Here is a 461,373-nt window from a genome sequence, read left to right on the forward strand (position 1 = left end):
AACCAGGGTGTGGGTTTGTTCGTGTCCGGGGGGCCCCGCCCCCCCCCCCCCGCCCCCCCCCGGGGGGGGGGCCGGGGGGGCCCCCGGGGGCCCACTCCCGTGTTCGAAGGCCGGTTCAGTGGCCGTAGCCGTACCCGCCGTCGCTGTCGCCGTCGCCCGTCTCGTCGTCGTCCAGGTTGCCGCAGGTGTCGCCGAACGCCGGGTTCAGCAGACCGACCACGTCGACGGTGTTGCCGCAGAAGTCGACCGGGACGTGGGCCGGGACCTCGGCCAGGTTGCCCGACAGCACACCGGGCGAGCCGACGGCCGCGCCCTCCGCACCCGCGTCGGCCAGGGCCAGACCGGCCCCGCCGAGCACCACGGCACCCGTGCCGAGAGCGACGACGGCCGCCTTCGCCATGCGAGACATCACGTACTCCTTAGTTGTCCGATAAGCGCGGCGGCAGGACAGCGCCGCCGCACTTCACGTTCAACGCGGGGGTCCGGTGCCGGTCACGGCGGTGGTGCCCGGATCACCCGGATTGCGGCCCATGGCAGTTCGCGACCGTGACCGGTGGCGGGGAGCGGTGGCGGGGATCGTGGACCGGGTGCGCTGGACACGGCCATCGGCGGGCCACCGCGCACGGCGCGACGAGACCCGCCGGATCAAGGCCGCCGCCGTCACCGTCACCGGGATCGCGTTCCCGTAGTGCGGTGCGGCGTGCGGCCTCGCGGGCGTACGGGCCTGCGGGCGCCGGGAACTCGCGCGGTTCGGGTCGCGGGACGCGGCCCGGAAGTGCGCGGGCGGACATCCCCGGCGCCCGGCCCTGACGCTACTTCTTGTGGCAGCCCCACTTGCCGTGGACCTTGGTGTAGTGGTAGCCCGCCTTGCACTTCTTGTGCTTCGGGGTCTTGGTGGTCTCCGGGGCGGGCGCGTTGTCGCCGTCCGCCACCTTGACGTTCGAGGTGTTCGCCGGCGCTGCGAAGGCGGTACCCGCAGAGGCCACGGCCGCTCCGCTGACGAGCATGCCCGCGGCGACACTGGCGGCCAGAGTACGTGTGATCCTGTTTCGCATGATCGGCAGCCTTTCTGTTGTCGGCGTCGCTTCCTCTCCGATCGATTCTTGGCACCGCTCCCTGGAGACTGCATCTCGATCACCGGCGCGCTGATTGCGGCACCCGGATTTTCGTCCCACGGCACCGAGAATTCCGCCAATTCCCGCTGGTCCGGCTTCTTCCGTGGTTTCCGCGCGGTACGCGTTTAATACGACGTGAGCGCCGGTGCCGGCGTGGAAAAGACCACGGACGGCGTGGAAAGAACCGTGGAAACAGCACGTCCGGTATCCATGTCGGTTGACCGGGCAACAGTTTCGTTCCGGACGGGTTGTCGTACGGCTGCCCGCCCGCCCAGTTCGCACCCGGCCGGCCCGGCGGCGGACGCCATGACCGGTCGGCCTCAGGCGGGGATCCAGGCCAGCATGAACAGGGCCACCCCGAGAACCGCCGGAAGCAGCAGCCGACTGGTGCGGCCGATCCCGAAGACCGCTCCGAAGGCGGTGAAGACCAGTGTCAGCATCCCGGCCAGCCCCGCCAGCAGCCGCAGTGCGTCCTTCAGCGGCAGGTCCTGGGCGATCTGGGTACTGGTGACGATGAAGGCGATGACCGCGGCGAGCAGGCCCAGGCTGCCCAGGGTCTGCGACCTCAGCCGGGTGATCTCCTCCTGCTCGTGCGCCCGGGTCTCCTGCACGATCTGATCCACCCGGGCCTTCACCGACACCTCCAGGCGGTCGGTGGTCTCCCGCAGTCCGCTGCGGATGGCCTGGCTCTCCCGCCGCAGCACGATGTCGGCCCGGATCCGGTGGTACTCGACGACCCGTACGGCGTACCCGGACCGTGCGGAGTCCTCCAGGTCCATGGCTCGCTGGATGGAGACGAGCGCGGTGTCGAAGTCACCGAGCAGAGCGGCTAGTTGGGATCGCACCGCTCGGTACCGCGGCACCTCCGGGCTGATCTCCACCGCCCGCTCCATCTGGGTCATGCAGGCCCGCAGATCCTCCTCGGCCACTTCGGCGCCACCCCATCCGTACTCCGCCAGTACCCGTGAATGGTGGGCGACGAGGGCCAGGTTGTCGGGGTAGGCCGCCAGCGCGGACGCCGCGTGGCGCAGGGCCGCCGGCAGGTTCGGGCCCATCGGGTCCAGGAGCGCCAGGTCCGATTCGAGCACCGCGCGCATCGGTACGGAGGCGAACCGCGAGGCATGGCGGAGGTACACGCTGCGGAACCGGGTGCCGTCCAGCGCCCGCCGGTGGCGGGCGAGCAGGACGTAGAAGGCGTTGAAGGCGCGCAGCGGATCGGCGTCGTCGCGTATCAGCCCCTCCAACGGGGCCAGGTCGGCGTCGGTGAGCGCGGTGCACACGGTCATGGCGGCGCCGTGGTGCTCGGCCGAGTCCAAGGGCGGCAGTGCGTCCAGTGCGTTGCTGATCTCCCCCGGTGACATGGTGATCACAGTAGTGGCGGTGCGGGGAGCACGGTAGAGGCCCTTGGGGCCGCAGGGGCCGTGGCAGGGCGCGACTTCGGCGCCCGGGGGCAGGGCCGGTTCTTCGCGACTGCCGAGTCGCGGGCGGGGTCCTTCCGTGCCACTACCACCGGCCTCCTCCGTGCCACTACCACCGGCCTCCTCAACCGCCGCGTATCCGCCGGTACCAGGGCCGGCGGCGGAGCTTCGGCAGGGGCGGGGTGTCGGCGGAGACGAGGAGGGTGTGGGTGCGCAGCGACGGCTCGTCCTCGGGGCCGGGGCCGGAGCCGTCGCCCTGCGGGGGGAACGCGGACGGCGGGCCGCCGCCTGGCGGGGCACCGTCCGGTGGGCCGGTGAACGGCGGGTCGATGTCCGTGGAGCCGATGTCCGTGGAGCCGATGTCCGTACGGGAGCCGGTCGTCGTCGTGTCGGCGGTGGGCGTGCCGCTCGGGCGGGCGGTGTGGGGCCGTCCGGTGGCGGGTTCCCGCCCCGTGCGTGCGGCGGGTGGGCCGGTGCGGCCCGTGTCCGGAGCGGTTCCGATCCGGGAGTCCTGCACGGTGACCGTGCGGGGGGACGGCCGGTGCGGGACGTCCCACGCGTAGACGCTGCCGGCGTGTTCCGCCGTCCGGCGTTCGATGACCTCGGGCAGCCACTTGCCGTGGGCCAGCAGCCGGGACGCCTCGTCCGCGTCCGCCGCGGGCACCAGGGCGATCAGTTCGGCGACGGTCGGCCGGTTCGCAGGGTCCTTCTCCAGGCTGCCGCGGACCGCCGCGGCGATCTGCTCGGGCAGTTCGGGCAGCTCCGGTTGTTCGTAGACGACCCGGAAGAGCACGTGCGCCGGGGAGTCCCCGCCGAACGGGTTCGTGCCCGAGGCGGCGAACGCCATCGTGCAGGCCAGGGCGAAGACGTCGCTCGCGGGCCCCACTCGGTCGGCCTGGACCTGCTCGGGCGACATGAAGGCCGGTGTGCCGATCACCACGCCGGTCCGGGTGAGGGACGTCGCGTCGCTGAAGGTCGAGACACCGAAGTCGATGACGCGGGGCCCGTCCTGGGCGAGCAGGACGTTCGAGGGCTTGAGGTCGCGGTGGACGACCCCGGCGGCGTGGATGCTCTGGAGGGCGCCGAGCAGCCCCAGCCACAGCGGTGCCAGCGTCCGCCGGGGCAGCGGGCCGAAGCTGATCACCGCTTCGCTCAGCGAGGGCCCCGGAACGTACTCGGTCGCGATCCACAGTTGCGGCTCGTCCGAGGCGCCGGCTGCCAGCACGCGCGCGCTGAAGGGCCCGCTCACCTTCGACGCCGCCGCCAGCTCCCGTTCGAACCGCCGCCGGAAGTCCTCGTCGTCGGCGAGTTCATGGCGCAGCACCTTCACCGCCGCCAGCTGTCCGGTCGTCGAACGGCCCAGGTACACCATGCCCATGCCGCCGGCGCCGAGTCGGCTGACCAGCCGGAACGGTCCCAGCCTGGCCGGGTCCGACGCCCTCAGGGCGGAGGTCGCAGTGGGCACGACGTCCTTGCCGCGGGATCCGCCGTCCGGTCGCTGCCCGCTCACGACCGGCCTCCGCGGTCCCGGACGCCGTAGAGGAGCTGCCGTCCGAGGCGCCGGTCCGCCTTCCTGCGCCACAGGGAGAGCAGGGCGCGGTTCTCCACGGTCTCGGACGCGTCCGCCCCGAGGACCCGTCCGAGGTCCGGGAGTACGGCGTAGAACTGCTGGACCGCGTCCCGCACATCGCCCTGGACCGCCGTCCAGTGGGCCAGCCGGGCCCGGGTGACCACCGTGATCCGGTCGTCCGGCCCCAGGACCCAGGCGAGGTCGCCGACCAGCCGCCGCAACATCCGCACCGCTTCGGCGGGTTCGCCCGACTCGCCGGTCCAGTGCGCGAGCTGACCGCGGGCCAGCAGCGTCTCCCGGTCGTCGGGGCCCAGCACCCGCCCGAGGTCGGGAACGGCGGCGGCGAACAGGCGCCGCGCCCGGCGGCGCCGGCCCGCGGTGCCCGACCACTGGCCCAGCCGGGAACGGCCGACCAGGGTGTGCGGGTCGTCCGGCCCCAGGATCCAGGACAGGTCCGGCACCAGTCCCGTCAGCAGCCGCACCGCCCGTCCGGGCGCACCCGCCCGCCCGGTCCAGTGCGCGTGGTTGAGCCGCCCGGTGAGGGTCTCGCGGTTCTCGGTGCCGAGGACCCGGGCGAGATCGGGGACGAGTCCGCCGGTCTGGTGGGCGGCGGCCGCCGGGTCACCGGCCTCGCCGGTCCAACGGGCCAGCTGAGCCCGGCCGACGAGCGTCTCGCGGTCGTCGGGGCCGAGGACGCGGCTGAGATCGGCGACCGCGGCCGTGGACAGCTGCCGGGCCTGCGCGAACCGGCCGGACTCGCCGGTCCACTGGGCGAGCTGGCTGCGGCCCACCACGGTGAACCGGTGGTCGGGGCCGAGTACGCGGGTGATCTGGTCGACGGCCGTCGTGGTCAGCCGCAGCGCCTCCTGGGCGTCGCCGTCCCGGCCGGTCCAGTAGGCGAGGTTGACCTGCGTGACCAGCGTGGCGGGGGCCTCCGCGCCCAGGGTGGTGGTGAGGCCGGGCAGCACTTCGGTCAGCATCTGCACGGCCTCGCCGGTACGGCCCTCCTCACCGCGGCGGTGGCCGAGGTCCAGGCGGGCGAGCAGTTCCTCCCGGGCACCCGACGGCCGGCGCCCGTCCCTACCGGCGGACGGCCGGTGCCTCTGCCGTCGGGTACGGGCCAGGACCAGCAGTTCCGCGGTGTCCGTACCGCACTGCTGCGGCTCGGGCATGCCCCGGGTCGGCAGGACGCGCCTGAGGTGGCGGAACAGGGCGCCGAGGGTCACGTCCGCCGACGACGACTGCGGAATGCCGTCCCGCAGGGCCAGCAGCAGTTCGCCCGTGAAGGCCGTGTGCCGCTCGCCCTCCTGGAACCGGGACGGCTCGTTGGCGGCGGACGACGTGAGCGTATAGGTGCCGGCTATCTCCATCTGGTCGATGAGCGGTTCATGGACTCCGGAGAGGTTCCCGGCGATGGCCCGCCCGGAGAAACAGCAGTCCAGGACGAGCACCTTGTTCCGTGCGGGGCTGGACAGGAACGCCTCTCGGATCCCCTGGAACGGGAAGGCCGTGAACGAGGGCGCGTCCACCACCGACTTGGCCAGACCGAGGTACAGCTCGCGCCGCTCCCGGCCGATCAGACCGTGCCCGCAGAAGTAGACGAGGAACACGTCCTCGGCCTGCCGCGCGGCCTCCAGCAGCGGCAGTCCGAGATCCCGCGGGGTCGCGGGATCGAGTACGGTCCTGACCCTCTCGGCGGCGAAGGCCCCGGGCCGTCCTTCGGTGAGCAGCCGGTGCAGGTCGCGGACGTTGTTGCGGACGGCGGGGACGTCGGGCAGCGCCGTGTCCTCGGTGTATGCGGCGGTTCCGACCAGCACGGCGCGTGAGCGGTCCGGGTCGGGCGGGCGGGTCACGGTCAGCTCTCCGGACGGGGCGTCTCGCCGAGGGCCGGAGCGCTTTCACCGGAGAGCGCCTCCCGGTGCGCCGCGCTCTCGGCGTGCAGTGCCGTCTTCAGCAGTTCCTCGACGGCGGTGAGGTCCTTCGTGTGCTGGACCGTCAGTTCGGTGCGTCGTCCGTCAGGGGCCACCACCTTGATCCGCACGGTGCTGCGCCGCGGCTGGCGCAGATACACCGAGAGCGACCTGGCCAGGGCGGTCACGGCGCCCCCCGCACCGACCGCGACCAGCACCACGTCGCTCCAGCCGCCCAGTTCGCCGCGCCCGGGCACGGGCGGCGGGACGCGTACGCGTCCACGCAGCAGCGTCTCGTCGCCGAGCCACGTCGTCAGATCCACAAGAGATTCGGGCCCTTCGGACCCTTCCACCGCCAGCACGGAATGCATGGCAGACCACCTTCCACCGCACGCCTGATGCTCATTCACGAGCCCGCGGACGGGCCCCCGTAGCCGATCCGCTCCCCAGTGTGCCACTTGGGGGAGGAAGCGGCGTAAGGACTTCGTGGAGCCGCTCGCGGTGGTGTCGGTGTCGGTACGGGGGCGGATGCCGGTGCGGATACGGGGGCGGGCGGCGGCGGCCCGGGTGTCCCGGTGGTGCGGGACAGCCGGGCCACCGGGTGTCGCCCGGCGCCCGGTTCAGGACGTGGCGGGTCCGTTCACCTTGAGGCTGACGGGCAGCGGCGCCGACGTGTACGGGGTGTCGTTCTCCTGAAGGAGCGTCGCCGTGTACGTGCCGGGCCGGTCGAGGCCCGTCGCGTCCAGGGTGACGGTCACCGTGGCGCTCTGGCCGGGCCTGAGGGGCACCCGCCGGGGGCTCTCCGAGAGCCAGGCGACGTCGGACTCGATCTGGTCGTAGCCGCGCAGGACCTGGGCGGTGGCGACCAGGTCGGGCAGGTGCGTGGTTCCTCCGGCCCGGTACATGCCGGAGCTGCCGCCGCCCCGGGTCGTGGCCGTCGGGCTGTCGGGCAGCTTGCTCCAGGTGTCCTGCTGCGGGTCGTAGGCGTACCCGTGTGCCGTGGCGGTGAAGTTGCCGCCACTGGTCGCCGTGAGCCCGCCGGAGAGCAGGAGCTTGCCGTCGGCCGCGGTGGACGCGGACTGGGCCAGGACGATCGGCAGGTCCGCGATGCGCGACCAGCTGTTCGAGGACGGGCTGTAGACGAAGGCGTCCCGCACGGGCGTCGAACCGGTCTCGCCGCCGGCGCAGTACAGCCTGCCGCCGATCGCCCCGCAGGAACCCCAGGAGATGGGCTCGGGGTAGGGAGCCGCCTTGGACCAGGCGTCCGTCGTCGGGTCGTAGACCTGGACGTCGGTGCTGCCGCAGGCGCCCGCGCAGCCTCCGACGGAGTAGAGACGTCCGTCCAGCACGGCGCTCGCCGCGCCGCCGTAGGGCGTGGGCTCCGCGGCGCCCTGGGACCAGGTGTCGGTGGCCGGGTCGTAGACCTGTGTGGTGGCGACCGGCCTGCTGCTGCCCCACCCGCCCGCGTAGTAGATCTTGCCGTCGATGGCGCCGTGGACCGGTGCCGAGACGGCCTGCGGTGCAAAGGCGCGCTGTTGCCAGCTGTCGGACTGCGGGTCGTAGGCGTACAGGGAGTTGAGCCGTGCGTTGCCGGAGCCGCTCCCGAGCGCCGAGTAGACGGTGCCGCCGACCGTGTCGACGGTGTTGTCGTACATGCTCGCCGGCAGGTCCGCGATGGGCTGCCAGGCGTCGGCGGGCGTACCGGAGCCGGTCGATCCGGGGGCTGTGCCGGTGCGTTCGCCGGCCGTCCAGGTGGCCGTCGCGCCGCCGGTGTTCTTCACCGTGAGGCGCTGGGTGACCTTGTGGCCCGACTGCACGGTGGAGCTGATCGAGCCGGTGCCGACCACCAGGCGCCCCGCCTTGAGGACGTAGTCCTGCCGTACGGTCCTGTCCGCGGCGATCCGCACGGGCGCGGCCGACCGGGTGTAGGCGGGCATGGCGGCGCTGAAGTGACGGTTGCCGCTGCCCGGTACGAAGGCGGTGTAGAGGCCGTCGCCGAGGGCAGGGTCGTCGGGTGTCGCCGTCGTCACGGCCCGCACCGTGCGGCCGGCGTCGGTGACGGTCGCCCCGACCACGCCCCGGTGAGTGTTGGCGTCTTCCACGGTGCCGGTGATCAGGCCGCCGGGCACGGGAGTGAGGACGCGGTCCGCGACCGAGACGTCGTCGAGCGCCCAGAAGGATCCGGTGCCGGTGTAGTGGAACCGCACCCGGACGTCCGGTTCGCCCGCGTAGGCGGTGAGCGGAAGCTCGATGTGCGCGGGGCCCAGGACCCACTGGAACGTCTGGTGCCAGAGGTTGGTCCAGGTCTTGCCGCCGTCGGTGGAGACGTCGACGTCACCGGTCTGCGTGGAGCTGCCCCGGTAGTCGGTGTCGAAGGACAGCTCGGGCGAGGCGTCCTTCGACAGGTCGTGGACGGAGCTGACGAGCTGGGTGTCCTGGGCGGTCCGGGTGCCGGTGCTGTCGGCGATGGCGAAACCGCCGGTGCCACCGGTCTGGTTGCCGCGCCGGCCGGGGTCGTCGAAGACCCAGCCTCCGGTGGTGCCGGAGCCGTCGGCTGCCACGGTCCAGCCCTGCGGCGCGGAGCCGGTGGCGTCGAACGGCTCGGTGCTTGCCGTCCTGACGTCCAGCGTGTAGCCGGGGATGTCGCCGGCCCAGGTGTCGCCCGGCAGTGCGAAGTCGGCCCGGCGGCTGCCGGAGCCGACCACGACGTCGCGGGTAACCGGCCGGTAGCCGGGTGCGGCGGAGGTGACCCGAAGGGTGTAGGTGTGCTTCTCGGGGAGCCGCAGGGTGTACGCACCGGTGCGCGGGTCGGTCCACACCGGGCCGCCGGGCATGCCCTCGACCATGATCCTGGCGTAGAGCGGCCATCCGTGGCCGGCGCCGTCCTTGACCGTCCCGGAGACCTGCTCCACCGCCAACTGCCTCATGCTGACGTCCAGTTGGACATGGCCGCCGTCGGTGACCGAGGCCGACGCGGTCGCCTCGGCGTAGCCGTACGCGTCGATCGTGAAATCGTACGTCCCGGTCCTCGCCGTCAGGGTGTAGGCGCCCCGGGCGTCGGTCGTGGCGGTGTAGGGCCCGGAGCGGACCACCGCTCCGGGGACGGGCTTGCCGGACCCGTCGGTGACCGTGCCGGACACCTCGCCGTGCGCGCCCAGCCGGAAGGCATCGAGGCCGTTCGGGGTGCCGAGGCCGGTCGGTCCGTCGTAACCGGTGCCCGCCGTGCACAGGTAGGCGGCGACACCGGCGCAGGTGCCGTCGTTGCCGCTGGTGACGTCGTTGAGCGCGGACGCCTCGGCCAGGTACGGGTACGCGTTGGGCTGTGTCCCGGCCACCGGGGTGCCCGCGGCGGCGTACGCGCCGGTGATGATCGGTGCCGCGGCGCTGGTACCGCCGATCACGATCCAGCCGCCCGCGGCGCTGTCGTAGACGGCGGGTCCGGTTACGGGGTCGGCGACCGCGGAGACGTCGGCGACGGTGCGGCCCGCACAGCCGGAGTCCGTCTGGAAGGCGGGCTTGGGCTCGTACAGCGAACAGCCCGAGCCCGGGGCGCCGTTGCCGGGCCCGCCGTTCCACACCGACTCCGACCAGCCGCGCGCCGTGCCCGCGTCGCGGACCAGGGAGGTCCCGCCGACCGACGTCACGTACGGGGACGCCGCGGGGTAGGAGACGCCGTAGCCCCAGTCGCCGGAGGAGGCGACGACGGCGACACCGGGGTGGTCGAAGTGCGCGTCGAGCGTGGTCTCCGCCGGGTCCTCGGGCACGAACTGGTAGTTCGAACCCCACGAGTTGGAGACGTACTTGGCGCCGAGCGCCACCGCCCTGTCGACGCCCGCGGCGAGGTTCAGCGAGCCCGCGTCGTCCGTCTCGACGAGCACGATGTGCGCCTTCGGGGCGGCGGCGGAGACCATGTCGAGGTCGAGCGATATCTCGCCGGCCCAGCCCTCGTCGTAGGCCGGGTAGTCGGTGCCGCCGCGCTGGTCGACCTTGCTGAAGCAGCACGGCCAGGCCGGCGAGTAGGCGCCGGCCGGGGCGTGGCCCGGCTGGTTGTCGTGATCTCAAAACGACTGCTCCGTAAGTCAGGCGACACCCGTCGGTGCGCGGTGTACGAGGTGGTGACCGGCGTGGGTCGGCCCGGCCGGCTCACCTGCCGCCGGGGTGTCGTGGACGAAGTGGGCGGTCGGCCCCGTCATCGCGGCCGGTGGCCCGGGCGGCCCCCGCACCGCCGGTGCCGAGGAGGACGTCCGCGGCCGGGGAAGCCGCCGGGACGTGGGTCGGCGAAGCCGCCGTCACGCGGGACGGGGTGGCCGCCGGCACCCGGAACGGCAATCGCTCCCCCTCCCAGCAGGCGGAACACCGGGTTCCGACGCCTCCGCTGGAGAGAAGATGTCAATCGGCCGAGAACGGCACAAGAGCAGACCGCTGGCCGGTTTCCGCCAGCGGGCGGGAAGGTGCCAACTCGGTGAAGACGGGTACCGCGGCCAGGGCGAAGCCGCTGCCGCGACCGGCGCCGCGAGGACCGTCGTGACCGCCGCCGCAGAACGCGCAGCGCCCGCCCGGACGGCGTCCGGGCGGGCGGTGGTGCGGTGGTGCGGGTGTGACCGGTCGTGGGACCGACGAGGAGTGTCAGGTGCGCGGGAGTTGCCGGAAACGGTCCGTCCAGTACGCGGTGCGGTCCAGGTAGGCGGTCTCGGACGCCTGGCCGGTCAGACCGTAGGCGCCGTCGTACGTCTGGTAGCCCTGGCCCGCGGGCGGGGTGGCGTCGGCCGGTTCGATAGAACTGCCCTCGTGCCACTCGTTGAAGGACGTGACCGACACCCAGGTCGGGGAGCCGCCGATCGCCGGATCGAGGGCGTTGGACCACTGCTTGTCGTAGGCCGCTCCGTTCGCCCGGTCCACGGTGGGTGTCGTGTTGCCCGGCACCGCCCGGTCGTCCAGGTAGCCGGGGGCGACGGACGGCGACCAGATCAGGCCGTGGGCCTTGGCGTAGTCACCGGCCTGCTTCCAGCCGGGGGCGGTGGCACCGGCGATGCCGTCGTAGGTGTACATGCCGGAGAAGTGCGCGATCTTGGTGGTGTCGGTGGTCTGGGCGAGGACGATGTTGCTGCCCGTGACCTGGTCGAGCGCCGTCCAGTCGGTGACCTTCAGGCTCTCGAAGACGTAGAACGCCCCCTTGCCGCCGTGATCGGCCGACCGGTAGTACGCCGGATGGCTGCCGTAGGTGTTGTCGATGTACTGGATGTCGGCGGCGGTCGAGGCGCCGGTGCGGCCGGAGTACGGCTCCAGGTGCCAGGCGACCTTGACGCCCTCCTTCTGCGCGGCGTCCAGGACGCCCCGGGCCAGCCCGTCCTCGTAACTGCCCCGTCCCCACCAGCTGTAGACGAGGACACCCGCGCCGGAGCGTGCGACCCACTTCATGTGCTGGGCCACGGCTCCGGCCAGGTCACCGGAGTCGTAGGCGCCGAGCGCGGGGTAGAGGTTGGCGCCGATGTCGTCGGGCGGGGTGCGGTTGCCCTGCTGCCAGTGGCGCCAGCTGCCGTTGACCGCGGGGCTGCCGTACCAGGGGTAGTAGAAGAGATGGACGTCCTGCGCCAGGGTGCCCGCGGTCGGTGTGCTGCCGAGCGTGAAGGTGTCGACGTCGAAGAGGGATCCGCTGCCGCCGGTGAAGCGGAGGAAAAGCGGTCCGGTTCCGGTCCCGCTCAGCGTGGTGCTCACCGTGGTGAACGTCTCCCAGCCGCCGGTGACCGGGACCTGTACGGAGCCGAGCAGGGTGCCGGTGGCCGACCCGGAGCGGATCTCGATGGTGCCGCCCGCGCCCGCCGAGGACACCTTCGCGGAGAAGGTGCGTGCCCCGGCGGTGGCGACGGAGGCGTAGCCGGCCCAGTCGCCGTTCTCGATGTACCCGAGCGTCTGGCCGCCGCTGGCCGCGGCGTGAGCGGCCGGCTGCACGCCCGAACCCGAACTGTAGGACTCCGCCTCCACCTGGCCGCTGCCCGCCGGGGCGGCACAGTTGCCGGGTGCCTGCCCGGCCGTGTAGCGCACCGCGCCGAGCAGCAGCGAGCGGAACGCGGGGTCGCTGTAGGACTCGGTGGTGTGGCCGAGCCCGGTGTAGAAGGACCGCCCGCCGCCCTGGGCGTGGCACCAGGTGATGGGGTGGTCGCCGCTCATCTCGCCACCGGTGTAGCTGGATTCGTCCAGGCTCTGCAGCACATGGACGTTGGCGCGCGGGTTGGTGCGGTAGTTGTACCACTCGTCGGTCCGCGTCCAGGTGGCGCCGAGGTGCGCGGTCGCCGGATGGGTGCGGTCCTCGGTCTTGACCACCGCCTGCTGGATCGCCGGGTGGCTCTTGAACCAGGCGCCGACGAGCTGCCCGTAGTAGGGCCAGTCGTACTCGGTGTCGGCGGCGGCGTGCACGCCGAGGAAGCCGCCGCCGCCGTCCACGTAGGACTGGAGCGCGCTCTGCTGGCTGTCGCCCAGGACGTCGCCGGTGGTGCTGAGGAACACCACCGCCTCGTACCCGGCCAGGTTCGCCGGGGTGAAGGCGCCCGCGTCCTCGGTGGCCGTGACGGTGAAGTCGTTCTGCTGGCCGAGGGACTGCAGGGTGCTGATGCCCGCCGGGATGGCGTCGTGCCGGAAGCCCGCCGTCTTGGAGAACACCAGGACGTCGAAGGACGCGGCCTGCCGGTCGGGTGCGGCCTGGGCCGCCCCGGCCGGTGCGGCCAGGGCGCAGGTCAGCGCCAGGGCCACGGCCGCCGGGGTACGGCCAAGGCGTCGGAGCAGGGTTCTCATGTCCTCACCCCTTCTGCGCCGTGGCGGCGAGTGTGAAGGTGTCGATGTCGAAGAGGTTGCCGGCGGCCCCGGTGAACCGGAGGAAGACAGGCCCGGTCCCGGTGCCGGTCAGCGAGATGCTGACGCCTGTGAACGTCTCCCAGCCGCCGGTGACCGGGACCTGTACGGAGCCGAGCAGGGTGCCGGTGGCCGAGCCGGAGCGGATCTCGATGGTGCCGCCCACGCCGGCCGAGGACACCTTCGCGGAGAAGGTGCGTGCCCCGGCGGTGGCGACGGAGGCGTAGCCGGCCCAGTCGCCGTTCTCGATGTACCCGAGCGTCTGGCCGCCGCTGGCCGCGGCGTGAGCGGCCGGCTGCACGCCGGAACCCGAGGTGTAGGCCTCGCCTTCCGTGGTCGTGCTGTTGACCGCGGCGGTGGTGAAGGTGAAGGCGTCGATGTCGAAGAGGTTGCCCTGGCCGGTGGGACCGCGGAAGACCAGGAACAGTTCGGTGGTGCCGGACGGTGCGCCGCTGAGGTTGGCCGAGACGTCGGTGTACGTCTCCCAGCTGCCGGTGACCGGGACCTGTGCGGAGCCGAGCAGGGTGCCGGTGGCCGAGCCGGAGCGGATCTCGATGGAGCCACCGGCACCGGCCGAGGCCACCCGCGCGGTGAACTTGGTGGCGTTGCCCAGGGTGTACGGCTTGAAGGAGATCCAGTCGCCGTCGTCGGTGAAGCCGACCGTGCTGCCGCCCTCGGCAGGGGCGTGAGCGGCGGTCTGGATGCCGGACTGGGCGCTGAAGTGCTCGGCCTGCCGGTGGCGGGGCTGGAGGGTGCGCACCGAGTGCGAGGTCAGTCCGCCCGCGTCGGTGTACTCGGCGTCGAACACGCCGTAGAGGTTGGCGGCGCTGTCGTGCTCGCCGTCCACGGGCACGTTGACGGAGCCGCTGCACCCGTTCGCGGACGTGATCGCGTGGGTGTGGCTGTCATGGCCCAGCGCATAGGTGACCTTCACCTTGGAGCAGTCGACGGTGCCGTCCTCGGGGTCGCTGACCTGCACCTTGAAGGGCACGGTGTCACCGAAGGAGAACAGCTGTCCGTCGCCGGGCGGTTGCAGGGTGACCGTCGGTGCGGTGTTCCCGGCGGTGACCACCAGGCTGGCGGTCCCGGTCAGCCCCGCCGGGTCCTTTACGGTGAGCGTGGGCCGGAAGGTGCCCTTCGCGGTGTACGTGTGGCTGGGGTTGGCCTGGGTGGAGGAGGAGCCGTCACCGAAGTCCCAGGAGTACGTGAGCGCACTGCCCTCCGGGTCGGAACTGCCCTGGGAGGAGAACTGCACGGTCAGCGGCACGGCGCCGGAGGTCTTGTCGGCCGCGGCCTTGGCGACCGGGTTGCGGTTGCTGCCCGCGATGTACTCGATGCGGTACAGCGCCTGGTTGTTGCTCCCGGTGCCGTAGTCCAGGACGTACAGCGCGCCGTCGGGACCGAAGTCGCTGTCGATGATCTGGGTGCCGCTCCACGGGAAGCTCTCGATCGTCCCGTACGAGCCGTCGCCCTTGACCTCGACGGACTTGATCCACTTGCGCCCGTACTCGGTGGCGAAGAAGCGCCCGTCGAGGGACTGCGGGAACTTCACGGACGAGTTCAGGTTCGGGTCGTAGCGGTAGACGTCACCGGCCATCGGGGACTCCGAGCCGCCCCCGAACTCCGGCGGCGAGCCGTCCAGACCGTACTTGATCCAGCTCGTCCTGGCCGCGGGGAGCTTCGACTGTCCGGTGTTGCGGAAGGAGTTGTTCGTCGGTCCGCCCGCGCAGTCGTACTTGGCGCCGGACGGGCCGCTCGGGAAGGTGTACTCGTTGTAGGTCTCGGTGGCGGTGTTCGTGCCGGTGCAGTACGGCCAGCCGAAGTTGCCGGGCCCGGTGATGCGGTCGAACTCGACCTGTCCGCCGGGGCCGCGGTTCGGGTCGGTGCCGCCCGCGTCGGGTCCGTAGTCGCCGAGGTAGACGATGCCGGTCGCACGGTCCACGGACATCCGGAACGGGTTGCGGAAGCCCATGGCGTAGATCTCGGGCCGGGTGTTCGCCGTGCCCGGGGCGAAGAGGTTGCCGGCCGGGACGGTGTAGCCGCCGGCCGCGGTGGGCTTGATCCGCAGCACCTTGCCGCGCAGGTCGTTGGTGTTGCCGGAGCTGCGCTGGGCGTCGAACTGCGGGTTGCGGTCGGTGCGTTCGTCGATCGGCGCGTACCCGGCCGAGTCGAACGGGTTGGTGTCGTCGCCGGTGGTCAGGTAGAGGTTCCCGGCCGCGTCGAAGTCGATGTCACCGCCCACGTGGCAGCACTGGCCACGGTCGTTGCCCACTTCGAGGACGACCTTCTCGCTGGTCATGTCCAGGGTGTTGTCGGACTTCAGCGTGAACCGCGACAGATTGAGGTGGCCCTTCCACGCCTCGAAGTCGGCGGCGGTTCCGGTGACCGGGGCGTCGCCGGCCGGGGTGTTCAGCTTGGGGGAGTAGTAGACGTACACGTACCGGTTGCTGGTGAAGCTCGGGTCCGCGGCGATGCCCTGCAGGCCCTCCTCGTCGTGCGTGTAGACGTCGAGCTTGGCGGCCTGCTTGGTGTTGCCGGCCGCGTCCGTGTACCGGACCGTGCCGTCGCGGGCGGTGTGCAGGACCGACCGGTCGGGCAGCACGGTGAGGGACATGGGTTCGCCCAACTCCGATGCACCGGTGGCGAGTTGGACCTGTTGGTAATCGGAGGCGGGGATGTCCGCGGGGGCCGCTGCCGCGGGCACGGGCGAGGGCCCGGCCACGGCGGCTCCGGCCAGTACGAGCACCAGTGCCGTGAGCCATCTGAGCCCTGCACGAGGGCGCTGGGACATGGGGGGTCCTTCCTGACGGTGGGGGTTGTCAGGCAAGGCGCGCGCCGGCCGCGCTTGCCGCATGTATCAGCGGTTCTGCGATGCGGATGGAGCACTTCGGAGCAGCACGGTGAAGCAGCACTCTGGAGCGGTGCTTTGGAGCAGCACATTGGAGTAACACGTTGAAGGGGCCGCGTAGCTGATCAGCTGCCCGACTATGCAGTAATTGCGTAATCTGCATAGGTATTTGCAAGAATTCACGCGTAGCTTGCATGATTACGTAGCGGTTTCGAGTTTGTCAAGCCCCTGTCAAAATTACCAGAGGCCCCCGGGTGCGGGCTTCACCGGTGAACCGTTTTCAGTGCGTTGGGTATGTGCCCCTGCTTGTTGGCGCGGCGCGGCGCGGCGTGGCATGCCGCCCCGCCGGGACCGTCCGCCTGTCGACGCGAGCGCGTGCGGGCCCCGGCCCGGGCGGGCGAGGCCGGGAGTCCGGTGGGTTGCCGATCGGGCGGGACCCGCCGGGAGGCACCGGCAGTGCGCGACGGCAGCCCGGCTCTCCTCCCGGACCGACGGGCCTGCCGTCAGGTCTGTGACGCCCCCGCCGCCGCCTCCGGCAGGAGCCGCTCCAGTTCCGCCAGCCGCATGCGCAGCGCCTTCTCCGCGTTGCGCCGCTCCGAGACCTCGCGCATGACCGCCGAGATTCCGACGATCTCGTCGCTCGCGTCGCGCAGCAGCGCCACCGAGAACTCGATCGACAGCCGGTGGCCGTCCCGGTGGGTGGCCGGTACGGCGAGGAGTGTGTCGCCGTACCGGGTCTCACCGGTGGCCATCGTGTTCCGGTAGCCCTTGTCGTGCCGCTCCCGCAGCTTCTCCGGGATGATCAGCGCAAGGTTCTGTCCGACGGCCTCGGCCGCGGTGTGGCCGAACATGCGCTCCGCCCCGCTGTTCCAGACCCGGATGATGCCCTCCGGGTCGGCGACCACGACCGCCTCGGGCGACTCGCGCACGATCGCCTGGGCCAGCCAGGCGTCCGGTTCGCCGGCGCCGGCCGTGCCGGGGCCCGTCCGGGCCGGCGAGGTCTCGTTCCCGGCTACCGCGTTGATGTTGTCGCCCACGGCGGAATCCCTCCTCCTGGTGCACGGCCCGCAGGGCCGCGGTCGCGACGGTACGAGGGGCGCGACTCCCCCTTCTCGTCGAACTCGTCGATCCGGCGCCGTCGGCTCTCGCCGATCGGCACCGTCAACAGTATGGTGCCCCTATCTTGAATAAGGAATACTGCATACAATGTCGGCGGGGTGCTGACGGTGCCTGCCGATCAGCCGGTCCGGCGACCGTCGGCATGAGACGAACAGGAGCCGCTCCATGTTGTTCCGGCAGCTCGAATACTTCGTGGCGGTGGCCAGGGAGAAGCACTTCGCGCGGGCGGCGGACGCCTGCTACGTCTCCCAGCCCGCACTGTCGATCGCCATCGCCAAGCTGGAACGGGAACTGAACGTCACCCTGATCAACCGCGGGCACACCTTCGAGGGCCTCACCCCGGAGGGCGAGCGGCTCGTCGTCTGGGCCAAGCGGATCCTCGCCGAACACGACGCCTTCAAGTCCGAGGTGGCCGTCATGCGCTCGGGCATCACCGGGGTGCTGCGGCTGGGGACGGGACCCACCGTCTCGACGACGACCGCGCTCCCGGTGGCCGCGTTCTGCGCGATGCACCCGCTGGCCAAGGTGAAGGTCTGCTCCCGGCCGTCCTCCGGCGAACTGGTCCGCCAACTCCGCGACTTCGAACTGGACGCCGCCATCGCCCACTTCGGGCCCGGCGACCGGGAGGGCCTGGAGGTGCTGCCGCTGTACGAGGAGCAGTACGTGCTGCTGGCCTCCGGTGAGCACCTGGTGCCCGCGAGCCCCACCGTCACCTGGGCCGAGGCGGCGCAGCTCCCGCTGGCGCTGCTGACGCCCGACATGCGGTTCCGCCAGGTCATCGACGACGCCTTCGAGAGCTGCGGGGCCCTTGCGACCCCCCAGGTCGAGACGGACTCCGTCGCCTCCCTGTGCGCCCACGTCGCCACCGGCGCCTGGGCGAGCGTCGTCCCGCACACCTGGCTGAACGCCATGCCGCTGGCCGGCGGCACCAGGGCCGTCCGGCTGGTCGAACCGGACGCCAGGGCGCAGATATCGGTGGCGATCCACGCGGCGGCCCCCGGTTCGGTCGCGGCCAAGGCGTTCCTCAACGTGGTCGCGGGGCTGTCGCTGGACGACGTCTTCGTACCGGAGCCGGCTGCCCTCGCGGCCGTGCCCGGCCCGCCGGAGGAGGCGTACGGCAGGCAGTCCATGGGCGGTCGCGGGCCGGAGGAGGCCTACGGCAGACAGTCCGTGGGCGTCCGCGGGGCGGGCTGACGATGGCCGCGCCAGAGCGGGGAGAGGCCCCGTCGCACACCGCGGCAGACGGGTGTCCGCGAGCGCCCCGCACCACCGGCCGGACTCCGGCCGCATCGATAAACACCGTTAATCAGCTGGTTGGCAAAAGATCTTGGACGCGTCGGAGCAACGGCGCCGATGGTGAAGCACGGACAACGAACTGGGCGACCCTCTAGGGAGGATCCGGACCATGACGGACACGGTCACACAGGACACGGGGGCGGAGGGCGCCGACGGACCGGCTGCCTTGACCGACGGGATCCATCTGGTCGTCGACGCACTCAAACTCAACGGCGTCGAGAACATCTACGGGGTCGTCGGCATCCCGATCACCGACCTGGCTCGTCTCGCGCAGGCGTCGGGCATCCGCTACATCGGGTTCCGGCACGAGAGCGACGCCGGACACGCCGCGGCGGCGGCAGGCTTCCTCACGCAGAAGCCGGGTATCTGCCTGACGGTGTCCGCGCCGGGCTTCCTCAACGGCCTCGTGGCCCTCGCCAACGCGACCACCAACTGTTTCCCGATGGTGCAGATCTCCGGATCCAGCGAGCGCCACCTCGTCGACCTCCAGCGGGGCGACTACGAGGAGATGGACCAACTCGCGGCGGCCAAACCATTCGTCAAGGCGGCCTACCGGGTGCACCGGGCCGAGGACATCGGCCGTGGCATCGCCCGTGCGCTGCGCACCGCGATCTCCGGCCGTCCGGGCGGCGTCTACCTGGACATCCCGGCCGCGGTGCTGGGCGAGGTCATCGACGCCGAGAAGGGCGCCGCGTCGCTGTGGCGGCTCGTCGACCCGGCGCCGCGGCAACTGCCGCAGCCCGAGGCCGTCGACCGCGCGATCGACCTCCTCGCGGGTGCCGAGCGTCCGCTGATCGTGCTCGGCAAGGGCGCCGCGTACGCCCAGGCCGACGAACTGGTCCGGGAGTTCGTCGAGTCCACGGGCATCCCCTACATCCCGATGTCGATGGCGAAGGGCCTGCTGCCCGACGACCACCCGCAGTCGGCGGCCACCGCCCGGTCGCTCGCGCTGCGCCGGGCCGACGTCGTCGTGCTGGTCGGCGCCCGCCTGAACTGGCTGCTCGGCCACGGCGACGCGCCCCAGTGGAGCCCGGACGCCAAGTTCGTCCAGGTCGACATCGCCGCGACGGAGATGGACAGCAACCAGCCCATCGCGGCCCCGCTCGTCGGCGACGTGGGCTCCGTCCTGGAGGCGCTGATCGAGCGCGGCAAGCCGGGCCGGATCACCGCCCCGGCGCAGTGGCGCGAGGAACTGGCCTTCCGCTCCGCGCAGAACGTCACGAAGATGGCCGGCCGCCTGGAGACCGCCCGGACGGCGCACCCGATGAAGTTCCTGGGCGCGTTGCAGGCCATCCGCGACGTGCTGCACGAGAACCCGCGCGCGTACGTCGTCAACGAGGGCGCCAACGCGCTGGACCTGACCCGCAACACGATCGGCATGCGGGTGCCGCGGCACCGGCTGGACAGCGGCACCTGGGGCGTCATGGGCATCGGCATGGGCTATGCCATCGCCGCCGCCGTCGAGACCGGCGACCCCGTCGTGGCCATCGAGGGCGACAGCGCGTTCGGCTTCAGCGGCATGGAGATCGAGGCGGTGTGCCGCTACAACCTGCCGATCGTCACCCTCGTACTGAACAACAGCGGCGTCTACCGCGGCGACGATCCCTCCGCCACCGACGACCCGGCGCCGACCGCCCTGAAGGCCCGCCACGACCTCATGATCGAGGCGTTCGGCGGCAAGGGCTACCAGGCGACGACTCCCGAGGAGGTCGCCGCCGCTCTGCGCGAGGCCCTGGCCGCCGGCCGTCCGGCGCTCATCGACTGCGTGATCGACCCGACGGACGGCACGGAGAGCGGCAACATCGCGCACCTCAACCCCAAGGGCATCAGCGCAAAGAGCTGAGCCCCGTCCCGGCCACCCGACACCCGTACATCCCCCACCGAGACGATCCGCGATCCGCAATCCAGGATCCGCAATCCAGGATCCGCGACCCACGACCGCGACCCACGACCGCGATCCGCGATCCACGAGAAAGAAAGCGAACATGACTGAGCTGCCCCTCTCCGGGATAAAGGTCATCGACTTCACCGGCGTACAGGCCGGTCCGGCGTGTACGCAGATGCTCGCCTGGCTCGGCGCCGACGTCCTCAAGGTCGAGCGCACCACCGGCGGCGACGTGACGCGCAATCAGCTGCGCGACATCCCCGACGTCGACGCGCTGTACTTCACCATGCTGAACAGCAACAAGCGCTCACTGGCCATCAACACCAAGTCCGCCGAGGGCCGGGAGGTCATGGAGAAGCTGATCCGTGACGCCGACATCCTGGTCGAGAACTTCGCACCGGGCGCCATGGACCGCATGGGCCTGGGCTGGGAGACGCTCCAGGAGTGGAACCCGCGGCTGATCTTCGGGTCGGTCAAGGGCTTCAACGACGACTCGCCGTGGAACGACCTCAAGGTCTACGAGAACGTGGCCCAGTGCGCCGGCGGTGCCGCCTCGACGACCGGTTTCTGGGACGGCCCGCCGACCGTCAGCGGCGCCGCCCTCGGTGACAGCAACACCGGCATGCACCTGCTCATCGGCCTGCTCACGGCGATCATCGACCGGGACAGGACCGGCAAGGGCCAGCGGGTGGCGGTGTCCATGCAGGACGCCGTGCTCAACCTGTCCCGGGTCAAGCTCCGCGACCAGCAGCGCCTGGACCGGGTGGGCTACCTGGAGGAGTACCCGCAGTACCCGAACGGCGAGTTCGGCGAGGCCGTGCCGCGCGGCGGCAACGCGGGCGGCGGCGGCCAGCCCGGCTGGGTGCTGAAGTGCAAGGGGTGGGAGACCGACCCCAACGCGTACATCTACTTCACCATCCAGGAGCAGAACTGGAAGCGGACGGCCGAGGCCATCGGCCGCCCCGAGTGGGTCGACGACCCGGAGTACAGCACCACCAAGGCCCGGCAGAGCCACATCTTCGAGATCTTCGCGGAGATCGAGAAGTGGCTCGCCGACAAGACCAAGTACGAGGCGGTCGACATCCTGCGCAAGTGGGAGGTCCCCTGCGCGCCCGTGATGAGCATGAAGGAGCTGGCGGGCGACGAGGCGCTGCGCCGCAGCGGCACGGTCGTCGAGGTCGAGCAGAAGGGCCGCGGGACGTACCTGACGGTCGGCAGCCCGATCAAGTTCTCCCGTTTCAAGCCCGACGTCCAGGGCGCCCCGCTGCTCGGTGAGCACACCGACGAGGTCCTGCACGAACTGGGCTACGACGCGGGCGCCATCGCCGCGCTGCGCGACAAGCAGGTCATCATCTGAACCCGCTGACGGGGGTGCACCCCGCGTAAGGGAGCCGGCCGGGACCGTCATGGTCCGGCCGGCTCTCTCGTATGGGCGACTCGCGGGTGACTCTCTCCTGCAGCCGTATTGCATACTGTATGGAATCTGTCATCCTGGTTGCATGGCCAACACCCAGACACCCACCGCAGAGCAGGCCCTCGACACCCTCCTGGCGGGCAACCGGCGCTTCGTGGACGGCGACCCGAGGCACCCGAACCAGGACGCCGCCCGCCGGGCCGCCCTGGCGCCCGGTCAGCATCCCTTCGCCGTGGTGTTCGGGTGCTCCGACTCGCGCCTGGCCGCTGAGATCGTCTTCGACCGCGGCCTCGGAGACCTCTTCGTGGTGCGCACCGCCGGCCATGTGCTCGGCCCCGAGGTGCTCGGCAGCATCGAGTACGGCGTGGGCCAACTGGGCTGCCCGCTGGTGGTCGTGCTCGGACACGACGCCTGCGGAGCGGTCCGCGCCGCGCGCACCGCCCTGGAAGAGGGCCAGGCTCCCGGCGGGTACGTACGCGATGTCGTCGAGCGCGTCACCCCCAGCGTGCTGGCCGCGCGCGCGGCCGGGCTGAGCGACGAGTCCGACATCGTGGACGAGCACATCCGCAACACCGTGGACCTGCTGCTGGACCGCTCACCCAGCCTGGCCGGCGGCCCGAACGCGGTCGTCGGCCTCTCCTACCAGCTCGCCGCCGGACGGGTACGGCTGGTCACCAGCCGCGGCCTGGACGGCGCGGCAGCCGCCTGAGCACGCTCGGCCCCCGGACACACCACCGCCTCATCTCCCTTCCGTGCGAAGGAGGATGAGGCGGTGTCATACGTACCGGGTGTGCGTCCGGTCGCGGGCCGGTCAGCCCGCCGCGGACCCCTGCGGCTCCCGCAGCAGCCGCGCCGCCGCGACCACCACCGGATCCAGGCCCTCCGTGCCCGCGTCCACCAGCGCGAACAGCCGGGCGCGCATCCGCGGGTCCCAGAACCGGCCGACATGGCCCGCGACCGCCTCGGCGGCCGTGTCCTCGGGCATGTGCCGGAAGTTCGCGGCGATCTGATTGGCCATCCGCTGCTCGGACGGCACCGCGCCGGCCATCTCAGTCCACCCCCGCGAGCCGGTCGTCCCCGGCGGACTCGGTGGCGTGCCGGCCGAGCGGGTGGGCGAGGCCGACCTGTACGGCCGTCACCTTGTACTCGGGGCAGTTGGTCGCCCAGTCCGAGTTCTCGGTGGTGACCACGTTGGCGCCGGTCACCGGGTGGTGGAACGTCGTGTAGACGACGCCCGGCGGCATCCGGTCGGACACCCGCGCCCGCAGCGTCGTACTGCCCACCCGGCTGGCCAGCGTCACCAGGTCGCCGTCGGTGACACCGCGGTTCTCGGCGTCCAGCGGGTGCAGCTCCAACACGTCCTCGGGGTGCCAGGCCACATTGCCGGTACGGCGGGTCTGCGCCCCGACGTTGTACTGGCTGAGGATCCGGCCCGTGGTCAGCACCAGCGGGAAGCGCGAGGTGGTGCGCTCGTCCGTCGGCACGTAGGCGGTGACGACGAACTTGCCCTTGCCGCGCACGAACGCGTCGACGTGCATCGTCGGTGTGCCCTCGGGCGCCTGCTCGTTGCACGGCCACTGGACGCTGCCGAGCTTGTCCAGCACGTCGAAGGAGACGCCCGTGAAGGTCGGGGTGACCTGGGCGATCTCGTCCATGATCTGGCTCGGGTGGTCGTACGCCATCGGATAGCCCATGGCGGTGGCGATCTCGCAGACGATCTGCCACTCGTGCTTGCCCGTCTTCGGCTTCATCACCGCCCGCACCCGGTTGATGCGGCGCTCGGCGTTGGTGAAGGTGCCGTCCTTCTCCAGGAACGAGGCGCCCGGCAGGAAGACGTGCGCGAACTTGGCCGTCTCGTTCAGGAACAGGTCCTGGACGACGACCAGCTCCATCGCCCCCAGCGCCGCGGAGACGTGCTTCAGGTTCGGGTCCGACTGCGCGATGTCCTCACCGTGCACGAACAGGCCCCGGAACGAACCGTCGATCGCCGCGTCGAACATGTTCGGGATGCGCAGCCCCGGCTCCGGCAGGATGGAACGGCCCCACAGCTGCTCGAACACGGTGCGGACCGCGTCGTCGGAGACATGCCGGTAACCGGTCAGCTCGTGCGGGAAGGAACCCATGTCGCAGGAGCCCTGCACGTTGTTCTGGCCGCGCAGCGGGTTGACGCCGACACCGTCGCGGCCGATGTTGCCGCACGCCATCGCGAGGTTCGCCATTCCCATGACCATCGTGGAGCCCTGGCTGTGCTCGGTCACGCCGAGGCCGTAGTAGATGGCTCCGTTGGGTGCCGTCGCGTACAGCCGGGCGGCGGCCCGCACCTGCTCGGCCGGCACCCCGGTGACGGACTCGGTGGCCTCCGGGCTGTTCTCCGCGAGGGCGACGAACTCGGCCCACTCGGCGAACCCTTCGCACCGTTCGTCGACGAAGGACTCGTCGACGAGCCCTTCGGTGACCACCACGTGCGCCATCGAGTTGATCACGGCGACGTTCGTGCTCGGCCGGAGCTGGAGGTGGTGCGCGGCCTCGACGTGCGGCGAGCGCACCAGGTCGATGCGGCGCGGGTCGACCACGACGAGCTGTGCGCCCTCCCGCAGCCGCCGCTTCATCCGGGAGCCGAACACCGGGTGGCCGTCGGTGGGGTTGGCGCCGATCACCATGATGACGTCGGCCTTCGCCACCGAGCGGAAGTCCTGGGTGCCGGCCGACTCGCCGAAGGTCTGCTTCAGCCCGTACCCGGTGGGGGAGTGGCAGACCCGCGCGCAGGTGTCGACGTTGTTGTTGCCGAAGGCCGCGCGCACCATCTTCTGGACGACGTAGACCTCCTCGTTGGTGCACCGCGAGGAGCTGATGGCGCCGATCGACGCTGGGCCGTACGTGTCCTGGATGGCGCGCATCCTGTCGGCCACGGTCCGGATGGCCTCGTCCCACTCGACCTCGCGCCACGGGTCGGTGGTCTTCTCCCGGACCATGGGCTTGAGCTTGCGGTCGGGGTGGGTGGCGTAGCCGAACGCGAAGCGGCCCTTGACGCAGGAGTGGCCCTCGTTCGCCCCGCCGTCCTTGTACGGCACCATCCGGACCAGTTCGTCGCCGCGCAGCTCGGCCTTGAAGGAGCAGCCGACGCCGCAGTACGCGCAGGTCGTGATCACCGAACGGGACGGCATGCCCAGCTCGACGACCGACCGCTCCTGGAGCGTCGCCGTCGGGCAGGCCTGCACGCAGGCACCGCAGGAGACGCACTCGGAGTCCAGGAACGACTCACCGGCGCCGGCGGAGACCTTGGAGTCGAAGCCGCGGCCCTCGATGGTCAGCGCGAAGGTGCCCTGCACCTCGCCGCAGGCGCGCACGCAGCGGGAGCAGACGATGCACTTGGACGGGTTGAAGTCGAAGTAGGGATTGCTCAGGTCCGGGGCGGCGTCGAGGTGGTTCTCGCCCTCGTAGCCGTAGCGCACCTGGCGCAGCCCGACCACCCCGGCCATGTCCTGCAGTTCGCAGTCGCCGTTGGCCGAACAGGTCAGGCAGTCCAGCGGGTGGTCGGAGATGTACAGCTCCATGGTGCCCTGGCGCAGCTTCTCCACCTTGGGCGTCTGGGTGCGCACCACCATGCCGTCGGCGACCGGGGTGGTGCAGGACGCTGGGGTGCCGCGGCGGCCGTCGATCTCCACCACGCACAGCCGGCAGGAGCCGAACGCCTCGACGCTGTCGGTGGCGCAGAGCTTGGGGATGTCGATGCCTGCCTGCGCGGCCGCGCGCAGCACCGAGGTGCCCTCGGGCACCGTGACGGGCAGCCCGTCGACCTCGACCGAGACGGTCGCCCCGCCGGGCCGCTCCGGGGTGCCGAAGTCGGGTTCCTTGAGGAGTGTCATGCCGTGCCCTCCCTCCTTGCGAGGAAGTCGTCGGAGAAGTGGGTGACGGCGCTGCGTACCGGCAGCGGTGTCAGGCCGCCCATGGCGCACAGCGATCCGTCGGTCATCAGCTCGCAGAGGTCCGCCAGCAGCGCGAGGTTCTCCTCGCGCTCCTCACCGGCCACGATCCGGTCGATCACCTCGACGCCGCGCACCGAACCGATGCGGCAGGGCGTGCACTTGCCGCACGACTCCGCGGCGCAGAACTCCATCGCGAAACGCGCCTGCGCGGCCATGTCCACGCTGTCGTCGAAGACCACGACACCGCCGTGCCCCAGCATGGCGCCCGCCGCGGCGAACGCCTCGTAGTCCATCGGCAGATCGAACTGCGCCTGGGGCAGGTAGGCGCCGAGCGGCCCGCCCACCTGCACCGTGCGCACCGGACGGCCGGTGAGCGTGCCGCCGCCGAAGTCCTCGATCAGCTCGCGCAGGGTGACGCCGAACGCCGTCTCCACGATGCCGCCGCGCGCGATGTTGCCGCCGAGCTGGAAGACCTGCGTGCCGCGCGAACGCTCCACGCCGAGTTCCTGGTACGCCTGTGCGCCCTTGGCGAGGATCACCGGGACGGTGGCGAGGGTGAGGACGTTGTTGACGACCGTCGGCTTGCCGAACAGCCCGGTGATCGCGGGTATGGGCGGCTTGGCGCGCACCATGCCGCGCTTGCCCTCCAGGCTCTCCAGCATGGAGGTCTCCTCGCCGCAGATGTACGCGCCCGCGCCGACCCGCACGTGCAGGTCGAAGGAGAGGCCGGAGCCGAGGATCCGCTCCCCGAGCCAGCCGCGCCCGCGGGCGATCGAGATCGCCGCCCGCATCGTGGCCACCGCGTCCGGGTACTCCGAGCGGATGTAGACGTAGCCCTCGCGGGCGCCGACCGCGTGCGCGGCGATCGTCATGCCCTCGATGAGCATGAACGGGTCGCCCTCCATGACCATGCGGTCCGCGAAGGTGCCGCTGTCGCCCTCGTCGGCGTTGCAGCAGACGAACTTCAGCTCCCCTGCGCAGTCGTGCACGGTCTTCCACTTGATGCCGGCCGGGAAGCCCGCCCCGCCCCGGCCGCGCAGACCGGACTCGGTGACCGCGGTGACCACGTCGGCGGGCGCGAGTTCGAGGGCCCGGCGCAGTCCGGTGAGGCCGCCGTGGCGCTCGTAGTCCTCGGGGCAGAGCGGGTCGGTGATGCCGACCCGGGCGAAGGTGACCCGGTTCTGCCGGACCAGCCACGGCAGTTCGTCGACGACGCCGAGCCGCAGCGGGTGGTCCGCGCCGTCCAGCAGGCCCGCTTCGACGAGGCCCGTGACGTCCTCGGGCGCCACCGGCCCGTAGCCGATCCGGCCCTCGGGCGTGACCACCTCGACCAGCGGCTCCAGCCAGAGCATGCCGCGCGACCCGTTGCGCACCAGCTCCACCGGCCGGTCCTGGCCGGCCGCCGCCGTCCGGATCGCCTCGGCGACCGCGTCCGCGTCGACGGACCGTGCCGCCGAGTCGCCGGGGACGTACACCGTCACGGGGGAGTCCGACGTCCGCGTCATGAGGAGACCGCCTCGTCCAGGATGGAGCGCAGCCGGTGCGCGCTCATGCGTCCGAGCACCTTGCCGTTCACCTCGACGGACGGCCCCAGCGCGCAGTTGCCGAGGCAGAAGACCTGCTCGACGGTGACCGAGCCGTCGGCCCGGGTCTCGCCGAGCGGGACGCCCGCCCGCTCCCGCGCGCAGGACTCCAGCGCGCCCGCGCCGAGCGCCTGGCAGGCTTCGGCCCGGCAGATGCGCACGGTGGTGCGGCCGGCGGGCTCGCTGCGGAAGTCGTGGTAGAAGGAGACCACTCCGTGTACGTCCGCCCGGGAGAGGTTCAGCTCCTGGGCGAGCAGCGGAACGGCCTCCTGCGGTACATGCCCCAGTTCGGCCTGGATGGCGTGCAGTATCGGCAGCAGCGGCCCGCGTTCGCCTCGGTGGGCGGCCACGATCGCGGTGATGGCGGCCTGCGTCGCCACGTCACTGACACTCGTCGTCATGGTTCCTCCCCCTGACCGTCACGCATATGTGAATCCCTTGGCTCGGTCGGATGGATCCAGGGGGTGGTGATCGACGAGCGTGGCCTCCGGCCGTCCTGCTCGTCCGGCATGAGCGCCCCTGTGGTCGTCCTGCAAACTCATCGAATACTGTATGCAGTTGGTGGTGCGCCGTCCACCGTCCGGACCGTGCGGAATGCTCAGCCGGCCGCGTCGGCCGCGTCGGCGGCGACCGGCGCGGTGGCCGCGGGGCGCACGGCCGCCGGGCCCGGCGAGTCCGTGGCGGGCAGCGCGGCCAGCCAGTCCAGGACGGTGCCCAGCACGTCGTCGCCCGCGCCGCCCGACTGCCCGAGCCGCGCGCTCGCAGGGACCAGTACGGGGTCGGCGTGCACGGTCGAGGCGCCGCTGCCCCGCGGTCCGGTGCCGTTGGGCCGGGCCGGTACGTACAGGCCGGGGGCGTCCGCCGGGATCAGCCAGAGGGCCGGCCCGCCGGTGCCGTCGGCCGGGTGCGAGGACCAGACGTAGCTGTCGGCCTCGCCCGCCCCGACGACATCGCGTTTGCGGGCGCGCAGTGCCACCACGTCACCGATGCCGGTCGTCGTCGAACCCGCCGGTGACGCCGTGCCGCCCGGTTCGTGCCGGTCGTCGCCGTCGGCCAGGGCGAGGGTGCTGAGGTGGTGGCCCGCGGCGATCCTTCGGCGCACCCACGGGGTGCCGTGCGCCTCGATGAGGGCGACGGCGGCGTAGTGCGAGCGCAGGACCGCGCCGGTGGCCGGGCAGGCGCGGGACACCTCGGCCACGACCTCGGCGGCCTCCGTGAGTCCGCGGCCGCCGCCGCCCAGCGGGGTGCTGACGGTGAGTCCGAGCAGTCCGGCCTCGCCGAGAGCGGCCACGGCGGCCCGCGGGAACCTGCCGAGCGCGCTGGCCTGTTCGGCGGAGGGCTCGATGGTGCTGCTCAAGGTGCGAAGGAGAGCGGAGCGGTACGGCATGGAGCGGCTCCCTGAAGTCCGGGCGGACGGGGAGCTGCTCGAAGCCTCCCCTCGTCGATTGCATACTGTATGCCACCCCTAAGCGCTTCCGTCAGTGCCCGTCGCGGATGCCTCGCGGATACGGGGCACGCCCGGTCGGGTTCGGTGTACCGGCCTTCTATGCCATTCCTTTGATCGCTCTTGGGGAAAGCCTCAACTTCCGCCCCGGATCCTTTCGATCACACCAGGGCTATGGTCTACGTCACTGCATACAGTATTCACTTTCTGCTGCCACAGCGTCGCGTTCCGCGGCGCACGAGGTGAGGTGACGCGGTGACCATGGCGACCGGCATACCCCCCACTGGCACCAGGGCACTCGACGGCATCCGCGTCCTGGACATGACGCACGTCCAGTCCGGGCCCTCCGCGACCCAGCTGCTCGCCTGGCTCGGCGCGGACGTCGTCAAGCTGGAGGCCCCGACCGGCGACATCACACGCAAACAGCTGCGTGACCTGCCGGACGTCGACTCCCTGTACTTCACGATGCTCAACTGCAACAAGCGGAGCATCACCCTGAACACCAAGACCGGGCGCGGCAAGGAGATCCTGGCCGAGCTGATCCGCCGCAGCGACGTCATGGTCGAGAACTTCGGTCCCGGCGCCGTCGACCGGATGGGGTTCACCTGGGACCGCATCAGGGAGATCAACCCGCGGATCGTCTACGCCTCCATCAAGGGCTTCGGCGAAGGCCCGTACACCGCGTTCAAGGCGTACGAGGTCGTCGCGCAGGCGATGGGCGGGTCGATGGCGACCACCGGCTTCGAGGACGGCCCGCCGCTTGCGACCGGCGCCCAGATCGGTGACTCCGGAACCGGCGTGCACGCCGTGGCGGCCATCCTCGCCGCCCTCCTGCAGCGCGAACGGACCGGCCGCGGCCAGCGGGTCAACGTCGCGATGCAGCACGCCGTGCTCAACCTCTGCCGGGTCAAACTGCGTGACCAGCAGCGCCTCGCCCACGGCCCGCTCGCCGAATACCCGGGCGAGGACTTCGGCGACGAGGTGCCACGCTCCGGCAACGCCTCCGGCGGCGGCCAGCCCGGCTGGGCCGTCAAGTGCGCACCCGGCGGACCCAACGACTACGTCTACGTGATCGTGCAGCCCGTCGGCTGGCGCCCGCTCAGCGAACTGATCGGCCGTCCGGAGCTGGCCGACGACCCGGGGTGGGCCACCCCCGAGGCGCGGCTGCCCAAGCTGGACGCGATGTTCCGGCTGATCGAGGAATGGACGTCCACCCTGTCGAAACGGCAGGTGCTGGAGGAGCTGAACGCGCACGACATCCCGTGCGGGCCGATCCTTTCGACGAAGGAGATCATCGAGGACGCCTCGCTGGTCGCCAACGAGATGGTGGTCACCGTCCCGCACCCCGAGCGCGGCGAGTTCGTCACCGTGGGCAGCCCGCTCAAACTCTCCGACTCACCCGTCGACATCACCGCCTCCCCGCTGCTCGGCGAGCACAACGAGGAGATCTACGTCGGTGAACTCGGCCTGGATGACGAGGAGTTGCACCTGCTCAAGTCGGACGGAGTGATCTGAGCATGGAGCGAAACCGCGGCCACTCGACCGAAGCGGCCCGGCATCCGCCGCTTCTGGCACGGCGACGCGGACCCCCGCGGCGCCGTCCCCCACCCCCAGACCCGCGGACCGGCCCGGCCGGCCCGCGTGACAGGTCCGGTCCGGGCGCCATCGCCCGCGGCCAGACCTCCCCGCACTGCCATGGAGTACCGACCAGGGGGCGCTGGCGAGTCTCTTGAGCAAGGGGATTGGAAATGACAACGGCATCAACCGTACGACCCGCATACCGAGAGGTCACAGATGCGAACGGACGTGTGTACCGGGTCGGCGAGAGCGCCAGGGACATTCTGGGCGGCCCGCGCCTGCTGATGGTGATACTTCCGTGGGTGGCCATGATGGCCATCAGTGTCGCGGAATACGCCTACGGCTCGGCCGAGGAAGTCCTGTCCGACGTGCATGGCTGGACGTCCACCAACACGTTCTGGGTCCTCGGCGTGTGGACGGTCTTCCAGGCCGCAGTCGCCTTCCCGACGGGCAGGCTGCGGGAACGCGGGATCCTCAGTGCCCGCGGTGCCACCCTCGTAGGAGCCGTCCTGGCCGGGATCGGCTTCTTCGCCCTCAGCTACGCGCCGAACGTGCCGCTGGCGATCCTGGGCTTCGGGTTCTTCGGTGGCACGGGCGCCGGCATGGTCTACTCGACCTGCGTCAACATCGTCGGCAAGTGGTACCCGGAACGGCGAGGCGGCAAGACCGGCTTCGTCAACGGCGGTTTCGCCTACGGATCCGTACCGATGATCTTCGTCTTCACCTACTCCTTCGACGCCGGCAACTACCACACGGTGCTCGACCTGGTCGGTGTCTACGTGCTGATCCTCGTGGCGGTCTGCGGCTGGTTCTTCAAGGACCCGCCGAAGAACTGGTGGCCCGAAGAGGTCGACCCGATCCAGCACAGCCAGAACGCCGCCAGCGACAAGTCGCTGTCCAAGAACCCGCCTGCCGTGCGGCAGTACGAGCCGATGGAGGCCATCCGCACCGGGATGCTCCCGCTGATGTGGTTCTGCCTGGTGCTGTGCTCCGGGGTGTCCATCTTCGGCATCTCCTTCCAGGTCCCGTACGCGAAGGACATCGGGTTCGGTCCGCTGGTGGCCGCCTCGTCGATGGGCATCATGTCCATCATCAACGGCACCGGCCGCGGGGTGACCGGCTGGCTGTCCGACCGGCTCGGCCGCAAGCAGACCCTGATCCTGGTGGTGGCGGTCGAGGGCCTGTCGCAGTTCGGTGTCCTGTGGGCCGGTGACATCCGCAGCGAATGGCTCTTTCTCATCTTCGCCTTCATCTCCGGCTTCGGCGGCGGCGCGTTCTTCCCGATGTTCGCGGCGCTGACCCCGGACTACTTCGGCGAGAACAACAACGCCCAGAACTACGGGCTGGTCTACAGCTCCAAGCTGGTCGGCGGGCTGGCCGGCAGCGGCCTGGGCGCGACGGTCGTCGCGGCCTGGGGCTACTCCGGGGCGTACGCCCTCGCCGGATGCCTCGGCCTCGCCTCGGCGGCGCTCGCGCTGCTGCTGCGGCAGCCGGGCCGTCCCTCGGCGCGTCGGGTCCGGGCCGGGGCCGGTGGTGCGTTGCAGGTGAGCGGCGAAACGGTCTGACCCGCACGCTCGCACAGGGCTGACCCAGCCGCTCGTCGCGGTCCGTTCCTCCGCCATCGGCGGACGGACCGCGGCGGGCGGCTTCTCCGCGCCGCGCCCGGCGCCGCACCGCTCCGGTACGTGCGTACGTCCGTGCCTACTGCTCGGGGTTCTTGCGCTTGTGGTAACTGACACGGGTGTGTTCGGTGTGATCCCGCATCAGCTCTCGCGTCCGCTGTTCGTCGCCCGCCTTGATGGCCTCGATCATCGCCCGGTGCTCCTGCCACGACAGCGCGCCGCGGGTACGGGCGACGGGCGTGTAGAACCACCGGACGCGGCGATCCACCTGCGCCAGCAGCTCCGCCAGGACCGAATTCGCCGCCAGCTCCATCAGATACGCGTGAAAGGCGGCGTTCGCGGCGACTACGGCGTCGACGTCATCGTCCGCCAGGGCCTGTTCGCCCGTCTCGCACAGCTCGCGCAGCCGCGCCGTGGCCTGCGGCGTGGCGTTGGCCGTCGCCAGTCGTGCCGCCTCGGCCTCCAGCAGACCCCGGACGACCAGCAGTTGGTCGGCCTCCTCCTCCGTGGGGTCGTGGACAAACGCCCCCTGGGCCGGGCGCAGGTCCACCCAGCCCTCGGTGTTGAGCCGTTGCAGGGCCTCGCGGACCGGCTGGCGGGAGACGCCCAGGTGGCCGGCGAGTTCGGTCTCGACCAGATGCTGCCCGGGCTTGAGCGACCTGGTGACGATCAGCTCCAGCAGGGCCTCGTAGACCCGCTCGCGCAGCGGGCCGGGGCGCTCCAGCTTGGGTACGGTGCCGGTCGGCAATGCCGCGGACGTCATGGCTCCACCTCTCGGCAGCGGTCAGCCTGATTGAAATTGGTTTTCGTCTACAGTCTACGCGCTCCTTGCATGGGGTCATGACCGCATGCGGGTCGGGGGAGATCAGGCCATTGTTCTGCACCCGTATTGCGCAGTCAGAATACTGTAGACAGAATGTTGTCGACCATCGGGAGTGCTCTGCCGATCTGCGGACGCGGCAGGAGGTGTGGTGCACGTGCGCCACTGGTAAGGACAGGGATTGCTGCAGCGAGTCACTGAACCAGGGCCGGTCGACACGGGCCGGACCGCCGCGTGGTGCCGCAGGAGCAGCGACGTGTCCCGACGGGACGCGGTCTCGTCCCTGGCCGAGGTCCGCCCGGCTGTCGGCACCGGCCCGCGCGGCATTCCATGATCGTGTACACGCGCGAGCAGCGCCCGGTTCAGCGTACGGCGGCCACCGTGAGCTGACGGCGATGCAGCACGTGACACGGGCGCGGGACCGGCCGGCGGGAGCGCCCCCTGGGCCGGCCGGTCCCGGCGTCAGCCCGCACCCTCCACCGGCCCCTCCGCCCGCACCCCCGCGAACCCTCCTGCCTGCACTCCCGCGAGCCGTTCCGCCCGCACCCCCCACCGATTCACTCCGCCCGCGCGCCTGAGGAACCACGCCAGGCGCGCGGGCGGCCAGGCGACGTCACGGCCCGCGGTGCCACGGCCTGCAACGCCGCGGCCCGCGGTGCCGGGGCCGCGAGCGGCATCCGGGGCGCCGCGATGCCGCCGACGGCCTCACCAGTCGACCGGCAGTTCGTGCAGGCCCTTGAGCATCGTCTCCTCCCGCCAGCGCACCTCGCCGTCGGGCGCGGCCAGCTTCAGCGCGGGCAGGCGGGTCAGCAGGGTTTCCAGTGCCACCTGGAGCTCCAGCCGGCCCAGCCGCGCCCCGACGCAGAAGTGCGCGCCGTGTCCGAAGGTCAGGTGCGCGGCCTCCGGCGCCCGGTCGAGGACGAGCGCCTCGGGGTCCCGGAAGACCGCCGGATCCCGGTTGGCCGCCGACGTGTCGACCAGTACCGGTTCCCCCGCGCGCACGAGGCTCCCGCCCACCTCGACGTCCTCGGTCGCGTACCGGCAGAAGACGAGGCCGTTGGGCATCGGCACGTAACGCAGCATTTCCTCGATGGCGACCGGGAGGTCCGCCGGATGCTCACGCAGCCGTGCCAGCCAGTCGGGGCGGCGCAGCAGCAGATAGCAGAAGTTGGGGATCTGTTTGGAGGTGGTGACGAACCCCCCGGTGAGCAACTCGATGGAAAGCTTGATCAGTTCCTCGTAGGAGAGGCGTTCCTCCTCGTAGTGGGCCCGCACGAGGCAGGTGAGCAGGTCGTCGCGCGGATCCTGCCGGCGCTTTTCCACCATCTCGGTCAGGTAGGCGAAATACGCACCCGATTCGGCGGCGAGGTCCTCGTTGGTCACGACCTGGGCCAACAGGACTTCAAGCCACTTCTGGACGCGGTGACGGTCCGCTGCCGGCACGCCGAGCAGATCGCAGATCATGGCGATCGACAGCGGGACCGCGAAATCCTGCACGAGGTCGCCCGGTGGTCCCGACTCCTCAAGCCGGTCCAACAGGTCGTCCGCGGCCTCGCGCACCACGACCCGCATCTGCTCGACACGGCGCGCGCTGAAGTGCCGGGCCACCACACCGCGCAGCCGGGTGTGCACGGGCGGGTCGGTGGAGAGCAGCCCGTCACCGCCCGGTGAGAGCTCCCTCATCCGCGGCTGGTCCCGTTCCACTCCGGCCGCCAGACTGAACCGCGGGTCGGACAGGACGAACCGCGCGTCGGCGTGCCGGGTGACCAGCCAGGTGTCCTCGCCGTAGGGCAGCCGGACCTTGCGCAGCGGCCCGTCGCGCAGTTCGGTGTAGATCGGGGAAAGCTCCAGGGGGTCAGCGGACGTGAACGGATACGGCAGCGGCGCCGGTCGTTCGCTCATCGGGGTCTCCATCCTTCCCATCGGGTCCTACGGGGATGACGGCATGGGTCGGGAGCGGCCCAGACTCGTCGATGTGTGCGGTGAACGCCCTGCCGTCGTCGCGGCAGACGAACTGCATGACGTGCCGGCCGGCGGCCGCGGCACGGATGAGGCCGCCGGTGGTGGCCCAGACGCCGGAGATGTAGAAGTTCGCGAGGCCGGGGAGGGCCGGCCCGTACTTCTTGACGACCTTCTCCATCGTCTCGCCGCTCTCCACGAACGGCTGCCAGCCGAGGACGGTCCCGTCGTAGTTCCCGGTGTAACGGACCTGGGTGAGCGGGGTCGACACGTCCCGTACCGCGACGTTGTCCGTCAGGCCGGGGAACCGCCGGTCCAGGAAGCCCAGCAGCATGTCGCGCACCTGGTGCTTGGCCTCGTAGTACGGGCGCCCGCGGCGCACCGGCAGGGTGTGCAGCTCCGTTCCGCCGCGGCTGCGGGTGCGCTGCTCCGGGCCGTCGCTCAGCGCGCGCCAGGGACCGACGTCGCTGAAGTAGGTGGCGTAGACGACGGTCGACCTCTCGGGCGACAGCTCCGGGTAGTGCTGGCTGCGGAACTGGACGTTGATGCTCGGATGGCGGATGCCGACCAGCCGCGCGGCCTCCTCCTCGGTCAGCAGGTACGTGGTGCAGGGAGCGCCTTCCGGGAAGGGGCGCCGCAGCCCGAGGAAGAGGGTGACGTATCCGGGGAAGACCATCCCCGGCTCGTCGATGACCTCGGTGTACAGCCGCCGGTACTCCTCGGGGAGGTAACGGCCCTTCAGGAGCTTCATCGTGGTGGCGTGCCCGTCGCACGCCGAGACCACGATGTCCGCGCGGAACTCCCGCCCGTCGCTGAGCCGCACCCCCACCGCCCGGTCGTCCTCGACGAGGACCTCGTCCACCTTCGTGTTGTAGCTGACCTCGCCGCCGAGCCGCAGATAGCGCTGCTCGATCGAGGTCGCGAGCCCCAGTGAGCCGCCCTCCGGCACCCCGGCCGAGAGATTGGCGTGCGCGGACAGCTGGAAATAGAACGGCAGCACCGGAAAGGCGGAATGCTTCTCGTAGAGGATGAAATTGAACGCCTCGCGCAGCAGCGGATCCTTGAACTTCGCGGAATAGTCCGTCATCAGGACACTGATCGACTTGCGGATGACATTGAAATAGGGGACGAACGACGCGAGCATGCGCCAGCGTTCGGCCCGGCCCATCAGCCCCACCGGCTTGAGGAAGGGATACACGGCGAGGCACTTGCGGAACTTCCGCAGCCCCGAGCAGAAACCGCGGATCAGCCTGGCGTCGGCCGGGGAGATCTCCAGCAGATGGGCTTCGAGCCGGTCCGGGTCGGAATAGAAGTAGACCGCCCGGCCGTCCCGCCCGCGCACCACGTTGAAGACGTCGAAGTGCCGCATCTGCTTGCCCTGGAGCGCGCCCAGCTCCAGCCAGATCTGGTGCATCTCGTTGCCCGGCCCGTTGCCGAGCAGCCAGCTGACACAGCAGTCGAAGGTGAAGTCGCCGCGGTCCCAGGCCGTACAGCAGCCGCCCGGGATCTCGTGCATCTCGAAGATCCGGGTCCGGTAGCCGTTCATCTGCGCGTAGCAGCCGGTGGACAGTCCGCCGAGACCGGCCCCGATGATGATCATCGTCTGGCGTTCGCGGGCCTTTCGAGGCCTCGTCATGCCCTTCACCTCATGCTCTTGTCGAGCTGGGGCAGGTGGCCCAGCTTCCCTGGATGCCACGTCTCGCCGGCCGTGCTCTCCCACGCCCGGAACTGAAGGCCCAGCTCCTCGCAGAGGTACTGGGCGACGAACCGGCCGCCGGCCGCCACCCGGATCAGCCCGCCGCCGGTGAACCACTGGCCCGCCAGCCAGAGCCCGTCGAGCCCCGGCAGCCGCAGCCGGTCCTTCTCGATCAGGTTCTGGATCAGGCCGTCGGCTTCGGTGTAGGACTTCCAGGCGAGGATGGAGCCGTGCAGATTGCCGGTGTAGCGCTCGGTGGTCGCGGGCGTGGCGACGTCGACCACCTCGATGCGCGCGGCGATCCCCGGATGGTGGCGCTCCAGGAACTCCCTGACGAACCGGCCGGCCTCCTGCTTGCGCGCCCGGTAGGCGCCGCGGTCGGTGCGGCGCAGTTCCTTCCAGGAGGTGTAGTCGCTGAAGTACGAGCAGTGGATCACCGACTTGCCGGGCGGTGCCAGCCCGTCCGAGAACCGGGAGCGCAACTGCACCACCAGACTGCCCTGGAGCACGCCCGGCAGCCGGGCGCTGTCGGCGTCGGAGAGCAGATAGGTCGCGCTGTGCGGGGCGTCCGGTGCCACATCCCCGGCGAACCCGACGAACACCGACACCACCCCCGGGTAGACCAGCTTCGGGGTGCCGAGGACCGACTGGAACAGCCGGTCGGTCCGGGGGCTGGAGTAGCGTCCCTCCAGCAGCCGGTCCAGGGTGGTGGCGCCGTCGCAGGCCGCCACGACGTGGTCCGCGTAGTGCCGCTCGCCGCCGCGCAGTTCCACGCCGACCGCGCGGCCGTCCTCGATCAGGATCCGTTCCACCCGGGCGCGGTAGTCGATCCGGCCGCCGAGCGAGGCGTAGCGCTCCTCGATCGACCGGGCCAGCCCCAGCGAACCGCCCTGCGGGAAGCCCGCGTTGGACTGGTGGGCCCCCGCCAGGTTGAACAGGTACGGCAGCAGCGGGAAGACCTCGTGGTCCTGGAAGAAGACGAACGGCAGCGCCCGCCGCAGCAGCGGATCCTCGAAGCGCGCGGCGAAGGACTCCATGGAGGTCCCCGCGGTACGCCGGAACAGGTTCAGCAGCGGCAGGATCTTCCGCAGCATCCTGGCCTTCTCCCGCAGCGTCAGCAGCGGGGCCGGCTTCAGGAACGGGTAGATGTCGATGTCGGAGAACCGCCGCAGGTCACGGCAGAACGACCGGATCAGCGGCGCGTCCGCAGGCGAGAGCCGCAGCAGGTGCCGCTCCAGCCGGTCGGGGTCGTTGTAGAAGACCACCGACCGGCCGTCGTCGTCGACGACCGTGTTGAACACCTCGAAGTTCCGGATCGTCTTCCCGTCCAGGGCCCCCAGCTCGCGCCAGACCTGATGGGCCTCGTTGCCGGGGGCGGTACCGGTCAGCCATTCGATGCAGTAGTCGAAGACATAGCCGTCCCGGGACCAGGCCGTGCAGCAGCCGCCCGGCAGCACGTGCTTCTCGAAGACACGGGTCTCCATGCCGCTCATCTGCGCGTAGCAGCCGGTGGACAGCCCGCCCACGCCCGCTCCGACGATGATGACGCGCGGCTTTTCCCCCGGAGCGCGTTCGCGTTCGCTCCACCGCACCCTGGAACTACGCCGCATGCGGGGCCGCCCCTTCGATCACGGCGGCGTGCGTCAGGACGCCGCGCACCAGCCGGGCGTTGTGCTCGATGCACCCCGGGTCGAGCATGTCCGCGTGGACGCCTGCGCCGCGCAGCACCTCGGTGCGGACGGTCGAGGTGCCGTGCCAGGTCCCGCGCTCACCCGCGGCGTAGAAGGCCACCTTCTGCTCGTCGGAGACGACGGTGACGGCCGCGCCGACCGTGCCGAGGTTGGGGGTACGGCCGCAGAAGGCGATGTAGTCCCTGGCCTGGTCCAGGGTCTCCTGCGCGAGGGTCTCGGAGCCGGTGTGCTTGTGCAGGTGCTCGCGCAGCTCCCGCTCGAACGCCTCGATGTGCTCGACGTCCGGGGTGAAGGCGGCGTCGATGCGGTACGAGTCGACGATGACGACGTCGGCGACCTCACGGCCGCGCCGTTCGAGCTCCTTGGCCACCTCGAAGGCGAGGTTCCCGCCGAGGGAGTAGCCGAGCAGCGCGCAGGGCCCCTCGGGCTGGTGCGCGGTGATCAGATCGGCGTACCGGGTGACCTTGTCGTCCTCGGCGACGTAGTTGAACGCGACGAGTTCGTACTCCGGCAGCTGCTCGGCGAACCGCCGGTAGACCAGGCCGTGTCCGCCCGCGGGCGGGAAGCAGAACACGGCGGGACCCGCCCCCCGGTTGAAGCGGAGGAACGGCTGCGCGCCCGGCAGCCGGCCGGTGATGATGTGCTCGACCGTCCGGGCCATCCCGTGCAGCGTCGTCACCTTGAACAGCTGGCTGACCGGGATGCTGATCTCGAACTCGTTCTGCAGCCCGTGGATCAGTTCGATCAGCTTGATCGAACTGCCGCCGGCCTCGAAGAAGTCGTGCTGGAGGCCGACCTCCCGCAGGCCGAGCAGCGCCGCCCAGTGGTCGGCCATCCGCGTCTCGTAGAGCGTCACCGGCGGCTCGTGGGCGTCCTCGCCGGCCGCGAACCGGGGCTCGGGCAGCGCACCGACGTCGACCTTGCCGTTCGCGGTGAGCGGCAGCGCGGGCAACTCGGTGAAGGTCGCCGGGATCAGATACGTCGGCAGGTGCTCGCCGAGGTGCCGGCGCAGCTCCCGCCAGTCGAGCTTCGCACCGGGTGCGGCGACGCCGTACGCGCACAGCGTGTTCTCGCCGCTCCCGTCCGGCCGGACGACGACGACCGCCTGGGCCAGGGCGGGCCACTCCGCGAGCTGGAACTCGATCTCGCCGATCTCCACCCGGTGGCCGCCGACCTTGACCTGAGAGTCGGCCCGGCCCAGGAGATGGACCCCGCCGCCGGTGTCCCAGCGGGCCAGGTCGCCGGTCCGGTACAGCCGTACCGGTGCCGCGCCGCCGACGTGGTCCAGGGTGCGGCTGACGAAACGCTCGGCCGTGTGGTCGGGATCGGCGAGGTAGCCGAGGGCGACCCCGGTGCCGCCGATCCACAGCTCGCCCGCCACGCCGGGCGGCACCGGTGCGCCGTGCTCGTCCAGGATGTACACCTCGGCACCGGGGAACGGCCGGCCGATCGGCACCATCTGGCTCGGTTCCAGGCCGTCGGTCGGACCCTCGAAGTAGGTGCTGTCGACGGTGGCCTCGGTGAGGCCGTAGGAGTTGACCACACGGGTGTCCGGGCCGGCCAGGGCGCGCAGCCGGTCGTACTCCTCCACCTTCCAGGTGTCCGAGCCGACGATCAGCAGGCGCATGAAGTCCAGGCGGGCGCCGTCGCGTTCGCAGTGGGCCATCAGGCCGCGGACGACGGAGGGCACGAACTCGGCGCAGTCGACCCGCTCGGCGCGCATCGTCGCGTACAGCCGCGCCGTGTTGAACAGCAGCTCACGGCCGACCAGCACCAGGGTCCCGCCGGAGCACAGGGCGCGGACCAGGTCACCGGTGAAGACGTCGAACGCCGGGCCGGCCATCTGCAGATGGACCCGGGCGTCGGTGTCGAGGCGGTACTCCGCCCGCCAGGCGGCGTAGGCGGACGCGAGGTTGTGGTGGCTGACCTGCACCGCCTTGGGCCGGCCGGTGGAGCCGGAGGTGTAGATGACGTAGGCCGGGGCGTCCATGCCGACGGCCGGATCGGGCGCGTCGGCGGCGGCACCGGCTGCAGCTGGTCCGGCCTGCTCGGTCTGCCCCGCCTGCCCGGCCGGATCTGCCTGCCCCGTCGGTTCCGACGGGACGGTCGCCGTGCCGGACAGCTCCGCCAGGGTGAGGACGCCGGAATGCCCGGCGAAGCGCTCACCGCCCGGGCCGTCCACGACGACGCGCGCGGCCCCGGCGTGCCCGGCCATGTAGGCCAGCCGGTCGGCCGGGTTGCCGGGATCGAGCGGCAGATAGGCGCCGCCCGCCCGCAGGACCGCCAGCAGGGTGACGACCAGCTCGGGCGACTTCTCCATGCAGACGGCGACCACCGCGCCGTCCCGGACGCCCAGTGCGCGCAGTCGCCGCGCCCGGCCGCGGCTGCGGCGGTCGAGTTCGGCGTAGGTCATGCGCTCGGTCGTGCCGTCCTCGGCGGGGGCGCACACGGCGATCGCCTCGGGGTGCTCGGCGGCGGCCCGGCCGATCAGCTCGTGCACCGGCACACCGGGACCGGCCGCCCGGCGTCCGGCGCCGCTCCAGTCGCCGAGGATCTGCCGGCGCTCACGGGCGCCCAGCAGTTCCAGCCGGCCGGCCGGGTGCGCGGCGGGCGCGCGGGTCAGGGCGTCGAGGACGTTGACGTAGTGCGCGGACAGCCGCCGCATCGTCTCGGCCAGGAACAGGTCGGTGTTGTACTTGAAGACGCAGTGGAAACGCCGGTCCGCCTCGTCCTCGTACACCGACAGCGTCAGGTCGAACTGGCCCTCCTCCTCGGGCAGTTCGATGTACTCCAGGCGGTAGCCGTACTTCTCGGTGGCCACCTTGTGGGTGAGCAGGATGAACATGGCCTGGAAGACCGCGGACCGGCTCGGGTCGTGCTGGAGGCCCAGTTCCTCCACCAGCAGTACGAACGGATACTCCTGGTTGTCCAGGCCGCCGAGCACGACCTCCCGGACCCGGGCGAGCAACTGCTCCACCGACGGCCGGTCACCCAGGTCGACGTGCAGCGGCAGCGGATTGACGAAGTAGCCGTAGACCGAGGAGAAGTCCTCCTGGGTACGGCCCGTCACCGGGCTGCCGACGATGATGTCGTCCTGCCCGGAGTAGTGGTGGAGCAGCAGGTAGTAGGCGCTGAGCAGCACCATGAAGACGGTGACGTTGTGCTCGCGGGCCACGTCGTGGACGCGGGCGCTCAGAGCGGCGTCGAGCACGAAGAACTCGGACGCGCCGTTGTGGGTCTGCACCGCGGGGCGGGGCTTGTCGGTGGGCAGGTCGAGCACCGGGACGTCGGCCGGCAACTGGGCCGTCCAGTGGTCGAGCATCCTGCGCGCCTCGGGCCCGGCGAGGAACTGGTTCTGCCAGTTCAGGAAGTCGAGGTAGCGCGCCGAGACCGGCGGCAGCTCGGGGGCGCGGCCCTGGCGCAGCGTCTCGTAGACCGCGAGCAGCTCCTCGATGAAGGTGAACGTCGAGATCGCGTCGGAGATGATGTGGTGGACGGCCTTCATCAGCACCCAGCGGTCGGGACCGCGCCGGAACAGGCGCAGCCGGACCAGCGGGTCGCGTTCGAGGTCGTACGGCTTGCGGTACTCGCGCACGATCATCGCGTGGACGTCGTCCCACGCCACGCCCTCGACGTCGAAGAGGGCGACGTCCCGGCGCAGCGCGGCCTCGGCGGCGGGGGCGACCGTCTGCACCGGCTGGCCCTGCTCGTGCGTGAAGTTGGCGCGCAGGCTGGGATGGCGCTCGATCAGCACCCGGAACGCATCGAACATCAGGTCGGGTTCGAGTTCCACGCGTACCTCGACCGCCCCGCCGATGTTGTAGGCGAAACCGTCGGGGTTGAGCTGCTTGAGGAACCACAGCGCCTTCTGGTTCTGGGTCAGCGGGTGCCGTCCCTCGTCCTGGAACAGCTCGACCGCGGCGCCGCCGGCGTCCTCGTCCGCACCGGTCGCCACCAGCTCGGCCAGGCCCTCGTGCAGCCGGCCGATCAGTTCGCCCACCGGGGCGCTGCTGAGCAGGGTGACGACCGGCAGCGCGAGGCCGAGTTCCGCGTGGACGCGGGAGCGCAGCTCCATCGCGAGCAGCGAGTCCAGGCCCAGCCCGCCCAGCGCGTGGTCGAGTTCGACCTGCTCGGCCGGCACCCGCAGCACGCCCGCGACCACCGCCGTGAAACGCTCCGCCACCAGGCTCCGACGGGCCGTGTCGTCGGCGTCCCGGAACGCGTCGAGGAAGCTGCTCTGTTCACCCTGCGCTGACGCCGACCCGCCCAGGGCCGCGGCCAGCTCGCTCACCAGCGGCGGCGGGGAGGCGTACCAGGCGAGGAAGACCGGCCAGTCGACGACCGTGGCGACGAGCAACTGGGCCCGGTCCTGCCCGATGACACGTTCCAGCACGGCCGTCCCCGCCTCGGGCGACAGGGAACTCATGCCGCGGTTCCTGCGGTAGTGCTCGATGAGCCCCAGCTCCTCGATCATGCCGGTCGCCCAGGGACCCCAGTCGAGGCTGAGACCGGGCAGGCCACGGGCCCGCCGGTGGTGCGCCAGCGCGTCCAGGAACGCGTTGCCCGCCGCGTAGTTGGTCTGCCCGGCGGTCGTCAGCAAGGAGGCGATCGAGGAGAACAGTACGAAGTGGTCGAGCGGTTCCTCGGCGAGATGCCGGTGCAGGAGGTACGCGCCGAGGACCTTGGGGTCGTGGACCGCGTCGAAGGTCTCCCGGTCCATCTCGGGCAGCAGGGTGTCGCGGACCTGGCCCGCGAGGTGGAAGACGCCGCGGATCGGCACGGACGCGAGCCGCCGGTACTCCGCCAGCCAGGCCGTCAGGCTCGCCTCGTCACTGATGTCGAGGGGGGCGAGGACGGGCTGGGCGCCCAGCGACTCCAGCTCCTGCACGAACCGGACGGCGCGGCCGGCCGCGGAGCCCGGGTCGGTCTCGCGCCAGTGCTCCCGCTCGGGCAGCCGGGTCCGGCCCACCAGGATCAGCCGCCGTGCACCCCAGGCGACCAGGGCGCGGCACAGCAGCCGGCCCAGCGCGCCGAACGCGCCGGTCACCAGGTAGGCGCCGTCGGCACGCAGCCGCAGCGGCAGTGGACGGGTCAGGTGGCCGGCGACCGGGGTGAGGCGGCTGATGCAGCGGCGGCCGGCGCGCAGCGCGATCTCGTCGTCGGTCTCACCGGCGGCCGTCACCTCCCGCAGCAGTGCCTCGGCGTCGGCCCCGCACGAGGTGGACGCGGGATCGAGATCGATCAGCTTCCCGCGGTGGGCGGTGAGTTCCTGCTGCCACAGCACGCGCCCGATGCCCCAGGCCGGAGCGGACAGCGGCTCGACCGGATCCGCGGAGACGACGGCCTGGGCGCCGCGGGTGACGATGTGCAGCCTGCCGCCCGGCAGCGCGGACGGCAGCCGCTGGGCGAGCGCGATCAGCGAGTAGCCGCCGGTGCCGGAGAGTCCGCGCAGCTCGTCGGCGGTGGCCGTCGCGTCGAACGTCGGCAGGTCGAGGTTCCACAGGTGTACGACGTGGTCGTACGGCCGGCCGCCCGCGGCGCGCAGGTCGGCGAAGAGACGGTCCAGGTCGTCGGCGGAGTCCGGCCGGACCGTCGACTCCCGCAGGTCGTCGGCGAGGCGGTAAGCGGTTCCGGGGCGCACCAGGTGGCAGTGCCCGCCGCGCCCGGCGATCAGCGCCGCGAGTGCGTCGCCGACGCCCCGGCCGTCGGCGAGGACGAGCCAGTGGGGCGCGGCCGTCCCGCTTGCGGAGTCGTCGTCCGCCGCGTACGGCGTGTCGATCCAGGCGACGTCGGCCAGCCAGGAGTCCACGGTGCTCAGGCTGACGGCGGCGGAGGCCCTCTCGATGTCGGCGGCGCGGAAGCCGCTGATCCGGCCGAGCGGTGCGCCGTCGTCGTCGTGGACGGCGATGTCACCGACGAGTTCACCGTCCGCCCGGCGGGTGACGACGGCGTGCGCCCACAGCGGCCGGTCGCCGACGGCGGCCATGCGCACCTCGTCGATCGACAGCGGCAGCCGGATGCCGCCCGCGGCGTCCTCGGCGTCGTCCCCGGTTTCGACGATCTGCGGGGTCAGCAGGGTCTGGAAGCAGGCGTCGAGGAGGACCGGGTGCATGTGGTGGCGGGCGGCGTCGTCGCCGATCGGCTCCGTCGGACGGATCCGGGCCAGCGCCTCGTCACGGCCGATCCACACCTCCTCGATGCCCTGGAAGGCCGGGCCGTAGTGGTAGCCCAGCGCCCCGAGCGCGGCATAGCAGTCGGCGCCGTCGAGCCGGCGCAGGCTGCGCGCCTGAACCGGGCCGGCGTCGAGCCGGGCCTGTCCGGCGGCGCGTTGCCCGGTACGGACGACACCGCGCGCGTGCACGGTCCGCTCCCGGGAGTCGTCGGCGTGCACCGTGGCGACGGTGAACGCGGCGTTCTCCGCGGAGAAGGAGAGCTGCACCGTGGCGGTGTCGCCGCCGGACTCCTCCGGGGCGCTCCCGCCGTCCGATCCGGCCGACAGGAACAGCGCCTTGCGCAGCTCGATGTCGGCGATCACGGCCTCCCCGCCGCCGGTCATCGCGCGCACGGCCTGCGTCGCCATCTCCACATAGCCCGCCGCCGGGAACAGCGCACTGCCCTGGATGCGGTGGTCGAGCAGATAGGGCAGGGCCTCGACGTCGAGCGCGGCCTCCCAGGTCGGTTCCGCCGTGGCCAGCCGACGGCCCAGCAGCGGGTGGTCGCGCCGGCCGAGCCGGACCTGCTCGACCGGCTTCGGCTCCGTCCAGTGCCGGTCCCGCTTCCAGGGGTAGCGGGGCAGCGTCACCGGCCTGCCCCGCGGGTGCAGCACCTCCCAGGCGATGTCGACGCCCGCGTTGTGGAGGGCCGCGAGCGAGAGGGTGAACCGCGCGCGCTCGTCCTCCTGACGCCGGATCGAGGGCAGGCTGCGCCCCTCGGCGCCCTTCGCGGTCAGGCACTCGGCGATCGAATGACCCAGCACGGGGTGCGGGCCGATCTCCAGGAAGAGACCGTGACCGTCCTCGACGAGCCGGTCGACGGCATCCCGGAAACGCACGCTGTCGCGGACGTTGCGCCACCAGTAGCCGGCGTCCAGCTCGGGCCCCTCGGCCCGGCCGCGGGCCGCCGCCTCCGGCCCTCCCGTCAGATACAGCGGCACCCGCGCGGCGCGCGGCTCCAGCCCGGCGAGCGAGGACAGCAGCTCGTCCTTGATCGGGTCCATGCGGGGGCTGTGGTAGGGCACCCGTACGGTGAGGAACTTGGCGAAGACGTCCTCCGCCCGGAGTTGCAGGGCCAGCTCCGCGAGCGCGTCCTTGTCTCCGGCGAGGGTGATCGCCGTCGGACTGTTGACGGCGGCCACCGACACCCGGTCCGCGTACGGCGCGACCCGCCGCTCGGCCTCGTCCTCGGACAGGCTCACGGCCAGCATCGCGCCGGTGTCCACCAGCTTCTGCTGGAGGCGGCTGCGGTGCACGACGACCGTGGCCGCCTCCCGCAGGGTGTAGACGCCCGCCTCGTAGAACGCCGCGACCTCGCCCGTGCTGTGGCCGACGACGGCGTCCGGACGGACGCCGCGGCTGCGCCACAGGGCCGCGAGCCCGACCTGGACGGCGAAGTTGGCGGGCTGGGCCAGCCAGGTCTCGCTCATCTTCGAGTCCGCCTCGTCGGCGGCCATCTCCTCCACCAGCGACCAGCCGGTGAGGTCCCGGATCTCGCGGTCGCAGCGCTCGACCGCCGCGCGGTAGACCGGCTCGGTCTCGAACAACTGCCGGCCCATGGCCCACCACTGCGGTCCCATCCCGGTGAAGACCCAGACCAGCCGCCGCTGCTCGCCCTCGCGCCGCTGGTCGACCAGCACATGGGGGTGCTGGTCGCCGCGCAGGTAGGCGTCGAGGGCCGCTTCGAGCGACGTACGCGAGTCGTAGACGACCGACAGCCGCGATTCGAGGTGCTGCCGGCGGCGGGCCAGGGTGTAGCCGATGTCGGTCAGCGAGGCGGCCGGAGCGTGGGCGACCCCGGCCAGCTCCTTGCGGATGCCGGCCGCCGCCTCGGGGAGCAGCGCCGGGTCACGTGTGGTCAGCGGGAGGATGGAATACGAAGACGGAACCGCCGGAACCGCCGGAACCGCCGCATCCCATCCCTCGGCCCCCGCGCCCACAACGGCCACCGCGGCACCGTCCGAAACCTCTGCCGCGCTCTCCGTGGCCTCTGCTGTGCCCTCCGCGCCCCCCGTGACTTCTGCTGTTCCTGCTGCGCCCGCCGCCGTGCTCGTCGTGGCCGCGGCCGTGCTCCCGGCGGCCTCCGCACGGGCGGGTGCCGCTTCGAGCAGCACGTGTGCGTTGGTGCCGCCGAAACCGAAGGAGTTGACCCCGGCGCGGGCGGGCCCGTCGTGCTCCGGCCAGTCGACCGTGCGGGTCGGGATCCGGTAGGGCAGCGCGTCGGGGTCGATCGCGGGATTGAGCTGGTCGAGATTGATGTGGGGCGGGATCTTCCGGTGTTTCAGGCTGAGCGCTGTCTTGATCAACCCGGCGATCCCGGCGGCTGATTCGGTGTGCCCGATGTTGGTCTTGACCGAGCCCACGTAGCAGGGGGCGCCGGGTTCTCTCCCGATCGACAGCGCCCGGCCTAACGCGCGCGCCTCGATCGGGTCGCCGACCGGGGTCGACGTGCCGTGGGCCTCGACGTACTGCAGGCTGCCGGGCACGATGCCCGCCTCGGCGCAGACCCGTTCGATCAGGGCGACCTGGGCGTCGGCGTTCGGCACGGTGATGCCGTTGGTACGGCCGTCCTGGTTGACGCCGCTGCCGATGACCACCGCGTGGATCGGGTCGCCGTCGCGCAGGGCGTCGTCCAGGCGCTTGAGGGCGACCACGCCGACGCCTTCGGCACGGACGTAACCGTCGGCCGACGCGTCGAAGGTGCGGGAGCGGCCCTCGGGGGAGAGGAAGCCGCCCTTGGTCTCGGCGATGGTGTACTGCGGCGCCATGTGCAGCAGCGTGCCGCCGGCGAGTGCCAGGCTGCTCTCGCCCCGGCTCAGGCTCTGGCAGGCCAGGTGGACCGCGACCAGCGAGGAACTGCATGCGGTGTCGAGGGAGACGCTGGGACCGCGGAAGTCGAAGCAGTAGGAGATGCGGTTCGACACCATGGTCATCATCGTGCCGGTCGCGGTGTGGGCGGCCAGTGTCTCGAACCCCAGGTCGGCGAACTGCAGGATCTTGTAGTCCAGCGTGAACGCGCCGACGAAGACGCCGACGTCCTGCCCCGCCAGTTCGGCCGGCTTCTGCCCGCCGTCCTCCAGCGCCTCCCAGGCCACCTCCAGTAACTTGCGTTGCTGCGGGTCCATGTGCGCGGCTTCGCGCGGGCTGATGCCGAAGAACGCCGGGTCGAATTCGTCAAAACCGTCGATGTACCCACCGCGCCCGCCGACCAGCCGGCCCGGCTTCGTCTTGTCCCGGCTGGCGAGGGTCGCGATGTCATACCGATTTCCGGGCGTCGCGGTGATGCAATCCTTTCCGTCGATCAGGTTCTGCCAGAACGTCCGGTGGTCCGAGGCGCCGCCGGGCATCCGGCAGCCGATTCCGATGATCGCGATCTTGTCGCGGGTGACGACCTTGCATAGGTCCGACATGGCCGAATCCTTGAGTTGTCGTGGCACGGCGGCACGTGTGAAAAGGGCAGGACGATGGCCCGACCGCGGCCGGCTCCGGCCGCGGTCAGGTGGAGGGTCGTACAGGGAGGTGCGTCGTCAGTTCACGGGCCGTCGCCACGACCGGAGTTGGCTGGCGAAGACGGCCTCGGTTCTCGGGAAGGACGCGGGGTCCTGGAGACCCACGGCGAGCGGCTTCCGGTCGGGATACCAGGTGTAACTGCCGAATATTCGGTCCCAGACAGCCAGGTCCGAGCCGTAGTGACCGGCCTCGGAGAGATCCGTGCTGTGGTGCAGACGATGCTGTTCCGGGCTGGCGAACACGTGGTTGAGCCAGCCGATGCGGACGTCGATGTTCGCGTGGATGAAATAGCCCTGCGTGATGACGAAGAGGCCGGTCGCGAACACGGACTGCTGTGAGAATCCGAACAGGCTCAGGCACAACTGCACACTGCTCTGCGCCAGCAGGATGTCCAGGACATGGTTGACGCCGTTGTTGGCGACGTTGACCTTCTCCGGCACATGGTGGATGCCGTGCAGTCGCCACAGCCAGCGGTTGGTGTGACCCAACCGGTGCACCAGATAGCTGGCCAGCGATCCCACCAGCAGCGCCAGCGGGATCTCGACCGCCAGGGGCAGCTTCGGCCTGGCCGGGGACAGGACGGCGATGAGTGCGGCGACCAGCAGTTGCGCGATGACGCTGCCCAAGTTGGTCAGCACGAAGTAGATGCCGTACCAGCCCCATTCACGGCGGTCCGGGTGCCAGGTGCGGTCGTAGGGGATCACCCGCTCCAGGATCACCAGATAGGCGATGACTCCGTACTGGAAGCCGGTGGTCGCCAGTCCGGGACTCAGGTGGTAGTGCGGTACCACGACAGCCACGGTGATCATCAGCAGCAGCAGCACGGGATACGCCGTGCGACGAATCCACATGGGCGCCCCCTCCCCTCCCTAAGACCCCGTGTCCCTCGCTTCGTACCTGCCCCCCGTGGCAGTGTGTAATCATGCGACAACTAAGAGTGATGATATGATCTTTGCGGGGTCACGGCTTCCGTAGGGGTGAAGGATTGAACGGAAGATCGACCTCCGGGCGGGTGACCGGCTTGGGTGACCGGTCCGTGCGACCGGCCAGGGGAGCGGCCAGGGGGCCTGCCTGGGCGACCGGCCGTCCGGGCGCAGCGGCAGGCGGAGGCGCCGTCCTGCCCGGCCGGCAGGACCGCCGCGGGTGCGCCGAGTGTGCCGACGGATCAGGATGGTGTGAGAGAGAAGCCGTACGGCGACAGCCTCGCCGTGCCTCCGGCAGAGCGCGGAGCCCGGCGGCCCGCCGCCCGCCCGCGGGCGATCGGCCGCGCGCCCGGAAGAACTTCGACGCCGTCGCCGCCGTCGTCCCCTGACCGAAGGACGTTCCATGACCGCATCCGCCGCCTCCAGCCCCGCCGAGGCTTCCGGCACCTTCTCCCTCGGCGGCGACCTGCCCGTCCATCGCCTCGGATACGGAACCATGCAGCTGACCGGTCCCGGCGTATGGGGCCCGCCCGCGGATCCCGGCGAAGCCGTGCGCGTGTTGCGGCGGGCCGTCGAACTGGGCGTGAACTTCATCGACACCGCGGACTCCTACGGCCCCTTCGTCAGCGAGCAGTTGATCCGCAAGGCGCTCCACCCCTACCCGGACGACCTCGTCATCGCCACCAAGGCCGGCCTGTCCCGCGCCGGTCCGGACGACTGGCGCCCGCTCGGCCGCCCCGAATACCTGCGTCAGCAGTGCGAGTTGAGCCTGCGCAATCTCGGTCTGGAGCGCATCCACCTCTTCCAGCTGCACCGCATCGACCGCAAGGTGCCGCTGGCCGAACAACTCGGCGAACTGGTGCTCCTCCAGCAGGAGGGCAAGATCCGGCACATCGGCCTGTCCGAGGTCACCGTCGAGCAGATCGGTCAGGCACGCCGGATCGGGAACATCGTGTCTGTGCAGAACCTGTACAACCTCGCCAACCGGGCCGCCGAGGACGTACTGGACCACTGCGAGCGCGAGAACCTCGCCTTCATCCCGTGGTTCCCCATGGCCACGGGCGAACTCGCCCGCCCGGGCGGTCCGCTGGACAGCGTGGCAAGAAAACGCGGCGCGAGTCCGCCGCAGCTCGCGCTCGCCTGGTTGCTGCGCCGTTCCCCGGTGCTGCTCCCCATCCCCGGCACGTCGAGCGTCGCCCACCTGGAGCAGAACGTCGCGGCCGCCGAAGTCGCCCTCACCGACGAGGAGTTCTCCCTGCTGGCCGACAGCGTCAACGCCTGACCGGTCCGCAACCGCCCCCCTCCGGGCCCATGACTGCGGACTCATGAGTGCGGAGGCATGCCCCCGGACGCATGAGTGCGGACCCATGCCTCTGGGGCCCATGACTGCGGACCCCCCCCGGGCCGATGACCGCGGACCCACGCCCTCGGGCCCGTGCCGGGCACCCCTTGCGAACGGGGCCCCACCCCGTTGTTTCCCGCTGTGTCCCGTTGCGCGCCGGGACGCGACTCCGATCCGCCGCGCGCCCCCGGCCGCGACCACGCCACAAGAAGGGGTGGCCGTCCTGGTGACGCGCGGCGATGGTGGGAGGGCCAGCCGACCCGTGGGTCAGATCAGTTGGCGGGCAGCACCTTCCAGGAGCCGGTGCCCGTCCCGCGGTCCGTGTAGTGGCTGGTGGACACGTCGTACTTGGCGCCCTGCTGGCTGGAGTGGCCATTGGTGTCGAGGAAGCCGCCGTTGGCGGATCCGTAGTCGTTCAGCAGGTGCACGATGTCGTCCGTGCGGATGGTGCCGTCCGTGGGTGAGGACGTCCTGCCGAAGATGTGCCACTTCCCCGTGCCGGGGCCGCGGTCCTTGGTGACGGTCGTGGACACCTCGTACTTGGCGCCCTGACGGGTGGCGTGGCCGTTGGTGTCCAGGTAGGTGCCGCTGCCGTACTGGTTGATGAGGTAGATGACGTCGCCGCTGGTGACGCGGGTGCCGTTGGCCTTGCCGGTGGCGGAGGCGACCTTCCAGACCGAGGTCGCGGGTCCGCGGCTGTTGGGGGTCTGGTTGGTGCTCACCTCGTAGGTGGCGCCCGGCTGGCTGGAGTGGCCGTTGGTGTCCAAGTAGCCGCCGTCACCTCCGTACTGGTTCTGCAGTAGGATGTCGCTGCCGTAGGTCAGTTCGCCGACGGCGGCGGCACCGGCGGCCGTCGACGGAGCGGCGAACGAGGCCGCCGCCGCGGCAAAGGCCGCGGTGGCGGCACACGCCGCCAGACGCTGCTTCATGGTGTGGAACACGCACCCTCCAGGTCGCTCTGTGTGCACGGTTGGCTGCACAGTGGTGAGTGTGTCGCGACGCTGGGGCGGCTATGCCGGGCTTGTGTTTTCTGTTGTGCTAAACCCCTCTATACGGGGAAGTTCCCCGGCCCGCGTACGTCCCCTCGCACCTCTCTCATACGGGCCCTCGTACGACCCCCTCGTACGGCTCCTCGGGCGGACCGGTCTCCATGGCGGACGTCGATCACGGGTGGCAGGCCGGCAGCGGCCGTGCGGCTCAGGACGCCCAGTGCCGGTAGGCATCCACCCAGGCCCATCCCTCGGGCGCGGGTTCGGGCAGCGGCAGGTCGAGGAGGCCGATCGCCTGACGGTACCGGCCGCGTCTGCACAGGGCGACGATGCCGGTGCCGGGCCGGAGCCGGAGGGCGGTGACAGTCACCGTGACACCGAGCACGACTGTGTTGAACGGCAGGGCGAGGCGGTCCTCGACGACCGAGTGGAAAGCGGTGAGCTGTTCGTACTCGTCGTGGGCATCGATGATCGCCTCCGCGGTCATGGCATCGAGTTCGGCGGTGGTCAATCTCATCGCCCGTGTCGTCCTTCGGCGCGCAGGAGTTCCGCGAGCCGGGTGCCGACCGGGGTGATGCTCGGCGAAGGCTCGTGTCCGTAGTGGCGCTTCTTGCGGCGGCACAGCAACTCCTCGCCGTCCCGTTCCCAGGTGAACGCGGGTTTGCGCAGGAGCGCGCGGAACACGGCGTCTGCGTTCCCGGGATGGCGCTGGACCAGGCGGCGGATGACCATGGGGGAGACGGAGTCGTCGTTGAGGTACTCCCTGAGCTGGGCCAGGCAGGTACGGTCACGGACCAGGCGCGGATCGGCGAACAGGGCGTCGAGGCGGCCGAAGTCGGCGTAGTAGCAGATGCCTTCGGCCTCGTCGCAGATCACAGCGACGGTGTCCGCGGCGAGGAGTTCCTCGGGAAGGCTGCTGAGCTCGTCGAGTGAGGGCCCCGTCTTCGCCGCCTGCGCGGCGGTCTCCTCGTCGAGTCCGGCCACTGACTTGTCCCACCGGTGACGGTGGTACTCCCGCAACCGGACGTGCGCCTCTGCGGGATCGAGGACGAGCAGGTCGGTGCCGAACACCTCGATGAAGTCGGCGCGGGCCTCGGCCTGCATCTCCCAGGCCCTGCGCAGCATCTCGGGATTACGGCGCAGCAACTGCGGATTGACGCTGAGGGTCTGGGCGGCGACCCGTGCCAGCTCCGGACCGTCGCCGGGCGGGTAGGTGGTGAGGTTGCCGCTGACCAGCCAGGCGTCGGTGTCGGGGTGGACGGGCACGATACGGGCGGCGACGAACATGCCCTTGCGGAGTTTTCCGAGTGCCCGCTGTCCCAGGTTGGAGTGGACCCGGTAGACGATGTCGTCGAGCAGGTTGTGCAGGATGGCGGCGTCTCGTTCGAGGCCCTGTACCTCGAAGACCCCCTCGACCACGTCGCACCAGCCGAGCAGCATCGCACGCTCGTCCTCCGGCAGCGGCGGTCGGCGCTGGGCCACGAACCGCTCGACGACGGTGGAGCCGTCCGCCAGCCGGTACTGCAGCACGAAGTGATCGATCGTCTCGATGGCGGCCGCCTCGTCCAGGAAGCCGAGCCGGTCCGCGGCCTCGTCGAGCTGGGCATCCAGCCGCCGGGCGAAGCGCGGCCCCTGGGCGAACGCCACCAGCTCGCTCTTGAGATCTCCGCTTCGTGCCACCAGCCTTGCAATTTGCGGGGATGCCGTGGCGGAACTGCTCTGGACCAATTCTTCCTGCCTCTTCTTCAACCTGTTCCCCAGAATGTTCTTCAGACTCTGTGCCGCCGGCGTGTGCCGCCGGCTGCGGTAGCGGTGGCTCCATGCGTGGTCAGGAGCCCGGACGGTCGGGGCCGGCTCGTGGTTTGTCGGGCGAGCCGTTGGCGTTGAGGACGCGCACAGCGGAGTCGACGGCATCGTGGCCGGTGAGATCGACGCCCCGCGCGGCGAGGGCGGCAGGGGTCTGCTTGGGCAGACCCCACGCCTCCTCCGGCGGCTGGCTCCGCTTTCCCCGGCAAACGCTTGCCCACGCCTCGACGGACGGGACGTCCACGTTCTCCGGATGCGGAGTCCGGGCCTCTCGCAGGACACGGTCACAGCCGCAGGGGACGAGGTGGACGACGCACGGGCTTCTTGCCGCCGCCCGGCTTACGGCGCCCCCGACTCTTCGGCATGCCATCGAGTCTGACAGAGCAGGGCAAGGCGATGACCGGGTGGCCGAGGACAGTCCCCGCCGGGGTGACTGCAGCCGGGTCCGCCGACTTCGGCGCCCGGCCTTCGACGCGCCGGGAGCCTAGCGCGGGGAGCCTTTCGAGTGTGCCCCCGTAGGACTCGGACCTGCGATTCGGCGGCGTCCCCTGCCGAACCTCGCCGGTATACGCGCTGACCTGCACATTCCTACCGTGATACGGCTACGGCTTCGGCGTGCGCGCCTATGAGACGTCTGCGACCTGTCGCGTCATCAGGGCTGAATCACGGTTTTGACCTGCCACTTTTCGCAAAACGGGCAGCCGACGGGCTGTCCGGTGGCACAAGCCCATAGCCGTACGGTTCGGTCTGCTGTCAGTCGTCAGTCGTCAGTCGTCAGTCGCCAGCAGACGGCCGTCGGGCGAGAACGCCACCGGCCGAAGGGCATTGCGGTGACCGACGATGCTGGATCCCCCTGAAGACGTTGAACTGCCCACTCTTGCTTATCGGTTGACCGCCTGGAACTCCTGGACCGCCATGTCCTGGGTGGTCTCGAAGGTGCCGTCCGGCAGGTCGCCCTGCGTGCCGCCGGACCCTTCCCAGGAGATCTGCCAGGTGATGGAGGCCTTCAACTTGTACGGCTGGCCGCTGCTCGCGCGGAGATAGGTGATGCCGCATGGCGGTGTCTTGTCGGCATCGCCCTTGGCATACGGGGTGCCGATGGAGCCGTCGTCGTTGATTTTGCAGTCGCCGGAGGCAGGGTAGGTCTCGGCGTCAGCGGTGCCGGGTTCGAGACGCAGGGCGATCGGCTTTGCAGCCGTCTCCGTTCACACGCCCGCGTTCGGCAGCTCCGCGCGGACCTTGACCTCATTGGGGTTCTTGCTGCGTGACCTTGATGCGGGTGGTGGTGGCCGAGGCGGCGAGTGTGGTGCCGGACGCGCTGCCGGAAGGGCGGCCCGAGGACGGCGGCTCGACGTCGTCATCTCCGATGGCGTATGCCGTTGTGGAAGACAGGACCACGGAGCAGACCGAGACGGCGACAAGAGCACTCGCCTTCGCGACCAAGCTCATCGGCTGCATCCCGCCACCGCCACGGTCACAGAAGTGGTCTTCCACACGCCCTGAGGGTTTTTGTCCAGCCGGGTGCGGTATTGCAGCACTGACTCAGGCTTGTCCGGAGTCTTGACGATCTTCCCGGTCTTGCGGTTCTTCGTGGATGCCTGGCGCTCGTCAACGCAGTAGAAGAGGACGCCGGAGCCGCTGTCGCTGATGAGGGCCTTGGCGTTGAAGGCGGTGACCTTGCCGATGATGCTGTCGTCGTCGTCGACGAACTGCTTGATCCACTTGCGGGCGGACGCCTGGGTGGCTTCCGAACTGTAGAAGGCCACTGCTTCGGAGTTCAGATCCGCATTGATTACTGCGGCGTACTTCGCCCTCAGCTGCTCACGACCGTCATTCAGGATCGCCTGAAGCTTCGGATCGCTGTTCGACCAGTTCTCGAAGTCCGCCTGGAACTCCTTGGACAGCGCGATCTCCGGCCGGTTGACGCCGTCCGACGAGGCCGAGGCCGAAGGGCTCGCCGACGTCTTTCCGCCGCCGACATCTGCCCCCTTGATCTTGTCCGAGGTCGAGTCGTCGCTTCCTCCCGAGCCGCAGGCGGTCAGCAGGATGGCTGCGGAAGCGGTGAGCACGGCCGTGAAGAGCCGGGAGGGGCGGTTCACTTGTGGACTCCAGGTGGGGCTAGGGGTCTCTCGATCGACCCAAAGTTATCCACGTGATTTGGACAACACCAGCGCGGCTTCTGTGAAGGCGGGACAATCGGCCAACCGGAGGGACTGCCTGGGCGGCCCGCCGAGACCGTGTCCGTGCCCTCCTCCACTCCCTACGGCCGGTCCCCCCCCCGGGGACAGGTTTCGGTGTGCCTGGCCGGGCGCGCTCGGCATCAGCGGCCGCGGCGTAAAGAGACAGCATCTGCCGTGAGCGCCACCCAGTGATGCGCATCAGGTCGTCTTTGTTGCCGGCATTCGACTTCCACGGGTGCGCGAACGTGTGACGGAACTGACGCGGGTGGATCGGATAGATCCCGGCCTCGAGGCACTGCTTGAGCGGCATCGTCCCATGCTCCAGACGGTGGGCCGATGACCCTTCTGCTCGCGGTCGCCTCACCACAGCCGCATGTGCTCTTCCAGCGTCCGGCCCCTGTGCTTCGCCGTCGTCCGCAGGTGCCGGTCCGGGATGGACGATCAAGGCGCTTGGTCTGGGGACGATGTGCATTGCGCCAGAAACGGAAAATATCCAGCGTTTCCGCTGGTCATCGAGCGTTTGCGCCCCCGGCAGGACTCGAACCTGCGGCCAAGCGCTTAGAAGGCGCCTGCTCTATCCACTGAGCTACGGGGGCCGGTGTGGTGGCCTCGTTCGTGGTGCCCGGGTGTGGGCTGATCCGTGACGTTGCCGGGGACAAGGATAGGGCTCCTGGATCCGTGTCCCTGTTGCTTCGCCTCCGTGGCTCGATGTGGAGGTTCGGTGAAGCGGTCCTGATAATCGCAGGCAGGTGCGAATCGTGCATCGCTTTTGGTGCATCACGGCCCGGGTGTTGTGTACTCGTTATGCCTGGACTGCCCCCGCGTCCCGGTCGTCCCTTCCGTCCGATGTGCGCCGTCGGCGCGCAGACAACTCCATATGCTTCAGAATTACCCTAAAATTGGGCATTCTTCGCATGTGGTGACCTTGGACGTACGGCCTCAGCTGCTCGACACACTTTCCGCCCTGCGCGATCGTGTTGCCGCCGCACGCTTTCCGCTGCCCCTGGCGGGGGCCCCACGCGCGCGTGCCAACCGCGACGAACTGCTGGCCCAGCTGGACGACTATCTGGTGCCCCGGCTCAGAAGCCCCGAAGCGCCGCTGCTGGCCGTCGTGGGCGGTTCCACCGGGGCGGGCAAGTCGACGCTGGTCAACTCACTCGTCGGACGGCGGGTCAGTGAAGCGGGCGTGCTGCGGCCGACCACCAGGACTCCGGTGCTGGTATGCCATCCGGAGGATCATCACTGGTTCAGTGGGATGAGGGTGCTGCCCGATCTCACCCGCGTATGGGTGCCCCAGCAGGACCCGGCGGACGACCTGCTGCTCCCCGGTGAGGACCCCGCACGCGTGCTGCGGATCGAGACCGCCGAGAGCCTCCCGCGCGGGCTCACTCTGCTCGACGCGCCCGACGTCGACTCCCTGGTCGCCGACAACCGCGTCCTCGCCTCCGCGCTGATCTCCGCGGCCGACATCTGGATCATGGTCACCACGGCCGCCCGGTACGCCGATGCCGTGCCCTGGCACCTGCTGCGCACCGCCAAGGAGTACGACGCCACCTTGGTGACCGTCCTCGACCGGGTGCCCCACCAGGTGGTCTCCGAGGTCTCCCGGCAGTACGGGGCCCTGCTCACCAAGGCAGGTCTCGGCCAGGTGCCCCGCTTCACGGTCCCCGAGCTGCCCGAGTCCGCCTGGGGCGGCGGTCTGCTGCCCGCCACCGCGGTGGCCCCGCTGCGCAACTGGCTCGTGCACCAGGCACAGGATCCCGGAGCCCGGCAGCACATCATGGCGCGTACGGCGTACGGCATCCTCGATTCGCTCAGGACGCGGATGCCCGAGCTGGCCAGCGCGGCCGCCGCCCAGCACGCGGCGGCACTGCGGCTGATCGCCGCGGTCGACGGGGCGTACGACAGCGAGCACGCGCGCGTGCGCGGCCAGCTGAACTCCGGGGCCGTACTGGCCGGGGACGCGCTGAAGCGCTGGCGTGCCTACCCCCTCGACTGCACCGCCGGTGAACTGCTCGACGCGCTGGTGGGCAGCCTGGCCGCGCTGCTGCTGTGCGCCGTCACGGCCGCCGACGAGCGCGTCGACGCGGCCTGGCGGCGGGAGCCGGCCGCGGGCGCCCCGGGGCTCGCGGAGCGGGATCCTTCGCTGGAGAGCGCCGAGCACCGGATCGGCCTCGCCGCACGGCGATGGCGGCGTGAGATCGAGGAGTACGCCGAGGAGTCGGTGCGCGAGCTGGACCGGAGCATCGCGCCCGACGCGGAGACCGTCGCCGCCCTGACCGCCACCGTCGTACTCGGCGGCCGGCGGGCCCGGTCCGCGAACGAGGGCCTGGGCGAACGCCTCGGCGCGCACCGTGCGACACGGCTGCGTGAACGCGCCGGACACCTGCTCGTCGACCATCTGGACCGGGTCATGCACGGCGAACGTGAGCGCCGCCTCGCCCCGCTGGACGCCCTCGACGTCCACGCCGAGCCCCAGGCCGAACTCATCGCTGCCCTGTCCGTACTGCAGAAGGAGAGGTGACCGGTGACCGCCGTCACTGACCAGGACCACACGGACCACGCCGACCACACCGGAGACGTGATGTCCCGGGAAGCGGCTTCGCGTACCGAGCAGGCTGAGAGCGTTCCTCCCGCGGAGTCCGGGAACACCCGCCCTGGAGGAGACGGCCGCCCCGGAGCGGACGGCCGCGAAAACGGCCTCCCCGGAGAAGGCCACGGGAGCGAGACGCGGGCAGCGCAGGTGCAGGAGCCCGAGGCGGTACGGGAGCCCGAGCCGGTTCAGGGGCGGGGGCAGGGGCAGCCGGGAGAGGAGTCCCTACCCGGGCGGGGGCCGGAGCACCTTCGGGGGCAGGACGGCCCTGCCGAGGCCGATGCCGGGCACCCGCGCGTGCGGGACGAGAACGGGGAGCGGGCGCGGGTGCAGGACGAGCATGCGGGCCACGCGCGCGTGCACGACGACAAAGCCGGGACGGACTCCGCGGAGACCTGGGACGACGGGCTCATCGCCCGGCGCGTGGCCGAGGGCGCCGAGGCCGAGCAGCCCTCCCTGGTGGAGCCCCGCGCTTCGGCCGCCCAGGTACCGGCTCCGTTGGCGTACGACGGCCCGCTGCGCTCGCGCCTGGACGCTCTGCGTGAACTGGTCGGGCTCTCCCGTACCCGGCTCGACAGCCACACGCTCGCCGAGGCGGGCCGGGTCCTCGACGAGGCGGCGGCGCGGCGCAAGCTCTCCGGCCAGCACACCGTCGTCGCCATCGCGGGTGCCACCGGCAGCGGCAAGTCCCAGCTGTTCAACACCCTCGCCGGGGTGGCCATCTCGGAGACCGGGGTACGGCGGCCGACCACCGCCGCGCCCATCGCCTGCAGCTGGAGCGACGGCGCGGCGAGCCTCATCGACCGGCTGGGCATCCCAGGACGGCTGCGCAGGCGGCCGCTGCAGAGCCCGGAGGCCGAGGCACAGCTGCGCGGGCTCGTCCTGATCGACCTGCCCGACCACGACTCGGCGGCCGTGCAGCACCGCCGGCAGGTGGACCGCATCCTCAAGCTCGTCGACGCCGTGATCTGGGTCGTCGATCCGGAGAAGTACGCCGATGCCGTCCTGCACGAGCGTTACCTGCGGCCCATGGCGGGACACGCGGAGGTGATGTTCGTCGTCCTCAACCAGATCGACCGGCTCCCCGGAGAGGCCGCCGACCAGGTCCTCGACGATCTGCGGCGGCTGCTGGACGAGGACGGGATCGCCCTGGGCGAGCACGGCGAGCCGGGCGCGGCCGTACTGAGCCTGTCCGCGCTCACCGGGGACGGTGTCCCGGAACTGCGCGAGGTGCTCGGCCAGTTCGTCACCGAACGCGGAGCTGCGGGTCGCCGCATCTCGGCCGATGTGGACGCCGCCGCGGACGGACTGCGGTCCGTGTACGCCCCCGGGCGCCGCCCCGGGCTGACCGAGGAGGCGCGGGAGGAGTTCGCCGCCCGGCTCGCGGACGCCGTGGGCGCCACTGCGGCCGGGGAGGCCGCCGAACGGGCCTGGCTGCGCAACGCCAACCGGGCCTGCGGAACCCCGTGGCTGAGGCTGTGGCGCTGGCGTCAGAAGCGGTGTGATCCGGCCACCGGACGGCTCCTCGTCCGTACGCAGGCGGACGAGGAGGCCACGGCCCGCCAGCGGGTCGAGCAGGCGGTGCGTACGGTCTCCGACCGGGCGGCGGCCGGACTGCCCGTGCCCTGGGCGCAGGCGGTGCGCGAGGCGGCCGTACGGGGCTCCCAGGGCCTGTCCGAGGCGCTGGACGACCTGGCGGCCCGGGCCGGGCTGGCGCCGGGCAGACCGCCGCGGCCGGGCTGGTGGCCGCTGGCCGTGCTGGTCCAGGCCGCCATGACGCTGCTTCAGGTCGTGGGCGGGCTGTGGCTGGCGGGCCAGATCGCCGGGGTCATGGCGCCGAACCTGGGCGTACCGGTGCTGTTGATGGTGGCCGGCATCGTGGGCGGCCCGATCATCGAGTGGAGCTGCCGGATGGCGGCGCGCGGGCCCGCACGACGGTACGGGCAGGAGGCGGAACGCCGCCTGCGTGAGGCCGCCGCGGGGTGCGGCCGGGCGCGGGTCCTGGATCCGCTGGCCGCGGAGTTGCTGCGGTATCAGGAGGTGGGGGAGCAGTACGGGAGGGTCACACGGGCCGCGGCGGGGGTGGGGTAGGCCCCTGCGGCGGCCGGAGGGGGAGAGAACCGGGCTGCGCCGGAGCGGGGAGAGAACCGGGCTGCGCCGGAGCGGGGAGGGAAGCGGGCTGCGGCGGAATGGTGGGGGAGCCGGGCCGCGGAGGACGGGGGCTGTGGGGAAGCGGTGGCAGCAGCCTGTGGACCGACGAGTGGATCACCCGTCGGGGTGGGGGAGTTTTCCACAGGCGTCCGGTGGTCCACAGCGCTCAGCAGGCTCGGCCCGGCGGAGGCAGTCTGGTTCCGCGGCGATCGCCACGCAGGTCGAGCGTCGGCCGCCGAGCATCGGCGTCGATGCCGGCGCGGCGGAACGTGCGTGGCGGACGCGGCGACCGCAGCCGTACAGGACAGGCCCGTACGGGTATCCGCCCGGCGTGAGCGACCGGGCCAGGGAGGGGTGTTCGCGATGAACGAGACGATGGTGCACGTGGTGGGCAACGTGGCGACGCAGCCGGTGTACCGGGAGGCGGTCGCCGGCCCGTCGGCGCGCTTCCGGCTGGCGGTGACCGCACGCTACTGGGACCGGGAGAAGAACGCCTGGGCGGACGGGCACACCAACTTCTTCACGGTGTGGGCCAACCGTCAGCTCGCCACCAACACGGCGGCCTCGCTGAACGTGGGGGACCCGGTCCTCGTACAGGGCAGGCTCAAGGTGCGCACGGACGTGCGCGACGGGCAGCAGAGCAGGGTCTCCGCGGACATCGACGCGGTGGCGATCGGCCACGACCTGGCCCGTGGTACCTCTGCCTTCCGGCGCGCGGGCAGCGCGGGCAAACCGGAGGGGGCGGCGCCGCAACGGCCGGAACCCAACTGGGAGACCCCGGAGGGTGACTCCCCGGCCGCGCCCGCACACCAGCCACCGGAACCCGCAGCGGTGACATGACATCAGCCGGCTGCGGCTGCGGCTGCGGCTGCGGCTGCGGCAGAGCGTAGAGGCGGTGGCAGAGGTAGAGGCGGTGGCGGTGGCGGTCGCGGTAGAGGCGGTGGCGGTGGCCGAGCGTGGGCTCGAACGGTCCGGCAGCGCTGCATTGGTGCCTGAATGGTGCGCCAGCAGCGAAGAATCCCCGAACAAGCCGGTGGATTTGTCGATAAGCCCTGCTCGCGCCGGGTCCTGGCGATAACGATTCCGAGTCGGATCTGTCATCCGACCATACGACCGGCGAGCCGGGTCACGGCTGATCCTTAGGATTCCGGGCGTAGCCCTCGGGGCTGCTGATTCTGTCGGTGGGACCACACACCCCCACATCAACGGGTCCTGCTGGAAAGGGAATTCGGTGCTTGTTGCGTTCTCTCGATTCTGTGGTACTTCTGCGCCGTCGGCGCGGCGGAGAGGCGTGTCCCGCCTCGCCGCCGCGACGTGGGTGACCGGACTCGTGGCCGTCGGCCTGCTCTCGGCCACCGGGGTGGCCGCCGCCGACACGGAGGCGCAGGGCCAGAGCGGAGCGACCGCCACGCTGGGCGGTCTGAAGACGTACGGAGACGCCGTCATCCACCGGGACGGCGGCGACCTGAAGGTGCCCGCGGGCCTGTTCGAGATGTCCGTCGACGGCGGCGGCATGCTGCAGACCTACTGCATCGACATGCACAACCCCACCCAGAAGGACGCCAGATACCAGGAGACGTCCTGGAGCGGCACCTCGCTCGGCGGCAACAAGGAAGCCGGCAAGATCCGTTGGATCCTGCAGAACTCCTACCCGCAGGTCAACGACCTCGCCGCGCTCGCCGAGCGGGCGGGTGCCAGCGGCCTCACCGAGCAGGACGCGGCGGCCGGCACCCAGGTGGCCATCTGGCGCTACTCGGACGGCGCGGACGTCGACGCGGTCGGCGCGCGGGCCGAGAAGCTCGCCGACTACCTGGAGAAGAACGCCCGTGACATGGCGGAGCCCCGGGCCTCGCTCACCCTGGATCCGCCCGCGGTCTCCGGGCGCACCGGTGACCGGCTCGGACCGGTCACGGTGCACACCAACGCGAGCGGTGTCACCGTGATCCCGCCGGCGGACGCCGCCACCAGCGGGGTCCGGATCGTCGACGAGAAGGGCAGGACCGTCACGTCGGCGAAGGACGGCAGCCGGCTGTACGTCGAGGTCCCCGAGGACACCGCGGCGGACACCGGAGACGGTGCGGCCACTCCCGCGCCGGGCGGCGCGGCCGGGACGGCCAGGTTCACCGTGCAGGCGTCGACCAGCGTGCCGGTCGGCCGTGCCTTCGTCTCCGAGAGCCGCAGCCAGACCCAGATCCTGGCCGGTTCCAGCGAGTCGACGGTCTCCGCGACCGCGAGCGCGACCTGGGCGGAGAAGGGCCCGATTCCGGCGTTGTCGGCCCACAAGAACTGCGCCGAGGGAAGCCTGGAGATCAGCGCGGCGAACACCGGCGACCAGCCCTTCACGTTCGAACTGATGGGAGATGAGCACACGATCCCCGCGGGTACGTCGCGCACCGTGACCATCCCGCTCCAGGAGGACCAGGCGTACGACTTCACGATCACCGGGCCGCACGGCTTCTCGCAGCGCTTCACCGGCGTACTCGACTGCCGGACCGAGGGCAGTGAGAGCGGTCCGTCGGCCCAGACCGTGGGCGAGCCCCGCCCGGCCACGGCGGGCGGTACCGCGGGCGGTACGACGAACCTGGCCGCGACCGGCAGCTCCGGTGCGACCCCGGTGATCACGAGCGTGGCCATCGGCCTGGTGGTGATCGGCGGCGCGGTCCTGGTCATGCTCCGCAAGAAGGAAACACCGACGTCCGAATGAGCGACGCCGCCGGTCCGCATCGCCGGCGAACGGCTTGGCGAACGGCTCGGCGATCGTCTCGGCGAACCGTTCGGTTCCACCGGTTCGGCGAACGGCCTCATCGCGGATCACGGCTACGGGATACGCAGTACGCGCCACCTGGGTGCGGAGCCTGGCCCAGGTTTTGTACGTGCTGAAGCGACGTGCTTCGGCCGGCGCAGGTCCGGCTCCTTGCCGAAGTTCCCTGCCCGGTCCGGGCCTTTGACGGCTCGGTCGGGCCCGGCAGCCATGACGCCGGGTACGCACCGCCCACGGGGCCGGTCGGGGACCGGCCTTCGGCCCAAGCCGTCAGCCACGTACCACTGCCGCATCATTGCCGCACCGGATGGCAAAACGGTCGAGCCCCCCACTGCCGTTCCTCCGTCAGTGGGGGGCTCGATCGCTCGGACCGCACGCCGACCCGGTGTCCAGCGGGAGCGGGTCGGGACACCGTCAGGCCGGTTCGGGGCAGGTCTGGGTCACGCCCAGGGCGGTTGTCCCCCGTCCTCGTTCGGATCGATCCACCAGCCGTTCTGGCAGATGCGACCTTCGGGGTCCCGGTCCCCCTCCGCGTATTCCCCGGAGCCGGTCGTCTCGCCGTGCGGGCCTCGGCCCCAGCTCGTGTAGTAGTAGCGGCAGCCCGACTGGGCGGCCTGTGCCGCCGGTACGACGGACAGGGCCACAGCGGTCGTGCAGACCGCGAGCAAGGCCGCTCTCACCACAGTGCGCATGACGTCTCTCCTATCTCCTACGCCCGTGCGGCACGCTGGTGCGTGCCGCTGCGATCACCAAGATGCCGGGCCTCTCCGGGGAAACCCCCACGGTCGCCGCCCAAACCGCTGGAAGGTGTCGGCTGCCGTCCCCTCCGCTGACGATTGCCGATCCAGGCCCCCACATTCCCCCACACCTCCTCCCCGAGGCCGACCCCACGGTGGCCGACGGAGGTCGACCATCGTCCGACGGCGACCGGCCGCGACGTCCGACGGTCGACAGCGACGTACGACGGCCGACGGTGACGGACAGGCCACCGCTGTCAGTGGTGAAAGTGCAGGTCAGAAGGGCCGGGCCAAACGGGTTTCCGCCCAGGGGTGGCGGTACGGCAAGATGGGTTGTATCTGCCCACTGCCAGATTTCAAGCTGCCGGACGGTTTCTCTTGGCTGAGTTCATTTACACCATGCGCAAGGCGCGCAAAGCGCACGGCGACAAGGTGATCCTCGACGACGTCACCCAGAGCTTCCTGCCGGGTGCGAAGATCGGCGTCGTCGGCCCGAACGGTGCCGGTAAGTCGACCGTGCTGAAGATCATGGCGGGGCTGGAGCAGCCGTCCAACGGCGACGCGTTCCTCACGCCCGGCTACACCGTGGGCATCCTGCTCCAGGAGCCCCCGCTGGACGAGACGAAGACGGTCCTGGAGAACGTGCAGGACGGCGTCGCCGAGATCAAGGGCAAGCTCGACCGGTTCAACGAGATCGCCGAGCAGATGGCGACCGACTACTCGGACGCGCTGCTGGAGGAGATGGGCAAGCTCCAGGAGGAGCTGGACCACGCCAACGCCTGGGACCTCGACGCCCAGCTGGAGCAGGCCATGGACGCCCTGGGCTGCCCGCCCGGGGACTGGCCGGTCACCACCCTCTCCGGTGGCGAGAAGCGCCGCGTCGCGCTCTGCAAGCTCCTCCTGGAGGCCCCCGACCTGCTCCTCCTCGACGAGCCCACCAACCACCTCGACGCCGAGTCGGTGAACTGGCTGGAGCAGCACCTCGCCAAGTACGCGGGCACCATCGTGGCCGTCACCCACGACCGGTACTTCCTCGACAACGTGGCCGGCTGGATCTGCGAGATCGACCGCGGCCGGCTGCACGGCTACGAGGGCAACTACTCCAAGTACCTGGAGACCAAGGCCGCCCGCCTCAAGGTCGAGGGCCAGAAGGACGCCAAGCGGCAGAAGCGCCTCAAGGAGGAGTTGGAGTGGGTCCGCTCCAACGCCAAGGGTCGTCAGGCCAAGTCGAAGGCGCGTCTGGCCCGCTACGAGGAGATGGCCGCCGAGGCCGACAAGATGCGGAAGCTGGACTTCGAGGAGATCCAGATCCCGCCAGGCCCCCGCCTGGGCAACGTGGTCGTCGAGGTCAGCAACCTCGACAAGGGCTTCGATGAGAAGATCCTCATCGACGACCTCTCCTTCACCCTCCCGCGCAACGGCATCGTCGGCGTCATCGGCCCCAACGGCGCCGGCAAGACGACCCTGTTCAAGATGATCCAGGGACTGGAGACGCCGGACTCCGGCGCCATCAAGGTCGGCGACACCGTCAAGATCTCGTACGTCGACCAGGGCCGCGCCAACATCGACCCGAAGAAGACGCTCTGGGAGGTCGTGTCCGACGGGCTCGACTACATCAACGTCGGACAGGTCGAGATGCCGTCCCGCGCCTACGTCTCCGCGTTCGGCTTCAAGGGCCCGGACCAGCAGAAGCCGGCCGGGGTCCTCTCCGGCGGCGAGCGCAACCGGCTCAACCTGGCGCTGACCCTCAAGCAGGGCGGCAACCTGCTCCTCCTCGACGAGCCGACCAACGACCTCGACGTGGAGACCCTCTCCAGCCTGGAGAACGCCCTGCTGGAGTTCCCCGGCTGCGCCGTGGTCGTCTCCCACGACCGGTGGTTCCTGGACCGGGTCGCCACGCACATCCTCGCCTACGAGGGTGAGTCGAAGTGGTTCTGGTTCGAGGGCAACTTCGAGTCGTACGAGAAGAACAAGATCGAGCGGCTCGGTGCGGACGCCGCGCGCCCGCACCGTGCCACCTACAAGAAGCTGACCCGGGGCTGATCTTGCGCCACATCTACCGCTGCCCGTTGCGCTGGGCGGACATGGACGCGTACGGCCACGTCAACAACGTGGTCTTCCTCCGCTACCTGGAAGAAGCCCGTATCGACCTCCTGTTCCGCCCGGACAAGGATTTCGATTTCGGGCAGGGGTCCGTGGTGGCGCGTCACGAGATCGACTACAAGCGGCAGCTCGTCCACCGGCACGCGCCGGTGGACATCGAGCTGTGGATCACGGAGGTCAGGGCGGCGTCCTTCACCCTCGCCTACGAGGTGAAGGACGGCGACCAGATCTACGCCCGTGCCTCGACGGTGGTCGTGCCGTACGACTTCGAGACACAGCGCCCGCGCCGGATCACCGCCGAGCAGCGGGAGTTCCTGCGCGGATACATGGACGACGAGGGCCCCGGGGACGAGGACGGCACCCGGGACCGGGACGAGGAGGAGGCCGTCGCCGCATGACGGTGCTCCACTTGGCGGACGACGGGGAGGCGGCGGATCTCGCGGCCTTCCTGGCCCGGCTGCTCCACTACGACCGCGGCGCCGCGGTGCGGTTGCAGGCAGTGGGCACGGCCCTCGCGGTGTTCGGCCGGCCGCCGTCCTTCGAGGTGCTGGCGGTCCGTACGGTGCGGCTGGCGAAGCCGTACGAGAACGGCCTTGAGGTCGTCCTCGACGTGACCGTGTCCGCCGGTGAGCTGCTGGAGTCCGTGGACGAGCCGGCGGCCACCGCCGTCGTCCCGGGCGCGGTGACCGGACCGCCGTGGGCGGGGGTGCTGCCACCGCGCGGCGGCTGGCGCCCGGAGCCGGGCCTGCCGGCGCCGGACGCACTGCGCGCGCTGGTCGCGGGGGCCGTCGCCGAATTCCGTTCCCGTACGCGGGAACTGGCGCCGGAGCGCCGTACCCGGACCGAACTCGACCGGATCGGGCGGGACATCTGGTCCCGGCTGGTCGGCGGGACCAGCCTTCCGGTACGGGCCGTGCACGCGGCGCAGTCCCTCGGCTTCCTGCGGCGCCGGGACGCCGTGGAGGCGGGCCTGTTCTCGTCCGGGGCCTGGCTGCGGCTGCGCACACCGTACGGGTCGGTGGCCGTGCGGCGGGCGGGCCTCGGGGCGCTGGACGTCAGCGTGCGCTGAATCGGTTGTCGGGACCCCCGGCCGACCACCTGGCCGGGACCCCAGCTGACCCGACCGCGCCCTCACCCGTCCTGGCTGTCGTCGGGCCACACGCCGATGTGGTCCTGTTCCAGTTCCAGGGCGACCCGGTCCCGCATGCCCAGGGCCTGCGTGTACTCGGCGGGCAACTGGAGGCGGCCGGCCCGGTCGAGCATGGCGTACTCGCGGGCCACCACCGTCTCGTGGCCGGTGGCCGCGTCGATCTCGCTGCGGCGCAGGACCTCCGTGGAGGTGCGGCCGTCCCGGATGGCGACCGTGCGGCGGACCTCGTCGGCCACCGCCTGGTCGTGGGTGACGATGACGATGGTGGTGCCCAGGCGTTCGTTCGCGGTGCGGAACGCCTCGAAGACCTGTGCCGCGGTGTGGGAGTCGAGTTCGCCGGTGGGTTCGTCGGCGAGCAGGACCGCGGGTGAGTTGGCGAGGGCCACCGCGATGGCGACGCGCTGCTGCTGGCCGCCGGACATCTGCTGCGGACGGCGGTCGCGGCAGTCGGCGACCTCCAGCAGCTCCAGCAGTTCCAGGGCGCGTTCGGCGCGGACCCGGCGGCGCGAGCGGGTGCCGGACAGGCTCAGCGGGAGCGCGACGTTCTGGGCGGCGGTCAGATAGGGCAGCAGATTGCGGGAGGTCTGCTGCCAGACGAATCCGACGATCTCCCGGCGGTAGGCGAGCCGGTCTTTGGCGGTCATGGTGAGCAGGTCACGGCCGGCGACCCGGGCCGCACCCGCGGTGGGGGTGTCCAGCCCGGCGAGGATGTTCATCAGCGTGGACTTGCCGCTGCCGGAGGCGCCGACCAGCGCCATCAGCTCGCCCTCACGGACCAGGAGGTCCAGGCCCTGCAGCGCCTGGACCTCGACGCCGTCGGTGGAGAAGATCCGGACGAGGCGATCGCAGGTGATCAGGGCGTCATGGCCGAAGGCCGGGCGGTTGCGGGCCTCGGTGACCCGGTTCGCCAGCTCGCTGAGGGTGGGGTTGGTGGTCATCGGTCCTCCCGCACGGTTGACAGGCCGGTATGGCTCATCGCGCATCCCCTGCCCGGAGTTCTCGCACCGACCCCCGCCTGCCGGTCCACCACGCCTGCACCCCGGCCACCCCGACCGCCGTCAGCAGCACGGCGACCGACGGGGCCGCCAGCGACAGCGGGTCCGTGTGCAGTCCGGCTCCGCCGCCCGGCGCCGCGGCCGAGGGCAGGGCGATGGCGGTCAGGTCGATGCCGGGGGACAGGAGCCGGATCGCCGCCCAGCCGGTCAGCGCGCCGCCGGCCGCGGCCAGCAGGGCCTGGGGCAGCGATTCGAGGACCAGGAGGCGGCGGGCCTGGGACCGGGTGAGCCCCATGGTGCGCAGCCGCGCCAGGAGCGCGGCGCGTTCGGGTGCGGCGCGCAACAGAGCGAGGAGCAGGGCCAGTACGGCGTACCCGGCGCCGGCCGCCACCGCCGCCGTGTAGACGTGCTCGGCACCCGACTGGAGCGGCGAGTCGGCGTACCGGGCGCGTTCCTCGGCGCGGACGCGCACGCCCGCCGACGGGCCCGCCGCCCGGCTCAGCGCCCTCGCGTCGAGGTGGTCGCCCGTCACCAGCAGGGCCGTCGGACGGGCCGCTTCGGCGGTGAGGCCCGCGCGGTCCACCACGAGGAAGGTGTTGCCGGTCAGGGCCGGTGTACGGTCCCGTACGACGGTGATCCGGACGCTGACCGTGCTGCCGTCCGCCAGCCGTACCGGGAAGGGCCGCCGGGTGCCGTACGCCTGCGCGACGGACGGCGACGCCAGCGCGGGCAGCGGACCACCGGACGCGGCCCGCCGCAACTGCCCGGCGTCGAAGGCGCCGAGGCCCGTACGGGCCGCCAGCGCGCCGTATCCGGCGGGGTCCACACCCACCAGCGGCACCGGGGTCTGTTCCTCCCGCGGTTTCGCGTCGTAGCCGATGCTCAGCGCGGCGACCTCACGCACCCCGGGCAGCTTCCGGACCCGGCCGGCGAGGTCCGAGGGCAGCGGGCCCTCGGTGTCCACGCGGGCGTCCGCGCCGATGGACCGCAGGGCGGCCTGGTCGCGGGCCTCGGCCACCCCCGCCAGCACGGAGCCGCCGAACGCCGCCGTGGTGAGCGCGGTCAGCAGCGCCAGCAGGGGCAGCACGGCCGAGACCGAGGTACGGCCCGCGCGGGCCAGGGACAGGAAGCCCACCGCGCCGCGCAGCAGCCCGGCCGGACGCGCCAGCCGGCGCAGCAGGAACGGGAGGAACCGGACCAGCACCAGCGCCGCGATCACACCGACCAGCACCGGTGCGACCGACACCAGTTGATCGCCCGAGGCCCCGCTCGACGTCCCCCGCCTGCGCAGGGACTCCACCGCTGCCACGGCCAGGACGAGCAGGGTCAGTTCGGCGACCGTGCGCCGCCGGGAGGGACGTGCCGTCACCACGTCCGCGCGCGGGCCGGTGACGCGTACGGACCGGTGAGCGAGCGCGGCCCGCACCGGGAGCGCGGCGCAGGCGCAGGCGGTGACCGCGAGAGCGGCGGCGACGGCGTACCGGGTGCGGCCCTCGGGGACCAGGAGAAGCGCCGCGGCGAGGCCGAGCGCGCCCGCCGGTACGGCGACCGTCGCCGTCTCGGCGCACAGCCGCCCGGCGAGACCGGCCAGGGAGGCGCCGCGCGCCCGCAGCAGGGCGGCCTCGGCCCGGCGCCGGTCGGCGGCCAGCGCCCCCGCCATGAGGAGGACGACGGCGACGACCGTCGCCGTGCCGAAGACGGCGACGGCGACCAGCGGCGCGATGCCCGCGCGCAACTGGGAGAAGGAGAGCAGGACATCGTCGAGGCCGGTGCTGGTCTCCGCGCCGGGGTCGGTCAGGGCACGGGCCTGCTGGAGGCCGGGGCCGGACTCCAGGGCGGCGACGGCGGACTTCAGCCGGTCGAGGTCGCTCGCGTGGAGGTGGCTGCGGTCGGGCGGCAGGTTCCAGTAGCGGACCGGGTTCCCGTCGGTGGGCAGGAGGGCGGGGGCGGCTTCGGGGGCCAGCAACAGGGCGCCGAGCCAGTACTTCTCGCGGTCGGGGCCCGGGTCGGGCACCGTGACCAGGTCCGGGGTGCGCAGCAGGGGCCGGGTCGACCAGTAGGCGTTCGCGGGCGCGCGTGGATCGAGGATGCCGGTGACCCGGACCGCGAGCGGAGCCCGGGCCACCGCGGGGACGTGGACGACCGAACCCACCTTGATGTGCAGGCTCTTGGCCGTGTCGGCGGTGACTGCGGCCTCCACCTCGGGGGTTTTCTCGTCCACGGCGGCGGACGTGCGCGGCAGCCGGCCCTCGCGCACCGCCGCGTGCTCGGCGACGCCGCTCTGCGCGACCAGGATCATCTGGGCCGGCAGGCCGCTCGGGCGCGGTATCCAGGGGTCGGGCACTTCGAGGCTCTTGGCGAAGGTCACACCGTACGCCGACTGCGTGCGGTCGACGGCCAGCGGCCCGGGGACGGTGGCGAGCAGCCTCTCCTGCTGACCGCGCAGCGGGTCGGGCAGCAGGGCCGCGGCCTGGTCCTGCGGGGACAGCCCGAAGTCGGACTGCGGTGCGGTGATCTGCACGGTGGTGCGGTCGGGGTGGGCCCGCAGGACGGCGTTCAGCAGGCCCGCGTTCTCGTACCGGTCGACGGCGCGGGGCAGCGCGGCGGACAGGCACGCGGTCACGGCGACCAGCAGCGCGAGCGCGAGCGCGGCGAGGGGCGCGGTCCGCAACCGGGTACGCACCCACGGGGCGGCCACGGGCGGGTTGCCCTTCCTCGTCCCGGAGTTCATCTCACTCACCTCCCTGGTCCCGCAGCGACGTCGCCGGGTCCGTGCGGCGCAGGGCCAGCGCCGCCGTGACGAGCAGCGGCAGCGCGGCGACCGCGGCCAGCAGTGCTGCCACCCGTTCCGGCGGCAGTTCGACCGACAGGGCCGGTACCGGCCGGGTGGCCTCAGCGGTCAGCACGATCAACGGGAGGACGGCCCGGGTCAGTACGGTGCCCAGGGCGACGCCCACCACCAGGGCCAGGGCCACCAGGACGGCCTGCTCGGCGGCGATCGTCCGGGCCAGTTGCCGGCGCGGGGCGCCCAGCGCGCGCAGCACCGCGAACTCGGCGCCCCGCTCCCGCAGGGATCCGGCGGCGCTCACCGCGAAGCCGACCGCGGCGAGCGCGGCGGCCACCACGGCGGCCGCCGCGAACGCGGCCTCCGGTCCCGCGCCGAACGGATCGTCGCGCAGCCCGGCGGCGATCTCGTCGCGCACCACGACCTGTCCCGGATCGACGTCCGGCAGCGAACGCACCGCGGCGGCCACCGCGGCGGCGTCGCCCGGCGCGGTCCGCAGCCACCACTCGGTGGGCGTGACGCTCTCGCCGTACCGCTCCTGCAACGTCCGGTTCACGGACCGCAGATCGATCAGGAGCGCCCCGCCGTCCTGCTCGCCGGAGCTGTCCGGGTCGGCCGTGGTGGGCAGCGCCCGCACGGACCGTACGATCCGCACCGGCAGGCTCTGGCCGCCGAGCGTCACCTCCACGCGCTGTCCCGCCCGGGCCCCCGCCGAGGCGAGGAACCGGTCGGTCGCGAGGGCGGTGACCTCGGGAGCCGTGGGCTGCGCCACCTGGATCCGGATCGTGGAAGTGGCGATCGTCCAGATGTCCTTGTCGGGGGTGAAGCCGGTGCTGTAGTCGACGGTCAGCGGTGCGGTGGAGGTCACCCGCGGGCGGGACGGGACGGCCGCACCGCTGGTGGCGGCGGTCCCTCCGGTGCTCACCGCGGCCTGCCAGCCGGCCGGCAGGGACACCTGCCGGGACCGCCCGTCGGCGCCGGTGGCGGTCAGTCCGGACAGGGCGAGGTGGTGCTGTTCGGCCTGTCCGGCGGGCTGGACCAGGTCGAGCTGGAGCCCGGTGAGGGTGATCCGGCCGGGGGCCGCGGCGAGGTCGACGGCCAGGGTGTGCGGGCGTCCGTCGGCGGGCAGTGGGCCGAACGGCACCCGGTAGGGGACGCCGTACTGGTCCACGAGGGTCCCCGTCACGTCCATCGTGATACCCGGGCCCGCGGAGCTGCGGACGGTGGCGCCCAGGCGCAGCCGGGTGGTGTGCGCGGGTATCCGGGCGCCGGCGGGCGGGGCCTCGGAGGCCATTTTGGACAGCAGCGGGCGGACCGGCTCGGCCGCGAGGTCCTCGCGCATCAGTACCGTGTCCGCCGCGCGCGCCGTGTCCAGGGCCAGCACGGTCGCCGTCCGGTTCCCGGACAGCGGCTGCTCGGTGCGTACGGCGGGGGCGGCCTCCTTGACGTGCGGGAGGCGGGCGTAGGTCTCGGTGCGGCCGAGCGCGCCGTCCCCGGCGCCGAGGACGCGCACCGGCGCCCCGGCCCGGAAGTCGGCCTGGTCGTCCTGCGAGCGGTTCCAGGAGGCGCCCTGCCCGATCGCCAGCATGCCCAGCGCGATGGCGAGGACCAGCAGCAGCACCGGGCCGGCGCCGCGCATCGGACGGCGGCTGAACTGCCAGCCCGCCAGTGCCGTCGGCAGTCCCCGCCCGGCCACCGCGCGGCGCTCCGCGAGCCGCGCCACCGGTGGCAGCAGCCGCAGCGTCAGCACCGTGCCGGCCAGCAGGGCCAGCGCGGGCGCCGCGACCAGCAGCGGATCGATGCCGAGGCCGCCGGAGGCGTCGGTGCCGACCGCGCCGGAGGTGTGCCGGCTCAACTGCCAGTAGGCCACCCCGGCGACCGCCAGCAGCCCGAGGTCCGCACCGGCCCGCACCGGGCCGGGCAGCGCTCCGCGGCGGGTCGTGGCCGCACCCCGGCCCGGGGACTGCGCGCCGGTCCGGGCGCCGTCACCGCCGTCACCGCCGTTCGTCAGCGCGGGCGCGGTCACCGCGAGCGCGCAGCCCAGTGCCACGCCCGCCGCCACCAGCCACACGCCGGTGCTGCCGCCGGCCGGGACGTCCAGGTGCAGCCCGATCCTGGCCAGCGCGCCCTGCCCGGCGAGCAGCCGGGTGAGCGGGCCGGCCAGCAGCGGCGCACCGACCGCCGCGGGCAGCGCGAGCAGCAGGGCCTCCGCGGCGGCGAGGCCCGCGAGCCGGGCGCGGGAGCCGCCGCGGGCCCGCAGCAGCCGGGTCTCGCCCGCGCGTTCGGTGCTCAGCAGCCGCGCCACGAGGAGCAGCGCGTAACCGGCGAGCAGTACCAGTTGCAGGGCGACGATCAGCAGCGTCGACCGGGAGACGAGCAGGGAGCGGTCGATGCGGTCGAGGGCGGCGGGCAGCGCGGTGCTGGCGACCGTCACACCGGTCAGCCCGTGCGGACCGCGCAGCGCCGCGCTGCCGCCGCGGGCCGCTGTGCGCAGCGCGTCGGTCCGGCCCGTCGTCAGCGCGGTGAAGTCGGCCGTGGCCAGCCAGGCGGACGGCCCGGCGCTCACCGTGGGCCCGGCGAGGACGGCGGGGTCGGCGAGCAGCGGTCCGTACGTCGTGAAGCCGGCCTTCTTGACGCCGCGGCCGAGCAGGTCGTCCAGCTGCCAGTAGGGCGCGGTGGCGGTGACCGGCTGGTAGAACCCGGTGACGCGGACGTGGGCGGCCGGGCCGCCGAGCCGGTCGGTGAGGGTGAGCCGGTCGCCCGCGTGCAGATCGAGGAGCCGGGCCGTGGTGCGGGGCAGGGCCACCTCGGTCTCCCCGGCGGACGACCGCGGGAGCCGCCCGGAGACCAGACGGACCTGCGCGCGGTCCAGCGCCGCGACATAGGTGAGGTCCGGGTCGCCGGAGCGGGCGGCCGGGGGCTGCAGGGAGCGGGGCAGCGCGTACGGACCCGAGCGGACCAGGGTCCGTACCGTGACCGGCAGCCCGTCGAAGGTCCGGCGGGCCGCCTGCCGTACGGTCGCGTCGGCGGCCGTCCGCTGCCGCGCCGGGACGTCGGCCTTGACGACCAGCGCGCTGTCGGCCGCGTTGCGGGGGTCGTTCAGGGAGTGGCGCAGGGCGGCGTTGCCGATCGCGCCGGAGTAGGCGGTGAGGGTCGCCAGCACCGCCGTGGTGAGCAGCACCGTGAGCAGTGCGGCGGCGAGCAGCAGGCGGTGTGCCCGCGCGCGCAGAACGACGAACCCCGTCACTGGCCCCCGCCCCCGTATTGTCCGGAACTTGCAGAACTCCGGCGATGCTGTCAGAGGCTTCCGGCCAGGGTAAGCGTTTGTGAACGGGGCTTGACCGGATTGTGATCGAATTCTGGTGCAGGGTGACCGGAATCCGTACGTCCCACCGGGCGGATCAGCCCGGGGCGTTGACCATCGACGCCGCCGCGTACGTCAGGTAGTCCCACAGCGTGCGCTCGTGCTCCGCGGACAGCTCCAGCTCGTCGACGGCCGTCCGCATGTGTTTCAGCCAGGCGTCGTGCGCCGCCCGGTCCACGGTGAAGGGGACGTGCCGCATCCGCAGCCGGGGATGGCCGCGGTGCTGGCTGTAGGTGGTCGGGCCGCCCCAGTACTGGATGAGGAAGAGGGTCAGCCGCTCCTCGGCGGGGCCCAGGTCCTCCTCCGGGTACATCGGCCGCAGGAGCGGGTCCTCCGCGACCCCCTCGTAGAAACGGTGCACCAGCCGGCGGAAGGTCTCCTCCCCGCCGACCTGCTCGTAGAAGGTCTGCTCCTGAAGCGTGCCGCGCCGAATCTCTTTCACGCCCTCCATGCTCTCAGACCCCGCGACCCAGGACCCCGGACCTAGGACCAGCCGTCCGGAACCTGCCGCCGGGCCTCGCCTCCCGCCGCCCGCCGCCGCACAGTGGACATATGGGCGTGCACGCACCGGGGCGGGGTGACCGGGATCTCGCCGAGCAGGCCGGCTCGGCGCTGGCGGCCCTGGTGCGCGCGATCGACGCGTGCGGGGTCTGGGCCGGCGAGCCGGTGTGGCGGGAGGCGTTCACCGCGGTGCCCCGGCACCTGTTCGTGCCGTACTACTTCGTCGCCGTCCGGGGCGGCTACGAGCGCCGGTGGGGCGAGAGCCCGGACCCGCGCGCCCGCGAGCGCTGGCTGTACGGCATCTACGAGGACGCACCCCTGGCCACCCGGGTGCGCGGCGGGCAACTGATCTCCTCCAGCAGCCAGCCCTCGCTGATGGCGGCGATGCTCGTCGCGCTGCGCGTGGCGGACGGCCACCGGGTGCTGGAGATCGGGGCGGGCACCGGCTACAACGCGGGGCTGCTCGCCCACCGGCTCGGCGACGACGACCTGGTCACCACCATCGATCTGGAACCGGAGATCACCGAGTCGGCCCGGCGGCAGCTGGCCGCCGCCGGACACCACCCGGTCGTGGTCACCGGCGACGGAACGCGCGGCGTGCCCGGCCGCGCCCCCTTCGACCGGATCATCGCGACCTGTGCACTGCCCTCGATCCCGCGCGCCTGGCTCGCCCAGTGCCGCCCCGGCGGGCGGATCCTCACGCCCTTCGCGGACGGTCTGATCGCGTTGACGGTGCGCGACGCCCTGCACGCCGAGGGCCACTTCCTGGCCACCCCCGCCTACTTCGTGCCGCTGCGCGGCGCGGACCGGCCCGCGCCGGAACCGGTGCCGCTGAGCGGGATCCCGCACCGGGACCGCGACAACGAACTGTTCCGGTTCCTGCTGACGCTCGGCCGCGGCAGCCTCGATCCGCAGGAGTCCTTCGCGATGTGGCGGCGCGAGGGCATGCCGGGCCGCGAGCGCTACGGGATCACGGTCCGCGGCGACAGCGCCTGGGCGTGGCTGGACGACCCGGAGGGGCCCTATGTGTGGCCCCTGCCGGGCTGACCGTCAGCCGCGCCGGATCGTGATGGTCGTCCACGCCCCCACGTGCACCCGGTCACCGTCCTGGAGCGGCACCGGCACGAAGGGCTGGATCGGGTCCTCGGAGCCGTTGACCGTGGTCCCGTTCGTCGAGTTCTGGTCGACGACCGCCCAGTTGCCGTCCGGCTGCTGGACCAGGACCGCGTGCTGGTGCGAGACGCCCGGGTCCTCCGGCGGCACCGCCAGGTCGATGTCGGGGGTGTCGCCGGTGGAGTGACGGCGGCGGCCGATGGTGATCTGGTTGCCGGTGAGGGCGCGCTGCTGCTCGGGCGAGTACGCGGGCAGGTTCAGGCCCGCGGCCTCGGGGCCCGAGCGCTGCATCATCGCCAGGAAGTAGTCGCGGTCCGGGCCGATGGTCGCCATCCACGTCGTCGGCTGCTGCGGGGCCTGCGGGAAGCCGGGCCGGGGCGGGGCCTGCGGGGAACCGGTCTGCGGATAGCCGTAACCGGCGCCCGGGCCGGGAGCGCCCGCCCCGGGCGGGGCGGTCGACGACGGCGGTGAGATCACCCAGTCGTCGCCGCCTCCGACCGGCGGACGTCCGGTCTCCTGCGGGAAGCCGGGCGGCGCGGGCGGTGCGGGCTGCGCGAAGCCGTGCGGAGGGCCGGCGGCGGGACCGGTGGGAGCGCCGGGCCCGGTGGGCTGACCCGGGCCGGCCGGGAAGGCGGGACCGGCCGGGAAGGCGGGACCGGACGCGGGGGGCACGGGCGGACCGGAGGGGCCGCCGTAGCCACCGGGACCCTGGCCGGGACCACCCGGGCCCTGACCTGGGCCGAAGCCCGCCGGGCCGCCGGGACCGGGGGTGCCGGGACCGGGGCCGAACGGCGTCGGCCCCGACGGCTCGCTGCCGAACGGCGGGCCCGGCGGGATCGGCTCGGCGGGCCGGTTCATCTGCGACGGGCGGGAGCCCTGGTACTCGTAGGAGTCGCCCGCGCCGAAGGACTGGCCGGGCGGCTGGAAGCGGGGCGGCGGCGCGGGCGGGCGCGGGGCGGCCGGCGTGTACGAGGTGGCCGTGTTGGTGAGGAAGTTCCACCGGCACTCCTCGCAGAACGGCGCCCCGCCCTCGCGGGGCGTGCGGCACTGCGGGCACAGCTCCGGCTCCGCGTCCGGTACGGCGGCGAGGTGCGGACGCCCGGGAGCGCCCGGCGCGGCCGGCGGGAACCCGTACCCGCCGACCGTCGGCGGCGGCGGGGGCGGAGGTACGGCACCGGCCATGCGGTGACCGCAGACCTCGCACCAGTCGTCGGAACCCGACTGGTGTCCGTTCGGGCAGGTCGGCATGTCGGTGCGTCCCCCTCTCTGCCAGGGTTCTCGTGAACTCCTGCTACGTCACTTCTTTACACGGACGGTCTTCGTGGACCGGGTTTCGAGGGTCATCTCGTCGGCCTCCTCGACCCTCGCCTTCAGTCGCACAGTACCCGTCGCCGCGTCGACCACGTCCACCACCTTCGCAAGCAGTTTCGCAGTATCCGCGTTCCCGGAGGTGCCGGCGAGCTGAACGGCCCGGCCCAGTTTCGCCGTTGCACCATCGATATCGCCCGCTTTGCGGAGATCGAGACCCTGTTGGATGACTTGTGCAAGTTCTGCTTGACCGGTGTAGTGCGCGACCTGCGGGTTGATCGAGGTCGACGCGGCCATGTCGTCCGTCCACACCGCCCGTACCAGACCCTGGGCGCCCAAGTTCTGTGCGCTGCCCTCGGGTTGCGGGATGACCAGCGAGACGCGGGCGGCCAGCATCTCCTGGCCGATGGCCGCGGACGGGACCTCGATGCAGAGGTGGTAGTCCCGGGACTCGTCGCCCCAGGAGCCGGTGGGGTAGTCCCCGGCGCGCGGGCCCGCCTCGGTGCGGCGGTCGGTCAACTCCCCGACCGTCGGGGCAACTTGCTTGACGAAGCGGATGGCCGTACCCACCGGTGTCCACACCCTCAGGGCGACGTCCGCGACCTCCTTGCCCATCGCCGTCTCCATCATCCGCGTGAAGTCGGCGCCGAGCCCCGCCGGATCGGCGACGATGTCCGCGCTGCCGAGCAGCGCCGAGGCGACCGCTGTGACTTCTTTCACTTCCCAATCCGTGCCGACACCCCGTGCGTCACAGGTGAAACGTCCGGCACAGGAGTCGAGGGCGGCCGTCAGGTCCTGCGGCGTCTCGTGCTCGTTGCGGCCGTCCGTGAGCAGGATGCCGTGCCGGATGGCGACGTCCGCCGTGGACAGCAGCCGGTCGGCGAGCCGCAGCCAGGTGCCGATGGCCGTGCCGCCGCCCGCGCTCAGCCGGCGCAGCGCCTGCTTGGCCAGGTCGCGGGTGGTGGCGTCGGCGACGGCGAGCCGGCCGCCGCCCGGGTAGACCTCCTTGGCGACATGGGTGCCGCCGATCACCGCGAAGTGCACTCCGTCGCGCAGGGCGTCGATCGCGGCAGCCGTGGCGTCGCGGGCGTTGCGCATCTTGGTCGGCGGGTAGTCCATCGAGCCCGAGCAGTCGACCATCAGGGCCACCGCGGCGGACGGCCCCTGCCCGGGCGAGTACAGGTGCGGCGCCGAGACCGCGCTTCCGACGGTGCCGCCGCCGGTCGCCGTCACGGTGACGATCGCGTTCACCTCGCGGCCGTCCTGCGGCAGGTACTCGTTCTGGTACACGTCGACCGAGAACTGCGGCACGTTGGACTTCGAGAAGTTGGCCATGCCTACTCTGCTCCCCCTGTTCCCCCTGGTCCCACGGGCATCGTGGGCGGCTGCTCAAGTGCTGCGGACCGTCCCCGTGGCCCGCCGGGGCCTCCCCGTGCCGTGCGGCCCCTCAGGCCGATCCTGCCCCCTGAGGCGGGGCCGGGAACGGCAGCACGGCCACTGTTACGTTGTCGTGGCCCCCTCCGTCCAGGGCGTGGCCGACCAGGACGCGCGCGGTGTGCAGGGGGCGCACGGCGGCGTCCGGGGGCGTGGCCTCGGACATCTCCTCTGCCGTCTCCGCGTAGTTCCACAGGCCGTCCGTGCACACCAGGACCACGCCCGGGCGGTCGGGTTTGAAGGCGGCGGTGTGCGGCTCCAGTTCGTAGGCGTCCGCGCCGAGCCAGCCGGTGATCGCGTGAGCGCGCTCGTCGGCGTACGCCTCCGCCTCGTTCATCAGGCCCGCCGCGACCATCTGCGCGGCCCACGAGTCGTCCTCGGTGAGCCGGGCGGGCGGCGCGGTGCGGTCCACCGGCACCCAGTAGACGCGGCTGTCGCCGACCCAGCCGACGACCAGCAGCCCCGGGGTGACCACCGCGCCGACGATGGTGCAGGCCGGGGCGTTCTGGTGCGGGCTGTGCTCGCGGGCGCTCACCGGCTCGTCCGCCAGCGCGTTGACGGCGTGCGAGGCGGCGACGATCGCGTCGTGCATGGCCTGCTGCGGATGCGTGCCGCGCGGCAGGGCGGCCAGCAGCGTCTCACCGGCCGCCTGCGAGGCGGCGAGCGAGGCCTCGTCGGGCCGGGTCGCCGAGGACACGCCGTCGCAGACGACCGCGACCATCGTGGGCGTGCCGTCGGGCAGCGCGGTGTGGCCGACGCAGAAGGCGTCCTCGTTGCGGTGATGGCGCAGCCCGCGGTCGCTGACCGCGGCGACCGGCCCCGACTCCCGCTCCATGTGATCGCGTTCGCGCGGCTGGGCGTGCCCGCAGTTCTCGCAGTAGCCGTCGTCGTCGACCCGGCCCGCCCGGCAGGCCACGCACACCTGCGCGCCCTCCGCGGGCGCGACGGATCCGGCGGGCGCGACGGGTCCCGCGTACCCGGCGGACTCCGCGGACTCCGCGGCCACCCGCGGATCGGGTGCCTGGAGCGGATACTCCTCGGGCTCCCGCGGCCGGTCGAACCGCACTCCCGGCGCCGGGCATTCATCGGCCGCTGCCTGCTCCGGTGCCGGCAGCGGGGAACCGCCCGAGTCGGTGCCCGGGAGGTCCGTCGGCAGATGCACCGCCGCGGGCTGGCCGGAGCTGTCCGTTCCGGGGGCGAGGGGCCAGGCCACGCCGTCGCCCGCGGCGGTCTGGCCCGAGCCGCTCATGGTGAGCGTCGGGTGGTCCTGCGGCGGGGCGGGCACCGCCGAAAGGTCATAGCCGCACGCACCGCAGAAACGGTCGGTCGGCTCATACGGCTCCGCGCAGCTCGGGCACTTCGACGGTGCGGCCTGCTGGGGCATCTGCGACATCAACTACACCCACGTCCGGGGGCGGTAACGGTTGGCCCGTTCCACCAGGTCGATCCTCTCCTCGCCGCCGGGCGCGAGCCGGGCCAGCGTGCGGTACGAGCGCTCCAGACCGAAGCGGAGGCCCCGCTCGTCCAGGCCGCTGCCGAGCAGCACCCGCCCGCCGGCGGCGGACCGGGCGGCACCCTGGCCCCCGGAGAGTATCCAGTCCAGCGCACAGCCGAGTACCTCCGCCGACAACTGCTCGCGGCGTGCCGGGTCCAGACCGTAGGCGTCCAGGGCCTCCACCTGGCCCGCCGCGGCGGTGAGGTCCGTCATCAAGGCTACGTCCCCGGCGGTCGCGGTGCGTCGCCGCAGCCGGGCCCGGACGGCCGCCACGCGCGCCGCCGTGTAGTGGATGGACGACTCCGGCACCGACTCCAGCGTGCGCACCGCGTCGCTGCGGTCCCCGGCCGCGAGCTGGACGCGGGCCAGGCCGAACGCGGCGCTCACATAGCTCGGATCGGTCGACCACACCAGGCGGTAGTACTCGGCGGCGTTGTCCAGCTGGCCGAGCACCTCGGCGCACAGGCCGAGTGCCAGCTTGGGCGCGGCCTCGCCCGGGAAGGCGTCGTACACCGCGTCGAAGGCCAGCGCGGCGCCCTCGAAGTCGCCGGTGACCAGCGCGGCCATGCCGCGATACCACACCACCCGCCAGTCGTCGGGCCGTTCGTCCGTCAGCTCGGCCAGCGTCGCCAGCGCCGCCGTACGGTCGCCGTTCTCCAGCAGGGCGCGGATCTGCCGCAGCCGGGTCTCCGTGCTCTGCTGCGGCGCCGCGGCCAGCGCGCTGATCAGCTCGCCCGGCGCGGAGGCCAGCAGACCGGCCAGGAACCCGGCGTTGGGGTCGCCCGGGTCGACGCGCGGCACGGGCAGTGCCAGGGCGGCGGCGGGGGTGGCGACGGGGCGGACGATGCCGGAGGTGCCGTCGAGGGCAGTGCTGCTGGTGTTGCCGATGTTGCCGGTGGGAACGAGGTGACCACCGGTGCCGGTGCCGTTCGCGCCGCCGATGCTGCCGGCGCTGCCGTTCGTGGCGCCCGTGCCGCCCGCGCGTGAGGCGACACCTGTAAGACTCCGGGCTGAAGCGGCGCCCGCGCCCCCAGCTGCGCCTGTGACGCCCGTGACCCCTGTGACCCCTGTGACGCCGGCGCCCGCACCGGTGCCGAGAGTCGCCGGAGCCCCCGCCGCCGGGAGGGCCCCCGCGGTGGCCGGGAGGGGCGTCGGCCTACCGCCCGCGCTCCTGCGGCCCCGCCACCCGGCCGGCACCGCACGTGCGCCCAGCCGCGACACGTCCCCGGTCAGCTTCGGGAACAACTCGGTGTCCGTGACCTTCGGTTCGGGTCCGAACAACGTCGACAACGCGGGCCGCGCCCGGCCCGTCTGCAAGGACACCACCTCGCGCAGCACGCCCGTCAGCTGCTCGGCCATCTCCTGCGCGGAGGCGAACCGGCGGGCCGGGTCCGGGTCGGTGGCGCGCACCAGCAGCCGGTAGAAGGACTCGTACCGCCGGAAGACGTCGATGTGGTCGGGATCGGGCAGGGAGTCCGCGAAGACGTTCGTGTAGCCCTGGAAGTCGAAGGTCAGAACGGCCAGCGTACGGCCGACCGTGTACAGGTCGGAGGCGACCGAGGGGCCGGCCTCGGCGACCTCCGGGGCCTGGTAGCCGACCGTGCCGTAGATGGCCGACTCGTCGTCGTCCATCCGGCGCACCGCGCCCATGTCGATCAGCTTGAGCTGGTCCTCGGTCTGTATGGCGTTGTCGACCTTGAAGTCGCAGTACAGCAGGTTGCGGCTGTGCAGATGGCCGAGCGCCTCCAGGGCCTCGATGCCGTAGGCGCACGCCTGCTCCACCGGCAGCGGATCCCGTCTGCCCTCCGGTGTGCGGCGCGCGTTGGCGATCTCCTTCAGCGACTTGCCGCCGACGTACTCCATGACGATGTAGCCGTCGAGGGAGCCGGTGCGCTGGTCGAGGTGTTCCACGAAGTTGTAGATCCGCACGATGTTGGCGTGCTCGATCTCCGCCAGGAAGCGCCGCTCGGAGATCGCCGCCTCCATCGCGTCCTGGTCGCCCGTGTCGAGCAGGCCCTTGAGGACCACCCAGCGGTCGGAGACCGCACGGTCCACCGCCAGATAGACCCAGCCCAGACCGCCGTGCGCCAGACAGCCCACGACCTGGTACTGGCCGTGCACCACCTCGCCCGTGCGCAGCTTGGGCACGAACGAGTACGGATGACCGCACTTGGTGCAGAATCCCTCCGTGCGGCCCGGCCGCTCGCCGCGCGCCCGGCCCACCGGCGCCCCGCAGTCCGCCCGCGAGCAGAACCGCTTGCGCTCGGGCACCTCGGGGTTCTCCAGCACCATCACGCGCGGATCGGGCCGCGGCACCTGCGGCACCGCGACCAGCCCGGCGCCCAGCCTGCCGTGCCCCGACGCCCCGGCGCCGGAACCGGAGCTGCGCACCGACACCGAGCGGCCGGCCGACCGGCCCGACAGCGCGCGTGAGAGCCGTCCCGAAACCGAGCGCCGCGATTTCGACGACTGCGACGACTGCGACGACGTACGCGAACTGTGTCCGCCGGAACCAGACGAACCAGAAGAACTAGATGAACCAGATGAACCGGCATGGCCCGCGGTGGCCGGGTCACGGTGCTCGCGGGTGATCCCGGTGGGCGGCGAGCCGACCGTCCCGGACGCCGAGACGACCGGCGCCAGACCGCAGGTGTCGCAGTACAGCTCGCCGTCGCCCACGTCCTCGTACGTGCCCTCGCAGGACGGTCGCTGGCATGCCTGCCCCGGCTGACTCATGGCCGGACACTCCCCCCTCGGTCGTGCGGACCGCCCTGCTCCGGCACCCGGGGCACGGCGAGTTGTTCGGCGGCGGCCCGCTGGTAGCGCAGCACCGCGTCCTCGGCGACGCGCAGGTCGCAGGGCGCGCTCCACAGCATGCGCCGCGCCGCGTCGTACCGCTCGACCAGCAGCGGGTCCTCGGCCAGCCCGTGCCGGGCGACCTTCGCCTTGTACGCGTCGAGCCGGCCGCGCAGCTCCGCGCGGACCGCCAGCGGCGCGGTGACCGCGGTGAGCGAGTCGCGGGCGCGCAGCAGTTCGTCCTCCGCCTTCTGCTCCAGCGACTCAAGGAGCGGGGACAGCCGGTGCCACTGGGCCTGCCTGCGGTACTCGGCGGCCGTCACCAGTTGCTCCTGGAGCACGGTCGGCGGGCCGCTGACCACCGGCACCTCCGACGCGGCGATCTTCGCGAGGACCTCGCCGCGCGCGGTGCGGGCCTCGGCGAGCGTGCGGTCCGCGCGGGAGAGCACGTCGCGCAGCTTGATCAGCCGCGCCTCGGCGTCCTGGCGCACCGTCAGCACGGCGTCGATCTCGCGGCGCACGTCCTCCAGGGCGCGCGCCTCCCGGTCGTACACCGTGGTGTCCGGCCGGCCGCCGCCCGGCGCCGAACTGCCCGGCGCCGAGGCCCAGTAGGCCAGCGGGTCGGAGACGACCTCCTCGCGCAGCCGGGTCAGCGTGCGGGTGATGCGCTCCAGATCGTCGCCCGCCGGGTGTTCGCCCGGGCGCACGCCGACCGAGTGCGCCAGTTTGCGGGTGCGCTGGAGTTCCGCGGACAGCAGGTCGATGCGGGCGGGCAGCGCCGACCAGACGGCGTCCGCGGCGACGACCATGTCCAGCGAGGACGCGTACAGCTCGTTCATCCGGTCCACGAGACCGGCCAGGGTGAAGCTCTGGCTGAGCCGGCCGGGCTTCGCCAGGGCCGGCGCGTGCCCGGCCGCCGCGGCGCTGCCCGCCATCGTGACGGCCTCGCCGCGCAGCAGCCCGGTCAGCTCCACCAGGTCCTCGCGGCTGGACCAGCGCCGCCGGGCGCGGATCTCCCGGGCGGTGCGCAGGGTGGCCGTGTACGCGTCGAAGTAGGCCCACAGCAGCGTGATCGACGCCTCCGCGGCCGTCCAGCGGTCCCTGGTCGTGCCGGTCAGTTCGGCGCCTTCGAGGAGTCTGCGGCCCGCGTGGTCCTGGAGGGCGAGCAGCGAGGTCTCGATCGCCTCGTGCTCCGCGCCCAGCCGCGCCAGCGCACGGTCCACCTCGTCCCGGTCCAGTACCGGCCCGGTGGGGTCCGCGACGCCCATCGATCACCTCTCGCTGCTGTGTGGTCCTGATCTCTGTTCGGGAGTGTTCGGTCGAAGATCTGCCCAAAGATCACCCGCCCGATGCTCGGCCCGGTCAGCTTCTGCGCAGGTACTCGGGTGCCGGTGGCTTCGACGGCGCCGAGTCCGATCCCAGTGTCGCCGACAGCCAGGCGTCGTACGCCTTCTGCCAGCCGTCCGCACGGAAGTCCCGCAGGACCTGATTGACCCGGCGTACCAGATCGTCGGCGTCGTGCTTCATCGCCACGCCGTAGTACTCGGTGGTGAACGGGGCGCCCTTCAGCTCGACCGTGGGGTCCTGGGCGGCCTGGCTCGCGGCGAGCGCGCCGTCGGTGATCACGGCGTCCACGTCGCCGAGTTGGAGCCGCACCAGGCAGTCGAGCTGGTTGGGCACGGTGACGGAGGTGTCCACGGACGACGGCAGCCGGCCCCCCTCCGTGTCCGCCTTCAGCTTGGTGTACGCCGTCGAACCGGCCGCCGTGCAGATCCGCCGGCGCGCCAGCGAGTCGTCGTACCCGGTGATCGACGACGACTTCTGCGCCAGCACCTGCTGGCCGGTCTTGAAGTACGGGGCCGAGAAGGCGACTTCGGCGAGCCGGTCGCAGGCGATGGTCATGGTGCGCACGACCATGTCGACGTCCCCGTCCTGGACCGCTTCGATGCGCTTGTTGGTCGGGATGGCCTTGAACTGGACCGCGTCCGGGTCGCCGAGGATGTCCTCCGCGATCCGGTGGGCCAGGTCGATGTCGAAGCCCTCCAGCTCGGCGTTCTCGGCGTTCGGGTTGCGGTAGCCCCAGCGGTAGCTGTTCTGGTCGACGCCGACGATCAGCTTCCGCTTGTCGCCCCGGCGGGCCTTGATGGCGTCGATGGTGGGGCCGTCCGCGCCGGACGGCCCCAGCGTCTGCTTCTCCGGGGCCCTGCAGGCGTCGTCCTGCGCCTGGCGGCCCGCGGCGACCGGACCGGTGCCGCTGCCCGGCACTTCGTCCGGTGTGCCGGCCGACCGGGCGAGCGGCAGCAGGAGCACGGCGGCCAGCGCCAGCGCACAGCCGGTCGCCATCGCGCCGACTCCGCCCCAGCCCCGCAGAGCGGCCGGACGACCGCGGTCATCGCGTGCGTTCATCCTCGTGCCCCCTCTCACCGGTACTCCGAGAGCCGGCGCCCGATGCCGAGCACCGCGCCCGCCGCGCCCAGGACGGCGAGGACCGCGGCGCCCTCGGCCAGCCCGGTCAGCGCGTCCAGGCCGCCGCTCGCCGCCCGCTCGAATTCGATCTGCTCGTGCTCAAGCGCCGTTCTCAGGTTGTCGTCCACGGTGTCGAAGTACTCACCGGTCGAGTTCTCGGCGCCGATCACCTGGTCCAGGGCCTGCTGGTAGTTGCCGTTCTCGTCCTCGGCGCGGGCCGAGGCGTGGCGCCGCTGCCACACCGTCACGTTGTCCTTGGCCGCGGCGACCGGCTCGGTGCCCTTGGCGTCGTCGGCCAGCTTCCGCGCCTCGGCCAGGTCCCGGTCGAGGGCGGCCATGTCCTGGTCGAAGGCGTAGTAGTACTTGTCGACGGTCTGCTTGCCGACCTTCACGGTGTCGGCGCCGCGCGCCACCAGGCTCAGGTTCTCGTTGCCGCGGGCCTTCAGGGAGGCTATGCGGGCGTCGTGCAGGACGGTCAGGGACCGTACGCCGTGGTCGTTGGAGTCGTTGAGTCCGGCGCGGGCCACGGAGTGTGCGACGACCAGCCAGAGCAGGACGATGACGGCGGTGCCGGTGGCGGTCACCAGGCCGTGGTTGAGGACACGGTGGGTGCGCAGGTAGGTACGGCGCTGGGCCCAGCCGAGCGCACCCAGGGCGAGGACGCCGAGGGCGATCGCCGCCCACGGGTAGGCCGTCGCGTCCCCGTAGTCGTCGTTCAGCCGGGTGTTCTCCGTCCGGTACAGCTTCTCGGCCGCGGGCAGCATGTCGTCCTGCATCCTGCTGTTGGCCAGCCGCAGATAGGCGCCGCCCACCGGGTAGCCCAGCCGGTTGTAGACGCGTGCCCGCTCCACCAGGCCCTTGTACTCCGTCAGCAGCTTGCTGAGTTCGTCGATGACCGCCGTGGCGGGGGAGCCCGGCTGCGAGTTCGCGGCGGCCGTGACGAGTTTCCCGGACGCCTTGCGGATGCCCTTCTCGTACCGGTCGCGGGCGGCGCTGGTCTCCTGGCCGCCCGCCAGGAAGGCGCTGGAGGCCGCCGTGTTGGCGTCGGCGAGCGAGCTGTAGATGTCGGCGGCGTCCGAACTGAGCGGCTGGCTGCGGTACCGCACGTCGTGCGCGGCGGCCTCGCGGTCGGCCATCTGCCAGGTGGTGACCGCGCCGAACGCGACCACCAGCAGCGCGAGGACGGCGCCGATGACGCGCAGCCGGCCCGGTTCGGTTCGCGCGCCGGCGCGCAGGTCGGCCACGCCCGAGGCGAGGACGGTGCGCCAGGCCGGTGCGGACGGGTCGACGAGCGGTGCGGGGGGCGCCGGCTGCGGCGGAACGGCGGGCATGGCGGGCAGGCTTCGGCCCGGCACCGGGCCCGGTGGCCCCGCGCTGCTCTGCGGCGGGTGTGTCACTCCGACCTCCCCCAGGGTCTTCCGTCGTCACCCAGTATCGCCGCCGGGACCGACATCCGCACCGGCCTTCACTGGATCTTGATCGGATCCCATCGGTTGCCTCCGGCGAAGGTGCCGGGTCCTTCATCACCCCTTGCCCGTGAACACGCGCCGGGAATCTGTTCGGTTCCCCCACCGCAACCGGCTCCCGGACCCGGGCCGCAACCCGCCCCGGGACGCGGTCCGCAGCCATGCTCCGTACCCGGCCCCACCGCCCTCGCCCGCGCCTCCCGCCTCTCACCTCCCGCCTCTTGAGTCCTGCCTCTCGCCCCCCGCTCCCACCGTTCCTGTGGTCTCGCTGAGGGCGGGTCAGGACTCCCAGTGGGAGCGTGCGCGCAGGTGGGCGAGCGGATCCGCGCCCACCCGGTCCAGCCCCAGCAGCACCGCGCCCAGCACCGGACGGGCCGTCACCACCCGGGTCACCGCCTTCGGCGCGCGGACCGCGAGCAAGGCCCGTACGCCGTCGTCGAGCTGGGCGTGCCCCGCGGTGAGGACGCCGCCGCCGAGCAGCACCGGCACCTCCTCGTCCAGCAGGCCGAGCCGGGACAGGGCCACCGTCGCCATGGTCACCACCTCGTCGGCCAGCCGGTCGACGACCGAGCGGGCGACCGCGTCGCCCTCCGCCGCCGTCGCGAACAGCACCGGTGTCAGCTCGTGCCGCCGGCCGTACTCGACGTGTTCCAGGTGCAGGGCCTCGATCAGGGCGTACATGGAGTCCAGGCCGAAGTACGCGGGCAGGGTCCGGGCCAGCCGGGTCGCCGCGCCGCGCCCGTCCTCCGCGCGGGCCGCGTACCACAGGGCCTCCTCGGCGAGCCCCCAGCCGCCGCCCCAGTCACCGGAGATCCGGCCGATCGCCGGGAAGCGGGCGGTGCGGCCGTCGGGGTGCATGCCGACGCAGTTGATGCCCGCGCCGCAGACCACCGCGACGCCGCGCGGCTCGGCCACACCCGCCCGCAGGATCGCGAAGGTGTCGTTGCGCACCTCCACCGTGCCGCCCCACGCGCGCGCGTGCAGCGCGGCGGCCAACTGCTCCTCCTCCACGGGCAGATCGGCGTTGGCCAGGCATGCGGAGACGTGCGCGACGGCAGTGACGCCCGCGGCGGCGTACGCCCGTACGACCGCGTCGGCCACCTCGTCGACCGCCGTGGTGACGCCCACCGCGGGCGGCCGGAAGCCGCCGCCGCGGGCGGTGGCGAGGACGGTACCGTCCGCGGCCACCACCGCGACGTCGGTCTTGCTGTTGCCCGCGTCGATGGCGAGGACACTTGCGGTCAGGCCCACGCGAGGTGCTCCCGGTTGTGCGCGATCAGTCGGTCGGTGAGCTGTTCGGCGTACTCGTACTGGCCGATCAGGGGGTGTGACAGGAGCGCGCGGAACACCCGGTCCCGGCCGCCGCGCAGCGCCGCCTCCAGAGCCAGGTCCTCGTACACCGTCACGTTCGCCACCAGCCCCGCGTACAGCGGGTCCAGCGGCGGCACCGGCAGCGGTGCCGCGCCCTGCGGGCCGACCGCCGCCTGCACCTCGATCACGGCGTCGTCCGGCAGGAACGGCAGCGTGCCCTGGTTGAAGGTGTTCACCACCTGGTACGGGCTGCCGCCCGCCGGCAGCTCGCCGCCGCCCGCGGACGAGGAGCCCGCGGATCCGCCGGAACGACCGCCGAGGAGGGCCGCCGCCAGGTCCACCGCGGCCTCCGAGTAGTACGCGCCGCCCCGCTTGGCGAGCAGCTCCGGCTTCTCGTCCAGGGCCGGGTCGCCGTACATCTGGAGCAACTGCCGTTCCATCTCGGCGACCTGCGCCGCCCGGGACGGCTTGGTGCGCAGTTCGCGCACCACCTCGTCGTGCGCGTAGAAGTACCGCAGGTAGTACGACGGGACCACACCGAGCCGGTCCAGCAGGGGCCGGGGCAGGTGCAGATCGCCCGCGATGGCGTCGCCGTGCAGGCCGAGCAGCTTCGGCAGCACGTTCTCGCCCTCGGGGCCGCCGAGGCGTACGGCCGTCTCCCAGGTGAGGTGGTTGAGGCCCACGTGGTCGAGGTGGACGTCCTGCGGGGCCACGTCGAGCAGCGCGGCGAACTTCCGCTGGAAGCCGATCGCCACGTTGCACAGCCCGACCGCCCGGTGCCCGGCCTTCAGCAGGGCGCGGGTGACGATGCCGACCGGGTTGGTGAAGTCGATGATCCAGGCGTCCGGGTTGGCACGGCGGACCCGTTCGGCGATGTCGAGGACCACCGGCACCGTGCGCAGCGCCTTGGCGAGGCCGCCCGCGCCGGTGGTCTCCTGGCCGATGCAGCCGCACTCCAGTGGCCAGGTCTCGTCCTGCTGCCGGGCGGCCTGGCCGCCCACGCGCAACTGGAGCAGGACCGCGTCGGCGCCCTCGACGCCCGCGTCCAGATCGGCGGTGGTGACGATCCGGCCGGGGTGCTGCTGCTTGGCGAAGATGCGCCGGGCGAGGCCGCCGACCAGCTCCAGGCGTTCGGTGGCGGGATCCACCAGGACCAGTTCCTCGACGGGCAGGGTGTCCCTGAGCCGCGCGAATCCGTCGATGAGTTCGGGCGTGTAGGTCGAGCCTCCGCCGACCACGGTGAGTTTCATGGGATCAACCCTTTACTCCGGTGAGCGTGACACCCTCGACGAACGCCTTCTGGGCGAAGAAGAACACGAGGATCACGGGGGCCATGACCAGGACGGTCGCGGCCATGGTGAGATTCCAGTCGGTGTGGTGGGCGCCCTTGAAGGACTCCAGGCCGTAGCTCAGGGTCCAGGCGGCCGGGTTCTCGGACGCGTAGATCTGCGGGCCGAAGTAGTCGTTCCAGGCGTAGAAGAACTGGAACAGGGCGACGGCCGCGATGCCCGGCCGTGCCATCGGCAGGACGACCTTCAGCAGCGTCCGCAGATCGCCGCAGCCGTCCACCTTCGCCGCGTCCAGGTACTCGTTCGGGATGGTCATCAGGAACTGGCGCAGCAGGAAGATGGAGAACGCGTCGCCGAACGCCATCGGGATGATCAGCGGCCACAGGGTGCCGGACAGATCGAGCTGCTTCGCCCAGAACAGGTACATCGGGATGATGACGACCTGTGGGGGCAGCATCATCATCGAGATCACCAGCATGAGTGACAGATTGCGGCCGCGGAAGCGGAACTTGGCGAGCGCGTACGCCACCGGGAGCGAGGACACGACGGTCAGCACCGTGCCCAGACCGGCGTAGATCAGGGTGTTCTTCCACCAGGTCAGGAAGCCGGGCGTGTCGAACACCCGGTGGTAGTTGCCCCACTCCCAGGTGTGCGGGATCAGGTCCCGGCTCAGCGCCTGGCTGTCGCTCATCAGGGACGTCAGCAGGACAAAGACGAAGGGCAGGGTGAAGAACAGCGCGGCGGCCACGCCCAGGCAGTGGACGGCGATCCACTCCAGGACCGCCCGGCGCCGTGCCGTCCGCTGCGCGGGGGAGCGGGCGGGCGCGGGCAGCCGCACCGGCTCGTCCAGTACTCGGGCCATCTCAGTCACCTGCCTGGATGAGACCGCCCCGGCGCCGCATCAGGAACGCGGTGAACGCCATCGACAGGGCGAAGAGGACGAGGGCGACGACGCACGCGGAGCCGTAGTCGAAGCGCTGGAAGCCGAGGTTGTAGACCAGTTGGGGCAGGGTGAGCGTGGACTTCTCCGGATACCCGGGCTCGAACTGTGTGCCCGCGCCCTGGATCACCCCCGAGGCGACCTTCCCGGCGATCAGCGGCTGGGTGTAGTACTGCATGGCCTGGATCACTCCGGTGACCACGGCGAACATCACGATCGGGGCGATGTTCGGCAGCGTGACGTAGCGGAAGCGCTGCCACGCCGAGGCGCCGTCCAGTTCCGCCGCCTCGTACTGCTCCGCCGGCACGTCGAGCAGCGCGGCCATGAAGATGACCATCAGGTCGCCGACTCCCCACAGCGCGAGCAGGGTCAGCGCGGGCTTGGACCAGGACGGGTCGTTGAACCAGCCCGGAGCGGGCAGTCCGACCTGCTCCAGCAGCGAGTTCACCGGCCCCGTACCCGGGTTGAGGAGAAAGGCGAAGGCCATCGTCGCGGCCACCGGCGGGGCGAGATAGGGCAGATAGAACAGAGTGCGGAAGACGCCGGCGCCCGTTTTGATCCTGGTGATGAGCATGCCCACGCCGAGTCCGAAGACGACGCGGAGGGTGACCGCCACGACCACCAGCCACAGGGTGTTGCGCAGTGCGGGCCAGAAGAGGGGGTAGTGCTGGAAGACGTAGGTCCAGTTCTTCGTGCCGCTCCACGTCGGCGGCTGGAAGCCGTCGTAGTGCATGAACGAGAAGTAGACCGTCGAGATCAGCGGGTACGCGAAGAAGACCGCGAAGCCGATCAGCCAGGGCGACATGAACGCGACCGTGCGTAGCGCCGCCCGGCGGCGCTTCGACGCGAGGGTGACGGTGCTCATTTCCGTGGTCCCGGGCTACTTCGCCTGCGCGATGTCCGTGTCGATCTGCGCGGCCGTCTTCTCCAGACCGGCCTTCAGATCGGTGACCTTGCCGCTCTCGTAGTCGTAACCGAACTGCTGGATGGTCACCAGGTAGGTGCCGCCGTCGACCGACGCGGGGGTGGTGGTGGAGTGCGGGTTGGCGGCGATGTCCAGGAAGATCTTGAACCGCGGGTCGTACTTCAGCTTCGGCGACTTGAGGGCGGCCAGCGTGGAGGGCAGGTTGTGGATGGCGTTCGCGAAGCCCACCACCGCGTTCGTGTCGGTGGTCATGTACTTCACCAGTTCCCAGGCCGCGTTCTGCTTCTTGCTGGTGGCGGCGATGCCCGCGATGGTGCCGGTGACGTAGCCCTTGCCGTACTGGTCCGCCATCTCGTCGGGCACCGGCAGCGGCGCCACGCCGATCTCGAAGCCCGGCTTCGCCAACTCGGCCATGCCGAGCCGCCACTCGCCGTCCAGCTGCATGGCCACCTGACCGGTGTGGAAGGGGTGGTTGATGCCCCACTCGTCGCCCAGCTTGGCGCGGAACTTCTCCAGCTTCTGATATCCGCCGAGTTCGTCCACGAGCTGCTTCTGGCGTGTGAACCCGGCCTCGAAAGCAGGGTCCTTGGCCACGTCCGACGTGCCGTCCGGGGCGAAATACGTCGGTGAGTACTGCGCGAAGTAGTGCTCGGTGGTGGATTCCCAGCCGTGGTAGTTCGGCATGAATCCGAGCTGTTTGTAGCTGTCGCCCTGGGCGATCGTCAGTTTCTTCGCGTCCGCCACGAACTCGCTCCAGGTCTTCGGCGGTTGGACGATGCCCGCCTTCTCGAACGCCTTCTTGTTGTAGTAGAGCCCGTAGGCGTCGCCCAGCAGTGGCACCGAGCAGCGGTTGCCGTCGAACTGGGTGTACTCGTTCATCGCCTTCGGGAATGTCGCCGCGGGATCGATGCCCGACTTCTTGAAGAACGGGTTCAGATCGACCAGCGCGCCGGAGGAGCAGAACTTGCCCACGCTGTTGGTGGTGAAGGAGGAGATCACGTCGGGCGCGTTGGTGCCGCCGGTGCGCAGCGCCTGGTTCATTTTGTCGTCGGTCATGTTGCCGACGTCGTTGACGTGGATGTTGGGGTGGGCCTTCTCGAAGCCCGCGATCAGCGACTTGACCGCCCTCACCTCGCCCGGCTCGCTCCAGGCGTGCCAGAAGTTGATGGTGGTCTTCTTGGCGGGGTCGTCGTCGGCGCCCGAGTTGTCTGGCTGGCCGGTACAGGCCGTGGTGAGCAGGGCCAGCGAGGCGGTGAGGGCGAAGGCCGTCTTTCGGACCACTCCGGGTGCCGACGTTCGGACCACTCCGGGTATGGCGTGGGGCATGGCGGTGTCTCCCTAGGGCGCGCGGTACGGGAAGGGGCGGTACAGGAAGGCGGTGCGGGAAGCGGGTGGTGGAGAGGGTGCGGGACAGCGGGTGTGGGCCGGCTCAGCGCGAGGTGTCGAAGACCTCGTCGCGGGTGGTGGCGAGCGCGCTCTCCAACGCGCCGCGCAGCACCGGGTGTTCGGGCACCTCGCCGAGGACGAGGCGCGGGCGCGGCGCGGCCAGTTCCTCCAGTTCGGCCTGGACGAGGGCGCGCAGCACCTCGCCGCCCGCGGTGAGTGCGGTGCCGCTGAGGACGACGAGTTCCGGGTCGAGGACCGCGACGAGCGAGGCGAGACCCGTGGCCAGCCGGGTGGCGTACGTCCGCAGCAGCTCCCGGTGCGGGCCGCTGCCGTGGTCGGCGGCGCGGTCCACGAGCGCGGCCGCGGCCTCGGCGTACGGCCCGCCCGGCACGTCCTGGATGCCCAGCTCCCGGGCCAGCCGGGGCAGCGCCTGGGAGCCGGCGAGCTCCTGGTAGCCGCCGCTGTTGGCCTTGGCCACCTGGCGCACCAGCGGCGTGCCCGGCACCGGCAGGAAACCGACCTCGCCGGCGCCGCCGGTCCAGCCGCGGTGCAGTCTGCCGCCCAGGACCAGGGCGGCGCCCAGGCCCTCCTGGTTCCACAGCAGCACGAAGTCGCCGTGGCCGCGGGCCGCGCCGAGGCGCTGCTCGGCGATGGCGACGAGGTTGACGTCGTTCTCGTACTCGACCGGCATCGGCAGCGCCGCGGCGAGTTCGTCGAGCAGCGCCGGGGCGTGCCAGCCGGGCAGGTGGGAGGCGTAGCGCAGGCGGCCGGTGCCCGGGTCGAAGGCGCCCGGGGTGCCGATGACGAGGCGGTGCAGGTCGTCCCGGGCCAGCCCGGCGGCCTTCACCGCGCCGTCCAGGGCGTCGGTCACCTGTCGTACGACGGGGTGGGAAGGGCGCCGGCCGGGGGTGGGCAGTTCGTACTCGCCGACGGTGCGGCCGGTGATGTCGGCGACGGCGGCGCGGATGCGGCCGGGGGTGACGTCGAGCCCGGCGGCATGCGCCGCGGTCGGGTTGACCGCGTAGAGCTGGGCGTTGGGGCCCGGCCGGCCCTCGCTGGTGCCGGTGGCCAGCACCAGCCCGGCCGCCTCCAGACGGGCCAGCAGCTGGGAGGCGGTCGGCTTGGACAGGCCGGTGAGCTTGCCGATCCGGGTGCGGGACAGCGGCCCGTGCGCCAGCAGCAGGTCCAGCGCCGCGCGGTCGTTCATGGCGCGCAGGACGCGGGGAGTGCCCGGCGTGCCGGCGGATCCTGCCATCTGTGATCGACACCTGCCCTTCCAGCTGACCAGCCTCTCAGTGGCCCTGGTGGCACGTCCACCCATGAACACTGTTAGGAAAGTTTCCTGTTGGCTGGAAAACGTAAGCGGCCGCGCGAGGGGCGTCAAGAGCGAGTTCAGGCGGCAATCCAGTCGTTACCGGCGGGATCCGGCTGGAGCGGGGCGATCGGGCGGGGAGGGGCGGCGCGGTGCGGCGGGCCGCTGGTGCGGCTCCTGGGTTCTGGGGGACGGCGCGGGTGCGCCGTTCGAACGAGCGTGCTGAATCGATCCGCCGCCGACCGTCCTACTTCGTGGGCGGCCGCTGGGGTGTGATCGGGGCCGCCGCCTCCGCCTGCGGGGAGGCCGAGTTGCTGAACACCGACGGGGCCGCGACCGACGCCGTCGGGTCGGGCGCCGTGTCCTCCGCCGCCGGAGCCTCCCCGCCGACGATGCGGATGTCCGCCGCGTCGAAGGCCCGCTTGATGCGCCAGCGCAGCTCGCGCTCCACGGTCAGCGACTTGCCCGGCATCGTCCTGGCGGACACGCGGACCACCATCGAGTCGATCAGGACGCTGTCCAGGCCGAGCACCTGGATCGGGCCCCAGAGCAGTTCGTTCCAGGGCTCCTCCTTGCCCATCTGCTCGGCCACCGCGTCGAGGGTGGCGCGCACCCGGTCCAGGTCCTCGCTGGGGCGCACCGTCACGTCCACACCGGCCGTCGCCCAGCCCTGCGAGAGGTTGCCGATGCGCTTGACCTCGCCGTTGCGGACGTACCAGATCTCGCCGTCGTCGCCGCGCAGCTTGGTCACCCGCAGACCGACCTCGATCACCTCGCCGGTGGCGACGCCCGCGTCGATCTGGTCGCCGACGCCGTACTGGTCCTCCAGGATCATGAAGACACCGGAGAGGAAGTCCGTGACCAGGTTCCGGGCGCCGAAACCGATCGCCACGCCCGCGACACCGGCCGACGCGAGGAGCGGGGCCAGGTTGATCTGGAAGGTGGACAGCGCCATCAGCGCGGCCGTGCCGAGGATCAGGAACGAGGCGACCGACCTGAGCACCGAGCCGATCGCCTGCGAGCGCTGGCGGCGGCGCTCGACGTTGACCAGGAACCCGCCGAGCGCCGTGCCGTCGACCGCTTGGACCGTCCGGTTCATCCGCTCTATCAGCTTGGTGATCGCCCGGCGCACCAGCACTCTCAGCACCGCCGCGATCAACAGGATCAGCAGGACCCGGAGCCCGATGGCGAGCCACGTCGACCAGTTCTCCTCGACCCAGCCGGCGGCGCCCACCGCGCTCTCGTGGGCGTCCCGGAGCGTGGGCAGCGTCGGGGCCGTCGACTCCGACGGTGACGGGGACGGGGGCAGCGACGAGGCGGCGGCCGTCAGGGCGGCGGACAAGGACACGGCGGGTACCTCCAGGTGCAGCGGTCTGCCTCCGGCACGGCGGTCATGGGTCGGCAATGCGTCATGGTCGTCGGGGACGCCGAGGTGCGCGTTGGCGTCGGGGTGGTCGAGATCACGGAACTGTCACCGGACGGGCAGAACCAACACACTAACGGGGCATTGTGTGTGCGCCGTGCCCCGAGCACGGGAGAGACCCGGCTCACGCGGGCTTGAACCGGCCGTGATACGGGGGATGAATCCAGGTGTGGTCGAAAACACTCCCAGCCCGTTACCGGGACATGGTGGCGCTTCCACCAGGCATGAGGGGACACTGACTGCAGATCGTCCCGGCGCGAGCCACGCGCCGCCGGCGTACAAGGAGGCATCCGTGCCGCACGTCCTGGTCCTCAATGCGTCGTACGAGCCGCTCGGCGTCGTACCGCTCCGCCGCGCTCTCGTCCTCGTCCTGGAGAACAAGGCAGTCGCCTTGGAGGAATCGGGCGCCTTTATGCACAGCGCAACCGTCACACTCCCCGCACCTAGCGTGGTCCGGCTCAAGCGATTCGTTCGGGTTCCCTACCGGGGGCCCGTTCCTCTGACCCGACGGGCACTCTTCGCCCGGGACGGGGGCCGGTGCATGTACTGCGGTGGCGTCGCAACCAGCGTCGACCACGTCATCCCGCGCAGCCGCGGGGGCAAGCACGTCTGGGACAACGTGGTGGCCTCCTGCCGCCGCTGCAACCACGTGAAGGCCGACCGGCACCTCGTCGAGATCGGCTGGCGGCTGCGCCACACACCGGCCCCGCCCACCGGCCTCGCCTGGCGCATCATCGGCACGGGCCATAGGGATCCGCGCTGGCTGCCCTACTTGCAGCCGTACGGCGCGGACGACGCCATGGCCCGGATCGACGGCATTTCCGCCTGACGATCCGGGCCTTCGCGCACCCCGTGGCCACCCCTGGCCACGGGGCGCAACTCGCTGCCCCGGCACTTCCAAGGGGGGCGAGGGCTTTTCGGCTCCAAGGGGGCGAGGGCTTTTCCGCGGGACGCGGGGGAGCGCGCGCTCAGCCACTTCCGCCCGCCTGCACCGATGCTCCCGAGCAGGAGTGAGCCCGCACGGCGCACCGTGCCGAACCCCCGCCACCCTCGGAGAGGCGAGTGCAGTCGTCCCGACTGGGTAGGGCTGCCGTTATCCGCAGAACGCTATCGTCAGAATCCGGCGTACCCGATAAGACAGACAAAACCGATAAACCCGATAAAGGAGACCGACGTGCCCGCACCGGCTCAGCTCTCGCTTCCGGCCCAGTGCAAACCCGGTCATAAAACCGGCCGCAAACCCGGATACGAACCCGGACCGGTGCAGCTCACCGAACCCGAGAACAGCCAGCACTGCGTGTTCAGCGCGGAGGGCGCCCACGTCGACACCCCGCTGACCAGCGAACCGCCGCTGCCCGACGTCGAGCCCCTGACCAGCGAGCCGCCGCTGACCGACCTGGCCCCGCTGACCAGCGAGTCCGACGCGGCCATGGACCCCATCGGCGCGGACTTGCTCACTCCGGGTCGGTAGATGACCGCGCCCGGGCCGGCCGCCGCCCCCGCCGAGGAGCTGCGCCGGCTCGCCGAACTGCACGGCGTCGCCACCTCCTACCGCCCCGCCCCGGACCGCACGGTCGCCGCCTCCACCGCCGCCGTGGTGGCCGCCCTGGCCGCGCTGGACATCGCCGCCGGCACCCCGCAGGAGGTCCGCGCCGCGCTCGCCGCCCGCGAGCGCGAACTGCACGAACGGCTCCTGCCGCCCACACTGGTGCACTGGACCGGCACCGCGAGCCCGCCCGGCCCCCTGCCCACCGGGCCCTTGTCCTCCGGCCCGCCGCCCTCCGGCGATCGGCCCTCCGCCCCCGTGCCCTCCGGTGACCTGCCCTTCGGCCCCCTGCCGCCCGGCACCCGGCTGCGCATCGACACCGAGCAGGGCGAGAGCCGCACCACCGCCGACCGGCTCCCCACCGGCGTCCACCGGGTGACGGCCACCGCCCCGGACGGCCGTACCGCCGAGAGCCATCTGATCGTCGCCCCCGACCGGCTGCCCACCCCCGCCGGACGCTCGTACGGACTGCTCGTCCAGCTCTATTCGCTGCTGTCCGGGCGGTCCTGGGGCATGGGCGACCTCGGGGACCTCAGCGAGCTGGCCGGCTGGGCGGGCCGTACCGCCGGTGCTGGATTCGTGCAGGTCAACCCGTTGCACGCGGCCGTACCCGGGACGCCGACCGACCCCTCTCCCTACCGGCCGTCCTCCCGTCGTTTCCCCGACCCGGTGCATCTGCGGGTGGCGGACGTGCCCGAGTTCGAGTTCGCCCGCGTCGAGGACCGCGTCCGCGTCGGCGGCCTCCTCGACCGGGCCGCCCGGCTGCGCGCCGACGTGCTCGACGCGGGCGCGCTCATCGACCGGGACGCGGTGTGGGAACTGAAGCGGGAGGCGCTGGAACTGGTCCGGCAGGTGCCCCTCGCCCCGGACCGGCGGGCCGCCTTGGCCCGCTTTCGCGCCCAGGAAGGCCAGGCCCTTGAGGACCACGCCACCTGGTGCGCGCTCGCCGAGCTGCACGGTTCCGACTGGCACACCTGGCCGCCGCAGCTGCGCGACCCCCGCTCGCCCGGCACCGCCCGGGCCCGCGCCGAACTGACCGACCGGGTGGACTTCCACTCCTGGCTGGCCTGGCTCGCCGACACCCAGCTGGGCGCCGCCCAGCGCGCCGCGCGGGCGGCGGGCATGCCGGTCGGGATCGTGCACGACCTCGCGGTCGGCGTGCACCCCCGGGGCGCCGACGCCTGGGCCCAGCAGGAGTTCTTCGCCGCCGGGATGTCGGTGGGCGCCCCGCCGGACGCCTTCAACGCCCTCGGCCAGGACTGGGGCCTGCCGCCCTGGCGCCCCGACCGCCTCGCGGCCTGCGGCCACGCCCCCTTCCGGCAGCTCCTGCGCGCCCTCTTCCGCTACGCGGGCGCGGTCCGCATCGATCACGTCATGGGCCTGTTCCGGCTGTGGTGGGTGCCCCAGGGGCAGCCGCCGACGGAGGGCACGTACGTCCGGCACGACGCCGAGGCCATGCTCGCGCTCCTCGCCCTGGAGGCGTCCAGGGCCGGGGCCGTGGTGATCGGCGAGGACCTCGGCACCGTGGAGCCGGGCGTCCGCGAGACCCTTGAGCGCCACGGGGTGCTCGGCACATCGGTGCTGTGGTTCGAACGGGACTGGACGGGGGACGGCCGTCCCCTTCCGCCCGACCGCTGGCGTGCCGACTGCCTGGCCACCGCCACCACTCACGACCTGCCGCCCACGGCCGCCCGGCTCACCGGCGAGCACGTCGAACTGCGCGACCGCCTCGGCCTGCTGACCCACCCGGCGGCCGAGGAACGCGCGGACGCCGCCGCGGAGACGCAGGAATGGCTGGACCTGCTCGCCCGCCTCGGACTGCTCAGGACGTCCGCGGGTGACGGCTCGCAGGCCGCCGAGGAGGCCCGGATCCAGGCGGTCCACCGCTTCCTGCTGCGCACCCCGGCCCGCCTGGTCGGCGTCTGGCTCCCGGACGGCATCGGCGACCGCCGCCCGCAGAACGTACCGGGCACCTGGGACCAGTACCCGAACTGGCGCCTGCCCATTGCCGACGCCCGGGGCCGCCCGGTGACCCTGGAGGAGCTGACCGCCGCACCCCGGCTGCGCGCGCTGCTGGAAACCCTGCGCACGGCAGGATGAGCCCGGGCCGGGGCCCGCCGGCGCCTGCCGTCGGCGCGTCTACGGCACCCCGGACGCGCGACGGGTTCCGGCGTTCGCTACTTTTGCACCGTGGACAAGAAGAACGCCCTGCGCGCCGGCGCCCTGGCTGCCGGTACGACGCTGATGATGCTGCTCATGTCGTCCCCCGCGCTCGCGCTCACCCGCGACGACGGCGACGACCCCGGCAAGGGCCTGAGCGTCGTCCAGACGCTGGGCCTCTTCGTTCTCATCCCGCTCGCGCTGTTCGTGGTCATCGCGGGTCTGGTGATGGTGCTCGACAAGTCGAAGATCCGTGTGACGAAGGGCAAGGCGAGGGCCTGACCCGCCGTCGGCCCGCGCCGAGTGCGCCGGCCGCCACCCCTGTACGAGAAGACGAAGAGGGGCGCCCCGCCGGGCGCCCCTTCGTCGTGCGTGTGCCCACGCGTGAGGGATGGCTACGCGGTGGCCGCCGCGGCGTCCGCCGCCTGGGCCTTCAGCGCCCGCTCGACGCCCGCGCGGGACTCCGAGACGAGGCGGCGCAGGGCCGCGCCCGGCTCGGCCGCGGCGAGCCAGGTGTCCGTCCTGGCCAGGGTCTCCTCGGACACCTGGATGGACGGGTAGAAACCGACCGCGATCTGCTGGGCGATCTCGTGCGAACGGGAGTCCCAGATGCCCTTGACGACCTCGAAGTACCGCTCGGTGTAGGGCGCCAGCAGCTCCCGCTGGCCGGTCTGGACGAAGCCGCCGATCACGGCCTCCTGGACGGCGTTCGGGAGCTTGTCCGACTCGATGACCGACGCCCACGCCTCCGCCTTGGCCTCCGGCGTCGGACGGGCCGCCCGCGCGGTGGCCGCGTGCCGGTCGCCCGCCGCGGTCCGGTCCCGCTCGTACTCGCCCGCGATCTCCGTCTCGTCGAACCGGCCGGTCGCCGCCAGCCGCTCCACGAACGCCCAGCGCAGGTCCGTGTCCACGGCCAGGCCCCCGACGGTGTGCGTGCCGTCGAGCAGACCCTCCAGCAGGTCCAGCTGCTCCGGCGTGCGGGCGGTCGCGGCGAACGCCCGGGCCCATGCCAGCTGGTGGTCGCCGCCCGGCTCGGCGGACCGCAGGTGCGCCAGCGTGGCGTCCGTCCAGCGGGTGAGCAGCGCCTCGCGGGTGACGGGGGCCGCGTACATCTCGATCGCCAGCTTCACCTGACGCTGCAGGGACTGCACGACGCCGATGTCGGACTCCTTGCCGATGCCGGACAGCACCAGGGACAGGTAGTCACGGGTGGCCAGCTCCGCGTCCCGGGTCATGTCCCAGGCGGAGGCCCAGCACAGCGCGCGGGGCAGCGAGGACTCGAAGTCGCCGAGGTGCTCGGTGACGAAGGCCAGCGACGCCTCGTCCAGGCGGACCTTCGCGTACGACAGGTCGTCGTCGTTGAGCAGGATCACGGCCGGGCGGCGCCGCCCGGACAGCTGCGGTACGGCCGTCAGCTCGCCGTCCACGTCCAGTTCCAGCCGGTCGCCCCGCACCAGCTTGCCGCTCGCCGGGTCCAGGTCGTACAGGCCGACCGCGATGCGGTGCGGGCGCAGCACCGGGTCGCCCTTGGCGCCGGCGGGCAGGGCCGGGGCCTCCTGGCGGATCGCGAAGGACGTGATGACACCGTCGGCGTCCGTCGCGATCTCAGGGCGCAGGATGTTGATCCCGGCCGTCTCCAGCCACTTCTTCGACCACGTCCGCAGATCGCGGCCGGAGGTCTCCTCCAGGGCGCCCAGCAGGTCGGACAGGCGCGTGTTGCCGTACGCGTGGCGCTTGAAATAGGTCTGCACGCCCTTGAAGAACTCGTCCGTGCCGACGTAGGCGACGAGCTGCTTGAGCACGCTGGCGCCCTTGGCGTACGTGATGCCGTCGAAGTTGACCAGCACGTCGTCCAGGTCGCGGATCTCGGCCATGATCGGGTGCGTGGAGGGCAGCTGGTCCTGCCGGTAGGCCCACGTCTTCATGGAGTTGGCGAAGGTGGTCCACGAGTGCGGCCACCGGGATCCGGGCGCGTACGCCTGGCAGGCGATGGAGGTGTACGTGGCGAACGACTCGTTCAGCCACAGGTCGTTCCACCACTCCATGGTGACCAGGTCGCCGAACCACATGTGGGCCAGCTCGTGCAGGATGGTCTCGGCCCGCGTCTCGTAGGCCGCGTCGGTCACCTTCGACCGGAAGACGTACTGGTCCCGGATGGTCACCGCGCCCGCGTTCTCCATCGCGCCCGCGTTGAACTCCGGTACGAACAGCTGGTCGTACTTCTCGAACGGGTACGCGTGGTCGAACTTCTCCTGGAACCACTCGAAGCCCTGCCGGGTGACCTCGAAGATGGCGTCCGAGTCGAGGAACTCGGCGAGCGAGGGACGGCAGTAGATGCCGAGCGGCACGCTCTGCCCGTCCTTCTCGTACACGCTGTGCACCGAGGTGTACGGCCCGGCGATCAGCGCCGTGATGTAGGTCGAGATGCGCGGCGTCGGCGCGAAGACCCAGACGTCGTCCTTGGGCTTCGGCGTCGGCGAGTTGGAGATGACCGTCCAGCCGGCGGGCGCCTTCACGGTGAACTGGAAGGTCGCCTTCAGGTCCGGCTGCTCGAAGGAGGCGAAGACCCGGCGGGCGTCCGGCACCTCGAACTGGGTATAGAGGTACGCCTGCTCGTCGACCGGGTCGATGAAGCGGTGCAGTCCCTCACCGGTGTTCGTGTACGCGCACTCGGCCACGACCCGCAGCTCGTTGCGGCCCGCCTGGAGGCCCGGCAGCGCGATCCGCGAGTCGGCGAAGACGGCGGCCGGATCGAGCGGGTCGCCGTTGAGCGTCACCTCGTGGACCGCGGGGGCCACCAGGTCGATGAAGGACACGGCGCCCGCTTCGGCGACGTCGAAGCGCACCGTGGTCACGGACCGGTAGGTGCCTCCCCCCTGCGCGCCGGAGAGGTCGAGATCGACCTCGTACGAGTCAACGGTGAGCAGCTTCGCCCGCTGCTGCGCCTCTTCCCGAGTCAGGTTTGTGCCAGGCACGCGGTCATCTCCTCGTTTATGTGTGGGTTGTGCCATCCTTCCACGGGTCATCCACGGAACGCGATGTCCGCATCTCGCCGGTGACCGGGGCGGACGCGCGCCAGCCTGGTGGCATGACGACATACACCGCACGCCCGGTCGACCCGGCGGCCCTTGAGGAACTGCGCGCCGTGGACGACGCGGGGCGCGAGACGGTCGCCCTGAGCGACGACGAGGGCGGCGCACCGCTGCGCTGCTGTCTGCGCCGCAGCACGCCCGGCGAGTCGATCGCGCTCGTGTCGTACGCGCCGCTGCGCCGCTGGGCGGCCGGGACGGGCGCCGAGCCCGGTGCCTACGACGAACAGGGGCCGGTCTTCATCCATGCGCGCGCGTGCCCGGGGCCGGTGGCCGGGGGCGGCCACCCGTTCACGAACGCGCACCGGACGGTCCGCCGCTACTCGGCCGGCGGCCGGATCCTCGGCGGGCGGCTGGTGTCGGAGCCCGACGGCTTCGACGCGGCCTTCGCGGAGGCGTTCGCGGATCCGGAGGTGGCACTGGTCCAGGTGCGGGCGGTGGAGTACGGGTGCTTCCTCTACGAGGTGCGCAGGGGTTAGCGCCCGCACGGTAGTACGAGTGGTAGCCAGTCTGGTCGTACCCTGCTAGCGTGGTGGTATGAAGATCAGTGTGAGTCTGCCGCAGGAGGATGTGGCCTTCGTCGACGAGTACGCGGCCCGTACCGATGCGGAGTCCCGTTCGGCGGTGATACACGCCGCCATCGAGTTGCTGCGGCAGGCGCGGCTCGTGGAGGAGTACGCGGCGGCATTCGCCGAATGGGACGGCAGCGAGGACGCCGAGTTCTGGGACCGGTTCTCCGGGGACGGGCTGATCGATGAAGCGCGGTGACATCTACCTCGTCGACTACGAGCCGTCGCGGGGCAGTGAGGCGAACAAGGCCCGTCCCGCGGTGATCGTCTCGAACGACGGCGCCAATGCGGCGGTCGAGCGAACGGGACTCGGCGTGGTCACGCTGGTCCCCCTGACGACCAACACGGCCCGTGTCTACCCGTTCCAGGTGCTGCTTCCCGCAGGTGAATGCGGTCTTCCCAAGGAATCCAAGGTGCAGTGCGAGCAGGTGCGCGCGCTCGCCCCCGACCGGTTGCTGCGGCCGCTCGGCACAGTGCCCCCGCAGCAGATGGCGAAGATCGACGTCGCCCTGCGCAGACACCTCTCCCTCTGAACCACGAAGGGGCGCCCACCGGTCACCGGTGGGCGCCCCTTCGTCTGCGGTCCCGGTGTCACCCCGCCAGTTCGGCCGCGACCAGCTCCGCGATCTGGACGGCGTTCAGGGCCGCGCCCTTGCGCAGGTTGTCGTTGGCGACGAACAGGGCCAGACCGTTGTCGCTCGTCTCGTCCCGGCGGATCCGGCCGACGTACGACGAGTCCTGGCCGGCCGCCTGGAGCGGGGTCGGGATGTCGGTGACCACGACGCCCGGCGCCGCGGCGAGCAGTTCGGTGGCCCGCTCGGGTGACAGCGGACGCGCGAAGCGGGCATTGAGCTGGACGGAGTGGCCGGTGAAGACCGGGACCCGGACACAGGTGCCGGAGACCTTGAGGCCGGGGATCTCCAGGATCTTGCGGGACTCGTGGCGGAGCTTCTGCTCCTCGTCGGTCTCGTTCAGACCGTCGTCGACGAGGCTGCCCGCGAAGGGGAGCACGTTGAAGGCGATGGGCCGCTTGTAGACCTGCGGCTCGGGGAAGTCGACGGCCGCGCCGTCGTGGGTGAGCCGGTCGGCGTCGGCGACCACCTTCTGGGCCTGGCCGTGCAGCTCCGCCACGCCCGCGAGGCCCGAACCGGAGACCGCCTGGTAGGTGGCGACGACCAGGGCTTCGAGGCCCGCTTCCCGGTGCAGCGGCTTGAGCACCGGCATCGCGGCCATCGTCGTGCAGTTCGGGTTGGCGATGATGCCCTTGGGGCGGTGCGCGATGGCGTGCGGGTTCACCTCGGAGACCACCAGGGGCACGTCCGCGTCCCGCCGCCAGGCGGAGGAGTTGTCGATCACGACGGCGCCCTGGGCGGCGACCTTCCCGGCCAGCGCCCGGGAGGTGGCGCCGCCCGCGGAGAACAGGACGATGTCCAGGCCGGTGAAGTCGGCGGTCGCCGCGTCCTCCACCGGTACGCCGTCCAGGACCGTCCCCGCCGAGCGGGCCGACGCGAACAGCCGCAGCTCGTTCGCCGGGAAACTCCGCTCGGCGAGGATTCTGCGCATGACCGTGCCGACCTGACCGGTGGCTCCGACGATTCCGACCTTCACGGGTTCCTCCGTACTACGTGTGTGTGCGGCCTCTGTGCGTGCGGCACGTCGGCCGCTCCAGGATGCGTCTGTCCCTGCCCGTCCTGTCCAGTCCATTGTCCGGGTGATGGGACGGGGCGGGGAAATCCCCGGGGCCGGCGGCGAACGTTTCGGCCCGCTTCCGCGTCGTAGGGGAAACGCGGGGAGGGGAGAGGTGGCCGTGCTGCGCAGAAGGCCCCGCCGCGGTCAGGAGGCGGTCCGCGGAGGGGACGATCCGCTGGACGCGGCCCAGGAGCGGCGGGTGCGGGCGGTGCTCGCGCTCGGCGGCGTGCCGCAGTCGGACCTGCCGGACGGGGTGCAGCAGGTCCGGCTGCGGCTGCTGGAACGGGCCGCGAGCGGCCGTGAGGCGCCGCGGGACGTGTCCGCGTGGGCGCGGTGGGTGGTGGGCGAGGCCCGGGTGGCCGCCGAACGCGCCTGGATCAGTGAGGCCCTGCCCGGTTCCCGTGACGCGGCCTGCCCTTCCGGTGCCGCGTCCTCGGCCGGGCAGTCATCGAACCCGGCCGGGTGAGCCCCGGGCGGCGGTCCGGGGCCGCGACGTACGGAGCGGGGCGGGCGTCCGCCTGGACACCCGCCCCGCCCGTCGGCGGCACCGCGTCACGGTGCGACCGGGTCACGGCCTCACGGCGTGACCTTTTCGATCTGCACGTTGCCGACGCCCGCGACCGTGCCGCGCGCGTTCACCAGCTGCACCCGGCCGAAGAACTCGCGGCCCGCCGGAGCCTCGGCCGCGGCCGTGACCTGCCCGGTCACCGTTGTCGAGGCGCCGGTGCCGAGTTTGACCGGAGTCGAGCCGTCGACCGCGACGGAACCGAGCGTGGAGGAGAAGAACACGTCCCGGTAGTCGAAGTCGGTCGAGCCGGACGGCACCGAGTAGCCCACGACCTCGACGGTGTAGGTGCCCGCGGCCGGCTTCGGGATGGAGACCGCCTCCTCCGAGTCGCCGTCCGCGGACTTGCCGACCTCCTCGCCGGACGAGTCGTACACGAACAGGTCCAGGTCGGCGGCGGTGTCGGAGACGTTGCCGATGGCGACGTCCAGCGTCTCGGCGCCCGCCGGGACGGTGACCTCGGTGCGCCGGGTATCGTCCTGCGCGATGGCGGGCCGGTCGGACTTCGCGGAACCGAGCGGGCCGCCGACCAGCTTGCCGTCCAGGGCGGCGAAGCCGTTGGTCACCTTCCAGGAGACGGCGGCCGGGACACCGACCTTCGCCTCGGGCACGGTCACGGTCGCCGGGTCGAAGGCCGCGCCGAGCACGGCGACGTCCAGCTTGTACGGGTTGTCGAGCAGCGGCGAGGTGCGACGCGACTCGACCTCGATCTCCCAGACCCCGGCCTGCGGGTCGGCGTACGAGCGCACGTCGGGCCGGCAGCCGTTGCCGTCCAGGTAGTTGTTGTAGCAGTACGGCGTCGACGTCTCGTCGACCGGAACGCCGTACGGGTGGATCGAGATGAACCGGGTCTGGCTCTTGGCCTTCAGCCCGCCGATCGCGACCTCAAGGGACGTGGCGCCCTCGGGGACCGTGAGGAAGTACGACTGCGTGCTGTTGCGCTGCACCGAACCCGACGCGGAGTAGGTGTGGTCGACCGGCGCCGCCACCACGACCGTGGTGAGGATCTGCTGGTCGATGCCCTCGGTCCGCGGGTCGTCGACCTCCAGGATCGCGCTCTTGAGGCCGGCCGACCTCGGGGCCGCCTGCACCTTGACGGTCACCGGCTGGTTCAGCGGCAGCTTCACCACGTCGTCGCCGACGATCCGGAAGGTGCCACCGGCGTTGTTCTCGAAGTGCAGCTCGTGCCGGACGGCCGTGGCCGGTCCGGAGGTACGGGTGACCGTGACGGCGTACGTCTTCTTCTGCCCGGCCTTCAGCCCGCCCTCGCGGTCGTACAGGCCGGTGCCGAAGCCCGGCGTCCTGAGCGCGTAGTCGAGCGCGGTGTCGACCGGTGCCTTGACCGTGTAGGCATGGGCGTCCGCACCGTTCTTGACGGCCTTCCAGGCGTCCACGATGTTGATCAGGCCCGCGCCTTCCTCGTACGCCTGCGCGCCCTTGATGTGGTCGGCGGTCGAGGTCAGCGCCGTGCGCAGGCGGGCGGGGGTGAGGTCGATGTGCCGCTGCTTCGCCGCGCTCAGCAGCAGCGCGGTCGCACCGGTCGCCTGCGGGGAGGCCATCGAGGTGCCCTGGAGCATCGAGTAGCCGGCCGGCAGGGAGTAGCCCGACTCGGGCACCGGGCCGCCCGGCAGCCAGGTCTGGGTGGAGTTGATCGCGGCGCCGGGCGCGACCAGGGTCGGCGCGAAGCCGCCGTCCTCGCGCGGGCCGCGCGAGGAGAAGGGCATCATCGCGTACTTCTTCTCCACCTGGGAGCCGTAGTTCGCGGCCCAGGTCTCCTGGGAGATGCCCGCGCCGACCGCGATCACCTTGTCGGCCAGGCCGGGGTCGCCGATCGTGTTGGCGCCGGGGCCGTCGTTGCCCGCGGAGATGACGAGCTGCACGCCGTAGGTGTCGATGAGCCGCGTGTACAGCTCGGCGCGCGCGTTGCTGCCGTCGTTGAGGGCCGGGAGGCCGCCGATGGACATGTTGACGATGTCGACGCCGCGGTTGGCGACGAGGTCGATCATGCCTTCGGTGAGCGCGACGTTGGTGCAGTCGCCGCTCCAGGAGCAGGCGCGGGAGGAGACGATCTGCGCGCCGGGCGCGGCGCCGTTCATCCTCCCGCCGAACAGGCCGTTGGCGGAGGTGATGCCGGCGACGTGCGTGCCGTGCTCCGACTCGATGACGCCGATGTTGACGAAGTCGGCCTTCTTGCCGACCCAGGGCCCGCCGTAGGGGTCCATCGGCACGTCCTTGCGGATCTGCACGACGAACGGCTGGCGCTCGACCACGTCGGTCTTCGGGTCGTCGGTGCCGAAGTAGCCGATCTGGTAGCCGTCCTTGTACGGCTTCATCGGCGTGTCGTCGGAGAAGTCGTTGTTGTTGTTCAGGTCGACCCGGACCGTGCCCGCCGCGGGGTCGTACAGCACGCCCCAGGAGTCGGTGGTGTCGCCGTCACGGTTGGCGTCGCCCGCGGCGTCACCGCCCGCGGTGTAAGACTCCTTGAACACGCTGATCTGGTAGGAGCCCGCCGGGGCCCGCCAGTTCTGGCCGTCGTAGGCGAACGACGGGCCGGAGACGGCGTTCACCATCGGGCGCCAGGTCTGGTCGCCGTCGACGATCGGGTCGGTCGCCGTCACCCAGTCGACGATCTTCCGCTGGCCGGTGGTGGTCTTCTGCAGCGCCGGGTGGCCGAGGTCGACGCCGGAGTCGAGGATGCCGATGGTGACGCCGCGGCCGTCCGCCTTCGGGTTCTGCTGCACGAAGTCGACGGCGCCCGTCTCGAACGACGGGTTGTACGGGTTCTTCGCGGGTGTGTGCCTGTCCGGCGCCGGATAGGTCCTCGCCGTCGCGGCGGACTCGGCGCCCTTGGCGGTGTCCGCGGCCGGCGTCGGGTCGTCGAGGGCTATCTCCTGGCGCAGGTCGATGGCGTGCACCGAGGACAGCTTGGTGGCGGCGGCGATGGCCGCGTCCGCCGCGCCGGTCGGGACGGTGGCCCGGACGTAGCCCAGCTTGTCGTAGGTGCGGCCGACCGAGCCGCCCGTGACCGCGTCCAGCTGCTCGGCGACCTGCTCGGTCCGGCCCGGCGCGGTGGCGATCATCATCGTGACGTTCTTGTCGCCCGCCGCCTTGGCCGCGGCGAGCAGGCCGGCGTCGTCGGAACCCAGCTTGGGGGCCTCGGCCGACTTGACGCTGGGGTCGGCCGTCGTCGCGGGGGCTTTCGCGGCGACGGCCAGGGGTATCGGGCCGGCCGCGGAGAGCGCGGCCACCAGACCGGCGGCCACGGCGATGCGGGCCACGCGTCTCGCGCCCGGCGTCGGGTCGCTCTTGGAGGAGTGGATCATCGGCATCCCTTGGAGGTAAAGGAACGTTGAACACAGCAGTCCGGATGTCGGTGCCGGACGATCGCTCAGCTTTACCCAAAGGTGAGAACTTTGGGGAGAGTTGACCGTGGCGTGAGGGACGTATGGCACACACCCGCCATACGTCACGGGGGATTTGAGCGCACAAAAGATGACCTTTCGCTGATTGTTTCTGGAACATGAACGCCAAGGGTGGCGGGATATCGTCGCTCCATGGCCGGAAACGTCGTCCGTCTCCCGGATCCGGCGCGCTCGGACTACCGTCCCCCCGTGCGCAGGAAACTGAGGGTGGCGGCCTACGCCGTGTGCGTTCGCGACGTGCGGGTCCCTCCGGCCGAAGGCCGGCGGAAGATCCTGCTGGCCCGCTCGCCGGCCCCCGCGGGCCCGCCCGAGTGGGTGCTGCCCGGCGGCGGCGTGGAGCACGGCGAGGATCCCTACGACACCGTGCGCCGGGAGGTTTTCGAGGAGACCGGCTACCACATCGAGGTCACCGGCCTGCTCGGCGTGGACTCGCTGCGCCGGACCACGCCGCGGCGCTTCGGACGCGGCGTCGACCGCCACGCCCTGCGGCTCGTCTACGAGGGCCGGATCACCGGCGGTGAGCTGCGCAACGAGGTGAACGGCTCCACCGACCTGGCCGCCTGGCAGGACCTGGCCGAGGTGGACGCCCTGCACCGGGTCGCGCTCGTCGACACCGCGCTCGGGCTGTGGCGCGAGCGCCCGGCGTCCGGACGGCTGCCGGACGGGCCCGGCGGCCTCCTGCTACCCCCGCAGATGAACACGGAGTGACCGTCCCCCGGCCGCCCGAAATCCACCGTATGGCCGCGTCCGGTACGCCGTGATCCACGTACGGTGATCGGCGCCGCACGTTGCTGCCTCGTTCACACGCAGGTCACTCCTGGTGCCAACGATCGATAGCAGTGGGATGTTCGCGATGGCGATCACCCGCGCATCACTGCTGACGCGTTCGCACCCGGGGAGACCGCGCCATGTCGCGCATACGCTCTGTCGCCACCTCCGCGCTGGGGGTCCACCGTCGTTCCGTCCTCGCAGCCGTCGGAGCGGTGACCGTCTCCGCGGGCATCGGCTACGCCCTGCGCCCCACCGACAGCCAGGCCGCCACCGCCGAGGGGACACCCCGCGCCGCCTCGCGGACGGCGCCCGCACCGCCGCTCACCCCCTACACCAAGGGCACCACCGTCGAATCCGTCGCCGCCGCACCGGGCGGCCCGGGCTACCGGCGCCTCGGCGACGGACCCGGCTGGCCGCGCGTGGTGCGCGAGGAACTGGCCGCGGCCCGGGCCGGCCGCGCCGACCGCCGTACCCCGCTCGCCGCCTTCGTCCAGCTCACCGACCTGCACCTGATGGACGTCCAGCACCCGCTGCGGCTGGAGTTCCTGCGCTCCACCGACCGGCACGCGTGGCGCCCGCACGAGGCCCTGACCGTGCCCGGGGCCGTCTCGCTGGTCGAGCGGATCAACTCGCTGCGCGGCGGCCCGGCCACCGGCTCGCCCCTGCACTTCGTGATGACCACCGGCGACAACACCGACAACAACGCCCACTCCGAACTGGAGTGGTTCATGACGATCATGAGCGGCGGGACCATCACCCCCAACACCGGGGACCCGCGCCGCTACGAAGGCGTGCAGAACAGCGGCCTCGGCCTGTACTGGCAGCCCGACTCGGCCCTGCGCGACCAGGACAAGACGGCCGGGTTCCCGCAACTGGACGGCTACCTGGCGGCGGCCGTCCGGCAGGTCCGCAGCCCCGGCCTGCGCCTGCCCTGGTACTCCACGGTCGGCAACCACGACGCCCTGCCGCTCGGCTGCTACGGCTCGCACGGCGACCCCTACCTCGCCGAGTTCGCGGTCGGCGGCAGGAAGCTGATGAGCCTGTCCGCGGCCGAGGCGAAAAAGCTCCAGGACAGCATCAAGAACGCCGCCGACCCCCGGGGCACCGGCTTCCGGGACCTGCTCAAGACGCACGCGCGCGATCTGCGGCCGGTCACCCCCGACGCCCGGCGTGCTCCGTACACCCCCGCCGACTACCTCAAGGCCCACCTCGACCCGGCCCACACCGGATCCGGTCCGGCCGGCCACGGGTACGCGCCGGACAACGTGGCCGCGGGCACCCAGTACTACGCGTTCCGCATCTCCGACGACGTGCTCGGCATCAGCCTGGACACCACCGACCCGGGCGGCCACTACGACGGCTCCATCGGCACCGCCCAGCTGGCCTGGCTGGAGCGGACCCTGCGGGACAACAAGGACGCCTACGCCGTCGTCTTCAGCCACCACACCAGCGCGTCGATGGACAACACCCGCCCCGATCCGGCCGACCCCGGCGAGCAGCGGCACGGCGGCGACACGGTCCTCGCCCTGCTCGCCCGCCACCCGGGCGTACTGGCCTGGGTGAACGGCCACATCCACCGCAACGCGATCACCCCGCACGCCACCGCCGGCGGCCACTCCTTCTGGGAGATCTCCACCGCCTCCCACGTCGACCACCCCCAACTCGCCCGGGTCATCGAGCTGGTGGACAACAAGGACGGCACGCTGTCGCTGTTCACCACGCTCGTCGAGTCCGCCGCGCCGCACCGCACCGATCCCGCCGACCTGTCCCAGACCGGCCTGGCCGCCCTCTACCGTGAGCTGGCCTTCAACGCCCCCGGCGCCGGCACGACCCTCGGGGGTTCCACGACCGACCGCAACACGGAGCTGGTGCTGAAGAAGGGCTGAGGCCGAAAGGGCCGATACACGCTCAACCGGCGTACGGCCGGGCAACCTCCACCGCCACCCCGGTGTCCCTCCCCGCGACCGAGCTCGACGAGCACAGCGAACAGGGGACACGACATGTCCGTACGTATGGCGGTGGCGGCGGCGACGGCCGCGGCGCTCTCGATGGCGCTGGCGGCACCGGCGCTGGCGGCCGGCCCCGCCGGGGGCACCGACGATCACGCGGCCACCCGCCGGGCCATGGCGGCCGCCGTCGCCGACGGGGTGCCCGGTGTCACCGCGGGCGCCCGGGACGCGCAGGGCGTCTGGTCGGCGACCGCGGGCGTCGGCGACACCCGCACCGGCGCCCCGCGCTCCGCCGCCGACCGCTACCGCGTGGGCAGCATCACCAAGACCTTCGTCTCCACCGTCCTGCTCCAGCTGGCGGCCGAGGGCAGGCTGTCACTGGCCGACCCGGTGGAGAAATGGCTGCCCGGCGTGGTGCGCGGCCACGGCCACGACGGTCGCGCGATCACGCTCCGCATGCTCCTCAACCACACCAGCGGCATCTACAACTACACGGCCGACGACGACTTCGGCCGCTCCTATTTCGTGAAGGACGGCTTCTTCCAGCACCGTTACGACACCCTGGCCCCGGGCGAGCTGGTGGCGATCGCGCTGCGCCACGCACCGGACTTCGCGCCGGGCACGTCCTGGAACTACTCCAACACCAACTACGTTCTCGCGGGCATGATCGTCGAGCGCGTGACGGGCCGTCCGTACGCCGAGGAGATCGAGCGGCGGATCATCCGCCCGCTGAAGCTCACCGGCACCTCGGTGCCGGGCACCCGGGTCACGGTCCCGCAGCCGAGCAGCCGCGCCTACTCGAAGCTGGCCCAGCCGGTGGCGGGCCCGTCCTACGACGTCACCCGGCTGAACCCGTCCATCGCGTCGTCCGCGGGCGAGATGATCTCCGACTCGGCCGACCTGATCCGCTTCTACCGGGCCCTGCTCGGCGGTCGGCTGCTGCCCGCGCGGCAGCTGAAGGAGATGAAGACCACGGTCCCGGCCGAGGGCATGCCGAACGCGGGCTACGGACTCGGGCTCATCGACCGCACCCTGTCCTGCGGCGTCCACGTCTGGGGACACGACGGCGGCATCCACGGCTCCAGCTCCTCGGCGGTGACCACGGCCGACGGCCGGCACGCGCTGGCGGTCAACTTCAACGGCGACTGGTCCGGGGACATGGACGCCGTACTGGAGGGGGAATTCTGTTAGACACCGTTTCTCCGGTGTCTTTCCGCCGTAACGCGCGTGCAATGTCCGTACCGCCATATATCGGCTAACCCGCTGTTCACGGGGATGGCTTGAATCAGGTGCAAGGCGGGTGGTCGCGTGCGCGCGATACGTGATCTGCGTGTGCTCTCGGTCTACGAGGGTTTCTTCTCCGGCGGCGCCCGGATCCTCCACAGCGATGTCCTGCTGGGGCTCGTGGAGGGCGGCGGGCAGCACCACCAGGTGCTGAGCATCCACGGCGAGGTCCACCGGGAGGCCACCTCGCAGCGCATGGAGGACGACGCCTGCTATCGCGCGCTCACGGCCGGCGGGGTGCCGGTCACCTCGCTCGGCCGGAGCGCGGGCCTGGTCGACGGCACCGTCGCGGCGCAGGTCTTCAGCGGGCCCGAGCTGGCGGAAACCGCCAGGGCGATGGCGGGCGCGGACGTCATCCTCTCCCTGAAGGAACAGCCGCTGGCCCTGCTCAACCAGGCGGGGCTGCCGCGCCGCCCGGTGGTGGTGTGCCTGCACCGCTCCGACCCGGAGAACCAGGGAGCGGCGCTGGACGAGCTGAAGGCGGCCATCGCCGACGGCACGGTCGCGGCGTGCGTGTGCTGCGCCGAGTCGACCCGCGACGCGTATCGGGCCGCCGGGATCCCGGCGGCACTGCTGCACGTCATCCCGAACGGGGTCGATCTGCTGCGGTTCTGGCCGGACGCCGAGGCGCGGCAGCGGGTGCGGGGCTCGCTCATGATCCCGGCCGCGGCACCGGTGGTCGTCTTCGCCGCGCGCTACGCCGCGATGAAGAACGTCCCGCTGCTGCTGCGCGCGGCCCGGCTCTGGCTGGGCCGCGAGGGCGGCGGGCACGTGCTGATGTGCGGGGCCGGCCTGACCGCGCAGAACCCGGCCCTGCGGGCGGACATCGAGGCCGCCTTCGGCGCGGAGCGGGCGCTCGCCGAGCGGGTGCACCTGCTCGGTGTACGGCGGGACATGGCGGCCCTCCACGCCGCCGCCGACGTCGTGGCGCTCACCTCGTCGGCCGGGGAGGCCGCGCCGCTCTGTCTGATCGAGGGCATGATGTGCGGGGCGGTGCCGGTGACCACCGACGTCGGCGACAGCGCGGCCATCGTTGCCGGGCACGGCTTCGTCACCCCGCCGGACCCGGGCGCCGTCGCCCTGGCCTGGTCCGGCGCGGTCGCCGGCCGCGCCGCTCTCGCGCCGGCCCTGGCCCACAGCCGGGAGCGGTTCAGCCGTACCCGGATGATCGCGGCGTACGCGGCCCTGCTCGACCGGGTGACCCGCCCCGCCTCCCGCCACGGGGAACCACAGCAGTCGTCCTGACGCGCGCCGCCGGTACCCCTGCGGCCGGGCCCGGCCCGCGGCCCGGGCCCCGGCGGCTCGGCCCCGCTCCTGGGCGCCAATCCGGTCGTCCCCGGGCGGTACGACCGCTCCGCCCCGCTCACGGACTCCGCTCCGGTCGTCCCAGGGCGGCACTACCGCGGCAGGACCACGACGTACGCGGCCGGGTCGCGGTCACCGGAGGCCATCAGGGCGGTGCGGACCACCGTCGCCTGCTGCTCCAGCGACTCCCGGAGCTTTCTGGGGGAGATGTGCACGACGGTGATGCCCAGGCGCTCCAGGTGCTCGCGCTTGCGCGCGTACTCCGACCAGAGGGCGTCATCGTCCTGGCGCGGGGCGCGGGTGTCCAGCTCCACCGCCACCGCCTGGTCCGGCCAGTACGCGTCCAGGCCGCCGAGGTGCGGGCCGCCCGGCAGCCGCAGGTCCACGTTCCACACCGGGTCCGGCAGGCCGTACTCCCGCACCATCCGGTAGAGGCGGTCCTCCGCGCACGCCCGGCCCTCGGCCAGCAGGGAGTCCACCGCGTCCACCACGTGCGGCCGGGACAGCAGCTTGGCCTGGTTCAGTTCCCGTACCACCGCGGCCGGTTCGCAGTGGCCGGCCCTGACCGCCTCGGACAGCAGCCAGCGCACCGTGGCCGCGTCCGAGAGGTCCGCCACCGCGTCCGCCACGGCCCGCGGCACCGGCGCCACCGGCACGCCGGACAACTGCCGCGGAGCGGGCAGGACCGGTGTGCGGACGATGCGGGCCGGGCCCGTCGAGCGCAGCCTGCGCGCCCGCGGGACCAGGACGTCGATGCGGTCCAGGGATGCCAGCGGCGGCGTCGCGGCGAAGCCGTGCAGGGTCAGCGCGGCCAGGCCGGTGACCATCACCTCCGGGTACCGGGCCGCGGGCGACTCGGGGGGCCTGGGCTGCGGCGGCACTGCGGCGTCCGCCGGGACGCGGGCCGCGTACAGCAGCACGGCGTGCAGCCGCTCCTCGCCGGTCGGCGGCCCGGAGTGGAGCAGGACCACGCCCGGCAGGAGCTGCTGCCAGGGGCCGTCGGGGCGGCACCGCTCGTTCACGTCGGCCGTCGAGATGCCGTGCTTGCGCAGCCGGGCCACGGTCAGTACCCGGTGGTGGACGCCGCCGAGGTGGTGGAGGGGGCGCGGGGAGAGCGGGGTGTTGTGGGTCATGCCCTCCAAGTTCCCGCGCCCGGAGGGCCCCTTAACCGCTGTTACACACTCGTCGACAAATACGGACAAGGTGGCACTAAAGGACGAATGTTCGGATGCCGAATAGCGACGGAAAACCCCTGGTCCGTTCGGGTGCGGACCAGGGGTTACGGCTCCTATTGACCGAATTCCGTAACGGTCACGGACGGGCCGAGCCTTGGCCAGAGGCAGCCGCGTCGCAGGCCTGCGCACGCAGCGCCCGCGCCAGGTCGTCCCGCGCCTCCAGCACCAGCCGCCGCAGCGCGGGAGCCGCCTCCCGGTGCGCTTCGAGCCACGCGTCCGCCGCCGCCAGCGTCTCCGGCGAGTCCTGGTGGGCCGGGAACAGCCCCCTGACCACGTCCATGCCGATCTGGATCGACCGCTCCCGCCACACCCGCTCGATCGCCGCGAAGTACTGCTGCGCGTACGGGGCCGTCAGCTCCCGCTGCGAGGGCTGCGCGAACCCGGCGATCGTCGCCCCGACCAGCGCGTTGGACAGCGCGTCGGACTCCACCACCTGCGCCCACGCCTGGGCCTTGACCGCGGCCGAGGGGCGGGCGGCCAGGCAGCGGACCTGGTGCCGCTTGCCGGACGCGGTGTCGTCGCGGGCCAGCTCCGCCGCGAGCGCGGTCTCGTCGGCCGCCCCGTGGACCGCCAGCGGCTCCAGGAACGCCCAGCGCAGCTCCTGGTCCACCACCAGCCCGTCGATCACGGCCGTGCCGTCCAGCAGCTCCCGCAGCAGCGCGAGGTGCGGCTCACCGGACGCCACCGTCGCGAAGAACCGGGCCCAGGCGAGCTGGTGCTCGCTGCCCGGCTCGGCCCGCCGCAGTTCGTCGAGGGCCCGGTCGGCGACCAGCCGCTCGCCGGCCGCCCGCCACTTGGGCGCCGCGTAGTGGACCAGCGCCGAGCCCGTCCACGCGTGCAGCATCTGCACGACGCCGATCTCGCTCTCGCGGCCCGCGAAGCGCAGCACCAGCTCGACGAAGTCCCGCGTCGGCAGCAGCCCGTCCCGGGTCAGGTTCCACAGCGCCGACCAGCACTGGGCGCGGGCCAGGGGGTCGGTCAGCGCGCCCAGGTGGTCCTGGAGGGTGGCCAGGGACGTGGCGTCCAGCCGCATCTTGCAGTACGTCAGGTCGTCGTCGTTGACCAGGACCACTTCCGGGGCCGCGGCACCGGCCAGCTCCGGCACGAGGGTGCGCGGGCCGTCGACGTCCGTCTCCACGCGCGCGTACCGCTCCAGGTTCCCTTCCGGACCGCGCCCGTACAGGCCCACAGCCACCCGGTGCGGACGCAGCTGCGGATGCGCCGCGGGTGCCTCCTGGAGCACGGCCAGTTCGCTCACCCGGCCCTCGGCGTCCAGCAGGACCTGCGGGGTCAGCGAGTTCACCCCGGCCGTCTGCAGCCAGGCCCGGGACCAGGCCGCCATGTCCCGGCCGCTGGTCTCCTCCAGCACCGACAGCAGGTCACCGAGCCGGGTGTTGCCGTACGCGTTCCGCTTGAAGTAGCGCCGGGCCCCTTCCAGGAAGGCGTCCTGCCCGACGTACGCGACGAGCTGCTTGAGCACCGACGCGCCCTTGGCGTAGGTGATGCCGTCGAAGTTGAGCTTGGCGTCCTGGAGGTCGCGGATGTCCGCCGTGACCGGGTGTGTGGACGGCAGTTGGTCCGCGCGGTACGCCCAGGCCTTGCGGCGGTTGGCGAAGGTGATCCAGGCGTTCTCGAACCGGGTCGCGCCGGCGTTCGCGAACGCGCCCATGAAGTCCGCGAAGGACTCCTTGAGCCACAGGTCGTCCCACCACTCCATGGTGACCAGGTCGCCGAACCACATGTGCGCCATCTCGTGCAGGAGGGTGTTGGCCCGGCCCTCGTAGGACGCCTGCGTCACCTTGCCGCGGAAGACGTACTCCTCGCGGAAGGTCACCAGGCCCGGGTTCTCCATCGCGCCGAGGTTGTACTCCGGGACGAACGCCTGGTCGTACTTCCCGAACGGGTACGGGTAGTCGAAGTGGTCGTGGAAGAAGTCCAGCCCCTGCTTGGTGACCAGGAAGACGTCGTCCGCGTCGAAGTGCGGGGCGAGGCCCTTGCGGCACATCGCGCCCAGCGGGATGCGCAGCCGCGTGCCGTCCTCGAAGGTCCGCTCGTAGGCGTCGGTCACATAGTGGTACGGGCCCGCCACCACACAGGTGATGTACGTCGAGATCGGCTTGGTCTCGGCGAACCGCCACACCCCTTCGACGAGTTCGCCGGCGCCGTTGCTCCACACCGTCCAGCCCTCCGGCGCCCGCACCTCGAACCGGTAGGGGGCCTTGAGGTCCGGCTGCTCGAAGTTGGCGAAGACCCGGCGGGCGTCGGCCGGTTCGTACTGGGTGTACAGGTACACCTCGCGGTCCTCGGGGTCGACGAAGCGGTGCATGCCCTCGCCGGTGCGGGAGTAGGCGCAGAGCGCGTCCACCACCAGCTCGTTCTCGGCGGCCAGGTCCTCCAGCGCGATCCTGGAGCCGTCGAAGACCTCGCCGGGGTCGAGGTCCCGGCCGTTGAGCGAGAGCGCGGTCACGGCCGGTGCGATCAGGTCGGCGAAGCTGGACGCGCCGGGCTCGTTGCAGCGGAAGCGGATCGTGGTGACCGAGCGGAAGGTGCGGGGCTCACCGTCCCCGGCGCCGACGGCCGACCGCAGGTCCAGGGACACCTCGTACCCGTCGACGGACAGCAGGGCGGCCCGCTCGCGGGCCTCGTCGCGGGACAGATTCTCACCGGGCACGGACGGCACTCCCTCGTTGTCGTGGTACGGCATGGTTCGGCTGGGGTTCAACAGCACCGATCCTCCCATGTGCCCCTGACAGCGGTCAGCAGGGGAATGACGCAACGACCGGACGCGTTGGCCGGGGAAACGCGTATTCCCGAGGAGTGCCATGGCTGAGAAGACCCCCGTCGACTTCTGGTTCGACCCGCTGTGCCCCTGGGCCTGGATGACCTCCCGATGGGTACTGGAGGTGGCGAAGCAGCGGGACGTCGAGGTCCGCTGGCACGTGATGAGCCTCGCCGTGCTGAACGAGGACAAGCTCGACACCCTGCCCGAGGAGTACGCCGAGAACATGCGCCCCGGCGGCAAGTCCTGGGGCCCGGTCCGGGTGGTCGCCGCCGCTCAGCAGCTGCACGGCGCCGAGGCGGTCGGCAAGCTGTACACCGCGCTCGGCACCCGCTTCCACAACGAGGGCCTCGGGGTGAACCCCGAGGCCATCACCGCCGCGCTCGCGGACGCGGGCCTGCCCGCCGACCTGATCGAGTACGCGGACAAGGACACCTACGACACCGAGCTGCGCGCCTCCCACAAGGAGGGCATCGAGAAGGTCGGCCAGGAGGTCGGCACCCCGGTGATCGCCGTGCCCGGCCCCGACGGCAAGGAGATCGCCTTCTTCGGTCCCGTCGTGACCCCCGCCCCCAAGGGCGACGACGCCCTGCGGCTGTGGGACGGCACCCTCGCCGTGGCCTCCGTGCCCGGCTTCTACGAGATCAAGCGGAGCCGTACCAAGGGCCCCGACTTCAGCAACCTCTGATCTCCCCGGGCGCGGCCTTCACCCCGCGCGCCCGCTGAACGGCACCGGCCCCGCGAGTCACGTCCTCGCGGGGCCGGTTCCTTTTTCCGCCCGCCGCGTGAAGGGTGAGAAGACGATCACGAGGCGGGACGACCCGGGGCGCGCGCCGTCACGGCGCCGGCAGGAACACGTCCGCGCGGGACTTGGCGGCCTCGTGGCGCCGGGCAACGTCCTGCCAGTCGACGACCTGCCACATCGCCTCGATGAAGTCCACCTTCTGGTTGCGGTACTGCAGGTAGAAGGCGTGCTCCCAGGCGTCGAAGACCAGGATCGGGGTCGCGCCCTGGCCCACGTTGCCCTGGTGGTCGTAGACCTGCTCGACGATCAGCCGGCCGCTCAGCGGCTCGTACGCCAGCACGCCCCAGCCGGAGCCCTGCGTGGTGGCCGCGGCCTTGGACAGCTGGGCCTTGAATCCGGCGAACGAGCCGAACGACTCGGTGATCGCGTCCGCCAGTGCGCCCACACCGTCCGCGGCCAGCGGTTCGCCGCCGCCCTCGCCGGTCATGTTGTGCCAGTAGATCGAATGCAGGATGTGTCCGGAGAGGTGGAAGGCCAGGTTCTTCTCCAGACCGTTCAGCGCGCCCCACTGCTCCTTGTCGCGCGCCTCGGCGAGCTGCTCCAGCGTGTCGTTGGCGCCCTTCACATAGGCCGCGTGGTGCTTGTCGTGGTGCAGCTCGATGATCTCGGGGCTGATCACCGGGGCCAGCGCGGAGTAGTCGTAGGGCAGTTCAGGAAGCGTGTAGACGGGCATGGGCGGTCCCCTTCGAACCTCTTATTGCAAAGAGCTTGCAACTACACGCTAGCAACAAAAAGACCTCCGTGGGTGTGTGGTCACAGGTGGCGTCCGATGCGCCGGGCGGTGGAGTGAGCCAGGTATCGCGCCCTCCGTGACCGTTGTCACCTCGCACGGGGTGTAATCAGCACCCTTTGTATGGAGCCGACCAGCCCGCCGTTTCAGCCTTTGTCGAGCACTGACGGTGAACGTCCCGACCAGGCGGTATAGCGTCACGGTGTCCCAGCCTGCCCACACCCGCGGAGTCCTCATGAGCACCGCCACCGCCGGCCCCCGTTCCGGTGCCGTCCTCGCCGACCTGCTGCCCGCCTCCCGTGTGCGCGATGTCGCCCTCGTGCTCGGCGGAGCCGCGCTCACCGGCCTCGCGGCCCAGCTCTCGGTGCCCGTGCCGGGCTCCCCGGTCCCGGTGACCGGGCAGACCTTCGCCGCCCTGCTCGTCGGCACCACGCTCGGGGCCGGCCGCGGCTTCCTCTCCCTCGCGCTGTACGCGATCGCGGGCATGGCGGGCGTGCCGTGGTTCGCGGGCGGCGGCGCGGGCACGGCGGCCCCGTCCCTCGGCTACGTCTTCGGCATGCTGCTGGCCGCCTCCGTGGTGGGCGCGCTGGCCCGCCGCGGCGCCGACCGCTCGGTGCTGCGCACCGCGGGCACGATGATCCTGGGCGAGGCGATCATCTACGCCATCGGCGTCCCCTACCTGGCCCTCGCCACCGGCATGTCCGCCACCGCCGCGATCGCCGCCGGCCTCACGCCGTTCCTGATCGGCGACGCCCTGAAGGCCGCGCTGGCCATGGGCCTCCTGCCCACCGCCTGGAAGCTCGTCGACAAGCGCTGACCGCGTCCCGCACCGAGACCCCTTCGGCGCAGGACCCCTCCCGCACCGGGACGGCGACCGGCTCGGCGCCGAGCGCACACCGGCCGTGGGTCCTCGGCCACCGCACAACGGCAGAGGCTCGCCGGGCGCCACGCGCCCGACGAGCCTCTTTCCGAATCCCTGCGTCTTTGCCGCTCGCTGCCTCTTTTTCCCGGGCTCTCGCCCCTTCGGCTTTCTACCCTTCGGCCTTTCGGCCTCGGGGCTCCCCTTCACCTCGTGGCGCCTTTTCGCCTCCTGGCCTGGTGAGCCAGGCGCGTGCCCGGGTCGGGAAGCAGCGTCGTCGCGGCCCGGCTGGCCGGCGTCAGAGCCGGCTGGCCGGTACCCGGCTCAGCCGACCGGCACCCGGTCCGTCTCGCTCTCCTCGGCCGTGTCGGTGCGGCTGCCCAGGACCCGCTGCCGCACCACCGCGATGGCCACGACGACCGCCGCGACCAGCAGCGACAGCAGAATGGTCGTCCGGCCGCTGCTCTCGCCCTTGGTGTCGGTGAGCATGTAGCCGAGCACGAACACGATCAGCGCGGCGGTGGCCCAGGTCAGGTACGGGTACAGCCACATCTTCACGACCAGCTTCTCCGGCGACTCGCGCTGGATGATCTTCCGCATCCGCAGCTGCGAGAAGCAGATCACCAGCCAGACGAACAGGGCCACCGCGCCACTGGAGTTGACCAGGAAGAGGAAGACCGAGTCCGGGAACCGGTAGTTGAAGAAGACGGCGACGAAGCCGAACACCACGGACGCGACGGTCGCGATCATCGGCACGCCACGGGACGTGGTCCGCGTGAACGCCTTCGGCGCGTCACCGCGCTGGCCCAGCGAGAAGGCCATCCGGGAGGCCGTGTACAGGCCCGAGTTGAGACACGACAGCACCGAGGTCAGCACGACGACGTTCATGATCTGACCGGCGTGCGGGATGCCGAGCGAGCCGAGGGCGGCGACGTACGAGCCGTCCTTCGCTATCGACGGGTCGTTCCACGGCAGCAGGCAGACGATCACGAAGATCGAGCCCAGGTAGAAGACGCCGATACGCCAGATGATGCTGTTGGTCGACTTGGTGACCGCCCGCCGCGGGTCCTCCGACTCGCCCGCGGCCAGCGTCGCGATCTCGCTGCCCATGAAGGAGAACACCACGAGCAGCACGCCGGTGAGGATGGTGCCGGGACCGTTGGGCAGGAAACCGCCGTGGCCGGTGAGGTTGCCGAACGCCGCCTTGTCGGTGTCCACACCGGGCAGCACGCCGAAGAGGGCGAGCAGGCCGATCACGATGAACGCGCCGATCGCCACGACCTTGATCCCGGCGAACCAGAACTCGAACTCACCGTAGGAGCCGACCGAGACCAGGTTGGTCGCGGTGAGCACCACCATCACGATCAGTGCCCAGCCCCACTGCGGGATCGCGGGGACCCACGATTCCAGGATCGTGGCCCCGGCGGTGGCCTCCACCGCCAGCACGACGACCCAGAAGAACCAGTAGAGCCAGCCGATGGAGAAACCGGCCCAGCGCCCGAGCGCCCGGTCGGCGTGCGCGGAGAAGGAACCGGAGGCGGGGTTGGCGACGGACATCTCGCCGAGCATCCGCATCACGAGGACGACGAGTGTGCCGACGAGGGCGTACGACAGGAGGATGCCGGGACCGGCGGTGGCGATACCGGTGCTGGACCCGACGAACAAGCCGGCTCCGATGACGCCGCCGATGGCGATCATCGAAAGATGGCGGTTTTTGAGCCCGGCCTGGAGCCCGGTGCCGGGGTCTCCGGAGGGGGAGTGGGGCGGCTGTGAAGCCATGAAGGGGATTCCTTTGCGCTGGGTGTGCGGATGCTCGTACGGGGAGATGTACGAGCCGGTCCAGTGAATCGGAGGCCAACAGATTCCGAAGCCGTCGAATCCAGATCGTTACTTGAGGTTTCCTTGAGGTTCCATGGGTTTACTTGCCTTTTCCCTATTCAGAGCCCAAAGCTGCCCCGTGGTCGTGCCCGTGTCACACTGCTTGCCATGCGCGTGTATCTCGGCTCGGACCATGCGGGCTACGAACTCAAGAACCATCTCGTCGAATGGCTGAAGACAGCCGGTCACGACCCCGTCGACTGCGGCCCCCACATCTACGACGCCCAGGACGACTACCCGCCCTTCTGTCTCCGCGCCGCGCAGCGGACGGCCGCGGACCCCGACGCCCTCGGCATCGTGATCGGCGGCTCCGGGAACGGCGAGCAGATCGCCGCGAACAAGGTCAAGGGCGTACGCGCGGCCCTCGCCTGGAGCGAGGAGACCGCCTCCCTGGGCCGGCAGCACAACGACGCCAACGTCGTGGCCGTGGGCGCGCGCATGCACTCGGAGGAGGACGCGACGAGGTTCGTCGAGACCTTCCTCAACACCCCGTTCTCCGGTGACGAGCGTCACATCCGCCGCATCGACATGCTGTCGGACTACGAGACCACGGGCGACCTGCCGCCGATCCCGGCCCACCACCCGCAGCAGTAGCCACGGTTCGTCCGGTCCCGTCCGTCCGCAGCTCCCGGACGGGCGGACGGCGGAGAGGAATGACGCCAGGTGCCGGAAGGGCACACGATTCACCGGCTCGCGCTGGACTACGGCACCCGCTTCTTCGGCCGGGCGACACGGGTCACCAGCCCCCAGGGCAAGTTCTCCGCGGCCGCCGCACTCCTCGACGGCGCCGCCCTCACCCGCACCGAGGCGCACGGCAAGCACCTCTTCCTGTGCTTCCGGGACGCCGAGTGGATCCACATCCATCTCGGTCTCTTCGGCAAGGTGACCTTCGGCGACGCCCCGGCCCCGCCGCCCACCGACACGGTCCGCCTCCGCCTCGCAGGCCCCACCGGGTACGTCGACCTGCGCGGCCCCACCACCTGCGCCCTGATCGCCGACGCCGAGAAACAGGCGGTACACGCGCGCCTCGGCCCGGACCCGCTGCGCGAGGACCCCGACCCGGCCACCGCCTACGCCCGCATCCGGCGCAGCCGTACCTCGGTCGCCGCCCTTCTCATGGACCAGAAGGTCATCGCCGGCGTCGGCAACGTCTACCGCGCCGAAGTCCTCTTCCGGCACGGCATCGACCCCTACCGCGCGGGCCGCGACCTCACCCCCGCCGAATGGGACGCGATCTGGGCCGACCTCGCCGCGCTGATGCGGGAGGGCGTCCGGCACAACCGGATCGACACCGTCCGCCCCGAGCACACCCCCGAGGCCATGGGCCGGCCGCCCCGCGTCGACGACCACGGCGGCGAGGTGTACGTCTACCGCCGCGCCGACCAGCCCTGCCACCTCTGCGGCACCCCGATCCGCACGGCCTCTCTCACCGCCCGCAACCTCTTCTGGTGCCCCACCTGCCAGCGGACCTGACCCCGCCGCCCGCCCGGACGGTCCCCTCGCCGCAGCCGCCCGCCCGGCGATCCCCCCGGACCGCCGGACGGCACGGTCCCCGGACCGCAGGGCAGTGCGCTCCCCGGACCTCCGGACGGTGCGCTTCCCGGGCCACCGGAAGGCGCGCTCCCCGGACCGCCTAGAACCCGTGCGGCAGCCACGGCGCGACCGGCGAGCCGAACGCCACCGACGCCTCCGTCAGCGTCCCCCGCCGCAGCTCCCGCACCCGCCCCGCCGCCGCCAGCGACGACAGCGACACACCGCCCAGATACGCGGCCCCCAACTCCCGTACCGACAGCGCCAGGTCGGCCGCGTCCTCGGTACGCGCGCACGACGCGCCCTTCGCGTTCCCGGTCAGCCGCCAACGCCCCGCGTTCCACGGGCAGAAGGCGTCCTCCACCTCGAACACGACGTCCACCGGCGCCTGGTACGTCCGCGCCTCCAGCGCCGCGCCGACCTCCACGAGCCGTACGTACAGCCCGTCCCGCGGCTTGATCCCGCAGCGGCGGATGTCCGACACCAAGTGCTGCCAGCCCTCGTCCAGCGGGCGCCCCCGCGCAGTGAGCGTCGAGGTCAGATCGATGTCGAACAGGAACCGCCACACCGCCGCGTGCGCGGCCGGGTCCAGCGTCTGAAGATCCTCCAGCACCACCGTGCCCGTCGGTCCGGCCTGGTCCCAGTCCGGCTTGACCCGGAAGCGCGCGTACCCGACCGGCTCGCCGTCCCGCTCGGCCACCACGCACTGCAACGGCGAGGCGCCGGACCGCTCGCTCTCCGGATCGAGCAGCGCGACCCGCTCCCACCCCGGCAGTCGCGCGATCATCCCCGGGCGCAGCGGCACCTGCCGGGCGTACAGCGCCTCGCAGACGTCGAGCACATCGGCCGGCGCGGCGTACCGGAGCCGTACGTCGTCGGTGCCGGGCGGCAGCGCGAGCCGCACCCGGTCGGTGTCGATGTCCGCGCCCGCGTGGAACGTCGCCGCGCCGTACCCGAACCGCCCGTAGATGGCTGGTTCCGACGCCGTCAGCACGGCCAGCGGCCAGCCCCAGGACCGTACGTCGTCCAGCTGCCGCCGCATCATCGACGTGAGCACCCCGCGCCGCCGATGGGTGGCGGCCACACTGACCATGGTGACGCCGGCGGCCCGCACCGGGGCCCCGCCGGGCACGGTCAGCCGGAAGGCGAACGCGCCCGCCGTCCCCACGCACGCGTCCCCGTCCCAGGTGCCGATGGCGCGGTCCGGTTCGATCAGCTCCAGGTACAGCTGTCGTTCCTCGGCCGCTTCCGGCACACCACCGAAGGCGCGGATCAGATTGTCGTACCACACGTCCAGCTCATCGGGACGCACCGTCCGCAGCTCGATCCCGTGGCCGTTCCGTGCAAGGTCAGTCGCCATGAACCATGCGTATCAGCGCATTGCGGGACGGGGCGAACGAATTTCCGCCAGGTGGCAGCGCGACAGCGTTCCGTGAAGTTCACTGTCTAGTTGAGCCTCGGACGGGGGACAAGTGGGACCTCCCGTGCCAAGCGACTGCCCGGATGGATAGGGTCCCGAAATAATGGCAGCAGGACGAGAGCGGCGCGGGAAGGCAGAGACCTTCACGGCCCGGTTGCGGATGCAGTGGCACCGGGCCCGCGTAGGCGTGCGCCGAAGCGCCGTGGACTACTTCCGCGGCGACGGATCCGACTGGATCGCGCTGGTCGGACTGCTGCTGACCGTGCCGGTGCTCGCGGCCGTGACACTGGCGAACTCGGTGTGGTTCGCGCCGGGCGCCCTGGTGCTCCCCGTCATCGTGGGCGGGCTGCTGCTGCGCCCGGCGAGCCTGCTCGGCCTGTACGCGGCGGCGGCCACGGCGCTGATCGTGGAATCGGTGCGGCTCGGGCCGTACACCGAGGGCCCGTCCCGGGTCACCCCCGGCGTGGTCCTGGTGGTCGCGGCCTGCGGTTTCTTCGGGCTGCTCACCGCCCAGTTCCGCAGCCGGGTGGGCGTGCCCTGGCGGCGCGGCGGCACCATGCTGTTCGACCTGCGCGAACGGATCCGGGTGCAGAGCAAGCTGCCGAAGCTGCCGCAGGGCTGGCACCGGGAGATGGCGCTGCGGCCCGCGGGCGGCCAGTCCTTCTCCGGCGACTTCGTGGTCGCGGCCCGCACGAACGGCGGGCGCACCCTGGAGGTCGTGCTCACCGACGTGTCCGGCAAGGGCATGGACGCGGCGTCCCGCGCGCTGCTGCTGTCCGGCGCCTTCGGCGGCCTGCTGGGCTCGCTGCCGCCGCACGCCTTCCTCCCGGCCGCCAATGGCTACCTGCTCCGCCAGGACTGGGACGAGGGCTTCGCCACCTCGATCCATCTGGTCCTGGACCTCGACTCCGGGGACTACGAGCTGTACTCCGCCGGTCATCCGCCGGGCCTCCAGCTCAGCGCGGGCACCGGCCGCTGGGAGGAGAAGGCCGCGGAGGGACCGCTGCTCGGGGTGTACGACGGTGCCCAGTTCGACCCCACGAAGGGCTCGCTGCGTCCTGGGGACGTGCTGATGCTGTTCACGGACGGCCTGGTCGAGACCTCCGACCGGGACATCGTCGAGGGCATGGACCGCCTCACCGGCGAGGCCGACCGCTATGTCGCCGGCGGCTTCCACGGGGCCGCCTGGCACCTGATCGAGGCGGTGGCCAAGGACGTCAACGACGACCGCGCCCTGCTGCTGATCTGCCGGGAGGGCCCGTCGGCCCCCCTGCTCCGCTGAGCCGCCGGGGAAACAGGAGCCATGACCGAACCGCACCCCACGCTCACCCCGGCCGAGGTGGAGGCCATCGCCCGCGCCGCCCACGCGGGCCGGACGGACAAGGCGGGACGGCCCTACGCCGAGCACCTCCAGGCTGTCGCGGAGGGCGTACGGGCCCGCGGCGGCGATCCCGACCAGATCGCGGCGGCCTGGCTGCACGACGCCGTCGAGGACGCCGCTCTGAGCCACGAGTGGCTGGCCGGCGCCGCGCTGAGCGGCCGCACCAAGGCCATCGTGCTGGCCGTCACCAAGCACCCCGACGAGGAACCGGAGGCGTACGCCCGCCGCATCCTCGACACCCCGGGCGCCCTGCTGGTGAAGGAGGCCGACCTGTCCCACAACACGGCCCCGGCCCGCCTGGCCGCCCTGGACACCCCCACCAGGACCCGCCTGACCCAGAAGTACACAAAAATGCGCACACTCCTGGGCCTGCGTACCTGACCGGGTACCCGGCCCCACCGGGAGCGGCCCTTCCAAGGCCGGCGGGACAGCCCCTTTTCCAGAGACGTGGGGAACTGCACTTCAGAGGCGTGGGGAACTGCACTTCAGGGGCGCGGGGAACTGCGCGCTCGGCCACGACGCTCCCGCAGCCGGACGACGATGTCCGCCGGGGCCGGGCCGGACGGAGTCCGGCGAGCCGCAGGCGGCCCCGGGCGCCGTGCCGGCCTGCTGGCCCGCGGCCCCCACGGCGGGCCACTGCCTCTCCCCGGGGCGCGGGGAGAGGCAGCTGAACGACCTCTCAGCGGAGCGCCTACGCGGCCCCGCCCCGTCGGAACGCCCACTGCATCCTCGGCTCGATCACACATCGGAACACCCGCCGCACGGGCGGTGTGCACAGCAGCGTGACAACGGTGCCCGCGACCACGGTCACCAGGATCTCGCCCAGCGGGCGGTGCAGCCACGCGGCCTCCAACCAGCCCTGGTAGTCAGCGAGTTTGACCAGGAAGCCGTGCAGCAGATAGCCGTACAGCGTGCCCGCGCCGAGCGCGGTGAACCACATGGTGCGGCGCGGCACCAGGGCGTAGAAGCAGGCGGTCAGCACCAGCGAGCAGCCGAACAGGGCGAGCACCATGAGCGGACCGCACCACCACGGCATGCCCAGTTCCTGCGCCGAGTCCCGGTGGTAGAACCACGCGGCCCGCATGCGCGGCACGACCCACCAGCCGAAGACCAGCGCGGCGGCGAACACCGGCACGGCGGCGATCCGCAGCCAGCGATGCCGCATCAGCTCGAAGTGTTCCGGCTTCAGGCACAGGCCCAGCACGAAGTACGGCAGGAACTGCAGCACCCGCTGGAGATCCAGGTCGTCACCGATGCTCGGGGAGACGGTCGCCAGCATCGCGATGCCGAACGCCACCGGAAGCGGCCAGCGGATCACCTTCCAGATCGGCGTCGTCAGGCGCCAGATGAACAGCGCGCACAGGAACCAGGTGAGGTACCAGGGATCGAGGAGGCTGATCTCCTGGTCGGGGGAGTGGTCCACGTACCGCTTGAACAGCGGGTAGGCGGTCTCGAAGACGACGTACGGCACGGCGACGCCGGTGATGAGGCGCTGGAGCCGGTCCGGGCGCATGTCGAAGCTGCGCGAGAAGAAGCCGGAGATGATGATGAACGCCGGCATGTGGAAGGCGTACACGATCATGTACGCGCCCTGCAGCACGCGGCTGTCGCCCTTCAGCGGCTCCCACGCGTGGCCGATGGCCACGAGGACGATCGCCAGGTACTTGGCGTTGTCGAAGAACGCGTCGCGCTGCTTGCCGGGTCTGCCCGCCGGGGAGGGCGTGCCGGGCGTTCCGTCGCGCGGCGTCTGTGCCGGGAGGAGCAGTTTTCGGTTCTGGCCGGGGGACGGAGCGGCGTCAAACATCTGAGGAACCCTAGCGTTGTCCCTGGGTTTACGTAAAACTCCCCATGAATTCCCCAGGTCAGGGCTTCAGTTACCCGTTGAATTGCCGAACTCGGTCTTTCTGGCGGCGTGATGATGAGCACATCTGCGACCGGCAGCCGTCCTCAATGTACCGATTCATCCAGACTAATTGCCGCATATGGCCCTTCTCTTGGTGAAGAACTCCGGAAATTCGAATTACCTGTGAACATGCTGTGTGATCGGCGAAACGGCGCCCTGTGATTGCCTGTTGGAAGGCCCGGAACAATCCGTCGAAGCCCGCGCGGGTGCGCCCTCGAATTGCTGTACGGGGTGCCCTGTGGGCCCAACTCCCCAGTTGCCGTGCGGTCGATGATGCGTCACGTGCCGCATACAGTGGCCGGGTTGGTGGCACGATGGTTCTGGCGGGGGCGCGAGGCAGCATCCCCGGGCCGGGAGAGCGGACCGACCGAAGGTGTGATCAGTGTGGCCATTTCACTGTCCGTGGTGCTGCTGTTGGCGATCATCCTCGTGGTGTTGATCCGAGGGGGGAACATCAAGGCCGGACCCGCCGTCGTCGCCATACTCTTCGGCTTCTTCCTGGCATCGAGCGGCATGGCCCCGTCCATCCAGCGCTTCCTCGACTCGATAGCCCAGACGATCAACTCGATCAGTTTCTGAGCGGCCGGGGCGTCCCGCCCGGAACGCGGGGACGGTTTCCGGCCGGTGCGCCCGGGTGCCCGAGGCCCCGGCCGTCCCCGCCATCCGCCCGGCCGGCACCCGCGAGCCCAGGACGTGGCCTGCCGGGCGGGCGACCCGCGCTCCCCGGACGCGGCCGTGGGCCGACCGGCGCCACTGAGCGGCGCCGCCCCGGGCCGATTCACGCACTGAGGCCCAGGGCGAGGAAACAACCTCTCACCTGGGCCTCAGTCATACAGAGCGGGCGACGGGAATCGAACCCGCGTAGCTAGTTTGGAAGACTAGGGCTCTACCATTGAGCTACGCCCGCACACCATGTGCCGCTGGTCGGAGGACCGCGGCACAAGCAGCATCGTAGCGGGTCGCACGTCGCGTAGGCCAACGTGTTGGTCTGCGGGTATGCCGCGGCGAGGTCGGCCGGGAAACCGGCCGACGTATCCGGTTCGGGCATGTACCCTACGTGTCGCACCAGCACGGGGTGTGGCGCAGCTTGGTAGCGCGTCCGCTTTGGGAGCGGAAGGCCGTGGGTTCAAATCCCGCCACCCCGACCACCGACCGAGGGCATCCTCGTGATCGCCTTTTGGGGCGCTGACCGGCTGCGGCTACTATGCAAGCTGCGCGCCCGTGTGTCCCGGCCCACTCGGCCTACGAACTCCTCCGGGCGGCGAAATCCGCCGGACCTGCGTGGCTCCGGCAGAACCCGAGAAGTCAGCCACAAGGAGACCGAACCGTGAAGAGCGCCGTGGAGACCCTGAACCCGACCCGGGTTCGGCTCACTGTCGAGGTGCCCTTCGAGGAGCTCAAGGACAGCCTCGACGCGGCGTACAAGAAGATCAACCAGCAGGTCACGGTGAAGGGCTTCCGCAAGGGCAAGATCCCGGCCCGCGTCATCGACCAGCGGTTCGGCCGCGGCGCCGTGCTGGAGGAGGCCGTCAACGACGCGCTCCCGAAGTTCTACACGGAGGCGGTCAACGAGGCCGAGCTGAACCCGTTGGGCCAGCCCGAGGTCGACATCACCGAGCTGAAGGACGGCGAGACGCTGAACTTCACCGCCGAGGTCGACATCCGTCCGGCCCTGGAACTGCCGGACTACAGCGGTATCGAGGTCGAGGTCGACGCCATCGAGGTCACCGACGAGGACGTCGACAAGTCGGTCGAGCAGCTCCGTGAGCGCTTCGCCTCCACCACACCGGTCGAGCGGGCCGCCGAGGACGGGGACGTCGTCACCCTCGACCTGGAGGCCAAGGTCGACGACGAGGTCCTGGAGGACGGCGTCGCCAGCGGCGTCTCCTACACCATCGGCTCCGGTGAGCTGCTGGACGGCATCGACGACGCGGTCAAGGGCCTTGAGGCCGGTGGCGAGGCCACCTTCACCTCCGAGCTGAAGGGCGGCTCCGCGGCGGGCAAGGAGGCCGAGGTCACCGTCAAGGTCAGCGAGGTCGCCGCCCGCGAACTGCCGGAGCTGGACGACGAGTTCGCGCAGCTCGCCTCCGAGTTCGACACCCTGGAGGAGATGCGGGCGGACAGCCGCAAGCGTCTCGCGAACATGAAGCAGTACGACCAGGCCACGCAGGCCCAGGAGCGCGTGCTGGACAAGCTGCTGGAGCTGGTCGAGGTCCCGGTCCCCGAGAAGCTGCTCGAAGACGAGGTCAACACCCGCAAGCACAACCTGGAGCACCACCAGCTCGCCCAGATGGGCCTGACCCTCGACAAGTACCTGGAGCTCCAGGGCAAGACCGCCGAGGAGTTCGAGACCGAGACCCACGAGGCCGCGGTCAAGGGCATCAAGACCCAGTTCGTCCTCGACGAGCTGGTCAAGCTGGAGAAGCTCAACGTCAACCAGGAGGAGCTGACCGAGCACCTCATGCGGCGCGCGGCCTCCTCCGGCATGTCCCCCGACCAGTTCGCCCAGGCCGTCGTCGAGGGCGGTCAGGTCCCGCTCCTGGTCGGCGAGGTCGCCCGCGGCAAGGCCCTGGCCATCGTGGTCGAGGCGGCCACGGTGAAGGACACCAACGGCGAGGTCGTCGACCTGGACGACGAGGACGAGGACGGCGACGAGGCAGCGGACTCCGCGGAGCAGGCCGAGGCGTCGGCCGAGGACAAGCCCGAGGCCTGACCCTCACCGCACAGCACCGGCAGCACCCCGAGCGGGCCCCTGGGAACCTTTTCCCCGGGGCCCCCTCCGTCCCACCCCCGGGGTGCCCACGGGCTGCTCCGCACCCACGCCCGTACGGGCCCCCGTGCACCCTTCCCCGGCCCTCCACGGCCCGCTTGCGCACACCCGGCCCAGGCAGCGCCCCAGGGTCCCTCCCCGCCCGCTGGCCCATGCGGCCCACTCAGGGGGCACGCAGCCCACCCAGAGGCGCGGGGGACCGGGCACCCGGCCCCCACCCGCCCGCACCCCCCACCACTCCCGAACCAACCGCGTCACCCCCACCCCAGCCGCACCGCCCCGGGACCGGCAGCCCCAGCCCACCCCCAACCGGCGGAGCCACCCCGCTACGCCCCCGGCGAACACCCCCGTCCACGGGATTCCCCGACGGGACCCGCGCGTTAGGGTCCATGAATACGAGGGCAGGGGAGTCTCCCGAAGCCCCCGGCAGGATTACGCAGGATTACGCAGGACACGTGAGACGGCCCGGCGCCGTCGTAAGACGAGCAGGTGGATACGTGACGAATCTGATGCCCTCCGCCGCCGGCGAGCCTTCCATCGGTGGCGGCCTCGGCGACCAGGTCTACAACCGGCTGCTCGGCGAGCGGATCATCTTCCTCGGCCAGCAGGTCGACGACGACATCGCGAACAAGATCACCGCGCAGCTGCTGCTCCTGGCCGCCGATCCGGCCAAGGACGTCTTCCTCTACATCAACAGCCCCGGCGGCTCGGTGACGGCCGGCATGGCGATCTACGACACCATGCAGTACATCCCGAACGACGTGGTCACCATCGCCATGGGCATGGCGGCCTCGATGGGCCAGTTCCTGCTGACCGGCGGCGCCGCGGGCAAGCGCTTCGCGCTGCCCCACGCCGACATCATGATGCACCAGGGCTCCGCGGGCCTCGGCGGCACCGTCTCGGACATCAAGATCCAGGCCGAGTACCTGATGCGTACGAAGAAGCGCATGTCCGAGCTGACCGCGCTGCACTCCGGCCAGACCGTGGAAACGATCATCCGGGACGGCGACCGCGACCGCTGGTTCACGCCCGAGGAGGCCAAGGAGTACGGTCTCATCGACGAGATCATCACGCATGCCTCCGGTGTTCCGGGAGGCGGCGGCACCGGTGCCTGACCGGCCCGGCCACGCCACGCACCGCCGAGACTCCAGCCCCCAGAACGCCACCAGGACGGTGAACCTCATGAACAACTTCCCCGGCGCCGCCAGCGGCCAGTACGACGGGCCCCGGCCCGACAGCCGCTACGTCATCCCGCGCTTCGTGGAGCGCACCTCCCAGGGCATTCGCGAGTACGACCCGTACGCGAAGCTCTTCGAGGAGCGCGTGATCTTCCTCGGCGTCCAGATCGACGACGCCTCCGCCAACGACGTCATGGCGCAGCTGCTGTGCCTGGAGTCGATGGACCCCGACCGGGACATCTCGATCTACATCAACAGCCCCGGCGGCGACATGACCGCCCTGACGGCGATCTACGACACGATGCAGTTCGTGAAGCCGGACATCCAGACGGTGTGCATGGGCCAGGCGGCCTCCGCGGCCGCCATCCTGCTCGCCGCCGGTACGCCGGGCAAGCGCATGGCGCTGCCGAACTCGCGCGTGCTGATCCACCAGCCCGCCGGCAGCACTGGCCGCGGCCAGCTCTCCGACCTGGAGATCATCGCCAACGAGTTCACGCGCATGCGCACGCAGCTGGAGGAGATGCTGGCCAAGCACTCCAACCAGCCGCTCGAAAAGGTGCGCGAGGACATCGAGCGCGACAAGATCCTCACGGCGGAGGAAGCCCTTCAGTACGGCCTGGTCGACCAGATCATCTCCACCCGCAAGATGAACAACGAAGTCGTCCGCTGAGGCGGAGCGCGGGTCGCCCCCTGCGTTCGGCACGCGGAGGGGACGTCCTTTGTCGCCCTTGGCGCGGTGCACGTCAAAGTGAACCGTGCCAAGGGGGGCCCGAACGGGGGGCTCGGCAAGGTACCGTCGGACATAAGGCAGCACCAGGAGCCGCTGGACCCATAGTGTCCAGGCGTCTCCCAGGCGAAGGGGAAGCACACCGTGGCACGCATCGGTGACGGCGGCGATCTGCTCAAGTGCTCGTTCTGCGGCAAGAGCCAGAAGCAGGTCAAAAAGCTCATCGCAGGGCCCGGTGTCTACATCTGCGACGAGTGCATCGACCTCTGCAACGAGATCATCGAGGAGGAGCTGGCGGAGACCAGCGAGGTGCGCTGGGAGGAACTGCCGAAGCCGCGCGAGATCTACGAGTTCCTGGAGGGCTACGTGGTCGGCCAGGAGGCCGCCAAGAAGGCCCTGTCCGTCGCGGTGTACAACCACTACAAGCGGGTCCAGGCGGGCGAGAACGGCGGCGCGCAAGGCCGCGACGACGCCATCGAGTTGGCGAAGTCCAACATCCTCCTGCTGGGCCCCACGGGCTCCGGCAAGACCCTCCTCGCGCAGACCCTCGCGCGCATGCTGAACGTCCCCTTCGCCATCGCCGACGCGACGGCGCTGACGGAGGCGGGCTACGTCGGCGAGGACGTGGAGAACATTCTCCTCAAGCTGATCCAGGCGGCTGACTACGACGTCAAGAAGGCCGAGACCGGGATCATCTACATCGACGAGATCGACAAGGTCGCGCGGAAGAGTGAAAACCCCTCGATCACCCGGGACGTCTCGGGCGAGGGCGTCCAGCAGGCCCTGCTGAAGATCCTCGAAGGCACCACGGCCTCGGTGCCGCCGCAGGGCGGTCGCAAGCACCCGCACCAGGAGTTCATCCAGATCGACACGACGAACGTCCTGTTCATCGTGGGCGGCGCCTTCGCGGGTCTGGAGAAGATCATCGAGGGCCGGGCCGGCGCCAAGGGCATCGGTTTCGGCGCGACGATCCGCTCCAAGCGCGAGCTGGAGTCCAAGGACGTCTTCGAGGACGTCATGCCGGAGGACCTGGTCAAGTTCGGCATGATCCCCGAGTTCATCGGCCGGCTCCCGGTCATCACCTCGGTCCACAACCTCGACCGCAAGGCCCTGCTCCAGATCCTCGTCGAGCCGCGCAACGCCCTGGTGAAGCAGTACCAGCGCCTGTTCGAACTCGACGGTGTGGAACTGGACTTCGAGCGCGAGGCACTGGAGGCCATCGCCGACCAGGCGATCCTGCGCCAGACCGGTGCCCGCGGTCTGCGCGCCATCATGGAGGAGGTCCTCCAGGCGGTGATGTACGAGGTGCCGTCCCGCAAGGACGTGGCCCGCGTCGTCATCACCGCGGACGTCGTCCTGTCGAACGTCAATCCGACCCTGATCCCGCGCGACGCCCGCGGCCGGGGCCCGGGCGAGCAGAAGACGGCCTAGCCCGCGCGCGAGCCCGCGCACACCTGCATGTACGAGAGCCCCGGCCGTCGGCCGGGGCTCTCGTACATGCAGGTGTGCGCCGTCCCGAGGGAGCGGCGGCATCAGCCCTTGACGCGTACTTCCTTGCGCAGCTTGGCCGTTGTCTCGGCCGCGGCCGCCGGGTCGGCGGACTTGCCCGAGGCGATGTCCGCCAATTCCATGGGCATCACGAAACCGATGGTGCTGTGGTCACTCCACGCGCAGTACGTCACGCTCATGGTCTTCGACATGCCCGTCGAGGAGCCCGCGGAGTTGTCGATGCCGGCGGCCTGGCACTTGAGGATCCCGCCGTCCAGCGAACCCGGCTTGTACTCCTCGGGGCTTCCCTTGAAGGTGACCTCGTTGTTCCCGGTGTCCTTCTTCATGGACGCGAAGAGACCGTCCAGGGCCTTCTCCGGGTCGTCGATCGACCCGTAGACGCCGCCGAAGGAGATCATCTTGCCGCCCAGCGGATTGCTCTCGTCCTTCACCTCGTAGGAGGCACTGACGTCCTTCGGGTTCTGCACGCCCCACGACTCGGCGTCCTTCAGGTCGTCCTTCGACATGGTGCCGCTGTCGCCGTCGGACTTCTTGTACTCGGTGAGCACCGTGTCCGGCGTGACCAGCTTGTGCGGCCCGTCGTCCGCGACGTCCGAACCGCTGCCGCTGCCCCCGCCGAGCACGAAGAAGGCGCCGACCGCGACGGCCACCACCACGGCCGCCGCACCGATGATCAGGCCCGTCTTCTTGCCGCCGCCGCCCGGAACCGGGGGCTGCGGGGCGCCGAAGGGCTGCCCAAAGGGCTGTCCGTAGGGCTGCTGTCCGTAAGGGCTCTGCTGCGGGGGAAACCCACCTTGCTGCGGATAGCCGTAGCCGGGCTGGGCGGGCGGAGCCTGTGGCGGCTGGCCGTAGCCGGGCTGCTGCGGCGGGACCGGCGGGGTCTGCGGCGGCTGACCGTAGCCGGACTGCGGGGGAGGAGCCTGCGGCGGCTGGCCGTAGCCGGGCTGCGGCGTCGGGGCCTGGGGCGGCTGGCCGTAGCCCGGCTGCGGGGGAGGAGTCTGCTGCGGCGGACCGTAGCCGGGCTGCTGCTGCGGCGGGGCCGGTGGCTGCTGGGGGTAGCCGTAGCCGGGCTGGGGCGCCTGCGGCGGCTGGCCGTAGGGGCCCGGCTGGCCGTACGGTCCAGGCTGCTGGGGCCGGCCGTCACCGTATGGGCCCGGCTGGTCGTGACTCATCTCTGGGGTCCCCCTCGCATACTTATGTGTTCCTGACATCCTGGCTCAGCCCTCGGAAGCCCACGGCATCGGGGACCGTACCGTTACAGAACATCGGCGTTTCGGGACTGGGCCGCGGCACCTCTAAACTGGCCCGCGTGACCGAGAACGCTCAGCAGCAGCCACCAGCGCCCAGCACCGAACTGCCGACCCAGTACGCGCCGGCCGACGTAGAGGGCCCGCTGTACGAGCGCTGGGTGGAGCGGGGTTACTTCGAGGCGGACGCGACGAGCGACAAGCCGCCGTACACCATCGTCATCCCGCCGCCGAACGTCACCGGCTCGCTCCACCTGGGCCACGCCTTCCAGCACACGCTCATGGACGCCCTCACCCGCCGCAGGCGCATGCAGGGGTACGAGTCGCTGTGGCTGCCCGGTATGGACCACGCCGGCATCGCCACCCAGAACAAGGTCGAGCAGCAGCTCGCCGAGGAGGGCAAGTCCCGCCACGACCTGGGCCGCGAGGAGTTCGTCGAGCGGGTCTGGCAGTGGAAGGACGAGTACGGCGGCAAGATCCTCGGCCAGATGCGCCGCCTCGGCGACGGCGTCGCCTGGTCCCGTGAGCGCTTCACGATGGACGAGGGCCTGTCCAAGGCCGTCCTCACCATCTTCAAGCGCCTGTACGAGGACGAGCTGATCTACCGCGCCGAGCGGATCATCAACTGGTGCCCGCGCTGTCTGACCGCCATCTCGGACATCGAGGTGGAATACCAGGAGGACGCCGGCGAACTGGTCTCCATCCGCTACGGCGAGGGCGAGGACAGTCTCGTCGTCGCCACCACGCGCGCGGAGACGATGCTCGGCGACACCGCCGTCGCGGTCCACCCCGACGACGAGCGCTACCGGCACCTGGTCGGCAAGGAGATCAAGCTCCCGCTGACGGACCGTAGGATCCCCGTCGTCGCGGACACCCATGTCGATCCCGAGTTCGGCACCGGCGCCGTCAAGGTGACCCCGGCGCACGACCCGAACGACTTCGCGATCGGCCAGCGCCACGGCCTGCCGTCGCTGACGATCATGGACGAGCGCGGTGTCATCACCGTCCACGGCCCCTTCCTCGGCCTGGACCGCTTCGAGGCCCGCTCGGCCGTCGTCGGCGCGCTGCGCGAACAGGGCCGCATCGTCGCCGAGAAGCGCCCCTACATGCACTCCGTCGGGCACTGCTCGCGTTGCGAGACCACGGTCGAACCCCGGCTGTCGATGCAGTGGTGGGTCAAGGTCGCCCCGCTCGCCAAGGCCGCGGGCGACGCGGTCCGCGACGGCCGGGTGCGGATCCACCCCGAGGACATGTCGAAGCGCTACTTCGACTGGGTCGACAACATGCACGACTGGTGCATCTCGCGCCAGCTGTGGTGGGGCCACCGCATCCCGATCTGGTACGGGCCGGACGGCGAGGTCGTCTGCGTCGGCCCTGACGAGGAGCCGCCCACCGGCGAGGGCTGGCACCAGGACCCCGATGTCCTGGACACCTGGTTCTCCTCCGGCCTGTGGCCGTTCTCCACGCTCGGCTGGCCGGAGAAGACCCCGGACCTCGCGAAGTTCTACTCGACCGACGTCCTGCTCACCGGTCATGACATCATCTTCTTCTGGGTCGCCCGGATGATGATGTTCGGACTGTACGCCATGGACGGCGAGGTCCCCTTCCACACCATCGCCCTCACCGGCCTGGTCCGCGACGAGTTCGGCAAGAAGATGTCGAAGTCCTTCGGCAACGCGGTCGACCCGCTGGACTGGATGGACAAGTACGGCTCCGACGCCGTCCGCTTCACCCTCGCCAAGGGCGCCAACCCGGGCGCCGACGTGCCGATCGGCGAGGACTGGGTGCAGGGTTCGCGCAACTTCGCCAACAAGATCTGGAACGCGACCCGCTTCGCGCTGATGAACGGCGCCACGGTCGAGGGCCCGCTGCCCGACGCGTCGCGGATGTCGGCGACGGACCGCTGGATCCTCTCCCGGCTGAACTCGGTCGTCGCCGAAGTCGACGCGTACTACGACGACTTCCAGTTCGCCAAGCTCTCCGACGCCCTCTTCCACTTCGCCTGGGACGAGGTCTTCGACTGGTACGTCGAGCTGTCCAAGACCACCTTCCAGGCGGGCGGCGAGGCGGCCGAGGTCAGCAGGCGCGTCCTCGGCGAGGTCCTGGACGTCACCCTGAAGCTGCTGCACCCGGTGGTCCCGTTCGTCACCGAGACCCTGTGGACCACGCTCACCGGCGGCGAGTCGGTGGTCATCGCCGACTGGCCGCAGGCCGTGTCCGTTCCCGGGGCCGACGCCCCGGGCGGCTTCCGGGACGTCGCCGCCGAGCGGGAGATCGAGTCCCTGCAGTCCGTCATCACCGAGGTCCGCCGGTTCCGCGCCGACCAGGGCCTGCAGCCGGGCCAGCGGGTCCCGGCCCGGCTCACGCTGGACGGTACGGCGCTGGCCCCGCACGAGGCCGCCATCCGCCAGCTGCTGCGCCTCCAGCCGGAGGGCGACGCCTTCACCGCCACGGCGACCCTGCCGGTCGCGGGCGCGGAGGTCGCGCTCGACCTCTCCGGCACGATCGACGTGGCCGCCGAGCGCAAGCGCCTCGCCAAGGACCTCGCCGCCGCGGAGAAGGAGCGCCAGCAGGCGCAGGCCAAGCTGGGCAACGAGGCGTTCCTCGGCAAGGCGCCCGACCATGTGGTGGAGGGCATCCGGGGACGGCTGGCCAAGGCCGACGAGGACATCGCCCGGATCACCGCGCAGCTGGGGCGCCTGCCGCAGGCGTAGGAGGCGATACCCCCGGTAGGGGATACGCGGACATCACGGACGCGCCCGGAGCCCAAGGGCTCCGGGCGCGTCCGTGATCTGCGGCGCGACCGGCCGGAGGGGTCCCGCACCCGCCCCACGGGACCGGCCACTCCCGTCTCCGGGCTCCCTGGGCACCGCTCTAGACTGGCCCTGTGAGTGAAAGCGATCCGTTCGACGACATCGTCGCCGCCGAGACCGACCGCGACCCCGACCTCGCGGTGATCGAGGCCGGCAGCCGCACCTTGCGCACCCAGGGCGGCCGGGCACAGGACGACATGCCCGCCCGGCCCGCGGACCCCGAGGTCGACAAAGCCCTGCGCGAGGTCGAGGCGGAGCTGGCCGGCCGCTGGGGCGAGACCAAGCTGGAGCCCTCCGTCACCCGGATCGCCGCGCTCGTGGACGTCCTCGGGGAGCCCCAGCGGGCCTACCCCTCGATCCACATCACGGGGACGAACGGCAAGACGTCCACGGCCCGCATGATCGAGGCGCTGTTCGGCGCTTTCGAGCTGCGCACCGGCCGCTACACCTCGCCGCACGTCCAGTCGATCACCGAGCGGATCAGCCTCGACGGCGCTCCGATCTCCGCCGAGCGCTTCATCGAGACGTACCGCGACATCAAGCCGTACATCGAGATGGTCGACGCCCAGCAGGAGTACCGGCTCTCCTTCTTCGAGGTGCTCACCGGCATGGCGTACGCCGCCTTCGCGGACGCGCCGGTCGACGTGGCCGTCGTCGAGGTCGGCATGGGCGGCAGCTGGGACGCGACGAACGTGATCGACGGGGACGTCGCCGTGATCATGCCCATCGACCTGGACCACACCGACCGGCTCGGCGGCACGCACGCGGAGATCGCCACCGAGAAGGCCGGGATCATCAAGCGCGGCGCAACCGTGATCATGGCGCAGCAGCCGGTGGACGCGGCGCAGGTGCTGCTGAAGAAGGCCGTGGAAGCCGACGCCACGGTGGCCCGGGAGGGCCTGGAGTTCGGCGTCACGGCCCGGCAGGTCGCCCTCGGCGGCCAGCTGCTGACCCTGCGCGGTCTCGGCGGTGAGTACCCGGAGGTCTACCTCCCGCTGCACGGCGCCCACCAGGCGCACAACGCGGCCGTCGCACTGGCGGCGGTGGAGGCGTTCTTCGGCGTCGGTGCGCAGCGCGCCGAGACGCTGGACCTCGACACGGTCCGCAAGGCGTTCGCGGCCGTCTCCTCGCCGGGCCGGCTGGAGATCGTACGGCGCTCGCCGACCGTCGTCCTGGACGCGGCGCACAACCCGGCGGGCGCGCGGGCCGCGGCCGAGGCGGTGGCGGAGGCATTCGACTTCAGCCGGCTGATCGGCGTGGTGGGCGCCACCGACGACAAGGACGTCCGCGGGCTGCTGGAAGCCTTCGAGCCGATCTTCGCCGAGGTCGTCGTCACCCAGAACTCCAGCCACCGCGCGATGGACGCGGATGAGCTGGCCGCGCTCGCCGTGGAGGTGTTCGGGGACGAGCGGGTCCAGGTGGAGCCGCGGCTTCCGGACGCGCTGGAGGCCGCGATCACGCTGGCCGAGGAAGAGGGTGAGTTCGCGGGCGGCGGCGTCCTGGTCACCGGCTCGGTCATCACCGTCGGCGAGGCCCGTCTGCTGCTCGGAAGGGGCTGAGAGACCGATGCGTACGCTCTGCTCCTCGACCCTGATCGGCGAGTTCTTCGTCATCGGCTTCGCCGGACTCGTCGCGATGAAGAACCCGGACCTGTCGACGTCGACGGTGTGGACGGTCAGCGGGATCGCGATGTTCCTGTGTCTGCTGCTGTGCGGCGTGGTGACCCGGCCGGGCGGCGTGGTGTTCGGCTGGGTGCTGCAGATCGTGCTGGTCGCCTCCGGCTTCGTCGTCCCGACCATGTTCGTCCTGGGCGTGATGTTCGGGGCGCTGTGGTGGGCGGCCGTGCACTTCGGACGGAAGATCGACGAGGCGAAGGCGAGATTCGCCGCGCAGGCCGCGCAGGCAGCCGCCCCGGGGAACTCCGGGGCTGACGCTGTGTGAGCGCCGCTCGGACACCCCCTGTAACCTCATCCCACCGCACCCGTCCGTACCAAGGAGCCCTCCCGTGACCCAGCGCACCCTCGTCCTCCTCAAGCCCGACGCCGTACGCCGTGGCCTGACCGGCGAGATCATCAGCCGTATCGAGCGCAAGGCGGGCTGGCGGATCACCGCGCTGGAACTGCGCACGCTGGACCAGGAGACGCTGGAGCTGCACTACGGCGAGCACAAGGGCAAGCCCTTCTACGAGCCGCTGGTCGAGTTCATGGCCTCCGGCCCGGTCGTGGCGCTGATCGTCGAGGGCGAGCGGGTGATCGAGGGGCTGCGCGCCCTGGCCGGCCCGACCGACCCGATCGCGGCGGCGCCCGGTTCCATCCGCGGCGACTACGGTGTCATCGTCCGCGAGAACCTGATCCACGCGTCCGACTCCGAGGAGTCCGCCGAGCGCGAGATCAAGATCTTCTTCTCCGACCGCGCCTGACCCCGTTCCGGCTCCCGCGGATCCGTCGGACCCGCCGCCCGCCCCGGGCCCGGCCGGTGCCGGGGCGGCGTACCGCCATCCGGTCCACCACCATGCGGGGCGGCGTACCGCCATCCGGTCCATCTCCACGCGGGGCGGCGTACCGCCATCCGGCCCACCGCTCGGCGCGGCGTGCCGCCGGACGGCGGACCACCGGGTGGCGTACCGGAGACGGCACCACCGGCACCACCGGCCGGCCCCCGGTCGCGCCAGGGCGGGGTGTCCGACGGGGATGTTTCGTGGCATTTTCTGAGGAACCGTCAGCTCGACTGGCGGGCTGAGCTGTGGCGGACGTACATTTTCGGCCTACCGCCCGGCATATGGGTGCCGATCGGGGGAACCAGTGCCCCCGTTGGGCCGTCTCCGCACGCGGGGCGGCAACGCACATGCTGACAATGGCGAAGACCCTCGCGCAGTGTTCGTGCAGGCGCGTCTACGATGGAAGCCTTCACGTCACAGCAACCCGCTTCGCCGACCTGAAATGCCCTCAAAAGCTCCCAGGAAGGCCAGTCGAATCCTGATGGGGAACTCAATGTCGTTCATCGGCCGTGACATGGCTGTCGACCTCGGGACCGCCAACACGCTGGTGTACGTCAGGGGTCGCGGGATCGTACTCAACGAGCCGTCCGTGGTCGCGATCAACACCAACACCGGTGGCATCCTCGCGGTCGGTGCCGAAGCGAAGAAGATGATCGGGCGGACGCCGGGCAACATCGTCGCCGTGCGCCCGCTGAAGGACGGCGTCATCGCCGACTTCGAGATCACCGAGCGGATGCTCCGCTACTTCATCCTGAAGATCCACAAGCGGCGGTATCTCGCCCGGCCGCGCGTCGTCGTCTGCGTGCCCTCGGGCATCACCGGCGTCGAACGCCGCGCCGTCATCGAGGCGTCGTCCCAGGCCGGCGCCCGCCAGGTGCACATCATCGAGGAGCCCATGGCCGCCGCCATCGGCTCCGGCCTGCCGGTCCACGAGGCCACGGGCAACATGGTGGTGGACATCGGCGGCGGCACCACGGAGGTCGCGGTCATCTCGCTCGGCGGCATCGTCACCGCCCAGTCCATCCGCGTCGCGGGCGACGAACTGGACAACGCGATCATCCAGCACATCAAGAAGGAGTACTCACTCCTCCTCGGTGAGCGGACGGCCGAACAGATCAAGATCACGATCGGTTCGGCGTACGACCTCGACGCTGACGAACACACCGAAATCCGCGGCCGGGACCTCGTCTCCGGACTGCCCAAGACGGTCGTCATCTCCGCCGGCGAAGTGCGCAAGGCGATCGAGGAGCCCGTCAACGCGATCGTCGACGCCGTCAAGACGACCCTCGACAAGTGTCCGCCGGAGCTGTCCGGCGACATCATGGACCGCGGAATCGTCCTGACCGGTGGCGGCGCCCTGCTGCGCGGTCTCGACGAGCGGCTGCGCCGGGAGACCGGCATGCCGATCCACATCGCCGAGGACCCCCTGGACAGCGTGGCGCTGGGCTCCGGCAAGTGCGTGGAGGAGTTCGAGGCGCTCCAGCAGGTGCTGGACGCACAACCGCGCAGATGACACAACTCTTCGATTCCGCCGTACGAGACGATCCCCTCTCGTACGGCGGATCGTTGACATAGAGGTACAAGCTCCCGCAATCGGGCCCCCAGGGACTGCGCTCAGGGTTCGCGCTCCGAGGGGGCCACCCGAATTCCTACGAAGAAGGGCACGGCCGCCGCACGTGAGGGACACGAAAGAGAGCCGGCTGCTCCTGGTGCTGCTGATCGCCGTCGCGTTCGCGCTGATCACGGTGGACATCCGCGGCGGCCAGGACTCCCCGGTCGACGGCGCCCGGCAGGCCGCCGCCGCGGTCTTCGGACCGATCGAGGACGGGGTGTCCTCCGCGGTCGATCCCGTCGGCAACGCCGTCTCCGCCGTCCGGGACTCCGGCGAACGGCACGACCGGCTCGCCCGGCTGGAGAAGGACAACGCGGCTCTCAAGGCGAAGCTCGGCAGCGACGACCGCAACCGCAGCCGCCTCGCCCAGCTCGACAAGATGCTGAAGATCGCAGGCGAGGGGCAGTACGGCATCAAGGGTGCCGAGGTCATCGGGATAGGAGCGGCCCAGGGCTTCTCCTGGACCATCACCATCGACATCGGTGCAGGCGACGGCATCAAGCGCGACATGACCGTGCTCAACGGCGACGGACTCGTCGGACGCGTCACCACCGTCGGACCCGACACCTCCACCGTGCTGCTCGCCAGCGACCCCGACTTCACCGTCGGCACCCGGATGGAGGGCAGCGACGAACTCGGCTTCGCCTCCGGGCAGGGCGACCGGCCGCTGCGCGTCGAACTCCTCAACGGCAAGGCGGAGGTGAAGAAGGGCGACCGGCTCGTCACCTTCGGCTCGGAGGCCGACCGGCCGTTCGTGCCGGGCGTGCCCGTCGGCGTCGTCTCCCGCGTCGACCCCTCCGGCGGCGGCCTGACCCGCACCCTGTACGTCACGCCGTTCGTCGGCTTCACCAAGCTCGACATCGTCGGAGTCGTCGTCCAGGCCCCGAAGAAGGACCCGCGCGACGAGGTGCTCCCGGCCAAGCCCAAGCCGACCCCGACCCCGACGGTCACCGTGACGGTCACCCCGTCCGCGAACGCCACCGACGGCTTCGGCCGGCAGCAGTCCGACGCGACGGGCCAGTCCGACAGGACCGGCCGGTCCGACGCGAGTGAACCGCCGAGTCCCGACACGACCGACCAGTCACAGACCGACACAACCGATCAGCAGCAGTAGGAGCTGAATCCCTCATGCGCGTCAACCGGATCCTGCTCTCCACCGCCCTGATCGTCGTCGCCCTGGTGCTCCAGGTGAGCGTCCTCGCCCGGCTGCACCTGCCGGGCGCCGTCCCCGACCTGCTGCTGCTCACCGTCGTCGCCCTGGCCCTGGTGTACGGCCATGTCGGGGGCGCCCTCATCGGCTTCGGCGCCGGTCTGCTCGCCGACCTCGCCCCGCCCGCCGACCACGCCGCCGGCCGCTACGCCCTGGTGCTGTGCGTCGTCGGCTACCTCGTCGGACTCGCCAGGCCCGGCAACGGCCGGCTCAAGTCGGTCACCGGCCCCATGCTCGTGGTGATCGTCGCCGCGGTCGGCTCGACCCTGCTGTACGCCCTCGTCGGCGCCCTCGTCGGCGACACCGCGGCCCGCCATGTCGGCCTCGGCGGCCTGCTGTTCTCCGCCGCACTCTACGACCTGCTGCTCGCGCCGTTCGTCGTGCCCGCGATCATGGCCCTGGCCCGCCGCGCGGAGAACGATCCGCTCGCCGAGTCCAGCACCACGGTCAAGGGCACGGACATCTCCTCCGGCTGGCTCTCCTCCGGCACGGGGCTGCGCCTCGGCGGCCGGCGCGGCGGCGTCACCCGCCTGAAGGCCAAGGCCCGTACCCGCACCACGCGCGTCACCCGCATCAAGGGAGTCAAGCGGCTGTGACCACACGGGAGTTCAGGGCGGCCACACACAGCTTCGTCGGATATGACACAGACACACGCAGAGGGAGCGGCAACCGCAGTGCCCCACGCCCGCCCGTCCCTCATCACCGACCTCAGAAGAATGGGCTTCGCCCATGACTAATGCCCGCCCGTCGCCCACCACCACCCTCAGCGGAATGGGCTTCGCCCATGACTAATATTCCGGAGACCGGACGTACCCCCCGGGTCCAGATCCGGCTCGTCGTCATTCAGATCCTCGTCCTTTCCCTGCTCGGCACGCTCGGCGGCCGGCTGTGGTACCTGCAGATCCGCGAGGGCGCCGCATACGCCAAGGAAGCCTCCGGCAACCACGTCCAGCAGGTCGTCGAACCCGCCGTACGCGGCGCGATCCTGGACGCGCGCGGTGTGCCGATCGCCGACAACGAGACCCGGTTGGTGGTCTCCGCGTCCCGCACCGACCTGCTCAAGCAGAAGGACGACGGCAAGGCGGTCCTCACCAAGCTGGCCGACGTGCTCGGTATGAAGCCCGCGGACGTCATGTCCAAGGTCCGGCTCTGCGACTCCGAGACCCCGCAGCCCTGCTGGAACGGCTCGCCGTACCAGCCGATCCCGATCACCGACGAGGCCACCGCCAAGCAGGCCCTCCAGATCCGTGAGCGGTCCGAGGACTTCCCCGGCATCACCGCCGAGCCGGAGGCCGTGCGCCGCTACCCCGCCCCCGGCAAGGCCAACACCGCCCAGGTGCTCGGCTATCTCTCCCCGGTCACGGACGACGAGATCCAGCAGGCCCGGGACTCCGACTCGCCGTACCTGCGCTCCGACATGGTGGGCCGCAGCGGTCTGGAGCGCCAGTACGACAAGGAACTGCGCGGCAAGGCCGGCGTCACCCGCTACGAGGTCGACAACCTCGGCCGGGTCATCGGCCAGGGCAAGTCCGACCCCGCCGAGCCCGGTTCGAACCTGGTGACCAGCATCGACTCCCGGGTCCAGCGGGTCGCCGAGTTCGAGCTGGACAAGGCGATGAAGACCGCCCGGCAGCAGTTCGACAAGATCACCGGCGAGAACTACAAGGCGGACTCGGGCGCCGTCGTCGTGATGGAGGCCAGGACCGGCCGGCTCGTCGCCATGGCGTCCGCGCCGACGTACGACCCGAACGTGTGGGTCGGCGGCATCTCCGCCAAGGACTACGAGGCGCTCACCGGGAAGAACTCCGACTACCCGCTGCTGAACAGGGCCATACAGGGTCAGTCCGCGCCGGGTTCGACGTTCAAGGTGGTCTCCACGGCCGCCGCGGTCGAGGCCGGCTACACATGGGACGGTGGCTACCCCTGCACCAGCTCGTACACGGTCGGCAACCAGGTCTTCAAGAACTTCGAGGGTGAGAACTTCGGCCCCATCTCGCTCGGCCGGGCCCTCGAAGTCTCCTGCGACACCGTCTTCTACGGCCTCGCCGACAACGAGTGGAAGAAGGACGGCGGCATCAACCCCAAGAAGGGCCAGCCGAAGGACTACTTCTTCAAGGCCGCCCACCAGTTCGGCCTCGGCAAGGAGACCGGCGTCGACCTGCCCAACGAGGTCACCGGCCGCGTCCCCGACCGCCAGTGGAAGCAGAACTACTGGGAGGCCAACAAGGACGCCTGGTGCAAGTCCGGCAAGAAGGACGGCAGCTACGTCGAGAAGATCGCGTACGAGAACTGCCTCGAAGGCAACAAGATGCGCGAGGGTGACGAGATCAACTACTCCATCGGCCAGGGTGACACCCTCGTCACCCCGATCCAGGAGGCCGCGATCTACGGCGCCATCGCCAACGGCGGCACCATGTACCAGCCGACCATCGGCAAGGCCGTCATCAGCCCCGACGGCAAGAGCGTCCAGGAGATCAAGCCCAGGCCGAAGGGCAAGCTGCCGGTCGACCAGGCGACCCTCAAGGGCATGGGCGACGCCCTCGCGGGCGTGGTCACCCGCGGTACCGCCGCCTGGAAGTTCGGCGGCTGGCCGCAGAACAAGATCCCGCTGCACGCCAAGACCGGTACCGCCGAGGTCTACGGCAAGCAGACCACGTCCTGGCTCGCCACGTTCTCCAAGGACTACACGGTCATCATGACCATCTCCCAGGCCGGTACCGGTTCCGGTGCCTCCGGTGAGGCCGTGCGCGGCATCTACAACGCGCTGTACGGCGTCCAGCCGGACGGCTCGGTCAACAACAAGAAGGCGCTGCTGCCCACCCCGCAGACCAGCCTGCCGAAGGTTCGCACGGACGGCACCATCACGGCCCCGAAGATCTCCAAGGACCCGGCCAAGGAGTTCCAGGTCACCCCGTCGCCGTCGGCGTCGGGCGCCGGTGGCACCCTGCCCCCGGCGACCGCCTCGCCCGGCACGGGCAACAGCAACACCCGCAGAAGGCCGCGCCGCCCAAGCAGCGGCAAGCCGCGCGGCCGGGGAAGCCGGAGGATGCTCACATGACCGGTGCTAGGGGATTCTCCGTCTCCGGGTACGGTCCCGAACGGGCCGGCTGGACCCGCGTCTTCGCCCGTGACTCGCTGGCCCGCCGCCTCGACTGGCCGATACTGCTCGCCTCCCTCGCCCTGTCCGTGCTCGGCTCGGTGCTGGTCTACTCCGCGACCCGCAACCGCACCGAGATCAACCAGGGCGACCAGTACTACTTCCTCATCCGCCACCTCATGAACACCGGCATCGGGCTCGCCCTGATGATCGGCACGGTCTGGATCGGCCACCGCACCCTGCGCAACGCCGTGCCGATCCTCTACGGCCTCTCGCTCCTCGGTGTCCTGCTGGTGCTCACCCCGCTCGGCTCCACGGTCAACGGCGCCCACTCGTGGATCGTGCTCGGCGGCGGCTTCTCGCTCCAGCCGTCCGAGTTCGTGAAGATCACGATCATCCTGGGCATGGCGATGCTGCTCGCCACCCGGGTCGACGCGGGCGACCGGACGTACCCGGACCACCGGACGGTCCTGCAGTCCCTGGGGCTGGCCGCCGTGCCGATCCTGATCGTGCTGCTCATGCCCGACCTCGGGTCGGTCATGGTCATGGTCATCATCGTGCTCGGCGTGCTGCTCGCCTCCGGCGCCTCCAACCGCTGGGTCTTCGGCCTGCTCGGCGCGGGAGCTTTCGGCGCGATCTCCGTGTGGCAGCTGCACATCCTGGACGAGTACCAGATCAACCGGTTCGCCGCCTTCGCCAACCCGAGCCTCGACCCGGCCGGCGTCGGCTACAACACCAACCAGGCCCGCATCGCCATCGGCTCCGGCGGACTCGCCGGTTCCGGGCTGTTCCACGGCTCGCAGACCACCGGCCAGTTCGTGCCGGAGCAGCAGACGGACTTCGTCTTCACGGTCGCCGGTGAGGAACTGGGCTTCGTCGGCGCGGGCCTGATAATCCTGCTGCTCGGCGTGGTGCTGTGGCGTGCCTGCCGGATCGCCCGCGAGACGACCGAGCTGTACGGCACGATCGTCGCCGCCGGGATCGTCGCCTGGTTCGCCTTCCAGGCGTTCGAGAACATCGGGATGACCCTCGGCATCATGCCGGTCACCGGTCTGCCCCTGCCGTTCGTGTCGTACGGCGGTACGTCGATGTTCGCGGTGTGGGTGGCGGTGGGACTGCTGCAGTCGATCCGGGTGCAGCGCCCGATGTCCGCCTGACCACTGCGGTCCACCGTCCACTGTCCACTGTCCACTCCAGGACGTTCGCATGAGTGATGGCGGGAGTCTTCCCGCCATTCACCTCACGTCGGCCCTGCCCTCACGTCCCGGCTGCCACTACATTCAATGCATGGCGGATACGAAGCGCGAGATCGAGCGCAAGTACGAATCCGACGAGAGTGGCCTGCCCGACCTGACCGGCATCGCCGGGGTGGCGGACGTCCTGGACCTGGGCGTCGTACACCTGGACGCCACCTACTACGACACCGCCGACGAGCGCCTGGCCGCCCACGCCGTCACCCTGCGCCGCCGCACCGGCGGCACCGACGCCGGCTGGCACCTCAAACTCCCGGTCGGCCCCGACGTCCGCGACGAGATCCACGCCCCGCTCTCGGACCACGTACCGCGCGCCCTCAGCGCGCTGACCCGCTCCCGGATCCGCGACGCCGCCCTGGTCCCCGTCATCCGGCTGCGCTCCGCCCGCGACCTGCGCCACCTCGTCGGCGCCGACGGCAAACTGCTCGCCGAGGTCAGCGTCGACACCGTGACGGCCGAACGGCTCACCGGCGACGGCGGCACCGCCCGGTGGACCGAGATCGAGGCGGAACTCGCCGAAGGAGTGGACCCCCGCTTCCTCGACAAGGTCGACAAACGCCTGCGCAAGGCGGGCGTCCGACCGTCCGCCGTCCCCTCCAAACTGGCCCGCGCTCTCGCCGCCACCGCCCCGCCGGACACGGACGGCCACCGCGCACCGCCGCCCGCACCCGCCGAGCCCGTCACCGCCGGTGACCACGTCCTCGCCTACGTCCGCACCCAGCGCGGCGCGATCATCGAGCTGGACCCGGCCGTACGCCGCGACGAATTCGACTCCGTCCACCGCATGCGCGTCGCCACCCGCCGCATGCGCAGCGCCTTCCGCTCCTACGGCACGGTCCTGGACCGCACCGTCACCGACCCCGTCGGCGACGAGCTGAAGTGGCTCGCCGCCGAACTCGGCGTCGACCGCGACCGCGAAGTACTCACCGAACGCATCACCGCCGCCCTCGGCGAACTGCCCCGCACCCTGGTCTCCGGCCCCGTCCGCACCCGGCTGCGCAGCTGGGCGCAGGCCCGCCGCGGCGGATCGCGCCGCCGGCTCACCGGCGTCCTCGACTCCGAGCGCTATCTGACCCTGCTCGGCACCCTCGACGCCCTCGTCAGCGACCCGCCGCTGCTCCCGGCCGCCGCAGGCAAACCGAAGAAGGTGATCGCCAAGGCCGTACGGAAGGACTTTGCCAAGGTCTCGGCGCTGATCGAGCAGGCGATCGGCCTGCCGCCCGGCCACGACCGCGACGTGGCGCTGCACGAGGCCCGCAAGAAGTCCAAGCGCACCCGGTACGCGGCGGAGGCGGCCACCCCGGCCCTCGGCGACCCGGCCGCCGGCCTCACCAAGGCCATGAAAGCCCTGCAGACCCTGCTCGGCGACCACCAGGACAGCGTCATGGCCCGCGAGGCCCTGCGCGAGCTGTCCGCCGAGGCGCACGCCGCGGGGGAGAACACCTTCACCTACGGAGTGCTGTACGGACGTGAGGAGCAGCAGGCCGCGGCGGTCGAGGCCGAGCTGCCCGGGGCCTGGCAGGAGGTCCGGACGCCCGCGCTCGGCTGAGCGTACGGGGCAGGCCCCCGAGCGGGTTAGGCTGGATGGTCACCCGTCCCCCAGCCGCCGGCCGGGGGTGCCCCCAGTCAGCTCACAAAGGTCCCGCGAGATGCCTGCCGAAGCCGCCGCTCAGGTCGCCGAGTCTGTGTTCCCGCAGCTCGAAGCTCTGCTCCCGCACGTGCAGAAACCGATCCAGTACGTCGGCGGAGAACTCAACTCCACGGTCAAGCCGTGGGAGTCCTGCGACGTCCGCTGGGCGCTCATGTACCCGGACGCGTACGAGGTCGGCCTGCCCAACCAGGGCGTCATGATCCTCTACGAGGTCCTCAACGAGCAGCAGGGCGTCCTCGCCGAGCGCACCTACAGCGTGTGGCCGGACCTGGAGGCGCTGATGCGCGAGCACGGTGTGCCGCAGTTCACCGTGGACAGCCACCGCCCCGTCCGCGCCTTCGACGTGTTCGGCCTCTCCTTCTCCACCGAGCTGGGCTACACGAACATGCTCGCGGCCCTGGACCTCGCGGGTATCCCGCTCCAGGCGCGCGAGCGCACCGTCGACGACCCGATCGTCCTGGCCGGCGGCCACGCGGCCTTCAACCCGGAGCCGATCGCCGACTTCATCGACGCCGCCGTCATCGGCGACGGCGAGCAGGCCGTGCTCGACATGACCCGGATCATCCGCGAGTGGAAGGCGGAGGGCCGCCCCGGCGGCCGCGAGGAGGTCCTCTTCCGCCTCGCGAAGACGGGTGGGGTGTACGTCCCGGCGTTCTACGACGTCGAATACCTCGCCGACGGCCGTATCGCCCGCGTGGTCCCCAACAAGTCGGGCGTCCCCTGGCGGGTGGCCAAGCACACGGTCATGGACCTCGACGAATGGCCCTACCCCAAGCAGCCCCTGGTCCCGCTCGCCGAGACGGTCCACGAGCGCATGTCGGTCGAGATCTTCCGCGGCTGCACCCGCGGCTGCCGCTTCTGCCAGGCCGGCATGATCACCCGCCCGGTCCGCGAGCGTTCCATCACCGGCATCGGCGACATGGTCGACAAGGGCCTGAAGGCGACGGGCTTCGAGGAGGTCGGCCTGCTGTCGCTGTCGTCGGCCGACCACTCGGAGATCGGCGACATCGCCCGGGGCCTCGCCGACCGCTACGAGGACGACAAGATCGGCCTGTCCCTCCCCTCCACCCGCGTGGACGCCTTCAACATCGACCTGGCGAACGAACTGACCCGCAACGGCCGCCGCTCGGGCCTGACCTTCGCCCCGGAAGGCGGCTCGGAACGCATCCGCAAGGTCATCAACAAGATGGTCTCGGAGGACGACCTCATCCGCACGGTCGCCACCGCGTACGGCAACGGCTGGCGCCAGGTGAAGCTGTACTTCATGTGCGGCCTGCCGACGGAGACCGACGAGGACGTCCTGCAGATCGCCGACATGGCGGCCCACGTCATCCAGAAGGGCCGCGAGGTCTCCGGCGCCAACGACATCCGCTGCACGGTCTCCATCGGCGGCTTCGTCCCCAAGCCGCACACCCCCTTCCAGTGGGCACCCCAGCTCTCCGCCGAGCAGACCGACGCCCGCCTGGAGAAACTGCGGGACAAGATCCGCGGCGACAAGAAGTACGGCCGCTCCATCGGCTTCCGGTACCACGACGGCAAGCCCGGCATCGTCGAGGGCCTGCTCTCCCGCGGCGACCGCCGCATCGGCGCGGTGATCCGCGCGGTCTACGAGGACGGCGGCCGCTTCGACGGCTGGCGCGAGCACTTCTCCTACGACCGCTGGATGGCCTGCGCCGACAAGGCCCTCGTCCCCTTCGGCGTCGACGTCGACTGGTACACGACCCGTGAGCGCACCTACGAGGAGGTCCTCCCCTGGGACCACCTGGACTCGGGCCTGGACAAGGACTGGCTCTGGGAGGACTGGCAGGACGCCCTCGACGAAACAGAGGTCGACGACTGCCGGTGGACGCCTTGTTTTGACTGTGGGGTTTGTCCGCAGTTCGACACATGGCCACAACTGAGTGACAGCGGGAAGAAGTTGCTGCCGTTGTCGGTGAAGAAGCCTCCGACCAGCTGAAACGGGCGGCCGGGGTGAGTGAGGCGTTACGGCGTATCGCTGAGGCTGTGGCGGATGTCACAGAGGAAGAGGCGGCTGCGGTACTGGGCGCGCTCGGCGTGACCGTGGAGCGGCAGCGGAAGGTACAGGAAGTGCTGAAAACACCGCTGCCGTCGCCTGGGGACACGCCGGGTATCCAGTCCGAGGTGGAGTGGATCTGAGGGACTTGTGCCTTTGAGGCGGCCGTCTGTGGCCGCTCGGGCTGTCGGGCAGCCGCTTCCGCGGGTCGACGCATGGACAGACTTTCACTGGGCCGATCCGTCACTGTCGAGCCTCAGCCTTCCGGGGGCACGTTTTCGGTCGTACCGCTGGCTGAAGGAATGATCCGCCGGGGCTCTCGCCACGATTACAGACATGGCGACTTCGGGGGCGAGAAGCGGTTGGTTCGGCGGTCTGGGGCAGTGGTGGGGCGTCCTGGCCGGCGCTCTGCTCATCGCCGCATGGATCAACAGAGCAGCGGGCCCGGGGGTGATCGCCGTTCTGTCTGCCGCCGTGCTCCTCTGGTCCTTCTTTCAAGCTCCGGTGACATGTGGGGCTCCGGTCAGGGGACGCGACGACGGTTGCCGCAACAACGCGACCGGTCTTCTCATGGGCTGCCACATCCGCCAGCATCGCTGGCAAAAACTCAAGATGTTGCTTGTTCGGCGTCAACTGCGTGAGTTCTGCTCCGGCCTGTTCTCGGACGGCAAAGCCACACTCGTCACGCTGGCCGCGATCGGTAGCTTCCTGTCCGGGCTCGTGGCCTTCATTCCTGGCGTCGCCCTCGGCTGACCTTCCAGCGCTAGCCATCCGGGTTTGGGTGGGGTGCCCCGCCCGCAGATGGACTCTCATATCCAAATCGGGCCCACGGGCAAGAAGTTGCTGCCGTTGTCGGTCAAGAAGTCGGGTCCGACCAGCTGAGACGCATGCTGGCGTGAGTGCAGCGCTGGAGCGGGTGGCTGCGGTCCTGGCGGGGGGCGAGCGAGGATGAGGTGGCCGCCGTACGGGGCACCGTCGCCGACCGCGGGCACGCGGTGGCTGCGGGGAGCTCCCATCCGTGGGTCGACCTGACCGTGGACGGGCACTCCCCGGCCAACTGGAGTGTCGCGACGACCACTGGAACTCAAGCCACAGGTCAGAGACCGTTCCCACTGCGCAGGGCTGAGGCAGTGGGATTTGGACTCACGGTGGCATCGCTATCACGACGGATCCCGAGAGCAATGTCGGGCACACACCGGACCGCACGACGGCAGCCGGCTACGGGCGCCGGGGGTCAGTTGCGGCAACCGGGGACCGGACTCGGGCTGTTGAGGCAGTTGCTCGGGCTGTTGCGGATGACCACGGTGAGACGCAGGGTCACGGTGCCCTGGTTGTTGTAGATGCCGCCGGGGTTCGCACCGCTGGCTGAGTTGCCGCTGATGACGCTGGCGGTCACGGTGGAGGTTCCGCCTGGCTGGGCGGTCACCCCGTTGGCGAGACCGCCGCCGCCGTTCGGCGCGGTGTTGTTGAGGATGGTGCTGGCGTTGACCGTCAGCGTTCCGGTGTTGGCGATGGCGCCGCCCACGTTGCCTGCCGTGTTCCCGCTGAGGTTGCTGGCGTTGACGGTTGTCTGGCCGTCGCTGGCGATGGCGCCGCCGTTCACCGCGGCCGTGTTGCCCGTGAAGGCACTCCCGTTGACCTGTGCCCGGGAGCCACCGAAGACGCTGATGCCGCCGCCGAAGTTGGCGTGGTTTCTCGCGATCAGGTCACCGAGAAGGGTCAGGGAGCCGTTGCCGGTGACGACGACTGCGCCGCCGGCGCCGTTCTGGACCGAGCTGCCTGTGGCGTCGCCGTTGGTGAGGGTGGCCTCTACCAAGGTGAGGTCGCCACCGTTGACGGTGAAGATGCGGAACGTTCCCGCCGCACGGGTGATCGTGTCGCCGTTGCCGTTGATGCGGATCGGCGAAGTGATGGCGGGCAATTCGGAGGTCAGCCGGTAGGTGCAGCGGGGCGCCAAGTTGAGCGTGTCGCTGCCAGGGGTGCTGTTGGCGGTGTTGATGGCGCTCTGCAAGGCGGCCTCGCTGCACGCCACGGGCAGCACCGCGGCCGAGGCAGGGGCGGCCACCGCGATGGGGGCGAGTGCGGCGGCGGTGCCCATGCAGAGCACCTGGGCGATCCGGGCAAGGGGCTCACGTGTGAGCATGTCACTCCTTTTGAAGTCGCCCGCCGCGGAGGTCCGGCCAACAGGATGGGGTGATGCGGCGCCGCAGACGGGAGGGCGAACGAAAAATGCCCGACGTGACGAACGACATCACACACTTCATCCCTAATTGCATCTTTTGGCCTTGCGTGGTGCGCCTTACGGCCTAACAGGCCCAATCAGCCCAGGTCGAGGCAGTGAAGAGGGAAGTCGCCGGGCTGAGGCGGGCAAACGAGATTCTCAAATAGGCCACGTCCCGCCCGCAGAATACGAAGCCAACTCTCACCTGGCCGACAAGAAATCCCCGGGCACAGTCAAGAACTAGAGCCTCCATCGAAGCCGGTACGGACCGGGCCTTCCCTTCCTCTCACGTCTGTCCGGCCTGCGGATTCCGGGACGGCCCGAAGCCTCTCCGCGTCCGTGAGGGGGTGTGTGGTGAGTGCGGCACGGTACACGACCGCGACCACAGCGCAGCCCGCAATGTCCTCTTCGAAGGACGCCGTATAGTCGCCGCCGGACGGGCGGAGACGCCGAACGCCTGTTGAGCGCCGGTAAGACGGGCACTCGTGCCCGCACAGCGCGGTGAAGCAGGAAGCCCCTGGAAGGCTCGGACGACCCAGGCCAAAATCCCTGGACTTCAGGCCAGGGGCCACGTCGAAACCTTCGAGGCTCGTCCAACCTGAGGCCCTGACCGAACCGGGGCCAGGGCCTCCACTTCCCCCATCAGGCAGCCGACGCCGAGTCCTTCAACAGATCGGCTGGAAGATCAGCGCGCCCTCTTCCCGCTTTGCGCGCTCTGGGGGCCGCCGTGGAGCGGCCTCGCTGCGGCCGGAGAGCTGACGACCCGAGCCGTGCGGTTCTCCTGACCGGGATCCGGGCTCATCGAGGCCCCGTGGGCGCTCCGGGTCTTAAGCTGGTATGAAACCGGCAGGGTGCTTTGAGCATAGGCGGCAACCTCGGCCTTGGCGGCAGCCTCCCTTTCGTTCCACCACTGACCGCCTGTGCTGCTACGCGGTGACGGGCCAGCCTGCTGCTCAGCGAGCTCCTCCATCTTCTGAACCTCTTCTGGGCTCAGGAAGGTCGGCTTCACTTCCTCCGGGCCTGGGGCGGTCTGTGTCACTTCCTCCGAGCTTAGGGAGGCTTGCGTTACTTTCTCGGGGTTCTGGAAGGCCCGCTGCACTTCCTTGGGGTGCAGGAAGGCCGGCGTCGCTTTCTTCGGGTTCAGGAAGGCCTGTATCGCTTCCTCCGGGTTCTGGAAGGCCGGCGTCGCTTCCCTCGGGTTCGGGGCGGTCTGCGTTACTTTCTCCGGGTTCTGGAAGGCCCGCTGCACTTCCTTGGGGTGCAGCCAGGCCGGCGTCGCTTTCTTCGGGTTCGGGACGGTCTGCGTTACTTCCTCCGGGCCTGGGACGGCCGCCATCACGTAATTTTCCTTGCCTCCGCTAAAGATTCTCCTGAGGCGTTCCCGGAAGCCGGTCGACTTCGGCCTCCCGTCCCCCTGGCCGCCATTCAGATATCCCGCCATGGCTTGATTCTCCTGTCCGGTGGCTCCGTTTTCATATGGACCTGCAATGTCCGCAACGGGAGCCGAGGGCGGAACGGTTCAACACTGGATGTGAAGGGGCATGCCAGGGCGAGCTTCGGCCACGCCGCAGCCGGCTGCGGCCTACAGATGGTCCCCCATGCCGACTGGTTCCGGAGGATGAGACCCGCCGCCGTCCTTGATGTCCTGCTCGCAGGTTCGTCTGTCGTGGGACTGGTCATTGGGTATCAGCAGCACTCCGGCAACCTGCTCCGGGTGCGGGACAGCGAGCCAGTCGTCGCCCGTGAGGTCACCGTCCGGCCCGAACGCCTGGGAGGAGGAGACCGTTCGACATCCCAACGCCACGCGCTCCTCATCGACCGCGCAGGCGTCCACCGCAGGGCCGGAGCTCTCGTCGGCGCCGTCGAAGCGGTAGCGGAAGTGGACCTGGTCACCCCTGGAGGGCACCTGTGGATGGGGCTCAAGGCGCCAGTCAACGACTACGGCCGTGACGCCGATAGACCGCCCGGACGTGTCCTCGACCTGCACCCTGACACCGGCCTCACCGCGCTCCGCAGTCGTGTCGGTGCAGCCCCAGAGGGAAGAGCAGCCGGACAGGGCGAAAATCGCCAGAGCCAACGGAGCACCGGCAAGTACCCGTGCGGGGAACACTCAGGTGACCTCCAGTCAGGGTAGAGCCGAGCAGTGTATCCCGGGGCATGGCAGCTGTGGGTGATAGGGATGAGAGCCCGCGGCGGTGGCCCTCGCCTTCATGCCGGAGACACCCGCCTCGGCCGTGCGGGCTGCCTCCGCCGCAAGAACGTCCCCGCCCGGGAACGTCACCGACCGGGCTGTTCGTCACTCCCCGCCTCCGCATCGAAGGGCGGCCCGGTTCCGTGACACTCCTCGTGACAGACGTGACGTACCCGGGACGGGCTCGTGACAGTGATCTCCGAACTTCGCCGCTCGGGGCCACATCACATGGAGTGTCCGACAGAGAGCCGGACGCCGAAGACCGGAACACACCCATTGGGGAACCCCATGTCGAACCGCCGCATGAACCTCCGTCCTCGCAAGAGTGCCGTTGCCCTGACGAGCGCCGCCGCCCTGATGGCTCTCCTCACCGCCTGCAACGGTGCCGCCACCGGTGCCGCGACCGTCACTGGCACCGCCTCCAACGCCTCGGGCGGCGGCTCCTCCTCCAACAGCACCGCGGGGGGCAGCGGCGGGGCCACCAACACCTCGCCGGCGGGCGGCGGTGGTGCTCCCTCCGCGTGCCGTCCGGCGAACTACACCACCAAGGTCGCCGAGGGACCTGCCTCCGCGGGTCACAGCCACTTCCAGGTCACCCTGACCGCGGCGCCCGGGTACGACCCCTGCCAGTTGGCCGGGTCGCCGACCGACGTGAAGTTCTCCAGCCAGGGTTCTGACGACGGGATCACCGCCGGCACGTACGGCCCGCAGGACGAGGTGGTCAATTTCGGCCCTGGGCACCCGGTTCACTTCGACATCCAGGTCCCCAACCAGGCCGACGGCACCCCGGCCGACCAGGTGACCTTCACCCTCAAGACTCCGGACGGAGTGATTCCGGGTGAGTCCACCGTCGAGGGCTCGCTCAGCGTCGCCGCCGGTACCCTCATCGGCCCGGTCCAGTCGGGAGCCTGACCCACCCTCCGCGCGCCTCGCATGCCTGCGGCCCCGAGCGGGGGCTGCGGGCAGCCGCCGTTGCATGCGGCTGCACCATCGACTTGAATCACACCCGCTCCTCCGCCGCCCCCCCGGACGTGTCGCTGCTTGATCCGATGAGGTCCAATGGGGGATGACATCGTTCTGGAGCGGCGAACGGGTTCGCCTGCGCGGTATCGAGCCCGAGGACTGGACCGCGTTCATGCGCTTCGCCGTGGACGAGGAGCGGACGGGAGACCTGTTGCACCCGCCGCGTTCCGCGGAGGGCTTCCGTGCGTGGACGAAGGAGCAGGCCGTTGCCGGGCCGGACGGCGACTGCTTCCGCTTGGCGGTCGAAGCCGTCGACACTCAGGAGATCGTCGGCGCTGTCGGTGTGTACCACGCCGACCCGCGTGCCGGCTGGTTCGAGTACGGCGTCACGCTGGGCGCCGAGCACCGGCGCAAAGGCTATGCGGCGGAGGCCGTCGTGTTGCTGCTGCGCTTCATGTTCGCCGAACGGCGCTATCACAAGTGCGAAGCGCGGATCTTCGCGTACAACGAGGCGTCCCTGGCGCTTCATCGTCGGCTCGGTTTCGTCGAGGAAGGACGGCTCCGCGACCGCGTGTTCCTGGCCGGCCGGCACCACGATCTCGTCGTTCTGGGACTGCTCGCCGCTGAATTCGCCCCACTGCACTCGATGAGCCGCCTTTGATCAGCGTGCCGGCGTGTGTGCTGCACTGGTTGGGGTCCGGCGGCGCTCGCGGCGTGCGTGCCCCAGCAGCATGGTGCGGGCTCGTCATGGCGGGTCATGTCGGCGGGGCGCGGTCGCCGTGCAGTTGTCCGCGTCAGCCGAACGGCGCAGGTCGTCAGGGGAGTTCAAGGCGATTCGCCACGGGAGGCCGAGTGGATGAGGGCCGCGGCTCCGGTCGGGCGGGCCCGGGACGCCGCCGGGCGGCGCACGCCGACGCGGCGTCGGGGTACGCCGCCCTGGAGTGGGACGAGCTGCCGGAGGCAGCCCGGGCACTCATTTCGCGTCGCGGTTGAACTGCGCCGTCGACCAGCGGTAGCCGAGGGCCATCAGGCCGATGCACCAGGCGATGGCGATCCAGCCGTTGTTGCCGATGTGGGTGCCGAGGAGCAGTCCGCGGAGGGTTTCGATGGCGGGGGTGAACGGCTGGTACTCGGCGATCGGCTGGAACCAGCCCGGCATCGTGTCGGCCGGGATGAAGGCGCTTGAGATGAGCGGCAGCAGGATCAGCGGCATGGCCATGTTGCTGGCCGCCTCGGGGTTGGGGCTGGCCATGCCCATCCCGACCGCGATCCAGGTGAGCGCCAGGGCGAACAGCGCGAGCAGCCCGAACGCCGCCAGCCACTCCAGGACCGTGGCGTCCGTGGACCGGAAGCCGATGGCCACGCCGACGGCGCCGACGAGGATCACGCTGATGAGGGACTGGAGCACGCTGCCGACGACATGCCCGATGATCATGGAGCCGCGGTAGACGGCCATCGTACGGAAGCGGGCGATGAGGCCCTCGTTCATGTCCATGGAGATGTACACCGCCGCCCCGATCACGGTGCTGCCGATGGTCATCATCAGGATGCCGGGGACGATGTAGGCGATGTACTCGGAGCGGTCCGCGCCGCCGCCGATGCCCGCGCTCATCACGTCGCCGAAGATGTAGACGAACAGCAGCAGCAGCATGATCGGCGTGAGCAGCAGGTTCAGGGTGCCGGACGGGTAGCGCCATGCGTGGAGCAGGTTGCGGCGCAGCATGGTGTGGGAGTCGCGGGCGGCGAGGGCGAGCGTGTTCATCGGGTGTTCTCCTTGGGCTGGTTGGGGAGGGTGGTGGTGCTGGTGAGGGCGAAGAACACGTCGTCGAGGTCGGGGGTGTGGACGGTCAGTTCGTCGGCTTCGATGCCGGCTGTGTCGAGCCGGTCGAGGATGGTGCGCAGGTCGCGTTGGCTGCCGTCGCTGGGGATCTGGAGGGTCAGGGTTTCGTCGTAGTGGGTGGTTTCGTGGAGTTGTCGGGTGGCGTGTTCGTAGGCGGTGGGGTGGGTGAAGCGGAGTCGTATGTGGCCGCCGGGGATGAGGCGTTTGAGTTCGTCGGCGGTGCCTTCGGCGGCGATCTTGCCGTGGTTCAGTACGGCGATGCGGTCGGCGAGTTCGTCGGCTTCGTCGAGGTACTGGGTGGTGAGGAAGACGGTGGCGCCGTCGGTGACGAGTTCGCGGATGATCTGCCACATGTTGTGGCGGGAGCGTGGGTCGAGGCCGGTGGTGGGTTCGTCGAGGAAGATGATGCGGGGGTTGCCGACGAGGGTCATGGCGAGGTCGAGGCGTCGTTTCATGCCGCCGGAGTAGGTGGAGGCGGGTTTTTTCGCGGCTTCCACCAGGTCGAATCGTTCGAGGAGGTCGGCGGCGATCCGGCGTCCCTCGGCCTTCGGGAGGTGGTGGAGGTCGGCCATGAGGAGCATGTTCTCCTCGCCGGTGATCAGGCCGTCGACGGCGGAGAACTGTCCGGTGACGCCGATCGCTGCTCGTACGGCTTGTGGGGCGGTGGTGAGGTCGTGGCCTGCGATCTGGGCCTGGCCGCTGTCGGCGGTGATGAGGGTGGAGAGGATCTTGACGGCGGTGGTCTTGCCGGCGCCGTTGGGTCCGAGCAGTGCGAATACGGACCCGGCCGGGATGTGCAGATCGATGCCGTCCAGGACGGTCTTGTCGCCGTACGACTTACGCAGAGCGACGGTGGAGACGGCGGCCGGTGACGTGAGACCGTCATCCAGCTTGGATGTGGGCATGACAGATGAAGGCATGGAGCCCTCCCATTCGAAGGCCGAGGTGACTGGGGGAGTGGGGGGAGCAAGCGAGGGGGAGCGGGTGTGTTGCGGACGGTTCCACGGGGTGGTCGGACCCGGGTGCGGGGTGCGCCGACGGTGTCGGACGGGCGGCCGGGCCGCCGGACGCCGGCCTGCCCGTGGTCGGTACGGCGGCTCGGCGCCGGGGTCACGGGGGCAGGGGCGTCCGGCGTCGTGGCGGTGTCACGCGCGGAACGCTGTTCTCGCCGCGGTCAGCGGGCCGTCCCGTCCGTCCCGTCCGTCCCGTCCGTTCCGTCGTCTTCTCCCGCGGCGCGTTCGATCGCCTTGACCAGCCGCTCCCGCGCCCGGTCGGGGACGTATCCGCCCTTCGTGTAGTTCTGGGCGAACGTCTCGACGAACTCCACCGGGTCGTCGCCGACGATCTCGCGGATCGACGTGCCGTCGGCTGCGGCCTGCTCGAACAGATCCGCCAGATCCTCGAACGACGCCGTCGCGCTGTCGCCGTCCGCCGGCACGAAGTGCATCAGGTACCGCTCGATCGCATCGACCGCCGTACGGTAGTTCTCGGGGAGCTCCTTGACGCGCGCCTTGTACGCCCGCCACCGCCGCTTCGGGCCGATCACCTTCGAGATGAAGCCGCCCTCTTCTGCTTCCGACATGGTCACTTTCCTCCTTCGTGGAGCTGTTCCAGACGTTCTGCGAGGAAGCTCCACGTCCTCCAGAACTCGTCGAGGTATTCCCGCCCCTGAGCGTTCAGGGAGTACACCTTGCGCGGCGGTCCCTTCTCCGACGGAACCTTCTCCACGTCGACCAGGCCGCGCTGCTCCACCCTGACCAGCAAGGCGTAGACGGTGCCCTCCGCGATGCTGGTGAAGCCCTGCTCTCGCAGCCACGCAGTGATCTCGTAGCCGTAGGCCGGCCGGTTGGACAGGATCGCCAGGACGATGCCCTCCAGGGTTCCTTTGAGCATCTCCGTTGCCTGCTTGCTCATGGCCTCCCTCATCTACTCATCGTCGTTGACTACTGGTATAGAGTATTACTGAGTACCGGTACTTGGCAACACTGAATACCTGCGACCTGAGATCCGGCTCCGCCGACGGGACGGAGGCGGGGTGCGGGCGGGGTGCGCGCACTGCACCCGCGCGCCTGAGGCTCCGTCCGGACCAGCGCGCCCCAGGCTCCGGCCGCACCCGCCCGTCGCCTCGCGCGCAATCCCCGGCTCCTCGTGCGCAATCCCCCGCTCCTCGCCCGCAACCGTGCGACCCCTCGCCCGGAAACGCACGACGCCGCGCCCGGAATCCCGGGCGCGGCGCCTCGTGCAGGACCGAACCGTCACATCAGTCAGCGCAACCGCCGTACGTCTACTGAACGTTGACCGTGAACGTCGACGTGGTGTTGCGCATGTCCACCGCGTTGTTCTCCAGCCGGAGACCGGTGAAGGTCGCCGTGCCGACCGCCGGGCCCTGGCCGGGTTCGGGCAGTTCGTTGGCCCAGATCCCGAAGCCGGACTTGGCGTCGTAGGCGTCGCCGCTCTTTTGCGCACCCGTGATCGACACATCGGTGAGGACCGTGTCCTGGACCGGGTTCTGCGGCTGGCCGCCCACGTAGTTCGTCTGGAACATGATCCCGCTGTACGTGGGATCGACGATGTCCACGTCGGTCACCCGGATCGCCGTGTACGTCTTCGAGGCCGAGAACATCCAGATGGCACCGAAGGTCTGGTTGCCCCAGAAATGGCCGCCCGATCTGACCAGGGAAGCGTTCTCGATCTTGGTCTGACCCGGGCCGAAGCCGTTCATCGGGTAGCCGAAGTCGAGGGAGCTGATGGTGACGGCGGAGTAGACCAGCGTGTCCGCGATGTACAGGTTGCGGAACACGTTGTTCTCACCGCCGTAGACGGCGATGCCGGCCGCGCGCCAGGTCAGCGTCGACGTCAGGTTCTCGTAGACGTTGCCGGTGTTGTTGCCGCCGCCGTTGTCGGTGGCGGCGAACAGCGCGAAGCTGTCGTCCCCGGTGGACCGCGCCTCGTTGTTCTGGACGAGGTTGTTCTGCGACCCGTTCGTCATGTTGACGCCGTCGGCGAACACGTCACGGATCCGGCTGTTCTTGATCGTGACGTTGTCGGTGTTGGCACCCCAGTACAGGCACATCTGGTGCTCGACCCAGACGTTGTCGATCGTCAGGTTGCTGATTCCGCTCGCGTCGAACACCTTGCCGGGACCGTCGTTGCGGGAGTTGTAGTTGCCGAAGTAGGCGAAGCCCGCGAACGTCGAGCCGTTCGCCGTGTCCGTCACGCGGAAGCCCACGTCCGTGTTGCTCTGCGCGGCGGGGGAGTAGAACCGGGTGTACCAGGGCCCGGCGCCGACCACCTTGACGGGCTTGAGGTAGACGGTGAACTTGCTGCTCGTCTGGTAGTCGCCCGGCGGCAGGTAGACGCCGGCCAGTTTGCCGGTGGTGTCCATCCGCACCGTGTCCAGGGCGGTCTGCACGTCCTGCTGGGTGAAGCCGGCCGGTGTGACGTAGGCGGCCGGATCGGGGTTGGCGATCTGGGCGGCCTGCTCGGTGTTGATGAAGTCGATCGCGTACTGCGAGGTGTTGACCGCGTCCTTCTGCAGCCTGATCTTCGCGCCCGCCGGGACCGTCGAGTCGAGCATCACGTTGGCCTCGTCGTAGATGTGCCGCGCGGGGCCCGAGCCGGGTGAGTTGCCCGGGCTCGCCTCGGCGCCGTACAGCCACGAGTACTTCGAGGTCAGGTTGATCGCCTTGGCGAAGGTGCCGTTGACGTAGATGTTGAGGGTGGCGTCGATGCCGCCGCCGCCCGCGGAGTCGGGGATGGAGAACCGGGTGACCAGCGTGTTGGTGGGCGCTTTGGTGGTCCACTCGACGTAGTTGCCGGTGCTGTTGAGGGTGACCGCCCGGCGGCCGGACGCCTCGCCCGCGAGGTCGCCGATGGTCCGGTTGGGCCCGACGACCTGGGCACCGCCGCCGACCGTGCCGTCCTCCGCCTCGTACGAGGTGAACGGCATGTTGGCGCCGCGCCCCACGAACAGCGGCTTGTTGCTGGTGTTGTTGGTGCGTTTGACCGGCAGCTCGTTGGTGTCGTCGGCGATCACCGTGCGGACCGTGTACTTGCCGTTCACGGCCGTCCAGGAGCCGAGCGCGATCGGGCCGGTGGTGGCCCCGGCGGCGATGGCCCCGTTGTAGGCGCCGGTCAGGGTGCGGACCGTGCCGCCGCTCTCGTTGAGCAGCGTCAGCGTGACGGTGTGTGCGCCGCCCGCCGAGGCGATGGTGCCCTGGTTCTTGATGGCGACGCTGAAGCCCACGTTGTTGCCGGCCGAGGGGTTGTCCGGGGACCAGCCGACCGGTGAGGCGACCAGGTCGGCGCTGTCGACCGGGCGGACCACCAGCGGGGAGGAGGCGGTGAAGGAGTTGTTGGTGTCGTTGATCTCGACGACCGAGTTCGCCTCGTCGACCTTCGCGGTCAGCTGGTATGAACCCGCGTCCCGGGTGCCGATGGAGGCGGTCACGTCGGTGGCCGCGCCCGCGGCGAGTGCGCCGACGTTCGCGGTGCCCACCTTGGTGGTGCCCAGGTAGAAGTTGACGTTGCTCGCCGGGGAGGCGGCGCTGCCGCTGTTGGCGACCCGCGCGGTGAGGCTGACGGCGTCGGTCTCCACCGGGGCGGCGGGGGCGGCGGTGAGGCCGGTGACCGTGAGGTCCGGGTTGGGCGCCGGGTCGCCGATGACCTGCAGTTCGCCGATCTGGCCGCCGGGAGCGCCGGTGTTGCTGTTGATGCGCACCTGGACGTCGGCGGTCCGCGCGGTCACCGGGATGGTGACGGTGTTGCCGGTGCCCGGGTCGAAGGCGTAGTTCGCGGCCGACACCAGGTTGGTGTAGGCGGTCGCGTTCTGCTCCCGCCCGAGGATCTGGATGTTCTGCGTCCGCGCGCCCCAGACCGGGTCCGGGTTGAGCTTGAGGACGACCTGGCTGACGTCGGCGTTGGCGCCGAGCTTGACGGTGAGCGTGCTGGGCCAGACGCCACTGGCGCCCTCCCAGTAGGTGCCCACGTTGTTGTCGACGGCATTGGTGCCGACGAAGGTGTGGACGTGCCCGGACTCCACCACCGGTTTGCCCACCGCGAGGTTGCTCGCCAGGATGCCGTCGCCGGCGCTGACCGACTTGGCGCTCGGCGGCGAGGTGTTGCCCGCCGCGTCCTTGGCGCGCACCTGGTAGGTGACCGTGGCGCCGGCCGGCTGCCGGTCGGTGACGGAGGTGACGTCGCCGGACACACTCCTGCGCAGCTTGTTGTTCGCGTAGACGTCGTAGCCGGTGACCTTCTTGTCGTCGGCCGACTTCTGCCAGCTGAGGTCGACGGCGCCGGACTTCGCGGTGACGGAGGTGAGTCCGGTGGGCTGGGTGGGGGCCTGGGTGTCGCCCTTGGCCGCCTTGCGGGTCACGGTGTTGCTCGCCGCCGACTGGTTCCCGGCCGCGTCCCGGGCCGTGACGCGGTACGCGAGGGTGGTGTCGAGCGGCTGGAGGTCGGTGTACGAGGTCACGTTCCCGGCGACCGTGGTGCGCAGGGTGCCGCCGAGGTAGACGTCGTAGCCGGTGACCTTCTTGTTGTCACGCGCGGGCTTCCAGGCGAGCGCGACCTTGCCGGTCTCGGGCCGGGACAGCTTCAGGGAGCGGGGGGCCGACGGCGGGGCGGTGTCGCCGGTCGCCGGTCCGTACACCTCGAACTCGCCCAGCCGGGCGCCGGTCTTTTTCGACACGCCGGTCACAGTGAGGCGCAGATACCGGGTGGTCGTGGTGTCGAAGCTGATCGTCGCCTCGTTGCCCCGGCCGGGGCTGAACCGGTACTCGGCCGGGTCGACCAGATCGGTGTGGTGCCTGCCGTCGGTGCTGCCCTGCACCTTCAGGGTCTGCTGCTGGGCGTCGAAGCCGGGCGGCAGCTTCAGCACCAGCCGGTTGACGGGTACGGCGGCGCCGAGGTCGGCCTGGATCCACGGCGCCAAGTCCGTTTTGCCGTTCTGCCAGTAGCTGTTGCGGTCGGCGTCGGCGGCACCGGAGGCGGTGTGCCCGGTGGCGGAGCTGCTGGCCGTCAGCCGTTTGCCGCGGGCCAGGTCGCCGCTGCCGGCGGCGGCTCGGTGCGCCGCCGCCTCATCGCCGTCGTCGAGCGCGGCCGCCGGGTGGCCGCGGGTGCTGCTCGCCGCGACCGCGGTGCCGGTCGCGAGCTCGGGGGAGCCCGCCGCCAGGGCGGGCAGGGCCGGTCCGCCGACCGCCAGGAGGCCGCCCGCCAGTGTCATGGCGAGCGGGCGCCATCTGAAGCGCTTGCTGCTCATCGTGCTCCTCGTCTGCAGAAATGAGTGAGGTCCATGGCTATGTCAGGAAGTTGCGCGAGGATGATCGTGAGAAGCGTTTCTCTGCACGTAATTTGCGTGAGCTTGTTGAAGCTTTGCAGAGGGGAGGATGTTCGTCCATGCCCATGACAGAGATCCTGGGGCGGGCGGCCCTTCAGGCGGTCGCGCTGCCGGTCGCGCTGCCGGTCACGCTGCCGTCCGCGGCGGCAGCGTGACCGGCAGGACAACGGCGACGGCCCCGCGGACGCTGCCGCGGGGCCGTCGGGACGGGGATGGGGATGGTCAGGTGCTGGTCACCGCGCACTCACCGCGGTCCGCCTTCGTCGGACCCGCCGCGACCGGACGGATGTCGAAGTCGAACATGGCCGTGGGCAGGTACAGCGAGCAGCAGGCGTTCGGGATGTCCACGATGCCGCTGATGCGTCCCTCGACGGGGGCGGCGCCGATCAGCAGGTATGCCTGCTCGCCGCTGTAGCCGAACCTCTTCAGGTACTCGACGGCGTTCAGGCAGGCCCGGCGGTAGGCCAGCGTCGCGTCCAGGTAGTAGTTCGTGTCCGTGTCGTGGTCGACGGAGATCCCTACGAAGGTGAGGAACTCCGAGTACCGCGGCTCGACGTTGCCCGGCAGGAACACGGGGTTGGTGGAGATGCCGTACTTCTCCATGCCGCCCTTGATCAGGTCGACGTGGAAGTCGATGAAGCCGCCCATCTCGATGGCGCCGCAGAACGTGATCTCTCCGTCGCCCTGGCTGAAGTGCAGGTCACCGCCGGAGAGCTTGGCGTTCTTGACGTGCACGGGGAAGAAGACCCGTGAACCGCGCGTCCAGTTCTTGATGTCGTGGTTGCCGCCGTTCTCGCGGGCCGGCACGGTGCGCGCCCCCTCCTCGGCGATGCGCCGTGCGATATCTCCGGTGGCGGTGCCGGCAAGCGCGTTGCTGGCGTCCGGCGGGACGGCGAGCGGCGGGACCCGGTTCGGATCCGTGTCAATCAGCGCCTTCTCGCGGGCGTTCCAGCTGGCGAGCATCTCGGCGGACGGAGCGGTGCCGAACAGCCCGGGGTGGGTGATGCCGGTGAAGCGGATCCCGGGCAGGTGGCGGGAGACGGCCTGCTGGCCGTGGAAGTCCCAGACGGCCTTGTAGGCGTCGGGGAAGTAGTCGGTCAGGAAGCCTCCGCCGTTGGCCTTGGCGAAGATGCCGGTGTAGCCCCAGCCCTGGCCCGCCGCGTCCCCGGTCTGCTGCGGCACGGGGCCGAGGTCGAGGATGTCGACGATGAGCAGGTCACCGGGTTCGGCACCCTCCACGCCTATCGGGCCGCTGAGCATGTGGGGCACGGTCAGGTCGATGTCGCGTACGTCGTTGGCGGAGTCGTTGTTGCCGACCTGGCAGTCGGTCCAGTCACGGCACTCGACGCGGAACTCCGATCCTGGCTTCACCATGACGGCGACCGGCACGTCCGGGTGCCACCTGTTGTGGCCCGGCACGTCCTGTTCGCGCATGGATTTGCTCTGGTCCACTCTGAAAACAACTTCGGGCATGACAGCTTCCTCATCAGTTGTTGTCCACTTTTGGTCCGGTCACGTTTTGGTCGGTCACGTGGGTGCACTCAGGTCGGCCGCCGGAGCGGCGGGGGCCGGATGGTGCGGTTTCCGGGTGAGCGGCCACAGCGCCACGAACACCACCACCGCGAAGGCTCCCAGTGCGATGGCTGTTTCGTTGGGGTGCTTCCAGTAGCCGGAGAGCAGCAGACCTGCGGGAATCACGCCCGTGACCCAGCCCTCGATCGCCGTGACCCAGCCCGTATAGGTGGTGAGCCTGTCCCTCTTGAGGCCGAGCAGCAAGAAGAACAGGAACCAGAGAAATGCCCAGTAGAGCCAGATGACTCCGAACGGGTAATCCTTGAGGAGGTGGAAATTGGCGAACGAATACCCTAGCGCGGCAATCGCCACGAAGAGGGAGTAATAGCCGACCCCGGTGGTGTCGAGGTTGGCCAGGAGACCGATTCCCACATAGAGGTAGGTGAACCCGAACAGATAGAGGCCGGACGCTGCCAGTATCTTTTTGGGGTCGTTGTCGGCAACGAAGATGAGGTACGTCGGCGTCAGCACCTGGAGTGCACCCACGAAAAGGTTGAAGATCGCTGCTGCCTTGGCCTCGACCTTTCCGAGGAGCATCATCCCGTTGATGAACAGCACCGCACCGACAAAGAGCAGTCCCACGTTCGACACGGGGCCGCACCTCCTAAGTCCGCATGGAAAGCGGAATCGCGTCGCACCGTCGCCGGAACAGGGCCCGTGCACGGATACGGACGCCGTGGACGCGCTGTTTGCCGATCACCGCCCTCAGGGGCGCGGCAATCGGGAGAGTGCGGGATGCGGTCGCTTTCGCACCGGCCTGACACCTGGCGGCAACTCTGAAACCACCGCCGGGGCCTCACGGGACTGTTCCTCACGGGCGTGGAGGGCAGTGACCGCGTGCGAGGTCCCTGAGAGGCCGGAGGAAGAGAACATACGTCTCGCTGCACCTGCGCAAACAGGGCATCCGTAATCCTTGGGCGCCGTTCCGATGGGCAGTTTCACATCGAATGAACCGCACCGGCCGCATAGATACTCGTAGGTTGCCATCAGCAGCCTCCGGACGCTTTTCCCTCTTCCAGGAGACGTCCGGTAAATCCGTGTGTCAAGTCCAGGACGGTCGGCCGCGGGCGGCCCGTGCCGTACGATTCATAAGCGGAGCGGCCGGAAGTCGGGACTTCCGGCGGCACCCCTTCAGTCGCCGGAAAGGTCACCTGTGGCAGAGGCTCGTCAGCGCCGGGACGCCCCCCGCGGACAGGCGCAGGCACTGGCCGTCATCGCGGTGGGCGGCTCGGCGGGTGCCAGCGCCCGGTACGCGGCGTCGCTGCTGTGGCCGACGGGTGCCGCCGATTTCCCCTGGACGACGCTGGGCGTCAACGCGGTCGGATGTTTCGTCATCGGCGTCTTCCTGGCGGCGATCATCGAGGGCTGGTCGGCGCACCCGCTGCTGCGCCCGTTCTTCGGCACCGGGGTCCTCGGCGGTTTCACGACCTTCTCCACGTACTGCGTCGACATCGAACGCCTGGTGCGCGAGGGCCGGGTGGGCCTGGCCCTGGCCTACCTGGTGGCGACCGTGGTCATCGCGCTGGCCGCGGTGCGGATCGGTGCGACCGTCACCCGCCGCGCGGTGCAGGCCAGGAGGTGACCGGGGAAATGAGGTTCCTGCTCGTCGTGCTCGGCGGCGCCGTCGGCGCCCCCATGCGGTATCTGGTCGACCGGGCGGTGCAGGCCCGCCACGGCACCTCGTATCCGTGGGGCACCTTCACCGTCAACATGATCGGCTCGGCGATCCTGGGCGGACTGACCGGGGCGGTCCTGGTTTCCGCGGCCTCGCAGAATGTGCAACTCCTCGTGGGCACCGGCTTCTGCGGAGCCCTCACCACGTATTCCACGTTCTCGTGGGAGACGCTGCAACTGGCCGAGGCCGGATCGCGATTTCACGCGGCGGCCAACGTGCTCGTCTCGATCCTCGCCGGGCTCGGCTCCGTCTATGTGGGCATGGCGGCCGCCCAAGCCGTTTTCGGATAACCGGCGTCACCTCGCAGGCGGGGCCGAAGCAAGCGGTCCGCCGGCCGGAATCGCTGACGGCCAGCACCAGGGGCGGTATTCCGTCGTGGATTGCCGTTCGCGGATGCCATTCGAGTATTACTGTTCGAGGATTGCCGTTCTGTTGCACGTTCGACTAAAATCCAAAGATCACATCGGTGCCGGGCTCGGCTTGTCCCCAGCAGTGACCTCACCGATGGAGGACGGCCATGGCGAAGATCCTTGCGGTGCTCTACCCGGATCCCACGGGCGGTTACCCTCCCACCTCCGCCCGCGACGGCATTCCCGCCATCACCCGCTATCCGAGCGGACAGACCGCGCCCACGCCACGCGCCATCGATTTCACCCCGGGCCGGCTCCTCGGCTGCGTCTCGGGCGAACTCGGGCTGCGCCGGTTCCTGGCGGAACGCGGCGACACCTATGTCGTGACCAGTGACAAGGACGGCCCCGACTCCGTCCTGGACCGTGAACTGCCCGACACCGACGTGGTGATCTCCCAGCCCTGCTGGCCCGCATATCTCACCCCCGAACGGATCGCCTCGGCCCCCCGGCTCAAACTCGCCATCACCGCGGGAATCGGGTCGGACCAAGTCGACCTGCCGAGTGCCCTCACCCACGGCCTGACGGTGACGGAGGTGGCCTACAGCAACAGCATCAGCGTGTCCGAGCACGCCGTGATGCTGGTCCTCGGCCTGGTGCACAACTTCCTGCCCGCCCACGAGTGGGCGGCCACCGCGCGGGGCTGGAACATCGCGGACTGCGTCGCGCGCGCCTACGACGTCGAGGGCATGGACGCCGGCGTCCTCGGCGCCGGCCGGATCGGACAGGCGGTGCTGCGCCGCCTCAAGGCGTTCGACGTCCACCTGCACTACCACGACGTGCAGCGGCTGCCCGCAGGGGTCGAGGAGGAGATGGAGCTGACGTGGCACCCCGACGTCCGGTCGCTGGCCTCCTCGGTCGACGTGCTGTCGATCCACACACCGCTGAATCCGCAGACGTTGAACCTCTTCGACGACGCACTGATCGGTGTCATGAAGCGGGGCGCGTACATCGTCAACACGGCACGCGGGCTGATCGTCAACCGGGACGCCGTGGTGCGGGCGCTGAACAGCGGCCGGCTGGCCGGATACGCCGGTGACGTCTGGTATCCGCAGCCGCCGCCGCCCGACCACCCCTGGCGCTCCATGCCGTACGGGGCGATGACGCCCCATGTCGCCGGCTCGACCCTCGCGGCCCAGGCCCGCTACGCGGCCGGCGCCCGGGAGATCCTGGAGTGCTGGTTCGACGGACGCCCCATCCGGCCGGAGTACCTCATCGTCGACGGCGGCGGGTTCGCCGGGGCGGGCGAGCGTTCCTGCACGGCGGCCGGATAACGGAGAGGCCCCGGCGGCCGGAGAAACGGCGGAAGGCCAAGAAGACCGGACGAAAGATGTGGAGACCAAAGGGAAGATCCGGAGAGCAAACGGAAGATCCACGGGGGAGATCCCTGAGGAAGATCCATGAAGGATGATCCATAAAAGATGATCCGGAACTCCTCTCGCAGGTCAGGCAATGGCACCTGTGAGCCGATTCACCTACAATCCCCTGGACGGCGGCGGGGAATTCCTTTAGCTTCCTTAAGTACGTTGATTTTCGTGTACCGCGGACAGACATCGCGGACAGGCATGCAGCCGACAGGTATACGGCGGAGACCGGCTTACGGCACCGCACGAACTGTCCTATGCCAACTCTCCCCATTCAGGGTGTACATCGGGAAGGTGGATCAGTGAGCAGTATGGACGCCGTATGGGTACGAGGCGTGAACGGCATTCAGTTGCATCACGTGACCGACCTTCAGGACGCCGGACGATTCTTGGGCAACGCGGCGATGGCGCTGCGGGCGGCCCATGTGCGGACCGGCGCCGACCGTTACTCCTCCGTCGCCACCGAGCTGAAGGACCTGGTGGAGCGGGTGCGGATGCTGGAGGACGAGGCGCGGTCGAGCATGAGCGACCTGCACGAGACCGACCCCGAGCGGTTCGCCCGCTGCCGGGACGGCCACGAGCCGTGGCCCGGTGAGATCGAGGCCGGATTCATTCCGCGCCACACCTGCAAGGACCAGTGCCTTTACCACGACCGCGGGGTCGTCGCGGCCCTCATGCAGTGCACCTGCGGCCGTCCGCCGTGCCAGGCGTGCGAAATCGGCGGCAAGCTCTGAATCGACGGCAGGGCCGCACGGACGTGCGGCCCTGACCGCTCGCCGATTTCCCGGGCCCGGGTGAAAACCGGGCTCTCCGGCCGGCCGACTGCTCATTTCCCGCGCATTTCCTGCCGGCCGCCGCGGAAGATTCACGCAGTGCGGGATCTCGCGCTCTCCGGCCGGGACGATTGGACCGGATGCAGCGGGGGAACCCGAGGGTGTCCGATTCCGGAAGCACGTTCCGAAGGAGGTGCGTCCGATGTCGACAGGCATCCTTGCGACGATCGTCGTCCTGGCGGTACTGGTCGTCGTGCTGGCCGCGCTGACGGCCTCGCTCGTGGCGCGGAGCAACCGTCTCCGTGAGCGATTCGGCCCCGAGTACGAGCGGACCGTCGAGGGCGAGGGCGGCCGGATGGCCGGCGAGCGTGAACTCAGGGCGCGGGAGAAGCGCCACGACGCCCTGGAGATCAAACCGCTGCCCGCCGCCGCCCGAGACCGCTACGTGGGCGAATGGCAGGGAGTCCAGGAGGAGTTCGTGGACCGGCCGCGGGACGCGGTGCACGACGCGGACCGCTTGGTGACCTCCCTGATGCAGGAGCGCGGCTATCCGACCGAGGGTTTCGAACAGCAGACGAGGGACCTCTCGGTCGAGCACGGCGGCACACTGGAGCACTATCGCTCCGCCCACGAGATCGAACAGCTCAGCACCACCCGGCAGGCGACGACCGAGCAACTGCGCAACGCCATGGTGCACTACCGGGCGATTTTCGATGAGTTGCTCTCCGACGGCGGCAGGGCACAGCCCGCCCACTAACGAAAAATGACCGCGCGGACGGTCATCAACGGGACTCGGCACACGAACCGCGCAGGCGGCGGCCCGTCCACCGAGGATCTCGCCCACCCCGCCGTGAGCGTCGGCGCGGATCGCCCCTGCTCGCGGCGGGGGCGGACCCCGGTTCATCGGTCGCGGCCGCTTGTCCCGCGGCCGTTCCGGTCATACCTTCGCCCCGGTCATACCGTCGTGCATTAAATGTTGTCATCAGGCGCCCGGATACCCCGGGAGAGCGATTCAATCCCCCGAATGTCGGACACCTGGCCCCCGGTTGTGCTCGTTAAGTGACCGTGATCTGGAAAGAGGGATGCGGAGCCATGAGCCACCCGTCGGGCATCGACGAATGCGGGTCGGTCGGCGGGGGGTCTGGACCCAACTACTGCGCGGACCTGCTCGATGATTTTCTGGACAAGATCAGAAAAATGGAAAGCGACTATCTGCGCGCCCTAGACGGAACGTGCTGAGCGGGAGCGCGGAGGAATTATCGGATGGACGGGAATTACGACGAGGCCGGTCTCTACCATTTGCAGTACGCCCTGAGAACCGACCCGGACACGCTCACGCAGCCTGCCTACGACACCCTGTCCCTGTCGCCGCAGCAGAGCTGGAACCCGACGGCTGCGCCGGAGGCCGCCGCCGAAGGCTGGGACCTGGACGACGAACTGGCCCAGATGCTGTCCACCGCGTCCGCAGCGACGCCCGTGCCGGAGGCGGCGCGCCGGCGCCCGCCCCGCAGGAGCGGACGGCGGCGACTGCGCGCGGAGTCCCATTTCCTGGACGGCGGCCAGCGGGTCACCCACGTGACCGTCCTGATCGCGGCGATCTCGCTGTGCGCCGCGTCCATGCTGGGCTGGTCCGTCTCCTACTCCTACGGGCAACTGCGCACCATCGCCCTGTCCGTCCTGCCCACCAACCTGGCGCAGTGGTGGCCGCTCACGGTGTACGGGCCGTGGTTCGTGGCGGCGCTCTCCATCCTGCGGGCGACCGTGCAGCGCCGCAGCGCACGCCGGTCCTGGGGGGTCATCCTGGCCGCGTCGGCGATGGCGGTGGCGCTGTGCGTCAGCCACTCCTCACGGTCGCTGCTGTCGTACGTGATGGTCGGCATCCCGCCGATCACCGCCCTGGTGTGCTTCTGGGAACTGGTCGGCCAGGTCTCGTCCCGGGTCCGCCCCCGGCACGGCGCACACGCGCAGCGCAACTCCAAGACCTGAAGGGCTGACCGGCCGCGGACGGGACCCGGACTCCCGATCCGCGGCGCAGTCCGCACCCCCTGACCGCGAGGTCGCACGCGCCGGGCCCGCCGGATACGGCAGGCCCGGCGCACCCGTACCCCGGGCCGGCGCGCGTCCACCCCGTCATGGATGTCACCCAGGACCGCCCGGACCCGCTACGCCGTCCTCAGGAGCAGGACGTTCCGCCGCCGCGGGTGCGCGCCGATCCCCGCCGGGCGCTGCTCCGCAGGCCCCGGTGACCGGCGGTGGCCGATCACCGGGAACCTGTGGGCCCTCGGACACGTACTCTTGGTAGCAGTACGACCGCACTCACTAAGGACTGAACGACACTGGGCAAGCGACAGCCCGAAGGCCCGCCGCCCGCACCGGCGGTGCAGCGCATCCGACTGCGCTACACCAAGCGCGGCCGCCTCCGGTTCACCAGCCACCGTGACTTCCAGCGCGCCTTCGAGCGTGCGCTGCGCCGCGCCGAGGTGCCGATGGCGTACTCGGCGGGGTTCACGCCGCATCCGAAGGTGTCGTACGCCAATGCCGCACCCACCGGCACGGGCAGTGAGGCGGAATACCTGGAGATCGCGCTCGCCGCCACCCGCGACCCGGACACCTTGCGTGCCCTGCTCGACGCGTCGCTGCCCACCGGGCTCGACATCGTCGACGCGGTCGAGGCGCGGACGTCCGGACTCGCCGACCGGCTGACCGCTTCCGTGTGGGAGCTGCGGCTGGACGGCGTCGACCCGGCCGACGCGGCACGTGCGGTCAAGGCCTTCACGGAGGCCGAGACCGTCGAGGTGCAGCGCAGGACCAAGAACGGTGTGCGCACGTTCGACGCCCGCGCCGCCGTCGTCGGTCTGGAGAGCCTGGCGGACGTGGAAAGCCACAGTTCGCAGCCTGATAGGCCGAGCGACCAGCCCTGTGCGATACTGCGGCTGGTTGTTCGGCACGTGACGCCTGCCGTACGACCCGACGACGTCCTGTCCGGTCTCCGCGCCGTGGCCGACCTGGCGCCGCCGGTCCCCGCAGCGGTGACCAGGCTGGCGCAGGGGCTGCTCGATGAAGAGACCGGCACGGTGACCGACCCGCTCGCGCCCGACCGCGAGGCAGCAGCGACCGAGCCGCAACCGGCCGCCGCCACTGCCGCCGCGACGGCGCCGGTGCCGGAAGGTCCCGCGTAGGGATGGGCGTCGAAGCGCCGCCCTCGTACTCGGGAGCCACCTGGGTCGGGCAGCGCACTGACCACAAGACTTTCGCCAGGCCGTGCACGACAAGGCGTACGGAACCGGCGAGACAGGACACGGAGAGCTCCCGTGTGGCGCCCGCGCCCCGGACGGCGGCCATCGCGCATCGAGCGGGCCGCGGACGTCAGCGGCGTTCGTTCGAGCGGATCGACGCCGGACCAGGCGCGGCGCCCGGGAGCCTGACGGGAGAAACGCCCGCATGCTCGAACCGACCGAACCCGCAGAGGGTTCTGAACTGAACACCCCCAGCGACACGCTGCCGCCGCGCAGGCGCCGCCGTAGCGCCTCCCGCCCGGCGGGCCCGCCCGTCGGCCAGGACTCCGGCGAACTCCGCACGGAGGCGGCCCTGATCACCGGGACGGACGCCGAGGCCGAGGTCGTCGACGCGACGGCCCGGGCGGCGCAGGACGACGTGACCGTGGTCATGCGGGAGAGCGCCGAAGCGCCCGCGTCCCTCGGCACGGACATCGGAGACACAGAAGAGACCGAAGAGACGGACGAGGCCGCCGAGGCGTCCGCCGTCGTCGAGGAGCCCGCGCCCGCTCCCCGTACCCGCCGTCGCGCGAGCCGCCGGGCGTCCGCGCCCGCCGGTGCCCCGACCTCGGCGCAGGCCACCGAGACGGTCGTACCGGCCGCCGCCGAGCAGCCCGTGGCCGCCGAGGCGTCCGCCACCGTCGAGGAGCCCGCGGCAGCTCCGCGGCGTCGTGCCACGCGTCGTGCGTCGGCGCCCGCCGGTGCCCCGGCCGCCGCCGAGACCGTCGTTCCGGCGCCTGCCGAGACCGCTGAGGCGGACGTGCCCGCGCCCGCCGCCGAGAGCGCCGTGGCGCCGGGCGCCGACGAGGAGCCCGCGGCAGCTCCGCGCCGTCGTGCCACGCGTCGTGCGTCGGCGCCCGCCGGTGCCCCGGCCGCCGCCGAGAGCGCCGTGCCCGCGGCCGACTCCACCGCGGTGTCCGCCGAGGCCGAGGAGTCCGCACCCGCCCCGCGCACGCGCCGTCGTGCCGCGCGCCGGGTGTCCGCGCCCGTCGAGGCCGCCGCGCCCGCCGCGGAAGCCGTCGAGGCCCCGCAGACCGCCGAGGCGGCTGCCGCCGCCGAAGCCCCCGCCGTCACCGAGGTGCCCGCCGACGACGCGGAGAGCGAGGTGCGGCGCGTCCGCCGTCGTGCCACGCGCCGGGTGTCGCCGCCCGCCGCCGCCCCCGACGACGCCGTCACCGGCGCCGGTGACGAGCCCGGTCCCGCCGTCGAGTCCGCCGCCCGGTCCGTGACCGCTCCCGCCGCCGAGAGCGGCGCGGAGGCCGGCCGGTCCGTCGCGGTCGAGACCAGGACCGTCGAGGAGACCGCCACCCGCCGTAGCCGTCGTCGCGTCGTGCGGCAGGCCGCCTCCGGGTTCGCCGAGCCCGCGCGGCAGCCCGCGGCGTCGGCCGCGGAGGAACCCGCCGAGCCTGCCGAGCCGGCCGAAGCCGAGGCGTCGCGCCGCCCCGCGCGGCCCGCCGTGGCCGTCTTCCAGGCGCCCGTGTTCACCGAGCCGAAGTTCCAGACCCCGGAGCGGGCCGCCGCCGAAGCCGCCGCGGAGGCCGCCGAGGCGGAGGACAGCGGCGCCTACGCGGACGAGCAGGCCGAGACCGGCCCGCGCCGCCGTCGCCGCCGCCGCAGCACCGGCCACGACGAGGAGACCCAGGCCGCCGCGCCCCGGGCCGAGGACACCGCCGAGGAGCCGGAGGAGCCGGAGGAGCCGGAGGAGTCTGCCGACGACGCCATCGACGGTGACGACGCCGAGGAGACCGGTTCGCGTCGGCGCCGCCGCCGTGGCGGCCGGCGCCGCCGTCGCGGTGACGCAGCCGACGGCGAGGCGGGCGAGGGCCTGGACGCCGACTCCGACGACCTCGTCGCCGAGCAGGCCGCGCAGGACGCCGAGGACACCGCCGAGCAGGAGGAAGAGGACGCCGACTTCCGTTCCGAGGACGGCGCCGGATCCAGCTCCAGCAGCCGCCGTCGGCGCCGCCGCAGGCGCCGCGCCGGTGACAGCTCGGCCGACACCGAGCCCGACGAGGGCGACCCGGAGCGCACCGTCGTCAAGGTCCGGGAGCCCCGCAAGGCCACCGAACCCTCCGACGAGGTGCAGTCCATCAAGGGCTCGACCCGCCTGGAGGCGAAGAAGCAGCGCCGCCGCGAGGGCCGCGAGCAGGGCCGCCGCCGGGTCCCGATCATCACCGAGGCCGAGTTCCTGGCCCGCCGCGAGGCCGTCGAGCGCGTGATGGTCGTACGGCAGAACGGCGACCGCACGCAGATCGGCGTCCTGGAGGACGGCGTGCTCGTCGAGCACTACGTCAACAAGGAGCAGTCGACCTCGTACGTCGGCAACGTCTACCTCGGCAAGGTGCAGAACGTGCTGCCGTCGATGGAGGCCGCCTTCATCGACATCGGCAAGGGCCGCAACGCCGTGCTCTACGCCGGTGAGGTCAACTTCGAGGCGCTCGGCATGGGCAACGGGCCGCGCCGCATCGAGGCCGCCCTGAAGTCCGGGCAGTCCGTGCTCGTCCAGGTGACGAAGGACCCGATCGGACACAAGGGCGCGCGCCTGACCAGCCAGGTGTCGCTCCCGGGCCGCTACCTCGTGTACGTGCCCGAGGGCTCCATGACCGGCATCAGCCGCAAACTGCCCGACACCGAGCGGGCGCGGCTGAAGACCATCCTCAAGAAGGTCGTCCCCGAGGACGCGGGCGTCATCGTGCGCACCGCCGCCGAGGGCGCGAGCGAGGACGAGCTGCGCCGGGACGTGGAGCGGCTGCAGTCGCAGTGGGAGGACATCCAGAAGAAGTCGAAGAACGGCGGCAGCTCGAACGCACCGTCGCTGCTGTACGGCGAGCCGGACATGACCGTCCGGGTCGTGCGCGACATCTTCAACGAGGACTTCTCCAAGGTCATCGTCAGCGGCGGTGACGCCTGGGAGACCGTCCACGGGTACGTCGCACACGTCGCGCCCGACCTGGCCGACCGCTTGCAGAAGTGGACCAGCGAGGTCGACGTCTTCGCCACGTACCGGATCGACGAGCAGCTCGCCAAGGCACTGGACCGCAAGGTCTGGCTGCCCAGTGGCGGTTCGCTGGTCATCGACCGGACCGAGGCGATGGTCGTCATCGACGTCAACACCGGCAAGTTCACCGGTCAGGGCGGCAACCTTGAGGAGACCGTCACCAGGAACAACCTGGAGGCGGCGGAGGAGATCGTGCGCCAGCTGCGGCTGCGCGACCTCGGCGGCATCATCGTCATCGACTTCATCGACATGGTGCTGGAGTCCAACCGGGACCTGGTGCTGCGGCGCCTCCTGGAGTGCCTGGGCCGGGACCGTACGAAGCATCAGGTGGCCGAGGTCACCTCGCTCGGCCTGGTGCAGATGACCCGCAAGCGGGTCGGCCAGGGACTGCTGGAGTCCTTCTCGGAGACCTGCGTCCACTGCAACGGCCGTGGCGTCATCGTGCACATGGAGCAGCCGACGTCCGTGGGCGGCGGCAAGCGGAAGAAGCGCGGGCGCGGCGGCGACGGTCATGTGCACGAGACGGCCGAGGCCGCGGGGACCGCGGTCGCCGAGGTGATCGCGACCGCCGAGCAGGAGGCGGAGAGCGAGGCCGAGGTCGCCGCGGAGGCCGCCGTGCCCGTCGCGCTGCCCGCGCCCGAGTTCGCCCCCGACGAGGAGCTGTACAGCAGCGTCGCCGAGGCGGAGGCCGCGGCGACCGGCCGTGGGCGCAACCGGCGCCGGGCGAGCCGCCGGGCCTCGGCTCCGGCGGGCACGCCCAGGGGCGAGTCCGGGCAGCCGGAGGCCGTCCAGGCCCCGCAGGCCCACGCCGCCGCTCCGGCGGAGGCCGTGGCCGAGGCCGCCGTGACCGTGACGGCCGAGGCCGTCGAGGAGGCGGCGCCCGCCGGTCGTACGCGGCGTCGCGCGACCCGGAAGGTGTCGGCGCCGGCCGGTTCGCCCGCGGGTGCCGAGGCCGCCGTGGTGACGGTCGCCGAGGCCGCGCCCGTGGTCGCCGAGCCGGCGGTGGAGCCGGTCGCACCGGCCGCCGGGGCCCCGGCCGCGGAGGTGTCCGCCGAGGACGCCGCCCCGGCCCGCCCGCGGCGCCGTGCGGTGCGCAGGGCCACCGCGCCGACCGCGTCCGAGGACGCCGCCGTGGTGGTCGTCGCGTCCGCCGCGCCGGAGGAGACCGGACCCGGGACGGTCGCGGTCGCCGAGGACTCGGCCGAGGAGGCGGCACCGGCCAAGAAGGCGGCCCGCAAGACCGCCAAGAAGGCCACGGCGAAGAAGGCCGCCACCAAGAAGACCGCGGCCAAGAAGACGACGGCCAAGAAGACGACGGCCAAGAAGGTGGCGAAGACCGCCAAGACGGCCGCCGCCAAGACGACGGCGAAGAAGACCGCGGTCGCGGCCACCGCCGACGAGGTCTGACCCGTTCCCAAGCGAGCCGCGGCCGGTCCCTGTGACCGGCCGCGGCTCACTTGTACCGGCGGCGTACCGGGGTCGTATTCGGGTTGTGCCGGGGGCGGCGCAGGCCCGTACGGTCCCGGACCGGGGCCCGGTTTGACCCCCTCGGTCAGCTCCCCGTAACCTTGACCCTCGGCGTGTCCGTCCACAGAGGCACGCCACATCCTCGTAAACCTCTTCCTCCCGGGCACAGGGTTGGCCGGGAGAGGTCGTCCATGGTGTTCCTGGACGGCTGGCCTGCGAGGGTGCCGTCTCCGAGCGAAAGAGAGATCCGCGTGTACGCCATCGTGCGCAGCGGCGGTCGCCAGCACAAGGTTGCTGTCGGCGACGTCGTCGAGGTTGACAAGATTTCCACCGCCAAGGTTGGCGACACGGTCGAGCTCTCGACCCTGCTCGTTGTCGACGGCGACGCTGTGACCAGCGACCCGTGGGTGCTGGCCGGCATCAAGGTCCAGGCCGAGGTCGTGGACCACCACAAGGGCCAGAAGATCGACATTCTGCGCTACAAGAACAAGACCGGCTACCGTCGTCGCCAGGGCCACCGCCAGCAGTACACGGCGATCAAGGTCACCGCGATCCCCGCGGCTGCGAAGTAAGGACTGAGGAGACATGGCACACAAGAAGGGCGCATCGTCCACCCGGAACGGTCGCGACTCCAACGCCCAGCGGCTCGGCGTGAAGCGCTTCGGCGGTCAGGTCGTCAGCGCGGGTGAGATCCTGGTCCGCCAGCGCGGCACCCACTTCCACCCGGGCGCCGGTGTCGGCCGCGGCGGCGACGACACGCTGTTCGCGCTGCAGGCCGGTGCGGTGGAGTTCGGTACCCACCGTGGCCGCAAGGTCGTGAACATCGTCCCGGTCGGCTGACCCAGGCTTCAGAGTCGCCTGACTCAAGGCTTCAGACCGTACGTTTCGCGAGGCGGACCTCACTTCCCGGGCGGGAAGGCGGGTCCGCCTTTCGCGTGTTTCAGGCAACATCCGGCAATTCATCCGTACGTCCCCTGCCCGCGGCCGGGGTATCCCCAGGAGGCACCCACCATGACCACCTTCGTGGACCGCGTCGAGCTGCATGTCGCCGCGGGTAACGGAGGTCACGGCTGTGCCTCCGTCCACCGTGAGAAGTTCAAGCCGCTGGGCGGCCCGGACGGCGGCAACGGCGGGCGTGGCGGAGACGTGATCCTCACCGTCGACCAGTCCGTCACCACGCTGCTCGACTACCACCACTCCCCGCACCGCAAGGCCACCAACGGCAAGCCCGGCGAGGGCGGCAACCGCTCCGGCAAGGACGGCCTGGACCTGGTGCTGCCGGTGCCGGACGGCACCGTCGTGCTGGACGCGGCGGGCAACGTGCTCGCCGACCTGGTCGGACACGGCACGTCGTACATCGCCGCGCAGGGCGGCCGGGGCGGGCTCGGCAACGCGGCGCTGGCCTCGGCGCGGCGCAAGGCGCCCGGTTTCGCGCTGCTCGGCGAGCCGGGTGACCTCCAGAACATCGTGCTGGAGCTGAAGACGGTCGCCGACGTGGCCCTCGTCGGCTATCCGAGTGCGGGCAAGTCGTCACTGATCTCGGTGCTGAGCGCGGCCAAGCCGAAGATCGCCGACTACCCCTTCACCACCCTCGTACCGAACCTGGGCGTGGTGACCGCGGGCTCGACCGTGTTCACCGTCGCGGACGTGCCGGGGCTGATCCCCGGCGCCAGCCAGGGCAAGGGGCTCGGCCTGGAGTTCCTGCGGCACGTGGAGCGGTGCAGCGTGCTGGTGCACGTGCTGGACACCGCGACCCTGGAGTCCGACCGCGACCCGGTCTCCGACCTCGACGTCATCGAGGCGGAGCTGCGGCAGTACGGCGGGCTCGGCGACCGTCCCCGGATCGTCGTCCTCAACAAGGTCGACGTGCCGGACGGCAAGGAGCTGGCCGAGCTGGTGCGGGCCGACCTGGAGGAGCGCGGCTACCGCGTCTTCGAGGTGTCGGCGGTGGCGCACATCGGTCTGAAGGAACTGACGTACGCGCTCGGCGAGATGGTCGGCGCGGCGCGGGCCGCGAAGCCGAAGGAGGAGGCGACGCGGATCGTCATCCGGCCGCAGGCCGTGGACGACGCGGGCTTCGCGGTGACGCGCGAGGACGACGGCCTGTTCCGGGTGCGCGGCGAGAAGCCGGAGCGCTGGGTCCGGCAGACCGACTTCAACAACGACGAGGCCGTCGGCTACCTCGCCGACCGGCTCAACCGGCTCGGTGTGGAGGGCGAGTTGATGAAGGCGGGCGCCCGCGCCGGGGACGGCGTCGCGATCGGCCCCGAGGACAACGCGGTCGTCTTCGACTGGGAGCCGTCGGTGACCGCGGGCGCGGAGATGCTCGGGCGGCGCGGCGAGGACCACCGGTTCGAGGAGCAGCGGCCCGCCGCCCAGCGGCGGCGTGACCGGCAGGCCGAACGTGACGAGGTCACCCGGGAGTTCGACGAGTTCGATCCGTTCGAGTGAGGCGGGGTCCGGGCCCGCCGCAGGACCGGGAGAAGCAGTCGCACACGACGCCTCCACGGCCCGGCTGACCGCGGTCGTGCCAGGCGTACGACGCCCGGCACGGCTGTCGGGCCGCACGCAATGCCCTGTCCCAGGAGTTCGGGTCGGTCCGCAACCCGTTGGGGGTCAGCGGCGGCCGGTAGCCGGCGGCGATCGGTGGTGACGGTACCTGCCGGCGCGCAGCGGTCCGATGAACCCGGCGCACCTTCATGACGCTCGCCGGGCTGCCGGGGAATCTCCTCAAGCCCGTTCCGGACACGGCGAATCGTTCGCCCACCTACGCCGGGACCGAAATGCTGTGGAAGCTTGATGTGGAATTTCGGGGCAATAGTCTGCCCGATGAAATTTATTCGCGACTTGTCCGTAACGGCGTGGTCATGCATATGGAGAACATGTGCAGCCCGGGCCCGGATGACGTGAAGAACGTCGCTGCGCGGCGGGCGGTCGAGGTGGCCGCCGGGGTCGGCGGAGTCGGTGTCGAGAGGGTGAAGTGGACCGCCGCGTCGGCGTGCGCGCCGTCGGCGGTCCGGCGCTGCTGTCCGTGGCGGATGCACCGACGGTGAGTTGCGTTTACCGAACGCAGAAATCTGTGGAGTTACTCACATCAATTTCATGGGATTCTTACTCGCTCTTACTCGGCGGGTCGCCCGCCGCCGGGATCTGAAGGTGAATGACAGGTAGCGCCCACATATGCAGTGAAGGGCGTTCACCTTGCACTTCGGTTACCGGAAGTGGGACCATTTCCGGGTTCCCACGCCACAAGGTAGGTCACCTGTGTCCCAGCACATAGCCAAATCCCGTACGACCGCAGTGATCCTGGCCGGAGGCACCGGTCAGCGGGTGGGTTTGTCGATCCCGAAGCAGTTGCTGAAGATCGCCGGCAAGGCGGTCATCGAGCACACCCTGGCCACCTTCGAGCAGGCGGACTCGGTCGACGACGTCATCGTGCTGATGGCGCCGGGCTATGTGGCGGACGTGGAGAAGATCGTAGCCAAGGCGGGGTTCCGGAAGGTCAGGGAGGTCATCGAGGGCGGCTCGTCCCGCAACGAGACCACCGAGCGGGCCATCGCCGCCCTCGGTGCCGGCCTCGCCGAGGGCGAGGACCTCAACGTCCTCTTCCACGACGCCGTACGCCCCCTGCTGTCGCGGCGCGTCATCGACGACTGCGTGACCGCGCTGGGGCGCTACCAGGCAGTCGACGTGGCCATTCCGTCCGCGGACACCATCATCGTCACGCGCACCCACGGTGAGGACGGCGAGTTCATCACCGAGATCCCGGACCGTTCCCGGCTGCGCCGCGGCCAGACCCCGCAGGCATTCAAGCTGTCCACGATCCGCCGGGCCTACCAGGTCGCCGCCGGGGACCCCAACTTCCAGGCCACCGACGACTGCTCGGTGGTGCTCAAGTACCTGCCCGACGTGCCGATCCACGTCGTGGCGGGTGACGAGTACAACATGAAGGTGACACAGCCGGTCGACGTGTTCATCGCCGACAAGCTGTTCCAGCTCGGCTCCACCGCCGCCCCCGAGCAGAGGGACGAGGACGGCTACCGCGAACTCCTCACCGGCCGGACCGTCGTGATCTTCGGCGGCTCGTACGGCATAGGCAAGGACATCGCCGAACTCGCCCGCTCCTACGGCGCGCACGTCTACGCCCTGGGCCGCTCCACCACCGGTACGCACGTGGAGAACCCGGAGGAGGTCGACGACGCGCTGTCCAAGGCGTACGCGGAGACCGGCCGGATCGACCACATCGTCAACACCGCGGGTGTGCTGCGCATCGGCAAGCTCGCCGAGACGGACAACGCCACCATCGAGGAGGCGTTGCAGGTCAACTACCTGGCCCCGGTGCAGATCGCCCGCTCCGCCTACAAGTACCTGGCCGAGACCAAGGGCCAGCTGCTGCTGTACACCTCCAGCAGCTACACCCGCGGCCGGGCGGAGTACAGTCTCTACTCCTCGACCAAGGCCGCCATGGTCAACCTCACCCAGGCGCTGTCCGACGAGTGGGCCGGTGACGGGATCCGGGTCAACTGCATCAACCCGGAGCGCACCGCCACCCCGATGCGCTCCAAGGCCTTCGGCGAGGAACCCGCGGGTACCCTGCTCTCCTCCGAGGCCGTGGCCCGCACCTCCCTCGACGTGCTGCTGTCCGAAATGACCGGCCACGTCATCGACGTCCGCCAGCAGGATCCGACGGCGGGCGCGAGCCTGGCCTCCGGTTTCGAGCAGGCACTGGCCAGCGTCCTGGACCGCCAGGACGGGGTAGCATAATCACAAGAAAATAGCCAACTGTTATTCAGGTCTCTGTGGCACCCGGGATTTGCGGGCATACGCAGGGACCTGAATGCATAAGACCGAAGATCGCCCATAAAGGTCTCAAGCCGGCCGTTTTGTAAATAAAAGGTACTCTGTGATATCCACCGCCATACGCGTCGCCCGGGTGGGCAGTGCGGCCGAGCTGGCCGCGGCGGTCCTCATGATGCTGGGCTTCCCCTGCCTCATGGTGGCCGCGCTCGTCCCGAACGTGTACGCCTTCGCGGCCGCGGCCGCAGTGACCTACCTCGCGGACCACTACCTGCACCACAAGGGCAGCTATCTGGTCAGCCGTCTCAGCAAGGTCCGCGCCGGAGTGTCGATCCGCTTCCTGATCCGGCAGCTCCTCCTGGTCCTGCTGCTGGCCCGGCTGTCCCTCGCGGACAACCTGATCTACTACGGCGCCATCGCCTGCTTCATCGCCTTCTTCGGCCTCCAGGCCCCGCACGGCGCGCTGGTCACCCTGATCCGCAACCGCCGCCGGCTGCCGGCCGCCACCCGCAACGTCGACTTGAAGTCCCGCATCCGCATCCCGGGCGCCCCGCCGCAGGGCCTGCTCGACCGCTCCGCCGAGAAGATGCTCCACCTCGACCTCTTCGCGGTCGCCGGCATCCTTCTCGCCGCCGCGGTCGGCAAGTCCGGGTACGGCTACGCGGGCATCGGCGTCACGGTCCTTCTCGCCCTGCTGTACGTCCTCGCGCTCATGCCGTACCTGCGCGGCCGTAGGATCCCGCCGAACGCCGACAAGGTGCTGGCCGCCGTCGACGACTGGCTGACCGGCTACAAGCCGCAGACCGTCCTCTACTTCTCCGGTTCCAAGGACTCCGCGTACCAGGTGAACATGTGGCTGGAGACCATGGAGCAACTGGACTCCCGGCCGCTGGTCCTGCTGCGCGAGCGGGTCATCCTGCAGAACCTGGCCCCGACCACGGTCCCCGTCGTCTGCGTGCCCGGCGGCGTCCACCTGATGAACCTCGACCTGTCCACGGTGCGCGTCGCGCTGTACGCCGCGAACGTCGGCAAGAACATCCATCTGCTGCGCGTACCGACCATGAAGCACGTCTTCATCGGCCACGGCGACAGCGACAAGATCGCCAGCGTCAACCCGTTCAGCAAGGTGTACGACGAGGTGTGGACCGCGGGCCGGGCGGGCCGTGACCGGTACGCCATCGCCGACGTCGGGGTCCGCGACGACGACATCGCCGAGGTCGGCCGCCCGCAGCTGGCGCCCATCCGGGCCCGGCAGGACGTGCCCGAGGACCGGATGCCGACCGTGCTGTACGCGCCCACCTGGGAGGGCTGGGACGACAACCCGGGCAACACCTCGATCCTGCTCGCCGGCGAGAACATCGTGCGCGGGCTGGTGCAGGCCGACCCGCCCGTCCGCGTCCTCTACAAGCCGCACCCCTTCACCGGCACCCGCAGCCCGAAGGCCAAGGCCGCCCACGAGCGGATCACCGCCCTCGTCGAGAAGGCCGCCGCGGAGCGCGCCGCGGACTCCGGGTTCCTCACCGACGAAGCCGCGCAGGCGCAGGCCGGGGCCGAACTGGCCCGTATCGAGGCCCGGCTCGCTGAACTGTCCGGCACCGGCGACGACAAGGGCGACGAGGCCGAGCAGTCCCGGGACGGCGTGGTCGACGTGACGGTGCACCAGGAGATCGCCGGGCTGCGCGCCGAGTGGAACACCGCCTACTGGCGTTCGTTCCCCGCGCACGAGCACCGCGTCATCACGGGCGCCGAGCCGCACCTGTACGACTGCTTCAACGTCTCCGACGCGATGGTCTCCGACATTTCCAGCGTCGTCTCCGACTTCATCGCGAGCGGCAAACCGTACGCCGTGACGGACTCCGCCGGTCTCGGTGCCGACGAGTTCAAGCGGCAGAACACGGCCGTGCGCGCCGCGGTGATCCTGTCCAACAGCGCCGAGGAGCTGGGCGGTCTGCTGGGCGCGGTGCGCGATCCCGCGGCCGACCCGCTGACCGCGGACCGCGCCGAGCTGAAGCGGTACCTGCTCGGCCCGGACGAGCCGAAGTCCATCGACCAGTTCAACACCGCGGTGGCCGCACTGGCCCGGAAGGCGGAACGACGCAACCTCGGCCAGGAGACCCGGTCCGCCGTCGGCGGCGCGGAGGCGGGGGAGCTGGCCGATCTGGTGCCCGGCCAGCGGCTGTCGGCGGCCGGCGAGACGGACGGTGCGACGACCGGCTGACCTGCGGTTCACAACAGGGCCTCGGGCGCCTCGGCGCCGCTCCGTGCCGGCAGCCCCGTGCCGGTGCGGGCGGAGCCGGCGGCCGGGGCTTCTTCCGCCGGACGGAGGGACTGGAGGGCTGCTCCGGTCCGGTGAGGGCGGGATCCGGCCGATCCCCCGCACCGCGGCGGTGCGCAAAGGCAAGGCGGGGCAAGGGGGCCTTTTCCGGGAAATCCGAGGGCCAGGCGGTGTCGTCCGTGTCCTCGATGCCGACCCGGCTCCGCCGTCGCGTCCTTCTCGGGCGGCTTTCAGCTTTCTCGCCGCGATTTCTCACCACTCATTCCCGGCATCGCCAAACAATTTCTCCTTGCCGCGCGTACCGTCCGATGTCGCCCGTCATCACCCCTGCCTGTCCGTTCGCTGTGTGACGTCCGCCACGAAATGCCTGGAGCAAGGCAACCGACAAGGCCGGATGCCCGTCTAGCAAGTTGCGATTAAGGAGATACGGGGGGAATTTTCCATTGATGAGGGGGAAACGTGACCGTCGTGCCGCAACCTGATGTGAGCGTGGTCATCGGGGCGTACGAAGCGATGCCGTACCTCGTCGAGTGTCTGGCGTCCGTCGAGGCGCAGACCATCGACCCGGGGCGCATCGAGGTCATCGCGGTCGATGACGGCTCCACCGACGGTACGGGGGAGTGCCTGGAGGAGTTCGCCGCCCGGGCCGCCATGCCGGTCACGGTCATCCGGCAGGAGAACTCCGGCGGCCCCAGCGGCCCGCGCAACGTCGGCCTCGGCAAGGCGGCCGGACGCTACGTGTTCTTCCTCGACGCTGACGACCGGCTCGGCCCCGAGGCACTGGAACGCATGGTCGCCATGGCCGACGAGAACGGCACCGACGTCGTCCTCGGCCGGGTCGAGGGCATCAACCGCACCCCGCCCAAGTCGATGTGGGGCAAGACGCTCGGCCGTACCGACGTCTACTCCTCCAACATCAAGTTCACGCTCAGCGCGCAGAAGCTGTTCCGCCGTGCGCTCCTCGACCGGCACGGGATGCGCTTCGACGAGTCCCTGTGGACCGGTGAGGACGCGCTGTTCACGATGGAGGCGTACCTGCGGGCCGACGGCGTCTCCGTGCTCGCCGACTACACCTGCTACTACCTGGTGGGCCGCGAGGACGGCAAGCACGTCACCAAGACCGGCGGCTACGCGCTCCGCTTCGACTCGGCGCGCGCCCTGATGAACCTGATCGCCGAGATGGTCCCGGCGGGCCCCAAGCGCGACACCCTGATGATCCGGCCCCTCCTGGTGACCCTGCTGCCGCAGTTCGGCCCCCAGTACCTGAAGGACAGTGAGGAGGTCAGGCGGCACAAGTTCGAACTGGCCAAGCCGCTGCTGGACGTCCACTGGAACCCCGAGGTGGCCCGTCGGCTCAAGGTCCACGAGCGGCTGCGGCTGCACCTGGTGGCCATGGGGCGCTCGGACCTCCTGGCCGACGTCGTGGAGTTCGTCCGGGCGAAGCGGCAGGCCGCCGCCATCCTGGAGAGACGGGGCACCCGCGTCTACCTCGTCTACCCGCACTTCCGCTCCCGCGCGGCCCGCCTCCCCGACACCCTCTATCTCGCCGAACCCCGCGAGGCCCGGGCCTTCCTGGGCTATCGCGAGGCCGCCGCGAACTCCACCTTCCGCCGTGCCGTCCGCAAGATTCGCCGCACCTTGCCGGTGAGCGGCTTCGGCACGACGGCCTGAGACGGACCGGCTGACCGGCCGGGCTTGCGGAGCGGGTGGCCGGGCTGGCGGGGCCGGTGGTTGCGCTTGAGGGGGTGATGGTCCGGCTTGCGGGCTGGTGGCTGAACTTGCGGAGCCGCGGGTCGGGCTTCCAGGGCGAGTGGCCGGGCTTGCCGAGCCGGCGGCCGGGACTCCGGGGCCGGTGACCCGGGCGCCGCATGTCGGGCGACGGGGCTCGGCCGGACGTCGGTCGACGGGTTCGGCCGGCCCGGCCGGTGCACCCACCCCCGCCGTGTGCGATGCGTGTTCGCACCATCACTCTGCGTCTGTCCGGGGAGTGGACCGATGCGCCGCCAGGGATCCGCTTCGCGTAGATTGCCGGTCAGGCAGCCGGACCTGAGCGAGGGGACAGAGGGCAAGGTGGCAAGGGCAAGGCAGGCCGTGGGTGAGGCCCGCAGGATCGTCGTCAAGGTGGGCTCCTCCTCGCTGACCACCGCCACGGGCGGCCTGGACGCCGACCGTGTCGACGCGCTCGTCGACGTCCTCGCCCGCAGCCGCAGCGGCGGAGAGCGCGAGATCGTCCTGGTCTCCTCCGGAGCCATCGCCGCGGGCCTCGCACCGCTGGGCCTGCGCCGCCGCCCCAAGGACCTCGCCCGGCAGCAGGCGGCGGCCAGCGTCGGCCAGGGCCTGCTCGTCGCCCGCTACACCGCCTCCTTCGCCCGTTACGGCCTCCGGGTCGGCCAGGTCCTGCTCACCTCCGACGACATGAGCCGCCGCGTCCACCACCGCAACGCCTCCCGCACCCTCGACAAGCTCCTCGCGATGGGCGCCCTCCCCGTCGTGAACGAGAACGACACCGTTGCCACCGCCGAGATCCGGTTCGGCGACAACGACCGCCTCGCCGCCCTCGTCGCCCACCTCGTCCACGCCGACCTCCTGGTCCTGCTCTCCGACGTGGACGGCGTGTACGACGGCGACCCCGCGCGGCCCGGGACCTCCCGGATAGCGGAGGTGTGCGGGCCCGCCGACCTCGAAGGAATCGAGATCGGCAGCGCCGGCCGGGCCGGGGTCGGGACCGGCGGCATGGCCACCAAGGTCGAGGCCGCCCGGATCGCGGCCGCCGCCGGCATTCCCGTGGTGCTCACCAGCGCGATCCACGCCGCCGTCGCGCTCGCCGGCGGCGACACCGGCACCTACTTCCACCCCACCGGCAAGCGCTCCGCCGACCGGCTGCTGTGGCTCCAGCACGCCTCCACCCCGCAGGGCTCCCTGACCCTGGACGACGGCGCGGTGCAGGCCGTCGTGCAGCGCCGCACCTCGCTGCTGCCCGCCGGGATCGCGGCCGTCGAGGGCGAGTTCAGCGCGGGCGATCCCGTGGAGCTGCGCGACGGACGGGGCCACGCGGTGGCTCGCGGACTCGTCAATTTCGACGCCAAGGAGATCCCCCAGCTGCTCGGACGTTCGACCCGGGAGCTCGCGCGCGAGCTGGGCCAGGCGTACGAACGCGAGGTCGTACACAGGGACGATCTGGTGATCCTGCAACCGTAAACGGCGGCGATCCGACCGCCCCCGGTGGGGGACGTTCCGTAAAACCGCCACGCAAAGCCGTGCGGCCTGCTCAACTTTGTCTCAGGGACGTACCGGGAAGGTGCGATCCGCGCGATCCGTACGAGCGCTGGGTGAAGGAGGCCGTCGTGAGACGAGTGCGCCCTGGGGCTGCGGCGTCCCGTGGTGCTCTGACGAGTGTCGCGGCCGGGGAGTCCTACGAGGAGCCGAAGGACCTGCCGCGCCTGTGGCACGTCACCCTCAGCGTCTGTGGCGACGAGGTGCCCCTGAAGGAGCTGCGCCGCGGCCTCGAACAGCTCGCCCACGACCATCCCTTCCTGCTGACCAGCAGATACGCGCCCGATCACGCCGAGATCCGCTACTGGGAGGAAGCCCGCGACCTGCACGACGCGGCGGCCGTGGCGCTGCGCCTGTGGGGCGAGCACCGCCAGACCGCGGGGCTGCCCCCGTGGGAGATCGTCGGCCTGGAGGTCATCGACCGCGAGACCTACCACCAGCGCATCTCGGAGGGCTACGGCCCGGCGCCGGCCACTCCGGTAGGGGTTCATCCCTTTTGATCCCGTCTTTTGATCCCGTCTCGCGGTGTGGAACGAGCGCGGTCCGGGCCCGGACCGCGCACTACCCTTCCTTCATGACCACGCTCTCCCCGTACGACGCCATGTCCCCGGTCGTCCAGGCCGCCTACCGGGCCCAGGCCGCTGCCGCCGACCTCGCGCCGCTGCCGCGCGCCGTGAAGGACGACGCGCTGCTCGCCATCGCGGACGCCCTGGAGGTACGGACCAGCGAGGTCGTCGAGGCCAACGCCAAGGACGTGGCCAAGGCACGCGAGGCCGGCACCAGCGAGGCGATCATCGACCGGCTGACCCTCACCCCCGAGCGGGTGCGTGCGATCGCCGCCGATGTGCGGGACGTCGTCGCACTGCCCGATCCGGTCGGCGAGGTCGTCCGCGGCTCCACCCTCCCCAACGGCATCGATCTGCGCCAGGTCCGCGTCCCGCTCGGCGTGGTCGGCATCATCTACGAGGCCCGCCCGAACGTCACCGTCGACGCCGCCGCCCTCTGCCTGAAGTCCGGCAACGCTGTCCTGCTGCGCGGCTCGGCCTCCGCCTACGCGTCGAACGCCGCCCTCGTCCGGGTGATCCGGGACGCCGTCGGCGGGGCCGGGCTGCCCGCCGACGCCGTGCAGCTGGTGCCCGGCGAGAGCCGCGAGAGCGTCCGCGAGCTGATGCGCGCCCGCGGCCTGGTCGACGTCCTCATCCCGCGCGGCGGCGCCTCCCTCATCCGGACGGTCGTCTCCGAGTCCACGGTTCCGGTCATCGAGACCGGCACCGGCAACTGCCACGTCTACGTCGACGCCGAGGCCGACCTCGACATGGCCGTCGAGATCCTGATCAACTCCAAGGCCCAGCGGGTCAGCGTCTGCAACGCCGCCGAGACCCTGCTCGTCCACCAGGACATCGCCGCCGCGTTCCTGCCGCGCGCCCTGGACGCCCTCGCCGAGGCCGGGGTCACGGTCCACGGCGACGAACGCACTCTGGCATATGCCAAGGAATCCAAGGCGACCGTCGTCGAGGCCACCCCGGAGGACTGGGAGACCGAGTACCTGTCCCACGACATCGCCGTCGGGATCGTGGACTCGCTGGACCAGGCCGTCGGGCACATCCGGCTGTGGAGCTCCCGCCACACGGAGGCGATCGTCACGACCTCGCAGCAGGCCGCCCGCCGCTTCACCCAGCTGGTCGACTCCACCACCGTCACCGTGAACGCCTCCACCCGCTTCACCGACGGCGGCCAGTTCGGCTTCGGCGCGGAGATCGGCATCTCCACGCAGAAGCTGCACGCGCGCGGCCCGATGGGCCTGCCGGAGCTGACCAGCACCAAGTACATCGTGACCGGCGACGGCCACGTACGCCGCTGACCGCGGAACCCGGCCTTGACACGTCCTCGGAGGGGTCGCCGCACCGGCTGACCCTCCGAGCGCCCGGGGCATCGGGGTGCCGGGGCGCAGGTCGCGGGGGTGTACGGAGGTGCGGGGCCGGCGGTATCGGGTCGGAGGCGCGTGCCGACCGAGGCATGTACCAGAGGGCCGTAGCGGGGCCGTGCCAGCGGAGCTGTACCAGCGGGGCCGTGCCAGTGGGGCCGCACTCGCGTGGGGCTCACCGCCGGGGCCGTCTCCCGGGGACGTGTTCCAGCAGGGGCGTACTTGCGGGCACGCACACTCGCGGGGTGTGAGCGGTCAGGTACCGGCGGCGCCGCTCGGGCCGGGGAGGCCGAGGGCGTCTCAGCAGATGGATGAATTTCCATACCGTCTGCCCAAATTGACCCCTCAGGTCTACTCTGGATTCGTGCCGGAGGACGTGGGGGGCACGCCGTTCCCTGACGGCTGGGAGCCCGACGACGACCACGACCACGGGGTGTCGGACGAAGAGTTCGCCTCCGTGGTGTTCGACGAGGGCTTCGTACGGGCGGCCGTGGTACACGAGCCGACCGCCGTCGAGCGCCTCCTCGCTGCCGCGCAGGCCAGAGCCGAGGCATCCGAGGCGGAAGCAGGCCGCGCACCCGCCAGAGGCGAGCGGTACGACGAGGCGTACGGCCCCGACGGGCCCGGTTTCGGCCACGACCGCGACCTCGACGACCTCGATGCCCTGGAGGGCCGCTACGGCGCCCTCGGATTCGGCAAGCACGTCCGCTGGCACCGCCCTGTCGCCTGGGTGCTCGCCGTGCTGATGGGCGTCGGCATGATCGCCCTGGCCTTCGCGGCGGTCTACCGCGGTGCCTCCTCGGGCAACCGCGAGCACCAGGTACCGGCACCCGCCTCCACCGGGCTCGGACAGGGCACGTCGGCTGCTCCTTCCGCGTCCGCCGAGTACTCCCAGCCGGCGGTCTCCGCGGTTCCCCGCACGCCCTGAGCGCCCGCGCACGCCCTGGGTGAGAACCTGTCAGAACTTGTCGTGTACCAGGGCGTTTACCCAAGCCCCCTGAGACCTACTCTGAAAGTATGGGCGGGCCAGGAGACCCACCTGAGGGGACACCCAAGGGCGCTCCCAGCGGTGGGGAAGACGAATACCGATCCGTCGTGTTCGACGAGTCGTTCGTGCGTGCTGCACGCCTTCAGGAGTCCTCCGCGCGGGAGCGCATGACCGACCACGCACCCGCCGTGCGCCGTCGCCCGCCCCTGCACCGCGGGCTGCTGTCCCGGCAGGCCCTGATTCTCGTCATGCTGATCGCCGTCGCCTTCGGCACCGCGATCTACATGGGCGTACGCCACCCCTACGGCACTTCCGACGCCCAGGAATCCGCGACCCCTCTGCGCATGACCGTCATCCCGCTCTCCCCGCAGGGCAAGGTGCCCGGCGCGACCGACGCCGAATATTTGTACGACCACAGCCCTGCGGCGCAGTTCGGCGTCGGTGCCGAGGGGATACCGCTGCCCGCCACCCGGCGCACCGAGCATTTCTCCGACAGCCAGGTGCTGACCGCACTGACCACGGCCAAGGACTACCTGGTCCACTCCTCGCTCTACCCCGAGGTGCTGGACGCCCGCCAGGTCCAGCCCGCCCGCATGCTGGTCGACCCCGACCAACTCGACCAGTTCGACCAGAGCTTCCAGCACCCCGCCGCGGACGGCAGGCACGCGCCCACCGGATGGCTGGTCCGCCTCGACCCCACCCGCGCCGAGCTGGCCGACCAGAAGATCCGGGTCCAGGGGTCCTTGCAGGTCATCGAGGCGGATTCGGCCACCCTGGAGGTCACCGCGGACCACACCTTCGTCTACGCGCTGAGGCCCGCCGGCTCCGGCGACAAGGCGCGGGTCTCCCTGTTCACGGTCCGCCGGGAGCTGACCTTCCGCTTCGACCAGAGCGACCTGCGTACCCGCCAGGTGCAGCTGATCACCTCCTCCGTGCAGGCGGGCCCGCTCTCCTGCGCCGAGGACTCCGCCGACCGGCTCCGCCCGGTCCTCGCCGGCCAGACCGCCGAGGCGGGCGGCCCGGCGAGCACGGACCCCTACGCGACGGGCGGCACGACGGCGCTGTGCGGACGGCTGGCCTCCGGGGCACAGCCGACACCGTGACCCCAGCCGGCGAGGGGCAACCGGCACCGCGACGGTGACGGGAGCTGCCGGCGCGGTGGTCACAGGATCTGTGGTGCTGACGCAAGCCGTCGGTGTGGTGGTGACGGGAGTGGCCGACGCGGTGGTCACAGGAGCCCCGACGGTGACGAAAACCGCTGCTGGGGTGGCGACGGGAGCTGTCGCTCCGGTGGTGACCGGAGCTGTCGCTGCGGTGGTGACGAAATCCGTCGCTGTGGTGGTGAACGGAGCTGTCGCTGTGGTGGCGGCGGGGTCAGTCGTCGGTCTCGCCGTCTCCGGGCGGCGGTGTGTCCTTGGGCCGCTGGTCCTTCGCGGGGCCGGTGAATCCGTCGAAGCCTCGCCGGACCCGGCCGCCCAGGTTCCCGGCGCCGCCCGCGATGTCCGAGACCAGCTTCATCAGCGGATCCTTGGAACTCTTCACATCGCCGGCGTAGCTGGCAGCGGACTCCTTGAACGAGTCGCTGACCGAAGCGTCCTTGTCCTCATTGCGTCGCGGATAGTGACCATCCATGATCCGCTGGTATTCGCGGGTCTCGGCCCACTTCTTCAGCTCGGCCGCGCGGACCGTGGTGAAGGGGTGGGAACGCGGCAGCACGTTCAGGATCTTCAGCACCGAGTCGCGCAGGTCGCCGCCCGCCTCGTACTCCTCGGCCTGCTTCAGGAACGCGTCCACGTTCATCTCGTGCAGATGGTTGCCACCGGCTATCTTCATCAGGCCCCGCATCGAGGACTGCAGGTCCTGCCCCACCAGGAGGCCGGCCCGGTCCGCCGACAGCTCCGACTTGCGGAACCACTCCCGCAGCGCGGTCACGATCGCCATGATCGCGAGATTGCCCAGCGGGATCCAGGCCACCTTGAGCGCGAGGGTGGTCAGGAACAGCAGGATCGTGCGGTACACCGAGTGCCCGGACAGGGCGTGCCCCACCTCGTGGCCGACGACCGCCCGCATCTCCTCCTCGTCGAGCAGCTCGACCAGGCCGGTGGTGACGACGATGATCGGCTCGTCCAGGCCGATGCACATCGCGTTCGGCTGCGGGTCCTGGTTCACATACATCGCCGGGACCTTCTCCAGGTCCAGGATGTAGCAGGCGTCGCGCAGCATGTCGTTCAGGTGCGCGAACTGCTGGTCCGAGACGCGCACCGAGTCGGACAGGAACAGCAGCCGCAGACTGCGCTCCGGAAGCAGCCCGCTGAGCGCCTTGAAGACCGTGTCGAAGCCGCTCAGCCGCCGCAGGGCCACCAGGGCGCTGCGGTCGGCGGGGTGCTCGTACGCACGCGAGGAGATCCCCGGGAAGCGCCTGCGCTGCCTGCTCGGCACGTGCTCGTGCCCATTGTGCTCATGGCCGCTGTCGGTCATGTCATCCCCCAAGTGCGTTGTGTGCCGATGAGCCCCCGAGGCAGGGCCCAGCCTAGGCGGAGATACCGTGGACGGGCAGTACAGCCGAAGGAGTCCACGTCATGGAGCACAACCCCGCAACCGTCCGGCTGGCCGAGGCCGCCGTCGCCGCACAACAGCACGGGACGGGGAATCTGCTCCGGATCGTCCTGGTGGTGATGGTGCTGGGATGTGTGCTGACCGCGTGGTTCCTGTTGCGTGGGTACAAACAGAAGGACGACTGAGCTCCAGGGAAGGTTCCCCCGGCATTCCCGGGTGAGCATCCGGGGCCGCCCTCCGCCATGCCCAATGGCGGAGTCGGCGTGATCGCCACGGCGGCAGCCCTCTACCATGAGCCGACATCTTTATCCCGCCCACACCGGATTGGTCCTGCCGAAGATGAGCATCCACACCACCGCAGTCCAGTTGGTCACCGTCGCCGCCGAGGGCGAGGAGCGCGGCGGAAACCACCCCAGCCTCAACCCGCTCGTGACCGGTGGCGGTGCGTTCCTCATCCTGCTGTTTCTGCTGTGGATCACCACCCGCTTCAACCGCGACCGCTGAGCCCGCCGGACGGCCCCACGGCCGTAGCCGGGGGTCTGCCGGGCGGGGCCCGGGGACCGGGCCGGTAGGGTCTGCACGCATGGGAGAGCAGGACATGCCTACCGGTCCGGCGTACGGCGCGGAGAACGGCAGGGTGAAGACCCCGCAGGACAGGCCGGGCGGTGGTCCCGCGCACACCGGCAAGCGCCGTCTCGGTGTGATGGGCGGAACCTTCGACCCGATCCACCACGGACACCTCGTGGCGGCCAGCGAGGTCGCCGCGCAGTTCCACCTCGACGAGGTGGTGTTCGTGCCCACCGGCCAGCCCTGGCAGAAGTCGTACCGGAAGGTCTCCCCGGCCGAGGACCGCTACCTGATGACGGTCATCGCGACGGCCGAGAACCCGCAGTTCTCGGTGAGCCGCATCGACATCGACCGCGGCGGCCCCACCTACACGGTGGACACCCTGCGTGACCTGCGCGCGCTCAACCCGGACACCGACCTCTTCTTCATCACCGGCGCCGACGCCCTCGCCCAGCTGCTGACCTGGCGCGACACCGAGGAACTGTTCTCCCTCGCACACTTCATCGGGGTGACCCGCCCCGGCCACCACCTGACCGACGCAGGGCTCCCGGAGGGCGGTGTCTCGCTCGTCGAAGTTCCCGCGCTGGCCATCTCCTCCACAGACTGCCGTGGCAGAGTCGCCAAGGGGGATCCCATCTGGTACATGGTGCCGGACGGAGTCGTGCGCTACATCGCCAAGCGCGAGCTGTACCGCGGCGAGTGAGCCGAGAGGGGCACCGGTGAACGACCGAAACGACCCGGGGTACGGGAGCGACCAGTACGAACTCGTCGGCTACGACGAGTACGGACGGCCCGTGTACCGTCAGATCCCGACGCAGCAGCCCCAGCAGCCGGCGTACGACCCGTACGCGCAGCAGGGCTACGGCTACGACCCGTACGCGACCGGACAGCAGCAGCGGCCCACGCCGGCGTACGACCCGTACGACACCGGCACGCAGCCCCAGGCTCCCTCCTACGGCTCCCAGGCGCCCGGCTACGACCCGTACGGCACCGGCACGCACGCCACCGGCGGCACGGCGCCCCACGACCCCTACGGGCAGGCGCCGGCCACCCAGCAGCCCCTGGTCGCCGAGCAGACCGCCCACATCCCGCAGCAGCCCGGCCCGGCCCAGGTGCCGGACGACGGCCCCGCCGCGCGTGAACGGGACTACCACACGGAGCAGTTCGCCTTCGTGGAGGAGCCGGACGGCGACTCCGAGGACGTCATCGACTGGCTGAAGTTCACGGAGAACCGCACCGAACGCCGCGAGGAGGCCCGCCGCCGCGCCCGCAGCCGTGTCGTCGCCCTGGTCGTCGTCCTCGCCCTGGTCGTGGTCGGCGGCGTCGGTTACCTCTGGTACGCCGGAATGCTGCCCGGCCTGCCCTCGTCGGGCGCCAAGGGCGGTACCTCGACGGCCGCCGGTGCCCAGAAGCGCCAGGTGATCGTCGTCCACCTGCACAACACCGCGAAGGGCGGCACCTCCACGGCGCTGCTCGTCGACAACAGCACGACCAAGCAGGGCACCACCGTCCTGCTGCCCAACTCGCTCTCCCTGTCCGACGATTCGGGCGGCGTGACGACCCTCGCCAAGTCGGTCGACGACGACGGCTCCGCCGGCACCCGCGACCAGCTCGACACCGTCCTCGGCACGAGCATCGAGGGCACCTGGCGGCTCGACACCCCCTATCTGCAGAACCTCGTCGAACTCGTCGGCAACATCGACGTCGACACCAACGCCGACGTCCCCGACCCGGACAGCAAGAAGAAGGGCACCGCCCCCCTCGTCCACCAGGGCAAGGACCAGACCCTCAGCGGCAAGGCGGCCGTCGCCTACGCCACTTATCGCGCCGCGGGCGAGTCCGACAACGCCCAGCTGGAGCGGTTCGGCCAGGTGCTCCAGGGCGTGCTGCGCAAGATTTCGTCCGACGCCGACGGCGCGACCGTCACCGTGCAGACGCTGGGGCAGATCATCGAGCCGCCGCTGTCCGACAAGAACCTCGGCGCCTTCCTCGCCAGGCTCGCCGACCTCGCCAAGGGCGGCGACTACAAGTCGGCCCTGCTGCCCGTGCAGTCGGACGGCACGCTGAGCGCCCAGACCAGCTCCGACGTCGTCAAGAACATCCTCGGCGGTACCGCGAAAAGCCCTGACCAGGGCTCCTCCCTCCGGGTCTCCGTGCAGAACGCGACCGGCGTCAAGGGCGACTCGGACAAGGCCCGTGTGGTCCTCCTCAACGGCGGCTTCACCTTCCTGGACGGCGGCACCGAGAGCAACACCCGGGCCACGTCGCAGGTGCTCTACTCGGACGCCTCCCACAAGGACGACGCCACCGAGGTCGCCAAGACCCTGGGGCTGTCCGACAGCGCCGTGGCGAAGGGCGCGGTCGGCTCGAACGCCGACGTCTCGGTGGTCCTCGGCCAGGACTACAAGCCGTCGTCCTCCTGACGGACGGCACCGGAAGGCGGTGCGGGCACCCCGGGTGATCCGATAATCACGTGGGGTGCCCCGGACGGTCCGTGAGACCCTTGATGGCGAGTGACCGCCGACGAGCTGTGCCGTGCGGGGGTCGCCCCGCGCCCCCGATCTCCACCCTCGACCGAAAGCTACGTAGTGACCGCCACCGACCGTTCCCTCGAACTCGTCAACACCGCTGCCCAGGCAGCCGCCGACAAGCTCGCCCACGATGTCATCGCCTACGACGTGAGCGATGTGCTGTCGATCACGGACGCCTTCCTGCTGGCCTCCGCGCCCAACGACCGCCAGGTCAAGTCGATCGTCGACGAGATCGAGGAGCGGCTCCAGAAGGAGCTCGGCGCCAAGCCGGTGCGCCGGGAAGGAGACCGCGAGGCCCGCTGGATCCTGCTGGACTACGTCGACATCGTCGTCCACGTCCAGCACAGCGAGGAGCGCGTCTTCTACGCCCTGGAGCGGCTGTGGAAGGACTGCCCCGAGATCGAGCTGCCGGCCGACGCCAAGGCCACCCGGGGCAAGGCCGAGGAGCATGCCCGGCAGCAGGCCGCCGAGGACACGGCCGAAGCGCAGGGCGAGTGGCGGTGAGCGCCACCGGCGAGGTGACCGACCGTGTCGGCCGGGGGCGGCGCATCATCCTGTGGCGGCACGGCCAGACCGCCTGGAACGTGGAACGCCGCTTCCAGGGCACCACGGACGTCGAGCTGACCGCGGCCGGCATCGGCCAGGCCCGCCGCGCCGCCCGGCTGCTCGCCTCGCTGGGGCCCGACACGATCGTCGCCTCGGACCTCCGACGGGCCACGGACACCGCCGCCGAACTGTCCGCGCTCACCGGCCTCCACGTCACCCGGGACGAGGCGCTGCGGGAGACCTACGCGGGCGTCTGGCAGGGACTGACGCACAAGGAGATCATCGCCCGCCACGGCGAGGAGTACGCCGCCTGGAAGCGCGGTGAGCCGGTCCGCCGCGGCGGCGGCGAACTGGAGACCGAGGTCGCCGACCGGGCGGCCCCGGTCGTGCTGCGGCATGCCGAGAAGCTGTCCGAGGACGGCACCCTCGTGGTGGTCAGCCACGGCGGCACCATCCGCACCACCATCGGGCGCCTCCTCGGCCTGGACGCCCGGCACTGGGAGAGTCTCGGCGGTCTCTCCAACTGCTGCTGGTCCGTTCTCGGCGAAGGCGCCCGTGGCTGGCGCCTTCTGGAACACAACGCGGGCACCCTCCCGGAACCCGTCCTGGGCGACGACACCTGAGCCCGTCCGGAGCCGGGACATGGATTTCACTTTCCGGCAGGTCACAGGCTAAAGTTCTTCTTGTTCGCCCCGCCGAGCGGGACGGACACCATGCGGCTCGACCGCGTGGCGCAAGGGGCTATAGCTCAGTTGGTAGAGCGCCTGCATGGCATGCAGGAGGTCAGGAGTTCAATTCTCCTTAGCTCCACTGATCGGCACTCTGTTGAGTTGTCAAAGATCGGTGATGAGGATCCCGTCCCATTCAAGGGGCGGGATTTTCTTCTTTCCACGTACGGATGATTCCGGCGGCCCCCTCGCCCGTCGGCGGCCACAGCCGCTGTCTGCGCTCCCTCAGCAACGCGATCTTCCCGCACACCTCGTCGCTCTCCGGTATGCAGGCCACGATCCGGCCTCCGGCATCCCGTCGAGCGACAGCGACAGCGACAGCGACTGCGAGAGGGACAGTGGGCGCGACTTCATCCGCAGCTCACCGGCGGGCTTGTGACGGAACGTCTTCACCCGCGGTCCCGGTGGTGTGCCACGACGCCGCTCGCCCGCAACCCGGCGAAGTACGGACTGGCCGCCGCGAGGGCGCGTATGAACTCCTCCCAGGCAGGCTCGCCGACCTGTCTGCCGTAGTCGGACGGGAACGCGGCCACGATGAGCGGTAGTTCGCGTTCCTGGTGCCCCTTTGGCCCGCCCGCGCGTGTGAGCCCTTCCTGCTCCCTGGTGAAGCACACCTCTGCCCGGCGGCACAGGCGACCCCAGCTCGGTTCGGCGGTGTACTCCCGCCCACTCCATGATCACCTCACGCGTCGTCATGCGCCGCGTCATACCTTCCCCCGTCATTCCTTCCCCCGTCCTTTCGAGTCGTACCTCACATCACATCGTCGGCGCCCGACCTGTCCGATGCCTGGTGCCGGCAGTACCGGCAACGGCGGGCTCTCGGCACCCGAACCTGCGTGTCACCAGGCTCGACGGCATGACGACGACATCCGGCCTGCATCGGGTCCGCACCCGTTTCGAGCCCTGCGGAAAGTGAACCACCCGCCACTGACAACGGCCCCCGGCTGACCGGCGCGGTGGTCTTCGGCGCCCTGTTCCTGAACCCGCTTGAGCCGTTGGGAGCCCGGGGGTGTGGACCTCTGCGGAGGCGCTTTCGGCGTGCATGCGGGCGCCGGCCGGGACGGCTGCGGGTGCTGCCGTGTCCGGACTGGTACTGAGGCGTCGCTGACCGTATTGGCCTGGCCGTGGCAGAATCAAACCGCTGGAAGGGGGCGCGGCCCGACGGGAGGGAGTAGCGATGCCTGAGAGCATCCTCGAGGAGGTCGGCCACCTCCTCGACGCGGCGTTGATACGGGACACGGCCGCCCGGCTCAGCTGCCCCTCCTGCGGTTCCGCACATGTGGCCCAAGTCCTGGGCGACAACGGCGGGATCTCGTACGTGTGCACGGCCTGCGGCCGCAGCTGGAGCTGATCGATGGGTGCACACCGGCGAAAGTGCGATTGGTGCGGGCATGGCACGCCGATCGTCCGTGACATGGAGCCGATCAATCCGGACTACCAGTACTGGTGCGAGGAATGCGCGCGGGCGCTGATCATAAAGGGCGATCCCATCGAGACGTACCGCGAACTGGAGGGTGAACCGATCTACGGCCGCCTCCTGGAGGAGCACTGCACCCTCAAGCGGTTCTATTCGTTCGTCACCGCCTGACCGGCCGGCGCCGGGCTCCGCAGCAACGTCCGGCGATCGCGGTGTCCGGCGAGCACGAGGAAAAGCAGTCCGCACGCCCCGTAGAGGGCCGACAGCGTCAATTCGGTGCCTCCCTGATGCAGTTCGGGCCGCCCGCTGCCGTGCGGTACCCACCACAGGGCGTACGAACAGAACACGGTTGCGCAGCCCACGGCCGTCGCACGGTGGCCGTGACTCCACAGCACCACCACCAGGGGCACGCACCACACCCAGTGGTGCGACCACGACACGGGGCTGATCAGCAGCGCCGTCACCGCGCAGGCGACCACCGCCCATGAGCGGCGGCCCTCCAGCTCCGCTGTGACCGCCACCCACAGTCCTGCGACGGCCGCCAGGACAGCCAGCAGGGCCCAGAGGCCACCCGGCTCCGCGTTGTGCAGCAGCCGGGCCAGAACGCCCCGCAGGGCCTGGTTGGCGGTGTCCTCGGCGTGACCCACCCGGCTCGTGCGGAACATCATGTCGGTCCAGAAGCGCCACGAGTCGTACGGCAGGACGGCCGCCGCCAGCAGGGTCGCGCCGGCGAAGGCGACGACCGCCCCGCGCGCGTGCCGCAGCCACGGTCCTCCGTCGCCGCCCCTGCAGCGCGCCACGACCCCGGTGGCGATCAGGAAGACGACGAACAGCGCGGGTGTCAGCTTGACGGCGGCGGCCAGCCCGAGACCGGCGCCCGCGCAGCGCTTCGGGCCACCGGGGGAGCGGTGGGAGAGGTCCCACAGCACCAGGACGGCGAGCAGCAGATTGATCTGTCCGTAGCGCAGCGTCGTCCAGACCGGTTCGCACCACACGGCCGCCGCGGCGAACCACCAGACGCTCTCCACGCGCGCGTGCCCGACGAGTCTCAATGACAGCCGTACCAACACCACCAGGAGGAGCAGATTTCCCACTGTGGCCAGGACGCGCAGCTGGGCGGCCCCCGGCAGGCTCAGCGGCGTGAACACCAGGGCCGCGAACGGCGGGTACGTGGTCGGCAGTCCGGCCGTGGTCGCCCGCAGGGCGTACAGATCGCCTCCCGCGCGTACGGTCGCTCCCTCGGCCCGGTACACCAGCAGGTCGATCATCGACACGTGTGCGGCGCGTTGCGCGATCCAGAACGCGGCGAAGGAGACCAGGCACGCCCCCAGGGCGACCGGCACACGACGACGGGTTCCGAGGGGCGCGATCGCGATCATGAAGGGCGACAATAGCTGCCGTATCGCCGCAGAAGGGAAACGGTTTGGTGCTGCACCCCGTCGACCGTGTAATGTTGGCGTCGCCGCCGGGGAGATCGGGCGGCACGGTCGGCAAGCGGGTTCGCTGCATGACCGCGAGGGGCTATAGCTCAGTTGGTAGAGCGCCTGCATGGCATGCAGGAGGTCAGGAGTTCAATTCTCCTTAGCTCCACAGAATGAGAAAGCGGATCATCCGGATGGATGGTTCGCTTTCCGCTTGTGCGGGGCCGGTGTCCCGCGGTGGCGGGTGTTACGCGAAGTGACTTTTCCATGTGATTCAGTGCTTGTCGTGTCGACCAGGCGTACGGAAACCCGTCGCGGCTTGCTCAAAGGCTGCGGTAGTCTGTCGCCATGCGTGCCGTACGCCTTCTGCTTAGTGGGCCGCGCTGATCAGTCCCGACCGCCGGTGAATCCCGTGGTCGGCATCGGCGCGGCGTCCCCTCCTGTGTGAGGGGATTTTTCGTTTCCGCAGGCAGAGACGACCTATGGAGCTTTGAGGATCATGAGCGAGACGAACCCCGCCGCTTCCGCCACGTCGGCGGAGGTGGCGCCGAACCGCTACACGGCTGCCATGGCCGCCGAGATCGAGGCACGCTGGCAGGACTTCTGGGACGCCGAGGGCACGTATGCCGCGCCGAACCCCAAGGGTGATCTGGCCGGCGACCCCGCAACGGTCGCCGAACCCAAGAAGTTCATCATGGACATGTTCCCGTACCCCTCCGGTGCGGGTCTGCACGTCGGCCACCCCCTGGGCTACATCGCCACCGACGTCTTCGCCCGGTTCCAGCGGATGACCGGCCACAACGTCCTGCACACCCTGGGCTTCGACGCCTTCGGCCTGCCCGCGGAGCAGTACGCCGTGCAGACCGGCACGCACCCGCGCGTGTCCACCGAGGCCAACATCGAGAACATGAAGGCCCAGCTGCGCCGGCTGGGCCTGGGCCACGACAAGCGCCGGTCCTTCGCCACGATCGACCCGGACTACTACAAGTGGACCCAGTGGATCTTCCTGCAGATCTTCAATTCCTGGTACGACGACGAAGCCGGCAAGGCCCGCCCGATCTCCCAGCTGATCGCCCAGTTCGAGTCCGGTGAGCGGGCCGTACCGGGCCGCACGCGCGCGTGGCACGAGCTGACCGCCGCCGAGCGCGCCGACGTCCTGGGCGACTTCCGCCTGGCCTACGCCTCCGACGCGCCCGTCAACTGGTGCCCCGGCCTGGGCACCGTGCTGGCCAACGAGGAGGTCACCGCCGACGGCCGCTCCGAGCGTGGCAACTTCCCGGTCTTCAAGGCCAAGCTGCGGCAGTGGAACATGCGCATCACCGCGTACGCCGACCGGCTGCTGACGGACCTGGACGAGCTGGACTGGCCCGAGGCCATCAAGCTGCAGCAGCGCAACTGGATCGGCCGTTCCGAGGGCGCCCGCGTCGACTTCCCGATCGACGGCGAGCACATCACGGTCTTCACCACCCGCCAGGACACCCTGTTCGGCGCCACCTACATGGTGCTGGCCCCCGAGCACCCGCTGGTCGAGAAGTTCACCCCGGCGGTCTGGCCCGAGGGCACTCACACCGTGTGGACCGGCGGCCACGCCGCGCCCGCCGACGCCGTCGCCGCCTACCGTGCGCAGGCCGCCGCGAAGTCGGACGTGGAGCGCCAGGCCGAGGCCAAGGACAAGACCGGTGTCTTCACCGGCGCCTTCGCCACCAACCCGGTCAATGGCGAGAAGATCCCCGTCTTCATCGCCGACTACGTCCTGATGGGCTACGGCACCGGCGCGATCATGGCGGTCCCGGCGCACGACACTCGTGACTTCGCCTTCGCGCGCGCCTTCGAGCTGCCGATCCGGTGCGTCGTCGAGCCGTCCGACGGCCGCGACACCGACACGTCGACCTGGGACGACGCCTTCGCCTCGTACGACGCGAAGATCGTCAACTCCTCCGGTGAGGACGTGCAGCTGGACGGCCTGGGCGTCGTCGACGCCAAGGCGCGCATCACCGAGTGGCTGGAGCGCAAGGGCATCGGCGAGGGCACCGTCAACTTCCGGCTGCGTGACTGGCTGTTCAGCCGCCAGCGCTACTGGGGCGAGCCCTTCCCGATCGTCTACGACGAGGACGGCACCGCCCACGCGCTGCCGGAGTCGATGCTGCCGCTGGAGCTGCCGGAGGTCGAGGACTACAGCCCGCGCACCTTCGACCCGGACGACGCCGACACCCAGCCCGAGACGCCGCTGTCGCGCAACGAGGAATGGGTCAACGTCACCCTGGACCTGGGCGACGGGCCGAAGAAGTACCGCCGCGAGACCAACACCATGCCCAACTGGGCCGGTTCCTGCTGGTACGAGCTGCGCTACCTGGACCCGCACAACGACCGGCAGCTGGTCGACCCCGAGGTCGAGCGGTACTGGATGGGCCCGCGCGAGGGCATGCCGCACGGCGGCGTCGACCTGTACGTCGGCGGTGCCGAGCACGCCGTACTGCACCTGCTGTACGCCCGCTTCTGGTCCAAGGTCCTGTACGACCTGGGGCACGTCTCCTCCGCGGAGCCGTTCCACAAGCTGTTCAACCAGGGCATGATCCAGGCGTACGTCTACCGCGACAGCCGCGGCATCGCGGTGGCCGCCGCCGAGGTGGAGGAGCGTGACGGCGCCTATTACCACCAGGGCGAGAAGGTCACCCGCCTGCTGGGCAAGATGGGCAAGTCCCTGAAGAACGCGGTGACGCCCGACGAGATCTGCGCCGAGTACGGAGCCGACACGCTGCGTCTGTACGAGATGGCGATGGGCCCCCTGGACGTGTCCCGGCCGTGGGACACACGCGCGGTGGTCGGCCAGTTCCGGCTGCTGCAGCGGCTGTGGCGCAACATCGTCGACGAGACGACCGGCGAGGTCACCGTCTCCGACGCGGAACCCGACGAGGAGACGCTGCGCGCCCTGCACAAGGCGATCGACGGCGTCCGTCAGGACCTGGAGGGCCTGCGCTTCAACACCGCCATCGCCAAGGTCACGGAGCTGAACAACCACCTGACCAAAGCGTACGGGGGAGGGCCAGCAGGGTCCTCGACGGAGGCCGGCGGCGGGCGGCGGGGCGATACGGTGCCGCGGCCGGTCGCCGAGGCGCTGGTGCTGCTGATCGCGCCGCTGGCCCCGCACATCGCCGAGGAGCTGTGGCACCGGCTGGGGCACACCGACACCGTCGTCCACCGGGACTTCCCGGTCGCCGACCCGGCGTATGTCGTCGACGAGACCGTGACCTGTGTCGTACAGGTCAAGGGCAAGGTCAAGGCCCGCCTGGAGGTCCCCCCGGGCATCTCCGAGCAGGAACTGGAGAAGGTGGCGCTGGCCGACGAGAAGGTCGTCGCCGCCCTGGACGGCGCCGCCATCCGCAAGGTGATCGTGCGGGCACCCAAGCTGGTGAACATCGTCCCGGCGTAAGCGCGGGGACGGCTGGATGCATGCGTGGGGACGCCGTCTCCGGGGCGTCCCCTACGGGCAGGTTCGGGGTTTGTCTGGAACCCCGGGCCTGCCTGTTGCGTTTACCGTGGAGGAGCGGGGCGGGTCGCTTCGTGAGGTCGGAGGAGGAGCGTCGTGGAAGCAGTGATCGCAGTGTTCGCCGTGCTCTTTCTGCTCTGCGTCCTTCTGGGCGGCTACATCATGATCAAAGTGATCGGCGCGGCCAAGCGGGGCGTCGACCGTACGGTCACACAGGCCCGCCGCACGGTCGAGGACCACACACTGCGTGCGAAGTCCTTCGCCCAGCCGGGCCCGGTCGGCGAGGTCGCCAAGCTCCGGCTCGACCTGCGCACCTCGATGCGGGCCACGCAGGACACGCTGCACGCGGGCGTGGCGGAGGACACGGCGCTGCGGGAATCGCTCGGTCTCTTCGAGCGGCTGAGCGCGCACGGGCAAGAGCTGGACCGCGAGCTCAAACGCCTGGAGTCGGAGCCGGATCGGGCCACGCTCGCCGCGCGGCTGCCCGAACTGCGCAAGCGCACCGAGCGGATCACCAAGTCCGCGGACGCGCTGCGCTGGGCCGCCGTCGACCGCGCGCAGCGCTTCGGCGAAGACGAGTTGGACGCGCTGAGCGCGCAGATCGACGTCGAGGCGGGCGCCCTGCGGCACTGGCAGCGCGACGAGCCGACACCTCCCGCGGCTTCCCCGGCCCCGCCGGGACAGTCCGAACCCGCGTCATTCGCGTCGCCCCCGTGGCCCGAAGCCCCCACGGGCGACGGCTCGCACGGCCCGCAGGCCTGGCCCCGGACTGAGCGGTCCGAGCCCGCGGGGGAACAGCCCCGCCCCGCCATCAGTCCGCCCGGCCGGCGTCCTGCCTACCCGTGGCAGAAGAAGCCACGGCCCGAGAGCACCAGCTGATTTCACCGGCTCCGGCGCAGGTGTGAGGGGGCGGGCTGCAATGCGGGCTATACGCCAGGTAACCTCCAGCTCATGTCCTGCCATGTCGCGATCGTCACCGATTCAACGGCCTACCTGCCGCCCCGGATGATGGAGCGGCACGGCATCACCGCGGTGCCCCTGACCGTGGTCCTCGGCGACCAGGCTCTCGAAGAGGGCACCGAGATCTCGACCCGCTCCCTGGCCCAGGCGCTGCAGAAACGTCGCCCCGTCACCACCTCCCGCCCCAGCCCGTCGACGTTCGCGGCGACCTATCGCGCGGTCGCCGAGTCCGGTGCCACGGGGATCGTCTCGCTGCACCTCTCCGCCGAGTTGTCGGGTACGTACGATGCCGCGGTCGTCGCGGCCCGCGAGGCTCCGGTACCGGTGCGCGTGGTGGACACCGGGATGGTCGCGATGGCCCTCGGCTTCTGCGCGCTCGCCGCCGCCGAGACAGCGGAGTCGGGCGGCACGATGGACGAGGCCGTCATGGCGGTCGAGAAAAGGGCCGCGGGCACCTCCGCCTACTTCTATGTCGACACACTCGACTATCTGCGCCGTGGCGGCCGCATCGGCACCGCGGCGGCCCTGCTGGGCTCCGCCCTCGCGGTGAAACCGCTGCTGCAACTGGAAGACGGCCGAATCGAACTGCTGGAGAAGGTGCGCACGGCATCGAAGGCGATCGCCCGCCTGGAGGAGATCGTCGTCGAGCGGGTGGGCGGGGCCGAGGCCGACATCGCCGTTCACCATCTCGCCGCACCCGACCGGGCTTCGGCCCTCGCCGAACGGCTGCGGGCACGGGCACCGGGGCTGGCCGACGTGCATGTCAGCGAGGTCGGAGCGGTGATCGGCGCGCACACCGGGCCCGGACTGCTCGGCGCCGTCGTCTCGCCGAGGTGACGTGGGTTCGCGGGGCCGGCCAACCTGCGTCTTTCGTGGTCTGTAGCTGTAGCTGTAGCTGTAGCTGTAGCTGTAGCTGTAGCTGTAGCTGTAGCTGTAGCTGTAGCCGCGCCGTGGCTGGCTGTGCCCTCGTGTGGGTGACGGAGTTTTCCACAACCGGTGGGTAATCCCCGGGAATTGAGCAAGATCATCGCGAACTGGTGGAATGCCCGATGCTCGTCGCATGCCACTTCGATCACACTCACGCATCACGACGGCTCCGACCAGCGGCCCGGGCCGCTACGCGCGCCGACGGCATACACGGGCGGTGGAACTGCGCCGCCGCGCGGAACTCCTCTTCGGCGAACGCGCTGAGGAAGACGGGACACGGACGGAAGGGTGGGAGCCGGGCGTAGACCGGCAGCCGGGCCGGCCCCGGGGACCGGGTGGACGCCGGAAGGCGTTTGCAGGCCCGGAGCCGAGCGAGCGCGGGGAGTCGATTGCACCTGGGGAGTCGGGCCACGGACCGCCAGGTGCACGGCCTCGTGTCCCTGCCTCGACGGTGACAGGCAGGGCGTTCGGAACAGCACCCGGACTGAGCCCGGCGCGGCCGACGGCCACCGTCGCGCGGCCACGGCCGACGGCCGCGCCGCCGAAGCCCGATGCCCCGCAGGGGAAGGACACCTCACGCGCGGATCACGCGGATAGGGCGTATCACGCCGATCACGCGGATCGCTTGGATCACGTGAATCACCCAGATGGCTCCGATGGTGCGGATCGCCCGGACGGGTCAGCCGCGCCGGGCCGGCGGGAGCGCGCCGGGATCGCCCTGCGGGAGCGGATGCCGTTGTGGCTGCAGGCCAGGTGCGGTCTGGAGCAACGGGGTGTGATCGCGCTCGCGGTGCTGCTCGCCGCAGCCGCAGTGTTCGCCGTGCAGCACTTCTGGACCGGTCGCACCCAGCCCGTACGCGCGCCGGAAGTGGTACGGGCGCAGGCGCCGTTCGCTGTGGAGGGCAAGGGCGGGGAGGGCGAGCGGAGCGAGGAGAGTGAGGCGGGCGGGAGGGCCGGTACGGGCGGTGGCTCGGGGCCGGGGGCTTTGGTCGGAGCTGTTCAGGGGAGCGTGGGCGCGGAGATCGTGGTCGACGTCAGCGGAAAGGTCCGCAAGCCCGGGATCCATCGGCTGCCCGCGGGGTCACGGGTCGTCGACGCTTTGGGTGCAGCGGGCGGAGTGCGCCCGGGCACGGAGACTGACGGTCTCAACCGGGCCCGCTTCCTGGTGGACGGCGAGCAGATCGTCGTCGGCGCTCCTGGGGCTGCGGCCGGAAACGGATTCGGCGGGGCGGCCGGATCCGGCTCTGCGGGCACGGCGGCGGGAGCGGGTGGACCGGCGGCCCCGGTCTCGCTGAACACGGCCACCGTGGACCAACTCGACACCCTGCCCGGGGTGGGGCCCGTGCTGGCCCGGCACATCGTCGACTACCGCACCCAGCACGGCGGATTCCGTTCCGTCGACGAACTCCGTGAGGTCAACGGCATCGGTGACCGGCGCTTCTCCGACCTGAGGAATCTGGTACGGCCATGAACCGTGAGCCCAGCGCCCTGGATCCCGCTGTTCCTGAGCCGACCGCTCCCGAGGCCGCGGCTCTTGAGCCCACCACCTCTGAGACGGCCGTCTCTGAGTCCACCGTCTCTGGGCCCAGTGCCTCTCAGCACACCGCCTCCCAGCACACCGCCTCTGAGTCCACGCTGCCCGATGCCACAGTGCCTGAAGGCGTCGACGGCCGACCCGTCACCGTCGTCGCCTCCATGAACGCGCCGTCCGACCGCTCTGCCGTCCACGCGCCGTCCACCCGCCCTGCCGTCCACGCGGCGTCCGGACATCGGCTCGGCGACGCGCACCCCCGCCAGGAGGGGCCGACGGATCTGCGCCTCGTGCCGCCCGCGCTCGCGGCCTGGGCGACGGCCGCGGTCACGCTGGACACCTCACTGACGTGGACTGCCGCAGTCGCGGCGGGGGCACTGATCGTGGCGGTCCTGCTGCTCCTGACCCGTGGGGGCCGGGCCGGCCGAAACCGTGCGAAAGGGCGGGCGACGGGCCCGCCCACGGAATCCCCGCAGCCGGCGAGCCCGCCCGGGTGGTTCACCTGGCCGCGGACCTCGGTCGCCGCCGTACTGCTGTGCGTGGCCGCGGCGGCTGTGTCCGCCGGGCTGCACGGGGCGGACACCCACCGGGGACCGGTGCCGGAGCTGGCCCGCCGCTACGCGACGGTGACCGTGGAGGTTCGGCTCGGCTCCGACCCCTGGCTCAGCAGACCACGGGTGAGAGGCGACCACACCGCTCCGACAGCCGTGCTGGCTCGCGCCGAGGTACGGCGCGTGGAGCGGACCGATGGGACGGCCATGACGACCCGGGCGCCGGTGCTGATGATCGTGGACGCGGACGTCCCGGCACCGGCGCGGACGGACGGTCCGGCGCTCGGACGTGCCTCCGGCAGCGGTCCGCGCAGTGCGCGTTCGGCCTGGCTGGGCCTGCTGCCCTCCACCCGGCTGCAGGTGACTGCACGGCTGGCCCCCGCGCTGGCGGGCGGCGATGACTTGGCCGCCGTGCTACGGGTCACGGAGGCGAAAGCGCCGGAGGTCGTGGGTGAGCCGAACGGACCACAGCGGCTGGCGGGCCGGCTGCGGGCCGGACTGCGTACGGCAACCGAAGGGCTGTCCGCCGACGCGCGGGCGTTGCTGCCCGGACTGGTCGTCGGGGACACCTCTCGTATCACCGCCGAACTGGACGAAGCGTTCAAGGAAACGGATCTGGCGCACACGCTGGCCGTTTCCGGAAGCAACCTCACCATCCTGCTCGTCCTGCTCGTCGGACCGCCAGGCCTGGCGGCGCACGTCGAACGCCGCGGACTCGCGCCCCGCCTCGGGCTCTCGCTGCGGAGCACGGCACTGCTCGCGGGGACGCTCACGCTCGGCTTCGTCGTCGTGTGCCGCCCCGATCCGAGCGTGCTGCGAGCGGCGGCCTGCGGCGCCGTGGCGCTGCTGGCCCTGGCCACCGGACGCCGCCGGTCCCTGATCCCCGCGCTGGCGACGGCCGTACTGCTGCTGGTCCTCTACGACCCGTGGCTGGCCCGCAGCTACGGATTCCTGCTGTCGGTGCTGGCCACCGGTGCGTTGCTGGTGCTCGCGCCCGGGTGGAGCGAGGCGCTGCGCAGGCACGGGGTGCCGCGGCGGGCGGCGGAGGCCTTGGCCGCGGCCGCCGCTGCGCAGGCCGTGTGCGCGCCGGTCATCGCCGTGCTGTCGGCACGGGTGAGTCTGGTGGCGGTGCCGTGCAACCTGCTCGCCGAGATCGCCATCGCCCCGGCCACGGTGCTTGGATTCGCGGCGCTGGCCACCGCGCCGCTGGCGATGCCCGTGGCCAAGGCACTCGCCTGGTGTGCGAGTTGGCCGGCCGACTGGATCGCGCGGGTCGCCCGGACCGGGGCCGCGTTGCCCGGTGGGGGAGTGGACTGGCCGGGCAGTTGGGCGGGGGCGCTGCTGCTCGCCGCGGTCACGACGACCGTTGTGCTGATCGGACGGCGGCTGCTGAGGCGCCCGTGGTGGTGCGGTGTCTGCCTGCTGCTGCTCCTGCTGCTGGTGATACGGCCGGCGCCGCTCACCCGGGTGATCACGGGCTGGCCGCCGTCCGGCTGGCGGTACGCGATGTGTGACGTCGGGCAAGGGGACGCGACGGTGCTCGCGGTGGGCGAGGGCAGTGGGGTGGTCGTGGACGCGGGCCCCGACCCGAACCTGGTCGACCGTTGTCTGCGGGACCTCGGCATCACCCGTGTCCCGCTCCTGCTGATCACCCATTTCCACGCCGACCACGTGGCCGGACTGCCCGGTGTGCTGCGCGGGCGCTCCGTGGCCGCGATCGAGACGACAGGCTTCGAAGAACCTGCGGAACAGGCAGAGTTCGTGAGGAGGGAAGCGGCGCGCAGACATGTCCCGGTGACCCGCGCCGTCGCGGGAGAACGGCGGCGCACCGGTCCGCTGAGCTGGCAGGTGCTGTGGCCGCCGCCGCGCCCGGGACCGGAACCGGACGGGCCGAACGATGCGAGCGTCACGTTGCTCGTCCGGTCGGCCGGGCTGCGACTGCTCCTGCTCGGCGACTTGGAACCACCGGCCCAGCAGGCGCTGTCCAGGTCTCCGGCGGTGGCCGGGCTGGCCCGGGTGGACGTGCTCAAGGTCGCTCACCACGGCTCGGCCTACCAGGACCCGGAGTTGATACGGCTCGTGGCACCACGGGTGGCGCTGGTCTCGTGCGGCGTGGACAACCCGTACGGCCATCCGGCGCCCAGTACCGTGGCGGCGCTGCGGGCGACGGGGGCGGTGGTGCTGCGCACGGACCGGGACGGTTCGCTCGCGGTCGCCGGATCGGGCGAGTCAGGTGGGGAGTTACGGGTGACGCGTGACTGAGGGCTGGACACCCCGCGAGCCGTGCCCGCGTCGGGCCCGTGCCGCGCCTTCACCTGTCGTCCGTGGAGGAGTGCCCGGGTGACACGGTCGGTGATGGTCGGCGCGTGGGCACGCTGCCGAGGCCAGGTCGGCTGGGCACCGGTACGTTGCTGGGGACGGGCAGGCCGGCTGGGCACCGGCACGCCGCCGAGGACGGGCACGCCGTGAAGACGGGCATGCCGTCAAAGACGGGCACGCCGCGGGGCACCGGCAGGCCACCCAAGACTGGTACGCCGCCCAGGGCTGGTACGTCGCCCAAGACTGGTACGCCGCCCAGGGCTGGCCCGCTGTCGAGGGTGGTTGGGGTGGTCGTACGCAAGCGATCGACGGTCATCGCAGGGTGGCGAGGGCAAGGACGAGGGAGGCGGTGATGAGCCCGAGGTAGCCGGTCGGGAAGGCGATGTTGTGGTACACGCGACTGCGGACGTGTGCGGCGATGGCGCCGAGGAAGAACAGCACGAGCCCCACCGCGGCTGCGAGGCCGAGGGGCCGGGCGCCCAGGAGCCCGAGCAGGAGTCCGGCAGCCCCGGCGGCCTTGGCCGTGGCGAGCCAGGGGAGCCAGGACTGCGGAAGCCCCACCTCGGCCGAGTTGGCCAGGACGAACCCGGCCCGCAGCAGGTCCGTGACGACGATCCCGGCGTTGGCCGCGACGGTGATGACGGTGACGATCACATAGGCGGTGACCATGGACCTCCCCTTTCGGCCGGGCGCGTCGAGGGCGGGCGCGGGGCGGCTGCCGTTTCCCCTGTGAAAAGCCTTGCCGATCCTCGGTTTGGCGTCCAATACCTGCATCTATAACCTGAAAGCATGGATGTGGACACCCGGCTGCTGCGTTCCTTCGTCGCGGTGGCGGAGACAGGGAGTCTGACCCGTGCGGCAGAGCGTCTGTTCCTCTCCCAACCGGCGCTGACCAAGCAGATCAAGCAGTTGGAGGCGAGGCTCGGGGTGCGGCTGTTCACCCGGTCCCGGTCCGGGATGGCCCTCACCGATCCGGGCCGGGTCCTGGCGGAGCGGACGCCTGCCCTGCTGGCCGACTGGGACCGATTGCTGCGCGAGACGAAGGGGGCGGCCGACCGGGCGGCCCGTGTGCTGAGGGTCGGCTTCCTGGCCAGTGCAGCCAACGAGGCGACCCAGCGCATCGTCGTGGAGTTCGGCCGGCGCCGGCCGGGCTGGCGGGCCGACATGCGGCAGGCCGCCTGGTCGAACCCGACCGCCGGGCTTGCCGACGGCGACACCGATGCCGCCCTGCTGCGGTTGCCCTTCCCCGGCCAGGAGGTGCTGCGAGTGGCAGTGCTGTTCAGCGAGCCACGCTGGATCGCCCTGCCGGCGGGACACCGTTTCGCCGCACGTGACCTGATTCCGTTCCGAGACCTGTGGGACGAACCGTTCGTGGCGGCGCCACCCGAGTCGGGGGCCTGGCGGGACTACTGGCTGGCCGCAGATGAACGCGAGGGCCACCCGGTCCGCATCGGCGCCGTCACCGACCTGCCCGACGACTGGCTGAGCGCGATCGCCAACGGCTACGGCATCGCCCTCGCCCCCGAATCCGCCGCCCGGTACTACGCCCGCCCCGGCATCGTCTACCGCCCTGTCAGCGGTGTCAGCCCCAGCCGGGTCGGTGTCGCGTGGGCGCCCGCCGGCGACACCGACCCCGTGGTTCAGGACTTCGTGAGGTCCTGTCTGACCGCTGTATCCCCGCAAGCCGGGACCGGAGCCAAGGCGGGGATCGAAGGTCTGATCGAAGCTGGGGCGGAGGCCGGGGCCGAGAACGAGGCTGAGCCCGGGGTCAGGGCCAAGCCTGGGACCAGGCATGAGCCCAGGGCCAAGGCCGACCCCAGGGGCAGGACCAGTTCCGGCACCGAGCCCAGGACCGAGCCCAAGGCCAGGACCGAGCCCAGGACCAAGCGCGAGCCCGAGGCCAAGCCTGACGTGTGACCGTGCATCCGGCCGGACCGCGCGGCGGCAAGGTGATGCGGAGTCGGACGCGGATGCGGATGCGGATGCGGACAAAGAGACGGACGTAGAGGCAGAGGCGTCCAGCAGTGCGGTTTGATGTCCGGGCCCGGGCCCCGATTCCCGCAACAGCGCGGCCCCTGCTCTGTGCTGACCAGGTGAAATGGAATCCGTGCGACCAATTCCATCGACAGACGGCAGGTAGCTGCTACTCGTACGTAGTCCCATCACATGCGCTGGATTCCAGTGATCTGGGCCCGTGTTGCCTGGAATGCCGCATCGGTGATCGAATGTATCTTCGGTAATTGGAGATGTTGTGGAGTACAGGGGGATCTTGGATGTTCGGCCGTTTGCTGGGAAACCGAACGAAGCGGGGGCATAGGGCGAGTCCGCTCGCGGCGATCCAGACTCCGCCCGACGCCGGGGTGCTCAGCTGCCGGGTGCTCGACCCGGTCAACGGGCCGGTCCCACAGGCGGAGTTCGCGGTCACCGATGCCATGGGGCGCACGCTGGTCACCGGCGGCACCGACCCCTACGGGTCGTTCATGACGACGGTGCCGGCCGGCGAGTACCGGCTCGCGGTCTCGGCCGACGGCTACACGCCCTACCGGGCGACCACGCTGGTCAGCGAGAACGCGCTGGCCTCGCTGGGCGATGTGATCCTCCAGGTCGCCCAGCCGCCGGACCTGCCGGTGCCGGGTGACTGGGAGATCGAGCCGACGCATTCCTCGATCGCCTTCACCGCGCGGCACATCGGGCTGGCCCGGGTCCACGGACGGTTCAACACCTTCGCTGGGGCGGTGCGGATCGCCGATCCGGTGGAGCAGTCCGCGATGCACGTGGTGATCGACGCGGCGTCCATCGACACGAACGTACGGATGCGCGACGACCACCTGCGCTCGGCGGACTTCCTGGACGTGCAGCGCTTTCCGACGCTTGAGTTCTACAGCGAGCGGTGTGTGCACCGGGGCGGCAGCCGGTGGGCCGTCACCGGCGCGCTGTCGCTGCACGGGGTGACGCGTACGGTCACGCTCGACACGGAGTACCTCGGGCTCGGCAACGGGATGGAGGGCGAGACGCGCGCCGCCTGCCGGGCCACCACGGAACTGCGCCGGGACGACTTCACCGTGAGCTGGCAGACGATGCTGGCCCGGGGCATCGCCGTGGTCGGGCCGAGCATCCAGATCGACCTCGATGTGCAGCTCGTGCCCAAGAGCTGACGTGCGGGCCGGTCGTCCGGCACCGTCGCGCCACCGGACAATGGCTCCGTGAGCGATGTGAGACATGTGCTGGTGCTGCCCGACCGCGATGCCGCGCAGGAGGTGGCGGAAGCGCTCGGGGAGCGGTTCGGTGTCGTGGAGGAGCCGCAGCTGGTGCGCGACGCGCTGGCCGGTGAGGACGATGCCGAGGACGCGCAGTGGCTCGTCGTCCTGCGGGACGAGGAGGAGCGGCTGGACCCGGCGGAACTGGACGCGCTGGCGGGGGAGTGGGAGGGCTGGCGGGAGGAACCCTAGCCCCAATGCTGGTGACTTAGATGTCCTCGTTCGTTGGTTGTGGTGTGGCATGGGGTGGGCAGGTCAAGTCGCCTGTGGGTGAGCGTTTGTCGGACCAGGATCGCGATCGGGGTGCTGACACGGGCGTTTCCGTCGCGGCTGGTCGACGAGGTGATCGCGGAGACCGGGCGGGGTGAGCGGCGCAGTCGTCTTTTGCCGGCCCGGGGGGTCGTGTACTTCGTGCTGGCGATGTGTCTGTTCTTCGGGCAGCCGTATGAGGAGGTGTCGCGGTTGCTGGGTGCGGGTCTGGGCGATGCGGGGCGCTCGTGGCGGGTGCCGACGACTGCCGCGATCGGGCGGGCGCGTCGGCGTCTGGGCGTTGAGCCGTTGAAGTTGCTGTTCGCGCGGGTGTGCCGTCCGGTGGCGGTGCCGGAGACGGTGGGTGCCTGGTATCGGCGGTGGCGTCTGGTGGCGGTGGACGGCACGACGTTGGACCTGGCGGACACGGCGGAGAACGACAGCTTCTTCCCCCGCCCGGGGTCCGGGCGGGGGACGGGCGCGTTCCCGCAGGCCAGGGTGGTGGCGCTGGCGGAGTGCGGGACGCACGCGGTGTTCGGTGCGGCGGTCGGGTCGTTGTCGGTGAGTGAGCCGGTGCTGTCCCGGCAGTTGTTGACCGGGCTCCGGGCGGGGATGCTGCTGCTGGCCGACCGGGGCTTTTACGGGTTCGAGCTGTGGCAGGCCGCCCGGGCCACCGGCGCGGACCTGCTGTGGCGGATGCGTAAGAGCGCGGCTTGGCCGTGGTTCAGGTCCTGGCCGATGGCTCCTGTCTCAGCGCCGTCCATGCCGAGTGGGACCGCAAGAGCCGCCGCAGCCCGGTGGTGGTCCGGGTGATCGAGTACACCCTCGCCCGCACCGGCGACGCCACCGTCTGCCGCCTGCTGACCACCCTGCTCGACCCGGAGGAAGCACCGGCGGACGAACTGGCCGCGCTCTCCGCCCAGCGGTGGGGGACCGAGACCACACTGGACGAGATCAAGACCCGCCTGCGCGGCCCGAAGCTCGTCCTGCGCTCGAAATACCCGTGGGGCGTGGAGCAGGAGATCTACGGCTTCCTCCTGGTGCACCACGCCATCCGGCAGCTGATGCACCAGGCCGCGACCGGCCAGGGCCTTGATCCCGACCGGTTCTCCTTCACCCGGTCCCTGCGGATCGTGCGCCGCCAGGTCCCGGCCCAGGCGGCGTTTTCCCCCCGGCAGACTCGCCCGGGCACTGACCCGCACCCTGGCTGAGATCGCTGAGCGCCTGCTGCCCGCACGCCGCCATCGCACCTGCCCCCGAGTGATCAGACGCAAGATGTCCAACTGGCCGCTCAAACGGGCCGAGCATCGCAACTGGACACCACCCGCACCGCACAGCATCACCATCACTCGGCGGGACAGAACTTAAGTCACCGACATTGACCCTAGCCCTCCCGTGTCCGCTCGCCGCCCGCGTTGTCAGTGGCCCGTGCGATGCTTGTCGAGATGGCCAGGAAGACCGCTCATGACGACCCTCTCGCCCCGGTGACGCTTGCCGTGGGCCAGGAGGACCTTCTGCTCGACCGTGCCGTGCAGGAGGTGGTGGCCGCCGCCAGGGCCGCCGACGCCGACACGGACGTACGTGACCTGACACCGGACCAGCTCCAGCCCGGCACCCTCGCCGAGTTGACCAGCCCGTCGCTTTTCGCGGAGCGCAAGGTCGTGGTCGTACGCAACGCGCAGGATCTTTCGGCCGACACCGTCAAGGACGTGAAGACCTATCTGGGGGCGCCGGCCGAGGAGATCACGCTCGTGCTGCTGCACGCGGGCGGGGCCAAGGGCAAGGGGCTGCTCGACGCCGCGCGCAAGGTGGGAGCGCGGGAGGTGGCCTGCCCGAAGATGACCAAGCCGGCGGACCGGCTCGCCTTCCTGCGCAGTGAGTTCCGGACGCTCGGCCGGTCGGCGACGCCCGAGGCGTGCCAGGCGTTGGTCGACGCGATAGGGAGCGATCTGCGGGAGCTGGCGTCCGCGGCGTCGCAGCTGGCCGCGGACATCGAGGGGACGATCGACGAAGCGGTCGTCGGGCGGTACTACACGGGTCGGGCCGAGGCGTCGAGCTTCACGGTGGCGGACCGCGCCGTCGAGGGGCGCACCGCGGAGGCGTTGGAGGCACTGCGCTGGTCGCTGGCGACCGGGGTCGCACCGGTGCTGATCACCAGTGCGCTCGCGCAGGGCGTGCGGGCGATCGGGAAGCTGTCGTCGGCGCGCGGTGGGCGCCCCGCCGACCTCGCCCGGGAGCTGGGGATGCCGCCGTGGAAGATCGACCGGGTGCGGCAGCAGATGCGGGGGTGGACGCCCGACGGTGTGGCGACGGCCCTGCGGGCGGTGGCCGAGGCGGACGCCGGAGTGAAGGGGGGCGGGGACGATCCCGAGTACGCATTGGAGAAAGCCGTCGTGACCATCGCGCGGGCGGCGCGGTCGCGGGGCCGGGGATGATCGGCGGCGCTGGCAGGCGGGGCCGGGGCGACCGGTCGGCCTGACGCGCGGGGCGGCGGGTCCGGGACGGGTCGCAAGCCGACCTGTGACGGACCCGAAGAGAATGTTGAAGCGGCCTCGACAGCGAAGCTTGGCCTCAGCGGCCCCGAAAACACCGAAAGCCCCGGCGCCCGCCCTGGGGAAGGGCGGTCACCGGGACCTCCGGTCAAAGCTGTCGAGCCTGTTCCCGCGTGGCGAACGCAGGCCGCGAACAGGCTCTGGGTGCCGGCCGGGAGCGGATGAGAGAGGGCCCGCTCTGGTCCGTCCGACGGTCAAGTCAGGACTGACTCAGCCCTTGAGGGACGCGACCTTGGAGGCCAGGGCCGACTTCTTGTTGGCGGCCTGGTTCTTGTGGATGACGCCCTTGGAGACGGCCTTGTCGAGCTGGCGCGCAGCGGCGCGCTGGCACTCGGTCGCCTTCTCGACGTCACCCGCGGCAGCGGCCTCGCGGGCCTTGCGGATCGCGGTCTTCAGGGAAGACTTGACGGCCTTGTTGCGCAGCCGGGCCTTCTCGTTGGTCTTGATCCGCTTGATCTGGGACTTGATGTTCGCCACGAATGAGCCTTTTCAGGTTCTGGCACGGGGCCCTGGGGTCCCGTTGCCGGTGATCTTCTGAGAGGTACCACGCGCCGAGCAGGCACGAGGCACAGCCCCTCACGGTACCAGTGGCCCCGCGGCCAGCCCAAACCCCTCCCCGGTGCCCGCCCGTGGGACCATGGAGACTACGTATCGATCCGACCCGAGGCAGAAGGCGCCTCAAGAGACAGGACCCTGCGTGCCCGCGACCCCTAAAAATGTGCCCGAGCCGAGCCGTACCGACCCGGCTCTGATCCGGAATTTCTGCATCATCGCGCACATCGACCACGGCAAGTCCACGCTTGCCGACCGGATGCTCCAGCTGACCGGCGTGGTCGAGCAGCGCCAGATGCGTGCTCAGTACCTCGACCGCATGGACATCGAGCGTGAGCGCGGCATCACGATCAAGTCCCAGGCGGTGCGTCTGCCGTGGGCTCCCACCCAGGACCCGGGCAACACGCACATCCTCAACATGATCGACACCCCCGGGCACGTCGACTTCACCTACGAGGTCTCGCGGTCGCTCGCCGCCTGCGAGGGGACCGTCCTCCTCGTGGACGCCGCCCAGGGCATCGAGGCGCAGACCCTCGCCAACCTCTACCTGGCGATGGAGAACGACCTCACCATCATCCCGGTGCTGAACAAGATCGACCTCCCGGCCGCGCAGCCGGAGAAGTTCGCCGAGGAGCTGGCCAACCTGGTCGGCTGCGAGCCCGACGACGTGCTCAAGGTCTCTGCCAAGACGGGCCTCGGTGTCGACGCGCTGCTCGACCGCGTCGTCCAGGAGATCCCGGGCCCGGTCGGCGTCAAGGACGCCCCGGCGCGCGCGATGATCTTCGACTCCGTCTATGACTCCTACCGCGGCGTCGTGACGTACGTCCGGGTCGTCGACGGCCAGCTCAACAAGCGTGAGCGGATCCGGATGATGTCCACCGGCGCCACGCACGAGTTGCTGGAGATCGGCGTCAGCTCGCCCGAGATGCTGCCGGCCGACGGCCTCGGCGTGGGTGAGGTGGGTTACCTGATCACCGGCGTGAAGGACGTCCGCCAGTCCAAGGTCGGTGACACGATCACCAGCCAGGCCAAGGGCGCCACCGAGGCGCTGGGCGGCTACAAGGACCCGAAGCCGATGGTCTTCTCGGGCCTGTATCCGCTGGACGGCTCCGACTACCCCGACCTGCGCGAAGCGCTCGACAAGCTCCAGCTCAACGACGCCGCGCTGGTCTACGAGCCGGAGACCTCCGCCGCGCTGGGCTTCGGCTTCCGCGTCGGCTTCCTCGGGCTGCTGCACCTGGACGTGGTCCGGGAGCGGCTGGAGCGCGAGTTCGGCCTCGACCTGATCGCCACCGCCCCGAACGTGGTCTACCGCGTGATCATGGAGGACGGCGTCGAGCACGTCGTGACCAACCCGAGCGAGTTCCCCGAGGGCAAGATCGACGAGGTGTACGAGCCGGTCGTACGGGCCACGATCCTCGCGCCCACCGAGTTCATCGGCGCGATCATGGAGCTGTGCCAGACCCGGCGCGGCACGCTGCTCGGTATGGACTACCTGTCCGAGGACCGCGTGGAGATCCGCTACACGCTGCCGCTCGCGGAGATCGTCTTCGACTTCTTCGACCAGCTGAAGTCAAAGACCCGCGGCTATGCCTCGCTCGACTACGAACCCACGGGCGAGCAGAACAGCTCCCTGGTCAAGGTCGACATCCTGCTGCACGGCGACAAGGTCGACGCCTTCTCCGCGATCACCCACAAGGACCAGGCGTACGCGTACGGCGTCCGGCTCGTCGCCAAGCTCCGGGAGCTGATCCCGCGGCAGAACTTCGAGGTGCCGGTGCAGGCGGCCATCGGCTCCCGGGTGATCGCCCGCGAGACCATCCGCGCCATCCGCAAGGACGTCCTCGCCAAGTGCTACGGCGGTGACATCTCCCGGAAGCGCAAGCTGCTGGAGAAGCAGAAGGAAGGCAAGAAGCGGATGAAGATGGTGGGTTCCGTGGAGGTTCCACAGGAGGCCTTCATCGCCGTGCTGTCCAGCGATGACAGCGCGGGGTCGAGCAAAGCCAAGAAGTAACGCCGGTCACTCCGGGTTACCTACCGGTATCCCGGCAAACCGGGCGCAACAGGGGCTCGTCGCGAGAAAACGCGGCGGGCCTCTACGCATGCGTAGGGTCGCTGACGGTAGGAAGTGACAGGCCGCCGCCCCTTACGTGTCGGCTGGGCGGGCTCTACTCTGATCCCTGCTCGATAGTTACTCGTGGGTTAAACAACGCCGGGCGGCGGCCCGGCGAGCCGTCCCACGGGTGCACCCAGTCACAGTGAGCCAGCCGCGTCGTAGCGGGCCCGGAGGATGTCGTGAGCGACACACAGACACTGATCGAGAACCGTCCGCCGTCCGTGGCGAACCTGTTCCTGGACCGCGTCGCGGCCACACCGGACGCCGAGGCGTACCGCTACCCGGTGCCCCCCTCCTCCGGTCAGGGGCCGGACGGCTGGAAGACGCTCAGCTGGGCGCAGGCGGCGGAGCGGGTCTACGTGATCGCCGCCGGGCTCATCGACCTGGGCGTGCGGCCCGAGGAGCGCGTCGCGCTCGCCTCCTCGACCCGTGTCGAGTGGATCCTCGCCGACCTCGCCATCCTGTGCGCGGGCGCCGCCACCACGACCGTCTACCCGCAGACCAACGTCGACGAGTCGGCGTTCATCCTCGCCGACTCCGAAAGCCGGGTGCTGATCGCCGAGGACGCGGCGCAGCTCGCGAAGGTGCAGGAGAAGCGCGCCGAGTTGTCCGACCTCACCCACGTGGTGGTGCTCGATGCGGCCGGCGTCGAGACCGGCGACGGCGTGCTCACCCTGGCCGAACTGGAGGAGCGCGGCGCCGCCTACTTGGAGAAGCACCCTGGCCTGATCGAGGAACGGGTGGCGGCGATCACCAAGGACCAGCTGGCCACCCTCATCTACACCTCCGGCACCACCGGCCGCCCCAAGGGGGTGCGGCTGCCGCACGACAACTGGTCGTACATGGCGAAGGCGATGGCCGCGACCGGCCTGCTCGGCCCCGAGGACGTGCAGTACCTGTGGCTGCCGCTGGCGCACGTCTTCGGCAAGGCGCTCACTTCCGGGCAGATCGAGGTCGGCTTTGTCACCGCCGTGGACGGCCGCGTCGACAAGATCATCGAGAATCTTCCGGTCGTCCAGCCGACCTACATGGCCGCCGTGCCGCGCATCTTCGAGAAGGTCTACAACGGCGTCGCGGCCAAGGCCCGCGAGGGCGGCGCGGCCAAGTTCCGGATCTTCCAGTGGGCGGCCGGTGTCGCCCGTGAGTACGCCAAGGCCCGTCAGGACACCTTCCGGCGCACCGGCACCGCCTCCGTGCCGTTCGGCCTGAGCGCCAAGCACAGGGTCGCCGACGCGCTCGTGTACGCCAAGCTCCGCGAGGCGTTCGGCGGCAGGCTGCGCGCCTGCGTCTCCGGCTCGGCCGCGCTCGCGCCGGAGATCGGCTACTTCTTCGCCGGCGCCGGCATTCACATCCTGGAGGGCTACGGCCTCACCGAGTCCTCCGCGGCCTCGTTCGTCAACCCCGGCGAGGCGTACCGCACCGGCACGGTCGGCAAGCCGCTGGCCGGCTGCGAGGTGCGCATCGCGGACGACGGCGAGGTCCTGCTGCGCGGCCCCGGCATCATGCAGGGCTACCACAAGCTGCCGGAGAAGACCGCCGAGGTGCTGGAGTCCGACGGCTGGTTCCACACCGGTGACATCGGCGAACTGTCGGCCGACGGCTATCTGCGCCTCACCGACCGCAAGAAGGACCTCATCAAGACCTCCGGCGGCAAGTACATCGCGCCGGCCGAGGTCGAGGGCCGGTTCAAGGCGATCTGTCCGTACGTCTCCAACATCCTCGTGCACGGTGCTTCCCGGAACTTCTGCACCGCGCTCATCGCCCTCGACGAGGCCGCCATCGTGGAGTGGGCGAAGGAGAACGGCATGGCGGGCAAGGCGTACGCCGACATCGTGGCCGCGCCCGCGACGGTCGCCCTCATCGAGGGGTACGTCAAGGAGCTCAACCAGGGACTGCAACGGTGGGAGACCATCAAGAGGTTCCGGCTGCTCCCGCGTGACCTGGACGTGGAACACGGTGAGGTCACGCCGAGCCTGAAGCTGAAGCGGCCCGTGGTCGAACGGGAGTACAAGCACCTGCTCGACGAGATGTACGCGGGCACCCGCGAGGCGTAGGCCCACACCTCGGCCACAGGAACGACCAGGGAGCGACCAGGGGAAAGCCAGACGAGAGGCCAGGGGAAGGGGAGCGGGACGCCCGGCGTCCCGCTCCCCTTCTCAGTCGTTCCGGCTTCTGTCCGTGTTCGAACACACCCGTAGCACCCCATAGCACTGTTCTCACCCATGGCGGCCCACTTCGGTAACTCCGCGCTTATGGATCCGGCCCGTCTGTCACCCTGTCGGCAACGACCGAGGGCCTAATCGTCCGAAACGCTCGGGGAGCTGGCAATGGGGGCCATACCCACGCAACGGGAGACCGAGTCCTGTGGCTTCGAGCCGTCCGCGCATCCGTCCGCGCATCCGGCCGAGCATCCACCCGCGTACTTGGCTGAGCATCCGGCCGAGCATCCGTCCGCGTATCCGGCCGGGCATCCGGCTGAGAGTCCGTCCGGGTATCCGGCCGCGCGCGGCGGAGCGGACCGGCACAGCCGGACGCACGCGACGCTGCCCGGCAGTCCGCTCGCGGCCGGCTCCGCCCGCGCACTGGTGGGCAGAGCGTTCGCCGAGTGGGACGAACTCGGCCTGGTGAGCCATGAGCGGCTGGCCGACGACGTCATGATCGTGGTGAGCGAACTCGTCACCAACGCCGTCGTGCACGCGGGCACCGACGTCGAACTGGTCTGCCGGCTGGAGGAGGACGGCGCCGTCGTCGTCGAGGTCGGCGACCACCACCCCTCGCGCGCCCCACGCGACAACGGCGCCGAAACGCCGTACGAGATCCCGGAGTACGGGCGCGGCCTGCGCCTCGTCGCCACGCTCGCCGAGTCCTGGGGCGTCACCTACCGCACCGGCGCCAAGACGGTGTGGGCGCGGCTGACGCCCGAGGGCGGGCCGTTCGCCGACGGGCGTGAGACGTATGCCGGGGAGCGCGCGCTCGCCGTCGCCGAGGTCCTGGCACCCGAGCCCCACCGGGCGGAGCGGGACCGGGACTGGCTCGGCCGCGGCGCGCTGTCCTTCCTGGCCGAGGCGTCCGACCTGCTCGCCGGGCAACTCGACGAGAACCTGGTCGCCGCGCTCACCGGCCAGCTGATCGTGCCGCGGCTCGCCGACTGGTGCGCGGTGTGGCTGGAGGACGAGTCGACCGTGCGGGGCGGCTGGGCGGAGACGGGCCTTGCCGGACCGCGGCTCGCCCGGGTCTGGCACGAGAGCGAGAACCGGATCGAGGAACTCCGCCGGACCCTGGAGAAGGACCCGCCGTGCCCCGACGGCCTGCGCTCCGGACCCGAGCCTTTCCCTTGGCCGGGCGCCGCGCTCGGCCCGCGCGCCGCACACGGCGCGGCGCTCGCCTACCGCCTGATCGCGGGCGGCCGGCCGCTGGGCACGCTGGTCATCGGGCGATGCGGGCTCACCCGTTTCCCGGACGAGATCACCGGCCTCGTCGAGGACCTCGCCCGCCGGGTGGCCCTCGCCATCGGCGCGGCCCGCCAGTACGCCCGGCAGGCCACGATCAGCGCCATCCTGCAACGCGGGCTGCTCCCCGGCGCGGTCGCCGAGATCCCGGGGCTGCGCAGCGCGCTCGTCTACGAGCCGTGCGACCAGGGCGGACCGAGCGGCGACTTCTACGACCTGTTCCCGGCCGGTGACGGCCGCTGGTGCTTCGCGATCGGCGACGTCCAGGGCAAGGGCCCCGAGGCGGCCGTGGTGATCGGCCTGGCTCGGCCCTGGCTGCGGCTGCTGGCCCGCGAGGGCTATCGGGTCGCCGACGTCCTCGACCGCCTCAACCAACTCCTCCTCGACGACGCCATGGAAGCCGCGGACGCGGCGGCCCGTGCGCTGGTGGCGGCCGGCGGCCGTCCCGTGGCCCCCGGCGACGGCCCCCAGAACCGGTTCCTCTCCCTCCTCTACGGCGAACTCGTCCCCTTCGACGGCGGTGTCCGCTGCACCCTCGCCTCCGCCGGCCATCCGCTGCCGCTGGTGCTCGGGCCCGACGGCGAGGTCCGCACGGCCGCGCATCCGCAGACCCTGCTCGGCGTCGTCGAGGACGCCACGTACACCAGCGAGACCATCGAGCTGGGGGTGGGAGACAGCCTGCTGTGCGTCACCGACGGGGTCACCGAGCGCCGGTGCGGATCCCGTCAGTTCGACGACGGCGACGGGCTCGCCCGGGCGCTGTCCGGCTGCGCCGGGCTCAGCGCCGAGCTGATCGCGGACCGGATCAGGCAGCTGGTGCACGACTTCGGCGGGCGGCCGCCGGAGGACGACCTGGCCCTGCTGGTGCTCCAGGCGGAGTGAGCGACCGGCCCCGGCCCACGAGCCGATCCGGGGCGCGAGTGGATTCGGGCCGTGAGCCGACTCGGGGCGCGCGCTGACGGGGGCCGTGAGCCGATCCGGCCCCCGAGCCGATCCGGCTCACGACCCGCTCCGGCCCACGACCCGACCAAGGCCACCGCTGTCCTGGTACGGGGACGACCAGGCCCGGGCACCGGTACGGGACAATGGACCACATGCCTTCCGCACTCCCCGACGGCGAGCCCGTCCCCGCCGACGGCGCGCTGCCCGCCTCCGCGCTCGCCGGGGCCGCCGGCCGCCCCCTCGGGTTCTACCTGCACGTCCCGTACTGCGCGACCCGCTGCGGATACTGCGACTTCAACACCTACACCGCCGGCGAACTGCGCGGCACCGGCGGAGTGCTCGCCTCCCGGGACAACTACGCGGACACCCTGACCGACGAGATCCGGCTGGCCCGCAAGGTGCTCGGCGACGACCCGCGCGAGGTCCGCACGGTCTTCGTCGGCGGCGGCACGCCGACCCTGCTGCCCGCGGCCGACCTGGTACGGATGCTGGGCGTGATCCGCGCCGAGTTCGGTCTCGCGCCGGACGCGGAGATCACGACCGAGGCGAATCCGGAGACGGTCGACCCGGCCTACCTCACGGCCCTGCGGGAGGGCGGCTTCACCCGGATCTCCTTCGGCATGCAGAGCGCGCGGCGGCACGTGCTGGACGTCCTGGACCGCACCCACACCCCCGGCCGCCCCGAGGCGTGCGTGGCCGAGGCACGCGCGGCCGGCTTCGAGCACGTCAACCTGGACCTGATCTACGGCACGCCCGGTGAGTCCGACGACGACTGGCGGGCCTCCCTGGAGGCGGCGCTCGGCGCGGGCCCCGACCACATCAGCGCGTACGCCCTCATCGTCGAGGAGGGCACCCAGCTCGCCCGCCGGATCCGCCGGGGCGAGGTCCCGATGACCGACGACGACGTCCACGCGGACCGCTACCTGATCGCGGAGGAGATCCTCACCGCGGCCGGTCTCGACTGGTACGAGGTCTCCAACTGGGCCGCCTCCGCCGCGAGCCGCTGCCTGCACAACGAGCTGTACTGGCGCGGCGCCGACTGGTGGGGCGCGGGACCCGGCGCGCACTCCCACGTGGGCGGCGTGCGCTGGTGGAACGTCAAGCATCCGGGGGCGTACGCGGCGGCCCTGGCGGCGGGCCGCACCCCGGGCGCCGGACGGGAGATCCTGTCCGACGAGGACCGCCGGGTGGAGCGGATCCTGCTGGAGCTGAGGCTGCGCGAGGGTGTCCCGCTGGACCTGCTGCGTCCCGACGGCCTCGCGGCGGCACGGCGGGCACGGACGGACGGGCTGCTGGAGGCCGCGCCTTACGACGAGGGGCGGGCAGTGCTGACACTGCGGGGGCGGCTGCTGGCGGACGCGGTGGTGCGGGACCTGGTGGACTGATCACCGTCGCGGGTGAATCGGTGCGGAACGCGGGTTCGGTCCCTGCCGTCCGGGACGTTGCCCCCTCCGTCAGACGTCACCGCCGACCGTAACGAAATCGATCAGCTCCTCCACCCGCCCCAGCAACTCCGGCTCAAGATCCTTGTACGACCGCACCCGCGACAAGATCCCCTGCCAGGCCGCCCCGGTGTTCTCCGGCCACCCCAGCGCCCGGCACACCCCCGTCTTCCAGTCCTGTCCGTGCGGTACTTTCGGCCACCCGGCGATGCCCAGGGCGGACGGCTTCACCGCCTCCCAGATGTCGATGTAGGGGTGGCCGACCACGAGCGCGTGCTCGCTCGTCACCGCCTGCGCGATCCGCCACTCCTTCGTGCCGGGGACCAGGTGGTCCACCAGGACACCGAGCCGCGCGTCCGGTCCAGGCGCGAACGAGGCCACGATGGACGGCAGGTCGTCCACGCCCTCCAGGTACTCCACGACCACGCCCTCGATGCGCAGGTCGTCACCCCACACCCGCTCGACCAGTTCCGCGTCGTGCCGGCCCTCGACGTAGATCCGCCCGGCGCGGGCCACACGCGCGCGGGCACCGGGGACGGCGACCGAGCCGGACGCCGTACGGACGGGCCGTACCGGAGCCTCCGGCGGACGCACCAGCGTCACCGCCCGGCCCTCCAGCAGGAAACCGCTCGGCTGGAGCGGGAAGACACGGTGCTTGCCGAAGCGGTCCTCCAGGGTCACCGTGCCCGCCTCGCAGCGGATCACCGCGCCGCAGAAGCCGGTACCGGGCTCCTCCACCACGAGCCCGGCCTCGGCCGGGACCTCGGGGACGGGTCTGGGCTTCTTCCAGGAGGGGGTCAGGTCAGTCGGGTATTGGCGCATTCGGATGACGATAGGAGAAGCCGCCGGGGGACGGTCACGACACGCCGGGACGTTCAGGCCACGCCGAACCGCGCGGCCAGCGCGTCCCGCTGCCCGCGCACGAACTCCGCGTCCACCACCGCTCCGTGGCCGGGCACGTACCGTGCGTCCGGGCCGCCCAGGGCGAGCAGCCGGTCCAGGGCCGCCGGCCAGCGCTCCGGCACGGCGTCCGGGCCCGCCTGCGGCTCGCCGGACTCCTCCACCAGATCGCCGCAGAAGACCACCGTCGGATCGCCCGGGACCAGTACCGCCAGGTCATGGGCCGTGTGACCGGGGCCCACGACCGCCAGCACCGCCCGTCGGCCGCCGCCCAGGTCCAGCGGCCACTCGTCCCGGACCAGGTGGCGGGGGCGGGCCAGGGCGGCCGCCGCCACGGCGGCGAGCCCCGCGTCCAGGCCGTTGTCGACCGCGTCCCGGCGTAGTTCGTCCCGCTCGCGGGTGAACACCGCGTCCACACCGGCGGCCGCGTACACCTCCGCGTCCGGGAACGCCGCGGCGCCGAAGACATGATCGAAGTGGGGGTGGGTGAGCGCGAGATGCGTCACACGGTGGCCGGCGAGTTCCCCGGCCCGCGCCCGCAGCCGCGCGCCTTCCGGCAGGCTGGATCCGGCGTCCACCATGAGCGCCGTGCCCGCCCCGAGAACCAGTCCGGCGGTGCAGTCCCACCCCGGCAGCCGGCACCGGCCCACCCCGGCGGCCACCCGCTCCCAGCCCGCCTCTTCCCAAGTCGCCCTCATACGGCGACGCTAGCGTCCGGGAGGTTCCGGGTACGAACGGACGTGACCAGCCTTGCCCGGGGCGTACCCCACGGCCGTACACTGGGCCAGGGACGCTGGCACTCCCCTGTACAGAGTGCCAGGCGAACCACCCGAAAGGCCGCGGGGACGACATTCTGGAGGTGGGCGCGAGATGCTGAGCGAGCGCAGACTCCAGGTGCTGCGCGCCATCGTCCAGGACTACGTCGGGACCGAGGAGCCGGTGGGTTCGAAGGCCCTCACGGAGCGGCACAACCTCGGTGTCTCCCCGGCCACGGTCCGCAACGACATGGCGGTGCTGGAGGACGAGGGGTTCATTGCCCAGCCGCACACCAGCGCCGGGCGGATCCCCACCGACAAGGGCTACCGGCTGTTCGTGGACAAGCTCGCGGGCGTCAAGCCGATGACCGGGCCCGAGCGGCGTGCCATCCAGAACTTCCTGGACGGCGCCGTCGACCTCGACGACGTGGTGGCCCGGACCGTGCGGCTGCTCGCGCAGCTGACCCGGCAGGTCGCGGTCGTGCAGTACCCGTCCCTGACCCGTTCGACCGTGCGGCACGTCGAACTGCTCGCGCTCGCCCCCGCGCGCGTGATGCTCGTGCTGATCACGGACACCGGCCGGGTCGAGCAGCGGATGATCGACTGCCCGGCGCCGTTCGGCGAGACGTCCCTCGCGGATCTGCGCGCGCGGCTCAACAGCCGGGTCGCGGGCCGTCGCTTCACGGACGTGCCGAACCTGGTCGAGGACCTGCCGGACGCCTTCGAGGCCGAGGACCGCGGTACGGTCTCGACGGTGCTCTCCACCCTCCTGGAGACACTCGTCGAGGAGAACGAGGAGCGGCTGATGATCGGCGGCACCGCCAATCTGACCCGCTTCGGACATGACTTCCCCCTCACCATCCGGCCCGTCCTGGAGGCGCTGGAGGAGCAGGTCGTGCTCCTCAAGCTGCTGGGCGAGGCGAAGGATCCGGGCATGACCGTGCGCATCGGCCACGAGATCGCCCACGAGGGACTCAACTCCACGTCCGTGGTGTCGGTCGGCTACGGTTCGGGCGGCGAGGCAGTCGCCAAGCTCGGCGTGGTCGGCCCGACCCGCATGGATTACCCGGGAACGATGGGAGCGGTACGCGCAGTGGCACGGTACGTCGGACAGATCCTGGCGGAGTCGTAGTGGCCACGGACTACTACGCCGTTCTCGGCGTGCGCCGCGACGCGTCGCAGGAAGAGATCAAGAAAGCCTTCCGACGGCTCGCACGCGAGCTGCACCCGGATGTCAACCCCGATCCGAAGACGCAGGAGCGGTTCAAGGAGATCAACGCCGCTTACGAGGTGTTGTCGGACCCGCAGAAGAAGCAGGTCTACGACCTCGGCGGGGACCCGCTCTCGCAGTCCGGCGGGGCCGGCGCGGGCGGTTTCGGGGCCGGTGGCTTCGGCAACTTCTCCGACATCATGGACGCGTTCTTCGGCACGGCCTCGCAGCGCGGGCCGCGTTCGCGCACCCGGCGCGGCCAGGACGCCATGATCCGGATCGAGGTCGAGCTGGACGAGGCGGCCTTCGGCACGACGAAGGACATCCAGGTCGACACGGCCGTCGTCTGCAAGACCTGCAACGGCGAGGGCGCGGCGCCGGGCACCACCGCCCAGACGTGTGACATGTGCCGCGGGCGCGGCGAGGTGTCGCAGGTGACCCGGTCCTTCCTGGGCCAGGTCATGACCTCGCGTCCGTGCCCGCAGTGCCAGGGCTTCGGCACGGTCGTGCCGACCCCGTGCCCGGAGTGCGCGGGCGACGGCCGGGTGCGCTCGCGCCGGACCCTGACCGTGAAGATCCCGGCCGGCGTCGACAACGGCACCCGCATCCAGCTCGCGGGCGAGGGCGAGGTCGGCCCCGGCGGCGGACCCGCGGGCGATCTGTACGTCGAGATCCACGAGCTGCCGCACTCCACCTTCCAGCGGCGCGGTGACGACCTGCACTGCACGGTGACCATCCCCATGACCGCCGGGGCCCTCGGCACCAAGGTGCCGCTGGAGACCCTGGACGGCCTGGAGGACGTCGACATCCGTCCGGGCACCCAGTCCGGTCAGTCGATCCCGCTGCACAACCGGGGTGTGACGCATCTGCGCGGCGGCGGCCGGGGCGATCTCATCGTGCACGTCGAGGTGCTGACCCCGACCAAGCTCGACCCCGAGCAGGAGCGGGTGCTGCGCGAGCTGGCCAAGCTGCGCGGCGAGGAGCGGCCGCAGGGCCAGTTCCAGCCCGGCCAGCAGGGTCTGTTCTCGCGGCTGAAGGACGCGTTCAACGGCCGCTGACGCGGGCTGGGCGGCGGTGCGGGCCGCGCGGGCCGAATGAGCTGAACGACCCGCCCGGGCCGCCCGAACCCCGCAGACGTACGGCCCGGCTCCCCTGCCGGGAGCGTGGGCAGCGGCCCCCGGGCGGGAGTCGTCACCCCGGGATACTCGCCCCGGCGGAGGACGTCTTCGGCCGCCGGCTGACACGAGCTGCCGGTGGCCATGACCGTCCGTTGCCGGTGGCCTATGCCAAGCCAAGGCCCGATTCGGACTTGTTCGGAGGACGTGACAACATGCCGTCATGTCCTCCGCGCTGACCGATCTCTGCCCACTTCCGATCGTGCAGGCCCCCATGGCGGGCGGAATCTCCGTCCCGCAGCTCGTCGCCGCCGTGTCCGAGGCCGGCGGGCTGGGCTTCCTTGCCGCCGGGTACAAGACCGCTGACGGCATGTACCAGGAGATCAAGCAGATGCGGGCGCTCACGGGCCGCCCCTTCGGGGTGAACGTCTTCATGCCCCAGCCCGAATTCCCCGGCGCGAACGCCGGCGGCACCACGACGGCGGGCGCCGGGCATGCGTCCGCCGCGGTGGAGATCTACGCACAGCAACTGGCCGGCGAGGCCGCCTGGTACGAGATCGACCTCGGCGACCCGGACAGCGGCCGGGACGACGGCTACGAGGCCAAGCTCGCCGTGCTGCTCGACGACCCCGTACCGGCCGTGTCGTTCCACTTCGGCGTCCCGAGCCGCGACGTCATCGACTCGCTGCACCGGGTCGGCACCTTCGCCCTGGTCACCGTGACCACCCCGGAGGAGGCCCAGGCCGTGCGGCAGGCGGGCGCCGACGCGGTGATCGCGCAGGGCGTGGAGGCCGGCGGCCACCAGGGCACCCACCGCGACATCCCGGAGAACGACCACTCCGGCCTCGGACTGCTCTCCCTCGTCGCCCAGATCCGCGACGCCGTGGACATCCCGGTCATCGCGGCCGGCGGGATCATGCGCGGCACACAGATCGCCGCGGTCCTCGCCGCGGGCGCGGACGCCGCCCAGCTCGGCACCGCGTTCCTCGCCACCCCCGAGTCCGGCGCGTCCGCCCTGCACAAGCAGGCCCTGACCAGCCCCCTGTTCACCCGTACTGAGCTGACCCGGGCCTTCACCGGGCGGCCCGCCCGCGGCCTGGTCAACCGGTTCCTGCGCGAGCACGGCCCGTACGCGCCCGCCGCCTACCCCGAGGTCCACCACCTGACCTCGCCGTTGCGCAAGGCCGCCGCCAAGGCCGGTGACGCGCAGGGCATGGCGCTGTGGGCCGGACAGGGGCACCGGATGGCCCGCGACCTGCCCGCCGCCGAACTGGTCGAGGTCCTGGCGGCCGAACTCGCCGCCGCCCGGACAGCGTTGTCATCCGGAGGCGACCGGCGATGACGGCCCCGGTCTTCGTCGTCGAGAGCCTCCGCCCGGACGGCCACCGGTACGTCCTGGACGGGCCCGAAGGCCGTCACGCGGTCTCCGTCAAGCGGCTGCGCCCCGGCGAGGAGGTCGTCCTCACCGACGGCGCCGGACGGTACGCCGTGTGCGAGGTGACCGACACCGAGGGCAAGGACCGGCTGATCGTCCGCCTGACCTCGGTCTCGGAGGAACCGGAGGCCGCCCCCCGGATCACCGTCGTCCAGGCGCTGCCCAAGGGCGACCGGGGCGAGGTGGCCGTGGAGACCATGACCGAGGTCGGCGTCGACGCCGTCGTCCCGTGGCAGGCCGCCCGCTGCATCACCCAGTGGAAGGGCGAGCGCGGCCTGAAGGCGCTCGCCAAGTGGCGGGCCACCGCCCGGGAGGCCGGCAAGCAGTCCCGCCGGGTGCGCTTCCCCGAGGTCGCGGAGCCGGCGACGACCAAGCAGGTGGCCGCGCTGCTCGCCGCGGCCGACTTCGCCGCCGTACTGCACGAGAGCGGCCGGCAGCGGCTGGCCACCGCTGAACTCCCCGTCGACGGCGACATCGTGCTGGTCGTCGGACCCGAGGGCGGCGTCTCCCCGGAGGAACTGGCGGTCTTCGCCCAGGCGGGCGCCGAGCCGTACGTCCTCGGGAGCACGGTGCTGCGCACCTCGACCGCCGGGACCGCCGCCGCGGCCCTGCTGCTGGGCCGCACCGGCCGCTGGTCCTGACCCCGGCCCGGGCGGTCCCGGAGCGGTCTCACACGTACAGGTGACTGGCTGTCAACGGCCTACCGCGGCACCGCAGTCGATGGCACTCTGCCCTGCATGGGGGTATTGAGGCGGATTCGATGCGGGTTGCGCGGTACGCGGCTCGTGGCCGTGGCGGGGCTCGCGGTGCTGGCCGTGGGCGGCACGGTGGCCTGTCAGCCCGGCGGCCTGAACAGCGCGACGGCCGCCTACACCACCGACTGGACCGCGACGGCCCGGCTCGAACGGGAACACATCGGCGTGAGCTGGCTGACCTGCACCGGCGGTGACGCCACGCCGGGCCGCGGCACAGCGGCCGGCACACCGGCCGCCGGGGGGACGCCCTCCGCCACCGAGACCACCGTCGTCTCCGTCGACTGCCAGGGCCGGACGAAGGACGGCCGGATGATCACCGTCACCGGCCGGGTCACCCGGGCCGTCGGCGGCGCCTGCGTGCGCGGCGACCTCGTCGCCGCGGTGGACGGCAAGGAGCGGTTCCGCGCCGGCGGCCTGGGCGACTGCGACGCCACCCCCGGCCCGCCGTACACCCCGCCCGTCACCTACCGCCCTCCGTCCGTCACTTACCGTCCTCCGTCCGTCACGTATCGCCCCCCGGGCGGGCCGCCGCCGGCGCCCACCGTCACCGTGACCGTCACCCGTACCGTGTGGTGCGAGACGGACCCGAGGTGCCGGCCCGTCGCGGGCAAGTGATCCGAACCACGTCCATCGGCGGCACTTGCTGCATAGGGTGACCGGGTGACTGAGTCCATATCGACGGACGTGGCGAGCACGGCGGGTTCGGCCGACGTCCCCCGAGGGTCTTCGTATCTGCGTTTTCCCCATCTGCGGGGCGAGCTGGTCGCCTTCACCGCCGAGGACGACGTCTGGCTCGCCCCGCTCGACGGCGGCCGGGCCTGGCGGGTCACCGCCGACAACATGCCGGTGACCCACCCGCGCATCTCGCCCGACGGCACCGCCGTCGCCTGGACCTCCACCCGCGACGGCGCCCCCGAAGTGCATGTCGCCCCCGTCGCCGGCGGGCCGGCACGGCGGCTGACGCACTGGGGGAGCCCACGCACCCAGGTGCGGGGCTGGACGGCCGACGGGCGGGTCCTGGCGCTCAGCGCCCACGGCCAGCCGAGCACGCGCCGCAGCTGGGCCCGCGCCGTACCGCTGGACGGCGGCCCCGCCGACACCCTGCCGTACGGACCCGTCGGCGACGTCGCGTCCGGACCGGCCACCGTCCTGCTGTCCGCGCCGATGGGCCGCGAGGCCGCCTGGTGGAAGCGCTACCGGGGCGGCACGGCGGGCAAGCTGTGGATCGACCGGGACGGCGACGGGGAGTTCGTCCGGCTGCACGAGGAGCTGGACGGGAACATCGAGTACCCGCTGTGGGTGGGGGACCGGATCGCCTTCCTCTCCGACCACGAGGGCACCGGCGCGCTGTACTCCTCCCTCGCCGACGGCTCCGAACTGCGCCGGCACACCCCGCTCGACGGCTTCTACGCCCGCCACGCCGCCACCGACGGCACCCGGGTCGTCTACTCCAGCGCCGGCGAACTGTGGCTCCTCGACGGCCTGGCGGGCGCCGAACCACGGCGGCTCGACATCCGGCCGGGCGGGCCCGGCCTCGACCTCCAGCCGTACCCGGTGAACGCCACCCGCTGGCTCGGGGCCGCGTCCCCCGACCACACCGGGCGCGGCAGCGCGGTCTGCGTGCGCGGCGGCGTCCACTGGGTCACCCACCGCTCCGGCCCCGCCCGCGCCCTCGCCGCGCACTCCGGCGTGCGCGCCCGGCTGCCGCGCAGCTTCCGCGTGGACGGCGAGGAGTGGGCGGTGTGGGTGACCGACGCCGAGGGCGAGGACGCCCTGGAGTTCGCGCCCGCGACCGGCCTCACGCCCGGTGCCGTCCCCCGCAGGCTCGCCGCGGGACAGCTGGGCCGGGTCCTGGAACTGGCCATGGCACCCGACGGCAGCCGGGCCGCCGTCGCCGTGCACGACGGGCGGCTGCTGCTCGTCGAGCGGGAGACCGGCGAGGTCCGCGAGGTCGACCGCAGCGCCGACGGCGACGTCAGCGGGCTGGCCTTCTCACCCGACTCGGCCTGGCTCGCCTGGTCCCACCCCGGCCCGCACCCCCTGTCCCAACTGCGGCTCGCCCACACCACCGACCTGTCGGTCACCGAGGCGACCCCGCTGCGCTTCCGGGACTACGCGCCCGCCTTCACCCTCGACGGCAAACACCTCGCCTTCCTGTCCAACCGGTCCTTCGACCCGGTCTACGACGAGCACGTCTTCGACCTGGCCTTCGTGGTCGGCGACCGCCCGCATCTGATCACCCTGGCCGCGACCACGCCCTCCCCGTTCGGCCCGCAGCGGCACGGCCGGCCGTTCGAGACGCCCGACCGGGACGAGACCCCCGACAGCGAGGGCGCCCCGGCCACCCGTATCGACCTGGAGGGACTGGCCGACCGGATCGTCCCCTTCCCGGTCGAGGCCGCCCGGTACTCCAACCTGCGCGCCGCCAAGGACGGCGTGCTGTGGCTGCGCCACCCGGTGCGCGGTGTCCTCGGCGCCAGCCGGGCCACCCCCGACGACCCGGATCCCAAGACCGAACTGGAGCGCTACGACCTCGTCCAGCAGCGCATCGAGCACCTGGCCGCCGACGCCGGCCACTTCGAGGTCAGCGGCGACGGCAAACGCGTCCTGCTGTGGACCGACGACCGGCTCAGGGCCGTACCCAGCGACCGGCGGACCGGCCACGACGACGACGGCGACACCAGCGTCACCGTCGATCTCGGCCGGGTACGGCAGACGGTGGACCCGGCGGCCGAGTGGCGGCAGATGTACGACGAGGCCGGCCGCATCATGCGCGACCAGTTCTGGCGGTCCGACCTGGGCGGCGTCGACTGGGCCGGCGTCCTCGACCGCTACCGCCCGGTCCTCGCCCGGGTCGCCACCCACGACGACCTGGTCGACCTGCTGTGGGAGGTGCAGGGCGAACTCGGCGCCTCGCACGCCTACGTCATGCCGCGCGGCGGCTACGGCGGCGGCGCCCGCCAGGGCCTGCTCGGCGCGGACGTCTCCCGGCACCCGGACGGCAGTTGGCGCGTCGACCGGATCCTGCCCGCGGAGACCTCGGATCCGCGGGCCCGTTCCCCGCTGGCCGCGCCCGGCGCCGCGGTGCGCGCCGGGGACGCGATCGTCGCGGTCGGCGGCCGGCCGGTCGATCCGGTGACCGGTCCCGGCCCGCTGCTCGTCGGCACGGCCGGGCAGCCGGTCGAGCTGACCGTCTCCCCGGCCGGCGGCGGCGACCTGCGGCACACCGTCGTCGTACCGCTCGACGACGAGGAGCCGCTGCGCTATCACACCTGGGTGGCCGACCGGCGGGCGTTCGTCCACGAGCGCTCCGGCGGCCGGCTCGGCTATCTGCACGTGCCGGACATGCAGGCGCCGGGCTGGGCGCAGATCCACCGCGACCTGCGGATCGAGGTGGCCCGCGAGGGCCTGGTGGTGGACGTCCGGGAGAACCGGGGCGGGCACACCTCGCAGCTCGTCGTGGAGAAGCTGGCGAGGCGGATCGTCGGCTGGGACGTGCCGCGCGGCATGCGGCCCGTCAGCTACCCGGTGGACGCGCCCCGCGGGCCCGTCGTCGCCGTCGCCAACGAGTTCTCCGGCTCCGACGGCGACATCGTCAACGCGGCGATCAAGGCGCTCGGCATAGGCCCGGTGGTCGGCACCCGCACCTGGGGCGGGGTGATCGGCATAGACAGCCGGTACCGGCTGGTCGACGGCACCCTGATCACCCAGCCCAAGTACGCGTTCTGGCTGGAGGGTCAGGAGTGGGGCGTGGAGAACCACGGCGTGGACCCGGACGTGGAGGTGGTGCAGCGCCCGCAGGACTGGGTGGCCGGCCGGGACCCCCAGCTGGACGAGGCGGTGGCGCTGGCGCTGGCCGCGCTGGAGACCACTCCCGCGAAGACACCGCCGCGGCTGCCGTGAGGTCCGGCCCCCGCCGGCCCGGCGGGGCCGGGCACCCGCCGGAGGTGCGGGGAACCGCGCGGCCTGCCCGATGGCGCCGCAGCCGGCCGGCCCGGCTCCGGCGCTGTTCCCGGCAGCCCGGCGTCGGCGTTGATCCCGGCAGCCCGGCGTCGACCGCCCTCGCTACGATGCACCCGTACCAGATCATCCGGCGTGAGGAGGCACACGCATGGCAGGGGAGCAAGCGGACGGAGCGCCGCAGGACGACTGCCTGTTCTGCAAGATCGTCGCGGGGCAGATCCCGGCGACGATCGTCCGTGAGACCGAGACCACGCTCGCCTTCCGGGACATCAACCCCCAGGCGCCCACGCACGTCCTGGTGATTCCCAAGGCGCACTACCGCGACGCGGCCGCACTGGCCGCCGCCGCCCCGTCGCTCGCCGCGGACGTGCTGCGCGAGAGCAAGGCCGTCGCCGACGAGGACAAGTTGGAGAGCTACCGCACCGTCTTCAACACCGGCAGCGGTGCCGGCCAGACGGTCTGGCACGCCCACGCGCACGTCCTCGGCGGCCGCGGCATGCAGTGGCCCCCCGGATAGACCGCCGTGTCCGTCCGTGAACTGGTGGTGCTCGGCACCGCCAGCCAGGTTCCCACCCGGCACCGCAACCACAACGGTTACCTGCTGCGGTGGGACGGGGAGGGGATCCTCTTCGACCCCGGGGAGGGCACCCAGCGCCAGATGCTGCGGGCCGGGGTCGCCGCCCACGACCTGAACCGGATCTGCGTCACCCACTTCCACGGGGACCACGCCCTGGGCCTGGCCGGGGTGATCCAGCGGATCAACCTGGACCGGGTGCCGCACGCGGTCACCGCCCACTACCCGCGCTCCGGGCAGCGCTTCTTCGACCGGCTGCGGTACGCCACCGCCTACCGGGAGACCGTCGAGCTGACCGAAGCACCCGTGGACCGCGACGGCACCCTCGCGGCGACCCCCGCGTACACCCTCCAGGCCCGCAGGCTGTCGCACCCCGTCGAGTCGTACGGTTACCGCCTCGTCGAGCCCGACGGGCGGCGGATGCTGCCCGAACGGCTCGCCGCGCACGGGATCGCGGGACCGGACGTCGGACGGCTCCAGCGCGCGGGCGTCCTGCGCGGTGTCACGCTCGACGACGTCAGCGAGGTGCGCCGCGGGCAGCGGTTCGCGTTCGTCATGGACACCCGGCTGTGCGACGGGGTGCACGCGCTGGCCGAGGGCTGCGACCTGCTGGCCATCGAGTCCACCTTCCTGGACGAGGACGCCGAACTGGCTTCGGAGCACGGGCACCTGACCGCCGGTCAGGCCGCCCGCGCGGCCCGGGACGCCGGAGTTCGGCACATGGTGCTCACCCACTTCAGCCAGCGCTACCCGGACCCGGATCTCTTCGAGCGGCAGGCCCGGGCCGCGGGCTTCGAGGGGGAGCTGACCGTGGCGTACGACTTGCTGCGCGTGCCGCTTCCCAAGCGCCGCTGAGACAGCCGGGGCGCGGCGGTGCGGTGACCGGGTGCCGGCGCTGCGGTGGCCGGGGGCGGCGACGGGCAACCGGCTGCGCAGGCTCGGTGCCCGGGTGCGGCGACCGCATCGGCCGGCTCGGTCACTGCGGTGGTGCCCTGGTGACCATTGACGCCCGCCGTTCGCGTACCTAGCCTCTGTTTTCATATGTGGATGACGGCCGCGTGGGGAGATGGGCACGGGTGACCACCCAGACGGGCACGGCAGGGCACCTGGGCGACCAGGGAACCCGGCCGGCCACCGGACTCGACCTCGTGGGAGCCGCCCTGTGACCCGGGACCTGACCATCGCCGACATCCGGCTGACCCCGATCCTGGTCGCCGACCCGCCGCTGCTGAACACGCAGGGCGTGCACCAGCCGTACACGCCCCGGCTGATCATCGAGGTGATCACCGCGGACGGCGTCACCGGGATCGGTGAGACCTACGGGGACATCAAGTACCTGGAGCTGGCCCGGCCGTTCGCGCGGCGGCTGACCGGACGCCCGGTGTCCGACCTCAACGGCCTGTTCAGCATCGTGGACGAGGTCGCCGTGGACTCCACCCGGGTGAGCGAGGCCGTCGACGTCGGCGGCCTGCGCGGCGTGCAGACCGCCGACAAGCTCCGGCTGTCCGTCGTCTCCGGCTTCGAGGTCGCCTGTCTCGACGCCCTCGGCAAGTCGCTCGGCCTGCCCGTGCACGCGCTGCTCGGCGGCAAGGTGCGCGACGCCGTCGAGTACAGCGCGTACCTCTTCTACAAGTGGGCCGACCACCCCGAGGGCGTCGCCCACGAGCGGGACGACTGGGGCGCGGCCCTCGACCCGGCCGGGATCGTCGAGCAGGCACGGAAGTTCACGGACCGCTACGGCTTCACCTCCTTCAAGCTCAAGGGCGGCGTCTTCCCGCCCGCCGAGGAGATCGCCGCCGTACGCGCCCTGGCCCGCGCCTTCCCCGGCCGCCCGCTGCGGCTCGACCCCAACGGCGCCTGGTCCGTGCCGACCGCGCTGACCGTGGCGGAGGAACTCGCCGACGTCCTCGAATACCTGGAGGACCCGGCGCTCGGCACGCCCGCGATGGCCGAGGTCGCCGCCGGACTGAAGCGACCGGACGGCGGGCTTCCGCTGGCCACCAACATGTGTGTGACGACCTTCGCCGAGATCCAGGAGGCCTTCACCACGGGCGCCGTTCAGGTGGTGCTCTCCGACCACCACTACTGGGGCGGGCTGCGCAACACCCAGCAACTCGCCGCCGTCTGCCGGACCTTCGGCGTCGGCGTCTCCATGCACTCCAACACCCACCTGGGGATCAGCCTGGCCGCGATGACCCACGTGGCCGCCACCCTCCCCGACCTGCACCACGCCTGCGACACCCACTACCCCTGGCAGTCGGAGGACGTCCTGACCGAACGCCTCACCTTCACCGACGGCAGGCTCAGCGTGCCGGACGTGCCCGGCCTCGGCGTCGAACTCGACCGCGACCGGCTGGCGTTCCTGCACCGCCGGTGGGCCGACGACGACGGCGGGCTCAGGGAACGCGACGACGCGGCCGCGATGCGCGTCGTCGATCCCGGGTGGGTCACCCCGGCCGTCCCCCGTTGGTGACGTCCCCGTCGGTGCAGCCGCCGGCGTTGAGGTCGTCCCGAACGCCCAGGACGGCCGTTCCCCCGGCGGCACCCGGCCGTTCCCGCAGGCAGCAAGGGGCGGCGCCCCACCCGACCGTTCCCACGGGCCGCAAGGGGCGCCCTCGGGGGCCGGGGTGACAGCCGTCACGGAAAAAGGGTGCACACTGGCCTGATCCGTACCACGTCAGGGAGCGCACCGTGACCGCGTCCAACGCCTTTGCCGGAGAGGAACCGGAGCACCTCACCCAGCCCCAGCACGGGCAGGTCCACGTCGACCCGCTGGCCGCCCTGCGCGAGCCGGGCGACCCGCCCTGGGACGTCTACCTGACCGGCACCGTCTTCCTGGACATCATCTTCACCGGGCTCGACTCCGCCCCCGTGCGCGGCACGGAATCCTGGGCCCGCGGCATGGGATCCAGCCCCGGCGGCGTCGCCAACATGGCCGCGGCGCTGGCCCGGCTCGGCCTGCGGACCTCCCTCGCCGCGGCCTTCGGCGACGACCACTACGGCGAGTACTGCTGGGACGCGCTCGCCCAGGGCGAGGGCATCGACCTGTCCGCCTCGCGCACGGTCCCCGACTGGCACTCCCCGGTGACCGTCTCCATGGCCTACGAGAACGAACGCACCATGGTCTCCCACGGCCACGAGCCGCCCCCCGAGGAGACGGCCCCCGACTGCCCGCCACGCGCGCGTGCCGCGGTCGCGGCCCTGACCCCCGGCGTCCGCGCCCCCTGGATCGCCCAGGCCGCACGCGAGGGCACCCGCATCTTCGCGGACGTCGGCTGGGACGACACGGGTGCCTGGGACCTGGCCGGGCTCGCCGACCTGCACCACTGCGAGGCGTTCCTGCCCAACGCAGAGGAGGCGATGCGCTACACCGGCACCGCCTGCCCGCGGGCGGCGGCCCACGCGCTGGCCGACCACGTACCGCTCGCCGTGGTCACGCTCGGTGCCGAAGGCGCCTACGCGGTCGACCGGCGCACCGGGGAGACCGCCGAGGTCCCCGCCATCGCCGTGGAAGCCCTCGACCCGACGGGCGCCGGCGACGTCTTCGTGGCGGGCTTCGTCACCGGCACCCTGGCCGGCTGGCCGCTGGCGGACCGGCTGGCCTTCGCCGGACTCACCGCCGCGCTGTCCGTCCAGGAGTTCGGCGGCTCCCTGTCGGCCCCCGGCTGGGCGGAGATCGGGGCCTGGTGGCGGCGGGTGCAGTCGGTCGACGGCCAGGATCCGGCCGCGCTGCGGCGGTACGCGTTCCTGGAGCGGCTGGTGCCGGAGGAACGGATCCGGCGGTGGCCCCGCCGCCGCGCGGTCCCCACGATCGGTTTCGGCCGCTCGGCGTGACGCGGTCCGGCCCCCGCCCGCCCCACCGTGAGCCGTCCTCGTCCGCCCCGTCCCGTATCGCCTGGGGAAAAGTCCTACAGCGTTGTCAGTGCACCGTCGTAGTCTTGGAAGCGCGAGGCCGCCCTCAGCTATGCGGCCGTGACGAGGAGGAACCGCAGGCCTTAAGCGCCGGCCCATGACTCAGACACCCACAGCTCGCACCCCCGCGCAAGAGCAGGCGAGAGCACAGATCACGGTCCCCGCCCAGCACCCGATGGTCACCGTGCTGGGTTCCGGCGACTCCCTTCTGCGCGTGATCGAGACGGCCTTCCCGGCGGCCGACATCCACGTCCGGGGCAATGAGATCAGCGCGGTCGGCGACCCCGGTGAAGTCGCCCTCATCCAGCGCGTGTTCGACGAGATGATGCTGGTGCTCCGCACCGGGCAGCCGATGACGGAGGACGCAGTGGAACGCTCGATCGCCATGCTCAAGGCGAGCGAGAACGGGGAGAGCGACGGCCAGGAGACCCCCGCCGAGGTGCTGACGCAGAACATCCTGTCCTCGCGCGGCCGCACGATCCGTCCCAAGACCCTCAACCAGAAGCGCTACGTCGACGCGATCGACAAGCACACGATCGTCTTCGGCATCGGCCCCGCAGGCACCGGCAAGACGTATCTCGCCATGGCCAAGGCCGTCCAGGCGCTGCAGTCCAAGCAGGTCAACCGCATCATTCTGACCCGCCCCGCGGTCGAGGCGGGCGAACGCCTCGGCTTCCTGCCCGGCACCCTCTACGAGAAGATCGACCCGTACCTGCGCCCGCTGTACGACGCCCTGCACGACATGATCGACCCGGACTCGATCCCGCGGCTGATGGCGGCGGGGACCATCGAGGTGGCGCCGCTGGCGTACATGCGGGGCAGAGCGCAACCGACCTTCACAAACGTCCTCACACCGGATGGCTGGCGCCCTATCGGCGACATCGAGGTCGGTGACCTGGTCATCGGGTCGAACGGCGAGCCGACGCCGGTTCTCGGTGTGTACCCGCAAGGCGAGAAGGACGTCTACCGGGTCACCGCGCAGGATGGCTCATGGACCTTGTGCTGCGCCGAGCATCTCTGGACGGTCAGGACACGCGACGACAAGCGCCGCGACAAGCCGTGGCGCGTCCTGGAGACGCAGGAGATGATCGGCAACCTGCGGGCGGCGCACCATCGTCGGTACGAGCTGCCGTTGCTCACCGCGCCGGTCTGCCTGCCGGAGCGCGAAGTGCCGATGGACCCGTATGCCCTCGGACTCTTGCTGGGCGACGGTTGTCTCACGGGCTCCACCACTCCTTCGTTCGCCACGGACGATCCCGAACTGGTGACAGCGCTGGAGAGCGCGCTGCCAGGTGTTGTCCTACGTCATCGCGGCGGACCTGACTACGTCCTGAACCGGGTGAAGTCGCCAGGTGACGTGGTGACTCTGGAGAATCCGGTCACGCGGACCATGCGTGCCCTGGATCTGCTGGGTTCCAGGTCGTACAGCAAGTTCGTCCCGGACGACTATCTTCACAACTCCGCCGAAGTACGGCTGGCCGTCCTACAGGGCCTGCTGGACTCCGACGGCGGGCCGGTCACCCAGAGGGACCGCACGTGCCGCATCCAGTACACGACGACCTCGATCCTGCTCCGTGATGACGTGATTGCGCTGGTCCAGTCGCTGGGCGGTGTCGCGTACACCCGACGTCGCACGGCCGAGGGACGGAACCAGAGCACCGCAAGGGGCGCTCATCGCCGCGACGCCCACGTTGTCGACATCCGCCTCCCCGAAGGCGTCGAACCCTTCCGCCTCGCCCGCAAGCGCGACAAGTATCATGCGGCCGGGGGCGGCGGACGTCCGATGCGGCTCATCGACAGCATCGAGCCCGCGGGCCGGGAGGAAACGGTCTGTATCCAGGTGGCTGCCGAGGACTCGCTCTACGTCACCACGGACTACCTGCTGACCCACAACACCCTCAACGACGCCTTCATCATCCTGGACGAGGCCCAGAACACCAGCCCCGAGCAGATGAAGATGTTCCTCACCCGGCTCGGGTTCGACTCCAAGATCGTGATCACCGGTGACGTGACCCAGGTGGACCTGCCGAACGGCACCAAGTCAGGTCTGCGGCAGGTCCAGGACATCCTGGAAGGGCTGGACGACGTCCACTTCTCCCGGTTGTCGTCCCACGATGTCGTACGGCACAAGCTGGTGGGCCGTATCGTCGATGCGTACGAGAAGTACGACAGCAAGCACGGCATCGAGAACGGCACGCACACGGGCGGCCGGGGCAAAGCCGGGCGCAAGGGGAAGTAGACAAGCACAGCACCATGTCGATCGACGTCAACAACGAGTCCGGCACCGAGGTCGACGAGCACGCGATCCTCGACATCGCCCGCTACGCGCTCGCGCGGATGCGCATCCACCCGCTCTCCGAGCTCTCGGTGATCGTCGTGGACACCGATGCCATGGAACAGCTGCACATCCAGTGGATGGACCTGCCGGGCCCGACCGATGTCCTGTCCTTCCCCATGGACGAGCTGCGGCCGCCCGGCAAGGACGAGGACGAGCCGCCGCAGGGGCTCCTCGGCGACATCGTGCTGTGCCCGGAAGTCGCCACGAAGCAGGGGGCGGAGGCCCCGACGCAGCACTCCATGGACGAGGAACTCCAACTGCTCACCGTCCACGGAGTGCTGCACCTGCTCGGCTACGACCACGAGGAGGCCGACGAGAAGGCCGAGATGTTCGGCCTCCAGGCGGCCATCGTGGACGGCTGGCGTGCGGAGAAGGGCCTGACCGGCCCGTCTCCCGCGCCCACGGTCTCCTAGGCGGGTCCGTCATGAGTGCGCAGATCGTCCTCGGCGCGGTCGCGCTGGTCGTCGTCGCCTGGCTCGCCGCCTGCGCGGAGGCGGGCCTCGCGCGCGTGTCCAGCTTCCGGGCCGACGAGGCCGTGAAGTCCGGCCGCCGCGGCAGCGCCAAGCTCGCCCAGGTGGCCGCCGACCCCACCCGTTACCTGAACGTCGCGCTGCTGGTCCGGGTGGCCTGCGAGATGGCCGCGGCGACCCTGGTGACCTACGCCTGCCTACAGGCGTTCCCCGGCTCCACCGCCGAGGCCCTGCTGGTCGCGGTGGCCGTCATGGTCCTCGTGTCGTACGTCGCCGTCGGCGTCTCCCCGCGCACCATCGGCCGTCAGCACCCCCTCAACACGGCCACCGCGGCGGCCTATGTGCTGGTGCCGCTGGCCCGGGTGATGGGCCCGATCCCGCCGCTGCTCATCCTCATCGGCAATGCGCTCACCCCCGGCAAGGGCTTCCGGCGCGGCCCGTTCGCCTCCGAGGCGGAGCTGCGCGCGCTGGTCGACCTGGCCGAGCAGGAGTCGCTGATCGAGGACGAGGAGCGCCGGATGGTGCACTCGGTGTTCGAACTCGGTGACACCCTGGTGCGGGAGGTCATGGTCCCGCGGACCGACCTGATCGTCATCGAGCGGTACAAGACCATCCGCCAGGCGCTCACCCTGGCGCTCAGATCCGGTTTCTCGCGCATCCCGGTCACCGGTGAGAGCGAGGACGACATCGTCGGGATGGTGTATCTGAAGGACCTGGTCCGCAAGACGCATATCAGCCGTGAGGCGGAGAGCGACCTGGTGTCCACGGCCATGCGGCCCGCCGTCTTCGTACCCGACACCAAGAACGCCGGCGATCTGCTGCGGGAGATGCAGAAGGAGCGCAATCACGTCGCGGTCGTCATCGACGAGTACGGCGGCACGGCCGGCATCGTCACCATCGAGGACATCCTGGAGGAGATCGTCGGCGAGATCACCGACGAGTACGACCGCGAACTGCCGCCCGTGAAGGAACTGGGCGACGACCGCTACCGGGTCACGGCCCGTCTGGACATCACCGACCTCGGCGAGTTGTACGGGATCGAGGAGTACGACGACGAGGACGTGGAGACGGTCGGCGGGCTGCTCGCGAAGGCACTGGGCCGGGTGCCGATCGCCGGTGCCTCGGCTGCCGTGGAGCTGCCGGACGGCCGGGAGGTGCGGCTGACGGCGGAGGCCGCGGCCGGACGCCGGAACAAGATCGTGACCGTGCTCGTGGAGCCGCTGAGCCCGGCGGAGGAGCCGGCCGAGGAGGACGAGTGACCCCGGTGGAGCTGCGTGCGTTCTGCCTGTCCTTCAACGCGTCGGTGGAGGACTTCCCGTTCGGCCCGGAGCACTCGGTCTTCAAGGTACTGGGCAAGGTCTTCGCGCTGACCCCCCTGGACACCCGCCCCTTGAAGGTCAGCCTCAAGTGCGACCCGGAGGACGCGGTCCGGCTGCGTGCCGACCACCCGGGCCTGATCGTGCCGGGCTGGCATCTGAACAAGCGGCACTGGAACACCGTCACGGTCGACGGCGGACTCCCGGGCCGGCTCGTCCGGGAACTCGTCGAGGATTCGTACGACCTTGTCGTGGCCGGTCTGCCACGAGCCGACCGACTCCGCCTCGACCGCTCCTGAGGGCCTGTCCCCGAGGCGCCTGTCCTGAGCAACCCGTGCCCCGGGAGTCCGTGTCGGGGGTCCGTGCCCGGGGCGGACCCCCTGTCGCGGTCCGGCCGGTGGGGGTCTTCGTATGCTCGGGGCATGACCGACAGCACCGGGCTCGGCCCCGAGGACCGCAAGATCGTCACCCTGGCCCGTTCCACGCGGGCCCGCAACGGCGTGCCCGAGGGCGCGGCGGTACGGGACGAGACCGGCCGTACGTATGTCGCCGGGACCGTCGACCTCGTCTCGCTCCGGCTCAGCGCCCTGCGCACGGCGGTGGCGATGGCGGTGGCGTCCGGGGCGACGTCGCTGGAGGCGGCGGCGGTGGTGACCGAGGCGGAGGGTGTGTCCGCGGAGGACCTGGCGGCCGTCCGGGATCTCGGCGGACCGGGCACACCCGTGCTGGTGGCCGGGGCCGACGGGACCGTGCGGCTGACCTTGCCGGCGGGCTGACCGGAGCGGCTTCGGAGGATCGAACAGCCCGGCCGTCCCGTCCCGCCGATCCCCCTTCGTCCCCGGCCGGCCGCGGTCGTCCGGGCCGTCGGCTGAATAGGCCGGATTTCCACCTTGCCGCCGCCGTTGCCCCGCGCATCAATGGAACCGCAAGTTCCCGACGGACCGTCAGATCCTGGCCCCCGCAGAGTGCCCGCACCCACCTGATCCGGGGCCTGTCCGTCGGCGCGCACCTCCCATCCATCTCCACATGGCATTCCCAGACAACGGGAAGGGAGCCGGATCCCCATGAGAGGCAAGCGAACAGCAACTGGTGCGGCACTGGCAGTCGGGGCCCTCGCGGTCACCGGGCTGGCCTTCGCGCCCACCGCCCTGGCGGTGGCCCCGACGTCGGCGACGATCACCGCGGACTGCGGGACCTTCGGCGGCGGCCCGGCCACGCTCACCGCCACGCAGAGCGGCACCTCGGCCACCATCTCCCTCAGCTCCACCGCGGTCACCGTGCCGCTGGCGCTGGCGAAGGACTCGATCACGTCCAAGCTGACGCTCGTCAAGGCGAGCGGCGGCACGGTGGTGTTCAGCGGCAAGAAGAACCCCGCCATGGCCGCCGGTGACCCCGTCTCCGTCGGCCCGCTCAGCGGCACCGTGGCCTCCGGCGACAGTCTGGAGTCCTTCGGCGGCTCGCTGCAGATGACGGTCTTCGGCATCAACATCACCTGTAAGGCGACCGCCAAGCAGGCGCCGGGACCGTTCGTGTTCGACTGAGCCCGCTGAACGACCCGACGGGCAGTCGCGGCAGGAAAGTTGACACATTGTCAGTTTTCCTGCCGCTTCTCCATTGACTTCTCACGCGGCCTCCACATCAATGGCCCCCTGGCTGCGCAGCCGAGCCGCTGCGCCCGCAACCCTCAGGAGGGGGCCCATGGGTTCGACACTCCGAAGATCCGCACGGTGGCGCTGGGCATCGCTGCTCGGCGCGACCGCGCTCGCGGTCACCGCGGGCGGTGCCCTGGCCTGCCCGGCAGGCGCCGCGGGCAGCAACGTGGACTTCGCCACCCACTGCATTCCGCCCGACATCGCGGGCCTGCCGCCGATCGACGGCACCACCACCGCGAACATCTCGGTGGACAACACGAGTCCCGAGGTCGGCGACACCGTCACCGTGACCTACACCGTGGTCACGGCCGCCGCGAGCAACCCCACCGACCTCGCCCTGCCGGCCGACATCATGACGCCGACCGGGAAGGTCACCCTCGGCGGCGCGCAGAGCGGAAGCATGACGGTCGCGGGGCCGAAGAAGAACCCACCCGTGCCGGGGAAGGGCGTTTTCCCGTCGTTCTCCATGACGGGGACGTTCACCGTCACCTCGCCCGGCGCGATCACCCTCTCGCCCGGCGACTACAACATCCACACCAGCTACATTCTCGAACTGGACACGCCCTGCACGGTCACCGACCCGCCCGCCCCGGTGTCCGAGACCGTCACGGCGACCTCCGGCACCCCCGCCAACACCCGTGCCATCTCGCTGAGTTCGGCCTCGGGTGACCCGGGGAGCGCGGTGACCGTGAGCGGCAGCGACTTCACGCCGGGCGCGAGCGTCACGCTGGCCGGGCGGTCCGGGGCCGCGCAGACCGCGGACACGGCGACCGTGACCGCGAACGCCCAGGGGTCCTTCAGCGGTTCCCTCGTCGTCAACGACCCGGCCACCACCGGGATCGTGGCCTACGAGGGCAGCGCCTGGAACGCCGACGTGGGCGCCGGACCGGCGGCCTACGTAGTCAACGACACCACGCCGGTCCCCGACGGCAGCCAGAAGCTGACCACCACCGTCAAGGCGGGCACGCTGTCCATGTCCCAGGCCGGTGACGCCGTCGCGCTGTCGGCGGTCGACTTCGGCCAGGGCGGCGCCTCGACGGGCGACCTGCGGACGGTGACCGTCAAGGACTTCCGCGGCGGGCCCGCGGGCTGGTCCCTGACCGGCAAGGTCACCGACTTCACCGGTCCCGGCGGCAAGATCGGCGCCGGGAAGCTGAGCTGGTCTCCCGCCTGTGCGACCAAGGCGGGCAGCCCGAGCACCTGCGCGGCCGGTTCGCCGGGCACCGTGGGCGCCTCGGGGGCCACGCTGGCCCAGACCCCCGACGGGACGCTCACCGGCGGTGAGTTCACCGTGGACGCCGGGCTGTCCCTGGACGTACCGGCGTTCACGCCTCCGGGCGCGTACTCCGGCGTCCTCACGCTCACCCTCACCTGACCGCATCCGACACCGGTGGCCGGGCGCCCATCCACCCGGGTCCGCACCCGGAGGGGTCCGCACCCGCCCGACCGCCACGACCTACGCCCGTGGGGGTCCGCACCCATGCGCAAGCCGTACGCCCTTCTGCTGAGCCTGTGCTGTCTGCTCCTCGGCCTCACGGCCACGCCCGCGCGGGCCGCCGACAACGGCAGCTGGTCCGTCTACCCGGTCTCCTCCGAGGTCGCCGCGCGCCCGTACTTCTACCTCTCCGCCGACCCCGGCCGGCGCATCGACGACGAGGTGGCCGTCGCCAACAAGACCGCCGAACCCCTCACCTTCCGGCTGTACGCGGCCGACGCCTACAACACCGCCCGGGACGGCGGCTTCGCCGTGCGGACGGCCGGCGAGCGGATGCGGGGGGTCGGCGCCTGGGCGAAGCCCGCGAGGTCCCGCGTCACCGTCCCCGGGCACCGCACCGTCAAGGTGCCCTTCACGCTGCGCGTCCCCGCCGGTGCCGAACCGGGCGACCACCCGGGCGCGATCGTGGCGATCGACGAGCGGATCGACCCGGGCGCCGGATCGGTGGCGCTCGGTGTCCGGCGGGCGGTCGGTGCCCGCGTCTATCTGCGGGTGAGCGGCCCCGCGGTGCCCGCGCTCGCCGTCGAGGACGTCCACGTCGCCCACCGTCAGCCGCTCGTCCCCGGCCTCGGCGACAGCACCGCGACCGTCTCCTACACCCTGCACAACACCGGCAACGTGACCCTGGACCCGAAGGTGGAGCTGACGGCGCGGGGCCTGTTCGGCCGTACGCTGCTGACGCGCGGCCTGACCGGGATGCCCGCCGAACTGCTGCCCGGGCAGCGGGTCCGCCTCACCGAGCCCTGGCGCGACGCGCCGCAATTCGACTGGGGGAAGGTCACGTTGACGGCACACGCCACCGGCACCCGGCAGTCGGCGAGCGCCGCGTTCCTCGCCCTGCCGTGGCTGGTGGCGGCGGTGGTGGGCGCCGCGGCTGTGGTGGGCGCCGCCCTCCTGGCCCGGGCCCGCAGAGCACGCCGGTCCCACGCCCCCCACCCGTCCGCACCCGGACAGGCACCACGACCGACGGAGACCGCGACAGGCCGCGTACGTCCTTGACGTCTGCCGGTGGTCGTGGATGCCTGCCGGTGTCCGCGACGGGTCGTGTACGACACTGATGCCCGCCCGCCGGCGCTCGCGGCGTGCCGTGTACGACACTGACGCCCCCCGATGCCCGCGACGGGCTGCGTACGATCTTGACGTCCGCGGGTGCTCCGCGGCGGACGCGACGGGACCGCGGCCCCGGCCGCTTCCCGCGGCGCTCCGGGCGGGACCTCCGCGCCGGCCGTCCGCCGTACCGAGCGGGTTCGGGGATCAGGGACAATGGGCGGCATGAGCGTTCGTACCCAGTCATCCGAGCAGCCGGCCGAGGCCGTACACCGCGCCGGCTTCGCCTGCTTCGTGGGCCGGCCCAATGCGGGCAAGTCCACCCTCACGAACGCGCTGGTCGGGCAGAAGGTGGCGATCACCTCGAACCGGCCGCAGACCACCCGGCACACGGTACGGGGCATCGTGCACCGCCCCGAAGCCCAGCTGATCCTGGTCGACACCCCCGGCCTGCACAAGCCGCGCACGCTGCTGGGCGAGCGGCTGAACGACGTGGTCCGCACCACCTGGGCCGAGGTGGACGTGATCGGCTTCTGCCTGCCCGCCGACCAGAAGCTCGGCCCCGGCGACCGCTTCATCGCCAAGGAACTGGCCGGGATCAAGAAGACCCCGAAGGTCGCCGTCGTCACCAAGACCGACCTGGTGGACTCCAAGACCCTCGCCGAACAGCTGATCGCCATCGACGGGCTGGGCAAGGAGCTGGGCTTCGAGTGGGCGGAGATCGTCCCGGTGTCGGCGGTCGGCGACAAACAGGTGGAACTCCTCGCCGACCTGCTGGTCCCGCTGCTGCCCGAGGGCCCCGCGCTGTATCCGGAGGGTGACCTCACGGACGAGCCCGAGCAGGTCATGGTGGCCGAGCTGATCCGCGAGGCCGCGCTGGAGGGCGTCCGGGACGAGCTGCCGCACTCCATCGCCGTGGTCGTCGAGGAGATGCTCCCGCGCGAGGACCGCCCCGCGGACCGGCCGCTGCTGGACATCCACGCCAACGTCTACATCGAGCGCTCCAGCCAGAAGGGCATCATCATCGGCCCCCAGGGCAAGCGCCTGAAGGACGTGGGCATCAAGTCCCGCAAGCAGATCGAGGCACTGCTGGGCACGCCGGTCTTCCTCGACCTGCATGTGAAGGTGGCCAAGGACTGGCAGCGCGACCCCAAGCAGCTGCGCAGGCTCGGGTTCTAGCGCCCCGGCAGGCGACGTTCGCGTGGCCCCGCTGCCCTGGACGGACGTACCGCTAGTCGACTCCCCGGATCCGGCGCACGAGGACCGCCCCGGCCAGTCCGACCGCCGCGGACACCAGGTACAGCACCCGGTAGCCGCCGAGGTAGGTGACGATCGGGGCGGCCAGGGCAGGGGCCGCGACCTGGGGCAGCGCGTTGGCGATGTTGATGACGCCGAGGTCCTTGCCCCGGTCGAGGGCCGCCGGCAGGACGTCGGTCATCAGCGCGAAGTCCACCGAGGTGAAGACTCCGAAACCGACGCCGAGGACCGCCGCCGCCACGATCGCCCCCGGCCAGGTCTGCCACGCCGACAGCGCGGCCGTCGCCACCGCCATCAGCACGCCCGACCAGAGAACGAACGGCTTGCGGCGGCCCACCCGGTCCGACCACAGCCCGCCGGCCACGACCGTGCCCAGCAGCGTCAGACCGTTGACCGCCGTCAGGATCAGCACGCCCTGCTCCGGGTCGTGGTACCCGACCCGGTCCCGCAGGTAGTACAGGAGGTAGAGCAGGACGAGGGAGTTGCTCAGGTTGATCAGGAACCGGGTCAGCCACGCCCAGCCGAGATCGGGGTGGCGGCGCGGGCTCACCAGGAAACCGGCGAGGAAGCCCCGCCGGGACCAGGGCGGCCGCTCCGCGGGGGCCAGCCGCAGATCCGGGTGACCGAGCACGTACGGCGCCACTCCGAGCAGCGTGAACGCGGCGCACGCCGCGTAGCCCGCGCCGGTGCCGCCCGCCGCCGTCGCCAGACCGGTCCCGCCGACCACGCCGAGGATCTGCGCCGCCCCCAGCCAGCCGCCCACCGCGCCCCGCTGGAGCCGGGGCACCCGGTCCGGCACGGCCGCCGTGACCGCCGCGAAGGCCGCGTTCAGGGTCAGCTGGACCAGGCACCAGCCCGCCAGCATCGTCCCCGGCCCGCGTGCGCCCGCGAGCAGCAGCAGCGACACCGCACCACCCGCAGCGCCGGCCACGATCCAGGGCGTACGGCGGCCCCGGGCGGACGTCGTACGGTCCGACAGCGCGCCGAAGAGCGGGTTCGCCGCCAGCGACACCACCGCGCCCGCGGCGGTCACCCAGGCCAGCATCGTCTCCTTGGACATCCCGGAACCAGGCGCGAAGTCCTCGGCCTGGGCGGCGAGCAGGATCTGCAGCGGCCCGAACCAGCCCACCCAGATGGCCCCGTTGGCGAGTGAGAGCGCCGCCGTCCAGCCCCGGCCGACCCGCTCGACGGGCTCGGCCAGGGCGTCGTCGGGCGGGCCGGCCGTGGTCACCTCTGCGCCCGCAGCAGCTCCCGGAACCAGCCGTACGACGCCTTCGGGGTGCGCTCCTGGGTGTCGTAGTCGACGTGCACCAGGCCGAAGCGGCGGGCGTAGCCCTCGGCCCATTCGAAGTTGTCGAGCAGCGACCAGACGAAGTAGCCGCGCACGTCCACGCCCGCTTCGACCGCCCGGTGCAGCGCCCTTACGTGGCCGTCGAGGTAGGCGATCCGGTCCTGGTCGTCGATCCCCTCGTACGAGCAGCCGTTCTCGGTGATCAGCACCGGCGGCAGCCGGTCGCCGTACCGGTCGCGGAAGACGGTCAGCAGCTCGGTCAGGCCCTCCGGGACCACCGGCCAGCCGAAGTCCGTCACCGGGGGGCCCTCGATCTCCCGTACCGAGAAGGGGAGTTCGGCGGGGATGGTCAGCCCGCCGAACTCGCTCTCCGCGTCCTGCGGGGCGCCCACCCGGGTCGGCGCGTAGTAGTTGACGCCGTACCAGTCGAGCGGTTCGGCGATGACCTTGAGGTCCGCGTCGACGTCGCCGGGCAGCAGTTCGCCGATCCCCTCCGGGTAGTGCCCGAGGAGCAGCGGGTCGGCGAACAGGCGGTTCAGCAGGACGTCGTAGAAATCGGCCGCCGCCAGGTCCTCGGGCGCGGTGGACGCGGGCCAGGTCGGGCCGTGGGAGTTGGCGATGCCGATGTCGGCGGCGCCGGCCGCGCGCAGCGCCCGTACCGCGAGGCCGTGGGCGAGGAGTTGGTGGTGGGCGACCGGCAGCGCGTCGAACAGGAGCCGCTTGCCGGGGGCGTGGGCGCCCAGCGCGTGCCCCAGCAGGGTGTGTTCGGCCGGTTCGTTGAGGGTGATCCACTTGGTGACGCGGTCGCCGAGCCGTGCGGCGACCAGCGCCGCGTACTCGGCGAAGCGCGGCGCGGTGTCCCGGTCCAGCCAGTCCAGCCGGGCGGGCAGGTCCCAGTGGAAGAGGGTCGGGACGGGGCGTATACCGGCCGCGCACAGCTCGTCCACCAGACGGTCGTAGAAGTCCAGCCCGCCGGGCGAGTTCACCCTGGGCCAGGAGATCGAGAAGCGGTACGCGTCCACGCCGAGGCCGGCCAGCAGCGCCACGTCCTCGCGGTAACGGTGGTAGTGGTCACAGGCCACCGCCGCCGTGGAGCCGTCCTTCACGCGCCCCGGCTCGGCGGTGAACACATCCCACACGGAGGGCTCACGCGCGTCCACCGCGCCCTCGATCTGGTGGGCCGAGGTGGACACTCCCCACAGGAAGCCGTCCGGGAACCGGGGAATCGGATCACCTGCATCAGTCACCATGAGCGGGATCATCCGTACCGCCGGTAACGGAAGTCAACGCCCCTGCCGAAAGTGGGTTCGGCGTACTGTGGTGCGCGAGTCACGATGGTGCGTGATGCGCGAAATATCGACGGGGGACCATGGAGGCGGAAGAGCACGAGCCCACGTCCACAGCGAGGCGCAGCAGGACGGTGCTCCGTGGAGCGGCCGTGCACCTTGCCGCCATGCATGTGAGCGGAGCGCTGCTGCTGCTCACCTTCCTTGTGCCACCGGCCTGGGCTCTGAACGCTTATGGGGCGGCCCCGGCCAGTGATCCTTCGGCGGACGTGCCGCCGTTCATGATCTTCCTGGCGGTCGTGTTCGGCTGTGTGAGCTTCCACGCGGCGGTGCAGATTCCCGCGGGGCTGCTGGGTACCTGGCTCGGCCGAAACCGTACGGCCGGCGTCAGTTACCTGCTGGTCCTGGCAGTGGCGGCTGTTCTCACGACCGTCCTGCTGCGGGGAGTCCTGGAAGCCGGCAGCACCGACCGAATTCTTCCCTTGTGGGCCGACTTCATGGCGCGCGGCTCGTTGGCCATGGCCGCGTATGTCTGGCTCAGCCGTCGCCTCCGGAGCCGACCCCGGCTCCGAAAGGCCGCCTGACGAGCCGGAGGTGTGCTCTGGGTGCCACCCGGGGGCCCTTCGACATCTCGCCCGGGCGGCACCAGCGGCGGATACGAGTGCGACTTCATGAGGGGTCGTCCCCAACCTGCCGACCAAGCGGAGCGCTCACGCTCCTTCTTTCAGCACCCGCGAGATCAACGCCCGCTGTTCCGCCGTCAGATGGGGATCCGTCGCGTACACCGTCCTTCCGTCCACCGTGATCTCGTAGTTGAAACCGTCCGGCACTCCGGCGGGCGGGGAGCCCCGGCCGGCGGACAGTGCCCGCTCGGCCAGGGACGTCCAGTCGGCGGCGTCGGGCCGCCCCGAGGTGTCCACCTCGGCGTGCCGCTCGATGCCCGCGAACCCGCCCGTGCGCCTCACCTGAATCCGCATGGGTCCCTGTGTAGTACGGAACCTAGGCGGTCCGCACCCCGACCTGTTCCCACGCCTTCAGTACGGCCTGGTGTTCCTCGCCCTCGCCGTAGCGGGCGCGGGCCGCCGCGACCGTCAGCTGGGCGAAGTCGGTGAACTGGGCGTCCGTCCCCAGCTCGCCGCCGGTCAGCACGTCGTACCAGATCTGCCCGGACCGCTCCCAGGCGTTGCCGCCCAGGGCGGTGGCGACGCGGTAGAAGGCGTGGTTGGGGATGCCGGAGTTGATGTGGACGCCGCCGTTGTCCCGGCTGGTTTTTACGTAGTCGTCCATCGTCGCGGGCTGCGGGTCCTTGCCGAGGTCCGGGTCGTCGTAGGCCGTGCCCGGTGCCTTCATCGAGCGCAGTGCCTCGCCGTGGACGTCCGGTCCGAGCAGGCCGGCGCCGATCAGCCAGTCGGCCTCGGTGGCGCTCTGGCCGAGGGCGTACTGCTTGATCAGTGCCCCGAAGACGTCCGAGACGGATTCGTTGAGCGCTCCGGACTGGCCGTAGTACTCCAGGTTCGCCGTGTACTGGGTGACGCCGTGGGTCAGCTCGTGGCCGATCACGTCCACGGGGATGGTGAAGTCGAGGAACAGCTCGCCGTCGCCGTCGCCGAACACCATCTGCTCGCCGTTCCAGAAGGCGTTGTCGTACTTCTCGCCGTAGTGGACGGTCGCGTCCAGCGGCAGTCCGGCGTCGTCGATCGAGTGCCGGCCGTAGACCTTGAGGTACAGGTCGAACGTGGCGCCGAGGCCCGCGTGCGCGCGGTTGACGCTGGCGTCCTTGGCGGCCCCGTCGCTCTCGGCGTGCACCTTCCGGCCCGGCAGGGTCTCGGCGCCCTGGGCGTCGTAGACGGTCCGGTCCGGTTTGTCGGACGGGGTGCCGGTCGGAGCGGCGGCGCTGCGGACCCCGGTGACCCTGCGCCGGGTGCGCTGCAGGGCGTCCTGTTCCAGGGTGCGCCGCGCCGGCCCGGCGCGGCGCGAGTCCGCGTGCTGGGCGAGCTTGTCGAGTACGTGTGGCGGGACGATGGTGCAGAAGACGGGCTCGAAGCCCCCGTTCGTCGTCATGCCCGCACCATTGCACTGTGTTATCGCAATGTCACCGCCAGCAACCATGATTGATGAAATACCGCGCCGAGGGCCCCGGGCCGGTCACGCGCAGTGGTATGGCGCGTATTTTGTCCGCCCTGTGCGTCGGGTCCCGCATGCTGATACGGGCCCGCGCATACCGCGAGGCTCGACTACGCTGCTCGGCATCATGTATTTCGGGCTGCTTCTCCTTAGCTGCCGCGGCGAGGGCCTGTAGTCGAGGCCGACCCCCTCCCCGCGGAGCTCGGTGTTGTGTCGTCGGCCGTCCTTCCGGACACCGGACCCCACCGGATTTCTTCGAGGAGCCCACGCCATCATGGTCAACCGCCAGCAGCCCAGTTCCCTGCCGATCCACAAGTACGGCCGGTACGAGCAGGTGGACATCCCCGACCGCACCTGGCCGGACCAGCGGGTCACCGTCGCCCCCCGCTGGCTCTCCACCGACCTGCGTGACGGCAACCAGGCCCTGATCGACCCCATGTCGCCCGAGCGCAAGCGCCGGATGTTCGACCAGCTGGTCAAGATGGGCTACAAGGAGATCGAGGTCGGTTTCCCGGCCTCGGGCCAGACCGACTTCGACTTCGTGCGCTCGATCATCGAGGAAGAGGGCGCGATCCCGGACGACGTCACGATCTCCGTACTGACCCAGGCCCGCGAGGACCTGATCGAGCGCACGGTGGAGTCCCTGAAGGGCGCCAGGCGGGCCACCGTCCACCTGTACAACGCCACCGCACCGGTCTTCCGCCGGGTCGTCTTCCGCGGCTCCAAGGACGACATCAAGCAGATCGCCGTCGACGGCACCCGGCTGGTGATCGAGTACGCCGAGAAGCTGCTGGGCCCCGAAACGGAGTTCGGCTACCAGTACAGCCCCGAGATCTTCACCGACACCGAGCTGGACTTCGCGCTGGAGGTCTGCGAGGCGGTCATGGACGTCTACCAGCCCGGGCCGGGCCGCGAGATCATCCTCAACCTGCCCGCCACGGTGGAGCGCTCGACCCCGTCCACGCACGCGGACCGCTTCGAGTGGATGCACCGCAACCTGTCGCGCCGCGAACACGTCTGCCTGTCCGTCCACCCGCACAACGACCGCGGCACGGCGGTCGCCGCCGCCGAGCTGGCGCTGATGGCGGGCGCCGACCGCATCGAGGGCTGCCTGTTCGGGCAGGGCGAGCGCACCGGCAACGTCGACCTGGTCACCCTCGGCATGAACCTGTTCTCGCAGGGCGTCGACCCGCAGATCGACTTCTCCGACATCGACGAGATCCGTCGTACGTGGGAGTACTGCAACCAGATGGAGGTCCACCCGCGCCACCCGTACGTGGGCGACCTGGTCTTCACGTCCTTCTCCGGCTCCCACCAGGACGCCATCAAGAAGGGCTTCGACGCCATGGAGGCCGACGCGAAGGCCAGGGGCGTCACCGTCGACGACATCGAGTGGGCGGTGCCGTACCTGCCGATCGACCCCAAGGACGTCGGCCGCTCCTACGAGGCGGTCATCCGCGTCAATTCGCAGTCCGGCAAGGGCGGCATCGCCTACGTCCTGAAGAACGACCACAAGCTGGACCTGCCGCGCCGGATGCAGATCGAGTTCTCGAAGATCATCCAGGCGAAGACGGACGCCGAGGGCGGCGAGATCACCCCGGGCGACATCTGGGCGTCCTTCCGTGACGAGTACCTGCCGAACCCGGACAACTCCTGGGGTCGCATCCAGGTCAGGACCGGCCAGTCGGTCACCGACACCGGCGGCGTGGACACGCTCACCGTCGAGGCCACGGTGGACGGCGAGGACGCCGTGCTGACCGGCTCCGGCAACGGTCCGATCTCGGCCTTCTTCGACGCCCTCCAGACCGTCGGTGTCGATGTGCGACTGCTCGACTACCAGGAGCACACGATGAGCGAGGGCGCCTCCGCGCAGGCCGCCTCCTACATCGAGTGCGCGATCGGCGACAAGATCCTGTGGGGCATCGGCATCGACGCGAACACGACGCGTGCGTCGCTGAAGGCCGTCGTCTCCGCCGTCAACCGCGCAGCCCGCTGAACCCCTCTGACCAGCGGTTTCGTGGGCCCGACCAAGATGTACGACGGTCGGGCCCACGTCGTTTACCAGCCACTTCGACGGTGAGGTAACGGAAAGGTCTCGTACGGGGTACTGACTCCACATCGCCGATGTGGCTAACATCACGCACACGCGGCGACGGTGCCGCGCGGGCGCCGCCCACCGCCATTGCGGCAGTGGGGGAGTTACGGAGGTGCGACGTGCTGCCAGTACGGGGACGAGACGGCCGTGCCACCAGGCTTGCCCGCATTCTGGGCACCCGCACCGCATGGATCCCCGTCGCGGACGGCGAGTTCTTCTGCCCCGGCTGCGGGGGCGACCGCAACTACCAGCGGCTCACCGGCCGCCGCCGCTTCCTCCTGCTCGGCGTGCCCGTGCTGCCGCGCGGCACCGCGGGACCCGTCGTCGAGTGCGCGGCCTGCCGCCACCACTACGGCACCGACGTCCTCGACCATCCGACCACCTCCCGCTTCTCCGCGATGCTCCGCGACGCCGTGCACACCGTCGCCCTCGCGGTGCTGGCCGCGGGCGGCTCCTGTGCCCGTACCGCGCTGGCCGCCGCCGCCGGCGCGGTCCGTGCCGCCGGGTTCGCCGACTGCACCGAGGACCAGCTCGGCGCGCTGGTCGAGGCGCTGGCCGCGGACACCGGCCGGGTCTTCGAGCAGCCGGGCGGCGCCGGCCTCGCGATAGAGCTGCACGAGGCCCTGGACCCGCTCGCCCCGCACCTGGCACCCGGCGGCCGCGAGTCCATCTTGCTGCAGGCCGCCCGGATCGCCCTGGCCGACGGCCCCTACACCCTCGCCGAACGCGATGTCCTCGCCACCGTCGGAGCCGCCCTGACCATCTGCTCCGACGACGTGACCCGGCTGCTGGCGGCGGCCCGCACGCCGTCCTGAGCGCCCCGGTCACCCCCATGGGCGTATCCCGGCCCCCGGCCGCCGCACGCGGTACCACTGCGCCAACCGGGCTCCGTGGGACACGAGTCGGCGGTGTTTGCAAGGGTGAGCAAGTGGCGGACGGCGGCGTGCGTGACCTCATAATGAGATCGATGACCATCCTGAGCCGCGCCCTTCTCGCCGCCGCGGTGATCGCCGTGGCGGCCGCGCCCCCCGTCCTCGCCGGACCCGCCGCCGCCCGGCCCGGCTGCACCTCCTCCGTGCCCTACGTCGCGGGCCAGGGCGGTTACGACACCTACCGCATCCCGGCCGTCGTCAGGACCCGCGCGGGCACCGTGCTCGCCTTCGCCGAGGGACGGCACGACGGCGCGGGCGACAGCGGCGCCATCGACGTCGTCCTGCGCCGCTCCACCGACGACGGGTGCACCTGGGGCCCGCTCGCGGTGGTCGCCGCCGGGCACGGGGACACCCGGGGCAACCCGGCCCCGGTCCTCGACCCGCGCACCGGCGCGATCGTGCTGGTCACCTCGTACAACAGCGGCTCGGTCACCGAGGCGCAGATCGTACGCGGCGAGGTGACCCCCGAGCAGAGCCGGCGCGTGTTCGTGCAGCGCAGCGTCGACGACGGCCGGCGCTTCTCGGCGCCGAAGGAGATCACGGCCGACGTGAAGCGGGCCGGCTGGCGCTGGTACGCCACCGGGCCCGGTCACGCGGTGGCCCTGACCCGCGGCCCGCACACGGGCCGCCTGGTCGTCGCCGCCGACCACTCGGCGGCCCCGCCGGCCGGCTCCGCCGACACCGGCCAGGAGGCCAAGTACTACGGCGGTCACGCCCTCTACAGCGACGACGGCGGGCGCACCTGGCGGCTGGGCTTCGTCGACGACTCCTACGACGGCCTGGTCAACGCCAACGAGTCGACGGCCGCCCAACTCCCCGACGGCCGCCTCTACTTCAGCTCCCGGGACCAGAACGGCAGCAGCCCCGGCAACCGCCTCGACAGCTATTCCAGCGACGGCGGCCGTACCCTCGACCGGCCCTACGCCGTCCAGCCCACCCTGAACGACGTCCCTGTCGTCGAAGGATCGGTCCTCCAGCTGAGCGGCCCGCACGCCCCGCTGCTGTTCTCGGCGCCGTCCGTGCCCACCTCCCGCGAGGCGATGGCCGTGTGGCGCAGTACGGACGGCGGGGCGACGTTCACCAGGACGGTGACGCTGTCGCGGGACAAAGCGGGGTACTCCGATCTCGTCCAGATCGATCAGGGGACGGTGGGCGTGCTCTACGAGACGGGGGTCTCGGGGGCGTACGAGACGATCGGGTTCCGGCTGCTGCCGGTGACGTGACCTGGCGGTCCGCTGGGGCCGTGGGGTGGCCTTCGGCTGTGGGTGCGTTGTTTTCTGCGGGTGGGTGGGGGTCGGTCGCGCCCCCTTGGGGGCGTTGCCGTTCCGTGTCCCGGTCGGGTGTCCTCAGAGCAGGCCCGCTGCCGCCAGGTATTTGCCCACCTGCTCCGTTTCCTCCGGGGACAGGGGGACCTGGGGGTCGGCGGTGGTGGCGGAGGGGATGATTCCGCGGAGGTGCAGGGCCGTCTTGAAGGCGCCGAGCGCCGATGAGCTGCCGCCCATGCGGGCCGGGTCGCCGACGCCCACCATGCCGAACAGGGCGCACAACCGTTCCTGCTCGGCCCGGGCGCCCGCCCAGTCGCCCGCCCGGCACAGCCGGTAGAGGCGGACGTAGCCGTGCGGGTCGACGTTGGCGAGGCCGGGGACCGTGCCGTCGGCGCCCAGCGCCAGGGCCGCGTCGGCGACCAGTTCGGAGCCGGTGAGCGCGGCGAAGCCGGTGCCGGCGTTCAGGCCGCGGGCGCCCGTCACGACCTCGCGGAAGCCGGCCAGGTCGCCGCTGGAGTCCTTCAGCCCGGCCAGCACTCCGTCCGCGGCCAGCTCCAGCACCAGGCCGGCGGGGAGCTTGGTGTGCACGGCGGCCGGGATGTCGTAGGCGATGACCGGGACGGGGCTGCGCTCGGCGACCAGCCGGAAGTGGCGGGCGGTCTCCGCCGGGTGGACGCGGGTGTAGAAGGGCGCGGTGACCACGACGGCGTCGGCGCCCGCGGACGTCACCGCCGCGACGTGGTCCAGCACCCGCGGTGTCGTCATGTCGATCGCCCCGGCCAGCACCGGCAGCCGGCCCGCCACGTGCGCCGTCACCGCCTGCACCACCTGCCGCCGCTGACGGTCGGTGAGGTAGGCGGCCTCCGAGGTCGAGCCGAGCACGAACAGGCCGTGCACCCCGGCCTCCACCAGATGGTCGACGAGCCCGAGGAGAGCGGGGACGTCCACCTCGCGCTCCGGTGTCAGGGGAGTGCACATGGGCGGTACGACACCGGTGAGCGGGGCGGCAAGGGTCATGACGGCTCCCTGGGAAGACTCTGGCGCACGAGGTCGCGGGTCGACTGGTCCTCCTCCACAGGATGATGACAGCGGTAGCGATGTCCGGGGTACGACGCGGCCGAAAAGTCCGGAATATCCGATGAGCAGAGTTCATCGGCCTTCCAGCAGCGGGTGCGGAACGGGCAGCCGCTCGGCGGGCGGGTCGCCGACGGCACCGGGCCGGCCAGCGGAATCGGGTCGATCGGGTCGAGCAGGCCCGGCGTCGCGGAGAACAGGGCGCGCGTGTACGGGTGCCGGGCCCGGTCCGTGACCCGGCTCGCGGGGGTCTCCTCGACGATCCGGCCGAGGTACATGGTGATCACCCGGTCGCTCATCCGCCGTACCGTCTGGATGTCGTGCGACACGAAGACCAGGGCGAGGCCCAGCCGCTCCCGCAGGTCCAGCAGCAGATTGAGGATCTGCGCCCGTACCGAGACGTCCAGCGCGCTGGTCGGCTCGTCGGCGACCACCAGGTCCGGTTCGAGGGCCAGCGCGCGGGCGATGGCGACCCGCTGCCGCTGGCCGCCGGAGAGCTGGCCCGGCAGGGCGTCGGCGAGCGCACGCGGCAGACCCACCAGGGACATCAGCTCGCGCACCCGCTCGACGCGTCCGGTCCGGGAGCCCCGGCCGTGCACGTCCAGCGGGTCCTGGAGGATCCGCCGGACGGGCAGCCGGCGGTTCAGGGCGGTCGACGGGTCCTGGAAGACCAGCCCGGTGCTCGCGCCGACCGTGGCCCGGCGCTCGGCGGCCGGCATGGACCACAGGTCGCGGCCCTTGAACGACACCGTGCCCGCCGTCGGCCGCTCCACGCCCACCAGCAGCTTCGCCAGTGTCGACTTGCCGCACCCGGACTCGCCGACCACACCGACCGTCTCGCCGGGCGCGACGGTGAGGTCGGCCCCGGTCAGGGCGTACACCCGGTCCCGGGTGAACAGTCCGCCGCTGCGTGCCCGGTGGACCACGTGGGCGTCGCGCAGCTCCACCAGCGCGCTCGCCCGGTCGCCGCTCGCTCCGTCTCCGGTCGAGCGGTCGCCGGTCGTCGGATCGCCGGTCACTCGGTCGCCGGTCACGTGACCGCCTCGCTCTCCGTCGTCGTCAGGTCGACCGCCGGGTGGTGGCAGGCCGCCGTGTGCGTGGCGCTGCCCGCAAGCACGGGTGCGGTGGTCCGGCACACCTCGCCCGCCAGCGGGCAGCGGTCCGCGAACCGGCAGCCCGCGGGAAAGTCGGCCGGCGCCGGGACGACCCCGCGGATCTGGGTCAGCCGTTCCGCCGCCGACTCCAGCGAGAGCACGCTGCCGAGCAGCCCGCGGGTGTAGTGGTGGGCCGGCGCGGCCACCAGATCCGCGGTCACCCCGCTCTCCACGATCTGCCCGCCGTACATCACCACCACCCGGTCGGTGACGTCCGCGACCAGCGCCAGGTCGTGCGAGACCAGGATCAGCGCGAAGCCCAGCTCGGCCCGCAGCCGCAGCAGCAGCTCCATGATCTGCGCCTGCACGGTCACGTCCAGGGCGGTCGTCGGCTCGTCGGCGACGATCAGCTTCGGATCACGGGACAGCGCCATCGCGATCAGGACCCGCTGGCGCTGCCCGCCGGACAGCTCGTGCGGATAGCTGCGCAGGGTGCGCTCCGGGTCGAGGCCGACCTGGGAGAGCAGTTCGGCGGCACTGCGCCGCCCGCCGCGCCGTACCAGCTGCTTCAGCTGGGCGCGGACGGTCATCGCCGGGTTCAGCGAGGACAGGGCGTCCTGGTGGACCATCGCCATCTCGTGGCCGAGCAGCCGGCGCCGCACGCGCATCGGCTCCGCGAGCAGGTCCCGCCCGCCGAAGCGGATCTGGCCGCTGACCCGGGCGCCCCTGGGCAGCAGCCCCATGACGGCGAGCGCGGTCAGTGATTTGCCGCAGCCCGACTCGCCGACCAGGCCCAGCACCTCGCCGGGCCGCACCTCGAAGCCGATCCCGTCGACGACGTCCACACCGCCGTGCCGGTCGGTGAACCCGATGGCGAGGTTCTCCACCGCGAGCACCGGCTGCCCGTCCGGGGCGGGCAGCGGGCGGGCCCGGGACCGCAGCCGCCGGGCGGCGTCGGGGAGGCCGGGCAGCGGCAGCACCTCGCCGCTGCCGGGCTCCGGCGCCTGGAGCCGGTCCTGGTGCTCCCGCGCGTCCACCTCGCGGGCCGCCGGTGCTGCCCAGGCGTCCGAGACCCCTTCGGCGAGGACGTTCAGGGACAGGACGGTGACCAGCATCAGCAGCCCGGGGAAGACGGTCGCCCACCAGCCGCCGGTCAGCACCATGTTCTTGCCGTCCGCGATGACGCTGCCCCACGAGGGGTCCGGCGGCCTGACGCCCGCGCCGATGAACGACAGCGACGCCTCGAAGACGATGGCCTCGGCGACCTGGACCGTGCAGAACACCAGCACCGGGGCGGCGCAGTTCACGGCGACGTGCCGCAGCACGATGTGCGGGGTGCGGGCGCCGATGACCCGTTCGGCCGTCACATAGTCCTCGCCGTACTGGTCGAGGACGTTCGCCCGGACCACCCGGGCCACCGGCGGGGTGAACAGGAACGCGATGGCGCAGATCAGCACGCCGATGCCGCCGCCGAACACGGCGACGAGCACCGCGGCCAGCGCGATGCCGGGGAAGGCCATCACCACGTCGAGACAGCGCATCAGCGTCTCGTCGACGGCCTTGCGGGAGGTGGCCGCCACCGCCCCGAGCAGCGCGCCCACCACGAGGGCGAGCACGGTCGCGCCCAGACCGATGGCCAGCGACCAGCGCGCCCCGTACATCAGCCGGCTGAGGATGTCCCGGCCGAGGCTGTCCTGGCCCATCCAGTGCGCGGCCGAGGGGTGCCCGCTGCCGTCGGCCGGGTCCTGCTGGTCCAGCGGGTCGTCGGGGGCGAGCAGCGGCGCCAGCAGGGCGGCGAGGACCACGACGGCCAGGACGCAGACGGCGGTCTTCGACAGCGGCGGCAGCCGGCGCCAGCCGCGCAGCCGCAGGCCGGGCCGGGCCAGCCGTTCGGTGAGGCTCTTGCGCGTGAACATCAGGCCGCATCCCTCAGTCGCGGGTTGACGAGCAGGTAGAGGATGTCGATGACCAGGTTGACCACCACGAACCCGACGGCCGTGGTCAGCACGACGCCCTGCACCACCGCCGGGTCGCCGTTCTGCACCGCGTCGATCATCAGCTTGCCCATGCCGGGCAGCGAGAAGATCGTCTCGATGACCACCGCGCCGCCCAGCAGGTAGCCGATCCGCAGCCCGAGCACGGTCAGCGGGTTGACCAGCGCGTTGCGCAGCACGTTCCGGCCGACCACCACGTGCGGCGGCAGCCCGCTGCCGATCGCCGTCCGCACGTAGTCCTTGTCCAGCTCCTCCACCACGGCCGTCCGTACGATGCGGGTGAGCTGCGCGGCGACCGGCAGCGACAGCGCGAGAGCGGGCAGCGTCATCGTGCGCAGCCAGCCGGTGAGCGAGTCCGCCGGATTGATGTAGCCGCCGGTCGGGAACCAGCCCTGGTCCACCGCCAGGTACTGGATCATCAGCAGCGCCAGCCAGAAGGCGGGCGCGGCCACCCCGGTCAGCGAGACGACCCGGATGACCTGGTCGGGCAGCCGGTCCCGGTAGATCGCCGCGGTGACCCCGCCGATCAGCGCCAGCACCACCGCGATGCCCAGGCCCAGGAAGGTCAGCTGGAGGGTGAGCGGCAGCGCGGTGGTGACCTGGTCGACGACCGGTGCCCGGGTCAGCGCGCTGGTGCCCAGGTCGCCGTGGAGCAGGTCGCCGACGAAGTGGGCGTAGCGCACCGGGAGCGGGTCGAGCAGCCCGTTGCGTTCCCGGAACTCGTGCAGCTGCTCGGGCGTCGGGTTGGCCCCCTGGAAGAACGCGGACGCCGGGTCGACGTCGGAGAACCGCATCACCAGGAACACGAACAGCACGATGCCGAGCAGCAGTGGCACCAGCAGGGCGATGCGGCGCAGCAGGATCCGGACGACGGCCGTCATGCCGTCAGACCCACTTGGCCTGGAGGAGGTTGATGCCGGGGTACGGCTGTGCCCTTATGCCGGTGAGCCGCTTCGGGTTCCAGGCCGTCATCAGCTCGTTGTGGACGACCGGATACAGCACGGCCTGCTCGGCGACGACGTCGATGCAGTCCTGGACCATCGCCTTCTTCCGGTCCGGGTCCGGCTCCCGGGTCGCCCGGTCCATGTCCTTGAACAGCTGCCTGGCCACCGGGTCGGCCGCCCACCGGGTGTACCCCATCCACAGGTTGGTGGGCCCGTAGTTGTAATGCATGATCAGGTCGGCGTCGAGGCCGAACTGGTTGGGGTTCGAGGCGGCGGCGACGACCTGGTAGTCCTGCTTCTGGTCCATCTTGGTGAACACGGCCGTGGTCTCCTGCGGGGACAGCGTCGTCTCCACACCGATCGCGTCCCAGGACGCCTTGATGGTCGGCAGGCAGTCGACGATCCAGCTGACGTTCACCGCGAGGATGTCGATCTTCAGGTTCTGCACCCCGGCGGCGGCCAGCAGCTCCTTCGCCTTGGCCGGGTCGTGGTCGTAGACCGTCCTGGCCCGCCGGTAGGAGGGATTGCCCTCGTTGAGGAACGACGACGACGGCTTGCCGTGCCCCTTCAGCGCGACCGCGACCATCTTCTGCGTGTCGATGGCGTAGTGCAGCGCCTGGCGCACCCGGATGTCGTCGAAGGGTTTGTGCGCGGTGTTGAACATCAGGAACAGGTTGTTCATCCCGGCCCCGCCCGCCACGTTCAGCCCGCCCTGCTCCAGCCGGGGGATGTTGGCGTACGGGATGTTGTCGGCGATCTGCGCCCCGGCGCTCGTCCCGGAGATCTTCGCGACGCGCGGGGCGGCGTCGACGATGGTCAGCCAGTTCATCTTCTTGAACGCGGGCCTGCGCGGTCCGTTGTAGTCGGCGAACGCCTCGAAGGTGGTGTTCGACTTCGGGTGGTGCGCGGTCTGCCGGTACGGGCCCGAGCCGATCGCCTTGCCTCGGATCGCGTCGTCCCACGCCCCGGGCCGCTCGTAGACGTGCTTCGGCATGATCTTGGCGAGCGTCAGCCGGGAGAGCCCGTCGGGGAAGGGGAACTTGAGCACCAGTTCGACGTTCTGCGCGTCGACCTTGCGGACCTCCTGGAGCCAGCTCTCGAAGAACCCCTTGGCCAGGGTCTGCGTGTCCGGGCCGAGGATCCGGTCGAAGACGAAGACGACGTCGTCGGCCGTCACCGGCTTCCCGTCGTGGAACCGGGCGCCGGGGCGCAGCGAGAACCGCCAGGTCGTGGCGTTCGGATCGGCCGGCACCTGGGTGGCCAGCGCCGGGTACGGGTCCCGGGAGATCGGGTCGGTGTCCAGCAGCCCCTCGTAGATGTGGTTGTTGGCGGCCATGCAGAACGCGGACGCCGTCTGCGTCGGGTCCCAGCTCCCGTCGTTGCCGTAACCGATGACCGCGGTCAGCGTGCGGCCGCCGCCCCCGCCGCCGGTGTCGTTCGTCGACTGCGGCCCGGACGAGCAGGCCGCGAGCGACGAGGAGAGCGCGCCGGCGGCGCCCAGCGCGCCGCCGTACTTCAGGAACGACCGGCGGTGCAGCGCCGGCCCGTCGTGGGTCACTTCGTCGCGCACGGTTCCTCCAGAGGGTCCGGAACGGGGTTCTCAAGGGGGACGGAGGGCGAGGGAAAGCCGAGAGAGAGGCGGTAGGCGTCGGGACACGGAAACAGCTGCGGAAGCAAGCGGGAGGCTGACGGTGACACCAAGCAGGATTCTGATCGGAACAGATATCAAGCAGGATTCTGAACGAAAATCGAGTGATATGGGGGGATGAGGCGGGATCCATCCATGGAGATACGACGTCCTACGTCCGGCCGATCAGCGCGACCATAGGAGGGTGCGTGGAACCGGTCAAGGGATCGCACACGAATGGCGTACCCGCCAGAGGTCGCACCAATGGCGCAGGGAAATGGCGGGAGTTGGTATCGTCCGCGACCGGAGATGGGACGTGGGACGTCCGGTGCGCGTACGATGCGGCGCATGCCCGAAGGGGAGCCCAGGAACAGCCGGATACAGCGCGCGGTCGTACAGCTGATCCTCGACCGCAAGCTCCGGCCCGGTGCGCCGCTGCCCACCGAGACGGAGCTGATGGACGCCCTCCGCGTCAGCCGCAACTCCGTCCGCGAGGCCCTCAAGGCGCTCCAGGCCCTCGACATCGTGGAGATCCGGCACGGCCACGGCACCTACGTCGGACAGGCCAGCCTCACCCCACTGGTCGACGGCCTGACCTTCCGTACCCTCACCCGGCACGACGACGACCCCGGCGCCCTGGCCGAACTGCTCCAGGTCCGCGAGGTGCTGGAGGAGGGGCTGCTGCGCCGGGCCGTGCCGGCGGTGACCGACCCGGTGCTGGACCGGCTGGAGTCGGTGGTGACCCGGATGGAGGCGGCGGGCCGGGCCGGCCGCCCCTTCCCCGAACTCGACCGCCAGTTCCACGAGTTGCTCTACGCCCCGCTGGGCAACGCCCTCGTACCGCAGTTCCTCGGCGCGTTCTGGACGGTCTACCGGCGGGTCGCCGGCGCCCGCGGCTGGACCGACGACCCGGCCCCCGAGGTCACCGTCCGCCGCCACCGCGACATCGTCACCGCGCTGCGCGCCCGGGACGTCGCCGGCGCGCAGCACGCGATGGCCGTCCACTTCCGCGGCATCGAGTCCCGCGCGGCACAGGAGTCCCGCGGGGTCGGGTGAGGCCCGGCGCCGCACGGAGACCGCAGCCGGGCGGAGACCGCACAGTGGCCGGGCGGCCGGGCGGCCGGGGGAACGGGGGGATGAGGGCACAATGGGTGCCATGAGCCTGTTCCGCGACGACGGCATCGTGCTGCGCACCCAGAAGCTGGGCGAGGCGGACCGGATCATCACGCTGCTCACGCGCGGGCACGGGCGGGTGCGGGCCGTGGCCCGGGGCGTACGGCGGACGAAGTCGAAGTTCGGGGCCCGGCTGGAGCCGTTCTCCCACGTCGACGTGCAGTTCTTCGCCCGCGGCAGCGAACTCGTCGGCCGTGGGCTGCCGCTGTGCACCCAGAGCGAGACCATCGCCCCCTACGGCGGCGGGATCGTCACCGACTACGCCCGCTACACCGCTGGAACGGCCATGCTGGAGACCGCCGAGCGGTTCACCGACCACGAGGGCGAGCCGGCCGTCCAGCAGTACCTGCTGCTCGTCGGCGCGCTGCGCACGCTGGCCCGCGGCGAGCACGCGCCCCATCTGGTCCTCGACGCCTTCCTGCTGCGCTCCCTCGCCGTCAACGGCTACGCTCCCAGCTTCGGCGACTGCGCGAAATGCGGAATGCCCGGCCCGAACCGCTTCTTCTCGGTCGGCTCCGGCGGCTGCCTCTGCGTGGACTGCCGGGTGCCGGGCAGCGTCGTACCCTCGCCGCAGGCCCTGGTCCTCCTGGCCGCGCTGCTTACGGGAGACTGGGAGGCCGCGGACGCGTGCGAGCCGCGGTACGTCCGGGAGGGGAACGGACTGGTGTCCGCCTACCTGCACTGGCACCTGGAGCGCGGACTGCGCTCACTGAGGTACGTGGAAAAGTCATAGGCACGGCGTCGGCGAGAACGGCGCGGAAGCTGTAGAGGGAGACGAGAGCACATGGCCGTACGCGGGATCCTGGGCCGCCAGCGCCGCGAGTACATGCCACCGGAGCCGCACCCGTCCGGGGCCCGGGCGCCCAAGCTGCCCGGCGAGCTGGTCCCGCGGCACGTGGCGATCGTCATGGACGGGAACGGCCGCTGGGCCAAGGAACGCGGCCTGCCGCGGACCGAGGGACACAAGGTCGGCGCCGAACGCGTCCTCGACGTCCTCCAGGGCTCCGTCGAGATCGGCATCCGCAACATCTCGCTCTACGCCTTCTCCACGGAGAACTGGAAGCGTTCCCCGGACGAGGTCCGCTTCCTGATGAACTTCAACCGCGACTTCATCCGCAAGACCCGTGACGAACTCGACGCCCTCGGCGTCCGGGTGCGCTGGGTGGGCCGGATGCCCCGGCTGTGGAAGTCGGTCGCCAAGGAACTCCAGGTCGCCCAGGAGCAGACCAAGGACAACGACCTGCTCACGCTGTACTTCTGCATGAACTACGGCGGCCGTGCCGAGCTGGCCGACGCCGCGCGGGCGCTGGCCGAGGACGTGAAGGCCGGCCGCCTCGACCCGGCCAAGGTCACCGAGAAGACCGTCCAGAAGTACCTCTACTACCCCGACATGCCGGACGTCGACCTGTTCCTGCGCCCGAGCGGCGAGCAGCGCACTTCCAACTACCTGCTGTGGCAGAGCGCCTACGCCGAGATGGTCTTCCAGGACGTCCTGTGGCCCGACTTCGACCGCCGTGACCTGTGGCGTGCCTGCATCGAGTTCGCCTCCCGCGACCGCCGCTTCGGCGGCGCGATCCCGAACGAACAACTGCTGAACCCGGAGAACACCCACCCCACCCCCTGACCCCACCCCACCCGGGGCCGCACCCACCACCCTCACACCCGGGCGGCGGCCCTAGGCGGGCGCGGGGAACTGCGCGATCAGCCCCCACTCACCCGCACCCGAAAACGCCCGGGGACGCTCGCAAAAACACGGGGCCCGTCACTCCCGAGAGCACACCGTCCCACCCAGGGGCGCGGGGAACTGCGCGATCAGCCCCCACCCACCCGCACCCGAAAACGCCCGGGGACGCTCGCAAAAACACGGGGCCCGGCACTCCCGAGAGCACACCGTCCCACCCAGGGGCGCGGGGAACTGCGCGATCAGCCCCCACCCACCCGCACCCGAAAACGCCCCCACACCAAAACCCACCCCCCCGCCTCAACCTGCGGCGCACTCCGCACAGGTCCCAAAAACCTCCACCGTATGCGCCACATTCACAAACCCGTGCTCCGCCGCGATCCCCTCCGCCCACTTCTCCACCGCGGGCCCCTCCACCTCGACCGCCTTGCCGCAGGCCCGGCAGACCAGATGGTGATGGTGTTCGCCGCTGGAGCAGCGGCGGTAGACCGACTCGCCGTCGGAGGTGCGCAGGACGTCGACCTCACCGGCGTCGGCGAGGGACTGGAGCGTGCGGTAGACCGTGGTCAGACCGACCGAGTCGCCCTTGTGCTTCAGCATGTCGTGGAGTTCCTGGGCGCTGCGGAACTCGTCGACCTCGTTCAGAGCCGTCGCCACGGCGGCCCGCTGGCGGGTCGCGCGGCCCTTCACGGGCGGTCCAGCGGTCGTCACCGGTTGCCTCCTCGGATCAGCATCTGCCGGGCCATTGTGCCAGCTCGGCCTACGCTCAGTCAGACGCTGACTTCTTCGCCCGCCCCCCGGGTGACCGGAACCGTACGCTCCGCGGCGTCGCCGGCCGCCTGCGCGGCGGCGAGTGCCCGCGCGCGGCGCCGGGCCAGCGGCGTGGCCAGCGCGGTCAGCAGGATGAACGCGGCGATGGTCAGCAGAACAATGGTCGCACCGGGCGGCACGTCCTGGTAGTACGACGTGATCGTGCCGCCGATCGTCACCGTGACGCCGATGGCGACGGCGATCGCGAAGGTCGCCGCGAAACTGCGGCTGAGCTGCTGGGCGGCGGCCACCGGGACCACCATCAGCGCGCTCACCAGCAGCAGCCCGACCACGCGCATCGCGACGGTCACGGTGACCGCCGCGGTCACCGCCGTGAGCAGGTTCAGCGCCCGCACCGGCAGCCCGGTGACCCGGGCGAACTCCTCGTCCTGACTGATCGCGAACAGCTGGCGGCGCAGCCCGAGGGTGACCAGGACCACGAACGCGGCCAGCAGACAGATCGCCAGCACGTCGGACTGGGACACGGTCGACAGCGAGCCGAACAGGTACGAGGTCAGGTTGGCGTTGGAGCCGCCCGGCGCGAGGTTGATGAACATGACACCGCCGGCCATGCCGCCGTAGAAAAGCATCGCGAGGGCGATGTCCCCGCGGGTGCGGCCGTACCAGCGGATCAGCTCCATGAGAACCGCGCCGAGCACCGAGACGGCGGTGGCCATCCACACCGGCGACGCGGACAGCAGGAAGCCGAGGCCGACGCCGGTCATCGCGACATGGCCGATGCCGTCGCCCATCAGGGCCTGCCGGCGCTGGACGAGGTAGATGCCGATGGCGGGGGCGGTGACGCCGACCAGGACGGCGGCGAGCAGGGCCCGCTGCATGAAGGCGTAGTTCAGGAAGTCCATCAGCTCACCAGTCCCGTGCGGATCGGTTCGGCGTCGGCGGGGGCGTGCGGGTGCACATGATCGTGGCCGGGCCGGTGGTACCCGCTGCCCGAGGAGTCCGCGGGACCGGGGTGAGTGGCCGCGCGGGGCGGCGGGCCGTCGTTCACCACGCTGCCGTCGCGCAGGACGACCGCACGGTCGATCAGCGGCTCCAGCGGGCCGAGTTCGTGCAGGACCAGCAGGACGGTGGTGCCCTGCGCGACCTGGTCGCGCAGCGTCCGGGCCAGCACCTCCTGGCTCGCCAGGTCGACGCCCGCCATCGGTTCGTCCATGATCAGCAGCTCGGGTTCGGCGACCAGGGCACGTGCGATCAGCACCCGCTGGTGCTGGCCGCCGGAGAGGGCGTCCACGGAGTCCTTCGCCCGGTCGCCCAGGCCGACGAGTTCCAGCGCGTGGTGCACGGCCGCCCGGTCGGCCCGGCGGAAGGCGCCGAACCGGCTGCGGGAGAGCCGGCCGGAGGCGACGATCTCGGTGACCGTCGCGGGGACGCCGCCGGCGGCGGTGGTGCGCTGCGGTACGTAGCCCACGCGCCGCCACTCCTCGAACCGTTCCCGGTCCGTGCCGAACAGTTCGACGGTTCCGGCGCTGAGCGGCACTTGGCCGATGATGCCGCGGATCACGGTCGACTTGCCGGAGCCGTTGGCGCCGAGCAGCGCGACGACCTCACCGCGGTGCACGGTGAGGTCGATGCCGCGCAGGACGGGGCGCGAACCCAGTTCGGCGTGGACGCCGCGCAAGGATATGAGGGGGCCGGGGCCTGGATCGGGGCCGGGGTCGCCGTTGTCGCTGGTCGCGCCCATGTCGTCCTCCGTGCCGGTCGGTGTGGTCACTTGCTGCCCAGGGCACTCTGGAGCGCTTTGAGGTTCGCTTCCTGGACCGAGAAGTAGTCGTTGCCGCGGGACTTGTCCGTGATGCCCTCGATCGGGTCGAGGACGTCCGTCTTCAGGCCCGCGTCGCCCGCGATGGTCTGTGCGGTCTTGTCGCTGACGAGCGTCTCGTAGAACACGGTGGTGACGCCGTCGGCCCGCGCCATCTTCTCAAGGTCCTTGACCCGGGCGGCGCTGGGCTCCGACTCGGGGTCGAGGCCGTTGATGGCCTCCTCGGTGAGGCCGTAGCGCTCGGCGAGGTAGCCGAACGCGGCGTGCGTGGTGACGAAGACCTTGGACTTGGTGTTCGCCAGGCCGTCCGTGAACCGCTTGTCGAGGGCGTCGAGCTTCTTGACCAGGGCCGCGGTGTTCTTCTTGTAGTCGGCCGCGTGGTCGGGGTCGGCCTTCTCGAAGGCGCTGCCGACACCCTGGGCGACCTGGGCGTAGCGCACCGGGTCGAGCCAGATGTGCGGGTCCTTGCCGCTGCTCTCCCCGCCCTGCTCGGTGTCGTGCTCCGCCGCGTGCCCGCCGACCTCGTTGCCGTGCTCCTCCAGGGTGGTCAGCGAGCCGGCGTCGATCTTCGTCCGTACCGGGGACTGGGCCACCGCGTCGTCGACGGAGGGCTGGAGGTTCTTGAGGTAGAGCACCGCGTCGGACTCCTGGAGCTGCGCGGTCTGCTGGGCGCTGATCTCCAGGTCGTGCGGCTCCTGGCCGGGCTGGGTGAGACTGGTGACGTGGACGTGGCCGCCGCCGATCTGCTCGGCGAGGAAGGCCATGGGATAGAACGACGCGACGACGTCGAACTTCCCGGTGTTCCCCGCTGCCGCGCTGTCGCTGGAGCAGGCGGAGAGGGCCGCTATGCCGAGGGCGGTCGTGACGGCCGCCGGTACAGCGGCCGCGGGTATGAGGCGTCGTCGTACGTTCATGAGAGTCATTTTCAACAATTATGGAAACCGTTGTCAACAAGCTCTCGCGGGCTTCTGCGGGCCACCGATTTGGTCGAGGGGGAGCCTGCGCCGGTAACCTGAAGCATTCGCTGGAAGCATCTCGCTTCGTCGCCCGTCGTCGTAATGAAGAGAGCACCGTGGCCGCCGACAAGATCGACACCATCGTCAGCCTGAGCAAGCGCCGTGGCTTCGTATTCCCGAGCAGTGAGATCTACGGCGGCCAGCGCGCCGCCTGGGACTACGGACCGCTGGGTGTCGAGCTCAAGGAGAACCTCAAGCGCCAGTGGTGGCGCTACATGGTGACGTCGCGCGAGGACGTGGTCGGTATCGACTCGTCCGTCATCCTGGCCACCGAGGTCTGGGTGGCCTCCGGTCACGTCGCCACCTTCACGGACCCGCTGACCGAGTGCACCTCCTGCCACAAGCGGTTCCGCGCGGACCACCTGGAGGAGGCGTACGAGGCCAAGCACGGCCGCCAGCCGGAGCACGGTCTCGCGGACGTCAACTGCCCCAACTGCGGCAACAAGGGCCAGTTCACCGAGCCCAAGCAGTTCTCCGGTCTGCTCTCCACCCACCTCGGCCCGACCCAGGACACCGGCTCCGTCGCCTACCTGCGCCCGGAGACCGCCCAGGGCATCTTCACCAACTTCGCCCAGGTGCAGACCACCTCGCGCCGCAAGCCGCCGTTCGGCATCGCGCAGATGGGCAAGTCCTTCCGCAACGAGATCACGCCCGGCAACTTCATCTTCCGCACCCGCGAGTTCGAGCAGATGGAGATGGAGTTCTTCGTCAAGCCGGGCGAGGACGAGAAGTGGCAGGAGTACTGGATGGAGCAGCGCTGGAACTGGTACACGGGCCTCGGCCTGCGTGAGGAGAACATGCGCTGGTACGAGCACCCGAAGGAGAAGCTCTCCCACTACTCCAAGCGCACCGCCGACATCGAGTACCGCTTCAGCTTCGGCGGCAACGAGTGGGGCGAGCTGGAGGGCGTCGCCAACCGCACCGACTACGACCTGAACGCCCACTCCAAGGCGTCCGGCCAGGACCTGTTCTACTTCGACCAGGAGGCCGGCGAGCGCTGGACGCCGTACGTCATCGAGCCGGCGGCCGGTGTCGGCCGGGCGATGCTCGCCTTCCTGCTCGACGCCTACGTCGAGGACGAGGCGCCCAACGCCAAGGGCAAGATGGAGAAGCGCACGGTGCTGCGGCTCGACCACCGCCTCGCCCCGGTGAAGGTCGCGGTGCTCCCGCTGTCCCGCAACCCCGACCTGTCCCCGAAGGCCAAGGGCCTCGCCCAGGCGCTGCGCCAGCACTGGAACATCGAGTTCGACGACGCCGGCGCGATCGGCCGCCGCTACCGTCGCCAGGACGAGATCGGTACGCCGTACTGCGTGACGGTCGACTTCGACACGCTGGAGGACAACGCGGTCACGGTCCGCGAGCGCGACTCCATGAAGCAGGAGCGGGTGTCGCTGGACCAGATCGAGGGGTACCTGGCCGGGCGCCTGCTGGGCTGCTGACGCCCGCGGCCCGCTCTGCGCACACGGACGCCCACCCGCCGGCCGGCCTCGGCCGGCCGGCGGGTGGGCGTTTTCGTGCCGGTCACATCTGAGCCGCTCAGCGGCCCTGAAGCGCCTTGACGTTGTCGCCGAAGGTCCAGCTCCTCGACCCGTCCCAGTTGATCGACCAGGTCATCAGGCCCTTGAGCGAGGAGCCGTAGTGCTGCCAGGCCTGGGAGACGAGAGACGGTGACATGTAGCCGCCGCCCGCGCCGGACTGGGCGGGCAGGCCGGGCACCTGCTTGTCGTAGGGCACCTTGATCGTCGTGCCCTGGACCACCAGACCCTGGTTGAGGCAGTCGGTCTGCGCGGTGAAGCCCGCCACCGTGCCCGCCGAGTAGGAGTCGCCGGAGCAGCCGTACATGCTGCCGTTGTAGTACTGCATGTTGAGCCACCACAGGCGCCCGTTGTCCGCGTACTTCTTGACGATGGGCAGATAGGCGCCCCAGATCGAACCGTAGGTGACGCTGCCGCCGGTGACGTAGGCCGTCTCCGGGGCCATGGTCAGGCCGAAGTTCGAGGGCATCTGGGCCAGGATCCCGTCGATGATCCGGATCAGGTTGCTCTGCGACGCGGAGAGCTGGCCGATGCTGCCGCTGCCGACGAGCCCGGTCTCGATGTCGATGTCGATCCCGTCGAAGTTGTACGTCTTCAGGATCGGGACGATCGTCGCCACGAACCGGTCGGCCACCGCGGCCGAGCTGAGGTCGATGCCGGCCGCCGCGCCGCCGATGGACAGCAGGATCGTCTGGCCGGCCGCCTTGGCCGCGCACATCTCCGCCGGGGTGGCCACCTTCACACCGGCGTCCATGCCGTCCTCCCACAGCGCGGTGCCGTCGGAGCGGATCACCGGGAAGGCCGCGTTGATCACGTTGTAGCCGTGGCTCTGGATGCGGGAGTCGGTGATCGGGGTCCAGCCGAAGGGCGGGTGCACCCCGTTGGCGGAGCCGTCCCAGTTCTCCCAGTAGCCCTGGAGGACCTTGCCTGCCGGGCGGGACTTGACGGCGCAGGTGTCGGCAGCGGACGCGGTGGGGGCGACGGCGACCGAGAGCGGGACGAGAACGGCCGCGGTCAGCGCGGCGGCGAGCAGCCGGAGTCGGCGGCGGACACGGCGGGTCATGCGGGGCCTCCCGGTGGGGGTGCGGTGAGGTGTCGTCAGGTGTCGTGAGATGTCGTAGGCATGACAGTGCTCGTGGTCCAGACCTCTCGTCAATAGGTCTGGACCAAAATCCCGCACTCGATGGCGGGCGGCGGGCGGCGGGCGGCGGATGGCGGGTGGTGGACGTCGGATGACAAATGACAGATGACAGATATTGAATTCTGTCAGCTGTCGTGTCAGGGTGGAGGCATGACGAAGCACACCCGCACCCTCGGATCCACCGGCCCCCAGACCTACGCCCTCGGCCTCGGCTGCATGGGCATGTCCGCGCTGTACGGCGAGGTGGACCGGGCCGAGTCCATCGCCACCGTCCACGCCGCCCTGGAAGCAGGCGTGACACTGCTCGACACCGGCGACTTCTACGCCATGGGCCACAACGAACTGCTGGTCGGCGAGGCGCTGCGTACCGCGCCCGCGGCCCGTCGCGAGCAGGCGCTGGTCAGCGTGAAATTCGGGGCGCTGCGCGACCCGGACGGCAACTGGGGCGGATACGACGGCCGTCCGGCCGCCGTGAAGAACTTCGCCGCCTACTCGCTCAACCGCCTCGGCGTCGACCACATCGACATCTACCGCATCGCCCGGCTCGACCCGGACGTGCCGATCGAGGAGACGGTCGGCGCGATCGCCGAACTGGTCGAGAAGGGGTACGTCCGCCATATCGGCCTGAGCGAGGTCGACGCCGAGACCATCCGCCGGGCCGCCGCCACGGCGCCGATCTCCGACCTCCAGTTCGAGTACTCGCTGATCTCCCGCGGCATCGAGCAGGAGATCCTGCCGACCACCCGTGAACTGGGCATCTCCGTCACCGCGTACGGGGTCCTCTCCCGCGGGCTGATCTCCGGCCACTTCACCCGGGACCGGCAGCTCGCCGCGAACGACTTCCGGTCCTTCGCGCCCCGTTTCCAGGGCGACAACCTCCAGCACAACCTGAACCTGGTCGACGCGCTGCGCAAGGTCGCCGAGCAGAAGGGCGTGACGGTCGCCCAGATCGCCATCGCCTGGGTGCTCTCGCGCGGCGCGGACATCGTGCCGCTGATCGGTGCCCGTACCCGGGAGCGGCTGGCGGAGTCGCTGGGCGCGCTGGACGTTACGCTCACCGGGGCGGACCTGGCCGCGATCGAGGAGGCCGTCCCCGCGGACGCGGCCCGGGGCGACCGCTACCCGTCCGCCCAGATGTCCCACCTCGGCTCGAAGTAGTGGTCGCGGTGCCGGGTACGGTCTAGGTCATGTCACCGACCACCGAGACCCTGACCGCCGAGCGCATCCTTGCGGCGACCGAGGAGGTGCTGCGCCGCCACGGTCCGGCCAAGGCCACCGTGGTGGACGTGGCCCGGGCGCTCGGCGTCAGCCACGGCAGCGTGTACCGGCACTTCCGGACCAAGGCCGCGCTGCGGGAGGCGGTGACGAAACGGTGGCTGGACCGCACCTCGGAGGCGCTGTCCGGCATCGTCGCCGAGGACCGTGACCCGCAGTCCCGGCTGCGCGACTGGCTGGCCGGACTGTTCGCGGCGAAGCGGGCAAAGGCCCTTGCCGACCCGGAGCTGTTCGGCACCTACACGGTGCTGGCCACGGAGAACGTCACGGCGGTGGGCGAGCACCTGGACGAACTCGCCGCCCAGCTGACCCGCATCGTCCAGGACGGCGTCGACGCCGGCGTCTTCACCGTCCCGGACGCCGCCGCGGCGGCCCGTGTCGTCTTCCAGGCCACCAACCGCTTCCACGACCCGGCCCACGCACGGGACTGGGAACAGCCGGGCATCGAGAACGAGTTCACCGCGATGATCGACCTGCTCCTGCGCGGCCTCACCGCACCCACCCCATGACGACACGCCCTGAAGGGGCGCGTAGCTCCGCGGCCCTGGGGTGCCGTTGATTCCCGGCCGGGGTCAGCGGCCCTGAAGGGGCGCGGGGAACTGCGGGACCAGCCACGTCCTACCCGCACCCACCACCACGCCCCGGCCCCTACGCCGCGTCGCCCCCCGACCCCAGGGACTGGCCCGTCACCGCGACGGCGCGGACTCCTCCGGATCCACCCTCGCCCCGTGCACCTCCGCCAGATGCTCCGCCGCCTTCAGCCACGGCAGGAACTGCGCCCGCTGCTGCCACGCGCAGGTGTCACACCTGATCACGCGCTGCGCCCCCGCCCCCCGCACCCTGACCACATGCTCGCCGCCGAGCTGGTCCCGGCGGCTCACCTTGCTCGTGTTGCTCTGTGGCATGACGCCTCCAGCGTCCGTCCAGGGGGAGTGCTGTCCGGATATCACAGCGGATATCACGGCGGACATCGCAGCGGATGGTGCCGCGGATGGTGATGGTGCAGCAAGGAGTGTGCAGGAAGACGGACCTCAACAGGAAACCTTTCACAGCGAGTTGGCCAAGCTGTGTCCTGCGGCAGGGAGGAGCGCGCCGGCCCCCTAGGAGCGCCCGGGTGCGCCCACCGCCTCCAGCACCTCGGCCGACTCCAGCCGCTCGGCCGTCCGCCGGGCGGTCCCGCGGGCCCAGCGGCCACTGGTCAGCGCGCCCAGGACGAGCACCAGCGCCCCGCACACCGTGAGGATCCACCAGCCCGGCCGTGCGGCCGCGTCGAAGGCCGTCCCGAACGCCGACGTGCCGATACCGGCCGCCAGTACGGCCCCGATCACCGCGACCCCCAGTGTCTGCCCGAGCTGCCGGCTGGTGGAGGCGACGGCCGCCGCGACGCCCGCCTGGGCCCGTGGCATGCCGGACACCGCGGTGTTGGTGATCGGCGCGTTCACGAAGCCGAAGCCGATGCCGAACAGGACGAAGCCGACGAACCTGGTGACGTCCGAGGTCTCCGCGTGGAACGCGGCGAACAGCACGCCGGCCGCGGTCATCGAGACGCCCGCGATCAGCAGCGGCAGCCGCGGCCCCCGGCTGCCGACCAGCCGCCCGGAGAGCGGCGCGCACAGGAACGTGGGCGCCGCCATGGGCAGCATCCACAGCCCGGCGTGCAGTGCGTCGAGGCCGCGCACGCTCTGCAGGTACAGGGTCGACAGGAACAGGAAGCCGCCCAGCGCGGCGAAGGCGCTGATCGCGATCACGGTGGCCCCGCTGAACGGTGCCGACTTGAAGAAGCGCAGGTCGATGAGGGGTTCCGGGCGGCGAGGCTCGTACCGCAGGAGCGCCGCCAGGGCGATCACGGCGACCGCGGCGAAGGGCAGCACGGTGGCGGCGCCCGAGTTCGGCGCCTCGATGATGGCGTACGTCAGCGAGCCGAACAGCGCGATCACCAGCAGCTGGCCGACCGGGTCCGGGCGGCGGGGCCTGGGGGCGCGGGACTCGGGCACGTAGCGCAGGGTGAGCAGCAGGGCGGCGACGCCGACCGGGATGTTGACCCAGAAGATCGAGCGCCAGCCGACGGAGTCCACCAGCAGGCCGCCGACCAGGGGGCCGGCGGCCATGGATATGCCGACCACCGCTCCCCAGGCGCCGATGGCCCGGGCGCGCTCGCGCGGGTCGGTGAAGGTGTTGGTGATGATCGACATGGCGACCGGGTTGAGCATCGAGCCACCGACCGCCTGGATCATGCGGAAGGCGATCAGCGACTCCAGGTTCGGTGCGAGGGAGCAGAGCAGCGAGCCCGCGGTGAACAGCACCAGCCCCGTCTTGAAGACCCGTTTGCGGCCGATCCGGTCGGCGGTGGAGCCGGCGAGCATCAGCAGCGAGGCGAGGACCAGCGTGTACGCGTCGATGGTCCACTGCAGCCCCGAGGTGGTGGCGTGCAGTTCGCGCTGCATCGACGGCAGGGCGACGTTCAGGATCGTGTTGTCCAGACTCACGATCAGCAGACTCATGCAGCAGATCGCGAGGATCAGCGAACGTCGGCGCGGGCTCAGCTGGGACATGGGCTCCATCGTACGTCGAAACTAATAGTGCGTCTAACTAATGAGTGATGCATGATCTTGCGGAAACCCCCCGTTCCCGGGTTGTCCACAGGTCGTGGGGAGCATTCGGCGGAGTACGGGACAATGGGGCAATGCCCACGCCGTCGACCCTCTCCGAGTCCCCGCTCCGTATCGGCCCGCACACCGTGCAGCCGCCCGTCGTGCTCGCCCCCATGGCCGGGATCACCAACGCGCCGTTCCGCACCCTGTGCCGGGAGTTCAGCGGCGGCAAGGGCCTGTTCGTGAGTGAGATGATCACGAGCCGGGCGCTGGTCGAGCGCAATGAGAAGACCATGCAGTTGATCCGCTTCGACGCGGCCGAGCAGCCGCGCTCCATCCAGCTGTACGGCGTGGACCCGGCCACCGTCGGCAAGGCCGTCCGCATGATCGCGGAGGAGGACCTGGCCGACCACATCGACCTGAACTTCGGCTGCCCGGTGCCCAAGGTGACCCGCAAGGGCGGCGGCTCGGCCCTCCCGTACAAGCGCAACCTGCTGCGGGCGATCCTGCGTGAGGCCGTCGCCGGCGCGGGCGCGCTGCCGGTCACGATGAAGATGCGCAAGGGCATCGACGACGACCACCTCACCTACCTCGACGCCGGGCGGATCGCGGTCGAGGAGGGCGTGACGTCCATCGCGCTGCACGGCCGCACCGCCGCCCAGCACTACGGCGGCACGGCGGACTGGGCGGCCATCGCCCGGCTCAAGGAGCATGTGCCGGAGATCCCGGTGTTCGGCAACGGCGACGTCTGGTCGGCCGAGGACGCGCTGCGGATGGTGCGCGAGACCGGCTGCGACGGGGTGGTCGTGGGGCGCGGCTGCCTCGGCCGGCCGTGGCTGTTCGCGGACCTGGTGGCCGGCTTCGAGGGGCGCCCGCAGGACAAGGTGCGGCCGTCCCTGCGCGAGGTCGCCGACATCATGGTCCGGCACGCGTACCTGCTCGGCGAGTGGCTGGGCGACGAGGCGCGGGGCGTGATCGACTTCCGCAAGCACGTCGCCTGGTACCTGAAGGGCTTCGCGGTCGGCTCGGAGATGCGGGGGCGCCTGGCGATCACTTCGTCCCTCGCCGAACTCCGCTCCGGCCTGGACGAACTGGACCTTGACCAGCCCTGGCCCGCCGGCGCCGACGGACCCCGCGGCCGTACGTCCGGCAACAACCGGGTGGTGCTCCCGGACGGCTGGCTGAACGACCCGTACGACTGCGCGGGCCTCTCCGAGGACGCGGAACTGGACACCTCGGGCGGCTGACGCCCTCGGGGCGGGCGGTCTCCCGGCCGCCCGCCACCATCCCGTACGGCTCGTTGCCCGCGCCCGTTCACCGGCTCACACGCACGCCCGCCCACCGGTCTCGGCAGACACCGGGCGCCCCCACCGGACCTCCCGCCACGCCCCGACCGAACCTCCCCCTACACCCCACCCACCGCCGTCAGCAGCGCCAACGGCGCCGCTGCCGACCGTGATTCCCGTACGCACGCGTGCGGACAGGGCACCGGTTCCGGGTGGCTGTTGCGGCCGTAGCCCGCGAGTACTTCCGGCAGCCGGTGCCCGGTCGCCGAGGCCGCGTCGAGCAGGCCCTGGGCGACCGCGCGGGCCTCGTCGTGCAGGCCGTAGCGGGCCAGGCCCAGGGCGATCAGGGCGTTGTCGTGCGGCCAGACCGATCCGCGGTGGTAGGAGAGCGGATGGTAGGCGGGCTGGCCGGCGGCCAGGGTGCGGACGCCCCAGCCGGAGAAGAAGTCCGGTTCCAGGAGCCGGCGGCCCACCAGTTCGCCGTACTCCTTGTCCAGCAGCCCGGACCAGAGCAGGTGCCCGGCGTCCGAGGCCAGCGCGTCCAGTTGCCGGCCCTCGCCGTCCAGCGCGAGGGCCGGGAAGGAGCGCTCCGGCATCCAGAAGTCCCGCTGGAAGCGGTCGCGCAGGTCGGCCGCCGCCTCGTGGAGCAGGGCCGCGTACGTCTCGTCCCGCCACACCGTGCGGGCGATCCACGCGGTACGGCACAGCGCGTCGTACGCGTACCCCTGGGCGCCCGCCGCCATCACCGGACCGCTCGGGCGGGTGCCGTCGGCCGAGCAGATGGCGCCGGGGGAGTCCTTCCAGTTCTGGTTGGCGAGTCCGCCCCGGTCGGCGCGGTAGACCAGGTAGCCGCGCGAGGTCAGCCCACCGTGGTCCAGCATCCAGCCGATCGCCGCCCGCGCGTACGGCTCCAGCCGGGCGGCCATGGCCGTGTCGCCGGTCTGCTCGACGTAGGCGCCGAGCAGGACGAGGAACAGCGGCGTCGCGTCCACCGCGCCGTAGTAGCGGGCGAACGGCACCTGCCCGAAGTGGGCCAGCTCGCCGTGCCGCACCTCGTGCACGATCTTGCCGGGCTGGGCCACCGGGCCCGCGCCGTTCCCCGTCGCCTGGGTGGCGGCGAGCGCGGGGAGCGTGGCGGCGGCCAGCCGGGGCCGGTAGGGGAGGGCGAACAGGGCGGTCAGCAGGGCGTCCCGGCCGAGCAGCGTCAGGAACCAGGGGGCGCCCCCCGCCGGTACCCGTAACTCCTCGCCGTCCGGTCCCCGGGCCGGCACCTGGAGCGCGGCGAGGTCGGCGAGCCCCCGGGCACACGCCGCCGCCAGCTGCGGCCGGCCCGTCGGGAAGGCCACGCCTGCCACGAACTCCCCCTCCAATGCGAGGAGTTGCTCGTTCAGGGCCGCCGGGGAGCGCGGGACGCGCAGTGCGCGCTTCTCGCCGTGCGGCCGGGCCATCACCCGCAGCACCAGGTCCGTCGTGCCGTGCGGTTCGAGGTCCAGAGTCCACACCAGGCGGCGGGCGCCGGTGCCGGTCTCCTCGACGCCGTCCGGGGCCGGCTCCGCCGTGATGGTCGTACAGGACCGCCACTCGCCGCGCCGGTAGGCGAACTCCACACCGTCGTCGAGAACCTGCCGGGAGCGCACCGCGCCGCCCTTGTGGTACGTGCGGTGGTCGGCGCGCAGCTCGAACTGGTCGGTGAAGTCGGCGTCGGCGGTGATCGCCAGCCGCACCGTGGTGGGCACCGGGCGGTTGCTGGTGACCTGGAGCGATTCCACGAACGAGCTGTCGCCGACGGCCTGTTCCCGGAAGAGGGTGTGCGCGGGCGGCTCCTGCCGGCCGCCGCGCGGGACGAGTACGCAGCGCGCCCCGTCCCCGTCCGCGACCGGGGCCAGTGCCTCCGGCACCGCCCCGTCGAGGGTGAGCTGCCAGCGGCTGAGGTGCCGCGCGTCCCGGACGAACAACCCGTCCGGCGAGGCGCCGCCCCGTACTCCGCTGATGTCGCCGCCGTCACCGACGGCGGCGAACGTCGTACCGTGCACGAGCAGGTGCTGCCGGTCCGTCATCACCGGTCCCCTCCCTTGTCACTCCTGTCGAACGTGCCGGTGCGCGTGGGGGACACACCCTGCCCGGGACGGGACTCCTCCATGACCGGCCGCGGCCGGGACGTCGGGGGTGTGTGGAGCAGGTCGAGCGTGAGCGCGGCCGTCCAGCTGAAGCCGAGGGCGCCGCAGGCCGCGCCGGTGTACGGGTCGACGTACTCGGCGAACCCGCTCTCGTCGGCCGTGCTCACCAGCGCCTCCCGCAGCGCGTCGGCCCGGACCGGCTCGCCGTGCGCCCGCAGCCCGCGCTCCACCAGCCAGCCGGTGTTGAACCAGGCCGGGCCGCGCCAGTAGCGGTGCGGATCGAATGCCTCGCCGAGCAGGTCGTAGCTCGGTACCAGCCGGGTGACCGTGCCGAGCCCGAAGTGCGGGCCGCCGAGGGTGCGTACGAGGGCCGCCGCGATGTCCGGCGGCAGGCCGGGAAGCAGGAGCGGGACCAGTCCGCTGACGCTGCGCTGCGGGATCAGCCCCGCTCCGTGCAGGTCCCGGCAGAAGAACATGCCCCGCGCCGGGTCCCACAGCCGTTCGACCAGGGCCGTGGTCAGCCGCTGCGCGCGTGCGTGCCGTGCCGTGCCGGCCGCGCCCAGCTCGCAGGCGATCCGGGCCAGCGCGTGTTCCGAGGCGATGAGCAGGGCGTTGAACGCCGGGTCCTCGACCGCGAACCGGCCCTGCCCGTCGGCGTAGGAGCCGTCGCGGTAGTCGGCCGCCAGCCGCACGTAGCGCCCGTAGTCCAGGTCCGTCGGCCGGTCCTCGGCCGCGCCGTGGTCGAGGTCGGCGCGGCGGAAGGAGCGGGCCGGGGCGGGCCTGACCCGGGCGAGCGGGGCGTCCCAGCAGGGGCTGTTGTCCATGCCCTGCTCCCAGGGGTGGACGACGGACGCGAGGCCGCCGCCGCCCAGGTCCCGCCGGTGCAGCAGATAGCGGTGCCAGGCGGCGAGGCGCGGATAGACCCGGGCCAGGAAGCCGCGCGCCCGCGAGAGGCCCGGGTCGGCGCGGTGCACCAGCCAGGCCGCCAGCGCGTGCACCGGTGGCTGCACGATGCCGGAGGTCTGTACGGTGCGCGGGGCGCCCGCGGTGCGCCCCGCGGTCGAGGAGCGCCAGAAGTCGGGGCTCGGGAAGTAGGCGTCGAGCGGTACGGAGGGGTTGAAGACGATGTGCGGAACGCGTCCGTCCGCCCACTGGGCGGTCAGCAGTGTCTCCAGCTCCGTCTGGGCCCGTAACGGCGAGACGTGCCGCAGGCCGATCGCGATGAACGCCGAGTCCCAGGACCACTGGTGCGGATACAGGGCGGGCGAGGGCACCGTGGACGTTCCCGTCCAGTTGTCCTCCAGCACGCGTGCCGCCCTGACCTGCAACGACCCGGCCGGGGGCGGTGTGTCGTGCGTCGTCGGCGGCGGATCGTATACGGCCTGGTACGGGGCCGTGTGCTGCGCCTGGTGTGCCGTGCGGTGGGCAGTGAGCTGGGCAGTGCGATCCACTCGGGGCTCCCCGAAGACGTCCGGCCGACCTGGTTCGGCTGTAGGTACCTTAGGGTTACGTCTACTTAACACGCAAAACCCAATATGTAATGCAAGCTGAAGAAACACAAGGGGGTGCGTATGACGGGACGCGGCCAGGCCAGCGCCGGAGATCTGCTCGAACTCGTGCGCAGTGGGCGGGCGACCACGCGCGGCGCCCTCCAGCAGGCCACCGGCCTGTCCCGGGCCACCGTCGGGCACCGCCTCGACCGGCTGTTCCGCGCGGGCTGGCTGCGCGAGGGGGCCGGCGGCCCGGTCGGCTCGCCGCTCGGCGGGCGGCCCTCGATCACCCTGGAGTTCGACGGCTCGCACGCGGTGGTGCTCGCCGCCGACCTGGACACCCGGCACGGCCGCGCGGCCCTCCTCACCCTCACCGGCGGCCTCCTCGCCGAACGCTCGGGCGCGCTGGTCATCGAGGACGGCCCCGAGGCGGTCCTCGGCGAACTCGGCCGCTGGTTCGCCGAACTGCTGGCGACGACCGGGCACCGGGCGACGGAGGTGTGCGGCATAGGGATCGCCGTGCCGGGGCCGGTGGACCGGGTGACCGGCCGGGTGGTGCAGCCGCCGATCATGCCCGGCTGGGACGGCTACGACATCAGGGGCCGGCTCTCCCGTGCGTTCACCGAGCACACCGGGAGGCCCGCGGTGCCGGTGCTCGTGGACAACGACGCGAACCTCATGGCGTACGGCGAACAGCGCACCGGACACCCGGACTGCTCGGCCTTCGTCCTGGTCAAGGTGTCGACCGGGATCGGCGCCGGGGTCGTGGTGGGCGGTTCGATCTACCGCGGCATCGACGGCGGCGCCGGGGACATCGGGCACATCCGGGTGGGCGCGGACGCGCTGTGCCGCTGCGGCTCGTACGGCTGCCTGGCGGCCGTCGCCAGCGGCGGTGCCGTGGCCCGGCGGCTGACCGAGGCCGGGGTCCGCGCGGCCTCCGGCTCGGATGTGCGCGAACTGCTGGCCGCCGGGCATCCGGAGGCGGCCGCGCTGGCCCGGGAGGCGGGCCGCCGGGTCGGAGACGTGCTGGCGACCGTCGTCACGCTGCTCAATCCCGGGGTCCTGATGATCGCCGGGGACCTGGCGGGCACGCCGTTTCTGACCGGCGTACGGGAACTGCTCTACCAGCGGGCGCTGCCCCGCTCCACCGCCCACCTGGACGTCGTCACCTCGCGGCTGGGCGAGCGGGCCGGTCTGGTCGGCGCCGGTGCGCTGGTCGTGGAGTACCTGTACGCGCCGGAGCGGGTGGAGGAACGCCTGCTGGCGATGGGCGTGTGACGCGGGCGCCCGCGCCCCGGGCCGGGTTCCGGAGAGTCGTCCGCATGGTGAAATCCGGCGGGCTGTGGCAGCGTGATTCTCGCCACCCTTGATAAGGGTTGTGCTCAGATGAGCGGATCATGGATGACTGCACTTCTCCAAGGGGTGGCACTCGGTGCCACCCCTTGATTGTTCACCGAGAAAAATCAAGCGTGCCGGAAGTCGCTCATCTGAGCAGTCGGTGGGGGTCAACGGGCCCTGGTTCGTTCAAGAAGTGAAAACGTCGGCTGGCCAGTGCATACCCATCCTTGACTTTCGATCCAGCGGCGGACGGCTGGTTACGGGCATGCGACCCGCGAGTGGACGTACCCAGACGCCTTCGATCTGGGTATGTTCCTCGCCGTCAGGGCAGCCATCACGGCCTCAAGGAGTCGAGACCCGTGTCGGAAAAAAAAGATCCTCACGTACCCGCGTCGACCAAGAGTGTTGAGGGCGTGAAGTTCGTCTACGACTTCACCGAAGGCAACAAGGACCTCAGGGACCTTCTCGGCGGTAAGGGTGCGAACCTCGCGGAGATGACCAACCTGGGCCTGCCGGTGCCCCCCGGCTTCACCATCACCACCGAGGCGTGCAAGGTCTACCTCGGAAGTGGCGAGGAGCCGGTGGCACTGCGTGACGAGGTCGGTGCGCACCTCGAAGCCCTCGAAGCGACCATGGGCAAGAAGCTCGGACAGGCCGCCGACCCCCTCCTCGTGTCGGTCCGCTCCGGGGCGAAGTTCTCGATGCCCGGCATGATGGACACCGTCCTGAACATCGGCCTCTCCGACAAGTCCGTGCAGGGCCTGGCGAAACAGGCCGGCGACGAACGCTTCGCCTGGGACTCCTACCGCCGGCTCATCCAGATGTTCGGCAAGACCGTCCTCGGCATCGACGGCGACCACTTCGAGGAAGCCCTCGACAAGGCCAAGGAGACCAAGAAGGTCACGGTCGACACCGAACTGGACGCCGCCGACCTGAAGAAACTGGTCACCCGGTTCAAGAAGATCGTCAAGGCCGAGGCGGGCCGGGACTTCCCGCAGGACCCGCGCGAACAGATGGACCTCGCCGTCAAGGCGGTCTTCGAGTCCTGGAACGGCGACCGGGCCAGGCTCTACCGCCGCCAGGAACGCATCCCGCACGACCTCGGCACCGCCGTCAACATCTGCTCGATGGTCTTCGGCAACCTCGGCCCCCACTCCGGCACCGGCGTCGCCTTCACCCGCGACCCGGCCAGCGGCCACCAGGGCGTCTACGGCGACTACCTGCAGAACGCGCAGGGCGAGGACGTGGTCGCGGGCATCCGCAACACGGTCCCGCTCGCGGAGCTGGAGTCGATCGACAAGAAGTCGTACGACCAGCTCATGCAGATCATGGAGACCCTGGAGAACCACTACAAGGACCTCTGCGACATCGAGTTCACCATCGAGCGCGGCCAGCTGTGGATGCTGCAGACCCGGGTCGGCAAGCGCACCGCGGGCGCCGCCTTCCGGATCGCCACCCAGCTGGTGGACCAGGGCCTGATCGACGAGACCGAGGCGCTGCAACGGGTCACCGGGGCCCAGCTCGCGCAGCTGATGTTCCCGCGGTTCGACGAGCACGCCAAGGCCGAGCAGATCGGCCGGGGCATCGCCGCCTCGCCCGGCGCCGCGGTCGGCAAGGCGGTCTTCGACTCGTACACCGCCGTCAAGTGGTCGCGCTCGGGCGAGAAGGTCATCCTGGTGCGCCGCGAGACCAACCCCGACGACCTGGACGGCATGATCGCGGCCGAGGGCATCCTGACCTCCCGCGGCGGCAAGACCTCGCACGCGGCCGTGGTCGCCCGCGGCATGGGCAAGACCTGCGTCTGCGGCGCGGAGGAGCTGGAGGTCGACACCAAGCGGCGCCGGATGACGGTGCCGGGCGGGCACGTCGTCGAGGAGGGCGACCTGCTCTCCATCGACGGCTCGACGGGCAAGGTGTACCTCGGCGAGGTCCCGGTGGTGCCGTCCCCGGTGGTCGAGTACTTCGAGGGCCGGATGCACGCGGGCGCCGACGACGCCGACGAACTGGTCGAGGCGGTGCACCGGATCATGGCGTTCGCCGACCGCAAGCGCCGGCTGCGGGTGCGCGCCAACGCCGACAACACCGAGGACGCGCTGCGGGCCCGGCGCTTCGGCGCCCAGGGCATCGGCCTGTGCCGCACCGAGCACATGTTCCTCGGCGACCGGCGCGAACTGGTGGAGCGGCTGATCCTGGCCGACACGGAGGCCGAGCGCGAGGAGTCGCTGAAGCAGCTCCTGCCGCTCCAGAAGCAGGACTTCGTCGAGCTGTTCGAGGCGATGGACGGGCTGCCGGTGACCGTCCGGCTGCTCGACCCGCCGCTGCACGAGTTCCTGCCCGACATCACCGAACTGTCGGTGCGCGTGGCGCTGGCGGAGTCCCGGCAGGAGCCGCACGAGAACGAACTGCGGCTGCTCCAGGCGGTCCACCGGCTGCACGAGCAGAACCCGATGCTCGGCCTGCGCGGCGTCCGTCTCGGGCTGGTCATCCCCGGCCTGTTCGCCATGCAGGTCAGGGCGATCGCCGAGGCGGCGGCCGAGCGCCGGACGGCCAAGGGCGACCCGCGCGCCGAGATCATGATTCCGCTCGTCGGCACCGTCCAGGAACTGGAGATCGTCCGCGAGGAGGCCGACCAGGTCATCGCCGAGGTCCGGGAGGCGACCGGCACCGACTTGAAGCCGGCGATCGGCACCATGATCGAACTGCCGCGGGCCGCGCTGACCGCGGACCAGATCGCCGAGGCGGCCGAGTTCTTCTCCTTCGGCACCAACGACCTCACCCAGACGGTGTGGGGCTTCAGCCGCGACGACGTCGAGGCGTCCTTCTTCACGGCCTACCTGGAGAAGGGCATCTTCGGCGTCAGCCCGTTCGAGACCATCGACCAGGAGGGCGTCGGCAAGCTGGTGGCCGACGCGGCCCGGGCCGGCCGCGCCACCCGCCCCGGCCTGAAACTCGGCGTCTGCGGCGAGCACGGCGGCGACCCCGACTCGGTGCACTTCTTCCACGAAGTGGGCCTGGACTACGTCTCCTGCTCCCCGTTCCGCATCCCGGTGGCCCGCCTGGAGGCGGGCCGCGCGGCCACCCGGTCGACGGGCAGCGACCACCGCTGACGTCACCTGTCTCCGGAGCCCCCGGGTCACCCCGACCCTCACCGGCCCGGCACCGGCTCCGGTGCGCAAAAGAAGGGGCGGCATCCTGTGCGGGGATGCCGCCCCTTGGCGCGGGACAGACGCGTTCTGCCGAACCGGAGGCGGTGGCCGACGGAGCCGCATACGGGGCGGCGAACGGCTCAGGCGCAGGCGTGGACGACGAGGGTGCCGATGTGCCGCCCGGCCTGCGGGGCGTTCACCGCACAGGTGCCGCCGAGGTGAGGTCGGCCCGGTTCTCGGGTCGGGTGGGTCACCGATTCGCCCTCGCCGCGTTGCGGTGCAGGCGGATCGCCGAGATCAGGAAGAAGATGCCGCCGAGCGCGGCGTACCCACTGAGGCTGACCAGCGACGCCTTCGCGCCTGAAGCCATCGCGATGAAGCTGGAGCCGGCGAGGACGGAGATTCCGCCGCTGAGGATCATCGCCCACTGACCGCCGAGCCGGTACCGCTGGATCGCGACGATCAACTGGACGATGCCTGCGGTGATCGCCCAGCCTCCCCACACCCGCAGGGCGTCCGGGATCCCGGAGCCGACGGCGACGGCCAGCCCGATCGCGGTGAGCAGGCTCAGCGACTCCGTCGGGATCGACCGCATCATCGCCACGGCCGAGGTCACTCGGGCGACGCTGTACCGGCACTTCCCCAGCAAGGACGACCTCGTCGTCGCCTACCTGACACAAGGCGACGAGGCGATTCGCTCACGCGTGGGTGCCGCGCGGACTGAGGGCGCATCCACCTTGGACAACGGCCGCGACGTGGACCGCCTTCCGGGATCCGCTGACCCGCTCGGCGACGTACTCCGACGACCGGTGGCGTCAGCAATGATCAGGGGGCCGGCCGGGACGGTCGCCGCCCGGGCGCAGAAGATGACCGGATCTACCGGTGACGCCGCGCGGCCGCGAGGGTCGGTCACCGGCAACTCGACCACAGCCGGGTCCAGGGCCGGTCCGGCGCCGACCGCCACGGCGGGTGAGCCGATGGCGGCGGCGCCGGGGACGGCGCGGCGGGACTGTCCGGGACGGTCCCGGGCGGAGGCTACGAGCGGAACGGTCCCGTCACCTCGTAGGTGATGCCGCCGGACGACTGGCCGCTGGTGCCCCGCTGGCTGGAGAAGTACATCCGGGTGCCGTCGGGTGAGAACGCCGGACCCGTGATCTCCGAGCCCGACTGGCCGTCGATGCGCAGGAAGGGCGCGACGACGTCGTCCGGGGTGATCACGCAGATCTCCATGTTGCCGCCGTCCTCCGCCACGAACAGATCGCCGGATGCGGCGCCCGTGACGTTGTCGACGCCGGTCAGCGGGGCGTTGCCGCCCGTCACCAGGGAGTCGTCGTAGGCGAGTTCGATGGTCTGGGCCGCGGCGTCGTACTGCCAGACGCGGTTGTCGCCCTTGGTGGTGAACCAGCAGGTGCCGTCCGCGTAGTGGCAGCCCTCGCCGCCGTTGAACCGCTTGGCGCCCGCGACCTGGTTGCGGGTGGCCGTCGCGCCCGTCGGGTCGGGGACCCGCGCCCAGCTGACCGGGCCGCTGGTGGCCGTGCCCCCGACCAGCACCTCCAGGGTGCCGGCTGACAGGTCGCCCCAAGTGGCGGGCCGGAAGCGGTAGAAGCAGCCGTCGGTGACGTCCTCCGTGAGGTAGATCACCCCCCGGACTGGGTCCGCCGCCGCGGCCTCGTGCTTGAAACGGCCCATCGCGTCCCGGCGGACCGCCGCCTTCACGCCCCAGGGGTCGGTCTCGTACACATAGCCGCGGTCCACCTCCTCGCAGGACAGCCAGGTGTTCCACGGCGTCTTGCCGCCCGCGCAGTTGGACCGGGTGCCGGACAGGACACGGTAGGCGCCGGTGACCGTACCGGCCGCCGAGAACTTCAGTGCGCTCGCGCCGCCGGAGGGGCTGATCTCGGAGTTGGAGACGTAGATCCAGCCGCTGCCGTCGGCGTAGCAGGCCCCGCCGTCGGGGGCGTCGTGCCAGGTGTACGAGGTGCCGGGCACCGTCTGCCGGGAACGGGCGAGCACCCGGCTGGTGAAGCCGCTCGGCAGCCGGATGCCGTTCGCGTCAGCGGCGCCGAGCGGTCCGTAGGGGCCCGCGCCGGGCTGTGCGGGCGCGGCGTAGGCGGCACCGCGCCACAGGGTTCCGCCGAACACGGCGGAGGAGCCGCCGAGAGCGGCTGCACGCAGGAAGGTACGACGTTCCACGCCTGCTCCAAGGGGTAGTCGTGACCGCGTCGCCGCCGGGCGGGCGGCGGGGTCGTGCGGAAACGGACCCTAGGCGTCCTGGATGGATACGCCGTGGATATGTCGTGCACATGACTTAACGGAAGCGTTCTGTCCGTCTGGCGGTCCGGGTGCCCTGGTGGCGGGTGATCCCTGCCGGTTCCGGGTCGGTCCACCGGTTTCGGGTCGGTCCCTATCGGGTCCGGGTCCCTATCGGGTCCGGACCTCGTACGTCGCCACCCGGACCGCCGGGTCGTCCAGGCACTGGCCCGACTCCAGGCAGAAACGCTGCTTCAGCAGCGGGGAGGCGACGAACGGGCGGCCCTGGTGAGTGCCGGTCAGACCGCGGGAGAGGACCGCGGCGCCGGTGAACGGATCGCGGTTGTCGACGGCGTGCAGCCGGCCCGCGCGGTCGCGGAAGACGGCCGCCTGCCGGCCGTCGGGCAGCAGCGCCGCCACGCCGCGGCCGGGGACCAGCCGCGCCAGGTCGCAGACGGCCAGCCAGTCCACGCCGCACCGCAACTCGACGGTCGGATTCGTAGTTCCGACGGCCGGGTTCGTCGTCCCGGCGGTCGGATCTGTGGTCCCGGCGGTGACGTCACTCGTCTCCGGTGCCAGGGTCATCGGGTGCTTCCTTCCAGGGGGCGCGGGCCGAGTGTCAGCAGGGGCAGGTCCGGCTTGATCTGGTCGCGTTCGGGGACGAAGCCCACCATCGGGTCGGGGGCTTCGGGTGCGTTCACGAACGACACGAACCGGGCCAGCTTCTCCGGGTCGTCGAGGGTCTCGGCCCACTCGTCGCGGTAGTGGGCGACATGGGCCGACATCAGCTCCTCCAGCTCCGCGCAGATGCCCAGCGAGTCGTGCACCACCACGTCCCGTACGTGGTCCAGGCCGCCCGGGATCCGCTCCAGCCAGGCGCTCGTGCGCTCCAGGCGGTCCGCGGTGCGGATGTAGAACATCAGGAACCGGTCGATCAGCCGGACCAGTTCGGCGTCGTCCAGGTCCTGCGCGAGCAGGTCCGCGTGGCGCGGGGTGGCTCCGCCGTTGCCGCCGACGTACAGGTTCCAGCCGTTCGCCGTCGCGATGATCCCGAAGTCCTTCGACCGGGCCTCCGCGCACTCGCGGGCACAGCCGGAGACCGCCGACTTGAGCTTGTGCGGGGACCTGAGGCCCCGGTAGCGCAGCTCCAGGTCGATCGCCATGCGCACCGAGTCCTGGACGCCGTACCGGCACCAGGTCTGCCCCACACAGGACTTCACCGTGCGCAGCGCCTTGCCGTACGCGTGCCCCGACTCGAAGCCCGCGTCCACCAGCCGGGCCCAGATCAGCGGGAGCTGTTCCACCCGGGCGCCGAACATGTCGATCCGCTGACCGCCGGTGATCTTGGTGTAGAGGCCGAAGTCGCGGGCGATCTCGCCGAGCACGATCAGCTTCTCCGGGGCGATCTCGCCGCCGGGTACGCGCGGTACGACGGAGTACGAACCGTTCTTCTGGAGGTTGGCCAGGAAGTGGTCGTTGGTGTCCTGGAGCGCGGCCTGCTCGCCGTCCAGGACATGGCCGTCCGCCCCGATGGACGGCGCGAGGGAGGCGATCACCGAGGCCACCGCCGGTTTGCAGACCTCGCAGCCGTCGCCGCCCCGGGCCGCCGCACGGCCGTACCGGTCGAGCAGGTCCCGGTACGACGTGACGCGCAGGGCACGGACGATCTCGTACAGCTCCTCGCGGGTCTGGCCGAAGCAGCCGCACAGGCCCTTGTCCACCTCGACGCCGGACGCCTCCAGTTCCGCGGAGACCAGCTGGCCCAGCACCTTGACGCAACTGCCGCAGCCGGTACCCGCCCTGGTGCACTTCTTCACCTCCGGCACGGAGGTGCAGGCGTGCCCGGTCACCGCGTCGCGGATCGCGCCCTTGGTGACGTTGTGGCACGAGCAGATCACCGCCTCGTCGGGCAGCGCGGACGGCCCGAGCGCCGCCGGGCCCCCCGCGTCCGCCGGCAGGACCAGCCGCTCGGGCGGTACCGGCGGGACCGAGCCGGTCAGCGCGCGCAGTGTGCCGTACGCCTCCGCGTCGCCCACCAGGATCCCGCCGAGCAGCGTGCCGTCGCGGCCGACGACCAGCTTCTTGTACAGCCCGGCCCGGGAGTCGGCGTAGACGACGTCCAGGCAGTCCGCGGCCGTGCCGTGCGCGTCGCCGAAGGACGCCACGTCCACCCCGAGCAGCTTCAGCTTGGCCGACAGGTCGGCGCCGGTGAACCCGGACCGCCCCGCCTCGTCCCCGGCGATGGCCGCCGCGGCGGTCTCCGCCTGCTCGTAACCGGGCGCGACCAGGCCGTACACCCGGCCGTCGACCGCCTGCGCGCACTCGCCGATCGCGAACACCCGCGGGTCGGTGACCGTACGGCACCGCTCGTCGACGCTGATGCCGCCGCGCTCGCCGACCGCCAGACCGCAGGCGCGGGCGAGCTGGTCGCGGGGGCGGACACCGGCGCTGAACACCACCAGGTCCGTGGCGAGTTCGCGGCCGTCGGACAGCTTCATGCCGCTGACCGCGCCGTCCGCGCCGACGACCACCTCCTGTGTGCCCACACCGGTGTGCACGGCGAGCCCCATCTCCTCGATGGTGCGCAGGAGCGCGGCGCCGCCGCCGTCGTCGACCTGCACGGGCATCAGCCGCGGCGCGAACTCCACGATGTGGGCGTCAAGGCCCAGGCCCTTCAGCGCGCCCGCGGCCTCCAGGCCGAGCAGCCCGCCGCCGACCACCGCGCCGGTCGTTGCCCGGGACTTCGCGTACTCCTCGATCGCGAGCAGGTCCTCGATCGTGCGGTAGACGAAGCAGCCCTCGGCGTCGTTGCCCGGCACGGGCGGGACGAAGGGGAAGGAGCCGGTGGCCAGGACGAGCACGTCGTAGCCGACGGTCAGCCCGGAACGGGCCGTGACCTCGCGGGCCTCGCGGTCGACGGCCTGAGCCGGGTCGCCCACGTGCAGCTCGATGCCGTGGTCCGCGAGGAACCCCGGGTCGGTCAGGGACAGGTCCTCGGGCGTCCGCCCCGAGAAGTACGAGGTGAGCTGGACCCGGTCGTAGGCCGGACGCGGCTCCTCGCACAGCACGACCACCCGGTGCGTGGCGGTCAGGCCGCGCTCGGCGAGCGCTTCGAGGAAGCGCTGGCCGACCATGCCGTGGCCGACGAGCACGATCGTGCGGCGGGGGCGGACCTCATCGGGGCGGGGGCGGTTCCCCTCGGGCTGGGGCTGGTCGCCGTCGGGTCGGGGGATGGCCCCGACGGGTCCGGGCCGGTCCCCTGCGGGTGCGGTCGTGGACATCAGGAGCCTCCGTCGTTGGTGAGCAGGTGCAGCAGCGGGCCGTCGTCCGGGAGCGGCTCCGCTCCCTCCCAGGCGCGGGCGAGCGCGCCGACGGTGCCGAGTTCGCCGACCAGGACCCCGCCGACCAGGCGGTCGTCGCGGACGACGACCTTGCGGTAGGTGCCGCGGGTGGCGTCGGTGAGGCGGACCACGTCGTCGCCGGGTCGCGGTTCGGCCTCGCCGAAGGCGGCGAGGTCGAAGGGGGCGAGGCCGAAGGGTGAGCCGGGGCCGGCCAGGGTGAGCCGGGTCAGCGAACGGGTGCCGGTGTAGCGGGCGCCGGCCCGCCCCGCCAGCAGTTCGGCCAGCACGTCGGCCTGTTCGAGGGCCGGGGCCGCCAGGCCGTACACCGTGCCGGCGTGCTGGGCGCAGTCGCCGATGGCGTGGATGTACGGGTCGGACGTGCGCAGCTCGTCGTCGACGAGGACGCCCGCGCGGACGGCGAGACCCGCGTCCGCGGCGAGCCCCACCCGCGGGCGGACCCCGCAGGCGACGACCACGAGATCGGTGTCCAGGGTGTATCCGTCGGCCAGCTCGACCGAGCGGACCGCGCCGTCCGCGCAGCGCACGTCCCGCACCCGGCACTCGGTGTGCACCTCGACGCCCAGGTCCGCCAGATGCCGCAGCAGGAGGCGCGAGGCGTCCGGGTCGAGCTGGCGCTCCATGAGCCGTTCGGCCTGCTGGGCGAGGACCACCCGGGCGCCGCGCGCGGCCAGCGCCCGCGCCGCCGACACGCCGAGCAGTCCGCCGCCGACGACGACCGCCCGCACGCCCGGCCGTACCGCCCCGGCCAGGCCCAGGCAGTCGTCCATGGTGCGAAACGCGTGCACGCCCTCGGGAAGTCCCGCTCCGTCCGTCCCGAACAGGCCGCGCAGCGGCGGCAGGACCGGGTTGGAGCCGGTGGCCAGGACGAGGGTGCCGTAGGCGATCTCCGAGCCGTCCGCGCAGCGCACCCGGCGCGCGGCGCGGTCGATGCCGGTGACCCGGGCGCGCACCAGGTGCGCGGGCGCCGGGAGGGCGATCACCTCGGGGGCGTAGCGGCCGGCCAGCACCTCCGCGAGCAGCACCCGGTTGTACGGGTGGTGCTCCTCCTCGCCGACGAGCAGCGCGGACGTGCCCAGCTCGGCGAGCCGCCGGGCGAGCCGTTCGCCCGCGAGGCCGGTGCCGATCACCACCACACGCGTGTCCGAGGTCATGCCTCGCAGCGTGCGGCGCCGACGTTACCCGGCCGCATCACGACTGTTTCCCGGGCGGAACGCTGCCCTCAGCGGGAAGCTGCGGCAGCTGTGAGGGACACGGGTCTACCGGGCCTGGGTCTACGGGGTTACGGGGCCATGCATCTACGGGGCTACGGGGCCATGCGTCTACGGGGCTACGGGATCGGCGGGCCGGATGGGCGAAGCCCAGGGGACCGTGGGACCGGTCCGGTCAAGCTCAGAAGTACCTCAGGAAGGGTGGCCCATGCAGCCGATCGCTCCGTAGGGTCGCGATCATGCCCGACATAGCGCTGCCCGTCGTCGTCCTGCTCTGCCTCGCCGCCCTCGCGGCCGGCTGGATCGACGCCGTGGTGGGCGGCGGCGGGCTGCTGCTCCTGCCGGCGCTGCTGCTCGGCCTGCCCGCGCACACCCCGGCCGCGTACGCGCTCGGCACCAACAAGGCGGTCGCCATCGTCGGCACGACGGGCGCGGCGGTGACGTACGCCCGCCGGGCACCCGTCGACGTGCGCAACGCCGTCCGCATCGGGCTCGCCGCGCTCGCCGGCTCCTCGGCCGGGGCGTTCTTCGCGGCCGGGATGAGCACCGACGTCCTCAAGCCGGTGATCATGGTGGTGCTGCTCGCCGTCGCCGCCTTCGTGATCCTGCGCCCCGCCTTCGGCGCGGCCCCGGCGGCCGGTCCCGCCGGCCGCCGCCGGATCCTGGCGGCCATCGGCCTCGCGGGCCTGGGCATCGGCTTCTACGACGGCCTCGTCGGGCCCGGCACCGGTACCTTCCTCGTCCTCGCCCTCACCGCCGTGCTCCGCCTCGACCTGGTCACCGCCTCCGGCACCGCCAAGATCGTCAACTGCTGCACCAACGCGGGGGCGCTCGCCATGTTCGCCTGGCAGGGCACCGTCCTGTGGCGGCTCGCCGCCCTGATGGCCGTGTTCAACCTCGTGGGCGGCACCCTGGGCGCGCGCACCGCGCTGAAGAAGGGCAGCGGCTTCGTCCGGATCGTGCTGCTCACCGTCGTGTTCGCGCTGGTCGCGAATCTGGCCTACGAGCAGTGGATCGGGTAGCGGCCGGCGCCCGGCCGTCCGCTACCGGCTGCCCGTCAGATGCGCGAAGACGACCACGTTCCCCCGGTATCCGGTGGCCTTGGAGTAACCCCCGCCGCAGGTGATCACCCGTAGCTCGGGGCGGCGCGCGGCGCCGTACACCTTCTCGTCGGGGAAGTCCTGCGCCTGGTAGACCTCGACCGCGTCCACGGTGAACACCGCGACGCTGCCGTCCCGCCGGTCCAGTTCGACGGTGGCGCCCCGCTTCAGCGCGCCGAGGTCGTAGAAGACGGCCGGACCCTCGGAGTTGTCGACGTGCCCGGCGACGATCGCGGTGCCCGTCTCACCGGGTGCGGTGCCGGCCTCGTACCAGCCGGCCAGGTTCTTGTTGCGGGCCGGCGGCACGTCGAGGCTGCCGGCCGGGGTCAGACCGAGGCCGGTCATGGGGGCGTCGACGCGGATCGACGGGATCCGGATCCGGGTGGGCGGGGACGGCGGCAGCGCGGGCGCCGTCAGGCGCTCCTCGCCCGGGTCCGGGACGCCCTCCGCGGCGGCGGGCTGCGGCGGCGCGGACAGATGGGCGGTGCCGAGCAGCCACACGCCGGAGCCCAGGGCGACCACGGTGACCGCGGCTATCGCGGTGTCCCCGATCCTGCGCATACGAACCTCCCGAACCTCCCGGAATCACCCGGACCTCCGGGATCGGAACCCCGTACCCCCTCCGGGCCGCGAGGGGCGTCGGACCCGGAGGGGGCGGGGAATGGCGGTACCGGCAGACGGACAGCGGAGGGTGTCCGTCAGATCCCGTCGCCTCTCGCCCGGCGATGCAGGAGCCAGGTACCGCCCGCGGCGGCGACGGCCAGAGCCGCCACGCCCGCCGCGGTCTGCACGGGGTCGGAGCCGAGCGCGCCGCCGACCCCCGTCTTCACACTGCCGTGCGGCTGAGCCTGCGCGTGCGCCGCGGCCAGCGTCACCATCAGATCGCCCGTGACCCGCCGGTCACCCTCGGCACATCGGGCGACGATCTCGTACGTCCCCGGCTGTGCGCTCGGCGGCACCCGGAACTGGCCGATCGCGTTGCCCTCGTGCGTGCTCGGCGCCAGGGTGAAGGCGCCGGCGCCGACCGCGGAGGCGTCGCCCGCCGCCGTGCCCTTCTCACCGCACGCCGTGGTGTTCACCGTGATCTGTCCGCCCGGGATCGCGGTGGACGGGTACACCTCCAGAGCGGCGGTCGCCGTTCCGGCGCCCGGGGCGCTGCGCGGGTGCGCCGCCACGGCGGCGTCACCGCCGTGGGCGGGCGCGGTGGCGAGACCCGCTGCCGCGACGGCGAGCGCGGTACCGGTCAGCATGCGGGCGGTGCTTCGCATCGTGCTCCCTCGCGTTCCGGAGGCCGCGACCCGCGGCACCCCCTGTGCCGCAGCGGAGGTCGCGCCCCTGCCCTACCGAGGTAAAGCCCGCGCGGCCGACGCCGCTCTCTGACAGTCCGTCAGAACTGCGGTGAACGGGTGTCGCGCGGACGGCGCGAGTCCGCGCCCGGATCGACGTTCCGGCAGGTCATGGACGTGCGAGGGGTCATGTTGGAAGTGCACACGAACGGCCCGCGCACGGCGTGTGAACGGGTGACACACCCTCAGGGGCAGCCGCACGGACCCGGGGGAGGGGCCCGTCGGGACCGGGCCTCAGGCCATGTGGGTGGCGTGGGAGAAGTCCGCCGGGGCCGGCCTTCTGACCCTGTCGGCGGCGTGCGAGGAGCCCACCGGAATCAGACCTCAGGCACGGCCGGCGGCATGGCTGACCTCAGGCCCCGTCGGCGGCGTGGTCCGCCAGGGCCTCGGCCGTCGTGCGGCGGGCCACCGCTGCCAGGACCGGGTTCGTCCGCCGGTAGTAGTGCTCCGCCATCAGGCCGAAGCACAGCGCCCAGCCGCGCCCGCGTGCCCAGGTCGTGGCGTCGGTGCCGGACGCCTCGCGGAACAGGTCGCGGGTGGAGGCGGTGAGGAGCGCCCACGCGGCCAGGGTGTCGGCCGCCGGATCTCCGACGCCGAGCCCGCCGAAGTCGATCACCGCGGTGAGCCGGCCCGCCTCGGTCAGCAGGTTCCCCGGCAGCAGGTCGCCGTGCAGCCACACGGGGTCGCCGTCCCACTGGGGGAGCCGTACGACCTCCTCCCACAGCGCCGTCGCGGCGGCCGGGTCCACCGTGCCCGCCGCGCCCAGGTCGCGGATGGCCGCGCGGACGTGCCGGTCGTTCGCCGCGACCGGACCGCCCCGCCAGGACACCGGACCGCCGGTGGCGTCGGTCTTCCGGAGCGCGGCCACGAAACGGCCCAACTCCACTGCCGTGGAGCCGAGTTCGGCGAACGGGGCGGTGTGGGCGTCGCGGCCCGCCAGCCAGCGCAGCACCGACCACGGATGGTCGTACCCCGGGGCCGGAGCGCCCAGCCCGAGCGGTACCGGGACCGCCAGCGGGAGGTCCGGTGCGAGCCGGGGCAGCCAGCGCTGCTCCTTGGCCACCTGTCCGGCCGACCCGGGCCGGCGCGGCAGCCGTACGGCCATGTCGTCGCCCAGCCGGAACATGACGTGGTCCGTACCGGCGGACGGGACCGCGGTGACGGGCAGCCCCGCCCACTCGGGGAACTGCCCGGCGATCAGCCGGCGTACGAGCGGGCCGTCGACGTCGAGTTCGTCGTCGTGCATCTTCGCGCCGGGCATGGGTCTCCGTGTCGGGGTGGGCGGTGGCGGCAGCCGGGGCCCGGAGCGTAGCCGCGCCGGGCCCCGACGTGCCACGGAATTCCCCTCAGTCATTCCCCTCAGTTCACGTTGACCGCGCTCCAGGCCGCCGCCACCGCGTTGTACTCCGTGCTCCCGGCGCCGTACAGGCCGGCTGCCGCGTTCAGCGTCGCCGCCCGCGCGCCCGCGTAGTTGGTCGTGGACGTCATGTAGACCGTCAGCGCCCGGTACCAGATCTTGCCGAGCTTGTCCCGGCCGATGCCGGTGACCGTGGTGCCGTTGGAGGTGGGGGAGTTGTAGCTGACCCCGTTGACGGTCTTGGGGCCGCTGCCCTCCGCGAGCAGGTACGCGAAGTGGTTGGCGACGCCCGAGGAGTAGTGGACGTCCAGGTTGCCGACCGAACTGCTCCAGTAGTCGGCCGAACTGCCGTCCTTGGAGGGCTGGTCCATGAAACGGAGCGCGGCCTTGCCGAAGCCGGGACGGACGATCTCCTCGCCGATCAGGTAGTCGCCCAGGTCGTCGGCGTTGCCCGCGTACCACTCCACCAGCGAGCCGAGGATGTCGGAGGTCGCCTCGTTGAGGCCGCCCGACTCGCCCGTGTAGTTCAGCGCCGCCGTCGAGCCCGTCACCCCGTGGGTCATCTCGTGGCCCGCGACGTCCAGTGCCACCAGCGGCCCGAAGGTGGTGCCGTCACCGTCGCCGTACGTCATGCAGAAGCAACTGCCGTCCCAGAAGGCGTTGTTGTAGTCGGTGCCGTAGTGGACCCGGTTGTAGGAGCCCCGGCCGTCGCCCGCGATGCCGTTGCGGCCGTGGACGTTCTTGTAGTAGTCCCAGGTCTCGTTGGTGCCGTACTGCGCGTCCACCGCGGCTGTGGCGCGGTCGGCGGTCGTGCCCGTGCCCCAGTGGTTGTCCGCGTCCGTGAAGAGGGTGGCGGGGGCGCGGCTGAAGCAGATGCCGAAGATGCACACGTCGGTCTTGTTCTCGGCGTCGCCCGTGTACGTGTTGCCGCGGGTGGGGTCCTTGAGCTGGTACGTCGAGCCGGAGACGGTCGTCTCCAGCGGCACCGTCCCGCTGTAGAGGGACCGGCCGTCGCCGGTGGCCGTCTCGATGCTGTCCCAGGCGTCGATCTGCGCGCCGGTCCGGGCGTCGGTGAGCACCGTGCGGGCGACCGGGTTGCCGAGCGAGTCCAGAGCCGCGGCGTCGGTGCGCCAGGCGAGGGTGGGGGCGCCGTGCGTTGCGTCGACGACCAGTTCCGGTTTGGCGGTGGCCTTTTTCAGCCGTTCTCCGAGGTTGGCGGCGCGCAGGGCGTTCATCGCGAGGTCGGCGGCCCTGGGCGCGGACAGCTTCGGGGTGACGGTGGGGACGGATATCTCGCGGCGGGTCGCGCGGTCGGCGCCGCGGTAGCCGCCGTCGGGGGCCAGGTGGAGCACGAAGTCGCCGCCCAGCACGGGGAGTTCGCGGTAGGTGCGGTCGTAGCGGACGTGCTGGCTGCCGTCCTTGTCGACGATGACGTCCCGGACCTGGGTGTCCTGGGGCGCGGTGAGGCCCAGGCCCGTGGCGTGCCGGACGAGGGCCGTCGCCGCGTTCTCGACGGCGGTGGCGCGGCTCGGTCTGTCGACGGCGTGCGCGGTGGGGGAGAGCGTGGCGGCCAGCAGGGTGGCGGTGGTGGCGGCCAGAGCTGCCGTGGCGAGGCGGGATCCTCGGAAGTGCCGTGTCCGACTCATCGGTCTCCTTGGGGAGGCGCCCTGTGCGGCGTGGGGATGACACTGACGTCCCCTGAGATTTAAGGGGGCATGACAATCGGTGTCCAGAGTGCGTCCGTGCGCCGGAACCATGTCCCACGCCGCCTGCGGGAGCTGTGGCCGGGGCGGCACAGAGGGAGAATCGGTGCTGTGACCTCTCCGCCGCTGCCGTTCTTCGTCTACGGCACCCTCCGTCCCGGCGAACCCCACCACGCCCGGTATCTGCGCGGCCGCACCCACGCGACGGAACCCGCCCGGCTCACGGGTGCGGTCCTGTACGACGGCCCCGGCTATCCGTACGCCGTCGCGGAGCGGACCGGAGTCGTGCACGGCGACCTGATCACCCCGCTGCCCACGGTCTACGGCCGACTCCTCACCGAACTCGACCGGTTGGAGGAGTACGTGCCGGGCGACCCGCGCAGCCGCTACGAACGCGTCGCCCGGGACGTCCGCCGCGCCGACGGCCCCGCCGTCCGCGCCTGGGTCTACCTGGCCGCACCCCCGGTCGCCGCCCGGCTGCGGACCTCGGGCGCCCGCATCGCCGCCGGCGACTGGCTCAACCGGGGGTGACGTCCGGCGCGGCACGCTCCAGGCGTACCGCGCAGACCTTGAACTCCGGCATGCGCGAGACCGGATCGAGCGCCGGGTTGGTCACCGTGTTCGCGCGGCCCGCGCCGGGCCAGTGGAACGGCATGAACACCGTGTCCGGGCGGATCGCGGTGGTGATCCGCGCGGGGGCCACCGCGCGTCCGCGCCGGGACACCACCGCCACCGGATCGCCCTCGGCCGCCCCGAGCCGTGCCGCGAGCCGCGGGTGCAGTTCGACGAACGGGCCCGGCGCGGCGGCGTTCAATTCGGCCACCCGCCGGGTCTGGGCGCCCGACTGGTACTGGGCCACGACCCGCCCGGTGGTCAGCAGCACGGGGTACTCGGCGTCCGGTTCCTCCGCGGCCGGCCGGTGCGTCACGGGCACGAACCGGGCCCGCCCGTCCTCGGTGGCGAATCGGTCGAGAAAGAGCCGGGGAGTACCCGGATGGGTCGCCTCCGGTGCGCGGGGCGGGGTGGGTGCGGGGGTGGCTTGCGTGTGGGGTGGGGTGGGGGTGGCTGGATCGGTGCCGGGCGGGGCGAGGGCGGCCGGATCGGCGTGGGGTGAGGCGAGGGTGGCCAAATCCGCGGGGGCCGGGCCGAGGGTGGCCGGATCGGCGTGGGCCGGGGCGGCCGGGCACGGCCAGAACACCCCGTTCTCCTCGGACAGCCGGCGGTAGGTGATGCCCGAGTAGTCCGCCGGGCCGCCCGCGCTCGCTCGGCGGAGTTCCTCGAAGACCTCCTCGGGGTCCGCCGGGAAGCCCTTCTCCACGCCGAGCCGGGCGGCGAGCCCGTGCAGCACCGCCAGGTCGCTGCGCACTCCGGCGGGCGGGTCGAGCGCGCGCCGCCGCAGCAGGACACGCCCCTCCAGGCTGGTCGTCGTACCCGTCTCCTCGGCCCACTGGGTCACCGGCAGCACGACGTCCGCGAGCGCCGCCGTCTCCGAGAGGACCACGTCCGCCACCGCCAGGAAGTCCAGCGACCGCAGCCGGTCCTCGACGTGGGCCGCGCGCGGTGCCGACACCACCGGGTTGGACCCCATCAGCAGCAGCGCGCGGACGTCCGTGCCGAGGGTGTCGAGGAGTTCGTACGCGCTGCGGCCCGGTCCCGGCAGTGTGTCCGGGTCCACGCCCCACACCCCGGCCACGTGCCGCCGCGCGGCCGGATCCGTCAGCTTGCGGTAGCCGGGCAACTGGTCGGCCTTCTGGCCGTGTTCGCGCCCGCCCTGCCCGTTGCCCTGCCCGGTCAGGCAGCCGTACCCGGACAGCGGCCGGCCCGCCCGGCCGGTCGCCAGGCACAGGTTGATCCAGGCGCCCACCGTGTCGGTGCCCTTGGACTGCTGTTCCGGGCCGCGGGCCGTGAGCACCATCGCGGCCTCGGGCGCGCAGAACAGCCGTACCGCCTCCCGGAGTCGCGGGACCGGCACCCCGGTGATCCGCTCGACTTGCTCCGGCCAGTGCGCCATCGCCGCCGCCCGCGCCTCGCTCCAGCCGGACGTGCGCTCCCGGATGTACGCGTCGTCCGTCCGGCCCTCCGCCACCACCAGGTGCAGCAGGCCGAGCGCCAGCGCGAGATCGGTGCCCGGCCGGGGCGCCAGGTGCAGGTCGGCCTGTTCGGCGGTCCGGGTGCGGCGCGGGTCGACGACGATCAGCGTGCCGCCGTTCTCGCGCAGTTCCGTGAGGTACCGCAGCGCGGGCGGCATCGTCTCGGCGAGGTTGGAGCCGACCAGGATCAGGCAGCCGGTGCGCGGGACGTCCGCCAGCGGGAAGGGCAGCCCGCGGTCCAGGCCGAAGGCGCGGGCACCGGCCGCCGCCGCGGACGACATGCAGAAACGGCCGTTGTAGTCGATCTGCGAGGTGCCGAGGACCACGCGCGCGAACTTGCCGAGCGCGTACGCCTTCTCGTTGGTCAGCCCGCCCCCGCCGAACACGCCGCACGCGTCGGGGCCGTGGCCGGTCCGGGCCGCGGCCAGGCCCGCCGCGACCCGGTCCAGCGCCTCGTCCCAGCCGGCCGGCACCAGGGCGTTGCCGGAGCGCACCAGCGGGGAGGTCAGCCGGACCGCGGAGGAGAGCAGCGCCGGGGCGGTGCGCCCCTTGCCGCACAGCGCGCCCCGGTTCACCGGGAAGTCCGCGCGCTCGGTCACCTCGACGCCGCCGGGCCCGGGCGTCAGGTGCATGCCGCACTGCAGGGCACAGTACGGGCAGTGGGTGGGCGTCGGGGCGGTCTCCATGCCGTTCAGCGTGGTCCGGGCGTGTTACGCCCCGTGCGGGCACCCGGTTACGCCTCCGGGACGACACCCTCCCCGCCCGCCGAACCCCGCCGTGAGGCCGCCGTCGCCAGGCACCGGCGCCGCGTTCACGGAAGTCCACCGGCTCTCATCGGCAGTCACCGAGGTCGGCGGGCGGCCACGGCGGTCATCGAGGGTCGGTTTCCTCCGGCGGTCACCGCCCGCCCGCCAGCGCCTCCCGCACTCCGGGCTCCCGCGGGCCGAGGAACCGGGGATCCGGCTCGAACACCGCGTCCAGCGCCGCCTTGCCCGTCGCGAAGATCTCGCGGACGCCGCCGTAGTACCAGGTGACGTCCCGTGCCTCCGCCACGCCGACGCCGTACGAGTCGATACCCGCCGCCTCGCACAGCGCCACCGCGCGCCGGATGTGGAAGTCCTGGCTGACCAGCACCGCCCGGTCCACGCCGAAGATCTTCTTCGCACGGACGCAGGAGTCCCAGGTGTCGAAGCCGGCGTAGTCGCTGACGATCCGCCGGCCGGGCACGCCGTGCCGGGTCAGGTAGGCGCGCATCGCGTCCGGCTCGTCGTAGTCCTCGCGGCTGTTGTCGCCGGTCACCAGGACGACGCCGATCCGGCCCGCCCGGTACAGCGCCGCCGCCGCGTCCAGCCGGTGCGCCAGGTACGGCGACGGCTCGCCGTGCCACAGGCCCGCGCCGAAGACGACCGCGACGTCGGTGCGCGGCGCGTGGGTGAGAGGGCGCAGCCGGTCGGCCGTGGACAGGCGCAGCCAGGTGGCCGGGGCCAGCGCGAGCAGACACCCGGCCACCACGCCCTGTATCAGCCGCCGCTGCCCGGCCCGGGTGCGCGGCAGGCGCGGCCGGCGGATCCTCATACGATGCCCCTCCCCTCCCAGGGCGGCGTCACCCTGGGTGTTTCCCGACCAGGAGGACGCGGTACACGGTGATTCGGTTCGCCTCACATCGCGCCGCCCGGGGGTGTGAACCGCCGGAAAACACCCGTGACCACCCTGCAACGGGCGGGCAACCTCCGGCAGCGAAGCTCTCTCCATGACGGCGTCGAAACCCCCTCGCGACGAGTCCCCCATCCGCCCCGCCCGCAACGCGCACCGCACCTCATGAACCCGATCAGCAGCCACCCGGCCGGTCCGCCCGGCCCCCGCCCGTTCGACTGCAGCCGTCGCCCGGGACCGCCCGCCCTCGTCCTGGTGGCCCACGGCAGCCGTGACCCGCGGGCGCTGGAGACCATGCGCGCGATCATGGAGCGGGTACGGCGGCTGCGTTGCGCCGTGCCGGTCCGGCTCGGGCACATCGAGCTGAACGAGCCGCTGCTCCCGGACACCCTCGCCGCCCTCGGGACCGCCCCGGCCGTACTGGTGCCGCTGCTGCTCACCCGCGGCCACCACGTCAAACACGACATCCCGGACGTGATCGCGGCCACCGCGGCGCACGCGCGCATGGCCGCGCCGCTCGGCCCGCACCCGCTGCTCGTGCAAACCTTGTACGAGCGGCTCATGGAGGCCGGCTGGCCGGCCGCGGCGAACGAGGCCACCCGCCGTACCGGCGCGGTCGTCCTCGCCGCCGCCGGCTCCCGGGACCCCGACTCCGCGGCCGACACCCGACGCACCGCCCGCCTGCTCGCCGACCGCCTGGGCGTGCCCGTCGTCCCCGCCTACGCCTCGGCCGCGCGACCGACCGTGCCCACGGCCCTGCGGGCGCTGGCCGCCCGCGGCCGGGACCGGATCGCGGTGGCCGCCTGCTTCACCGCCCCCGGCCGCTTCGCCACCCAGTGCGCGCAGGCGGCCCCCTGGCTGGCGTCCGCCCCGCTGGGCGACCACCCGGCGCTGGCCCGCCTGGTCCTGCACCGCTACGACCAGGCGCTGGCGGACCCGGCGACCGCGGCGGCCCTGGCGAGGGCGTCGGCCGGGGAACCGGCACCGGCATCGGCGTGACACCACCGGCGGGGGCGGGGCCCGGACGCGGCCGTGGGAGTAACCCCTGACACGCGGGACCACACACAACCGCCGGCGGCCGCACGCCATCGCCCGCGCCCGCAAGTGACCGCATGACCGCCCGCAATAGCAATCGACCGCCCGCACCGCCCGCCCCCGCGACCACACCCCCGGCAACGCGCGGGCCCCCGGCAGTCATCCGAATGTCAGGGTCGGCGCCTACTGTCGAATCATGGTTCCCGCACCCTCCGCCGCCTACGACTCCGCTCCTCAGCGCCGCGCCGACTCCGCCGCCCACGCCGCCTACGACCCGGCGTCGGCCGAGCGCTGGGCACCCGAACCCGACAAGCGCCCGGGCCGTACCGCCTTCCAGCGGGACCGCGCACGCGTACTGCACTCCGCGGCGCTGCGCCGCCTGGCCGGCAAGACCCAGGTGGTGACGCCCGGCAGCATGGGACCGGCCTGGGACACCAGCCCGCGCACCCGGCTCACCCACTCCCTGGAGTGCGCCCAGGTCGGCCGGGAACTGGGCGCCACCCTGGGCTGCGACCCCGACCTGGTCGAGGCCGCCTGCCTCTCCCACGACCTGGGCCATCCGCCCTTCGGCCACAACGGCGAACAGGCCCTCAACGAGTTCGCGCGGGACTGCGGGGGCTTCGAGGGCAACGCCCAGTCCCTCAGGCTCCTCACCCGTATCGAACCCAAGCGGTTCACCGCGGAGGGCTCCGTCGGCCTCAACCTCACCCGCGCCGCCCTCGACGCCGCGACCAAGTACCCCTGGCGGCGCGGCGCCCACCCCACCGACCCCGGCTCCCGCAAGTTCGGGGTGTACGAGGACGACCGGCCCGTCTTCGACTGGGTCCGCGAGGCCGCCCCGGGCACCCGTACCTGCTTCGAGGCCCAGGTCATGGACTGGTCCGACGACGTGGCGTACTCGGTGCACGACGTGGAGGACGGCCTGCACGCCGGCCACGTCCACCCCGGCGCGCTGCGCGCGGGGCCCGAGCGCCGCTCGGTGTGCGAGGTCGCCGTCGGCCGGTACGTGCCCGCGGACACCGACCCCGCCGAACTCGCCGAAGCGCTCGACCGGCTCCAGGACCAGGAGTGGTGGCCGCACGGCTACGACGGCACCGCGGTCGCCCAGGCCCGCCTCAAGGACGCCACCAGCCAGCTCATCGGCCGTTTCTGCCTGGCCGCGGAGGGCGCCACCCGGGCGGCCCACGGCAGCGGGCGGCTCACCCGCTACGGTGCCGAACTCGTCGTACCCAGACAGACCCGGATGGAGTGCGCGGTCCTCAAGGCGGTCGCCGACCGGTTCGTGATGCAGCGCGCCGAGCAGGAACGTCTCCGCGCCGACCAGCGCGTCGTCGTCGCCGAACTGGCCGAAGCGCTCACCGCGCGGGCCCCCGAAGGGCTGGACCCGCAGTTCCACGCCCTGTTCGAGGCGGCGCCCGGCGACAGCGCCCGCAAGCGGGTCGTCGTCGACCAGATCGCCTCCCTCACCGACGCCTCCGCGCGTTCGCTGCACGCGCGCCTGACCCGCCGGACGTGACCGACGGGTGAGACTGATGAGGTGCATTTCCACCCGGACGTGACCCTCCGTGGCCTGATCGGGTCACGACCCCTTCCCGGTTCACGCTCCGTGCGGGACGCTCGCATGTGGCGGCACGCTTACGAGGAGGCATCAAGTGGTCGACGCGGACCAGACGTTCGTCATCGTCGGAGGGGGCCTGGCCGGCGCCAAGGCGGCCGAGACGCTCCGGTCGGAGGGCTTCAGCGGGCGGGTGATACTGATCTGCGACGAACGCGACCACCCCTATGAAAGGCCCCCGCTGTCCAAGGGGTACCTGCTCGGCAAGGAGGAGCGCAGCAGCGTCTTCGTGCACGAGCCCGCCTGGTACGCGCAGAACGACGTGGAACTGCACCTCGGCCAGACGGTCGACGCGATCGACCGCGCCGCGAAGACGGTGCGCTTCGGTGACGACGGCACCATCGTCCGCTACGACAAGCTGCTCCTGGCCACCGGCGCGGAGCCGCGCCGCCTCGACATCCCCGGCACCGACCTCGTCGGCGTCCACCACCTGCGCCGCCTGCACCACGCCGAACGGCTCAAAGGCGTCCTCAGCCACCTGGGCCGGGACAACGGCCACCTGGTGATCGCGGGCGCCGGCTGGATCGGCCTGGAGGTCGCCGCCGCCGCACGGGAGTACGGCGCCGAGGTCACCGTCGTCGAGCACGGGCCGACCCCGCTGCACCGGGTCCTCGGACCGGAACTCGGCATGATCTTCGCCGACCTGCACCGCGAACACGGGGTCCGCTTCCACTTCGGGGCCCGGCTGACCGAGATCACCGGCCAGGACGGCATGGTCCTCGCCGCCCGCACCGACGACGGCGAGGAACACCCCGCGCACGACGTCCTCGCCGCGATCGGCGCGGCCCCCCGCACCGCGCTGGCCGAGGCGGCGGGCCTTGAGACCGCCGACCGGGAGCACGGCGGCGGCATCGTGGTGGACGAGCGGCTGCGCACCTCCGACCCGGACATCTTCGCCGTCGGCGACGTGGCGTCCTTCCCGCTCGGTCTCTTCGACACCCGGCTGCGCGTGGAGCACTGGGCGAACGCCCTCAACGGCGGCCCCAGCGCGGCCCGCGCGATGCTCGGCCAGGACGTCGTCTACGACCGTATGCCCTACTTCTTCACCGACCAGTACGACCTGGGCATGGAGTACAGCGGCTGGGCGCCGCCGGGCTCCTACGACCAGGTGGTGATCCGCGGCGACGCGGGCAAGCGCGAGTTCATCGCGTTCTGGGTGAAGGAGGGGAGGGTACTGGCGGGGATGAACGTGAATGTGTGGGACGTCACAGACCCCATCCAGCAGCTGATCCGCACCAAGGCCCGGGTGGACACCGAGGCGTTGGCCGACCCGCACGTCCCGCTGGGCAGCCTCGTCCCCTAGGGCCCGGTCCGCCCCCGTAGAATCACCGCGTGGCAGGACGGATCAACGACGAGGACGTGAAGGCGGTACGGGACGCGGTCCCGATCGACGCCGTGGTGTCCGAGTACCTCCAGCTGCGCAACGCCGGTGGCGGCAACCTGAAGGGCCTGTGCCCCTTCCACGACGAGAAGTCGCCGTCCTTCCAGGTCAGTCCGAGCAAGGGCCTCTTCCACTGCTTCGGCTGCCAGGAGGGCGGCGACACCATCACGTTCGTGATGAAGGTCGACCACCTCTCTTTCTCGGAGGTGGTCGAGCGCCTCGCCGCCCAGGCGGGCATCACCCTGCGCTACGAGGAGGGCGGATACAACCCCGCGCACCAGCGCGGCGAGCGGATCCGCCTGGTCGAGGCCCACAAGGTCGCCGCGCAGTGGTACGCGGAACAGCTCGCCACCAGCCCCGAGGCCGACACCGGCCGGGTCTTCCTCGCCGAGCGCGGCTTCGACCAGGCGGCGGCCCTGCACTTCGGCGTCGGCTACAGCCCGCAGGGCTGGGACCACCTCACCCGCTATCTGCGCGGCCGGGGCTTCACCGACAAGGAACTGCTCCTGTCCGGCCTCTCCCAGGAGGGCCGCCGCGGCCCCGTCGACCGGTTCCGCGGCCGGCTGATGTGGCCGATCCGGGACATCGGCGGCGAGGTCGTCGGCTTCGGCGCACGCAAGCTGTACGAGGCGGACACCGGCCCCAAGTACCTCAACACCCCCGAGACGGCGATCTACAAGAAAAGCCAGGTCCTGTACGGCATCGACCTGGCCAAGAAGGAGATCGCCAAGTCCAGCCGCGCGGTGGTCGTCGAGGGCTACACCGACGTCATGGCCTGCCATCTCGCCGGGGTCACCACGGCCGTCGCCACCTGCGGCACGGCCTTCGGCGGCGACCACATCAAGATCCTGCGGCGCCTGCTGATGGACAACGGCTCGGCGCGGGTCATCTTCACCTTCGACGGTGACGCGGCGGGCCAGAAGGCCGCGCTGCGCGCCTTCGAGGACGACCAGAAGTTCGCCGCCGAGACGTACATCGCCGTCGCGCCGGACGGCATGGATCCGTGCGAACTGCGCCTGGCCAAGGGCGACGAGGCGGTGGCCGACCTGGCCGAACCCCGTACGCCCCTGTTCGAGTTCGCCCTCCGCCAGATCGTCGCCCGCTACGACCTGGACACCCCCGCGGGCCGCGCGGCCGCCCTGGACGAGGCCGCGCCCGTCGTCGCCCGCATCAAGAACAGCGGCGCCCAGCACGAGGTCGCGGTCGAACTCGCGGGCATGCTCGGCATCCTGGACACCCAGTTCGTGGTCAAGCGGGTCGCCCAGCTGGCACGCTGGGCGCGCGAGCGCGGCGGGGGCGGCCGGACCCCGGCACCGGGCCGGGGCCCGCAGCAGCAGTACGAGACGGCCGCCCCGCGCCGCACCGGCGGCCCCGCCCTCACCCTGCGCAACCCGGTCTTCGCCACCGAACGCGAACTGCTGAAACTCGCCCTGCAACGCCCCGAGCTGGTCTCCCCGGCGTTCGACGCGTACGGCGTCGACGAGTTCACCGCCGCCCCGTACGCGGCCGTCCGCGAGGCCGTCATGGAGGCGGGCGGCGCCGAGCACGGCGTACAGGACCCGCAGGAGTACCTGGTCCGGGTGCGCGAGGCGGCCCCGGACGACACCGTGCGCGCGATGGTCACGGAACTGGCGGTCGAGACCATCCTGCGCCGCACGGTCGACGAGATCTACGCGGGCGAACAACTGGTGACCGTCCGCCGCCGGGCCGTGGAGCGGCGGATCCAGGAGATCCAGATCACCGTGCGCCGCCTGGAGGCGGGCGGCGACCCCGCCCGGCTGGCCGCCGCCCGCAACGAGCTGTGGGTGCTCCAGCAGTACGACCAGGCGCTGAAGGTGCGGGGCGCGGCGGCACTGTAAGCGGCACTGCAAGGGGTCGGCCCCGCGGCGCAGGCCGCCGCCGCGGCTCCGCGAACCCGCCCACGCCGTCCGCCCCCTCGGTTCCACGGGCCGCAGCCATACCCGGCCCGCAATCCGACGATCAAGAACTGAGTAACCGCCCGGTCACGCACCGGACGCAAAAAGTCACCGCACGCCCCTCGTGGCGGAGATGTGTCGTACCCCACACTGGGGTGCGGTGCCTGAGTCCTCGGAGCGCGGCCGATCCGTCCCCCACGGGCCCCACATCCCTGCGGTTCCGCTCCTCACGTACGGGACGGACCGCGGCGAGGCCGTCGACTCCGCCCCCGAAGTACCGCTGCCGCACACCCGGGCAGCGATCATCCTGGAGGTCGCCCCCGTGCAGACCCAGACCCTCGCCCAGACCGAGCCGAGCACGACCGCGGTGCCGGACGCGGAGCCGGACGCGGCGCCGGACGCGGAGCCCGGCGTCATCGCGGCCGTGCCCGCACAGAGCCGTGCCGCGGTGCATCCCGAGACGCAGCCGAAGGCCCCGGCCGAACTCGCCGGGACGCCCGCCGGGACACTCGCGGCCGAGGCGCCGGAGCCCGGCGAACCGCCCGCCGCCCGCGCCGAGTCCGGCGGTCCCACCTCGGACCTGTTCCGCCAGTACCTGCGCGAGATCGGCCGCATATCGCTGCTCACCGCGGCCGAGGAGGTCGAACTCGCCCGCCGGGTCGAGGCCGGACTCTTCGCCGAGGAGAAGCTCGGCAACACCCCCGGTGTGGACGAGGAGCTGGCCCTCGACCTGGACCGCCTGGTGGTCATGGGCCGGATGGCCAAGCGCCGGCTCATCGAGGCCAACCTGCGGCTCGTGGTCTCCGTCGCCAAGCGGTACATCGGCCGCGGACTGACCATGCTCGACCTCGTGCAGGAGGGGAACCTCGGCCTGATCCGCGCCGTCGAGAAGTTCGACTACGCCCGCGGCTACAAGTTCTCCACGTACGCCACCTGGTGGATAAGGCAGGCCATGTCCCGCGCACTCGCCGACCAGGCCCGCACCATACGCGTGCCCGTGCACGTCGTCGAACTCATCAACCGGGTCGTGCGGGTGCAGCGCCGGATGCTCCAGGAACGCGGCCACGAGCCCACCCCGGACGAGGTGGCCGACCACCTCGGCCTGCCGCCCGAGCGGGTCGGCGAGGTGCTGCGGCTGGCCCAGGAACCGGTGTCGCTGCACGCGCCCGTCGGCGAGGAGGACGACGTCGCATTCGGCGACCTCATCGAGGACGGCGACGCCGCGAGCCCGGTGGAGTCCGCCGCCTTCCTGCTGCTCAGGGAGCATCTGGAGGCGGTCCTGTCGACGCTCGGGGAACGGGAGCGCAAGGTCGTCCAGCTCCGTTACGGGCTGGCCGACGGCCGGCCGCGCACCCTGGAGGAGATAGGGCGCATCTTCGGCGTCACCCGGGAACGGATCCGGCAGATCGAGTCCAAGACCCTGGGCAAACTCCGCGACCACGCCTTCGCGGACCAACTGCGCGGCTACCTCGACTGAACGGGGCCGCCCACCTGACGGTGAGCAGCCCCGAACGACGTCAGGCCCGGTCAGTCGACCTCTGCGACCGCCTGCGCGAACTGCGCCTTGTACAGCCGCGCGTACGCCCCGTCCGCCGCCAGCAGCTCGGCGTGCGCGCCCTGTTCGACGATCGAACCGTTCTCCATGACGAGGATGGTGTCCGCGTCCCGGATGGTGGAGAGCCGGTGGGCGATGACGAACGAGGTCCGGCCGTGCTGGAGCTTCGCCATCGCCTTCTGGATCAGCACCTCGGTACGGGTGTCGACGGAGCTGGTCGCCTCGTCGAGCACCAGGATCACCGGGTCGGACAGGAACGCCCGCGCGATGGTGATGAGCTGCTTCTCACCGGCGCTGACGCCCGTGCCCTCGTCGTCGATCACGGTGTCGTAGCCGTCCGGCAGGGTGCGGACGAACCGGTCGGCGTGGGCCGCCCGCGCCGCCTCCTCGATCTCGCCCCGGGTGACCTCGCGGGCCGCGCCGTAGGCGATGTTGTCCGCGATCGTGCCGCCGAACAGCCAGGTGTCCTGGAGCACCATGCCGATGCCGGAGCGCAGGTCGTCCCGGGACATCCTCGCGATGTCGACGCCGTCGAGGGTGATGCGCCCGCCGGAGACGTCGTAGAACCGCATGAGCAGATTGACCAGCGTGGTCTTGCCCGCGCCGGTCGGGCCGACGATGGCGACCGTGTGGCCGGGCTCCACCTTCAGCGACAGGTCCTCGATCAGCGGCTTGTCCGGGTCGTAACGGAAGGACACGCCCTCCAGCGCCACCCGGCCGCGCAGTTCGGCGGGCCGCTCGCCGGGCACCGGATCCGCCTCCTGCTCCTCAGCGTCCAGGAGTTCGAAGATCCGCTCGGCGGAGGCGACACCCGACTGCACCAGGTTCGCCATCGAGGCGACCTGGGTCAGCGGCATCGAGAACTGCCGCGAGTACTGGATGAACGCCTGCACGTCACCGATCGACAGCGTGCCGGAGGCGACCCGGAGCCCGCCGACCACGGCGACCAGCACGTAGTTCAGGTTCGACACGAACATCATCAGCGGCTGCATCACCCCGCTGTTGAACTGCGCCTTGAACCCGGCCTGGTACAGCGCCTCGTTCTGCTCGGCGAACTGCTTCGCCGACTCCTCCTGCCGCCCGAACACCTTCACCAGGGTGTGCCCGGTGTACATCTCCTCGACGTGCGCGTTCAACTTGCCGGTGGAGCGCCACTGCTGCACGAAGTGCGGCTGGGAGCGCTTGCCGATCCTGGTGGCGACGACGAACGACAGCGGCACGGTGACCAGCGCGACCAGCGCCAGCAGCCACGACACCCAGAACATCACCACCAGTACGCCGATGATGGTGAGCACCGAGTTGATCAGCTGCCCCATCGACTGCTGGAGCGTCTGCCCGATGTTGTCGATGTCGTTGGTGGCCCGGGAGAGCACCTCGCCGCGCTGGCGCTTGTCGAAGTAGGACAGCGGCAGCCGCGACAGCTTCGTCTGCACGTCCTCGCGCATCCGGTACATCGTCCGGTTGACGGCCCGGTTCACCAGCCGCGTCACCACCGCCATCAGCAGACCGGCCACCAGGAAGGTGCCCAGCGCGAACAGCAGGACCTTGCCGACGGCGTCGAAGTCGATGCCCTTGCCCGGGGTGAAGTCGGTGCTTTTCAGCATGTCCGCGACGGTGCCCTCGCCCCGCTCGCGCATCGACTGGAGCACCTGCTCCTTGGTGGCCCCGGCCGGCATCTGGCGGCCGATGATGCCCGCGAAGACCAGGTCGGTGGCCTTGCCGAGGATCTTCGGGCCGATCACGCTGAGCGTCACGCTCACGACGGTGCACAGCAGCATGACGTAGAGCGTGAAGCGCTCGGGCCGGAACCGGGCGATGAGCCGTCTGCTCGACGCCTTGAAGTCCATCGACCGCTGGTCCGGAGCACCGGCCGTCATGCGTCCCATGGGACCGGCCATCAGGCAGCCTCCGCTTCCGTGAGCTGGGAGAGCACGATCTCCCGGTACGTCTCGTTGTCCGCCATCAGTTCGTGGTGGCGGCCGGTGCCGACGACCCGGCCCTCGTCCAGGACCACGATCCGGTCGGCGTCCCGGATGGTCGCCACCCGCTGGGCGACGATCACCACGGTGGCCCCGGCGGTCTCCCGGCCGAGCGCGCCGCGCAGGGCCGCGTCGGTGGCGTAGTCGAGGGCGGAGAAGGAGTCGTCGAAGAGGTAGATCTCCGGGCGCTGGGTGAGCGTGCGGGCGATGGCCAGCCGCTGGCGCTGACCGCCGGAGACATTGGTGCCGCCCTGCGCGATCGGCGCGTCGAGGCCGCCCTCCAGCTTCTGCACGAAGTCCTTGGCCTGCGCCACCTCCAGCGCGTGCCACAGTTCCTCGTCGGTGGCGTCCGGGTTGCCGTAGCGCAGGTTGGTGGCGACGGTGCCGGCGAACAGGTACGGCTTCTGCGGCACCAGCCCGACCGTCTTCGCGAGCAGCGCCGGTTCGACGCTCGCCACGTCCACGCCGTCCACCAGCACCTCCCCCTCGGTGGCGTCGAACAGCCGCGGGACCAGCCCGAGCAGCGTCGACTTGCCGCTGCCCGTGGAGCCGATCACGGCGGTCGTCTCGCCCGGGAGGGCCACCAGATCGATGGACCTCAGCACCGGCTCCTCGGCACCCGGATAGCGGAACCCGGCCCCGCGGATCTCCAGATGCCCGTGCCGGCGCAGTTCCGTGACCGGCGCCGTCGGCGGCACCACGCTGGACTCGGTCCCCAGGACCTCCTCGATGCGCTCGGCGCAGACCTCCGCGCGCGGGACCATCATGAACATGAAGGTGGCCATCATCACGGACATGACGATCTGCATCAGATAGGCGAGGAACGCGGTCAGGTCGCCGATCTGCATCCCGCCGCTGTCGATGCGGTGCGCGCCGAACCACACCACGGCGATCGAAGACACGTTCACCACGGTCATGACGATCGGGAACATCAGCGCCAGCCACCGCCCGGTGGCCAACTGCATCTCGGTCAGGTCGCCGTTGGCCTTGCCGAACCGGCCCTGCTCGTACTCGTCGCGGGTGAAGGCGCGGATGACCCGGTTGCCGGTGATCTGCTCGCGCAGCACCTGGTTCACCGTGTCCAACCGCGTCTGCATGGACCGGAACAGCGGACGCAGCCGGCGCACGATCAGCGTCACACTGATGCCCAGCACCGGTACGACCGCGACCAGGACGCCCGACAGGGGGACGTCCAGGCCGAGCGCCAGGATGATGCCGCCCACGCACATGATGGGCGCGGACACCATCAGCGTGAACGCCAGCAGCACCAGCATCTGGACCTGCTGCACGTCGTTCGTCGTACGGGTGATGAGGGACGGGGCGCCGAAGTGGCCGACCTCACGTGCGGAGAAGGACTGCACCTTGTCGAAGACGCCGGCCCGCACGTCCCGGCCGAGCGCGGACGCGGTCCGCGCGCCGTAGTACACGGCGCCCATGTTGCACACGACCTGAGCGAGTGAAATGCCGATCATCAGCGCGCCGAAGGACAGGATGTAACCCGTGTCACCCGTCACGACGCCGTTGTCGATGATGTGCGCGTTGAGCGTGGGCAGGTAGAGCGTGGCGCAGGTCTGCAGCAGTTGCAGCAGCACCAGGAGGGATATCGGTTTCTTGTAGGGCCGCAGATGGGTTCTCAGAAGTCGTATGAGCACGCTGGGTCTCTCGGAGTCGGCGGTGGGCGGGTCGGTGCGCCCTTCGCCCCTATCGTCGAACACTCCACCCGCGTTACCTCAACCGATTAATCCAGTTGCGGCATCGCCCAGGGAAGAGAATTGGCAAAGTCCGTCTGTTATGCCGGAAATGCCTCAGGGTGGAGCTGTTCCCGTACCGACACGAACTGCTGACGCACCGCCTGCCCCATGGCCAGGTCGTCACCCGGCTCCAGGGTCTGCGCCTCCGCGTCCTGCCAGACCGGCGGGGTACGCGGGTCCAGCGCCCCCTGGGACACGCCGAGCGCCCAGGCGGCCTGCCGGGCGGCGCCGATCGCGGCGTAGTCGGCCGGCCGCACCACCACGACCTGGGCACCGAGCAGCGAGGGCGCCGCGGCCTGCACCGCGGGCAGGTCCGCCGCCGCCCCGAGCAGGAAGACCCGCCGTACCTCCACACCCCGCCCACGCAGCACGTCCAGCGCGTCCGCGAGACCGCACAGCATGCCCTCGAACGCGGCCCGCGCCAGATGCTCCGGCTTCATCGACTCCCGCCGCAGACCCGCCAGGGTTCCGGCGGTGTGCGGCAGCTGAGGGGTCCGCTCGCCCTCCAGATAGGGCAGCAGCACCAGCCCGTGCGACCCCGGCGTCGACTTCGTCGCCAGCTCCGACAGGGCGTCCAGACTGTCCAGACCGAGCAGTTCGGCCGTCCCGCGCAGCACCCGTACGGCGTTCAGGGTGGTGACGACCGGCAGGTGCAGGCCGGTGGCGTCGGCGAGCGAGGTGATCATCCCGGACTGGTCGGCGAGCGCCTCGGGGTGGACGGCCATCACCGAGCCGGAGGCGCCCAGCGACACCACCGCGTCACCCAGGCCGATGCCCAGCCCGAAGGCGGCGGCCATCGTCTCGCCCGTACCGGCGGAGATCAGCAGCCCCTCGGGCGTCCGGCCGGCCGCGTCCGCCGGACCCAGCACTTCGGGGAGCACCGCCTGATGACCCAGCGCCAGCTCGACCAGGTCGGGCCGGTAGGCACCGGTGGCCGCGGACCAGTAGCCGGTCCCGGAGGCGCCGCCCCGGTCGGTGGTCCGCCGGGCCGGCCGGCCCAGCAACTGCCACACCAGCCAGTCGTGGGCCTGGAGCAGCAGCGCGGTGCGCCGGGCGTTGTCGGACTCGCTCCTGGCGAGCCAGCGCAGCTTGGTCACCGGCTGCGCGGCCTGCGGCACACAGCCCACCGCCTGCGCCCAGGCCTCCCGCCCGCCGAGCGCGTCGACCAGGTCGGCCGCCGCGGCCTGCGCCCGCTTGTCGCCGCCCACCAGCGCGGGACGCACCGTGTTGCCCTGCGCGTCGAGCGGGATCAGCGCGTTCTGCTGCGCGGAGACGCCGATCGCCTCGACGCCCTCCAGCAGCCCGCCGCCGGCCGCCTCCCCGAGGGAGAGCAGCCAGGCCTGCGGGTCGATGTCGGAGGGACGTCCGCCGTCGGCGTTCTCCACGGGGTGCGGCGCATAGCCCTGCCGGAGCACCGCTCCGGTGTCCGCGTCGCAGACGACGATGCGCGTGAAATCGGGCGAGCTGTCCAGGCCGGCGACTATCCCCATGCACCGAATTCTGCCGTATACCTGCGCTTGCTCTGGCCGGGGGCGGCGGGGTGGGGGTGTCGCGCGGGCGGGAGAGTGTTGTGAGGGTGTGGGGGTTGTGTCGGGTGCGGGTGGGTTGTGGCTGGTCGCGCGGTTTTCCGTGCCCCCTGGGAACCGCCGGCGGCGATCGAAACCCGCCCTAGGTGTTGCTGGTGCCCCACTCGTCCTCGCCGGAGGTGGCTGTGGTGCGCTCACGCAGGGTGCGGACCCGGCGGGCCACCGAGTCGGGCATGCGGTCGCCGACCTTGTCACTCACCGTGTGCAGCGCCCGGCCCGCGATCTGCCGTCCCTGCTGGGCCGCGGTCTCCGCGGTGTTGCGGACGGCGGGGTTCTGCGCGAACTGCCGAGCGGACTTCTTCAGCTGCTCGTAGCGCTCGCGGCCGGCCCTGGTGCCCAGTACGTAGCCCAGGGCGAGTCCTGCGACGAATGTGAGCCGGTAGCGCATGGCGGCCACCCTTCCCTTGCATAGGTCTGCTGGTGCGGCATTCGGCGCAGGAGACTACCGATTGGCGGAGCACCCCCCTGCTTGCGCTAATCTATGTGTCGCAGCGAGCGTGCGCCCCCTGGCGAATACCCGGGAGGGTACGTTCGATGCAACGAGGCATTCCTCCGTAGCTCAATTGGCAGAGCAGCCGGCTGTTAACCGGCAGGTTACTGGTTCGAGTCCAGTCGGGGGAGCTCGGTCCTCCGTAGCTCAATTGGCAGAGCAGCCGGCTGTTAACCGGCAGGTTACTGGTTCGAGTCCAGTCGGGGGAGCATGCTGAACGAGGACCCCGTAGGGGTCCTTTTTCATGTCTGTTCCGTGTCCCGGGAACCGTCCGGCCCGAAGGGGAGTCCTCAAGGTCATGTAGAGCCGACCATCCGAGGCAGGAGATCGTATGAGCGGCTATGCTGCGGCAGACGGCGCGCACACTTGTACGCGACACGCCGCTATGGGGCGGTAGCTCAGCCGGTTAGAGCAGCGGACTCATAATCCGTCGGCCGTGGGTTCGAGTCCCACCCGCCCCACCACCACACGTGCAGCAGGACCGTTTCTAGCTGCGGAGACGTAGGGGCGGGCGCTGCCACGCCAGTGCCGCGGCTCCCGTTCATTCGTTCAGTCCAAGATCCGGGGGACCGGCAGGGGCCCGCAGCGGACCTGCGGCCGGACCGGTGGGCGGTGTCCGCTTCAGGGCCGGGTCCGGCGGAGCCGTCCGGTCCCGGACGGTCGGGGTGATCACGCCGAGGGGGCGGGACCGGGCCGCGTCCGCGCCCCGACGGCCCCGAGGTCACCCGACTGCCTGGCGTCCTGAACGGAGACGACGGGCCGCGCCGCGTCGGTGGCGGGATGTTTTCGCCCGCCCGCCGTCCCGCCTCCAGTCTCTCCGCAATGTGGCCTTGTGGCCTTCGAGCTTCGGGTCTTCGGGCTCTCGGGTCCACGGGTCTACGGGCCTTGGGGGCTGGTTTCGCGCCTCCTGCGGCCGAGGATCGCCCCTCCCCCTGCCCCTGCCCGGGGAGGGAGGGGCGCCCCGGGCGGGGTGGGGGCGGGCGGGACCCGGATCGGGTGGGCGGTGACCGGTGATCGGGTGGCGTGGGACGCCTCGGGGCCGGGGGCCCGGCTGATCCCGTGGAACCGGCCTGGGCGGCGGATACCGCCGTGGCCGAGTTCGTTCGGCCGGCCCGACGGCCGTACCCACGTCGGCACGTCCGGGCCTGTTGCTCCGGTCGGCCGACCCTCCTTCGGGTGAACGTGTACGAACGGCGGGCGAAGTCCGTCACCCCTCACGGTGGTTGAACGGGGCGTCGACCAGGACCGGGTCCGTGCAGCGCGGGGGCGAGTGGAGCAGGCGGAGGGGTGCGGGGACGTCGGGCGGCGGTCGGTTCGGCGCGGACGTCGCAACCGGTGGCGAGGGTGACGTGGTCGATGCCGGACCGATCGAGGCCGGGGGAGCCGGGGTGCTCAGGAGGCGTGGAAGGGCGGGGCGATCACCTGCCCCCGGGCGGGGGAGCGGGGTTCGCTCGCGTCGCCCGTCTCCGGGCCGGAGCCGCCCGGGAGCCCAACTTCCCTGGAAACGCGCGCCGGTGCTGCCGGGCCGGGTCCTGGCGGACGGGGTGTCGGGTCAAGTAGGCGGCTGTGGCGGCTTGTCGGGCGGGATCGGGCGGCGTGGGCGTGGCCGTCCGGTCGGAGTGGTTGGTCGTGCTGCGGTGGTCCCAGTGACAGAACTTCCGTTTTCGTGCGGGCTCGTGGGCTTCGGCACGGCCCGAGCCGGGCAGGACGATCAGGACGAGACACTGCGCAGCATGAGGAGGGCGCCATGGACCGCCGGATCCGGGTTCGTGTCAGCCGTCGGCCCGCCGCCCCCCGCGGGCAGGAGATCGACCGCAGGACGCCCTCGGGGCGCATCCTGCCGTACTGACGGGTGTTCTGAGCAAGGCCCCGGGAGGAGGGGCCCGTCGGTCGTGCCGTGCTGCGGGGGCCGGCTCAGGCGGCCAGGGGGTCCAGGATCAATGGCTCGATCTTGCCCTCCAGCATGGCGCCGATGCCCTGGACGGCACACACGTCGGGCCGTTCCGCGATGTTCACCGGCATCCCGGTCGCGTCCCTCAGCATCTTGTCGAGACCGGGGAGCAGCGCCGAACCGCCGACCATCACGATCCCCACGTCGACCAGGTCGGCGACCAGGTCGGGCGGGCAGCCCCGGAGCACCTTGCCGATGCCGTCGAGCACGGCGGTCAGCGGGGTCTGGATGGCGTCGCGCACGGCGGCGGTGTCGACCCGCACGCTGCGCGCGAGGCCGGTGGCCACGTCCCGGCCGTGGATCTCGGTCGACTCCGGGCCGTGCGGGGTGAGGCCGTTGCCGGACAGGGCCAGTTGCAGGGGCCGTACCGACTGGCTGGGCAGCATCAACTCGTGTTGGAGCCGCAGGTGTTGCACGATCGCGTTGTCGACCGCCTCGCCGCCGACCGGGATCCGCTCGGCGGTGACGATCGAGCCGAGCGAGAGGACGGCGACCTGGGTGGCGGCGGCTCCGCACACGACGATCATCGTGCCCTGCGGGCGCTCGACGGGCAGCCCGCAGCCCACGGCCGCCGCGATCAGCGTGTCCACCAGCTCGACCCGCCGGGCGCCGAGGCCGACGAGGGTCTCGACCGTCGCCCGCTGGGCCAGCGGATCGGCGTCGTGCGGGGTGCAGGCCGCGGCGCGCAGCCGGGTCTTGCGGCGCAGGGCCCGCCGGATCTTGTCGCCGAGCAGATGGCGCAGCATCCGCTGGGCCATCTCGATGTCGACGACGGTGCCGCCGGAGACCGGCCGTACGACACGGATGTAGCCGGGGGTGCGTCCCGTCATCTTCTCCGCCAGTTCGCCCACGGCGATGAGCGCGCCGTTGCGGGTGTTCACAGCGGCCGCGGACGGCTGGTCGACCACGAGGCCGGCGCCTTTGACGTAGACGCGGGTACGGGCCGCGCCCAGATCGACGGCGAAGTGGCAGCGGCGCAACTGCTCCAGACTGACGGTCACGGCAGATCCTCCCGAGTGCGCAGGCCGTGGCGGTGCCGCCGGATGGCGGGCCTCTTACGTATCCTCTGCCGGTGATCGGGCCGGTGCCTTCTGGAGGGGGCCGGGCGGGGTGCCGCTGAATGGGGGGTTCGGGGGGCGGGCGGGCGTGTCGCGCCGGGTCGGGCGGATGTTCCGTGGTCAGCAGGTGTTCGGTGAACCGGGCCTCGCGGCTGCCGTCGGGGCGGCTGCTTGCGGCACGTCGTGGCGGGTACCGGCTGCGGGCCTGTCCGCCGGGCGCCCCGGCCACTGGCCGGTCCGGCCGTGCGTCGGCTACGGGGCTGTCCGGCCGTGCGTCGGCTACGGGGCTGTCCGGCCAGGCGCCGGTTCCTGCGCCGGTGTGGTGGGCGGCGTCCGGTCGGCCGACCAGTTCAGGCGGACGACCAACTGCCCCTCCGCGGTTCCCTTGGCGATGACCGCGTGGGCCTCCGTGGTGAGTTTCACCCCGAACTCCAGCTCCACGGAGTCGGGCCGCAGCGCGCCGTCCCGGAAGATCCGCAGCGCGGACTGGGCCGCGGCGCGCACGCCGGTCAGGGCCTGCTCGAAGCTGCGGGCGGTGGTGGCCGCGGGGCCGTCACCGCGGGCCACGAGCCGGGTCCCGGGCGGGCCGGCGTCGTTGGTCTCCACGACGACCACCGCACCGTCCGCGGTCTCGAACTCCACCAGTCTGGCCATGCCGCCCCCGTCCCCCCGGGTCCTCGTCCGGTACCGGTTCCCCCGCACCTGATCCTCCGGGTCGGTTTCCCCGTGTGGGCTTCATTGTCGTGGACGGTGGCAGAGGGCGTCACCGGTTCGCCCAGCCCGGCGCCTCCGTTGGCGGGAACCTGCCAAGGCAGATTTCCGTCGGCACCCGGCAATACCCCTGTGACACAAGCCCCGTGAGACTCTTCGCAGCACTCGTCACGCACGTACGACACCCGTAGCGCACATACGACTCGACGCACGCGAACGAGAAGAGGCGTGGATGACCACAGGACCAGTCAGACGCGGTGCCACCCTGCTGTCCGCCGGGCTCGTGATCGCCCTGTCGGCGACGGTCCCGGCGGGCGCGCGGCAGGCCGCCGACGGGGGCCCGCGTGCCCCGGACGCCGCCACGGCTCCGCACGCCGGCACCGCCGCGAGCACCGTCACCCTCGTCACCGGCGACCGGGTGACCGTCACCGACCTCGGCCGGGGGAAGAAGACGGTGACCGTTCAGCGGCCGGCGGGGGCCACCGGGGCGGTGCGGACCCGGACGGGCGACGGCGACATCAGCGTCGTACCGGACGAGGCCGAGCCCTATCTGCGGGCCGGCGCCCTGGACCGGCGGCTGTTCGACGTCAGCGAGCTGATCCGGCAGGGGTTCACCGACTCCCGTACCGACGCGCTGCCGCTGATCGTCACCTTCGACGAGGGCGCGCGGCTCGCCACGCCCCACGGCGCCGAACGGACCCGGAACCTGCCGAGCCTGCGCGGCGCCGCCGTCCGGGCCGACAGGGGACGGACCTTCTGGCGGGCGTTCACCGCGCAGGGCGGGATCGACAAGGTCTGGCTGGACGGGCGCGTCACCGCCGACCTCGCCGAGAGCAACGCCCAGATCGGCACGTCGGCGGCCTGGGACACCGGGCTGACCGGCAAGGGCGTCACCGTCGCCGTCCTCGACACCGGAGTCGACCCGGACCACCCCGACCTCAAGGACCGGGTCACCACCAGCAAGAGCTTCGTCGAGGGGGAGGAGGTCGCCGACCGCAACGGCCACGGCACCCACGTCACCTCCACCGTCGGCGGCAGCGGGGCCGCCTCGGACGGCCGGGAGAAGGGCGTCGCCCCGGGCGCCGGCCTCGCGGTCGGCAAGGTGCTCGACGACCAGGGCTCGGGCAGCGAGTCCCAGATCATCGCCGGCATGGAGTGGGCCGCCCGGGACGTGCACGCGAGGATCGTCTCGATGAGCCTCGGCTCCACCGACCCCAGCGACGGCACCGACCCGATGGCCCAGGCCGTCGACACCCTGTCGAAGGAGACGGGCGCGCTGTTCGTCGTCGCGGCCGGCAACAGCGGGGCGCCCTCGTCCATCGGCTCGCCCGGCGCCGCCGACGCGGCCCTGACCGTCGGCGCGGTCGACTCCGCCGACCAGGCCGCCTACTTCACCAGCGCCGGACCCCGCTACGGCGACAACGCCCTCAAGCCCGACCTCGCGGCGCCCGGCGTCGACATCCTCGCCGCCCGCTCCGGGCTCGTCACCGGCAGCGGCTACTACACCTCCATGAGCGGTACGTCGATGGCGGTCCCGCACGTCACCGGGGTGGCCGCGCTGCTCGCCCAGGAGCACGCCGACTGGAGCGGCGCGCAGTTGAAGGACGCGCTGATGTCCACGTCCCGGCAGCTCGACGCGTCCGCCTATGTACTGGGCGCGGGCCGGGTGAGCGTGCCCGACGCGGTGGCGGCCGGGGTGACCGCCACCGGCAGTGCCGACCTCGGCTTCTACCGCTGGCCCTACCCGGCGAACGAACCCGTCACCAGGACGGTCACCTACACCAACTCCTCGGACCGCGAAGCAGAGTTGAAGCTTTCCGTGCACGGGGCCCCGGACGGTGTCGTCTCCCTCGCCGACACCACACTCACCGTTCCCGCCCACGGCACCGCGTCCACCACCGTGACCGGCGACGGCGCGGGCGCGGGGGCCGGCACCACCAGCGGGCAGATCGTGGCCGTCGACGCCGCCGGCGACACCGTCGCGCACACCGCGTTCGGGCTGGTCAAGGAGGACGAGCGGTACACGCTCACCGTGCACGTCAAGGACCGGGACGGCCTGCCCGCCGGCGCCGACCTCACCGTGCAGCGGCTCGCCGAGGGCACCGACGCCGTACCGGCCCGGGTCGGCGCCTCGGGCACCCTGGAGCTGCGGCTCCAGCCGGGCACGTACGCCCTGACCTCCTTCCTGGACGTGCGCGGCAGCCACGGCGCCGACTCGCTCGGCCTCGGCTTCCTCGCCGCACCCGAGATCACCCTGGACCGGGACCAGGACGTCACCCTGGACGGGCGGACGCTGCGCCAACTGCGGGCCGAGGTCCCCGACCGCACCGAGACCCGCCAGCTGATCATGGAGTACGACCGGCGGGCGAACGGCGCCGACCTGTTCGGCGCGGTCCAGGTGCCGCTGACGTACGACAGCGTCTTCGCCGCGCCCACCACCCCGGTCACCCGGGGAAGCTTCGAGTACCGGACGGTGTGGCGGCTGGCCCGGCCGTCGCTCGACGTCACGGGGCTCGGGGAGGCCACCGTCCAGCCGGGCGGCACCCTGATCGAGGGCCGCAGCAGGCTGCCGCTGGTGGACGTCGGCGACGGTCCGGTCACCGCGGACAGCGGGGTGGCGGGCAAGGCCGTGCTCGCCCGGTTCGCCGACGGCGCCGACCCGGCCGCGCTCGCCCGGGCCGCGCAGGACGCGGGTGCCAAGGCGCTGTTCGTCGCCGACGACGCGCCCGGACGGCTCATGGCGTGGTGGGGCACGGACGACAACGCCGACCGGCCGCTGCAGATCGCCACGGTGAACGCCGCGGACGCCGCGAAGCTGCGCGCGGCCGGCCGCGTCGACATGACCGGCACCCGCAACTCTCCCTACGTGTACGATCTTTCGGAGGGCCACCGGGGCGCCGTACCGGACCGGGACCTCACCTACGCGCCGTCCGGACGCGGGCTCGCCACGCTGGACGTGAAGTTCCACGCCGTCCAGCCCCGCGACGGCGGCGAGTTCCGGTACTCGATCACCGACGCCTTCCCCGTCGGCCTCGGCTTCCAGGAGCGCGTCGACCTGCCGGCCACGCGGACCGACCACGTCTCCACCGGTCCGGGGCAGCAGTGGCACGAATCGGTGACCGCCGCCGGCGGCGCGCTGGAGGAACGCAGCGGACTGGTCCGCTACCCGGGCGGGTCCCGGACCACGCTCAACTGGTTCCGCCCGGTGTGGCACCCGTGGCTGGGCACCGGGCTCGGCTTCGGACAGCAGCGGTCCGGCAGCCAACTCCAGTTCAACACCCCCGGGTGGGGCGACTCCGGACCCGACCACACCGGCTTCGGCGACGTGTGGAGCGGCGACTCCGGAATGACCCAGGACACCGCGGTGTACCTGGACGGCGCCCAGGTGGACCGGCGGCAGGGCTCCGCCGCCTACGTGTGGGACGCGCCCGCCGACGAGCACACGTACAAGGTCGTCACCGACACCGCCCTGGACGCCGGGCGCTGGGGGCGGGCCACCCGGGGCCACGCCGAGTGGACCTTCAGATCGGCCGCCACCCCCGAGGACCGCTGGACCGGCCTCCCGCTGATCAACCTCTCCTTCGACGTCGGCACGGATCTCGCGGGCCGGGTGGCCGACGGCCGGGTGCCGGTGCGGCTGGGCGCCGCGTACGTGGCGGGCGCGGCCGGCACCGGCAGGCTCGGCGGCGGCACGCTGGACGTGTCGTACGACGACGGCACGACCTGGCGGCCGGTCGCGCTCACCGCCGACCCGGGGGCCGCCTGGCACGGGACCCTGTCCGTGCCCCGCGACACCGCCCACGTCTCCCTGCGTGCCTCGGCCCGCGACGACAAGGGCGGAACGGTGACCCAGGAAATCATCCGGGCGGTGGCCGTGAAGTAGCTCAGGGCCTGGGTGGTCCGCGGCGGTCACGATGCCGAGGTCATCCGGGCATGGGTGTGGGCGTGAGGTAGCTCAGGGCCCGGGGTGGTCCGCGGCGGTCACGATGCCGCGGACCACCCCCAGCTCCACCAGGTCCTGCGGCCGGACGCGCAACTGGTCCGCGGTCGCCTCGGCCTCCTCCGGCGGGCGTTTGAGTATCGCCGCGGCGAGTTCGGGGGCGATCACCGAGAAGAAACTGTCCGGCGTGGCCCAGGTGTTGCCGGGCGCGGCCAGCGCGAGCGCCCCGCCGGAGCCGCCCTCGCCGATGACCAGCGTGGTGACCGGCACCCGGGCGGCGGCCACCGCCTCGAACACCTCGGCTATCGCGGCCCCTGCCCCCTGCCGCTCCGCCTCCGCGTCATTCGCCGCGCCCGGGGTGTCCACCAGCGTCAGCACCGGTATGCCGAGCCGGTCCGCGAGCCGGATCAGCCGGGCCGCGGTGCGGTACCCGGCGGGCCGGGTCGCCACCCCCGTCTGCGCCGCGTACGCCACGCCGCGGCCGCCCCGCTCGCCGAACCCGCACAGCATGCCCTCGGGATCCGTACCGCCCGCGCGGTCGCCGCCGAGAGCGACCCGGTGGGTGAAGTACGCGTCCAGGTAGGCACGGGCGCGGGGGCGGCCGGGGGCGCGGGCGCGGCCGACCGCCGCCCACCCGGTCGCCGGGAGGCCGGAGCCGCCCAGGGCGTGGGGTGCGGGGGCCTGCGGAGCGGGCGTGGTGAGCAGCCGCAGCCAGCGCCCCAGCGTCTGCCGCAGTTCCTCGGGCCGTACCACCGCGTCCGCCGAACCCGCCGCCACCTGCGCCTCGGCCGTGTACGCCGACGGATCCGCGTCCGGCGGCCGGACCCGGGAACCCGCGAAGCCCACCTGGGCGCCCGGCAGCGCGAGGACCACGTCGGCCCCGGCGCCCAGGGTGGCCCAGCCGCCGCCGGTCGTCGGGTCCCGCAGGACCGCTATGTGCGGCAGACCGGCCGCCCGGGTGAGCACGGACTCCCGGGCCACCCGCTGGAGCTGGGCCAGCGCGAGCATGCCCTCCTGCATCCGGCTGCCGCCGGTGGCGACCAGCGGGACGACCGGCAGCTGGTGCGCACGGGCGTGCCGGTACGCCGCCTCCAGGCGGTCACCGGTGCCCTCGCCCAGGGAGCCGCCGAGGAAGCCGAACTCGGACGCGATCAGCACGGCCCGGGTGCCCCCGACGCTCGCCGTGCCGCAGACGACGGACTCCTGCTCGCCGGTGCGTGCGGCGGCCCGGGCGCGCGAGGCGTCGTAGCCGGGCCAGCCGAGCGGTCCGTCGACCGGCGCGTGCCGGGTGCCGCCGGGCAGCTCGCGGAAGGTGCCCTCGTCCGTGACCAGGGCCAGGACCTCCCGCGCCGACGGCCGCTCAGACATCGGCCGGCAGCGCCCGCTTCATGATCTTGCCCATGTCGTTGCGGGGCAGCGCGTCGAGGTAGTGGACCACGCGCGGCCGTTTGTGCGGGGCCAGCCGGGCGGCCACGTGGTCGGCCAACTCCTCGGCGGCGGGCGGCGACTGCGCGTCTGCCGGGACGATCCAGGCCACGATCCGCTCGCCCAGGTCCGCGTCCGGTTCCCCGGTGACCGCCGCCTCCCGCACCCCCGGGTGCTCCAGCAGCGCGTTCTCGATCTCGCCCGCCCCGATCTTGTAACCGCCGCTCTTGATCAGGTCGGTGGCCTTGCGCCCCACGATCCGGACGTAGCCGTCCGCCTCCCGCACCGCCATGTCGCCGGTGCGGAACCAGCCGTCGGCGGTGAAGGCGGCGGCCGTCGCGTCCGGCCGGTTCAGGTACTCGGTGAACAGGTTCGGGCCGCGCACCTGGATCTCGCCGACGGTCTCCCCGTCGTACGCCGCCAGGACGGTGCCGTCCTCCTCCGCCAGCCGCAGTTCCACACCCGGCAGTGGCACCCCGACCGTGCCCGCGCGGGCTTCACCGTCGGCCCGCACGCTGGTGTTCATCAGGGTCTCGGTCATCCCGTACCGCTCGACGACCCGGCGCCCGGTCGCGGCCGCGATCCGCTCGTGGTCGTGCACCGGCAGCGCGGCCGAGCCGGAGACCAGCAGCCGGGCGCGGCCCAGCGCCTTGGCAAGACCGGGATCCTCGGGCAGCGCCTCGGCGATGCGGTGGTACATGGTCGGCACGCCGAACAGCATGGTCGCGCCGTCGTTCAGCTCCCGGGCCACGCCCTCGGTGCTGAACCGCCCCAGGTGCCGCACCGAGCCGCCGCGGCGCAGCGGGCCGAGGACGCCGAGTACGAGCCCGTGCACATGGAACAGGGGCAGCCCGTGCACCAGCACGTCGTCCGCGGTCCACTGCCAGGCGTCGGCCAGTGCGTCCAGGGTCGTGGCGAGCGCGCGGCGGGGCAGTACCGCGCCCTTGGGCGGGCCGGTGGTGCCGGAGGTGTAGACGATCAGCGCGGGGTCGCCCGCCGCGGTGCGGTCCTCGGGGACGTCGCCGCCGCCGTGCGCGTCCACGTCGATCCGGGTCAGGCCGTCCAGGGCCGCCGGGAGCCGGGCGCCGGGCGCGGCCAGCACCAGGGAGGGGGAGCTGTCGGAGAGGATGTGGGCGAGTTCCCGCTCCCCGGACTTCGGGTTCAGCGGTACGGCGGCCACGCCGGCGAGCAGGGCGCCCGGCACCGCGACGGCCGTCTCCAGCTCCGGGGTCGCCCACACGGCCACCCGGCCCGCGCCGCGGACCTTGGCGGCCACGGCGCCCGCGGCGGCCCCCAACTCGGCGTACGTCAGCGCTCGCGCGCCGAACCGCAGGGCGACCCGGGCGCCGGGACCGTCCGCCAGGGCCGGAAAGAGGGAGGACACGAGACGCACTCCTTAGCAGTCGGGGAGCACCGGCTCAGCGCTCCGGACCCACCTGTTCTCCTGACGGTAGAGGATCGGGCCGACGGCAGCGGGGCGACGGCGCGGGATCCGGTCGGATCGGCGGACTCGGAGGGAGGCTGCCCGGCTGCCCGGCTGCCCGGCTGCCCGGCGAGCGGCGGGCAGCGGGCGGCAGGCGGTGTACCTGGTCGCTCGGCGGCCGGACCTGGTCGCTCGGCCGCCGGGTCGGCCCGTTCGGCGGGGAGCCCGCTCGCCCGGGCCGCCGCTCGCCCGGTTCGCCGACGCACCGGCGCAGGATCAGGCCGCCCCCGTCCCCACCACGTCGGCGACGACGCAGCTGACGTTGTCCGGGCCGCCCGTGGCGTTCGCCTCGCCGATCAGGGCGTGGACCGCCGCGTCCGGGGCGGGTGCCGCGGCCAGCAGGTGCGCGATCCGGTCGTCGGGTACGACCGCGGTCAGGCCGTCGGAGCACAGCAGGTACCGGTCCCCGGGCAGCGCGTCGTGCAGCTTCAGGTCCGGGTCCGCACTCGGCTCACCGGCACCGAGCGCCTTCAGGAGCAGGGCGCGCTGCGGGTGGGCGGTGGCCTCCTCGGGGGTCAGCCGGCCCTCGTCGATCATCGACTGGACCACGGTGTGGTCGTGGGTGATCCGGAACAGGCCGCCGTCGCGCAGCAGATAGGCACGCGTGTCCCCGATGTGCACCAGGGCCAGCCGCGAACCCGTCAGCAGCAGCGCGGTCAGCGTGGTACCGGCCTCCGGCGCCTCGGCGGCCACGTCCTGGACCGCCTCGCGCGCCCCCCGGACGGCGTCCTCCAGCAGGTTCAGGACGCTGCCCGCGGGCAACTCCGTGCGCTCCAGGAACTTCAGCGCCTCCACGGCGGCGCTGCTCGCGCGCGCCCCGGCGGGCCCGCACCCGTCGGCCACGGCGAGCAGCCGGGCGCCCGCGTACGCCGTGTCCTGGTTGGCGGGCCGCACCAGCCCGATGTCGGAATGGGCGGAATATCGCAGTTCCAGCATGATGGTGTCCTTCCTCGACTCTGCGGTCAGGTGGTCGACGAGGAACGCGGCGAGGTCCCGCCGTACGGCCGTCTGCGCCTCCACCCGCGCCCAGTGGGCGCGGATCTCCCGGGCGGCGGCGGCCGGTTCCAGCGCGCAGACCTCGCGAATACCGGCGAGCGGCATGCCCAGCCGACGCAGCCACGCCACCAGCCGTGCCTGTTCCAGCTGCCCGACGGCGTAGTACCGGTATCCGGTGTGCGGATCGACCCGCGCGGGGCGCAGCAGCGCCAGTTCGTCGTACAGGCGCAGTGCCTTCGGCGAGAGCCGGCTGGCCTTCGCGAAGGCGCCGATCGTCAGCATCTCCATGCCTCGCCCCTCCCGGGTACGCGCTCCTCGTCGTCCCGCCATCGATGCTGTGCCTTCACCGAGGGGGAAGGTCAAACCCGTTGCCGTGGTTGCACTCGCGGCGGTTAGCCTGCGGTGCGTCAGCAGCCCCTACGCCGAGGGAGTCCGCCGTGCCCCGCATCGCACTTGCCACCTACGACCCGGGGACCGAGCCGCACCGGGACCGCGACCTGCCCCTCCTGGTACGGGCGCTGACGGACGCCGGGGCGGAGGCCGCCGCCGTGCACTGGGACGACCCCGGCGTCGACTGGAGCGGCTTCGACCTCGCCGTCATCCGCTCCACCTGGGACTACAGCTGGCGGACCGCGGAGTTCGTCGCGTGGGCGGAGCGGACCGGGCGGGCGACCCGGCTGGCCAATCCGGCCGCCGTCGTGCGCTGGAACAGCGACAAGCGGTACCTGGGGGACCTCGCGGCGGCCGGGGTGCCCGTCGTGCCGACCCGCTATCTCGCGCCCGGAGATCCCGCCGTGCTCCCCGACGACCACGAGTTCGTCGTGAAGCCGACCGTCGGCGCGGGCGCCCGGTACGCCGCCCGGTACGCGCCCGGCGAGCACGCGGCGGCCCAGCGGCAGCTGGCCCGGATGCACGAGGAGGGGCTGACCGCGATCGTGCAGCCCTACGTGCGCGGCATAGACGTCGGCGGTGAGCGCGCCCTCCAGTTCTTCGGCGGCCGCCTGCTGCACGCCAGCCGCAAGCGGGCGGTCCTGTCGCCCGGCACGGCGTACGACGCGCAGAAGGTGGCCCATCCCGACCTGGCGCCGTGGACACCGACACCGGCCGAACTCGCCGTCGCAGGCCGCGCGCTGGCCGCCGTGCCAAACACGCCGGAACTGCTGTACGCGCGCGTGGACCTCGTCGACGGCGACGACGGGAAACCCCACGTGATGGAAGTGGAACTCGTCGAGCCGAACCTGTTCCTCTTCCTGCACCCGGCATCGCTGCCGACGGTGGCGAGGGCGCTGATCGCGGCGGCGAGCGGCGCCTGACCATTGCCGACGGTTGCGCACATGCCGCCCCACAGGGGCGCGGGGAACTGCGCGCCCGGCCACGACGCACCCGCAGCCGACCTACGCCCCCACGACGGCAGTCCCCGTCACGCCCCCAAGACGGCAGCCCTCTGCAACAACCCCCACGTGAACTCGGCGACGACCTCGCGCCGTACGCCCCCCGCGTCGGGAGCCACGAAGGCGAGCCCCCAGCGGGTGGGCGCCGTGCCCTCCAGCGGGCGGGCCGGGGCAAAGGCGCGGGCCGCCTCGTCCACCGTGCACGACCAGGGGGTGAGGTCGTCGAGGACGGCGAGGCGCGGCGCGGGAGCGCCCGGCGCGCGGACCAGCCACTCGTTCCAGACCGCGCCGGTGGCCGCGACCAGCACCTCGAAGCGCAGGTCGGGCCAGAGCGGGACCGGCCACCGCCACACCGCGCACTCCAGGTCGCCGATGGTCCGCTTGCCCTCCGACTCCGGTGCGCCGAGCACCGAGCGGTACCGGCCGGCCGCCGGGCGCGGCCTGGGCGAGCGGACCATCGCCTGCCAGCGCTTGTTGGCCTCCCGCAGGTCCGCGATCGACACGCCCAGCTCGTGCCGTGCGTCCTCGACCAGACCGGGGTTGTGGTCGGCCATCCGGCGCAACAGCACCAGTTGGAAGTCGAGCGGGGTGAAGGGAGCGGTGGGACGCTTGGCGGAGGACGGCATGGGCACCATCGTCGCCCACCGGCCGGGTACACACCCGTTGCCGGGCTGCTCAGCCATGACTAGCCTGTGTTCGTCATGTCGATCGTCTGTTGAAATCTCGAACGAACGCAGGCGCTGATCAAGGGAGGGGACCGGAGGATGGGACGCCTCGTACCCGCCGTGACCCGGGCTCTCGACATACTTGAGCTCTTTCTCGACGGGGACGGGACACTCTCCGCCCCCGACATCGTGCGCAGGCTCCAACTGCCGCGCACCACCGTGCACGAGCTGGTCACCACGCTCGCCGCCCGCCAGTACATCGTGCCCGTACCCGGACAGTCCGGACAGTACCGGCTCGGCGTGCGCCCCTACCAGCTCGGCAGCCACTACGCCGAGCGGCTCGACCTCGCCGCCGAGGGCCAGCAGGTCGCCCGCGCGGTCGCCGAGACCTGCGACGAGACCGTGCACGTGGCGATCCTCGACGGCACGGACGTCATCTACATCGCCAAGGTGGACTCCACGCACGCGGTGCGCATGGTGTCCGCGGCCGGCCGCAGACTGCCCGCCCACTGCACCTCGGTCGGCAAGATGCTGCTGGCCTCACTGCCCGGACCCGAGCTGGCCGCGCGCATTCCGGACGGCGCCGAACTGGTCGCCATGACCCCCGACAGCATCACGGATCCCGGCGCGCTGCGCGAGGCACTGACGGCGATCAGGGAGCGCGGCATCGCGGTGGAGAACCGCGAGTCCAATCCGGACGTCAGCTGTGTCGCGGCCCCGGTCCGCGACCGCACCGGCCAGGTGGTGGCCGCGCTGTCCATCTCCGTGCCCATGATCCGCTGGAGCGACGAGCGGCTGGCCGAGCTGGCACGGCTGGCCGCCGAGGGCGCGGCCGGACTCTCGGAGCGCCTGGGCCACCGGAGCGCGGCATGACGGGGTACGAGGTGGCGGTGCGGGCCGAGGCGATGCTCGGCGAGGGACCGACGTGGGACGCGGCGACGGGCCGGCTGATCTGGATCGACATCCTCGGCATGCGGATCCACGGCTACGATCCCGCCACCGACCGCCGTACGGTCCGCACGACCGAGCAGCACGTCGGCGCCGTGAAACCGCGCGCGGGCGGCGGGCTGGTGCTGAACCTCCGGGACGGGATCGGGCTGGTGGACCCGGACGGCGGTTTCCGCTGGCTGCACCGCGAGCGGGTGCCCGGCCGCCGCGGGAACGACGCCGCCGTGGCGCCCGACGGCGCGCTGTGGGCGGGCACGATGCGCTACGACGGGGCGGCGGGCGGCGGCACGCTGTCCCGGGTCACCGGCGCCGGTGCGGTCCGTACGGTCCTGCCGTCCGTCGCGGTGAGCAACGGCACGGGCTGGAGCCCCGACGGGCGCCTGATGTACTACGTCGACACCCCCACCCGGCGGATCGACGTCTTCGACTTCGACGGCGAACAGGTCCGGGGCCGGCGTCCGCTGGCGGAGATCGAGGAGGGCGCGGGATTCCCCGACGGGCTGACCGTCGACGCCGACGGCGCCGTGTGGGTGGCCCTGTGGGACGGCGCGGCGGTACGCCGTTACACGCCCGACGGCGCGCTGGACCGCGTCCTCCCCCTGCCCACGGCCCGCCCGACGGCCTGTGCCTTCGGCGGCGCGGACCTGACCGACCTGTACGTCACGTCGGCCCGCACCGGGCTGGACCGGCCGCACCCGCTGTCCGGCTCACTGCTGGTGGTCCCGGGCGTGGGCAGGGGCCTTCCACAGCCGCCGTTCGCGGGTTGAGGCCGCGGAGGCCGCCCGGTGACCCCGGCGGCCTCCGCGGGCTCAGCGGCCCGGTGAGGCCACCGGGGTCACCGGCACTCCTCCGGCCGCGCGGCCCAGCAGCGTCAGCCGTACCTCGCCCGGTCCGAAGTCCGTGGTGCCGTCGGACAGGACGGCCAGGGCCAGAGTATTGGTGCCGCGCGTGTTCAGGATGCCGCCCGGCAGCACGAAGGTGTGCTGCGGGCCGACGTCGTTGATGTACTGGCCCAGGTTCCAGCCGTTCAGGAAGATCTGTACGCGGTAGGCGCGGGCCGGGTCGTCCTCCAGGACCAGCCCGGTTGAGGCGTCCAGGTCGCCGGGGACCGACAGCCGGAACGTGGTCCGGTACCAGGTCACACCCTGCCCCCGGCCGGTGTGCGGCAGACCGGCCGGCCGCCAGCCGCCGTCCGCGAACCCGGGCAGGTGCCAGCCCTCCCGCTCCCCGTACAGCCCACCGTGGTTCATCGGCCCGCGCACCGGATCCGGTGCGAGCGCGCCCTGCACGCGCCACCGTACCGTGGGCGCGGCCCCCTCGAAGACGGCCGCGGTCAGCCCGCGGGCCGCCTTGTGGCTGTCCTCGGCCTTGCCGTCCATGTCGTGCTGCATGCGCCGCACCAGCACGGACAGCACGTGTCCGCCGGGCGCCGCCGGCTTCTTGCGCAGCCGCCCGGCCCGCGGCCTCAACAGTCCGGACAGGTCGAGCACCGCCGTGTCCGTCCAGGTTCCCTTGCGGGCCGTGCCGGCGTCCGGCACCGGCATCCGGTGCACGCCCAGCGGCTCACCGTCCAGCCAGGCCATGAGCATGCCCTGGGTGCCGGTGCTGTAGGAGAGGGACACGGACTCCAGCCCGTTGACGTCGTCGAGGTGTCCCCGGTACCAGACGTCGCCGTAGTGGAAGCCGTAGTCGTCCGCGAACAGCACCGGCTGCCCCTCGGGCACCGGCGTCGTGCTGTGCGAGGCCCGTTTGTCCGCCACCTGCCACGTCGAGTCGTCGAACTCCGGCGCGGCCTCGGGATTCTCCGCCCTGCTCCGCCAACCGCCCAGCGCGGGCAGCGCGATGTCCGGCGCCGCAGGCAGCAGTGCCTCGGCCATCAGGCTGCCGGACCGGGTGGCGCGGGTGCGTACCGGCCGGCCGTTCCACTCCACGGTGGCCGCGCCGCGCGGCCCCCACACCTCCAGGCCGCTCTGCTCGACCGTGTCGCCCGTCAGGCGCACCGTGGAGCCGTCGAGCGCGGCCTCGCGCAGCAGTTCGGGGCCGTAGACCAGCACGGTTCCCGACGGGGTCTCGTACGGCCACATCCGTACGGACGTCGCGTCGTCGGCGAACAGGAGCAGCAGCGGTGTGTCGCTCTCGCCGCCCTCGACCAGCACCCGGGTGAGCCCGCCGACGCCGAGCGGCACGGACACGTGCAGGGCGCCCAGGGTGTAGGCCCAGCCACCGTCCGGGTCGAGCCGGTTGACGACCGGTTCGCTCGGGCACTCCAGCACGAGGTGTGCCATCTCGCCGTTGCGACCGGTGAACAGCGCGATGTCCTGCCGCCCGGTGTTCAGCCGGAACACGGGCTGCGCGGTGCTCGACCGCAGGGTCCGCCTGCCCAGGGAGAGCCCGGTGGTCAGCAGCCGGGCGTCCCGGGCCGGGACGGTGACCTCCAGGCCGCCCGCCGCGGTCGGCACGGTCGAGGTGACCTCCTCGGTCCCGTCGTTGCGCACCACGTACACATGGGCCTCGGTGTCCGGGTTGGTGAGGTGGTAGACCTTCAGGCCCTTCGCCGTGACGTCCGCCGCCCGGTCCAGCTTGGCGAAGTCGGGGACCCGCCCGAGGAGGTGGCCGATCTGGTGCATCGGGGCGATCTTGCCGGTGACGTTGCGGGCCTCGTCGATGGCCGCCCCGTAGTCGTACGAGGTGTAGACCGCCGGTGCGGGCAGCCAGCCCCAGGAGGTGCCGCCGAAGGCCATGTAGACGTTGTGCAGGGTCAGGCCGTTGGCCAGGTTGGTGAGGTAGAAGCGGCGCTCGTAGGCCTCGTCCCGGGTCCGCCGGGACTCGGCGTACCCCTTGCCGTCGAAGGTGACCCCGCCCCACGGGTCGAACCAGCCGCCGCCGAACTCCGGCACGAAACCCGGCGTGTGCGGACTCGCGGAGGCACCCCCGGTGGGCCCGCCGGTGCCGTAGCGCCCCCAGTCCGGCGGGGTCCGGTCCGGCGCCGGGTACCCGTCGAAGCCGTACAGCCAGCGGCCCCGCTCCCCGCCGGTGTCGAACGAACCGGGGACCCAGGCGCCGCCGCGGCCCTTGTCGTTGTGGAAGAGGGGTACGTCGATGCCGTCCGCCCGGACCTTGCGGTACAGGTGGGACATGTAGGCACGCCCGGTCGGCTCGCCCACGTGGGCGTCGTACTCGTTCTCGATCTGGTACAGCAGGATCGTGCCGCCGCCGTCCGTGAGCTGGTGGCGACGGGCGATCCGGTTCACCGCCGTGAACCACGCGTCGACGTGCGACAGGTAGACCGGATCGTCGGTGCGCGCCACGCCCTCGGTGACCGTGAGCCAGCCAGGGAAGCCGCCGCCGTCGACCTCCGCGTTGATGTAGGGGCCGGGGCGCAGGATGACGTACAGGCCGGTCTCCGCGGCCGTGCGCAGGAACAGGTCCAGATCGCGGACGCCGCTGAAGTCGTGGTGGCCGGGGGCGGCGGAGTGGTAGTTCCAGGCGACATAGACGCTGACGGTGTTGAAGCCGTGCGCCCGCATCTTCTGCAGGACGTCGCGCCACAGGGACGGGCTCGGCAGCCGGAAGGGGTGCATCTCGCCGGACCAGACCACCAGCCGCCTGCCGTCCACGAGCAGGGAGTAGCGGTCGTAGCCGATGCTGTGCCGGCGCCGGTCGGCACTCGGCGGGGCCGGTGCGGGACCGGTCGGCACACTGCGCGCCGCGTACGCGGACAGCGCCCCGGGGCCGCCGCTGCCGCCCAGGGCCAGGCCGAGCGCGGCGGAGCCGGCGAGGGCACTGAAGGTACGTCTGCTGAGTGCCAAGGGGTTCCTTCCGGGCGATCCTGCGGGGCGCGGGTCAGGCCATTCTCCATGGCCGTACGCCCCACAATGGATCCATGAGGATCTCGGCACGGGCGGATTACGCGGTACGGGCGGTGCTGGAGTTGGCCGCACGGCAGGGTAACGGCCCGGTGAAGGCAGAGGAAATCGCCTCTGTACAGGGCATCCCCCACAAGTTCCTGGAAGGCATCCTCGGCGACTTGAGCCGCACCGGGATCGTGGCCAGCCGGCGCGGCGGGGGAGGCGGCTACCGGCTGGCCGGGCCTGCGGCGGAGATCACCGTCGCGGACGTCGTGCGGGCCGTGGACGGCCCCATCGTCTCGGTACGGGGCGAACGCCCGTCGAGCCTCACCTACACCGGCACCGCCGAGCCCCTGCTGCCCCTGTGGATCGCCCTGCGCGCGAACGTCCGCAAGATCCTGGAGGGCGTCACCCTGGCCGACCTCGCCGCGGCCGACCTTCCGGCCCCGGTGCGCCGGCTGGCGGCGGACCCGGCGGCGTGGGAGAACCCATGACCCGGCCGGCCGGTGACGCGGCTCGGTGACCGGCCGGTCCGGCCGCGGCGGGACCCGCCGCCGCGGCCCCCGCGCGGACCGTACGACCGCTCAGGCCCGGCTCACGAACCGGACCTGCGCTTGTTCCACACGTCGAAGCCGACCGCCGCGAGCAGGGCGAGGCCCTTGATCACCTGCTGCCAGTCGGTGCCGACGCTCAGCAGGTTCATGCCGTTGTTCAGCACGCCGAGGACCAGACCGCCGATGATCGCGCCGAGCACGGTGCCGACACCGCCGCTCATGGACGCGCCGCCGATGAACGAGGAGGCGATGGCCTCCAGCTCGAAGTTCAGGCCCGCCTTCGGCGAGGCCGCGTTCAGCCGGGCGGCGACCACCAGGCCCGCCAGCGCCGCGAGCACGCCCATGTTCAGGAAGACGCAGAAGGTGACCTTCCTGTCCTTGACCCCGGACAGCTTCGCCGCCGGCAGGTTGCCGCCGATCGCGTAGATGTGGCGGCCGAAGACGGCGTTGCGCATCACGTAGCCGTAGCCGACCACCAGCACGCCGAGGACGATCAGGATGATCGGGGCGCCCTTATAGCTGGCGAGCAGCAGGGTGACCGCGAGGATCGCCGCGGCGATCGCGGCCAGCTTCAGCAGGAACGCGTTGCGCGGCAGCACATCCAGCGAGAACTCCTGCTGGCGCCCCCGGTCCCGGACCTCCTGGACGACCACGAAGGCCAGCAGCGCGAGGCCCAGCAGCAGGGTGAGGTTGTGGTAGTTGGTGTCCGGGCCGACCGGGGGCAGGAAGCCGTTGCCGAGCTTCTGCAGTCCGTTCGGGAACGGGCCGAGGGTCTGGCCCTGCAGGAAGATCTCCGTCAGACCACGGAACAGCAGCATGCCCGCCAGGGTCACGATGAACGACGGTATGCCGAGATACGCGATCAGGAAGCCCTGGACCGAACCGGCCACCGCGCCCACCAGCAGGCACAGCACCAGGGCGAGCGGCCAGGCCACACCGTGCTGCACGGTGAGCACGGCCGCGAACGCGCCCACGAACGCGGTCAGCGAGCCGACGGACAGGTCGATGTGGCCCGCGATGATCACCAGCATCATGCCGCTGGCCAGGATCAGGATGTAGCTGTTCTGCAGCACCAGGTTGGAGACGTTGCGCGGCAGCAGCAGGTCGCCGCCGGTCCACACCTGGAACAGGACCACGATCAGGCCGAGCGCGATCAGCATGCCGTACTGGCGCAGGTTGCGGCGCAGGCCGTTCAGTATCAGCCGGAGCAGGCCCCCGGCGGTGGACTCCCCGCCCTTGCCGGGCGGCGCCGGGGCCGGGAGCTTGTCGGTCACGTCCGTGCTCATCGGGTCACCTCTTCGTCCTGGGTGTCCTTCGTCATCCGGCGCATCAGCGCTTCCTGCGTGGCCTCGGCCCGCGGCACCTCGCCGGTCAGCCGCCCGGCGGCCATGGTGTAGATGCGGTCGCACATGCCGAGCAGTTCGGGCAGCTCGGACGAGATGAGGACGACCGCCTTGCCCTCGGCGGCGAGCCGGTCGACGACCGTGTAGATCTCGTACTTGGCGCCCACGTCGATGCCGCGCGTGGGCTCGTCCAGGATCAGTACCTCCGGGCCCGCGAAGATCCACTTGCTGAGGACGACCTTCTGCTGGTTGCCGCCGGACAGCCTGCCGACCGGTTCGAAGACGGTCGGCGCCTTGATGTTCATGGACCTGCGGAAACCCTCGGCGACCTGCCGCTCCTCGTGTTCGTCGACCATGCCCCGCCGCGCGACCTTGTCCAGTGCGGTCAGCGAGATGTTCCGGTTGATGGTGTCGATGAGGTTGAGGCCGTAGTGCTTGCGGTCCTCGGTGACGTAGGCGATGCCGTGCCGGACCGCCTCGGCGACCGTCCTGGTGCGGATCTCCGCGCCGTCCTTGCGGACCGTGCCGCCCGTGTGCCGGCCGTAGGAGCGCCCGAAGACGCTCATCGCCAGTTCGGTGCGGCCCGCGCCCATCAGGCCGGCGATGCCGACGATCTCCCCGCGCCGCACGTGGATCGACACGTCGTCGACCACCTTGCGCTGCCGGTCGACCGGGTGGTGCACCGTCCAGTTGCGGATCTCCAGCGCCGGCGCGGCGTCCGGTGCGCCCGCGTACGGCGTGCGGTCGGGGAAGCGGTGGTCGAGGTCGCGGCCGACCATGCCGGAGATGATCCGGTCCTCGGTGGTTTCGGGCGCCTTCACGTCGAGGGTCTCGATGGACCGGCCGTCGCGCAGGATCGTCACCGAGTCGGCGACCCGGCGGATCTCGCCCAGCTTGTGGGAGATGATGATCGAGGTGATCCCCTGGTTCTTCAGCTCCAGGATGAGATCGAGGAGCCTGCTGCTGTCCTCGTCGTTCAGCGCCGCCGTCGGCTCGTCCAGGATGAGCAGCTTCACCTGCTTGGAGAGCGCCTTGGCGATCTCCACGAGCTGCTGCTTGCCCACGCCGATGTCGGAGATCCGCGTCTCGGGGTGGTCGCTCAGGCCGACCCGGCGCAGCACCTCGGTGGCGTGCCGCAGGGTCTCCCGCCAGTCGACGAACCCGCGCGAGGCGTGTTCGTTGCCGAGGAAGATGTTCTCGGCGAGGGACAGGAACGGCACCAGCGCCAGTTCCTGATGGATGATCACGATGCCGCGCCGCTCGCTGGCCCGGATGTCCCTGAAGGCGCACACCTCGCCTTCGAAGAGGATCTCGCCCTCGTAGCTGCCGTGCGGATGGACGCCGGAGACCACCTTCATCAGGGTGGACTTCCCGGCGCCGTTCTCACCGCAGATGGCGTGGACCTCGCCCCGGCGGACGGTCAGCGTGACGTCCGACAGCGCCGTGACGCCGGGGAAGGTCTTGACGATCGAGCGCATTTCCAGGACGGGTCCCGCCATGGTCGTGCCCTTTCGGTCCGTGGGTGAAGGCGTGCGGACTACTTGAGCTCGCCCGCCGAGTAGTAGCCGGTGTCGATGAGTTCCTTCGTGTAGTTGGTCTTGTCGACGCTCACCGGCTGAAGCAGGTAGGCGGGTACGACCTTGCTGCCGTTGTCGTACGTCTTGACGTCGTTGACCTGGGGCTTCTTGCCGTTCAGTACGTCGTCGACCATGCTCGCGGCGACCTTGGCGAGCTCTCGGAGGTCCTTGTAGACGGTCTGGGTCTGCTCGCCCGCGACGATCGACTTCACCGACGCCAGCTCGGCGTCCTGACCGGTGATGACCGGCAGCGGCTTGCCGGCGGAGCCGTAACCGTCCGACTTCAGCGCGGAGATGACGCCGATGGAGATGCCGTCGTACGGGGAGAGCACCGCGTCGACCCGGCCGCTCTTGTAGGCGGAGGTGAGGATGTCCTCCATGCGCTTCTGCGCGGTCGTGCCGTCCCAGCGCAGCGTGGTCACCTGGGTGAGCCGGTTCTGACCGGACCTGACGACGAGCTTCTTGCTGTCGATGTAGGGCTGGAGCACGCTCATCGCGCCGTTGAAGAAGTACTTGGTGTTGTTGTCGTCGTTCGACCCGGCGAACAACTCGATGTTGAACGGGCCCTTGCCGCCCTTCAGACCGAGCTTGTCCACGATGAAGGCGGCCTGCAGCTCGCCGACCTTGGTGTTGTCGAAGGACGCGTAGTAGTCGACGTGCGGCGTGCCGAGGATCAGCCGGTCGTAGGAGATGACCGGGATCTTGGCGTCCGCGGCCTGCTGGAGCACGTTGTTCAGCGACTTGTTGTCGATGGCCGCGACGATCAGGCCCTTGACGCCCTGGGTGATCAGGTTCTCGATCTGCGAGACCTGCTGGTCGGGGTCGTCCTCGCCGTAGACCAGCTTGGTCCGGTAGCCCTTGGCCTTGAGGTTCTTGACGACGTTGTCGCCGTCGGCGATCCAGCGTTCGGAGGACTTGGTGGGCATGGCGATGCCGATGGTGCCGCCCTTGGCACTGCCCTTGTCCTCCTTGCTGCCGCCCTCGCCGCTCTGCCCGCAGGCGGACAGGGCGAGGGCGAGAGAGGCCGCCCCGGCGACGGCGGCGAGGGCGCTGCTACGAGTACGCATAGTGATCGTCCCTGTTCTTCTCTTCGGTGAGATGGGTTCGAGCGAGGTCGGTGAAGCGCCCCGAAGGGGCGCGGTGAACCGGGGGTCCCTCCTGTGTGTTCGTGCGCTGCCGGGAACGTGTCTGTTCGTGCGAGGCCGGGAATGTGGGGGCGCGACCCGCCGCGACCCGCCCCGGCCCGCCCCGGCGGGCCCGCGGCCCCCGTGCGTCATTCAGCGGCCCCTTCGACGGGGAACCGGTTCAAGGCCCCCGGCAGCCGGGAACCGAGCGGCGCCATGCCGCCGTCCGCGCCGTGCCGGGCGAGCAGGTCGAGGGCGAGCCGGCCGCGCCGCACCCGCTCCCGGGCCGTGCCCAGGGTCAGGTCCCGCAGATGGGCGCCCGCCGGGTAGATGCCGGGGGCCCTGGACAGGCCGAACTTCAGATAGAGCGGGGCGCCGCGCCGGATCAGCTCGGCGACCTCGTACATCCGCACATAGCCGCCGAGGTCGTCGGGCGCCTCGATGTACATGTCCATCGGGGCGGCGGACACCCGGCGGATCTCGGTGAGGTGATCGAGCGTCAGGTCGCTGGGCACGTTGACCGAGTCGGCACCCAGCCGTTCGAAGACCGCGTACGACGCCGGGTTCACCGGTCCGACGAGCGCGGACACCTTGAGCGTGGTGTCGGCGGGGATGATCCGGGCGGCGCGCGCCCGGTGCAGCGTCCACAGCACGCCCTCGTCGGCGACCAGCAGGCACTTGACGCCCAGTTCGGTGGCCCGGACGGCGTCCTCGACACAGCCGGCGACCGCGTCGTGGCCGCGGGCGCGCAGCCCCGCGCCGCGCGAGTCGGAACGCACCGAGCCGCCGATGTCCCAGGTGCCGCGCGGGCCGGTGAACAGGCACAGCTCGATGCCGCGTTCGGCGCTGGCCCCGGCCATCTCGGTGATCTCGGCGTCGGTCAGCATCCACACGCCGCTGCCCTGGCTGACGCGGTGGATCGGCACGTCCAGCCGTGCGGCCTCCTTGAGGACGACCGCCAGCGCCTCGGGACCCTCGCACGAGGGGATCTCGGTGCGCCAGCGACCGCCGCCCGGGAAGCCGTGGACGGAGGCGTCGGCGGGATCGGGGGCGGGCGCGCTCAGGCCGAGCGCGGCGAGCGCGTGCTCACCGGGCCTGCGGGCCGCCGTGGCGGAAGCGTGGGTCACAAGCTGTCCTTAGTGTTCGAAATATCGGACGTGGTTCGCGGCTCAGGGTGTGGGAGGGCCTGGGGACGGGCCACGGGTACGCCGGTCCCGGCGCCGCCGGGTCGCGCCGGGACCGGCGGCCGGCCGGGTCCCTCTCCCGCCAGGACCCGGCAGCAGGGCTAGGGACGGAGCAGCACCTTGCCGACGTGCGGATCGCCGGCCCCCACCAGCTCGATGGCGCGCGGGAACCCGGTCAGCGGCAGCTCGTGCGTGACCAGCGGCAGCGGGTCGAGCAGCCCGGCCCCGAACATCCGCACCGTGTGCGCCCAGGCGTCCGGCGGCGCCCCGAAGACCGTCCGCACCTCCAACTGCCGCACCACCAGGTCGGTCGGGTCGAGACCGTCGGCCCCCGGCGCCGGGATGCCGGTCAGGACCAGGCGCCCGCCGCGTCTGAGCAGCGCGGCGGCGGTACGCGCGGCCGACGCGGACCCGGCGGTCTCCACGACGACGTCGAAGTCACCGGGGAGTTCCTCGTCCTTCGTACGGAAGCCGGTGGCGCCGAACCGCCGGGCCAGCGGTTCCCGCTCCCGCCCCGTGCCGACCACCAGCAGCTCCGCAGGCGAGACCGCCCGCAGGAACTGCACGGCGAACATCCCGAGCGTGCCCGCGCCGACCACCGCGACCCGCTCACCCGGCCGGGCACCGCCCTTGACCACGGCGGCGGCCACGCAGGCGGCCGGTTCCAGGAGTGCCGCCGCGGTCAGATCGGCCGCGTCCGGCAGGACGTGCAGCAGCCGGGCCGGCAGGGTGAGGGTGGCCGCCATGGCGCCCGGCCGGGTGAAGCCGGTCTCCTCGTAACCCGCGGTGCACAGGGTGGTCTGGCCGGCGTGGCAGCGGTCGCACACCTGGCAGTTGCGGAAGCCCTCACCGACGACCTTGCGGCCGGTCAGCGCCGCGGGCACCCCGGCGCCCACCGCCCGCACGGTCCCGGACCACTCGTGGCCCGGCGTCAGCGGGTAACGGACGTACCCCTCGGGCCGGCTGCCCTGGTACAGCTCCCGGTCGCTGCCGCAGATGCCCACCGCGTGCACGGCGACCAGCGCCTCCCCGGGCCCGGGCGCACGGGGCGTGTGCTCCTCGACCCGATGCTCGCCCGGCGCCACGACGACGACCTGCGCGCTCGCTTCGTGCCGTTCGGCCGGTGCACCCGCTTGACGCCCTTCGGCCCGCGCGCTCACTTCGTGCCCTTCGGTCCGTGCACCCGCTGCGCGCCCTTCGACCCGCGCGTTCACTTCGCGCCCTTCGGCCTGCGCTGCTCCCAGCCCTCGGCCCACAGGTCGAAGCGGGCCTGCTGCTGCGGGAACTCGGCCGCCGCGTCGACGTCGAGTTCCACTCCGAGGCCGGGAGCGTCGGAGAGCCGGAAGCAGCCGTCGACGACCTCGGGCGCTCCCCTGACCACCCTCTTGATCTCCGCGTCGGCGAAATCGTTGAAGTGCTCCAGGACCTTGAAGTTCGGTGTGGTGAAACCGAGTTGGAGGCTCGCCGCGGTCAGCACCGGGCCGCCCACGTTGTGCGGGGCGACGAGGACGTAGTGGGCCTCGGCGCTCGCCGCGAGCTTGCGGGTCTCCCAGATGCCGCCGAGGTGGCCGACGTCCGGCTGGATGATGTCGGCGGCCTGGCTCTCGAACAGCTCACGGAACTCGATCCGGTCGTGGATCCGTTCGCCGGTGGCCACCGGCAGGTCCACCTTCTCGGCCACCTTCCGCAGCGCCTTCAGGTTCTCCGGCGGCACCGGCTCCTCCAGCCAGGCCGGCTCGAACGGCGCCAGTTCCCTGGCGAGGCGGACCGCGGTGGCGGGGGAGAAGCGGCCGTGCATCTCCACCATCAGCTCGGTCTGCGGCCCGATGGCGTCGCGCACGGCCTCGATGAGGGAGACGGAGTAAAGGGTCTGCTCGTGGTCGAGTTCGAAGTGGCCGGTGCCGAACGGGTCGATCTTCAGCGCCCGGTAGCCGCGTGCGACGACCTCCTGCGCGGCCTTGTGGTACGCCTCCGGCGTGCGCTCGGTGGTGTACCAGCCGTTGGCGTACGCCTTGACCCTGTCGGTCACCTTGCCGCCGAGCAACTGCCACACGGGGACGCCGAGCGCCTTGCCCTTGATGTCCCAGCAGGCCATCTCGACCACCGCGATCCCGGACATGACGATCTCGCCGGCCCGGCCGTAGTCGCCGTACTTCATGCGGCGCACCAGGTCCTCGACGGCGAACGGGTCGGAGCCGAGGACGTGGTTGGCCTCCGCCTCGCGCAGATAGCCGATCAGCGCGTCGGTGTGACCGAGCATGCGAGTCTCGCCGACCCCCGTGATCCCTTCGTCGGTGTGCACCTGGACGTAGGTCAGATTGCGCCATGGCGTCCCGACCACGTGCGTGCTGATTCCGGTGATGCGCACGGCAGTTGCCCCTCAGCTGTTCGATATTTCGGCACACGTTCGAAATGTTGGCGTGACAGTAGGGACGGGGCGGCAGGGGTGTCAATGGGGCGAGCAGGTAACGGTTTCGAAACGTCTTCGGGCGGCTTTTCCGGTCTCCCGCCGGTCTTCCGCGGGGCATCCGCAGGGACCGGGGCGGGGGCCTCCGCGTGGGGTGAATCGCGGGAACGGCCGGGCTGTTCAGCCCGCCCGGGCCGCCCGGCTCGGGTGAAGAGGCGAGGACTTGGTGACCATCCGGGTACAGGTCCGTCGGCTATTCTTTCGTTCCCCCACAGAATGTTCACAGATTCGCCTAGGAACGTGACCTGTGCGGAACCTAGTGTCCCGCCTCATGGACTACTGCCACCCGTGCCGGCGGCACCTCAACGGCGCCCTCGCCTGCCCGGGGTGCGGTACACCGGCCGAAGCCCTGAGCGCGTACGCACGCGAGACGGACCCACCCACGCGCGCCGGCCACGCGGACGGCGGCGCCCATGACGGCCGTGGGTACGACGGCCGTGGGTACGACGACCAGAGGTACGACGACGAGTGGGGATACGGCGACCAAGGGCCCGGTGACCAGGGGTACGGCGACCGGGGGTACGACGGTCGACGTGCCCCGGACGGCACCGCCGATGCGGCCGACGAGATCGGCGGTGCCAGTGCCAGTGCCAGTGCCGGTGTCGCCTTCGGTGACAGTGACGGTGATGACAACGGTGTCGGGGCTTCGCGCGGGCGGGCGGCGCGGCGCCGCGGTGAGATGCGCGGCCGGGGCCGTACGCGGGGTGCGGACGCCGGGGAGCCGGCCGGGACGGACACGAGCCGGCGTGACCGCAAGGCGGCGGCACACCGCAGGCGCCGTCGGCGGATCCTGCTGGTCACCGCCGGCTTCGTGCTGGCGGCGGGCGGCCTGAGCCTCGCCGAAGTCGGCACGGACGCCCCGTTCCAGGATTCGCAGCCCGCGTCGGCGGGGGACGAGGCGACGGAGGGCAGCACCTCGTCCGGGACCCCGGGCGAGTCGGGCCGGCCCGGGAGCACCACGCGCCCCGCCGGATCGGACGCCTCGGCCTCGCCGGACGCCTCGGCGTCCCCGTCGGCGTCGAAGTCCGCGAAGTCCGCGAAGGACGAGGCCGAGGCGTCCGAGTCCCCGACCGGCACGGCCTCCCAGGGGTCGGCGAGCGCGGACCCGACCTCCTCGGCGCCCGCCCCGACGACGACGAGCGGCCAGGCGCCCAGCCCGAGCGACGACCCGACCAGCTCCGACCCGCCCCCGAGCCCGTCACCGACCGATTCCTGCACCCGGTTCCTGTGGTGGTGCACCTGACCTTCCGCCGCCCGCGGCGCAGCCTCCCGGCGATCCCTCACCCCGCACCCGCACCATCCACAGCAGTCCCCGCCGCCCCCGCACCACCCCTCCCGGACCGGCCGTCCGGCGCCCGGCAGGGGCCGGACCCGATGCCGGATCCGAGTGCCACACGGTCCGTCCCCGTCAACTCCCGTCCACCACCGGGCCCGGTCGGAGCCCGTCCTGCGCCGCCTGCCGGGCCCGGGCGGGTGCTCTGCCCGAACCGGGCCGCGAGCCCTGGGCGTTGAGCGCGACCGGCTCGTCCCTCCCACCGCTGCCGAGGGTGCCGAAGCCGGTGTGACCGGCCCCGCGGGCCCGGTGCCGGCATGCCCCGTGCGGGCGGTCCCGGATCGGCCATCCGGGGCATCGGAGACACCGACACCCCCTTGTTGCTGTTGAGTCCAACAAGGTACGTCTCGCCGTACCGGTCTCAGGACCCCCTAAGGAGGTACGCGTGCGCCCCACTGCGAGAGCCGTTCCCCCGAGGCCCGTTCTGGTCGCCGCCCTCTTCCAGTCCGCGCCGGACGCCCCGGCCGCGGCGGCTGGACAGCCCTCGGTGGTGAGCGGCCCGCGCGCCGTGCCGTTCCGCACCGAACCTCTCTTCCGGGACCACCCGAAGGGGGCATTCGCCCAGCTGGCAAGGGCATTGTTCGCCGTGGCAGCGGTGCGCGGCAGCTCAGTCGAGGAGTACGGATGACGCAGCAGACCACCGTCCACGGCACGGTCGCCGACGGCTACGAGGCGGTGCGCGAGGAGTTCGCCGCGGTGGCCGCCGCGGAACGCCCCGACTACGAGGGGCAGCTGTGCGCGTACGCGCACGGACGGCGGGTCGTCGACCTGTGGGCGGGCCCGGACGCCGACGGGGACTCCCTGTACGGCGTGTACTCATCCACCAAGGGGGCCGCGCACCTGGTGGTGGCGCTGCTCGTGCAGGACGGCACCCTGGAGCTGGACCGCAAGGTCACCTACTACTGGCCGGAGTTCGCCGCCGAGAGCAAGGGCGCGCTGACCCTGCGCGAGCTGCTGGCGCACCGGGCCGGCCTGGTCGGCACCGACACCGGGTTCACGCTGGCGGAGCTGGCCGACGACCGGGTGATCGCCGAACGGCTCGCCGACCAGCGGCCGTTCTGGCGGCCCGGTACGGCCTTCGGGTACCACGCCCTGGTCATCGGCGCGCTGACCGGTGAGGTGGTCCGGCGGGCCACCGGCCGGACCGTCCAAGGGCTGTACGAGGAACGGGTCCGCGCCCTGCACGGCCTGGACTTCCATCTCGGGCTGCCCGCCGCCCTGGAGCCCCGCTTCCGCCCGGCGCAGCCGATGCTGCCCACCCCGCGGCAGCGGGAACTGCTGGATGCGCTGCTCAGCCCCCCGCACACCTTGCAGGCCGTCGCGTTCAACCGGCACGGCGCTGAGCCGACCGACCTGGCGACCCTCCCGAACCACCGGCTGATCCGGGAGAAGGGCCCGGCGTCGGTCGGCGGGGTCGCCTCGGCCCGGGGTCTCGCGGGGCTGTACGCGGCGCTGATCAGCGAGATCGCCGGGCAGGCACCGCTGCTGAAACCGGACACGGTCGCGGAGTTCGGGCAGTTCCACTCCGTCGGCTACGACCTGGTGGCCCGGGGCCACAAGGCGTACGGCCTCGGCTTCCAGGCGACCGCCGACACCTGGCACCCGTTCCTGGGCGCCGGGGCGATCGGGCACAGCGGTGCGGGCGGCTGCCAGGCGTTCGCGGACCCGCGCAGCTCGCTCGCCTACGGCTACACCCGGCGCCGGTGGGCCTTCCCGGGCGGGGCGGCGCCGGAGAACGACCGGCTGGCCAGGGCGGTGCACACGGCCGCAGTGGCACCGCGCTGACGGGCGGGTCCGGCGGGGTACCGGGGCCCGGCCGTCGTACGCGGCGGAGTGCCGGGGCCCGATGCCGTACGCGGTGGAGAGCCGCTGCCCGACCGCCGTACCCGGCGGGGTGCCGGGGCCCGGCCCTCGTACCCGCCGGGGTGCTTCGGCCCGACGGGCGCCCCGGACGGCCGGCGGCCGCGCCCCACGTCCAAGGGTGCGGCCTCCGGGATACGCAACGACGGCGTCAGGCGAGCGCCACGGTGACCTCGCCGCGCCACCGGGTCACGGAAACCCAACGGAAGATCACCGGGCGGTGCCCTGTCGTGCCGCTCCGCGTCAGAGCTTGACGACCATCTTCCCGGTGTTGACGCCGCGCAGGACGCCGAGGAACGCCTCCAGGGTGTTCCCGATGCCCTCGACGACGGTCTCCCGGTACTTCAGCTGCCCCGAGCCGAGCCAGGGGCCGACCTCCTGGACGAACTGCTGCTGGAGATCGCGGTGGTCGTTGACCAGGAAGCCCTCGATCCGGCCGCGGGTCTGGATGAGGCGGCCCAGGTTGCGCGGGCCGGGGGCGGGATCGGTGTCGTTGTAGATGGAGATCATCCCGCAGATCGCGATCCGGCCGTGCAGCTTGAGCGCGCCGATGGCCGCTTCCAGGTGCTCGCCGCCGACGTTGTCGAAGTAGACGTCGATGCCGTCCGGGGCGGCGGTGCGCAGCTGTTCGGCGACCGGGCCGTTCTTGTAGTTGAAGGCCGCGTCGAAGCCGTACTCGTCGACCAGCAGCTTGACCTTCTCGTCGGAGCCCGCCGAGCCGATGACCCGCGAGGCGCCCTTGAGCCGGGCGATCTGGCCCACCTGGCTGCCCACGGCGCCGGCCGCGCCGGAGACGAACACGACGTCGCCCTGCTTGAGGGCGGCGGTGCGCAGCAGCCCGGCGTAGGCGGTGAGGCCGGTCATGCCGAGGACGCCGAGGTAGGTGGACAGGGGTGCGGCCGAGGGGTCGACCTTGACGGCGGTCGCCGCGTCCACGGCGGCGTACTCGCGCCAGCCGAGGTAGTGCAGCACGTGGTCGCCTTCGGCGAACCCCTCGGCGCGGGAGGCGACGACCTCGCCGACCGCGCCGCCCAGCATGGCCGCGCCCAGACGGTACGGCTCGGCGTACGACTTGGCGGCGCTCATCCGGCCGCGCATGTACGGGTCGACGGAGAGGTACGTGTTCCGTACCAGCACCTGGCCCTCGCCCGGGGTCGGTACCTCCGTCTCGACCAGGGCGAAGTCCTCGGGCTTCGGCCAGCCGACGGGGCGGCTGACCAGATGCCACTCGCGGTTGATCATGGAAGCACTCCATTTACTTCAGTGATGAAATGACGATGCGCCTGAATATTTCATAATGTCAAGTAACCGGGTAACCTGGGGAGCATGTCCACCCCATCGAAGGCCCGCCGTCCGGACGCCCTGACCTTGGAGGTCGTCGAACTCGTCGGGGACGTCGTGGCCCGCTTCTACGCGGACTACGACGAGGCGGCGGGCGAGCACGCCCTGACCGGAGCGCAGGCGCGGCTGCTGAGCCTGCTGTCGGTCGAGCCGCTGCCGATGCGGAAGCTGGCGCAGCGGCTGAAGTGCGAGCCGTCGAACGTGACCGGGATCGTGGACCGGCTGGAGGCCCGCGGGCTCGCCGAGCGCCGGCCCGATCCGGCCGACCGCCGGGTGAAGCTCGCGGCGGCCACCGACGAGGGCCGCCGGGTCGCCCAGGACCTGCGCGAAGGTCTGCGCTTCGCCCGTGAACCGCTGGCGTGCCTGTCCGACGAGGAGCGGCGGACGCTGCGCGATCTGCTGGGACGCATCGTCCGGTCGGACACGCTCTGACCAAGCCCTTCGGGCGGGAGTCTGCCGGGGTCCGCCCGTCGGGTGGGCCGGGTCGTCGCTCGGGTACGGGTGGGCGGTGGCCGAGCGCGCAGTTCCCCGCGCCCCTTTCGGGGCGCCTGCCCTTGGGGCGTCGGGTGGGCGGTGGCTCGGCGTGCGGGTCGGTAGGGTTCGGGCATGCGTGAACTCGGGGTGGGTTTCGGTTATCTCCTCAAGGGCCAGCGGTGGGCGGCCCGGCACGGCAGGCAGTTCGGGTTCGGGCTGCTGCCCGGCCTGATCACCCTCGTCCTCTACGCGGCCACGCTGGTTGCGCTCGCGGTGTGGGGCGGAGACCGCGTCGCCTGGGCGACGCCCTTCGCCGACGACTGGTCGAGCCCGTGGCAGGGCCTGTTCCGCGGCCTGCTCACCGCCGTACTCTTCGCGCTCGCGCTGCTCCTGGCCGTGCTGACCTTCACCGCGGTCACCCTCCTGATCGGCCAGCCCTTCTACGAGAGCCTTTCCGAGGAGGTGGACCGGGACGTGTCGCCCGACGGCACCGCCCCCGAGTCCGGCCTGCCCCTCTGGCGCGACCTGTGGGCCTCGGCCCGCGACAGCCTCCGCATCCTGGTCCGGGCCGCCGTCTGGGGCGTCGTCCTCTTCGCCCTCGGCTTCCTTCCGTTCGTCGGCCAGACCGTCGTCCCGGTGATCGGCTTCTTCGTCACCGGGTTCTTCCTCGCCGAGGAACTGACCGCGATCGCCTTCCAGCGCCGCGGCCTCGTGCTCCGCGAACGCCTCACCCTGCTCCGCTCCCGCAAGTCCCTGGTCTGGGGCTTCGGCACCCCTCTGGGCCTGGCCTTCCTGGTGCCGTTCGTCGCGGTGTTCCTGATGCCGGGCGCGGTCGTCGGCGCGACGCTCCTCGCCCGGGACCTGCGGGGCGAGGAGACCACTCGGGGTGCCCACGAGGACGCCGGCCCGGACCGCGTGCACGAGGTGCACGACGCGGCCGGGTCCGGGCCGGCCGGCGGGACCCGGTCCGGTCAGATCACTTCGTGAGCGCCGCGTCCGCCGCCACCGTCAGGATCGCGCGCACCTGACCGATGATGTCCAGCCGGTTGCGGACGAACTCCGGGTCGGTGACCGTACCGCTCGCCGGGTCGGTGTTCCCGGTGCCGAACTGCAGCACCGGCGTGTGCACATGGCCGCCCGGCAGCGTGTCGTGCAGGCCCAGCCGGTCGCGCAGCAGGGTCACCCGGTAGGCGATCTCGTTGGACAGGTAGTCGCCGCCGCCCCCGGCCCGCGCCGTCGACCCGGGGGTCGGGCCGTCCGGCCGGATGACGGGAGCCGTGCCGCCTGCCGGGATCTCGGTGACCGTCGTGTTGTCGTACACCGGGAAGCGGCCGGTGTCCGCGGCGACGACGGCCGCGTACGGCAGGGTGGTCGTCGTCCACTGCGGCTGGCTCGCCGGGTCGGACACCGGGACGGTGCCGGTCTGCGACGCGTTGTCGTTGTCGGGGAAACCGCCCCGCCAGGCGCCGTTGGTGCGCTCCACGTCGAAGCGCCCGACCCGGCCCTGGCTCACCGTCGTGAACAGGTCCACCGCCGGCAGGTACGGCCGCAGGGCCCGCTCCACCGTTCCTTCCGCGAAGTCCTGCCAGCGCACCGGGAACACGGCCGTCTCCACCCGCGCGGGCCCCGCCGCCGTCTCGATCACCGTGCCGTCGAGGGCGAGCGCGCTCGCGCCGGACGGGTTGGAGATGCGGATGTCCGCGTCCAGGGTGAAGGGGTCGAAACCGGTCACCAGGATCCGCTTGAGCCCCTGGCCCTCCGGATGGCGGAGGTCGGTCTGCCCGCGCGACGTCCGCTCCAACTCGTCCAGCAGAGCGGCCCGTTGGGCGTCGGTCAGGGCGAAGGCGGGCTCGTACGCCCGTACTGCCCGGGTCATCCCGAGCCGGGCCCAGTACAGCGGCCGGTCGTCGTCCCGGCTGAGGTCACCGCCCGCGGGCCCGCGCCCCTGCGCCCGGTCGACGGCCCGCCGCCACAGCGCGGCCCCCTGACGTACGACGAGGTCGCGGGCCTGCGCATAGGAGCGCGCGGCGCCCAGCGTGCGGGCGAACTTGGGCGCCACCGCGTCGAAACCGGAGCGCCGCAGGATCTCCTGGGGCACGGCCCGGTCGAGCCGCTGCTCCTCGGTGGTCGGCGCGAGAGCGGTGCCGGCGGCGGTGTGGGCGGAGGCGGTCTGGGCCGAGGCGGTCGTGGCGAGCCCGGCGAGCAGGGTCAGTCCGAGGGCACCGATGCGAACGCGTAGGGAATTCACGGGGTTCGAGCCTTCCGTCGCTGTGGGGCGCTTGGTACGGGACGGCGGAAGTATGGCGCGCGGGAAGGGCCCGCGCCATGGGACAACACCCCTGAAAGGGACACCCGGACGACCGCGGGACCGGCCACCGAGCACACCGCGGAACCCACGACATCCGCCCGGCGCCCGGACCGGACGACAAGGCGAAGTCGTGGGCGTGTGTGAAGGGTTCGTACGAGGTTGCCGCCGGACGGCCGATCAACGGCCTGCGCGTCACCACGGCGATTAACGTCTGATCCGGGACAAGTACCCCATGACCAGCCCCGGTCCGGGACCTGACACCTGGACCGGGGTACGTCGGGGCGGTCAGCCCTCGTCGCGGACCCCGAAGCCGTACACCGTCTTCGACCGGTAGGTCCGGCCCGGCCGCAGCCGGGTGTCCGGGAAGTCCGGGCGGTTCGGGGAGTCCGGGAAGTGCTGGGTCTCCAGCGCGACGCCGTCGCCCGGCGCGAACGGATCGCCCAGATGGCCGGCGGTGTACAGCTGGACGCCCGGCTCGGTCGTCGCCACCGTCAGCACCCGTCCGCTCGCCGGGTCGTGCAGCTCGCCCACCTCGGCCGCGGTGTCCGTGACGCCCTTGTCGAGGACGAGGTTGTGGTCGTAGCCGGCGCCGATCTTGCGCGCCGTGCGGAAGTCGAACCGGGTGTCCGTCACGTCCGCCAGTTCCCCGGTCGGGATCAGGTCCGCGTCGACCGGGGTGTACCGGGAGGCGGCGAGCCGCAGTTCGTGGCCGCCCGCGTTGCCGCCGCCGCCCAGGTTGAAATAGCTGTGGTTGGTCAGGTTGACCAGGGTCGGCGCGTCGGTCACCGCCTCGTACCCGATGTGCAGCGCACCGGACGCGTCCAGGGCGTACGTCACGGCGACGTCGACGCGCCCCGGGAAGCCCTCCTCGCCGTGCGGGCTGACCCGGGTCAGGCGCACACCGTGCTCGACCGGCTCCGCGTCCCACACGCGCTTGTCGAAGCCGCGCTCCCCGCCGTGCAGCGAGTTGGGGCCGTTGTTCGGCTCCAGCGCGTAGACGGCGCCGTCCAGCGGGAAGCGGGCGCCCGCGATGCGGTTGGCGTACCGGCCGATGACGGCGCCCAGGTACGGCTCCGGATGGGTGACATAGCCGTCGAGGCCGGCGAAGCCCAGCACGACGTTCGCCGTCCGCCCGTCCCGGTCCGGAACCTCGACGGACTGCACGATCCCGCCGTACGTCAGGATCCGCACCCGCACCCCCGCGCGCTCCAGCGTCCAGCGGTGGACCCTGGTGCCGTCGGGAAGTGTGCCGAAAAGTTCGCTCATGTGGGAAACCCTAGTGCCGGGGTGCTAGGTCACGGGCTCCGCGAGGTGACGGTTCGGTAGGCGATCGCCGCGAGCCGCTGCTGCCCGTCCGTGCTCGGGTGGAACCAGTCCCAGTGGCTGAGCTGCTCGGTGGTGAAGTCGTAGTCGAAGACGGCGCCCCCGTCGAAGCGGCACCGCCGGTCCTTGGCGCACACCGCCGCCAGCACCTTGTTGTAGTCCTCCACCCGCTGCTGCACCTTGTCCCGGCGCACCGTGGCGGCCGTGGCCAGGTCGTCCGCGTCGCCCAGCATCGACGGGCAGATGCCGAGCTTCCACACCTGCTTGCCGAGCGGGTTGGTACGGCCCTGCGACCACAGCCGTTTCAGGTTCGGCACGCTCGCCACGTACACCTGCGTCTTCGGCAGGGTCCGGCGCAGCGTCGCCATCGCCTCCTCGAACCCGGCGCGGAACCGGATCACCGAGGTCATCGCGGAGGGCGTGGCCCGGCAGGCGTCATTCGCGCCGATCATCACCGTCACCAGTTCGGGTGCATGGGTCGCCGCCTGCTTCATCTGGTCGGCGAGGTCACGCATCCGGGCACCGGTCACCGCGTAGTTCCAGCTGCTCTCGGCCGCCTCGGTCCGCCCCAGCAGCCGGACCGCCAGGCTGTCCAGCTCGGCACTGGTACCCGTCGCCCAGGACACCTCGGGGCAGTCCGACAGCACCGTGCAGGCGTCGAAGCCGCGGGTGATGGAGTCGCCGACGGCGGCGACCGAGGCGGGGGTGCGGTTCCACACCGGGACCGTACGCGCCTTGGTGCCGCCCGGCGCGGGGGACTTGTCGCCCGACCCGCCGCACCCCGCGGCGCCCAGGACCGCCGTCACCACGACGGCGAGGAGGGCTCGTGAGTGCCGGCGTCGGTATCGCATGCCCTGGTCCATCCCCTTGTCGCGCAGTCGTGGTCCGTCGTGCCGTGGTGATCCGTCGTGCCGTCGTGCCGTCGTGCCGTCGTGCTCTCCAACCCATAACAACGCGGGAGGGTTCCCTCCGGGCGGCATGCAACGTCTCACACCCGCACAAGCGTCCCCCTGGGTGAATGGCGGCGTTTCCTGGCGGCGGGACGGACGGTACGTCACACTCCGCCCCCCGCCGCACGGTAGCCTCGCCATCAACGCGGCCGTAGCGCCACTGCCGCCAAGCCAGACCGCACATGTCCCGCTCAGCCCGGAGGTCCCGGTGACGACACGTGGAGTTCTGTACGTGCACTCCGCGCCGCGCGCGCTGTGCCCGCACGTCGAGTGGGCCGTCGCCGGGGTGCTCGGCACCCGCGTCAGCCTCGACTGGATCCGCCAGCCCGCGGCCCCCGGCACCTGGCGCTCGGAGTTCTCCTGGCAGGGCGAGCCGGGCACGGCGTCCAAGCTGGCGTCCGCGCTGCGCGGCTGGCACCTGCTGCGCTTCGAGGTCACCGCGGAGCCCTGCCCCACGGCCGAGGGCGAGCGCTACAGCTGCACCCCCGACCTCGGCATCTTCCACGCCGTCACCGGCATCCACGGCGACATCCTGATCCCCGAGGACCGGCTGCGTGCGGCGCTGACCCGGTCTCAGCGCGGCGAGACGGACCTCCAGGCGGAGATCGCCAAGCTCCTGGGCAAACCCTGGGACGACGAGCTGGAGCCCTTCCGCTACGCGGGCGAGGGCGCTCCGGTGCGCTGGCTCCACCAGGTGGTCTGACGCCCCTCAGGACCGCGGGAAACCACACCCGGGCCCACACCCCGAGCCCGCACATCGGGGCCCGCCGGAGAACCGTCGCCTTCCCGCCGGACATTCGCCGCTCTCCCGCCGGACAACCGGCCGGACGGCCCCCCGCACCCCCGGACAGCTGACGGCCCCGCACCCCCAGAACGACCGACGGCCCGGTCTCCCCATGGGAGACCGGGCCGTTCAGCCTGTCCTTCTGTCTTGCTGTCCTGTCGGGCTCAGAGCGTCCGGAACGCCAGCACCACGTTGTGGCCGCCGAAGCCGAACGAGTCGTTCAGCACGGCGATGCGGCCTGCGGGCAGCTCCCGGGCCTCGCCGCCGACCACGTCGGCGTTGACCTCGGGGTCGAGGTTGTCGAGGTTCAGGGTCGGCGGGGCGATCCGGTGGACCAGGGCGAGCACCGAGGCGACGGTCTCGATGCCGCCGGCGCCGCCGAGCAGGTGCCCGGTCATCGACTTGGTCGCGGAGATCGCCATGTGGTCGACGTCGTCGCCGAACACCTTCCGCAGCGCCTTGGTCTCGGCGATGTCGCCCTGCGGCGTCGACGTGGCGTGCGCGTTGACGTGCGCGATCTCGGCCGGCTTCAGGTCGGTGTTGTCGAGCAGGTTCTGCAGCGCCTGCGCGATGCCGTTGCCGGACGGCTCGGGCTGCGTGATGTGGTGGCTGTCGGCGGAGATGCCCTGGCCGACCGCCTCGACGTAGATCCGGGCGCCGCGGGCCTTCGCGTGCTCCTCGGACTCCAGGACGACCACACCGGCGCCCTCGCCGAGGACGAAGCCGTCCCGGCCGGCGTCGTAGGGACGCGAGGCGCCCTGCGGGTCGTCGTTGTTCTTGGACATCGCCATCATGTTGCCGAACGCGGCGATGGGCAGCGGATGGATGGCCGCCTCCGTGCCTCCCGCGACGACGACGTCGGCGCGGCCGGTGCGGATCATCTCGATGGCGTAACCGATGGCCTCGGCACCCGAGGCACAGGCCGAGACCGGCGTGTGCACCCCGGCGCGGGCACCCAGCTCGATCCCGACGTTGGCCGCGGGGGAGTTGGGCATCAGCATCGGCACGGTGTGCGGGGAGACCCGGCGTACGCCCTTCTCCCGGAGCACGTCGTACTGGTCGAGGAGGGTCGTCACGCCGCCGATTCCGGAGGCGACGACCGCACCCAGCCGGTCGGGGTTCACGGACGCGTCCTCACCGGCCTTCGCGGTGAAACCGGCGTCCTTCCAGGCTTCCTGGGCGGCGATCAGCGCGAACTGCGCGGACCGGTCCAGCTTGCGGGCCTGCGGGCGCGGGATGATCTCGCCCGGTTCGACGGCGATCTGCGCGGCGATACGGACCGGCAGGTCGGCTGCCCAGTCCTGCTCCAGAAGACTGACACCGGACACTCCGGCGGTCAGGGCCTTCCAGGTCGAGGCTACGTCGCCACCCAGCGGTGTGGTTGCGCCGATACCGGTGACGACCACGGTGCGATTGGTCGAGCTCACGGGAATTCTTTCTCCAACGGATGCGGGATTCAGCGGCGCCACCGCCGGGTGGCGGGGCAGTGCAGCCTCGGGTCTGAGAGTGACTCAGTCCTGGTGCTTGAGGATGTAGTCGGTCGCGTCGCCGACGGTCTTGAGGTTCTTGACGTCCTCGTCGGGGATCTTGACGTCGAAGCGCTCCTCGGCGGCGACGACGACCTCGACCATGGACAGCGAGTCGACGTCCAGGTCGTCGGTGAAGGACTTGTCCAGCTGGACGTCCTCAACCGGGATGCCGGCGATCTCGTTCACGATGTCGGCGAGACCGGCGACGATCTCTTCCTGAGTGGCGGCCATGTCAGGCGCTCCTTCTTCGATAATCCAGACGGTTGGTGCCGCCCGCCGCATCAGCGGCAGGGGGTGCGGCTGCCGTGTCGGATCCATGATCCGGCACGGAGTGCCTAGGGGAGGGTAACGACCGTGGCGGCGTACACGAGACCCGCCCCGAATCCGATGACGAGTGCGGTGTCGCCGCTCTTCGCCTCGCCGGTCGCCAGGAGCCGCTCCATCGCGAGCGGAATCGAGGCGGCCGAGGTGTTGCCGGTGGTGCGGATGTCCCGGGCGACCGTGACATGCTCCGGCAGTTTGAGGGTCTTCACCATCGAGTCGATGATCCGCACATTGGCCTGGTGCGGGATGAAGACGTCCAGGTCGTCCGCGCTGATCCCGGCCGCGTCCAGCGCCTGCTGGGCGACCTTCGCCATCTCGAACACGGCCCAGCGGAACACCGCCTGGCCTTCCTGGGTGATCGCGGGGAACTTGATGTTGCCCGCGTCGTCGAGGGGGAGCTTGGAGACGTCGCCGACCCGGAACTGGTCCCAGGGGACGGTCTGCTTGATCGTCTCGGCCTTGTCGCCCTCCGAGCCCCAGACGGTCGGTCCGATCGCGGGCTCCTTGGAGGGCCCGACCACGACGGCGCCCGCGCCGTCGCCGAACAGGAAGGCCGTCGCCCGGTCCTCCAGGTCGGTCAGGTCGGAGAGCCGCTCGACGCCGATGACCAGCACGTACTCGGCCGAGCCTTCGACGACCATGCCCTTGGCGAGGGTGAGGCCGTAGCCGAAGCCGGCGCAGCCCGCCGAGATGTCGAAGGCGGCGGCCTTGTCGGTGCCGAGCTTGTCGGCGATCTCGGTGGCGACGGCCGGGGTCTGGCTGAAGTGCGAGACGGTCGCCACCACGACCGCGCCGACCTGTTCGCTGGTGATGCCCGCGTCCGCGATCGCCTTGCCGGCGGCCTCGATGGACATCGCCGCGACGGTCTCCTCGGGGCCCGCCCAGTGCCGGGTCTCGATGCCGGAGCGCGAACGGATCCACTCGTCGGAGGAGTCGATCCGCTCCAGGATCACCTCGTTGGGCACGACCCGGGTCGGCCGGTAGCCGCCGACACCGAGGATGCGCGCGTACGGGGCGCCCTTGCTGGGCTTGATCTTCGACATGATCGGTACGGCTCCTTAGGCGCGGGCGTGCTCGGAGATCAGCTCCCGGGCAGCGTCGAGGTCGTCGGGGGTCTTCAGGGCCAGCGTCTTGACACCGGGCAGGGCGCGCTTGGCCAGGCCGGTCAGGGTGCCGCCCGGGCACACCTCCAGCAGCGCGGTGACGCCCAGTTCCTTGAACGTCTCCATGCACAGGTCCCAGCGGACCGGGTTGGCGACCTGGCCGACCAGCCGGTCGAGCACCTCGGTACCGGAGGCGACGGCCCGGCCGTCCTTGTTGGAGACGTAGGCGACCTTCGGGTCAGCGGGCATGAGACCGGCGGCGGCCTTCGCCATCGCCTCCACCGCGGGGGCCATGTGGTGGGTGTGGAAGGCACCGGCCACCTTGAGCGGGACGACCTTGCGAACGCCCTCGGGCTTGTCCTCGGCGAGCGCCGCCAGCTGCGCCAGCGTGCCGGCGGCGACGATCTGGCCGGCGCCGTTGATGTTCGCCGGGGTCAGGCCCAGCTTCTCCAGGTGTGCGACGGACACCTCGGGGTCGCCCCCGAGCAGCGCCGCCATGCCCGTCTCGGTGACCGTCGCGGCCTCCGCCATCGCCACGCCGCGGGTACGCACCAGGTCCAGTGCGGCGTCCTCGCCCAGCACGCCGGCGAAGACGGCGGCCGTGATCTCGCCGACACTGTGCCCGGAGACGGCGCCGGGCGAGCTGTCACCCAGTGCCGCTGCGGACAGGATCCCGGCGGCGACCAGCAGCGGCTGGGCCACCGCGGTGTCGCGGATTTCGTCCGCGTCGGCCTGGGTGCCGTAGCGGAGCAGGTCCAGTCCGATGGCGTCGGACCACGCGGCGACGCGGTCCGCGGCACCGGGGAGGTCGAGCCAGGGAGTCAGGAAGCCGGGCGTTTGGGCGCCCTGGCCGGGAGCGACGAGTACGAGCACTCTCACACTCTCTCTTGGGGACGGCCGGAGCCGCCCGTGAGGACAGGGACGAAGAACACGAGGGGGTTTTGTGGGTCTCTGACAAAAGGCTAGAGCTGGGTGTCTCCGACGGCCAGGCGCCCCAGGATCAGCGCGATCCGCAGTGTGAACGCGGATCGTACATCGGATGGTGACCAACCGGTGACGTCAGTCACACGTCGAAGCCGGTAGCGCACGGTGTTCGGGTGAACGAACAGCATGCGGGCGGCGCCCTCCAGGCTGCTCGCCTGTTCCAGGTACACGCTCAGGGTCTCCAGCAGGGCCGAACCCGCTTCTTCCAGAGGTCTGTAGATCTCCTCCACCAGTTGCTCGCGGGCGCCCGGGTCGCCCGCGATGGCGCGTTCCGGAAGCAGGTCGTCCGCCAGTACCGGCCGCGGCGCGTCCTGCCAGGCGGAACACGCCTTCAGTCCCGCCGCGGCGGCCTGTGCCGACCGGGTCGCGGCCTGCAGGTCGGACACCACCGGGCCGGCCACGACGGGTCCCGCAGCGAACGGCCCGATCAGTGACTTGGCGACGGCCAGCGGGTTGTCGCTGCCGCCGGCCACGACGACCAGCCGGTCCCCGAGCACCCCGGTGAGCACCTGGAGCTTGGCGTGCCGGGCCGCCCGCCGGATGGCCTCGACGGTCAGCTCGCTGTCCCCGTTCGGCGCGGTCCCGAGGACGACACACACATGGTCGGGCGAGTTCCAGCCGAGCGCGGCGGCGCGGCTGACCGCGCCCTCGTCGGCCTCCCCGCTGAGCACCGCGTTGACCACCAGGGATTCGAGCCGCGCGTCCCAGGCGCCGCGTGCCTCGGCGGCCTGGGCGTACACCTGGGCGGTGGCGAAGGCGATCTCGCGGGCGTAGACGAGCAGCGCCTCGCGCAGCACGCCCTCGTCGCCGGGTGCGGCCACCTCTTCGATGGCCGACTCCATGACCTCGATGGTGGTGCGCACCATCTCGACGGTCTGGCGCAGGGTGATGGCCCGGGTCAGCTCGCGCGGCGCGGTGCCGAAGACGTCGGTCGAGATGGCCTGCGGGGCGTCCGGGTACCGGAACCACTCGGTGAACGCGGCGATGCCGGCCTGCGCCACGAGCCCGATCCAGGAACGGTTCTCCGGGGGCATGGCCCGGTACCACGGCAGGGTCTCGTCCATGCGCGCGATGGCCTGGGCGGCGAGGGAGCCGGACGACTTCTCCAGCCGCCGCAGGGTCGCGGAGTGCGAGTGGACGCCGGGCGCGGTGTCGGGCTTGTGGGATTCGGGTTCGGGCACGGGACAAGACTGCCTCATTCGGCGGAGCGGATGGCAGGGGGTGGGGTGTTCGCCCGGAACAAGGGTGTTTGCGCAGTCACTTGTGGAGCCGTTTCAGGTTATACAGGCGTGTAGTCCCGTACATAGGGGTGAGGTGGGTTTTGCGTAGTTCGTCGTGTCTCGGGCCGACTGGTCGGGGGCGGGGCGCGCGCAGTTCCGCACGCCCTGGTCGACAAGCGCCGTCGGCTGCGTATTCGGCAGGGGAGCGCGGGGCTACCGTGGTGGGTGTGATGGATGTCAGGCGCGCGGGTGAGCGCTATCCGGGAGGGGAGCCGGAGGCCGGGATCGTCTCCCGGCACGCCTTCTCCTTCGGGCCGCACTACGACCCCGACAACCTCCGCTTCGGCGCCGTCATCGCCTGCAACGAGGAACGGCTCGCCCCCGGCGCCGGGTTCGACGAGCATCCGCACAGCCACACCGAGATCGTCACCTGGGTCGTCGAGGGCGAGTTGACCCACCGCGACTCGACGGGCCGGGAGACCGTGGTGGCCCCGGGCGACGTGCAGCGCCTCAGCTCGGGCGCCGGTGTCCGTCATGTCGAGCGCAACGACGGACCGGAGCCGCTGACCTTCGTGCAGATGTGGCTGGCCCCGCTGAACCCCGGCGGCACCCCCGGTTACGAGATCGTCCGGGGCATCGCCGACTCCACCCCGTACGCCCTCCCCGAGGCCCGCGCGATGCTCCACGTACGACGGCTGCGGCCCGGGGAGCGGACGGCCGTACCGGACGCCGCCCGCGTGTACGCGCACGTGGTGCGCGGCGAACTGCGGCTGGCCGGGGAGCCGCTGGGCCCGGGGGACTCGGCGCGGATCACCGACGCGCGGGACCTGGAGGCGGTCGCGGAGACGGCGGCGGAGCTGCTGCTGTGGGAGATGGGGCCCTAGTGGCGTCCCCGCCCGGCCGCCGAGCGCCTCAGGCGCGCAGCTGCGCGAGCACCGCGTCCGTGAACACCGGCCACACCTCGGCGGCCCAGGGGCCGAACGCCCGGTCGGTCAGGGCGACGCCCGCCGCGCCCGCGTCCGGGTCGACCCACAGGAACGTACCGGACTGTCCGAAGTGACCGAAGGTGCGCGGGGAGGACGAACCGCCCGTCCAGTGCGGCGACTTGGCGGCCCGGATCTCGAAGCCCAGCCCCCAGTCGTTCGGGTTCTGGTGCCCGAATCCCGGCAGGACGCCCTTGGTGCCCGGGTACTGCACGGTCATCGCCTCCGCGACCGTACGCGGATCGAGCAGCCGGGGCGCCTGCACCTCCGCCGCGAACCGCAGCAGGTCCGCCAGGGTCGACACCCCGTCCTTCGCGGGCGAGCCGGTCAGCGACGTGTCCGCCATGCCCAGCGGCTCCAGCACGGCCTGCCGCAGATAGTCGGCGAACGGGATGTCGGCCGCCGCGGCGATGTGGTCGCCGAGTTGCTCGAAACCGGCGTTGGAGTACAGCCGCCGCTCCCCTGGCGGGGCGGTCACCCGGTGCTCGTCGAAGGCCAGGCCGGAGGTGTGGGCGAGCAGATGGCGGACGGTCGAGCCGGGCGGGCCCGCCGGTTCGTCGAGTTCGATCGCCCCTTCCTCGTACGCGACGAGCGCCGCGTACGCCGCGAGCGGCTTGGTGACCGAGGTCAGCGGGAAGCGCCGGCCCACCGGTCCCCGGGTCCCCAGCACCGCACCGTCGGCCCGTACGACGCCTGCCGCGGCGGTGGGCACGGGCCAGCTGTCGATCAACGCGAGACTCTCCAACGCCATACGGCCGAGCCTAGGCCGTCACAGTCGCAGTTCCAGCAGAGGGTCCGGCTTGGGGCGGAAGCCCAGGGAGTCGTAGAGCGGGCGGGCCTCGGCGGAGGAGGTGAGCTGGACCTGTGCGACGCCGTGTGCGCGGAACCACTCCAGCAGTTCGCCCATGCACGCGCGCGCGTACCCGCGGCGGCGGGTGCCGGGGTCGGTGGCGACGCTGAAGACGAAGCCGACGGTGCCGTGCGGATTGCGCGTCCGGCCGATCCGGTACTCGATCGTGCCGGCCACCAGCGAGGCCAGCGTCCGCGGCTGCTCGGGGTGGTCCACGACGAACGCGGCGAACTCGCCGTCGGCCTCGGCGAGCCGGGTCCGCAGGGTCGGCAGGGACTCCCCGTGCCAGGCCGTGGACCGGTCGGCCCCGAACATCGAGTCGATCATGATCTGGCGCAGGCGCAGCACTTCCTGTGCGTCCTCGGGCGTCGCACGGCGTACAAGACTCATGTACGGAACGCTAGCTACCGGGCGTCCCCCGCGTCCCGTCGAATTCTTACCCGGCCTGCTTGCTTGGAGTGCTCTCCAACGTCATAGCGTGGAGGGCATGACGGTGATGCAGACCACGCCAGCGGCCACCGAGCGAGCCCGTACCCGCACCGACATCTGCTCCGCCCCGCCGCAGCGCCACCCGCGTCCCGACGGCCGCGACGGTTACACGATCAGCGAGGTCGTCGCCCTGTCGGGGCTGACCGCCCACACCCTGCGCTGGTACGAGCGGATCGGCCTGATGTCCCACATCGACCGCTCGCACACCGGGCAGCGCCGCTACACCAACCGTGACCTGGACTGGCTCGACTTCGTCACCAAGCTGCGGCTGACCGGCATGCCGGTGGCGGACATGGTCCGGTACGCGGAACTGGTGCGCGAGGGCGACCACACCTGCCTGGCACGCCACGAACTGCTGGAGTCCACCCGCCGCGACGTGCTCGCCCGTATCGACGAACTCCAGGACACCCTGGCCGTGCTCGACCACAAGATCAGCTACTACGCGGAGGCCGGGCGGGAATTCGAGCGGTCGCGGGCCCGCGGCTGACCCGGCGGCTACAGCTCCGCCAGCAGCTCGGCCTTCTTCAGGGCGAACTCCTCGTCCGTCACGAGGCCGGACAGGTGCAGTTCCCCCAGGTGCCGGATCCGCTCGGCGATGTCGGCGGGGTCGCGGCGGCGCGGCGGGGCCGCCGGCCCGGCCGCGGGCACCGCCGCCACCGGGCCGCGCGCCCGCACCGCGGCCAGCACCGCCGCGGCGAAGGGCAGCGACTCGTGGACCGGCCCGTAGCCGCGGCCGAAGACGACCGTCGCCGGATCCTGGTCGGGCCGGGCGGACCCGTCGGGGGCGGGGGAGCGGTGCAGGAGCCGCAGGTGCCCCTCGAACACCTCGGGGGAGTGCCATTCGACGCCGCCGAGATCGGCGATCCGGAAGCTCTGGTCGCCGGCCTTCCACTTCGCCGAGGAGGCGCCCGTCGGGGACCAGCGGAAGTGCACCGACGTCCCGTCGAAGGTCGCCCTCCCGTCGTACGCCTTGAAGTACCGGGGTGCCTCGGGCGCGTCCACCAGGTGGTGTTCGGCCGGGCCGGTCTCGGTGAGGCGCGCGCGCAGGTCGCCGGCGTACTGCTCGGCAAGCCCGGCCCGCTCGGCGGGCACCACCAGCCGGTACGGGTCGCTGTTCTCCTTGAGCTGTCCGGCCGCCGCCTCCACGAGCGGGTCGGCGCCGGGCCGGGGCCGCGCGCACAGCACGACCGTGCCGCGCCGGCCCGGGGAGAGCGTCACCCCCGCGAGCGCGGACACGGGGACACGCCGTTCGCCGAGCACCTGGAACAGCTTGGGTGTTCGAATCCCCCGTTCGTAACGGATGAGCACGGAGTCGGAGTCGAACTCCCAGACGGCATGAAATCCGGCCAGTACGTCACCCATGCGGCTCATCGTATGTGGCGCGAGGTCTTTCCGTCGCTACCCGAGCGGACCGCACTTCCTGCACTTCTACGCGCGTTCGGCCTTCGACGTGCCGGACAAACCTGTCCGGCACCCGGAGTCACTGAGGGCGCAGGTCACCGAGCGGTATGCGCCGACCCCGATGTCCGCGAAATTGCGCAGGCTGTCCGTGCCCGGTTCGAAATAGCCGCTGTGCCCGTCGGCGTCCCACGCCGACAGCACCCGCGCGCCGAACGCGGCGGACACCGGATCGGCCCCGTGCCCCAGCCCGCCGACCTCCAGGTACGGCACGTCCTGGATCCAGTCGCCGGCGTCCCGCATCGACCACACCCGGGCGCTCGTGCCCAGGTGCGAGGCCTTCGCGACCCGCATGCCCGGGCTGCCCGCCACCGCCAGGTCCCGCACCCGGCGCGGCATGCCGCGCGCGGCCACCCCGCAGACCACGGAGCCGTAGCTGTGGCAGAACAGGGCCACCGGGGCGGCGCCGGGCAGCGCCCGCAGCAGCGCGTTCAGCCGGACGGCGCCGTCCTCGGCGCGCATCGCGGTCGCCGCGTCGACGCCTAGGCCGCCCGGTGCGGTGTAGTCGGCCCAGGCGATCACGGCCGTACCGGTGGTGGGGCTCTGCGCGCGCTCCGCCGAGTACAGGGCCTTGGCCATGCCGACCGGCGCCGAGTACGGGCTGTACGTCTTCTGGAAGGTGAGCATGTCGGTGTCGACGCCGGGGACGACGACCGAGACCCGCCGGGCCGTCCGCAGGTTGCCGAACACCTCGGCGATCCGGCCCGAGCCCGCCGGGTCGAAGGCGAGGATGTGCCGGCCCTTGGCCATCAGCGCTTCGTAACGGTGCATGCGGCGGCCCGCCTGCTGCTGCCCGTCGGGCGTGAGCCTGCTGTCGTGTATGCGCTTCTTCTCGACCTTGCGCGCCTGGTCGAGGGCGAGGTGGTTGGCGCGGTAGCGCAACTCGACCGGGGCGCCGTTCATGTTGCCGACCGCGAGCGGGTACCGGTGCGCCAGGTGGGTGCGCTCCTGCGCGCCGAGCGAGGCGAAGAACCGGGTGAGCACGGCGGGCGCGGCGCTCGGGTCCGGCAGCCGGTGGCCGTGCAGACTGCCGTGCTCCCAGGCCGAGAGCGAGACCTGCAGGGCGCTCGCCTCCCGGTGGCTGCGCAGGGCGGTCCAGCCGGTGGTGGCGAGCATCACGAACACGACGGCCAGTGCGAGCAGCGCGCGCCAGACGTTGAGTTGCGGGGAGGTGTCGAAGGAAGTCACTGGGAGGACACACTAGGAGAACGAGAGGATTTCGCGGTAACCAAGTGACAGGTCTCACCATTCGGCGGACACGGTGGGGGCCGTTCCGGTGGGCATGCCGGTGACCGTCCTCCCGGGCAGCGTCCGACCGTCTTTCCCGGGCGGCGTCACGTGGGACTGCGTCCCCCGGTGCGGCGCCCCGTCGGGCGGCATCCCCTGAACGGCGGCGGCTTCCGCCGGGACGGTGGCGACCCCGAACGGCGGCGGCCTCAGCCCTGCCGCCAGCTTCCGATCAGTTCCGGTCCCACCTGATCGAGGTAGAACCTGGTGAGGTCGCGCATCGCCGCGACGCTGAAGTCGTCACCCTCCGACCAGGCACGCCCCGTCAACCGCATGACCGCGCCGAACACGGCCACCAGGAGGCGCGGCCGCGGATCCGCCTCGACGTCCACGCCCTCGCGCTCGGCGAGCAGGAGGGCGAGGGTGTCCTCCGTCTCCACCGAGCGGCGCAGATAGGCGGCGAGCAGCGCGGGCGTCGACTCGATCACCCGGAACATGCGCAGGTACGTCTCGACCGGGACGACGGAGTCGATGGCCTCGTGCAGGGTGTCCCAGCCCTCCAGTATGGCCTGGCGCAGCGCCTCCAGCGGGGGTTCGTGCGGCGGACGTTCCCGTACGGCCTGGATGAAATGGGCCTCGGCCATCGCCTGGACGGCGAAGGCCGCCTCCTCCTTGCCCGGGAAGTAGCGGAAGAAGGTGCGCTGCGAGACCTCCACGGCGTCGGCGATCTCGTCGACGGTCGTCTGCTCGTACCCCTGCGTGGTGAAGAGGTCGAGGGCGACGTGCAACAGCGCGTCCCGGGTACGGCGCTTCTTGCGCTCGCGCAACGTCTCCACGGGTGGCCTCCACCGGTTGAGCGAACTGTTCTTGCAGTTCAAGCGTTATGTGATCGGCGTGACAGTTACCGGCTAGTGAATTGGTTTGTCAATTGTCAGACGCTGTCATTAGCCTCGAAGGTATGACTAGTCAGACCACCATCGACGCGACGGGGTCGGGGGGCAAAGCGGACGGGCTTTCGGCCCACCCGTCCGTACCGGCTTCGGCCAGCGGCCTGCGCGGCCACCCGTGGCTCACGCTCATCACCGTCGCCGTAGGGGTCATGATGGTGGCCCTCGACGGCACCATCGTGGCCATCGCCAACCCCGCCATCCAGAAGGACCTCGGCGCGACGTTCGCCCAGGTCCAGTGGATCACCAACGGTTACTTCCTCGCCCTCGCGGTCTCCCTGATCACCGCGGGCAAGCTCGGCGACCGGTTCGGTCACCGGCAGACCTTCCTGATCGGCGTCGTCGGCTTCGCCGCCGCATCCGGCGCCATCGGCCTGTCCCACGGCATCGGACTGGTCGTCACCTTCCGTGTCTTCCAGGGCCTGTTCGGCGCGCTGCTGATGCCGGCCGCGCTCGGCCTGCTGCGGGCCACCTTCCCGGCCGAGAAGCTCAACATGGCGCTCGGCATCTGGGGCATGGTCATCGGTGCCTCCACCGCCGGCGGCCCGATCCTCGGCGGTGTCCTGGTCGAGCACGTCAACTGGCAGTCGGTGTTCTTCATCAACGTGCCGGTCGGCATCCTGGCCCTGGTCCTCGGCTTGCTGATCCTCAAGGGCCACCGCGCCGACAACGCCCCGGGCTCCTTCGACATCCCCGGCATCGCGCTGCTGTCCGGCGCGATGTTCTGCCTGGTCTGGGCGCTCATCAAGGCCCCGGCGTGGGGCTGGGGCGACGGAAAGACGTGGGGCTTCGTCATCGGGGCGGTCCTCCTCTTCGCCGCCTTCGCCTTCTGGGAGACGAAGGTCAAGGAGCCGTTGATCCCGCTCGGCATGTTCCGGTCCGTCGCGCTGTCGGCCGGTGTGGTGCTGATGGTCCTCATGGCCATCGCGTTCCTGGGCGGCCTGTTCTTCGTCACGTTCTACCTGCAGAACGTGCACGGCATGAGCCCGGTCGACGCCGGTCTGCACCTGCTCCCGCTCACCGGCATGATGATCGTCGGCTCCCCGCTCGCGGGCGTGATGATCACCAAGCTGGGCCCGCGGGTTCCGCTCGCGGGCGGCATGGCGGTCACCGCCATCGCGATGTACGGCATGTCGACGCTGGACACCGGCACCAGCAGCGGCGTGATGTCGATCTGGTTCGCACTGCTGGGCCTCGGCCTCGCGCCGGTCATGGTCGGCGCCACCGAGGTCATCGTCGGCAACGCCCCGTTGGAGCTGTCCGGCGTGGCCGGCGGGCTCCAGCAGGCCGCGATGCAGATCGGCGGCAGCCTCGGTACGGCGGTGCTGGGTGCCGTGATGGCGTCCAAGGTCGACAGCGACCTGGCGGGCAACTGGACGCGCGCCGGGCTGCCGAAGCTCACGTCCGCGCAGCTCGCGCAGGCGTCCGAAGCGGTCCAGGTGGGTGTGGCACCGGTGCAGAAGGGCACGCCCGGGGCCATCGCCTCGAAGATCACCGCCGTCGCGCACGACACGTTCATCTCCGGCATGAGCCTGGCGAGCCTCGTGGCCGCGGGCGTCGCGGTCGTCGCCGTCCTGGTGGCGCTGCTGACCAAGCGCGGCGAGAACGCGGAGGCGGGCGCGGGCCTGGGCCACATCTGAGCCCGCCCGCCCGTCCGGCACACCGGGATTCCGGGGAGTTCGCCTATCAGGGTGACTCCCCGGAAGATCCCTCGCCCTGGCGCACGTCGCGGGTCACAGTGGGTCAAGTCCTCCGCAGGGCATAGGGGGACACCGGGGCCGCGGCGCGCTGCTGGAGGGGGGCAGCGCGTTGCCCCCACCCCGTCAGAGACCCACTTCCCCGAGCCCCACCAGGGGCGCGGGGAACTGCGCGCTCAGCCCCCACCCGGCCGCACCCGGCGTCCGCCCGTTCCTGGCTCGCCACCGCCGTGAGGGGCGCGGGGAACTGGCGCGCGGCCCCCACCTGGCCGCGCGGCCGCAATCCGCCCGTTCCCGGCTCGCCACCCCCCGTCGGAGGCGCGGGGAACTACGCACCCAACCCCAACCCCCACCGGGGCCGAGGCCGAATCACTGCCCCCCGCCGGAGGCCTACGCGTCGCCACCAGCGACCCCCGGATCCGCCGCCCCCACCTCCAACAGCCGATAGCGATCCACCGCCTGCTTCAGCACCGATCGGTCGACCTTGCCCTCCCGCGCCAACTCGGTCAGCACCGCCACCACGACCGACTGCGCATCGATGTGGAAGAAGCGCCGCGCCGCACCCCGGGTGTCGGCGAAACCGAAGCCGTCCGCACCCAGGGACTGATAGGTCCCGGGCACCCACCGCGCGATCTGGTCCGGCACCGACCGCATCCAGTCGGAAACGGCCACGAACGGCCCCTCGGCCCCGCCCAGCTTCCGGGTGAGGTACGGAGTGCGCTGTTCCTCCTCCGGATGCAGCAGGTTGTGCTCCTCGCACGCCACGGCCTCCCGCCGCAGCTCGCTCCAGGAGGTCGCCGACCAGACGTCCGCCCGCACGTTCCACTCCTCGCCGAGCAGCCGCTGCGCCTCAAGCGCCCACGGCACCGCGACACCGGAGGCCATGATCTGCGCCGGGATCGAGCCCGCGGCGCCCTCGCTGAGCCGGTGGATGCCCTTGAGGATGCCCTCGGCGTCCACGTCCGCCGGCTCGGCGGGGTGCTGGATGGGCTCGTTGTAGACCGTGAGGTAGTAGAAGACGTCCTCGCCGTGCGGGTGCTCGGCGTCACCGCCGTACATCCTGCGCAGCCCGTCCTGCACGATGTGCGCGATCTCGTACGCGTACGCCGGGTCGTAGGCGACGCACGCCGGGTTGGTCGAGGCGAGCAGCTGGGAGTGCCCGTCCGCGTGCTGGAGCCCCTCGCCGGTCAGGGTCGTACGTCCGGCGGTCGCACCCAGTACGAAACCACGCGCCAGCTGGTCGGCCATCTGCCAGAACTGGTCACCGGTGCGCTGGAAACCGAACATCGAGTAGAAGACGTAGACCGGGATCAGCGGCTCGCCATGGGTCGCGTAGGCCGAGCCCGCCGCGATCAGCGACGCCGTGCAGCCCGCTTCCGAGATGCCGTCGTGCAGCATCTGACCGGTCGGCGACTCCTTGTAGGCGAGGAGCAGATCCCGGTCCACCGACTCGTACTGCTGGCCGAGCGGGTTGTAGATCTTCGCGCTCGGGAAGAAGGAGTCCATGCCGAACGTGCGGTACTCGTCCGGCGCGATCAGCACGAACCGGCGGCCGATCTCCTTGTCCCGCATGAGGTCCTTCAGCAGCCGTACGAACGCCATGGTCGTGGCGATGGACTGCTGACCGGTGCCCTTCTTCACGGTCGCGTACGTCTTGTCGTCCGGCAGCGCGAGCGGCCGGGAGCGTACGACGCGGGTCGGGACATAGCCGCCGAGACCCATGCGCCGGTCGTGCATGTACTGCATCTCCGCCGAGTCCCGGCCCGGGTGGTAGTACGGCGGCGGGCCGGACTCCAGCTCCTTGTCGGAGATCGGCAGGTGCAGCCGGTCGCGGAAGTGCTTCAGGTCGTCGACCGTGAGCTTCTTCATCTGGTGGGTGGCGTTGCGGCCCTCGAAGTTCGGCCCCAGCGTCCAGCCCTTGACGGTCTTGGCGAGGATCACCGTCGGCTGGCCCTTGTGCGCCTTGGCCGCGGAGAACGCCGCGAAGATCTTCCGGTGGTCGTGACCGCCGCGCCCCAGGTGCAGGATCTGGGCGTCGGTCATGTGCTCGACCATCGCGCGCAGCCGGTGGTCGTCGCCGAAGAAGTGCCGGCGGATGTAGTCGCCGGACTCGGTGGCGTACGTCTGGAACTGGCCGTCCGGCGTGGTGTTCATCCTGTTGACCAGCACACCGTCCCGGTCCTGGGCGAGCAGCGGGTCCCAGGTGCGGTCCCAGACCAGCTTGATCACATTCCAGCCGGCGCCCCGGAAGACCGACTCCAGCTCCTGGATGATCTTGCCGTTGCCGCGCACCGGCCCGTCCAGCCGCTGGAGGTTGCAGTTGACCACGAAGGTCAGGTTGTCCAGGTTCTCGCGGGCCGCGATGGTCAGCTGGCCGAGCGACTCCGGCTCGTCCATTTCGCCGTCGCCGAGGAACGCCCACACGTGCGACCCGGAGGTGTCCGCGATGCCGCGGGCCTCCATGTAGCGGTTCATCCGGGCCTGGAAGATCGCGGCGAGCGGGCCGAGCCCCATGGAGACCGTGGGGAACTCCCAGAAGTCCGGCATGGAGCGCGGGTGCGGGTAGCTGGACAGCCCGTCGGGGTACTTCGACTTCTCCTGGCGGAAGCCGTCGAGCTGGGCGTCGGTGAGCCGGTCGAGCAGGTACGCGCGCGCGTAGATGCCCGGCGAGGCGTGGCCCTGGAAGAAGACCTGATCACCGCCGCTGCCGTCGTCCTTGCCGCGGAAGAAGTGGTTGAAGCCCACGTCGTACAGGGAGGCGGAGGAGGCGAAGGTGGCGATGTGACCGCCGACGCCGATGCCGGGGCGCTGGGCGCGCGAGACCATCACGGCCGCGTTCCAGCGGGTCGCGTTGAGGATCTTGCGCTCGATCTCCTCGTTGCCCGGAAAGAACGGCTCGTCCTTGGTCGCGATGGTGTTGACGTAGTCCGTGCTGCGCATCTCGGGCACGGCCACCCGCTTCTCGCGGGCCCGCTCGATCAGGCGGAGCATCAGATAGCGGGCCCGCTCACGGCCCCGCTGGTCGACGGCGGCGTCCAGGGAGTCGAGCCACTCCTGGGTTTCCTCGGGGTCAAAGTCAGGAACCTGACTCGGCAGGCCGCCAATGATGATCGGATTGCGATCGGATCCGGAAGCCACGCTGTTCCTTACCTGTCGGAGGGCTGATTTTTCCGCTTTCGCTGCTTTCCTTGTGTTCTCTGGGTTCTCTGGGTTCTCTGGGTTCTCTGGCGTTCTCGACGCTCTCCGAGCCTTCGCTGCGTTCTCTGGGTTCTCCGCGTGTCTCGGCGTCGTTCCCCATCGTGTACCTCGGGGCGGCATACGTCATCTCTGCCGTGGGACGATGACGCACCCTGTGCGGCCCCTCTCACCTCGCGTTACGGGCGCTCTGGCTGAAACGCGACGATACGCCCAGGGCGTATCGTTGCTGGCAAAATTGTTCGACAGGCGTATACGCGGAGGATTTTGAACGGGGCAAATCGGGCAATAGGGTGTGGTGTGTGGCCGCCAGGCGCGCGATACGGTGCCGGGAGTTGCGACGACACGGCCGGGATCGTCACCGTTTCGGCGGTCTGGACGGCCGGGTACTTGCGCGATCCGCCCCGCCCGTGTGGACTACGGCCAATGCTTCGCGCACGCGCGTGGCTGAGTTATTCATCGAAACATGATCAGGAGGCAACCCGTGAGCGCGACCGCGGACCACGCGGAGGAGCGGACGAACCCTGCCGCCCGGCTGGGGTTCCAGCCCGGACAGGTGGTCCAGGAGATCGGCTACGACGAAGACGCCGAACAGGAGCTTCGTGAAGCCATCGAGGACACGATCGGCAGCGAGCTCGTCGATGAGGACTACGACGACGTGGCCGATGCCGTGGTGCTGTGGTTCCGCGACGAGGACGGAGACCTGACGGATGTACTGGTGGACGCCATCACGTACATCGAAGAGGGCGGTTCGATCCTGCTGCTGACCCCGAAGACCGGGCGTGACGGCTACGTGGAGCCGAGCGATATCTCGGAGGCCGCGACGACCGCGGGCCTGTCCGCGTCCAAGAGCGTCAGCGTGGGCAAGGACTGGAGCGGCTCGCGTCTGGTGACGCCGAAGGCCGCGAAGTCGAAGCGGTGACCTTTTCCCAGAGGTGACCTTCCCAGAGGTGACGCCGGCCGCGGTGACCGTCCTCGGGGGCTCGGCCCCCGTATCCCCGCATCGGCCTGAACGGCCCCGTCCTTGATCGTCGGACGGGCCCGTTACCGCCGGGCTGGGCCGCATGGCTCAGCCCGGCCGCCCGCATCGCCCCCGGTGATCGCTGCGTAGGGTGGTCTCACCCGAACAGCCCCCACCGAAGGGATGCAGGACGATGGCGATCCAGGTCGGCGACAAGGCACCCGACTTCGACCTCAAGGACAACCACGGTCGCAGCGTGAAGCTCTCGGAGTTCCGCGGCCAGAAGAACGTGGTGCTCCTCTTCTACCCCTTCGCCTTCACCGGCGTCTGCACCGGCGAGCTGTGCGAACTGCGCGACAACCTGCCCACGTTCGTCAACGACGACACGCAGCTGCTCGCCGTCTCCAACGACTCCATCCACACCCTGCGCGTCTTCGCCGAGCAGGAGGGCCTTGAGTACCCGCTGCTGAGCGACTTCTGGCCGCACGGCGAGACCTCGCGCGCGTACGGCGTCTTCGCCGAGGACAAGGGCTGCGCCGTCCGCGGCACGTTCATCATCGACAAGGAAGGCGTCGTGCGGTGGACCGTCGTCAACGGCCTGCCGGACGCGCGTGACCTCGACGGCTATGTGCAGGCGCTCGGCAGTCTGTGACCGGTGGCCTGTGCCGCGGTGCCCCGTGACCGACACGCATTCGTTTCTTCGGTCCCAGGGCCTGCGGGGGGCGGGAACCCGTTACTAGGATCGAGTCGTTGATCCGATATCCGACGACTCACGGGGCTCCCCGCCCCCGGACACACATGGAGGACTCGTGGGAGTCAGCCTCAGCAAGGGCGGCAACGTATCACTGACCAAGGAGGCCCCGGGCCTGACCGCGGTCCTCGTCGGTCTGGGCTGGGACGTCCGCACCACGACCGGCACCGATTTCGACCTCGACGCGAGCGCGCTGCTGCTCAACACGGAGGGCAAGGTCGGCAGCGACCAGAACTTCGTGTTCTTCAACAACCTCAAGAGCCCTGACGGCTCCGTCGAGCACACCGGTGACAACCTCACCGGTGAGGGCGAGGGCGACGACGAGGTCATCAAGGTCAGCCTCGCGACGGTCCCGGCCGACGTCGAAAAGATCGTCTTCCCGGTGTCGATCTACGACGCCGAGACCCGCCAGCAGTCCTTCGGCCAGGTGCGCAACGCCTTCATCCGCGTCGTCAACCAGGCCAACCAGCAGGAGATCGCCCGCTACGACCTCAGCGAGGACGCCTCCACGGAGACCGCCATGGTCTTCGGCGAGCTGTACCGGCACGGCGCGGAGTGGAAGTTCCGCGCCATCGGCCAGGGCTACGCCTCGGGCCTGCGCGGCATCGCACAGGACTTCGGCGTCAACGTCTGAGACGTGACCGCTGTGTCCGGTGCCGCTCCCGTCGGGGCCGGCGCCGGACCCGCAGGACAACCGGAGAAAGCTCCACCCAGGGGAGGACCAGCAATATGGGCGTCACGCTCGCCAAGGGAGGCAATGTCTCCCTCTCGAAGGCCGCACCGAACCTCACCAACGTCATGATCGGGCTCGGCTGGGACGCGCGTTCCACCACCGGAGCCGACTTCGACCTGGACGCCAGCGCGCTGCTGTGCCAGGACGGCCGGGTCCTCGGCGACGAGTGGTTCGTCTTCTACAACAACCTCAAGAGCCCGGACGCCTCGGTGGAGCACACCGGTGACAACCTCACCGGTGAGGGCGAGGGCGACGACGAGAGCATCCTGGTGGACCTGCCGAAGGTCCCGGCCGGCTGCGACAAGATCGTCTTCCCCGTCTCGATCCACATGGCGGACGAGCGCGGCCAGACCTTCGGGCAGGTCTCCAACGCCTTCATCCGGGTCGTCAACCAGGCGGACGGGCAGGAACTCGCCCGTTACGACCTGAGTGAGGACGCTTCCACCGAGACCGCGATGATCTTCGGCGAGTTGTACCGCTACCAGGGGGAATGGAAGTTCCGCGCGGTGGGACAGGGGTACGCGTCGGGGCTCCGGGGTATCGCTCTAGACTTCGGAGTCAACGTTTCGTAAAGCCGGGTACGGCGCGGGGGACATCCTCCCTCAGACTGCGTCTGGGTGAGGCCCCCCACACACGATGGGGTAGCCAGTGCTTCTCAAAACCTTCGGCTGGTCGATCGCGGTCACCGCGCTCGGCCTGGTCGCTGCGGTCTTCTACGGGGGGTGGACCGCATTCGGCATCGTGGCGATCCTGTCCATCCTCGAAATCTCGCTGTCGTTCGACAACGCGGTGGTCAACGCCGGTGTCCTGAAGAAGATGAGTGCCTTCTGGCAGAAGATCTTCCTCACGGTCGGCGTGCTCATCGCGGTGTTCGGCATGCGGCTGGTCTTCCCGGTCGTGATCGTCGCGGTCACCGCGAAGCTGGGCCCCATCGAGGCCGTCGACCTCGCACTGAACAACAAGGACCACTACCAGCAACTGGTGACCGACGCCCACCCGGCGATCGCCGCCTTCGGTGGCATGTTCCTGCTGATGATCTTCCTCGACTTCATCTTCGAGGAACGGGACATCCAGTGGCTGCGCTGGATCGAGCGGCCGCTGGCCAAGCTCGGCAAGGTCGACATGCTGTCGGTCTGCATCGCGCTGGCCGTCCTGCTCATCACCTCCTTCACCTTCGCCGCCCACGCCCACCAGCACGGCGGCGCGCACGCCGACAAGGCGCAGACGGTCCTGATCTCCGGCATCGCCGGTCTGATCACGTACATGATCGTCGGCGGGCTGTCCGGCTTCTTCGAGGACCGGCTCGAAGAAGAGGAGGAACGGGAGCAGGAGGAGGAAGAAGAGGCCGCCCGCAGCGGCAAGAAGCGTTCGGTGGTCGTCCTGGCGGGCAAGGCCGCGTTCTTCATGTTCCTCTACCTGGAGGTCCTGGACGCGTCCTTCTCCTTCGACGGTGTGATCGGTGCCTTCGCCATCACCAACGACATCGTCCTGATGGCGCTGGGTCTGGGCATCGGCGCGATGTACGTCCGGTCGCTGACCGTCTACCTGGTGCGCCAGGGCACGCTGGACGACTACGTCTACCTGGAACACGGCGCCCACTACGCGATCGGTGCCCTGGCGGTGCTCCTCCTGGTCACTATCCAGTACCAGATCAACGAGGTCATCACCGGTCTGGTCGGTGTCATCCTGATCGCTGCCTCCTTCTGGTCCTCCGTCCGCCGCAACCGCGCACTCGCCGCGGCCGAGGGCGACGCGGGCTCGGACGAGAAGGCCGAGGTCGCCTCCGGGGTGTGACACCCCGGACGGTGAGGAACGCTCTGTGCGGGGCCGTCGACGCGTTCGGCCGCCCCGCACACGTCGGGCATGAGTACTGGGGGCGGGAATGGGCTTCTTCGACGGACTGCTGGGAGGGCGGGCGGCCGAGTTCGACTCGGGCAGCGCCGCCACCAACTCCATCCAGCTCACCAAACGGCACCAGCAGGTGTCCCTGACCAAGCAGGACGCGGCCACCGGGCATCTGCGCGTCAACCTGACCTGGCGGATGCGGGAGGCCGACATGGGCGGTGCGCTGCGCACCAGCCTGTTCCGGCACCCCTTCAAGGCGCTGAAGCCCCCGGAGGTCCTCGGACACGGGCAGAGCATGGTCAACGTCGACCTCGACCTGGGCTGCCTGTACGAGCTGAGCGACGGCACGAAGGGCGTCGTACAGCCGCTCGGCGGCTACCTGGGGGACGTCAACGCAGCGCCGTACGTCAAGCTGAGCGGCGACGACCGGTTCGGTTCGGCGTCCGGCGAGACGATGTACATCAACCTGGACCACCGGGACAACATCAAACGCCTTCTGGTCTTCGTGTACATCTACGACCAGACGCCGGCCTTCGACCGCACCCATGCGATCGTCACGCTCTACCCGAGCAACGGCCCCCGCATCGAGATAGGTCTGGACGAACGCCACCCACAGGCCCGCTCCTGCGCCGTGGTGCTGATAGAGAACGTCAAGGGCGAACTACTGGTCCGCCGCGAGGTCCAGTTCGTCTACGGCTTCCAGGGCGAACTGGACCGCCTCTACGGCTGGGGCCTCCAATGGGGCCGCGGCTACAAAACCCAGACGGGCCGCTGACCCCCCGGCGCCCCAAAGGGGCGCGGGGAACTGCGCGGCAAGCCACGACGCACCCGCACCCGCCCGAACAAGGCCCCCGGCCCCCGGCCCGCGACCCCGCCCGCAACCTACCGGCTGATGAACTGCGGCCCCTGCGGCGGCAGCCGCACATCGGGCCCGGGCCCCGGCCCCGCCACCACCGGCGGATACCCGTACGCAGGCTGCGACGAGGCCGCCTGCGGATACCCATACGCAGGCTGCGCAGACGTCGACTGCGGATACCCGTACGCGGCCTGGGCCGGCACCGCGGCCGCCGGCTGGGCCGGAACCGCGGCCGTGGCCGGAGCCGGAACCGCAGCCGGAACGGTCGGAGCCGTAACGGCCGTAGGCGGCACCGTCGCAGCCGGAACAACCGTAGGCGGAGCCGGCTCCGTCGGCTGCTCCGGAGGCAGCGGCCGGGAGATCTCCGGCGCCCCCGAACCGGACTCCTGGCCCGCTTCCGACTCGTCCACCGAGATGCCGAAGTCCACCGCCAGGCCCTTGAGGCCGTTCGAGTAGCCCTCGCCCAGGGCACGGAACTTCCAGCTCTCGCCGCGCCGGTACAGCTCTCCGCAGATCAGGGCCGTCTCCGCGCCGGTCTCCGGCTTGACGTCGAAGTACGCCAGCGCCTCACCGTCGCCGGCCGACGCGTCGTACAGCAGAATGCGCAGCGACTGTACGTGGTCGAAGGTGACCCCGTCCGCCGAAGCGACCAGGAGAATCCGGCCCACAGCGGGGTCGACACCCGACAGATCTGTCTGGATCGTGTCGGTGAGGCCCTCGGTGACCCGTTTCTTGCCGAGCCGCCACACCGTCCCGGAGGGATGCCGGGGCTGGTTGTAGAAGACGAAGTCCTCGTCGGAACGCACACGACCGTCGGGACCGAGGAGCAGCGCCGAGGCGTCGACGTCGGGGATTCCCTGCCCGGACGACCAACGCAGCACGGCGCGTACCGTCGTGGCCTCCAGCGGGACGTTCGACCCTTTCAGCATCGCGTGCGTCATGCGGTCATCCTGCCCTCTCGGACCTGGTCACGACAATGCGGGGGGTGGCGGTGGCTGACACGGTTGGGTTACCTGAAATTCATGCCCGACGGGAACCCAGGGCATGGACCCCTACGTACTATTACCGGCCACCCTTACAAGGAATCGTCAGGATCACCTTGCGCCACGGGGGAGTTTCATGCGTCATTTCGGGCACATCGCCCCTGAGGTGCGACAGCGCCTCTTCCACCAGGAGCCGTGCGAGTTCACCGCCGACTCCCCGGCCCGGCTGCTCTCCGCGGCCCTGGGCGCCACGCTGTACAGCCCGGCAACCCGGCCCCGGCTCGCCGACGACATCGTCAAGCAGGCCGGACTGGGCGTGGTCTCGATGGTGCTGTGCCTGGAGGACTCGATCGACGACGCGGACGTCGTGGCCGGCGAGGAGAACCTCGTCCGGCAGTTCGCCGACCTGGCGTCCCGGACGGAGGCGCGGCTGCCGCTGCTGTTCGTCCGGGTCCGCGTCCCCGACCAGATCCCCGACCTGGTGCGGCGGCTGGGCCCGAGCGTCCGTCTGCTGTCCGGCTTCGTCCTGCCGAAGTTCACCGGGGAACGAGGGCTCCTCTTCCTGGAGGCGATGGCGAGCGCCGAGACGGCCAGCGGCCGACGGCTGTTCGCGATGCCGGTCCTGGAGTCCCCGGAGCTGCTGTACCGGGAGTCGCGGGTGCAGGCCCTGGAGGGGATCTTCCGCGCGGTCGACAAGTACCGCGACCGGGTGCTCGCCCTGCGTCTCGGCGTGACCGACTTCTGCTCCTCGTACGGGCTGCGCCGGGCGCCCGACATGACGGCGTACGACGTCCAGATCGTCGCCTCCGTGATCGCCGACGTGGTCAACATGCTCGGGCGCGCGGACGGCACCGGCTTCACGGTCACCGGCCCGGTGTGGGAGTACTTCCGGGTCCCGGAGCGCATGTTCAAGCCGATGCTGCGCAGCAGTCCGTTCCTGGAGGGACAGGCCGTCGAGTTGCGGGAGAGGCTCATCGAGCACGCGATGGACGGGTTGCTGCGGGAGATCTCCCTGGATCAGGCCAACGGACTGCTCGGCAAGACCTGCATCCACCCCTCCCACGTGCTTCCCGTGCACGCGCTGTCCGTGGTCAGTCACGAGGAGTTCAGTGACGCGCAGGACATCCTGCGGCCGGAACGTGGCGGCGGAGGTGTACTCCGGTCGGCCTACACGAACAAGATGAACGAGGTGAAGCCGCATCGCGCCTGGGCCGAGCGCACCCTGCTGCGTGCCGAGGTGTTCGGCGTCGCCAACGAGGACGTCGGCTTCGTGGAGCTGCTCGCCGCCGGCATAACCGGCTGAGCGCCCGCGCCACTAGGAACCCCATGGACCCCATGAACCCCATCACCCCTCCACCCCACGGGCCCCCGTACCCCCAGGGCCCCGATCACCCCAAGCGCTCCGTCACGGGCGCCGGGGTGTGGTCCGGCAACTGGGTCACCGAGCGGCTCGGCGTCGAGCTGACGGGCGACGACGCACTGCGCGGCCTGCTCGGGCTCGCCCTGCGCCGCAATCCCAAGCGGGCCCACCTGCTCGTCTCCAACGTCCTGGGCAAGCACGTGCCGCAGTCACCGGCCGTGGTGTACGGCCACGGGGTCGCCCTCGGCCGCCGGGTGCGGGAACTGCTGGGCGAGGAGGAGGCCGCCGCCGCGGTCGTCGTCGGCTACGCGGAGACCGCCACCGGGCTCGGCCACTCCGTCGCCGACGGCCTGGGGCTCGCCCCGTACCTGCACTCCACCCGCCGCCCGGTGCCCGGCGTGGCGCGGGCGGGCGGTTTCGAGGAGGCCCACTCGCACGCCACCACCCACCTGCTGCTGCCGGAAGATCCGGCGCTGCTGGTCGGCGATGGCCCGCTGGTGCTCGTCGACGACGAGTTCTCCACCGGCAACACGATCCTGAACACCCTTCGCGACCTGCACGAACGCTATCCGCGCCGACGATATGTGGTGGTCGCCCTGGTCGACATGCGCGCCCCGGCCGACAGCGCGCGGCTGGTGGACTTCGCCCGGGAGACGGACACCCGCGTAGACCTGGTCGCCACCGCCTCGGGCACGCTGCGCCTCCCGGCCGGGGTCCTGGAAAAGGGCCGCGAACTGGTCGCCCGCCACGACCCGCCCGCATCGGACGGCTCCGCGCCGGGCGGTACCCCAGCGGGTCCCGGTCCCGGTGCCAGTTCCGGTGCGGGTGCCGTCGCCGTCCGCGGCGCCGCCGAATCCGACGCCGTCGCCGCCCCCGGCGCTGCCGCTCCCGATACCGTCGCCGCCCCCGACGCCGCTGCCACCCTCGATGCGACTGCCACCCCCCTCGTCGCCCCCGGTGCTACCAGCGCGGTCCTCTCAGGCCCTGTCCCCGCCCTCCCCGGCACCCCCCTCCCCGGCGCCCGCGTGTCCGCCGGGCTCACCGTCCCGTTCAGCGTCGCCGCCGTGAGCGGGTGGGCCGGGCGGGGGCAGGCCGGGCGGGTCGAGCTGCGTTGGCCGCACGGGCTGCCCGACGGCGGGCGGCACGGCTTCACGCCCGCGCACCGCGCCCGCCTGGAGCGGGCCCTGCCCGCCATGGCCGCCCGGGTGGCCGAGGCCCTGCCCACCGGCACCCGGCGCGTCCTGGTCCTCGGCTTCGAGGAACTGATGTACGCGCCACTGCGGCTCGCCCGCGAACTGGAGCAGGTCGTCGCCGCCGAGGTGCGCTACTCCACCACCACCCGCTCGCCCGTCCTCCCGGTCGACGACCCCGGCTACGCGATACGCAGCCGCATCGCCTTCCCCGCCCACGACGGCCCGGCCGACGGCCCCGGCGAGCGCTACGCCTACAACGTGGCGGGCGGCGGCTTCGACACCGTCGTGGCCGTCGTCGACTCGATGGCCGACACCCCCGAACTGCACGCCCCCGACGGCCTGTTGGCCCGGCTCGGCGCGCACGCCCCGCACGTCCTGCTCGCCGTCGTACCGTCATACGTCCCCGAGCTCCTGTACGTCCCCGCCTCCCACGAGGAGAGATCCGCCATGCTGTCCGAGCCGCTGCGCGGCCCCGCCTTCTCCTCGTACGCACCCGACGAGGTCGGCTGGCTGCTCCAGGACCTCTCGGACGTGACGCTGGAGGCGCCGACCGAGGAGCGCGAGGAGGCCATCCAGAGCGGCGGTGCGCACTACGCCGAGTCGCTGCCGGTCGAGTACCAGCCGAGCGAGCAGTACCAGGAGCTGTTCCAGGCGGCCCTCGACGCCACCGTCGCCCGGCTGGCACGGGCCGTCGGCGTGGTCACCGAGACGGTCCTCGCCGAACTCCCCGACTCTCGGCTTCGCTCGAACGGGGGGCCCTCCGTCCGCCGCCCGGTCCTGGTCTCCCTGGCCCGCGCCGGCACCCCGGTCGGCGTACTGATGCGCCGCTGGGCGCGCTTCCGGCACGGTGTCGACCTGCCGCACTACGCGGTCTCGATCGTGCGCGGCCGGGGCATCGACGCCAACGCGCTGCGCTGGCTCGCCGCCCACCACGACCCGCGGGACGTCGTCTTCGTCGACGGCTGGACCGGCAAGGGCGCCATCACCCGCGAACTGGCCACTGCGGTCCGGGATTTCGAGGAGTCCGACGGCATCAGCGGTTTCGACCCGGAGATCGCGGTACTGGCCGACCCGGGCTCCTGCGTACGGACCTACGGCACCCGTGAGGACTTCCTCATCCCGTCCGCCTGCCTCAACTCCACGGTGTCCGGCCTGATCTCGCGTACGGTCCTGCGCGCCGACCTGGTCGGACCGCATGACTTCCACGGCGCGAAGTTCTACCGCGAACTCGCCGGCTCGGACGTCTCGGTGGCCTTCCTCGACGCGGTCTCCGGGTGCTTCCCCGAGGTCACGGACGAGGTGGCCGCGGCGGTGAAGGAGCTGGCCGCCACCGACCGCACCCCGAGCTGGGCGGGCTGGGCCGCGGTCGAGCGGATCAGCGAGGAGTACGGCATCCACGACGTGAACCTGGTCAAGCCGGGCGTGGGCGAGACCACCCGGGTACTGCTGCGCCGGGTGCCCTGGAAGATCCTCGCCCGGACCGGTGCGGGCGCCGACCTGGACCATGTGCGGCTGCTGGCCGAGCAGCGCGGCGTACCGGTCGAGGAGGTCGACGGACTCCCGTACACCTGCGTGGGCTTGATCCACCCCAAGTACACACGGGGCGCCACCGGCGCCGACGGCAAGGCGGTGACGGTCTGATGCCGGTGCTCGTGGCCAGCGACCTCGATCGCACCCTGATCTACTCCGCGGCGGCCCTCGCGCTGACCATGCCGGACGCCCGCGCGCCCCGGCTGCTGTGCGTGGAGGTGCACGAGAGCAGGCCGCTGTCCTACCTGACGGAGACCGCGGCCGGGCTGCTCACCGAGCTGGCGGACGCGGCGGTGTTCGTGCCGACCACCACCCGGACCCGCAAGCAGTACCTGCGCATCAACCTGCCGGGCCCGGCGCCGACGTACGCGATCTGCGCCAACGGCGGGCACCTGCTGGTGGACGGCGTGTCCGACCCCGACTGGCACGCGCGGGTGACGGCCCGGCTCGCCGACGAGTGCGCACCGCTGGACGAGGTGCGGGCGTATCTCGCCGAGACCGCGGACCCGGCGTGGGCGCGCAAGCACCGGGTCGCCGACGACCTGTTCGCCTATCTGGTCGTCGAACGCGAGCTGCTGCCCGAGGACTGGGTGAAGGAACTCGCCGTGTGGGCCGAGGACCGGGGCTGGACGGTCTCCCTCCAGGGCCGCAAGATCTACGCCGTGCCGAAGCCGCTGACCAAGAGCGCGGCCGTGCGCGAGGTCGCCCGCCGCACCGGTGCCGGGCCGACGCTGGCCGCCGGTGACTCGCTGCTCGACGCCGACCTGCTGCTGGCGGCCGACCGCGGCTGGCGGCCCGGCCACGGGGAACTGGCCGACTCCGGCTGGACGGCACCCGCGGTCAGCGCCCTGCCGGACCGCGGGGTACTGGCCGGGGAACGCATCCTGCGCGAGTTCCTGCGGACCGCTCGCCAGGGCTCGTAGCCCCGGCGGCCCGTTCGCGGGGCGATCAGCCGCAGCATCCCCCGCCGCAGCAGCCACCGCCGCCCCCGGCACCCGCCCGGGGCGCGGCGGACGGCGCAGACGCCGAGCCGCCCACGGCCACGGTCGACAGCAGCTTCACCGTGTCGTCGTGGCCCGCGGGGCAGACGGCGGGGGCGGCGGACTCCGCCATCGGACGGTTCAGTTCGAAGGTGTCGCCGCAGCTTCGGCAGCGGTACTCGTAGCGAGGCATGCGCCCAGGCTAACCGGCGCGGCCGACAGCGGCCGAGACCTCCGCCGGTTCTTTGCGCCACTGTGCCCAATGCGCCGCCGCCTCCGGCCGGGCCCGTCTCGCTGCATGCGGGAGATCGCCATACCCGGCACGTGGCTACATCCGGCGCGTCGTGTCCGGTCCGCTCCGCCGTTCCAGTCCCGGTGGTTCCGCTCCGTGCGTCACGGCCGCCCGGCGGGCCTCGAACTCGGCCTCCTCGGGATGGCGGGCCCGCCAGTACGGGTTGTCGTGCGGCAGCGTCGAGCCGACCCTGCCGTACATCCCGAACACCATCAGCAGAATGCCGACCACGAAGCTGAACAGCACGTTCTGGATCTTGAAGGCGAGGTAGTTGTACTCCGTATCCAGCAGCGCGAGGTGTATGAAGCCGCTGAGCAGGAACAGGAATCCGAACGCCATGTTCAGCGTGGACGCGAAGTTCCCGCCGATCACCATGCCGACGAACAGCAGCACCCCGACGCAGATCGACAGGACGCTGAGCGCGCCGTTGGTGCTCAGGCCCAGCGTGGTGTCGCCGCCGGTGTCGAAGAAGCCGATGCGGTTGGCGAGGCCGAGGATGCCGAAGGCCACCAGGAACAGACCCATCAGGCCCGCACCGATCCGGTAGACCTGGTTCAGCCGGTGGTCGAGGGGCAACTGCTCGTCGAACTGGATCCGGCGGCGCTCCGGGGGCGGTGAATGTGTGGCCATGTCCGCCTCCCTGGGCGTGTACGACGGGCCCTACATGTCATCCAATATCCGCCCAGCCGGCCCGACCGGCAAACGCCTCGCCTCAGTGGCCGGTCATGCCGGCCGTGCCGCGTTCCTCGCGGATGCGGGAGACCACGCGCGCCACCGTCTGCCGTACCGCCTCGGTCTCGGTCAGGAAGTGCCAGTAGTCGGGGTGGCGCCCCTCCAGGGTGCCGATCGCCCGCTCCAGCCGCGCCACCGAGTCGTCCAGCGGCCGGGCGTCCCGCGGATCCGGGGTCGACCGGCCCGTCATGGCCAGCCGCTGCGCGTCCCGGATGGCGAACCGGGTCCGCTCGATCTCCTGCTGCGGGTCCTTCTGCACGGCGTTCAGCCGGGTCAGCCGGTCACCGGCCGCCGACACCGCCTCGTCCGTGGTGTTCAGCAGCGCCCGTACGGTCGACAGCAGCGACGCGGCGTCCGGCCAGCGCTGCGCTTCCCGGGCGGCCTGCGCCTCCCGCAGCTTCAGCTCGGCCTGCCGTACGTTCTCGGCGGCCTGCGCGGGCACCTGCTGGATGTCCTGCCAGCAGGCCGCCACGAAACGGCGGCGCAGCTCGCTCAGGATCGGGTCGACCTGCCCGGCCCGGGTGGTCAGGGCCTGTGCGCGGGTCCGCAGACTCACCAGCCGGTGGTCGATCTCGGCGGCCTTCTCGGGCAGCCGCTCCGCCTCGGCCCGGATGGCCTCGGCCTCCCGCGCCACCCGCTCGGCCCGCTGCAGCGTCGGCTGCACCCCGTGCTGCCCGGCGCCCTGGTTCAGCTTGGTCAGCTCGGGGGACAGGACGGCGAGCCGGGCGGCGAGGTCGTCCGCGCTCAGCCCTGTCCCGCGGACGGCGTCCAGTGCGTTCGAGGCGGCGAGCAGTGCTTGCCGGGCCCGCTCCACGGCGGGTGCGATCCGCGCCAACTGCGTCTCGGCCTTGCCGAGCAGCGGACCGAGTCCCTCGCCGAACCGGTCCAGCTCCTGTTTGACGCGGACCAGTTCCTCCTTGGCGCCGCTCAGCTCGCCGCGGGCCCGGGCGGCGGCAGACGCCTCCAGATCGTCCCGGTCGAGGTCATGGGCGTCGACGGCCTCGATGTAGTGGCCGCTCGCCTCGTCGATGCGCCGGCTGATCGCCTCGAAGTCGGTGACTGCGCGCCGGGCCGCGGGGGAGTCGTCCACGGCCGTGATCGTCTCGATGGAGATCTTGAGGTCACGCTGGGCCGAGTCGAGTTCGTAGAACGCGGTCGCCGCGGCGTCCTTCGCGGCCTGAGCCTGGGCCCGCTGGTTGTCCGCCCGCCCGCCGAACCAGCGCCGGGTGCCGCCGCCGGCGAATGCCGCGGGCACCGCGAGGACGGCGAGCAGCGGCAGGCCCGCCAGGGTGAGGACGTCCCGGAGGGCGGAGGGGCCGCGCCCGGCCCGGGCGAACGGCGGGTACGGCTGCGATGGTGTCGTCGCCGGTGTCGCCGTCACATCCCTCTCCCGTGCTGCGCCGCGTCCTCGGTGGAGTCATTCTCCCACCAGGGAAGGACGAACACACGGGCCGGTCAGTTCGCGGTTCGTACTGTGATCTTTCCGTCGTGGGTGCGGGCGGTGACCGAGTGGGCACTGGAGTCGTCGCGCGGCACGGACACGTCGACCGAGCCGTCGTCCGCGCGGGTCGTCACCCGGTACGTGGCGCGGGGCAGGCCGATGGTGACGGAGCCGTCGTCGGTGCGGGTGTCCACCAGGTCGGGCACGGCGCCCAGCCGGAGGCGGACCGAGCCGTCGTGCGAGACCGCCCGCACCCGGGGCGAGGACACCTCGGCACGCACGGAGCCGTCGTCCGTACGCAGCTCCAGTGGGCCGGTGGAGTCGGTGACGTGCACGGAGCCGTCGTGGGTATGGATGTCCAGCGCGTCCTTGAAGCCCCGCGCGCGCACGCTGCCGTCGCCGTCCGTCACCTTGACGGCGGTCCCGCGCGGCACCTCGACGCGGTGCTTGGCCGAGCAGTCGGCGACGATGCCGGAGCACTTCAGCCGCAGCACCAGCCGGTCGTCCTTCATCGACCAGGTCACCCGCGGGTCGCTGCCGACCAGGACCGACCCGTGGAACCAGCGCGTGACCTTCACCGTGCCGGCCTCGGCCGAGTCCGCGGCGACGATCTCCAGCGACGAGTCGTCGGAGTCGACGGTGAGGGTGCGTCCGTGCAGCGCGAAGGAACGGTGATCGGGATGCTTGTCCTGCGCGGCGGAGCCGCCGCAGGCCGTGACGGCGGCGACGAGCACCACGACGCCGCCGACGGCGGCGGCCGCACGGGCGGGAACGATACGGGCCATGACTGGGACTCCCCCTGGGCCGGACGCTGGGAACTCCACGACCGTATGCAGCCCCGCGCACCATCACGATCCAGCCCACTACCGCATCCGTGGTGGGGTTAGCCCCCGGCGCCCCGCCCGGCGTCCGCCGCCCGGCCAACCGCCCGGCGTCCACGCTGGGCACCTCGCCCGGCCGGGTGCGGCCGGGCCCGTGCCGGTGGCCTCGGCGGATACGCGGCCGGGCCGCCTGCGGCCCCGTCGGATACGGGTTTGCGGCACAGCCCCTCGGGCAATGTAGGCTGTCGACCCGTCCGGGGTGCGTAGCTCAGGGGTAGAGCGCCTGCCTTACAAGCAGGATGTCGGCGGTTCGAAACCGTCCGCGCCCACCGGTGACAAGACCCTGGCCGGCTAGGGTTTGCGGCCCCTCGGAGAGATCTTCGGGGGGCCGTTTCGTGTGACCGGCCGTCGGCGCACTGATCGCGGGCCCGTGGGCACGCCGTTCATGCTCCAACGCCGTGCCGGTCTGGCCGGGCTGCCTCTGGCTCTGGCTCTAGCGGGAGCCGGCGGTGGCGGAGTTCTGCGGCTCCGTCGACGCGTCCTCGGCCGTCCGCTCCACCGGGACCTGAGCGGGCCGGTCGTCCGCCGGGCCGCTTGCCCGGTCGTCCCTGCCCTCCCCGTCGCCCGCCCGGTCATCCGCCGGGCCGTCGGCCGGCTCGTCCGCTCCGCCACCCGTCCCGCTATCCGTCCCGCCGTCCGCTCGCCCGTCCGCCTGTGCGGCGGCCTGCCTCGCGCGGGCGTGTGGCAGCGTGGTGTTGCGGATGCCCGAGATCTGGTCGTGCGGGGCGAGCCGGTGCGGGTGGCGCAGGGTGCTCCGCGCGCAGATGGCGAGCAGCGTGACACTGGTCATCACCGCGAGCAGTTCGAGGGGGTCGAGTGCGAAGAGGACCGCCGCCGCACCCTGGGCGCCCGCGTCCTGGACGCCGGCGAGCAGGTCGGACGGTATCGGCCCGGCCAGCAGGGTCAGCATGGCCAGGAACAGCCCCGCCAGGAAGGGCAGCACCAACAGCCCGAGCAGGAGCGCTCGCAGGGCCAGTCGCCCCACCACGAGCGGACCGCCGCCCTCCGCCACCAGCCGCAGCAGCAACAGCCGTTTGCCGGGTGTCGTGCCGGTCACCAGCGGCAGGAGGACGAACCAGGCCACGAAGACCGCGACGGGCATCCAGAGCGAGGGCGTCGCGCCCTGAAACGTCAGCACGGCGGTGATGAACACCGACGCGGCGACATACCCGGCCACGTCCACGACGAGCGCCGTCAGCCGGCGTCCGAACGGCACCGGGCGGGCCGCCAGCGCCCGTCCGTCCAGCGTCTCCAGCGTGGGCAGCAGCCGCGCTATCGGACCGGCCAGCAGCCAGCCGACCACCGCCCCCGAGGTGTTGACGATCAGGTCGTCCACGTCGAAGAGGCGGTACGGGCAGTCGTAGAGGCCCCACACTCCGGTCCACTGCGTCAGCTCGAAGGACAGCGCGACGGCGAGGCCGGTCCAGGCGGTGGCGTGCAGCGAGCGCCCGAAGTGATAGCGCAGGAAGATGCCGAGCGGCACGAGCAGCAGCAGGTTGAAGAGAGTTCCGGCGACGGCGGGGTTCTGGAGGACCAGCGCATCGAGCCCGATCTTGTGGTCCGCCTCCTTCCAGATGTCGCTGAAGGTGTTTCCGGGCTTCAACTGCGGATGGGCCACCAGCACGAACCGCTCACACATGTCGGCTGTCTTCTTCGGCAGCGGCACGATCGTCAGGCAGTAGGCAGTGAGCAGGTAGTAGAGGAAGCCGTAGAGCGACAGCGTCCTTCCCGGGGACATCACGCCGTGCCGGCGGTAGACGACGACGGCCGTCGGCAGCAGTAACAAGAGCGCCAGCAGCGGGAAAAGAGCAGCTGCCGTCTTGATCGGCAGAAGGTAAGCGGTGGCCATGCGCAGGACTGTACGCGATGCGTATACATGTAATGTATAGATGGCATGTATAGCCGGTGCGTATGTGTGCATATCCCCGCAGGGTGCAGTCCGGGGCCGCGTTGATCCGCCGAACCGCAGGGGCCTTTTCCGTATCTTCTCCGGATCACTTCTCCAAGCGGCCCGCTGTGGCCCGCTGTGGCCCGCTGCGGTCGGCTGCGGTCAGCTGTGATTCGCTGTGCGCCGTTCCGTGCGACGGGAGAGGGTGGTGGGTATGGCCGGCACGAGACCTGTGGTGATCTACCCGCCCGACGAGGACGGCGGGCGGCGGGTGCGGGTGGACGGGGAGATCCTGGGCCGGGCGTTCAGCGTGCAGGACATCGCCCGGTTCATGCAGCAGGCGGGACTTCAGGGCTGGGACGAGATGGACGTGGTCAGGTCCGAGCTGATCGAGTGGCGGGGTGGCGGCCCCGACGCGTGGGCGCACTGACGCGGGCGGAGCGACGGTCCGCCGTCACCACAGACGCATCCATGTCACCACAGACGCATCCCCGTCACTACAGGCGCTCAACTGCGCTTCGCCGCCTGCCCGCGGAGTGCGTTGCTTGCAGCGCTGCCCGGCAGCCGCCGTGCGCTACCCGATCTGCCAGGATGGCGCGCGTCGTAGGCGAACAGAGGCGGGGAACATGATCGTTGTACTGCTCGGTGTCCTGGTGCTCGTCGTCGCCGGGTGCGTCTGTGTGGTCTGGGCACAGCGCGGCGGGCCGCGGTGGGTCCGCGCGGCGGCGGCGCTGACCCTCGGCGCGGGCGAACTGCTGCGGTTTGCCGAGAAGAACCGACGGCGCGGTAGCAGCAGCAGCGGCGGCGGCGACGACGGCGACGATTAAGGCCCTTCTGGTGGTCTGACGGACCCTGTCCGCATTCCGGCCGGCGGCCGGGGTCAGCCGAGGTGCACCCGGATCGTGCCGTCCGCCGCCCGCTCCGGGCGGACCCCGGTCAGGTCGTTCACGACGAAGTCCGGCTCGTGCACCCGGGCGCGCGGCCCCACGCCCACGACCCGCATGCCCGCGGCGCGGCCCGCGGCGATGCCGGCGCCGGAGTCCTCGAAGACCAGGCAGTCGGCGGGCGCGACACCGAGTTCCGCGGCGCCCTTCAGGAAGCCCTCCGGGTCGGGCTTGCTCGCGCCGACCGATTCGGCGGTGATCCGCACCTCCGGCCGCTCCAGCCCCGCCGCGGCCATCCGTACCGTGGACAGGGCGACGTCGGCGGAGGTCACGAGGGCGTGCGGCAGCCCGTGCAGGGCCCGCAGGAAGGCGCCCGCGCCCGGGACCTCGACGACGCCCTCCACGTCGGCGGTCTCCTCCGCCAGCATGCGGGTGTTGTCGGCGAGGTTCTGCTCGACGGACCGGTCGGGCAGCAGCAGGGCCATCGAGGCGTGCCCCTGCCGTCCGTGCGCGACCCGCATCACCTCGTCGCCGTCCAGTCCGTTCCGCTCGGCCCAGCGGCGCCAGATGCGTTCGACGACGGCGTCGGAGTCGACCAGGGTGCCGTCCATGTCGAGCAGCAGGGCGCGGGCGGTGAGGGCGGTGGGCGGCATCGACGGCTCCAAGCGGGACGGAAGATCAGGAGTGGGGCGTGCCCCGGGGCGTAGGAGGTCCTGCGGGGTCCTGCGGGGTCGCCCCGGAGATTCAGGGGTTTCCGGAGGCCCCGGATCGTCGGACCCGCCGGAGGGACAAGGCGGCCCCGCCCGCCGGTCAGGGGAAGCGGGCGGGAGCCACTTTGTTCGTCTACGGTACAAAACCGCTCCGGTGTCCCGCCAGCACCCCCCGCGAGCGTTCACCGGACGTTCAGTCCGCCCGGCGGCAGCGGGCCCGGCGGGGGTCCACCGGTTCCCGGTCGTCAGGCCACCGCCTCCCACAGGCTCCACACGCCCAGCGCCAGCATCAGCAGGGCCGCGATCCGGGTGATCAGCGTCAGCGGCACCCGCTTCATCAGCGCCTTTCCGCCGACGATGCCCAGACCGGCCACCGCCCACAGCGCCAGCACCGCGCCGAGGCCGACGGAGAGCGGGTTGTCGTAACGGGCCGCGAGGTTCGCGGTCATGATCTGCGTGAGGTCGCCGAACTCGGCGACCAGGATGAGCATGAAGCCCGTCCCGGCGACCTTCCAGAAGGACTGGTTCTCCGGCTGCCGGATGTCCTCCTCGCCGTCGTCCTTCTTCAGCAGCAGCACCGCCGCGCCGCCGAGGAAGAGGACGCCCGTCACTGCCTGGACGATCTGGTGCGGCAGCAGGGTGAGCACGCTGCCCGCCGCGACGGCGAGCACGACGTGCAGGGTGAAGGCGGCGGCGACGCCCGCGAAGACGTACGAGGCGCGGTAACGGGTGCCGAGGACGAGGCCGGCCAGTGCGGTCTTGTCCGGCAGCTCGGCGAGGAAGATGACGCCGAAGACGAGCGCCGTCACGGTGATGCTGATCAAGATTCCTCAATCGGTCGGGGGCCGCCCCGCCGAGAGTGTTCCTGCTTCGCGATCACGACACCTCGGCATGGCAGTCCACATGGCACCCATGCCGTCGGGCACGGGCGTGCACTGCTTGCCGAAGGTCTCGCTGGCCGACCCCGTCTCCGAGGTCCGCCTCCGGGCGCCGGCTCAGACGAGCTGAGCAGTGTGTCGACGATCCCGGCGTAGAGCTACTCCCCTTCCGCGCCAGCCATCGTACGCGAGGAAAAGTTCGACCGTAAACCTTGTCGTGTCATGTACGCGTCACTAACTTCTTACCGGGCACACACCCGAGCGCAACGCCGGTCCGCGAGCATTCCTTCGCTCGCGCTCCAACACCCCCACGACTCAAGGGAGTTCGCATGCCCAGGATCTACGCGCGTCGACGGGTCAGCATACTCGGCGCACTCACCGCCCTCATAGCCTCCGTCGCGCTTTTCAACTCCCCGGCCGCCTCCGCCGCGCTCCCCACCCCCATCAGCGGCGCCACCGCCCGCAGCTACCTCGCCCAGCTCACCGTGGCCACCGAGAACCGCACCGGCTACGACCGCGACCTCTTCCCCCACTGGATCACCATCAGCGGCGCCTGCAACACCCGCGAGACGGTCCTGGGGCGCGACGGCTCGAACGTCGTCACCGACTCCTCCTGCGCCGCCACCAGCGGCAGCTGGTACTCCCCGTACGACGGTGCCACCTGGACCGCCGCCTCCGACCTCGACATCGACCACCTCGTCCCGCTCGCCGAGGCCTGGGACTCCGGAGCCGGCAGGTGGACCACCGCCCAGCGCCAGGCGTTCGCCAACGACCTGACCCGTCCGCAGCTCATCGCCGTCACCGACAACGTGAACCAGGCCAAGAGCGACCAGGACCCGGCCGAGTGGATGCCGTCCCGCACCGCCTACCGCTGCACATACGTCCGCGCCTGGGTCCAGGTGAAGTACTACTACGACCTCTCCGTGGACTCCGCCGAGAAGAGCGCCCTCACCAACTACCTCAGCGGCTGCTGATCCGCACCTGAGCGGCTGCCGATCACCGCAACCGCTCCGCACCGGCCTCCGTCGTTCCGTACCGTACGGGACGACGGAGGAGGGTGATCGTGACCGAACTGCGCCTGGGACCACTGCTGAGGTACGCCGACGGCTCGTCGGCGACCGTCTGGGTGGAGGCGAGCCGCCCGTGTACGGCCGAGGTGCGCTGCCCCGACGGCGCGGGCGGCACGGCCCGCACCTTCCAGGTCGCGGGCCACCACTACGCCTTGGTCCCGGTGACCGGCCTGACCCCGGGCACGGCACCGGAGTACGAGGTGTTCCTGGACGACACCCGCGTGTGGCCGCTGCCCGACTCGCCCTTCCCGCCCTCGGTCATCCGCACGCCCGCCGCCGACGACACCGTGCGCATGGCGTTCGGTTCCTGCCGCTGGGCCGCGCCCCCCGCCGATGGGCACGACCGGGTCGGCCCCGACGCGCTGAACTCGCTCGCTCTCCGGCTGGCCGCCGCCCCCGACGCCGAGCGGCCCGACGTCCTGCTGCTGCTCGGCGACCAGGTGTACGCCGACGAGACCTCCGGCGCGATCCGCCGCCGCATCGCCGCCCGCCGCGGCCTGGACGATCCCCCGGGCAGCGAGGTCGCCGACTACGAGGAGTACACCTGGCTCTACTACGAGTCCTGGCTCGACCCCGAGGTGCGCTGGCTGCTGTCCACCGTGCCCAGTTGCATGATCTTCGACGACCACGACGTGATCGACGACTGGAACACCTCCGCCGCCTGGCTCGCCGACATGCGCGCCACCGACTGGTGGCGCGAGCGGCTGCTGAGCGGCCTGATGTCGTACTGGGTGCACCAGCACCTCGGCAACCTGTCCCCGGCCGAACTCGCCGCCGACCCGCTCTACGCCGCCGTGCGCCAGACCCCCGACGGCACGGACCTGCTGCGTGCCTTCGCCGCCGAGGCGGACGCCGACCCCGCGTCGGTGCGCTGGAGTTACCGCCGCGACTTCGGCCGGGTCCGGCTGCTGATGGTGGACACCCGGGCCGCCCGGGTGCTCGACGAGAACCGCCGCGCGATGCTCGACCCCGGCGAGGCCGCCTGGCTGCGCGACCAGGCGCTGGCCGACCGGGGTTCCTGCGACCACCTGCTGATCGGCAGCTCGCTGCCCTGGCTGCTGCCGCACCTGGTGCACGACGCCGAGACCTGGGACGCGGCGCTGTGCCGGGGTGAACGCGGGCCGCGCTGGGCACGGTTCGGCGAGGACCTGCGCCGCCGGGCCGACCTGGAGCACTGGGCGGCCTTCCCGGACTCCTTCGCCGCCCTGGCCGCCCTGCTCGCCGAGGCCGGTTCCGGACCCGGGGCACCGGCGACGGCCCTCGTCCTGTCCGGGGACGTCCACCACGCGTACGTCGCCGAGCCGTCCTGGCCCGCCGGCCGGCCCGACGCCCGGGTCCTCCAGCTCACCTGCTCCCCGGTGCACAACTCCATCCCGCTCTCGATCCGGCTCGGCTTCCGCTTCGGCTGGAGCGCGGTGGCCCGTGCCCTGGGACGCCTGTTCGCCCGGCACGGCCGCTGCCCCGGGCCGCCGGTCGACTGGCGCAGGGCGGGCGGCCCGTGGTTCGGCAACCAGCTCATGACGCTGACATTGGCGGGGCGTTCGGCCCGGCTGCGGCTGGAGCGGGCCCGCCGGGACGGGACGCTGACGACCGTGCAGGAGTCCGCCCTCACGGGATCATGAGGGGTGGCCGGGGGCATAGCCCTTCACATGGGCCGGACAGGTCCATACCTCGACACCGGGTCCGCTTCCGGTGTCGATCCACTCGACGAGTACGGCTTCGGTGGTCTCGCGCAGGCAGCGTGCGCAGACCCGGACCCGGGCCGGGGTCCTGTTCTCGGGTGCCTGGTGGGTCATGCGGTCGCCTCCGCGGCGGTGCGGGTGGGGGCGAACGCGGAGAGGGGGAAAGGGGCGCCTTCGTAGGTGTAGGGGTAGTCGACGCCGAGCGCGGCGAGGGCTGCGGCGCGTCGCCGTTCCCGGGTGACGGCCGAGTGGCGGGGCGTCGTTTCGGTGCGGACGTAGGGGCGTACGAGGCGTGTTTCCTCACCGCGCAGGGGGGCGCGGCGGGCGCGGACGTGGTCGGGGACGGGTGTGGACCAGGCGTACGCCCTGGGGCTCTGGTCGGGGGGTTGTGGAGGGGCGGGGGGCGGTACGGCGGCGAGGAGGTAGCGGGCGCTGTGGCGGCCGGGCCGACGGCGGCGGGGGCGGCGGGGGACGAGGACGGAGAGCGTCCGGGAGAAGGCGCGGGCGACGGTGTCGCGGATGGTCGTATCGGTGCTGTGGGTCATCGGCGGGGTACGCCCCAGTCGTTCAGGCGTTCCGCGACCCAGGTGTGGCTGACCTGGAAGGAGCGGGCGAGGGAGGTGATGGACTCGCCGTCCTGGTAGCGGGTGGTCACGTCGGTGCGGTGGTCGGTGAACTCGGCTTGCGCGGCCTGCACTTCGGTTGTCGTGCGGCGGGGCGTGCGTCCGCGGAAGAGACGGTGGGCGGGGCGGCGGTGCAGGTGGGCCTCGTAGCGCTGGCGGCGCGGGACGCCCCATTCGTCGAGGCGGAGGGCGAGCCAGTGGGGGGTGACGCCGTACGCTTCGGCGATCCGGGCCAGCGGCTCACGGGCCCGGTAGCGTTCGACGACGGTGTCCTTGTCGTCCCGGGCGGCCTGGCGTGCGGCGGCTCTCCTGGCGGGGGCCGGGGTGTCGGCGGGCCGGACGGAGAGGGTGAAGGTACAGCCCGCGTCGGGGATCCGGACGGCCAGCGCGCGCCCGGCCCTGATCTGCTTGTGTGCGGCGCGCTGCTCGGTGGGGTCGGTGGCCCAGGCGCGGAGTTCGGCGGGGCAGTCGGGCACGGGTACGGGCGCCGTGCGCATCGCCGGCCGCACCCACGCCGAGTGCTGCGGATCGGGATCGAGCCGGTCCGCGATCCGCAGGGCTTCGCCGCGCAGCCAGCGCAGCGCGAGTTCCGGGGAGGCGGTCAGGGAGGTGCCGAGGCTGTACTGCGTGGTCCCGGCAGCACCGAACACCGGGCCCGTGGCCCGCACCTCCGCCCGGTAACGGGCCGCAGCGGTCACAGCACCTCACCCCGGCTGCGGGCGTTGGCGCGGGCGGTCTCGGCGCGCAGCCGCTGCGCGGGGCTGGCCGGGTGCGCGTCGACCGGGTCAACGGTCCATTCCCGTCCGCCTGTTACGGATCGCAGGTACCAGAGCCCTGCCAACTCACCTCGAAATTCGCCGACTTGTTCGTCTGCGTCCACCATGAGAGTGCCAGTGGGGGGTGCGTGTGGGGGGATTTGTGGCTGGTTGGGGTCGTTCTTGACGGACACGGCAACTCCTCTCCGTAGCGAATCCACTACCAAGGGAAATCAGCGTGACCTACAGTGTGGATGTCTTCAACTTGCGTCATCTGCACGGAGGGTGGGCCGCAGTCGTTGAACAGGAAAGAATTGGACCCCGAAAGGTCGCCCAAGGCTGCTTTCGGTCAGCTCTTACGCGCGTTACGAGACGAGCGCGGCTGGACCCAGGATGAACTGGGGGAACACTCGGGCTACTCCGGGACGCATATTTCTGCCGTCGAAACCGGTCGCCGCTCTCCAACTCCCCACTTCGCGCGTAGCGCGGACAAGGCACTGGGTACGGGTACTCGGCTGGAACGACAGTGCGGCGCGGTCCGGCAGACGGCACTGCTGGAGGGCTTCCCGCAGTTCGTCGAGTACGAGGGGCGTGCGGCGGAGATCCGGGTGTACGAGGTCGGTGTCATCCCTGGTCTGCTCCAGACTCCGGAGCATGCGACCTTGCTCGCGGAGAGCGAAGTAAAACGGGGGGACATCACCAGCGAGCAGGCGGAGAAGCGGTTGGCGCTCGTCGCGTCGCGGCAAGCCTCGCTCGTCCGGACGCGCCCGCCTCTGGTCTTCGTGGTGCTGGACGAAAGCTGCATCCGTCGGCCTGTCGGCGGGCCAGCCGTCATGAAGGCTCAGTTCGAGCGCCTGCTTGAGTTCGCCGATCAGCCGAACACAGTACTCCAGGTCGCCCCGTTCAGCATGGGCGCAAGCCGTCCGTTCAACCTGCCGGTGACGCTGCTGACGCTGCCGGACCGCTCGCTCGTGTCGTACGCCGAGTCCGCCCATCGGGGTCATCTCGAACGGGATAGTACGTTCGTACTACCGATACTGACGGCTTACCATCAACTACAGGCCGGAGCCTGCTCGCAGGCGGAATCCGTGGCCATGATCAGCCAGTCAGGAAGGGACACCTCGTGACGACCAAAGCTCCGCGTTGGTTCACGTCCTCGTACAGTCAAAACGGCGGCCAGTGCATCGAGGTCGCCGCCAACCTCGTCGCCTCCCGCGGCCTGGTCCCCGTCCGCGACTCCAAGAACCAGGGCGGCCCGGTGCTGAGCCTCCCCGCTGCCGCGTTCGCCTCCTTCGTGGTGGGTGTCAAGGCCGGAGACTTCGGCACCGTCTGACCCAGCCGCCACCACGGAAGCCCCGCCGCGCCCGAAGTCGGGCGTCGGTGGGGCTTTTCGGGTTGCTGCGGTTCACTGGTCCCGCTGTCTCCGTGGCGTGGTTGCGTGCCAAGTCGGCTGTGCTGCGGGCCAGGTTGAACCAGCCCCCTCGCCAGGACGTTGTCCCCTTATACATGACTCACGCGGAGTCGGCGGCCCGAGTTGCGGGTGGCATACGCGGCACTTCACCGGTCTCCGTCGGTGTCAACAAAAAGGAGATACAGCGGAAATGGGCTCTGGCGGCCGAAGTTTCAAGGATGCCAACAACTTCGGGATAATAGAATACACTAAGGCCCAGTCGAATGGTCTGGCTAATCTCACCGAGTTGTGGAGATATAACAGAGAGCATCGATACTGGCCTTATCTTCGCGATAATATGTCTCCCGGCATGGCAGGCATACGCGAAGATTCAAGGCGGGCGCAAGAGAATTTCAAGCGGACCGAACAGAAAATCAGCAAAGCCTTCGCGGCATGGAGTAAGGACAAGTGGTCGCCGAAGCTGGAGCGTGGTTACCGAGAAGCAGTGAGTCAGCATAAGGAAAATGCTGATGTGTGGGTGAGACTCGGGACGCGTTACCAGCAAGCAGTGAAGGACATTCTGAACCGCTGGGATCGGGAAAATGAGGGCGCACGCGCTGCATCCGAACAAAATCAGTGGCAACCCGCCCAGATTGCAGCCTACGAGAATTACTTGCAGTCCAACACGGAAAAGATAAAGCACTGGCAGCAGGGAGTGGCGCGAAGTCTGGCGGCTCAAGATCCCCCTGCTAGCGGATCGCGATCTTCGTCGCACCAGTCGCATGGCGCCCAGGATCGGCCTTATTACGGCCACGGTGGATCCCGGCACAACCGGCCGAGCGGCCCGAGCAGGTGAAGGAGCCTTCCTGGGCAGGGGGCTTCGGCACCTGCCGAGCCGGTGCCGCGGACGCGAAAGCCCCACCGAGCCCGGAGCGGGGAGTCGCTGGGGCTCTCGGGTTGCTGCGGCTCCCTGACCCCGCCCACTCCATGACGCGGTCGCGCGCCAAGTCGGCTGCCCCGTCGGCCAGGTTGAACCGGGCCCCTCGCCAGGACGTTGTCCCTTTGTGCAAGGTTCACCAGGAGTTGGCAGGCCCGAGGTGAGAGGCGGCACGTGCCACACATCGGTCCTCGCCGTCGGCAGAATAGGTCGAATGGATCTTCCGCGAGCAGGTGAAGACAGCGCGGGGCCGACGGGGCGACTTGCCTTGGGGCGCCGACCACGCTAATTCCGTCAGCGTCAAGAATAAGGAGAGCCAGGGAAAATGGATCACGACGACAGTTCCACTGATTCTGCAAGTTCTACAAGTTCCGAAGAATCAAGCATTTACACTACTACGCAGCGGATACGTATGGGTAATCTCTTTAGGCTGAGGGCGGATAACGTACGGCGGGGCTACGAGGATTACCTTCGCAATAATGTATCTCCGGGATTGAGGCGCCTGGGCGAAGCTGCAAGGCGGGCGGAAGCAAGTTTCCAGCGGTCCGGACAGCAACTCATGGGCGCAAACTCGGCATGGAGTGGTGAACGGGATTTGCGGGGGAACCTCGCAGACGCAAAGCACCGGCATCTCGTGGCTACTGTCCAGTGGCTGATGCGTGGGGAAGCGTTCCACGAAGAGGTGCGTCGCGCCCTGAATCGTCGGGACGAACGGGAGCGGGCCGCGGCCGCGCGAGCGGTAACACGGGCCCCGGCCGCGGGACCGGTAAGACGGGCCCCGGCCGCGGGACCGGTAACACGGGCCGAGGCCGCGCGAGCGGCAGCACGGGCTGTGGCCGAGCAGGCGGAAAGAGCACGGGCTGCGGCCATGCAGCCCCAGTCGCAACCCGCGTCGCATGCAGGGAACCCCCTTCTGGCCGGCCACCAGAATTTCCCCACGCGGAGAGCGCCGGATGGGCAAGCGACACTGGCGCGAGAGGCGGCGGCCGGAAATGTGAGTGCTTCAGGATCGCGAACCCCGTCGCCGCAGCCGAATGGTCCCAGTGGTCAGCGTTACCATCTACGCACTCGATCCTCGCAGAACGGATCGAACAACCCGAGCAGGTGAAGGCGGGCGGAGTCGGCAGAGCCGAGTTGCGGGACGGCGCGCGCGAAACATTCCTGGTTTCGCTATGCGGAATTCGGATAATTGATGAACTAGAGAATCGGAAGGAGAGTGGTGACCATGCCTCACAAAGTGGGATCCGACGGGATAATGGATGGATTTCCGGCCGGGAACAGCAGGCAAGTAAATGCGGGCGGGCAAGTAAATGCGGGTGGCATGCCTCGGCTGGGTGAGGCCGTAGAGCTTTATTTGCGAAATACAAGTAACTATGTCGAAACTCGCGGAGGCCGCGATGGAGCTCCTCGGCGTACCTACTTTGCAGTGCCCGAAAACCATGCGGAGACGCTGGCCGACGGTGAGCCGTACCCTCTGAGCCTAAGGATCTCTCACCTGCAGTCCTGGGGCGTACGAGACGTTTCGCAGGACATCAGGAACAGACTCCACGAAAGTGGCCTGGTGTTGGACGCCGATAGTAACCTCCCCTTTTCGGCCGCGTTGCAGCGGCCTCCATCGACCGCGCTACCCGCGAACGCCGACGTGGCCAGGTATGCGGACAGGAGTCGCCCTGGGGATGGATCGTGGCCCTCGCGAAGTGACGTCGGCGGGCCTGATAGCCGTCGCCGCACCGATGGATTCTCGCGGAATGGATCGAGCGTATTTTCTCCGGGAAGGTGAAGGCGCGCAGAGCCTCCGTCAGCTTCCGAATATGGAGAGCCAGGGAGAATGGATCAGGACGACGCCAGGTCCAGCGTTCCACCAGTTCCAGTGATTCCAGGCGAGCGGATCGCGACCTCCGTTGTGCCTCCGGCCGCGTGTTCTTCACCTCGCAGACACCTGCCTGACGGGCCTATGCCGTCTACTCGCCACCGTGCGGACCCGCCCGTGAAACGGTCGCGCGCCAAGACGGTTGTTCCGTCGGCTGGTTGAACCGGTCTCCTCGCCAAGACGTTGTCCCCTGCGCAAGGTTCACACGGAGTCGGCGGATCCGGGCTGCGGGTGGTACGCGCCGCACTTCCCTGGTCTCCGCCGGTGCAACACATGGAAAGCCAGCGAAAATGGTTCCTTACAACGGAAGCTCCAGCGGTTCCAGCAGATTCGATTCATCAGACCTCTACGCTGATTGGAGGCAAGCAGCTCAGCAGAACTTCGAAAGGCTGCTGGAAAGTAACGAGCAGCGCGACCAGGATTACCGTTCTGAACATGCATCTCCTGAGTTGAAAAGACTTGGCGAAGAGACATGGCAGACGTATGGAAATTACCTCAAGGCCCTGCATTCCTTCATTTCCGCCGCGGATCGTGTGAGCGTGTACCCGCAGGAGAGCAGCAGGATTGAGGCTTTCGATGAGGCGTCTTCTGCGGTCCACAATGCTCGCGGCACGTGGATGAAAGCTGATAAAGAGTTCTATGATCGCTACGACGCGGCTACGCGGGGCGCAGCCGGGCAGTCGGCAGTAGCACAGACCGTGGCCCCGCAGTCCGATCGGCAACCCGCGCCGCAAGCAGCGAATCGCCCGGCCGCCGCCCCGGATCCCAACGCGGGAGTGGCGCAAGTGCTGGCGGCCCAGAATTTTCGTGCTCAAGGATCGCGGCCGCAGTCGTCTCAGCCGAATGGCGCCCCCGGCCAACCCTATAACCGCCGCATCCAACCCCCGCTGAACGGACCGAAAGGCCCGAGCAAGTGAAGACGCGTGGGGCCCGGGTTTGCTTCTCCCGACGGGTATTCATCTGACGGTCCATGTGAGAGACCCGGTGCCCGCCCGGACCCAGCCGCGCCTGGTACACCGCCCCGCCGTCGGTGGGGCGGTGTACCAGGTCCGGCGGGCTCGGCCGGTGTTGGCCCGAGCGGAAGGGGGCGGGAAGAACGCTGGGTGGGCTGGTGAACCGGGCGGTGGTGGCGAGTTGTATTGGTACTGGGAACACGCGGACAACGAATGGGTACGGAACCACATGCCATCGGATGGTGACCGGCTTGAAACCGCAGGCAAGAAAAAGAAGAAGGAAGAGAGGAACGAGAGGGATCGGAAGCGGCGAGCGGAGGATCCGGAGTTCCGCGAACAGACGCTGGAGCGGCAGCGGAAGTGGTATGCGGATCATACGTCCGAGCAAAGGCGGAAGGAACTGCGGGAGCGGATCGCGGCGCGGCGAGAGGATCCGGGGGTCCGCGAACGGGAGCGGACGCGGAAGCGGGAGCTGCGTGCTGAGGCGAAAACGCTTCTGCCGGAGGCGGCGAAGCGTGTGTATGAGGAATATCGGCGGTGGTTGAGGTGGCCTGAAGTGCCGCCGACGGGGTTGCTGGTGGCGTTGTCCCCGAAGAGTCTCGGTTGGACGAGCCGGAAGCCGGTCATGGTGCGGCTGAACGTGCCGCAGCCGGAGAGTAATTTGTCGGGTGCGTCGGTGCCGTCGTTCATCGCTGATCCCTTGCTCGACCTGACGAAGGATCAGGTGAAGTACAAAGCGTTGCGTGAAGGGGCGAGTGAGGAAGCCTACGAGGCGGCGCGGCAGGTGCAGGACGATCTGCAGTCTTTGCTCAGTCTTGAGGGGTTCGGGGGGCACGCCGTGCTCGCGTTGTCGTATGCGGGTCGGAATGCCGGGGTCCGTCCTGCGCAGGGCGCACAGCCCGGGTCCCCGGTCACGGACGCAGCAGCGCTCGATGTGGACGTGGACGTGGACGTGGACGCGGACGCGGTGATGCGGAGCGGGCTCGACGGCTCCTTCTACGGTGACGGTGCCGATGCCGATGCGGCGTTCGCGGCGCCCGGTTCCTGGTCCGAGCCGGTGAATGCGGTTGCGCCCTACGCGGGCGGACATGACGGATACGTGTATCCCGAGGAGGGGTGGCAGGCCTTGCCTCCCGGGATGTTCGCACTGTCGCAGGGGGTGCAGCAGATGACGATCGCAGCCTCCGCGTCTGCTCAGGACGTCGGATACCAGGTGGCGTACTCGTCCCGGGACAATCATTACGGCGACGGCACCAGCCGAGGTGCGGCATACCCGTGGTGGAACACCACCGCGGACCAGTCGCCGGTTCCGCAGGCCACGGCGTACCTGCCGCCTGCGCAGTCCGCCGGCTGGAGCGCCGGGGCAGCCTGGGGCGCCGGGCCGGCGGCCGGGCAGGCGCCGGTGAACAGTACACGGCACACCCGGACACGGTGAGGCCCGGACTCCTTCGATGCCGTGTCGCTTCACCGCCGTACCGCGGCCTCGTCAAGTGGAGAACTCATGGAGAACTCCGCCCTCACCGGTACACGAGGGACAACAGTGACCTGTGGGGCCCGCGTTGGCTTCCGTGGCGGGCGGCGGCATGATGAGGCGGGCCGTCCGCTTCCCGCGGGCGTCTCGCCGCCTTGCGCCCCACCTGTCCAGGAGTCCCACCCTTGTCTGCACCGACCTTCGCACCGGCCGAGGAATCCTCCGCGGTCTCCGTCGCCCTGGTCGGCGCCGGGCCACGCGGTACCAGCGTCCTGGAACGCCTGTGCGCCTCCGCACCGGAGTTGCTGCCCGCGGGGACCCGCCTGGAGGTCCATGTGATCGACCCGGCGCAGCCCGGACCGGGCCGCGTCTGGCGCACCGCCCAGCCGCCGGAACTGCTGATGAACACCGTCGCCTGCCAGGTGACGTTGTTCACCGACGAGAGCGTCGACTGCTCGGGACCGATCCGGCCCGGCCCCAGCCTGTTCGAGTGGGCGGACGGCCAACTCGGCTCGGACGAGTACCCGACCCGCGCCCACTACGGCCGCTATCTGGAGTGGGTGTTCGCGCGGGTGGTGGACCAGGCACCCGACTCGGTGCGGGTGCGGACGCATCGGGCGCGCGCGGTACGGCTCGACGACGCCCCCGACGGCCGCCAGACCCTGACCCTGGACGACGGCCGGACCCTGGAGGGACTGTCCGCGGTGGTCCTCGCGCAGGGCCACCTCCCGGAGGCCGAGGACGGGACGCGTCGGCAACTCGCCGCCCACGCCGAACGCCACGGCCTGCGCCACATACCCCCCGCCAACCCCGCCGACGTCGACCTCGCCCCGCTCGCGCCCGGCGAACCGGTGCTGCTGCGCGGCCTCGGCCTCAACTTCTTCGACCACCTGGCCCTGCTGACCACCGGCCGGGGCGGCCGTTTCACCCGTACCGCCGACGGCACCCTGCGCTACACCCCCTCCGGCGACGAACCGCGCCTGTACGCCGGTTCCCGGCGCGGCATCCCCTACCAGGCGCGCGGCGACAACGCGAAGGGCCCGTACGGCAGACACACCCCGCGCGTGCTGACCCCGGAGGCGATCGCGGGCTTCCGCAAACGCGCGGACTCCGGGGAGGCGCCGGACTTCCTGGCGGAGATATGGCCGCTGGTGGCCAAGGAGGTGGAGGCGGTCTACTACGGCGCGCTGACCCGCCGCCCCGACTTCGCCGAGCGGTTCCTCGCCGTGCCGCACGGCGAGGCGGCAGAGGACCTGCTGCTCGACGAGTACGGGGTGCCGGCCGCCGACCGCTGGTCCTGGGAGCGGATCGCCCGGCCGCACACGGGGCGAGAGTTCGCGGACCGGGCGGAGTGGCGGTCCTGGCTGTGGGCGTACCTGCGCGAGGACGCCGCGCAGGCCGCCCTCGGGAACGTCGCCGGACCGCTGAAGGCGGCCCTGGACGTGCTGCGCGACCTGCGCAACGAGATACGGCTCGTGGTCGACCACGGCGGCCTCGCCGGTGCCTCCCGCCGGGACCATCTGGACCGCTGGTACACCCCGCTCAACGCCTTTCTCTCCATCGGCCCGCCCCGCCGGCGCATCGAGGAGCTGGCCGCGCTGCTGGACGCGGGGGTGGTGGACGTGCTCGGGCCGCGGCTGGAGGTGCACGCTGCGGACGGGGCGTGGACCGCGCACTCGCCGGACGTACCGGGCTCGGCGGTGCGGGTGACGACGCTCATAGAGGCCCGCCTTCCGGAACCCGATCTGCGCCGCACCGGCGACGAGTTGCTGGCCCGGCTGCTGCGGACCGGCGACTGCCGCCCGCACACCGTCGACGGCCACCAGACCGGCGGGCTGGACGTGACGGCCCGCCCCTACCGCCTGATGGACCGTCGCGGAGCGGCGCACCCGCGGCGGTTCGCCTTCGGGGTGCCCACCGAAGGGGTGCACTGGGTCACCGCGGCGGGAGCCCGGCCCGGGGTGGACTCGGTGACCCTGTCCGACGCGGACGCGGTCGCCCGAGCGGTGCTGCGCACGGCGGCGGACCCGGATGGGAAGCCGTGGCCGGGTGCCGGGCCGGTGAGCATCGACCGGCCCGTTTGATTCCCCTTCTCTGCCCCTCTCCGCGCTGCCCGCTGCTCCGGACCCCTCCTCTGATTCCTCTCCTCTGAACTCCTCCGGGGTCGGGCCTGGCCCGGCAGGAATGGCCGTCCTGTCCGGTTCCCTGCCGTCCGGTTCGGGGATGTCCGGTTCGCGCGGGGAGGGGTGCCGTCGCGTGCCCATGACCTCTTCGGCACCCCGTGTCCCTGCTGTCACATCCGCCGCGTACGCTGTGTGGCTGTCGTCCGGGGGAGCATCGGGGAGTCGGAGTGCTGGAGAGTCTGGGGTCACTGACCGCCGGTCCATGGATCTATGCCATGGTGGCCCTCTCGGTGCTGCTCGACGTCTTCCTGCCGGTGCTGCCCAGCGGCGTGCTGGTGATCACGGCGGCCACCACGACGGCGGCCGGCGCGGCGACCGGGCACATCATGCACGTCGTGCCCGACATGCTCGCCCTGATCCTCTCCGCGGCCACCGCGTCCGTCCTCGGCGACCTGGTGGCGTACCGCCTGGCCTGGCGCGGCGGTGAACGCCTGGACCGTGCCATCGCCCGCTCCCGTCGGCTGACCGCGGCGATGGAACGTCTCGGCGTGGCCCTCTCCCGCGGCGGCGGCGCCCTGGTGATACTGGCCCGCTTCGCCCCGGCCGGCCGCTCGGTCGTCTCCTTCTGCGCGGGCGCCGCCCACCGGCGTGCCCGCGACTTCCTGCCCTGGTCGGCGCTGGCGGGCCTGTCCTGGGCCGCGTACAGCGTCGCGCTCGGTTACTTCGGCGCCCAGTGGCTGGGCGCCACCTGGCTGGCCACGGGCGTCTCGCTCGCCGCGCTGTTCGGGGCCGGGGCGGGTGCGGTGTACCTGATGCGTCGGCGGCCCGCGTAGGCAGGCGGCCCGCGTAGGCCGCCTGCGGTCCGCGTGGATCTGCGGCCCGCGTGGACCTGCGGCCCCTGCGGGACCGGGGGCCTGGGCGGGTCGGGGTCCGCGTGGGACCGGGGGCACCCGCGCCGTTCACCAGGGCGTACTGAGGAAGGGGCGCAGCAGGCGCAGCAGCGCGTCCGGGTGGTGCAGCGGGACGATGTGGCCGGTGTCCTCCAGTACGTGGCCCGTCAAGGCGTCGGCGTACGGCCGCAGTTGGCGTTCGAGGGCGCGTCCCACCGAGTGGGCGCCGATCGCCGTCGTAGGGACCGTCAGCCGCCCCGCGGCCACCGCGGCGCCGATCTGCCGGGCGGTGATGGGCAGCGCCCGGTAGGGGCCGAAGGCGGCGCGCAGCGCATCGCGGCCGGCGTACGTGCGGACGATCGCGTCGCGGATGTCGGGCCGTACTCCGTGCCCGAGCGTGCCGCGGTCCAGGAACCAGTCGACGTACGCCTCCTCGTGCCCGGCCAGCACCGACTCGGCCAGGCCCGGCTCGGCGTGGAAGCCGAACCACCACGGCGGGCCGCCGGCCAGGAATTGCTCGGCGCCGGGCAGCCTGCCCAGCAGTGACTCCATGACCACCAGCCGCCGCACCAGGCCGGGCCGCCGCATCGCCAGCAGGAACGCGGGCGGGGTGCCGACGTCGATGCCCACCACCGCCGCCGAGGTCACGCCGAGCGCCGCGAGCAGCGCCTCGGCGTCGTCAGCCAGGGTGCCCGCGTCGTAGCCGTCCGCGGGGCGGGCGCTGTCGCCGAAGCCCCGCAGGTCCGGCGCGATCACCCGGTGCCGCGCGGCCAGGTCGTCGATGACGTGGGTCCACAGCCGCCAGGTGTGCGGGAAGCCATGCAGCAGCAGTACGGCGGGGCCCTCGCCCGCGACGGCCACGTTGAGTTCCACGCCGTTCGCCCGCACCTTGTGCGGTTCCAGGCGGCTGCCTGTCCTCTCCGCCACGCTCTCCGCCATGATCCCCTCCATGAATAACCATTGGTGACAAGGGGACGTTAGGTGACTAGCGTGGGCCGTCCAAGACCGTACTTCTGTCTCAGGTGGTGAGCCTCAGGTGACCTCCCAGGTCAGGCGCGGGGACCTGTTCGACCCCGGGTGTCCGACGCGTCGGCTGCTCGACCGGATCGGTACGAAATGGACGTCGATGGCGGTGAAGGTCCTGGCGGGGGCGTCCCCCGGTGAGGTGCGCTTCGGGGAACTCCAGCGCCGGATGCCGGGTGTCTCGCAGAAGATGCTGTCGGTGACCTTGCAGCACCTGACCCGGGACGGTCTGGTCGTGCGCCGGGTCGAGCCGTCCGTCCCGCCCCGCGTCCACTACCGGCTCACCGGCCTCGGCCTCTCCCTGGAGCGCGCCCTCGACGTGGTGCGGACGTGGGCCGAGGACCACATGGCGGAGATCGACCGGGCGAACGAGGAGGGACAGGCGGTCGGGGAGGGGCCGGCGGACCGGGAGGCGGCGGGGAAGGAACGGGAGGGGCGGGGGAGCGGGGCGCGTTGAGCGCGCGGCCGGGTGGGCCGGGGCGTCGAGGGGGGACGGTCTTCGTGCCGGGCGGGTTTTCGTGCCGGGACGGTTCCCGGGCCGCTTCGGGCGTTTCAGTGCTGTCGCTGCGGGACCAGCGCGTCCTTCACCCACCACCCCTTGCCGTCCGCCTGGCGGTGGCCGGACTGCGTCAGCTGCACGTTGTTGGTCTCCGGCGCCCACATCAGGGACGTGACGCCGCCGATCAGCGACACGACGCCCATGAACACCATCGACCAGCTCAGACCGAGGTGGTCGAGCGAGATCGGCAGCAGGAACGTGCCGAGCGCGGCGCCGATCCGGCTGGCCGCGGACGACAGGCCCACGCCCGAGGTGCGGATGGAGGTCGGGAAGAGTTCGTCGGGGTAGATGCCCGGCAGGATGCTCATGATCCCGTACGAGAGCAGGTAGCCGAAGAAGCACACGGTGGCGAGCCACACCGGCAGGAACGAGTCCAGGGCCACCAGGAACAGCGCGAGCGCGCAGCCGAACATGGGCCAGATCAGGATGGCCCGCCGGCCGACCCGGTCGACCAGGAACCAGCCGGTCGCGGCACCGAGCAGCGCGACGACGGTCCCGATCAGCGCGCCCACGAGCGCGTTGCCGCCGAGCCCGATCGCCCTGAGGACGGTCGGCTGGAAGAACGTCAGCGCGAAGTACGGGAGGACGATGCAGATCCAGAAGACGCAGGTGAACACCGTGCGCCGCAGGTAGTCGGGGGAGAACAGCTCCCGGTAGCGGGTCTCCTCGGCCTGCTCGGCACGCCAGTCCTCGGTGTCCATCGACACCCCGAGATCCTGCTCGACGATGGCCGCGGCCTCCTGGTGGCGGCCCTTGGAGATCAGCCAGCGGGGTGATTCGGGCAGGCCGTGCCGGATCAGCAGGCAGAAGACGGCCGGTACGGCGCTGGCGGCCAGCGTGTAGTGCCAGGCACCCGGCCAGTTGGTGTTGACCAGGTAGCCGATGAGGTACGCGACGACGTATCCGACGTTCCACAGGATTTCGAGGATGCCCAGGTAGTTGCCGCGCTTCTTGGTGGGCGCGAACTCCGCGAGCAGCGGTGACCCGATGGAGTAGTCGGCACCCACCGCGAGACCCATGACCAGGCCGAGGACGAACACCTGCCAGGCCGACGTCACGAAGAACATCAGCACGGCACAGCCCAGGAAGACCGACAGGTCGATGGTGAACATGGGCCGGCGGCCGAGCCGGTCGGTGACGTATCCGAGGCACAGCCCGCCGAAGAACGTGCCTATGAGCGTCGACGACGAGATCAGCGAGTTCCACGTGGAGGTGACGCCGATGTCACGGGCCATCGCCGTGCCGGCCAGGGCGGAGGCCACCGAGGCGAAGACGAACCCGTCGATGAACATGCCCCCGCCGGTGGCGATGGTGAGGCGACGCAGGAAGCGGCGTGTTCCGGGAGTCGGCACGGCTGTGTCACGTGGATCGTCTGCAATTGTCGTCACAAGAGCGCCTTCCCGTTAGGTGACTGTGCGCCTGTCCCGAATTCGGAAAACGATTCCTGTGACGCTCGTTACAAGGGGTGAATACGCCTCTGCGCAAAGGGTGAGCGGGCCTCGAATTCAAGACCGCACGCAGCTTCCGGGAATTCCGGATCCCCTTTCAAGATCGCACGGAGTCGCCGGTGGCACATCTCGACCGCGGGGGAGGTGCCGGGGTGCGCACCGGGGCGCGTACCGGCACGACGGGAACTCAGTCCGCTCTGCGGGCGGCTGCGCCGCGGACCTCCAGGCCGGTCAGGAGGTCGGCGGTCGCTCGCGCGACCGTGTCGACCGCCCGGTCGAACACCTCCTGGTTGTGCGCGGCGGGCGCCCGGAACCCGGAGACCTTCCGCACGTATTGCAGCGCCGCGGCGCGGATCTCCTCCTCCGTGGCCTCTTCGGGCAGTACGGGCGGACGCAGGGTCTTGATACTCCGGCACATGCGCCCAGTCTCCCGCACCCGCATCCGCATGCGTCCGGTCACCCTCCCGTGAGAATCCGCACGAGTCCGTCGTAGTAGATGACGTGGAAGCGGAGGGTGACCGGCACCTCGCCCGCGGATCACCGGCAGTCCCGCCGGACACCTCGAAGTGGCGGAAGCGACTCGCATCCCAAAATCGAACAGGCGTAGCATTGCCGTGTGGCTACGACCTATGACTTTCCGAGTGACCTGCTCGCCGGTCAGGAGGAGCTGCATCAGGTCCGGGCCGAGCTGTCGGCCCTGCTGAAGCGGCTGCCCTGGTCGGTCGAGCCGCTGGACGCTTTCAGCGACGAGCAGGGCTGGCGCAAGGTCGAGCGGCCCGCCTCCCCGGGCTGGACGGACGACGAGCAGGCCGAGGTGGAGAAGCTGCGGCAACGGGAGCACGAGCTGGCGGTCTTCGTCAGTACGCACCGCTTCTGGGCACAGATCGCGGCGGCGGAGCGGGTGGACGCGCGGATGGGGCTCAAGCACGCGCACGGGCAGCCGCCCGTGTCCCCGGAGGCCGGGTGAGATCGGGCGGGGCCGGTGGTGCGGGGGCTCAGGGCTGCGAGGTCTCCGATTCCAGGCTCGCCCGGGTGGCCGGGCCGTAGACCCCGGACTCGTCCGAGCTGATGCCACGGGCCCACTGGTAGTTGCGTACGGAGTCTTCCACCCGCTTGTCGAAACGGCCGCTCGTGTCGCCCCAGTAGAGGTTCAACTGCTTCAGACGGAGCTGGAGTTCGGTGACCTCGGCGCCGTGGTCGCCGCGCCGCAGGACCGGGCCCGGGGCGGGCGGCGTGCCCTGCACGGGGGGCGATGCCGTCGCGGTGCGGGTCGCCTCGGGGGAGTCGGACGGGGTGGCCGAGGGGGTCGGGCTCGACCGTGTCGCCGAGGGACTGGGGGTGGCGGTCGGCGACGGGCTGGCGGACGCGGAGGGGGTGGCCCCGGCCGGGGGAGCGGCGGTGGGTGTCGTGGTCGTCTTCGTCGTGGCCGGCTCGGTCGTCGGCTCCGGTACCCCGGCCCGTACGTCCTCGGGTGCCGCCCCGTTCCGTGTCGGCGTGTCGTAGGAGAACAGCCCGCTCGCGAAGCCGGCCACCGCGACGGTGGCGACCGCCGCCGAGACCACCGAGAGGAGGACGGTACGGCGGTGGCGGCGGCGCGGTGCCGTCCCCTCGGCCGTGGGGGAGTCGTCGTACGGCTCGTCCGGCCCCGGCGCGAACAGGTGCAGGTCGGCCGCGCTCGGTTCGGTGCCCGCGGAGGCCGGCGGGGTGGGCAGCGTCGTGTTCGGGGCGCCATCGACCGGGCGCAGTTCCATGGTGGCGTCGGCGGTGGCGTCGGCGTTCAGGGGTGCGAGGGCAGTCCCGGCAGCTCCGACCGGCCGCAGTTCCGCGGTGGGCTCACCGCCCGGGCCAGGACCTGGACCCGCGCCCGCACCCACGCCCTGCACCACAGCCGAGGCCGGTGCCGAGGTCACGTCCGGGGCCGCCGCCGATGCCGCGTCCGGTGCCGAGGGCGCGGCGGCGCCCGCGTCCGCGTCTACGGTGTCGGTCGCCCCGGGGTCCGCACCCGCACCCGCCCCTGCGTTCCCGCCCGGTTCTCCGGCCGTTTCCTCCGTGAGGTTGCCGGACAGGTTGCCTTCCAGGTCGACGTACGGCCTAATCCGTAGCGGATCGAAGTCCTCCGCTGCCGCCGCTTCGGCGGTGCGGGTGGCGAGCAGGGCGTCGGCGGCACGTCGGCCGCAGGGGCACGCAGGCGTGTTGTCGGCCTTCCGTGGCGTCCCGCACTCCGGGCACGGGCTGCCCTCCGGATCCGTCATGTGTGCGTCCCCTCCCTTCGCTTCCCCGTGCGATCTCCAGAGATTATGCAGACCTCCCACACATCAGCCGCACGGAAGCCCCCCGCAGCCCCCCGGCAGGCCCCCGTGGGCGCCCTCCGCAGACCTTCCGCAGGCACCCCTCGCAGCCCTTTCCATGGGCGGCCCCGCAGCCTTCCGAAGGCGACCCCCATGGGCTCCCGCGGGCCCCTCGCCGGCACCCGGTACTCCAGAAGTTCCCCGCAGGCCCCGGCCGTCCCCGGCTGGCCCCGAGAACCCCAGGATCCCCGCGGAGTGTCACATTCAGTAGTCGCCCGCCAGCATTCACAACAGGCCATAACGGGTGAAAACGTTCACGATGGAAGGTGTCGCGAGAGCCCGGGAGGTTCCATGGCGCTGGACACGCACGGCTCCACGCAGGACGCCAGGGACGCGGCGGGCGCCGCCGGCAGCGTCCTCGTCCCCATCGGCGCCCTGCTCCTCGGACTGATGCTCGCCGCGCTCGACCAGACCATCGTGTCGACCGCGCTGCCCACCATCGTCAGTGACCTCGGCGGCCTTGAGCACCTGTCCTGGGTGGTCACCGCCTACCTCCTGGCCTCGACCGCCGTGACCCCGCTGTGGGGCAAGCTCGGCGACCAGTACGGCCGCAAGCGACTCTTCCAGCTCGCGATAGTGATCTTCCTGGTCGGCTCCGCGCTGTGCGGCATGGCCCAGAACATGCCCCAGCTGATCATCTTCCGGGCCCTCCAGGGCCTCGGCGGGGGCGGTCTGATCGTGCTGTCGATGGCGATCGTCGGGGACATGGTCCCGCCCCGCGACCGCGGCCGATACCAAGGGCTGTTCGGCGCGGTCTTCGGCACCACCAGCGTGCTCGGACCGCTGCTCGGCGGCCTGTTCACCCAGCACCTCAGCTGGCGCTGGGTCTTCTACGTCAACCTGCCCCTCGGCATCGTCGCCCTCGCCGTGATCGCCACCTCCCTGCACATCCCGCGCCTGCGGGCCCGCCACGTCATCGACTACCTCGGCACCTTCCTGATCGCCGCGGTCGCCACCTGTCTGGTGCTGGTCGCCTCCCTCGGCGGCACCACCTGGGCCTGGAACTCGCCGCGGATCATCGCCCTCGCCGCGCTCGGCGTCGTCCTGACCGGGGTCTTCGTCCAGGTGGAACGCAGAGCCGCCGAACCCGTCCTGCCGCTGAAACTCTTCCGCATCCGCACCTTCACGCTCGCCGCCCTCATCAGCTTCATCGTCGGCTTCGCGATGTTCGGCGCGATGACCTACCTCCCCACGTTCCTCCAGGTCGTACACGGCATCTCGCCGACCCTCTCGGGGGTGCACATGCTGCCGATGGTGGCGGGCCTGCTGCTGTCCTCGACCGTCTCCGGCCAGATCGTCAGCCACACCGGCCGCTGGAAGGTGTTCCCGATCGCCGGCACCGGGCTCACCACGATCGCGTTGCTCCTGCTGCACCGCCTGGACGAGCACAGTTCCACGGCCGTGATGAGTTCGTACTTCTTCGTCCTCGGCCTGGGCCTCGGCCTGGTCATGCAGGTTCTCGTACTCATCGTGCAGAACGCGGTCTCGTACGAGGATCTCGGCGTCGCCACCTCCGGCGCGACCTTCTTCCGCTCCATCGGCGCCTCGTTCGGCGTCGCCATCTTCGGCACGGTCTTCGCGAGCCGCCTCGCCGTCGAACTGGGCGGCGCCTTCCGCGGCGTGCACCTCCCCTCCGGCATCACGGTGAACTCGCTCCAGGCCGACCCGCGTGACATCGGCGGCCTGCCGCCGCCGCTGCGCACGGCGGCCCTGCACGCGTTCTCGACCTCCATCACCGACGTCTTCCTGTATGCGGCGCCGGTCGCGTTCCTCGGCTTCGCACTGGCGTGGTTCCTCAAGGAGGACCGGCTGCGCGCCTCGGTGACGGCGCCGGAAGGGACGCAGACGCTCGCCTCCAACCCGGTCCAGCGCTCGTCGTACGACGAGGTGTGCCGCGCGCTGTCGTTGCTCGGCACCCGCGAGGGACGGCGGGAGACGTATCGGAAGATCACCGAGCGGGCCGGGTACGACCTGCTGCCCGGGGCGAGCTGGCTGCTGCTGCGGATACGCAAGCACGGGTCGGTGGAGCCCGGCGTGCTCGCCCAGAGCGGGCTGGTGTCGCTGGGCGTGGTCATGGACGCCGCCCGCCAGATCGAGGAGCGGCACCTCGCGGTGCGTGAAGGACTCTCGCTGTATCTGACCGACCGGGGCCGCGAGGCCGCCGAACGGCTGGCCCAGGCCCGTGAGGGCTCGCTTGCCGAGCTGCTGGGCGACTGGTGGGGACCGGACCGGCCCACCGACCTGGACCGGCTGGTGAAGGTGCTCACCGACGAGATGTGCGGTTCGTGGCGGGAACAGCCGCCGAGCGGGCCCGCGCCGAAGTTCACCTGAGGCCGTGGCCACCACCAATGGGCTGAGCGGCGAAACGGCAGGGGACCGCAACCGGCAGCGGGCACCGGCTGTCTGAAGGTGTGTGAGAGCACATCTGCCCGAGCGCCCGGCCAAGGGGCGCGGGCTGCGTCTCTGGCACATCAGACGGGTCCTCGCCCTGACCTTCGCCGTCGCGACCCTGGTGGCCGCCGCGGTGTTCGTCGCCGCCTGGACGCTGCTCGGCGCACCGGGGCTGGAGCCGGAGCGGCGGATCGACTCCCGGATGCTGTTCGACCTGGTGAAGCTGTCCTTCGGGGTGGTCGCCGGAGCCGGTGCCCTGGTCGCCCTCGTGGTGGCCTACCGGCGCCAGCGGGTCGACGAGGACGGCGCCCTGCGGGAAGCCACCCGCCTGCACACGGAGCGCTTCACCACCGCCGTCGGCCAGCTCGGCAACGAGTCCGCCGCGGTCCGCCTCGGCGGCGTGCACGCCCTGGCCGGTCTCGCGGACGACGCTCCCACCAGCGCGCTGCGCCAGACCTGCATCGACGTCCTGTGCGCCTACCTGCGCCTGCCCTACACCGCCGAGGCCGACGTTCCGGCGGACGAAGCAGAGGCCCGGCACGCCTATCTGTCCATGCGGGAGGTACGGCACACCGTCATCCGCCTCGTCCGCGACCACCTGCGGCTGGAACCCGAGCACCAGCACTCCTGGCGGGGCCACGACTTCGACTTCACCGGAGTCACCTTCGACGGCGGGGACTTCTCCCTGGCGGTGTTCTCCGGGGGCAGGGTCCGCTTCGCCGAGGCGAGGTTCGACGGCGGCACGGTCGACTTCGCCCTGGTGAGGTTCTCCGGCGCCCTGGTCGACTTCACCGGTGCGCGGGTCACCGGCGGCACGGTCGACTTCTCCAGGGCGACGTTCGAGCTGGGCGAGGTCGACTTCACCGGGGCGGTGTTCTCCGGCGGCGCGGTCCGCTTCGACCAGGTGGTCTTCGCCAGCGGCCATGTCGACTTCGCCGGGGTGTCGTTCGCCGGCAGTGCGGTCGGCTTCGACGAGGCGACGTTCTCCGGTGGTGCGGTCGACTTCGGCGGTGCGACCGGCACGGCACCCTACGGTCTGCTGCCCGGGAGCGGGGCGCCCGTGCCGGCCGGGTTGAACCTGCCTTTGGCCTGGTCGGGCTGAACTCCGAGATCCTTGCGGAACCAGTGCTCGGCGTACCGGTCGGTGTTGTGCGGTTCGGTCTCCGTGTAGCCGAGCCGTGCGTACAGGGCGCGGGCCTCCACCAGGTCGCCGCGGGTGTCGAGGACCATGCGCCGGGCGCCCAGTGCGCGTGCGGCCCGCTCGGCGGCGGCCACGAGGAGGGCGGCGCCGCCCCGGCCCCGCAGGTTCCGGTGCAGGAAGACCCGGGTCAGCTCGGCGGTGGCCGGGTCCAGGAGCCGTACGCCCGCACTGCCGGCCGGGTCACCGGCGTACCGCGCCACCAGCAACTGCCCGCGGGGTGGCGCGAGTTCGGCGCCGGAGGCGGCGGCGACCGCCCGCTCCAGGTCGGCGGGGTCGGTACGGTGCCCCTCGTGCAGCAGGTACCAGCGGTCGCTGACCTCCGTGTAGTACGCCCGCCAGAGCGCGGCGGCGACGGCGGAGTCGAAGGGTTCCGGGGCGATGCTCCAGGCCATGACCGGCATTCTCCGGACCCACCGCCCCCCGCCCGCAACCGGATAACGGCCGGGGCATGAGCCACACCGGCACGACCGGCCGGCCGGTCGTGCCGCCTACGCCTCCCGCGCCGTCCGACGCCGCTGCCACTCCCGTACGACCTCTTCGACGTCGTACGGCTTCTTGCCGAGCGGCGGACCCGGCGGCGGCTTGAACATCATGTCGCGGATCTTGACGTTGACCTCGGTGATGATCTTCCGGGCGATCCGCTCCGAGGGGGCCGCGAGGGCCGCCGCGAGCGCGTCCTCCGCCTCTTTGCGCAGGGCCAGGGCCGGCGGCAGCAGGGCCAGGCCCTCGCGCGCCATCTTGCGCTTGACCCACCACAGTTCGTCGTAGGCGGCGTCCATGTCCTGCGGCAGCGGTTTGCCGGCCCCCGTGAGCCGGTCGAACTCCCGCTGCGCGTCGCGGATCTGTTTACGGATCCAAGCTGACTGACAAAAACCCGCTACCATGGAGACAGAGGGAGCGGCAGGGGGCCGAACCCCCGGGGGAGAGGTCAGTCAGTGCGACGGGTCCTGTTGGCGGAGCGTATCTCCGATGACAAGAACGAGAAGTCAGACTCAATCGAGAGTCAGGACGAGAAGCTTCGGCGCCGGGCAGAGACAGAGAACGTCAAGGTTGTTGGCACTGCCATAGACCTGTCAGTGTCCGGTGACGTAGACCCGTTCCACCGAAAGAGCCTCGGTCCGTGGCTGGCAGAGGAAGGTCTGTCCAAGTGGGATGAACTTTGGGTCTCCACTCAGGACCGACTGTCCCGAGACGACATTCACTTCATGGCCTTTGTGCTCTGGGCAATCGAAAACAGCAAGAAGGTCATCGTCCTGGATGACCCCGAGTTCACTCGACAGATGGAGACTCCAGAGGGACGTCTGATCCTTCATGCCAAGGGACTTGGACCGGCGAACGAACTACGCCGAATCAAGGTACGGACTAAGGACAGTCACGAACGGCGCAGGTTCACCGCTCGATGGACTGGTGGCATCCCTCCGTTCGGATACCGTCCCGTGTCTCGGTACGTAGAGGGCAAGACAGCCACCTACTTGGAGCAGGACCCTGACATGGTCAAGGTCTTGTGCTTCATGCGAGAGCAGATCATTGACGGACAGTCGTTCTTTGCCGTGGCCAAGGCTCTAAACGAGAAGGGTGAGCACACGGCTAGGGACAGGGCCCGGATCCGACGTGGCAAGCCTGTCCACCGTAGGGGTGCCGAGGAAGGTGTACCGGAACAATGGAGTGAGACCACGGTCAAGTCACTGCTGAGGGACCCTGCCCTACTCGGCCACAAGAAGCACGGCGGGGAAGTGCTCTACGACAGTCAGGGACAGCCTGTCATGGTGGCGGAGCCTGTCTTTACTGCCGACGAATGGGAGTCCCTGCAAGCGGCTGTAGAGGCACGCGTGCAGACAAAGGTGCGCCGTGTCAATGGCACGTCACCTCTCTACGGTGTCGTCTACTGCGGGGAGTGTGGCAGCAAGGCGGCCCATAAGGGCAGCATCCGCAGTAACGGAGTTGAGTACAGATACTACGTCTGTGGCTCTTGGCCCAAGGAGAGTAGGTGCCAAGGCGTAAGTGTCCGTGCAGGAGAGGTAGAAGAGTTCATCGAGCTTGAGTTCCTACAGAGGTATGGGCTTGAGCCGGTGACAGAGAGAACCTGGGTGCCCGGTACAGACAACACTCGGGAACTTGAGGAAGTGCGTAAGCGCATTGCCAGGCTCAGGGACAACTACGAGGCAGGCGCCTACGACGACGACCCCGCGGAGTACAGGGAGCGGCTCCATGCTCTCCAAGCCCGTAGGGATGAACTAGCGGCAGAGCCGGTGACGGAGGGCCGGTGGGACGAGAAGGCCACCGGAGAGACATTCGAAGATCTGTGGAGCCGGCTGGACTTGGAAGGGCAACGGCTACAGCTAATCAAGTCCGGATACAAAGTGCTCTTGGGGCGAAAGACGTTCACCATCACACCCGAGCCTGAGACTTGGCCTGAGAGGAAGGCTAGACTCATCCGACTTGGCCACCTGACTGACACAGACACTGTCAGCAGTGAGCTGGGGGAATAAACCGCAACACACCGTTGCTGAAAATGACAGAGGGGCGCCCGTCGCCAAACAGAACGCCCCTCTGTCTCTCTGTGAGAGGGAGGCCAGTCTACATGTCGCTCTACGTAGATGAGAACGGCGAGGAACTGTCCGAGTGGGAGGAAGGCCGACTTGAAACCCTGACAGAGTTGGTCAACTCCCTCGGGGACTACGTGCCATCTGGCGTTCTGACAATGTCAGCGGCTGTCAAGGTCTATGCGCAGACAGCAGAACTGACCGAGGCACAGGCAGGGGAGTTCCTGGCCGGGGTCTGGATAGATCACATGCTTAAGAACTTGAGTACGACGGATAACTGAATAAGCAGCACCCGTACAGGGCCCGTGACAACAGGTTACGGGCCCTTTGTCATGCCTGAGAAAGGGGCCGGAAGTGACTAAGGCGGAAAAGGCGTTGGTCATTGAGAGTGTGGGATCAATGGTGTGGGAGTAACTGTCAAATCCTGTGGATCAGCGCGGAGAACCTCAAGCCAGCTGTAGCCATTCATCGAGGACTGCGAAGTCCTGGTCGGTGAGGCCCCGAGACGACGCGATGCGATGGAGGATCGCCTGGGCGGGGTGGTGGGTGGATACCCAGTCTCGGTCGGCGTCGGTGATCTCGTCGTTGACCCAGGCGAACGGGCGTCCGTCCGCCCACGCCACGAGGGTTCGGGTCTTCCAATGGAGCCCGAACCACTGGTCTTCGCGTTCGTGGGCGGCTGAGGGCTCTGGCCAGTTCACGACCGGCAGCTGCGGCAGGCCGAGTCGCGGCGCCAGCTCGATATTGGCCTCTTCTTCCCAGGTGGTGGCCCAGACCAGGTCGCACGGCAGCGCCGCGAGCCGCGGTCCGATCTGCCGGTCGAGTCGCGCCAGGTGCGAGTTGGATGCGGTGCCCGCGAGATCGCGCTGCGGGTTGTCACCGAACGGCAGGAGCGGCCCGTCGACGTCCAGGAAGAGCAGAGGGCGGTTCCCGTGCCTGGTCATGCTGCGCTCACCTCGAGACGCTCGACGAGGTAGCCGTTGTGGAACGTGGCGCCTTTGCGGACGAGGGCGACGAGGTGGGGCGCGGTGATCGCGCGCCAGCGGGCCTGGGCGGACTCGGTGAGCTTGAAAACCATGGCCAGGGCCGCTGCGGGGCTGCCAGCTCCGCGGGTGACCCGAGTCCTCAACTTGACAGTGCTGAAGGTGGATTCGATCGGGTTCGTCGTTCTGAGGTGGACCCAGTGTTCAGCGGGAAAGTCGTAGAACGCCAGGAGTTCATCGGTCTCGTCGGTGACCTTCTTCACCGCCTTGGGCCACTTCGCGCCGTAGGCGCGATTGAAGTCCTTGACGGCCTTCTCGGCGTGATCGCGGTCTTTGGCGTTGTAGATCTCCTGCAATGCCTTCTTCGCTCTGGGCTGGGCCGAATTTGGCAGGGCGTTGACCACGTTCCGGGTTTTATGAACCCAGCACCTTTGGTGCCTGGCCTGCGGAAACACCTCCATGAGAGCCCGCCATAGGCCCATCGAGCCGTCACCGACCACGAGCTCGGGGGCCCGCATGCCGCGCCGCCGGCAGTCACGTAGCAGGTCGGCCCAGGACTCGGTGGACTCGCGCAGTCCTTCGGCGAGCGCGATGAGCTCCTTGCGGCCGTCGGCGCGTACTCCCATGAGGACCAGGACGCAGGAGCGGGCCTGGCCGAGGCGGATCTTGGGGTGGATGCCGTCGGCCCACACGTAGACGTAGTCGGATTCCGACAGGTCGCGGGCTTGGAAGACGGCTTGGTCGTCGCTCCATTGCTTGGTCAGTCGGGTCACGGTGGCCGGCGAGAGCCCAGCCGAGCTGCCGAGGAACTGCTCCATGGCGGGCACGAAGTCGTCGGAGGACAGTCCGTGCAGGTAGAGCAGGGGAAGGACCTAGCTGATCTTCGGGGACTTCCGGCACCAGGGGGCCAGGATCTTCGACGAGAACCGCTCGCGCTCGCCCGTGGCGGCGTCGACGCGCTTGTCGTTCACGCGCGGCGCCTTGAGCGGGACCGGGCCTGCGGCCGTGGTCACGGTGCGCTCACGGTGGTGGCCGTTGCGGACCACCAGCCGACGACCGGCTTCGTCACGCTGATCAGCCAACTCGGCTATGTACTGGTTGACTTCGGCCTCCAGGGCCGCGGCGAGCATCCGCCGGGCGCCCTCGCGGACGATGTCGTCCATTCTGCCGGATGTCGCACGCAACAGGGCTGGGCGATCTATCATTCGGCCGCTGCCACCGGCGTACTTCGCCAGCGGCGCACTTCGCAACGGAACATGCCCACCTCAGGGGGAACGCACGTGCTCGAACTCACCATGGCCACCGTCTCCGGGGCCGAAGCGGGTGCCACGGCCGGGATGGCCCTGGCCGACGCACCGAGCGAGCCGGGCGCGGTGCTGCGTGTGGGGCGCGACCAGTCCGTGTGCCGGCTCGCCACGCCCGACGACTGGCTGTTCGTCTCCCGGGTGCACCTGGAGTTCCTGTGCGGGCCGGACGGCGGCTGGCAGGTGACCTGGCTGCGCGGCTCGCAGCCCGATCCGTCCTCCGAGGTGCGGCTGACGGCCGGGGGGCACGCCCAGCCCATCGCGTACGGCGCGAGCGTGGCGCTGCCGCGGGGCGGCGCCGGCGAGGTCGTCATCCTGGACCGCACCGGGCCGCGCAGTGTCAACGTGGGCTTCTACCACGAGGCGTAGCGTCCGGGCGGCCGGCTCCGCCGGGCGGTCACGGCAGTACGCGGGCGAGCGCGAAGCCGTCGTAGCCCTTGCTGCCCACCGTCTGGAGCGCCGTGCCGGTGAGCCTCGGGTGCGTGGCGATGAGTTCGATGGCGGCGCGGGTGCCCAGGACGTCCGGTTCGTGGCTCTCCGCGTCGAGCACGCGCCCACCGCGGACGACGTTGTCGAGGACGATCAGGCTGCCGGCCCGGGTGAGGCGCAGCGCCCACTCCACATAGTGCGGGTTGTTGACCTTGTCGGCGTCGATGAAGACCAGGTCGAAGGGGGCCGGGTTCTCGTCGGCGAGCTTGGGCAGCGACTCCAGCGCCGGACCCACCCGCACCTCGGCGACCCGGTCGAGACCGGCGCGGGCGATGTTGCGGGTGGCGACCTCGGCGTGCTTGGCGCTGTACTCCAGGGAGATCAGCCGGCCGTCGGGGGGCAGGGCGCGGCCCAGCCAGATGGTGCTGTAGCCGCCGAGCGTGCCGATCTCCAGGATGTTGCGGGCGTCCTGGATCTGCGCGAGGAGTTGCAGGAACTTGCCCTGGCTCGCGGTGACGCCGATGTGCGGAAGCGCGGCGGCCTCGCTTTCGCGCAGGGCCGCCTCCAACGCCTCGTCGTCCGGCGAGAGGTGGCTTGCGAAGTAGATGTCGACGTCGTCCCAGAGTTGCGACCCGCTCATGCGTGGCATGCCTTTCCGTGTCCGGTACGGCGGTACGGGTGAGTACCCCGCGTCCGGCCTCGGCGGAAGCCGGATGCGGTCAGTCTGCCTCGCCTCGCGGGTGATGTGTGCCGTCTTGCCCCGCGGGTCAGCCGTTGCCGGTCACGTCCGCGCGGGCGGAGCCGCATATCGGGGGCTGCATATCGGGATCCGCGTGTCCGGGAGTCGCGTATTCGGGGTCCGCCTGTCCGGGAGTCGCGTCGTGGGGGTCAGGTATCGGGGGAGCCGCGTGCCCGGGGCGTGCGTGGTTCTCAGGCGCGGGCCGCCAGGCCGCGGGGTCCGGGCAGGACGAGGTGGCCGTCGGTGACGGCCATGAAGCGTTCCATGCCGGGGACGAAGACGTTGGCCACGGCCAGGTGGTCGCCGGTGTACCGGTCCCACGCGTAGGCGCAGAACCCGCGGGCCGAGAGCCGGGCCAGGAGGGCGTGCAGGTGGTCCGCCGGGGTTCGCAGGGTCCCGGCGTCCACGGCGGTCGAGGCATGGTGGGTGCCGTCGGGGTCCTTGGCGTCCGCGGTGTTCTTGCTGTTCTCGGTCTTCTCGGTCTTCTCGGTCTTTTGGGTGTTCTCGGTGTTCTCGGTGTTCTGTGCGGCGTCGTCGGTGAAGGGGACGTGGTGCGCGTCCTTGAGCCGGGCCGAGAAGTCGGCCGTGTAGCAGCGGAGCAGGGCCGGGTGGCGGGTTGCGAAGTGCGGCGCCGCCGGCTGTGGCCCGGCGCCGGACCCGCTCACGCCGGTGTGGATCTGGACCAGTTCGTGCAGCGCCCGCTCGACGGCGTACGTCCGCGACAGGGACGCGCCGCAGCCGCGCACCCGGGCCGCGACGCCCGGCGCGGCCGGCAGGTACGCCCAGTAGGCCGGTACGCCCAGGTCGGTGGTCATCTCCAGCAGCCACACACGCGCACCCACGCGGCCCTCGGCGGCCCGGTGCAGCGCGGCCAGCGGCCCGGGCAGGGCAGCCGGGTCCAGCACCCGCAGCGGCGGCGGCGTGCGGGAGAGGAACTGCCGGACCAGCAGCAGCGACATCGCGTCCCGCTCGATGATCTCGTTGAGGGCGTGCACCACCGCCTCGGTCCGGGTGACACCGGCCGCCCAGCCGTTGTTGAGCGCGTAGCGGCCCAGTACGCGGTAGTCGTAGCGGTCGCCCGAGGCCGCGCGTGCTGCGGCCGGCTGGTCGACGTAGCCGGGCATGGAGAGGAAGACGGGTACGTCGGCGCCGTCCGGGCCGGTCAGGGACCGGTAGGGCAGACAGGCCAGCGGCCGGTCGGGGCCCTCGGACAGCCGGGCGAGCACGGCCTCCTGCCGTCCGAGGGCGGCGGCCACCCGGTGGGCGCCGCGCAGGACCGACCGTCCCGGCGGCGGCAGTTCGCTGAGGTGGTGTTCGAGGGCTTCGAAGACCGCGCCGACCCGTGCGGCCGGCCCCGGTCCCTTGCCGAAGCCGACCCCGCCGGGGACCGGGGCGCCGTCGCGGCCCAGCTCGCAGCGCCAGGCGCCGGGCTCGGTGCCGTCGGCGGGCAGCGGGGTCAGCGACGCGGTCAGGCCCAGGTCGGCCACGGCCCGCCGGGCGTGCCGCGCGGCCTGTTCGACGGTCGTCGCCCGCTCGCCGTGTTGCGGGGCTTCGGCGGCGGTGCGGGCGGAGGCGGCTGACGCGGTCACGGGTGCGGGGCTCTCCCTCTTGGTCGCGGGCGCGGGCTTCTCGCCGTCACGGGGTTTCTCGTGGGCTCGTGGGTCGGCCCGAAGTTCCTTCCGGCGGGCGCGGGGGCCGGGCCCGAGGTCCCTTTCCGGCGGGTGCGGGGATCAGGCCGAGACCACTTCTCGCGGCGGCCCCGGCCCCGGTCCCGGGCCTCGTTACGCGCCGGCGGTCGCCCCGGCCGCGTCGGTCGCCTCGCTCTCCGACTCCAGTTCGTTCAGCAGGTGTAACTCGCTGTCGGACAGTTCGGGGTTCGTCTGGTTCTTGATGCCCTGCATGTCGAACTGGACGCCGATGCCCATGACCATCTCCCTCTTGGTGTTTGCTTTGCTGTGTGTTGGTGATTGCTTTGCTTTTCGCAGTCTGCGGCGGACTGCGGACGCCACAACAGTTCTGACCCGGCCATAAAGCGGGCCGCGAGAGTCCGGGGCGGCCCGTGAAGATGCCTCAGAACCGACTTGCGGAGGCTGGTGGCGGGCGGGCGCCGCCCGCGTCGGTGCTGTGGGGGTGGTGCGGCCGGGTCCGTCGCGGAGGGTGGCGGCCCTGCTGGTCGGCGGAACCGTGCGCGTCTGGCCCCTGTGGCGAGGGGGGTGAGGGTGTGGTTCCGGCGGGCAGGCCGAAAAGCGATAAGGCGGAATTTGCCCCTTACGTTACATACGGGCCTCGATGTACAGCGCAGCAACATTGCCTCGGGGCGGACCCGCGGAACCGCCGGGACCCCGGGCGGCTCCCCGGCCCCACCCCTCGCCGCCATCGACCTCCCCCTCCCCGGACACAGCCGAACCCGCCCTCTCACACAGTCGAACCGGCCCGCTCGGACACGGTCGATCCGGCCCCCCGCGGACAGGGCCGTCCCTCTCTCGGACTATCGTCTTCCGGACAAAAGGCGGGCGGACGTCAGGTGAAGCAGGGGTTTCCCGCGTCCCCCCAGGGGGCGATGCCGCCTCACTGGGGGCACAGGGAACCCACGCGGGGCGTGCGGGACGGATGCGGCGGGAGGCCGACGAGGCGTGGCGAACGTGGAGCACGGCGGGCGAGGGGGGGAAGCCTTCGCGCCGGCGCCGGACCAGGCGCGGCTGAAGGCGGCCAGGCTGGGCTTGTGGGCGGTGGTCGCGATCCTCGCGGCACGGCAATTGGCCACTGTCCTCAGCACCCCCCGGGGGAAGCGGCTGACGGACCTGGAGACCTGGGTCGGCCCGGGCGGCGTCCTGCACGTCAACGGGTCCCTGTACGACTCGACCCAGTTCACCGGCACCCCCTTCGGCGGTCTGGTCCTCAAGCCGCTCACCCGCGCCGCCGAGCAGGCCCTCGGCTGGGGCTGGACCTTCGGCACCCTGCTGCTGGTCGTCGCCCTCGGCCTGGTCGCCGCCCGCGCCCTGCCCCAGCCGGTCAGCCGCCGCACCTCCCTGCTGGCCACGCCGGTCGCGATCAGCCTGCTCATGCTGTCGCTGCCGGTCCGCAACACCCTCTGGCTCGGCCAGACCAGCATCATTCCGGTGCTGCTCGTCCTCCTCGGCTGCCTCGCCGTGCGCGGGCAGCGCGCCGGCGGCCTGTGCATAGGCATCGGGGCCGCCCTCCAGCCGACCGTGCTGCTGTTCGCGCCCCTGCTGTGGTTCACCGGCCGCCGGCGGGCCGCCGCCTCCGCCACCGGCACCTTCGCCGCGGCCACCGTGCTCGCCTGGGCCGCGATGCCGCAGGACTCGTACACCTATTGGGTCCACCACATCGGCGGCGTCGGTCTCGGCGGCGAGGCCGACGCCCTCGCCAACCAGTCCCTGCACGGCGCCCTGCTCCGCCTCGGCCTGACCGGCCCGCTGGAGATCGGTCTGTTCCTGCTGCTCGGCGCCCTCGTCGCGACCCTCGCCCTGCGCCGCGCCGTGCGCTACGCCCAGGACGGCCAACTGCTGCTCGCCGTAGCGATCACCGGCTGCGCGGCCATAGCGGTCTCGCCGACCACCTGGCAGCACCAGTTGCTGTGGGTGCTGCTCGCGGTCGTCGGCCGGGTCGGCAACCGCGCCTGTGACCGCTACGTCTGGCCGGTGGCCGTGGTCCTGGTGACCACGCTGCCCGCCAAGATGATGCTGCCGAACACGCCGGCGCTGTACCCGCTGCGGGACAACATCGTGCTGCTCGCGGCGCTGGCCGCCGCCACTGCCGTGCCGTTCCTGCCCCGTACCTCGCCGTACTACCGCGCACCGGTCCCGACGCGGTACGCCCCCGCCCCGGCCCGCTTCCGGCGCGTGCCCTTCCTGCCCTTCCTGCGCCGGGTCCTCACCCGCCCCAACCTGCTCCTCGAACTGCTCCTCATACGCGTCACCTACGCCGCCTACCAGCAGGTCCGGCTCGCGGCGACCGGCGGCAGCAAAGCGGCGGGCCGGGCCACCGCCGAGCACCACGGCCGTCTCATCCTCGACGCCGAACGGTTCCTGCACATCGACATCGAGCACGCGGTCAACCACGCCGTCGTGAAGATCGGCTGGCTGCGGAACTTCTTCGACTTCTACTACGAGTCCTTCCACTTCGTGGTCCCGCTGAGCGTGCTCGCCGTCCTGTACTGGCGCCGCCCGGTCGACTACCGCTGGGCCCGTACCTCCCTCGGCTTCGCCACCCTGCTCGCCCTGGTCGGCTTCTGGCTGTTCCCGCTGGCCCCGCCCCGCCTGATGCCGAACCTCGGCATCATCGACACCGTGCACGGCGTCCAGGACTTCTCCAAGCCGGACTACGGCACCCTCACCGCCGTCACCAACCAGTACGCGGCGATGCCGTCCCTGCACTTCGGCTGGTCGCTGTGGTGCGGGGTGGCCATCGCGGTCCTCGCCCCGAAGTGGTGGATGAAGGCGCTCGGTCTGCTGCACCCGCTGTTCACGCTGTCGGCGATCGTGGCCACCGGCAACCACTGGGTGCTGGACGCGGTGGGCGGTGCGGCGGTGGTGGCCGCCGGGTTCGGGCTGACCTACGCCCTGACCGGGCCGAGGCCGACCGTCACGGCCGCCACGGCTGCTACGCCTGCTACGGCTGCCACGGGAGCCGACGGCTCCGGCGGCTCCGGGGGCTCCGGGGGCGGCCCGCCTGACCGGACGCCGGACGGGCGCGGCCGGGGGCAACAGCACCCGACCGGCGTCTGACGGCACGCACCTTCCGCCTCAGAGGCAACATTCGAAGGTTTTCCAAACATCTGTACCTGTAACCCCGGTTCGCGTGAACTGTCGGTGGCGGACGGAGATCCGCCACCACCATGACCACCCGAACCGGAGGACAGCAGATGAAGCACAAGCTGGGCGTGGCTCTCGGTGCTCTGGCCATGTGCGCCGTCGGCGCCATCGCGACGGCGCCGACGGCCACCGCGGCCGAGGCCGGCACGCAGGTCAGCTACTTCACGCTCTACCAGCACGACAACTACGGCGGGAACTACGCCAACTTCGGCGGCACCGACAAAGAGCTGAACAACAAGTACTGGGGCGGCACCACCCAGGTCATGAACAACGGTGCCAGCTCGATGCGGAACGCCACCTCCTCCTACGTCGGCATGTGGGACAAGGGCACCGACTGCAGCGGTTCCTCCTACACCGCCAAGCCGAACAGCGTGGACTCCGACTTCAGCAACAACAGCTTCGACAACAAGGCGAGCTGCGTCGTCTTCCTGTGACCCACCCCGGGGCGGCGCCGGCTCGACCGGCGCCGCCCCGGTCCGTTCCGCCCCGTTCCCTTCCGAAGCAGGAGTGGCCGAATGACCAGGCACCGTGTGGTGGGGACCGTGGCCCTCGCCCTTCTCGCCGTGGGCTGTGGCAGCACCTCCGGACGGCAGCAGGTCCCGGCGACCGTGCTCGCCGCGGCCCCCGCGCCGACCGCGCAGGTACGCGACCTCGTCCTCCCGCTGGACGGCTACCAGCTGTCCGTGAACGAGATCTACCTGATCGAGACCGCCAAGGACGTCCTGACCCGCGACTGCATGAAGCGCCAGGGACACGACTGGGAGGTCATCGACGACCGCGGGCAGTACCCCGATCTGCGCAACCGCCGCCGCTACGGCCTCATCGAGACCGCGGTCGCCAAGGAGCTGGGCTACCGGACCAACCCCCGGCTGATGGGCTCCACCGACGTCACCGCCCGCAAGGCGGACCGGGAGAAGCGCCTCGGCGCGGCGGAGCGGGCCGCCGCGCTCGATCCCGACGACGGCTGCTACCGGCAGGCGGGCGACCTGCTCGCACGCGGAAACCAGACGGACGAGGACCTGGTGAGCCGGCTGAACTCCGAGAGCCTCGACGAGGCGCTGAAGAGTCCGGAAGGCGTCCGCGTGACCCGTGCCTGGGCGCGGTGCATGGCGGAGCGGGGACACCCGTACAAGGACATCTACGCCCCCGGCGAGGACCCGCGCTGGGCACCCGCGAAGCCCCCGTCCACCGCGGAGAAGCAGACCGCGCAGGCCGACGTGGGCTGCAAGCAGCGGGTCGGGCTGGTGAACGCGCTGAGCGGGCAGGAGCGCGGGATCCAGGAGCGGGACATCCGCGCGCACCAGGCGTACTTCACGGGACTGAAGTCGGCCAAGGAACGCCATCTCGCCGCCGCCCGTGCCGTACTCGACCGGCGCTGACCGGCCCGTCGTCGGCGCGGCCCGGTCACGGATGGTCGCGGTTGAGGAACCACACCGTCCACAGCACGGCCGCGCACAGCACCGCCAGCCGCAACACCGGCCACCAGCGGCTGCGCACGAAGCGCCGGAGCCGGACCAGGGCCGCCGGCTGGACGAACCGCCCGGTGCGCACGCTCACCGTCAGGAACTCCCGTTCCAACGGGGTCAGATCGGGCGCCGGCCCGTCCGCCGTCAGGAACGCGTCCCGCGCGGCCAGCAGCGGGCACCCCGGTACAGGGCACCGGGATCCCGGCCCAGTTCCTCCCACTCCTTGGCGGACCGGGTCAACCGCCGCTGCAGGCACATCCGCTCGCGGTCGCTCTCCACCCAGTCGCGCAGCCGTGGCCAGGCGGTGATGAGCGCTTCGTGCGTGAGGTCCACGCCGGTGCCGTCGACGGTCAGCAGCCGTGCCCGGACGAGGGCTTCGAGCACCTGCTCGGCCTCCTCGGACCCGGTCAGCTCGGCCCGCTCGGCCGGCCGCCGGGTGTCCGGGGTGCCCTCGCCCGGAGTGATCAGCCGCAGCAGCATTCCCCGGGCGAGTGCGGTCCGTACGGCCGTGAAACCCGCGAACACCTCCTCGGCGGTGTGGGCCACGGCGCCCTGGACGCCGCCGATCGCCTCGTACGCCTCCAGGGTCAGCGTGCGGGACCGCCGCCGTCGCCACAGTGCCAGCAGGGCGTGCGACATGAGCGGCAACGCCCCCGGCTCCTGGGCCACGTCGGCGACGATCCGGGCCGTCAGTGAACTCCGCGCGTTCCGCCGCGTCCTGGCAGAGCGTGAAGACCTCCTCGAACTGATCGACCACCAGCACGGTGTCCGCATCGCCCGGCACCGGCTCAAGCAGCGCGGCATGGGTCCGCAGGGGGCTCGGGCCGGGCGTGCAGATCCGGACGGCGGCCGGCCGGCCGTCCCGCTCGCCGAGGTGGCGGAGTTCCTGGACGAGTCCCGCGCGCAGCAGCGAGGACTTGCCGCTGCCCGAGGCCCCGACGACCGCGACGAAGCGGTGCTCGCGGACCAGGCCGACGAGGTCCGCCACCAGCCGGTCGCGCCCGAAGAACAGGGCGCCGTCCTGCGTGCCGTACCGGGCGAGCCCGCGGTAGGGCGGCGGTTCGTCCTCGTCCGCGGCGACCGGCCGGGCGGACAGCTCGTCGGCGAGGGTGTGCCAGCGCCGTTCCCACTCCTCGCGCGGGCCGCCGCAGACCTCGACGTAGGCCAGCGTCACCGGCAGCGACGGCAGCCGTTCGCCCGTGGCGGCGCCGGACAGGGTGGGGGCGGAGTACCCGGCGCGGGCGGCCATGTCCCGGTAGGTGGGGCTCCCCGCGACGCGGCCCGGCGAGCCGGACCGACGACGTGGCGGCCGTCTCCCGCGCCGTACGGCAGACGGCGGCCCCCGGCGACGGCGTGCTGTTCCTGCCGGGCAGCCGCCGGGTGTGGACGCTCGGCCGGGAGCCCGCCGCGTACGGTGTGTACGACCTCGCGCCGGCCGCCGCGCCGCACCCCTCGCACACGCTCTACGGCACGGAACTTCCGCCCGCAGGCATCCGGAACCGGATCCTGCGCGTCTCACGGATCATCGTGGTGCGGGAACCCGCACGTGAACGCAGGGAGGCGAACGGGCGGGAGGAGGCGAAGGAGACGGCACTGCGCGACCACTTCACCCGGTGCGAGCGCAGCACCGTCAGCAGCGCACGGATCGAGGTGTACGAACGCGGTGACCACTGCTGACCCGCAAAGCACCCCCGGACCGACCGCCGCTCGACCGGCCACCACCCGACCGACGACCACCCCGCCGACCACCACTCGACTGCGCAAGGAGAAGACCATCATTCGGCAAGACGACGCCGGGCTCGTCGCCCCGGTCGATCCCCCACAGGCCGACGCCCCACCTGCCGTGACGCCGCGGAGCGGCGGTCGCGGCCGGGCGGTGGCGGTGTCCGTCCCGGCCGCGGTCGCGCTGGCCCTCGGCCTGTGGGGGATCGACCGGCAGGACAGCATGTGGCGCGACGAGTCGGTCACCTACCAGGTGGCCCATCGCTCGCTCGGCGACCTGTGGGGTCTGCTGGGCCACATCGACGCCGTGCACGGCCTGTACTACCTCGTCATGCACGCCGTGTTCGCCCTGTGGGACGGCGGTCTCGTCGCCCTGCGGCTGCCTTCGGTGGCGGCGACCGCGCTGGCGGCGGCCGGGGTCGCGGCGATCGGCGGGCGACTGTCCGGGCGGCTCGCGGGCCTGCTCGCCGGTCTCGTCTTCGCGCTGCTGCCGGTGACGCAGCAGTACGCGCAGGAGGGCCGCTCCTACGCCCTGGTCACCGCGGGTGTCACCTGGGGGACGTACTTCTTCCTGCGCGGCATCGAAGGCGGCACCGAGGGCAGGGCCGATCGCACTCCCGCAGGCGGTACGGAGGGCACGGGCGACCGCAGTTCCGAAGGCGGGCGCGGAGTCTCCCGGGCCCGCTGGTGGGTGGCGTACGCGCTCACGCTCGGCCTCGCGAGCTGGCTGCACGAGTTCGCCGTCCTGGCGCTCGTGGCCCATGCGCTGACCCTGTGGCGGCTGCGCGTGCCTCGGCGGACCTGGCGCCCCTGGGCCCTCGCGGCGGCCTGCGCGGCGCTGAGCGTGCTCCCGCTGGCGGCGGTGAGCGCGGGCCAGGCGGACCAGCAACTGGGCTGGCTGGGCCGGCCGAGCCTGAACGCGTGGCTCCAGTTCGCCGCGCTCTCCGTCGCGGGCCTGCTGCTGTGCCGGTTCCTCGGACGCCGCTCCGGCGCCGCCGCCTCCGGCACCCTGACCGCCCTCGCCCTCCCGCTGCTGATCGCCCCGGTCGGACTGCTCATGGCGGTCTCCCTCGTCAAGCCGTGGTACGTCGACCGGTACGTCCTGTACTGCATGGCCGGTCTCGCGCTGCCCGCCGGTGCCGTCCTGGCCCGCGCCGTACGGCGGCGCCACCGGCTGCGCCCGGTGGCGCGCGCGCTGACCGCCTGTGCGGTGGTCGCCCTGGCCGTCGCGGTGCTGCTGCCGTGGTCGCTGCTGGTCCGTTCCCCTCAGAGCCGCAAGGACGACGTGGTCGCCGTCACCCACGCCGTCGAGCGGACCGCGCGCGACGGCGACGGCGTCCTGTTCATGCCCGCCCGGCGACGCGAGTGGCTGCTGTCGTACCCGTCCGTCCTCGACCGCCTGGACGACCTGGCGCTCGCCGGATCCCCGGCCGCCTCGCGCACCCTGCAAGGCACCGAACTGCCCGCCGCGGCCGTCCGGCAGCGCATCCTGTCGGCGGACCGCGTCATCGCGCTGGCCGATCCCGCCGGGCAGCCGCTCGACCCCTTCCCGCAGGAGGAGGTCAAACGGCGGACCCTGCGGTCGTCCTTCGAGGAGTGCGAGCGGATCCGGGTACGCGGTGCGCAGGTCGTCGTGTACGCGCGTCCCGGGCACTGTGCGCGCTGAGGCGCACGGAGTCTTTTGATCAGGCTCGAATGTCCCGTATCTGACGATTCTTTTTGCCGGGTGAAGGCGCTTCCGTCCTTTTTTTCTTTGCTCGGCATGTGTGGGTGTCCGATTCGATATGGAGGAAATCCCGTCGTCGTGTGAGGATCCGAACGGACGGTGGCGGGGGCCTTCCGAGACCGCTGCACGCGTCCCTTCCGCTGGTCGCCGACCCGGCCGGCGGTGTGTGGCAGTCAACAATGGGGGATTGTGTGATTTCCGCTTATCTGACCTCGGACGCTCTCATGTCCACCACGTTCGTGGTTTCCCCGCTGGAACAGCTCGGCTCCCTGCTCGGTTTCGGCCTCACCTCCGTCGGCGGGCTCAAGCTGGAACGAGCGGTACGGGAGACCTCCCTGCGCCAGGACGGGGGTCTGCTCATGGCGTTGCGGCGGGTGAAGCAGAACTACGTGCCGGGTTTCCTGTTCGCGGGTACGGCGGACCACGGCTCGCTCGACGTGGAGCTGCACGCGGTGGCCACGGCCCCGAGCCGGGTCGTCGCACGCCAGATGGGAAGGTTCCTGGACTCGGTACGGGCCGTCCGGGGGCCGGAGCCGGCCGACCTGCGGAAGATCACCGCGGCCCTGGAGGCCGGGGAGGGGGCGTTCGCCCAGCGGATCGCCCGGGAACTGGGCCGGTTCTGGTCGGCGAGCGTGTCGGCCCGCTGGAACTCCGTACGCCAGGCGGCCGAGGGCGACATCCGGCACCGCGCCGCCGCCATCGCCGAACACGGACTGGCCGCCACCCTCAACTCCCTGCATCCGGCGCTCACTTACGACTCCGGCACCCTCAGCATCCAGGACCCGCGCACCCTCCAGGTGCGCGAGACCGGCCGGATCACCCTGTGTCCCGCCCCGCTGGCGACGACGTGGCTCCTGCGCACCGACCCGTGGGGCGAGGACGGAACACACCTCACCTACCCGGTGAGTTCCGGCCGGAGTGGCATCCGGCCGGCGGCGGATCCCATGGCGTCGGACTCGCTGGGCCAGGTCATCGGGCAGGCCCGCTTCCTCCTGCTGTCGGATCTGGACAGACCCCGGATCACCATCGAACTCGCCGAGCGGCACCACATGACCGCCTCGACCGTCTCGTACCACCTGACCCGGCTGCACCGAGTCGGCCTGCTCAACCGGATACGCGAGGGCAACCGCGTGTACTACCAGCGCACGTCCGAGGGCGACCGGCTCGTCGCCCGCCAGGGCCGCGCCCGCGCCGCCCAGCGCCCGGACCGCAGGCTGCGGCCCGTTACGGGCGCCAAGTGGGCCGCGGGCACGATCGAGATCGCGCATCACGTGTCCATGTGCTGAATCACGGGGCCGACGGGCCCGTCCCGCACTCGAACCACACGGTCTTCCCGCCGCCGGGCCGCGGCTCGACGCCCCACTTGTCGGCCACCGCGTCCACCAGGACGAGCCCGCGCCCGCCCTCCCGGTCCAGCGCCGGCCCGAACGAGACGAGCGGCAGCTCGGGCGACCCGTCGGTCACCTCCACCCGGACGACCGCCCTGCGCCGCTGCACCAGCAGGACGCAGCGGCGGTCGGGCACATGCCGTACGACGTTGGTGACCAGCTCGGTCACGCCCAGCTCCACGGCGTCCGTCAGCTCGGCCCGCCCCCAGTCGTGCAGCAGCGAACGGACGATGTTGCGGATGTGCCGTACGGAGTGCTCTCCGACGGTGAGGCTCATGCGGTAATGGGGAATATTGAAGTTCACGCAACGAGGCTGACCTGCCGAGACTACGCTCGGCTATGGAACAGACACAACGGGTCCCGCTGTGGACCGGGTTGCGCGAGAGGGGATCCAACGTGACCCACATCAACGTCCTCGACCCGGGCGCCTCGCCGCTCGACTACTTCGGCTTCGAACTGCGCCGCCACCGAGAGGCCGCGGGACTGACACAGCGGCAGCTCGGGGACATCCTCAACTACACGGGGTCGCTGGTCGGCCAGATCGAAACCGCGCGGAAGTTGCCGACGCAGGAGTTCAGCGAACGGGCGGACACGGCCCTGGAAACGGGCGGCCTGCTGTCGCGCCTGGTCGAGCTGGTGATGCGGTCGCAACTTCCGGCTTGGTTTCGGCAGGTGGCGGAGCTGGAGGCGCGGGCGGAGGAGATCTGCACCTTCCATATGGGCATGGTCCACGGACTGTTGCAGACCCCTGAGTACGTACGGGCCGTGCTTGGTGCGCTGGATGACACCGACCTCGAAGACCGCACCGCGGTACGGCTGGCCCGTCAGCGCATCTTCGAGAAGCCGAAGCCGCCGGTCTTCTGGCTGGTCCTCAGCGAGGCAGCCCTGCATCAGAAGATCGGCGACCCCGAGATCATGCGTGGACAACTGGCCCACCTGAACTCGTTCGAGAACAATCCGCGGATCAACGTTCAGGTGCTGCCATATTCGGCCGGTGCGCACGCGGGACTGACCGGCTCATTCAACCTCTACCGCTTCTCCAGCGATCCGACCATCGTCTATACCGAGGGCTACGGAAGCGGGCATCCAACCGCCAACCCGGAAACCGTCAAGGATTGCTCGCTCCGTTACGATCATCTGCGGGCCGCCGCGCTGTCCCTCAAGGACTCGGCGGATTTGATCCGGCGCGTGATGGAGGACCGCTATGGAGAGCAACTGGCGTAAGTCCAGCTACAGCAGTGATCAGGGCGGTGACTGTGTCGAGTGTGCGACCCTCGGCACCCTGGCCTGGCGCAAGTCGACGTACAGCGGTGATCAGGGCGGCAGCTGCGTAGAGATTGCTGAGGCTCCCTGCCCCACCGTTGCCGTCCGCGACTCCAAGAACCCCGCGGGCCCGCACCTGGCGTTCGAGCCCGCGGTGTTCACGGAGTTCCTGGCGTGGACTACAGCCGCTGAATGATCGTCGCGGTGGCCAGCCCACCGCCCGCGCACATCGTGATCAGCGCGAACTCCTTGTCGGCGCGCTCCAGTTCGTGGAGCGCCGTGGTGATGAGGCGGGCCCCGGTCGCTCCGACCGGGTGCCCGAGCGCAATCGCACCGCCGTTCACGTTGACCTTCGCCAGGTCCTGGTCGAAGACCCGGGCCCAGCTCAGCACCACCGATGCGAACGCCTCGTTGATCTCGACGAGGTCGATGTCCTTCAGGGACATCCCGGCCTTGCCGAGCACGGCGTTGGTCGCGTCGATCGGGCCGTCCAGGTGGTAGTGCGGGTCCGCGCCCACCAGCGTCTGCGCGACGATCCGGGCCCGCGGGCGCAGCTTCAGCGCCCGCGCCATCCGCTTCGACGCCCACATGATGGCCGCCGCGCCGTCCGAGATCTGTGACGAGTTGCCCGCCGTGTGGATGGCCGTCGGCATGACCGGCTTCAGCCCGGCCAACGCCTCCATGGACGTGTCGCGCAGCCCCTCGTCCTTGTCGACGAGCCGCCACATGCCCTGCCCGGCGTGCTGCTCCTCCTCGGTGGTGGGAACCTGCACGGCGAACGTCTCGCGCTTGAAGCGCTCCTCGGCCCAGGCGTTCGCGGCCCGCTCCTGCGAGCGCAGCCCCAGCCGGTCGACGTCCTCGCGGGTCAGGCCGCGGTTGCGGGCGATGCGTTCGGCGGCCTCGAACTGATTGGGCAGGTCCACGTTCCACTCGTCGGGGAACGGCTTGCCCGGACCGTGCTTCGAGCCGGAGCCGAGCGGCACCCGCGACATGGCCTCGACGCCGCAGCTGATCCCGACGTCGATGACGCCGCCCGCGACCATGTTCGCCACCATGTGCGCGGCCTGCTGCGAGGAGCCGCACTGGCAGTCCACGGTGGTCGCCGCCGTCTCGTACGGCAGGCCCGCGGTCAGCCAGGCCGTACGCGCGGGGTTCATGGACTGCTCGCCGGCGTGGGTCACCGTGCCGCCGACGATCTGCTCCACGCAGTCGGCGGGGATGCCGGTGCGGCCCAGGAGTTCTCGGTAGGTCTCGCCCAGGAGGTAGGCGGGATGGAGGTTGGCGAGCGCGCCGCCGCGCCTGCCGATGGGGGTCCGTACGGCCTCGACGATCACGGGTTCCGCGGCCATGGGGGAATCGTCCTCTCCTCGGTCACCCGCGCGGCGCGCGGGCGTCCCGGCCCGGCCCTGCCACGCATAACTAGAACGCGTATCAGTTCTGTGTGCAGTTTGCTGACAGACCGTCCGTGACCGCAAGGGGGTTGCGGGCAATTGGGGTCCTCATGGGCCTTGCTAGTTGTAGAACCCGTTACTACCTTCGCGGCAACCGGGTTTTCCTGATGGTTCGTCAGAATGGTGGGAGTGAGCCGATCATGCCCTGTCCCGCGCTGCCCGACGGGTTCGACCTCACCGACCCCGATCTGCTGCACAGCCGCGTGCCCCTGCCGGAGTTCGCCGAGCTGCGCCGGGCCGAGCCGGTGCGCTGGATCCCCCAGCCGCACGGCCTGGCCGGATTCGCCGACGACGGCTACTGGGCGGTGACCCGCCACGAGGACGTCAAGTACGTCTCCACCCACCCGGAGATCTTCTCCTCCACTCTCAACACCGCGATCATCCGCTTCGGCGAGCACATCGAACGGGACGCCATCGACGTCCAGCGGCTGATCCTGCTCAACATGGACCCACCCGAGCACACCAGGGTCCGGCAGATCGTGCAGCGCGGTTTCACGCCACGTGCCATCCGTGCGCTGGAGGACCGGCTGCGGGCCAGGGCGCACGCGATAGTCCAGGGAGCGCTGGCGCGCTCCGGGCCCTTCGACTTCGTCACCGAGGTCGCCTGCGAACTGCCCCTCCAGGCCATCGCGGAACTGATCGGCGTACCCCAGGAGGACCGCACCAAGATCTTCGACTGGTCCAACAAGATGATCGCGTACGACGACCCGGAGTACGCGATCACCGAGGAGATCGGCGCGGAGTCGGCCACCGAGATCATCGCGTACGCGATGAACATGGCCGCCGACCGCAAGCAGTGCCCGGCCAAGGACATCGTCACCACGCTGGTCGCCGCGGAGGGCGAGGGCAACCTCAGCATGGACGAGTTCGGCTTCTTCGTACTCATGCTGGCGGTCGCGGGCAACGAGACCACCCGCAACGCCATCACCCACGGCATGCACGCCTTCCTCACCCACCCCGACCAGTGGGACCTCTACAAGCGCGAGCGGCCCGCCACGACGGCGGAGGAGATCGTCCGCTGGGCCACTCCCGTCAACTCCTTCCAGCGGACCGCGACCCAGGACACCGAACTGGGCGGGCAGCGGATCAAGAAGGGTGACCGGGTCGGCCTGTTCTACGCCTCCGCCAACCACGACCCCGACGTCTTCGACGCCCCGGACTCCTTCGACATCACCCGTGACCCGAACCCGCACCTCGGGTTCGGCGGCGGTGGGCCGCACTTCTGCCTCGGCAAGTCCCTGGCGGTGCTGGAGATCGACCTGATCTTCCAGGCGATCGCGGGCGCCATGCCGAACCTGCGCATGGTCGGCGACCCGCGTCGGCTGCGCTCGGCCTGGATCAACGGGGTCAAGGAGCTTCAGGTCAGCGCCGGCTGACCGGCCCTGGCACGGTCACCCGCACCGCGCCCGTAGACCGCCGCCCGGCGAGTACGGCCAACGTGGCCGCTTCCCGCGTCAAGAACCGACGCTCGCGCTGAATGCCATATTCCCACGTCAAGTACAGCAGTCACCGGTGGACGCCGTGGTGAACCGGATGCTGGTGCGGCGCGTTGCAGGGGCGTCGGAAACACCTGGGGAACGAAGAGGCGCGGAGCGCAATGCGAGAGAAATACGATTTTCCGGAAGCCGAAAAAGACATCTGGAGTCGAATCGCGAAGCTACAGGCGTGGGAGCAAAGGATGAGGACTGAGGTGGTGAAGGCAGAGCTCGGAAAAATGCCGGAAAAATACCGAGTCCGCTATTTGCTCCGTTGGGCACGGAGAAGCGTTCTGCAGGACGGGAATCTGCTGCAGAGCGTGGCAAAGGGTGTCTATGAGACTTATCAGGAACAGTTTGGGTGGCCCAAGGAGCCGCCGGCCGTGCAGGTGGCGTTGGCTTGGCCGAGTCTCGGTCTGTCGGGTTGGAAGCCGTTGGTGGTGCCGCTGAACGTGCCGCAGCCGAAGAACGGCACGTCGGATGCGTCGGTGCCGTCGTTCATAGCCGATCCTTTGCTTGACCTGCGCAACCTCCAGGTGTTGCGTGAATTGCTGTCCGAGGGGAAGTTGGACGCGCAGGTCTGCAATACGGCGTTGTCCATGCAGAATGATCTGAAGTCTTGGCTCGGTGTCGAGGCGTCCGGGGAGTACGCCGTGCCCGCGTTTCCGGATGCGGGTCAGGGTGTCGGTGTCCGTCAGGTGCAGGGGGAGGCACAGCCCGGGCCCCCGGAGCCGATGTCCGGTGGCGTGGACACGGACGTAATGATGTTCGGCGCGAACGTGAACGAAGTGATGCCGGAGGGGCTTGAGGACCCCCTCCACGGTGCTGGCTCTGAGGCGGCGTTGGTGGCGTACGACTTTTGGCCTGAGTCGGTCGATGCGTTCGCGCCCGATGCGTATGGATACGGCGGGTACGCGCATGCCGAGGGGGCGTGGCAGGCCCAGCCTCCGGGGGTGGACGCGCTGCCACAGTGGATGACGGAGACGCCGATCGCAGCCACTGCGTCCGCTCAGGCGGGATATGAGGTGGCGGACTCGTCCTGGGACGACGTCTACGGTGCGGGCGCCGACCGGAGCGCGGCGTCCCCGCAGTCGAACACCCCCGTGTCCCCTTCGCTGTTTTTGCAGGCCACGGAGTACCTGCTGGCTGAGTCGCCCGCCGACTGGAGCGCCGGGACACAAGGGAACGACGAGCCGGTGGCCCGGCGGGTGTCGGCGACTACCCCCCCAAGGCCCAGCCAGAAACGGTAAGAAGTCTCTGCCTGTTCGACCTTGAGCGGTGATGTTCGTTTGAACGTGGAATCCCGGTCGGGCCGCCTTACTCCGGTCATCGCACCAGCCGCGGTCAGCGATCGGCGACTTCCTTTTCTGCGCTCCTTTCCTCCACTCGGGCGTGCATCATGGTCACCATGCCGATACCGCAGGAACTCGCCCAAGGACAGGAACACCAGGAGCAGGAGCAGCGGAGCCCAGAGAAACTGCACCGACGGCGGGAACAGTTGCAGAGACTGTTGGGACAGTTGCAGAAGCTGTTGAGGCAGCGGGAGGACTCGCTAGAACGGCGGAAGGAATGGTCGGGGCTTCTGCCGGAAGCGACGCCCGACGGACGTCGCCAGGGGTTGGAGGTCCAGCGGAGCGAGCGCGGGCGGCAGCAGGGGATGAGGTATCTGAGTGAGCGGATGCTGGAGCTTGCCGGGGAGCTGCTGACGTATGTGGCCCCCGAGGTTACGGATGTTCCGCAGCTGGGAGCGACCCAGAAGGAATTCGAGGAGGTCGACCAGCGCGAGGCGGAGCAGCTGAAGCAGGAGATCGAGGAGCACAGCGAGCACAGGGAGGAAGGGCCGCTGCCGGGATCGGAGCAGGAACAGCTGCTGCCACACGAGCTGCGGGAGCGAATGTACGGGGCGGGAAAGAAGGTTCAGGCACAGATCGACGACCTGAAGCAGTCGAATGACCGGTCTGAGCGCCCGGTTCATTCGGAGGTGCAAAGGCTGGCCGAGCAACTCGGCTATGTGCCCTCGGCACTGGCGAACGCCATCCAGGGCCACAGCGGCATCAACAGCTCCGTCGCGTCGGCGGCTGCCGACTATTCGTCGGGAGTGAACAGCAGGCAGTCCTCATCACCCGCACCGCGCCCGGAGACGGCCGCTCCGGTGAGCACGACCACCGTGGGGGCTTCCCGCGTCGAGAAACGACGCTCGCGCTGAATGCCACGGGTGTCACCGTGTCTACCGGTTCCTGTTGCACCTGACTTGAGGATCGGGACGCCGGACTGCTGGAACGGCGCGACAGTGCAGGTCGGGCGCAGTGAAGATCCGGCACGGGTGGGTGAACCGGATAATGGTGCGACGAGTTGTCGTGGGGTCGCAAACACACGGAGAACGAAGGAGCGCGGAACGTCATGCCACAGAACAGCGATGAAACCCCTGACGAAAGAAGGCGCCGACTCAATCGGGAATCGGCCGCAAGAAGAAAGAGGGAGAACCCGGCCTACAACGCTGCTAAGAGGGAGTCGGTGCGGGAGCGGAAGAAGGCAGGGGGGGATTTGGGGCGCGCTGAAGAAATGCGGAAGGAGGAGGCAGAAAAGGCGCGGGCACTGAGGGAACGGTACCGTGTCGAGCAGGAATCGCCTCTGCCGAGGATTGCGGCGAAGCAGGTGTATGAGCTTTATCGGCAGCGGCTGGGGTGGCCCGAGGTGCCGCCGACGGGGTTGCGGGTGGCGGTGGCTCGGACGAGTCTCGGTTGGCCGGGTTGGAAGCCGGTCGTGGTGCGGCTGGAGGGTGGCCCGGAGCATGCGTCGGTGCCGTCGTTCATCGCCGATCCTGCGCTTGACCTGACGAACTCCAGAGTGAGGGCGTCAATGGGGCCCGAGGGGTTGCACGGGCAAGCCTACGAGACGGCGCGTCATTTTCAGGATCTGCTGAAGTCTTTGCCGCATGTCGAGGGGGACGGGGGGCATGCCGAGTCCTTGTCGTCGTATGCGGACCAGGGCACCGGCGTCAGTCTTGAGCAGGGGGAGGCACAGCATGGGTACTTCGACGGTGTGGACGTGGACGAAATCGCGGACGCGGTGACACGCAGCGGACTCGGCGGCATGATCCACGGCGCTGACGCGGCGTGGACGGCGCCCGGTTCTTGGCCTGGGCCGTTCCATGCGGTCGAGCTCGGCGTGAGCGGATACGACGGGTACCCGGTGGACGCACTGTCGCAGGGGATGCGGGAGATGACGATCGCAGCGCCCGCGTCTGCTCAGGGGGGATACCGGGTGGCGTACTCGCCCTGGGACAACCCCTACGGCGAGGGCAGCAGCCGTGTGGCGGACCCGCAGTTGAACACCGCCGGGGGACAATCGCTGGTCCCGGGGGCCACGGCGTACCTGCCGCCTTCGCAGCCCGCAGGCTTCGGCGACGAGCCACCGGCCCGAGAGGCGCGGGTGTACCGCCACCGCACAAGGCACACCCGGACACGGTGAGAAACCGCTGTCTGCCGGGGATGCCGGACTGCTGGAACGGCTCGGCGGTGCCGGTGGACGACCGTTCGCCGCCTCTCCGGTGCGGTCAGGGTTCCGTGGCTGCACGGCGGGGGCGGTGTCGGTCGGGTGGAGTGGGGATCCGGCGCCGGTCGGGCTGGTGAACCGGCTGGTGGTGCGGCGCGTTGCAGGGGTGTCGGAAACACCTGGAGATGAAGGAGCACGGAACACAATGCCACGGATAAGTGGTCTTCCAGGAGTCGAAAAAGACAGCAGGAGACGAATCGCGAAGCTACAGGACTGGGAGAGGCAGATGAAGCTTCGGGAGGCGGCGAAAGGAAGTAAATGGCAGACGCGGAACATCAGCCGTCAGCTTTTTTGGGCACGGGCAGAGGTTGCGCAGGACAAGAATCTCTTGCAGAGCGTGGCAGGGGACGTGTGGAAGGATTATCAGCCGGAGTTGCAGGGGCCCGAGAAGCCGCCGGTGGGGTTGAAGGTGGCGCTGGCTTGGGAGAGCCTCGGTCTGTCGGGTCGGAAGCCGGTCATGGTGGAGGTGTCGGAGTCGACGGGTGGCCCGTCGAGTCCGCTGGTGCCGCCGTTCATAGCCGATCTTTCGCTTGAACTGGGGCAGCCCGGGGTGTGGCGCATATTGGCGGACGAGGAGAAGTTGGGCGAGCAGGTCCGCATGGCGGCGTTGGGCCTGCACCGTCGTCTGAAACCTTTGCGCGGTGTCGAGGCGTCCGGGCAGGACGTTGTGGCCGCGTCGTATGCGCGCCAGGGCGCCGGCGTTCATGGGCAGGGCGAAGTGCAGTGGGAGGACACGAAGTCGATGTTCGACGGTTTGGACGTGGAAGCCGTCTGGATGGCGGAGGGGGACGCATGGCAGGAGTCGGCACGACGCAGCGGCCTGTACTCGGAGTCGGCTGCGTATGGATTTTTGCCTGGGCATGAGGTCGCGGCCGTAGGACAGAACCCGCTTGAGTACCCCAGCCACGGTGTCGGCTCTGATCCGGTGTTCGCGTCCGGCTACTGGCCTGACCCGGTCAATCCTTTCGCGTCCAACATGGCCGAATACGACGGATATTCGCACCCCGAGGGGACGTGGTCGGCCCTTCCCGGGGTGGACCCACGGTCGGCTCGGACGGGATCCCGGGTGGCGTTCTCGCCCTGGGACAACCCCTACGGCGAGGGCAGCAGCCGTGTGGCGGACCCGCAGTTGAACACCGTCGGGGGACAATCGCTGGTCTCGGGGGCCACGGCGTACCTGCCGCCTTCGCAGCCCGCAGGCTTCGGCGACGAGCCACCGGCCCGAGAGGCGCGGGTGTACCGCCACCGCACAAGGCACACCCGGACACGGTGAGAAACCGCTGTCTGCCGGGGATGCCGGACTGCTGGAACGGCTCGGCGGTGCCGGTGGACGACCGTTCGCCGCCTCTCCGGTGCGGCCAGGGTTCCGTGGCTGCACGGCGGGGGCGGTGTCGGTCGGGTGGAGTGGTGATCCGGCGCCGGTCGGGCTGGTGAACCGTGCGGTGGAGCGGCGAGTTGTAGGGGTGCCGGAAAATCCTGGAGAACGAAGGGACGCGGAACGCCATGCCATCGAACAACGACAAGCCTGAATCCCGAGAAGCCAAAAAACGCCGAAAAGAGCGGGAGCGGTTGCAAAGAAAACGGGCGACTCCGGGTTACGTCGATGCGGAGCGGGAGCGGGACCAGCACCGGAAGCGGGAGCGGGACCAGGAGCGACAGGCCGATCCGCAGGGGTACGAGGCAAAGCAGATGGAGCGGAATCTGGAGCTGTCACGGAGGCAGATGAATCCGGAGTACCGCGCCCAAAAACAGCGGGAGGCGGACCAAGTCCACGGGCGGGACTATCGGGCACGGAAACGTGGTGATCAGGAACCACGTTGGTCGGGTCGAAGGCCGGTCGTGGTGGAGTTGGAGGTGCCGCAGTTGGAGGGTGGTCCGTCGGGTGCGTCGTTGCCGTCGTTCTCGCCGTACGCGGGCCAGGGTGTCGACGTCCCTCCTGCTCAGGACGAGGCACAGGCCGAGTACCTGGATTCGATGTTTGGCAACGTGGACACAGAGGCACTACTCCACGGTGTGAATATGGATGAAGTGGCAGAGGACTGGCTAAGGGGCCCCAGCCACGGTGACGGCTTTGATGCGGCGTTCGCGGCCCCCGCCCCCGTGTCTGCTCAGACGGAATACCAGGTGGCCTACTCGTCCTGGGCCCATCACCACGTCGATCCCGCTGCTCAGGGCACCAGTTGGAGCGCGGCGTACCCGCCGTCGAACACCTCCGTGGCCCATGCGCTGGACTCGCAGATCACGTCGTTCCCGCCGCCTGCGCCGTCCACCGGCTGGAACACCGGTACACAAGGGAACACCGGCCACCGGCCCGACAGGCAGGCGCAGGCGAAGCACTGGCGGTCCGGCCAGGGACGGTAAGAGGCCGCAGACCTTTCGATCCTGAGCCGTGGCGCTCACTCGAACGCGGCTTCCCGGTCGGGCCGCTCACTCCGACCCCACGGGCACGGTCACGCGCTGCCCTTCGGCAGGGCCGCGGCGCTGGACGCCGAGCCGATGCGCGAGGACAGGGCGCCCTTGACGACGGCGAGGCCGGCCGGAATCGCGGCGACGGCGGCGGCTTTGGCGGCGGACAGGTCGATGACGCTGGACGCCAGGAGCAGACCGAGGAACGCCTCCAGGTAGGTGGCGATGGTGCGTTCGGCGAGATCGGTGAGGAGCTTCATGGTTTTCCTCCGGGGAGGCAGGCGTGTGCGTGAGGGCCTTGACCTTCGGCCTGGGTGGTGGGACCGGGGGGCCGCCGACGGCGACGAGCCGCTTGACCAGTGCGGTGAAGACGGGGGGACGATGTCCTGCCGAGCGCGAACTCCCGGTGCTACGTGAAGGATGCCTCGCCGGAGCACTGCTCGAACGTCGGGTTCGGGCGCAGATGACGAAGGCCCGCTCAGCCCCGGCGCTTTCCCGGGGTTGAGCGGGCCTCGGCGTGGCCGGACACGGCGGAAGCGGTGTCAGTCGGCCGTGGCGGTCACGGGGCGGTCGTCAGGCGGTCGCCACCGCGAACACGTGCAGGATGCCGCCGTTCGTCGTGGCCGGCAGGGTCACGCTCGCCAGCGTCTTGCCCGCCTGGAGCGCGATGGGCGCGGTGGCGAAGACCTCCGTACCCACCGGGTCCTTGCCGCCGCCCTGCACATCACGGTAAGTGGTGTGCACCGCGACCGTGTTGCCGTACGACGGCGACTGCGAACCGCCGCCGAGCGTCCAGTCGCTGAAGCCGAGTTCGGCCTGCTGCGTCGTCCCGTCGGTGTACGTGAGCGTCACCGTGCCGCTCGCCGCGCCCTCCGCCGCGCTGCCCAGGAAGCTCAGCTTCGTGGCACCGGCGGCCGACGGCACCGCGAGCACCTGGTCGCCCCCGACGACCTCGATGTTGTCGGGGTCACCGGCGGCGGCGCTCGGCCAGGTGAAGTCGAAGCCGCCGGAGGAGACGGTGCCGCCCGGGGTCGCGCCGGCCGCGGCGAGCGCGGCGGCCGAGTAGCTCCAGCCCTCACCGTCGAAGTTGGCCTGCGGGTTGGCGTCGTCCTCGGAGATGCCGTTGCTGTTGACGTTCCACAGCATGCTGTTCTTCGCGGCGACGGTCACCGACGCGGACGTCTTCGGCAGCGCCGCACCGGTCGACGAGGTGAGCGTCACCGGGATGGTGTAGAAGCCCTCCTTGGTCCCGGCGGACGCCGTGACGGAGACCTTCGCGCTGACCGAACCGCCCGCGGGCACCGTGAAGTCGCCCTCGGCCGGGGTCACCGTGATACCGGCCGGCGGGCTCGCCGTCCAGTGCACCTTGGTGTCCTCGTTCTGGAGCGTCTGCACCTTGACGCTGGTGGCGACGGCGTCACCGCCGGGCTCCGCCTTGAGCTGCGCCGGGGTGACCCCGGTGAAGAACTTCACTCCGCCGCCCGGGAATGACGGCGGGGCGTCGGCCTTGGCGCTGCCCCAGGAGGTGTCGGGCTTGGCACCCAGCGTGTAGTCCAGGGTGCCGCCACGGGTGACGAACGAGGCGGGGACCCACGGCTTGTCGGACTTCCTGCCGTCGGTCTTCAGGCCCTGGACGTAGATGTTGTCCGCGGACGCCGCGGGGGCGTTGACCGTGATCGTCTTGTTCTTCCCGGTGTGGATCACGGCGCGCGGGAACAGCGGCGCCGAGAGCACCATGTCGGCGCGGCCCGGAATCTGCGGGTACATGCCGAGCGCCGAGAAGACGTACCAGGACGACATGGTCCCGGCGTCGTCGTTGCCGGGGATACCGCCCGGGGTGTTGGACCACAGCTGGTCCATCTCCGCGCGGACCGTCTCCTGGGTCCTGTACGGCGTGCCCAGGTAGTTGTACAGGTACGGCGCGTTGATGTCGGGCTCGTTGGTCGGGTCGTAGCGCGTGTCGTCCTTCGCGGAGAAGTCGAAGGCGCCGTCCGGGGTGCGGAAGAAGGAGTCCAGCCGGGACACGGCCGCGTCGTTGCCGCCCATCGCGCTCGCGAGGCCCGCCACGTCGGAGTAGACCATCCAGGTGTAGCGGGCGCTGGTGCCCTCGACGAACCCGGCGCCGGTGCCCGGCGTGAACGTACCCGCCCAGGTGCCGTCGGACTTCCGGTCCCGGATGTAGCCGCCCTGCGGGGTGGCGTTCGGATCGAAGACGTTGCTCCAGTTGCCGGAGCGGTCGAGGAACGTCTTCTCGTTCGCGCGGTCGCCGACCTGCCCGGACAGCGCGGACAGCGCGTAGTCGGCCGCCGCGTCCTCCAGCGTCTCGGCGGCTCCGCCCCAGCAGTGGCAGCCGTCGGCCGGTACGTAACCGAGCTTCAGGTACTTGTCCAGCGCCGGGCGCTGGCCCACGCACTCGACGTTGCAGCCCGCGCTGTCGGAGTCGTTCGCCGTCGGCACGGTCGCCGCGGTGATCAGCGACTTCAGGGCGCCCTTGACGTCGAAGTCATGACCGCCGAAGGCGTAGACGGAGGCGACCGCCGGGGCTGACGGGTCGCCGGACATCACGCTCGTCTTGCCGTTCTCCAGCAGCCAGCGGTCCCACTCGCCGTCCCGCTGGGTCGCGTAGTTGAACAGGGACTGCGCGTAGTCGCTGCCCGCCTTCGGGTTCAGCAGCGTCATCAACTGCACCTGGGCGCGGTACTGGTCCCAGCCGGAGAAGGTGCCGTACTGCGCCTGTTGCCCCTTGGCCAGCCTGTGCGGCTTGCGGTCGGCGCCCAGGTAGCGGCCGTCGACGTCGCTGGTGAGGGTCGGCTCCAGCATCGAGTGGTAGAGCGCGGTGTAGAAGGTGGAGCGCTGGTCGTCGCTGCCGCCGCTCACCTCGACCTTGCTCAGCTCCCGCTTCCAGGCCGCCTGCGCCTGGGACTTGACGGCGTCGAAGGTCTTGGCGGGCGGGTTCTCCGCGCGGAGGTTGGCCTCCGCGTTCTGCGCGCTGACGTAGGAGACGGCCACCTTCGCCTGGACGCCGGCGGTGCCCGCCGGGAAGGTGACGTACGCGCCCGAGCCCTTGCCGGCCACCGGGTTGCCGGACGAGCTGAAGCCCGTACCGCCCTTCGCGGAGGCGGAGTCCGGCTGCAGGGTCCCGTCCGTCCAGGTGCCCACCTTGGCGAACGGCTTGTCGAAGTGCGCCGTGAAGTACAGCGTGTAGAGGTCCTTGCGGTTGTTCGCGCTCTGCGGACCGCAGAAGTTGCCCGCGCTGACCGAACCGGTCACGGTCCGCTCGGCGGCGTTCACCTGGACGTCGGCCGCGGTGCTGCCGCTCTCCGAGTTGGACGTGCGGAACAGCATGCTGGCGGGCTTGTCCGCGGGGAAGCCGAACCGGCCCGTGCCGGTGCGCGGGGTGGCCGTCAGATCCGCGGACGCGCCGCTGTCCAGCCGCACCTTGTAGGAGCCCGCCGACGCCGTCTCGTTCGCGTGCGAGAAGGTGCTGGCGTACTTGGCGTCGGTGGTGTCGGCCGTGGGGGAGGAGTCGACGTCGCCCACGTACGGCATGATCGGGATGTCGCCGTTGGCCCCGGAGCAGCCGACGCCGTTGAGGTGCGTCAGGCTGAAGCCGCGGATCTTCGTCGCGTTGTACTGGTAACCGCCCGGAGCGGGCGTCGAGACCTGGTTGCCGCGGGAGTTCTGCGGGCTCCAGGCCAGCATGCCGAACGGCTGGACGGCACCGGGGTAGGTGTTGCCCGCGTTGGCCGAGCCGATCAACGGGTTGACGTAGGAGACCGGATCCTTGACCGCGCCCGGGCCCGCTTCGGCCGAGGCGGGCGTGGCGGTCGCGGCCATCGCCAGGGCCGCGACCGCGGTCGCGGCGACGGAGGCGAGGGCTCGCCGTCTGGGACGAGCCTGGCCCTCCACTTGAGTCTGACGCACCAGTGAGCCTGACACCGCTCCTGCCCTTCGTGTCTGATGGAAGATCAGAGCGCGCCGATGACGGGCGCGCTCGCCTCCACGCGGAAGTGTGCTGACAGCGTTGTCAGTTCTCGGACCTGCATGCAGACAACGTTGTCAAGGAACGCGAGGATGCTCCCCCTGTATTCGAGCGGTGTCAAGAGTCGGGGAAGCCGGGGCCGCTGGTGGTGGGGTGGCGGGAGGGGTGCCAAGTGGGGTGCCGGGCGGGTGGCCTGAGTGGTTGCCGGTTGTGTGGGTGGGTGGCGTGACGTCGCTGTTGGGGGTGGGTGGCGGGTGTGGTGTGGCGGCACTGTCGCGGGCGGGCGCGTTAGTTGTTGCCGGTTGTGTGAGCGGTCGTCGGTGGTGCGGGCGGACAGCACGGCACCCCCGCCAGGGGTGGGCGGGGGTGCCGTTGCAGAGGAGGCGGTGTTGCTCAGTACCAGCCGTGGGACTGCCAGAACTTCCAGGCGCCGACCGGGCTGCCGTAGCGGGAGTTCATGTAGTTCAGGCCCCACTTGATCTGAGTGGCCGGGTTGGTCTTCCAGTCGGAGCCCGCGGACGCCATCTTGGAGCCCGGCATGGCCTGGAACAGGCCGTAGGCGCCGGAGAGCTGGTTGGCGGCGGAGGCGTTCCAGCCGCTCTCACGCGTGACGATCTCGTTGAACGCGTTCCACTGTGCGGCGTCCGGGATCATCTTCTTCGCCATCGCCTGGACGGGAAGGCCCGTAGGGGTGGCGGCCTGGGCGGCCGTCGAGGCCAGCGCCGTGCTGGTGGTCGCCGCAACCAGGGCGGCGACCGCGATGGCCTTCTTGGGGGTGGCGATGCGGCGGATGCGGGAGACGGACACGTAGAACCTCTTGCGTCGGGGACAGAACTCGCGCCGTACGCCGTCGGCACCTCCGTTTCCGGCGGCGGGGCGTACGTCGGCGCCGTGACCCGGAAAGGGTGTCGGCGCCTGGCGACGGACCCAGAGAAGCAGGCCCGGAATGGGTAGGCAATGACCCCTTTTACTAGTTGTGGCCGAATTGGCGGGAACGGTGGGGTATGCGGGGTGGCGCGCGCGGTGCAGGTCAGTGGGGGTGCGTTAGTGAGCAAAACGGACACAATGGGCTACTGTCCGACGTCGTAGGTGATCTGCGTCATGTGGGGTGCCTCACCCGCCGCCCGGGCATCGTCCGCGCGTCGCGCACGGACCGCGTACGGGCGCTCACCAGGCGGTCATCGATCCGCGGCGTCGAAGGTGACCGGGGTCTCGAAGGCGGCCCGCCGGGTGGCCCGGCGCAGCGCGCGCAGCAGCGCCGGGCCGAGGGTGAGGGTCAGCACCACCGTGCAGGCGGCCCGGCCCAGGTCCCAGCCCAGCGAGGTCGCCAGGCAGTAGGCGACGAACCGGGCCAGGTTGCCGGGGACCGCGGCCTGCGGGTCGAAGGAGATGTTCGAGGCGAGGGCGCCCAGGAAGGGCCAGCCCGCGAGGTTCATGACGGTTCCGTAGGCGAACGCGGCGAGAAAGCCGTAACCGGCCAGCATGAGGAGTTCACCGCGCCCGCGCAGCCGGTCCGGGCCCGGCAGCAGGCCCGCGCCCATGGCGAACCAGCCCATCGCCAGCATCTGGAACGGCATCCACGGCCCCACCCCGCCGGTGAGCAGCGCGGACGCGAACATGGTGAGCGAGCCCAGTACGAAGCCGAAGCCGGGGCCGAGGACACGTCCGCTGAGCACCATCAGGAAGAACATGGGCTCGATCCCGGCCGTGCCCGCGCCGATCGGCCGCAGCGCCGCCCCGGTCGCGGCCAGCACGCCCAGCATGGCCACGGCCTTCGGTCCGAGACCCGACTCGGAGATCGCCGCGGCGACCACCGCGAGCAGCAGCACCAGCAGCCCCGCGAACAGCCACGGCGCGTCCTGGGCGTGGGCGCTGATCCGGGAGGCGGGCGGGGCGAGGAAGGGCCAGCCGAAGGCGACCACGCCGACCGCGCCGACCAGGACGAGCGCGGCGGCGGAACGGGGTCCGAGGCGGACGGCGCGGGCCTGGGGGGTCGGCGGGGGCGACGACGGTGACGGGGGCGGCGACAGCGGCGATGGCGGGGGCATGGGTGTGGTCGGGGGAACCGGGGTGGATGGGCCGGCGTTCGGCTTCGCCGGCCGGTCCGTGGGGTGTTCGGTCATGTCAGGGCCTCCCGTATCTGGGCGACCGTGAGCCATTCCTGCGGGGCGAGGATCTTGGTGACCTGCGGGGCGAAGGACGGCGAGGAGACCACGATGTGGGTGGTCGGGCCGTCGGCGATCACCTCCCCGTCGGCGAGCAGTACCACCCGGTGCGCCAGTTCGGCGGCCAGCTCCACGTCGTGCGTGGCCAGGACGACGGCGTGCCCCTCGGCGGCGAGCCCGCGCACCAGCGCGACCAGGCGGGCCTTGGCCGCGTAGTCGAGGCCGCGGGTCGGCTCGTCCAGCAGGAGCAGCGGCGGGCGGGCGGCCAGCACCACGGCCAGCGCGAGCGCCAGCCGCTGCCCTTCGGAGAGGTCACGCGGATGTGTGTCGTCGGTGATGCCCGGCAGCAGTTCGGACACCAGCGCACGGCAGGTACCGGGCGCGGCGCCCGCGTCCCGGTCGGCGGCGGCGCACTCGGCGCCGACCGTGTCCGCGTACAGCAGGTCGCGCGGGTCCTGCGGGACCAGGCCGACCCGGCGGACCAGTTCGCGGGGCGGGGTGCGGTGCGGGACGGCACCGCCGACCCGGACGCTGCCCGCGGTCGGCGCGACCAGTCCGACCAGGGAGCCGAGCAGCGTGGACTTCCCGGCGCCGTTGCGGCCCATCAGGGCGACGATCTCCCCGGGTCCGACACCGAGGTCGACCTGCCGCAACGCGTGGATCCGCCCGCGCCGTACCGCCAGCGCCCGTACCTCGGCGACGGGTACGCCGACGACGTGTACCGGGCCGGTGCCGTCGGCGGCCCGAAGGGGTACGGCGGACCGCCCGGCCGGCCGTGACGACGCCACGGCCGCCGGGCGACGGCGCAGCAGGGTCCGGCCGACCGAGCGCCTCGCCCGACCCGGCAGCCGCGTTCGCCCGCCGGACCCGGACGCGGGCGGGCTCACCGCACCGGCGTCATCGGCATCAGAGGTGTCAGAGGTGGGGGCAGGGGTCGGCGGGGGCGAGTCCGGGCCGGGGGCCGAGGCGGGGGACGTGCGGGAAGGGGCGTGGCCGGTGAGGCGGGTGCGCAGGGGGGCCGCCCTGCGGCGGGCGTCCCGCACCGTCAGGGGGAGCGGGTGCCAGTCGGCCAGCCGGCCGAGGTCCACCACCGGCGGGTACACCGGCGAGACGGCCATCACCTCGGCCGGGGCGCCGAGCACGGGCGCGGCGCCCGGCGCGGGCAGCAGCAGCACCTGGTCGGCGTACTGGACCACCCGCTCCAGCCGGTGTTCGGCCAGCAGGACCGTCGTGCCCAGGTCGTGGACCAGCCGCTGGAGCACCGCGAGGACCTCCTCCGCGGCGGCCGGGTCCAGCGCCGACGTGGGCTCGTCGAGGACCAGTACCCCGGGGTGCGGGGTGAGCACCGAGCCGATCGCGACCCGCTGCTGCTGGCCGCCGGAGAGGGTGGCGATGGGCCGGTCCCGCAGCTCGGCCAGCCCGAGCAGGTCCAAGGTCTCCTCCACCCGCCGCCGCATCACCGCCGGCGCGAGCCCCAGCGACTCCATCCCGTAGGCGAGTTCGTCCTCCACCGTGTCCGTCACGAAGTGCGCGAGCGGATCCTGGCCCACCGTGCCGACGACGTCGGCGAGTTCGCGCGGCCGGTGGGTACGGGTGTCGCGGCCCGCGACCGTGACCCGGCCGCGCAGGGTGCCGCCGGTGAAGTGCGGGACGAGGCCGCTCACCGCGCCCAGCACCGTCGACTTGCCGACGCCGGACGGACCGACGAGCAGCACCAGCTCACCTTCCGGGACCTCGAAGTCCACGCCTCGCACGGCCGGTTCGACGGCCCCGTTGTACGTCACGCTGACGTCCTCGAAGCGGATCACGAGGGCTCCTTGGGGATCACGACGGTTCCTCGGGGGTCACGACGGCTCCTTCGGGCATCACGACGGCTCCTTGGGGACCACCAGGGCGGGAAGCAGGGCGAGGAGTACGGCCGCCGCCGGCCACAGGGGCAGCGCGGGCGCGGTGAGCGGGACGACCCCGGGGTTGAGGGCGGCCGGGTCGCGGGCCGCGGCGAGGGCGAGCAGCGCGGCGACCGCGGCACCGGACCCGGTGACCAGCCAGGCGCGGGCGTTCCACGGGTCGGGCCGGTACCGGGTGCGCGGCGAGCGCCGGCCGCCCAGCCGCAGCCCCGCGAGGGCGGCGACGGCCCCGGCGAGCAGCACCGGCAGTCCGTAGCCGCCGCCCGCGGCGGTGAGCAGCCCGTACGTTCCCGCGCAGACGCCGAGCAGACCGCCCAGAGTCAGCCCGGCGGTGGTACGGCGGACGGCGACGGGCACGTCGGCACTGCGGCCGTAACCGCGCGCGTCCATCGCGGCGGCGAGCGCGACGGAACGTTCCAGGGCGCCTTCCAGGACCGGCAGGCCCACCTGGAGCAGGCCCCGCACACCGCGGTCCGGGCGGCCCCGCAGCCGGCGGGCGGAGCGCAGCCGCTGTACGTCGGTGATCAGGTTCGGCGCGAAGGTCAGCGCGACGACCACGGCCACGCCGATCTCGTACAGGGCGCCCGGCAGGGACTTGAGCAGCCGGGCCGGGTTGGCCAGGGCGTTGGCCGCGCCCACGCAGATCAGCAGCACGGCCAGTTTCAGACCGTCGTAGAACGCGTAGACCAGCGACTCGGCGGTGACCCGGCCGCCCAGCCGGATGCCCTGCGCCCAGTGCGGGAGCGGGACTTCGGGGAGGGTGAGCAGGACGTGCGTGCCGGGGATCGGGGAGCCGAGGACCACCGCGAAGACCAGGCGGATGACCAGCACGGCGAGCGCGAGCTTGGCGAACGCCGTGTAGGAGCGGGCCCAGGGGGCGGTACTGCGGTGGGTGGCCACCACATAGCCCGCCGCCGCGACGAGCAGTCCGAGCAGCAGCGGATTGCTGGTCCGGCTGGCCCCGACCCCGAGCCCGATCGCCCAGCCCCACCAGGCCCCGGGGTGCACGACCGTACGCGGCCGCCGCGCCGTGCCGCCCTCGCGGCCCGCAGCCGTCCGCTCCGCGCGCGCCGACTTCACAGCCACCCGCTCCTTGCGGGCCGATTTCGCAGCCGTCCGCTCGTCGCGAGCCGACTCCGAGGCGGCCGAGGCGCGCGTGCGGCCGTCGCCGCGCGTGCTGCCGCCGTGCGGGGTGCTCGCGTCGTGGGCGTGGTCGGCGCCGCGGGCGCCGCTGCCGTCGCCCGCGCCGGGCGTGGGTCCGTGCGGGACGGGGGGCGACGCCCGGCGGGCGCGGCCCTCACGCATTCCCGTGCCTACGCATTCCCGTGCCTACGCATCCCGGCGCCGTCGGGCCTGCCAGACGGCCGCCGTGCCCAGCAGGACGACCGCCGCCCCGCCCGCCCACAGGCCGAGCGACGGCCCGTTGCCGTCGTCCTCGCCCGCCGCCGGCCGCTTCGCGGCGGCCGTCGGCTTGCCGTCCCTGGCCGCCACCTGCTCGCCGCAGCCCTTTTTCGGGTATCCGGCGATGGCGCACAGGAGGGCGTTGGAGTCGTAGCGCAGCGGTCCCGCGACGGCCGCCAGGGCCTCGGCCGTCGTCGCGTCGGGGGCGAGCACCGCGCAGGCGGTCCGCGCCGTCGGCGGTGCCTCGGCGGCGGGCGCGTCCGCCGCCGTACCGAAGTCGATGACCAGCGCCACCCGCTTGCGGCCGTCCCGCGCGGGCGTGTGCGCGCAGATCTCGGCGAAGCGGGTCGTGCCGCGCGGGTACGTCGCGTCGGCGGAGTCCTCACTCACCGCGAACCGGAAGCCCTGGACGGCACCGTCGGCGGGGCGGGCCAGCGACGGACCCTCGGTGGCGTACGTCCACCGGTCGCCCGTACGGTCCCAGAAGGACCAGTAGCGGTAGCCGGCGGCCTGCGCCTGGCCCGTGCCGCCCCAGAGCAGGAGCGCGGCCAGCAGCAGGAGCACACCGCGGCGCGGCCCGGTCACAGCTGCCGCTTCCTGCGGCCGCTGAGCAGGAAGCCGATGCCGACGCCCGCGACCAGACCGGTGCCGATGATCCACCAGAGGCCGGTGCCCGAGCCGCCGTTGTCGTCCTTTTGGTCCGACGCGTCCGAGGCGTCGCCCGGTCCGGCCTGCCGGGCCGCCTGCGGCGCCGGGCCGGTCGCGCCCAGCGCCCGCACCAGGTCCGTACCGCCGAAGTCGCGCGGGTCCGTGCCGGTCGCGTGTGCCGCGAAGATCAACTGCGCGTAGGCGGCCGGTCCGTTCTGCTTCGCCCAGGCCGCCGCGTCCTTCTCCAGCCACGCCAGCGGCTTCGCGGCCCGGTCCGCACCGCCCTGCGCGGCGAGCGCGACCACCGCGTCGGCGGTGTTGCCGTAGTCGGGCTGTTCGGGGGCGCCCGCGAGCGCGGAGGTGAGGTGGCCGTCCTTGGCGACCGCCCGGGCGAGGTAGGCGGCGCCGTCGGCCGCGGCCCGTTCGGGGGTGGGCTTGTGGGTGCCGGCGCAGTCCGTGCCGGGCGCCCCGCTCGGCGCGTCGCCCGCTGTGGCCGCCTTCGCGGTGAGGCCCGCGCCCAGCAGGCCGACCACGGCCGCCGCGGTGGCGTCCGCGTTGGCCGCCAACTTGCCCTTCTTGTCCGGCTGGTAGGCGAAGGCGCCGCCGTCGTCGCCGGAGCAGGGCAGGGCAAGAGCGAGCAGCGCGTCGTACGGCGTCCGGCCGTTCTTGACCACTGCCGCGGGCCGCTCACCGGCCGCCGCGAGCGCGCCGATGACGACGCCCGTGGAGTTCGCGTCGCTCGCGCCGCCCGGCGTGTACCCCCAGCCGCCGTCCTTGTTCTGCACCGACTTCAGCCAGGTCACGGCCTTGCCGACGGCGCTGTCGTGGCCGCCGGTCGCGGTCAGGGCCTGAACGGCGGCGGAGGTGCTGTTGGTGTCGACCACCACCTTGGCGTCGCAGGCCCGCCCCGGATCGGCGCGGAACGCGGCGAACGCCCCGTCCGCACACTGCTGTCCGGTCAGCCAGTCCACGGCCTTGGCGGCGGGCGTCACGGACGCGGTGCGCTGGGCGAGCAGCGCCAGCGACTGGCGCCAGACGCCGTCGAACTTCGGATCCGCGTCGCCGTACAGCCCGGACGGGAGGGCCGTCGACGGGGACGGCGAAGGGCTCGCGGCCAGGGCGGGTGACGCGGCGGCGAGCACGCCGACGGTGGCCAGGACCGCTGCACTGCGGCGGACGTTCATGCTCGGCGGGTGCCTCTCTTCGCGGGTCGGTTCGCGAGGAAGCCGGGCAGCACGGGACACCCCGGGCGGCTCGGCCCCGTAAACCTCGACGGTGCCGTGCGCGGGCGGTTGCCGACGCACCTGAGCCGGTCACGTTCCGTTTGGGGCAGTCCGGCTCACCGGGCCTTGACGGCCGGTTCACGGTTGCGGGTCAGCGCCGGAATTGCACCGGCTTCCCCCCGTACGGGTCTGATGACGACCCCATCACTCTACCGGCCCCCCTCCGGACCCCCGAGGGGTGGCCGTGACAGACGGCCGTGCGGCGGGGCGGGCCGGTCACGTGGTGCGGGGAAAGCGGTCCGGGAGAGGGCCGCCGTCGTGCGGTCCCGGTCAGGTGGTCCTGACGTACCTCAGCGGGTCGGTGCCCGGTACCGGTTCGGCCCGGCCCTGCTTCACCAGGCGGCGCAGATGGGCCTCGGCCTCCGCGACGGCGATGTTCCGGGAGGGGTGCGGGATCTGCGGCCAGGGCCGGTTCCACTCCATCCGCTCGGCCAGTTGCCAGGGCGTGAGCGGTTCGACGAGCTGGGTCAGCAGTCCGGCCAGCCGCTCCTCGTGATGCGCGAGCAACTCCTGTACGCGGGCCGGTCCGCCGGTGAACGCGTACTGGTGGGCCGGCAGTACCTCGGCGGGGGCCAGCCGGCCGATGCGCTCCAGGGAGTCGAGGTAGTCGCCGAGCGGGTCGATGGCCTCCGCCCAGTTCTCGGCGCCGTTGCGGCCGGTGGAGTTCGCCTGGGCGGACGGGTCCTCGTACAGGCCGATGTGCGGGGTGATCTTCGGGAGCAGGTGGTCGCCGGAGAACAGGCGGCCGTGTCCCGGCAGCCCGGCGGGGTGCTCCTCCTCCAGGTGCAGACAGACGTGGCCGGGGGTGTGCCCCGGCGTCCAGACGGCGCGCAGCCGGCGGCCGGGCAGGTCCAGGAGGTCGCCGGGGACGATCTCGCGGTCCGGGAGAGCGGGCGGTCGCCGTTGCAGGACGCCGGGTATGCGCAGGACCGCCAGATGTTCCTCCGGGGCACCGGTCGCGGCGAGTTTGGCGCTCATGTAGTCGAGCCAGCGCTCGGGGCGTGCCTCCCGGTTGCGCCGTACCACCGCGGTGTCGGCCGCGTGCATCGCCACCCACGCGCCGGACGCCTCGCGGACCTGGCCGGAGAGCCCGTGGTGGTCGGGGTGGTGGTGGGTGATGACGATCCCGTGGATCTCCGCCACCGAGGTGCCGCAGGCCGACAGTCCGGACACCAGCGTGTCCCACGACGCCGGGTCGTCCCAGCCGGTGTCGACCAGCACCGGGCCCCGGTCGGTGTCCACGACGTACACCAGTGTGTGACCGAGCGGGTTGTCCGGTATGGGCACCGCCACGGACCGCACACCGCCGCCGTGATCGAACGTCTCCACCATCATGGCCTCCCCGCCCCACTATAACTAGAACCGGTTCCATCGGTTGCCCCGGGCGCCCGCCGGTTCCGGAAGCCGGAGCCTGGCGGCTGCGCGGGTTGGCGCGATGCGATGCGGCGTGTGGCGGCCGGTCGGGCGATGCGGTGGTTCGGCCGAGTGGGTGGCGTCCTGCCGTGGACTAGTGCGCGGAGAACTGGTATCCGTTTCTGATACAGCGTCAGAAATCGTGCCGCAGGAGGCAGTCGGCCATGACCGAGCTCGTGGAACACGGACAGCTGTTCATCGGCGGGGAGTTGACCGATCCCCTGGGCGGGGACGTCATCGAGGTGATCTCCCCGCACACCGAAGAGGTCATCGGCCGCGTCCCGCACGCCTCGCCGGCCGATGTGGACCGGGCCGTCGCCGTCGCCCGGACCGCGTTCGACCAGGGACCCTGGCCCCGGATGAGCCTCGACGAGCGGATCGCGGTCGTCACCCGTATCAAGGACGGCATCGCCGCCCGGCACGAGGAGATCGCCCGGGTGATCTCCTCCGAGAACGGCTCGCCGTACTCGTGGAGCGTCCTCGCGCAGGCGCTCGGCGCGATGATGGTCTGGGACTCGGCGATCACCGTCGCCCGCGGCCACACGTACGAGGAGACGCGCGACGGGGCGCTCGGGAAGATCATGGTGCGGCGCGAGCCGGTCGGGGTGGTCGCCGCCGTGGTCCCCTGGAACGTCCCGCAGTTCGTCGCCGCCGCCAAGCTCGCGCCCGCCCTGCTCGCCGGCTGCACGGTGATCCTCAAGCCGTCCCCCGAGTCACCGCTCGACGCGTACGTCCTCGGCGAGATCGCCCGTGAGGCCGGGCTGCCGGAGGGCGTGCTGTCGATCCTGCCCGCCGACCGCGAGGTCAGCGAGTACCTGGTCGGGCACCCCGGCGTCGACAAGGTCTCCTTCACCGGCTCGGTGGCGGCGGGCAAGCGGGTCATGGAGGTGGCCGCGCGCAACCTCACCCGGGTCACCCTGGAACTCGGCGGCAAGTCGGCGGCGGTCGTGCTGCCGGACGCGGACGTGGCGACCGCGGTCGCGGGCATCGTCCCGGCGGCCTGGATGAACAACGGCCAGGCGTGCGTGGCCCAGACCCGCATCCTGCTGCCCCGGTCCCGCTACGACGAGTTCGCGGACGCCTTCGCGCAGGCCGCGAGCGCGCTCACGGTCGGCGACCCGCTGGACGCGGCCACCCAGGTCGGCCCGCTGGTCGCCCGGCGCCAGCAGCAGCGCAACCTCGACTACATCCGCATCGGCCAGGAGGAGGGCGCCAAGGTCCTCACCGGCGGCGGCCGGCCGGCGGGCCTGGAGCGCGGCTGGTACGTCGAACCGACCCTCTTCGGCGACGTCGACAACTCGATGCGGATCGCCCGGGAGGAGATCTTCGGGCCGGTCATCTGCCTGCTGCCGTACGGCGACGAGGCCGAGGCGCTGAAGATCGCCAACGACTCCGACTACGGACTGTCCGGCAGCGTGTGGACGGCCGACGCCGGGCACGGCGTCGAGATCGCCCGGCAGGTGCGCACCGGCACCTACTCGGTGAACACCTTCAGCCTGGACATGCTCGGCCCGTTCGGCGGCTACAAGAACTCAGGTCTGGGCCGGGAGTTCGGGCCCGAGGGCTACGACGCCTACCTGGAGCACAAGATGATCCACCTGCCGGCGGGCTGGGAGGCGTAGGCGATGGGCGACCGCTGGCACATCGAGGTCGACCGCTCCGTCTGCATCGGCTCGGCCCAGTGCGTCCACCACGCCCCCGACGGCTTCCGCCTCGACTCCGGGCGCCAGTCCCGGCCCGTCGAGGCGGACACCGACGCCAGTGAACAGGTGCTCGCGGCGGCGGAGAGCTGCCCCGTGGAGGCCATCGTGATCACGCTGGCGGCGGGCGGGGAGCCGGTATTCCCGCCAGAAGAGTAAATTCTTCACGTTTGGGGTTTTATGTCCCGCTTGGGGAGTTCTATGCTGGTGGTGGCCTACGAGGCGAGTGAGGGAGTTCGACCGGAGTAGCCGACTCGGGCGAGACGCGGAAGCATCCGCCGGGGCCGACGTCGACGGTAGGGCTGAGAGGCCGGAAGGCAGTGGTCGGGCCCGAAGGCGACCTCCAATACCTGATCCGGACAATACCGGCGAAGGGAACCCGTCTCGTAGGTTTTCACCTGCTCGGGCCGGCTCAGGCCCTCTTCGGCCCGGTGCTCCGGCCGTCTCCGGCCCGGTGTCACCGCCGCCCCCGGGGGGTCCGCTGGGTCTGCTGGGCCTCCGGGGCCGTCAGGTCGATCAACCGGCACACCGTCTCGATGTCGATCTTGACCTGGGCGATGGAGGCGCGGCCCGAGAGCCAGGTGATCAGGGCCGAGTGCCAGGTGTGCTCGATGACCCGGACCGCGGACAACTGCTCCATGGTCGGGTTCTCCAGGCCCATCGCGTCCAGCACGAGCGCCGTGGTCTGCCGGGACACCTGGTCGACCTCGGGGCTCACGCTGCGGTCCGCGAAGGTCAGGGCGCGCACCATGGCGTCGGCCAGATGCGGCTCGCGCTGCAGGGCGCGGAAGGCCCGCATCAGCGTCTCGGCGACCCGCTCGGCCGCTGTCTCGCCCAGCGGGGGCTTGCGGCCCAGCGTGCCGTGCAGGTGCTCCAGCTGGTCCTGCATGGTGGCGACCAGCAGATGCACTTTGGAGGGGAAGTACCGGTACAGCGTGCCCAGTGCCACCTGGGAGGACTCGGCGACCTCCCGCATCTGCACCGCGTCGAAGCCGCCCCGGCTGGCCAGCTGTGCGCTCGCGTGCAGGATCCGGCGGCGGCGGGCCTCCTGCCGCTCCGTGAGGGGCGACGAGGCCGGCTGCCTCGATGGGGCGGCGCTGGCGTCCGCCTTGGCTTGCGCAGGCATGGGTCCCGCTCCGTGACAGTCGGTGAAGGCTGGTGATCGCACAGCATGGTAGGGCGGGCCGTGGCGTGAATCACCCGATCCTGTGCTCACGGCACTCCTACTTGCCGGTAGATTCAGAGCCTCTTGAACGATCAAGTCTGGAACTTGTTCTAGATTAGCGTCCCGGCGTAATCTCGCGGGACAGCGCAGGGAGAGGGGGGCCCGGAGTGACCGCTGAGGCCAGGGGCGCGGGAGCGGAAGACCCTCCCGCAGCCGGTGCGGAGCCCGCCCTGACCGAGCGGAGCCGAGGAGCCGGGGGCGGGACCGAAGAGTCGCTGCGCATCGCGCTGCTCACCTACAAAGGGAACCCGTTCTGCGGCGGACAGGGCGTCTACGTCCGCCACCTCTCCCGCGAACTGGCCCGCCTCGGCCACCGGGTCGAGGTCATCGGCTCCCAGCCCTACCCCGTCCTCGACGAGGGCCACCCCGGACTCACCCTGACCGAGCTGGCGAGCCTCGACCTCTACCGTCAGCCGGACCCCTTCCGCACCCCCCGGCGTGCCGAGTACCGGGACTGGATCGACGCCCTCGAAGTCGGCACGATGTGGACCGGCGGCTTCCCCGAACCGCTCACCTTCTCGCTCCGCGCCCGCCGCCAACTGCTCGCCCGCCGCGGCGAGTTCGACGTCGTGCACGACAACCAGACGCTCGGCTACGGGCTGCTGGGCGACCTCGGCGCCCCCCTGGTCACCACCGTCCACCACCCCATCACCGTGGACCGGCAGTTGGAGCTGGACGCCGCCGACGGATGGCGCCGCCGCTCCTCGGTGCGCCGCTGGTACGGCTTCACCCGCATGCAGAAGCGGGTCGCCCGCCGCCTGCCGTCGATCCTCACCGTCTCCGGCACCTCACGCCAGGAGATAGTCGACCACCTCGGGGTGCGCGACGACCGTATCCACGTCGTCCACATCGGCGCCGACACCGACCTGTTCGCGCCGGATCCGGCGGTGCCCGTGACACCGGGCCGGATCGTCACCACCGCCAGCGCCGACGTGCCGCTCAAGGGCCTCGTCTTCCTGGTCGAGGCGCTGGCGAAGGTACGGACCGAGCACCCCGGCGCGCATCTCGTCGTCGTCGGCAAGCGGGCCGAGGCCGGACCGGTCGCCCAGGCCGTCGAGCGGTACGGCCTTGAGGGCGCCGTCGAGTTCGTGAAGGGCATCACGGACGCCGAACTGGTCGACCTGATCCGCTCCGCCGAGGTGGCCTGCGTGCCGTCGCTGTACGAGGGTTTCTCGCTGCCCGCCGCCGAGGCCATGGCCACCGGCACCCCGCTGCTCGCCACGACCGGCGGGGCGATCCCCGAGGTGGCCGGCCGGGACGGGGAGACCTGCCTGGCCGTACCGCCCGGCGACGCGGGAGCACTGGCCACCGGCCTGAACCGGCTCCTCGGCGACCCGGGCCTGCGCACCCGCCTCGGACACGCGGGCCGCGAACGGGTCCTGCGCCACTTCACCTGGGCCCGCGCCGCTGAAGGAACGGTTGCCCACTACCGCGAGTCCATCGCCCGCGCAGGCCGAACGCGGGCCACCCGTGCGGGTGCGCGGCGCGGTCGCCCGCAGCCTTCGCCGTCCGGCGGCGGGCCCGTCCCCTCGGCCGGCCGGGCCGAGGCCGGGCCGGGGGCGGTCGGTCGTGCCGTGGCGTCCGGCGCTCCCGTCGTATCCGCTACCACCGCAGGCACCGACCCCGACCCCGACCGCGAAAGCAGGGCCACGTGCTGACCGTCGACTTCACCCGGTTCCCGCTCGCCCCGGGCGACCGCGTCCTTGACCTCGGCTGCGGAGCCGGCCGGCACGCCTTCGAGTGCTACCGGCGGGGCGCGCGGGTCGTGGCGCTGGACCGCAACGGCGAGGAGATCCGCGAGGTCGCCAAGTGGTTCGCGGCCATGCGGGAGGCGGGCGAGGCGCCCGCGGGCGCCACCGCCACCGCGATGGAGGGCGACGCCCTCGCGCTGCCCTTCCCCGACGAGTCCTTCGACGTCGTCATCATCTCCGAGGTGATGGAGCACATCCCCGACGACAAGGGCGTACTCGCCGAGATGGCGCGGGTGCTCAGGCCGGGCGGCCGCATCGCGGTCACCGTGCCGCGCTACGGGCCCGAGAAGGTCTGCTGGGCGCTGTCCGACGCCTACCACGAGGTCGAGGGCGGCCACATCCGCATCTACCGCGCCGACGAACTGCTCGCGAGGATCCGCGGCGCGGGCCTCAGGCCGTACGGCACCCACCACGCGCACGCCCTGCACGCGCCGTACTGGTGGCTGAAGTGCGCCTTCGGCGTCGACAACGACAAGGCGCTGCCGGTGCGGGCGTACCACAAGCTGCTGGTCTGGGACATCATGAAGAAACCGCTCGCCACCCGGGCCGCGGAACGGGCGCTGAACCCGGTGCTGGGCAAGAGCTTCGTGGCGTACGCGACCAAGCCCCACCTCGCCGGGGTGCCCGGGGCGCCCGAGGACTCCGAGGCGGCCACCCGGTGACCACGCCCCGGACAGAACACCTCGTCCTGCCCGGGGTCCTCACGGCCGGGCAGGCCGCCGCGACCGTGCGCGGTCTGCTCGCCGTGCAACGGGAGGACGGCGCGATCCCCTGGTTCCGCGGCCACCACCTCGACCCGTGGGACCACATCGAGACCGCCATGGCCTTCGACGCGGCGGGCGAACACGCGGCGGCGGACCGCGCGTACGCCTGGCTGGCCCGCCACCAGAACGACGACGGCTCCTGGTACGCGGCCTACGCGGACGGCGCGCACGACGACGTCACGGACCGCGGGCGCGAGTCCAACTTCGTGGCGTACATAGCCGTCGGCGTCTGGCACCACTACCTCGCCACCGGCGACGACACCTTCCTCGACCGCATGTGGCCGATCGTGTACGCGGCAGTGGAATGGGTGCTGCGGCTGCAACGGCCCGGCGGCCAGATCGGCTGGCGGCGCGCGGACGACGGCACCGCCACCACCGACGCGCTGCTCACCGGCAGTTCCTCCGTCCACCACGCGCTGCGCTGTGCGCTCGCCATCGCCGAGCAGCGTGAGGAGCCCCAGCCCGACTGGGAGTTGGCCCTCGGCGCGCTGCGCCACGCGATCCGCCGCCACCCCGAGCGGTTCCTCGACAAGAGCCGCTACTCGATGGACTGGTACTACCCGGCCCTGGGCGGCGCGCTGCCGGCGACGGAGGCCCGCTCCCGCCTGGCGGAGGGCTGGGACCGCTTCGTCGTGCCCGGCCTCGGTGTCCGCTGTGTGGTGCCCAACCCCTGGGTCACCGGCGGCGAGTCCGCCGAACTCGCGCTCACCCTGTGGGCGATGGGCGAGTCCGACCGCGCCCTGGAGATCCTCCGGTCCATCCAGCACCTGCGCGATCCGGCCTCCGGCCTGTACTGGACCGGCTACGTCTTCGACGACGACGCCCTCTGGCCGCGCGAACTCACCACCTGGACGGCGGGCTCCCTGCTGCTCGCCGTGGCCGCGCTCGGCGGCCACGAGGCCACCTGTGAGGTGTTCGGCGGCGCCCACCTGCCGCACGGCCTCGACCCCGACTGCTGCGCGTAGCGCTGCGCGGGCCGGGCCCGCGCAGCGGGGTCCGTACACCCTCTGCACGCGCGGCAGCCACCGCCGCCGTCGAGGTCTCCGGCGGCCGGGGAGCGGTTGCGCCGTCGTCCGGCCGCGGGTACGGCGTGGCGCGGCGCACGGATTCCCGGGCCCGCCGGGATTCCGGTTGCGGCCGGGGGAAGGTGAAGTTTGAACGGCCGTCCCCCGAGTGGCGTAGTCGGCGCCACGGCGAGACGCTGCCGGAAGAGGTCTTTTCCGGCTGGGGCGGGAGCCGGGGAGGGGAAAGGCCGGGGAGGGAGCGAAGACGAAGCAGGACGGGGAGGAATCTGTCTGCTCGGGGAGAAGATCCCGGAGGGAATCCCGTGACCGTTCCGATGCGGCGCCTCGTCGTCGCGCTCGTCGTGTGCTGCGCCCTGGTGGCCGGCGCCACCGCCTGCGGGAGCAGCAGTACCACCAGCCGGGTGCCGCCGGCGGCAGCGGAGCACCTCGCTGCCACGCCCAGCCCCAGCACGTCCGCACAGCGGCAGAAGTTCGCCAAGACCCGGTTCGTGCTGAACGCCGGCCTCGCGGCCGGGGCGACGTACAAGTGGATCGTCAAGCCCGCGAGGGAGGGCAAGTTCAAGAAGGGCGCGAAGCACCGCAGGAGAGCTCTGGTCAAGGCCGCGCTCGCGGGTGCCTTCTCGTACAACCGGCTGAAGGCGGCGGTGCGCAACGCCCAGGGCGATCCGGCGCTGGCCAGGGCACTCGCCCCGCTGGAGCGGGGCATCGAGGGGCTCAAGAACCTGCCGGCCAGTCTGCGCAGGGGCGGCAGCTCCGGCGACCAGGCGGCGAACTCCTTCAACAACGTCATCAACCAGGTGAAGGACGCCGGACGGGGCCAGGGCGCCGTCGTGCACAACCAGGTGCCCACGACCTCCCAACTTGTCAGCGGCGCTAGGAGTTGAGTTCCGCCAGCACCCGGAGCGTGTGCGGGTCCGGCGCGAGGGCCAGCAGGTCCGTCACCGGGCCCGCACGCCATGCCGTGAGCCGTTCGGCGATCCGCTCGCGCGGGCCGACCAGGGAGATCTCGTCGGCGAACGCGTCCGGCACGGCCCGTACAGCCTCCTCCCGGCGCCCGGACAGGAACAACTCCTGGATCTTCTGCGCCTCGTCCGCGTACCCCATGCGGGCCATCAGATCGGCGTGGAAGTTGCGGGCCGCGTGTCCCATGCCGCCGATGTAGAAGCCGAGCATGGCCTTGACCGGGAGCAGCCCCTCGGCGACGTCGGCGCAGACCCTGACCTGGGCCATGGGGGCGACGAGGAAGCCCGCGGGCAGGTCGCGCAGGGCGGGGCCGTACACCTCGGGCCGGTTCGGCGCCCAGTACAGCGGCAGCCAGCCGTCCGCGATGCGGGTGGTCTGGGCGACGTTCCTGGGGCCCTCCGCGCCGAGCAGGACCGGGAGGTCGGGCCGGAGCGGGTGGGTGATCGACTTGAGCGGCTTGCCGAGGCCGGTGGCGTCCGGGCCGCGGTAGGGCAGCGGGTGGAAGCCGCCGTCCGTGGTCACCGGCGCGGTCCGGCGCAGCACCTGCCGCACGACGTCGACGTACTCCCGGGTCGCGGTCAGCGGTGACTTCGGGAACGGGCGGCCGTACCAGCCCTCCACCACCTGGGGCCCGGACAGGCCGAGGCCCAGCAGCATCCGGCCGCCGGAGAGGTGGTCCAGGGTGAGGGCGTGCATCGCGGTGGTGGTGGGGGAGCGGGCCGCCATCTGGGCGACCGCGGTACCCAGCAGGATCCTTGAGGTGTGCGCCGCGATCCAGGTCAGCGGGGTGAACGCGTCCGAACCCCAGGACTCCGCCGTCCACACCGAGTGGTAGCCGAGCCGCTCGGCCTCCTGGGCCAGCGGCACCTGGTCCGCGGCCGGGCCGCGCCCCCAGTAGCCGAGTGCGAGACCGAGCCGCATCACTGCCTCCTGACGGTCCGTCAGACAATGCGGCGACTGTACGGCACCGGCCCCCCGCCCGGAAGGGCGGGGGGCCGGTGGCCGACGGTCAGGGACCGGCGGCGGCTCAGCCGCGCTGGATGCCCGAGGTGTCCTGGAGCACGCCGCGGCGGCCGTCCTGGGTCTGGGCGACGAGCTGCGCCCCGCGCTGCTCGACCGCCAGGTACCAGGTGCCCGGCACCAGTTCGGCGATCGGGGACGGCGAGCCGTCCTCGGAGAACAGCGGGCGCGGCATCGGCACGGCGAACCAGAACTGCGAGAAACCCGCCGCGGACTGGGGCTGCTGCTGGGCCGGCTGCGGCTGGCCGAACGGCTGGGCCTGCTGCTGGCCCGGCTGCGGCTGACCAGGGTGCGGCTGACCCGGCTGCGGCTGGCCGCCGTACGGCTGCTGCGCGGCACCGGGGTAGCCGTAGCCGCCCTGGGGCTGGGCGCCGTAGGGCTGCGGGGCGGCGGGCTTGGGCGCCGGGACCAGCTTGGGCTGGAGGGCGGGCACCAGCGGGGTGGCGATGGCCGCCGCCGCCATGACCACGGTGGCGACCAGAGCGAGGATCAGGCCGGTGCCGGCGCCGGGGCCGTCGGCGGAGCCGCCCAGGTTGTTCGCGGAGCCGGCCGGGTCGATGACGTTGCCGAGCGCGCTCCACGCGGCGAAGACGGTGAAGGCCACGCCGAACGGCCCGAGGTCGAGACCGGCGACCTTGCGGGGCTGCGGCTGCAACCGGGAGAGGACGACGAGCGCGGCGCCGATGATCCCGGCGAGGATGACGCTGAGCAGGACCGGAGCGCTGGACCACAGGCTCGGCAGGTCGATGTTGCTCGGAACCCCGTTGTACGAGTAGTTGTCGAGGAACGACGCGATCAACAGCAACACCGCTGCTCCGATCACCACGCCGTCGCCCCTAGTGAGGGAGCGGATGTTCACTTCAGGTCCTTCGTAGGTCTTCTCGTCGTCGGTGGAGGCGTCGCTGTCGCCGTGTCGCCCTCGGGGCCCGGTGTGCAGCAGCGGGGGGCGGCCCCTCGTCGTAGGGACCATATCGTCCATGCGATCACGCTGTCCGCCCGGTGGGGCGCGCGGAACCCTACCTGCGCAGGAAACTCATGATTCCCTCAGAGATGCCCTCCGCCGCCTTCTGCCGCCAGGCGCCGCTGGTCAACT

General features: G+C 71.4%; 370 protein-coding genes, 9 tRNA genes, 6 pseudogenes and 2 riboswitches (1 of these 387 only partly in view). Of the genes and pseudogenes, 206 read left to right on the forward strand and 179 right to left on the reverse strand.

Annotated features, from left to right (window positions below):
* Window positions 1–115: 115 nt before the first annotated feature.
* A complete protein-coding gene (locus ACFYPJ_RS01585; RefSeq protein ID WP_389008748.1) occupies window positions 116–409 on the reverse strand; it encodes a chaplin in 294 nt (97 codons plus the stop codon).
* 121 nt (window positions 410–530) lie between these two features.
* On the opposite strand from ACFYPJ_RS01585, the gene ACFYPJ_RS01590 reads away from it, so the two are divergent.
* Window positions 531–689, forward strand: a complete 159-nt coding sequence (locus tag ACFYPJ_RS01590; RefSeq protein WP_389008751.1) for a hypothetical protein — start codon at window positions 531–533, stop codon at window positions 687–689.
* Window positions 690–812: 123 nt separating this feature from the next.
* Here ACFYPJ_RS01590 and ACFYPJ_RS01595 read toward each other — a convergent pair whose 3' ends face one another.
* The 9 genes from ACFYPJ_RS01595 to ACFYPJ_RS01635 all read right to left on the reverse strand — a co-directional run bounded on the left by ACFYPJ_RS01595 (window position 813) and on the right by ACFYPJ_RS01635 (window position 16,744).
* Entirely contained in the window at window positions 813–1,055 is a 243-nt protein-coding gene (locus ACFYPJ_RS01595; protein WP_389008753.1) for a hypothetical protein, read from the reverse strand.
* Between the two features lie 380 nt (window positions 1,056–1,435).
* The gene (locus tag ACFYPJ_RS01600) at window positions 1,436–2,476 is read right to left on the reverse strand and encodes a type IV pilus biogenesis/stability protein PilW (protein ID WP_389008756.1); all 1,041 of its coding nucleotides are present in this window, start codon (window positions 2,474–2,476) and stop codon (window positions 1,436–1,438) included.
* Between the two features lie 181 nt (window positions 2,477–2,657).
* Window positions 2,658–4,043 (reverse strand): serine/threonine-protein kinase, encoded by a 1,386-nt coding sequence (locus ACFYPJ_RS01605; protein WP_389008760.1) that lies wholly within the window; start codon window positions 4,041–4,043, stop codon window positions 2,658–2,660.
* Entirely contained in the window at window positions 4,040–5,956 is a 1,917-nt protein-coding gene (locus ACFYPJ_RS01610; RefSeq protein ID WP_389008763.1) for a tetratricopeptide repeat protein, read from the reverse strand. The genes ACFYPJ_RS01605 and ACFYPJ_RS01610 overlap by 4 nt, the downstream gene beginning before the upstream one ends.
* Before the next feature lie 2 nt (window positions 5,957–5,958).
* The gene (locus ACFYPJ_RS01615; protein WP_389008766.1) at window positions 5,959–6,384 is read right to left on the reverse strand and encodes a hypothetical protein; all 426 of its coding nucleotides are present in this window, start codon (window positions 6,382–6,384) and stop codon (window positions 5,959–5,961) included.
* 249 nt (window positions 6,385–6,633) lie between these two features.
* Window positions 6,634–9,924: a kelch repeat-containing protein gene (locus ACFYPJ_RS01620; protein ID WP_389008769.1), complete on the reverse strand. Its 3,291-nt coding sequence runs from the start codon at window positions 9,922–9,924 to the stop codon at window positions 6,634–6,636.
* A 715-nt stretch (window positions 9,925–10,639) separates the two neighbouring features.
* Window positions 10,640–12,802, reverse strand: a complete 2,163-nt coding sequence (locus ACFYPJ_RS01625; protein ID WP_389008772.1) for a ThuA domain-containing protein — start codon at window positions 12,800–12,802, stop codon at window positions 10,640–10,642.
* Window positions 12,803–12,806: 4 nt separating this feature from the next.
* Window positions 12,807–15,650 carry a carbohydrate-binding protein gene (locus tag ACFYPJ_RS01630; protein ID WP_389008775.1) on the reverse strand — a complete coding sequence of 948 codons (2,844 nt, stop codon included), beginning with the start codon at window positions 15,648–15,650 and terminating at the stop codon, window positions 12,807–12,809.
* 560 nt (window positions 15,651–16,210) lie between these two features.
* A complete protein-coding gene (locus ACFYPJ_RS01635) occupies window positions 16,211–16,744 on the reverse strand; it encodes a PAS domain-containing protein (RefSeq protein WP_389008778.1) in 534 nt (177 codons plus the stop codon).
* Between the two features lie 247 nt (window positions 16,745–16,991).
* Here ACFYPJ_RS01635 and ACFYPJ_RS01640 point away from each other — a divergent pair, with 247 nt between their 5' ends.
* The 4 genes from ACFYPJ_RS01640 (at window position 16,992) to ACFYPJ_RS01655 (ending at window position 22,130) form a co-directional block, all read left to right on the forward strand.
* Window positions 16,992–18,020, forward strand: a complete 1,029-nt coding sequence (locus ACFYPJ_RS01640; RefSeq protein ID WP_389008781.1) for a LysR family transcriptional regulator — start codon at window positions 16,992–16,994, stop codon at window positions 18,018–18,020.
* A 211-nt stretch (window positions 18,021–18,231) separates the two neighbouring features.
* Window positions 18,232–19,965: an oxalyl-CoA decarboxylase gene (gene oxc / locus ACFYPJ_RS01645; RefSeq protein ID WP_389008784.1), complete on the forward strand. Its 1,734-nt coding sequence runs from the start codon at window positions 18,232–18,234 to the stop codon at window positions 19,963–19,965.
* Window positions 19,966–20,107: 142 nt separating this feature from the next.
* Window positions 20,108–21,364: a formyl-CoA transferase gene (frc, locus tag ACFYPJ_RS01650; protein ID WP_389008787.1), complete on the forward strand. Its 1,257-nt coding sequence runs from the start codon at window positions 20,108–20,110 to the stop codon at window positions 21,362–21,364.
* Window positions 21,365–21,506: 142 nt separating this feature from the next.
* Entirely contained in the window at window positions 21,507–22,130 is a 624-nt protein-coding gene (locus tag ACFYPJ_RS01655; RefSeq protein WP_389008790.1) for a carbonic anhydrase, read from the forward strand.
* Between the two features lie 102 nt (window positions 22,131–22,232).
* Here ACFYPJ_RS01655 and ACFYPJ_RS01660 read toward each other — a convergent pair whose 3' ends face one another.
* The 5 genes from ACFYPJ_RS01660 to ACFYPJ_RS01680 form a co-directional block, all read right to left on the reverse strand.
* Complete coding sequence (locus ACFYPJ_RS01660) at window positions 22,233–22,469, reverse strand: formate dehydrogenase subunit delta (protein ID WP_389008793.1); 237 nt, start codon at window positions 22,467–22,469, stop codon at window positions 22,233–22,235.
* 1 nt (window position 22,470) lies between these two features.
* On the reverse strand, window positions 22,471–25,287 hold the full coding sequence (gene fdhF / locus ACFYPJ_RS01665; RefSeq protein ID WP_389008796.1) for a formate dehydrogenase subunit alpha: 2,817 nt from the start codon (window positions 25,285–25,287) through the stop codon (window positions 22,471–22,473).
* Window positions 25,284–26,852, reverse strand: a complete 1,569-nt coding sequence (locus tag ACFYPJ_RS01670; RefSeq protein WP_389008798.1) for a formate dehydrogenase beta subunit — start codon at window positions 26,850–26,852, stop codon at window positions 25,284–25,286. The genes fdhF and ACFYPJ_RS01670 overlap by 4 nt, the downstream gene beginning before the upstream one ends.
* Window positions 26,849–27,331, reverse strand: a complete 483-nt coding sequence (locus ACFYPJ_RS01675; RefSeq protein WP_389008801.1) for a formate dehydrogenase subunit gamma — start codon at window positions 27,329–27,331, stop codon at window positions 26,849–26,851. The genes ACFYPJ_RS01670 and ACFYPJ_RS01675 overlap by 4 nt, the downstream gene beginning before the upstream one ends.
* A 197-nt stretch (window positions 27,332–27,528) precedes the next feature.
* Window positions 27,529–28,287: an acyl-CoA dehydrogenase family protein gene (locus ACFYPJ_RS01680; RefSeq protein WP_389008804.1), complete on the reverse strand. Its 759-nt coding sequence runs from the start codon at window positions 28,285–28,287 to the stop codon at window positions 27,529–27,531.
* A 348-nt stretch (window positions 28,288–28,635) separates the two neighbouring features.
* On the opposite strand from ACFYPJ_RS01680, the gene frc (ACFYPJ_RS01685) reads away from it, so the two are divergent.
* Both frc (ACFYPJ_RS01685) and ACFYPJ_RS01690 read left to right on the forward strand, forming a co-directional pair.
* Window positions 28,636–29,889 carry a formyl-CoA transferase gene (frc, locus tag ACFYPJ_RS01685; protein WP_389010079.1) on the forward strand — a complete coding sequence of 418 codons (1,254 nt, stop codon included), beginning with the start codon at window positions 28,636–28,638 and terminating at the stop codon, window positions 29,887–29,889.
* Between the two features lie 233 nt (window positions 29,890–30,122).
* Window positions 30,123–31,517, forward strand: coding sequence for an OFA family MFS transporter (locus ACFYPJ_RS01690; RefSeq protein ID WP_389008807.1), 1,395 nt, complete (start codon window positions 30,123–30,125; stop codon window positions 31,515–31,517).
* Window positions 31,518–31,653: 136 nt separating this feature from the next.
* On the opposite strand, the gene ACFYPJ_RS01695 is transcribed toward ACFYPJ_RS01690, so the two are convergent.
* From ACFYPJ_RS01695 to ACFYPJ_RS01720, 6 genes are all read right to left on the reverse strand, one after another.
* Complete coding sequence (locus ACFYPJ_RS01695) at window positions 31,654–32,337, reverse strand: GntR family transcriptional regulator (protein WP_389008810.1); 684 nt, start codon at window positions 32,335–32,337, stop codon at window positions 31,654–31,656.
* 762 nt (window positions 32,338–33,099) lie between these two features.
* Entirely contained in the window at window positions 33,100–34,296 is a 1,197-nt protein-coding gene (locus ACFYPJ_RS01700) for a cytochrome P450 (RefSeq protein WP_389008813.1), read from the reverse strand.
* The gene (locus ACFYPJ_RS01705; protein WP_389008815.1) at window positions 34,250–35,989 is read right to left on the reverse strand and encodes a phytoene desaturase family protein; all 1,740 of its coding nucleotides are present in this window, start codon (window positions 35,987–35,989) and stop codon (window positions 34,250–34,252) included. Before ACFYPJ_RS01705 ends, ACFYPJ_RS01700 begins: the two co-directional genes overlap by 47 nt.
* Before the next feature lie 5 nt (window positions 35,990–35,994).
* Window positions 35,995–37,659 (reverse strand): phytoene desaturase family protein, encoded by a 1,665-nt coding sequence (locus ACFYPJ_RS01710; protein WP_389008818.1) that lies wholly within the window; start codon window positions 37,657–37,659, stop codon window positions 35,995–35,997.
* Window positions 37,649–47,362, reverse strand: coding sequence for an amino acid adenylation domain-containing protein (locus ACFYPJ_RS01715; RefSeq protein ID WP_389008820.1), 9,714 nt, complete (start codon window positions 47,360–47,362; stop codon window positions 37,649–37,651). Before ACFYPJ_RS01715 ends, ACFYPJ_RS01710 begins: the two co-directional genes overlap by 11 nt.
* A gap of 117 nt (window positions 47,363–47,479) precedes the next feature.
* The gene (locus ACFYPJ_RS01720) at window positions 47,480–48,313 is read right to left on the reverse strand and encodes a sterol desaturase family protein (RefSeq protein ID WP_389008823.1); all 834 of its coding nucleotides are present in this window, start codon (window positions 48,311–48,313) and stop codon (window positions 47,480–47,482) included.
* Window positions 48,314–48,788: 475 nt separating this feature from the next.
* Here ACFYPJ_RS01720 and ACFYPJ_RS01725 point away from each other — a divergent pair, with 475 nt between their 5' ends.
* Complete coding sequence (locus ACFYPJ_RS01725; RefSeq protein ID WP_389008826.1) at window positions 48,789–49,667, forward strand: aldo/keto reductase; 879 nt, start codon at window positions 48,789–48,791, stop codon at window positions 49,665–49,667.
* Window positions 49,668–49,999: 332 nt separating this feature from the next.
* Here ACFYPJ_RS01725 and ACFYPJ_RS01730 read toward each other — a convergent pair whose 3' ends face one another.
* The 8 genes from ACFYPJ_RS01730 to ACFYPJ_RS01765 form a co-directional block, all read right to left on the reverse strand.
* Window positions 50,000–50,656, reverse strand: coding sequence for a hypothetical protein (locus ACFYPJ_RS01730; protein ID WP_389008829.1), 657 nt, complete (start codon window positions 50,654–50,656; stop codon window positions 50,000–50,002).
* Between the two features lie 268 nt (window positions 50,657–50,924).
* Window positions 50,925–51,233 carry a hypothetical protein gene (locus tag ACFYPJ_RS01735; protein ID WP_389008832.1) on the reverse strand — a complete coding sequence of 103 codons (309 nt, stop codon included), beginning with the start codon at window positions 51,231–51,233 and terminating at the stop codon, window positions 50,925–50,927.
* On the reverse strand, window positions 51,230–52,396 hold the full coding sequence (locus ACFYPJ_RS01740) for a hypothetical protein (protein WP_389008834.1): 1,167 nt from the start codon (window positions 52,394–52,396) through the stop codon (window positions 51,230–51,232). The genes ACFYPJ_RS01735 and ACFYPJ_RS01740 overlap by 4 nt, the downstream gene beginning before the upstream one ends.
* A gap of 148 nt (window positions 52,397–52,544) precedes the next feature.
* The gene (locus ACFYPJ_RS01745) at window positions 52,545–52,766 is read right to left on the reverse strand and encodes a hypothetical protein (protein WP_389008836.1); all 222 of its coding nucleotides are present in this window, start codon (window positions 52,764–52,766) and stop codon (window positions 52,545–52,547) included.
* A gap of 637 nt (window positions 52,767–53,403) precedes the next feature.
* The gene (locus ACFYPJ_RS01750) at window positions 53,404–53,532 is read right to left on the reverse strand and encodes a hypothetical protein (RefSeq protein ID WP_389008839.1); all 129 of its coding nucleotides are present in this window, start codon (window positions 53,530–53,532) and stop codon (window positions 53,404–53,406) included.
* Window positions 53,533–53,767: 235 nt separating this feature from the next.
* Window positions 53,768–53,971, reverse strand: coding sequence for a hypothetical protein (locus ACFYPJ_RS01755; RefSeq protein WP_389008842.1), 204 nt, complete (start codon window positions 53,969–53,971; stop codon window positions 53,768–53,770).
* Complete coding sequence (locus ACFYPJ_RS01760) at window positions 53,968–54,621, reverse strand: hypothetical protein (protein WP_389008845.1); 654 nt, start codon at window positions 54,619–54,621, stop codon at window positions 53,968–53,970. The genes ACFYPJ_RS01755 and ACFYPJ_RS01760 overlap by 4 nt, the downstream gene beginning before the upstream one ends.
* 604 nt (window positions 54,622–55,225) lie before the next feature.
* Window positions 55,226–55,298, reverse strand: a tRNA-Arg gene (locus tag ACFYPJ_RS01765).
* A gap of 320 nt (window positions 55,299–55,618) precedes the next feature.
* Between ACFYPJ_RS01765 and ACFYPJ_RS01770 the strand changes: the two genes are divergently transcribed.
* The 4 genes from ACFYPJ_RS01770 to ACFYPJ_RS01785 all read left to right on the forward strand — a co-directional run bounded on the left by ACFYPJ_RS01770 (window position 55,619) and on the right by ACFYPJ_RS01785 (window position 62,150).
* Window positions 55,619–57,226, forward strand: a complete 1,608-nt coding sequence (locus ACFYPJ_RS01770) for a dynamin family protein (protein WP_389008848.1) — start codon at window positions 55,619–55,621, stop codon at window positions 57,224–57,226.
* A 60-nt stretch (window positions 57,227–57,286) separates the two neighbouring features.
* On the forward strand, window positions 57,287–59,386 hold the full coding sequence (locus ACFYPJ_RS01775; protein WP_389010082.1) for a GTPase: 2,100 nt from the start codon (window positions 57,287–57,289) through the stop codon (window positions 59,384–59,386).
* 423 nt (window positions 59,387–59,809) lie between these two features.
* Window positions 59,810–60,286: a single-stranded DNA-binding protein gene (locus tag ACFYPJ_RS01780; protein ID WP_389008851.1), complete on the forward strand. Its 477-nt coding sequence runs from the start codon at window positions 59,810–59,812 to the stop codon at window positions 60,284–60,286.
* Window positions 60,287–60,737: 451 nt separating this feature from the next.
* Window positions 60,738–62,150 carry a Cys-Gln thioester bond-forming surface protein gene (locus tag ACFYPJ_RS01785; RefSeq protein ID WP_389008854.1) on the forward strand — a complete coding sequence of 471 codons (1,413 nt, stop codon included), beginning with the start codon at window positions 60,738–60,740 and terminating at the stop codon, window positions 62,148–62,150.
* Window positions 62,151–62,647: 497 nt separating this feature from the next.
* Here the strand turns inward: ACFYPJ_RS01785 and ACFYPJ_RS01790 are convergent, their stop codons facing one another.
* A complete protein-coding gene (locus tag ACFYPJ_RS01790; RefSeq protein ID WP_389008857.1) occupies window positions 62,648–62,899 on the reverse strand; it encodes a hypothetical protein in 252 nt (83 codons plus the stop codon).
* Window positions 62,900–63,322: 423 nt separating this feature from the next.
* Between ACFYPJ_RS01790 and ettA the strand changes: the two genes are divergently transcribed.
* The 3 genes from ettA to ACFYPJ_RS01805 are packed head-to-tail and all read left to right on the forward strand — an operon-like array spanning window position 63,323 to window position 66,116.
* Window positions 63,323–64,987, forward strand: coding sequence for an energy-dependent translational throttle protein EttA (gene ettA / locus ACFYPJ_RS01795; RefSeq protein WP_389008860.1), 1,665 nt, complete (start codon window positions 63,323–63,325; stop codon window positions 64,985–64,987).
* A 2-nt stretch (window positions 64,988–64,989) separates the two neighbouring features.
* Entirely contained in the window at window positions 64,990–65,445 is a 456-nt protein-coding gene (locus ACFYPJ_RS01800) for an acyl-CoA thioesterase (RefSeq protein WP_389008863.1), read from the forward strand.
* The gene (locus ACFYPJ_RS01805) at window positions 65,442–66,116 is read left to right on the forward strand and encodes a hypothetical protein (RefSeq protein WP_389008865.1); all 675 of its coding nucleotides are present in this window, start codon (window positions 65,442–65,444) and stop codon (window positions 66,114–66,116) included. Before ACFYPJ_RS01800 ends, ACFYPJ_RS01805 begins: the two co-directional genes overlap by 4 nt.
* A gap of 62 nt (window positions 66,117–66,178) precedes the next feature.
* Here ACFYPJ_RS01805 and ACFYPJ_RS01810 read toward each other — a convergent pair whose 3' ends face one another.
* The 4 genes from ACFYPJ_RS01810 to ACFYPJ_RS01825 form a co-directional block, all read right to left on the reverse strand.
* The gene (locus ACFYPJ_RS01810; protein ID WP_389008867.1) at window positions 66,179–67,135 is read right to left on the reverse strand and encodes an ABC transporter ATP-binding protein; all 957 of its coding nucleotides are present in this window, start codon (window positions 67,133–67,135) and stop codon (window positions 66,179–66,181) included.
* A gap of 34 nt (window positions 67,136–67,169) precedes the next feature.
* Window positions 67,170–69,923, reverse strand: a complete 2,754-nt coding sequence (locus tag ACFYPJ_RS01815) for an FtsX-like permease family protein (protein WP_389008868.1) — start codon at window positions 69,921–69,923, stop codon at window positions 67,170–67,172.
* Window position 69,924: 1 nt separating this feature from the next.
* Entirely contained in the window at window positions 69,925–73,224 is a 3,300-nt protein-coding gene (locus tag ACFYPJ_RS01820; RefSeq protein WP_389008870.1) for an FtsX-like permease family protein, read from the reverse strand.
* 154 nt (window positions 73,225–73,378) lie between these two features.
* Window positions 73,379–73,792: a globin gene (locus tag ACFYPJ_RS01825; protein WP_389008873.1), complete on the reverse strand. Its 414-nt coding sequence runs from the start codon at window positions 73,790–73,792 to the stop codon at window positions 73,379–73,381.
* Between the two features lie 101 nt (window positions 73,793–73,893).
* On the opposite strand from ACFYPJ_RS01825, the gene ACFYPJ_RS01830 reads away from it, so the two are divergent.
* Window positions 73,894–74,889: a methyltransferase domain-containing protein gene (locus tag ACFYPJ_RS01830; protein WP_389008876.1), complete on the forward strand. Its 996-nt coding sequence runs from the start codon at window positions 73,894–73,896 to the stop codon at window positions 74,887–74,889.
* 3 nt (window positions 74,890–74,892) lie between these two features.
* Here ACFYPJ_RS01830 and ACFYPJ_RS01835 read toward each other — a convergent pair whose 3' ends face one another.
* The 14 genes from ACFYPJ_RS01835 to ACFYPJ_RS01900 all read right to left on the reverse strand — a co-directional run bounded on the left by ACFYPJ_RS01835 (window position 74,893) and on the right by ACFYPJ_RS01900 (window position 94,431).
* Window positions 74,893–76,203, reverse strand: a complete 1,311-nt coding sequence (locus ACFYPJ_RS01835; protein ID WP_389008879.1) for an FHA domain-containing protein — start codon at window positions 76,201–76,203, stop codon at window positions 74,893–74,895.
* A gap of 48 nt (window positions 76,204–76,251) precedes the next feature.
* Entirely contained in the window at window positions 76,252–77,598 is a 1,347-nt protein-coding gene (locus tag ACFYPJ_RS01840) for a VWA domain-containing protein (RefSeq protein WP_389008882.1), read from the reverse strand.
* A gap of 112 nt (window positions 77,599–77,710) precedes the next feature.
* Window positions 77,711–79,090, reverse strand: coding sequence for a PP2C family serine/threonine-protein phosphatase (locus ACFYPJ_RS01845; protein WP_389008885.1), 1,380 nt, complete (start codon window positions 79,088–79,090; stop codon window positions 77,711–77,713).
* Window positions 79,091–79,093: 3 nt separating this feature from the next.
* Window positions 79,094–81,928, reverse strand: coding sequence for a tetratricopeptide repeat protein (locus tag ACFYPJ_RS01850; RefSeq protein WP_389008887.1), 2,835 nt, complete (start codon window positions 81,926–81,928; stop codon window positions 79,094–79,096).
* On the reverse strand, window positions 81,925–83,256 hold the full coding sequence (locus tag ACFYPJ_RS01855) for a hypothetical protein (RefSeq protein ID WP_389008890.1): 1,332 nt from the start codon (window positions 83,254–83,256) through the stop codon (window positions 81,925–81,927). Before ACFYPJ_RS01855 ends, ACFYPJ_RS01850 begins: the two co-directional genes overlap by 4 nt.
* Before the next feature lie 94 nt (window positions 83,257–83,350).
* Window positions 83,351–84,394 carry a glutamate ABC transporter substrate-binding protein gene (locus tag ACFYPJ_RS01860; protein WP_389008892.1) on the reverse strand — a complete coding sequence of 348 codons (1,044 nt, stop codon included), beginning with the start codon at window positions 84,392–84,394 and terminating at the stop codon, window positions 83,351–83,353.
* A gap of 14 nt (window positions 84,395–84,408) precedes the next feature.
* Window positions 84,409–85,785 (reverse strand): hypothetical protein, encoded by a 1,377-nt coding sequence (locus ACFYPJ_RS01865; protein WP_389008895.1) that lies wholly within the window; start codon window positions 85,783–85,785, stop codon window positions 84,409–84,411.
* Between the two features lie 414 nt (window positions 85,786–86,199).
* Window positions 86,200–87,171 carry an N-acetylglucosamine kinase gene (locus ACFYPJ_RS01870; protein WP_389008898.1) on the reverse strand — a complete coding sequence of 324 codons (972 nt, stop codon included), beginning with the start codon at window positions 87,169–87,171 and terminating at the stop codon, window positions 86,200–86,202.
* Complete coding sequence (locus ACFYPJ_RS01875; protein ID WP_389008901.1) at window positions 87,162–88,481, reverse strand: 6-phospho-beta-glucosidase; 1,320 nt, start codon at window positions 88,479–88,481, stop codon at window positions 87,162–87,164. The genes ACFYPJ_RS01870 and ACFYPJ_RS01875 overlap by 10 nt, the downstream gene beginning before the upstream one ends.
* Window positions 88,482–88,485: 4 nt before the next feature.
* The gene (locus ACFYPJ_RS01880) at window positions 88,486–89,382 is read right to left on the reverse strand and encodes a carbohydrate ABC transporter permease (RefSeq protein WP_389008904.1); all 897 of its coding nucleotides are present in this window, start codon (window positions 89,380–89,382) and stop codon (window positions 88,486–88,488) included.
* Between the two features lies 1 nt (window position 89,383).
* Window positions 89,384–90,325 carry a carbohydrate ABC transporter permease gene (locus ACFYPJ_RS01885; protein ID WP_389008907.1) on the reverse strand — a complete coding sequence of 314 codons (942 nt, stop codon included), beginning with the start codon at window positions 90,323–90,325 and terminating at the stop codon, window positions 89,384–89,386.
* Between the two features lie 15 nt (window positions 90,326–90,340).
* Window positions 90,341–91,711 carry an ABC transporter substrate-binding protein gene (locus tag ACFYPJ_RS01890; RefSeq protein ID WP_389008909.1) on the reverse strand — a complete coding sequence of 457 codons (1,371 nt, stop codon included), beginning with the start codon at window positions 91,709–91,711 and terminating at the stop codon, window positions 90,341–90,343.
* Between the two features lie 103 nt (window positions 91,712–91,814).
* Window positions 91,815–93,026 carry an ROK family transcriptional regulator gene (locus ACFYPJ_RS01895; protein WP_389008912.1) on the reverse strand — a complete coding sequence of 404 codons (1,212 nt, stop codon included), beginning with the start codon at window positions 93,024–93,026 and terminating at the stop codon, window positions 91,815–91,817.
* A 304-nt stretch (window positions 93,027–93,330) separates the two neighbouring features.
* Window positions 93,331–94,431 (reverse strand): mechanosensitive ion channel family protein, encoded by a 1,101-nt coding sequence (locus ACFYPJ_RS01900; protein ID WP_389008915.1) that lies wholly within the window; start codon window positions 94,429–94,431, stop codon window positions 93,331–93,333.
* Window positions 94,432–94,798: 367 nt separating this feature from the next.
* Here ACFYPJ_RS01900 and ACFYPJ_RS01905 point away from each other — a divergent pair, with 367 nt between their 5' ends.
* From ACFYPJ_RS01905 to ACFYPJ_RS01920, 4 genes are all read left to right on the forward strand, one after another.
* Entirely contained in the window at window positions 94,799–95,335 is a 537-nt protein-coding gene (locus ACFYPJ_RS01905) for an HNH endonuclease (protein ID WP_389008918.1), read from the forward strand.
* 345 nt (window positions 95,336–95,680) lie between these two features.
* A complete protein-coding gene (locus ACFYPJ_RS01910) occupies window positions 95,681–95,977 on the forward strand; it encodes a hypothetical protein (protein WP_389008921.1) in 297 nt (98 codons plus the stop codon).
* Window positions 95,978–98,152, forward strand: coding sequence for a 4-alpha-glucanotransferase (malQ, locus tag ACFYPJ_RS01915; protein WP_389008924.1), 2,175 nt, complete (start codon window positions 95,978–95,980; stop codon window positions 98,150–98,152).
* Window positions 98,153–98,242: 90 nt separating this feature from the next.
* Window positions 98,243–98,494 carry a hypothetical protein gene (locus tag ACFYPJ_RS01920; RefSeq protein ID WP_389008927.1) on the forward strand — a complete coding sequence of 84 codons (252 nt, stop codon included), beginning with the start codon at window positions 98,243–98,245 and terminating at the stop codon, window positions 98,492–98,494.
* Window positions 98,495–98,607: 113 nt separating this feature from the next.
* Here ACFYPJ_RS01920 and pepN (ACFYPJ_RS01925) read toward each other — a convergent pair whose 3' ends face one another.
* Entirely contained in the window at window positions 98,608–101,187 is a 2,580-nt protein-coding gene (gene pepN, locus ACFYPJ_RS01925) for an aminopeptidase N (protein WP_389008930.1), read from the reverse strand.
* A gap of 113 nt (window positions 101,188–101,300) precedes the next feature.
* Here pepN (ACFYPJ_RS01925) and ACFYPJ_RS01930 point away from each other — a divergent pair, with 113 nt between their 5' ends.
* Genes ACFYPJ_RS01930 through ACFYPJ_RS01940 form a run of 3 tightly spaced genes read left to right on the forward strand, consistent with a single transcriptional unit; the run spans window position 101,301 to window position 102,403 of the window.
* The gene (locus tag ACFYPJ_RS01930) at window positions 101,301–101,780 is read left to right on the forward strand and encodes a DUF1203 domain-containing protein (RefSeq protein WP_389008933.1); all 480 of its coding nucleotides are present in this window, start codon (window positions 101,301–101,303) and stop codon (window positions 101,778–101,780) included.
* A 58-nt stretch (window positions 101,781–101,838) separates the two neighbouring features.
* Entirely contained in the window at window positions 101,839–102,069 is a 231-nt protein-coding gene (locus ACFYPJ_RS01935; RefSeq protein WP_389008936.1) for a ribbon-helix-helix domain-containing protein, read from the forward strand.
* The gene (locus ACFYPJ_RS01940; RefSeq protein WP_389008939.1) at window positions 102,056–102,403 is read left to right on the forward strand and encodes a type II toxin-antitoxin system PemK/MazF family toxin; all 348 of its coding nucleotides are present in this window, start codon (window positions 102,056–102,058) and stop codon (window positions 102,401–102,403) included. The genes ACFYPJ_RS01935 and ACFYPJ_RS01940 overlap by 14 nt, the downstream gene beginning before the upstream one ends.
* Window positions 102,404–102,461: 58 nt before the next feature.
* Here ACFYPJ_RS01940 and ACFYPJ_RS01945 read toward each other — a convergent pair whose 3' ends face one another.
* Window positions 102,462–103,478 carry an aspartate-semialdehyde dehydrogenase gene (locus tag ACFYPJ_RS01945; RefSeq protein WP_389008942.1) on the reverse strand — a complete coding sequence of 339 codons (1,017 nt, stop codon included), beginning with the start codon at window positions 103,476–103,478 and terminating at the stop codon, window positions 102,462–102,464.
* A 199-nt stretch (window positions 103,479–103,677) separates the two neighbouring features.
* On the opposite strand from ACFYPJ_RS01945, the pseudogene ACFYPJ_RS01950 reads away from it, so the two are divergent.
* A pseudogene (locus ACFYPJ_RS01950) lies at window positions 103,678–103,900 on the forward strand (RNA polymerase subunit sigma-70); the annotation flags it as partial.
* Between the two features lie 235 nt (window positions 103,901–104,135).
* On the opposite strand, the gene ACFYPJ_RS01955 reads toward ACFYPJ_RS01950, so the two are convergent.
* Window positions 104,136–107,447: a S8 family serine peptidase gene (locus ACFYPJ_RS01955; protein WP_389008945.1), complete on the reverse strand. Its 3,312-nt coding sequence runs from the start codon at window positions 107,445–107,447 to the stop codon at window positions 104,136–104,138.
* Between the two features lie 288 nt (window positions 107,448–107,735).
* Here ACFYPJ_RS01955 and ACFYPJ_RS01960 point away from each other — a divergent pair, with 288 nt between their 5' ends.
* From ACFYPJ_RS01960 to ACFYPJ_RS01975, 4 genes are all read left to right on the forward strand, one after another.
* Entirely contained in the window at window positions 107,736–108,254 is a 519-nt protein-coding gene (locus ACFYPJ_RS01960; protein ID WP_389008948.1) for an NUDIX hydrolase, read from the forward strand.
* A 200-nt stretch (window positions 108,255–108,454) separates the two neighbouring features.
* Window positions 108,455–110,203, forward strand: coding sequence for a TIGR03767 family metallophosphoesterase (locus ACFYPJ_RS01965; protein ID WP_389008951.1), 1,749 nt, complete (start codon window positions 108,455–108,457; stop codon window positions 110,201–110,203).
* A gap of 114 nt (window positions 110,204–110,317) precedes the next feature.
* On the forward strand, window positions 110,318–111,457 hold the full coding sequence (locus ACFYPJ_RS01970; protein ID WP_389008954.1) for a serine hydrolase domain-containing protein: 1,140 nt from the start codon (window positions 110,318–110,320) through the stop codon (window positions 111,455–111,457).
* A gap of 141 nt (window positions 111,458–111,598) precedes the next feature.
* The gene (locus tag ACFYPJ_RS01975) at window positions 111,599–112,795 is read left to right on the forward strand and encodes a glycosyltransferase (protein ID WP_389010085.1); all 1,197 of its coding nucleotides are present in this window, start codon (window positions 111,599–111,601) and stop codon (window positions 112,793–112,795) included.
* A 152-nt stretch (window positions 112,796–112,947) separates the two neighbouring features.
* Here ACFYPJ_RS01975 and ACFYPJ_RS01980 read toward each other — a convergent pair whose 3' ends face one another.
* Together ACFYPJ_RS01980 and pepN (ACFYPJ_RS01985) are read right to left on the reverse strand one after the other, a co-directional pair.
* Window positions 112,948–113,988: a hypothetical protein gene (locus ACFYPJ_RS01980; protein WP_389008957.1), complete on the reverse strand. Its 1,041-nt coding sequence runs from the start codon at window positions 113,986–113,988 to the stop codon at window positions 112,948–112,950.
* 178 nt (window positions 113,989–114,166) lie between these two features.
* Window positions 114,167–116,761: an aminopeptidase N gene (gene pepN / locus ACFYPJ_RS01985; protein WP_389010088.1), complete on the reverse strand. Its 2,595-nt coding sequence runs from the start codon at window positions 116,759–116,761 to the stop codon at window positions 114,167–114,169.
* Window positions 116,762–116,912: 151 nt separating this feature from the next.
* Between pepN (ACFYPJ_RS01985) and ACFYPJ_RS01990 the strand changes: the two genes are divergently transcribed.
* Window positions 116,913–117,557 (forward strand): DsbA family protein, encoded by a 645-nt coding sequence (locus ACFYPJ_RS01990; RefSeq protein WP_389008960.1) that lies wholly within the window; start codon window positions 116,913–116,915, stop codon window positions 117,555–117,557.
* Window positions 117,558–117,705: 148 nt separating this feature from the next.
* Here the strand turns inward: ACFYPJ_RS01990 and ACFYPJ_RS01995 are convergent, their stop codons facing one another.
* Window positions 117,706–118,347: a superoxide dismutase gene (locus ACFYPJ_RS01995; RefSeq protein WP_389008963.1), complete on the reverse strand. Its 642-nt coding sequence runs from the start codon at window positions 118,345–118,347 to the stop codon at window positions 117,706–117,708.
* A 292-nt stretch (window positions 118,348–118,639) separates the two neighbouring features.
* Between ACFYPJ_RS01995 and ACFYPJ_RS02000 the strand changes: the two genes are divergently transcribed.
* On the forward strand, window positions 118,640–119,221 hold the full coding sequence (locus tag ACFYPJ_RS02000) for a biotin transporter BioY (protein WP_389008965.1): 582 nt from the start codon (window positions 118,640–118,642) through the stop codon (window positions 119,219–119,221).
* 366 nt (window positions 119,222–119,587) lie between these two features.
* Here the strand turns inward: ACFYPJ_RS02000 and ACFYPJ_RS02005 are convergent, their stop codons facing one another.
* Complete coding sequence (locus ACFYPJ_RS02005) at window positions 119,588–121,042, reverse strand: amino acid permease (protein ID WP_389008968.1); 1,455 nt, start codon at window positions 121,040–121,042, stop codon at window positions 119,588–119,590.
* A gap of 207 nt (window positions 121,043–121,249) precedes the next feature.
* On the opposite strand from ACFYPJ_RS02005, the gene ACFYPJ_RS02010 reads away from it, so the two are divergent.
* Together ACFYPJ_RS02010 and ACFYPJ_RS02015 are read left to right on the forward strand one after the other, a co-directional pair.
* Window positions 121,250–121,735, forward strand: a complete 486-nt coding sequence (locus tag ACFYPJ_RS02010; RefSeq protein WP_389008971.1) for a ribose-5-phosphate isomerase — start codon at window positions 121,250–121,252, stop codon at window positions 121,733–121,735.
* Between the two features lie 69 nt (window positions 121,736–121,804).
* A complete protein-coding gene (locus ACFYPJ_RS02015; protein ID WP_389008974.1) occupies window positions 121,805–122,614 on the forward strand; it encodes an Fpg/Nei family DNA glycosylase in 810 nt (269 codons plus the stop codon).
* Between the two features lie 160 nt (window positions 122,615–122,774).
* Here the strand turns inward: ACFYPJ_RS02015 and ACFYPJ_RS02020 are convergent, their stop codons facing one another.
* Complete coding sequence (locus ACFYPJ_RS02020) at window positions 122,775–124,031, reverse strand: GNAT family N-acetyltransferase (RefSeq protein WP_389008976.1); 1,257 nt, start codon at window positions 124,029–124,031, stop codon at window positions 122,775–122,777.
* 163 nt (window positions 124,032–124,194) lie between these two features.
* Between ACFYPJ_RS02020 and ACFYPJ_RS02025 the strand changes: the two genes are divergently transcribed.
* Together ACFYPJ_RS02025 and ACFYPJ_RS02030 are read left to right on the forward strand one after the other, a co-directional pair.
* Window positions 124,195–125,373: a PP2C family protein-serine/threonine phosphatase gene (locus ACFYPJ_RS02025; protein ID WP_389008979.1), complete on the forward strand. Its 1,179-nt coding sequence runs from the start codon at window positions 124,195–124,197 to the stop codon at window positions 125,371–125,373.
* Between the two features lie 21 nt (window positions 125,374–125,394).
* Complete coding sequence (locus ACFYPJ_RS02030) at window positions 125,395–125,853, forward strand: HD domain-containing protein (RefSeq protein WP_389008982.1); 459 nt, start codon at window positions 125,395–125,397, stop codon at window positions 125,851–125,853.
* Window positions 125,854–126,163: 310 nt separating this feature from the next.
* Here ACFYPJ_RS02030 and ACFYPJ_RS02035 read toward each other — a convergent pair whose 3' ends face one another.
* The gene (locus ACFYPJ_RS02035) at window positions 126,164–127,276 is read right to left on the reverse strand and encodes an acyltransferase family protein (protein ID WP_389008984.1); all 1,113 of its coding nucleotides are present in this window, start codon (window positions 127,274–127,276) and stop codon (window positions 126,164–126,166) included.
* A gap of 483 nt (window positions 127,277–127,759) precedes the next feature.
* Here ACFYPJ_RS02035 and ACFYPJ_RS02040 point away from each other — a divergent pair, with 483 nt between their 5' ends.
* Complete coding sequence (locus tag ACFYPJ_RS02040; RefSeq protein ID WP_389008987.1) at window positions 127,760–127,954, forward strand: hypothetical protein; 195 nt, start codon at window positions 127,760–127,762, stop codon at window positions 127,952–127,954.
* Between the two features lie 257 nt (window positions 127,955–128,211).
* Here ACFYPJ_RS02040 and ACFYPJ_RS02045 read toward each other — a convergent pair.
* Window positions 128,212–128,282, reverse strand: a tRNA-Gly gene (locus tag ACFYPJ_RS02045).
* 164 nt (window positions 128,283–128,446) lie between these two features.
* On the opposite strand from ACFYPJ_RS02045, the gene ACFYPJ_RS02050 reads away from it, so the two are divergent.
* From ACFYPJ_RS02050 to clpX, 5 genes are all read left to right on the forward strand, one after another.
* Window positions 128,447–128,523 (forward strand) — tRNA-Pro (locus tag ACFYPJ_RS02050).
* A gap of 179 nt (window positions 128,524–128,702) precedes the next feature.
* Window positions 128,703–130,088: a trigger factor gene (gene tig, locus ACFYPJ_RS02055; RefSeq protein WP_389008990.1), complete on the forward strand. Its 1,386-nt coding sequence runs from the start codon at window positions 128,703–128,705 to the stop codon at window positions 130,086–130,088.
* Window positions 130,089–130,654: 566 nt separating this feature from the next.
* Window positions 130,655–131,260, forward strand: a complete 606-nt coding sequence (locus ACFYPJ_RS02060; RefSeq protein ID WP_389010091.1) for an ATP-dependent Clp protease proteolytic subunit — start codon at window positions 130,655–130,657, stop codon at window positions 131,258–131,260.
* Window positions 131,261–131,327: 67 nt separating this feature from the next.
* Window positions 131,328–131,993, forward strand: a complete 666-nt coding sequence (locus ACFYPJ_RS02065; protein ID WP_389008993.1) for an ATP-dependent Clp protease proteolytic subunit — start codon at window positions 131,328–131,330, stop codon at window positions 131,991–131,993.
* Between the two features lie 201 nt (window positions 131,994–132,194).
* On the forward strand, window positions 132,195–133,481 hold the full coding sequence (clpX, locus tag ACFYPJ_RS02070; RefSeq protein ID WP_376525886.1) for an ATP-dependent Clp protease ATP-binding subunit ClpX: 1,287 nt from the start codon (window positions 132,195–132,197) through the stop codon (window positions 133,479–133,481).
* 101 nt (window positions 133,482–133,582) lie between these two features.
* Here clpX and ACFYPJ_RS02075 read toward each other — a convergent pair whose 3' ends face one another.
* Window positions 133,583–134,731 (reverse strand): hypothetical protein, encoded by a 1,149-nt coding sequence (locus tag ACFYPJ_RS02075; protein ID WP_389008996.1) that lies wholly within the window; start codon window positions 134,729–134,731, stop codon window positions 133,583–133,585.
* A 137-nt stretch (window positions 134,732–134,868) separates the two neighbouring features.
* Here ACFYPJ_RS02075 and ACFYPJ_RS02080 point away from each other — a divergent pair, with 137 nt between their 5' ends.
* From ACFYPJ_RS02080 to ACFYPJ_RS02140, 13 genes are all read left to right on the forward strand, one after another.
* Window positions 134,869–137,520 carry a valine--tRNA ligase gene (locus tag ACFYPJ_RS02080; protein WP_389008999.1) on the forward strand — a complete coding sequence of 884 codons (2,652 nt, stop codon included), beginning with the start codon at window positions 134,869–134,871 and terminating at the stop codon, window positions 137,518–137,520.
* 173 nt (window positions 137,521–137,693) lie between these two features.
* On the forward strand, window positions 137,694–139,178 hold the full coding sequence (locus tag ACFYPJ_RS02085; protein ID WP_389009002.1) for a bifunctional folylpolyglutamate synthase/dihydrofolate synthase: 1,485 nt from the start codon (window positions 137,694–137,696) through the stop codon (window positions 139,176–139,178).
* 7 nt (window positions 139,179–139,185) lie between these two features.
* A complete protein-coding gene (locus ACFYPJ_RS02090; RefSeq protein WP_389009004.1) occupies window positions 139,186–139,560 on the forward strand; it encodes a DUF4233 domain-containing protein in 375 nt (124 codons plus the stop codon).
* Window positions 139,561–139,624: 64 nt separating this feature from the next.
* Window positions 139,625–140,038 (forward strand): nucleoside-diphosphate kinase, encoded by a 414-nt coding sequence (gene ndk, locus ACFYPJ_RS02095; RefSeq protein WP_389009007.1) that lies wholly within the window; start codon window positions 139,625–139,627, stop codon window positions 140,036–140,038.
* 571 nt (window positions 140,039–140,609) lie between these two features.
* Window positions 140,610–141,629, forward strand: a complete 1,020-nt coding sequence (locus ACFYPJ_RS02100) for a rod shape-determining protein (protein WP_005479350.1) — start codon at window positions 140,610–140,612, stop codon at window positions 141,627–141,629.
* Window positions 141,630–141,792: 163 nt separating this feature from the next.
* Complete coding sequence (mreC, locus tag ACFYPJ_RS02105; RefSeq protein ID WP_389009010.1) at window positions 141,793–142,842, forward strand: rod shape-determining protein MreC; 1,050 nt, start codon at window positions 141,793–141,795, stop codon at window positions 142,840–142,842.
* Between the two features lie 14 nt (window positions 142,843–142,856).
* The gene (gene mreD / locus ACFYPJ_RS02110) at window positions 142,857–143,534 is read left to right on the forward strand and encodes a rod shape-determining protein MreD (protein WP_389009013.1); all 678 of its coding nucleotides are present in this window, start codon (window positions 142,857–142,859) and stop codon (window positions 143,532–143,534) included.
* 188 nt (window positions 143,535–143,722) lie between these two features.
* Window positions 143,723–145,996, forward strand: a complete 2,274-nt coding sequence (mrdA, locus tag ACFYPJ_RS02115) for a penicillin-binding protein 2 (protein ID WP_389009016.1) — start codon at window positions 143,723–143,725, stop codon at window positions 145,994–145,996.
* On the forward strand, window positions 145,993–147,192 hold the full coding sequence (rodA, locus tag ACFYPJ_RS02120) for a rod shape-determining protein RodA (protein WP_389009019.1): 1,200 nt from the start codon (window positions 145,993–145,995) through the stop codon (window positions 147,190–147,192). The genes mrdA and rodA overlap by 4 nt, the downstream gene beginning before the upstream one ends.
* A gap of 130 nt (window positions 147,193–147,322) precedes the next feature.
* Window positions 147,323–148,837 carry a CHAD domain-containing protein gene (locus ACFYPJ_RS02125; RefSeq protein ID WP_389009022.1) on the forward strand — a complete coding sequence of 505 codons (1,515 nt, stop codon included), beginning with the start codon at window positions 147,323–147,325 and terminating at the stop codon, window positions 148,835–148,837.
* 100 nt (window positions 148,838–148,937) lie between these two features.
* The gene (locus ACFYPJ_RS02130) at window positions 148,938–150,896 is read left to right on the forward strand and encodes a TIGR03960 family B12-binding radical SAM protein (RefSeq protein ID WP_389009025.1); all 1,959 of its coding nucleotides are present in this window, start codon (window positions 148,938–148,940) and stop codon (window positions 150,894–150,896) included.
* A gap of 47 nt (window positions 150,897–150,943) precedes the next feature.
* Entirely contained in the window at window positions 150,944–151,096 is a 153-nt protein-coding gene (locus tag ACFYPJ_RS02135) for a hypothetical protein (RefSeq protein ID WP_389009028.1), read from the forward strand.
* A gap of 193 nt (window positions 151,097–151,289) precedes the next feature.
* Window positions 151,290–151,706, forward strand: coding sequence for a hypothetical protein (locus ACFYPJ_RS02140; RefSeq protein WP_389009031.1), 417 nt, complete (start codon window positions 151,290–151,292; stop codon window positions 151,704–151,706).
* Between the two features lie 481 nt (window positions 151,707–152,187).
* On the opposite strand, the gene ACFYPJ_RS02145 is transcribed toward ACFYPJ_RS02140, so the two are convergent.
* Window positions 152,188–153,096, reverse strand: coding sequence for a hypothetical protein (locus ACFYPJ_RS02145; protein WP_389009033.1), 909 nt, complete (start codon window positions 153,094–153,096; stop codon window positions 152,188–152,190).
* Window positions 153,097–153,425: 329 nt separating this feature from the next.
* Here ACFYPJ_RS02145 and ACFYPJ_RS02150 point away from each other — a divergent pair, with 329 nt between their 5' ends.
* A complete protein-coding gene (locus ACFYPJ_RS02150; RefSeq protein WP_389010094.1) occupies window positions 153,426–153,638 on the forward strand; it encodes a zinc ribbon domain-containing protein in 213 nt (70 codons plus the stop codon).
* A 221-nt stretch (window positions 153,639–153,859) separates the two neighbouring features.
* Here ACFYPJ_RS02150 and ACFYPJ_RS02155 read toward each other — a convergent pair whose 3' ends face one another.
* Together ACFYPJ_RS02155 and ACFYPJ_RS02160 are read right to left on the reverse strand one after the other, a co-directional pair.
* Window positions 153,860–154,615 (reverse strand): hypothetical protein, encoded by a 756-nt coding sequence (locus tag ACFYPJ_RS02155; protein ID WP_389009036.1) that lies wholly within the window; start codon window positions 154,613–154,615, stop codon window positions 153,860–153,862.
* Between the two features lie 141 nt (window positions 154,616–154,756).
* Window positions 154,757–155,284: a hypothetical protein gene (locus tag ACFYPJ_RS02160; RefSeq protein ID WP_389009039.1), complete on the reverse strand. Its 528-nt coding sequence runs from the start codon at window positions 155,282–155,284 to the stop codon at window positions 154,757–154,759.
* A gap of 384 nt (window positions 155,285–155,668) precedes the next feature.
* On the opposite strand from ACFYPJ_RS02160, the gene ACFYPJ_RS02165 reads away from it, so the two are divergent.
* Both ACFYPJ_RS02165 and ACFYPJ_RS02170 read left to right on the forward strand, forming a co-directional pair.
* Window positions 155,669–156,277 (forward strand): hypothetical protein, encoded by a 609-nt coding sequence (locus ACFYPJ_RS02165; RefSeq protein ID WP_389009042.1) that lies wholly within the window; start codon window positions 155,669–155,671, stop codon window positions 156,275–156,277.
* A gap of 154 nt (window positions 156,278–156,431) precedes the next feature.
* Window positions 156,432–156,989, forward strand: a complete 558-nt coding sequence (locus ACFYPJ_RS02170) for a GNAT family N-acetyltransferase (protein ID WP_389009045.1) — start codon at window positions 156,432–156,434, stop codon at window positions 156,987–156,989.
* 312 nt (window positions 156,990–157,301) lie between these two features.
* Here ACFYPJ_RS02170 and ACFYPJ_RS02175 read toward each other — a convergent pair whose 3' ends face one another.
* From ACFYPJ_RS02175 to ACFYPJ_RS02210, 8 genes are all read right to left on the reverse strand, one after another.
* A complete protein-coding gene (locus tag ACFYPJ_RS02175) occupies window positions 157,302–158,090 on the reverse strand; it encodes an ABC transporter permease (RefSeq protein WP_389009048.1) in 789 nt (262 codons plus the stop codon).
* Window positions 158,087–159,073: an ATP-binding cassette domain-containing protein gene (locus ACFYPJ_RS02180; RefSeq protein ID WP_389009051.1), complete on the reverse strand. Its 987-nt coding sequence runs from the start codon at window positions 159,071–159,073 to the stop codon at window positions 158,087–158,089. The genes ACFYPJ_RS02175 and ACFYPJ_RS02180 overlap by 4 nt, the downstream gene beginning before the upstream one ends.
* Window positions 159,074–159,342: 269 nt before the next feature.
* Entirely contained in the window at window positions 159,343–159,750 is a 408-nt protein-coding gene (locus ACFYPJ_RS02185; protein ID WP_389009054.1) for a DUF1048 domain-containing protein, read from the reverse strand.
* A 2-nt stretch (window positions 159,751–159,752) separates the two neighbouring features.
* A complete protein-coding gene (locus ACFYPJ_RS02190) occupies window positions 159,753–160,082 on the reverse strand; it encodes a PadR family transcriptional regulator (RefSeq protein ID WP_389009056.1) in 330 nt (109 codons plus the stop codon).
* Between the two features lie 370 nt (window positions 160,083–160,452).
* A complete protein-coding gene (locus tag ACFYPJ_RS02195; protein WP_389009059.1) occupies window positions 160,453–164,430 on the reverse strand; it encodes a CARDB domain-containing protein in 3,978 nt (1,325 codons plus the stop codon).
* A 300-nt stretch (window positions 164,431–164,730) separates the two neighbouring features.
* Complete coding sequence (gene fmdA / locus ACFYPJ_RS02200; protein WP_389009062.1) at window positions 164,731–165,981, reverse strand: formamidase; 1,251 nt, start codon at window positions 165,979–165,981, stop codon at window positions 164,731–164,733.
* Window positions 165,982–166,035: 54 nt separating this feature from the next.
* Window positions 166,036–166,671 carry an AmiS/UreI family transporter gene (locus tag ACFYPJ_RS02205; protein WP_389009065.1) on the reverse strand — a complete coding sequence of 212 codons (636 nt, stop codon included), beginning with the start codon at window positions 166,669–166,671 and terminating at the stop codon, window positions 166,036–166,038.
* Window positions 166,672–166,785: 114 nt separating this feature from the next.
* Entirely contained in the window at window positions 166,786–167,067 is a 282-nt protein-coding gene (locus ACFYPJ_RS02210; protein WP_389009068.1) for an FmdB family zinc ribbon protein, read from the reverse strand.
* A 166-nt stretch (window positions 167,068–167,233) separates the two neighbouring features.
* On the opposite strand from ACFYPJ_RS02210, the gene crcB (ACFYPJ_RS02215) reads away from it, so the two are divergent.
* The 21 genes from crcB (ACFYPJ_RS02215) to ACFYPJ_RS02315 all read left to right on the forward strand — a co-directional run bounded on the left by crcB (ACFYPJ_RS02215) (window position 167,234) and on the right by ACFYPJ_RS02315 (window position 192,399).
* Window positions 167,234–167,662 carry a fluoride efflux transporter CrcB gene (gene crcB / locus ACFYPJ_RS02215; protein ID WP_389009071.1) on the forward strand — a complete coding sequence of 143 codons (429 nt, stop codon included), beginning with the start codon at window positions 167,234–167,236 and terminating at the stop codon, window positions 167,660–167,662.
* An 8-nt stretch (window positions 167,663–167,670) separates the two neighbouring features.
* Window positions 167,671–168,045, forward strand: coding sequence for a fluoride efflux transporter CrcB (gene crcB, locus ACFYPJ_RS02220; RefSeq protein ID WP_389009074.1), 375 nt, complete (start codon window positions 167,671–167,673; stop codon window positions 168,043–168,045).
* A 227-nt stretch (window positions 168,046–168,272) separates the two neighbouring features.
* Window positions 168,273–169,436: an NAD-dependent formate dehydrogenase gene (locus ACFYPJ_RS02225; protein WP_389009077.1), complete on the forward strand. Its 1,164-nt coding sequence runs from the start codon at window positions 168,273–168,275 to the stop codon at window positions 169,434–169,436.
* 401 nt (window positions 169,437–169,837) lie between these two features.
* Entirely contained in the window at window positions 169,838–170,260 is a 423-nt protein-coding gene (locus ACFYPJ_RS02230) for a hypothetical protein (protein WP_389010097.1), read from the forward strand.
* A 241-nt stretch (window positions 170,261–170,501) separates the two neighbouring features.
* Window positions 170,502–171,056 carry a hypothetical protein gene (locus ACFYPJ_RS02235; protein ID WP_389009080.1) on the forward strand — a complete coding sequence of 185 codons (555 nt, stop codon included), beginning with the start codon at window positions 170,502–170,504 and terminating at the stop codon, window positions 171,054–171,056.
* A gap of 302 nt (window positions 171,057–171,358) precedes the next feature.
* Window positions 171,359–171,538, forward strand: coding sequence for a hypothetical protein (locus ACFYPJ_RS02240; protein WP_376525953.1), 180 nt, complete (start codon window positions 171,359–171,361; stop codon window positions 171,536–171,538).
* Between the two features lie 24 nt (window positions 171,539–171,562).
* Complete coding sequence (locus tag ACFYPJ_RS02245) at window positions 171,563–172,285, forward strand: DUF2637 domain-containing protein (protein ID WP_389009083.1); 723 nt, start codon at window positions 171,563–171,565, stop codon at window positions 172,283–172,285.
* Window positions 172,286–172,677: 392 nt separating this feature from the next.
* A complete protein-coding gene (locus tag ACFYPJ_RS02250; protein ID WP_389009086.1) occupies window positions 172,678–173,478 on the forward strand; it encodes a TIGR03936 family radical SAM-associated protein in 801 nt (266 codons plus the stop codon).
* Window positions 173,479–173,740: 262 nt separating this feature from the next.
* Window positions 173,741–177,979 (forward strand): ribonuclease E/G, encoded by a 4,239-nt coding sequence (locus ACFYPJ_RS02255; protein WP_389009089.1) that lies wholly within the window; start codon window positions 173,741–173,743, stop codon window positions 177,977–177,979.
* A gap of 311 nt (window positions 177,980–178,290) precedes the next feature.
* Complete coding sequence (gene rplU / locus ACFYPJ_RS02260; RefSeq protein WP_376534340.1) at window positions 178,291–178,611, forward strand: 50S ribosomal protein L21; 321 nt, start codon at window positions 178,291–178,293, stop codon at window positions 178,609–178,611.
* Between the two features lie 13 nt (window positions 178,612–178,624).
* On the forward strand, window positions 178,625–178,879 hold the full coding sequence (rpmA, locus tag ACFYPJ_RS02265) for a 50S ribosomal protein L27 (RefSeq protein WP_389009092.1): 255 nt from the start codon (window positions 178,625–178,627) through the stop codon (window positions 178,877–178,879).
* Between the two features lie 171 nt (window positions 178,880–179,050).
* A complete protein-coding gene (gene obgE, locus ACFYPJ_RS02270) occupies window positions 179,051–180,490 on the forward strand; it encodes a GTPase ObgE (protein ID WP_389009095.1) in 1,440 nt (479 codons plus the stop codon).
* 248 nt (window positions 180,491–180,738) lie between these two features.
* A complete protein-coding gene (locus ACFYPJ_RS02275; protein ID WP_389009098.1) occupies window positions 180,739–181,092 on the forward strand; it encodes a hypothetical protein in 354 nt (117 codons plus the stop codon).
* Window positions 181,093–181,303: 211 nt separating this feature from the next.
* Window positions 181,304–182,803, forward strand: coding sequence for an SDR family NAD(P)-dependent oxidoreductase (locus ACFYPJ_RS02280; protein ID WP_389009101.1), 1,500 nt, complete (start codon window positions 181,304–181,306; stop codon window positions 182,801–182,803).
* Window positions 182,804–182,972: 169 nt separating this feature from the next.
* Entirely contained in the window at window positions 182,973–185,054 is a 2,082-nt protein-coding gene (locus ACFYPJ_RS02285) for a hypothetical protein (protein WP_389010100.1), read from the forward strand.
* Between the two features lie 570 nt (window positions 185,055–185,624).
* The gene (locus ACFYPJ_RS02290; RefSeq protein ID WP_389010103.1) at window positions 185,625–186,782 is read left to right on the forward strand and encodes a glycosyltransferase family 2 protein; all 1,158 of its coding nucleotides are present in this window, start codon (window positions 185,625–185,627) and stop codon (window positions 186,780–186,782) included.
* 420 nt (window positions 186,783–187,202) lie between these two features.
* Window positions 187,203–188,309 carry a glutamate 5-kinase gene (gene proB / locus ACFYPJ_RS02295; RefSeq protein ID WP_389010105.1) on the forward strand — a complete coding sequence of 369 codons (1,107 nt, stop codon included), beginning with the start codon at window positions 187,203–187,205 and terminating at the stop codon, window positions 188,307–188,309.
* Between the two features lie 146 nt (window positions 188,310–188,455).
* Window positions 188,456–188,884 (forward strand): hypothetical protein, encoded by a 429-nt coding sequence (locus ACFYPJ_RS02300; RefSeq protein WP_389009104.1) that lies wholly within the window; start codon window positions 188,456–188,458, stop codon window positions 188,882–188,884.
* Between the two features lie 74 nt (window positions 188,885–188,958).
* The gene (locus ACFYPJ_RS02305) at window positions 188,959–190,245 is read left to right on the forward strand and encodes a glutamate-5-semialdehyde dehydrogenase (RefSeq protein WP_389009107.1); all 1,287 of its coding nucleotides are present in this window, start codon (window positions 188,959–188,961) and stop codon (window positions 190,243–190,245) included.
* Between the two features lie 370 nt (window positions 190,246–190,615).
* Window positions 190,616–191,236, forward strand: a complete 621-nt coding sequence (locus ACFYPJ_RS02310; protein ID WP_389009110.1) for a hypothetical protein — start codon at window positions 190,616–190,618, stop codon at window positions 191,234–191,236.
* 89 nt (window positions 191,237–191,325) lie between these two features.
* Complete coding sequence (locus tag ACFYPJ_RS02315; RefSeq protein WP_389009112.1) at window positions 191,326–192,399, forward strand: hypothetical protein; 1,074 nt, start codon at window positions 191,326–191,328, stop codon at window positions 192,397–192,399.
* Between the two features lie 271 nt (window positions 192,400–192,670).
* Here the strand turns inward: ACFYPJ_RS02315 and ACFYPJ_RS02320 are convergent, their stop codons facing one another.
* Complete coding sequence (locus ACFYPJ_RS02320; RefSeq protein ID WP_389009115.1) at window positions 192,671–193,774, reverse strand: M48 family metallopeptidase; 1,104 nt, start codon at window positions 193,772–193,774, stop codon at window positions 192,671–192,673.
* A 101-nt stretch (window positions 193,775–193,875) separates the two neighbouring features.
* Between ACFYPJ_RS02320 and ACFYPJ_RS02325 the strand changes: the two genes are divergently transcribed.
* The 7 genes from ACFYPJ_RS02325 to ACFYPJ_RS02355 all read left to right on the forward strand — a co-directional run bounded on the left by ACFYPJ_RS02325 (window position 193,876) and on the right by ACFYPJ_RS02355 (window position 198,306).
* A complete protein-coding gene (locus ACFYPJ_RS02325) occupies window positions 193,876–194,037 on the forward strand; it encodes a hypothetical protein (RefSeq protein WP_389009118.1) in 162 nt (53 codons plus the stop codon).
* A 106-nt stretch (window positions 194,038–194,143) separates the two neighbouring features.
* Window positions 194,144–194,356 (forward strand): hypothetical protein, encoded by a 213-nt coding sequence (locus ACFYPJ_RS02330; RefSeq protein WP_389010165.1) that lies wholly within the window; start codon window positions 194,144–194,146, stop codon window positions 194,354–194,356.
* 79 nt (window positions 194,357–194,435) lie between these two features.
* Complete coding sequence (gene nadD / locus ACFYPJ_RS02335) at window positions 194,436–195,122, forward strand: nicotinate-nucleotide adenylyltransferase (protein WP_389009120.1); 687 nt, start codon at window positions 194,436–194,438, stop codon at window positions 195,120–195,122.
* Window positions 195,123–195,138: 16 nt separating this feature from the next.
* Complete coding sequence (locus tag ACFYPJ_RS02340) at window positions 195,139–196,842, forward strand: LytR C-terminal domain-containing protein (RefSeq protein ID WP_389009123.1); 1,704 nt, start codon at window positions 195,139–195,141, stop codon at window positions 196,840–196,842.
* Window positions 196,843–197,007: 165 nt separating this feature from the next.
* Window positions 197,008–197,454: a ribosome silencing factor gene (rsfS, locus tag ACFYPJ_RS02345; RefSeq protein ID WP_389009126.1), complete on the forward strand. Its 447-nt coding sequence runs from the start codon at window positions 197,008–197,010 to the stop codon at window positions 197,452–197,454.
* Window positions 197,445–198,119, forward strand: a complete 675-nt coding sequence (locus ACFYPJ_RS02350) for a histidine phosphatase family protein (RefSeq protein ID WP_389009128.1) — start codon at window positions 197,445–197,447, stop codon at window positions 198,117–198,119. The genes rsfS and ACFYPJ_RS02350 overlap by 10 nt, the downstream gene beginning before the upstream one ends.
* A 114-nt stretch (window positions 198,120–198,233) precedes the next feature.
* Window positions 198,234–198,306 (forward strand) — tRNA-Ala (locus ACFYPJ_RS02355).
* Between the two features lie 307 nt (window positions 198,307–198,613).
* Here the strand turns inward: ACFYPJ_RS02355 and ACFYPJ_RS02360 are convergent.
* Window positions 198,614–198,838, reverse strand: a complete 225-nt coding sequence (locus ACFYPJ_RS02360) for a hypothetical protein (protein WP_389009131.1) — start codon at window positions 198,836–198,838, stop codon at window positions 198,614–198,616.
* Between the two features lie 563 nt (window positions 198,839–199,401).
* On the opposite strand from ACFYPJ_RS02360, the gene ACFYPJ_RS02365 reads away from it, so the two are divergent.
* On the forward strand, window positions 199,402–199,575 hold the full coding sequence (locus ACFYPJ_RS02365; RefSeq protein ID WP_389009134.1) for a hypothetical protein: 174 nt from the start codon (window positions 199,402–199,404) through the stop codon (window positions 199,573–199,575).
* Between the two features lie 3 nt (window positions 199,576–199,578).
* A complete protein-coding gene (locus ACFYPJ_RS02370; protein ID WP_376534373.1) occupies window positions 199,579–199,812 on the forward strand; it encodes a hypothetical protein in 234 nt (77 codons plus the stop codon).
* On the opposite strand, the gene ACFYPJ_RS02375 is transcribed toward ACFYPJ_RS02370, so the two are convergent.
* Window positions 199,791–201,020 (reverse strand): glycosyltransferase 87 family protein, encoded by a 1,230-nt coding sequence (locus ACFYPJ_RS02375; protein WP_389009137.1) that lies wholly within the window; start codon window positions 201,018–201,020, stop codon window positions 199,791–199,793. The genes ACFYPJ_RS02370 and ACFYPJ_RS02375 overlap by 22 nt on opposite strands.
* A gap of 138 nt (window positions 201,021–201,158) precedes the next feature.
* Between ACFYPJ_RS02375 and ACFYPJ_RS02380 the strand changes: the two genes are divergently transcribed.
* From ACFYPJ_RS02380 to ACFYPJ_RS02405, 6 genes are all read left to right on the forward strand, one after another.
* Window positions 201,159–201,231, forward strand: a tRNA-Ala gene (locus ACFYPJ_RS02380).
* 330 nt (window positions 201,232–201,561) lie between these two features.
* A complete protein-coding gene (gene leuS / locus ACFYPJ_RS02385; RefSeq protein ID WP_389009139.1) occupies window positions 201,562–204,492 on the forward strand; it encodes a leucine--tRNA ligase in 2,931 nt (976 codons plus the stop codon).
* A gap of 153 nt (window positions 204,493–204,645) precedes the next feature.
* Window positions 204,646–205,428, forward strand: a complete 783-nt coding sequence (locus ACFYPJ_RS02390) for a hypothetical protein (protein WP_389009142.1) — start codon at window positions 204,646–204,648, stop codon at window positions 205,426–205,428.
* A gap of 72 nt (window positions 205,429–205,500) precedes the next feature.
* Window positions 205,501–206,346: a DegV family protein gene (locus ACFYPJ_RS02395; RefSeq protein ID WP_389009144.1), complete on the forward strand. Its 846-nt coding sequence runs from the start codon at window positions 205,501–205,503 to the stop codon at window positions 206,344–206,346.
* 307 nt (window positions 206,347–206,653) lie between these two features.
* The gene (locus ACFYPJ_RS02400) at window positions 206,654–207,907 is read left to right on the forward strand and encodes a helix-hairpin-helix domain-containing protein (protein ID WP_389010108.1); all 1,254 of its coding nucleotides are present in this window, start codon (window positions 206,654–206,656) and stop codon (window positions 207,905–207,907) included.
* Window positions 207,908–208,131: 224 nt separating this feature from the next.
* Complete coding sequence (locus ACFYPJ_RS02405; RefSeq protein ID WP_389010111.1) at window positions 208,132–210,780, forward strand: ComEC/Rec2 family competence protein; 2,649 nt, start codon at window positions 208,132–208,134, stop codon at window positions 210,778–210,780.
* Window positions 210,781–211,149: 369 nt separating this feature from the next.
* Here the strand turns inward: ACFYPJ_RS02405 and ACFYPJ_RS02410 are convergent, their stop codons facing one another.
* Window positions 211,150–211,506 carry a DoxX family protein gene (locus ACFYPJ_RS02410; protein ID WP_389009147.1) on the reverse strand — a complete coding sequence of 119 codons (357 nt, stop codon included), beginning with the start codon at window positions 211,504–211,506 and terminating at the stop codon, window positions 211,150–211,152.
* A 120-nt stretch (window positions 211,507–211,626) separates the two neighbouring features.
* On the opposite strand from ACFYPJ_RS02410, the pseudogene ACFYPJ_RS02415 reads away from it, so the two are divergent.
* The 5 genes and pseudogenes from ACFYPJ_RS02415 to holA all read left to right on the forward strand — a co-directional run.
* A pseudogene (locus ACFYPJ_RS02415) lies at window positions 211,627–212,499 on the forward strand (LysR family transcriptional regulator); the annotation flags it as partial.
* A 611-nt stretch (window positions 212,500–213,110) separates the two neighbouring features.
* Window positions 213,111–213,992 (forward strand): YceI family protein, encoded by an 882-nt coding sequence (locus ACFYPJ_RS02420; RefSeq protein WP_389009150.1) that lies wholly within the window; start codon window positions 213,111–213,113, stop codon window positions 213,990–213,992.
* 48 nt (window positions 213,993–214,040) lie between these two features.
* Window positions 214,041–214,286 (forward strand): hypothetical protein, encoded by a 246-nt coding sequence (locus ACFYPJ_RS02425; RefSeq protein WP_389009152.1) that lies wholly within the window; start codon window positions 214,041–214,043, stop codon window positions 214,284–214,286.
* 20 nt (window positions 214,287–214,306) lie between these two features.
* Window positions 214,307–215,554 (forward strand): annotated as a pseudogene (locus tag ACFYPJ_RS02430) (IS4 family transposase).
* Between the two features lie 234 nt (window positions 215,555–215,788).
* Complete coding sequence (gene holA, locus ACFYPJ_RS02435; RefSeq protein ID WP_389009155.1) at window positions 215,789–216,778, forward strand: DNA polymerase III subunit delta; 990 nt, start codon at window positions 215,789–215,791, stop codon at window positions 216,776–216,778.
* Between the two features lie 327 nt (window positions 216,779–217,105).
* Here the strand turns inward: holA and rpsT are convergent, their stop codons facing one another.
* Window positions 217,106–217,372 carry a 30S ribosomal protein S20 gene (gene rpsT / locus ACFYPJ_RS02440; protein ID WP_389009158.1) on the reverse strand — a complete coding sequence of 89 codons (267 nt, stop codon included), beginning with the start codon at window positions 217,370–217,372 and terminating at the stop codon, window positions 217,106–217,108.
* A gap of 220 nt (window positions 217,373–217,592) precedes the next feature.
* On the opposite strand from rpsT, the gene lepA reads away from it, so the two are divergent.
* The 4 genes from lepA to hemW all read left to right on the forward strand — a co-directional run bounded on the left by lepA (window position 217,593) and on the right by hemW (window position 225,339).
* A complete protein-coding gene (gene lepA / locus ACFYPJ_RS02445) occupies window positions 217,593–219,461 on the forward strand; it encodes a translation elongation factor 4 (protein WP_389009161.1) in 1,869 nt (622 codons plus the stop codon).
* 281 nt (window positions 219,462–219,742) lie between these two features.
* Window positions 219,743–221,617 (forward strand): AMP-dependent synthetase/ligase, encoded by a 1,875-nt coding sequence (locus tag ACFYPJ_RS02450; protein WP_389009164.1) that lies wholly within the window; start codon window positions 219,743–219,745, stop codon window positions 221,615–221,617.
* A 273-nt stretch (window positions 221,618–221,890) separates the two neighbouring features.
* On the forward strand, window positions 221,891–223,894 hold the full coding sequence (locus ACFYPJ_RS02455) for a SpoIIE family protein phosphatase (protein WP_389009166.1): 2,004 nt from the start codon (window positions 221,891–221,893) through the stop codon (window positions 223,892–223,894).
* A gap of 212 nt (window positions 223,895–224,106) precedes the next feature.
* Window positions 224,107–225,339 carry a radical SAM family heme chaperone HemW gene (hemW, locus tag ACFYPJ_RS02460; protein WP_389009169.1) on the forward strand — a complete coding sequence of 411 codons (1,233 nt, stop codon included), beginning with the start codon at window positions 224,107–224,109 and terminating at the stop codon, window positions 225,337–225,339.
* 69 nt (window positions 225,340–225,408) lie between these two features.
* Here hemW and ACFYPJ_RS02465 read toward each other — a convergent pair whose 3' ends face one another.
* Window positions 225,409–226,218, reverse strand: a complete 810-nt coding sequence (locus tag ACFYPJ_RS02465) for a DUF3097 domain-containing protein (RefSeq protein ID WP_389009171.1) — start codon at window positions 226,216–226,218, stop codon at window positions 225,409–225,411.
* Between the two features lie 53 nt (window positions 226,219–226,271).
* Complete coding sequence (locus ACFYPJ_RS02470) at window positions 226,272–226,994, reverse strand: MBL fold metallo-hydrolase (RefSeq protein WP_389009173.1); 723 nt, start codon at window positions 226,992–226,994, stop codon at window positions 226,272–226,274.
* 172 nt (window positions 226,995–227,166) lie between these two features.
* On the opposite strand from ACFYPJ_RS02470, the gene hrcA reads away from it, so the two are divergent.
* From hrcA to era, 19 genes are all read left to right on the forward strand, one after another.
* The gene (gene hrcA, locus ACFYPJ_RS02475; protein WP_389009176.1) at window positions 227,167–228,183 is read left to right on the forward strand and encodes a heat-inducible transcriptional repressor HrcA; all 1,017 of its coding nucleotides are present in this window, start codon (window positions 227,167–227,169) and stop codon (window positions 228,181–228,183) included.
* The gene (gene dnaJ, locus ACFYPJ_RS02480; RefSeq protein ID WP_389009179.1) at window positions 228,183–229,319 is read left to right on the forward strand and encodes a molecular chaperone DnaJ; all 1,137 of its coding nucleotides are present in this window, start codon (window positions 228,183–228,185) and stop codon (window positions 229,317–229,319) included. Before hrcA ends, dnaJ begins: the two co-directional genes overlap by 1 nt.
* 280 nt (window positions 229,320–229,599) lie before the next feature.
* Window positions 229,600–230,718 carry a nitronate monooxygenase gene (locus ACFYPJ_RS02485; RefSeq protein WP_389009182.1) on the forward strand — a complete coding sequence of 373 codons (1,119 nt, stop codon included), beginning with the start codon at window positions 229,600–229,602 and terminating at the stop codon, window positions 230,716–230,718.
* Window positions 230,715–231,452: a 16S rRNA (uracil(1498)-N(3))-methyltransferase gene (locus ACFYPJ_RS02490; RefSeq protein WP_389009185.1), complete on the forward strand. Its 738-nt coding sequence runs from the start codon at window positions 230,715–230,717 to the stop codon at window positions 231,450–231,452. The genes ACFYPJ_RS02485 and ACFYPJ_RS02490 overlap by 4 nt, the downstream gene beginning before the upstream one ends.
* A gap of 96 nt (window positions 231,453–231,548) precedes the next feature.
* On the forward strand, window positions 231,549–232,181 hold the full coding sequence (locus ACFYPJ_RS02495; protein WP_389009188.1) for a hypothetical protein: 633 nt from the start codon (window positions 231,549–231,551) through the stop codon (window positions 232,179–232,181).
* Window positions 232,182–232,325: 144 nt separating this feature from the next.
* Window positions 232,326–235,469, forward strand: a complete 3,144-nt coding sequence (locus ACFYPJ_RS02500) for a S41 family peptidase (protein ID WP_389010114.1) — start codon at window positions 232,326–232,328, stop codon at window positions 235,467–235,469.
* 208 nt (window positions 235,470–235,677) lie between these two features.
* Window positions 235,678–236,046, forward strand: coding sequence for a histidine triad nucleotide-binding protein (locus ACFYPJ_RS02505; RefSeq protein WP_389009191.1), 369 nt, complete (start codon window positions 235,678–235,680; stop codon window positions 236,044–236,046).
* Between the two features lie 6 nt (window positions 236,047–236,052).
* The gene (locus tag ACFYPJ_RS02510) at window positions 236,053–236,958 is read left to right on the forward strand and encodes a ribonuclease Z (protein ID WP_389009194.1); all 906 of its coding nucleotides are present in this window, start codon (window positions 236,053–236,055) and stop codon (window positions 236,956–236,958) included.
* Window positions 236,959–237,265: 307 nt separating this feature from the next.
* Window positions 237,266–238,576, forward strand: a complete 1,311-nt coding sequence (locus ACFYPJ_RS02515; RefSeq protein WP_389009197.1) for a glucarate dehydratase family protein — start codon at window positions 237,266–237,268, stop codon at window positions 238,574–238,576.
* 218 nt (window positions 238,577–238,794) lie between these two features.
* Window positions 238,795–239,937: a carbohydrate kinase family protein gene (locus ACFYPJ_RS02520; protein WP_389009200.1), complete on the forward strand. Its 1,143-nt coding sequence runs from the start codon at window positions 238,795–238,797 to the stop codon at window positions 239,935–239,937.
* A 175-nt stretch (window positions 239,938–240,112) separates the two neighbouring features.
* Window positions 240,113–242,254: a PhoH family protein gene (locus ACFYPJ_RS02525; RefSeq protein WP_389009202.1), complete on the forward strand. Its 2,142-nt coding sequence runs from the start codon at window positions 240,113–240,115 to the stop codon at window positions 242,252–242,254.
* A gap of 14 nt (window positions 242,255–242,268) precedes the next feature.
* Window positions 242,269–242,766 carry an rRNA maturation RNase YbeY gene (gene ybeY, locus ACFYPJ_RS02530; protein WP_389009205.1) on the forward strand — a complete coding sequence of 166 codons (498 nt, stop codon included), beginning with the start codon at window positions 242,269–242,271 and terminating at the stop codon, window positions 242,764–242,766.
* A gap of 11 nt (window positions 242,767–242,777) precedes the next feature.
* Window positions 242,778–244,082 carry a hemolysin family protein gene (locus ACFYPJ_RS02535; protein WP_389009208.1) on the forward strand — a complete coding sequence of 435 codons (1,305 nt, stop codon included), beginning with the start codon at window positions 242,778–242,780 and terminating at the stop codon, window positions 244,080–244,082.
* Window positions 244,079–244,438 carry an MmcQ/YjbR family DNA-binding protein gene (locus ACFYPJ_RS02540; protein ID WP_389009211.1) on the forward strand — a complete coding sequence of 120 codons (360 nt, stop codon included), beginning with the start codon at window positions 244,079–244,081 and terminating at the stop codon, window positions 244,436–244,438. Before ACFYPJ_RS02535 ends, ACFYPJ_RS02540 begins: the two co-directional genes overlap by 4 nt.
* A gap of 123 nt (window positions 244,439–244,561) precedes the next feature.
* Complete coding sequence (locus ACFYPJ_RS02545; protein WP_389009214.1) at window positions 244,562–244,915, forward strand: cytidine deaminase; 354 nt, start codon at window positions 244,562–244,564, stop codon at window positions 244,913–244,915.
* A 288-nt stretch (window positions 244,916–245,203) separates the two neighbouring features.
* Complete coding sequence (locus tag ACFYPJ_RS02550; RefSeq protein WP_389009217.1) at window positions 245,204–245,680, forward strand: hypothetical protein; 477 nt, start codon at window positions 245,204–245,206, stop codon at window positions 245,678–245,680.
* Window positions 245,681–245,837: 157 nt separating this feature from the next.
* Entirely contained in the window at window positions 245,838–247,166 is a 1,329-nt protein-coding gene (locus ACFYPJ_RS02555) for a beta-xylosidase (protein ID WP_389009220.1), read from the forward strand.
* Window positions 247,167–247,271: 105 nt separating this feature from the next.
* Window positions 247,272–248,285, forward strand: coding sequence for a WxL protein peptidoglycan domain-containing protein (locus ACFYPJ_RS02560; protein ID WP_389009223.1), 1,014 nt, complete (start codon window positions 247,272–247,274; stop codon window positions 248,283–248,285).
* A gap of 273 nt (window positions 248,286–248,558) precedes the next feature.
* Window positions 248,559–249,512 (forward strand): GTPase Era, encoded by a 954-nt coding sequence (gene era, locus ACFYPJ_RS02565; RefSeq protein ID WP_389009226.1) that lies wholly within the window; start codon window positions 248,559–248,561, stop codon window positions 249,510–249,512.
* 52 nt (window positions 249,513–249,564) lie between these two features.
* Here era and ACFYPJ_RS02570 read toward each other — a convergent pair whose 3' ends face one another.
* Window positions 249,565–250,821 carry an MFS transporter gene (locus ACFYPJ_RS02570; RefSeq protein WP_389009229.1) on the reverse strand — a complete coding sequence of 419 codons (1,257 nt, stop codon included), beginning with the start codon at window positions 250,819–250,821 and terminating at the stop codon, window positions 249,565–249,567.
* A complete protein-coding gene (locus ACFYPJ_RS02575) occupies window positions 250,818–252,131 on the reverse strand; it encodes a GH1 family beta-glucosidase (protein WP_389009232.1) in 1,314 nt (437 codons plus the stop codon). Before ACFYPJ_RS02575 ends, ACFYPJ_RS02570 begins: the two co-directional genes overlap by 4 nt.
* 188 nt (window positions 252,132–252,319) lie before the next feature.
* Between ACFYPJ_RS02575 and ACFYPJ_RS02580 the strand changes: the two genes are divergently transcribed.
* A complete protein-coding gene (locus ACFYPJ_RS02580; protein WP_389009235.1) occupies window positions 252,320–252,751 on the forward strand; it encodes a hypothetical protein in 432 nt (143 codons plus the stop codon).
* Between the two features lie 126 nt (window positions 252,752–252,877).
* Here the strand turns inward: ACFYPJ_RS02580 and ACFYPJ_RS02585 are convergent, their stop codons facing one another.
* Together ACFYPJ_RS02585 and ACFYPJ_RS02590 are read right to left on the reverse strand one after the other, a co-directional pair.
* Complete coding sequence (locus tag ACFYPJ_RS02585; protein WP_389009238.1) at window positions 252,878–253,144, reverse strand: protealysin inhibitor emfourin; 267 nt, start codon at window positions 253,142–253,144, stop codon at window positions 252,878–252,880.
* A 22-nt stretch (window positions 253,145–253,166) separates the two neighbouring features.
* Complete coding sequence (locus tag ACFYPJ_RS02590) at window positions 253,167–254,228, reverse strand: M4 family metallopeptidase (protein WP_389009241.1); 1,062 nt, start codon at window positions 254,226–254,228, stop codon at window positions 253,167–253,169.
* A gap of 337 nt (window positions 254,229–254,565) precedes the next feature.
* Between ACFYPJ_RS02590 and leuA the strand changes: the two genes are divergently transcribed.
* The 3 genes from leuA (at window position 254,566) to ACFYPJ_RS02605 (ending at window position 258,541) form a co-directional block, all read left to right on the forward strand.
* Complete coding sequence (gene leuA, locus ACFYPJ_RS02595; protein WP_389009244.1) at window positions 254,566–256,287, forward strand: 2-isopropylmalate synthase; 1,722 nt, start codon at window positions 254,566–254,568, stop codon at window positions 256,285–256,287.
* Between the two features lie 218 nt (window positions 256,288–256,505).
* The gene (locus ACFYPJ_RS02600; RefSeq protein ID WP_389009246.1) at window positions 256,506–257,201 is read left to right on the forward strand and encodes a TerB family tellurite resistance protein; all 696 of its coding nucleotides are present in this window, start codon (window positions 256,506–256,508) and stop codon (window positions 257,199–257,201) included.
* 152 nt (window positions 257,202–257,353) lie between these two features.
* The gene (locus ACFYPJ_RS02605) at window positions 257,354–258,541 is read left to right on the forward strand and encodes an exo-alpha-sialidase (RefSeq protein WP_389009249.1); all 1,188 of its coding nucleotides are present in this window, start codon (window positions 257,354–257,356) and stop codon (window positions 258,539–258,541) included.
* Between the two features lie 123 nt (window positions 258,542–258,664).
* Here ACFYPJ_RS02605 and ACFYPJ_RS02610 read toward each other — a convergent pair whose 3' ends face one another.
* The 5 genes from ACFYPJ_RS02610 to ACFYPJ_RS02630 all read right to left on the reverse strand — a co-directional run bounded on the left by ACFYPJ_RS02610 (window position 258,665) and on the right by ACFYPJ_RS02630 (window position 265,259).
* On the reverse strand, window positions 258,665–259,600 hold the full coding sequence (locus ACFYPJ_RS02610; protein WP_389009251.1) for a dihydrodipicolinate synthase family protein: 936 nt from the start codon (window positions 259,598–259,600) through the stop codon (window positions 258,665–258,667).
* Window positions 259,597–260,604 carry an oligopeptide/dipeptide ABC transporter ATP-binding protein gene (locus ACFYPJ_RS02615; RefSeq protein WP_389010117.1) on the reverse strand — a complete coding sequence of 336 codons (1,008 nt, stop codon included), beginning with the start codon at window positions 260,602–260,604 and terminating at the stop codon, window positions 259,597–259,599. The genes ACFYPJ_RS02610 and ACFYPJ_RS02615 overlap by 4 nt, the downstream gene beginning before the upstream one ends.
* 83 nt (window positions 260,605–260,687) lie before the next feature.
* Complete coding sequence (locus tag ACFYPJ_RS02620; protein ID WP_389009254.1) at window positions 260,688–262,667, reverse strand: dipeptide/oligopeptide/nickel ABC transporter permease/ATP-binding protein; 1,980 nt, start codon at window positions 262,665–262,667, stop codon at window positions 260,688–260,690.
* Complete coding sequence (locus ACFYPJ_RS02625) at window positions 262,667–263,626, reverse strand: ABC transporter permease (protein ID WP_389009257.1); 960 nt, start codon at window positions 263,624–263,626, stop codon at window positions 262,667–262,669. Before ACFYPJ_RS02625 ends, ACFYPJ_RS02620 begins: the two co-directional genes overlap by 1 nt.
* 4 nt (window positions 263,627–263,630) lie before the next feature.
* Entirely contained in the window at window positions 263,631–265,259 is a 1,629-nt protein-coding gene (locus ACFYPJ_RS02630; RefSeq protein WP_389009260.1) for an ABC transporter substrate-binding protein, read from the reverse strand.
* Window positions 265,260–265,655: 396 nt separating this feature from the next.
* On the opposite strand from ACFYPJ_RS02630, the gene ACFYPJ_RS02635 reads away from it, so the two are divergent.
* From ACFYPJ_RS02635 to ACFYPJ_RS02645, 3 genes are all read left to right on the forward strand, one after another.
* Window positions 265,656–266,372, forward strand: coding sequence for a FadR/GntR family transcriptional regulator (locus tag ACFYPJ_RS02635; protein ID WP_389009263.1), 717 nt, complete (start codon window positions 265,656–265,658; stop codon window positions 266,370–266,372).
* Window positions 266,373–266,472: 100 nt separating this feature from the next.
* Complete coding sequence (gene recO, locus ACFYPJ_RS02640; RefSeq protein WP_389009266.1) at window positions 266,473–267,222, forward strand: DNA repair protein RecO; 750 nt, start codon at window positions 266,473–266,475, stop codon at window positions 267,220–267,222.
* 51 nt (window positions 267,223–267,273) lie between these two features.
* Window positions 267,274–268,113 carry an isoprenyl transferase gene (locus tag ACFYPJ_RS02645; protein WP_389009269.1) on the forward strand — a complete coding sequence of 280 codons (840 nt, stop codon included), beginning with the start codon at window positions 267,274–267,276 and terminating at the stop codon, window positions 268,111–268,113.
* A 357-nt stretch (window positions 268,114–268,470) separates the two neighbouring features.
* On the opposite strand, the gene ACFYPJ_RS02650 is transcribed toward ACFYPJ_RS02645, so the two are convergent.
* From ACFYPJ_RS02650 to ACFYPJ_RS02665, 4 genes are read right to left on the reverse strand one after another with little or no spacing between them, the layout of a single operon-like run.
* On the reverse strand, window positions 268,471–268,881 hold the full coding sequence (locus ACFYPJ_RS02650) for a Fur family transcriptional regulator (protein ID WP_389009272.1): 411 nt from the start codon (window positions 268,879–268,881) through the stop codon (window positions 268,471–268,473).
* A gap of 59 nt (window positions 268,882–268,940) precedes the next feature.
* On the reverse strand, window positions 268,941–269,843 hold the full coding sequence (locus ACFYPJ_RS02655) for a metal ABC transporter permease (protein WP_389009275.1): 903 nt from the start codon (window positions 269,841–269,843) through the stop codon (window positions 268,941–268,943).
* On the reverse strand, window positions 269,843–270,682 hold the full coding sequence (locus tag ACFYPJ_RS02660; protein ID WP_389010120.1) for a metal ABC transporter ATP-binding protein: 840 nt from the start codon (window positions 270,680–270,682) through the stop codon (window positions 269,843–269,845). Before ACFYPJ_RS02660 ends, ACFYPJ_RS02655 begins: the two co-directional genes overlap by 1 nt.
* 26 nt (window positions 270,683–270,708) lie before the next feature.
* Window positions 270,709–271,674, reverse strand: a complete 966-nt coding sequence (locus tag ACFYPJ_RS02665) for a metal ABC transporter substrate-binding protein (RefSeq protein WP_389009278.1) — start codon at window positions 271,672–271,674, stop codon at window positions 270,709–270,711.
* A gap of 158 nt (window positions 271,675–271,832) precedes the next feature.
* Between ACFYPJ_RS02665 and ACFYPJ_RS02670 the strand changes: the two genes are divergently transcribed.
* Window positions 271,833–273,215: a glycine--tRNA ligase gene (locus ACFYPJ_RS02670; RefSeq protein WP_389009280.1), complete on the forward strand. Its 1,383-nt coding sequence runs from the start codon at window positions 271,833–271,835 to the stop codon at window positions 273,213–273,215.
* Window positions 273,216–273,312: 97 nt separating this feature from the next.
* Here the strand turns inward: ACFYPJ_RS02670 and ACFYPJ_RS02675 are convergent, their stop codons facing one another.
* Window positions 273,313–274,374, reverse strand: a complete 1,062-nt coding sequence (locus tag ACFYPJ_RS02675) for a chitinase (RefSeq protein ID WP_389009283.1) — start codon at window positions 274,372–274,374, stop codon at window positions 273,313–273,315.
* A 228-nt stretch (window positions 274,375–274,602) separates the two neighbouring features.
* Between ACFYPJ_RS02675 and ACFYPJ_RS02680 the strand changes: the two genes are divergently transcribed.
* Entirely contained in the window at window positions 274,603–275,610 is a 1,008-nt protein-coding gene (locus ACFYPJ_RS02680) for an aldo/keto reductase (RefSeq protein ID WP_389009286.1), read from the forward strand.
* Window positions 275,611–275,639: 29 nt separating this feature from the next.
* A complete protein-coding gene (locus ACFYPJ_RS02685; protein ID WP_389009289.1) occupies window positions 275,640–276,236 on the forward strand; it encodes a TetR family transcriptional regulator in 597 nt (198 codons plus the stop codon).
* A 177-nt stretch (window positions 276,237–276,413) separates the two neighbouring features.
* Here ACFYPJ_RS02685 and ACFYPJ_RS02690 read toward each other — a convergent pair whose 3' ends face one another.
* Window positions 276,414–276,632 (reverse strand): hypothetical protein, encoded by a 219-nt coding sequence (locus ACFYPJ_RS02690; RefSeq protein WP_389009291.1) that lies wholly within the window; start codon window positions 276,630–276,632, stop codon window positions 276,414–276,416.
* A gap of 195 nt (window positions 276,633–276,827) precedes the next feature.
* On the reverse strand, window positions 276,828–278,279 hold the full coding sequence (locus ACFYPJ_RS02695; RefSeq protein WP_389009294.1) for an MFS transporter: 1,452 nt from the start codon (window positions 278,277–278,279) through the stop codon (window positions 276,828–276,830).
* A 131-nt stretch (window positions 278,280–278,410) separates the two neighbouring features.
* Here ACFYPJ_RS02695 and dusB point away from each other — a divergent pair, with 131 nt between their 5' ends.
* Window positions 278,411–279,565, forward strand: a complete 1,155-nt coding sequence (gene dusB / locus ACFYPJ_RS02700; protein WP_389009297.1) for a tRNA dihydrouridine synthase DusB — start codon at window positions 278,411–278,413, stop codon at window positions 279,563–279,565.
* A gap of 158 nt (window positions 279,566–279,723) precedes the next feature.
* Here dusB and ACFYPJ_RS02705 read toward each other — a convergent pair whose 3' ends face one another.
* Entirely contained in the window at window positions 279,724–281,661 is a 1,938-nt protein-coding gene (locus ACFYPJ_RS02705) for a glycogen debranching N-terminal domain-containing protein (RefSeq protein ID WP_389009300.1), read from the reverse strand.
* Window positions 281,661–283,172, reverse strand: a complete 1,512-nt coding sequence (locus ACFYPJ_RS02710; RefSeq protein ID WP_389009303.1) for a hypothetical protein — start codon at window positions 283,170–283,172, stop codon at window positions 281,661–281,663. The genes ACFYPJ_RS02705 and ACFYPJ_RS02710 overlap by 1 nt, the downstream gene beginning before the upstream one ends.
* A gap of 120 nt (window positions 283,173–283,292) precedes the next feature.
* Here ACFYPJ_RS02710 and ACFYPJ_RS02715 point away from each other — a divergent pair, with 120 nt between their 5' ends.
* Together ACFYPJ_RS02715 and ppdK are read left to right on the forward strand one after the other, a co-directional pair.
* Window positions 283,293–284,489 (forward strand): ROK family protein, encoded by a 1,197-nt coding sequence (locus ACFYPJ_RS02715; protein ID WP_389009305.1) that lies wholly within the window; start codon window positions 283,293–283,295, stop codon window positions 284,487–284,489.
* Window positions 284,490–284,908: 419 nt separating this feature from the next.
* Window positions 284,909–287,656 (forward strand): pyruvate, phosphate dikinase, encoded by a 2,748-nt coding sequence (gene ppdK / locus ACFYPJ_RS02720; RefSeq protein ID WP_389009308.1) that lies wholly within the window; start codon window positions 284,909–284,911, stop codon window positions 287,654–287,656.
* A gap of 289 nt (window positions 287,657–287,945) precedes the next feature.
* Here the strand turns inward: ppdK and ACFYPJ_RS02725 are convergent.
* A pseudogene (locus ACFYPJ_RS02725) lies at window positions 287,946–288,269 on the reverse strand (hypothetical protein); the annotation flags it as partial.
* Here ACFYPJ_RS02725 and ACFYPJ_RS02730 point away from each other — a divergent pair.
* Window positions 288,169–288,765 carry a TetR/AcrR family transcriptional regulator gene (locus ACFYPJ_RS02730; protein ID WP_389009311.1) on the forward strand — a complete coding sequence of 199 codons (597 nt, stop codon included), beginning with the start codon at window positions 288,169–288,171 and terminating at the stop codon, window positions 288,763–288,765. The pseudogene ACFYPJ_RS02725 and the gene ACFYPJ_RS02730 sit on opposite strands and share 101 nt — an antisense overlap.
* Here the strand turns inward: ACFYPJ_RS02730 and ACFYPJ_RS02735 are convergent.
* From ACFYPJ_RS02735 to ACFYPJ_RS02750, 4 genes are all read right to left on the reverse strand, one after another.
* Complete coding sequence (locus ACFYPJ_RS02735) at window positions 288,731–289,888, reverse strand: alkaline phosphatase PhoX (RefSeq protein ID WP_389009314.1); 1,158 nt, start codon at window positions 289,886–289,888, stop codon at window positions 288,731–288,733. The two genes, ACFYPJ_RS02730 and ACFYPJ_RS02735, sit on opposite strands and share 35 nt — an antisense overlap.
* 228 nt (window positions 289,889–290,116) lie before the next feature.
* Window positions 290,117–290,530: a nitrite reductase small subunit NirD gene (gene nirD / locus ACFYPJ_RS02740; protein WP_389009317.1), complete on the reverse strand. Its 414-nt coding sequence runs from the start codon at window positions 290,528–290,530 to the stop codon at window positions 290,117–290,119.
* Entirely contained in the window at window positions 290,527–293,079 is a 2,553-nt protein-coding gene (gene nirB / locus ACFYPJ_RS02745; RefSeq protein WP_389010123.1) for a nitrite reductase large subunit NirB, read from the reverse strand. The genes nirD and nirB overlap by 4 nt, the downstream gene beginning before the upstream one ends.
* 146 nt (window positions 293,080–293,225) lie before the next feature.
* Complete coding sequence (locus ACFYPJ_RS02750) at window positions 293,226–294,458, reverse strand: NAD(P)/FAD-dependent oxidoreductase (RefSeq protein WP_389009319.1); 1,233 nt, start codon at window positions 294,456–294,458, stop codon at window positions 293,226–293,228.
* A 296-nt stretch (window positions 294,459–294,754) separates the two neighbouring features.
* Between ACFYPJ_RS02750 and ACFYPJ_RS02755 the strand changes: the two genes are divergently transcribed.
* Window positions 294,755–295,537, forward strand: coding sequence for a sulfite exporter TauE/SafE family protein (locus ACFYPJ_RS02755; protein WP_389009322.1), 783 nt, complete (start codon window positions 294,755–294,757; stop codon window positions 295,535–295,537).
* 21 nt (window positions 295,538–295,558) lie between these two features.
* On the opposite strand, the gene ACFYPJ_RS02760 is transcribed toward ACFYPJ_RS02755, so the two are convergent.
* The 4 genes from ACFYPJ_RS02760 to ACFYPJ_RS02775 all read right to left on the reverse strand — a co-directional run bounded on the left by ACFYPJ_RS02760 (window position 295,559) and on the right by ACFYPJ_RS02775 (window position 299,964).
* On the reverse strand, window positions 295,559–296,176 hold the full coding sequence (locus tag ACFYPJ_RS02760) for a class F sortase (RefSeq protein ID WP_389009324.1): 618 nt from the start codon (window positions 296,174–296,176) through the stop codon (window positions 295,559–295,561).
* Window positions 296,177–296,313: 137 nt separating this feature from the next.
* Window positions 296,314–296,883 carry a hypothetical protein gene (locus ACFYPJ_RS02765; RefSeq protein ID WP_389009327.1) on the reverse strand — a complete coding sequence of 190 codons (570 nt, stop codon included), beginning with the start codon at window positions 296,881–296,883 and terminating at the stop codon, window positions 296,314–296,316.
* A 430-nt stretch (window positions 296,884–297,313) separates the two neighbouring features.
* Complete coding sequence (locus ACFYPJ_RS02770) at window positions 297,314–298,222, reverse strand: aminoglycoside phosphotransferase family protein (RefSeq protein WP_389009330.1); 909 nt, start codon at window positions 298,220–298,222, stop codon at window positions 297,314–297,316.
* Window positions 298,223–298,320: 98 nt separating this feature from the next.
* Window positions 298,321–299,964, reverse strand: a complete 1,644-nt coding sequence (locus ACFYPJ_RS02775; RefSeq protein WP_389009332.1) for a M4 family metallopeptidase — start codon at window positions 299,962–299,964, stop codon at window positions 298,321–298,323.
* A gap of 168 nt (window positions 299,965–300,132) precedes the next feature.
* Here ACFYPJ_RS02775 and ACFYPJ_RS02780 point away from each other — a divergent pair, with 168 nt between their 5' ends.
* Window positions 300,133–300,552 (forward strand): gamma-glutamylcyclotransferase family protein, encoded by a 420-nt coding sequence (locus ACFYPJ_RS02780; RefSeq protein ID WP_389009335.1) that lies wholly within the window; start codon window positions 300,133–300,135, stop codon window positions 300,550–300,552.
* On the opposite strand, the gene ACFYPJ_RS02785 is transcribed toward ACFYPJ_RS02780, so the two are convergent.
* Entirely contained in the window at window positions 300,539–302,797 is a 2,259-nt protein-coding gene (locus ACFYPJ_RS02785; protein WP_389009338.1) for a molybdopterin oxidoreductase family protein, read from the reverse strand. The two genes, ACFYPJ_RS02780 and ACFYPJ_RS02785, sit on opposite strands and share 14 nt — an antisense overlap.
* Window positions 302,798–303,008: 211 nt before the next feature.
* Complete coding sequence (locus ACFYPJ_RS02790; RefSeq protein ID WP_389009341.1) at window positions 303,009–303,686, reverse strand: vancomycin high temperature exclusion protein; 678 nt, start codon at window positions 303,684–303,686, stop codon at window positions 303,009–303,011.
* A 243-nt stretch (window positions 303,687–303,929) separates the two neighbouring features.
* On the opposite strand from ACFYPJ_RS02790, the gene ACFYPJ_RS02795 reads away from it, so the two are divergent.
* The 5 genes from ACFYPJ_RS02795 (at window position 303,930) to ACFYPJ_RS02815 (ending at window position 311,188) form a co-directional block, all read left to right on the forward strand.
* Window positions 303,930–304,763: a sirohydrochlorin chelatase gene (locus ACFYPJ_RS02795; protein WP_389009342.1), complete on the forward strand. Its 834-nt coding sequence runs from the start codon at window positions 303,930–303,932 to the stop codon at window positions 304,761–304,763.
* Window positions 304,764–304,995: 232 nt separating this feature from the next.
* A complete protein-coding gene (locus ACFYPJ_RS02800; RefSeq protein ID WP_389009345.1) occupies window positions 304,996–306,315 on the forward strand; it encodes a deoxyguanosinetriphosphate triphosphohydrolase in 1,320 nt (439 codons plus the stop codon).
* Between the two features lie 136 nt (window positions 306,316–306,451).
* A complete protein-coding gene (locus ACFYPJ_RS02805; protein WP_389009348.1) occupies window positions 306,452–307,717 on the forward strand; it encodes an NAD(P)/FAD-dependent oxidoreductase in 1,266 nt (421 codons plus the stop codon).
* A 29-nt stretch (window positions 307,718–307,746) separates the two neighbouring features.
* On the forward strand, window positions 307,747–309,654 hold the full coding sequence (dnaG, locus tag ACFYPJ_RS02810; protein ID WP_389009351.1) for a DNA primase: 1,908 nt from the start codon (window positions 307,747–307,749) through the stop codon (window positions 309,652–309,654).
* A gap of 217 nt (window positions 309,655–309,871) precedes the next feature.
* A complete protein-coding gene (locus tag ACFYPJ_RS02815) occupies window positions 309,872–311,188 on the forward strand; it encodes a sigma-70 family RNA polymerase sigma factor (protein WP_389009354.1) in 1,317 nt (438 codons plus the stop codon).
* A 50-nt stretch (window positions 311,189–311,238) separates the two neighbouring features.
* Here ACFYPJ_RS02815 and ACFYPJ_RS02820 read toward each other — a convergent pair whose 3' ends face one another.
* From ACFYPJ_RS02820 to ACFYPJ_RS02835, 4 genes are all read right to left on the reverse strand, one after another.
* Entirely contained in the window at window positions 311,239–313,164 is a 1,926-nt protein-coding gene (locus tag ACFYPJ_RS02820) for an ABC transporter ATP-binding protein (RefSeq protein WP_389009357.1), read from the reverse strand.
* Window positions 313,164–314,897, reverse strand: coding sequence for an ABC transporter ATP-binding protein (locus ACFYPJ_RS02825; protein ID WP_389009360.1), 1,734 nt, complete (start codon window positions 314,895–314,897; stop codon window positions 313,164–313,166). The genes ACFYPJ_RS02820 and ACFYPJ_RS02825 overlap by 1 nt, the downstream gene beginning before the upstream one ends.
* A 137-nt stretch (window positions 314,898–315,034) precedes the next feature.
* On the reverse strand, window positions 315,035–316,486 hold the full coding sequence (locus ACFYPJ_RS02830; RefSeq protein WP_389009363.1) for an FGGY family carbohydrate kinase: 1,452 nt from the start codon (window positions 316,484–316,486) through the stop codon (window positions 315,035–315,037).
* Between the two features lie 178 nt (window positions 316,487–316,664).
* Window positions 316,665–316,970 (reverse strand): YtxH domain-containing protein, encoded by a 306-nt coding sequence (locus tag ACFYPJ_RS02835; RefSeq protein ID WP_389009366.1) that lies wholly within the window; start codon window positions 316,968–316,970, stop codon window positions 316,665–316,667.
* Between the two features lie 160 nt (window positions 316,971–317,130).
* Here ACFYPJ_RS02835 and ACFYPJ_RS02840 point away from each other — a divergent pair.
* The 3 genes from ACFYPJ_RS02840 (at window position 317,131) to ACFYPJ_RS02850 (ending at window position 317,536) form a co-directional block, all read left to right on the forward strand.
* A tRNA-Asn gene (locus tag ACFYPJ_RS02840) sits at window positions 317,131–317,203 on the forward strand.
* A 5-nt stretch (window positions 317,204–317,208) separates the two neighbouring features.
* A tRNA-Asn gene (locus tag ACFYPJ_RS02845) sits at window positions 317,209–317,281 on the forward strand.
* Window positions 317,282–317,459: 178 nt separating this feature from the next.
* Window positions 317,460–317,536: transfer RNA gene (locus ACFYPJ_RS02850), tRNA-Ile, on the forward strand.
* 1,450 nt (window positions 317,537–318,986) lie between these two features.
* Here the strand turns inward: ACFYPJ_RS02850 and ACFYPJ_RS02855 are convergent.
* Together ACFYPJ_RS02855 and ACFYPJ_RS02860 are read right to left on the reverse strand one after the other, a co-directional pair.
* On the reverse strand, window positions 318,987–320,024 hold the full coding sequence (locus ACFYPJ_RS02855) for a rod shape-determining protein (RefSeq protein ID WP_389009368.1): 1,038 nt from the start codon (window positions 320,022–320,024) through the stop codon (window positions 318,987–318,989).
* A gap of 336 nt (window positions 320,025–320,360) precedes the next feature.
* Entirely contained in the window at window positions 320,361–320,735 is a 375-nt protein-coding gene (locus ACFYPJ_RS02860; protein ID WP_389009370.1) for a CU044_2847 family protein, read from the reverse strand.
* A 289-nt stretch (window positions 320,736–321,024) separates the two neighbouring features.
* On the opposite strand from ACFYPJ_RS02860, the gene ACFYPJ_RS02865 reads away from it, so the two are divergent.
* Window positions 321,025–324,675 carry a S8 family serine peptidase gene (locus ACFYPJ_RS02865; RefSeq protein ID WP_389009372.1) on the forward strand — a complete coding sequence of 1,217 codons (3,651 nt, stop codon included), beginning with the start codon at window positions 321,025–321,027 and terminating at the stop codon, window positions 324,673–324,675.
* A 72-nt stretch (window positions 324,676–324,747) separates the two neighbouring features.
* On the opposite strand, the gene ACFYPJ_RS02870 is transcribed toward ACFYPJ_RS02865, so the two are convergent.
* The 3 genes from ACFYPJ_RS02870 to ACFYPJ_RS02880 form a co-directional block, all read right to left on the reverse strand.
* Window positions 324,748–326,100 carry a carboxyl transferase domain-containing protein gene (locus ACFYPJ_RS02870; protein WP_389009375.1) on the reverse strand — a complete coding sequence of 451 codons (1,353 nt, stop codon included), beginning with the start codon at window positions 326,098–326,100 and terminating at the stop codon, window positions 324,748–324,750.
* Entirely contained in the window at window positions 326,093–327,541 is a 1,449-nt protein-coding gene (locus ACFYPJ_RS02875) for an acyl-CoA synthetase (protein WP_389009378.1), read from the reverse strand. Before ACFYPJ_RS02875 ends, ACFYPJ_RS02870 begins: the two co-directional genes overlap by 8 nt.
* A 315-nt stretch (window positions 327,542–327,856) precedes the next feature.
* On the reverse strand, window positions 327,857–328,924 hold the full coding sequence (locus tag ACFYPJ_RS02880) for a MerR family transcriptional regulator (protein WP_389009381.1): 1,068 nt from the start codon (window positions 328,922–328,924) through the stop codon (window positions 327,857–327,859).
* Window positions 328,925–329,073: 149 nt separating this feature from the next.
* Here ACFYPJ_RS02880 and ACFYPJ_RS02885 point away from each other — a divergent pair, with 149 nt between their 5' ends.
* A complete protein-coding gene (locus ACFYPJ_RS02885; protein ID WP_389009383.1) occupies window positions 329,074–329,949 on the forward strand; it encodes a RimK family alpha-L-glutamate ligase in 876 nt (291 codons plus the stop codon).
* A 107-nt stretch (window positions 329,950–330,056) separates the two neighbouring features.
* Here the strand turns inward: ACFYPJ_RS02885 and ACFYPJ_RS02890 are convergent, their stop codons facing one another.
* Window positions 330,057–330,662 carry a hypothetical protein gene (locus ACFYPJ_RS02890; protein ID WP_389010126.1) on the reverse strand — a complete coding sequence of 202 codons (606 nt, stop codon included), beginning with the start codon at window positions 330,660–330,662 and terminating at the stop codon, window positions 330,057–330,059.
* A gap of 129 nt (window positions 330,663–330,791) precedes the next feature.
* On the opposite strand from ACFYPJ_RS02890, the gene ACFYPJ_RS02895 reads away from it, so the two are divergent.
* Window positions 330,792–331,565, forward strand: a complete 774-nt coding sequence (locus tag ACFYPJ_RS02895) for an IclR family transcriptional regulator (RefSeq protein WP_389009386.1) — start codon at window positions 330,792–330,794, stop codon at window positions 331,563–331,565.
* Window positions 331,562–332,407, forward strand: a complete 846-nt coding sequence (locus ACFYPJ_RS02900; protein ID WP_389009389.1) for an SMP-30/gluconolactonase/LRE family protein — start codon at window positions 331,562–331,564, stop codon at window positions 332,405–332,407. The genes ACFYPJ_RS02895 and ACFYPJ_RS02900 overlap by 4 nt, the downstream gene beginning before the upstream one ends.
* Before the next feature lie 42 nt (window positions 332,408–332,449).
* Here ACFYPJ_RS02900 and ACFYPJ_RS02905 read toward each other — a convergent pair whose 3' ends face one another.
* Window positions 332,450–335,449, reverse strand: a complete 3,000-nt coding sequence (locus ACFYPJ_RS02905) for a beta-galactosidase (protein WP_389009392.1) — start codon at window positions 335,447–335,449, stop codon at window positions 332,450–332,452.
* A gap of 74 nt (window positions 335,450–335,523) precedes the next feature.
* Between ACFYPJ_RS02905 and ACFYPJ_RS02910 the strand changes: the two genes are divergently transcribed.
* Window positions 335,524–335,982, forward strand: coding sequence for an RrF2 family transcriptional regulator (locus tag ACFYPJ_RS02910; protein ID WP_389009394.1), 459 nt, complete (start codon window positions 335,524–335,526; stop codon window positions 335,980–335,982).
* A 101-nt stretch (window positions 335,983–336,083) separates the two neighbouring features.
* Here ACFYPJ_RS02910 and mmsB read toward each other — a convergent pair whose 3' ends face one another.
* From mmsB to ACFYPJ_RS02940, 6 genes are all read right to left on the reverse strand, one after another.
* Window positions 336,084–337,328: a multiple monosaccharide ABC transporter permease gene (gene mmsB / locus ACFYPJ_RS02915; RefSeq protein ID WP_389009397.1), complete on the reverse strand. Its 1,245-nt coding sequence runs from the start codon at window positions 337,326–337,328 to the stop codon at window positions 336,084–336,086.
* Window positions 337,325–338,884, reverse strand: a complete 1,560-nt coding sequence (gene mmsA / locus ACFYPJ_RS02920; RefSeq protein WP_389009400.1) for a multiple monosaccharide ABC transporter ATP-binding protein — start codon at window positions 338,882–338,884, stop codon at window positions 337,325–337,327. The genes mmsB and mmsA overlap by 4 nt, the downstream gene beginning before the upstream one ends.
* A 38-nt stretch (window positions 338,885–338,922) precedes the next feature.
* Complete coding sequence (chvE, locus tag ACFYPJ_RS02925; protein WP_389009403.1) at window positions 338,923–340,029, reverse strand: multiple monosaccharide ABC transporter substrate-binding protein; 1,107 nt, start codon at window positions 340,027–340,029, stop codon at window positions 338,923–338,925.
* Between the two features lie 206 nt (window positions 340,030–340,235).
* A complete protein-coding gene (locus tag ACFYPJ_RS02930; RefSeq protein WP_389009406.1) occupies window positions 340,236–341,213 on the reverse strand; it encodes a hypothetical protein in 978 nt (325 codons plus the stop codon).
* Window positions 341,214–341,371: 158 nt separating this feature from the next.
* Window positions 341,372–342,430: a zinc-binding dehydrogenase gene (locus tag ACFYPJ_RS02935; protein ID WP_389009408.1), complete on the reverse strand. Its 1,059-nt coding sequence runs from the start codon at window positions 342,428–342,430 to the stop codon at window positions 341,372–341,374.
* A 50-nt stretch (window positions 342,431–342,480) separates the two neighbouring features.
* Window positions 342,481–343,638: a mandelate racemase/muconate lactonizing enzyme family protein gene (locus ACFYPJ_RS02940; RefSeq protein ID WP_389009411.1), complete on the reverse strand. Its 1,158-nt coding sequence runs from the start codon at window positions 343,636–343,638 to the stop codon at window positions 342,481–342,483.
* Window positions 343,639–344,008: 370 nt separating this feature from the next.
* Here ACFYPJ_RS02940 and ACFYPJ_RS02945 point away from each other — a divergent pair, with 370 nt between their 5' ends.
* The 3 genes from ACFYPJ_RS02945 to ACFYPJ_RS02955 all read left to right on the forward strand — a co-directional run bounded on the left by ACFYPJ_RS02945 (window position 344,009) and on the right by ACFYPJ_RS02955 (window position 346,855).
* Complete coding sequence (locus ACFYPJ_RS02945) at window positions 344,009–344,980, forward strand: hypothetical protein (RefSeq protein ID WP_389009413.1); 972 nt, start codon at window positions 344,009–344,011, stop codon at window positions 344,978–344,980.
* A 475-nt stretch (window positions 344,981–345,455) separates the two neighbouring features.
* Window positions 345,456–345,698 carry a hypothetical protein gene (locus tag ACFYPJ_RS02950; RefSeq protein ID WP_389010168.1) on the forward strand — a complete coding sequence of 81 codons (243 nt, stop codon included), beginning with the start codon at window positions 345,456–345,458 and terminating at the stop codon, window positions 345,696–345,698.
* Window positions 345,695–346,855, forward strand: coding sequence for a serine hydrolase domain-containing protein (locus ACFYPJ_RS02955; RefSeq protein WP_389009416.1), 1,161 nt, complete (start codon window positions 345,695–345,697; stop codon window positions 346,853–346,855). The genes ACFYPJ_RS02950 and ACFYPJ_RS02955 overlap by 4 nt, the downstream gene beginning before the upstream one ends.
* A 318-nt stretch (window positions 346,856–347,173) precedes the next feature.
* Here ACFYPJ_RS02955 and ACFYPJ_RS02960 read toward each other — a convergent pair whose 3' ends face one another.
* The gene (locus tag ACFYPJ_RS02960) at window positions 347,174–348,172 is read right to left on the reverse strand and encodes an NADP-dependent oxidoreductase (protein WP_389009419.1); all 999 of its coding nucleotides are present in this window, start codon (window positions 348,170–348,172) and stop codon (window positions 347,174–347,176) included.
* Window positions 348,173–348,256: 84 nt separating this feature from the next.
* Between ACFYPJ_RS02960 and ACFYPJ_RS02965 the strand changes: the two genes are divergently transcribed.
* Both ACFYPJ_RS02965 and ACFYPJ_RS02970 read left to right on the forward strand, forming a co-directional pair.
* On the forward strand, window positions 348,257–348,703 hold the full coding sequence (locus tag ACFYPJ_RS02965; protein WP_389009421.1) for a MarR family winged helix-turn-helix transcriptional regulator: 447 nt from the start codon (window positions 348,257–348,259) through the stop codon (window positions 348,701–348,703).
* A gap of 174 nt (window positions 348,704–348,877) precedes the next feature.
* Entirely contained in the window at window positions 348,878–349,732 is an 855-nt protein-coding gene (locus tag ACFYPJ_RS02970; RefSeq protein ID WP_389009423.1) for an EI24 domain-containing protein, read from the forward strand.
* On the opposite strand, the gene ACFYPJ_RS02975 is transcribed toward ACFYPJ_RS02970, so the two are convergent.
* The 3 genes from ACFYPJ_RS02975 to ACFYPJ_RS02985 form a co-directional block, all read right to left on the reverse strand.
* A complete protein-coding gene (locus ACFYPJ_RS02975) occupies window positions 349,722–350,993 on the reverse strand; it encodes a pyroglutamyl peptidase (protein WP_389009426.1) in 1,272 nt (423 codons plus the stop codon). The genes ACFYPJ_RS02970 and ACFYPJ_RS02975 overlap by 11 nt on opposite strands.
* A 345-nt stretch (window positions 350,994–351,338) precedes the next feature.
* Entirely contained in the window at window positions 351,339–352,319 is a 981-nt protein-coding gene (locus ACFYPJ_RS02980) for an aldose epimerase family protein (RefSeq protein WP_389009429.1), read from the reverse strand.
* A 29-nt stretch (window positions 352,320–352,348) separates the two neighbouring features.
* Window positions 352,349–353,227, reverse strand: coding sequence for an SGNH/GDSL hydrolase family protein (locus ACFYPJ_RS02985; protein ID WP_389009432.1), 879 nt, complete (start codon window positions 353,225–353,227; stop codon window positions 352,349–352,351).
* A gap of 307 nt (window positions 353,228–353,534) precedes the next feature.
* Between ACFYPJ_RS02985 and ACFYPJ_RS02990 the strand changes: the two genes are divergently transcribed.
* Window positions 353,535–354,029, forward strand: a complete 495-nt coding sequence (locus tag ACFYPJ_RS02990) for a DUF3145 domain-containing protein (RefSeq protein WP_389009435.1) — start codon at window positions 353,535–353,537, stop codon at window positions 354,027–354,029.
* Between the two features lie 245 nt (window positions 354,030–354,274).
* On the opposite strand, the gene fabF is transcribed toward ACFYPJ_RS02990, so the two are convergent.
* The 5 genes from fabF to ACFYPJ_RS03015 all read right to left on the reverse strand — a co-directional run bounded on the left by fabF (window position 354,275) and on the right by ACFYPJ_RS03015 (window position 359,231).
* Complete coding sequence (gene fabF, locus ACFYPJ_RS02995) at window positions 354,275–355,537, reverse strand: beta-ketoacyl-ACP synthase II (RefSeq protein WP_389009438.1); 1,263 nt, start codon at window positions 355,535–355,537, stop codon at window positions 354,275–354,277.
* Window positions 355,538–355,621: 84 nt separating this feature from the next.
* Entirely contained in the window at window positions 355,622–355,870 is a 249-nt protein-coding gene (locus ACFYPJ_RS03000) for an acyl carrier protein (RefSeq protein WP_071370392.1), read from the reverse strand.
* A gap of 104 nt (window positions 355,871–355,974) precedes the next feature.
* Window positions 355,975–357,006, reverse strand: a complete 1,032-nt coding sequence (locus tag ACFYPJ_RS03005; RefSeq protein WP_389009441.1) for a ketoacyl-ACP synthase III — start codon at window positions 357,004–357,006, stop codon at window positions 355,975–355,977.
* Window positions 357,007–357,021: 15 nt separating this feature from the next.
* Complete coding sequence (locus ACFYPJ_RS03010) at window positions 357,022–357,939, reverse strand: ACP S-malonyltransferase (protein ID WP_389009443.1); 918 nt, start codon at window positions 357,937–357,939, stop codon at window positions 357,022–357,024.
* Window positions 357,940–358,028: 89 nt separating this feature from the next.
* Entirely contained in the window at window positions 358,029–359,231 is a 1,203-nt protein-coding gene (locus ACFYPJ_RS03015; RefSeq protein WP_389009445.1) for a PucR family transcriptional regulator, read from the reverse strand.
* 269 nt (window positions 359,232–359,500) lie between these two features.
* Here ACFYPJ_RS03015 and ACFYPJ_RS03020 point away from each other — a divergent pair, with 269 nt between their 5' ends.
* The gene (locus tag ACFYPJ_RS03020; RefSeq protein ID WP_389010129.1) at window positions 359,501–360,154 is read left to right on the forward strand and encodes a pirin family protein; all 654 of its coding nucleotides are present in this window, start codon (window positions 359,501–359,503) and stop codon (window positions 360,152–360,154) included.
* Between the two features lie 28 nt (window positions 360,155–360,182).
* Here ACFYPJ_RS03020 and ACFYPJ_RS03025 read toward each other — a convergent pair whose 3' ends face one another.
* Window positions 360,183–361,004: a serine hydrolase domain-containing protein gene (locus tag ACFYPJ_RS03025; RefSeq protein ID WP_389009448.1), complete on the reverse strand. Its 822-nt coding sequence runs from the start codon at window positions 361,002–361,004 to the stop codon at window positions 360,183–360,185.
* 18 nt (window positions 361,005–361,022) lie between these two features.
* Window positions 361,023–361,493: a GNAT family N-acetyltransferase gene (locus tag ACFYPJ_RS03030; RefSeq protein ID WP_389009451.1), complete on the reverse strand. Its 471-nt coding sequence runs from the start codon at window positions 361,491–361,493 to the stop codon at window positions 361,023–361,025.
* Window positions 361,494–361,590: 97 nt separating this feature from the next.
* Between ACFYPJ_RS03030 and ACFYPJ_RS03035 the strand changes: the two genes are divergently transcribed.
* A complete protein-coding gene (locus ACFYPJ_RS03035) occupies window positions 361,591–362,079 on the forward strand; it encodes a MerR family transcriptional regulator (RefSeq protein ID WP_389009454.1) in 489 nt (162 codons plus the stop codon).
* Window positions 362,080–362,087: 8 nt separating this feature from the next.
* Here the strand turns inward: ACFYPJ_RS03035 and ACFYPJ_RS03040 are convergent, their stop codons facing one another.
* From ACFYPJ_RS03040 to ACFYPJ_RS03050, 3 genes are all read right to left on the reverse strand, one after another.
* Complete coding sequence (locus ACFYPJ_RS03040; protein ID WP_389009457.1) at window positions 362,088–362,954, reverse strand: DUF4429 domain-containing protein; 867 nt, start codon at window positions 362,952–362,954, stop codon at window positions 362,088–362,090.
* 66 nt (window positions 362,955–363,020) lie between these two features.
* Window positions 363,021–364,238: an alpha/beta hydrolase gene (locus tag ACFYPJ_RS03045; RefSeq protein ID WP_389009460.1), complete on the reverse strand. Its 1,218-nt coding sequence runs from the start codon at window positions 364,236–364,238 to the stop codon at window positions 363,021–363,023.
* A 248-nt stretch (window positions 364,239–364,486) separates the two neighbouring features.
* Window positions 364,487–365,113, reverse strand: a complete 627-nt coding sequence (locus ACFYPJ_RS03050) for a TetR/AcrR family transcriptional regulator (protein WP_389009463.1) — start codon at window positions 365,111–365,113, stop codon at window positions 364,487–364,489.
* Between the two features lie 122 nt (window positions 365,114–365,235).
* Here ACFYPJ_RS03050 and ACFYPJ_RS03055 point away from each other — a divergent pair, with 122 nt between their 5' ends.
* A complete protein-coding gene (locus tag ACFYPJ_RS03055) occupies window positions 365,236–366,864 on the forward strand; it encodes an MFS transporter (RefSeq protein WP_389009465.1) in 1,629 nt (542 codons plus the stop codon).
* A gap of 447 nt (window positions 366,865–367,311) precedes the next feature.
* Here ACFYPJ_RS03055 and aceE read toward each other — a convergent pair whose 3' ends face one another.
* Window positions 367,312–370,059 (reverse strand): pyruvate dehydrogenase (acetyl-transferring), homodimeric type, encoded by a 2,748-nt coding sequence (gene aceE / locus ACFYPJ_RS03060; RefSeq protein WP_389009468.1) that lies wholly within the window; start codon window positions 370,057–370,059, stop codon window positions 367,312–367,314.
* 541 nt (window positions 370,060–370,600) lie between these two features.
* On the opposite strand from aceE, the gene ACFYPJ_RS03065 reads away from it, so the two are divergent.
* The 6 genes from ACFYPJ_RS03065 to ACFYPJ_RS03090 all read left to right on the forward strand — a co-directional run bounded on the left by ACFYPJ_RS03065 (window position 370,601) and on the right by ACFYPJ_RS03090 (window position 375,181).
* Complete coding sequence (locus tag ACFYPJ_RS03065) at window positions 370,601–371,038, forward strand: DUF3052 domain-containing protein (RefSeq protein ID WP_389009470.1); 438 nt, start codon at window positions 370,601–370,603, stop codon at window positions 371,036–371,038.
* A 232-nt stretch (window positions 371,039–371,270) separates the two neighbouring features.
* Window positions 371,271–371,729 (forward strand): peroxiredoxin, encoded by a 459-nt coding sequence (locus tag ACFYPJ_RS03070; RefSeq protein ID WP_389009472.1) that lies wholly within the window; start codon window positions 371,271–371,273, stop codon window positions 371,727–371,729.
* Window positions 371,730–371,886: 157 nt separating this feature from the next.
* A complete protein-coding gene (locus ACFYPJ_RS03075) occupies window positions 371,887–372,462 on the forward strand; it encodes a TerD family protein (protein ID WP_389009474.1) in 576 nt (191 codons plus the stop codon).
* A 95-nt stretch (window positions 372,463–372,557) separates the two neighbouring features.
* Complete coding sequence (locus ACFYPJ_RS03080) at window positions 372,558–373,133, forward strand: TerD family protein (RefSeq protein WP_389009476.1); 576 nt, start codon at window positions 372,558–372,560, stop codon at window positions 373,131–373,133.
* Between the two features lie 76 nt (window positions 373,134–373,209).
* Entirely contained in the window at window positions 373,210–374,355 is a 1,146-nt protein-coding gene (locus ACFYPJ_RS03085; protein ID WP_389009478.1) for a DUF475 domain-containing protein, read from the forward strand.
* Window positions 374,356–374,443: 88 nt separating this feature from the next.
* Window positions 374,444–375,181, forward strand: a complete 738-nt coding sequence (locus tag ACFYPJ_RS03090; protein WP_389009480.1) for a Tellurium resistance — start codon at window positions 374,444–374,446, stop codon at window positions 375,179–375,181.
* Window positions 375,182–375,288: 107 nt separating this feature from the next.
* Here the strand turns inward: ACFYPJ_RS03090 and ACFYPJ_RS03095 are convergent, their stop codons facing one another.
* Window positions 375,289–376,203 carry a TerD family protein gene (locus ACFYPJ_RS03095; protein ID WP_389009482.1) on the reverse strand — a complete coding sequence of 305 codons (915 nt, stop codon included), beginning with the start codon at window positions 376,201–376,203 and terminating at the stop codon, window positions 375,289–375,291.
* Window positions 376,204–376,381: 178 nt separating this feature from the next.
* Here ACFYPJ_RS03095 and ACFYPJ_RS03100 point away from each other — a divergent pair, with 178 nt between their 5' ends.
* From ACFYPJ_RS03100 to ACFYPJ_RS03110, 3 genes are read left to right on the forward strand one after another with little or no spacing between them, the layout of a single operon-like run.
* On the forward strand, window positions 376,382–377,548 hold the full coding sequence (locus ACFYPJ_RS03100) for an HpcH/HpaI aldolase/citrate lyase family protein (protein WP_389009484.1): 1,167 nt from the start codon (window positions 376,382–376,384) through the stop codon (window positions 377,546–377,548).
* A gap of 32 nt (window positions 377,549–377,580) precedes the next feature.
* Window positions 377,581–380,439 carry a phosphoribosyltransferase gene (locus ACFYPJ_RS03105; protein ID WP_389009487.1) on the forward strand — a complete coding sequence of 953 codons (2,859 nt, stop codon included), beginning with the start codon at window positions 377,581–377,583 and terminating at the stop codon, window positions 380,437–380,439.
* Window positions 380,439–381,251, forward strand: coding sequence for an HAD family hydrolase (locus tag ACFYPJ_RS03110; RefSeq protein ID WP_389009490.1), 813 nt, complete (start codon window positions 380,439–380,441; stop codon window positions 381,249–381,251). Before ACFYPJ_RS03105 ends, ACFYPJ_RS03110 begins: the two co-directional genes overlap by 1 nt.
* Window positions 381,252–381,276: 25 nt before the next feature.
* Here ACFYPJ_RS03110 and ACFYPJ_RS03115 read toward each other — a convergent pair whose 3' ends face one another.
* From ACFYPJ_RS03115 to ACFYPJ_RS03130, 4 genes are all read right to left on the reverse strand, one after another.
* Window positions 381,277–381,501: a zinc ribbon domain-containing protein gene (locus ACFYPJ_RS03115; RefSeq protein ID WP_389009493.1), complete on the reverse strand. Its 225-nt coding sequence runs from the start codon at window positions 381,499–381,501 to the stop codon at window positions 381,277–381,279.
* 135 nt (window positions 381,502–381,636) lie between these two features.
* Complete coding sequence (locus tag ACFYPJ_RS03120) at window positions 381,637–382,230, reverse strand: DUF4383 domain-containing protein (protein WP_389009496.1); 594 nt, start codon at window positions 382,228–382,230, stop codon at window positions 381,637–381,639.
* Between the two features lie 82 nt (window positions 382,231–382,312).
* Window positions 382,313–383,713, reverse strand: a complete 1,401-nt coding sequence (locus tag ACFYPJ_RS03125) for a hypothetical protein (RefSeq protein ID WP_389009499.1) — start codon at window positions 383,711–383,713, stop codon at window positions 382,313–382,315.
* A 74-nt stretch (window positions 383,714–383,787) separates the two neighbouring features.
* Entirely contained in the window at window positions 383,788–384,558 is a 771-nt protein-coding gene (locus ACFYPJ_RS03130) for a DUF4097 family beta strand repeat-containing protein (RefSeq protein ID WP_389009502.1), read from the reverse strand.
* A 293-nt stretch (window positions 384,559–384,851) separates the two neighbouring features.
* Between ACFYPJ_RS03130 and ACFYPJ_RS03135 the strand changes: the two genes are divergently transcribed.
* Window positions 384,852–384,923 (forward strand) — tRNA-Val (locus ACFYPJ_RS03135).
* A gap of 164 nt (window positions 384,924–385,087) precedes the next feature.
* Here ACFYPJ_RS03135 and ACFYPJ_RS03140 read toward each other — a convergent pair.
* The gene (locus ACFYPJ_RS03140) at window positions 385,088–386,503 is read right to left on the reverse strand and encodes a VanZ family protein (protein ID WP_389009505.1); all 1,416 of its coding nucleotides are present in this window, start codon (window positions 386,501–386,503) and stop codon (window positions 385,088–385,090) included.
* Between the two features lie 253 nt (window positions 386,504–386,756).
* Between ACFYPJ_RS03140 and ACFYPJ_RS03145 the strand changes: the two genes are divergently transcribed.
* Both ACFYPJ_RS03145 and ACFYPJ_RS03150 read left to right on the forward strand, forming a co-directional pair.
* The gene (locus tag ACFYPJ_RS03145) at window positions 386,757–386,972 is read left to right on the forward strand and encodes a hypothetical protein (protein WP_389009508.1); all 216 of its coding nucleotides are present in this window, start codon (window positions 386,757–386,759) and stop codon (window positions 386,970–386,972) included.
* A gap of 196 nt (window positions 386,973–387,168) precedes the next feature.
* Window positions 387,169–387,369, forward strand: coding sequence for a hypothetical protein (locus ACFYPJ_RS03150; RefSeq protein ID WP_389009511.1), 201 nt, complete (start codon window positions 387,169–387,171; stop codon window positions 387,367–387,369).
* A gap of 53 nt (window positions 387,370–387,422) precedes the next feature.
* On the opposite strand, the gene ACFYPJ_RS03155 is transcribed toward ACFYPJ_RS03150, so the two are convergent.
* Window positions 387,423–388,079, reverse strand: a complete 657-nt coding sequence (locus ACFYPJ_RS03155; RefSeq protein ID WP_389009514.1) for an HAD-IA family hydrolase — start codon at window positions 388,077–388,079, stop codon at window positions 387,423–387,425.
* 302 nt (window positions 388,080–388,381) lie between these two features.
* Window positions 388,382–388,960, reverse strand: a complete 579-nt coding sequence (locus tag ACFYPJ_RS03160; protein WP_389009517.1) for a TMEM165/GDT1 family protein — start codon at window positions 388,958–388,960, stop codon at window positions 388,382–388,384.
* Between the two features lie 383 nt (window positions 388,961–389,343).
* Between ACFYPJ_RS03160 and ACFYPJ_RS03165 the strand changes: the two genes are divergently transcribed.
* Window positions 389,344–389,988 carry an HNH endonuclease family protein gene (locus tag ACFYPJ_RS03165; protein ID WP_389009520.1) on the forward strand — a complete coding sequence of 215 codons (645 nt, stop codon included), beginning with the start codon at window positions 389,344–389,346 and terminating at the stop codon, window positions 389,986–389,988.
* A gap of 89 nt (window positions 389,989–390,077) precedes the next feature.
* Window positions 390,078–391,706: an alkaline phosphatase D family protein gene (locus tag ACFYPJ_RS03170; RefSeq protein WP_389009523.1), complete on the forward strand. Its 1,629-nt coding sequence runs from the start codon at window positions 390,078–390,080 to the stop codon at window positions 391,704–391,706.
* On the opposite strand, the gene ACFYPJ_RS03175 is transcribed toward ACFYPJ_RS03170, so the two are convergent.
* Genes ACFYPJ_RS03175 through ACFYPJ_RS03190 form a run of 4 tightly spaced genes read right to left on the reverse strand, consistent with a single transcriptional unit; the run spans window position 391,701 to window position 393,230 of the window.
* Entirely contained in the window at window positions 391,701–391,880 is a 180-nt protein-coding gene (locus ACFYPJ_RS03175) for a hypothetical protein (protein WP_376526014.1), read from the reverse strand. The genes ACFYPJ_RS03170 and ACFYPJ_RS03175 overlap by 6 nt on opposite strands.
* Entirely contained in the window at window positions 391,877–392,311 is a 435-nt protein-coding gene (locus ACFYPJ_RS03180) for a hypothetical protein (RefSeq protein WP_389009526.1), read from the reverse strand. Before ACFYPJ_RS03180 ends, ACFYPJ_RS03175 begins: the two co-directional genes overlap by 4 nt.
* Window positions 392,308–393,087 carry a hypothetical protein gene (locus tag ACFYPJ_RS03185; protein WP_389009529.1) on the reverse strand — a complete coding sequence of 260 codons (780 nt, stop codon included), beginning with the start codon at window positions 393,085–393,087 and terminating at the stop codon, window positions 392,308–392,310. Before ACFYPJ_RS03185 ends, ACFYPJ_RS03180 begins: the two co-directional genes overlap by 4 nt.
* Window positions 393,084–393,230 (reverse strand): hypothetical protein, encoded by a 147-nt coding sequence (locus ACFYPJ_RS03190; protein ID WP_389009532.1) that lies wholly within the window; start codon window positions 393,228–393,230, stop codon window positions 393,084–393,086. Before ACFYPJ_RS03190 ends, ACFYPJ_RS03185 begins: the two co-directional genes overlap by 4 nt.
* A gap of 213 nt (window positions 393,231–393,443) precedes the next feature.
* On the opposite strand from ACFYPJ_RS03190, the gene ACFYPJ_RS03195 reads away from it, so the two are divergent.
* The 7 genes from ACFYPJ_RS03195 to ACFYPJ_RS03225 all read left to right on the forward strand — a co-directional run bounded on the left by ACFYPJ_RS03195 (window position 393,444) and on the right by ACFYPJ_RS03225 (window position 402,721).
* Entirely contained in the window at window positions 393,444–394,271 is an 828-nt protein-coding gene (locus ACFYPJ_RS03195) for a helix-turn-helix domain-containing protein (RefSeq protein WP_389009535.1), read from the forward strand.
* Window positions 394,268–394,477: a DUF397 domain-containing protein gene (locus ACFYPJ_RS03200; protein ID WP_389009538.1), complete on the forward strand. Its 210-nt coding sequence runs from the start codon at window positions 394,268–394,270 to the stop codon at window positions 394,475–394,477. Before ACFYPJ_RS03195 ends, ACFYPJ_RS03200 begins: the two co-directional genes overlap by 4 nt.
* Window positions 394,478–394,904: 427 nt before the next feature.
* Window positions 394,905–395,390: a hypothetical protein gene (locus ACFYPJ_RS03205; RefSeq protein WP_389009541.1), complete on the forward strand. Its 486-nt coding sequence runs from the start codon at window positions 394,905–394,907 to the stop codon at window positions 395,388–395,390.
* 2,241 nt (window positions 395,391–397,631) lie between these two features.
* Window positions 397,632–398,258 (forward strand): hypothetical protein, encoded by a 627-nt coding sequence (locus ACFYPJ_RS03210; RefSeq protein WP_389009544.1) that lies wholly within the window; start codon window positions 397,632–397,634, stop codon window positions 398,256–398,258.
* Window positions 398,259–398,523: 265 nt separating this feature from the next.
* Window positions 398,524–399,729, forward strand: coding sequence for a hypothetical protein (locus ACFYPJ_RS03215; RefSeq protein ID WP_389009547.1), 1,206 nt, complete (start codon window positions 398,524–398,526; stop codon window positions 399,727–399,729).
* Between the two features lie 221 nt (window positions 399,730–399,950).
* The gene (locus ACFYPJ_RS03220) at window positions 399,951–401,849 is read left to right on the forward strand and encodes an FAD/NAD(P)-binding protein (RefSeq protein WP_389009550.1); all 1,899 of its coding nucleotides are present in this window, start codon (window positions 399,951–399,953) and stop codon (window positions 401,847–401,849) included.
* A gap of 266 nt (window positions 401,850–402,115) precedes the next feature.
* Window positions 402,116–402,721, forward strand: coding sequence for a DedA family protein (locus tag ACFYPJ_RS03225; protein WP_389009553.1), 606 nt, complete (start codon window positions 402,116–402,118; stop codon window positions 402,719–402,721).
* A 126-nt stretch (window positions 402,722–402,847) separates the two neighbouring features.
* Here the strand turns inward: ACFYPJ_RS03225 and ACFYPJ_RS03230 are convergent, their stop codons facing one another.
* On the reverse strand, window positions 402,848–403,717 hold the full coding sequence (locus ACFYPJ_RS03230; RefSeq protein WP_389009556.1) for an alpha/beta fold hydrolase: 870 nt from the start codon (window positions 403,715–403,717) through the stop codon (window positions 402,848–402,850).
* Between the two features lie 97 nt (window positions 403,718–403,814).
* On the opposite strand from ACFYPJ_RS03230, the gene ACFYPJ_RS03235 reads away from it, so the two are divergent.
* Window positions 403,815–404,258 carry a winged helix-turn-helix transcriptional regulator gene (locus tag ACFYPJ_RS03235; protein WP_389009559.1) on the forward strand — a complete coding sequence of 148 codons (444 nt, stop codon included), beginning with the start codon at window positions 403,815–403,817 and terminating at the stop codon, window positions 404,256–404,258.
* A 95-nt stretch (window positions 404,259–404,353) separates the two neighbouring features.
* Here the strand turns inward: ACFYPJ_RS03235 and ACFYPJ_RS03240 are convergent, their stop codons facing one another.
* On the reverse strand, window positions 404,354–405,748 hold the full coding sequence (locus ACFYPJ_RS03240) for an MFS transporter (RefSeq protein WP_389009562.1): 1,395 nt from the start codon (window positions 405,746–405,748) through the stop codon (window positions 404,354–404,356).
* A gap of 247 nt (window positions 405,749–405,995) precedes the next feature.
* Window positions 405,996–406,226 (reverse strand): DUF2277 domain-containing protein, encoded by a 231-nt coding sequence (locus ACFYPJ_RS03245; protein WP_389009565.1) that lies wholly within the window; start codon window positions 406,224–406,226, stop codon window positions 405,996–405,998.
* 198 nt (window positions 406,227–406,424) lie between these two features.
* Here ACFYPJ_RS03245 and ACFYPJ_RS03250 point away from each other — a divergent pair, with 198 nt between their 5' ends.
* Entirely contained in the window at window positions 406,425–406,775 is a 351-nt protein-coding gene (locus ACFYPJ_RS03250; protein WP_389009568.1) for a hypothetical protein, read from the forward strand.
* 28 nt (window positions 406,776–406,803) lie between these two features.
* Here the strand turns inward: ACFYPJ_RS03250 and ACFYPJ_RS03255 are convergent, their stop codons facing one another.
* Window positions 406,804–408,060: a peptidoglycan-binding protein gene (locus ACFYPJ_RS03255; protein ID WP_389009571.1), complete on the reverse strand. Its 1,257-nt coding sequence runs from the start codon at window positions 408,058–408,060 to the stop codon at window positions 406,804–406,806.
* Window positions 408,061–408,447: 387 nt separating this feature from the next.
* Between ACFYPJ_RS03255 and ACFYPJ_RS03260 the strand changes: the two genes are divergently transcribed.
* Both ACFYPJ_RS03260 and ACFYPJ_RS03265 read left to right on the forward strand, forming a co-directional pair.
* The gene (locus ACFYPJ_RS03260; protein ID WP_389009574.1) at window positions 408,448–410,487 is read left to right on the forward strand and encodes a DHA2 family efflux MFS transporter permease subunit; all 2,040 of its coding nucleotides are present in this window, start codon (window positions 408,448–408,450) and stop codon (window positions 410,485–410,487) included.
* Between the two features lie 82 nt (window positions 410,488–410,569).
* Entirely contained in the window at window positions 410,570–411,649 is a 1,080-nt protein-coding gene (locus ACFYPJ_RS03265) for a pentapeptide repeat-containing protein (RefSeq protein ID WP_389009577.1), read from the forward strand.
* Here the strand turns inward: ACFYPJ_RS03265 and ACFYPJ_RS03270 are convergent.
* Window positions 411,577–412,140 (reverse strand): GNAT family N-acetyltransferase, encoded by a 564-nt coding sequence (locus ACFYPJ_RS03270; RefSeq protein WP_389009580.1) that lies wholly within the window; start codon window positions 412,138–412,140, stop codon window positions 411,577–411,579. The genes ACFYPJ_RS03265 and ACFYPJ_RS03270 overlap by 73 nt on opposite strands.
* 96 nt (window positions 412,141–412,236) lie before the next feature.
* The gene (locus ACFYPJ_RS03275; protein WP_389009583.1) at window positions 412,237–412,632 is read right to left on the reverse strand and encodes a DUF1992 domain-containing protein; all 396 of its coding nucleotides are present in this window, start codon (window positions 412,630–412,632) and stop codon (window positions 412,237–412,239) included.
* Window positions 412,633–412,698: 66 nt separating this feature from the next.
* Here ACFYPJ_RS03275 and ACFYPJ_RS03280 point away from each other — a divergent pair, with 66 nt between their 5' ends.
* Together ACFYPJ_RS03280 and ACFYPJ_RS03285 are read left to right on the forward strand one after the other, a co-directional pair.
* Window positions 412,699–414,237 carry a recombinase family protein gene (locus tag ACFYPJ_RS03280; RefSeq protein ID WP_389009586.1) on the forward strand — a complete coding sequence of 513 codons (1,539 nt, stop codon included), beginning with the start codon at window positions 412,699–412,701 and terminating at the stop codon, window positions 414,235–414,237.
* 92 nt (window positions 414,238–414,329) lie between these two features.
* Complete coding sequence (locus ACFYPJ_RS03285; protein WP_389009589.1) at window positions 414,330–414,572, forward strand: hypothetical protein; 243 nt, start codon at window positions 414,330–414,332, stop codon at window positions 414,570–414,572.
* Window positions 414,573–414,737: 165 nt separating this feature from the next.
* On the opposite strand, the gene ACFYPJ_RS03290 is transcribed toward ACFYPJ_RS03285, so the two are convergent.
* Window positions 414,738–415,235 (reverse strand): HAD domain-containing protein, encoded by a 498-nt coding sequence (locus tag ACFYPJ_RS03290; protein WP_389009592.1) that lies wholly within the window; start codon window positions 415,233–415,235, stop codon window positions 414,738–414,740.
* Window positions 415,232–416,479, reverse strand: a pseudogene (locus ACFYPJ_RS03295) (IS256 family transposase). The gene ACFYPJ_RS03290 and the pseudogene ACFYPJ_RS03295 overlap by 4 nt, the downstream one beginning before the upstream one ends.
* A 75-nt stretch (window positions 416,480–416,554) precedes the next feature.
* On the opposite strand from ACFYPJ_RS03295, the gene ACFYPJ_RS03300 reads away from it, so the two are divergent.
* Complete coding sequence (locus ACFYPJ_RS03300; protein WP_389009594.1) at window positions 416,555–416,947, forward strand: hypothetical protein; 393 nt, start codon at window positions 416,555–416,557, stop codon at window positions 416,945–416,947.
* Between the two features lie 28 nt (window positions 416,948–416,975).
* Here the strand turns inward: ACFYPJ_RS03300 and ACFYPJ_RS03305 are convergent, their stop codons facing one another.
* The 3 genes from ACFYPJ_RS03305 to ACFYPJ_RS03315 form a co-directional block, all read right to left on the reverse strand.
* The gene (locus ACFYPJ_RS03305; protein ID WP_389009597.1) at window positions 416,976–417,647 is read right to left on the reverse strand and encodes an O-methyltransferase; all 672 of its coding nucleotides are present in this window, start codon (window positions 417,645–417,647) and stop codon (window positions 416,976–416,978) included.
* A 290-nt stretch (window positions 417,648–417,937) separates the two neighbouring features.
* A complete protein-coding gene (locus ACFYPJ_RS03310) occupies window positions 417,938–419,335 on the reverse strand; it encodes a YcaO-like family protein (protein ID WP_389009600.1) in 1,398 nt (465 codons plus the stop codon).
* A 192-nt stretch (window positions 419,336–419,527) separates the two neighbouring features.
* On the reverse strand, window positions 419,528–419,671 hold the full coding sequence (locus ACFYPJ_RS03315; RefSeq protein ID WP_389009603.1) for a hypothetical protein: 144 nt from the start codon (window positions 419,669–419,671) through the stop codon (window positions 419,528–419,530).
* Between the two features lie 708 nt (window positions 419,672–420,379).
* Here ACFYPJ_RS03315 and ACFYPJ_RS03320 point away from each other — a divergent pair.
* The 3 genes from ACFYPJ_RS03320 (at window position 420,380) to ACFYPJ_RS03330 (ending at window position 423,960) form a co-directional block, all read left to right on the forward strand.
* A complete protein-coding gene (locus ACFYPJ_RS03320; protein WP_389009605.1) occupies window positions 420,380–422,494 on the forward strand; it encodes a bifunctional glycosyltransferase 87/phosphatase PAP2 family protein in 2,115 nt (704 codons plus the stop codon).
* 110 nt (window positions 422,495–422,604) lie between these two features.
* Window positions 422,605–423,015: a peptidase inhibitor family I36 protein gene (locus tag ACFYPJ_RS03325; RefSeq protein WP_389009608.1), complete on the forward strand. Its 411-nt coding sequence runs from the start codon at window positions 422,605–422,607 to the stop codon at window positions 423,013–423,015.
* Window positions 423,016–423,096: 81 nt separating this feature from the next.
* Window positions 423,097–423,960 (forward strand): hypothetical protein, encoded by an 864-nt coding sequence (locus tag ACFYPJ_RS03330; protein WP_389009610.1) that lies wholly within the window; start codon window positions 423,097–423,099, stop codon window positions 423,958–423,960.
* A gap of 25 nt (window positions 423,961–423,985) precedes the next feature.
* On the opposite strand, the gene ACFYPJ_RS03335 is transcribed toward ACFYPJ_RS03330, so the two are convergent.
* From ACFYPJ_RS03335 to ACFYPJ_RS03345, 3 genes and pseudogenes are all read right to left on the reverse strand, one after another.
* Window positions 423,986–424,138, reverse strand: coding sequence for a hypothetical protein (locus ACFYPJ_RS03335; protein ID WP_389010171.1), 153 nt, complete (start codon window positions 424,136–424,138; stop codon window positions 423,986–423,988).
* A gap of 53 nt (window positions 424,139–424,191) precedes the next feature.
* A complete protein-coding gene (locus tag ACFYPJ_RS03340) occupies window positions 424,192–424,716 on the reverse strand; it encodes a hypothetical protein (protein ID WP_389009612.1) in 525 nt (174 codons plus the stop codon).
* 79 nt (window positions 424,717–424,795) lie between these two features.
* A pseudogene (locus ACFYPJ_RS03345) lies at window positions 424,796–425,296 on the reverse strand (hypothetical protein); the annotation flags it as partial.
* Window positions 425,297–425,349: 53 nt separating this feature from the next.
* On the opposite strand from ACFYPJ_RS03345, the gene ACFYPJ_RS03350 reads away from it, so the two are divergent.
* The 3 genes from ACFYPJ_RS03350 to ACFYPJ_RS03360 all read left to right on the forward strand — a co-directional run bounded on the left by ACFYPJ_RS03350 (window position 425,350) and on the right by ACFYPJ_RS03360 (window position 428,781).
* On the forward strand, window positions 425,350–425,724 hold the full coding sequence (locus ACFYPJ_RS03350; protein ID WP_389009615.1) for a hypothetical protein: 375 nt from the start codon (window positions 425,350–425,352) through the stop codon (window positions 425,722–425,724).
* A complete protein-coding gene (locus ACFYPJ_RS03355) occupies window positions 425,711–427,435 on the forward strand; it encodes a hypothetical protein (RefSeq protein ID WP_389009618.1) in 1,725 nt (574 codons plus the stop codon). The genes ACFYPJ_RS03350 and ACFYPJ_RS03355 overlap by 14 nt, the downstream gene beginning before the upstream one ends.
* Before the next feature lie 284 nt (window positions 427,436–427,719).
* The gene (locus ACFYPJ_RS03360; protein ID WP_389009621.1) at window positions 427,720–428,781 is read left to right on the forward strand and encodes a winged helix-turn-helix domain-containing protein; all 1,062 of its coding nucleotides are present in this window, start codon (window positions 427,720–427,722) and stop codon (window positions 428,779–428,781) included.
* A 1-nt stretch (window position 428,782) separates the two neighbouring features.
* Here ACFYPJ_RS03360 and ACFYPJ_RS03365 read toward each other — a convergent pair whose 3' ends face one another.
* Entirely contained in the window at window positions 428,783–429,160 is a 378-nt protein-coding gene (locus tag ACFYPJ_RS03365) for an ATP-binding protein (protein WP_389010132.1), read from the reverse strand.
* A gap of 119 nt (window positions 429,161–429,279) precedes the next feature.
* Between ACFYPJ_RS03365 and ACFYPJ_RS03370 the strand changes: the two genes are divergently transcribed.
* Window positions 429,280–430,107: a helix-turn-helix domain-containing protein gene (locus ACFYPJ_RS03370; RefSeq protein WP_389009624.1), complete on the forward strand. Its 828-nt coding sequence runs from the start codon at window positions 429,280–429,282 to the stop codon at window positions 430,105–430,107.
* Window positions 430,088–430,342: a DUF397 domain-containing protein gene (locus tag ACFYPJ_RS03375; RefSeq protein ID WP_389009627.1), complete on the forward strand. Its 255-nt coding sequence runs from the start codon at window positions 430,088–430,090 to the stop codon at window positions 430,340–430,342. Before ACFYPJ_RS03370 ends, ACFYPJ_RS03375 begins: the two co-directional genes overlap by 20 nt.
* Here ACFYPJ_RS03375 and ACFYPJ_RS03380 read toward each other — a convergent pair.
* Window positions 430,326–431,495 carry a steroid 3-ketoacyl-CoA thiolase gene (locus ACFYPJ_RS03380; protein ID WP_389009630.1) on the reverse strand — a complete coding sequence of 390 codons (1,170 nt, stop codon included), beginning with the start codon at window positions 431,493–431,495 and terminating at the stop codon, window positions 430,326–430,328. The two genes, ACFYPJ_RS03375 and ACFYPJ_RS03380, sit on opposite strands and share 17 nt — an antisense overlap.
* A 242-nt stretch (window positions 431,496–431,737) precedes the next feature.
* Here ACFYPJ_RS03380 and ACFYPJ_RS03385 point away from each other — a divergent pair, with 242 nt between their 5' ends.
* The 6 genes from ACFYPJ_RS03385 to ACFYPJ_RS03410 all read left to right on the forward strand — a co-directional run bounded on the left by ACFYPJ_RS03385 (window position 431,738) and on the right by ACFYPJ_RS03410 (window position 438,988).
* A complete protein-coding gene (locus tag ACFYPJ_RS03385) occupies window positions 431,738–432,973 on the forward strand; it encodes a cytochrome P450 (protein WP_389009633.1) in 1,236 nt (411 codons plus the stop codon).
* A gap of 221 nt (window positions 432,974–433,194) precedes the next feature.
* Window positions 433,195–434,322, forward strand: coding sequence for a hypothetical protein (locus ACFYPJ_RS03390; RefSeq protein WP_389009636.1), 1,128 nt, complete (start codon window positions 433,195–433,197; stop codon window positions 434,320–434,322).
* Window positions 434,323–434,480: 158 nt separating this feature from the next.
* On the forward strand, window positions 434,481–435,278 hold the full coding sequence (locus tag ACFYPJ_RS03395) for a hypothetical protein (protein ID WP_389009639.1): 798 nt from the start codon (window positions 434,481–434,483) through the stop codon (window positions 435,276–435,278).
* A gap of 194 nt (window positions 435,279–435,472) precedes the next feature.
* Entirely contained in the window at window positions 435,473–436,543 is a 1,071-nt protein-coding gene (locus ACFYPJ_RS03400) for a hypothetical protein (RefSeq protein WP_389009642.1), read from the forward strand.
* 310 nt (window positions 436,544–436,853) lie between these two features.
* Window positions 436,854–437,900, forward strand: coding sequence for a hypothetical protein (locus ACFYPJ_RS03405; protein ID WP_389009645.1), 1,047 nt, complete (start codon window positions 436,854–436,856; stop codon window positions 437,898–437,900).
* Between the two features lie 230 nt (window positions 437,901–438,130).
* On the forward strand, window positions 438,131–438,988 hold the full coding sequence (locus tag ACFYPJ_RS03410) for a hypothetical protein (protein ID WP_389009648.1): 858 nt from the start codon (window positions 438,131–438,133) through the stop codon (window positions 438,986–438,988).
* 89 nt (window positions 438,989–439,077) lie between these two features.
* Here ACFYPJ_RS03410 and ACFYPJ_RS03415 read toward each other — a convergent pair whose 3' ends face one another.
* From ACFYPJ_RS03415 to ACFYPJ_RS03455, 9 genes are all read right to left on the reverse strand, one after another.
* Complete coding sequence (locus tag ACFYPJ_RS03415) at window positions 439,078–439,293, reverse strand: hypothetical protein (RefSeq protein ID WP_389009651.1); 216 nt, start codon at window positions 439,291–439,293, stop codon at window positions 439,078–439,080.
* Between the two features lie 313 nt (window positions 439,294–439,606).
* The gene (locus ACFYPJ_RS03420; protein ID WP_389009654.1) at window positions 439,607–442,957 is read right to left on the reverse strand and encodes a GH92 family glycosyl hydrolase; all 3,351 of its coding nucleotides are present in this window, start codon (window positions 442,955–442,957) and stop codon (window positions 439,607–439,609) included.
* Window positions 442,958–443,408: 451 nt separating this feature from the next.
* Window positions 443,409–443,822: a transglycosylase SLT domain-containing protein gene (locus ACFYPJ_RS03425; protein ID WP_389009657.1), complete on the reverse strand. Its 414-nt coding sequence runs from the start codon at window positions 443,820–443,822 to the stop codon at window positions 443,409–443,411.
* A gap of 371 nt (window positions 443,823–444,193) precedes the next feature.
* Window positions 444,194–445,063 carry an ECF transporter S component gene (locus ACFYPJ_RS03430; RefSeq protein WP_389010135.1) on the reverse strand — a complete coding sequence of 290 codons (870 nt, stop codon included), beginning with the start codon at window positions 445,061–445,063 and terminating at the stop codon, window positions 444,194–444,196.
* Window positions 445,064–445,134: 71 nt separating this feature from the next.
* Window positions 445,135–446,988, reverse strand: a complete 1,854-nt coding sequence (locus ACFYPJ_RS03435; RefSeq protein ID WP_389009660.1) for an ABC transporter ATP-binding protein — start codon at window positions 446,986–446,988, stop codon at window positions 445,135–445,137.
* A 57-nt stretch (window positions 446,989–447,045) separates the two neighbouring features.
* Window positions 447,046–448,392 carry an energy-coupling factor transporter transmembrane component T gene (locus tag ACFYPJ_RS03440; RefSeq protein ID WP_389009663.1) on the reverse strand — a complete coding sequence of 449 codons (1,347 nt, stop codon included), beginning with the start codon at window positions 448,390–448,392 and terminating at the stop codon, window positions 447,046–447,048.
* A 24-nt stretch (window positions 448,393–448,416) separates the two neighbouring features.
* Window positions 448,417–449,073, reverse strand: coding sequence for an SCO2322 family protein (locus tag ACFYPJ_RS03445; RefSeq protein WP_389009666.1), 657 nt, complete (start codon window positions 449,071–449,073; stop codon window positions 448,417–448,419).
* Window positions 449,070–450,320, reverse strand: coding sequence for a prenyltransferase/squalene oxidase repeat-containing protein (locus tag ACFYPJ_RS03450; RefSeq protein ID WP_389009669.1), 1,251 nt, complete (start codon window positions 450,318–450,320; stop codon window positions 449,070–449,072). The genes ACFYPJ_RS03445 and ACFYPJ_RS03450 overlap by 4 nt, the downstream gene beginning before the upstream one ends.
* Window positions 450,321–450,446: 126 nt before the next feature.
* Window positions 450,447–450,578: riboswitch (cobalamin riboswitch) on the reverse strand.
* Between the two features lie 111 nt (window positions 450,579–450,689).
* Entirely contained in the window at window positions 450,690–451,751 is a 1,062-nt protein-coding gene (locus tag ACFYPJ_RS03455; RefSeq protein WP_389010138.1) for an MBL fold metallo-hydrolase, read from the reverse strand.
* Between the two features lie 245 nt (window positions 451,752–451,996).
* Here ACFYPJ_RS03455 and ACFYPJ_RS03460 point away from each other — a divergent pair, with 245 nt between their 5' ends.
* Window positions 451,997–453,454, forward strand: a complete 1,458-nt coding sequence (locus ACFYPJ_RS03460; protein ID WP_389009672.1) for an aldehyde dehydrogenase — start codon at window positions 451,997–451,999, stop codon at window positions 453,452–453,454.
* 3 nt (window positions 453,455–453,457) lie between these two features.
* The gene (locus ACFYPJ_RS03465; RefSeq protein WP_389009675.1) at window positions 453,458–453,691 is read left to right on the forward strand and encodes a ferredoxin; all 234 of its coding nucleotides are present in this window, start codon (window positions 453,458–453,460) and stop codon (window positions 453,689–453,691) included.
* A gap of 59 nt (window positions 453,692–453,750) precedes the next feature.
* A riboswitch (TPP riboswitch) is annotated at window positions 453,751–453,926 on the forward strand.
* A gap of 63 nt (window positions 453,927–453,989) precedes the next feature.
* Here ACFYPJ_RS03465 and ACFYPJ_RS03470 read toward each other — a convergent pair.
* A complete protein-coding gene (locus tag ACFYPJ_RS03470; protein WP_389009678.1) occupies window positions 453,990–454,658 on the reverse strand; it encodes a TetR family transcriptional regulator in 669 nt (222 codons plus the stop codon).
* A 206-nt stretch (window positions 454,659–454,864) separates the two neighbouring features.
* On the opposite strand from ACFYPJ_RS03470, the gene ACFYPJ_RS03475 reads away from it, so the two are divergent.
* The 4 genes from ACFYPJ_RS03475 to ACFYPJ_RS03490 all read left to right on the forward strand — a co-directional run bounded on the left by ACFYPJ_RS03475 (window position 454,865) and on the right by ACFYPJ_RS03490 (window position 459,181).
* On the forward strand, window positions 454,865–456,415 hold the full coding sequence (locus ACFYPJ_RS03475; RefSeq protein WP_389009681.1) for a glycosyltransferase family 4 protein: 1,551 nt from the start codon (window positions 454,865–454,867) through the stop codon (window positions 456,413–456,415).
* A complete protein-coding gene (locus tag ACFYPJ_RS03480; protein ID WP_389009684.1) occupies window positions 456,409–457,170 on the forward strand; it encodes a methyltransferase domain-containing protein in 762 nt (253 codons plus the stop codon). The genes ACFYPJ_RS03475 and ACFYPJ_RS03480 overlap by 7 nt, the downstream gene beginning before the upstream one ends.
* On the forward strand, window positions 457,167–458,237 hold the full coding sequence (locus ACFYPJ_RS03485; RefSeq protein WP_389009687.1) for a prenyltransferase: 1,071 nt from the start codon (window positions 457,167–457,169) through the stop codon (window positions 458,235–458,237). The genes ACFYPJ_RS03480 and ACFYPJ_RS03485 overlap by 4 nt, the downstream gene beginning before the upstream one ends.
* 362 nt (window positions 458,238–458,599) lie before the next feature.
* The gene (locus ACFYPJ_RS03490; RefSeq protein ID WP_389009689.1) at window positions 458,600–459,181 is read left to right on the forward strand and encodes a hypothetical protein; all 582 of its coding nucleotides are present in this window, start codon (window positions 458,600–458,602) and stop codon (window positions 459,179–459,181) included.
* Here the strand turns inward: ACFYPJ_RS03490 and ACFYPJ_RS03495 are convergent.
* The 3 genes from ACFYPJ_RS03495 to ACFYPJ_RS03505 form a co-directional block, all read right to left on the reverse strand.
* Entirely contained in the window at window positions 459,171–460,181 is a 1,011-nt protein-coding gene (locus tag ACFYPJ_RS03495) for an LLM class F420-dependent oxidoreductase (protein ID WP_389009692.1), read from the reverse strand. The genes ACFYPJ_RS03490 and ACFYPJ_RS03495 overlap by 11 nt on opposite strands.
* Before the next feature lie 106 nt (window positions 460,182–460,287).
* Window positions 460,288–461,139, reverse strand: a complete 852-nt coding sequence (locus tag ACFYPJ_RS03500; protein WP_389010141.1) for a hypothetical protein — start codon at window positions 461,137–461,139, stop codon at window positions 460,288–460,290.
* A gap of 157 nt (window positions 461,140–461,296) precedes the next feature.
* Window positions 461,297–461,373, reverse strand: the 3' portion of a protein-coding gene (locus tag ACFYPJ_RS03505) for an N-acetylmuramoyl-L-alanine amidase (RefSeq protein WP_389009695.1). The gene runs 919 nt beyond the window's last position; 77 of the gene's 996 nt are visible here — the last part of the coding sequence; the start codon falls outside the window, past its right edge; it ends in the stop codon at window positions 461,297–461,299.

The organism is Streptomyces sp. NPDC006012 (assembly GCF_042871185.1).
GTDB lineage: Bacteria > Actinomycetota > Actinomycetes > Streptomycetales > Streptomycetaceae > Streptomyces.

Coding starts and splice junctions, on each gene's coding strand:
- ACFYPJ_RS01585 (WP_389008748.1), bottom strand. CDS start 409: ATGTCTCGCATGGCGAAGGCGGCCGTCGTCGCTCTCGGCACGGGTGCC.
- ACFYPJ_RS01590 (WP_389008751.1), top strand. CDS start 531: ATGGCAGTTCGCGACCGTGACCGGTGGCGGGGAGCGGTGGCGGGGATC.
- ACFYPJ_RS01595 (WP_389008753.1), bottom strand. CDS start 1,055: ATGCGAAACAGGATCACACGTACTCTGGCCGCCAGTGTCGCCGCGGGC.
- ACFYPJ_RS01600 (WP_389008756.1), bottom strand. CDS start 2,476: ATGTCACCGGGGGAGATCAGCAACGCACTGGACGCACTGCCGCCCTTG.
- ACFYPJ_RS01615 (WP_389008766.1), bottom strand. CDS start 6,384: ATGCATTCCGTGCTGGCGGTGGAAGGGTCCGAAGGGCCCGAATCTCTT.
- ACFYPJ_RS01620 (WP_389008769.1), bottom strand. CDS start 9,924: ATGGTCTCCGCCGCCGCCCCGAAGGCGCACATCGTGCTCGTCGAGACG.
- ACFYPJ_RS01625 (WP_389008772.1), bottom strand. CDS start 12,802: ATGAGAACCCTGCTCCGACGCCTTGGCCGTACCCCGGCGGCCGTGGCC.
- ACFYPJ_RS01630 (WP_389008775.1), bottom strand. CDS start 15,650: ATGTCCCAGCGCCCTCGTGCAGGGCTCAGATGGCTCACGGCACTGGTG.
- ACFYPJ_RS01640 (WP_389008781.1), top strand. CDS start 16,992: ATGTTGTTCCGGCAGCTCGAATACTTCGTGGCGGTGGCCAGGGAGAAG.
- oxc (WP_389008784.1), top strand. CDS start 18,232: ATGACGGACACGGTCACACAGGACACGGGGGCGGAGGGCGCCGACGGA.
- frc (WP_389008787.1), top strand. CDS start 20,108: ATGACTGAGCTGCCCCTCTCCGGGATAAAGGTCATCGACTTCACCGGC.
- ACFYPJ_RS01655 (WP_389008790.1), top strand. CDS start 21,507: ATGGCCAACACCCAGACACCCACCGCAGAGCAGGCCCTCGACACCCTC.
- ACFYPJ_RS01660 (WP_389008793.1), bottom strand. CDS start 22,469: ATGGCCGGCGCGGTGCCGTCCGAGCAGCGGATGGCCAATCAGATCGCC.
- fdhF (WP_389008796.1), bottom strand. CDS start 25,287: ATGACACTCCTCAAGGAACCCGACTTCGGCACCCCGGAGCGGCCCGGC.
- ACFYPJ_RS01670 (WP_389008798.1), bottom strand. CDS start 26,852: ATGACGCGGACGTCGGACTCCCCCGTGACGGTGTACGTCCCCGGCGAC.
- ACFYPJ_RS01675 (WP_389008801.1), bottom strand. CDS start 27,331: ATGACGACGAGTGTCAGTGACGTGGCGACGCAGGCCGCCATCACCGCG.
- frc (WP_389010079.1), top strand. CDS start 28,636: ATGGCGACCGGCATACCCCCCACTGGCACCAGGGCACTCGACGGCATC.
- ACFYPJ_RS01690 (WP_389008807.1), top strand. CDS start 30,123: ATGACAACGGCATCAACCGTACGACCCGCATACCGAGAGGTCACAGAT.
- ACFYPJ_RS01695 (WP_389008810.1), bottom strand. CDS start 32,337: ATGACGTCCGCGGCATTGCCGACCGGCACCGTACCCAAGCTGGAGCGC.
- ACFYPJ_RS01700 (WP_389008813.1), bottom strand. CDS start 34,296: ATGAGCGAACGACCGGCGCCGCTGCCGTATCCGTTCACGTCCGCTGAC.
- ACFYPJ_RS01705 (WP_389008815.1), bottom strand. CDS start 35,989: ATGACGAGGCCTCGAAAGGCCCGCGAACGCCAGACGATGATCATCATC.
- ACFYPJ_RS01710 (WP_389008818.1), bottom strand. CDS start 37,659: ATGCGGCGTAGTTCCAGGGTGCGGTGGAGCGAACGCGAACGCGCTCCG.
- ACFYPJ_RS01715 (WP_389008820.1), bottom strand. CDS start 47,362: ATGTCGGACCTATGCAAGGTCGTCACCCGCGACAAGATCGCGATCATC.
- ACFYPJ_RS01720 (WP_389008823.1), bottom strand. CDS start 48,313: ATGTGGATTCGTCGCACGGCGTATCCCGTGCTGCTGCTGCTGATGATC.
- ACFYPJ_RS01725 (WP_389008826.1), top strand. CDS start 48,789: ATGACCGCATCCGCCGCCTCCAGCCCCGCCGAGGCTTCCGGCACCTTC.
- ACFYPJ_RS01730 (WP_389008829.1), bottom strand. CDS start 50,656: ATGAAGCAGCGTCTGGCGGCGTGTGCCGCCACCGCGGCCTTTGCCGCG.
- ACFYPJ_RS01735 (WP_389008832.1), bottom strand. CDS start 51,233: ATGAGATTGACCACCGCCGAACTCGATGCCATGACCGCGGAGGCGATC.
- ACFYPJ_RS01755 (WP_389008842.1), bottom strand. CDS start 53,971: ATGAGCTTGGTCGCGAAGGCGAGTGCTCTTGTCGCCGTCTCGGTCTGC.
- ACFYPJ_RS01775 (WP_389010082.1), top strand. CDS start 57,287: ATGTCCCGGGAAGCGGCTTCGCGTACCGAGCAGGCTGAGAGCGTTCCT.
- ACFYPJ_RS01780 (WP_389008851.1), top strand. CDS start 59,810: ATGAACGAGACGATGGTGCACGTGGTGGGCAACGTGGCGACGCAGCCG.
- ACFYPJ_RS01790 (WP_389008857.1), bottom strand. CDS start 62,899: ATGCGCACTGTGGTGAGAGCGGCCTTGCTCGCGGTCTGCACGACCGCT.
- ACFYPJ_RS01805 (WP_389008865.1), top strand. CDS start 65,442: ATGACGGTGCTCCACTTGGCGGACGACGGGGAGGCGGCGGATCTCGCG.
- ACFYPJ_RS01810 (WP_389008867.1), bottom strand. CDS start 67,135: ATGACCACCAACCCCACCCTCAGCGAGCTGGCGAACCGGGTCACCGAG.
- ACFYPJ_RS01815 (WP_389008868.1), bottom strand. CDS start 69,923: ATGAACTCCGGGACGAGGAAGGGCAACCCGCCCGTGGCCGCCCCGTGG.
- ACFYPJ_RS01825 (WP_389008873.1), bottom strand. CDS start 73,792: ATGGAGGGCGTGAAAGAGATTCGGCGCGGCACGCTTCAGGAGCAGACC.
- ACFYPJ_RS01830 (WP_389008876.1), top strand. CDS start 73,894: ATGGGCGTGCACGCACCGGGGCGGGGTGACCGGGATCTCGCCGAGCAG.
- ACFYPJ_RS01835 (WP_389008879.1), bottom strand. CDS start 76,203: ATGCCGACCTGCCCGAACGGACACCAGTCGGGTTCCGACGACTGGTGC.
- ACFYPJ_RS01840 (WP_389008882.1), bottom strand. CDS start 77,598: ATGGCCAACTTCTCGAAGTCCAACGTGCCGCAGTTCTCGGTCGACGTG.
- ACFYPJ_RS01845 (WP_389008885.1), bottom strand. CDS start 79,090: ATGTCGCAGATGCCCCAGCAGGCCGCACCGTCGAAGTGCCCGAGCTGC.
- ACFYPJ_RS01850 (WP_389008887.1), bottom strand. CDS start 81,928: ATGAGTCAGCCGGGGCAGGCATGCCAGCGACCGTCCTGCGAGGGCACG.
- ACFYPJ_RS01855 (WP_389008890.1), bottom strand. CDS start 83,256: ATGGGCGTCGCGGACCCCACCGGGCCGGTACTGGACCGGGACGAGGTG.
- ACFYPJ_RS01860 (WP_389008892.1), bottom strand. CDS start 84,394: ATGAACGCACGCGATGACCGCGGTCGTCCGGCCGCTCTGCGGGGCTGG.
- ACFYPJ_RS01865 (WP_389008895.1), bottom strand. CDS start 85,785: ATGCCCGCCGTTCCGCCGCAGCCGGCGCCCCCCGCACCGCTCGTCGAC.
- ACFYPJ_RS01875 (WP_389008901.1), bottom strand. CDS start 88,481: ATGAAACTCACCGTGGTCGGCGGAGGCTCGACCTACACGCCCGAACTC.
- ACFYPJ_RS01880 (WP_389008904.1), bottom strand. CDS start 89,382: ATGGCCCGAGTACTGGACGAGCCGGTGCGGCTGCCCGCGCCCGCCCGC.
- ACFYPJ_RS01885 (WP_389008907.1), bottom strand. CDS start 90,325: ATGAGCACCGTCACCCTCGCGTCGAAGCGCCGCCGGGCGGCGCTACGC.
- ACFYPJ_RS01890 (WP_389008909.1), bottom strand. CDS start 91,711: ATGCCCCACGCCATACCCGGAGTGGTCCGAACGTCGGCACCCGGAGTG.
- ACFYPJ_RS01895 (WP_389008912.1), bottom strand. CDS start 93,026: ATGGCAGGATCCGCCGGCACGCCGGGCACTCCCCGCGTCCTGCGCGCC.
- malQ (WP_389008924.1), top strand. CDS start 95,978: ATGACCGCGCCCGGGCCGGCCGCCGCCCCCGCCGAGGAGCTGCGCCGG.
- ACFYPJ_RS01930 (WP_389008933.1), top strand. CDS start 101,301: ATGACGACATACACCGCACGCCCGGTCGACCCGGCGGCCCTTGAGGAA.
- ACFYPJ_RS01935 (WP_389008936.1), top strand. CDS start 101,839: ATGAAGATCAGTGTGAGTCTGCCGCAGGAGGATGTGGCCTTCGTCGAC.
- ACFYPJ_RS01940 (WP_389008939.1), top strand. CDS start 102,056: ATGAAGCGCGGTGACATCTACCTCGTCGACTACGAGCCGTCGCGGGGC.
- ACFYPJ_RS01955 (WP_389008945.1), bottom strand. CDS start 107,447: ATGATCCACTCCTCCAAGAGCGACCCGACGCCGGGCGCGAGACGCGTG.
- ACFYPJ_RS01965 (WP_389008951.1), top strand. CDS start 108,455: ATGTCGCGCATACGCTCTGTCGCCACCTCCGCGCTGGGGGTCCACCGT.
- ACFYPJ_RS01970 (WP_389008954.1), top strand. CDS start 110,318: ATGTCCGTACGTATGGCGGTGGCGGCGGCGACGGCCGCGGCGCTCTCG.
- ACFYPJ_RS01980 (WP_389008957.1), bottom strand. CDS start 113,988: ATGACCCACAACACCCCGCTCTCCCCGCGCCCCCTCCACCACCTCGGC.
- ACFYPJ_RS01990 (WP_389008960.1), top strand. CDS start 116,913: ATGGCTGAGAAGACCCCCGTCGACTTCTGGTTCGACCCGCTGTGCCCC.
- ACFYPJ_RS01995 (WP_389008963.1), bottom strand. CDS start 118,347: ATGCCCGTCTACACGCTTCCTGAACTGCCCTACGACTACTCCGCGCTG.
- ACFYPJ_RS02000 (WP_389008965.1), top strand. CDS start 118,640: ATGAGCACCGCCACCGCCGGCCCCCGTTCCGGTGCCGTCCTCGCCGAC.
- ACFYPJ_RS02005 (WP_389008968.1), bottom strand. CDS start 121,042: ATGGCTTCACAGCCGCCCCACTCCCCCTCCGGAGACCCCGGCACCGGG.
- ACFYPJ_RS02010 (WP_389008971.1), top strand. CDS start 121,250: ATGCGCGTGTATCTCGGCTCGGACCATGCGGGCTACGAACTCAAGAAC.
- ACFYPJ_RS02020 (WP_389008976.1), bottom strand. CDS start 124,031: ATGGCGACTGACCTTGCACGGAACGGCCACGGGATCGAGCTGCGGACG.
- ACFYPJ_RS02025 (WP_389008979.1), top strand. CDS start 124,195: ATGGCAGCAGGACGAGAGCGGCGCGGGAAGGCAGAGACCTTCACGGCC.
- ACFYPJ_RS02030 (WP_389008982.1), top strand. CDS start 125,395: ATGACCGAACCGCACCCCACGCTCACCCCGGCCGAGGTGGAGGCCATC.
- ACFYPJ_RS02035 (WP_389008984.1), bottom strand. CDS start 127,276: ATGTTTGACGCCGCTCCGTCCCCCGGCCAGAACCGAAAACTGCTCCTC.
- ACFYPJ_RS02060 (WP_389010091.1), top strand. CDS start 130,655: ATGCCCTCCGCCGCCGGCGAGCCTTCCATCGGTGGCGGCCTCGGCGAC.
- ACFYPJ_RS02065 (WP_389008993.1), top strand. CDS start 131,328: ATGAACAACTTCCCCGGCGCCGCCAGCGGCCAGTACGACGGGCCCCGG.
- ACFYPJ_RS02075 (WP_389008996.1), bottom strand. CDS start 134,731: ATGAGTCACGACCAGCCGGGCCCATACGGTGACGGCCGGCCCCAGCAG.
- ACFYPJ_RS02090 (WP_389009004.1), top strand. CDS start 139,186: ATGCGTACGCTCTGCTCCTCGACCCTGATCGGCGAGTTCTTCGTCATC.
- ACFYPJ_RS02100 (WP_005479350.1), top strand. CDS start 140,610: ATGTCGTTCATCGGCCGTGACATGGCTGTCGACCTCGGGACCGCCAAC.
- mreD (WP_389009013.1), top strand. CDS start 142,857: ATGCGCGTCAACCGGATCCTGCTCTCCACCGCCCTGATCGTCGTCGCC.
- mrdA (WP_389009016.1), top strand. CDS start 143,723: ATGACTAATATTCCGGAGACCGGACGTACCCCCCGGGTCCAGATCCGG.
- rodA (WP_389009019.1), top strand. CDS start 145,993: ATGACCGGTGCTAGGGGATTCTCCGTCTCCGGGTACGGTCCCGAACGG.
- ACFYPJ_RS02125 (WP_389009022.1), top strand. CDS start 147,323: ATGGCGGATACGAAGCGCGAGATCGAGCGCAAGTACGAATCCGACGAG.
- ACFYPJ_RS02130 (WP_389009025.1), top strand. CDS start 148,938: ATGCCTGCCGAAGCCGCCGCTCAGGTCGCCGAGTCTGTGTTCCCGCAG.
- ACFYPJ_RS02140 (WP_389009031.1), top strand. CDS start 151,290: ATGGCGACTTCGGGGGCGAGAAGCGGTTGGTTCGGCGGTCTGGGGCAG.
- ACFYPJ_RS02145 (WP_389009033.1), bottom strand. CDS start 153,096: ATGCTCACACGTGAGCCCCTTGCCCGGATCGCCCAGGTGCTCTGCATG.
- ACFYPJ_RS02155 (WP_389009036.1), bottom strand. CDS start 154,615: ATGGCGGGATATCTGAATGGCGGCCAGGGGGACGGGAGGCCGAAGTCG.
- ACFYPJ_RS02165 (WP_389009042.1), top strand. CDS start 155,669: ATGAACCTCCGTCCTCGCAAGAGTGCCGTTGCCCTGACGAGCGCCGCC.
- ACFYPJ_RS02170 (WP_389009045.1), top strand. CDS start 156,432: ATGACATCGTTCTGGAGCGGCGAACGGGTTCGCCTGCGCGGTATCGAG.
- ACFYPJ_RS02175 (WP_389009048.1), bottom strand. CDS start 158,090: ATGAACACGCTCGCCCTCGCCGCCCGCGACTCCCACACCATGCTGCGC.
- ACFYPJ_RS02180 (WP_389009051.1), bottom strand. CDS start 159,073: ATGCCCACATCCAAGCTGGATGACGGTCTCACGTCACCGGCCGCCGTC.
- ACFYPJ_RS02185 (WP_389009054.1), bottom strand. CDS start 159,750: ATGTCGGAAGCAGAAGAGGGCGGCTTCATCTCGAAGGTGATCGGCCCG.
- ACFYPJ_RS02190 (WP_389009056.1), bottom strand. CDS start 160,082: ATGAGCAAGCAGGCAACGGAGATGCTCAAAGGAACCCTGGAGGGCATC.
- ACFYPJ_RS02195 (WP_389009059.1), bottom strand. CDS start 164,430: ATGAGCAGCAAGCGCTTCAGATGGCGCCCGCTCGCCATGACACTGGCG.
- fmdA (WP_389009062.1), bottom strand. CDS start 165,981: ATGCCCGAAGTTGTTTTCAGAGTGGACCAGAGCAAATCCATGCGCGAA.
- ACFYPJ_RS02210 (WP_389009068.1), bottom strand. CDS start 167,067: ATGGCAACCTACGAGTATCTATGCGGCCGGTGCGGTTCATTCGATGTG.
- crcB (WP_389009074.1), top strand. CDS start 167,671: ATGAGGTTCCTGCTCGTCGTGCTCGGCGGCGCCGTCGGCGCCCCCATG.
- ACFYPJ_RS02225 (WP_389009077.1), top strand. CDS start 168,273: ATGGCGAAGATCCTTGCGGTGCTCTACCCGGATCCCACGGGCGGTTAC.
- ACFYPJ_RS02230 (WP_389010097.1), top strand. CDS start 169,838: ATGGACGCCGTATGGGTACGAGGCGTGAACGGCATTCAGTTGCATCAC.
- ACFYPJ_RS02235 (WP_389009080.1), top strand. CDS start 170,502: ATGTCGACAGGCATCCTTGCGACGATCGTCGTCCTGGCGGTACTGGTC.
- ACFYPJ_RS02245 (WP_389009083.1), top strand. CDS start 171,563: ATGGACGGGAATTACGACGAGGCCGGTCTCTACCATTTGCAGTACGCC.
- ACFYPJ_RS02255 (WP_389009089.1), top strand. CDS start 173,741: ATGCTCGAACCGACCGAACCCGCAGAGGGTTCTGAACTGAACACCCCC.
- rpmA (WP_389009092.1), top strand. CDS start 178,625: ATGGCACACAAGAAGGGCGCATCGTCCACCCGGAACGGTCGCGACTCC.
- obgE (WP_389009095.1), top strand. CDS start 179,051: ATGACCACCTTCGTGGACCGCGTCGAGCTGCATGTCGCCGCGGGTAAC.
- ACFYPJ_RS02275 (WP_389009098.1), top strand. CDS start 180,739: ATGACGCTCGCCGGGCTGCCGGGGAATCTCCTCAAGCCCGTTCCGGAC.
- ACFYPJ_RS02290 (WP_389010103.1), top strand. CDS start 185,625: ATGCCGTACCTCGTCGAGTGTCTGGCGTCCGTCGAGGCGCAGACCATC.
- ACFYPJ_RS02305 (WP_389009107.1), top strand. CDS start 188,959: ATGACCACGCTCTCCCCGTACGACGCCATGTCCCCGGTCGTCCAGGCC.
- ACFYPJ_RS02310 (WP_389009110.1), top strand. CDS start 190,616: ATGGATGAATTTCCATACCGTCTGCCCAAATTGACCCCTCAGGTCTAC.
- ACFYPJ_RS02315 (WP_389009112.1), top strand. CDS start 191,326: ATGGGCGGGCCAGGAGACCCACCTGAGGGGACACCCAAGGGCGCTCCC.
- ACFYPJ_RS02320 (WP_389009115.1), bottom strand. CDS start 193,774: ATGACCGACAGCGGCCATGAGCACAATGGGCACGAGCACGTGCCGAGC.
- ACFYPJ_RS02325 (WP_389009118.1), top strand. CDS start 193,876: ATGGAGCACAACCCCGCAACCGTCCGGCTGGCCGAGGCCGCCGTCGCC.
- ACFYPJ_RS02330 (WP_389010165.1), top strand. CDS start 194,144: ATGAGCCGACATCTTTATCCCGCCCACACCGGATTGGTCCTGCCGAAG.
- nadD (WP_389009120.1), top strand. CDS start 194,436: ATGGGAGAGCAGGACATGCCTACCGGTCCGGCGTACGGCGCGGAGAAC.
- ACFYPJ_RS02365 (WP_389009134.1), top strand. CDS start 199,402: ATGCCTGAGAGCATCCTCGAGGAGGTCGGCCACCTCCTCGACGCGGCG.
- ACFYPJ_RS02370 (WP_376534373.1), top strand. CDS start 199,579: ATGGGTGCACACCGGCGAAAGTGCGATTGGTGCGGGCATGGCACGCCG.
- ACFYPJ_RS02375 (WP_389009137.1), bottom strand. CDS start 201,020: ATGATCGCGATCGCGCCCCTCGGAACCCGTCGTCGTGTGCCGGTCGCC.
- leuS (WP_389009139.1), top strand. CDS start 201,562: ATGAGCGAGACGAACCCCGCCGCTTCCGCCACGTCGGCGGAGGTGGCG.
- ACFYPJ_RS02395 (WP_389009144.1), top strand. CDS start 205,501: ATGTCCTGCCATGTCGCGATCGTCACCGATTCAACGGCCTACCTGCCG.
- ACFYPJ_RS02405 (WP_389010111.1), top strand. CDS start 208,132: ATGAACGCGCCGTCCGACCGCTCTGCCGTCCACGCGCCGTCCACCCGC.
- ACFYPJ_RS02410 (WP_389009147.1), bottom strand. CDS start 211,506: ATGGTCACCGCCTATGTGATCGTCACCGTCATCACCGTCGCGGCCAAC.
- ACFYPJ_RS02420 (WP_389009150.1), top strand. CDS start 213,111: ATGTTCGGCCGTTTGCTGGGAAACCGAACGAAGCGGGGGCATAGGGCG.
- holA (WP_389009155.1), top strand. CDS start 215,789: ATGGCCAGGAAGACCGCTCATGACGACCCTCTCGCCCCGGTGACGCTT.
- ACFYPJ_RS02455 (WP_389009166.1), top strand. CDS start 221,891: ATGGGGGCCATACCCACGCAACGGGAGACCGAGTCCTGTGGCTTCGAG.
- hemW (WP_389009169.1), top strand. CDS start 224,107: ATGCCTTCCGCACTCCCCGACGGCGAGCCCGTCCCCGCCGACGGCGCG.
- ACFYPJ_RS02465 (WP_389009171.1), bottom strand. CDS start 226,218: ATGCGCCAATACCCGACTGACCTGACCCCCTCCTGGAAGAAGCCCAGA.
- ACFYPJ_RS02470 (WP_389009173.1), bottom strand. CDS start 226,994: ATGAGGGCGACTTGGGAAGAGGCGGGCTGGGAGCGGGTGGCCGCCGGG.
- hrcA (WP_389009176.1), top strand. CDS start 227,167: ATGCTGAGCGAGCGCAGACTCCAGGTGCTGCGCGCCATCGTCCAGGAC.
- ACFYPJ_RS02485 (WP_389009182.1), top strand. CDS start 229,600: ATGTCCTCCGCGCTGACCGATCTCTGCCCACTTCCGATCGTGCAGGCC.
- ACFYPJ_RS02490 (WP_389009185.1), top strand. CDS start 230,715: ATGACGGCCCCGGTCTTCGTCGTCGAGAGCCTCCGCCCGGACGGCCAC.
- ACFYPJ_RS02495 (WP_389009188.1), top strand. CDS start 231,549: ATGGGGGTATTGAGGCGGATTCGATGCGGGTTGCGCGGTACGCGGCTC.
- ACFYPJ_RS02505 (WP_389009191.1), top strand. CDS start 235,678: ATGGCAGGGGAGCAAGCGGACGGAGCGCCGCAGGACGACTGCCTGTTC.
- ACFYPJ_RS02525 (WP_389009202.1), top strand. CDS start 240,113: ATGACTCAGACACCCACAGCTCGCACCCCCGCGCAAGAGCAGGCGAGA.
- ybeY (WP_389009205.1), top strand. CDS start 242,269: ATGTCGATCGACGTCAACAACGAGTCCGGCACCGAGGTCGACGAGCAC.
- ACFYPJ_RS02535 (WP_389009208.1), top strand. CDS start 242,778: ATGAGTGCGCAGATCGTCCTCGGCGCGGTCGCGCTGGTCGTCGTCGCC.
- ACFYPJ_RS02545 (WP_389009214.1), top strand. CDS start 244,562: ATGACCGACAGCACCGGGCTCGGCCCCGAGGACCGCAAGATCGTCACC.
- ACFYPJ_RS02550 (WP_389009217.1), top strand. CDS start 245,204: ATGAGAGGCAAGCGAACAGCAACTGGTGCGGCACTGGCAGTCGGGGCC.
- ACFYPJ_RS02555 (WP_389009220.1), top strand. CDS start 245,838: ATGGGTTCGACACTCCGAAGATCCGCACGGTGGCGCTGGGCATCGCTG.
- ACFYPJ_RS02560 (WP_389009223.1), top strand. CDS start 247,272: ATGCGCAAGCCGTACGCCCTTCTGCTGAGCCTGTGCTGTCTGCTCCTC.
- era (WP_389009226.1), top strand. CDS start 248,559: ATGAGCGTTCGTACCCAGTCATCCGAGCAGCCGGCCGAGGCCGTACAC.
- ACFYPJ_RS02575 (WP_389009232.1), bottom strand. CDS start 252,131: ATGGTGACTGATGCAGGTGATCCGATTCCCCGGTTCCCGGACGGCTTC.
- ACFYPJ_RS02585 (WP_389009238.1), bottom strand. CDS start 253,144: ATGCGGATTCAGGTGAGGCGCACGGGCGGGTTCGCGGGCATCGAGCGG.
- ACFYPJ_RS02590 (WP_389009241.1), bottom strand. CDS start 254,228: ATGACGACGAACGGGGGCTTCGAGCCCGTCTTCTGCACCATCGTCCCG.
- leuA (WP_389009244.1), top strand. CDS start 254,566: ATGGTCAACCGCCAGCAGCCCAGTTCCCTGCCGATCCACAAGTACGGC.
- ACFYPJ_RS02605 (WP_389009249.1), top strand. CDS start 257,354: ATGACCATCCTGAGCCGCGCCCTTCTCGCCGCCGCGGTGATCGCCGTG.
- ACFYPJ_RS02610 (WP_389009251.1), bottom strand. CDS start 259,600: ATGACCCTTGCCGCCCCGCTCACCGGTGTCGTACCGCCCATGTGCACT.
- ACFYPJ_RS02620 (WP_389009254.1), bottom strand. CDS start 262,667: ATGTTCACGCGCAAGAGCCTCACCGAACGGCTGGCCCGGCCCGGCCTG.
- ACFYPJ_RS02625 (WP_389009257.1), bottom strand. CDS start 263,626: ATGACGGCCGTCGTCCGGATCCTGCTGCGCCGCATCGCCCTGCTGGTG.
- ACFYPJ_RS02635 (WP_389009263.1), top strand. CDS start 265,656: ATGCGGCGCATGCCCGAAGGGGAGCCCAGGAACAGCCGGATACAGCGC.
- recO (WP_389009266.1), top strand. CDS start 266,473: ATGAGCCTGTTCCGCGACGACGGCATCGTGCTGCGCACCCAGAAGCTG.
- ACFYPJ_RS02645 (WP_389009269.1), top strand. CDS start 267,274: ATGGCCGTACGCGGGATCCTGGGCCGCCAGCGCCGCGAGTACATGCCA.
- ACFYPJ_RS02655 (WP_389009275.1), bottom strand. CDS start 269,843: ATGGACTTCCTGAACTACGCCTTCATGCAGCGGGCCCTGCTCGCCGCC.
- ACFYPJ_RS02660 (WP_389010120.1), bottom strand. CDS start 270,682: ATGGGCGCGACCAGCGACAACGGCGACCCCGGCCCCGATCCAGGCCCC.
- ACFYPJ_RS02665 (WP_389009278.1), bottom strand. CDS start 271,674: ATGAACGTACGACGACGCCTCATACCCGCGGCCGCTGTACCGGCGGCC.
- ACFYPJ_RS02675 (WP_389009283.1), bottom strand. CDS start 274,374: ATGACCCGCCGTGTCCGCCGCCGACTCCGGCTGCTCGCCGCCGCGCTG.
- ACFYPJ_RS02680 (WP_389009286.1), top strand. CDS start 274,603: ATGACGAAGCACACCCGCACCCTCGGATCCACCGGCCCCCAGACCTAC.
- ACFYPJ_RS02685 (WP_389009289.1), top strand. CDS start 275,640: ATGTCACCGACCACCGAGACCCTGACCGCCGAGCGCATCCTTGCGGCG.
- ACFYPJ_RS02690 (WP_389009291.1), bottom strand. CDS start 276,632: ATGCCACAGAGCAACACGAGCAAGGTGAGCCGCCGGGACCAGCTCGGC.
- ACFYPJ_RS02695 (WP_389009294.1), bottom strand. CDS start 278,279: ATGTCCCAGCTGAGCCCGCGCCGACGTTCGCTGATCCTCGCGATCTGC.
- dusB (WP_389009297.1), top strand. CDS start 278,411: ATGCCCACGCCGTCGACCCTCTCCGAGTCCCCGCTCCGTATCGGCCCG.
- ACFYPJ_RS02705 (WP_389009300.1), bottom strand. CDS start 281,661: ATGACGGACCGGCAGCACCTGCTCGTGCACGGTACGACGTTCGCCGCC.
- ACFYPJ_RS02715 (WP_389009305.1), top strand. CDS start 283,293: ATGACGGGACGCGGCCAGGCCAGCGCCGGAGATCTGCTCGAACTCGTG.
- ACFYPJ_RS02730 (WP_389009311.1), top strand. CDS start 288,169: ATGCCTGCGGTGATCGCCCAGCCTCCCCACACCCGCAGGGCGTCCGGG.
- nirD (WP_389009317.1), bottom strand. CDS start 290,530: ATGACCCTGGCACCGGAGACGAGTGACGTCACCGCCGGGACCACAGAT.
- nirB (WP_389010123.1), bottom strand. CDS start 293,079: ATGGTCGGCCAGCGCTTCCTCGAAGCGCTCGCCGAGCGCGGCCTGACC.
- ACFYPJ_RS02750 (WP_389009319.1), bottom strand. CDS start 294,458: ATGACCTCGGACACGCGTGTGGTGGTGATCGGCACCGGCCTCGCGGGC.
- ACFYPJ_RS02755 (WP_389009322.1), top strand. CDS start 294,755: ATGCCCGACATAGCGCTGCCCGTCGTCGTCCTGCTCTGCCTCGCCGCC.
- ACFYPJ_RS02760 (WP_389009324.1), bottom strand. CDS start 296,176: ATGCGCAGGATCGGGGACACCGCGATAGCCGCGGTCACCGTGGTCGCC.
- ACFYPJ_RS02765 (WP_389009327.1), bottom strand. CDS start 296,883: ATGCGAAGCACCGCCCGCATGCTGACCGGTACCGCGCTCGCCGTCGCG.
- ACFYPJ_RS02770 (WP_389009330.1), bottom strand. CDS start 298,222: ATGCCCGGCGCGAAGATGCACGACGACGAACTCGACGTCGACGGCCCG.
- ACFYPJ_RS02775 (WP_389009332.1), bottom strand. CDS start 299,964: ATGAGTCGGACACGGCACTTCCGAGGATCCCGCCTCGCCACGGCAGCT.
- ACFYPJ_RS02785 (WP_389009338.1), bottom strand. CDS start 302,797: ATGGAGACCGCCCCGACGCCCACCCACTGCCCGTACTGTGCCCTGCAG.
- ACFYPJ_RS02790 (WP_389009341.1), bottom strand. CDS start 303,686: ATGAGGATCCGCCGGCCGCGCCTGCCGCGCACCCGGGCCGGGCAGCGG.
- ACFYPJ_RS02795 (WP_389009342.1), top strand. CDS start 303,930: ATGAACCCGATCAGCAGCCACCCGGCCGGTCCGCCCGGCCCCCGCCCG.
- ACFYPJ_RS02800 (WP_389009345.1), top strand. CDS start 304,996: ATGGTTCCCGCACCCTCCGCCGCCTACGACTCCGCTCCTCAGCGCCGC.
- ACFYPJ_RS02820 (WP_389009357.1), bottom strand. CDS start 313,164: ATGGCCGGTCCCATGGGACGCATGACGGCCGGTGCTCCGGACCAGCGG.
- ACFYPJ_RS02830 (WP_389009363.1), bottom strand. CDS start 316,486: ATGGGGATAGTCGCCGGCCTGGACAGCTCGCCCGATTTCACGCGCATC.
- ACFYPJ_RS02835 (WP_389009366.1), bottom strand. CDS start 316,970: ATGCGCTACCGGCTCACATTCGTCGCAGGACTCGCCCTGGGCTACGTA.
- ACFYPJ_RS02860 (WP_389009370.1), bottom strand. CDS start 320,735: ATGGCCAGACTGGTGGAGTTCGAGACCGCGGACGGTGCGGTGGTCGTC.
- ACFYPJ_RS02865 (WP_389009372.1), top strand. CDS start 321,025: ATGACCACAGGACCAGTCAGACGCGGTGCCACCCTGCTGTCCGCCGGG.
- ACFYPJ_RS02870 (WP_389009375.1), bottom strand. CDS start 326,100: ATGTCTGAGCGGCCGTCGGCGCGGGAGGTCCTGGCCCTGGTCACGGAC.
- ACFYPJ_RS02880 (WP_389009381.1), bottom strand. CDS start 328,924: ATGGAGATGCTGACGATCGGCGCCTTCGCGAAGGCCAGCCGGCTCTCG.
- ACFYPJ_RS02890 (WP_389010126.1), bottom strand. CDS start 330,662: ATGGTGCCCATGCCGTCCTCCGCCAAGCGTCCCACCGCTCCCTTCACC.
- ACFYPJ_RS02895 (WP_389009386.1), top strand. CDS start 330,792: ATGGGACGCCTCGTACCCGCCGTGACCCGGGCTCTCGACATACTTGAG.
- ACFYPJ_RS02900 (WP_389009389.1), top strand. CDS start 331,562: ATGACGGGGTACGAGGTGGCGGTGCGGGCCGAGGCGATGCTCGGCGAG.
- ACFYPJ_RS02910 (WP_389009394.1), top strand. CDS start 335,524: ATGAGGATCTCGGCACGGGCGGATTACGCGGTACGGGCGGTGCTGGAG.
- mmsB (WP_389009397.1), bottom strand. CDS start 337,328: ATGAGCACGGACGTGACCGACAAGCTCCCGGCCCCGGCGCCGCCCGGC.
- mmsA (WP_389009400.1), bottom strand. CDS start 338,884: ATGGCGGGACCCGTCCTGGAAATGCGCTCGATCGTCAAGACCTTCCCC.
- chvE (WP_389009403.1), bottom strand. CDS start 340,029: ATGCGTACTCGTAGCAGCGCCCTCGCCGCCGTCGCCGGGGCGGCCTCT.
- ACFYPJ_RS02945 (WP_389009413.1), top strand. CDS start 344,009: ATGGACTACTGCCACCCGTGCCGGCGGCACCTCAACGGCGCCCTCGCC.
- ACFYPJ_RS02955 (WP_389009416.1), top strand. CDS start 345,695: ATGACGCAGCAGACCACCGTCCACGGCACGGTCGCCGACGGCTACGAG.
- ACFYPJ_RS02960 (WP_389009419.1), bottom strand. CDS start 348,172: ATGATCAACCGCGAGTGGCATCTGGTCAGCCGCCCCGTCGGCTGGCCG.
- ACFYPJ_RS02965 (WP_389009421.1), top strand. CDS start 348,257: ATGTCCACCCCATCGAAGGCCCGCCGTCCGGACGCCCTGACCTTGGAG.
- ACFYPJ_RS02970 (WP_389009423.1), top strand. CDS start 348,878: ATGCGTGAACTCGGGGTGGGTTTCGGTTATCTCCTCAAGGGCCAGCGG.
- ACFYPJ_RS02980 (WP_389009429.1), bottom strand. CDS start 352,319: ATGAGCGAACTTTTCGGCACACTTCCCGACGGCACCAGGGTCCACCGC.
- ACFYPJ_RS02985 (WP_389009432.1), bottom strand. CDS start 353,227: ATGCGATACCGACGCCGGCACTCACGAGCCCTCCTCGCCGTCGTGGTG.
- ACFYPJ_RS03000 (WP_071370392.1), bottom strand. CDS start 355,870: ATGGCCGCCACTCAGGAAGAGATCGTCGCCGGTCTCGCCGACATCGTG.
- ACFYPJ_RS03005 (WP_389009441.1), bottom strand. CDS start 357,006: ATGTCGAAGATCAAGCCCAGCAAGGGCGCCCCGTACGCGCGCATCCTC.
- ACFYPJ_RS03020 (WP_389010129.1), top strand. CDS start 359,501: ATGGATGTCAGGCGCGCGGGTGAGCGCTATCCGGGAGGGGAGCCGGAG.
- ACFYPJ_RS03025 (WP_389009448.1), bottom strand. CDS start 361,004: ATGGCGTTGGAGAGTCTCGCGTTGATCGACAGCTGGCCCGTGCCCACC.
- ACFYPJ_RS03030 (WP_389009451.1), bottom strand. CDS start 361,493: ATGAGTCTTGTACGCCGTGCGACGCCCGAGGACGCACAGGAAGTGCTG.
- ACFYPJ_RS03035 (WP_389009454.1), top strand. CDS start 361,591: ATGACGGTGATGCAGACCACGCCAGCGGCCACCGAGCGAGCCCGTACC.
- ACFYPJ_RS03040 (WP_389009457.1), bottom strand. CDS start 362,954: ATGGGTGACGTACTGGCCGGATTTCATGCCGTCTGGGAGTTCGACTCC.
- ACFYPJ_RS03055 (WP_389009465.1), top strand. CDS start 365,236: ATGACTAGTCAGACCACCATCGACGCGACGGGGTCGGGGGGCAAAGCG.
- ACFYPJ_RS03070 (WP_389009472.1), top strand. CDS start 371,271: ATGGCGATCCAGGTCGGCGACAAGGCACCCGACTTCGACCTCAAGGAC.
- ACFYPJ_RS03080 (WP_389009476.1), top strand. CDS start 372,558: ATGGGCGTCACGCTCGCCAAGGGAGGCAATGTCTCCCTCTCGAAGGCC.
- ACFYPJ_RS03090 (WP_389009480.1), top strand. CDS start 374,444: ATGGGCTTCTTCGACGGACTGCTGGGAGGGCGGGCGGCCGAGTTCGAC.
- ACFYPJ_RS03095 (WP_389009482.1), bottom strand. CDS start 376,203: ATGACGCACGCGATGCTGAAAGGGTCGAACGTCCCGCTGGAGGCCACG.
- ACFYPJ_RS03100 (WP_389009484.1), top strand. CDS start 376,382: ATGCGTCATTTCGGGCACATCGCCCCTGAGGTGCGACAGCGCCTCTTC.
- ACFYPJ_RS03105 (WP_389009487.1), top strand. CDS start 377,581: ATGAACCCCATCACCCCTCCACCCCACGGGCCCCCGTACCCCCAGGGC.
- ACFYPJ_RS03110 (WP_389009490.1), top strand. CDS start 380,439: ATGCCGGTGCTCGTGGCCAGCGACCTCGATCGCACCCTGATCTACTCC.
- ACFYPJ_RS03115 (WP_389009493.1), bottom strand. CDS start 381,501: ATGCCTCGCTACGAGTACCGCTGCCGAAGCTGCGGCGACACCTTCGAA.
- ACFYPJ_RS03120 (WP_389009496.1), bottom strand. CDS start 382,230: ATGGCCACACATTCACCGCCCCCGGAGCGCCGCCGGATCCAGTTCGAC.
- ACFYPJ_RS03130 (WP_389009502.1), bottom strand. CDS start 384,558: ATGGCCCGTATCGTTCCCGCCCGTGCGGCCGCCGCCGTCGGCGGCGTC.
- ACFYPJ_RS03140 (WP_389009505.1), bottom strand. CDS start 386,503: ATGGCCACCGCTTACCTTCTGCCGATCAAGACGGCAGCTGCTCTTTTC.
- ACFYPJ_RS03145 (WP_389009508.1), top strand. CDS start 386,757: ATGGCCGGCACGAGACCTGTGGTGATCTACCCGCCCGACGAGGACGGC.
- ACFYPJ_RS03150 (WP_389009511.1), top strand. CDS start 387,169: ATGATCGTTGTACTGCTCGGTGTCCTGGTGCTCGTCGTCGCCGGGTGC.
- ACFYPJ_RS03155 (WP_389009514.1), bottom strand. CDS start 388,079: ATGCCGCCCACCGCCCTCACCGCCCGCGCCCTGCTGCTCGACATGGAC.
- ACFYPJ_RS03165 (WP_389009520.1), top strand. CDS start 389,344: ATGCCCAGGATCTACGCGCGTCGACGGGTCAGCATACTCGGCGCACTC.
- ACFYPJ_RS03175 (WP_376526014.1), bottom strand. CDS start 391,880: ATGACCCACCAGGCACCCGAGAACAGGACCCCGGCCCGGGTCCGGGTC.
- ACFYPJ_RS03180 (WP_389009526.1), bottom strand. CDS start 392,311: ATGACCCACAGCACCGATACGACCATCCGCGACACCGTCGCCCGCGCC.
- ACFYPJ_RS03205 (WP_389009541.1), top strand. CDS start 394,905: ATGGCAGGCATACGCGAAGATTCAAGGCGGGCGCAAGAGAATTTCAAG.
- ACFYPJ_RS03210 (WP_389009544.1), top strand. CDS start 397,632: ATGGTTCCTTACAACGGAAGCTCCAGCGGTTCCAGCAGATTCGATTCA.
- ACFYPJ_RS03215 (WP_389009547.1), top strand. CDS start 398,524: ATGCCATCGGATGGTGACCGGCTTGAAACCGCAGGCAAGAAAAAGAAG.
- ACFYPJ_RS03230 (WP_389009556.1), bottom strand. CDS start 403,717: ATGGCGGAGAGCGTGGCGGAGAGGACAGGCAGCCGCCTGGAACCGCAC.
- ACFYPJ_RS03245 (WP_389009565.1), bottom strand. CDS start 406,226: ATGTGCCGGAGTATCAAGACCCTGCGTCCGCCCGTACTGCCCGAAGAG.
- ACFYPJ_RS03255 (WP_389009571.1), bottom strand. CDS start 408,060: ATGACGGATCCGGAGGGCAGCCCGTGCCCGGAGTGCGGGACGCCACGG.
- ACFYPJ_RS03260 (WP_389009574.1), top strand. CDS start 408,448: ATGGCGCTGGACACGCACGGCTCCACGCAGGACGCCAGGGACGCGGCG.
- ACFYPJ_RS03270 (WP_389009580.1), bottom strand. CDS start 412,140: ATGGCCTGGAGCATCGCCCCGGAACCCTTCGACTCCGCCGTCGCCGCC.
- ACFYPJ_RS03275 (WP_389009583.1), bottom strand. CDS start 412,632: ATGGTAGCGGGTTTTTGTCAGTCAGCTTGGATCCGTAAACAGATCCGC.
- ACFYPJ_RS03285 (WP_389009589.1), top strand. CDS start 414,330: ATGTCGCTCTACGTAGATGAGAACGGCGAGGAACTGTCCGAGTGGGAG.
- ACFYPJ_RS03290 (WP_389009592.1), bottom strand. CDS start 415,235: ATGACCAGGCACGGGAACCGCCCTCTGCTCTTCCTGGACGTCGACGGG.
- ACFYPJ_RS03305 (WP_389009597.1), bottom strand. CDS start 417,647: ATGAGCGGGTCGCAACTCTGGGACGACGTCGACATCTACTTCGCAAGC.
- ACFYPJ_RS03315 (WP_389009603.1), bottom strand. CDS start 419,671: ATGGGCATCGGCGTCCAGTTCGACATGCAGGGCATCAAGAACCAGACG.
- ACFYPJ_RS03325 (WP_389009608.1), top strand. CDS start 422,605: ATGACCACCCGAACCGGAGGACAGCAGATGAAGCACAAGCTGGGCGTG.
- ACFYPJ_RS03330 (WP_389009610.1), top strand. CDS start 423,097: ATGACCAGGCACCGTGTGGTGGGGACCGTGGCCCTCGCCCTTCTCGCC.
- ACFYPJ_RS03360 (WP_389009621.1), top strand. CDS start 427,720: ATGTCCACCACGTTCGTGGTTTCCCCGCTGGAACAGCTCGGCTCCCTG.
- ACFYPJ_RS03365 (WP_389010132.1), bottom strand. CDS start 429,160: ATGAGCCTCACCGTCGGAGAGCACTCCGTACGGCACATCCGCAACATC.
- ACFYPJ_RS03375 (WP_389009627.1), top strand. CDS start 430,088: ATGGAGAGCAACTGGCGTAAGTCCAGCTACAGCAGTGATCAGGGCGGT.
- ACFYPJ_RS03380 (WP_389009630.1), bottom strand. CDS start 431,495: ATGGCCGCGGAACCCGTGATCGTCGAGGCCGTACGGACCCCCATCGGC.
- ACFYPJ_RS03385 (WP_389009633.1), top strand. CDS start 431,738: ATGCCCTGTCCCGCGCTGCCCGACGGGTTCGACCTCACCGACCCCGAT.
- ACFYPJ_RS03390 (WP_389009636.1), top strand. CDS start 433,195: ATGCGAGAGAAATACGATTTTCCGGAAGCCGAAAAAGACATCTGGAGT.
- ACFYPJ_RS03395 (WP_389009639.1), top strand. CDS start 434,481: ATGCCGATACCGCAGGAACTCGCCCAAGGACAGGAACACCAGGAGCAG.
- ACFYPJ_RS03400 (WP_389009642.1), top strand. CDS start 435,473: ATGCCACAGAACAGCGATGAAACCCCTGACGAAAGAAGGCGCCGACTC.
- ACFYPJ_RS03405 (WP_389009645.1), top strand. CDS start 436,854: ATGAAGCTTCGGGAGGCGGCGAAAGGAAGTAAATGGCAGACGCGGAAC.
- ACFYPJ_RS03410 (WP_389009648.1), top strand. CDS start 438,131: ATGCCATCGAACAACGACAAGCCTGAATCCCGAGAAGCCAAAAAACGC.
- ACFYPJ_RS03415 (WP_389009651.1), bottom strand. CDS start 439,293: ATGAAGCTCCTCACCGATCTCGCCGAACGCACCATCGCCACCTACCTG.
- ACFYPJ_RS03430 (WP_389010135.1), bottom strand. CDS start 445,063: ATGCCCCCGCCATCGCCGCTGTCGCCGCCCCCGTCACCGTCGTCGCCC.
- ACFYPJ_RS03440 (WP_389009663.1), bottom strand. CDS start 448,392: ATGCGTGAGGGCCGCGCCCGCCGGGCGTCGCCCCCCGTCCCGCACGGA.
- ACFYPJ_RS03450 (WP_389009669.1), bottom strand. CDS start 450,320: ATGAACGTCCGCCGCAGTGCAGCGGTCCTGGCCACCGTCGGCGTGCTC.
- ACFYPJ_RS03455 (WP_389010138.1), bottom strand. CDS start 451,751: ATGGTGGAGACGTTCGATCACGGCGGCGGTGTGCGGTCCGTGGCGGTG.
- ACFYPJ_RS03460 (WP_389009672.1), top strand. CDS start 451,997: ATGACCGAGCTCGTGGAACACGGACAGCTGTTCATCGGCGGGGAGTTG.
- ACFYPJ_RS03465 (WP_389009675.1), top strand. CDS start 453,458: ATGGGCGACCGCTGGCACATCGAGGTCGACCGCTCCGTCTGCATCGGC.
- ACFYPJ_RS03470 (WP_389009678.1), bottom strand. CDS start 454,658: ATGCCTGCGCAAGCCAAGGCGGACGCCAGCGCCGCCCCATCGAGGCAG.
- ACFYPJ_RS03495 (WP_389009692.1), bottom strand. CDS start 460,181: ATGCGGCTCGGTCTCGCACTCGGCTACTGGGGGCGCGGCCCGGCCGCG.